Raw genomic sequence first — 459,432 nt, 5'->3', positions numbered from 1 at the left:
CGTGGTTTCTGGGCCCTCATGGCACCCGTGGTCATCCTGGGTGGGATCTATTCAGGCTTTTTCACGCCAACCGAAGCTGCGATTGTCGCGATCTTCTATACCCTGGTTGTGGGGGCGTTTATCTACCGTGAACTGAGCTGGAACAAACTTTTCACAGCCCTCGAAACCACCACCTGGCTGACAGGTCGGGTTTTGCTGATCATGTTTACCGCAACCGTGTTTGGCCGCCTGCTGGTGGAAAACCAAATACCGGCCATCATCGCAAACGGGATGCTGTCGGTCACCGACAATATCTATATCATCTGGACGCTGGTGATCTTCTTCCTGCTTTTTGTCGGTATGTTCATGGAAACACTGGCCACCATCCTTATTCTGGTGCCGGTGATGTTGCCGGTCGCCTATAGTGTCGGTATCGATCCGATCCACTTTGGGGTGGTGATGGTCTGTTGCCTCGGCATCGGTTTCCAAACCCCGCCATTGGGGGAGAACCTGTTCATCGCCTCGGGCATATCGAATATCTCGATTGAAAAGATTTCGGTGGCGGCGCTGCCGTTTGCCTTCATCAACACAATCGCGATTTTCATCATCGCCTTCTTCCCAGACATTTCGCTGTGGCTGCCAAGGTTCTTTGGATATTGAGCCGCGATCAGAAAGGAATTTCCTATGAAATCAACAATAACCCACATTCTGTTCGCAACTGACCTGTCCAAGCATTCGGCCTATACGATGTGCCATGCAGCGGCTCTGGCGGCGGCAACTGGCGCGAAACTTCATGTGTTGCATGTGGTTGAGCCGATGAGCGAAGACGCCAAGATCACCATGCAGATGTTCATGCAGAGTTCCCAGTCGAGCGAAGCGGCGATGCAGTCCCGGCACGACCACGTCAAGGCCATCCTGGCCGAGCGTCAAAAGAACTTTTGGGCGCATGTGCCGGAAGAAGACCGCGACATCCAAAAACAGGTTGAATCCATAGAACTTGTCGATGGATACCCGGCAGAAGCGATCCTGCGCCGCGCGGCTGAGCTTAAGTGTGATCTCATTATTTTGGGGGCTCATGAACATGGGTTTTCCCATACTTTCCTCGGCACCGTCACCAAACGCGTTCTGCGACGCGCCAATATTCCAACCCTCGTTGTTCCCTACCGGGACGACGCGACCTCCTCTTAACCCCTTTTCCCTTTCGGAGACCTGAATGTCCAAGACCCTGACTGCCCAAGATTTGTCCGACACCTTCGATGCCTTCAATCGGCACGATGTTGACGGTGTCATGACCCATTTTGCAGATGACTGCGTTTTCTACACTGTTGGCGGTCCCGACGTGTTTGGTGCCAAAATCGAAGGGGCCGCCGCGATAGCAAAGGCGTTTTCTGCCGTCTGGGCCGGGATGAAAGACGCACATTGGGACCACCATAGCCACTTTGTCAGCGGCAATCGTGCGGTTTCTGAATGGACCTTTTCGGGCACCGGCGCTGATGGCATGCGCGTTGAGGCGCAGGGGGCTGATCTGTTCACGCTGCGGGATGGCATGATCATCGTAAAGCAGGCTTTGCGCAAGTCTCGCCCGCCTTTCAAAGCATAATTTCACCCTCTGATCAGGGAGACTTCGCGTGCCGGATTCTCAAAGACCCCGCCACTGGCCCCGCGCCAGCTACGACGCCAAATATGATCCGATGGTGGATGCAGGTCCCGGTCACAACCGGGACCACGCACCGACCTATTGGATTGGCACGGCTGGCAAGCCACCCAAGGATGACGGCCCCGTTTCAGGCGATATGGATGTGGACGTCGTGGTTGTCGGCTCTGGCTACACCGGCCTTTCCACGGCGATCCACCTTGCGAAAGAACATGGGATCAAGGCCACCGTGCTGGAAGCCAACAAGGTGGCTTGGGGGTGTTCGACCCGCAACGGTGGTCAGGCGCAGATATCATCAGGGCGTCTCAAAAGGTCGCAGTGGATTCAACGCTGGGGCGTGGATGTCGCCAAAAAGATGCACGGCGAAGTCGTCGAAGCGTTTGAATTGTTCAACGACCTTGTCAATTCTGACGACATCGACTGCGATCCGCAAACCGGTGGTCACTATTACATCGCCCACCGGGCCAAGGTGATCCCAAAGCTGGAGAAGGAAAGCGCGCTTCTCAACGAGGTTTTTGGCTATGGCAGCCGTGTCATGGGCCGCGACGAGCTGCATGAAAAACACGTCAAAGATCAAGAAGCCCATGGCGCAATGTGGGAACCGGACGGCACCAGCATCCATGCCGCAAAACTGGCGTTCTCCTACGTCAAACTGGCGCGTAAGCTGGGTGCGAAAATTCACACCGCGAGCCCCGTCATGGGGTGGAAAATTGTGGACGGCGTGCATCATCTGACAACGCCGGGCGGCACCGTTCGCGCCCGTGCGGTTGCCCTTGCGACTGCCGGATATACCCCACCGGGCCTGAGTGGGCGCACCAAGCACCGGCTGATGCCTATCTTGTCGAACTCGATTGTGACGCGCAAACTGACCAAGTCGGAATTGGCGGAATGCGGCATTCAGACCCGATCACCGCTGACAGACACCCGCACACTGCGGCATTACTACCGGCTGCTGCCGGACAACCGGATGCAGATTGGCAGCCGCAGCGCCATTACCGGCGAGGATGCCGAGAACCCCAAACATCTTGCGTTGCTGCGCAAGGGATTGCACCGCAAGTTTCCGGCGCTGACGGACATAGATCTGGATTACTCCTGGTGGGGCTGGGTCGATGTGAGCCATGACATGATGCCGCGCATCTGCCAGCCGGATAAGGATGAAAGCATCTTTTATGCCATGGGGTATGGCGGCAATGGCGTGATGTATTCCGCACAGGCCGGCAAACGCATGGCGCAATTGATCGCGGGCAAAGGTCAGGAACTTGACCTGCCGATCTTTACCTCACCGCTGCCAAGCCACGGCATTCTTACGCCGTTCCGCCGGATGGGGCAGAGGATGATGTACCCCTATTATTACCTTCGAGACGAAATTCTCTGACCCCCGAACCACACGTTTTTCGAAATTTAGATCACCTGGAGACACACCATGAAAATGACCACCGAAGAGGCCTTTGTAAAAGTTCTTCAGATGCACGGTATCGACAATGCCTTTGGGATCATCGGATCTGCGATGATGCCGATTTCTGATCTGTTTCCGGCAGCGGGGATCAAGTTCTGGGATTGTGCGCATGAAACGTCTGGCGGGATGATTGCCGACGGCTACACGCGCGCCTCTGGCAAGATGTCGATGGCGATTGCGCAGAACGGCCCCGGCATCACCAATTTCGTCACGCCGATCAAGACCGCCTATTGGAACCACACGCCGATGCTGCTGGTCACGCCACAGGCGGCCAACAAGACCATTGGTCAGGGTGGTTTCCAGGAAATCGAACAGATGAAGCTGTTCGAAGACATGGTTTGTTATCAGGAAGAGGTCCGCGACCCGTCGCGCATGGCCGAAGTGCTGAACCGGGTGATCGAAAAGGCATGGCGCGGCTGTGCGCCGGCACAGATCAACATCCCGCGCGATTACTGGACCCAGGTGATTGACATCGAACTGCCCCAGATCATCCGCCTTGAACGCCCGCAGGGCGGCGAACAGGCCGTGGCGGATGCGGCCAAGCTGCTCTCTGAGGCCGAATTCCCGGTCATCCTGAACGGAGCTGGCGTGATCCTGTCCGGTGGCATTGAGGCATCCGCAAAACTGGCCGAAGCTTTGGACGCGCCCGTCGCCTGTGGCTATCAGCACAACGATGCCTTCCCCGGCGGTCACCCGCTGGCTGTTGGGCCTTTGGGCTACAACGGGTCCAAGGCGGCGATGGAGCTGATCCAGAAAGCCGATGTGGTCCTGGCCCTTGGCAACCGCCTGAACCCGTTCAGCACCCTGCCCGGCTATGGCATCAACTACTGGCCGCAGAATGCAAAGATCATTCAGGTCGACATCAACTCTGACCGCATCGGCCTGACCAAAAAGGTCGACGTGGCGATCCAGGGCGACGCAAAAGCCGTGGCTGAGCAACTGCTTGCGAAACTCAGCGATGGTGCCGGCGACAAAGGCCGCAAGGAGCGCAAGGATCTGATTGCGATGACCAAATCCCGCTGGGCCCAGGAACTGTCCTCGATGGATCACGAAGATGACGCGGATGAGGGCGTCGATTGGAACGAGCGGGCGCGCAACCGCCAGCCCGACCGGATGTCACCGCGTCAGGCCTGGCGCGCGATCATGTCGGCGATGCCAAAGGATGCGATTGTCTCTTCTGACATCGGCAACAACTGCGCGATTGGCAATGCCTATCCGTCTTTTGACAAGGGCCGCAAATATCTGGCACCGGGCCTGTTTGGTCCTTGTGGCTATGGCCTGCCTGCCATTCTGGGTGCGAAAATCGGCTGCCCGGATGTACCGGTTGTAGGCTTTGCCGGGGACGGCGCATTCGGCATCTCGATGAACGAAATGACGGCCTGTGGCCGCGGCGACTGGCCTGCGATCACCATGATCATCTTCCGCAACTATCAGTGGGGTGCCGAAAAGCGCAACACGACCCTGTGGTTCGATGACAACTTTGTCGGCACCGAGCTGAACGAAGGTGTGAACTATGCAGAGATCGCCAAGGGCTGCGGCCTCAAAGGCGTGCAGGTCACCGGCATGGACCAGCTCACCGATGCGCTGAACACCGCCATCAAGGACCAGATGAAAAACGGCGTCACCACCTTTATCGAGGTTGTCCTGAACCAGGAACTCGGCGAACCATTCCGCCGCGACGCCATGAAAAAACCAGTCTCCGTGGCGGGGGTGAAAGCCTCCGACATGCAGTCGCAGCGGGTCAATTAAGCAGCGCTGCCCGGATGAGGCAGGTGCGCCTGTCTCATCCACCCAATTATTTGACGTACCGGCCCTCGAAGTATCGCGATCAAGCGTGGTGCCAATGGCATGCGCCAAAGGAGTTTCTGTCCAATGACGAACCCTGCCCTTCCTGCCAACACCCCGTTTCACAAACTACAGAAATTTCTGTCGGAGAATGGACCGGGTTTTCTGGTGTCTTGCGTTGTCGCCGCAGCAGCCAAATTCATATCCGAACATTACGGTGCTCCCGCGATGCTGATGGCGCTTTTGCTGGGGATCGCGTTTCACTTTCTTGCCGAAGAAGGCCGCTGCGTTCCCGGCATTGCCTTCACGTCGCGAACCGTTTTGCGCGTTGGCGTTGCTCTTTTGGGCGCGCGTATCAGCATCGAATTGCTAATCGGACTTGGGCCTAAACTTATCCTGCTGGTGGTTGCCGGCGTGATCCTGACCATTCTCGTCGGGATGATTGGTGCCAGGCTGCTGGGACGCGGCTGGCGCTTTGCCTTGCTGACAGGTGGATCTGTCGCAATCTGTGGCGCATCTGCGGCGATGGCCATTGCTGCCATTCTGCCCAAGAATGAACATTCCGAACGCAACCTGATCTTTACGGTGCTTGCTGTGACCGTGCTGAGCACAATCGCGATGATTGCCTATCCGATCATTACACAGGCGCTCGATCTGGACGATCTTGCAACCGGGGTTTTCCTTGGTGGTACGATCCATGATGTGGCGCAGGTTGTTGGGGCGGGTTTCTCTGTCAGCAACGAAACGGGTGAGACTGCGACCTTGGTCAAGCTGATCCGGGTGACAATGCTGGCCCCTGTCGTGCTGGTCTTTTCGCTGGTGATCCGCAGCTATGCAGAGGCCGATCCAGAGCAGGTCAAAGACGGCAAAAAACCCCCGCTGGTGCCGTTCTTTGTTGTGATGTTTCTGGTGCTTGCGGCGATCAATTCACTTGGGTTGATCCCCGGCTTTCTGCAGAACACGCTGTCAGAATTATCCCGCTGGGCCCTGTTGATTTCCATCGCCGCGGTTGGCATGAAGACCTCGCTCAAAACCATTCTGGATGTGGGCGGCCAAGCGATTATTCTGATTCTCGCAGAAACCGTGTTCATCGCTGGATTTATTCTTTATGGCATCACCCACTTCACCGGCTAAGCACAGGAGCACCTCATGACCGGACCCGTCATTGATTTTCAGGCCCTAGCAGAAACCACCCAGCGCCGCCTTGCCGATCTGCCCGACCGCGTGGTGTCAGGTGATCCGCACCACACCACGACAATGCGGTTTACCAGCCCGGACAATTCGTTGATGGCCGGGACATGGACAAGCACACCCGGCAAATGGCATGCGTTTTTTGACCGGGACGAGTTTTGTGTTTTTCTGTCCGGCCATGCGCAGTTGATCTCGGAGGATGGGCAGGTTCAGGATTTCCGTGCGGGAGACAGCTTTCTCATCCCAAACGGTTTTCGGGGGTTCTGGAATGTGCTGGAAACCACAACAAAGCATTTTGTCATCCGGGATTATTCCGGCGGCTGACTGAGATTGATCGCAGCTTGTGCGGCACCAAAGCCCAGCCGAACCACCAGCGCCCTGCAAGGCGCATTCAGTCGTCCGGCCCGGCTTCATCGGTCGGCATTGAAACAGCGTCTGCAATGGTCTGCGCGATGGACGCACTCAGTATGTCGTCTTCGGCTTTTTGCAACCTGACCAACAGCGCGGGCAATTGACCTGACGCTTTTGTCACACGCCTTAGGGCGGGCCGTTCGACGGCATCATGCGCGCGCCCCAGCGCCAGCCCAAGATCGCGGGCCAGTTCGGCCAGCGTCACACTTTGCAGATTGCGTGCCAAACTCAGCCCCTCGTCCTTTGCTTCGACAATGTAGCCCGCGTTGCGCAGCGCATCGATGATCGGTTCGCGCGACAAAAGCGGGATTGCTTCGGCCAATTGTTCCTGCGTTGTCGTGCCACCTTGCATTGACTGGCGACCAAAGGCTGCCAGCAGGGCAACCGCAACCTCCAGTGTTTCTGCGGGGGACAACGACAGCCCTGTGAGCGGATCGCGCCTGCGCCACCAGTCGGGAAAGGACGCGGACAGAACCGCCCCAAGGATGATGACGGTCCATGACAAATACATCCAGATCAGAAATATCGGGATGATCGCAACCGCCCCGTAGATCGTTGTATAGCTGGCACCAGAGGTCAAAAACGTATTGAACACCCAGCGCAGGACCTGAAACCCGAGCCCAGCAAAAACACCCCCGATCGCGGCATCACGCAGACGGACCTGCCGGGCGGGGATCAAGATGTAGAGCAATGAGAACGCAACCGATTGTGTCAGGACGGCAAGTGTTGCCTTTAGCCAATCTGGGGTCAGCCCCACACCTGAGCCAAAGGCCGAGCCTTGGGCGAACTTCATCGCATCCGTCGTCAAGGTAAGGCTTGCCCCCAAAAGCAGCGGACCAAAAGTCAGAAGCGCCCAGAACACCAGTAGACGGGTCAAAAGTGGTCTGGGCCGGTCCACCCGCCACACCCGGTTCAGAGTGGTCTCGATCGTGGACAGCAACAGCACTGCCGTTATGGGAAGCGCCACGATGCCTGCTGCTGTCAGATTGCTTGCGTTGCGGGTAAATTCCGTCAGGTACGTCCTGATTTCATCGCTGGTCTCTGGTACCAGAATGCTTAAGAAAAGCTCTTCCACCTGCGCCTTGACCGGGTCGAAGATTGGAAAACCTGACAACACGGCAAATGCAATCACCAAAAGCGGCACCAGTGCCAGAAGTGTCGAATAGGTCAGCGCGCCTGCGGCCTGGCTCATCCCGTCATTGGCAAAGCGACGAAGGGCAAACTGCGCAAAACTGGTGATGTCAGAGAGAACGCTGAGGAACCGCGTCTTTCGCCAGTGATCCATTCGTGACTTTATGGGCTTCATCATCGTTTGATAACACGTTCCCTAAAATCTCATTCATGAATTCTTTAGGCCGCAAGGCTCAGGGACCGTACATGGCGCGGCCCCAAGGGGGTGCGTGACGCGGTATCGCCTATTTCTGGCTGATCTCTTCAGTCTTGCGATCAGATTGCGGTGTGCCCAGCGTTGACCATGTGTCGTCGCGCGGGGGCGATGGTGGCGTGGCACAGTCCCGGCGGTGGATGCTGACCTTGGCAATAAAGTTGGCAGAGATCGGGGCGGTGACAAACAGGAACGCCATGATCAGGATTTCATGAATCGAGGCTTCGCCCAAGACGAACGAATGGATCATTGAGGCCAGAAGCAACATGCCGATCCCCACGGTCCCGACCTTTGTCGGGGCATGCAGACGCGTCATCGGATCGTTGAATTTCAACAGGCCAATCACGCCTACAACGGCAAAGAATGACCCGATCAGCAAACAGAGTGCGACAACATAGGTTCCAATAATCTGAGCGATCATTCGATGATATCCCCGCGTAACAGGAACCGTGCCAAGGCGACGGTGGAGACAAACCCCAACATGGCAATGAGCAGCGAAACCTCAAAATAAATCTGGACGCCCAGGTGGATGCCAAGCACGATCACCAGACCCAGTGCGTTGATGACCATCGTGTCAAGCGCAAGGATCCGGTCACCGGGTGTGGGGCCCAGTATCAGCCGCACCATGGACAGGATCTGACCAAGGGCAAGTGCGACAAACGCAATCACCAGAGCGAAATCCAAAATTCCTGTTGCTGTCGTCATAGGAAAATCTCCTGAAGGCGGCGCTCGTAGCGGGATTTAATCTCATCCCGGACGGCATCAGCATCGTCGGTGTGCAGCACATGTACCAACAGACTGTGACCCTCGTCTGAAAGGTCCGCAGACACGGTACCGGGGGTAAGCGTTATGGTCCCGGCAAGCACCGTGATGGCTTCGGGCTGGCGCAATTCCAGCGGGATCACGATCCACGCCGGTTTCAGCTTGGCATTCGGCACGGTCAGAACGATCCAGGCCACCTGTACATTGGCGACAAGGATATCCCACATCACCACAATGCTGTAGCTGATCATCTTGCCCAACCGAAAACTTCTTGGTCTGTCCGGCCACCAGACCGACGTGCCCCAAGGTATGATAATCCCGAGTATGATGCCAAATACGACCATTCCAGCAGAAATTTCATTCTGCAAAAGCGTCCAGACCACCGCCAGTATCAGCGTCAGAAACGGGTGCGGCATCAGCCAGTGAAATGCGCGTGCCATGTCAATGGCCCTCCTTCGGCTTGCTCAGCTTGCCGGGCGTATCCACCACGGTCGAGATATAGGGCTCTGGCGCGAAAAGCTGTGCCGCGATGGTCGTTGTATACCCATGCACCTGCCCCGCAAAAATCGTATGCAAGGCCATCAGCGATATCAGCCCGCCCACCGCGACATAAGACAAGGCGGCGGGGCGGGTCATCTCGGGCACCTCTTTCGTCTCATCCTTTGCATGGGCTTTCCAGAACAGAATGCTGCCAGCGCGCGAAAATCCCACGATACTGATCAGGCTGGACCCCAGCACAATCGCCCATATCCAGACAACAAGGTCGGTGCCATAAGCGGCATCCAGCACCAGAAGTTTACCCAGAAATCCCGATAGCGGTGGCAAGCCCGCCATCGCGATTGCACCCACAAAAAAGAAGCCAGCCGTCAGCGACGTTCCGGCGACGGGGGGCTGCGGGGTCAGTTCCAAATTCGCCCGCCCCGTTCGCACCAGATCCGATATGAGGAACAATGCGGCCCCTGCCAAAGTCGAATGAACGATGTAGTACAGCGCCGCTGCGATGCCTGCCGGGTTGAACAGCGAGATTGACACCATCACCATGCCCATTGATCCGATGACAGAAAAGGCCACCAGCCGGTCCAGCCTTTTGGCGGCCAGAACACCGACCATCCCGATGGCCAGTGAAATCAGTGCGGCAGGCAGCAACCAAAGATCATGCAGACCTGCGGTGACCTCAAGCTCTGGCGGGAAAATCATCGTGTAGACCCGGATGATCGCATAGGCCCCGACCTTTGTCATGATCGCAAAAAGTGCTGCGACCGGTGCGGGTGCCTCGGCATAGCTTGACGGCAGCCAGAAATGCAGCGGCACCAGTGCGGCCTTGATCGCAAAAACCAGCAACAGCAGTACGGCGGCAACGCGGATACCCACCGTATCTTCCGGTCCGATCATGGCGACCCGGTTGGCCAGATCAGCCATATTCAAGGTGCCCGTTTCGGCATAGATTGACCCAAGGGCAAAAAGGAAAAGCGTTGAGCCGATGAGGTTGAACAGCACGTATTGAACGCCTGCGCGAAGCCGCGCGTTGCCCCCTGCGTGGATCATCAGCCCGTAAGATGCGATCAGCAACACTTCGAAAAAGACAAAAAGGTTAAAGAGGTCACCGGTCAGAAACGCGCCCATGATGCCCATCAGCTGAAACTGGAACAGCGCATGAAAATGCCGCCCGCGGTTGTCCCAACCGGACCCAACCGCATAAAGCAGCACGAAAAGCGCCAGCACCGCCGTCAGCAGAACCATCAGTGTCGACAACCTGTCCCCCACCAAGATAATGCCAAAGGGCGCGGCCCAATCGCTGAGTCGATAAAGCACGATGGACCCGTCCGACACCTGCAAGGCCAGCCCTGCAGCAATGCCGATCAGTGAGAGCACCCCAGCCAAAGAAAAAGCGCGCTGAATGCCGATGTGGTACCGTGCGGCCAGCACGATGAACGGTGCCAGCAACGCGGGCAGAACAACGGGGGCGATGATCCAGTGGTTCATGATCTGCCCTCCGCCTTGGTATCAGAGGCGTCGGTGAGGTCGTCCACATGGTCATCGTCCGACCCCAGAAACGCCCCAAGGCCAATCATCACCACCACCGCTGTCATCCCGAAGGAAATCACGATCGCGGTCAGAACCAATGCCTGTGGCAGCGGGTCGGTATAGGTTGTCACGCCGTCACGCAGGATCGGCGGGGCCCCCACGGTCAGACGGCCAGATGCGAACAGAAACACATTGACGGCATAGGTCAGCAGCGACATGCCCAGGATCACCGGAAACGTGCGCAACCTCAGCATCAGGTAAATGCCACCTGCGGTCAGGATGCCAATGGCGGATGCAACAAGAAGCTCCATTCACCCGCCCTCCTTTACGAATGCGGTGCCATCGGTCGGCGGATCGTCCCGCGACGGGTCGATGTCCATCGGATGTTCGCTGTCTGATACATGCGCGCGCCGTGCGAGCCGCGAGAAGCTTTCCAGCGACAGCATCACCGCCCCGACGACAGCCAGAAACACGCCCAGATCAAACAGCGCCGCTGTGGCCAATTCAAATTTCTCGAACGGGGGAATGCGGACATAAGTGAAATCGGAGGTCAGGAAAGGCTTGCCCACGAACCATGATCCAATACCGGTCAGACCGGCAATCAGCACCCCTGCCCCGATCACCCCGTGATAGGGATATCTCAATCGCGACGAGGTCCAGGCAAAACCGCTGGCCATGTATTGCATCACCACGCCAATCGAAACAACGAGACCGGCGATAAAGCCGCCCCCCGGTTCGTTATGGCCGCGCCAGAAGATATAGAAACCGACCAACAGAACCACCGGCATGATGACCCGCGTGAGCACAACCATCATCATCGGGTGCACGTCGCCAGCGCGCGGCTGGTCGGGCTTGCGGTTCAACAGCCGCGCACGCACCGGGCCATTCAGCAAGGTCTCGGTCAGTGCATAGATCAGCAGCGCCGCGATGCCCAGAACGATGATTTCGCCGTAGGTGTCAAAGCCCCGGAAATCGACAAGGATCACGTTGACCACATTGGTGCCACCGCCACCCTTGTAGGAATTGGCCAGATGAAATTCCGAGATCGGTGTCGTTACCGCTTCGCGCAGAAGGAAATAATAGGCCAATGCAAATGTCCCCACACCACCCGCGACCGCCACACCAGCGTCGCGGACACGGCGCAATACGGTACTTTCAATCGGCGTCGTGTTCGGCAGGAAATTCAGCGCCAACAGCAGCAGGATGATCGTGACCACTTCGACAGTGAATTGTGTCATGGCAAGATCGGGCGCACTGAAGAACACAAATCCAACTGACACCATCAGGCCAACGATGCCAATCAGGATCAGCGACAGGAAACGGTTGCGGTGCAGCAGCACCAGACCGACGGTTGCAGCCACCAGCATGGACCACCCGGCAATCAGCAATGCGCCAGCCGGCTGCATGATGCGCGTGGGTGCGCCAATCGTGCCGGTGCTCCAGGCATGCAGCCCGGCGGCAAAAATCGCAATCGACCCGATGGCTGCATAGCGCGTGAATGCCCCGTTATGCAGCGGCAGGATCAGCTTTTGGGCCAGCCGGGCTGCCGCCTCGACGATGGCTTCAAAGATCACCTTGGCCTCAGGACGCGGTGCGCCATCCCACAGGCGCAGCGCCGGGTTGAACACCGATAGCAGCAGCAAACCACCAACGACGGCAATGACGGACATAAAGAGCGCTGGCACCAATCCGTGCCAAAGTTTGAAATGCGCAGTTGGCACCGCCGCCGCATCGCCCAGCACGGAGGCCGTCACAAGTTTTACAAATGGCTCGGCAAGAAACGGTGCGATGCCAATCACCACCACCGGGACCACCAAAAGTGCGGGAGGCAACCACAGACCCGCGCCCGGATCATGCGGTTTGGCGGGATAATCGTCGCGCACCGGACCCAGGAAAACATGACCGATCAGACGGAACGAATAGGCCGCCGAAAACAACGCCCCAAAGGTTGCCAGAGCAGGCACCAGCAAAGGCACGCCAAAAAGCACCGTATGATTGGCTTCTTCCAGCATCATTTCCTTGGATAAGAACCCGTTGAGCAGCGGTATCCCCGCCATTGACAAAGCCGCCAGCGACGCGATGCAAAAGGTGACCGGCATCAGCTTGCGCAGACCGCCCAGGCGGCGGATGTCGCGGGTATGTGCTTCGTGGTCGATGATCCCGGCAGACATGAACAGAGCCGCCTTGAAGGTCGCATGGTTCAGGATGTGAAAGACCGCCGCCATCGCACCAAAGGCCGTGCCTGTGCCCAAAAGCATCGTGATCAGGCCAAGATGGCTGACCGTTGAAAATGCAAGCAATGCCTTCAGGTCGTGTTTGAACAACGCAATCACCGCGCCCAGAACCATCGTGATCAACCCGGCGCTGGTGACGATCATGACCCATTCCGGCGTGCCGGATAAGACGGGCCACATCCGCGCCATCAGGAATATACCCGCTTTCACCATCGTGGCCGAGTGCAGATAGGCAGAAACCGGAGTTGGTGCCGCCATCGCATGCGGCAGCCAGAAGTGGAACGGAAACTGTGCCGACTTGGTGAAACAGCCCAGCAGGATCAGGATCAGGGCCGGCACATAGAGCGGATCAGCCTGAATAACGTCGCGGTTCTGCAAGATGACGCTCAGGTCATAGCTGCCGACAATCTGACCCAGAATCAGCATACCACCGATCATCGCCAAACCGCCTGTGCCCGTGACCACCAAGGCCATCCGCGCACCCTGGCGGCCCTCGGGCAGATGCTTCCAAAATCCGATCAGAAGAAACGAAGAAAGCGACGTGAGTTCCCAGAAAATCAGCAAAAGCAGGATATTGTCGCTTAGAACAATGCCCACCATCGCGCCCTGAAAGAGCAACAGGTAAGTAAAGAACTCGCCCATGTTGTCATCGCGGCTTAGGTAGTGTCGCGCATAGGCGATGATCAAAAGGCCAATGCCAAGGATCAGCAGGGCAAAGAAAAAGCCAAGCCCATCCAGCATCAAAGTGAAATTCAAGCCGAGCGAAGGCATCCAGTTCACCCGCGCCATCACAACGTCGCCTGCCAGCACAGTTGGCAGATTGGTCAGCAGACCAACAAAGGCGGCGAGCGATACGGTGAATGTCACACCAGCGCAGGCGGATCGGCCCGCTGAATTCATTACGCCTGGCAACAGTGCACCAAAGAATGGCAGGGCAACAATAATAAGGAGGGACACAGAAACTCCGGATATAATCAGGATTTAAACATGCACAACACTGCACCGCATTTGCAATAGCGGTGCCGAAATTTCTCAAGAAAGCGAAGGCTGGCATTGATTTGAAAACAAAATTCCCCGCATGTGCTGCGGCGCTCCGGCATCTGCCCTTGTCGCAAGCGGCCCTGCCCTTTCACTTCAAGCCCATCGGCGAAGGCGGTGCGTGGCGGAAATTTTTGAGCGGTGCCGTGTGGTGGGCAGATCGACGTATGGGTGGGATCTTGCGCGTTTCAAAGGCCTAATCATGCAGGCCTGTGTAGTCATCTTTCAGCCCAATGGAGACAAGGGCCGTTTGCATGGACCTGCGCATTTCTGAATCCTCGAAAGGAAACGCCGTGAAGAACGTTGCCACAGAAGTGTCCGGCCTGCGCTCTTTCACCTTTTTCCCCCAATAGGCAGCCTTTTGTTCATCGCCACTGATCTTGGCAATCATCGCGGCAATCGTGCCGATCAGAAAATGCGCGCCGGGTGCGCGCGCCCCTTTTTCTGCCCAAAGCAGCGCATTGTCATAGTCTTCCAATTGCAGATAGGCCAACCCGCGGGCGGCCTGGATCGCGTATAAAAACGGGTCCAGTGGGCTGAGCAAAGCGGCGTTTTCAAGGTGCTTCAAGGCGTCTGTGTTTCGGCCCGCCATCACGTCGGCCCAGCCATGTGCATAGAAACCTTGTGCGAAATTCGGGCTCAGATCGACAGAGCGATCAATCCACGGCATCCCTGCCTCCGGGTCACCCTTGAGCCAATGCGCCCGCCCAAGGGTGAAATTGCCAAACGGGTCCACCGGATCAAGCTCAACGCATTTTTCGGCAAAGCGCCGGGCGTTTTCAACTTCCCCAGACCGATCATCGGAGTATTTCAGAAAGGCACTTTGAAAACTTGTGAACGAGCGTGCAGCATAGGCTCTGGCAAAGCCCGGTTCCAGCGTGGTGGCCCGCTCAAAATGTCCCGCTGCTATCTGATTGTCCGCCCTGTTAAAGCGGTACATATGTTGCAACCCCAGATGATATACACTCCACGCATCGAGGTTTTCAGGCGGGCGCAGGCGCGCGCGTTCTGCTTCGTTCAAAGGCACATGCAGTTCCAGCGCTGAAATCACATGGTTCACGATGTCGTTTCTGGTTTGATTGACATCACTGATCGTGCCCGAGAACCGTTCGCTCCAGACAACTGCCTGACTTCGGGTGTCGGACAACTCGACCGAGACCGCAACCACAGCGCCGAAAATTTCAACCAAACCGGTCAGGCAATAACTCACCCCCAGCGTGTCACGGATCACTGTCAGATCAGGATCATCCTGCCGGAAGCGAAATGTGGAACCGCGTGACACCACCTTTAGCCAACGCAGGCGTGAAAGACATGAAATCAGCTCGGCGGGGATGGCATCGGCGACCGCGCTGTGGCTTTCGGAATAGCCCACCATCCGAAATGGCAGGATGGCAATCGACGGGCGCTCGGACGGTGTGATTGCGCCAGCCGCTGCTGCATGGTCATTCGGGACCGGAACGCGCGCGGATGCAAGTGTCACCACGGTGCCGACAAAACGCACGCCCCGGCCACGTATCGTGCGGATATATTGCTGCGTTACACCGTCGTCGCCCAGAACCTTGCGTGTTGTCTTGATCACTGTGGAAATCGCCGCGTCAGACACAATCCGGGCGTCCCAGACCTTTTCGACGATCTCGTCCTTTGTCACCACCCTGTCATGGTTCATCACCAAAAGCGCCAGCAACGCAAAGGCGCGCGGCTCAATCGCCAGATCGCGCCCCTGTTCAAGCAACAGCCCGCGATCGAGGTCCAGCGTAAAAAGGTCAAAACGGTAGCGCATCTTCAAACATTATGCGCATCTGTGGGAAACACCACGAAAAACTCAAGTTCTCCTCAAGCAGGCCCGCGCACGGTCTGGCAGATGTTGATCATTCAACACTGCTTTAAAGGAGAATTTGATATGCCACATTATGCAAACCGGTCCCTCGCGGCGATGCTTGCACTTTCCATGGCCTGTGCTGCCACGCCTTCCGTTTCAGAAACGACGGAAGAAAAAATTGCCCGCGCCCTCACAGCAGCCCCTTCGGACGTTACCGACGATGCCACGATCATGGATGTCGACGGAACGGTTCTGCGCAGTGGAACAAATGGGTGGGTTTGCCTGCCGGGCATTGGCCTGATCCCCGGCGACACGCACCCGATGTGCAATGACGCCGTCTGGATGGAGTGGATGGCTGCCGCGGCGTCAGGAACCGCGTTTACAACGGACAAGGTTGGCTTTTCCTACATGCTGGCCGGCGATGCGATGGTCAACAACGACAACCCCATGGCTACCGATCCAAACGACGGCGGCGTCTGGGTTCAGGAAGGGCCACATCTCATGGTTCTGTTTCCGCAGACCGAGATGCTGGCCGGTCTTCCTCGCAATCCCTATGATGGCGGCCCCTATGTCATGTGGGATGAAACCCCGTTGGTCCACTTGATGCTGCCGCTCGACGCGAAACAAGCGCCGAAATAGATAACTAAAGACATCGCGGCCGATGTCTGTAAGTTTGTGATCCACAAGGGGACCCCCAAATAAACAGACGTCTTATCGGCCATTTCAAACGGACCGGACGGGCACCATCAAGTTGTCCGTCCGGTCAGACAACTATCCCCAAGCGTAGCTCAGAAAAGGAACTTCACATGTCAGCCAGCAAAACCATCAGAACCACAAAGGGGCGCGGGCGTCTTTATGACAACGTGCTTGACACCATCGGTGACACGCCGGTGATCCGGGTGAACAACATACCAACACATGGGGCGACGATTTACGTCAAGGCCGAAGCGTTCAATCCGGCGGGGTCGGTCAAGGACCGTCTGGCAGTGAACATTATCGAAGCGGCGGAACGCTCTGGGGCGCTGAAACCCGGCCAGACTGTGGTCGAAGCCACCAGCGGCAATACCGGGATCGGACTGGCGATGGTCTGCGCTCAAAAAGGCTATCCGCTTGTCGTGACGATGGCCGATAGTTTTTCCATCGAACGCCGCCGCCTGATGCGCATGCTGGGTGCCAAGGTGGTGCTGACGCCGCGTGCATTGAAGGGCTTTGGCATGTACCAAAAAGCTGCGGCACTGGCCGAAAAACACGGCTGGTTCCTTGCGGCACAATTTGAAACCGCTGCCAATGCCGCCATTCACGAGGCGACCACGGCGCGCGAGATCATGGCCGATTTTGACGGATCGCGGCTGGACTTTGTGGTCTCGGGGTATGGCACCGGTGGCACGGTCACAGGCATTTCGCGGGTTTTGCGCAAAGAGCGCCCGGACACCAAGATCATCCTGACCGAACCTGCCAATGCGCAGCTGATTGGCAGTGGCCATTCACAGGAACGCAGTGCCAACAATGCGCCCGCCAGCAGCCACCCTGCTTTTGAACCGCATCCCATCCAAGGCTGGACGCCCGATTTCATCCCAGCCGTTCTGCAGGAAACGATTGATAAGAACGGCTATGATGATCTGATCCCGGTTGCCGGTGCCGATGGCATTCAATGCGCTCAGGACCTTGCCCAAAAAGAAGGCATCTTTACCGGTATCTCTGGGGGTGCCACCTTTGCCGTCGCATTGAAAGTGGCCGAAACCGCGCCAAAAGGGTCGGTTATTCTGTGCATGTTGCCTGATACCGGTGAACGTTATCTGACCACACCGATGTTCGAAAACATTGCTGAGGACATGGACGCCGAAGAGGTTGCGATCTCGCTCTCTACGCCTGACGCGCAAATGGGCTGAGCGGACAAAGTCTGATGGATGTTTTTGAAACGGCATATCATCGCGCATCGGCATACAGGGCTGATGTGGCCACTCAAAAGGTGCGGCCGCATCAGGGCTATGCCGAAATGCGTGACAGGTTTGCGGCCCCTTTGCCGGAAACGGGCAGCCCCGACAGTGCCGTGATTGAGGAGCTGGCGGACCTCGGGGAACCCGGCCTCATGCACACGACCCACCCGAGGTTTTTCGGATGGGTGCTGGGTGGCTCCTCGCCGGTGGGCGTTGCGGCGGATTGGTTGGCGTCTGCCTGGGGACAGAATGCGGCGATGCACACATCCTCGCCCACCGCCGCAGCGGTGGAGGAAACTGCAGCAGGCTGGCTGCTCGACATTCTTGATCTTCCACGCACCTCGGCGGTGGGTTTTGTCAGCGGTGCCACAATCGGCAGCTTTACGGCGCTGGCTGCCGCGCGCGGAGAATTGCTGCGCCGGCACGGGTGGGATGTCGAGGCTCAGGGGCTTTTTGGGGCCCCTCAGGTGCATGTCTTTGTTGGTGACGACTTGCACACGTCGGTCTTGTCGGCGCTGCGGTATCTTGGGTTCGGCAATCAGCGGCTCATCCGGGTTGATACCGATGCGCAAGGCCGGATGCGTGCCGATGATCTGGCGCGCAAATGTGCGTCAGCCACGGGGGCCAAGCTGATCATTGCACAGGCAGGCCAGATCAACACCGGTGCCTTTGACCCGTTTTTGGCGATTGCAGAGATTGCCAAAGACAATGATGCCTGGCTGCATGTGGATGGTGCTTTTGGGCTTTGGGCCCGTGCCGACCCCGATTTACGCGGCCTGACGAAAGGCGTCGAAAGGGCCGATTCATGGGCCGTTGACGGACACAAATGGCTGCAGGTGCCTTTTGATTCCGGCTATGCCATCGTGCGCGATGCACAGGCGCTGCAAAGCGCCATGGCAATTTCCGCCAGCTACCTGCCAGCGCAGGGGCCTGGTGACAGGCTGCCGTCATTTCTGGTGCCCGAATTGTCACGCCGGGCACGCGGTTTGCCAACCTGGGCCGCGCTCAAATCCCTCGGGCGCAGCGGCGTTGTTCAGATGGTGCGCGACCATTGCGCGATTGCGCGCCAGATCGCCCGGGGCATGCAGGCGACACCGGGCATTCAGGTGATGAACGATGTGGTGCTCAATCAGATTATCCTGCGTTTCGGTCATGACGGCGACGGGACCGAGCGGCGCAAAGCCTATGCCGTTGGTGTGATTGACCACTTGGTGCAAGAGGGCCTCATTTTCGTCAGCGGTGGCCTTTGGCGCGGCGAATGGGTCATGAGAATATCCGTGATTTGTGGGGCCACTTCGGTGCAGGATGCACATATCGCAACTGAGGCGATCCGCGCGGCCTGGATGCATGTATCTGCATCACTCCCGTCGGATCAGGCCGCAACCGGATGAACAGGAGCCGCGTCCCATGGTAACACAGTGCGCACAACGGCAACTCGCGGCAATCATGTCTTTGGACGTTGTCGGATTTTCACGTCTGATGGGCGTGGACGAGGCCGGGACGCTGGCGGTTCTCAAACAGCTGCGCAGGACCATCGTTGCGCCACAGGTGACAAACCACAATGGACGCATTGCCAAACTGATGGGCGATGGCGCGATCGTGATATTTTCAAGTGTCGTCGATGCGGTGCTGGCCGGCATTGCGATCCAGCAGGCGATGCCCGATTTTAACGACGGTATTTCCGGCGACATGACCATTGCCATGCGCATCGGGGTCAATCTGGGCGATGTGATACTGGAAGGCTCAGATATCTATGGCGACGGTGTGAATGTCGCGGCGCGCATCCAGGAGGTCTGTACGCCCGGCGGCGTCGCGCTGAGCGCGACGGCACACGAGCATGTCTCGGGTAAGGTCGACGCTGAATTTGCGGATGTTGGCGAACGGGTCTTGAAAAACATCACCCGCAAAGTCCGGGTGTTTCGCTGGCCCGACGTTCAGACCGCCGATCCCGCGCACAGGCTCGCGTTGCCTGACAAACCGTCGATTGCGGTCCTGCCCTTTGACAACATGTCCAGCGATCCCGATCAGGACTATTTCGCCGATGGGGTGGTCGAAAGCCTGACCGCCGCTTTGTCGCGGATACGGTCGTTCTTTGTGATCGCCCGAAATTCAGCCTTTGCCTACAAGGGCCGCCATATGAATGTCATCGACATTGGGCGTGAATTGGGCGTGGGGTATGTGCTTGAAGGAAGCGTACAGCGCGCAGGGGGCAAACTGCGGATCACTGTTCAGCTGATCGAAACCACGACAGGCGCACATCTTTGGGCCGAAAAATACGACGGCGCGGACAGTGAACTTTTTGACCTTCAAGACCGGATCACCGAACAGGTCGCCGGGGCCTTGCAACCGTCGATTCAAAAGGCAGAAATTGACCGCGCCATGCACAAAAGACCACATGACATGGGCGCTTATGATTATGCTATGCGCGCCATCCGCCATGTGTGGATGCAGGAACAAGAGGAAGCGGCGCTTGCATTGGATTTGCTTCAGAAATCCCTCAAGATCGACCCGGATTATCCGCTGGCGCTGGCGCTCTCGGGTTGGTGCTGGGCCCAGCATTCGGTCTATAACTGGACCGATGACATCGAAACCGCCAAAGCCCGCGCTCTTGATCTGGCGGAAAAAGCGGCAGGTTTTTCGGCGGATGACCCTCTGATCCTGTCGGTGCTTGGCGTTGTGCATACCTTTGCGCGCAACCACGGCACCGCTCGGATATTGCTGGAACGGGCGATCACACTTGACCCCAATTCCGCCTGGGCGCTGAGCAGGTTGGGCTGGCTTGAGGTCTACGCCGACCGCCCCGAAGCCGCCTTTCAACATTTCGAACACGCCATGCGGCTAAGCCCGCTTGATCCGATGAATTTCAACAATCTTGTCGGGATGGCCAGCGCGCATCAGATTTCCGGCGATTACAGCGCGTCGGCAAACCTCTTCCAGCGTGCGCTGATGGAACGGCCCAGTGCCTTTTGGATTCACCGCAATCTTGCCCCGGCGTTACTCGCGGCAGGCCGCGTCGCAGAAGCGGAAGCCTCGAAAGATATCATGCTCAGGGCCTATCCCGACATGAGTATCAAGCGGTACAAGGACGCCATGGTATTCTCTCCCGAAGCGTTGGAGGATTTTTCCGTCTATCTGCGCAAACTGGGCATCCCTGAAGAATAAGAACGGATCAGGCAGATCAGTGGTGTTACCTTGGGCGCAAGGGCACCCTTGCACCGTTCTAAATCGGAAAATTCTCAAATTCTGCGTCGTTGCTTTCTTCCTCAACAGTGTCATTGAGCCAGGCTTCTGCCGCCTTGGCATCGGCAAGGGCAAAGCTCTTTATTTCAAGTGACGGAATGACGGCCCCTTCTATCTCTGCCGCCCTGCGAATCCACGCGGCATCCGAGAGCACCGCGCATTTGTCGAACTTGCTGGTGAGGCTGAACAGTTTTGGCATCCGTTGAAACTCCACCGCCATCGCACCCAATGTCGGCATTTCGAAGTCCGAGATCGTATACAGCATTTTACCGTGGGTGATGCCCTCGGATTCCTCAATAAGATGATCAAGCGCTGCCTGCATTCCTGCTGCGTCGAGGACACCAGAAAGCTCGATATCTATACGGTTGGCCGATGGTTTCGAAACGTTTAACATTCTTAGAATCCTTTTCTTTATGTTGGGCAGCATGGGCGATTTGGCGCAGGGTGTTATTGATGCAGGTCAACAGTTGCCCATTCAGATGCATATAAACTCACTCATGCCTCTGTGCTGCGCGCGATCTGGTGGCAGTTCCGCATCCGCGGCAGACAATCCGGGACATTTGGCGGTGTCGCCGGACCATTTCGGCGACTAAGCTTGGCCCGGAAACGCAACTGAACAAAAGGATCTCATCATGAGAAAACTAGCGCTGACAATCGCATTTACCCTTGCCGCTGGCACCGCACTGGCCGACGTTGAGGTGGGCATCACCAAGGACATGCCATCGGTCACCGTGCAGACGCGTAACGGTCCGGTCGAAATTGGCCGAATTCAGGATACGACGCACGAGATTGGCGGCGATTGGGCGCGCACCTCGCGTCCCTGCCCCGACTTCTGTATCCAGCCGGTTACCCCGACAGAAGGCGTGGCCACGATCGGTGAATTGGAACTGATCAAAATGCTCAAGAGCCCTGACGACGTTGTGGTGGACAGCCGCACCTCGGACTGGTTTCAGGGCGGCACGATCCCCGGCGCGATCAACATACCCTATACCTATGTCCTTGACGAACTGAGTACGCTGGGATGCGAGCCGGATTTTGAGGGGTGGGATTGCGAGAACGCAAAACGCGTGGCGCTCTTTTGCAATGGCATCTGGTGCGGCCAGTCCCCCACGGCAATCCGCAGTATGGTCAAGGCGGGGTATCCGGCGGACCGCATCTTCTATTACCGGGGCGGCATGCAGATCTGGCGGTTGCTCGGGCTGACCGTGACCGGCGAGGAGTGAGATCGCGAAGGCTGCATATTAAGATGCTTTGCATTTTTCTGCGCGGCTGGGATCAGAGGAGAGGGCCGCGTCACCGATAAACATCCGCACGGTATTGATTATCGGCTAGAGGTTTTTGGTCTTCACACGTAGTTTGCGCGCGAACAGTCAAAAAGGTCCCTTTGCCATGTCGCAAACTTTCACCACCTCCCGCATCCTGCACTTTGGCGATTGCGATATTTCCGGGACAGCGTATTTCCCATCATATCTCAACATTCTGAACGGCGTGAACGAAGAGTTCTTTGGCCATCTCGGCTTTCCGTGGAACGAGATTATCTGGAAAGAACGCTGGGGCACGCCGACAGTGCATTTGGCCTGCGATTTCTCGAAACCGTCGCTCTTTGGGGATGAGCTTGTTTTCACATTGAACGTTGTCAAGCTGGGGCGGTCTTCGGTAACGCTGGCCCACTCCATTGATTGCGGTGACGAACACCGATGGAACAGCACCCAGGTGCTGGCCGCCAGTGATCTGGTCAAACATACCTCGATGCCGTGGCCCGACGCGGTGCGCGAGGCGCTGGCGGCCTATCTTTAAAACATGTGTTTAAGAAACGTCGCCTTCAGGCGTCGCTTCTGAGCCTATCAATGATGCTTGGCGCTGTGACGGTGCCAATGCGTTTGCCATCCTCTGTCACATCAAGGCGCGCATTGGTCCCCTCAAGCTGCGCGATCAATTCGGCAACGGGGGTTTCGGCATTCACAGATGGCGATGCGGCCCCGGATGCCTTTCCCATCACATCGCGCGCCGTCAGCACGCCGAGCGGGTTCATGTTGGCGACGAAATCGGCGACATAGTCGGACGCGGGGTTTGAAAAGATCTCGCGCGGGGTGCCGATCTGTACGATCCGCCCGCCTTCCATGATGGCAATGCGCCCGCCCAGCTTGAACGCTTCGTCCAAATCGTGGCTGACAAAGATGATCGTGCGTTTGAGGTCGCGTTGCAGGTCAAGCAGTTCGTCCTGCAATCGTGTCCGGATCAAGGGGTCAAGCGCGCTAAAGGGTTCATCCATCAGCAAAATCGGGGCTTCGGTCACAAAGGCACGGGCCAGACCCACGCGTTGCTGCATGCCGCCTGACAATTCGCCGACCTTGCGGTCCGCCCAATCGGCCAGACCGACAAGTGCGAGCTGTTTGTCCGCGCGCTCATAGCGATCCTTTTTCGGCACGTCAGACAGTTCCAGCGCCAATGCCACGTTGTCGCGCACGGTGCGCCACGGCAGCAGGCCAAATTGCTGAAACACCATCGACACACATTCACGGCGGACCTGACGCAGGTCACTGGCCGAACAACTTTGGACATTGGCCGACCACGAACCGTCGTGCACGGTCACATGGCCACGCACCACCGGGTTCAACCCATTGACCGCGCGCAGCAATGTCGATTTTCCAGACCCGGACAGGCCCATCAGGACAAGGATCTCACCCTCTGCAACGCTCAGGCTACAGTTGTGAACGCCCAGAACCTGACCTGTTGCCGCCTCGACCTCAGACCGGCTTTGGCCCTCGTCCATCAGCGGCAATGCCTTGTCCGGCTTGTCGCCAAAAACGATTGAGACGTTGTCGAATTCTACAGCTGTCGTCATTTGTCACCCACCCGCAACATACGGTCCAACATGATTGCAACCACCACAATGATGAGCCCGGATTCAAACCCCAACCCGGTGTTCACCTGATTGAGCGCCCGCACCACCGGCACGCCCAGCCCGTCCGCCCCGACAAGGGCCGCGATCACCACCATCGACAATGACAACATGATGGTCTGGTTCAGGCCTGTCATGATCTGAGGCAGCGCATAAGGCAGTTCGATTTTCCATAATGTCTGGCTCGGTTTCGCCCCGAATGCCTCGGCTGCCTCAAGCAGGGATTTAGGTGTTGATGAAATCCCAAGCTGGGTCAGGCGGATCGGTGCGGGCAGCACAAAGATCACCGTGGCGATCAGGCCGGGCACCATACCGATGCCAAAAAACACAATCGCCGGGATAAGATAGACGAATGTTGGCAATGTCTGCATCAGATCAAGCACCGGACGCATGAACCGGTAAAGACGCGGGCGGTGCGCCGCCGCAATGCCAATGGGGACACCGACCCCCATACAAACCACACATGCCGAAAGCACCAGCGTCAGGCTTTCTGTGGTTTCCTCCCAATAGTCCTGATTGAGAATGAAAAGGAACCCCAGCACCACAAACACAACCGTTTTCCAGTTGCGCTGGATCACCCATGTCAGACCTGCAAAGGCTGCGATGATGATGAGCGGATGGGGCGTTTGCAGCACCCAGAGGATTGCCTCAATCAGCCATTCCATCGCCGTGGCCATGCCATCAAAGAACCATTCGCCATTGATCTGCAGCCAGTCGAGAGCATCTTCGGCCACGTCCGCGATCGGTATTTTATTATCGGTGAGCCAATTCATGTGTGTCCCTCAAAGATGGTCTAGGCAATCGAATGTGAAAAAGCCCGCCCAGTACGGCGGGCGGGCTTTGTCAGTCATGTGGTGGATTTACTCCAGCGCCGCCTTTGCAGCTTCCAAACCGTCGCTGCCGTCGAGGTGCGTCACACCGGCAAGCCAGCCATCAAGAACTCCGGCATTGGCCTTGATCCATTCCGCTGCGGCCTCGTTTGGCTTTTTGCCATCGTCCAGAATCGCGCCCATGATTTCGTTTTCCATGGCAAGGGTGAATTCCATGTTGTTCAACAGCGCGCCCACATTCGGGCATTCAGCCGCGTATCCGGCGCGGGTGTTGGTATAAACTGTGGCACCGCCAAGGTCCGGGCCAAAGAAATCATCGCCGCCTTCGAGATAGGTCAGTTCAAAGTTGGCATTCATTGGGTGGGGTTCCCAGCCCAGAAACACCACCGGATCGCCCTTGCGATCAGCGCGGGCAACCTGCGCCAACATGCCTTGTTCAGAACTTTCGACCACTTCGAAGTCCTTGAGATCAAAGGCGTTCGCGTCGATCATCGACTGGATCAGACGGTTGCCGTCATTGCCGGGCTCAATGCCGTAGATCTTGCCTTCCAGCGCTTCGGATTGTGCGGCGATGTCAGCAAAGGTTTTGATGCCCATGTCGGCAGCAGCTTTGTTGACGGTCAGCGTATATTTTGCACCTTCAAGGTTAGCACGGACCGTATCAACGGTGCCTGCTTCGCGGTAAGGGGCGATGTCAGCTTCCATTGTTGGCATCCAGTTGCCCAGGAAAACGTCAATGTCGCCTGCTGCCATGGATGTATAGGTCACAGGCACCGACAGGATCTTGACCTCGGTCTCATATCCCAGCGCATCCAGCACGACAGAGGCAGCCGCAGTTGTTGCGGTGATGTCGGTCCAGCCCACATCAGAAAAGGTGACTTTTTCACAGCCTGCAGCGGCCACAGATGTGGCAACAGTCAGGGCAAGTGCAGATGTTGCAAGCAAGCGTTTCATGGCGTTGGTAACTCCCAAAAGGATTTTTATTGATTGGTGAGCCAATAAAAAGCCATCCGCCGTGTTATTGCAACTAGAAATGTCTTTGAGACATTCCTTTGCTCTGTGGATGACCGGGCCCCGACAAAATGGCGCGCAGGCATCGGGTGGCACCTCGCGCTTGCACCTGACCCCTTCCCGGCCCTAGTATTCCGATCATTATTTAACTGCATCGGATTGTTCATTTGACTGCCGCCCCCCGTCGAACAGGGTCTCGCACCCTCTTGCGCAATCTGCGTCTCATCTCTGGCTTGTATCTGCTTGGATATGTGACATCGCATCTGATCAATCTCAGTCTGGGCCTGATCTCAATAGAAGCCATGGATGCAGCGCGCCCCTATCTGTCGGGGATCTGGGGCACCGACGTGACGCGGCTGATCTTGTTGACGGCCCTGCTATTCCATTACGCGATTGGCCTGTGGTCGGTCTATGAACGGCCCCGTATCGGCGGCACCGTTCAGGATCTGGTGCAGGCGCTTTCAGGATTGGCCGTCATCCCCCTTTTGTCGATCCATGCCGTTGGCGTGGTCATGTTGCAAAGGGCGGGGGTCGATGTGGATTACGACCTTATTGTGCGCATCTTTTGGCTCAGCAATCCGGGCTACGGGCTGATCCAAGTGCTGTTGTTGTCCGTTGCCTGGGTCCACGGTGCGGCTGGGTTTTTCATGTGGCTCCGTTCAAAACCCACGATTGCATCGGCGTTACCCTGGATCTACCCGCTTGGGGTGGCGGTTCCTGTTCTGGCCTTGCTGGGGTTCACTGCGGCGGGCCGGATTGTTTTGGCCTCAGGGATCGGCCCCCAAGTCGTGCAAAGCGAAATTGCACCGGGGTATGCTGCCCCCGAAATACCTTTTGCCCTGATCATCCAGATCCAGAGTTCGGTGATGTGGGGGGCTGTCGTCCTGGGGGTGCTTGTGCTTGTTGCGCGCCTCATGCGGTATGCGTTGGCCAAGCCGGCGGTAATCCACCTGAAAACAAAAAATGTCGGCTCATTTGAGGGGGACACCGGCCAGACTTTGTTGGATGCGTTCCGCACGCACGGACAGCCCCATGCGAATTTATGTTCTGGTCGCGGCCGATGCGGAACCTGCGCCGTGCGCATCCTGAAAGCCGAGACCAACCTGTTGGCCCCGTCGACACTGGAACGCGCCACATTGGACCGCCTGAAATTCGGTGGCGATGTGCGGCTTGCCTGTCAACTGCCCCTGACCAGCGCAGGGGCGTTGACGGTCGAGAGGATCAATGAGCCTGATTTCAGCTTTCATGAAGAGGAGGAAACACAGGTTTCCCCATCGCAGGTGTCCGCATGATGCGCCTCATCTTCGCCGTGACCGCGTGCCTGACATTCTGGCTGGTTCCCGTGGGTGCATCGGCCCAAGACGCGGTGATCACTGATCCCTCCGCCAATGATCTGCACGAATTTACCCGTCTGTTGGCGGACGAACGCATACAAAACTGGATTGCGACCCAGGCGGACGACGCAGACCTTGCAGATACCACGCGATCGCAAACCCTGCGCGATCAACTGGTCGGGGTGTTGGACCAGACCCGCACCCGGATGGGCGATATTGCGCAGGCCTGGCAGGTTTTGCCCACGACACCTGGGCTATTTGCTGAACAATGGCGCACCAAGCTGAACTCAGGCAAGCAGGTGCGCGGATTGACCTTTGTGATGATCTTTCTTTTTGTCGGTGCCGGGCTTGAATGGCTTTTTCGACAATATACCAACGCGCTAAAGCTGCGGATTGAACTTCACCCTGTTGAAACCATCCGGGGCCGCATTGGTGCCGCCTGTTTGCGCGCGTTGATTGCGCTGGCTGGTCTCGCGATCTTTGCGCTTGGCAGCATCGGCGCATTTGCAGCTTTCGACTGGCCCCCTGCCCTCGAAGGGTTTGTCCTTAATCTGCTGGTTGTCATCTTTTCAGTGCGCGCCATTCACAGCGTGCTGGTCCTGTTTTTGGCCCCATCGGTGCAGGAATTGCGGCTGCTGCCCCTTGGCAATCGGTTTGCCAGAAACCTCAGCCGGGTGCTTCTGTGTCTCACGGGTCTCTTTGTGCTGGCGGCATCGCTTTCTGGGACGTTCCCGCGTGTGACGGGTGTGGCGCTTGATTCAGCACATGCGCTTGGCGTCAGGCTGGTGCTGGCGGCGGTGGCACTTGTCGCCACGTATATCGCAATTTTTGTCACGTTCCGCTGGGCCAAGCCGCTCAGTAAGCCCGCGCGCATGTGGCGGCTGTATCTGGCGGTGCTGGCCACGCTGGCCTTTTGTGCTTTGGTGCTGGGTCAGGTTGCGCTGATGTGGACGCTGGTGCTGGTCGGTCTGTTGATCCCCAGCTTGCGGTTGCTCAGAGTTTGGGTCGACGGCGCATTCGAACGCGCTCAACCCCCAGAGCCCACCGTGGTTTTGCCGCTGACCGAAGAGGCCGATGCGCAGATCGAGTTCATCGAAGAGCCAAGTTCCCTGCCCCACCCTTACGAAAGTTACCGCCCCATCGCACAACGGCTGGTGCGGTTCATCGCGCTGTTTGGGGTTGGCATTGCGATTGCATTGATCTGGGATCTGCGGGTGTTTGAGCGTGCGGCGTCCCCGACGCTTGCGGGCAAAACCGTCGCTTTGATGATCGACAGCGCTGTTGCACTGTTGATTGCCGATCTGGTCTGGGTCTGGGCCAGTTCCGCGATTGATCGCCGCCTTGATGCCTATCAGCCCCCCGAACCGGGCACGGCACCGGGACCGGAAGCGCGGATGGCCACGCTGTTGCCTTTGCTGCGGGTGACATTGATGATCACGTTGTTGGCCATGGTTGCGATGTCGATCCTGACCTCACTTGGGGTGAATGTGGCACCGCTTTTGGCCGGTGCCGGGGTTGTTGGCGTGGCCATCGGCTTTGGTGCGCAATCGCTGGTCAAGGACGTGGTGTCGGGGATATTTTTTCTCATCGACGACGCCTTTCGGGTTGGCGAATATGTTGAGATCGACAATCTGCGCGGCACGGTCGAACGTATCTCGATCCGGTCTCTGCAAATTCGCCATCACCGCGGCGCTGTACACACGCTGCCCTTTGGGGAGTTGCGCCACCTGACCAACCATTCGCGCGACTGGGTGATCATGAAGCTCGAATTCCGCGTCCCATTTGATACGGACCTGAAGCTGGTGAAAAAGCTGATCAAGACCATTGGCACCCAGCTGAAAGAAAACGAAGAATACGGTGCCAGCATTCTTGAGACCCTGAAATCACAGGGGGTGCGGCGGATGGAAGAGTTTAACATGGTGGTGGGCGTCAAGTTCATGACCCGACCGGGCGAGCAATGGCTGGTGCGCCGTGATGCCTATCAGATGGTGCGTGATGCGTTTGACGCCAACGGCATCCGGATGGCCGAACGCAACGTCAAGGTTGAGGTGGCTGGGTCTGACACAATGACAGACGCAGATCGGCAGGCGGTTGCAGGGGCTGCGCAACAGGCGATCGAACGCCAGATCGGACCGGGCGCGCCGATCCCGGATGAGCCCTAAAGGACCGCTGTGCGCACCTGACGCAGTGCAACTTGCTTTCGTTTGCCGGGCGAACTGCTATGATGGTTCAGCGAACAGAAAAAACATAAAGGCTGCCTCCTATGAGCCTGTCCCGGAACAGTTCAGAATTCACCCGTTGTGCCGACTGCAACATCCGCTACCGCGCGGTGTGTTCAACATGTGATTCCGATGAATTGAGCAAGCTGGAAGACATCAAATATTACCGGACCTATGATCCCGGACAGCCGATTATGTTTGAAGGTGACGAGATGCATTTTGTGGCCTCGGTGGTCACCGGTGCCGCAACCTTGTCGCGCACATTACCCGATGGGCGGGTCCAGATGGTCGGTCTGATGCTGCCGTCTGACTTTATCGGCAGACCCGGCCGCAACACGGTTGGCTTTGATGTCACGGCCATCCAAAAGGTGACGCTGTGCTGTTTTCGGCGCAAGCCATTTGAGGCACTGGTGGCCGTCACCCCGCATATCGGGCAACGCCTGCTGGAAATGACGCTGGATGAATTGGATGTCGCACGCGAGTGGATGATGCTGCTCGGCCGCAAAACGGCGCGTGAGAAAATCACCTTTTTGCTGGCACTTATCGCGCGGCGCACGGCGGATCTGCACATGAAAGAGGTGTCGGATGGCCTCGAATTCGAGATGCCAATGTCACGCGAGGCAATGTCGAACTATCTGGGGCTTACCATTGAGACCGTCAGCCGCCAGATGACTGCCCTGCGTAAGGATGGTCTTATAACACTGACCGGCACACGCAGCATCAAGATCCCTGACATGGCGCGGTTGAAAGCAGAAACCGGGGACGAAGAGATCGCGGGCAAGTTCTAGCAGATCTGCACGTATCCGGGCCTCGGGCCTAGTGTGCAAACAGGATCGGCAGTCCGGCCTTTTCCAACATGGTCCTCGTGGTGCCGCCAAAAAGCACCTCGCGCAGGCGAGAATGTCCATATGCGCCCATCACGATCATGTCACAGCCCATTTCCTGCGCCCGTTGGCCCAGCGTCTCTGCGATCGTTGACTCGGTGCGGGTCATGACGGCCACTTCGCATTTGACGTCATGGCGGGCCAGGAATTGCGCAAATGCGCCACCGGGGTCCGACCGGTCAGGCGCGTCCTTTGAGGGGTCGACCAGCGCCACATAGACCCTTGCGGCCTGTTGCAGGAACGGCATTGCCAGCCGCGTCGCGCGCAGCGCTGTGGGGCTTTCATCCCAAGCCACCATGATGCTGTTTGCGGGTGCAGTAACGGCCACGTCCGAGGGCAACATCAACAATGGTGCATCCGCATCAAAGAGGATCGTTTCTGCGACCCTGCTGGAATATCCCGCCTCTTCACCCGAGGGGCGCACCTGAACAACCAGATCGCTGAACCGGATGTGGCGGATGATGTCAAAGGCCATGCCTGATGTGAAACAGGCGACAGGGTCCACATCCCATCTGATGTCTTCTCTCATCAACCGGGCCGTGGCATGATTTGCCAATGCATCGGCACGGTCCTGGGCATCATCAAGCCCGATCGAGGCCGGCACCGCATCAATGGCACCGAACATCACACCGGCTTGCGCAAAACCGATGCCTAGCGTCAGAACCTGCAGATGCGCGTCGCATGTGCGGGCAAATGCAATCGCTGCGTCAAGCTGTTCATCTGCGCTGCTTTGATGGGTCAGAATCGTTGTGAGCGTCTGAATAGACATGGTTTTCCTCCCCTGGACGCCATTCGAATGAGCGTGACAGGATTTGTCGCCTCTTTCTTTGACCTTACCCCAAAACAAAGCTCTGAATTATTGACACAGATCAAAGACCCTTTTGTCCGAGGCTGTCATTTCTGCCTCCAAACGCACTGCTGACGCTAACCCAGAGGGCCAACCATCTGGCGTGCGGCGCAAAAAGGGGACAAGATATGACGTCTGATTATGTCAAATTGATCGCGCTTGCGCTGATCACGGTATTTGCGGCCATCGGAGCCGACTGGGGTCGGGATTTGGCCTATCAGGTGCATGCGCTGCTGATCATGGCCATCGCTGCGGGCATGTTCATCTGGGTGTTGCGCAACACCGACGAGCCCCCTCGTAGTGGCGTTGATGCCAACGGCTATATGGACGATGTGGTGCGCGCAGGCGTCATCGCAACCGGGTTCTGGGGCGTTGTCGGATTTCTGGTCGGCACGTTCATTGCCTTTCAACTGGCGTTTCCCGCGCTCAACTTTGAATGGGCGCAACCCTATGCCAACTTTGGCCGTCTGCGCCCGCTTCATACATCGGCGGTGATTTTTGCCTTTGGTGGCAACGCCCTGATCATGTCGTCGTTTTATATCGTGCAGCGCACCTGTGCGACGCGGCTCTGGGGCGGGAACCTGCGGTGGTTCGTGTTCTGGGGCTATCAGCTGTTTATCGTTTTGGCCGCCACGGGTTATCTTCTGGGATCCACTCAATCCAAAGAATACGCCGAGCCGGAATGGTACATCGATATCTGGCTGACCATCGTCTGGGTGTCCTATCTGGTGATCTACATGGGTACTCTGATCAACCGGCGCGAAAAGCACATCTATGTCGCCAACTGGTTCTTCCTAAGCTTCATCGTCACCGTGGCGATGCTGCATCTGATCAACAATCTTTCACTGCCGATCTCTGTCTTTGGCTCCAATTCAGTTCAGCTGTTTTCGGGCGTGCAAGATGCCATGACACAGTGGTGGTATGGCCATAACGCGGTGGGCTTTTTCCTGACGGCGGGTTTCCTTGGTATGATGTACTATTTCGTGCCCAAGCAGGCGGGCCGGCCTATCTTCAGCTATAAGCTGTCGATCATCCACTTTTGGGCGCTTATTTTCCTTTATATCTGGGCTGGTCCCCACCACCTGCATTACACGGCCCTGCCCGATTGGGCGGCGACCCTTGGCATGGTTTTCTCGATCATCCTCTGGATGCCAAGCTGGGGCGGCATGATCAACGGTCTGATGACGCTGAATGGTGCATGGGACAAGCTGCGCACCGATCCGATCATTCGGATGATGGTGATCAGCCTCGCGTTCTACGGCATGTCGACGTTTGAGGGTCCGATGATGTCGATCCGCGCGGTCAATTCGCTGTCACACTACACTGACTGGACCATTGGTCACGTACACTCCGGCGTTCTGGGCTGGAACGGGATGATCACTTTTGCAGCGCTGTATTTCCTGACGCCGAAACTCTGGGGTCGTGCGCAGATGCATTCGATGGCCGCGATCAACTGGCACTTCTGGTTGGCCACCATCGGCATCGTTCTTTATGCGGCGTCCATGTGGGTCACCGGCATCATGGAAGGTTTGATGTGGCGTGAGGTCGATGCGCAAGGGTTCCTCGTCAACTCATTTGCCGACACCGTTGCCGCGAAATTCCCAATGTACATCGTGCGGGGTTTGGGCGGGGTCATGTACCTGTGCGGTGCGCTGATCATGATTTGGAACATGTGGATGACCATCCGCGGCGGCGCACGCGTAAGCGCGCCCGTCGGTGTGGTTGCCGAGTAAGGACGAAGATATGTCAGATAATCAAAACACCCCCGCCCCCGTGAAAAAGACCTTCCTGAGCCGCCATGCGGCAATCGAACGCTCAGCGACATTGCTGATGGTGCTGTCGCTTGTGGTTGTCACTGTGGGTGGGATCGTCGAAATCGCGCCGCTGTTCTACCTTGAGAACACCATCGAAAAGGTCGAAGGCATGCGCCCCTACACGCCGCTTGAACTGAAGGGTCGCGAAATCTATGTGCGCGAGGGTTGTTATGTGTGCCACAGCCAGATGATCCGCCCGATGCGCGATGAAGTGGACCGGTATGGCCACTACTCGCTCGCTGCGGAATCAATGTATGATCACCCGCACCAATGGGGGTCCAAACGCACCGGGCCAGACCTTGCACGGGTTGGCGGGCGCTATTCGGATGGCTGGCAGGTCGATCACCTGATGGATCCGCAATCGGTTGTTCCTGAATCGATCATGCCGAAATATGCATTCCTGGCGCGCACCCCGATCGAGGCCACTTATGTTCAGGACCTGGTCAAGACACATCGCGCTGTTGGCGTGCCTTACTCGGATGACATGGTTGAGAATGCGGCGGCCGATTTCAACGCACAGGCCGATCCCGACAGCGACTATGACGGGCTATTGGAACGCTATCCCGGTGCCCAGGTGCGGAATTTCGACAGTCAGCCGGGCATCACCGAAATGGATGCGATGGTGGCTTATCTGCAAATGCTGGGCACGCTGGTTGATTTTTCAACCTTCACCCCAGACGCCAGCCGCTAAGGAGACCCATAATGGATACCTATTCATGGATGCGCCAATTCGCGGACAGCTGGATGTTGCTGGCGATGACATTGTTTTTCCTTGGTGTGATCTTGTGGGCGTTTCGCCCGGGCAGCCGCGAAACCCACAGCGACACATCGAACATCCCTTTTCGCAATGACACCTCACCGAACCGCAACAGCACCGAAGGTGACAGCGACCGCATGAAGATCGGAGGCGCACAATGACCGCCAATAAAACACCTCCCGGCCACTCCAAACCCGTTGATGACGTCACCGGCATTGAGACAACGGGCCACGAATGGGACGGCATTAAAGAGTTGAACAATCCCCTGCCCCGCTGGTGGCTGTGGTGCCTGTACCTCACCATCATCTGGGGTATCGGATATACAATTGCCTATCCGGCATGGCCCCTGATCAATGGGGCGACCTCGGGGCTGCTTGGGTATTCGACCCGCGGTGAAGTGGCACGGGATATCGAACAGTTTGAAGCGTCAAATGCAGCCCTTGATCAAAAGCTTTCAAATGTTGAATTTGCCGCTCTTGGCGAGGATGAGGCGCTTTATCACTACGCGGTGTCCTCTGGTGCAGCGGTGTTTCGCAACAGTTGTTCGCAATGCCACGGGTCCGGGGCGGCGGGGGCCAAAGGGTATCCCAACCTGCTCGACGATGACTGGCTTTGGGGCGGCACGTTTGACGACATCGTGCTGACCGTGCGCCACGGCATCCGCAATGACACCGATGATGATGCGCGGTTTTCCCAGATGCCTGCTTACGGCGAGATCCTGGAAGCAGGTGAGATTGACGCGCTGATTGAAACGGTGCGTGGCCTTGCCGGCGAAGAACATGACGCAGGCCTGGCGGCGACCGGAACTCAGATTTTCGCCGACAATTGTGCTGCGTGTCACGGCGATGCAGGCATGGGCGACCGGGAACAAGGCGCGCCGAACCTGACGGACGCGATCTGGCTTTATGGCGGCGACCGGTTGAGTTTGCGCGAGTCCATCACCAATGCACGATTCGGCGTGATGCCCGCTTGGGGACCGCGCCTGAGCGATGCGCAAGTGAACGCAGTTTCCGCCTATGTCCACCAACTGGGCGGCGGCGAACGCGACGCGCCCTGATACGCGCAGAACACTTCGGCGCATGGCTCTGTTCGCACCAAGCCCGCGCCTGAAGGAGGGGGTGTCCGAGGAGGGACGCCCCCTTTTCTATGTACGCTCGGATCCACGGATCAGTGTCTGCAAAGTGGACAAGGACGCAGGTCGTCTGAACTGCTGGGCAGGTGAACTGCACATCATCGGATCACAACCTGCACCGATAAAGATGCGCCAAATGTTGAATGTCCATTTCGCTTTGGAATGCGTCAGGATTTCTATCAAGCACCTCAAGGATCATATCACGGCGCGCGCGGCTTTCCTCCTCCGGGTTATCGGGGGGCAGCGCGCAATCGTTCGACGGCACCAGAGCTTTCCAGAGGTCTTTGAGGCGTCTCAAGATGGCTGGTCGCGGTAAAATAAGGGAGGTCACGGCTAGCTCCTTTTGGCTTTTCGGTACGGCTTTCAAGTTAGCTGACGACCCAAATTTCTGGTATCGTGTTAGATATTGTGTTGTTCTGCAAAAATGAAGAACGCGTTTCGAAACTGGACTGACCTGCGTGTGTTTCTGGCGGTTGTCAGGGAAGGCTCGACATTGGCGGCATCGCGTAAACTGGGCGTTGCCCAACCCACAGTCGCCCGGCGCATCGAAGCATTGGAAAACGAAATCGGGCTAACGCTGTTTGACCGCGATACCCGAGGGTTCAAGCCGACGAAAGAAGCGCGCAGTCTTTATCCGCTGGCAGAAGCCGTTGAAGAGGCTATCGAAAACTTTACCAGCAAGACACATGAGCTGAGCAAACGCCGACCAATCCGCATCACTGCCCCGGGCAGTTTTTCGGACCGCGTGACAGACATATTCAGCGAATTTATTGCCTTGAATCCAGGCGTCTCATTCGAGTTTATTTCCGGCTTCAAGGTGCTGGACCTCTCTGCAGGCGAAGCCGACATTGCGTTGCGGGTTGCAAAAAGCGAACCGGATGAGACACTTGTCTGCCGGAAAATCAGCACTGCAAAATGGGCATTGTTCGGAAGCCAAGGGTATGCAGACAGACACGGGCTGCCCAGCTCCCCGGAAGATTTTCAGGTCCACAAATTCGTAACTTTCCAGCACGACGACGTTCCAGACTATCTGCATGATTGGCTGTTACGCCATGCGTCGCCGGATCAAATTGTGCTGTCTGTCAGTGAAATGGGCCTGATGATGGCCTCGATCAGGGCGGGTCAGGGCCTTGGCCTTGTTAACCTGCGGCTGGCTGACTCTGATCGCTCTCTCATCCGCTGTTTTGGCGACATTGAGGAATTGTCGAGGTCAAATATGATGCTGATCGCACCGGACGCGTACCGACGCCCTGAGGTCAAAGCCTTTACCAAGTTCTTTGCGCCACGTTACGCCGCAATTTTCAAATAGCCAGACCCGAAGCCATCCCAAAACCGAGAACGCTAAACGATCAAAACCATGAATTTGTTCCGGCGGAGCGATGGCCGCAACTTTGAAGCTGATGAGGTCAGGTCACAATCGGCTCTAGTCAGGCCGTCTTTGGGGTCGGCATAGATGTCAGCTATGCGGACAAACCCGTCCTTGGGATTATCAGCTTCGCTGACGCAGCATTCTTTGGCGCATGCGGCAAAGTTTTGGGTGTAGCGCATTGCATGTCACCGAAGCGGTCGTTGAAACCTGCGTCCAGGTGCCAAACCCAAACCGCATTTTCGCTGGGACGAGATAAAACCGTCAGGTCGCGGGGCAAGTTACCGCTCGCCATAGCGAACTCATCGTCCGCTTTCATCCTCAATCTTCAGGAGAATTTCGAGAACTGACAGACGCTTCATGTTGTCCTTCTTAAGCCGTCCCGCTGTGACCAGTTGCGCATAGCCAGCGGAGTGCGTTTGGTTGCGTCGAGCGTTAGACACATGCAATCAAGCGAGTGAACTTGAACTGTGATTCGTAGTGATTTGGCCCGCCGTCAACGTACTTTGACGAGCCCACCGACTTCCAAGATGCTGCTAAGGACCTTGTCCCCCCCATCACGGTGCCGAAGTGCGCAAAAAACGTATGGCCGCCCACCGCGCATTTTCTCGCAGTCTTGTTTCATCACATCCAATGATGCGCCAACATGCGGGGCAAGATCGGTTTTGTTGATCACCAGCACGTCCGACTTGGTCAACGCAGGGCCCCCTTTGCGCGGTATATCTTCTCCTGCCGCCACATCGATTACATAGATTGTCACGTCAGCAAGTTCAGGGCTGAATGTCGCTGACAGATTATCGCCGCCGCTTTCGATCAACACGATATCAAGATCAGGATGCCGTGCACGCATCTGCGCAATAGCGGCCAAATTGATAGAAGCGTCTTCGCGAATGGCAGTGTGTGGACAGCCGCCTGTTTCGACACCGATAATACGGTCCTGTGGGAGGATTTGCATCCGCATCAATGCCTCTGCATCCTCTTGGGTGTAAATGTCATTGGTGATCACTCCAATCGAAAAGTCTGCCTGCAAGGCACGGGCAAGGCAGGCTGTCAGCGTCGTTTTACCAGCCCCAACAGGGCCGCCAATACCGATGCGCAAAGGGCCGTTAAGTCGTGTCATGAGCGGAATATCCTGGGTTGAAGGGTTTCATGTCGCATCGCGGCGATGTCGGAGAGGAAAGCCGTGCTGCTAAGATCATCCAGCGTGGTGCATTGCGTGTCTTGAACAATCTGGTCGCACATGGGGATCAGCGCCGCGAGAACCCTTTGGCCTTCGGTTTGGCCCAAAGGTACAGCACGCACCGCCGCTGATACCAAATTACTGACAAAGCCATGAAGATAGAACGCTGCGGTTAGATCGACATCCAACCGCAGCTGCGCGGCGGCATGCCCAACGGCGACAGGATAGCAAAACTCGGTCTTATCACTGCCCCAAATTGCGGAGGTTGTTTGCGAAAAAGCACTGCCCTGAAGCTGTGTTTCACGGATGCGTTCGCTGGATGCGGACACCGCGAGGGCAGTTTGGTTCACATCATCCAGAGCGGCTTGAGGGCCACTGGAATACGCCGCGCGTAACAAGATGCAATCGTTTCGCCCGCTGCCATGGCTCAGCACATAAGTGAGCCAATCTTGCAGGTCACACGCCGTGGCAATCGCGCCGCTATGAATGGCTGTTTCCAACCCATGCGAATAGGCAAAGGCACCCACAGGAAAGGCAGGCGACAACCATTGCGCAAGGATCAGAATATTGTGTTCAGTGGTCATGCGCGGTGGCGACGTGTTCGTGGGAATGGGTGCGACCATGACCATAGGCACCTCCTTCGGGGGTAAAAGGCGCGCTCACCGGATCAACAACTGCGCCAAGGTGTTCGAGCATGTGACCAATCACGGGGTCGGCTTGGATCAACAGGTGATCCGTGTTTATCTGACACGGTGTGTGACGGTTGCCGACATGCCACGCCAGTCGGACAAGGTCGGGGCCGGATACTTTATAGAGGGCTTCAACTCCGGCGGAGATCCGGATCAGCGCACCTGTATCAAGTTCCAACGCGTCGCCCTCGTCAAGCGATGTAGTTTGGGCCAGATCGACGATGAAGGGTTCGCCAGATGCCATGGTCAACCGTCTGCGGCGTAGGAACCGCTCGGTGTAATCCAACTCGCAAGTTGTTGCAGGACCATTCCAATGGCCCTTTCGGTGTAGGGTTTGCGCGATAGGAAGCTGTGTCATAAGGGCCTCTCAGAACATGAAATAGCGCTGCGCCATCGGCAGTACTTCGGCGGGTTGGCAGGTCAACAGAACGCCGTCCGCACGGACCTCATAGGTCTCTGGATGCACATCTATCTGTGGTAGGGCATCGTTCAGGATCATGTCTGCCTTGCCGATGCTGCGCGTATTTTTGACAGCGACGGTTTGCTTGGCTAGGCCGAGCGTATCACCAATACCCGCATCTTGCGCGGCACCGGAGACAAAGCTGACCGATGTATTGCGCAACGCAGAGCCATAGGCACCAAACATCGCGCGGCTGTAGACCGGTTGTGGTGTGGGGATCGACGCATTCGGGTCACCCATTTGCGCCACAACAATACTGCCCGCCATCAAAACCATCTCTGGCTTTACCCCAAAGAACGCCGGATTCCACAGTGCCAGATCGGCGCGCTTGCCCACGGAAATATCACCGATGACATGGCTCACCCCTTGAGCAATCGCGGGATTAATCGTGTATTTCGCAATATAGCGGCGGACGCGCATGTTGTCGTTATCGCCGGTTTCCTCCGCCAACGGCCCACGCTGTTTCTTCATCTTGTCTGCTGTTTGCCATGTTCGGATAAGGACTTCACCGACGCGCCCCATGGCTTGTGAATCGGACGCGATGATCGAAAATGCACCCATGTCATGCAAGATATCCTCGGCTGCGATCGTCTCGCGTCGAATGCGACTTTCGGCAAAGGCGATGTCCTCGGGGATGGAATTATCAAGGTGGTGACAGACCATGAGCATGTCCAGATGCTCTTCGAGCGTGTTCACAGTGAAGGGTCGCGTTGGGTTCGTCGAAGATGGCAGGACGTTGGCATCACCGCAAATCTTGATGATGTCAGGCGCATGGCCACCGCCCGCCCCTTCGGTATGAAACGCATGGATTGTACGACCCCTCATCGCGGCAACTGTATGCTCGACAAAGCCGCTTTCATTCAGGGTATCGGTGTGGATCATCACTTGTACGTCCATGTCGTCAGCCACCGACAGGCAGCAATCAATCGCAGCGGGTGTGGTTCCCCAATCCTCGTGCAACTTCAGCGCGCAGGCACCTGCGTCGACCATTTCGACCAATGCGGCGGGTTGGCTGGCATTGCCTTTACCCGAAAGGCCGATATTCATCGGAATGCCATCAAACGACTGCAACATCCGCCCGATATGCCATGGGCCCGGCGTGCAGGTGGTTGCCAGCGTGCCATGGGCGGGACCGGTGCCTCCGCCAAAACAAGTGGTCACGCCAGAGTGGAGTGAATCCTCCATTTGCTGGGGGCAGATAAAGTGGATGTGGCTGTCCATGCCACCTGCGGTCAAGATGCGGCCTTCGCCTGCGATCACCTCAGTGCCGGGACCGACGATGATATCGACACCCGACTGTGTATCGGGGTTGCCTGCCTTGCCGATAGCATGGATCAGTCCGTCCTTCAGTGCCACATCGGACTTGTATATGCCGGAGTGATCAACGATCAGCGCGTTTGTGATCACTGTATCGACAGCACCACCCGCGCGGGAGACTTGGGACTGCCCCATGCCGTCACGGATGGTTTTGCCGCCGCCGAACTTTACCTCTTCACCGTATGTGGTCAGGTCGCGCTCCACCTCGATGATCAGATCGGTGTCGGCAAGGCGTAGCTTGTCGCCGGTGGTAGGGCCATACATGGCGGCATATTGCGCGCGTGGGATTTCAACAGGCATTATAAATCTCCCATAACGTCGCCATTAAAACCGAAAATCCGCCGCGCGCCGCCAATGGGGATCAACTGAACCTCGCGGCGCTGGCCGGGCTCAAAACGAACGGCGGTGCCGGAAGCGATATCGAGGCGCAGGCCACGCGCAGAGGCACGGTCAAATTCCAACGCGGGGTTGGTCTCGGCGAAATGATAGTGACTGCCGACTTGAACGGGGCGGTCACCGGTGTTGGCGATCATCAGAGTGATCGCTTGCGTTCCCGCATTCAGGATCACCATGCCCTTGGGCGGAAATACTTCGCCGGGGATCATTTGCGCGGCCAAGCTATGAGTGCGCTAGAGCCGATCAAAAGCAATCCAGCAGCCAACGGCATCCAGTCCGGATAGGTCAGATGATTGTGCAAATGTGAAACCTCATGTGACGCAGCGGCGGTGGCCAGAAGGCTCAAAGGTAAGCTGTGCAGGATACGGTTCATCTCAAGTTCTCCTAGGGTGCTCAACGAATGGGATCATGCACGGTGACCAGCTTGGTCCCGTCGGGAAAGGTGGCCTCGACTTGCACGTCGTGGATCATCTCGGCGATGCCCTCCATACATTGATCGCGGGTCACGATATGGCCACCGGCTTCCATCATGTCTGCCACGGACCGCCCGTCCCGCGCGCCCTCGACAACCGCATCCGCGATCAGCGCAATCGCTTCGGGGTGGTTCAGCTTGACACCACGCGCAAGGCGTTTGCGCGCCACTTCGGCGGCCATGGCGATCAGCAGTTTGTCTTTTTCGCGGGGAGTGAGTTGCATGGATTACAGTCTCCAGGACGTTGGTAAAGTGTTCTGTGTCAGATGGTTGAGGATAGGAATGAGAGTGCGGCGCAGCTCGAAGCTGTCCCGAGCAAGCTGGCGGATCACCAGCACATCCTCGGCCAGCATGCTTGCCCCCGCGGTTTCGGGCAGCAGGGCGCGGACGGGCTTTAGATGGGCAGCAGCAGCAGGTGACACCATCACGACGCTTGCCACGGCACCAGCACCACCGGCGATGGCGGGGCGGGCCAGATGTGCGGTCGCGTCGCCGTGCAGGTCTATTCCGTCAATATAAAGCGGGGACCCCTCGCGGGTGATCCTGATGCGGTCTTGAAACCTGACATCACGCAAGAATTCGGGCATAGCAGCGCGGCCAAAGACGACGGGTTCTACCATCAAAAGGCGCGCTTGGGGTTTGAGATCAATACGCAAACGCCGCCGCAACGCGCAGCCATCGAACAGGATAAGCTCTTGCGGCAGCCAGTTCAGACTGGCCCCATCGTGCACTGATATATCCGTCGTGACGCGACCAATCTCGTCGATTTGGGCGCGATACGCCCGCTCAGCGGCTTGGGTGGTAATGTTTAAAGCGGCACCGGTTTGCACCTCGATGTTGAGCGAAAACGTATCGCCACCCGTGATGCCTCCGGCTGTATTGAGCAAGATCACCTCAGCATCAGGCCTATGGGTCTTCGGAAACACCAGCTTGAGCGATCCTGACTGGCGCAGGTCGCGCAGGCGGGTAATGTCGTTTTCATCACCGTAAACAGACAGCTTTCCCGTGCCGATTGCACGCGGCTGTGACAGGCCCGATGCGGGCTGTTCGATATGTAGAGATTGGTTGATGAGCAGCCTCGGCAGTCTGTGGTGTTGCCCGTATTTCCATCATACTGAGGCGAAAGGGGGCAGAGATTAGCATCTAAATACACACCAAAATCGCTCAAACTATCATTTTTGCGGCACATCGCGTCAAATTCGCCCAAGATTTGAGCATCCTATGATGGTGGTTGATTTTGTCCAAAGACAAATTTGCCCTTCGTGCTGCAACGCAGCAACCATGGCACATCCCCAACCGTCGAATCGCGACGGCGCAGATATGGGGTGTGTGACGACCGGATGAATTGGACCTCAGACCAGCCGCCACACGGATTGCAACATTTAAGTTGCAGGGAACAGCTAATGCCCATGTCTTGCGAGAGCAAGATGCGGCGGTTGTCCCTGCAAGGAGAGATCACATGAAAACGACAACTGCTCTTGCCGCCACCCTTGCCACGCTTGCGGCCCTGCCTGCCATGGCCGCTGATTGCCCGATCAAAGTGGGTGTGCTGCACTCGCTATCCGGCACAATGGCGATTTCTGAGACCACATTGAAGGACACGATGGAGATGCTGATTGACCAGCAAAACGCCAAAGGTGGTGTTCTGGGCTGTCAGCTTGAAGCGGTTGTTGTCGACCCGGCCTCTGACTGGCCGCTCTTCGCAGAAAAGGCCCGCGAATTGCTGACGGTTCAAGAGGTCGACGTCATTTTTGGCAACTGGACTTCTGTGTCGCGTAAATCTGTGCTGCCCGTTATCGAAGAGCTGAACGGTTTGCTGTTCTACCCCGTGCAATACGAGGGTGAGGAAAGCTCCAAGAACGTGTTTTACACAGGTGCTGCACCAAACCAACAGGCTATCCCTGCAACGGATTACTTTCTCGAAGAGCTCGGCATTGAAAAATTCGCGCTGCTCGGGACCGACTATGTCTATCCACGCACCACAAACAATATTCTCGAAGCCTACCTGAAATCCCAAGGCATCGCGGACACTGATATCTTTGTGAACTACACGCCATTTGGCCATTCTGACTGGTCTAAGATCGTGGCCGATGTTGTGGCTCTTGGCGCGGACGGAAAAAAGGTTGGTGTGATCTCAACCATCAACGGCGATGCGAACATCGGCTTCTATAAAGAACTGTCGGCGGCGGGTATCTCAGCGGATGACATTCCGGTTGTGGCTTTCTCAGTTGGGGAAGAAGAATTGTCCGGTCTGGACACAAGCAACCTCGTCGGGCATCTCGCCGCGTGGAACTATTTCCAATCCGCAGACACACCTACCAACGACGAATGGATCGCCGCGTGGAAAGAGCGCATGGGCGAAGAACGCGTGACCAACGACCCAATGGAAGCGCATTACATCGGCTTCAACATGTGGGTGAACGCAGTTGAGGCTGCGGATAGTGCTGAAGTAGACGCCGTGCGCACGGCGATGTACGGGCAGGAATTCCCGAACCTGACCGGCGGCACAGCCGTCATGCTGCCCAACCACCACCTCGCCAAGCCGGTGCTGATTGGCGAAATCACGGCAGAGGGCCAGTTCGATATCATCAGCCAGACCGCTGAGGTGCCCGGCGATGCATGGACTGACTTCCTACCAGAATCCGCCAAGTTGGTGTCGGATTGGAAGGACTTGGGCTGCGGTATGTACAATGCCGAGACAAAGAACTGCGTGCAGACTTTGTCCAACTACTGACCCAACTGCGAGGGCACGCCTCAGCGTGCCCTCCACCTCTTATTTCCCGGAATTGAATTATGAAGATCTTGCTGCTGGCCTTGTGCTTTGCGCTGTCCTTTGGCCACTTGGCAACGGCCCAGACGACACCCGTTCAAGACGTGTTGCAAAGCCAGCGTGCGTTGATCGAGAAAAGTTCTCGCCGCTCAATTGGCCCCGCGATTGACGCGCTGGTGGCAAGCGGATTGCCGCAGATGCAGACTGTGTTCGAGGTCTGGCAGGCCAAGGAGATGTGGCAGCGTAAGGCGGATGGTTTGTTTTTTGCTGCGACCAAGAACGCGGATGGCACCTTTACGCTCCTAGACTTCGAGGATCGCGGCGAGGTTGGCACCGCGGCCTCTACCGATTTGAAACAACTCAAACCCAACAGCGGTGTGCGGGCAATGATCGCGACGGCGCTTGTGCAATTCCAACTGTCCGATCCTGACCCCGCCAAACGCGCCGATGCGCTGAACTCGATTGCCCGTGATCCCGAGGTGGCGTTGCTGGCACCGCTGCGTGGCTCCATCGCAGGCGAAACGGATGAAGATATTCTGGCCCGCAAGACGCGGTTGGAGCGGTTGATGACCATGGCCTACGACAACGATATACCCAGCCGGGTGGCGGCGATTACCGAGATGTCCGGAGATCTGGGAGTTGATTTTCGCGCAACGCTGAACCCGATCCTGAGCACCACAAGAGTTGTCGCCCAAACTCAACCGGATGCGAATATCGCACAAGAGGTCAATGTCGGCAGTGACACGCTGACACGCGCTGACGCCTATGCGCTATTGGTTGCGGCGGGTGATGCGCCTGTCGAGATCACGGTGGATGCCCGCGACGCCACGCTTGAAGCGCAGATCGATGGGGGTCGGATCGCCGGTTTTCCAGTTGCGCAACTGTCCACGGAAAATGCTCGCGACAAAGTGTATGATGCGCTGGTTGAGCGTGGCTTAGCGGCTCCTCGAGTGACGCAGGCGGACATTGCCGCAAGCCTTGCTTCCTATCGTTTCTTTGACGTCTACGCAGAACCGTCGCAAGTCGTAACCAATGCCGCCGAGGCCGCCGTTTCTGCGTCACAGACCCGCGTGGCGATCAGTCAGGTAGCTGATCTGGGGCTCGATGCACTCTCGCTCGCTTCGATCTATTTCCTTGCTGCGATTGGCCTTGCCATTACCTTTGGCGTCATGGGCGTGATCAACATGGCGCATGGTGAATTCATCATGATGGGGGCCTACACTGGATATGTCGTGCAGCAATTTGTGCCCAACCACACTGCCTCAATCCTGATCGCGGTGCCTTTGGCTTTTGCTGTGACCTTCGCCGCTGGCGTCGCCCTTGAACGACTTGTTGTGCGCTGGCTCTACCATCGTCCGCTTGAAACATTGCTGGCAACTTTCGGCGTCTCCATCGCGCTGCAACAACTGGCGAAGAACATTTTTGGCACGCAGGCACGCCCGCTGACCTCGCCCCCTTGGCTGGACGGCGCTTGGGCCATCAACGATGTGGTGTCCATCAGCTATATCCGTATCGCGATCTTTGTCCTCGCGTTTCTTTTTTTAGCGCTGTTCCTGTTCATCATGAAGCTGACGCGGCTGGGTCTTGAGACCCGCGCGGTTACCCAGAACCCGAAGATGGCAGCAAGCATGGGGATCAATCCCGACCGCGTAAACATGCTGACCTTTGGGCTTGGCTCTGGTATCGCGGGCATTGCAGGGGTGGCCATCGGGCTGTTCGCCAAGGTCACTTCTGAGATGGGCAGCGACTATATCGTCCAAAGTTTTATGACCGTCGTTGTCGGCGGTGTTGGCAACATCTGGGGCACGTTGGCGGGGGCTGCGATGATTGGCGGCTTCCAGAAGGGTGTCGAATTCCTGAACCCTTCAAACACCTTGGCGGCACAGACCTATATGATCATCTTTATCATTATTTTCATTCAGTTCCGGCCAAGGGGCATTATCGCCCTCAAAGGCCGCGCGGCGGGGGATTAACGCCATGCATAGATCCTTCATTGCGCGCAACCCGTCGGTCTTGATCTTCCTCGCCATATTGGCGCTCTTCACGCTGGGGGTCACGGTACTGTCCGAAGGCTTTGGCATCGGCCTCATCTCAACCAGTTTCGTCAAAGTCTTGGGCAAGACGCTGTGCTTGTGCCTGATCGCAATCGCGATGGACCTGATCTGGGGGTATGCGGGTATCCTGTCGCTGGGCCATTTCGCGTTCTTCGGTCTTGGAGGTTACATGATCGGCATGTGGTTGATGTATGAACGCACCCGCCAGATCGTCGTGAACTCCCTGTCAGATGGGGTGTTGCCGCCCACACCCGAAGAGATCACCGCAGGCATCGGCAACCAGATTTTCGGTGTCGTGGGCAGCAGTGACTTCCCGCTGATCTGGGCCTTCGCCGACAGTCTGGTTTTGCAACTGGCCTTTGTGGTGTTGGTCCCCGGCATCCTCGCGCTGGTGTTCGGCTGGCTGGCGTTTCGCAGCCGCGTCACGGGCGTGTATCTGTCGATCCTGACCCAAGCGATGACACTGGGCCTGTCACTCTATCTCTTTCAAAACGCCAGCGGATTGCGCGGCAACAACGGCTTGTCGGGGCTACAAAACCTTCCTGGCATCACAGCTCCGCAATCGGTGGTCTCATTATGGTTTTTCTGGGCCTCGGCACTGGCCCTCGGGCTGGGCTATCTACTGGTGGCATGGGTTGTCTCCGGCAAATTTGGCTCCGTCATTCGGGGCATTCGCGACAACGAAGCGCGCGTGCGGTTTCTGGGGTATTCGGTTGAGACCTACAAGTTGGCCGTTTTCACGCTCACTGCTTGTATCTCTGGCATCGCGGGGGCGCTGTATTACCCGCAAGCAGGCATCATCAATCCCGCCGAAGTCGCCCCAATTGCCTCGATCTACCTCGCCGTTTGGGTGGCCATCGGTGGGCGCGGCAGGCTTTACGGAGCGGTGATCGGTACGGCGTTTGTCAGTCTTGTGTCCAGTTGGTTTACAGGCGGTCAGGCACCGGATGTGCCGCTTGGGTTTTACACGGTTAAATGGGTGGATTGGTGGCTCGTCCTACTGGGCCTCAGCTTTGTTTTGGTCACTTTATACGCCCCGAACGGCATCGGCGGCTTGATCGATTTGCTGAAACGCAAGCACAAGGAAACAGACGCATGAGCACGCTTCTCGAAGTCTCGGGTGTCACCGCCAGTTTTGACGGGTTTCGCGCCATCAACAACCTGTCGTTCCAAATCGCCGATGCAGAGTTACGCGCTGTGATCGGACCGAATGGGGCGGGCAAGACGACGTTCATGGATATCGTTACCGGCAAGACCAAACCTGATACAGGGCACATTCTGTGGGGCGACAAGAGCCTATCGCTGATCGGCATGTCGGAGGCCAAGATCGCCCAAGCTGGTATTGGTCGGAAGTTCCAAAAGCCGACAGTGTTTGAGGAACAAACCGTGCAGGAAAATCTGATGATGGCCCTGCTAAAAGACCGCGCGCCCCTGGCCGTATTGTTTTTCAAACCCTCGAAAACGGACTTTACCCGCGTTAAAGAACTCGCCGATCAGATCGGCCTCGCCGACGCGTTGTTGCGCGTGTCGGGAGAGCTGAGCCACGGGCAGAAACAATGGCTGGAGATAGGTATGTTGCTGGCACAGGAACCGCAACTCCTGTTGGTGGATGAACCCGCAGCGGGCATGACCCCTGCGGAGCGTGAAAAAACCACGGCCATCCTTGTGGACGCCGCCAAGACCCGCGCGGTCGTTGTGGTCGAACACGATATGGAGTTTGTGAGGCGTCTCAACTGCAAGGTCACTGTGCTGCATGAAGGCGCTGTCCTTGCGGAAGGCTCGCTTGATCATGTCACCAAAAACCAAGACGTCATCGACGTTTATTTGGGACGATAGAATATGTTGGACGTAAAAAACCTCACCCTACACTATGGCAATTCGCAAGTTCTTTATGATATCTCAATGCATGCCAGATTGGGTGAGGTGACCTGTGTTATGGGCACCAATGGTGTCGGTAAAACCAGTCTGCTCAGGGCGATTTCCGGCACGCATCCGCGCTCAACCGGGGATATCACATTTGACGGTAAACTGTTGGATCAGTCAGGGGCGCATAAGATGGCCCAGATGGGTGTCGGCTATGTCCCGCAGGGGCGTGATATTTTTCCATTGCTGACAGTGCGCGAAAACCTGCAAACGGGATTTTCGTGCCTGTCCAAATCAGAGCACTTTATCCCCGACGATATCTTTGAGCTTTTCCCGGTTTTGAAAGAAATGGCGCACCGTCGCGGTGGCGATCTGTCGGGTGGGCAACAACAACAACTGGCCATTGCCCGTGCGCTGATCACCAAGCCAAAACTACTGTTGTTGGATGAGCCAACGGAAGGCATCCAGCCCAACATCATTCAACACATCGGAAAAGTCATAAGCCTGCTGCGTGACCGTGGGGATATGGCGATTATCTTGGTCGAGCAGTACTTTGATTTCGCATTTGAACTGGCGGATCAGCTTGTTGTTCTGAGACGCGGCGAAATAATAAAGAACGCCACCAAAAACCAGATCACGCGTGAAGACATATTAGCGGTAGTGTCGGTCTAAATTGTAATTTCTGAACTTGGCTCCTTAAATATTGTCATCCTCTGCTTCAAACACTTCCAACGCGGCGTTCAGCGCGTTGATCGCCGACGGGAAGCCGCCATAGAGTGCCATCTGCCAGATGGCTTCTGCGATTTCTTCCAAAGATAATCCGGCTTTGCGCCCGCCTGCTATATTGACCATCAGCTGTGGTCTTGTCTGACAACCCAATGCGGTCAAAGCAGCGATTGTCGCCAGATACCGGTCACGCAGGGGTAAACCAGGTCGGGCATATTGGCGACCATAAGCGAAGTCGACGACACCCTCGGCCATACCGGGGAGGAGGTTGCCGTAGCGCGCATTAAGCGCTTCTTCCATCCCAGGGTTCAAACGTTCAGAGAGTTCTCTGCCTATTTGTGTTGTATCTTTCGCCATAGTTCTTCCTACTTTCAGAAATTTTCACGCGCCAGCGATCAAGACCCGGTCATTTGAAAATTAGGGACGTCCCGGAATTGACGCAAAAGGAAATCAATGAACGCACGTGTTTTAGGAGCGAGGTTGCGCTTGTCGGCAAACATGATGGCAATGTCTGTACTCGGCGGTGTGAATTCCGTCAGAACATGGACCAACTCACCCGACTGGAACTTTTGATCCGCCATGTAACAGGGCAGCCGTGCAATACCGATCCCAGCAAGCGCTGCGCGATAGATAACGTCAGTGCTGTTTCCCTCAAAACGTCCCTTTGCTTCGAAGCCTTGGTCATTGAATGGCTCGGGGTTGTCCCAGGAGTTCCGCTCGCTATTTCCAGCAATCCTAAGGCAATTATGCTCTCTCAGTTCTTCGAAACTTTGGGGGGTTCCGCACCGTTCCAGATAGGCAGGTGACGCACACAAAACCCGACGGCTCTGCATGATGCGACGGACCATGATGTCAGGAATTTTGCGCTGTTCGGCGAAACATATGGCGGCGTCAAAGCCCTCGCTCTGCAAATCGACAACGCGATCTGTAAGCTCCAATGAGACTTGAACGTCGGGATTTTCCTCTAGAAATGCAGGCAAAACAGGGATCAACTGAGACTTACCAAACGCAACGCTGGATGCGATTTTGAGCATCCCACGCGGGATACCGTCCAAGTTCAGGATTAGCGCTTCGGCCTCTTTGTACTTTTCCGCCATGGCTTTGCACTTTTCGTAGAATTCCTGACCTTCCTGTGTCGGTGTCACGCCCGTTCTGGTCCGATTAAGCAAACGGTAGTGAACCTGATCCTCAAGCAGACCAATTTGTTTGCTGACCGCAGAGGGCGTCTGTCCGATGTTGCGTGCCGCAGCCGAAATGCTGCCGCGTTCGACAACAGTCGCAAAGGTCAACATCTGCGCAGAAATATCCATTTTACATCACTTCCCTGTGCCAATCCGGAACAGGCCCTTTGCCAAATCGCCCAATTGTGAGCGCTACCAAATACTCGTATCTCTGCAGTGCAGCATAAATACTGCATCGCAGCAATAGACGAGGTAATCACATGGCAGTTACACGATCAAATTCTGGGCTAGATGTCGTTTTGGATGCTGGCCGCTCAATCTTTCATCAAAAGCGTGATCAGATCCGACAGGCGCTGGCCAAGCGTAGGGTTTATCGCACCACGTTTTTCGAACTCGCGGCGCTCACGGACCGTGATCTGAGAGATCTGGGCATTCCACGCAGCAACATCAAGCGATTGGCTTTGGAGGCAGCATATGGCCTTTAATTCACATACGGCCGGACCTGACACCGGTCACGCAGCCACCGCTTTGACCTCTTTGTCAAAGATGGCGCATGGCTTTGTCTCTATACTGGTGCGGTTTATGGCTAAAGCGCACTCCGCAATGAGAACCCTTCAAATGGCCCGGATGCTGTCGACGCTCTCGAACATGAGCGACCATCAGCTTGCCCAGATCGGCATCCAGCGCTCCGACATACCCAAGTATGCAGAAACATTGATGGCTGAGGAATAGAGGACAGGCCGATCGGTCTGAGGAATACACGAAAAGTGCTGGTTCTCGCTCCTCCCAGAGTAAGCCAGCACGAGCGGCGGCGGCAACAAAACCAACAGGGAACGCCAATGCGCAGGGCCAGCATCTTCACCTCCTCCCGAAGATGCTGGCCCAAATTTTTGGGCAGACAGGAGGCTCAAGCAATGCGTCTCAACAGACATCCTCAGGAGATTCTGGTCAGTCGTCTCTATGCGGCCAACCAAGACAAAATTCGGGATCACTTTCTACGTCTCGATATCCTATCCCGCCGCGCGCGGTTTTGTGGTGCGATCAGTGACTATCGCATCCTAGAATATGCAAAGAACATCTTTCGTGGTGACAGCATGGTCTGTGGCGCTTCTGTCGACGGTCAGTTGCGGGGAATTGTCGAACTGCGCGGCGATTTTCATTCCTGGCCTACAACGAAAGAAGCTGCATTTTCTGTTGAACCTGACTGGCAGAATATTGGGATAGGAGATGCGTTGTTTGAACGTATGTTCGCAATGGCCCAGAACCGTGGTGTCAGGACCATTCAGATGATGTGCCTGAAAGAAAACAGCCGCATGAGGCACCTTGCGACAAAGCACCACACTTTGTTGCGCAGCAATCACGATGCGGTTGATGCTGTCCTCCATCCCTATTGGCCAACACTCGAGTCTGTAATGAAAGAGGTCGTCGGAGAAACCAGGGGCTACGCTCACAGGCTATTTGAATGAAGCAGCCGTTCTGGGGAGCTGCAGCGAAATCATCCATTGCCCCGCATCTTACCTGATTAGCCATCATGAAGCGAAAGTCGGTTTATCCTAGACTGGTCGTCCGCGCAGCTTATGGCCGCAAAGAGCCCATGTGCTACTGAAAGTGCCTAATTCTTAAGCACCATTGCTGCGGCGCAGAAAGCCCTCCTATTTTCTCTTTCAGACTCAGTCCAAGACTGCGCAAAATCGCAGTGGACTAGGTTAGTCCTCTGCTGATGATGGGAGTTGCTATGAAGAGCTACCAAGAAAGCACCATTGAGTTCGCCAGCTTCATCTTCGAACAACAGAAGGTGGCTTGCTATGGGTTACTTAACAACGCCGGTGGAAACACAACTGTACTCAACTTTCCAAATGAGAGCGCAGCGGTCTCGTTTCAGATGGCCTTTCTTAACAATCGAAACTTCCAACTGATCCAAAATGATGCCCAGTTGATCTGCTTTGCAGACTACGAAACCGTAATGCACAGATCAGAAGATGATGCCCGCGTTCGGCACCTCAACTATAGCCGCGACTTCATGCTGGGTACGCTTGCACACATTTCATAGCGAAAGATCGGCCTTTTCCAACATGCAAGCGGCGCGCTTCGGGCGTCTTTCGTTTGATCCTTTCTCGTTGCTGTAGAATGGCTTTATCCCGACCGAAAAAGGCGTCAGCGGGTGTGACTTTGTTGATGCTCTCGTGGTATCGCTGGTGGTAGGACCAGAGCGCGGTCTATGGCGTCCAGCTCGGCCTTGATGGCGTCAGCGGTACTCTGAGCGGCCTAGTGTTTGCCCGCTATCTCGCCGCGCTTCATGTTGCGACGCGTCGAAACTATCAACCGGTATGAAATTAGCGAACGGCAACTAAGTCCGCACTCTGAGTTCGCCCGCAGATCCTCGCTGCGGTCTGCATGAATGACCGCTTTTCACGCTGCGTGGCGGCAACGGAGTTTACGCTCATGCAGCATTTTTCGTGCTGCAAGCGCACGCAGCACGAAAAGTGAATTCACAGGTTGGGCTCCAACCCGACCTTTACCGCCCAACGTACCCCTTAAATTTCTTGACCCAGATCAAAGCGGCCCCTGCCCCCATCCTTCATAACACCCGTGCGAACAGACCCAGCTAGATGGACCGATTCCTATGGCCGATGCGCCTCCTCCCCTTTACGCCCCGCGCGAGCCGATCTTTCCGCGCCGTGTCACAGGATTTTTCCGCTCCCTGAAATGGTGGATCATGGGGGTGACGCTGGGCATCTATTACCTGCTGCCCTGGCTGCGCTGGGATCGGGGACCGAACCTGCCCGATCAGGCCGTGCTGGCCGATCTGGCAAGCCGGCGATTTTTCTTTTTCTGGGTCGAGATATGGCCCCACGAATTTTATTTCGTGGCCGGGTTGCTGATCATGGCAGGGCTTGGGTTGTTCCTGTTTACCTCGGCTCTGGGCCGCGTGTGGTGTGGCTACGCCTGCCCGCAGACGGTCTGGACCGATTTGTTCATCCTGGTCGAACGCTGGATTGAGGGCGACCGCAACGCGCGGTTGCGGCTGTTTAAGGCCAAGTGGGATTTTCGAAAATGGCGGCTGCGGGTCAGCAAATGGATTGTCTGGTTGATGATCTCAATCGCCACAGGCGGTGCCTGGGTTTTCTATTTCACCGACGCCCCCAGCCTGGCCCGCAATCTGGTGACGCTTGACGCGCCTGCGGTGGCCTATTTCTCAATCGCGATCCTTACTGCGACGACCTTTATCTTTGGCGGGTTCATGCGCGAACAGATTTGCATCTACATGTGCCCCTGGCCGCGCATTCAGGCCGCGATGATGGACGAAGGCACGCTTACTGTCGGTTACCGCGACTGGCGCGGCGAGCCACGTGGCAAACATCGCAAAGGCGCGCGTGCCGCCGCCGCCACCCGCACCGCAACCGCCTATGCCGAAGAAACCGTTGCAGAAGAAGCCCCGCAACAAGGCGATTGCATTGATTGCATGGCCTGCGTGAACGTCTGCCCGATGGGCATCGACATTCGCGATGGGCAGCAGCTCGAATGTATCACCTGTGCGCTGTGCATTGATGCCTGTGATGACGTGATGGACAAGATTGGCAAGCCACGCGGTCTGATCGACTATCTTGCCCTTGAGGATGTCCCGCCCCCTGATCTTTCACCAGCCGATGACACCTGGAAACCCCGCCCCTGGTGGCAACATGTCCTGAAAGCGCGCACCATCCTTTACACGGTGTTGTGGTCGGCAGTTGGCCTTGGCCTGCTCTTTGCGCTTTTTGTGCGCTCGGATATCGAACTGACCGTGTCCCCGGTGCGCAACCCGACGTTTGTGATGCAAAGCGACGGGGCGATCCGCAATATCTATGACGTGCGCCTGCGCAACAAATCTGGTGAAGATCGGGCGTTGCGTTTATCACTGACCTCGGATGAGACTTTGGACATCGCGCTGCAGGGAGAGACCGGTTTGGACGTCACAGTGCCCGCTGACACAACATTCCTGCAGCGAGTCTATGTCACGGCCAGCCGCGATGCCCCCGCAGCACTGGCGGACCGGACCGATCTGCGGCTTTGGGTCGAAGACGTCGACGCGGACATTCGCGCCAGTGTTGGCACGGTATTCAACGGAAAGGGCGGCGAATGAAACGGACACTGACAGGATGGCACGTATTTGCGATGTTTGTTGGGGCCTTTACCGTCATTATCGGCGTGAACCTGACGCTCGCCTTTCAGGCCGTTACAACCTTTCCGGGGCTGGTGACCAAGAACTCCTATGTCTCCAGCCAGGAATTTGACGCCGACCGGACCGCTCAGGATGGGTTGGGCTGGGACGTTGGGGCAAAGGTCAAAGGCGGCATGCTGCACCTGATCATAACCGATGCTGCCGGTACGCCGGTGCAGCCCACTGTGGTAAGCGCAACACTTGGTCGTGCAACCCATGTCGCCGATGATGTCAATCCGGCGTTTTCGTGGACAGGTGCCGATCTGACCGCCCCCGTCAGCGTGTCACCGGGCTATTGGACCTTGTGGCTGAACCTTGAGGCTGAGGACGGCACCCCGTTTCGACGGCGCATTCCGATGCAGATCAAGGCACCCTGATGGCACTTGCGGAACGCCCCTCGATTGTTGCCTGTCCGGCCTGTGTTGCCACACCGGCCGCACGCACGCGCGAACAGGGTGCGGCGGGGGGTGAGACGCTTCACCTATCACTGCCGGCCATCCATTGCGCTGGCTGCATTGCCACGGTTGAACGGGGCCTGCTGGCGCGGGAGGACGTGCGGCGCGCGCGCGTGAACCTGAACCGAAAGCAAGCGACACTCACTGTGACACCGGGGACGTTGCCCGAAGCGCTTATCGACCATCTGGCAACTTTGGGGGTGCAGGCCAATCTGCTGGACAGCGGCGCGCTTGGCACAGCCAATGACACCCAAGGACGGGCATTGTTGTTGCGGATCGCCATCGCGGGGTTTGCGATGATGAACGTGATGCTGATGTCCGTCGCCGTATGGTCCGGTGCCGGAGAGGCCACGCGCACGTTGTTTCATTGGCTGTCTGCCGCGATTACCCTGCCCGCCATCGGATATGCAGCACAGCCGTTTTTCAGCAATGGCTGGCAGGCCCTGCGCGTGGGTCGGTTGAACATGGACGTGCCGATTTCGCTGGCGCTGATCCTTGCCACGGCGATGTCACTTTACGAGACTGCCGCAGGCGGGGCGGATGCCTATTTTGACGCGGCTCTGTCGCTGACGTTTTTCCTGCTTGTGGGCCGTTATCTGGATCACCGTTGCCGCACGTCGGCCCGGTCTGCCGCCGCAGAACTGGCCGCATTGGAAGTTCCCCGCGTCACCCGCCTGACCGACGCAGGGCGTGAAGTCATCAATCTGTCAGAGGCAGTGATTGGGGATAAGATCATTGTTCTGCCCGGCGGTCGTATTCCCGTCGACGGGATCGTGATTGACGGGGCCAGCGACATCGACCGCGCCCTGCTGACCGGTGAAAGCCTGCCCATCGCAGCCAGTGCCGGGACCCAGTTGAGCGCGGGTGAGGTGAACCTGACCGGCCCGCTGACCTTGCGTGCCACTGCCGTGGGCGACGATACCACGTTGCGGCGCATGGTGACGATGATTGACGCAGCTGAATCGGCGCGCAACCGCTATACCGCGCTGGCGGACCGGGCGGCAGCGATCTACGCCCCGTTGGTGCATCTGCTGGCGCTTGTAACATTTATCGGATGGTTCGCTTTGGCCGCTGACGCGCGGCTGGCACTCAACATCGCCATTGCAGTGTTGATCATCACCTGCCCCTGCGCGCTTGGTCTGGCCGTACCAGCGGTGTCGACAGCGGCGGCGGGGCGGTTGTTTCGACGTGGCCTGTTGGTCAAGGACGGCACCGCGCTGGAACGGATGTCCAAGACCGATACAGTGGTCTTTGACAAGACCGGGACCCTGACCGAAGGACAACTGCAAATTGCCGCGTTGAGCGGGTTCAGCGACGATGAGCGTGCCGTCGCTTTGGCCTTGGCCCAGAACTCCAGCCATCCGGTGTCGCGCGCGATTGCCCTTGGGCTGGCCGAGGATGCCCCGGCAGCCGTTTCACAGATCAACGAAAAGCCAGCCAATGGGGTGACAGGCCAGTGGCAAGGGCAGACTGTGGCGCTTGGCTCTGCCACATTTGTCGGGGCTACGCCAAACGATCTGCATGGTGCATGGCTGCGGATTGGCGACAGCGCGCCGGTGTTCTTGCCGCTTGTTGCGCGCCTGCGCGAAGGGGCTGATGAGGCGATCAGGAAACTTGTCGATGACGGCCTTCAGGTGCATCTGATCTCAGGGGATAACGATGCGGCGACGCGCACCCTCGCGCACGCCCTGAATATCGACAATTGGCACGCCGATCAGCGCCCCGAGGACAAAGTCGCCTACCTGAACAGACTAGCGGCTGAGGGGCGTTATGTGTTGATGGTCGGTGATGGTTTGAACGATACCGGTGCATTGGCAGCGGCGCATGCGTCACTCTCGCCCGCCTCCGCCGTGGATGCGGCACGCGCAGCGTCGGATGTGGTGATGTTGGGTCAAAGTCTGGCTGCGTTGCCTGAACTGATCACCACCGCCAAGCAGGCCAAGTCCCGCATCCTTGAGAATTTCGCGATTGCCGCGGGGTATAACGCGTTGGTCATCCCCTTTGCGATGGCTGGCTTTGTGACCCCGTTGCTGGCGGCGATCGCAATGTCGACCTCATCGATCACAGTATTGCTCAACGCAATGCGCCTGACATGGGGCGGACGAAAGTGAACATCCTTGTCATCCTGATCCCGGTATCGCTTTGCCTTGGCGCATTGGGTTTGATCGCCTTTTTATGGAGCCTGCGGGCCGATCAATATGACGACATGGACGGGGCCGCGTGGCGGATATTGCTGGACGACGATGCGGTGCCAGATGATGAAAAAGCCGATGACGGCAAAGCCTAACCTTATGTGTCTCGCAAAGCGCCCTTGATGGCGTCAGGCAGCAAAGACGTCGTACCGATTTGCGCCAGTGTGATGCTGCTTTCATCGCGCAACACATCCCAAAGACGGTGCAACCCCTCTTCACCGCCCGCAGCAATGGCAAATTGCATGATGCGGCCAAGGAAGGTGAAATTCGCGCCCAAAGCATAGGCTTTGATCACATCCTCGCCTGATCGCAATCCAGTGTCGAAGAACAGCGGGAAATCAGGGCCAACGGCATTGCGTATTTCGCGCAGCATAAGGATGGGTGATGGTGCACTTTCCAATTGCCGCGCACCATGGCTTGAGACCTGCACCGCATCAACGCCTGCATCGCGCATTGCAATGGCATCCTCGGCGTCCAGCACCCCTTTGACCACCAGCTTGCCGGGCCACATGTCGCGCAGACGGGCAAGCGTGTCCCGGTCTGCTTTGGATCGGCTTTCCTTGCGGTCAAATTCGAAACCCGGCATGTCAAAGTTCGCCATCTGGGGTCGGCCTTTGAATAGGGCCGTGAGCGACCAGCGTGGGTGCAGCGCAAAATCGACAAATTGTTTGGGGCCAATCTTGAACGGCATGGTAAATCCATGACGCAGTTCGCGCGGTCTGCGGCCCACTTCCGGCACGTCAACAGTCAGGATGATTGTCTCGTAGCCTGCAGCCTTGGCACGTTCGACCAGTTTGAAGGTTCCGGTGCCATCGCCGCTGAAATAAAGCTGAAACCACGCGTTGCCCTCGGCCGTCTCGATCAGCGGTTCCATCGCGGTTGAGGCAACGGTGGACACGCCCAGCGGTACTTTTTCACGCGCCGCAAGCCGCGCCAGCATCATATCTGCGCCGGGGCCTGCAAGGTTGCACATGCCCATCGGGCTGATGCCAAACGGCGCGCCCGCCGTCCCCCCAAAAAGTGGCACAAACAGCGACCGCTTGCTGACATCGCGCAGTATACGCGGGCGAAACTCCAGCGCGTCAAAGGCCGCGCGGTTCCGCACGGCCCCGGTTTCTGCCCCCGCGGCACCGTCGATATAGTCAAACACCATCCAAGGCAGACGGCGGCGCGCAATGCGCCGGGCATCCGCGCTTGAATGGATGTTTGACGCCATATCAGCTTGCCACAGCTTTCATGAACCGGTCGCGGATCACGACAGGATCCATGGTGATCACCGGCAGCTTAATGTTGCCGCTGTCACATTTGGACACGATGATGGTCATCTTTTTGCTGTCGATGGCCGCCTGCAAAACCTTGCCGGTGTCCACGTCCTGACAGACGACGACGTTCTCGCAGCCACAGGCCTCGGCCACTTTTTCAAGCTTGGTTTTCTTGCCCGCATAGGTCGGCTGATCCCCGGTTGAGCCATAAGACCCGTTATCGATGATAAGCAGAATGAAGTTATCGGTGACGTTGTTGGCAATCGTCGGCAAGGTGCCAAAGTTGGTCAGAACCGACCCGTCCCCGTCGATGGAGATCACGGTCTTGGGCTGTGCCATCGCCAGACCAAAACCGATGGAGGACGACAGCCCCATGGTGCCCAGCATGTAAAAGTTTTTCTCGTTGTCGTCGATCATATGCAGCTCCTGGCTGGGCAGACCGATGTTACAGACGACCAATTGGTCACGAAGGATGGGCGCGATTTCGCGCAGGATTTCAGAACGTATCATTGGTCGCCGTAGCCTCCCCAGAAAGATGCGTCCGTCAGGATCGCAACAGGTTTGTTGCACATGAATGTGTATTTCAGGATCGCATCCAGTTCGGACGCGTCAGACTCTTTGTGGAAGTGATAGGTCGGGATGAGGAACTGGGCCAACAGCGCCTTGGTGTGCACGGCCATCTCGACCTGACAGGCCACAGGTTCGCGCAATTCACCCCGGTAGCTGATCAGCATCGGCAGCGGCATGCGGTAGAACTGCGTGAGCGTGGCAAGGGTGTTCAAAGTCACACCAATTGCCGTGTTCTGCATGATGATGGCCGGGCGTTTACCGCCCATAAAGGCACCGGCGCACAGGCCCATGCCTTCGTCTTCCTTGTTTGAGGGGACGTGATGGATTTCCGGGCGGGCCTCGACCTCGTCGATCACGCCGGCCAATTGCTTGCATGGCACTGTCGTGATGAACGACACGTCGTTGGCGACGAAATCATCAACGATCTTTTTGCTAATGGACACGTTGTTGTCTCTCCTTTGGGCGCGCATTTTCGTGGCGCGGATGGGTTATGGATGTGGATGTAGAACGATCTTGGGGGCCGAGGTGGCCCCGGCGCGGATATCGGCAAAGGCGGCAGGGCCGTCGGATAATGGCCGCGCCTCGGTCCAGTTGAGCGGCCCAAGCCTGCCGTCAAAAATGGCCCGCGCCGTGTCGCGGAAATCCTGGGCGGTGTAGGTATAGGTGCCGATAAAGGTGATTTCCTGCAATGTCATGCGGCGGATATCAAGCCCGCCTGCGTCCTCGCCCAGACCGATGTGACCAATCACGCCGCCGGGACGGGCGTGCGCCGATGCGGTCTTGCGCGTGGCGGCATAGCCAACGCCGTCGATCACCAGATCAAACATCGCAGCCGCGTCCAGATCGTCTGGTGAAATTGCGTTTTGCCCACAGGCATCGTTCAGCGTGGCGCGGCGCAATGCGTTGGGTTCAACGATTGTCACCTCGGCCACCCCTTGCGCCTTGAGCGACAGTGCCGCCCCCAGACCAATGGCACCGCCGCCAATCACCAGTGCTGTTGTTGCGGGCTCTTGCAGTGTCTCGCGTGCCAAACGCACCGTGTGCCAGCCGCAGGCGATCGGTTCGGCAAGGCAGGCCTGATCAAAGCTGACATGATCCGGCACGGTCACCAGATTTTCGTCGCGCATGGCGACAAATTGGGCAAAAGCACCCTCGCGTGGTGGCATTGAAATGATCATGCGCTCTGGGCACAGGTTGTCCTTGCCAGATGTGCAGGCCTTGCAGGTGCCGCATGTCACAAGGGGGTTGACCGTCACGCGCTCGCCGTCCCGCGCCCCGCCCACAATGACGCCTGCGGCCTCATGACCCAGGATCAATGGCGCAGGGCGACGGTTGTCATGACCCAGATAGGCATGCATGTCAGAGCCACAAATGCCAACGGCCAGGATCTTGATCAATTGCTGACCCTTGTCCGGCACCGGTTCGGGCGCATCCCGCAAGCCAAGCTGTTCGGGACCGTCGTAAATAAGCGCTTTCATTTTGCGGTAAATCCCCCGTCAACCATCAGGATCTGCCCTGTCACATACGCGCTGGCATCAGAGCACAGAAACAGCAGCGGGCCGTCAATATCGTGCAATTCGCCGTTGCGCCCGATGCAGGTTTGCGCGGCATTGCGCGCGGCGCGTTCAGGATCGGCAAAGACCGGACCCGTCAATTCGGTCGGAAAAAACCCTGGCCCGATAGCATTGGCATTGATGCCGTGTTTCGACCACGCCTCGGCCATGGCGCGGGTCAATTGCCCGATGCCAGCCTTGGACGCACCATATGCGATCCCACCGGGAAAAGCACGGGTGGTTTGCAGTGAGGCGAAATTCACCACCCTGCCCCAGCCTTTGGCCTTCATCGCTGGCACCAGAGCTTGGGTCAGGAAAAACGGGGCCGCGAGATTGAGGTTCATGGTGACGTCCCAGCCTTCGGGGGTCACGTCATCTGCGGTTTCGCGGGTGTTGATCCCGGCGGCATGCACGATGATGTCCGGCGCGCCAAAAGGCGTGGAAATCTCGGCCGCGATCTGGGCGATCTGGTCACGCTGTGACAGGTCTGCGGCAACGTTTGCCGCGCGCCCCCCGGTGGCATCAGCCCAGGCCGCAAGCGCCTCGGTCCGGCGCGCGACGCCGACGACCTGCGCGCCAGCCGCAGCCAAAGCAACAGCCGCGCGTTGACCAAGGCCAGCACTGGCCCCGGTCACGCAGGCAACTTTACCTGTCAGATCAAGCAAATGTTCAGCCATCTGCGGTCAAATCAAAGGTTTCATCGGGGAAGTATTTGGCCAGCCGCACATCAGCCGCGCGTGCGTGGCCTTCCATGCCCTCCAGCCTTGAAATCCGCGCTGTCGCCTGCGCCACGCGCTTTGATCCGTCGCGGGTCGAGCGCTGCCATGTGACGATCTTCATGTACTTGTGCACAGACAGACCACCGGTATAGCCCGCCGCACCAGAGGTTGGCAGAACGTGGTTGGTGCCGCTGGCCTTGTCGCCATAAGAAACGGTGGTTTCTTCACCCAGAAACAAGGAGCCATAGCAGCTCAGCCGGTTCAGCCACCAATCCAGGTCTTCTGCCTGCACGGTCAGGTGTTCGGGAGCGTAATCGTCCGAGGTCGCGGCCATTTCCTCGCGGTCGGCACACAAGATCACCTCGGCATAATCGCGCCATGCGGCAAAGGCGTTGTCGCGGTTCACCTGCGGCAGGTCCTCGATCAAGGTCGGGACCAGACGCATGACTTCTTCGGCAATCTCGCGGCTGTCGGTGACCAGCCAGACCGGCGAATTATACCCATGCTCGGCCTGTGACACCAGATCAACGGCTGCAATCATCGGATCAGCCGTGGCATCGGCAAGCACCAGACTGTCGGTTGGACCCGCGATCATGTCGATGCCGACACGGCCAAAGAGAATACGCTTGGCTTCGGCCACAAACTGGTTGCCGGGGCCAACAAGAATATTGGCTTTGGGCAGGCCAAACAGACCATAGGTCATCGCCGCGACACCCTGAACACCGCCCAGCGCCATGATCTTGTCCGCACCGCAAATATGCGCGGCATAGATGATTGCCGGGGCCACACCCACACCGGGGCGCGGCGGCGATGTCGCGGTGATGTGCTGGCACCCTGCAACCTTGGCGGTGGTCACGGTCATGATCGCGCTGGCGATATGGCTATAGCGTCCACCGGGCACATAACAGCCAGCCGCATCCACTGGAATGGCCTTTTGCCCTGCGATCAGTCCGGGCTGAATTTCAACCTCTACATCGCTGACGGTCGCCTTTTGCGCCTCGGCAAAACGGCGCACGTTGTCGTGGGCGAACTTGATATCATCCTTGAGCTTTTGAGGAACCAGTGCGGTGGCCGCCTCGATCTCTTCGGCGGTCAGGATGATGTTGCCGTCATATTTGTCGAACTTGCGGGCATATTCGCGCGCCGCGTCGTCGCCGCCTGCCTCAATATCAGACAGGATCTTGACGACAGTTTCATGGACGTCGGAGGCATCCGACTTTGAAGTCAACGTAGCTTTTTTGAGATATTCACGAGCCATTGGGTCAGTCCTATTTGAATGTGTCAGGAAGCAGCGATGTCGAAATCGCAGGGATATAGGCGATCATCAAAACGACGATCAGCATGAAGAAAACGAACGGAACAGCGCGACCCGCGATCTTGAGGATCGATTCACCCGTAATGCTTGATACCACGAACAGGTTCAGGCCAAGCGGCGGGGTGATAAAGCCCACACCAAGTGCGGTGATCATCATGATGCAGAACTGAATTTCGTTCATGCCGATGTTGTCGGCAAGCGGCTTGAGGATCGGCGCGAGGATCACGATGTTGGGCGTGGTTTCCATCACGCACCCGGCCGCAATCAAGATGCCGATCATCAACAGGATCAACAGTGTCGGATCATCAGTCAAAGACGTGATCGACGCGACGAAACCCTGCGGCACGCCCATGATTGCCAAGGCCTGTGCCAGCGGTAATGAAAACGCGATGATGGGCAGGATGACCCCGTTGACCTTGGCAGAACTGACCAGCATCGCCGGGAAATCGCTGAGCTTCAACGTGCCAAGGATAAAGCCGATGATGATCGTCACGATCACGGCGGTGGCCCCTGCTTCGGTGGGTGTGAGGCGGCCAGAGAAGATGCCGTAGAAAATAATGCCCGGTACGATAAAGGCGTACCAGCCGGTCTTGAGCGCGGTTCCCAATTGCGACACATACTCGGACAATGAGATGTTGCCGCCGCCCTCATAGCCATAGATCCGGTTCACCACGATGTTGGTCACCAGGATCGACACAAGGATCGCAATCCCGGGAATAAGCGCCGCGAGGAACAGGGTCGAGGCCGATATGCCCAGCACAAGGCCGATGATGATATAGGCGATGGAGGGCGGGATCAGAATTCCGGTACAGGCACCCGCCGCCACCAATGCACAGGCATATGGACGGGGGTAACCGGATTCCACCAGCCGGTCGATTGTCATTCGGCCCACCGCTGCCGCCCCTGCGGCGTCTGAACCGGAGATGGCCGCAAACATGCCGCAGACCAAAACGGTAGCAGACCCAAAACCACCTTTGGCGAACTGGGTCAGCGCCTCGGCGACATCAAGAAACTTGCGCGAAAGCCCGGTGCGCACCAGCACGTCGCCGGTCAGAATAAAGAGCGGCACCGCAGTGAGCGCAAAGGCGTCGATGCCGTCAAACAGGCTTTCGCCGACAAGCGCCAGTGGCAGGTCGCCTGACATCAGCAACATGGTAATTGCAGCAACGCCGATCGAGGCCCAGACCGGCACCGCCATGGCGCACAGGGCTACGAAAAGAATGACAGGCAGGTAGAAATCCCAGCCAAGTTCAACGGTTTGATTGAGTGTGTTCCAAAGCATGTCGGTATTCCTCAATCAAACATTTTGTCACCTTCGTAGACGGGTGTGCCGTCACGAAGGCTGCGCAGATCGCGCAGAAAAGATTGCACCAGTCGCAGCACCATCAGGCCAAACCCCACCGGCACAGCCATCAGGAACCAGACCATCGAAATGCGCAAACCATGGCTGACCGATCCGAATTTGGCCGAGACCAGCACCGTTTCGAATGACCAGTAGAGTGCGACAAGGGCCACACCAAACATCACCAGATCGCCAAAGATATAGAACAACGCCTTTGTTCTTGGCCCAAGGTAATGCAGCACCACGTCGATGCGAATATGCGCCCGTTGCTTGATCGCGGCCGCGGCCCCGATCCATGCGAGATAGATGAACGAATAGCGCACCACCTCTTCACCCCAGATGGACGAATACGAGAAAATTTCACGGCGTAAAACTTCGACAGCCATGGTCACCACCAGCATCACGTAAAATGCCAGCAACGCCCAGCGTTCAGCGTCACGATTCAATCTTTCCAAGAACGACAATGGGATCACCTTTTGAGGGGCAAGGCACCGGGGGGCCTCGCACGGGGAACGATCAACCAATAAGAAACTCGACAAGGTCGGCGGGTCCCCGAAAGGGCACCCGCCATGGTGTTTTACGCGTCGTGGACGTAATAGCGGCCCATTGTGCCAGCCGCTTCTTCCAGCTTGGCAAAGGTGTCCATGGACCCTGCAAGCTCAAGCTTGAACTCATCCCATTCGGAACGCTGGAACCCGCCTGCGTCTTTCCATTCGGCCAGCTGATCATCAGACAGCGAGTGGAACTCAACACCAGACTTGCGCAATTCGGCCATCGCATAGTTGCGTGCTGACGGCACCTTGGCGAGGTTCATCTGAGCGGTAATTTCAGATGCAAATACGATCCCGTCCTGAACATCAGCAGGCATCGAATTGAACCACTCAAGGTTACAGGAATAGACTTGGCTGTCCGGCACCGCCTGTGTGAACGTCACATGGCTCAGGATGTCCTTGAAGCCAAAGACATAAAGCGCGCCAACAGATGGATCAAGCGCATCAGCCACACCTTGTTTGATCGCAGATGGTGTTTCACCCCATGCAACCGGCGTTGGGTTTGCACCGACCATGCGGTAATATTGCTGCAGCATCGCCGAGCCCGGCACGCGGAACTTCACGCCAGCCAGATCGCTTGGTGACAACACCGCCCCTGCCCCACCTTTTCGCACAGCAACGACGCGTGGGTCGATGTTGACGTAGAAAAGCGGCTTGAAGCCTGCGGCCTCAACCTTGGGGTGAACTTCGGTTTTCCACGTGTCGGACGTCACCAGATTGGTGAAGCGCTGGTTGGACCCACAAAGATACGGCATGTTGATCAGATCGACCACCGAGGCAAAAGGCGCAAAGTTTGACAGCGAATGCTGCGCTGCCTGAATGGTGCCGCCCTGGACTTTCTGGACCAATGCGCCGCCCGCACCCAACTGACCGCCGGGGGCCAATTTGACATAGACCTTGCCGTTCGTCGCATTCTGGATGTTCTCTTTGAGGTCCAGTTGCATGATCGGATAGCTGCGCGTTGCACCCAGCACATAGGCCGTGGCAATTGTCATGACATGCTCGGCAGCCTTTTCACGGTCGCGCTCTTCATTTGCGGTCTGGGCCGCGGCCTCTGTCGACCACAATGTGCCAGCGGCACCGGCAACCAATGCGGCGGTAAAACTGCCAGCGCCTGCCAATTTCAAGAAGTTGCGGCGCGTGGCCAATTTCATTTCTGTGTTTTCAGTCGTCAATTGAATGTCCTCCCGATGGACCTTGATGTGAGGCTGCGCTTTTTGCATCAGCTTCCTTTTTTAAGATGCCCACGACAAAAAGGATTGCCGTGACAGCCAGAACCAAAAACTCGCCAATATCATTCAGGAACGTCGGTGCACCCGATGATCCCAGCGCGACATTCACCGCGAAAACTGCAAATAGGATTAATGCTCCAATGAGCGGCATGTCGCGTCTCCTCCCAGAGGCCAAGCCGATTCTGATGCTCTAATGTAAGCGCTTACATAAGGAAAATGCAAGCACTTACATTTCTTTGTATTCAGGATAGACTTAGGCACTTGTTAATGTTGATGTAAAAAAGTTGATGCCATGACAGGACCGCCCATGAAGGCGACAACGCCAGCCCCTACCCTATACGATGTTGCCGCCAGATCCGGGGTTTCGACGGCAACGGTTTCGCGCTGCCTGAATTTTCCCGATCAGGTGACGGAACGGACCCGTGACAAGGTGATGGAAGCGGTCATTGCATTGGGGTATTCGCCAAACTTTGGCGCGCGGGTGATGGCGCAGCGGCGCACCAACACCATCGGGGCGATCATCCCGACCATGGAAAACGCGATTTTTGCGCGCGGCCTACAGGCGTTTCAGGAAGAGCTGCGTGTGCACGGGTATACTTTGTTGGTGGCAAGTTCATCCTACAAGCCAGACATCGAAGAAGAGCAGATCAGGTCACTGGTCGCGCGCGGTGCCGACGCGCTGCTGCTGATCGGCCATGACAGGCGGCCGGAAATTTATGAGTTTCTGGAAAAGCAACGGGTGCCGGTTTTGGTGACATGGGCCTTTGACCGCACACAGGCGCGCCCTTCTGTTGGCTTTGATAACCGCGCAGCGATGCGCAATATGGCCCGGATCGTTATTGACATGGGCCACCGCGATCTGGCGCTGATCTCGGCTGAGGTGTCTCAGAATGACCGGGCCAGAGAACGATTGGAAGGCATCAAAGAGGCAATGACTGAAAAGGGCCTGAATGCCAAAGACCTTGAAATTATCATGACCCCATACGGCATTGAAAACGGTGCAACCGCATTTGAAAAGCTGATGCAACTGCCTGCGCGGGCCACGGCTGTTTTCTGCGGCAACGACGTGCTTGCCGTGGGCGCATTGCGCGCGGCGCGAACGATGGGTCTTGAGGTGCCCAACGACGTTTCGATCATTGGCTTTGACGATATCGAACTGGCACAAGTGGCCTATCCTGCATTGACTACTGTCCATGTTCCCCATCGTGAGATGGGCAAATGTGCGGCGCGGACGCTGGTTGACATGCTGAATGGCAACGGCCCGACCCAGACCCAAGAGCTTGCCTCAGAAGTGCGCATGCGCGCGTCGCTTGGCCCTGCTCCCGACAAGATGACTTAGCGGCGCAGATGGAAGGAAACACATGGCAGACCGGATAACCTCATTTGATGCCCTTGTTGCGGCTGTCTCTGATGCCCCCAGACAACAGAAACGGCGGCTCATTGCGGTTTGCGGCGCACCGGCAAGCGGAAAATCCACCCTTGCGGCGGCACTTTGTGATGCTCTGCTTGGCATGGGCGTGTCCACCTGTGTGGTACCGATGGACGGCTTCCACCTAGATAATGCCATTTTGCAGGCAAACGGAACGTTGGACCGGAAAGGCGCGCCACATACATTTGACAGCGCTGGGTTCGCATCCCTGATCAGCCGCTGCGCGCAGGAGGACACGGTTTACTATCCGACCTTTGACCGCGCCCGCGATATTTCCATTGGGGCGTCGGGCGTCGTATCAGGCGACATCGATACCATTGTGGTCGAAGGGAATTATTTGCTGATGCAGACCCCCGGATGGCGGGACCTTTTGGGATTGTGGGACATGTCGGTTTATCTCGATGTGCCCGCCGAAGAGTTGAAGAAACGGCTGATGACCCGCTGGCTTGATCACGGTCTGTCACCTGCAGATGCTGCCAAAAGGGCAGAACAAAACGACATGCAAAACGCCCGCACGGTGATCGAACACAGCGCCAAGGCGGATCTTGTCTTTACCCAATAGCTGAGAATAACTGTTGCGCCCTGCGCACCTGTGAAAGGCTGTTGCGGGCCAGCTAAGTGCATCTTGCCGGGCTGGACGTGTTTTGACGCCCAGCCCGTTTTTTGCAGTTTTATTCTGCCGGCTCAGCAATCGGTTCTTGTGCCTTTGCTGGGTCGATCTTGTAGATGGTCCACCCCATGTAGCCAAAGATGATCGTCACAATCGGCGACATCCAGCAAAAGAAGTTGAACGGCAGATACGCAAGCGTCGCGACCCCAAGCGTCGCCGCCTGAAACGCCCCGCCCGAATTCCACGGCACCAGATTGGCCGTGACTGTCGCTGAATCCTCGACCGCACGCGACAGGTTTTCTGGGGCCAGTCCACGGTCCCGGAAGGCTGGCGCAAAGGTCCGAGCGCCCATGACAATCGCCATGTACTGATCGCACAGGATCAGGTTGGCCGCGATGCAGGTAAGGACCGTCGACAAGATCATAGAGCCGGTCGATTTCGCGTATTCGAGTATCGAATTTGCGATGACCTTAAGCTGACCGGTCCGTTCCATCACGCCGCCAAACATCATCGCGACGATAATAAGACTGATGGTGAAGAACATGGATTCCAGTCCGCCACGGCTCAGAAGTTCGTCAACCTCGGCCACGCCGGTTTCTGACGTGTAGCCACCAAAGGCCGCGTTCGCGAGCGCCTCATATCCGGCACCTTGCAGACCAACCGCACATATCGCCCCTGCCAGGACACCAAGCGTGATGCCGGGGATTGCCGGCATCTTTTTGTACGAGACAAACAGCACCACAAGCGGCGGCAGGACCAGAACAGGATTGATCGTGAACGTGCTTTGCAATGTGGCCAGCATCGTGTCGATCTGACCGAGGTCGCCGCCCTGACTGCTGTAGCGCAGGCCAAGCACGATCTCGATGATCAAGGTCAGCGAGATTGTCACACCCGTCGTATAGGACATGTGTTTGATGTGGGTGAACAGATCAGTGCCTGCCATGGCCGGGGCCAGATTGGTAGTGTCCGACAACGGTGACATCTTGTCGCCGAAATAGGCCCCCGAAAGAACTGCGCCGGCCACCAGTGGCAATGGAAACCCAAGGCCGGCACCGATCCCCATCAGGGCAACACCGATGGTACCTGACGTGCCCCAGCTTGTGCCCGTGGCAAGAGAGGTGATCGCACAGATGATCAGCGTCGCGGGCAAAAAGATCGCAGGAGACATAAAGGTCAGGCCGTAATAGATCAGCGTCGGCACGACACCCGCCAATATCCAGATCCCAATCAGGATGCCGACAACAAGCAGAATGATCATTGCAGGCAGGGCATTGGTGATCCCGCGCACCATGCCGTCCTGGATGTTCTGCCAGCTAAATCCGCACCGCAATGCGACGATGCTTGAGACGACAACGCCCAGAAGCATCGGAACCTGGGGATCAAGGCCATAAGCCACGATCGAGATACTGATCCCGACGACCAGTGAGAAAAGCGAGATGATCGCCTCCCAAAGATAAGGGGCGCGTGCCCCCGGTGGAATATCGGTGTTCATTTTTGTGCCCTCGCGTGAAACGTTTGAATTTTCGAAGGTTGGCTCCTCCGTCGTTTTGATCTGAAAATCAGATTATCGAGCAAAACCAGCCTACCGCGTGCGCCACAAATAACAAGCAAACGGGTACAACGCTTGGACGCTTTTGTGTTGGAGGTCAGGATTGAATGCTGCGCCATATGGCAGGGGCAACGTTCCCGCCTTCAGCGCGCCTTTTCGGTTTTGATGGCCTGCGCGGCCACCGTATATCCGCCAGCGGCACCATCAATGAAATGGATATGATCGTCCCTGAGGATGGAGGGCACGATGCAGGTCATCATCGCCTCGGATTGCGCGTGAAGGCCAAACCGGATGATCCCGTCCGCTTCCGCCTTTTCAAGTAACGCGCGCAACCGCTTCTCGGTCGCTGCGTCGCAGTCCAATGTCATCTTTAACCCGTCTTCAAACTTGCGAAAATCAGCGTTTTGGCCCACCACCCGCCGGTATCTGCGCGCGTCAAATCCCCCGACCTTGAGGCCGGTCTTGATCAGAACCCATGCCATGAAACTTTCAAACAGCGCCTTGCGCCGTGCGGTGCCAAGCGATCCGTTACCGCGTTGCGCATGTGCCTCAAGGGTGGCACCCGCGGGTGGCCAGTCTACGCCGGGGCCTGCTTGCTGGGCTGGATGGCCAGCGCGCGCAAGTCCGTGGGCCAGCTCAATCGCACTGCGCGCCAGCCGCGCAAATTCGGGGGTGGTCACGTCAACGCGCGGCGCGATGACGACGGACAATATCGACCCATGCTGGCTGGGCATATGGCTCCACCGGCAACTCAGGCCAGTCAGATCTGGCTTGGTGCCTTTAGGGGCCTCGGGCAAACCATGGGCGCTGGTCTTCATCCGCTCTTCAGCCCAGCTGAGCCCCCCGCCGGAAAACATGGCATAATCCACGCCTTTGGCCGCCTGAAACCGCGCAACAGTGATATCCAGCCCTGCGGCGCGAATGTCCGACACCCGGACCATGCCAACCCGTAGACCAATATCGAACTCCTCGCGCGCCCAAACCCGAACGGCCGCCAGCGCGTCCTCTGCACGGTCCTTCCACGCTGCCGGAACCGCAAACCCGGCACCGTCACCACCAAAGATGAACGGGAAATCTGCACCGCCATGGGCATTCATCTGTGCCGAAATCACTGCCGCGCCGACCATGTTCACGGTCTTGTAGCGCCCCTCGGCAACCGCCTGTGTCGAGCCCACAATGTCCGAGGTGCCCACCCACCAATCATCCGGAAAGGCGGTATAGGCCTGTCCGTCCGCAAAGATCGCAAAATCATCCTGCGGAATGACAGATGCGTAGAACTCGGTGCTTGAAGGGGTATCTTCCATCCCTCCTCTGTAAGCGCGGCACTGGCATTCTCCAACACAAATTGGCAAGCGGCTACCGATGCCATGTCAGATACGGCAGCAGGCCGCCATTCAAGGCGCGTTGACGGTGTGGAAATTCCGAATTCAAATGCTGGCTCCCCAACACCATGCGTATTGTGAAGTGCCATTTCTCAGGTGCTGAGATTGACCCGCATAACCGCACCGAAAGCCATTGTTTAAGAAGAAAATAGATGTACTAATCGTGCAAGGAAACCCAGACACGGATTGCTGTCACGTCCGTGTCATATGGGACCACTAAAGACAGGGGACCCGGAAAGACGGGGTAAGATCCGTTCATTCGGGCTAAGAAAAATAATGGAGAACATGATGAAATCGACACTGATCCTATCAACCGTCGCTGCTCTGGCCTTGTCGTCGGGTGCGGTGAACGCGGACACATTGCGGCTGCTGACATGGGGCGGCTACGCACCGGATGACGTGATTGCCAAATTCGAGGAACAAACCGGCCACACGGTCGAAGTGACCAAATCCAACAATGAAGAAATGATCGCCAAGCTGCGCGCGACCAACGGCGGCGGGTTTGACCTTGCCCAACCCAGCCAGGACCGGATCGCGGGCCCGCAGGCAGAATTCGGCATCTACAAGCCCATTGATATGTCCAAAATCGAGACCGGTCTTTTCATCCCATCCATGCTGGAAGCGACAAAGGGCAATACCACCGTCGATGGTGAGGTATACGGCCTGCCGCATGTCTGGGGCACCAGTGGTCTGGTTGTGAACACTGCGATGGCCGGTGACGTCAAGGACTACACCGACCTGTGCAATGCATCTGTCAGCGGCAAGGTGTCTTACCGCCTCAAGCGTCCAACGCTGATCGGCTTCGCCTATTCAATGGGGCTGGACCCATTTGCCGCCTACGGTGATGAAGCGGCCTACAAGGAAATCCTGGATCAGGTCGAGGCCAAGCTGATTGACTGCAAGCCCAACGTCAAAACCTACTGGGATGGTGGTGACGAGCTTAAGAACCTGCTGCGCTCAGGCGAGGTTGTGGCCTCAATGGCGTGGGACACAGGCGGCTGGCAGCTGAACGATGACAATGCCGACATCACGTTTGTCGCGCCTGCGTCCGGGGCATTGGGTTGGATCGATACCTTTGCCCTGCCCGCGCGCGGTCGCGCCGATGACGCAGCCTATGCCTGGATCAACTTTGTGATGCAGCCCGAGGTTGCCGCGATGATCACAGCCGCGGCTGGCAACTTTACCGCGTCGCAAGGTGGGGACGCCGGTGTGGATGATGCGTTGAAAGCCAAGTATCAGGCCAGCTTTCCACAAGCTGCGATCGACAACATCAAGTGGTATCCGTCTGTGCCTGCAGGCCTTGAGGCGCTGGAAGGTGCTGCACTCGACCGGATCAACGCCGCCAACTAAAGACGTGAACGTCACGATGGGGAAGCGCGGATATCGCGCTTCCCGATTTTATTCAGGGCCTGCACTACATGTCAGAAATTCCCGATCTCGAATGCCGCGCTATCTCAAAAAACTTCGATGACTTCAAAGCGGTGAAAGATGTCAGTTTCAGCGTGCCGCAGGGCACGTTCTTTTCCATTCTGGGACCGTCGGGATGTGGCAAGACGACGCTGCTCAGAATGATTGCCGGGTTTCAGAAACCAACCAGCGGTGATCTGTTGATCAAGGGCAAATCTGTGCTGGATGTGCCCCCCAACAAACGCCCCGTGTCGATGGTGTTTCAGCATCTGGCGCTTTTTCCCATGATGAACATCGGGGCCAATGTTGGTTTCGGCCTGCGCCAGCGCGGCGTGAACAAAACGGACATCAAGAAACAGGTTGAGCGCGTGCTGGACCGTGTGGGCCTTGGCGGCGTCGCGGATCGCCCCGTCAGTTCGCTATCCGGTGGCCAGAAACAACGGGTGGCCATCGCACGCTGCATGGTGCTTGAGCCGGACGTGCTGCTGTTGGACGAACCTCTGGGCGCGCTGGATCTCAAGCTGCGCGAGCACATGAAGATTGAACTGAAACAGCTGCAGTCCGAGTTCAATACCACCTTTGTCTACATCACCCATGACCAGTCAGAAGCATTGGTGATGAGCGACCAGATCGCGGTGATGAACCACGGCGTGTTCGAACAGACGGGCACCGCAAAGGAACTTTATTACGAACCGTCCACCGCATTTGTTGCTGGTTTTGTGGGCGAAGCGAACCGTTTTACCGCCACTGTGGATCAGCGCGACGGTGATGGCTTGCAGATGGCGACGAACCAGGGCCAGATCTTGCGCGGGATCGACGCAAGTGGGGGTCTGTCGCGGGGCGAAAAGGTTGAGGTTTTTGTGCGCCCCGAAGCCGTGCGTCTGTCGCGCAAGGCGTCTGACATGGGCGGGATGGGCAACGCCGGGCAAGGCACGGTTGAAAGCGTTCTGTTCAACGGGGCCAACAGTCAGTTGATCCTGCGCGATCAGGCCACAGGTGCAGAGATGTCAGTGGCCCTGCCGCAAACCGGTGAATTCCGCGACTTGTCACGGGGTGATGTGGTCCATTTTGGATGGGAACCACAGCAGACCCGGGTCTATCCCGCCAAAAGGGGAACGTGATGGGCACTGATCGCTCAAAACTGGCATTCTGGTTGCTGATGGCACCTCTGCTGATCTGGCTGGTCACACTGATTGTCCTGCCGCATATCGGTATGTTTTTGGTAAGCCTGCGCGAAAAGGTGGGCGTGCGCGAATACGAAACGAGCCTTGCCAATTATGGGGTGTTCTTTAACGAGCCGCTTTATTGGAACACATTTGCGCGCACCGCCTATATGTCGATTGCATCGACAATGCTGACCCTGTTGATCGGGTTTCCCATTGCCTATTACATCGCCAAGCTGACGCGCGGACGCACCAAGACAACCCTGTTTTTGATGTGTCTGATCCCGTTCTGGGTCAGCGAATTGGTGCGCACGTTTGGCTGGATGATCCTGCTGCGTGAAACGGGCGTCTTCTCAAATGCCTTGCAGTATCTCGGTCTCGTTTCCGGCCCGGTTGAGATGCTTTACAACGATGCGGCCATCATGACGGGGCTGGTCTATACCTCGATGCTGTTCATGGTCGTGCCGCTGGTCACCACATTGGACAGCCTCGATGACAGTCTGATCGAGGCAGGCTATGATCTGGGGGCCAGCGGTTTTGCCATCCTTCGCGAAATCGTGATCCCCCACGCCATGCCCGGCATCGTATCGGGCTGTATCGTGGTGTTCATGCTGAGCCTTGGCAATTACCTGACGCCGATCCTGCTTGGGGGCAAGGACAGCCTGTGGTTCACTGGCCTGATCTACAGCCAGTTCATCACGCGGTTCAACTGGGAACTTGGATCGGCATTTGGGTTCCTGTTGCTTGGATTGTCGTCGCTGATCGTCTTTGTTGGTCTCAAACTGTCCGGGCAATCGCTGGGTAAAACGATGGCTCAGACATGATCACCGGCATCCCCCAAAGTGGCGCGTTCAAATGGACCTACCGGGCCTATGTCACGCTGTTTTTCATCTATCTCGCGCTGCCCCTTGCGACGGTCTGTGTCTTTGCCTTCAACGACAGCGTCTTTCCGTCGTTGCCTTGGGAAGGGTTCACCTGGGCATGGTTCTTTGGCACCGACGCGCCCTATATCGGGGTCTTCCATGAACGCCCGATCTTGCGGTCGCTGATCACCTCGGGTGTGGTGGCGTTCTGGGTCTCGCTGCTGGCGGTTGTGGTGGGAACCTGCAACGCATTCCTGTTTGTGCGGTACGAATTTCGCGGCAAAGGGTTCCTCTACATCCTGATGCTGTTGCCGCTGATCATTCCCGGCATCATCTTAGGGATTTCCATCCTGGTTTTTTCATCCTCTGTTGCAAACTTTCTCGAAGACGCAACAGGCATGTGGTTTGACGGGCTGCGCCCCGGATTGATCCTGGTCATTCTGGGACAGTTTTCGTTCATCACCACATTTGCGACGCTGGTCATCTCGGCCCGGCTGCAAAAGTTTGACCCCAGCCTCGAAGAGGCGGCGCTGAACCTGGGTGCGACCCGGTGGGGTGCCGTGCGGGCCGTCACCCTGCCCTTTCTATTTCCAGCAATGGCTGCGGCGGGCGTGGTTGCGGTGCTGATGAGTTTTGAGAACTTCAACACCACGCTGATGCTGGTCGGGTCGGACGCGCCGCTGACCATCACCATGTTTGACCGGCTCAAGCTGGGTTCGACACCGGTGCTCAACGCGGTGTCGTTGCTGTTGATTGTGGTGTCAGCCCTGCTTGGGCTTGCCTCGCTGCTGCTGCAAAAACGGCAGGATTAGAAACAGGCCAGCAAGAGCGCCTTGGTGTTGGAGGCGGTCATTTCCACAGGGTTGCCCCCGACGCTCGGATCACGCAATGCAGATGCCACCAGCGCATCAATGTCCGGGTCGGTGACGCCGAGATCGGTCAGGTTTGCCGGGATCGACAGGCTTTGCGTCAACTCACGCACATAGGTTTTAAAGCCATCAAATCCGCCCGATATTCCCAGATAATTGCCCGCCATACCGAGACGGTCCTCAACTGCGGGGCGGTTGAAATCCAACACCGGCAACATGACAACCGCATTGGTGGTGCCATGGTGGGTGTGGTGCACCGCGCCGATCGGGTGGCTCAGGGCATGAATGGCCCCCAGACCTTTTTGAAATGCAGTGGCCCCCATCGCAGCGGCAGACATCATGTGCCCGCGTGCCTCAATATCCGAGCCATTCGCATAGGCGCGCGGCAGGTTTTCCTTGACCAGACGCATGCCTTCCAGCGCAATGCCCTGCGACATCGGATGGTAATGCGGCGAACAGAACGCCTCAAGGCAATGGGCAAACGCATCCATGCCGGTGCCTGCGGTAATGACGGGCGGCATGCCGACGGTCAGTTCCGGGTCACAGATGACCACGGCGGGTAGGATTTTCGGATGGAAGATGATCTTTTTCTCATGGGTTTCGGAATTGGTGATGACCGACGCCCGCCCCACCTCTGATCCTGTCCCGGCGGTGGTCGGGACCGCAACGATGGGTGCGATGGCGTCCGCATCCGCCCGCGTCCACCAATCGCCGATATCCTCAAAATCCCACAGCGGCCGGGTTTGACCGGCCATGAAAGCCACAACCTTGCCTAGATCAAGGCCCGATCCCCCGCCAAAAGCGATGACACCGTCATGGCCGCCATCGCTGTAGGCGGTGACACCTGCTGCGACGTTTTGTTCGGTCGGGTTTGGGTCAACCTGCGAAAACATCGCACGGCCCAACCCGGCGGCTTCCATCAGATCAAGCGTGCCTTGGGTGATCGGCAGACCCGCCAGCCCCTTGTCCGTGACCAGCAGCGGTTTTTTGATGCCAGCGACCGCGCAGGCCTCGGCAATCTCGGATATCCTTCCGGCACCGAAACGCATCGCAGTAGGATAAGACCAGTTGGCTTTCAGGGTCATGTCTCAGGCTTTCTTGAAGTGATATGATTTTGGACGGGTCAAGGCATCGAAGCCCAGTTTGGAAAGTCCGGCACCGCGCCCGGTATTTTTGCACCCGGTCCAGCACAGCGCGGGATCAAGGTAATCGGCCCGGTTCATAAACACTGTCCCGGTTTCCAGCCGCGCGCCTATGGCGTCCGCGGCCTCTGCATCAGCCGTGAAAATCGCCGATGTCAGACCAAACTGACAGTCATTCATCAGTGCGATGGCTTCTTCGTCGTCCTTGACCGGCATGATCCCCACAACGGGTCCGAAACTTTCATCACGCATCACCCGCATGTCATGGGTGACATTGGTCAGGATCTGTGGCGTGAGATAGGCCCCGCCGTCATCGGCAGGCATCTTTTCGATATGCGCGGTGGCACCATCCGCCAATGCTTCGTCAATCTGCGCGCGCACTTCACTGGCAAAGCGCACATTTGCCATCGGTCCCAGCGTCGTCGCCTCGTCCAGCGGATTGCCCAATTTGAGCTGGTTCACCCAAGCCACGGCCTTTTCCACGAAAGCATCATAAAGCGTTTCATGCACGTAAATCCGTTCAATTCCACAACAACATTGCCCGGCGTTGAACATCGCCCCGTCCATCAACGTATCCACGGCGGCGTCCAGATTGGCGTCATGCCGGACATAGCCGGGATCCTTGCCGCCCAGTTCCGTCGCGACACCCGTAAACGTGCCGGCTGCGGCGCGTTCCATCGCCTGACCGCCGCCCACGGACCCGGTGAAGTTGATGAAGTCGAATGCATTCTCAGCGATCAGCGCGGATGTGGTGTCATGATCCAGCACAATATTCTGGAACACATCGTCCGGCACGCCAGCCGCATGGTAGGCATCGGCCAGATGTTCACCGACAAGGATGGTTTGCGCCGCATGTTTCAGGATCACCACATTGCCCGCAATCAGCGCCGGCGCGATGGTATTGTTGGCGGTCATATAGGGGTAGTTCCACGGGGCCACCACAAAGACAATTCCGTGCGGTTCACGGGTGATCTTGCGGCGAAACGCATCGCTGTCCTCAACGCTCGTTGGCGCAAGCGCGTCTTGGGCAATCTTAGACATGTAACTGGCGCGTTCCTTCAGGCCGCCCAATTCGCCCCCATACCGGACCGGGCGTCCCATCTGATGGGCCAGTTCCGTCACCATACGTTCCTGGGTACGCTCAATCTCGGCCATCGCGCCCATCACCAGATCGATGCGTTCCTGCAACGGTCGGGCGGCCCAGGCGGCTTGCGCCCTGCGTGCCCGCGCAACGGCGTCACGTGCGGCGTCCATGCTCAGGCATTCGCGCTCGGCATAAAGCGATCCGTCGATCGGAGAGATACATTTTGTCGTTGCCATGTCTTATGCCCTTTCAAATCCGCGCGCGATTTCCCAATCTGTGACCACGCGGTCAAATTCCTCTAACTCCCATTCCGCAGCCCGGGCATAGTGGTCGACCACGTCGTCCCCCATTGCCGCCCGCAGAAAAGAGGACCCTTTGAGATTCTCATGCGCGGCCCGCAGCGATTGCGGGATATCACCAGCCTTGGCATCTTCATAGACATCACCGCGCGTCGGGGCCGCCAACGGCATCTTTTCCTCGATGCCCTTGATCCCCGCCGCCAGCATGGCCGCCTGCGCCAGATAGGGATTTAGGTCTGAGCCACCAATGCGGCATTCGACCCGAACGCCTTTGGTTCCTGCCCCACACAGCCTGAAACCCGCGGTGCGGTTGTCCACGGACCAGACCGTTTTGGTCGGTGCAAAAGTTCCCTTGGCAAAGCGCTTGTAGCTGTTGACATAGGGGGCCAGAAAATAGGTGTAATCCGGCGCATAGGCGATCAGCCCGGCCATGTAGTGTTTCATCAGATCAGACATGCCAAGCTCGTCTGTCTTGTCGACGAACATCGCTTTGCCCTCTTGCCACAGCGATTGATGGACATGCGATGAACTGCCGACCCGGTCATGATGCCATTTGGGCAGAAAGGTCGCGGCGTGCCCCTGCTGCCAGGCGATTTCCTTGACCGCGTGCTTGGCGATGGTGTGGTAATCGGCGCAATCAAGTGCCGCAGAATAGCGGATGTTCAGCTCTTCCTGCCCGGTCTCTGCTTCGCCCTTTGAGTTTTCGATGGGCAGACCTGCTGCATAGAGATGATTACGGATCGGGCGCATCACATGCTCTTCCTTGGTGGTCTGGAAGATATGATAATCCTCATTGTAGCCGCTGATCGGCTTGAGGTCGCGAAACCCGCCTTCGCGAATTGTGTCGAGGCTGTCGGCGAAAAGGAAAAACTCCAATTCTGTCGCCATCATCGCGTCAAAGCCTAGCGCGCTGAGCCGCTCAATCTGTTTTTTCAGTATCGCACGTGGGGAATGTGGGACGGGCTTGTGATGGTGATGATCCAGCACATCACAAAGCACCATTGCGGTGCCTTCGAGCCATGGCACCAGGCGGATCGTGTCCAGATCGGGCTTCATCACATAGTCGCCGTAGCCCGCGCGCCAGCTTGTCGCGGCAAATCCCTCGGGCGTGGCCATCTCAAGGTCGGTGGCCAGCAGGTAATTGCAGCAATGGGTTTCCTCAAAAGAGGTTTCCACGAAGTTCACCGCGTGAAACCGTTTGCCCATCAGGCGCCCCTGCATATCCACCAGACAGACCAGCACCGTGTCGATGCCCCCGTCTTTTACGGCGGCCTTCAGCTCTTTGAAACTCATCGGTGCGGGCATTGGTGGCTCCAGTCAATTGTGGTGAGGGGGCAACGCCACGCGCCGCCCCCCGAATGTTGATGTTTCAACCGTTGGTGTAGGGCGGTCCGGCCTTGTTGATGACCTCATTGTAGTCGCGGAAAATCTGGACGATCTTTGAATGGATTTCACCCTCTTCGGCGATCTCCGTCCAGAATTCCTTGGCCGCGTTTTCGACCTCGTTCCATTCCTCAGCTGGAATGGTGCGCAGCTCAAGCTTGTCGCCCGTCGCGCGCAGCCGTGCCTCGCCACCCCAATACCACTGGTTGCGATAGGTGTGACCTGCCTCAATCCCTGCCATCACCAGTTGTTTGAGGTGATCAGGCAGATCGGCCCACTTTTGCTGATTGACAAAGAACGACCCGATCCATGCACCCGAGATGTTGTTGGTCAGGAAGTAATCCGTCACCCCGGCCCAACCGACAGTGTAGTCTTCGGTAATGCCGGACCATGCCATACCGTCCAATTCCCCGGTCTGGACCGCGACCTCGGCATCCTCGTAGGGGATGTTCACCGGAACGACACCAAATTTGGACAGAAACCGCCCGGCTGTGGGGAAAGTATAGAGCTTGAGCCCATCCAGATCGGCGACTGATTTGATCTCTTTGGTGGTGTTGAAGTTGCAGGGGTCCTGACCCGCTGCCGACAGCCATGCCACCCCGACCTTGGCGTATTCTTCGCGCCAGATATCGGCGAGCCCATATTGGTTGAACAGGGCCGGCACATCCAGAATATGCTTGGTCGCAAACGGGAAATAGCCGCCGAATTGCTGTAGCGGCGTGGGCGAGGCCATTGAATCGTCATCGGAATGCACTGCGTCGATGGTGCCGCGCTGCATGGCCTGAAACAACTCGCCCGTCGGCACAATCTGATCGGCATAGAACAGTTCGATCTCCATCTCGCCGTTTGCGGCGGCATTGATGTAATCGACGCAAGGCTTCGTCACCTGTTCACCCAATGCAGACCCCGCATAGGTCTGCATCCGCCACTTGATCGCGGTTTGCGCCCGCACAATGCTGGGCGCGGCAAGGGCGGCCGGGGCGGCAATTGCTGCGCCCTTCAGGAAATGTCTGCGTGTCGTCATGATCTTACTCCTTTGTTGAAATGACAGGCCCCCTTTGCAGGGGCTCTTTTATGGTTGGTTGTACACATAATCAGGCAGCCACAGCGCCAGTCCCGGAAACAGCATCACCAGCGCCAGCGCACCGACCATCACCAAGACAAACGGGGTGATCGACGCATAGATATCGCGCAGCGTGATCTCGGGCGGGGCCATCGCACGCATCAAGAACAGGTTATAGCCGAATGGAGGGGTCATATAGGCGATCTGCGTGGTGATGGTGTAGAGGATACCGTACCAGATCAGGTCAAACCCCAATTCGCCCACCAGCGGCACATAAAGCGGCGCAACAATGACCAGCATCGCCGTGTCGTCCAGAAACGTGCCCATCAGGATAAAGGACAATTGCATCAAAATCAAAATCGTCCAGGGCGACAGGTGCAGTTGATCGGTGAACAGCCCCTCGATTGCCTTGACCGCACCCAAGCCGTCAAACACCGCGCCAAAGGCCAGTGCCGCAAGGATGATCCACATGAACATGCAGGTGATGCCAAGGGTATTGCGCACCGAATTTTCAAACACCTCGCGGGTCATGCGCCCCTTGAGCACCGCTGCAAAGAATGCGGCCCCTGCCCCAATGGCCGAGCTTTCCACAAGACTGGTCCAGCCGTTGACGAATGGCACCATCATCGAGGCGAAAATCACCAGCGGCAGGATGCCGGCCCTGAGCAGACGCAGCTTTTCAGCACGCGGAATATCACGCTCTGACGCGTCAAGCACCGGACCCAGCACCGGGTTCTTCCAACAGCGGATCACAATATAGGCAATGAACAGTGCGGCCATCATCAATCCGGGCAAAATACCTGCCAGCCACAATTGTCCAACCGGCTGACGTGCGATCATCGCATAAAGCACCAACACAACGGATGGCGGCACCAGAATGCCAAGGCTGGAACCGGCCTGAATGACGCCGGTGACCATGCGTTTGTCATAGCCCCGTTTCAACAATTCCGGCAGCGCGATGGTGGACCCAATGGCCATGCCCGCAACGCTCAGCCCGTTCATCGCCGAGATGAGGACCATCAACCCGATGGTGCCGATCGCCAGCCCGCCGCGCAGCCCGCCCATCCAGACGTGAAACATCTTGTACAGATCATCAGCGATGCGCGATTCAGACAGCACGTAGCCCATAAAGATGAACATCGGCAGCGTCAGCAGCGGATACCACTTCATCAGTTTCATGGCGGCGGAAAACCCGATGTCGTAGCCGCCCTTGTCGCCCCACAACAACAGCGCCGCAACCACGGCGACAAATCCGATGGCCCCGAACACCCGCTGCCCGGTCAGCAGCATCAGCATCATCGTGGCGAACATCAGCGTGGCAATCACTTCGTAGGACATCAGACCACCTCACCCTGAAGCCGGAGCACATCCTTGAGCAGTTCGGAAATGCACTGCAACAGCATCAGGAACAGACCAATGACCATGACTGTCTTGATCGGCCACATCCATGGCCGCCAGACCGACGGCGAGGTTTCCATGCGCCCGATTTCTTCGGTTCCGGTGATCAGCCCGCCAAAGAACGAAAACGGCTCTGTCCCCCAATACCCCAGCGAATAGGCCGTTGATCCGACTGCGCCGTAAATCATGACGCCAAGATAGAAAATCAGGAACAATACGGTGATCAGGTCGGCCCATGCTTTTTTGCGCGGCGACCAATCCCCATACAACAGATCCATCCGCACGTTTGAGCCCAGCTGGATCGAGTACGGTCCCCCAAGGATGTAGTAGGCCACCATCGCGAACTGAGCCAACTCCAGCGTCCAAAGCGACGGCAGAAAAAACGTCTTGCTGACAGAGGACCACAGCAGGATCGCCATCAGAACAAAGATGCCATACATCACAATCCGACCAAGCCGGAAGTTAAGGGCATCGACCGCCCGAATGAACCCGCGCGCCAGACTATGCATGCAAATCCTGACCCAGATTTTCAAGGGCGGCACTGATCCAGCGAGACAGCAAACCGGCCATCTGTTGTTGCTGCATTTCTGTGGCAATCAGGTCATTGCGCAGTTCGATCATCACGTTCAGATGCCCCCCCGGCAGCGCATGTTCTTTCAACGTATGTGTCACGCCATCGACCGGGCCATAAGGCGCGTTGCGTTGGGTGTTCATCTGCGTGTGCTGCGGCGCAATCGACAGCATTGCATCGGCCAATCGCGCATCGCTGTCGTGCAGAATACCGATTTCAACCTGACGGGGCTGACCGTGATAATTGGGGGTAAAGCTGTGCACGGTCACGATCACGGGTTTGGCACAGGCGGCAATCGCATCGGCCAAAGCACGCCGAAAAGGCAGGTAATACGTCGCCACACGCCTGTCTCGCGCGGCAGCGTCCAGCCCCCGGTTGCCGGGAACTTCTATCCGTTCGCTGCGGTCCGGCATCGCATCCGGCGCGTCCGGCGGGCGGTTGCAATCATAAACCAGCCGCGACACCCCGCCCGCCACCAGCGTGGCATCCATGATCCGGGCCATCTCTTCTGCCACGGCCAATGCGCCGGGATCCCAGACCGCATGGCTTTGCCGGTCCCGTTCGGACAATCCGAGGTCATTCAATGCGGGCGGAATAAAAGCCGAAGCGTGTTCGCAGACCAGCACAACGTCCGACGGTCCCCGTGCGGACGTTACAACAACAGGCTGTTCGGATGTCGAAATCTGCGGCACCAATAATCCCCCAATTTCGATAACACTCAGGCGGTGCGCAGATTCTGTCAACAATTTTCTGTAATATATTATTCATCTGCTATACTTCTGTAACGATAGCTATCAAATGAGGCGATTCCCCCCTTGCCCGGATCAGAATTTACCATCGCGGACCGCATTCAGAGCGGCTTGGACAATCTGACCCGAGCAGAGCGGCAACTTGCGCATTCGATCCTGGAAAACTACCCCGCCAGCGGGCTTGGGCCGTTGTCCGCGCTGGCCAAGGACGCCGACGTGTCTGGCCCGACAGTGCTGCGCATGGTGCAAAAGCTGGGCTTCAAGGGGTATCCCGATTTTCAGGCCGCGTTACGTGAAGAGTTGCGTGCCAAGGCCAGAAACCCGATTGCCAAACACGACACATGGACAGAAGGCGCCCCATCGGGCCATGTGCTGAACCGGATCACCGATGCGGTCATCGACAACATTCGCCATTCGTTGGCACAGATCGAACCGGCGGCGTTTGACGACGCCTGCGCGCTGATCTCCGAAACCGACCGCACGGTCTATATCGTAGGCGGGCGGATATCCCACACGATTGCTGAATATCTCTATCTGCACATGCAGGTGATCCGCCCCGGCGTCATCCACGTTCAATCGACCTCCAACACCTGGCCGCATTACCTTTTGGACCTTGAGGAAGGCGATGTGGTGGTGATTTTCGACGTGCGGCGGTACGAAAACAACACCCTGAAACTTGCGGAAATGGCGCATGCAAAGGGTGCCAAGATCATCCTTTTTACGGACCAGTGGCGCTCTCCGATCCATGCGCTGTCTGACATCTGTTTCAGCAGCCGCATCGTCGTGCCGTCGGCCTGGGATTCCGCCGTCATGCCGATGCTGCTGATCGAAACGATGATCTCTGCCGTGCAGGACCTGTGCTGGTCTGACACCCGGACCCGAATGGAAGCGTTGGAGGATATGTTCGACCAGACCAAGCTTTTCCGAAAATTCACCTGACGGCGGTGCCCTTCCAGGTATTGTAACTTCAGCGTTCAACGGGTGGCCGCAGCGCTTTCGCATTTTTGAAGAGCCAGCCCGGTCCGGCGGCGATCCAGCTTGCGCCAGAAAGGTGCCAACACGGGTCAGACACTCATTGGTTTGCTCTGTGACAGTGTCGCCATCCCCAACCTGTCCACATAGATACGCAGCACCATTTTGCTTGCCAATCTTGCTCATGCGGGGGGCCTGTTTGCATCCGATCGATCATGGCGTTTCCTCACTTTCTTCATCCTATGTCAGGGCAACGATTTCGCTGAATGTGACAGGCTATAGTGGCAGACGTATTGGATCGTATCGTGTTTCATCTGGCGAAATCTTGTTTGTGTCGGACAGGATTTGCGTCGCTGACAATCCACAATACCGGCCCTGACAGAGGGCCATACCGACGTGGCCCAATGTGTCGGAATCGTTTGGGCCGTAACATCCCAAACCTGCTATACGCCGGATGTCGCCCGCTGCGACTTCTTCGAACCGAAAGATGATCATCTCGTCCTGCGATACTAAAGCGGCCGAAAAAGGGGCATGGCCCGGTCGATGAAAGGGCGTGCTGCGCGTTCCGTTCCCAATTGTCTTTGGAGCGGTCTGGCCTCAGCGTCGCCGCCATATTGTGTTATCGGGCCCAGATCATGGACGACCTCACGTGCTGCAATCCCGCCCAAAATGGCGGCGGCCTTTCCGGCACCGATCCCGGCCCCATCGCCAGCAATAAACACAGTGCCAACGGCTGAGAAAAAGTTCGCAGGTCAGAATGCGCATCAGCCTTGGTGGTGTTGGTTACGATGCAGGACGCCACCGCGCTGACACCATCCAAGTGCGTTGTATATTGGAATATGTCAGGCGTAGTGGCGGAGGCTCAGGGATTCGAACCCTGGGAGGACTTTCACCCTCGTCGGTTTTCAAGACCGGTGCATTCGACCACTCTGCCAAGCCTCCGCAGCCCGCCCCTCCTAAAGCGCCAAAGTTGATTCGGCAAATGGGCAAATGCATTCAGCCAAAATTTTATTTCATATCAGCCGCTCCGAGGGGAAATCTGCCGATCCGCCAAGGTCGGCCTTTTCAGGTGCGGCCATGCAGGTTAGAGTGCAAAAAAGCCCCTCTTGAAGGGGATGTTCAGACGTGCCGGAACAACCGGTAAAACAGGCCCTTTCACTCTGGGCACGCAGGCAAGGACGACAAACATGAGCAGGCCAACAAACCCCATGCGCATTCCGCACCGGGCAGTGACAATGCTAACAGGTGCTGCACTTTCGCTGAGCCTTCTGGCGGGATGTGATGAAAACGGCAAGTTTGCCATGCCCTTGCCCAAAGCCGGTGCCAAATCCAGCACAGCCGCCACCGCCAAATCCACCACGCTGGTTGAGCGTGACGTGGAAGCGCCCGACGTGTTTTCGGTCACCGATCAAGGCTTGTGGGATGGCCGCCCCTCCCTTGGCGGTGTCTGGGTTGCGCATCCCGATGTCACCGATCCAGAGCGGGTGATCATCCGCAACGAGGCGAATGGCAAGTTCGTGATTGGCGCGCTTTTCCGCCGGGAACGTGACCTGCCGGGCCCCAAGCTTCAGATTTCGTCTGATGCGGCTGCGGCGCTCGACGTTCTGGCCGGCGCTCCGGCACCGCTGAACGTCACCGCCCTGCGCCGTGAAGAGGCAGACGCGCCCGCCCCGGAAGACACTGCTGTTGAGGGCACCGTTGCCGGCCCTGCCGAGATCACAGAAACAGCGCTTGATCCAATTGCATCCGCAGGTGCCGCGATTGAAGAGGCCGACCCCACCCCCGTGGCCGCCGCGGCAGAAGCAGCACAGCCAGCCGCCCCTGCACCGCGCGCGCCCGCCTCCAATCTGTCAAAACCCTATGTCCAGCTGGGTATTTTCAGCGTTGAAACCAACGCCGAACGCACTGCCAAACAAATGCGCGGCGCAGGTATGGTGCCATCCGTCAGGCGCAGTGAGATCAACGGCAAGGCGTTTTGGCGTGTCCTGGTTGGCCCGGCGACAAGCGCCTCTGAACTTGATAACCTGATCAAAGCGATCAAGGCTGAAGGCTTCTCTGATGCCTACGCCGTTGCAAATTGACCTGATTTAGGAGCATCTTGACCCAATGATCCGCCATATTTCTGCCTGTCTGGCGCTGATCCTGTTCAGCCTGCCCGCCCTCGCGTTTGAGACCCGCGCCACTGCGGCTTACGTTCTTGATCAAACAACCGGAACTGTCTTGTTGGCCAAGAATGCCGACACGCCTCTGCCGCCCGCGTCCATGTCAAAACTGATGACGCTTTACATGGCGTTTGAGGCGATCGAACGGGGCAAGGAAGATGGCGGTCTTAATCTGGTTGAGGAATTGCCGGTCTCTCAACACGCCATGTCCTATGGCGGTTCGTCGATGTTCTTAAGGTCCGGAGAGCGCGTCAAGGTCGAGGATCTTTTGCGGGGGATCATCGTATTGTCTGGCAATGATGCCTGTGCCGTGATCGCCGAAGCGCTGTCGCCTGACGGGACCGAATACGGCTTTGCCCGTCTGATGACCCAACGCGCACAGCAACTCGGCATGACCAGTTCGACATTCGCCAATTCAAACGGGTGGCCACAAGCGGGGCACCTGATGTCAGTGCGCGATCTGGCGCTGCTGGCGAACCGCATCATCACTGACTTTCCGCAATTCTATCCGCTGTTCGCTGAGACCGAATTTGAATTCGACAACCGGGTCCCCAGCAACAAGTCAAACCGTAATCCGCTGTTAACGCTGGGTATTGGCGCAGATGGATTAAAGACCGGCCACACAAGCGAGGCGGGTTATGGCCTTGTCGGCTCTGCCAAGCAAGGTGACCGGCGGGTGATCTTTGTCCTGTCCGGCCTCGACAGCGTTGCCGCCCGTGCGCAGGAATCTGAATCCATCGTCAATTGGGCGTTCCGGCAATTCTCGCAGCGGTCACTGGGCAAAGCCGGCACGCAATTGGCCGAGGCCCCGGTGTCGATGGGCATGGCCCAGACGGTCGGTCTGGAACTGAAGGAAGAATTGTCGGTCCTCGCGCCGGTCGCAGGGGGGCAGGAAATGCAGGCCGAGGTGATCTACAAAGGTCCCTTTCGTGCGCCCATTTCCAAGGGCGATGAATTGGCTGAACTGGTTCTGACCCGTGAAGGTCTGTCTGAAGTCCGGGTCCCGCTGGTTGCCTCAGAGGCGGTCGGCCCCGGTGGATTTATGGTCAAGATGACCGCCGCCGCACGCCATCTTTTGGCGCGCCTCAACGCGGGGCCGCAGGACGCGTCGTGACCGCCAATGACGCTCTAAAGGGCATGTTTATCAGTTTTGAAGGCATCGACGGGTCGGGCAAGTCCACCCAGGCGCACCTGTTGGCTGACCATCTGCGTGCCCAGGGGCGTGAGGTCGTGCTGACGCGCGAACCGGGTGGTTCGCCGGGTGCCGAAGAAATCCGTGCGTTGGTCTTGCAAGGCGACCCGAACCGTTGGTCGGCAGAGACCGAAATCCTGCTGTTCACGGCCGCACGCCGCGATCATCTGGAACGCACCATTCGCCCGGCTTTGGCGGCAGGCAAAGTGGTGATCTGCGACCGCTTTGCCGATTCCACACGCATGTATCAGGGATTGTCCCGCGGCAATCTGCGCCAGACGGTGGACACCCTGCATGACCTGATGATCGGGGTTGAACCCGACCTGACGATCCTGATCGACATGAACCCCAAAAAGGGGCTGTCACGTGCGTTGTCACGGCAGACGGCAGAAGAACGGTTTGAGGGATTTGGCGAGGCATTGCAGGCCAAGATGCGCGCCGGTTTTCTGGCGCTGGCCGAAGAATTCACAGATCGGTTTGTGGTCATTGACGGCGGACGGAGTGTTGAGGACGTAGCGGCGGATGTGGTCCAAGCCTTGGGCTGAGCGGGGCCCTTGTGGAGTGCGCCTTTGAAACGACTGCATCGCGGCAAATTAAGATTGCCAAGACCCACAATGCGGGACAATCCAGCTGTTCGCTGCAGTGGGACTATTTCTAGATAATTCCGTAACACCCTGAGCAACGGTGCTAAAGACGCATTATTGTGTCTCGCATGTTTTCCATTGGCCTCTGAGTAGCGAATGCCGGGGGTGTTGAAGGTGTGAAGTCGTATTGTTCCAAAGGCTTACAATAGTAGATTACAAAGACAGATATTATTGACCGCTATTGCTGCTTCGCAAGGCATGATAGGGTGCTGTACCAAAGACCTGTAGAAAGAGACAAAAAGGCAATCGGCCCGCCCTGAATGGGAACGAGGTATTTTATGCGCGTATTGGTTTCTCTGTTTATTTTATGCGCAAGTATGGCGAGCGCCGCGCCGGATTGCGAAGAAGCTGCGCAGGCGCAATCACAAGGTCTTGTGGCGTATGAACTGCCAGCAGATCTGGCGATAATCTCCGGGCAAGAAGCCGCCGCTGCCATCCCGAAACGAGACTTGACGATCTCTCCAAGACCACGGCTGCGCCCTTGCAGGTCTCGCCAGATCGAAATCGGGCGAGAAAAGATGTTTGAACGCGGCGCTGTGTGTAGCGACTGGACCATTATCGGTGAAAACCGCAAGCCCTTTTCGGGGAAGTTACGGGGATGCGGCATTGCCGAGCCTGTACGCATCAGAGCTGTGTCTGATGTCTTGCTCAGCCAGTTGGCGACGATGGATTGCAGGACGGCCATTACACTGAAGACCTGGCTGGAGAACACGGCAAAACCGGCCTTTGCGGATCAGGGAGGTGGTCTGAAGGGATTGCGTCTGTCCGGCCATTATGCCTGCAGGAAACAGAACAATCGGTCCCGCGGGCGTCTTTCCGAACATGCCAAGGGTCGCGCGGTTGATATCTCGTCCTTCATACTGATGGATGGCACCGTGATTACCGTGCGCGACGGCTGGGCGAACAAAGAGACAAACGCAGTTATGCGTGAGCTGCACACAGGGGCCTGCGGTTTATTCGGCACGGTGCTTGGCCCCGACGCCGACCGCTATCACAAAGATCATTTCCATTTTGATACGGCGCGTCGGCGCAGCGGATCTTATTGCCGTTAGCGACCTCGCCCTGTTCCGGCACCAGTATGCCAGCATTTCCTGTATCCTCGACCTCCTTGGCAGAGACCTTGCTCAAATGAATGCCAGTTCTGGGCTCAAACCTGCCATCCCCACAGCCATCGAACCCGCAATCTCACCTCTCTCCATCTTCCCTCTCTGCCCAAACATGGTACACCGCATATCATGAGCGATGATGCCCCCCAACCTGACCGCGTCGACGGTGCCCTGCACCCGCGCGAAACCGAGCGCCTGATTGGGCAGGAGGCGGCCGAGGCTGCGTTTCTGGCGGCGTTCAATGCGGGCAAGCTGCATCATGCATGGATGCTAACCGGGCCGCGCGGCGTGGGCAAAGCGACGCTCGCGTGGCGCATTGCACGGTTCCTGCTGGCAACGCCGGACCCCGATGAGGGCGGCATGTTTGCGGCCCCCACACCCGGCACGCTGGACATTGCCCCCGATCACCCGGTTGCCCGGCGTATTGCATCGGGTGGTGAAGGTGGCCTCAAGGCGGTCACGCGCAGCATCAACCCTGACACCAAGCGCATGCGCAAGCAGATCGTGGTGGATGACATTCGGGCGCTGAACGGGTTTTTCCAGATGTCCGCAGCCGATGGTGGTCGCCGCGTGGTGATCATTGATGATGCCGACGAGATGAACGTGAACGCGGCCAATGCGCTCTTGAAGATGCTCGAAGAACCGCCTGCGCGGGCCACGCTTTTGTTGCTCAGCCATCAGCCCTCGGGCCTTTTGCCGACGATCCGGTCGCGCTGCCGGGTTCTGCGCATGGGCACATTGGATGCTGATCAGATGGCCGATGCGCTGGCCGCCTCCGGTGTCGCGATCGAGGGCGATCCGGGCGCGCTGGCGGAGCTTTCCGGCGGATCGGTGGGCGGTGCGTTGCGCCTGTTGCTGATGGGGGGGCTGAAAATCTATGCTGAACTGGTGGCGCTGATGGCGTCCCTGCCCCGCATGGACCGCGCCCGCGCCATCAAGCTGGCCGAAGCCGCCGCCCAGCGCGGTGCTGAGGAAAAGCTGGCGTTGCTCTTTACCCTCATTGATCTGTTGCTGGCGCGGCTTGCGCGCACCGGGGCCACCGGCACACCACCCGCAGTCGAGGCCGCACCGGGCGAAGCGCAATTGTTGCACCGTCTGTCACCAACTCCGGCGCAGGGCCGTGCATGGGCGGAAGTGGCGCAAGAGATATCCGCACGTGCGCAACATGGCATGGCGGTCAACCTTGACCCTGCCGCACTGGTCCTAGATACCCTGTTCAAGATGGGCGACACCGCGCCCCGCTAGCGCAGATACCGGGACAGGCATGACCAACCCACCACAGATCACAGACAGCCATTGCCACCTCGATTTCCCCGATTTCGAAGGTCAGTTGCCCGACATCATCGACCGCGCCGCCGCCGTCGGTGTGACCCGCATGGTCACGATCTGCACAAAGCTCAAGAACGAACCCGCTGTCCGCGCCATTGCAGAGGCGCACGCGCCGGTTTTCTATGCTGCAGGCACCCATCCGATGTCCGCCGCGTCAGAGCCACTGGCCCGCACCGATGAATTGATCGCGCTTGCCCGCCATCCAAAAATGGTCGGGATTGGCGAGACCGGACTTGATTATTACTACACCGCCGAATCTGCTGATGTTCAGCAACACTCCCTGCGCATCCACATTGATGCTGCCCGGCAGACGGCGCTGCCGCTGATCATCCATGCCCGCGCGGCGGACGATGACATGGCGCGCATCCTGACCGAGGAACATGCAAACGGCGCGTTTGCCTGCGTGATGCATTGTTTTTCCTCCTCCTCTGCATTGGCACAGACCGCCCTTGATCTTGGGTTCTACCTGTCGATGTCCGGCATTACGGCATTTCCGAAATCCGGCGACTTGCGTGACATCTTTGCCGCCGCACCGCTTGATCGGATACTGGTTGAAACCGATGCGCCCTACCTTGCGCCACCCCCGCACCGGGGCAAACGGAATGAGCCCGGTTACACGGCACATACCGCGCGCAAGGCGGCCGAGACATTTGGCATGGACTACGCCGATTTTGCGGCCCAAACGCAGGAAAACTTTGATCGCCTGTTTACCAAGGTCGCGCACTACAGGGCCGCAGCCTGATGGCAGAGATGCGTGTCACCATATTGGGCTGCGGGTCTTCGGGTGGGGTGCCGCGGCTGGGCGGTCATTGGGGGGCTTGCGACCCGACCGAGCCCAAAAACCGCCGTGGTCGCTGTTCGCTGCTGGTTGAGCGGGTCACGCCGGAAGGCACCACCACCGTGTTGATTGACACTTCGCCCGACATGCGCAACCAACTGCTTGATGCAGGTGTTGGGCGGCTTGATGCGGTGATCTATACCCACGCGCATGCGGACCATGTGCATGGGCTGGATGATCTGCGGATGATTGTCATCAATATGCGCGCGCGCCTGCCGGTCTGGGCCGACGCCCCAACCCGCGCCGCCCTTTTTGCGCGGTTCGGCTATGCTTTTGTGACCCCAAAAGGGTCAATGTACCCGCCCATTCTGGACATGAATGACATCACCGGGGATGTGTCGATTGACGGACCCGGCGGCACCCTCACCTTTACCCCGTTCTTGGTGAAACATGGGGGCATGGACGCGCTGGGATTTCGGATGAACGACGTCGCGTATCTGCCTGATGTGGCGTCTATTCCGGATGATGTCTGGCCGCATCTCGACAATCTGACCTGTTGGATTGTGGACGCCCTGCGCCGGGATCCGCATCCGACCCACAGCCATTTGGCCCAGACACTTGAGTGGATCGAAAAGGTGGCACCCCGCAAGGCGGTGCTGACCAACATGCACAATGATCTGGACTATGCGACCCTTGTCGCTGAGACACCCGACCATATCGAACCCGCTTATGACGGGATGACGCTGACTTTCCCGCTTCCCGTGACGTTTCAATCGGCCGGATAACCGCCGCGCGCGCCTCTGTACGCCTGCCCTTTCACCCCAACCACAGGTCCCGATTTGCAAACGCTCCTTGATGTCATCCTGCCGGTCTTTTTGGTCATTGGCTTTGGCTATGTCGCGGTCTGGCGGGGTCTGTTCCCGATAACGGGCATCGACGGGGTGATGAAGTTCACCCAGAATTTCGCCATCCCCTGCCTGCTGTTTCAAGCCATCGCCCGGCTGGATCTGTCTGCGTCATTCGATCCGCGCCTGATGTTTAGTTTCTACACAGGTGCCGCTTTGTGTTTCGCGCTTGGTATCTTTGGCGCACGGCTGCTTTTTAAGCGCGATTGGGAAGACTGCGTGGCCATCGGTTTTTGCTGTCTCTTTTCCAACTCGATCCTGTTGGGTCTGCCGATCACTGAACGCGCCTATGGGCCGGATGCGATGGCGGGCAACTTTGCCATCGTCGCGTTTCACGCGCCGTTTTGCTATGGTCTGGGCATTACGGTGATGGAATTTGTGCGCAACCGGGGCCAAACCGGCCTGTCGCTGGTGCGCAATGTCAGCCGCGCGATGTTTCGCAATGCGCTGGTGATCGGCATCCTGCTGGGCTTTGCCGTCAATCTGACAGGCCTGCCCATTCCCGGTGTTGTTGATGATGCGCTGTCGCTGATCGTGCGGGCCGCCTTGCCTGCGGCACTTTTTGCGCTTGGTGGCGTGCTGATCCAGTACAAGCCTGAGGGCGATATTAAAGCCATTGCGATGGTCTGCATCATCGCGCTGTTGGTGCATCCGGCACTTGTCTGGACCTTTGGCACCACCCTTGATCTGCCCCAGGATGCGTTTCGGTCCGGGGTGCTGACGGCGGCAATGGCACCGGGGTTCAACGCCTATATTTTTGCCAATATGTATGGCCGCGCGCGCCGGGTGGCGGCAACATCGGTGCTGATCGCGACGGCCAGTTCAATCCTGACCGTCTGGTTCTGGTTGATCGTGCTGGCCTAGCGGGTCGTCAACCCTATTGTTTTTGCTCACTTCCTTCTTGTTCTATGACGCACAATAGCGTTGTATTTGATTGAAATGCCGATCCACGTCGTCGTTGGAGGGGAATATGACCGCGTCAGTGTTTTTGATAGGCTTTGCACAGGGCTGGCTGGTGTTGGGCGCGGCTGTTGCCATCGCTTTTGTGCTTTTCGGGATGGATATCATTGACGAAGATGCACGTGGCGCACTGACGTTCAGACCACTGATCGTGCCGGGCGTGATCCTGATCTGGCCGCTTGTGTTGTGGCGCTGGTGGGAATTGGCACATGGGAGCGACAATTGGCATCTGCGCCATAAACCACCGCGTCAGGCGCACGCGGTTGTGGTGGCTGTGATGGCCGTCGTTGTGACCCTGACGCTTGGCAGCGCCTATGCACTGCGCCAGACATGGCCCGCGGATGTGCCCGCAGTCCGCCTTACCCCCGCCGCGGAGGTCACCCAGTGAGCGTCAAATACGTCCCCGTTCAATGGAACCGGAACAAATACATCTATGATGCGATCCTGATTGTCGGGATCATGGCGTTCCTGTGGATCTTTGTGAACCTGACCCCCGGTATTCTGGACCATGAGCGCGCCATCACGGGACAGATTCACAACGCCCGCGCCTTTGGGGCCTGTGCGTTTTTCATGATGACAGCGATCCTGACGATCGGGCCACTTGCACGGCTCGACACGCGGTTCTTGCCCCTGCTCTACAACCGCCGCCATTTTGGCGTTCTGACGGTTTTCGTCGCGATCACCCATGCCGGCTTTATCCTCAACTGGTACTTTGTTGGCGGGCCGATGGACAAATATCTGGCCCTTCTGGCATCGAACACCGGATATGGACGACTGCTTGGCTTCCCGTTCGAGGCATTCGGGATCTTTTCCCTGCTCTGCCTGATGATACTGGCGGCGACCAGCCATGATTTCTGGATGAAATTCCTGACCCCACGGGTCTGGAAATCGCTGCATTACCTGATCTATCCGGCCTATGCGTCCGTGATGGCGCATATCGCCTTCGGGGTCCTGCAAGATCAGACCAATCCGGTTTTCGGAATTATCGTGGTGATATGTGTCGCTGTTACGACCCTGCTGCATCTTGCCGCCGCCTGGGCCGAACGCACACGGCTGGACCCGGTGGCAACCGCCGCAGAGGCTTCGTGGGAAACCATCTGTGCATTGGGCGACATCGCCCAAAACCATGCCCGCGTTGCACGTCTTTCGAATGGTGAAAGAGTGGCGGTTTTCCGCAATCACGACACCCTTTCCGCCATTTCGAACGCCTGCGCGCACCAGAATGGCCCGCTGGGCGAAGGCAAGATCATCAATTGCCTTGTGACCTGCCCATGGCACGGGTTTCAATACGATGTCACCAACGGCAGGTCGCCCGCCCCTTTTACTGAAAAAGTACCAACCTACCGGGTGCGCGTGGTCAACGGGCAGGTGCAGGTTGATCCCGACGCCAACCCGCCCGGCACCTTTGTCGAACCCTATGCGCTGTCGGGAGACACGACATGAAGCTCCCCAAAAAGCCATTTTTCATTGGGTACCTGCCTGTCCCGACGGCTCTTAAGGGGTTCCTGATCGGTGTCATGGCGCTCTTTGTTGTGCTGATGGGGGCGATGGGTCTGGTTGTGGGGGCGACACAGGATGACCCCGGTTCGGGGGCGTTCCGATTTGACTATGGCGCGCAGACGGTGACTGGCATTGTGCAAAACGCGCCCTACCCCACACTATATGTCACGCAAGGCAACGACCGTATCAAAGCGGGCCACACACTGATGCTGGCAGGTGCCGCAAAACGCGGTGCCCAGCGCCGCACCGCGCCGCACGAAGGGCAATCGGCTGTGGTGACAGGTATCGTTCTGGAGCGTGGATCAATCGATATGCTTCAGGTCCGCAGCGTCAAAGCGGGCGACCAAGATCCGGCACCCGTACCCTCGCAAGATTTGGGCGTCTGGCGGCTGACAGGTGAGATCTGTGATGGCAAATGCCTTGCCGGGGCAATGCGTCCGGGTCGGGGCCTGGCACATAAAGCCTGCGCCAATCTGTGTCTGCTGGGCGGTGTTCCACCCGTCTTCGTGTCCTCGCAGCCGGTGGAGGGCACTGAATTCCTGATGATCGGTGACAGCGGCGGTGGCGCGGTGAGCCCTTTGATGCTGGATTACGTCGGTGTTTACATCTCTGTCGAAGGTCAGGTTGTGCGCCGTGGCGATCTGCTGCTGTTTCTGGTCGATGACACAACCATAAAAGTGCTGTGATGATAGCCCGCTTTTTAAATATCCTGTTGGTCTTTGTCGCGGCACTGGCGCTGCTTTATATCTCACGGTTTTGGCCGCTTGAACTTTGGGCGCGCAACGGGGCAATGGCCGAACTTGGCCTGCGCCCGCAAGGGGGGCTTTTGCAGGTCTGGCTGAGCGGCACCAATCTTGCTGCGTTTGAGCTGGTGATCTGGGCATTCATCGTTTTCATAACGCTGAGTTTGCTCGAAAAGATTGCCGGCCCGGCCACCTGAGGCTCCCCGCTCAGGGTCCGCTAAATTTCTCATCATTTTTTCAGAGCAAACATGATCCGACAAATCTGCACCCATGGAAATCGGCAAACAACCTGCGGGATAACCGGAATTTGGCCGTATTGCGGACTTCCTGTGAACAATGGGTACATATTCACCCCATAGTTTCCCGTAATGAGGGTAAATTAATCACCCGGTATTGGTGTATTTGCGTGTGCAAAAAAAATAAATTCAACCAATTCCAGAACTCACTCCCGTTGGGCTAGAAAGAGGAACGAGATTTAAACCAAGCTGATTTTATGCTGCAGCCCGTCTCCATCCCGTCAGGCAGCAGGGACGATTATTAATGAGTACTGACCGTGCGGCCTGCACCGCACGGTCACTTTAACACCATAAGTTGCAATCTGGTTTGAGTTATTGGAGAACAATATGCACAAGACACAGACACACGGATCTGCCAATTATCGGCACTCATCTGATGCACGTCCGCCCAACGCACCGGCCGAAACGCTGAATGCCGAGCGGATCGAACGGGTACAATCCTATCTCTATGCTGTGTTTATGGGCGTCTGTATTTCGCTGATCACGCTCCAGTTTTTTGGCTGATGCCTTAGCGCCAACCTTATTTCCACCGCATGAACGTAAATTGCGGTGACCAAAACAGCAGGGCAATGTTCTCCTGGCCCTTGCTTGGCCTGTCGGTGTTGGAGGGCACCGGCGGGCCACAAATACAGTATTTTAGTTTGTGATTTGTGAGTAGCCATGTTGCAGCCCTTTGATGACGAGCAGTTGCTCGAAAACATACGCTTGAAATTAGGTCCGGACGTCGTTGCACCGAGACCCCAACGCCCTGCGCCGGACACCCGATCCTGGACATTGCCGGGCTTTGGCGGAAAAGCACGGGTAGCAACCTCTTTCGGAAACCTACCGATCGAAGCGCTGCGTCTTCGCGACCCTGTGAGAACGCAGTCTGGTAAGTACCTGAAAGTACAGTGGATTGACAAAATCCAGCTTGATGCCAAGTTCCTGTCCCTGCATCCAAAATCAAACCCGATTGTGATCCCGAGGGCATCACTTGATCGGCAGCTTCCGATCAGTGATGTCTTGGTGTCGCCAGTGCAGACCCTTAAGCTGCCCCGACACACAAGCGGCACATCCACAGCTTATGCTGAATCACTTGTCGGGCGGGGCTATATCGCCAGAAAGCCGCAGAATGGGTTCACCTATTATCTGTTCCATTGCGGCGAACCTGCCTGTGTCAATATTGAAGGTCTGTGGTTTGACGTGTCACCTGAGTGATCAGAGCTGACCACCAGCATCCCCGTCTTGCCAGCGTCCCCCCACGAATCGCCAACCTTCCTGTGATGACCTGACGGACGTTGGGTCGGACCCCAACCGCAAGCATCATATACTCAAATGAGGCTGAGCGCCCTGTTTCGCCGTGCCGGCAGACCTTGGAATTGGATCGGCCTGCCCTCTACCCTAGTTTGTCTCCACCGGCGCAACAATCAAAGGCATCCGTGCAAACTGTCAGCGGTTGTGACTGTAAACAAATCACCCGTTAATAGTGAATTTGCATCCTCAAATTTTTTAAATTCAACCAATTGGAACGACTCAGGCTGAAGTGCATATTCAACCATAGAAGGTAAACGGTTATGGCCACGATCTTCGGTTAATTTCTGGCCCCGCGTCATTGTCGTTTCATCCCCGTGGGACAATGACGCGAAAGCATTCTTAACGAGTACAGGCCGCGCCGGGAAACCAGCGCGGCCTTTTTTCGCCCAATCGTGTAACGAGTGAAGTGTGAACCAGTCATGCCAAGGCAAATTTTCAGAGAGCCAGGAGTTTTTCAACTTCTAGAAAAATTATCAGAACATGAAGCCGCCGAGCGCAGAGCCAGACGGCGAAGTGTGGCCTATCGGGTTCTGGCCGGTGCCTGCATCATTTTCGTTAGTTTTTCAGCGCTTTCTTAAGTGATGCTCACATGGGGTTTGGCAAATTTTGTGGAATGCCGGTTAGGCCTCCTGCTTAATCAGCCGTCGACAACAGCCTAAATATGGCATTCCGAAATAGTGTTGCAGGTGAGAGGAGAAACCTCGAACCAACCAGGCCTCAAGTGGCCGAAGGTGGCAGGCAAAAAAAGTGGTGCGGGTGAAGGGACTCGAACCCCCACGCCATAGGCGCCAGAACCTAAATCTGGTGCGTCTACCAATTCCGCCACACCCGCACGCATCGCCTAGGCGATTGACGGTCCTCGTATCAAACACGCGCGGGCTTGGCGAGGGTAAAAAATCAGGACATTGAAAGGTAAACTTCATGTGTTGCGGATGACCTAGGGGATGTTACGACACCAGCTATACACTCAGATGCCGGAACACTTTCGGCAATTCTTCGGGCAGATCCTCGGCAATCAGGCCGGGACCAAAGCTGCGGGCGCATTCGACGTGCAGCCATGCGGCGACCTCGGCCATGGAAAACACTTCTGACGCAAGGGGCGCACCCGCCAGCCCCGCGATCATGCCGGCCAGAACATCACCCGCTCCGGCCGTGGCAAGCCACGGGGCGGCGCGATCGTACGCCGCCGCGTGCACCGCTGCCCCGCCGCCCGGTTCGGCGATGACGGTGTCGGCTCCTTTCAGCAAAACAACGCAACCTGCGCGTTCGGCTGCCTGCCGCGTTACGTCGATCTTTGATGCGCCTTGGCGCAGCGCCTGCGCGAGATCGGGAAATAATCGGTCAAATTCACCTAAATGTGGTGTCAGGACCGTGCGCCCGTAGGTCTGTTCAAACAAGGTATCGGGACAATCGGCAAAGCTGCTGAGCGCGTCGGCGTCCAGAACGACCACCGGATCGCGCCAGTCGCGCGCCGTGGCGCGGCGGGCCAGAACGGCACCCACCATTGCGCGCGTGTTTTCGGACACGCCAAGTCCCGGGCCAAGGCAAAAACCAGTCACCCTGTCGTCGGCAACCTCGCCCAGCGCCGCAGGATCACGCAGCGCACGCAGCATGATGGCGTTCAGATGGCAGGCGTTTTCTTGCAAGGCGGCGGGCGGGCACAGGACGGTCACCAACCCGGCACCGACGCGCAATGCCGCGCGCGCTGCCATCCGTCCTGCCCCACCCCGACCGACGCCCCCCGCAAAGACCATGATATGACCGCGGTCATATTTATGGGTCGCCGGTCCAGATCGCCCCATTTGGTCGTTTGGCCACATCCGTTGTGGCAACGGCCTGCCCAGAAAGACCGGCTCAACCAGACGCGCGCGTTCAGTATCTGGCGGCGTGCCGATGCTGACCCGCTCTTGCGCTTCGCCGTAAAGCCCGATGTCCACGAGGCGCAATGCGCCGCATAGTGTAGGACCGAGGGACAGATAATGGCCCGGTTTCGGGCTGTGAAAGGTGACCGTCAGATCGGCAGAGTTCAGCGTTTTGGGCCAGGCGTCAAAATCGGGATCATCGGGAGAGCCGTTGAATGGAATAAAACCTGTATCAAGATTGAGGCCCGAAGGGCAATCGACTGCAACTGTTTTGATCCGGTGGCTCTTGGCCCATCCTGCCCTGCCCCCTTGGTTCAAGACCTGTGCGACCTCGTCCGGCAAGGCGCGCGTCAAACCGATGCCAAACACCGCGTCCACGACAATATCCGGTCGGGCCACCTTGAACACATTTTCCGCATGCAACAGGCGGACTTCACCCAATTCCGCCCATCGCTTGAGGTTGGTTTCAGCATCCTGCGGCAGCTTTTCCGCATCCCCGTATAGAAACACCTCAACCTCCCAACCCCACTCCTTCAACAACCGCGCCACCACGAACCCGTCACCACCGTTATTCCCCGGCCCGCACAGCACCACAGCCCGGTGCGAGGTCGCGGCCAGTTCCGGCCATTCCTCAAACACCGCCTCGACCACGCCGCGCCCTGCCCGCTCCATCAGCTCCAGCCCGGTTACGGCACCCGATGCAATTGCGGTCTGTTCGATCTGGCGCATCTGGGCGGCGGTCAGCAGTTCGGTCATCTCAACTCTCGATTCAATTGTGCGTAATTATTAGGCGGTTCGATGAATTTTAAGGCGCGCTAGAATAAATTGCACCGTCTTCCGACCCCAGACTAGCCCGATCCATAGACCCTGCCCATCCAAAATGAAATGACGCCCTCAACGCGCGCAAATATTTGGAGGACCCTCATGAAAAAGATCGAAGCGATCATCAAACCGTTCAAACTGGACGAAGTGAAAGAGGCCCTTCAGGATGTTGGCGTTCAGGGTCTGTCGGTCATTGAGGTCAAAGGTTTTGGCCGCCAAAAGGGCCACACTGAGCTCTACCGGGGGGCCGAATACGTTGTTGATTTCCTGCCCAAGGTAAAAGTTGAAGTGGTGCTGGACGACGATCAGGTCGATGCCGCCATCGAAGCCATTGTAGATGCTGCCAAAACCGAAAAAATCGGCGATGGCAAAATCTTTGTCTCCACAATCGAACAAACAATCCGCATCCGGACCGGCGAAACCGGGTCGGACGCGCTGTAATCATCACCACATCACCACGACATTCCAAGCAGAGGACAAAACTCATGGACAACAAAGCGTTCCTGAAAAAGATCAAAGACGAGGACATCGAATATGTCGATATCCGTTTCACTGACACACGCGGCAAGCTGCAGCATGTGACCGTGGTGAATGATCTGGTAGACGAAGATTTCCTTGAAGAGGGGTTCATGTTTGACGGCTCTTCCATCGCCGGATGGAAAAGCATTGAAGCCTCAGACATGAAGCTGATGCCCGATGTGGAAAGTGCCTATGTCGATCCGTTCTATGCCGAAAAAACCATCTGTGTGCATTGTTCGATTGTTGAACCTGACACCGGCGAATCCTACGAGCGTGACCCCCGCGGCACGGCCGAAAAAGCAGAGGCCTATCTGAAATCCTCTGGCATCGGTGATGCCGCCTATTTCGGTCCTGAGGCCGAATTTTTCCTCTTTGATGATGTAAAATTTTCAAATTCAATCAATAAGGTATCCTACGAAGTTGATGCATCCGATGCATCCTGGAACACCGACACAGACTACGAAATGGGCAACATGGGCCACCGCCCCGGCCTCAAGGGCGGCTATTTCCCGGTCAACCCGGTGGACGAAGCTCAGGACCTGCGCGCCGAAATGCTGTCCACGATGAAACGTCTTGGCATGAAGGTCGACAAGCATCACCACGAGGTTGCGTCGTGCCAGCACGAGCTTGGTTTGATCTTTGGCACGCTGACCACGCAGGCTGATGAAATTCAGAAGTACAAATACGTGATCCACAACGTCGCACATGCGTACGGCAAGTCCGCGACATTCATGCCTAAGCCGATCTATGGCGACAACGGGTCAGGCATGCACGTGAACATGTCGATCTGGAAAGACGGCAAGCCGTTGTTTGCAGGCGATAAATACGCCGACCTTAGCCAAGAGGCATTGTGGTTCATCGGTGGCATCCTGACGCACGCCAAATCGCTGAACGCCTTCACCAACCCGACCACCAACAGCTACAAACGCCTGATTCCAGGCTTTGAGGCCCCCGTGCTGCGCGCCTATTCCGCACGCAACCGCTCGGGCTGTGTGCGTATTCCGTGGACAGAAAGCCCCAAGGCCAAGCGCGTCGAGGCCCGGTTCCCGGATCCGGCGGCAAACCCATACCTGTGCTTCTCTGCCCTGCTGATGGCAGGCCTTGACGGCATCAAGAACAAGATTGATCCCGGCGAAGCCATGGACAAGAACCTCTATGATCTGCCCGCCGAAGAACTGGCCGGGATCCCGACGGTCTGCGGTTCCCTGCGCGAAGCAATGGAGGAATTGCAAACGGATATGGATTACCTGCTTGCAGGCGACGTATTCACCAAGGATCAGATCGAAGGCTATATCGCGCTGAAGATGGAAGAAGTTCACAAGTACGAGCACACGCCGCACCCCGTCGAGTTTGGCATGTACTACAGCTGCTGATCAAAAATTCGGGTCAGAAACGACCGCTGGTCATCACAGGGCATCCTTTCGGGGGTGCCCTTTTTCGTTAAATATCAGGGTGATCCAAAATGCCCCACCCGCGCCCAATTTTGGCCCCTATTATTGGTGAGATTGGCCCCAGTACTCCAGTAGGTGGAAATTAACGATGGCCGTGTCTACAACTACTTTCGAACAACGCATCGCGCGCATCAACAAGGCGCAGGAAGCTACTTTTGCAGGTACAGCCAAGAAATCCGGTGGACGCGCCCGTTCGAAAAGCTCCATCTTTACGTTTCCATTTTTTGTTGGCGTTACCATCCTGACGGGCGGCGCAGCTTACGCCTGGGCCGCAACAACACCCGAATATCAGTGGGTCCTCGCCTTCGCAGGCTAACCGCGCCCCGCCTGCACGAAAATCCTGCGCTATCACGTCACCCCTCACATCTGTCTAGTCTTTGCACCTTGCAGAATTCGCGCTAAGGTTCGGGAAATTTTGTCCCGTCCTTTGTGAGGTTTTAGATGCGCCAAATTAAATCTTTCATCATTTCATTATCCCTGACGGCCGCCCTTGCCGTGCCTGCCTATGCGGCCCCATGTGGCAACAGCGGTGGCGGGTTCAACGCCTGGAAAGCTGCCTTTGCGGCTGAGGCAAAAGCGGCAGGTGTCAAACAGCGCGGTCTTGATGCGCTGGCGTCGGCATCCTATGCAAGCAGCACCATCGCGGCTGATCGCAATCAGAAAGGCGTGCGTTATGCGCTGAATGATTTCATCCGCATCCGGCTCGGCTCGCTTGATGGATTTGCCGCATCGGCGCGCAAACGCAAGGCGCGCAACGCTGGGTTCTACCAGTCCCTTGAAAACCGCTATGGGGTGCCTGCGGGCGTGCTGCTTGCCATCCATGGCATGGAAACAGGCTTTGGCAGGAACATGGGCAACAGTGCCGTCGTGCCCGCCATCCTGACGCTGGCGTATGACTGTCGGCGGTCGTCCTTGTTCACACCCCATGCGATTGGTGCCCTGATGCTTGTCGATCGCGGGACCATCACCGCCAATACCAAAGGGGCGAAACATGGTGAGTTGGGACATACCCAATTCCTGCCCGGCAATGCATTACGTTACGGTGTCGATGCAAACGGCGATGGTCGTGTGGATCTCTACAACGAAGCGGATGCATTGGCATCCACCGCCAATTACCTGCGTCAAAAGGGCTGGAAACCGGGGGCCGGATACCAGGAGGGCCAGACGAACTTCCGTGTCCTGAACCAATGGAACGCCGCGACCGTCTATCAAAAGGCGATTGCGCTCGCCGCTGCACGCATCGACAGTTAACCTCTTGGATGCGGCTGATCTCGGGCGCACCCACCCTGCTTCTTTTCGCCAAAAATACTCAAAAGCCACAGCTGCCCTGCGCACCGCACATCGCGTCTTGCACGTGCCCTTTGCTGCTCCTATGTCATGGCGCAAGGGTCAGGCCCCTGCCGTCCGCAATTCGGTGAAGCCCTGAAACGAACAACACACCAATCTCTCGCAGATTGTTGGGCAACGCGGACCCCCTTCACGCCTTTGCGAGAATAGGAGTGTTTGAAATGAATTATCCCGTCCCACCCCGTGACATCTTGAAATCACAGGCAAAACGCCTGCGTGGTGACATGGCCGCGCGTGGTCAGATCATGAGCCATGCCGAAGCGCTGGAAACCATCGCCCACCAATGGGGCGCGCGCGACTGGAACACCATCGCCGCACAGGCCCGCAACGATCACGCGAGTTTCACCCCCGGCCAAACCGTGTCTGGCCGATATCTGGGCCATCCGTTCACCGGTCAGGTCAAAGCCGCACGCATATCGGCAAACGGCTTCTGGGCGCTTACCTTGCGCTTTGACACGGCGATTGACGTTGTCACCTCCACGCATTTCAGCTCGTTCCGCCGACAGGTGAACACGACGGTGAACCCCGGTGGGGTCTCGCCACAAAAGACCTCAGACGGCCAGCCTCACATGGTGCTGGATATGCCATGAACAACGATGAGCAGGCAGGGACATCGGTCAAACCTCCGCCAAGGGCAGTTGTCCTTGGCGGGTATGGTCTGATTGGCGCGGCCTGTCTGCGCGCATTGAAATCCGCCGGGTTTACGGTGACTGGCGTGGGGCGCGACGCAGATGCGGCGCGGCGCGTCGACCCTAATGGCGATTGGCTGATCCGCGATATCGCCAGGACGACCGCTGCCGATTGGGCGCACGATCTGGCGGGCATCGATGTGGTGGTGAATGCGTCGGGCGCGTTGCAGGATGGCGCGCGGGATGATCTTACGGCGATCCACGAGGGTGCGATCAAGGCGCTCATCGACGGGCTTGGCGATCAGAAAACGCGTTTCATTCAAATTTCGGCTGTAGGTGTGGCGCTGGATGCCCCAACGGCCTTTATGTCCACCAAGGCCCGTGGCGACGCGAACCTAATGAACAGCACGCTTGACTGGATCATTCTGCGCCCGACACTTGTGCTGGGCCGCGCCGCTTATGGCGGCACGGCGTTGCTGCGCGCTGCCGCTGCGATGCCGCTCATTGGTTTTCAGGTGTTGCCTGACACCCCGGTTCAAACCATCGCCCTTGATGATCTGGCCGCAGCCGTTGTGCAGGCCGCGCGCGGCGATATTCCACCTGGCACGCTTGCGGATGTGACATCAGCAGATGTGCACACCTTTGCCAGCCTCACCAATAAGATACGCGGCTGGCTGGGGTTTGCCCCATGGCGGTTCACCATCACCGTGCCGCAGCCCCTGCTGACCCTCACAGGAAAAATCGCCGACGGATTGGGCTGGCTCGGCTGGCGTTCCCCTTTTCGCTCAACCGCACTTAACGTCCTGGCAGACGGGATAAAAGGCGATCCTGCTGCCTGGCACGCCGCCGGTGGGGCTGCCTGCCGGTCCTTGGATCAAACCCTGCGCGACATGCCCGCAACCCTGCAAGACCGTTGGTTTTCACGGCTTTTTCTGCTGCTGCCTGTGGCAATTGCCACATTGTCCCTGTTCTGGATGTTGTCCGGACTCATTGGTCTTGCCCGCACAGGGCCCGCCATCGAGGTTCTCACGTCGCGCGGCATCGACGCCGGTGTCGCATCTTTTGCGGTCATCGGCGGCGGCGTGATTGATGTGGCCCTTGGCACCGCCATTCTGTTTCGCCGCTACGCGCGCCGCGCCTGTGGGGCGATGATCGCCGTTTCGCTTGGCTATCTGGCCGCTGGCACCCTGTTGACACCCGACATCTGGGTCGATCCGCTTGGCCCCTTTGTCAAAGTCCTGCCGGGCATTGTGCTGGCCGGCATGGTCATGGCGCTGATGGACGACCGATGATCCACGATCTGTTGCTCTTTGCCCATGTGATTGGTGCTGCCGTGTTGCTGGGCACCGGCGCGGGCATCGCGTTTTTCATGTTTTCAAGCCAGCGCAGCCAAAACCCGGCGTTGATTGCCCATGTCGCAGGGATTGTGGTGGTGGCCGATTGGCTCTTCACCGCAACCGCCGCTGTCGCCCAACCGATCACCGGGTATTTCCTTGCACAAGCTGCCGGATGGCCGCTGACCTCGGGTTGGTTGGCCTGGGCACTGCTGCTTTATGTCTTTGTCGGGGTCTTTTGGCTGCCTGTGATCTGGATACAGAAACAATTGCGTGATCTGGCCCAAACCGCTGCGGCCCAGGGCGCACCCCTGCCCCCGCGCTTTCATCGTCTCTATCGCATCTGGTTCGCCTGCGGTTTTCCCGCCTTTGCCGCGGTGCTGGCCATCCTCTGGCTGATGATCACCAAACCTACGTTCTAGGCACCCCGCACCACCCAGGTGTGAATGGTGAAAATCACCGCGTCACTCTTGGGCAACCGCAAAATACATTGCCGTTCAGAGCGCTGAAAAACCCGTGGCCGATCATCGGCAATCCGACGTGGCTGATGCAGGTCCGGCTCTGCATAGGATAATCTGTTGAACCGCCACAGCGGCCGCCCCACCCGCACCCCATCAAACAACCGCTGGACCCGCCGCGCGATGTTGTCGTCATATTCAACCACCGTGTCGTGAATACCGACCAAGGGCCGCCCGGCTTTGTCCGCCAATCGCCAATTGGCCGGGAAACACAGCACCGCACCGGTCAGCACATGTTCTTCGCCGTGCTTTTGCAGGACACAAATATCTTCCTGCACCAGATGCCCCAGCGTCCAAAGCGGTGCCGACCAATCCAATGCGACGCGCCGTCCATCTGGGGTCGTCACCTGCTCTTCGCCAACCTCAAACCCCAGCCCCGGCAACAGCAACAACGCCTCTGACAGCACTTCGCACGCTGCCTCCACCGCAGGCGGATCACACCACAAAACCGCCTCAGGACGATCGGCGATCAACTCCGCCCGATACGCCATCTGCGCAGCATAGACCTCATCCACCCGCAGCCAGTCATCTGCCGCACAGGGACCAACGCCGGGCAACTCTGCCGCGCCTCTTTGCGCTTCCGGCAGCGTATCTTGCAAAATCATCATCCCTCAACTCCTAGCAACAGCCTCGCAAAAACGACATGCAAAAGCGTCGGGTTTTGCCAAATACTCCAATTCAAACCGCGCCATGCTGGGACAAGCGATCATCCAGTGAGGCTCCCATGAACCACCATTACAGTGCCACCCGCAAAATTGACCCGACCTATGGCACCCATTTGCCCGATGGCAGCACAAACGACAATGACCGCGTTGAAATCGGCCCAACCCAATTGGCCTTTGCCGAATGGAAGGCCGCCGGGCTGACCCTGCCCAATCTTGCGGGCATGCGCCAGTATCGCCTTGACCGCCTGACCAGGAACATCACGGATCGCGGCTATGGCGGCCTGCTGATGTTTGACCCGCTCAACATCCGCTACGCCACCGACAGCACCAACATGCAGCTTTGGAACACCCACAATCCGTTCCGCGCCGTGCTGGTCTGCGCCGATGGATACATGGTGATCTGGGACTATAAAAACGGCATGTTCCTCAGCGAATTCAACCCCTTGGTGCGCGAACAACGCTCTGGCGCGGATCTTTTCTACTTCGACCGCGGCGACAAGGTGGATGTGGCAGCCGACGTGTTCAGCAACGAAGTCCGCGCCCTGATCGAGGCCCATGCAGGCGGCAACAAACGCATCGCCGTCGACAAGATCATGCTGCACGGCCTGCGCGCATTGGAGGCGCAGGGGTTCGAGGTTATGGACGGCGAGGAAGTCACCGAAAAAAGCCGCTCGATCAAAGGCCCCGACGAAATCCTCGCCATGCGCTGTGCGTCAAACGCCTGTGAGGTGGCGGTCAAAAAGATGGAGGATTTTGCCCGCACCCACGTCGGCGACGGCGTGACCTGCGAGGATGACATCTGGGCCGTGATGCACGCCGAAAACATCAAACGCGGCGGCGAATGGATCGAAACCCGCCTGCTGACCTCAGGTCCGCGCACCAACCCGTGGTTTCAGGAATGCGGCCCCCGGATCACGCAAGCGAACGAGATCATCGCCTTTGATACCGATCTTGTCGGCAGCTATGGCATCTGTGTCGACATCAGCCGCACCTGGTGGATCGGCGACGAAAAACCGCGCCCCGATATGATCTATGCCATGAGGCACGGCGTCGAACATATTGAGCAGAATATGCAAATGCTTAAACCCGGCGTGATGATCCCGGAGCTTAGCGCGAACACCCATGTGCTGGATGCACAGTTCCAGAAACAGAAATACGGCTGCCTGATGCATGGGGTGGGCCTGTGTGACGAATGGCCCCTCGTCGCCTATCCTGACAACGCCGTGCCGGGTGCCTTTGACTACCCGCTGGAGGCGGGAATGGTGCTCTGCGTCGAAGCACTTGTCTCCCCCGAGGGCGGTGATTTTTCGATCAAACTGGAGGATCAGGTGCTGATCACCGAAGACGGGTTTGAGCGGCTGACGGCGTATGAATGGGATGTGGCGTTGATGGGGGGGTAGGCAGGGGTCAATCCGGTGTGGCTTTGGTGGTTTAAGGCGGATACTGTTGAAAAACTCAGTTTTCGGCAAAATCAGTAAAATTTTTGCCCGTAGGCCGCGACCGAATTTGTTACGCGAGCGGTTCGGCCAAATTGGCCTTCTGCCGCTCATGTGACAGCTCACTGCGTCTCATGGCTAACCTCTTCTGACTTTTCGGATTAACGGGTTGCTTCCGAAAAATTACGACATCTGAAATTCGGAGTTTTTCAACAAAATCGGCGGGAACCGGACTTTCGCTGCGGTTTGCATAGAGGTTTGCTGTGCGGACAAAGCTGCCTGATGCACGTGCGGCTATTGCTCACGCAGCATTTCCCTGCAGTTGCATCAAGATTTATTGCTACGATGCAGCCAGCGTCGTAAAAGCCGCCATTCAAAGTTACCATCCTCGGTGGATTTCAACCCGAGCTTTCGCCGTCTCATGGTCGAATTCACAGTTAGCAAGAAAAGTGCCATTTCGCTACGCGCGCGGCAATGGCCAGTTTTAGCAAGTATTCCCGCATTTGGCCGCATGTCTCGCACATAGCGTTTATGGTATCTTGCCATGATTTTGAGCCTATGAAACCATAGTATTTAAATATTCGCTGCTTCGGCGGATCAGCTTGACAAATGGAATCGGCCTACTTCGAAAGTTTCGCCAAACGAAACATCGCTGCTGTACTGCGTGGCGATGATTTTCCCTCAAATAGTCGCTGCTATTTCTACGGTACCGCCAGGGTTGCCTTTCACTTCAGTGCTTCCTTCCCGACGCCGCCTGATGATCGACGCCACCTCGATTTCTCCGAACCCCCTCAGCGTTTCGGTTCTTTGACGATTGAAATCAAAACTGTCCTGCAACTCCTGCGAAGCGTTCTGGCAGACGGTGATCTCCATCGGCGCTGAATGGGCCTGCAAGCGTGCTGCGAGATTCACTGCTGGCCCAAAGACGTCATAGATGTACTTCTGAACACCAACGACGGACCCCACGACTTTTCCCGAAGCAACACCGATACGTGCCCGCCACTGATGCTCGTGGGTTGTATTGCGTCGCTCAAGGTAGCGGACCATCTTCGAGGCACATTTTGCGGCGGCTACTGCATGCTCTGGGGTCGCGTGTGGCAACCCTGTGACCGCAAGATAGCAATCACCAATCGTCTTGATCCGCTCGCAGCCGTAAAGTTCACCAATCCGGTCAAATGCTGTAAAGATATCGTTCAGCTCAGCCACGGTGACATTGGGGTCGGCAGAAACAGACATCTCTGTAAAACCCACAAAGTCGAGCATCAGCACGCTGACCGGATCAAAGAGGCGCGGCGCGACTGATCCAAACGACATGTATTCCTCATATACTGACCGGGGCATGATATTCAGCAACAGCTTTTCGACCCGCACCTTTTCGCGTTCCAGATCGCGTGTCCGACGTTCCACAATCGCGGCGTAGCTGTCGATCATGGCCTCACTTTCATGTAGCCGAGAAACGTTCTGGCCTTCGAGAACCAAAACTTCCTTGCCATCGAGAGCGATTTTGCGGGCTTTCATCTCGATGATCAAACTGCGCCGTTTTACTTTGGCCTTCACTTCGATGCTCGTCCCATTGATCATCCCCGCCAACTCATCGGATGTCATGTCCGGCAGAGTTTCATGCAATATTGCCTCGACGCGCACATCGGCAAACCACGTCGAAAACAGGTCGTTGCAAAACAGAACGCTCCCGGTATCTGCCTCCGCTACACAGACGCCCATTGCCATCGAATCCAGCAAACCGGTGCAAATTGTATTGATCAACATATCAAGCCCTCACGCGACAAGTATTCTGCGACGCGCCTCTATGGCAGCGATGACAGTATTCTGGTCATCCTGCGCAAAATGCGCATCGGCAAGCGTTTCATTTAGAAGCAAAACTGCCTCGTCGAATTCCACGTGGCTCAGGCGCATATGTTTGTGCGCGCTGGCAAGACGCGCATCAGAGAAATGCGCAGGACCTCCGAGCACCATCGTGAAGAACTTTGTCTGGTGATCGATCAGCTTGACCATATCCGTGTCTTCAAAGAAATGGCCGATCACATCGCTGTCGAGCACGCGATCATAGTAATCCATGATCACGTGACGCAGGATCCGGATGCCGCCATATTTGTCAAAGATCGACAAATTGCGGGATGGTTGGGCAATCGCATTCATGATGAACCGCTCCTGTTCAGATTGTTGACGGTGGTCGTGACTGTGACGTTCTGCGGATCGCGCAGGGCGAGAAACCAAGGGCTGCATTCAAGGACGTTCGCGACCAAAGCCTCAATGACCAAATCGGGTGCGCCTGATCGTACATCCAGGCTGATCCGCGTTTCACGAGGTGCAGCGCGGTTGTCACCCAGCCCAAAGATGGCAAGGTCGTCCGATACCGTCTCAAGACGCAGATCAGCGCTTTGGATTTCGATCCCTTCGCGGGCTGCCGCCATTTTGACGCCAATAGCGATGCAGCCAGCGATACCCGCCTTGGCGATAAAACCGGGTCCGGGTCCGCGTGCAGCACCGCCCATTGCTGGTCCCAGATCCATCACTGTCCTGAATTTACCTTGCTGGACAGCGCAGGTCAGACCGTCTCCGACATGGGCTGTCAGTGCGTTTGTGGTAACCGCCACCGCCGGATTTGCACTCAGGCGGTCGATCACTTTGTTCTGGGCAATGCGGATCTCCGAATCCGTAGCTTGAGGTATCGCCTTGGAGGGGGTTTGAATGTTCATCTTGTTGGTCCTTTCTGGTTAAGCCACCATTTGGTGACTACGTCGGGCAATCTGGTCCGACAGGATGATCGCGTCGTCCCCGACACCGTCAATCAGCGCGGATTTACGTTTGCGCAGGAAGGGCTGGCCAAGGACATAAAGCCCGTCGGCGACGCGGCCCTCATCGTGCAAAAGCTGCCCTTTGCGGTCGAAAACAGGCATCTTCAGCCAGCTAAAATCGGGCCGAAACCCGGTTGCCCAGACAACCGTGCGAATTGCTCCACTGGTCAAATCAAGGCTCAGGTCGGGTCGCTGAGGCAGAGCGGTTGCGCAGATGTGTTCAGGAGGAGACAAACCCGCAACACCTGTTTCTTGCGCAAAGGCATCAAAGCTGCGCAGCAAACGCCGCATCTTGAGGTCCGAAAGGGCGCAGGCGTTGGCCAACCCACCAGAGAACAGGGCGACGCCGTCCCTGACAGCAGCCAACCTGCCCGCAATTGTGCACCCAAGCCCCTGCAGGTGGTTGAAATCCATCAACGGAATGTTCGCATCCCCGACAAGTTGCAGGGATGGCACACTGCGGGCGCGGGTAATGTTGTCGACATCGCCTATGCCTTGATCCTGCACGCCGCTGCGGTCCATCCACCATTGGATGTCGCGCCCGCGGTAGTTGCGTGGCATGCGAATGTGATGGCCCGCAGAAATAGTCACGACATGCCCCGCTTGGGCCAGTTCCGACGCAATCTGCACGCCACTGGCGGATGCTCCTACGACCAGAACACCACCTTTGCGCAGTTGCCGCGGCGCGCGGTAGGCCAGCAGGGTAACTTGGGCAAGATCGGCAGGCAGCGCAGCCGCCATCTTGGGGGTTGACGCAACAGCGCAGGCACCATTTGCCATGACGACATTCCGGCACAGCCAGTCGCCACGGTTCGTTGACACGCGGTAGCCTTGGCCCTCGGCAATGACAGACAAAACCCGCGTGCGGCTTTCAATCGGCATTGTACCCTGTGCGGCGTAGCCCCTGAGATAGGAAACCACATCAGTCATCGACATGAATCCGTCAGGATCATCGCCCTCGTAGGCATAGCCCGGAAGGCGACTTTGCCAGTTCGGGGTCAGCAGGCGCAGACTGTCCCAGCGTTCGGTCGCCCATGAATTAGCGACCTCGCCACGTTCGAGAACAACATGCGCAACACCGCGCTGGCTCAGGCAATGGCTCATCGCGAGGCCGGCCTGACCGGCACCGATGACAAGGGTATCTATGTGTCGCATCTAAAAATCCTCACGGTATCACAAGAAATCCAAGTGGGACCCCGAATGTCTTTCACGCGGGGCCCTACAGGTCAGGCAACGCTGACAGTGACGTTGGTGGGGTTCGTCAGGATGTCGAACAGTGCAGAGCGTTTTTGTGATTGTGCGACCAACGCACTGATGTCCTCCGCGCTGGCATCTGCATCAACCTCGAACGAGACGCGCACGTCCGAGAAGCCGTTGCGAATATCACCGTCCATGCCAAGTATGCCCCGCACATCAACGTCGCCTTCGACAATGGCCCGCACTGAATGCAGCTGGATGCCGCGATGCTGCGCGACGGAGGCCACGCCGCCGGTCAGGCAGCTTGCCAGAGCGCTCAGCACGATCTCTGTTGGCGTTGCAGCGCGATCTGCAGCCGCAAACACCTCAGGATGATCGGATTCGATGGTGAACATCTGCTTGCGCGTCTGCTCTTCACCGAGCCCGAAGTATCCGTTGATCGTATTGCTACTGTAGGTGCCTTCGATCCAGTCGCAGGTGCTGCGGAACGTGAAGGCTGCAGCCTCAGGCGTTTGGGTAAATGCGCCGCGCGCGCCGATCAAGGCTTCGGTGTTCACGCCGTTGTTGGCGGTTACTTCTTGTACTTGTGTCATTGGTAGTCCATTTCAGGGTGTTTGTTAAAGTTATTGGTCGTAGCGTTGGGTTGCTCGGATCAGGCGGGATTGCGTGCGGTAATCAGCCAGGAAGAGCTGTCCATCCACAGGCCATCTGCTGTTGTTTCGGCATGGGAAAACATCTCTGCCAATGCGGCTTCGATTTCTTCGCGTTTCTCTTCGCCAAGGTCGCCGGCTTCGCGGAAGGTCTCTCCGGCGGGGCCGAGGGCAAGTTGAAACGCAATCGCTTCTTGAACGTTGCGCCCCACCATCACTTTCGCGTCGATGCGCTTGAATCGAATGTCGGTAAAGCCAGCCGCTTCCATCTTGGCGCGCGTATTGCGTTCATCAGACATTGAGAATGGGCCGGGGCCACAGGTCAGCGCATCTTCGCCCGGTTTTGGCAAAAACTGCTGCACAATATCTTTGGCTGCGTTCAACCACGGATTATATTTGCGATCACGCCAGACAATATGCGCCATCTTGCCACCGGGCTTCAGCGCAACCCGCATGGCACGCAAGCCAGCGACGGGATTGGCAAAGAACATAGTGCCAAAGCGGGCGAACACAAAATCATATGGTGCGCCATCCACGCCGCGTTCAACATCGCCTACGGCAAACCGTACGTTCTCTGCCCAGTTCTTTTCGGCGTGGTCCCAAGCTTGGGTAATGAAGGCCTCGCAGCAATCCACGCCCATTACGGAACCCGTTGACCCAACGCGGTTGCCCAAAGCAATAACGGTGTCCCCAAATCCACAGCCAACATCAAGGATGCGATCCCCGGGCGCGATTTGAAGGGTTGGCAAGATTGCGGCGCTGTGACGCGACAGACCGTCCACTAGAATGTGCCGGTACATGGTAAATTTCGGTGCAAGCACCTCGTTCCAGAACGTCACCAATGGTGAGGTTTCTGGTGTGGCTGGGAAATTTGTTTGCTGGTTCATGGTCATCTCCAAAGGGTTGTTGCTATGGAGAAGTGCTAACTCGGAGCGGATCCGCAAACTTGGGGGAGGCCTGAGTATCTTGTGGTGAATCTCTGGGTTTTTCTGAATTTCCGCCCATGATGACGGATTTCAAAGGAAAAGCGCGATCTTCATTTCCTTGGCGAAATTAGGAAACGGGCGTATTGTCGTGCCAGATGGGAGCCGACATGAACTACGCATTTGATGAATTTGAACTGGACGCAGAGCGTGCTGAACTCAGATGTGCAGGACAACCCGTGCGCATTGAACCCCAAGTATTCGATCTTCTTAAACTCCTTGTCAGTGTCAACAATCGTCTGGTGAGCAAGGATGAAATTTTTGCGGAACTCTGGGGAGATCGGATTGTTTCGGATGCGGCATTGTCCGGTTGTGTTCGCGATGCGCGAAAGGCGATTGGTGATGATGGGTCCACGCAGAAGTTCATCAAGACCGTCCAACGGCGGGGATTGCGGTTTGTTGGCGAAGTAGAAGTAAGCAACTCTGTTACATCAGCAACCCTTCCGGATGAAGCTGTTTCCAACGCAGCCGAGCAAACCGATGCTTTCACCAGACCGGCAGTTGCAGTTCTTAAATTCGAAGATACTTCAGGTGAGGGTCGGTCCAGCCAACTTGAAACTGCCATCACAGACGAATTGGTCGCAGCCTTGTCTGCATGGAGATATTTTCCAGTGATCGCTCGACAGTCGACGGCGCGTGTAAATGCACCCGAAATGAGTGCGCAAGAGATTGGAACACTTCTGAGCGCAAGGTATTTGGTTCACGGCACTTTCAGACGCGCCGGTAATCGATTGAAAATTCAGGTTGCTCTGACGGATACCGACTTAAACACACAGATATGGAGTGAAAGTCTGGCCTGTGACATAGACGAACTTTTTGACGTCGAAGAGGAAATAGCAGGCCAGATTGCCTCCAATGTGTCCCCCGAACTGGAACGAGCTGAGGCCCGCCGCATCCTTCGCAAACCACCGGGGGATATGACCGTTTGGGAGCTAACGATGCGTGCGGCATCGTTGCTCAGCAACGGGAAGCGCAGTGACTTCGTGGAGGCTGATCGATTGGCGCGCGATGCGGCTGAACGCGCGCCGCATTGGGTGTTGCCTTTTACATTGATCGCCACCGCCCAGTTTCAAATGGCGATGGCCAATTTTTCTTCGTCAGATAGCGCCTCAGCCTTTGCACCCACGCTTGAAGCTGCACGGCGGGCGCTCGATATTGATCGCAGTGCCTGGATTGCCCACGCGCTGACGGCGGTAGGCGAGCTTTGGACCAACAAAAACCATGAAATGGCGTTGTTGCATGTGGAGCGTGCGATCGAACTTAACCCGAGTGCAGGAATGAACTATCATTTCGGCGGTTGTATTACAGGGTTTTCGGGAAATCCGCAGAAGGCACGCTCCTACCAAGAGCGCCTGTTTAGAGTTGATCCAACCTACCCATACCGCGCTGTCATTGAAGCCGACCTTGGACTTTGGCATATGCTTGACAAGCAATTTGACAAGGCAAACGAACGTCTGAGACTTTCGCAATCGTGCGACCCATACTACGGTCGTGCACTGCAAAGGCGGGTTGCGTTATCCGGATTGACGGGCGATCGCGATGAAGCCCTGCAAGCTGCCAGAAAGCTGTCAGAGATGGGCTTGCCATTGGACTACAACGCAATTGCAAGTTCCTATCCATTCCTCAAAGAAGAACACAGCGAGCTTTTCTTGGACGGTTTGCGCCGGTCAGGCGTCAATCTGTAAACTCGGGCCTTCTACGTTTAGACCGTCGCTCCACGCTTACTTTCCTAGCATAGAAATTAGAGAAACTATGGTCCAAGCACATCAGGCTGGTTTAACCGCTGTCTCGATTGTTCAGCTAAACTGCAGCGAACGATCAGTTTGTGGAATGCTCAGATTGAAGCGGCTGAACGACCGGTTCGATGAACCGTGCTGCGCTGCCAATTGACCGATGCTTCAAGAGTGAAGGTTTTCCACTTCAACACTAACTGCACCTGCACAAGTCCGCATTGTCACGCAGAGCGGACCTCAGAGCATCTTGCAGCTAACGGCAGCAATAAGAGCCCGAAGTGGCAGATGCTGCAGCATATGGCGGGAAGTGGACCTACATTGCAATTTGTACAAAGGTCCCTTTCCTTGAAAGAGCAAGGGCCAGCATTCCGTAGGTCTATAGCAATTCCGCCAGCATTCTCGCTGCGCGGCTTGCGCCGTCACTTGCCACCGGGTTTGCTCCCCGCGGGCTCTTCAGCTCGGTTACCATTGCCTCCGCAATGGCTTCTGGATCAGATTCCGAGAAGATCATTTTTCGTCCCGCGTTGTATCTGTCCAGACGGCTGGCGACGTGAAAGTTCTGCTCGAAATGGTTTCGGAGTGGGAAGTACAGAAACGGCGTAGCGGCAGCGGCGAGTTCCATGCATGTCGTCAGACCGCCTTGCACAAGCGCAAGATCGCAGGCTGCTAGATGCCTGTCGAGATCCGGCACGAAGGCCCGTACGGCGAGCAAAATTGAGATTCTGACCCAAAAACAAAGTTTTTCAACAAAATCAGCCCTAAGCGGATGAGGTGGGTGGCTCCTGCTCCACCGGCATCGAATGTGCCAAAGTGCAGTTATCACCAACTGCTAGGAAAGGAGCCACCCAATGACAGTTAAGACAGTCGGCCTAGATTTGGCCAAGGACGTATTTCAAGTGCACGGAATTTCGGAGAATGGCCGCGTTGTTTTCAACAAGGCGATCAAGCGCGCGAAGCTGCTGTCATTCTTTGAGGCGCTGCCACCGTGCAGGGTTGGCATGGAAGCCTGCGGATCGTCCCATCACTGGGGCCGCCAACTGCGCAAATTAGGGCACGAAGTGAAGCTCATGCCCGCTGGATATGTAAAACCCTATGTGAAGCGCGGCAAGAGCGACGCCGTTGATGCTGAAGCCATTTGTGAGGCCGTCAGACGCCCGACTATGCGGTTTGTTGAGATCAAGACTGAAGATCAACAGGCTATATTGTCGATCCATCGCACCCGGGATTTGGCAGTCCGGCAACGCACCCAATTGGCCAACATGATCCGCAGCCTGTTGCGCGAGTTTGGGCATGTTTTGCCGATTGGGATCGAAGCAGTTACGGCTTTTGCAAAGCGTCACCATGAAGGTGATCACCTGGACATGCCCGACATCGCGAACGGCATGCTGGGCATCCAGTGCTACCAATTCATCGGCATGAACGAACGCATCTCTGGCTATTCCAAGATGATAGAGCAACACGCAATGCTGAACTCAGATGCACGTCGATTAATGCGCATGCCTGGCATTGGGCCGGTCACGGCATCGGCGATTGTCGCCACAATCGGTGACGCGCATCAGTTTCGGACAGGGCGCGATCTAGCGGCATGGCTGGGGTTGACCCCTCTCAACAAATCCAGCGGCGGCAAGGAACGTCTTGCCATCACCGATGGTGGCCACGATGGCTGAGGCCGTGATGGGGCCGACGCCTGGCACTGTCCTTATCCGTTTGGCGCGCTCGTCGATCCTGGCATGATACTTGATCAACTTGTCATAGAAGGCGACCCGGTCATCGAGAGCAACAACCTGATCACAAAGCGTCTTGAGCATACTCTTCGCCACGTCAGGAATATCTGGACAATCATCGGTTTCAAAAGCTTTGATGAAGCGCATCGCAGCAACCGGTCCGTTGCCGATCACGTGGCCAAACTCCCGAAGAAGACCCCAGATCACGTTCAACATCTGAGTTTTCTGACGGACAACGAGCTGGCGCACCCGATGAATGGTCAGCAGGGCCTGTTGTTCTTTCGACTTTACAGCGACAAAGCGCATCGTCGGTCGCGTAACTGCCTCGCAAATCGCTTCCGCATCAACCGCATCTGTTTTGCCACGCTTCACATATGGCTTCACATAGACGGCAGGCATTAGGCGCACATCGTGACCAATCTCAATCAACTCACGCGCCCAATGATGGGCTGATCCGCACGCCTCAATACCGACAAGACTGCGCGGCAGCGTCTCAAAGAAATTGAGCAACTGTCGGCGTCGAATTGTTCGATTGAAAACAACTGTACCGTCAGCGGTGATACCGTGAACTTGGAAGACGTCCTTACCAAAATCCAATCCTATTGTCGTAACTTCCATGATGGGGCTCCGTTCCTAGCTGATGAAAACATCTGCACTATGCCACGTTGCGTGACGGTTGGGTGCAGACGCCATCCACTCCATCCGCAACTCGGTCATGGCCGTGTTTTTCCCCAGTGTCTGCTCTATGGGCAGGTGCTGTCGTTGCAAACGTGACCTGTTTAGAGGTTCCGATCCATCTCAGCGGTGGAGCCGCTGGAAAAATTTGACTGCGCTGCCATCGCCCTTCCAAAGGAACCTCCTGGCTGCTCACCACGTCCAATATTAAGCAGACGACGCAGATGAGCTGCAGGTGATCCATATGGTTCGTGTGCATAATTTACTGCACGTAGCGATACAGCATGAATTTCGATACGTGTCAGAATGAACTTGCCAGCTACCATCATTGCCCAGATCCTTGCATGCGTTGCACAGTTGTGCCTCTCATGGAAAAGCGGCGGCGTATCGTAGAAATTGTGGCATTTTGGGAAATAATTGGAACTGATTGTTAGCAAATTGGCTACCGGTCGTTTGATCCTGGCCTTGTGTAAGCACTAACTGGAGGTCTGGATTTCCGTTATGAGGATTGCGCCAGCGGCTACGGCCAACGAGATACAGAGCAAAAAAAGATCTCCGGAGCCCTTGAAAGGAAAAAATTAGGTAGGGTATATCTTCTGGGTATTGTCTGGATTCACTCAGATATTTAACCCAAAAAAAAGGACTCTACAGATACTCTTACAGATATCCGACAGAGTCAGGGCCCTCGCCTCTGCTTTTGGTATGAGACGAACTTCTTGCTCACCAACCGTCAGTGATATTGGCTCACCTTCAACTGGATCTCGATGCTCTGGCGTATGGCGTTGAGAATGCGTTCAAACACCTGCCGTCCGAATGAGTTGGGGTAGCCTGATGGCTGACTGAGTCTCTGGGTATGAATTTGTTTGCGGCGTTGCATTTTCTGGTTCTCCGAGGTTGATGCCGTGTTTCTTTTAAATGGTACTACAATGCGCTTCGGCGTTTGTCTGTGAACCAGATCACATTTGTCAAAAAATAGGGTGTGTCCGCGTATTGTGCGGTCCAATAAGTGCCGCGGGTGTCATGCCAGCAAGGCGCACCTCGAGCCAGCGTATGTCTCCATTGAGGTTCTTCGTGGCTAGACCGCAGAATGGCCTTTTGGACTGTCGTAGCGGGCGAGGAGCCGCCTCAACTTTGAGCGGGCAAGGACTGTAACGCGGACTTTCCGGTCATTGCAGTGTAACCGCCAGCGAGGAAATTACAGCTCAGCGGGTTTTTATTAAGGCTAAAATTGCTGCAACGCGAAACGATCGTTTGTGGACCGTCCGAAAGTAATTCAATACACCGCCTTTGAAGATTGCACAAAGGCATCATCATGACGGCAAAACCGCACTCACAAGTACTCTTCAAGTTCATTCTCCTATGCGGTCTTCTAGTCGGCTATTTTGCGTATCTGGCCTACGAATACGATGTCGCAACCGGCGGCATCGCGGCTTTGCTGACGTGGAGTTTCTTTGTTTTGTGCACGCCGATAGCCGACGCAGGATTTCTCTTGGATTTTCCACTCCGATTGCTATTCGGTATTCGCATGGTAATTTCGGAAATAGCCGTTTGGATCGTTGCCTTTGGCATAAACGCTGCAACATTTCTGTTAGGCCCGAGCTACTATGACACAACGATCCTCACCGAACTGCTGTACACAATATTCACAAATCCGTTTCCCTATTGGGGGGTCATTCTGTTGTCAGGCTTAGGTACTTTTTTGTCGATACGCTTTGGCGACGAATTGATGGATGTCATTCATCATCGCGACAGAAAATTTTTTCACTCCCACCACTTCAAGCATGAGCTCATACTCTTCGCCTTTTTCCTAATGGTCATCTTTGGCTACTACGAGCTCATCTCTTCCATTGGCATGGACTCAGCCCTCAGATAATCTCTTACCGAAGACAGGATTCAGGTCGGTAACTTCGGGCTCTTCGGTGGCCTTCGTTGCATATTGCACGAGTGACCGCTTCGGGGGTTTGCGGACCTTTCTCCGCGCTACGCTTGAACTGGTATGAAGCGGACTATCCTGCCGTTCGCTGCGGTCACCAAAATTCAGGTTTCGTCCGGACAGCACACGACTTTGTGCCGGTGGCTGCCATTCTTTGCGGGTGCAAACTGTGATATGCAGTCACTCAGATCGGCCCTCTTTATGTGCCGGGATTGGAGAAAGAATGCGCGTTCTGGCAATCAGTATTGGCAAACCAAGAATGATCCGGCACATGGGCAAGGATGTACCCACGGCCATCCACAAAAAGCCAATTGGCGGCCTGTGCATGGTGCGCCGAACTAATATCGACGGAGATGAACAGGCCAACCTAAAGGCGCATGGTGGCCCCGACAAAGCGGTTCTCGCATCGCCGATTGAACATTATTCATTTTACAATGACCTCTATGGGCAAGAGCCGTTTGAGCACGGACACTTTGGCGAGAACTTGACTACCGAGGGGTTGGTCGAGAGCGAAGTGCGTATTGGCGACCAGTTCAGCGTTGGTCGGGCTGTGTTTGAGGTTACGATGCCACGTATGCCCTGCTATAAATTCGGGGTGAAATTGGGTTCATCCAAAGCACTCGAAACCTGTATATCCACTGCAAAAACCGGATTCTATCTTCGTGTGCTTCAGGAAGGCACGATTGAGGCCGGAAACAATATCGAACGTGTGAAAACGGACGAAACAGCCCCCAGTGTTGAAGAAGTTCACCGGCTTCGTTTTTTTGGCCAGAGAAATGTGATTGAAATGCAGCGCGTCTTGCGGAATGAAGCCTTGTCGGCGGTCCTGAAAAACTTGTTTGCCGAGCGAATTTCGGATTTGGAAGCCGGTTAAGTGACTTCGGCATGGTGGCGGGCGATTGTCTCGGCCGACACCGCTCGGCCTCACGATATTGGCAGGCATCCAAGCGATGGCGACCAGCTTGCCGCAACTGCGAAATGAAGCCGCCGAGACACGACTGGAAAGGGCTCGTAGCCGCCTTCCGCATTGCGGCATAAAGCTGAAAACGACGCCGACTTGGACCGACAGGACCGGCCCCTTGCTGCCGTTCACCTCGCGAGTTTGATGCTGCGGTGCGGCCCGTCGAACCGGTCGTTCGCCGCGAACGCAAAATAGTGCCGACCGCGAACGGGTAACGTGCGGGATGGGGTGGATGGCTCCTGCTTCAACCGGCGTCGCAATGCGCCATAGTGCAGTTGACATGAACTGCTTATGAGAGGAGCCACCCAATGCAAGTTACCACAATGTAGTCGGCATAATGAAGATCTCCCTTGGACCCCGCCCGCGCTGTGGCCCCGCTATTAAACGTAATCGTTTAATGCCCGGCAAGCCCGTTTGCTGTGATGTCTATTTGGGCTCATTGCGGTCATCTGACGAAATTGGTCAGGCATTTTTCGTAGCTTGGGAGCTCCAGGCGACCGCTCTGCGGTGTGGTTTCAACGGGTCGCTGCAACACTGGCTCCAAGACTGACTTCGGCTAGAATACTTCAGGAGTTTTTGCCCAAGGGCCCCACGACTCCGGGTCAGGCAAGCCAACGCTCGACCATGCTTCCTGCAATACTCTGGAGTCAGCAGACCGCGTTCGAGGCAAATCATCCATGATATCAAACCACGGCAATTTGCTTTCCATTCCAGAGTGGACGGCTGGCGGATAGTTTTCTGGCTCGTCGAGACTTGATGTGTGCAAAACCAGAAACGCTGTCTCTTTCGGCTGAAATAGCTTGTACGTTAGGCTTGTTCCACATTCGGAACAAAAGCCTCGTTTTGCGATTGGCGAGGAAGCAAAATAGGAGGGCTCCTTGTCTAGAAACCGAACCGCGGATGCCGGAAAGGCGGTCCACGCGTTGACTGCCGACCCGGAAAATTTCTGGCAACATCTGCAATGGCAATATCCGGTGCTGATTGCTGGTGCATTCACTTCAAATCTAATGGATCCACATAGGCAGCCGCCCTTAATGAGCGTCGTTGCCAATTCGTTTTCATCGAAGTCCAGAAATCCCCCCGTGCCACCAGTTTTTGATCGCGTCATAAATACGTGTATCGGAGCGTCGGTGCTTTTCAGGCGCTTGTGACCACAGTCTTCGAGTGGCAGGTCGATTTTGTCCCGTATTTGCGACATCACTTCGCTGGAAACGGCGATACCGCCCGGTTCCGCCATCGCTTCAAGTCGGGCTGCGGTATTGACCCCTTCGCCCAGTAGATCGTCTCCCTGCACCACAACGTCGCCCATCGAAACGCCAATGCGAAGTAACAGGTGGTCATCCGTTTTTGAACGAAGTGCTTCCAGTGCCAATATGCTTTGAATTCCGAAAGCACAGTTCACCGCTTCCTGTGTGCTCGAAAATTCGGCCAGAAACCCGTCACCAGTTGACTTAAACACGCGACCTCTGTTGGCTTCGACCTGCATGCCGATGACATCACGGCTGAGACGCTCTAGCTTTTCAAGCGTTCCACTCTCGTCACGTGAAACGAGCCCTGCAAATCCGACGATGTCTGTAGCCAAGATCGCGGCCAGTTTGCGTTCCATAGGCACTCCGATGAAAAAAATCGCTTGGGTAGTATGATGGCACACTGTTTCACAAAGCAGCCTGCCAGGGAAATCCGGTCCCAACAACACCTGTGCAAAGAACTGAATTTAAGCCCGCATTGGGCTCTTCCGACACCTTCGCTGCGCCGAGGATGAACGGCAAGTTTGAGAGAACCGGGCTTTCGCTGCATCGTGTTCGAACCCGACAGATGCAGGACGAAACGGCCATGCGACTTGGTCATACCAATGGCTGGTTCCGGGTTGTGAGGCAAATTGGCCGTCTGTGAATATTGAGACCCAGGGACTTCGCGGATGCAAGTTTGCCTAATTTGAGCGGACGACATTTTCTAGGGCGGCGGCCCAGTCCTCGAGATGGCTATCGTAGTATGGCCCCTGTTCCGATTTGAACGTCACGATGCCGTCACCGTCCAGCACATAAAGCCGTTCTGGTTCTCCAGCATAATCCGCGTTTATTCGATTGTCTGGCCAATCAAGCACAACCGGATTCTCGAATTCGTATGCGCTTCGCCAGTCATTGGCTACTTTGGCACGGTCCTCCAAATTGATGGTCTGGGCATACATTACTCCGGTCGCTCTGTTTGAATCAGTGTTCCATCCATCTGTTGGATGCGCCTCCAACACATAGACAAAAACGAACTGAACCCGTCCACCGTAGTGCTCAATCAGTTGCTTCATCCTATCTGATTGGCGACGGAAAACCGGGCATGTGTAGCACCCAAATATCAGCGAGACAGGAGCGCCACGAAGATCGGAAAGGTCCAGAAGTCCGGAAGAGATACTTCCTTCGGCGTTCAGAGTGTGAGCGGCAAAATTGGGTGCAGGTTCGCCCTCTTGCGCAAGGCACTTATCCTCTTGGTCTGCAGCCGATCTTAGGTAGTCGCGGAATTCAGATTTACTCAAGCCCATGGTGTCTTCGAAATCGGCTTCCGACATGTCATCCATCTGGTCCCGCATTTCGAATGCAATTCTACTCATAGAAACATCCCTCCTGACCCACACAATAGCAGGAACAGACGCATACCTGAAAGGTATGTCACCAAAGGCGACATCTGAGTATGACGCAGCATTCAGTAGGTTGGGCTCTTCGATAACATTCGCTGCGTGTTTCACGAGTGACGGGTTCCAGGGTTTGCCGGCTTTCGCTACAATCCGCCTGAACTGGTCAGATGCGGACGATGCGGACTTACAGGCCTCTCCTATCAGTGCGCAATTTTGCCGGAAGCCCAAAACGCAATCAGATCAGTTGAAAACGCGCAATTCCCGCCGCAGCGAGTTCATCGTCGAGATCGTGATCGGTTAGGATGTCAATCACTGTTGCCGCGGCTGTTGGTGATGCGGCGGTCCGAAATACCGACATGTCTATATGTGTCCCAAGGTGTTCCGGGAACACGGCTGCGGGAACGACTCCGGGCGTGGCAATCACTGTTGTGAGAGGGGCAATTGCAAGCTCGTATTCGCCAGTCGCGACCGTCACCGCGGGCACGCCCCCAGCCACCGCATAACTTTGCGGCAAGACGGAGTCAGTCAGTCCCATGCGCTCCATCACATCCAGATAGGTGCGTCCGCTCGTCCCAGCGCCTGTATAGGCTATGCTTTTTGCGCTGCGGAGAAGCGCTTCGATACCATGTGAGTCCGCTATTATTTGGCCATTCGCCACGCCCTTGCGCGCAACCGCAAGTGAGACACGCCCGAATGCACGGTGGCTGTCGCCGTCTGCAAATCCGTCAACGATCAAGGCCTTCGCATAAGGTGGATTGGTCAGGCCAATGTCATAAGGCTCACCAGCTCTGATCCGTTTCGGTATCAGTGGGTTAAGCTCAACCTCTTGTATGAGCCGCACGCCTGTCTCGGCTTCTAAGCGCGGCGTGAGGCGGTCCATGACAGCCCGGATCGCCGCAGGAACGAACATGCGCAATGTAGTCGGCATAATGAAGATCTCCCTTGGACCCCGCCCGCGCTGTGGCCCCACTATTAAACGTAATCGTTTAATGCCCGGCAAGCCCGTTTGCTGTGATGTCTATTTGGGCTCTGCGGGAACCTTCGCTTCGTTTAGCACGATTAACTGGTTCCGGGGGTTTGCCGACTTCCGCTGCCCGGCACATGAACTCGTCAGATGCGGGACGGAGCTGCCTGATGCTGGCGCAGCGAAAATCACCGTGATTGCTTAATCGTATCGCGGCATTGCCCGCGGCGGCGCCGCACGATTTCACTAAATCGGACATTCAAACTCTGCAAATCGACCGAACCCTATTCCGGCCATTCACTGCGCTCTCGTTCTATGTCTCACATGCGGACGCAGCTAAAGTTCAGATTTCGCTTGCGTAAACTGCGCCCTTAAAAAATCGAGCTTTTTGTGTTAGAATGGTTCTAAGCGGTTGGACAGATCGCAAGTGTTGAGGCCCAGTGCGAGCAGTTTATGCAAGCAATTTTAGGGGGCCGTATCAATGAATCGATACACAAGTAACGGTGCAGAACACGAGTTTGTTGCCGGTGGCGGTTTGCTTAGCAGGCGTCTCGTGCTGAAAAGTACATTATTTGGAACAGGGGCCGTTGCGGCCGGATTAACATCGTCGACACGAGCTGCTGCAGAGGCCACAATTCCTGACTGGGTTACGATCTCTGGCGAACGCGCGCGCGGGTACGGGGTGCCTGCGGAAGCTGAAGCCGAGGTCCAGCGCGCTATTATCGAGCCATGGCAGGATGTAGCCGCGGCATTCAGTCTTTCCGGCACGCCACATCACCGCCTGCAGGGCACAATAACTCCGAGCGGACTGCATTTTGAAGTCCATCACGGCGGGAGACCCGATGTAGACCCCTCGAGCCACAGGTTAATGGTGCATGGTCTTGTCGACCGCTCGCTGAAATTCGATTTGGATGCGCTCGAACGCTACCCAAAGGTTACTGCGACACACTTTCTGGAATGCGCCGGCAATAGCCTCTTCAACGCCATAATGCCTGAACCAATGCAGGCCGGATGCGACATGCTGCATGGCCTGCTGTCGAACTCCGAATGGACGGGTGTGCCACTGTCGGCCCTGATGGACGAGGCGGGCGTGAAGCCTGAAGGGACCTGGGTCGTGGCTGTGGGCAGCGACGGACCTGCACTTGCCAGATCGATCCCAATCGAGAAAATCATGGAAGACGGAATTATCGCGCTCTACCAGAACGGTGAACGTATACGGCCAGAGCAAGGATACCCGATGCGTCTGCTTCTGCCCGGTTTCGAGGGGAATATGAACGTCAAGTGGCTAACGAGCCTTTGGGTCACTGACGCGCCAGCCTACACTAAACACGAGTCGGGGGAGTACACTGAAATCCTTGCCGACGGTTCATCTGTAAAGTTCACTTTCGCAATTGGTGTGAAGTCGTTTATCACGCATCCCTCATCCACCATGACGATGAATGGTCCGGGGTTTTACGAAATATCCGGGCTCGCTTGGTCCGGTGTGGGCAAGGTCGAACGCGTAGAGGTCTCCGCCGACGGTGGACAAAGCTGGGCCGAGGCGGCGTTGGAGGGGCCCGTCCATCCGCGCGCGCTCACCCGGTTCCGGTTGCCCTGGCGTTGGGACGGCGCGCCGTTGGTACTCATGAGCCGCGCAACGGATGAGACAGGTGCAGTTCAGCCGACAAGGACGGATTGGAAGGCGAGGTACGATCCGTCGAACTTTCTCCACTACAACGCCATTCAGCCTTGGCAAATCACAGCAGAAGGAGCGGTTCAGAATGTCTACATCTAAGCTTTCACTATTCGGGTTTGCCGTTCTGACTGCCACCGCCTCTCTCGCCGAAGGACCGGATTTGGGGCAGCCGTTGTCACCGGACGAAGTGCCTTTTTATGCGACCTATGTCATGCCCGATGGGCGTGGTCTTCCGGGGGGCAGCGGAACCGCTGTCGAAGGGGCGGAGATTTATGCCGCCCAATGCACGAACTGTCATGGCGCGACCGGCACGGAAGGCCCAGTCATGCCACCGGTTTGGCCGAACGAGATTTGGCCAAAGTCGGTGGGCAAGCATTGGCCCTATGCCACGACACTCTTCGACTACATCCGACGCGCCATGCCACTCGATGCACCAAAATCGCTTACTGATGACGAGGTCTATGCATTGGCTGCGTTCATACTTGAGCGAAACGGCATCATAGACGAAGGCACGGCCATGACAGCGGACACGCTTCCGTCAGTGCAAATGCCCAATCGGGACAACTTTATAGACGTCTGGGCGACACAGGGTGAGAAACCTTGGTAAGCCGCTGTGACGTCTCCCCTTCGCCTCTGGCAAGTGTCGAGAAAATTGCAGCCTGAGAGCGCGGGAAGGAGATCGGCAGATGCCTGAACCCGTGTCAACTCATTACAGCGGCGGTGGAGGTTTGGTCGATAAGATCGCACGTGATCTGCGTGAAGCTGGATTCGAGCCAGATGAGCTGAGCGCTTCAGAATTTGAATCCATAGACGAGTTTCATTTTCGAGGACGCGAGGCGACCCTTCAGCTGCTGGGGCACTTGCGGCTGGCTCCCAAATCGAAGGTCTTGGATATTGGAAGTGGCTTGGGCGGCGTGGCCAGAACATTGGCAGCAGAAGCGGGTGTCCATGTAACTGGGGTGGATTTGACCCAAGAGTTTTGTGATGTGGGAACGGCAATTTCCGACTGGGTCAATCTGAGCGACAAAACAGAGTTCATTCAGGGCGATGCAACAAACCTCCCATTTCCAAAAAATCATTTCGATGGTGCCTTGACTGTTCACGTTGCAATGAACATCCCAAACAAGGCTGCGATCTATACTGAGGCACGGCGCGTTCTCAAACCCGGCACACGATTTGGAATCTATGATATTCTGCAAGGAGAAGGCGGCGACGTGCTGTATCCGGCGCCATGGGCTTCGGAACCATCGATCAGTCATCTCGCGACACCAGAGGAGATGTCTAAGCATTTGTTGCCTGCTGGTTTCCGTATCATTCACGAAATGGATTCTACTTTGGAATGCTACAATTGACTCAAAGAGAGAACGGAGCAGGCCAAGCCCGAAAAATCACTTTCTCCAACAACGCGGATATTGTTCGGTGCTGCAGCCAAGGAGATGACAAAAAATCAACTCAGGGGGCTCAGTGAACTTAGGATGCTGACCTATTCCTTTGTTTGTGAAGCCTAATTTCTGGTCTCTGCGCGGTCCGCAACTCAGACATCGGCATTCCAAATCTCGCTGCGCTGTGACTGAACGTCCGCTTTTCTTGCTGCGTCGCGGCTGATGGCTTTGGCAAACAGTTTGCTGCACCCGCGAAAGGCGGAGCGAGAGCACTTCCGGTAAGGGCTGATTGTGTTGAAAAACTCTGAAATTTGAAATCCGCGATTTTTGCGCAGCTGCCCATTAAGCCCAAAAGTCAGAACAGATCGACCGTAAGAGGCATAGTGCGGGCACAGGAGCCGCAGCCGGCCAAATTGGCCGACCCCCTCGCCTCCAAAAGTTGGTCACTCTCTAAGGCGAAAAATTTTTCGATTTTCGTCAATAACGGGGTTTTTCAACACAATCGGCTCAAACCTGCCTTTAGCCGCAAACTGCTTGAAGGTCCGGTTTGGGCCGAATTAGACAAATATCGTTGCATCGAGAAGTTTCATCCAAACCACCGCACGCCCCTTAACCCGCCCCCAACAAACCAAAGCCACCGACGCAATACCGACGTGATACAGCCACATCACAGAACCCATTTTCTTCATTAATCCAATCTCTTAGCCGCTGAGCCTCTACTGCCCCAGCGCCTGTGCCAGATCCGCTTCCAAATCGCGCACATCCTCGATGCCCACCGATATCCGCAGCAGCCCTTCGGGGATGCCGGTGTGCGGCTCAATGGTGTGGCGGTGTTCGACCAGGCTTTCCACCCCACCCAGCGAAGTGGCGCGGTGGAACACCTGCAAACGGCCCGCGACGTTCAGGGCCTCGGGTGCGCCGCCTTTGACAATGAACGACAACAGCGGCCCGAACCCACCTGTCATCTGGCGTGCCGCCAGATCGTGGCCCGGATGGGACGACAGGCCGGGGTAAAGCACCGCCTCGACTTTTGGATGGTCTTCAAGAAACTCCGCTAACTCCATGGCATTGCGTGACATTTCCCGCATCCGAAGCGGCAGCGTGCGCATGCCACGGGTCAGCAGCCATGCCTCCATCGGTCCCAGAACCGCGCCGGCGCAATCGCGGTCCTCACGGATCATCGCCCACATCGCGTTGCCGGGATCAGCCGTTGCCAGTGACCCGGCCAGCACATCAGAATGGCCATTGATGCCCTTGGTCGCTGAGTGCATCACGATGTCCGCACCCAGCGACAGGGGTTGGCTGAGAACCGGGGTGGCGGCGGTGCTGTCGACGATCAGTTTTGCGCCCACCGCATGTGCGGCTTTGGCGGTCGCCGCAATATCGGTGATCCGCAGCCAGGGGTTCGATGGGGTCTCGACCCACGCCAGAGCCGGCTTGTGGTCCTCACAAGCCTGAGAAAACGCATTTATATCAGAGGCTTCAACCTCATGCGGCGTGATCTGACGTCGGGCACAAAAATCGCGTATCCACTTGGTTGTGCCCCAGTAGATCTGGCTTTGCACCAGCACGGACGCGCCATTTGGCACGGTGCGAAACACCGCCGCAACCGCCGCCATGCCCGAGGGGAAAAGCAAGGTATCCTCGGCCCCTTCCAGCGCGTTCAGTACCTTTTCAGCCACGCGCACGTTTTCGTTGTGAGACCGCAGATAGACGTTGTCGGGGTTCACGGGCAGGTAATCGGCACCCCGCGCAAAGGTCGTGGCAAAGTGCACCGGCGGCACAACCCCACCACTGGCCTTATCTGTTGCGCCAGCCGCATGGGCGGCGATGGTGGCGGGGTGCAGGCGGGGTCTTGGCGCGTCGGTCATGGGGGCGTCTTTCTGAAAGAATTGTCAGACAACTGCTACATCGCGAATTTGGAACACGCAAACGCTGGGTTGGATTTGATGGTCGCAGATCACAATCCGATGCATCCCGCGTCACGGGGTCGTGAGAAGGCTGTCACAGCCCTTGCGCCGCCCTGTTTGATCACCCACCCTTTGAAGCTACGCACAAAGGAGTTCGCAATGCCCACCCACCGCATCACTTTTCCCGGCCATGACGGCAGCACGCTGGCGGCGCGGCTTGACATGCCGGATGGGCCACATTTGGCGACAGCGCTCTTTGCGCATTGTTTTACTTGTGGAAAAGACATTCCAGCGGCGCGGCGCATCGCTGCGCGCCTGGCAGGGATGGGCATTGCGGTGTTGCGGTTTGACTTTACCGGGCTTGGCCATTCCGAAGGTGAATTTGCCAATACGTCGTTCACGTCAAACGTCGATGATCTGATTGCGGCCTGCACCTATCTGGATGGGGATGGCAAGCCACCCTCATTGCTGATCGGGCATTCGCTGGGCGGCGCGGCGGTGCTCAAGGCCGCCAGCCAGATGGACCAGATCAAGGCAGTCGCCACCATCGGTGCGCCGTTTGACCCCGAACATGTGACCCATAATTTCGCCGATGCCCTGCCAGAGATCATTGCCAAGGGTGTGGCAGAGGTGAGCCTTGGTGGGCGGCCGTTCAACATTGGCAAAGGCTTTATCGAAGACGTGGCCAGCGGTGCCCTCACCCCGGCGATTGCCAAACTGAATGCCGCCCTGCTGATCTTGCACGCGCCGCGCGATGAGATTGTCAGCATTGATAATGCCAGCCAGATTTTTCTGGCCGCCAAACACCCGAAAAGTTTTGTCACCCTTGATAATGCGGACCATCTGGTCACCCGCGCGGCGGATGCAGAATACGCCGCTGACGTGATTGCGACCTGGGCGGCCAGATACCTGCCCCTCAAACCGCCCGCGCCACCACCGGGCGCGCCCGAGGGTATTGTGCGCGTGTCTGAGGCTGATCCAAACGGATATTTGCAAGACGTGATGTCCGGCCCCAATCATCATGCCTTGGCGGATGAACCTGCGGCCTATGGCGGCACCAACCGCGGCATGTCGCCTTACGGCTTTCTGTCGGCGGGCCTTGGGGCCTGCACCTCAATGACGATCCGCATGTATGCCCGGCGCAAGGGCTGGCCCCTGGAACATGTCAGTGTGGATATCTGCCATGACAAAGTGCACGCACAAGACGCCGAAACTGGCAGTGGCGACAAGATCGATACCTGGCGCAGGCGCATCTATCTGACCGGCGATCTGACCGGTGACCAGCGCCAACGCTTGCTTGAGATTGCGGATAAATGCCCGGTGCACCGCACCCTTGAACGGTCATCTGAGGTGCTGACCGAACTTGTTGACGGGTCAGCTTAGCGGCAATCCGGCCCCAATAATCGCCCCCATTTGATCAAGATCAAGGAATTCCTGCCGGAAACACGGCAAACTGTCATTCACCGACTGGTATTTTCGGACGTGAAGTGGAGCGACCAATGGCAATTTTTTCGAAGATCGGCAAAAGTGCGGATCTCATGTTCGGCCTGACCGAACGGATGGATGTTGATCTGGGCTCGCTTGCTCAAAACAACCCGGAACAGGCGGCACAGGAATATCGGTCGATGGTTCTGCAGTGCACAGGATGCAGCGACCCGGTGGCATGTGCAAAACTGCAGCGCTCAAACGACCATTTGGATGAGGCACCTGAATATTGCCGCAACCGCGATGCTCTCAATGCGTTGCGCGTCAAATAAGCGCAGGTATTGTCGTGAAATTCCCGTGATCTGAATGGCATGGCCTTTGCGGGCCGTGCCATTCAGTTTTGGGAAGCAATTTTAGTCGGCCAAGACCAATGTGGTCTCATCGACGGGTAGGATTTCATCATCCTCCGGTGTGGTGGCGGCCGTGACCTCCGGTTCGTCCTGCTTCGCGATATAATCGTCAATCAGTCCGGTCTGATCCTCACCAACCCCAAGTTTTTCACCAACCCAATCAACCATCTCGGGCGTGATATCCTCGGCGGTGTAGGTGGTGTTACCGGTGGCGTTCATGCCCGCCACAATGGCATCAATCATCGCCTCTTCCGAAGATGCGATGGCTGTCGTCTCGACCTCTGTCTCGGCATCCTGCAGGGCAGAGAAACCGGCACTGGTTGCGTCGACCTGACCCAGTGCCGCGGTGGCCGCGGTCACATCACCGGTCCACTCGGATACCGCTTTGTCATAGGCGTCCAGATCAACAGTGCCATCGGCAGCGGTAAAGTCAGCTTCTTGCGGTGCCGGGGTGTTCGCAATGTCGGCAATCGTGGCTGACAGCGCGTCGAATTCGTCCTGCGTTGTCGGCACGTCGAGGCCCAGCAGGTCCAGCGATTGTGCAAGGTTATCCGAAAGCGTTGCATAGTTCGCAATCGCCTCTTCCAAAGCCACCTCCGCAGCGGCGCTCTCGGCGCTGGCTTCTATGAAATCCCGAAAACCCTCCATCTTGGGGTCCGATGAATTCATCAATCCGTTGATGTTGCGATTGAGCGAATTGAGCCCCTTCAGCTGCGAATGCAGGTTCTTGGTCCGAGGTGCCAGTTCAGGAGGCCGCTTTGAGTTTGTCGTCGCGGTTTTGACCGACCTGTTGCTGCGGGTACTCTTGCTGGCTTGAGATTTATTCCCTTGAGACTTGAAGGCTTTCGATCCCTGCCCCGAAGAACGCGCAATGGACCGGCCTGAGGACTTTTTGGCGTTGCCGCCGCCGTTGGCCTTGCTGCGCCCATTGCCCGCGCTCTTGCCGCCAGAGTTGCCGCCCTTATCGGCCCCTTTGCCGCCACCATTTCCACCGCCGTTGCCGCCGCCGCCGCCACCGTTGCCGCCACCGCCGCCGTTGCCACCCTTGGCAAAGGCCGCAGCATGGGTGTTGTTGGTGATCTGATCGGTCAGGACTGGTGCACCAAGGATCAGTGCAGCAGTCGCCAAAAGTGCTGTAACGCGCATAATTCTCTCCTATTTTCCAGAGACGTTGTACGCGATCTGGTACAAAAGAAAGGCAATTTAGTGTCAAATCCAAGGTGTCAGCAGGATTCTGCCTTGCAGGCATGGATCAAAAGACCCTTCGACACGGCGCGCCCCAACGACATGATCGCCTAGAAACGGGCTTGTTGCCGGATGCACCTGCTGGGCGCTTGTCCTTGCCCCCCCGTCAGTCTATTGCCCTTTTGACCCCAGAAACAGTCTCAGAAAGTGTGTGCCCGATGATCCCCCGTTATTCCCGTCCTGATATGGTCGCCATCTGGTCACCGGAAACCAAATTTCGCATCTGGTACGAAATTGAGGCACATGCCTGTGACGCGATGGCCGATCTGGGGGTGATCCCGCGCGCCAATGCCGATGCTGTCTGGAAGGCCAAAGACGTGCAGTTTGACGTCGCCCGGATTGATGAGATCGAGGCCGTCACCAAGCACGACGTTATCGCGTTTCTGACCCATCTGGCCGAACATGTGGGCAGCGACGAGGCCCGCTTTGTCCATCAGGGGATGACCTCATCTGATGTGCTGGACACCTGTTTCAATGTGCAGCTGGTGCGCGCCTCCGACATCCTGATTGCTGATATGGATCTGCTGTTGGCGGCGCTGAAACGCCGCGCAATGGAACACAAGGACACGCTGCGCGTGGGCCGCAGCCACGGCATCCACGCCGAGCCGACCACCATGGGCCTGACGTTTGCGCGGTTTTATGCGGAGATGGACCGTAACATGCGGCGACTGAAAACCGCGCGCGAAGAGATTGCGACCGGTGCCATTTCCGGGGCCGTTGGCACATTCGCCAATATCGATCCCGCCGTTGAGGCGCATGTGTGCGAAAAACTGGGTCTGACCCCCGAACCGATCAGCACCCAAGTGATCCCCCGCGACCGCCACGCTGCGTTTTTTGCAGCTCTTGGCGTGGTTGCCAGCTCCATAGAGAACGTCGCAACCGAAGTGCGCCACATGCAGCGCACCGAAGTGCTTGAGGGTGCTGAATTCTTTTCTGCCGGGCAAAAAGGTTCCTCTGCGATGCCGCATAAGAAAAACCCGGTTCTGACCGAAAACCTGACCGGGCTGGCCCGCACCATTCGCATGGCAGTGATCCCCGCGATGGAAAACGTGACGCTTTGGCATGAGCGCGATATTTCGCACTCAAGCGTTGAGCGTGCGATCGGCCCTGACACGACGATCACCCTCGACTTTGCGCTGCACCGTCTGACCGGGGTAATCGACAAGATGTTGATCTATCCCGACAACATGCTGGCCAACATGAATAAATTCAGCGGTCTTGTGATGTCACAACGGGTTCTGCTGGCCCTGACCCAGGCGGGTGTCAGCCGCGAGGACAGCTATAAGCTGGTTCAGCGCAATGCGATGAAGGTCTGGGAACATGGTGCGGATTTCAAAACCGAGCTTTTGGGAGATGACGAGGTGCTGGCCGCCCTGTCGCCCGCCGAAATCGAAGAAAAATTCGACCTTGGTTATCACACCAAACATGTGGACACGATCTTTGCCCGCGTCTTTGGCGACTGATCGGCGCGGCACCCCCTGGCCTACCGCGCTAAACTGCTTTGAAAATGGGGGCGGATTATGTATGATCCGCCCAATGCACATCAAAGGAGTAGTATGATGAAACTGAGACTTGCATGTGTGGCCCTTGCGCTGGCCCTGACACCCACATTGTCTTTTGCGGCCGGTTGCCAGCACGACAAACAGGCGATGTCCTGCTCTGAAGGCAGCAGTTATGATACGGCATCAGGCACCTGCGTTGTGGACGCGACCACCTAGCCTAAGCCCGGATCATACGTCCCAGACCAAACGCAATTGTGAAGCGCGAACAGCAGCCTCCCCTTTACCGGGTATGCAATCATGCTATGTTTTTTGCTAACACGTGCTTGATTATCTGGAGTTATTTTATGCGTATCCTGATCGCCACTGCCCTCACGCTCGCTCTGCCGACAGGCCTTTTGGCCGCAGGTGGAGACGGAGGCGCACCGTCAAAGCCAAAATGCGAAGACGGTCAAGTCTATGATAAGAAGACTAAAAAATGCGTCGCCGCTCAGGAAGGCAATCTTGATGTCGACGCGCTTTATGAAACGGTGCGGGAACTGGCCCATGCCGGGCGTTATATGGATGCACAGACTGTGCTGGCGGCCATGCCGCAGGCCGATGACCGCACCTTGACGTATCTGGGGTTCACCAACCGCAAGATGGGCCGCATGGATGTGGCAATGGGCTATTACTCTCAGGCTTTGGCAGTTAACCCCGCAAACATCCTGGCGCGGTCCTATATGGGCCAGGGGTTGGTTGAGCAGGGGAAGATTGCCGATGCACTGGTGCAATTGCGGGCCATTCGCGCGCATGGCGGCGGCGGCACATGGGCCGAGGCATCCTTGCGCACCGCAATTGCGACGGGCCAGACCTATACCTACTAAAATTTGCCATAGCTCCTAAACCTTTTTTCATGATTGCCTGCCATTAAAGGCCCCAAGGCAATAGGGGTCAGGCAAACGATGAACGACATGGTACCCATGGGCAATTTCGCGCCGCTTTCCACATCGATGGGGGGCGGCGTTTCTGCGTTATTGAGCAAGCGTGCCAAGGCCGCAATCGTCGTGCGATTGCTGCTCAACGAGGGGGCCGACATTCCGCTTGAGGATCTGCCGGACGAATTGCAGGCCAATCTGACACATCAGATGGGTAACATGCGCGTAGTGGACCGGGACACATTGGCGGCTGTGGTGGCGGAATTCTCTGACGAGGTGGAACGGATCGGTCTGTCGTTTCCTGATGGCATTGCCGGTGCTCTTGACGCGCTGGACGGCACCATTAGCCGCCAAACCGCGGCGCGCCTGCGCAAAGAAGCGGGGGTGCGACAGTCGGGTGATCCGTGGGCCCGTCTCAAGGAACTGGGGCCAGAACGATTGCTGCCGGTTCTGGAGCATGAAAGCATTGAAGTGGCCGCTGTTATGTTGTCCAAACTGCCCGTGGCTCTGGCTGCGGATCTGTTGGGCCGCTTGCCCGGCCCGCAGGCCCGGCGCATCACCTATGCGGTGTCACTGACGGGTGCCGTCACACCGGATGCGGTCGACCGGATCGGGTTGTCACTGGCCAGCCAGCTGGACGCGCAGCCGGTCCGCGCGTTCGACAATGATCCGGTTGAGCGGGTCGGCGCGATCCTGAATTCATCAACAACCCTGACCCGGGATGATGTTTTGACCGGGCTGGACGAAACCGACATGGGATTTGCCAATGCAGTGCGCAGGGCGATCTTTACCTTCGCCAATATTCCCAAGCGCATAGCGCCGCGCGACATTCCGCGCATCCTGCGTGAGGTCGATCCGGCCCAGTTGATTACCGCGCTTGCCGGCGCGGAAGCGGCCGGAAACGGCGCAACCTTGGAATACATCCTCGAAAATATGTCTGGCCGCATGGCCGATCAATTGCGCGAGGACATAACAGAAGCAGGCAGCGTCAAACCAGCAGATGCCGAAACAGCGATGGCGGACATTGTCACTGTGATCAGGCAGATGGAGCAATCCGGTGATCTGTTGCTGGTGATCGAAGAGGATGAAGAATAGGGTCGGCAGCGCCTTGTTGAGCGCCAAGACAGCGGATATGTCTGCGCCATCTGTTTTCCCCGTCGAGGCTTATGTCGCACCCAACCGTCCCATCCGCCAGTCTGACGCGCAAGACCGGCCATTATCTGAGCAATGCGTTGATTGTGGGCGTGATCCGACTTGCGCTGATGCTGCCCTATGCTCCGCGGGTCCGTGCGGTCGGCTGGCTGGTCCAGCATATACTTGGCCCGGTGGCCGGATACCGCAGACGCGCTTTGATCAATCTCGACCTGATCTGGCCAGAGATGCCCACAGCGGAACGGCGCGCCATTGCATCGCGGTGCCTCAACAATGTTGGTCGCACCTTCATTGAGAACTATTCGGCCCATGATTTTCCGAAAAGGATGGCTAAGAACACACCGCAGGGACCGGGCTTTGACGCGCTGGAAAAAGCGGCGGCCAAGGGGCAGCCCGTGATCCTTGTCACTGGCCATTTCGGGAATTACGAGGCAACACGTGCTGCCTTGGTTGCCCGTGGTTTTGATATTGGCGGCCTCTACCGCGATATGAAAAACCCGTATTTCAATGCCCATTACGTCAAAACAATGGAGCGTTTTGGTGGCCCGGTTTTTCCGCAGGGGCGCAAGGGCACTGCCGGGTTTGTGCGCCACCTCAAAGATGGTGGCCAACTGGTGTTGCTATTTGATCAGCACGTTCAGTTTGCTCCGATCCTGGATTTCATGGGGGAACCGGCACGCACCGCCCCCTCAGCGGCAGAGCTTGCTTTGCGCTATAACGCCCTGCTGATCCCGTTTTACAGCATCCGGAAACCTGATGGGCTGAACTTTGACTGTATTCTGGAAAGCCCGGTGCCGCATTCGGATGCGACAACCATGACCCAGGCCCTCAATGACAGCCTGTCATCGCGGATCAGCGCACATCCCGATCAATGGTTCTGGGTCCATCGTCGCTGGCGCAGCCACGAACCCTAACGGGAATCGCACCCCAATTTTGGAACCGCTGCGCTATCTCAGCCGGGCGGCCGCCAAAATAGGGCCTGCGCCTTGTGCCTGAATGATGACCACCGCAGGTTTGTCGCCCGGCGCAGCAGCGGCCATCGCCAGCGGTGTTTCCCCATCCCAGGTACCCAGAACCTGCCAGCCTTCAACGATATTGGCATATTCAATGGTTTTGCCAGCGTTTTCACCACGCTTGATCTCTGTCACCCGTCGCGGCGTATAGCGCAGCATTTGCACGATCATCGGCCCCTTCACGACCCCGAGCATTTGGGCCGCAATATTCAGGTTCGTACCATCGCGCGAAATATCCAGCCCGACGCGCGGCGTTTCCTGGGCATGGTGCGAAATTGCTTTGGACAGCGCCATTGCTTTCGCCCCGACGATATCGGTTTGCCCCTGCACCACCATCTCGGGCGTGTAAATCGACCGGCGCTGTGCGGCATTGGCATAGGCGCGCTGGCGATCGGCATGGGCCGGATCGCCAAATTCGTCTGTCCACCCGATGTAGTCCCAATAATCCACGTGCAACGCCAGGGCGATGACATCATCGCGGTCGGCCAGTTCATGCAAAAGCGCATCCGCAGCCGGACATGACGAACATCCCTGAGACGTATAAAGTTCAACAACCACCGGATAATTTTGCGCGACAAGCGGTGTCCCAATGTTCAGGGCTGTAATGGCGGCAAGGGCAAGTGCGGCGATTTTCATGTGATTCCAATGATTGCTGTTCAACGTCCTTCATGCCTAACCTTCAATCTTTGTAATGACCAATCAACGTTTCTTGAGACCTTGATGAGGGACTTTGCTTCAAATTCGGTACACAATGGTATACATTGGGAGTGATATTGACTGAATAGCAGTTGAATAGCGGTGGCCATAATGGCATCTACGCATCAAGCAACTGCCACCCATCACCAATGCAAGGAGCCACTCCATGACGATCCAAGTTGGTCAGGACACCGCCAAAACCCGCAAGACACTCACCGCAGGCGATCAGAAGATCGCGTATTATTCGATACCTGCCGCAGAGGAAGCCGGATTGGGTGATTTTTCCAAACTGCCTGCCGCGCTCAAGGTTGTGCTTGAAAATATGTTGCGGTTTGAGGATGGAAAGACGGTTACCGTGGACGACATCAAGGCTTTTGCCGAATGGGCAGCCAAGGGGGGCAAGAACCCGCGCGAGATTGCCTACCGCCCTGCCCGCGTTCTGATGCAGGATTTCACAGGTGTTCCAGCGGTCGTTGATCTGGCCGCGATGCGCGACGGGCTGGTTGCATTGGGTGGCGATCCCGAAAAGATCAACCCGCTGAACCCTGTTGATCTGGTCATTGACCACTCTGTCATGATTGATGAATTTGGCAATCCGCGCGCGTTTCAGATGAATGTGGACCGCGAATATGAACGCAACATCGAGCGCTATACGTTCCTCAAATGGGGACAAAAAGCGTTTAACAACTTCCGCGTTGTACCCCCCGGGACAGGCATCTGCCATCAGGTGAACCTTGAATATCTGAGCCAGACGGTGTGGTCGGACAAGGACCAGAACGGCGAAATGGTTGCCTATCCTGACACACTGGTCGGTACAGACAGCCACACGACAATGGTCAACGGTGCCGCCGTTCTCGGCTGGGGCGTCGGCGGGATCGAGGCCGAAGCCGCGATGCTGGGTCAGCCCATTTCCATGTTGATCCCCGAAGTTGTCGGGTTTGAGCTGACAGGCGAGATGAAGGAAGGCACCACCGGCACCGACCTTGTGCTCAAGGTTGTTGAAATGCTGCGCGAAAAGGGTGTTGTTGGCAAGTTCGTCGAATTCTACGGTGCCGGTCTGGACACGCTGCCGCTGGCGGACCGTGCAACAATTGCCAATATGGCCCCCGAATATGGGGCCACCTGTGGCTTTTTCCCGATCGACAAGGAAACTCTGCGGTATCTGACCACAACGGGACGTGAAAAGGACCGTATCGCGTTGGTTGAAGCCTATGCAAAGGCAAATGGTCTGTGGCGCGACGACGATTACGCGCCGATCTATACCGATACGCTGAACCTCGATATGGGCACCATCGTCCCGGCGATCTCTGGCCCCAAAAGGCCACAGGATTATATCGCGCTCGACACTGCACATACGGCCTTTGCCAAATACGTCAAAGGCGTCCGGACCGGCAAAGACGCCTCCGCGGCGCAGGAAATCACTTGGGAAGGTGAAGGCGGACAGCCAGAGCCGCGCGATATTCCCGGCGACGAGGGCAACCATAAGCGCGGCTATGTCGCGACTGAGGACGGCAATTACCAATTGCACGACGGTTCAATCGTGATTGCGTCAATCACGTCCTGCACCAATACGTCGAACCCTTACGTGATGATCGGGGCCGGCCTTGTGGCGCGCAAAGCCCGCGCGCTTGGCCTGACCCGCAAACCTTGGGTCAAAACCTCACTGGCACCGGGATCACAGGTTGTTTCGCATTACCTTGAGGCTGCTGGTCTGCAAGAGGATCTTGATGCCATCGGGTTCAACCTTGTTGGATATGGCTGCACAACCTGCATCGGTAACTCTGGCCCGCTGGAACCGGCGATCAGCAAGGCCATCAACGACTATGATCTGATCGGCACCTCGGTGCTGTCCGGGAACCGCAATTTTGAAGGCCGGATCAGCCCGGACGTGCGCGCCAACTACCTTGCGTCACCGCCGCTGGTTGTCGCCTATGCGCTGGTCGGGGATATGAATCACGACCTCACGGGTGCGCCTTTGGGTCAGGATCAGGACGGCAACGACGTCTATCTCAAGGACATCTGGCCGACCTCCAAAGAAGTTGCCGATCTGGTGCAACAAACCGTCACCCGCGAGGCGTTCCAGACCAAATACGCCGATGTGTTCAAGGGCGATGACAAATGGCAGGCGGTTGAGACCACGGACAGCCAGACCTACGATTGGCCGCCACAGTCCACCTATGTTCAGAACCCGCCCTATTTCCAGGGGATGAGCAAGGACCCCGGTGTGATCACCAACATAGAAGGGGCCAAGGTGCTGGCGCTCTTGGGTGACATGATCACCACCGACCACATCTCGCCTGCGGGATCGTTCAAGGAAAGCACGCCCGCCGGTCAGTATCTGGTTGAACGGCAGGTGCCGGTGCGTGAATTCAACTCGTATGGGTCGCGCCGTGGCAACCACGAAGTGATGATGCGCGGCACCTTTGCCAACATCCGCATCAAGAATGAAATGCTGGATGGTGTCGAGGGCGGCTATACTCGCGGCCCCGATGGCAAACAGACCTCGATCTTTGAGGCGGCGATGGCCTATCAGGATGCCAGCACACCGCTGGTCATCTTTGGCGGTGAACAATACGGTGCCGGATCATCGCGTGACTGGGCGGCCAAAGGCACGGCGCTGCTGGGGGTCAAGGCCGTGATTGCCGAGAACTTTGAGCGCATCCACCGTTCCAACCTTGTTGGGATGGGCGTAATCCCGTTTGAGTTCACCGGCGGCGACACCCGCAAAACGCTGGGCCTGACTGGTGAGGAAACGGTGTCGATCTCTGGTCTGGATACGATCAAGCCGCTGCAGGAAGTGCCCTGCACAATCACCATGGCGGACGGGTCGGTCAAAGAGATCACCATCAAATGCCGCATCGATACCGCGATCGAGATTGAATATATCGAACATGGCGGTGTGCTGCATTATGTGCTGCGCGATCTGGCCAAAGGCGGTGCCATCGCTGCGGAGTAGGTCTGTGCAGTTTGAAATAACAAAGGCCCCGAGGATACTTCGGGGCCTTTTTTTATTGCTCCAGGGCTTTGGTCAATTCGGGTAGAAACCGCTGTTCATAGTCGCTGCCTACCAAAGGTCCGGCGTAGCGGAACAAAACAGTACCATCTGCCCCCACGATAAAAGTCTCTGGCGGGGCGGTGACGCCCCAGTCGATCGCGGTACGCCCTTGCGGGTCAAATCCCACGGCGGCAAACGGATTGCCATCATCGCGCAGGTATTTCGTGGCGGCACTTTCGGTGTCTTTGAAATTCACGCCAACGATGGCAATCCCCTCGGCCTGCATTTGCAGCAGTTTGGGGTGTTCAGCGCGGCAAGGTGGACACCAGCTGGCCCAGAAATTCACCAATGTTACCTCGCCTGAGGTCAGGGCGTCCGGTGCGGGGGCTGAAAAATTGGAAAGGGGCGCATTGGGCAATGCCGGTGCCGCCTGCCCCACCAGCGTTGAGGGCAACCCTTCAGGGTCGTCGCGAAACATGCCCATTGCCGCGAGGGCCACGAATGCGGCAAAGATCACGGGCGGGGCGATCATCAGTGGCCGGATTTTAGCCATTTGCCTTTGCCTCCGCCTCTGCGCGCGCAAGGGCCGCCTGCGCGGCTTTGCCCCGGCGCAATGTCATGACAACCAAAAGTCCCAAAAGTGCAAGCGAGGCGGCATAGGCCGACAACACCTCAAACGCATATTTTCCCAGCTCCGGCATCATACCTCCCTGCCCGCCCGCGCCAGCAAAGCCGCCGCCCGGCGCAAACGTATTTCGGTTCCGGTGCGGTAAATCACCAGTGCCACAAACAACAATCCAAAGCCCACCATGCTGACCAGCAGGGGATAGAAAAATACATCTGCCACCGTGCGCCCGCCTGTGGCCACCGGCACCGATGTCCCCTGATGAAGCCCTTGGTTCCAGAATTTGACCGCATAGCGCGACAGCACCGCAAAGACCGATCCGACAAGGCACAGAACCGACGTGAGGTCCGCGGCAGTGTCGGGGTCCTCAACCGCTTCCCAAAGGGCGATGTAGCCCAGATAAAACAGAAACAGGATCAGAAATGAGGTCAGTCGCGGGTCCCACGCCCACCATGTGCCCCACATCGGCTGGCCCCAGATTGCACCCGTGATAAGCGCGATCAACGTCATCACGATGCCGACGGGTGCCGCGGCCTTGGCCGCCAGCGCACTCACGTGGTGACGCCGGATCAGCCAGATCAGCGAGGCAATCAGCATCATGAACCACGCATTGATCGCCATCAGGGCGGCAGGCACATGCAGATAGATAATCTTGACCGTGGACCCTTGTCTGGCATCTTCGGGCGTTCCGAAGAAACCCCAGATCAACCCCACGGCCACGCAGATCACCGCCGCCGCCCAGACATAGGGCTGCACCCGCGCGCTCAGCGCCAGAAACTTGACCGGATTTGCATATTGCCAAAGGGACATGGCGCTTATCTACCTCTCTGGCGCGCCACGCTCAATGGACAAATGGCCGCGCTCATCTCAGGCCCATCCGCAACACTGCAGCAGAGGCAAAAGGCATCAGCGCGATGGTGGCAAAGGTGATCCCCGCAAGCATCAACATTGGGGTGCTCGCGTCCAGACCAGCGGCACCTTGGCGCGCGGCCTCTGCGCCGAAAATCAACGTCGGCACATAGAGCGGCAGCACCAGCAGCGACATCAGCAATCCACCGCGTTTGATACCCACGGTGAGGGCCGCACCGAAGGTGCCGATCACCGACAGCGCCGGGGTGCCAAGCGCCAAGGACAGCACCAGCCAGCCATAACCGGTTGTCGGAAGGTTCAGCAATATACCCAGCACCGGTGCCGCCAGAACCAACGGCAACCCGGTGGTCAGCCAATGGGCCAAGGCCTTGATGCTGACCGCCGCCTCCAGCGGCAGCGGTGCTGTGACCAGCAAATCAAGGGTGCCATCCTCGTAATCCAACGCCAGCAACCGGTCGAGCGACAAAAGGCACGCCAAGAGCGCGCCAAGCCACAAAACACCTGGCGCGATGGTGCCCAGCAAGGCCGCCTGCGGTCCTACGCTGAACGGCACCAGCACCGTGACAATGAGGAAAAACGCCAGCCCAAGGCCAAAGCCGCCGCCCGCACGGAATGCCAGCCGCAGGTCGCGTATCAGCAAGGCAATCACAAAAATGCCTCGTCGCTTGCGCCGGCGCGGGTTCTGTGCGTGGCCCGGTAGGCGGTGACATCCAGCACCTCGGCCTCAAGCCCCAGATCAATATGTGTGGCAATAAGGGCCGATCCCCCCTGTCCCAAATGGGCGCGCACCGCGTCTGCAAACATACGCGTGGCCTCGGCATCCAAGGAAACTGTTGGCTCGTCCAGCACCCAAATGGACCGCCCTGTCACCAATAATCGCGCCAGACCCAGACGTCGCTTTTGGCCTGCCGACAATGTCCCGGCCAATCGGTCAGCCAGCGGCCGCAGCGCATAAGCGTCCAGGGCAGCATCAATGCGACCTTGGCCAAAGACGGCCGCCCAAAAGCTGAGGTTCTCTGTCACACTCAGCATCGCCTTGAGCCCATCGGCATGACCGGCATAGGCGATCTGATCCTGCGCGCCGGTGATCTGCCCGGTCAGGCTGGCTTGCAGACCGGCAATCGTGCGCAGCAACGTCGTTTTACCCGCCCCGTTTGGCCCACGTACAATCAGCGCTGTGCCGGGGGCCAGCTCAAACCCCAGCCCCGTCAAAACAGGAATGCCCCCCCGCGCGAGGGTCAGATTTTCAACGCGCAATATCATGGGTCAGCAGTATCGCATCGCAGCGCAGGCCAAAAGCGTTCATTGCGGCGTCAACGCGAGTGCTCAAACCGGCAGGACAGCCAGCGCAATCCGGCGGCCTTCGCTGAGCAGGACATTATAGGTGCGACAGGCGGCAGGTGATGACATGGTCTCAGCGGCGATACCAGCCTCGGTCAGTCTTTGGTGTAAGGCATCTGGCAGATGCGCGATATCTGCGCCGGTGCCGACAAAAAGCACATCTATATGCTCCGCCAACTCCAGCAGCATCTCGGCATCCTCAAACCCACCCCATGTTTGCGTGCCCATCGGCCCCGCCACCACCGGCCCGTTGATCACCTGCCCGCCAATACGGAAAAACCCCGGACCATAGCCATCAACCGGCTTGGCATCTGTGAATACTATTTCATGCAGGCGCATCGGTTACCCTTTCCACAATGGCAGGCCGATGATAGCCGAAGAGGCGATCACGACATAGGCCACATTGCGAAAAACCCGTTCGGCTTGCGGGTCAAAAAGCCGCGCCCCGATCACATTGGCGATCAGATTGGGTATACCGACCATCAATCCGAGCAATGCAATCTTCCAGACCATCAAACCCGACAGCCAGAGCACGGGAAACAGCACCAGATCAATCGCCAGCAAATACAGCAGAAAATTCGCGCGGATCACCCAGATGGGCAGTTGGCTGGCCATATAAAGCATAATGACAGGCGGGCCGGGAATGCCCGCGAACCCGGTCATAAAGCCGCCCAATCCCCCCGTCGCGATGGTCAGACCCCGCGACAGCGTGCCTTTGTACCGCCAGCCCGAGACGGTCAGGGACAGCAAGACAATCACTGCGATTGAGATGATCCAGCCAAAAATCAGCGGGTTGATCAGGCTTAGGCACAAAAGGCCAATAGGCAGGGCAATCACCGCACCGATCATCAGCACGCCCACGTCACGCGGCCGCCCTTCGCGCCATGCAGCAGGCAGATTTGGCAAAGGACCAAGCATTTCGGCGGCAACCAGGAAAATCACCGCCTCGACTGGTGACAGGATGGAGGATGCAACCGGCATGATGATCATCGCGCTGCCAAAACCCGCAAAGCCGCGCACCAGCCCTGCGATAAATACCGCCAGAATCAACCAGATCAGCCCGTCCGTGGACAGGGCCGACTGAATGGCATCAAGCATCTATGTTGGCGTATTGATTGCCAGCGTTGGGGTCTTGCTTGGTCCAGTCGCGTTTGACGCCGAAATACAGCAGGATCGCCGAGGCCACAAAGATCGACGAATAGGTCCCGACGATCACACCCCAGATCATCGCAAAAACAAACCCACGGATCACATCACCGCCCAGCACAAAAAGCGCGATCAGCGCCAGCAATGTGGTGAACGAGGTCATGAATGTCCGGCTCATCGTCTCGTTGATGCTGAGGTTCAGCACTTCGTTCAGGGGGCGTTTTTTGTATTTGCGCAGGTTTTCGCGGACCCGGTCAAAGACCACCACCGTGTCGTTCAAAGAGTACCCGACAATGGTCAGCAAGGCCGCGATGATGGCCAGATCGAACCGGATCTGCAGTTCGGAAAAGATACCGATGGTCAGCAAAACGTCGTGCACCAGCGCCAGAACTGCGCCCGCGGCAAACTGCCATTCAAAGCGCAGCCAAATGTAGATCAGGACCGCACCAATTGCCAAAACCACCGCGATAACAGCAGTTTGGATCAATTCACCAGAGACCTTGGGGCCGACAGATTCAACCGAGATAAACTTGATATAGGGGCGGACCTCTTTCAACGCGGCCTCAACCGCCTCAATGACTTCTACTGTCACTGCCTCTTGTTCATCCTGCGCCTGTATGCGGATCATCGCGACATTCTGGTCGTCACGAAATGACGGGTCGAACACTTCGGTGATGGTGATATCGCCCAGATCGAGCGCGTCCATCGCGCCGCGATAGACGCCGATATCAACGGGCAGCGGGCTTTCTGACCGAATGGTCGTGCCACCGCGAAAATCGATGCCAAAATTCAGGCCTTGCAGCATGAAAGACCCAAAGGCCACGAGCATCATGACCCCGGAAATACCAAGCCACAGCTTCCAGCGTTTGAAGAAATCAAAGCTCGTGTCGTCCTTAAACAATCGCAAACGCATGTCAGACCTCAATCGTTTTTGGACGCCGCCATTCGAACCAGATGACCACCATCAAGCGGGTGACAAAGATGGCCGTAAAGACGGATGTGATGATGCCGAGCCCCAGTGTGATGGCAAAGCCGCGCACCGGACCAGAGCCCATGGCAAAAAGAATAACTGCCGTAATCAGCGTGGTGATGTTGGCGTCGATAATGGCCGACAACGCTTTTTCATAGCCAAGGGCGATGGCCCGTGCCGGCCCTTTGGCGGTTTTCAGTTCCTCGCGGATACGCTCAAAGATCAGCACGTTGGCATCCACAGCCATCCCAACGGTCAACACGATACCGGCAATGCCCGGCAAGGTTAGCGTGGCCCCAATCATGCTGAGAATGCCAAACAGGATACCGACGTTCACGATCAGCGCGATGTTCGCGAAAATGCCAAACAAACCATAGCTGACCCACATGAAGAACAGCACAGCAGCAAAGGCGACCATCGTGGCGACCTTACCCGCATCAATGCTGTCTTGCCCCAACTCCGGACCAATGGTGCGTTCTTCGAGAAACTCAAGACCGGCCGGCAGTGCACCAGCGCGCAGCAGCACGGCGAGGTTGGTTGATTCCTCGACCGAAAAACGCCCGGTGATGATGCCCGAACCGCCCGGGATATGGCTTTGAATGGTCGGCGCGCTGATCACTTCGTCGTCCAGCACAATCGCAAAAGGCGCGCCAATGTTGTCGGCGGTGTAATCGCCAAATTTGCGGGCACCGGATGTGTTGAACCGGAAATTTACCGCAGGTGCGCCATTCTGATCAAAGGACGGCTGCGCGTCGACCAGTTCTTCGCCAGTGACCACCGGGGCGGATTCAATTATGTAATACACGCCCTCTTCGTCCGCTGCAGGCAACAGCGCGTTGCCGATGCCGGGATTGGCATTTGCATCAGACCCCCGGCTTACCACCGGACTGAAGGTCAGTTGCGCCGTTGTCCCGATGATCGCCTTCAGTTCGGCGGCTGACCCGACACCGGGCACCTGAATCAAAATACGATCTGACCCCTGACGTTGAATGGTCGGCTCGCGGGTGCCGACCTCATCAATGCGGCGGCGAATGATTTCCAATGATTGCTGCATCGTGCGCTCATCGGTGGCCTGTTTTTCGGCCTCCGACAGGGTCACGGTGATGACACCCTGATCGCCGCTCACGTCGATATCGTTTGATCCTGTGCCGGTCAGTGTGGTCACCGGCCGCGCCAGAGAGCGCACAATTTCCAACGCTTCCTGCATCTTGGCCGGGTCGTTCAAACGCACCCGCAACTCGCCCTCGGGCGATTGCTGGCGGCGCACGGGCGTCAAACCACGCAGGGCATCGCGCACTTCGGGCCAGGAGGCCTCCATCCGGCTGGCATAGACATCAGCGACCTTCACTTCGGCCAGCAAATGCGCACCACCGCGCAAATCGAGGCCAAGATTGACGAGGCCCGACGGCATCCATTCCGGCCAGAGCGCCTTTTGCGCCTCCAACTCGGGCGTGGAGCCCGCAATCTCAATCGCCTTGATCGCATCATTGTGCTGCTCAACCGGCGTGTAAAACGCATTGGGCAGGGCCATCCACAGGCCCAGCGCACAGGTCAACGCGATCAAAATCCGCTTCCACAGATCAATCTGAAGCATGGTTCCGCCTTTTTAACTGAGCCAGAGGGGCGGGTTTATTTCGCGGGTTCGGTTTTGGAAACCACGGTGGCGATTGTCGACTGGACAATGCGCACCTTCACACCATCGGCGATCTCAACTTCGATTTCGCCGTCGTCTTTGACCTTGACCACTTTGCCGATCATCCCGCCTTGGGTCACCACTTGATCACCCCGGCGCAGCGCGGCCACCATCGCCTGATGTTGTTTCACTTTTTTCTGCTGCGGACGGATGAGCAGAAAATACATGATCCCGAAAATCAGGATAAGTGGCACGAATTGCTGGATGCCTTGCATGGAGGAGGTCCTTTTTGATGTGGCTGTCACAGCGCCCGTAAAAAGGCCCGCGAATTTTGGCAGAACCTAAGCGTGGTGCGGCAGCTTTGCAAGGCGAGATAGGGTATTAACAAGGTGTGTATTAAGGTTTCTGCGCACGCTCATTCTTGATAGGTGAAGCAGACCTACCCCAACCCAATGGATTGGGGCATAACGCACCCAGACCGACTCGAATTTCAAGGACCGCCCTCATGCACGACATCCGCGCCATCCGTGACAACCCTGCCGCCTTTGATGCTGCTCTTGCCCGCCGGGGGGATGCCGCGGTGTCCGCAACCGTGTTGGCACTTGACGAGGCGCGGCGCGGCAAGATCAGTGCGGCTGAGGCGGCGCAGGCCGAACAGAACAAGGCCAGCAAGCTGGTGGGGGCTGCCAAGGCCAAGGGCGATGAGGCCGAATTTGAACGGCTGCGCGCGCTGGTCAGTGAGAAAAAGGCCGAAGTCGCCGCAATGCAGGCCGAGGCCAAAGAGCTGGATGCGCAGCTTGCGGATATGCTGGCGCGAATCCCGAATATTCCAGCCGACGATGTGCCAGATGGTGCAGACGAGAACGACAATGTCGAGGTGCGCAGCTGGGGTGACAAACCCACCTTCGATTTCACTGCCAAAGAGCATTACGAGATTATGGGTGTGATCCCCGGCATGGATTTTGAAACCGCCGCCAAGATTTCAGGCGCGCGGTTTGTGATGCTGAAAGGGGCCGTGGCGCGCATCCACCGGGCGCTCGCACAATTCATGATCGACACCCATGTCGATCACAACGGCCTGACCGAGATGAATACGCCCGTGCTGGTCCGCGACGAGGCGATGTATGGCACGGATAAACTGCCCAAGTTCGGCGATGAAAGCTATCAGACCACCAATGGCTGGTGGCTGGTGCCAACCTCAGAAGTGCCGCTGACCTATACCGTTGCGGGCGACACGCTTGAGGAAGGTGACCTGCCCAAACGCTATGCCGCGCACACGCTGTGTTTCAGGTCCGAGGCTGGCAGCGCTGGCCGTGACACCGCGGGCATGTTGCGACAGCACCAGTTTGAGAAGGTCGAGATGGTCAGCATCGTCCACCCCGACCACTCAGACGACGAACAGCAACGCATGCTGCGCTGTGCTGAGGATATTCTGGAACGGCTGGGCATCCCTTACCGCACGGTGATCCTGTGTACCGGTGACATGGGGTTCGGGGCGCGGCGCACCTTTGATATCGAAACCTGGATGCCGGGTCAGAACACCTATCGCGAGATTTCATCCGTCTCAACCACGGGCGATTTTCAGGCCCGCCGCATGAATGCACGGTTCAAGCCTGAGGCCGGTGGCAAGCCGCAGTTCGTGCATACGCTTAACGGCTCCGGTCTGGCCGTGGGGCGCTGTCTGATTGCGGTGCTTGAGAATGGTCAGCAGGCAGATGGGTCGGTGAAGCTCCCCGATGTGCTGGCGCACTATCTGGGCAACAAGACGACCTTGGGCGCAGATGGCAAGTTGGCCTGATGACGCGCCTCGATTTGCATATCCGCGATCAGGCGTGCGGTTTGCCGCCAAACAATTCCGGCTTTAGCGCCCGCAACGACAGCGGGCGGTAATCCTCGCGCGCCTTTATGCGTTCCTCAGCAGAGCCGTGCAGATCAATCGGATGCCCCGGCCCTTTGCGCCAGTCCAGCAGCGATCCCGCAAGGCGGTAAATCAAGGGCGCGCCCATAAGTTCTGGACTGTCTGCTGTCGGATCTGGGTCCGCATCCAACAAGGGCGGGGTGTCATTCAGGCACAGCCCAGCGTGTCGCGCGCCCGCAGCCATCCACTCAAGCGTGATCGACGTGAGCCCCCGTGTTTCAGCCGAGCCGCCAACAACCGAATGTGTGCCGACGAACCATATCTGCTGATAGGGGCGCGCGTCCGTGCGGTCGCCTCTGTTCAGACCGGGATCATCAATGCCCTGTTCGAGATTATCCCACAGGCTGGGCCGGTAGAAAATCCGGCGCTCGTCCAGAGCCACCGCATGGCGGGCGGATTTCACCATGCTGGACAGTTTGGTGTCATGGAACCGATATTTTCGGTTCCAGATCCACGCGATGGGGCCAAGGATGCTGGTGGGAATGCCAAGCGATCCCACCGTGTCCCAAACGCCCAGAAAATCGACCTCGATCAACTGCGGTTCCTGTTCGGCACTTTCCATGGGGTTATCGGCCCGCCAAACGATCTCTTTGGCCGATGTGGCATAGCGCGGCGACAGCGCCCTGCGCTTTTCGATGATGTGTGGTTTGTCGGGGTGGTTTTCCGGGCCGGGCAGACGGTAGAGTTCAAAGGCTTCATCAACGCGCGCTGCTGTGGGGTTGTCGATGATGCCAACCTTGCGGATCATTCCGGCAAGCGACCGTGCCGTATATGCGCCGCGCGAAAAGCCAAAGATCAGGATGCCGTCACCGGGTTGATAAAGCATTGCAAGCGCGCGGTAGGCCTGTTTGATATTTCCGTTCAGCCCCCAACCGAACGCACCGCCACCGACCTTATTCAGCAATTTGCCAAAACGGGTCGCCCATTTGCCTCCAGTACCGACGCCCGGCACATAGACCGGGCGCTGATCAACCTCGGCGGCGGTGGTTTCGAACAGGCGATGCACATGGGTTGGCTGCGCCTGAAAAGCATCGTTCCAAGTGCCGTCGCAAAAGATCGCAATCCGTGCCATGTTGTAAATCCTTGTTCAGACGCTACCATCCGTTGGCCAAATCAAAAAACAATACCCGCATTTGGCGAAAAGTAAAATTTGTAGGTGAATGATGTCCGGTTCTTTACGCCCTTTTGTTGCGATCCTGTGTTTCTTGCTCAGCATTACTTTTGCCGTTTCTCCGTTCTTTGTGGACGGGTTTGCGGGCTTTGATCCCAACCAGTTTCCCGTGCCTCAGGACAATCCACCCGTACAGCCCGCTGGATACGCGTTTGCCATATGGGGCGTGATTTACGCCTGGCTGATCCTTGGACTGGGCTGGGGGGTGTTGATGGCACGCGGGGACGCGCAATGGCATGACATGCGGGTGCCACTGTCGCTGTCACTGGCCTTTGGCACTGGATGGCTCGCCGTGGCGGTGATGAGCCCGATCTGGGCAAGCGTGTTGATCTGGCTGATGCTGATCACGGCACTGATTGCCCTGTTCCTGGCCCCCGTTGCGGATTCGCCATGGGCCGCATGGCCTGTGGGGCTTTATGCAGGCTGGCTCAGCGCGGCGTCCTGCGTGTCACTTGGATTGCTTGCTGCGGGCTATGGCTGGCTCGATCAAACAACAGCAGCACTGATCTTTGTGGGTCTCGCCATCGTGTTGGGCGGCTTTATCCAGGCGGCATTGGGCCGGCGCGCGCCGACCTATGGCGTTGCGGTGATCTGGGCCCTGGTCGCTGTTGTCGTGGCCAATTGGGACAGCACGCCTCTTGTTGCCTATGTCGCGGCGGGGGGTGCAGCCGTGCTGTGCCTGCCGACGCTACAGGCGTTTCGCAAGCGTTGATCAACAGTTTCCCGCGCTCAATCCTTGCGCCGACCGGCCGTGTGCTTGCGCAGTTTTGACGGCGGGGCCTTTTTGCGGCCCTTATAAGGGTTCGCATCCGACTGGCCGCGCATCCACAACCGGATCGGCGTGCCGGGCATGTCAAAATCCACCCGCAAGCCATTAACCAGATACCGGCTATAGCTTTCCGGCACCTTGTCAGGATGGCTGCACATCACCACAAACCCCGGGGGCCGCGTCTTGGCCTGGGTCATGTACCGCAGTTTGATGCGTTTGCCCTGCGGGGCGGGCGGCGGATGCGCCTCGACCATGCCGGACAGCCAGCGGTTCAGCTGCGCGGTTGTGATCCTGCGGTTCCAGACATCATAGGCGCGCATAATCGCGTCTTGCAGACGGTCCAGCCCCCTGCCCGTCTTTGCGCTGACTGTGATCAAGGGTGCGCCCCGTAATTGCGGCAACAAACGCTCGAAACTTTCTTTGAGGTCTTTGAGCTTGCCCTGACGGTCTTCTTCAACGTCCCATTTGTTAACTGCGATGACCACCGCACGGCCTTCTCGTTCAGCCAGATCTGCGATGCGCAGATCTTGTTGTTCAAAGGGAATTTCGGCGTCCAGCAGCACAACGACAACTTCCGCGAACTTGACCGCGCGCAAACCATCGCTGACGCTGAGTTTTTCCAGCTTTTCCTGAATCTTGGCCTTTTTGCGCATGCCGGCTGTGTCGAAAATCCGCATCGGCACACCCAGCCAATCGGTGCGCAGGGAAATCGCATCACGGGTGATCCCGGCCTCTGGCCCGGTCAGCAAACGATCCTCACCGACAATCTGGTTGATCAGCGTCGATTTACCCGCATTCGGGCGGCCCACAACCGCGACCTGCAAGGGTTTGGCGTTGGTTGGAACGGGCACAAAGTCCTCACCCTCTTCGGCCTCCTGCTCGGTCAGATCCACGTCAGTTTCAGGTGCGTCTTCCAAGGCGCGTTCGGCAAATTTGTCGGCCAGAGGCATCAGATGGGTGTAAAGGTCGTTAAACCCTTCGCCGTGCTCTGCAGACAGCCGGATGGGTTCGCCCAACCCCAGTGAATAGGCCTCAATCACTCCGGCGTCCGCAGCGGCACCTTCACCTTTGTTGGCGGCCAGGATCACATGGGCGGATTTCTTGCGCAGGATGTCGGCAAAGACCAGATCAGAAGGCGTCACGCCGACGCGGGCATCAATCATGAACAGGCAAATGTCGGCCATATCCACCGCGCGTTCGGTCAGGCGGCGCATGCGGCCTTGCAAGCTGTCATCGGTGACCTCTTCCAGACCCGCCGTATCAATCACCGTGAAACGCAGATCAGCCAGCCGCGCGGCCCCTTCACGCAGGTCGCGCGTGACGCCGGGCTGGTCATCGACCAACGCCAGACGTTTGCCCACAAGGCGGTTAAAAAGCGTGGATTTGCCCACATTCGGGCGGCCCACGATGGCAAGGGTAAAAGACATGTGTAAGGCTCCGGGCCTCAGGTGAGGCAGATCAAGCCCGCGCTCTACCCCATTTCGCGCTTAACGGAAAGCGTGCAATTGGCCCTTTGTCGACACGACATAAAGCGTGCCGCCAGCCACCACGGGGGCGGTCGTCGCACCATTTGGAATTTCGGTAACGCCGGTCAGCACCCCATTGGTTGGGTCAAAACTGCGCAACTTCCCATCGTTTGAGGCTACAATCACCCGGCCACCGGCAATGATCGGGCCGTAATGGGCGAAAATCTCGGATTGTTTGCGTGGTTTATCTTTGACGAAATTCGGCAAAGGTATGCCCCAGATCCGGCTGCCATCGCTGGCGTCAAGACGCACAAGTTCGTTCAGATCAGTGATTGCAAACACAGAATCGCCTGCGGGCCACACCGGGCCAATGGCCCCGTCGCGCGCGGTCCAGATGCGTTTGCCACTGTTGACGTTAAGCGCGGCAAGACGCCCTGATTGATTGCCCACATACACACGGTCGCCAGATACCACCGGTGCACTTGTTACATCAGAAACGGAGCTGAGTGCGCGACCGGGGCGTTTGCCGACCACAGATGTGTTCCAGCGGCCAAGACCGCCCTGACGGAAAACCCCCTGCACTTCGCCCGATCCAAAGGCAAAAATTGCAAACTGGTCGGTGATCGCCGGTGCCGGTGCGCCCAGTACGTTATTGACTGTGGTGCTGGCACCCATCTGCCATTCGACCCTGCCGTCGGACTTGCGCACCGCCCAGCCGGTATCGTCGCCGGCGGTGAGATAGACCAGATCGCCCCAGACGGTTGGCGTGCCTGAACCGGTGGCGTCAAGGTCTTGTGTCCAGCGGATGCCGCCCGAGGTGACATCAAGTGCTGCCAACACACCATACCCCACCGAGACATAAAGCGTGTCGCCTTCGACCGCCATGCCGCCGCCTGTGCCTTGACCCTGCTTGTCGGTGACAGGGGTCAGATCGCGGGTCCAGAGCGGCGCGCCAGAGAGCGATGTCGCTGTGACCTGTGCGCCGGAATCAAGTGTAAAGACACGGCCACCTGCCACGACGGGGTCTGCGGTGATGCGCAGCTTGCGGCTGTCACCGCCGCCGATATTCGTGCTCCAGGCCAATTGTGGTGCGCTACGCAACGCCGGGTGTGCAACACGGTATTTTGCGGTGCCGATGCTGTGCGTCCAGCTTGCATTGTTGCTGGTGCCGCCAAGCGAAATGGCGCGGGCCGTGTTGGTAACCTCACCCTGATCCAGCGGCTCTGTCACTTCAGAGTTTTGCAGAACGGAGCGTACATCTTCGCGCAGACCCGGCAGATAGGTTTCTCTTTCCGCGCAGGCGCTGAGGACCAGAAGTCCGGAAAAAAGTCCCCCGATCATGGCCTTAGCCGAAAAGCGTGGTTGGTTTATCATGGCCCTGCTCACTTCTTTTTCATCTGCTCAAATGACGACTGTTGATCTGCGTCAGTTGCCGTTCTCAGTGGGCTGTGCGCCAAACTGTGCAGCGTCATCGCCCAGTTCAGGTTCGCCCCCCAGCGCCACAATCACCTGTCGCGCGCGTTGTTGCAAGTCCGAGGTGGTTTCAGCGTCAGATATGATCGCCTGATACCGCGCAATTGCGGCATCTGCGTCGCCTTCGTCGATGTCGATAAGTGCCAATTGTTCGGTGGCCAGCAAGCGCAATACATTGCCCGGCTGTGCCATCGCTTCCAACGCCTGCCTCCGGTCGGCAACAGGGGTGGTGTCGCCTTGCAAGGTCAGCGACTTGAACTGTGCAATTTGCCGGTAAATCTCGGGCAGCTCACCGTCCAAAGCCACCGCATTCAGTGTCTCGATTGATGCGGCGGTGTCGCCCGCATCAGATTGCTCAGCCGCGGTCATCAGGCGCAACACGGCCGCCGAAGATGGCGCACCCGGTTCAATCGCTGCCAATGCGGTGACGCGATTGGTGCTGTCGTTTTCCGCAAGAGCGCTCAGCATCGCATCACCCAGCGCTTCTGCCTGCGCACGGGTCTGTGCCTTGCGGTATTCCGACCACGCCGCCCCGCCAACAATCAAGATCACCGCCAGAATGGCGATCCAGCCATAGCGCCGCAAATAACCATAAAGCCGGTCGCGGCGCACCTCTTCGTTGACCTCTTCAATAAAACTGTCGGTATTGCTCAACGCACCTGCCCCCGGTCTGGATTTTGCCCCTCATACCGCGCAGAACGTGCCAAGCCAAGTGCTTAGCATCGTCAGGTTTGCAGGGGTGCCCGGATCACGCATTCCCAGGACAATTTCACTGGGATAAAATACTTGTTATCTAAACTGGTCTGTTTAGTTCACATGCGCTAAATAGATCAAATTACATGCCGCGCCGTGGCGTGGCCGATTATCAACGCGGAGTTATTTTATGCGTGTGTTTTCGATTCTGGCTGCAATTGCGGTGACCATTCTGCTGGCCATGTCAATATTGGCGCGCCCGCAGCTGCTGGCATTCTTTGGGGCAGATCCGGTTGAAACCGCACCCCAAGCCACTGATACTGTTGTCGGTGAACCCAAAACCGAGGCTGCGGACACCCCGGATTTGGTCAAGGTGATGGTGATGCGCAGTTTGGCCAAACAAGTCGGCAGCGGCGTTGTGCTGCGCGGCCAGACTGCCGCCGTGCGGCAGGTGGATTTGCGCGCTGAAACTTCCGCAGTTGTCGTGTCCGAACCCTTGCGAAAAGGCGCACAGATCGCAAAAGGCGACACGATGTGTGTGCTGGACCCCGGTACCCGTGGGGCCGCTTTGGAAGAAGCGCGTGCCCGGCTAAGCGAAGCGCAATCTCGCATCCCGGAATCGCAAGCGCGGGTTGAGGAAGCGCGTGCGCGGCTGACAGAGGCCGAGATCAATCAAAATGCCGCCGCGCGGTTGAGCGAGGATGGTTTTGCCTCTCAAACCCGCGTAGCGTCGTCGGACGCTGCTGTTGCATCTGCCAAGGCGGCGGTGACGTCCGCCACCTCCGGCCTCGGTGCGGCGCAGTCGGGCATCGAAGCGGCGACAGCCGCCGTGGCTGTTGCCGAAAAAGAGATTGAGCGTCTGACCATCAGAGCGCCGTTCAGCGGCCTGTTGGAAAGTGACACGGCGGAATTGGGCAGCCTGCTGCAACCCGGTGCGCTGTGCGCAACAATCATTCAACTTGATCCGATCAAACTGGTCGGCTTTGTCCCCGAAACCGAAGTGAACCGGGTGAGCATCGGTGCGCCCGCCCAGGCGCGGCTGGCGGCGGGTGGCACACAGGTCACTGGGACCGTCACGTTTCTGTCGCGCTCTGCGGATCCGGCCACGCGGACCTTTGCTGTGGAAATTGAAGTGCCCAACACCGATCTGGCCATTCGCGACGGTCAGACAGCGGAAATCTCAATCGCTTCTGCCGGGGTCACGGCCCATTTGATCCCGCAATCCGCGTTGACCCTGAATGACGATGGCGCGCTTGGTGTGCGGCTGGTGGATGAGGCAGCCTTAGTGTCTTTTGCGCCGCTCCAGATCATACGCGACACAGTCGATGGCGTGTGGGTCACCGGCCTGCCTGCACAGGCGGATGTGATTGTTGCGGGACAGGAATATGTCACCGCTGGCGTCACAGTGGCACCGACCTGGCGCGAGGTATCCCAATGAACGGCATTGTCGCATGGGCTGCCGGACGTGCGCGGATGGTGCTGGCCTTTATCCTGCTCAGCCTCGTGGTAGGCGGATATTCCTATTCGACACTGCCCAAAGAGGGCGAACCGGACATTGAAATCCCGGCTTTGTTTGTGTCGGTCCCCTTCCCCGGTATTTCAGCGGCGGATTCAGAGACCTTGTTGGTCAAACCGATGGAAACCGAACTGGCCGATCTGGATGGGCTGAAATCCCTGTCCGGCACGGCGGCGGAAAACTATGCCGGCGTGGCGCTGGAATTTGAGTTTGGCTGGGACAAGACCAAGATCATGGCGGATGTGCGCGATGCGATGTCCACAGCCGAGGCAAACTTTCCCGACGGCGCGGACAAATACTCCATCAACGAGATCAACTTTTCCGAATTCCCGATCATCATTGTCAACCTGACCGGCCCGGTGCCCGAACGCACGATGGCGCGGGTGGCGCGTGACCTGCAAGATGATCTGGAACCGATGGATGCCGTGCTCGAGGCCGGTATCGCGGGCAACCGTGATGAGATGTTGGAGGTTTTGATCGACCCCTTGCGCCTTGAAGCCTATGACGTGACGGCGGGCGAATTGATCAACACCGTGCAAAACAACAACCAGTTGATTGCAGCAGGCGAGATTGAATCGTCACAAGGTACATTTGCCGTCAAAATCCCCTCCTCATTCGACGAGCCGCGTGATGTTTATGCGCTGCCCGTCAAGACCAATGGCGACCGGGTTGTGACCTTGGGCGATCTGGCCGAGATCAAACTGACCTTCGAAGACCGGCTTGGTACCGCACGGTTTAATGGTGAAAAAACGCTCGCCTTGCAGGTGGTAAAGCGCAAAGGCTTCAACCTGATTGATACGGCCACTGCAGTGAAACAGGTTGTGGCGGAAAAAAGTGCCGCCTGGCCAGATGGCTTGCGGGCGGCGGTGACCGTTGGCACGTCAAACGACCAAAGCCGCATTGTCGACAGCATGGTGCAGCAATTGCTGGGCTCGGTGCTTACCGCGATTGCGCTGGTGATGATTGTGGTGCTGGCGGCGCTTGGCATCCGTGCCGCGATTCTGGTTGGTTTTGCGATCCCTACGTCGTTCCTGCTGTGTTTTGCGTTCCTCGCGTTGATGGGCATCTCAATCAGTAACATCGTGATGTTCGGTCTCATCCTGGCCGTTGGCATGTTGGTCGACGGGGCCATTGTTGTGGTCGAATATGCCGATGCGCGCCAGCAAGAGGGCGTGGGGCCGATGCACGCATACGTCGAAGCCGCGCAGCGCATGTTCTGGCCGATCATTTCGTCAACGGCGACCACGCTGTGTGCGTTCCTGCCGATGCTGTTCTGGCCCGGTGTGCCCGGTCAGTTCATGGGCATGTTGCCCGTCACGCTGATCTTTGTTCTATCGGCATCGCTGGTGGTGGCGCTGATTTACCTGCCGGTACTGGGGGGTGTCACAGGCCGGCTGGAACGCTGGATGGCCGACCGGATGCATTCGATTGCAGGCCTCAGGTGGTATTTGCATCTGCTGTTGTTCCCGCTGGCGATTGCGATGATCATGGTACCCATGGCCTTGATGCAGCCCTTCTTTGGGGTGATTTCGGCCCGGTTCGCCGTTATGGACGGGTTGAATGTTATTGGATCGGTGGTTCCGACCTTCGCGGTTGTTTTCTTGTGCGTTGTCGTTCTCTGCGCGCTGATCACCATTGGGCTTTCGGGCGCGATGATGGCGCTGCTGGCATTCTTTGGCCTGTTCACCCGTTTGGGACGGGGGGGTCGCTGGATCACCTCGCGACTGTTTCGCAAGGAACCTGACCGCGTATTCGCCGGCTATCGCCGCAACCGCTTTGGCCGGGTGATCGAATTTATCGCTGGCAACCCCATCATGCCATTGGTCGTCGCAGGCGTTGTGTTTGTTTTTGTGGGCACAGTGCTGATCTTCTTTGGCAACAACTCAAAAGGCGTCGAGTTCTTTGTCGAATCCGAACCAGAACAGGCCATCGTCTATGTGCTGGCGCGCGGTAACCTCAGCCTTGAGGAAAAGGACACACTGCTGCGAAAGGCCGAAGACATCGTGCTGGCCCATCCGGGCGTTCAAACGGCGTTTTCCTTTGCCGGAGAAGGTGGTCTGGACAGTAACACCGGCGGCGCACAGGCCCCCAAGGACTCCATAGGGCAAATTCAGCTTGAGACGATCCCCTGGGAAGACCGCCCCAATCTGAGCAAGGTATTGTTCACGGTTCCGCTGATCGGGTATCAGGTTACCCGCCAAACGCAGGACCCTGCTTTTGATGGTGATTTGATCATTGCGGAGCTGACCGAGCAGCTTGAGAATATTCCCGGCATTCGCATTGAAATTCTGGCACAGGCCCGTGGCCCGGCGTCGGCCAAACCTGTGCATCTGCGTCTCAAATCAGACAGCTTTGTCGATCTGATCACAGCCACAGCAATTGCGCGTGCCGAATTTGACGCCACCCCCGGTCTGACCCTGATCGAAGACACCCGCCCCCTGCCCGGCATCGACTGGAAGATTGATGTGGATGTCGAAAAAGCCGGTCAATATGGCGCGGATGTTCTGACCGTGGGCGCGATGGTGCAACTGGTCACGCGCGGGCTTTTGCTGGACACGATGCGCGTCGACAGCTCGGACGAAGAAATCGACATTCGGGTGCGTTTGCCTGAAAGCGACCGGGTGTTGAGCACGCTTGACACGCTCAAGGTGCGCACTGCCGATGGGCTGATCCCGCTGAGCAATTTCATCACCCGCACGCCGGTTCCGAAACTGGCCGAGATCAACCGTGTCGACCAAAAACGGTATCTGGACATCAAGGCGGGTGTAGGTGTCGGGCTGATGAAGCTTGTCCAGATCAAGACTGTTGATGGCGTCGAGACGCAGGAAACCTTTGCCAGCCTGCGCCCCGCGGCAGGGGACACCGATTTTACCGCCGCTGACGGGGTGGCGTACAAGGTCACGAAACGCACCGAATTGGGACAGGGTGCGGATTTGCAGGCCTTGGCGGACAAAGGCACATTGCGGCTGGTTCCGATTACCGCGAATGAACGGATCACCGAGATCACCAAATGGCTCGACACCAAGCCGCTGCCTTTTGGTGTCGCGTATGAATGGACGGGCGATCAGGAAGATCAGGAAGAATCGCAAGCTTTTCTCAGCTCTGCCTTTTCGGCAGCGCTGGGGTTGATGTTCATCATTCTGCTGGCGCAGTTCAACTCGTTCTACAACGCCGGGCTGGTATTGCTGGCGGTGGTGCTGTCCACCACCGGCGTGCTGATCGGCATGTTGGTGATGGATCAGACATTCTCGATTATCATGACCGGGACCGGGATCGTGGCCTTGGCTGGCATTGTGGTGAACAACAATATCATCCTGATTGATACCTATCAGGAATATGAACGCTATATGCCGCGCATTGAGGCGATCATCAGGACCGCTCAGGCCCGTATCCGACCTGTGCTCCTGACCACGATCACCACAATGGCGGGACTTGCGCCGATGATGTTTGGCCTGTCTCTGAACTTTGCTGACGGCGGCTATACGATCAATTCGCCGACCGCCCTGTGGTGGAAGCAACTGGCCACAGCTGTGGTTTTTGGCCTTGGCATTGCAACGGTACTGACCCTCATGGTGACACCGTCGATGTTGGCGATCCGGGTTTGGGCAACAACATATATCCGCTGGATTGCACGGTTGCTGGCCAAGCTGTCACTGGGCCGCGCCAGCAAGGCCGCGCGCGATTGGGCGTTGCAGCGTGACGCTCGGCGCTACACCGCGCAAGAGATCATTTGGGACAATGATCAGGTGATCCCGCCCGTCCCACAACCCAAAACCGGAAAGCTGGCTGCGGCGGAATAACACCGATAACCCAAATGTGAGGGGTGATCCCCTCACATCATGACTTTTTGGGGCTAGAGTTGATCTTATCTCGTACCCAAAAGGAATTCGCCGATGTCACCTCGTTTCATCTTTCGCCCGTTTGTCTTTGCCACAGCACTGAGCGCCCTCATGACCATTCCTGCCTATGCCGCTGATATGATAACCAAAATCAGCCCCCATTCCGTAACCATCACAATGGACCGTCTGGCCGCCGCGGTCGAAGGTGCCGGGGCCACGGTATTTGCCCGTGTCGATCACGCCGCCGGAGCAGCCAAGGTAGAGATGGAATTACGCCCGACAGAATTGTTGATTTTTGGCAATCCCAAGCTGGGAACGCCTGCGATGCTTGATGGTCAAACCGCTGGTCTGGACCTGCCGTTGCGCGTGCTGGTCTTTGCAGATGCAGAAGGCGTGGTGCAGGTCACCTATCATGATCCGGCTGATCTGGCTGAAACACATGGGTTGCCCGCAGATGCGCAGTATCTCGCGATGATGACAGGGGCACTGGACAAGCTGACGTCAAAGGCGATCGCAGAGGAATAGGGCATTTGGGTGGGCCGCCTGTGCCCACCTCACGCCAAGCCCCACGTGGCAATCAATGCCACCACAATGCCGTGTTACGCCGCACCTTCTTCGGCCTGTTGACGGGTCCACAATTGGGCATAGCGGCCGTCACGCGCCAAAAGATCCTCATGGGTGCCTTGTTCGACGATCTCGCCCTTTTCCAGCACGACGATGCTGTCCGCGTCCGAAATCGTGCTGAGCCGGTGGGCGATGGTCAGCACGGTGCGCCCCTGCCCCGCCCGGTGTAGCGCGTCCTGAATCTCGTGCTCTGTTTCACTGTCCAGCGCACTTGTCGCCTCGTCCAGCAGCAGGATCGGCGGATCCTTGAGCAAGGTGCGCGCAATGCCCACACGTTGCTTTTCACCACCCGACAGCTTCAGCCCCCGTTCGCCCACCGTAGTGTGATAACCATCTGGCAGGCTCAGGATGAAATCATGGATTTGCGCATCCCGCGCGGCCTGTTCGACATCGGCCTGACTTGCCCCCTCGCGTCCATAAGCGATGTTGTAGCCGATGGTGTCGTTGAAAAGCACCGTGTCCTGCGGCACAACGCCGATGGCCTGATGCAGGCTCAGCTGTGTGATGTCGCGCACGTCCCGACCGTCGATCTTGAGCGCACCGCCCTGCACGTCATAAAACCGGAAAAGCAGCCGGCCAATGGTGGATTTGCCCGACCCGGTTGACCCGACAATCGCAACCGTCTGACCCGGCTTTGCCTCGAGTGTCACGCCGCGCAGGATGGTGCGGTCTGGATCATAGCCAAAGGTGACGTTTTCAAGCGTGACCCGCCCACCGGTGACATCCAGATCAGGCGCGTCGGGTTTATCGGCAATCTCGGCAGGCTGGTCGAGAAGGCCAAACATCTGGCCCATGTCGACCAATGCCTGACGGATCTCGCGGTAGACGGTGCCCAGAAAGTTCAGCGGCACGGTGATCTGCACCATATAGGCGTTCACCATGACAAAATCGCCCACTGTCAGCGTACCGTTCTGAACGCCCATCGCGGCCATCACCATCACACCCACAAGGCCCGCCGTGATGATCAGCGACTGGCCGAAATTCAGGAATGCCAGAGAATAGTTGGTCTTGATTGCGGCGACTTCATAGCCTGCCATGGCCTCGTCATACCGGGTTGCTTCGCGGGCTTCGGCACCGAAATACTTAACCGTTTCATAGTTCAGCAGGCTGTCGATGGCCTTTTGATTGGCATCCGTATCCTGATCGTTCATCTGTCGGCGCAGTTTCACGCGCCATTCGGTGACGGCAAAGGTGAACCAGACATAAACAGCGATGGTCACCGCCACGACTGCCAGATACCAAACGTCGAAAAAGATCGTCAGAATGACACCGATCATCAACAGCTCAAGGATCAGCGGACCAATTGAAAAGAGCAGAAATCGCAGCAGAAAGTCGACGCCTTTGACCCCCCGTTCGATGATCCGTGACAGCCCCCCGGTTTTGCGGGTGATGTGATAGCGCATCGACAGCTTATGAATGTGCTCAAAGGTCTCAAGCGCCAGCATCCGCAGTGCGCGCTGCCCCACGCGGGCAAAGATCGCATCGCGCAGCTGTTGAAACCCCACCCCCATCAGACGCGCCATGCCGTAGGCGACCGTCAGGCCCACGGCCCCCAGCGCCAACATTGGCACGCCTTCGTTTGACAGCGCGTCAACGGCCCCTTTGTAGAAGAACGGGGTGATGACCGTGACCAGTTTTGAAGCAAAAAGGGCCACCATCGCCCAGATCACACGTCGTTTCACCCAAGGCATATTGGCAGGCCACAAGTAGGGCGCGACCTTGCGCAGCACCAACATGCCTGACTGACGCTCGGCCTGATCGGCAAGCTCTTCGTCGGTCAGCAATTGTTTTTGGTCAGCTTTTTGAGAGGTGTCCGGGCGGGCAGTGTCAGCGGGCATATAACTTCCAATGTGGTTGGTCCGTTACATAGTCCGCCCATGGCTGACTTGCCAGCGGTGACAGGATTTTTCGGATAATTCGAAAGGTTTTCTGATCAAACCTCAGGCATACGCAATCAATCCGGCAGGTCAAAAATCTGCCCGGGATAGATCAGATCCGGATCGCGAATATCGCTTTTGTTCGCTTCAAAGACCCGCACGTACAGGCGACCATCGCCGTACCGATCGCGCGCGATTGCCCAAAGTGTTGCCCCTGTTTGCACCGTGATTGCTTTGATCGGGCCCTCTTGACCGGCGGTGGCTTGCGCCAAAGCGGCAGCAGATTCTCGTTTGAACGGGGTCTCAACCCGGCTGGTCACGCTGCCATCTGCGCCAACTTCGTCAACGCGCAGGGTGTATATGCCTTCGTCAACATTCGGGACATTGCCCCGCCAGCGGCCCTGTTCGTCAACCGGAAGGTCGATCACGGCGTCGTTGTCGAGGTAGACGCGCACGGTCTGTGTCTCGGGCTGCGCACGACCGGCCAATTGCACGTCGCCCGCGTCGGAATAGCTGATCGTGTCCAGCGCAACACTTGCCATCAGTTCAGGTGCTGCGGGATTTAGAAGTTCAACACCTTCTGCCGTGGATTTCAAAACAGCAACGTCGGGTGTCTCCGCCGCGGTGACTTGCGCCGCCTCGGTCGCAGGTGCGGTGATCGGCTCGGCAACACCTTCTGACGGGGCGGCTTGCACTGTCTCTGGCTGCACTGTGGTGTTCTCAGCGGTGACGGCAGACGGCGCATTTGTGTCTGGATCCACGGTGACAGGTTCGGCCAGAGGTGTTTCGCTGAGTACCTGAGGCGCGACTTCAGCCACGGCAACAGGGCTTGTCGTCGGCGCGAGGATTATCTCGTCAAGCGAGGCGATCTCTACGCCGTCCACGCTCTGTGACAGGGACAACACATGCCCTTCCCCATCTGGCGCGACGATCACCAGGGTCGCGAATTTCCCGGACCCGTCTGCGATCGCAACACCAATAACCTCTCCGTCACGCAAAACCTGCACAATTGCGTCGGGGGCCGCGCGTCCCGCCACAACGGTCATGCCATCGGGTTCGCGGCGTACCTCATCAAATGCGGGTGGCGCAATTTGGGGCGGTTCAGCATTGTCGGTGGTCACCTCAGGGTCAGCGGGCGCATTGTCGGTTGCCATGACACTCTCGGTCTTTGGTGCCGCATCCTCACCTTTGGCCGTCTCCGCTGGCGGCTCGGCGGGGGCCTCGCCCTCAGGCTGCACCAAGGCAGTGGGTGTCGTCACGTCGACCGGATCATCTTTGGTGCCGAACCAGACAGCGACGGCCAGCACCGCGATGACGGCGACACCGATCCCTAGCGCGCCGGATATGCCACCCAGACCAGCCTGAATTTTGTTCATATCATTTTGTCCCTTTGGCCAGACGGCTGGCCATCCCAACGGTTGAGACCTTGTATCAAGCAGGTTAACACGGGTCAAAACACGGCGCGTCACTTTTGTTTTTTTCCTGAACTTCAAACCCGCTAGGATGGCCTTACGATGATCCAAAAATCTGTCTGCGTTTTTTGCGGCTCACGGCCCGGCAATGACCCAAATTTCACCCATGATGCGGAAACACTTGGTGCGGGGCTGGCCGCAAAAGGCCTGCGGCTGGTTTATGGTGCGGGCGATGTGGGGCTGATGGGGTCAGTGGCACGGGCGGCGCAGTCGGCGGGTGGCGACACCTTTGGTGTCATCCCTCAGCACCTCGTGGATTGGGAGGTCGGCAAGACAGATTTGACGACCTACGTCGTAACCGAAACCATGCATGAGCGTAAGAAAGTCATGTTCATGAACTGCGATGCAGTGGTGGTTCTGCCCGGCGGTGCGGGGTCACTGGACGAACTTTTTGAAGTCCTGACATGGCGGCAATTGGGCCTACACGAGAAGCCCGTTTATCTAGTAAATACAAAAGGCTATTGGGATCCTCTAACGTCTTTGTTGAACCACGTTGTAACCTGTGGATTCGCAAATGAGACACTGTTGGATTACATAACGATACTGCCTGACGCCGACACAGCTTTAAAGGCTTTGGATCAGGCTTTGGCTTGAAGTGTTTTACGGCCAGCGGGCTATGCCAAGCTTGATCGACCCGCTGGATTTCGTCACGATCAAACCGCTCCGACGCGCATAACCGGGCGGTTCTGGTGTCCATCTTTCAAAGTCCTGAGACAGACAAAGGCAGGCTTCGTGTTCGTCACTGGCCGCGCATTCCAACTGCGCAAGACAGAAGAAAACACATGGCTCGCGCGGTGCGTGGTTTTGACCCAAAATCGCCATTGGCTGCGGGCACAAAAGCGCCTTAGCAGCGCGCGCGTTTGTGATAGGATTGTCACAGGGCGAGGTGCCCCAGCTAAGGCCTAGGCTGACTCCACCTTCGCCCGCGCGCGTCCACCCCCCCCAACGATCAGCTTACAGTTGACTACTTGCCCGCCAATTCGTTCTTCACGATTTTCTCAATTTCTGGGATCGGGTGATTGGTCAATGTCTTGGGCACCTCTCCCACCACTTTATCGGCCACTTCTTTGTGCAATTCATTGCGCAATTCGCCCAGTGTCTGCGGCGGTGCAACGATAACGATTTTTTCAAACGCGCCTTTGTGCGCTTGGGTGAACAGGATTTCCGCCATGTCTTTGGCGAACCGTTCTTTGGCCAGTTGGTGCCAGTCTGTGTCTGCTACTGCAGAGCGGTGCACAGATGGTCCATCGTTAAAGCGGCCCGGGCGATTGGCAGCCTGTTCACGGGTTGGGGGATTGTCCTGCTCTTCTTGACGGATGACCTCAAGAAAAGGGTCTTCACCGTCGGTCTGATTTTCCAGGAAAAGGGCCTTTTCGCCATCTGCAACGAGAACCCAGGTGCCATTGCTCAATCGGGTCATAAGTAGCCTCCGTATTTTGACGTCTATTTCAACTCAACGCCAGGAAAGCTTGCACAGTTCCGATTATCCGCAAAACGCAATTCGCCTTGCAACATAAAAAAGGCCCCGTCGCAAAACTACGGGGCCAAAACTTTTTATCTTCAAATCAAACGGTTACATCCGCGATGCGACATTTTCCCAGTTCACCAGGTTGTCGAGGAAGTTTGACAAATAATCCGGGCGTGCGTTGCGGAAATCGATGTAATAGGAATGTTCCCAAACATCACAACCCAACAAGGTCGTTTGACCAAAACACACAGGGTTCACGCCGTTTTCGGTCTTGGTGACCTTCAGGCTGCCATCCTTGGCCTTTACCAGCCATGCCCAGCCTGAACCGAACTGGCCAGCGCCAGCCGCTTTGAACTCGTCCTTGAATTTGTCGACTGAGCCAAAGTTCTCGGTGATGGCTTTTTCCAGCTCACCCGGCATTTTGCTGTCGCCTGGGCCCATCATCTCCCAGAATTGGTTGTGGTTCCAAAGCTGGCTGATGTTGTTGAAAATACCACTTTGCGCCACCGCGCCGGCATCATAGGTGCCTGCAATGATATCCTCGAGTGATTTGCCTTCCCACTTGGTGCCTTCAATGGCCTTGTTGCCATTGGTGACATAGGCATTGTGGTGCTTGTCGTGGTGATATTCCAAAGTCTCGGCGCTCATGCCTTTGGCGGCAAGGGCATCATGGGCATAGGGAAGATCGGGAAGTTGAAAAGCCATTCGGTGGGCCTCCTCAATTGAAATTTCAGTCTGGGCCACATGAAGCGCTGTAGCACCTTTCGTCAAGGTCAACGCATGTGATTAGATCGGGTTCCGGTAGTATTTCGATGGTAATCACGTAGGTTTGGAGCAATTCCACGCGGCTTTGGTCCTGAAAAGAAGCCCCCCGTTTCGCATAAAATATCTGCCCAAGTGTGCCGTGCATCCCCTTTTTCGCCCAGTGCCAGTAAATTGACGTGAGCAATTGATGGGGATTGGGTCATTTTCGCCGCGTCTTGCAGTCACCGTTCGCGCGTAAATCAGTGTCGTAGCCATTTGGAATGGTCGACACCTCAACGGCCCCTGTCGTCTTGGCGATGGAGGCCCGGTAGTTGACACCCGCAAAACTTGTTCCGTCGTCGGTTTTGACGCCCTCAACGGTCCATTTTACGATCAGCCTTTTGGCATTATCACGCAGAACGGTGCCGGATACAGGTTCCTTGGCAAAGTTCAACGTAATGGCATCGACAATCTTGACCGAATTCTCGCCGGGCAGAATGATTGCAATCTTGGACGAAATCCAACCCTTGGCCCGTTCATAATCGGCGATGTCACATTCGTATAAAACAGCGCTTGCCAAGCTTGGACCTGCCAGACCGACGGCAGCGATGCTCGCCAAGACCACATTTTTTTCATCCCACCACCCGTAGTATAGCGCAATGACAGCTAGCATACTGGCGTCGGACGACAACCCAGAATTGAGGCGGTCTGACATCAAAGCGGTGCGTTACGTGGCGCTTGAGATCAGAAGTGATCCACCTCAGAACCGGGTTGTGCGGCGACCTTCAGCAGGTCAAACATGTACTGCGCCACCGAGCGAAAACAGATGATCTGAAACGTCTCATCATCACGCATCCAGAACGCGGCAGGCACCTGCGCCATGCGGGTGCGGCGGAACATGCCTGTGGTAAAGTGGTCCGGTGCCAGATCGACGGGTGCCAGCTTTGCCATCACCTCGCGGGCACGTGGGCCTTTGACCTGAAACACCGCGCGCGCGTCTGAGACGTTGACCGCCAATGTATGGTGATTTTCGATGGTTTTGTTTATCTTATCAAGGCTTTCCGAGACGTCGTTATAGGGACACATCACCAGAAGTTCGTCTGGCGACATCCACGCGATACCGCGTTCACCGACGCAGTTACACATCCGGTCCGCAGGATAATCGACCCCGGCCACTGCCGTGGACGCGTTGCGGATATGGGGCGCATCCAGATCGCCGCGCAGTGTGATCATGCCAAGCGGACCGATTTCCGAAATGGCGGCGATACCCGTCTCATGACGGACGTTTTTGAGGGCTGTCACCGGATCAGACATTTCCCTTCTCCCCTTCTTTGTCATAAAAAACCGGGTCGACGATTTTCGCCTCATAGGTTTTGCCATCGGTTCCGGGGAACGTGATTACCTCGCCCATGCGATCCGGGCCGTTGTGTACCAGCCCCATCGCAATGCCCTTGCCCAATACGGGCGAATGATAGGTCGACGTGACGCGCCCGATCATATTGCGCTGTCCGTTTTCATTGCTGCCCTCGCCCACCGCATAGGCCCCATCCGGCAATGTGGACCCATCCGTGGTTTCAAGACCGACCAGCTTCCAGCGGTTCGGATCGGTCATATGCGTGCGTTCCTGGGCGCGTTTACCCAGATAATCCTCTTTCTTTTTCGAGATTGCCCAGTTCAGGCCCAGATCCTGTGGAATGATGGTGCCATCGCTTTCATCGCCAATCATGATAAAGCCTTTTTCCGCGCGCAGAATGTGCAAACATTCGGTGCCATAGGGCATCACGCCCAGATCGTTGCCAGCAACCATCAATGCGTCCCAGAACGCCTGTCCCAGACTTGCATCCACGGCAATCTCATAGCTGAGCTCGCCCGAGAACGAGATACGGTAAACCCGGACCGTAAAACCACCAAGGGTGCCATCCGCCCAGTCCATAAACGCCAGCGCGTCCTTGGACACATCCATGCCGCCGAGTTTCTCAAGGCATTTTCGTGCATTCGGACCCACAACTGCGATTTGTGCATATTGCTCGGTGACATTGGCGGTATAGACTTTCCAGTCCCACCATTCGGTTTGCAGCCATTCTTCCATGTGACCGTGGATACGCTCCGCGCCGCCGGTGGTGGTGTGGCAGAGGTATGTGTCGTCGTCGATCCGCGCGACCACCCCATCGTCGATCAGAAACCCGTTTTCGGAACACATCAGCCCGTACCGGCATTTGCCCGGCTTCAGCGTCGACATCATGTTGGTGTACATCATGTCGAGGAATTTGCCCGCGTCCGGCCCTTTGACAATAATCTTGCCAAGGGTTGAGGCATCAAGAAGCCCCAGCTTTTCGCGGGTGTTGGTGACCTCGCGCATCACGGCATCATGGGTCGATTCAGCACCCTGCTTATAGGCATAGGGACGTCGCCAATGGCCAACCGGTTCGAATTCGGCACCGTGGCTTTCGTGCCAGTCGTGCATCGGGGTACGCCGGATCGGCTGAAACACGTCGCCGCGCGCCTCGCCGCCAATCGCGGCCATGGAAATGGGATGATAAGGCGGTCGGAAAGTGGTGGTGCCCACTGTCGGAATATCCGCATCCAATGCCCCCGCAAGCGTCGCCAGTCCGTTGATGTTGCTCAACTTTCCCTGATCCGTTGCCATGCCCAGCGTGGTATAGCGCTTGGCGTGCTCAACACTGACAAAGCCCTCTTGGGCGGCCAGTCGCACATCAGAAACCTTGACGTCGTTCTGATAGTCCAACCACGCCTTTTCACGCAGCTTGACCGAGGCGCCCTGTGGCATCATCCAGACTGGGGCCATCGGCGCATCTTCGCGGCGTTCCGCCTTGGGCGCGCTGCTGTCTTTGGGCAGCTTGAAGCCAAGGCTGACCGCGACACCATCTGCCGCTGCATGGGCGTCACATAAAACGTCGTCCAGCGCGAATACGCCTGCCGCTGCTCCCGCAGGGGTAACAAAGCCCAAGCCATCGGCACCCATAGGCGGGTTATCCACATCGGGGGAAAAACACGCATGAGCAGTATCCCAGCGCAGTTTGCCACCACAGTGCGACCACAGATGCACCACCGGCGACCAACCCCCCGACATGGCAACCGCATCGCAGGCGATCTCTTCCAGCACAGCACCTTCGCCGGCCTGACTGCAGACCTCAACACCGGTCACACGTTTGCCGCCTTTGACCGACGACACGGCATGTCCCATCATCACGCGAATGCCCAGCGCCTTGGCCTGTGCCATCAAAGGACTGTCCTGCGGCAGCACCCGCGCATCGAGGATCGCGGGCACGTCAAGACCTGCGTGCTTTAGCGCAATTGCCGTTAGGTAAGCGTTATCATTGTTTGTGACAACCACGGTGCGGTCGCCCACGGACACGCCAAAATTCACGACGTAATCGCGCACGGCTGCGGCAAGCATCACACCGGGAATGTCGTTGCCCGCAAAACTGAGCGGACGTTCCAGCGCACCTGTCGCGGTGATCACATGGCCTGCGCGAATGCGCCACAAACGGTGGCGTGGTCCGGCGCTTTGGGGCGCGTGATCGGTCAGGCGCTCATAACCCAGAACATAGCCGTGGTCATAGACCCCTGCCCCCATGCAGCGGGTGCGGATCTGAACATTCTCCATTGTTTTCAGTTCAGAGACGATATCGTCCACAAATTTATCCACAGGGTTGCCATCAATGCTGCCCCCATCGACCAGCGCACGGCCACCCCATGTATCCGTTTGCTCAAACAAGATGACACGCGCGCCAGAGCGGCCTGCCGACCGCGCCGCCTCAAGACCCGCAACACCACCGCCGATGACCAGCACATCACAGAAGGCGTAGAAATGTTCATAGGTGTCTTCATCGCGGGCTTTGGGTGCTTTGCCCAGGCCTGCGGATTGGCGGATGATGGGTTCATAGACATGTTTCCACGCAGCACGCGGATACATGAACATCTTGTAATAGAACCCTGCGGGCAAGAACCGGCTCAGGTGTTTGTTGATCGCGCCCACGTCAAATTCTAGGCTGGGCCAGTGGTTCTGGCTTGCGGCTTCCAACCCTTCAAACAGTTCGGTTGTGGTGACGCGCTGGTTTGGCTCAAATCTGCCCTCGCGCCCAAGGTTCACCAGACCATTGGGTTCTTCGGGGCCAGCCGCCACAATACCGCGCGGACGGTGATACTTGAACGAGCGGCCCACCAGCATTTGGTCATTTGCCAGCAATGCTGATGCCAATGTGTCACCCTCATAGCCGCGCAACTGTTTGCCGTTGAAGGTAAAATTGACCGGTTTGGATTTATTCAGCAGGCGTCCGCCTGTGGCCAGACGTGTGCTCATGCGCTCAGTTCCTTCTTGGACCAGCCGGGGCGTTTTTCTTCGATCTCTTCCAGCAGTTCAGGCGGCGGCCCGTAGGTCTGCGCGCTATAGCTGCCAAACACTTCAAGCGTCATCGTATCGCGCGCCACATGAAACCACTTGCCGCAGCCGTTGGCATGACGCCAGCGTTCAAAATGCACGCCCTTAGGGTTTTCGCGCATGAACAGATAGCTTTCGAATTCCTCTTCGGATGATCCGGGACCAAAGCGTTTCAGATGCGCCTCACCTCCACCGTGGAATTCGGTTTCTTCGGCGGTGACACCGCAAGCGTGGCAGGTCAGGATCAGCATGTCATTGCTCCGATCTTGGGAAATACGTTGGGCATGCCTTTACGAAAGGCACGCGGGTCATTGATGGATTTTTGAAAGCGATTGGCTTGGCACGCATCGCCACGGCGCATGGAAATGGCTTCGACGAGCTCATACTGTTTCCCGGTGCACATCTCAACAACCGGCGGGCATCCTGCCAGCCGATCAGCCAGCGCGTTCAGCCAAGCAGCACCTCGCTGACCCATTGAACATATCGCAAATATCAATGCACCCCAGAGGGTGTTTGGCCCGGTCTGCGCGTAAATGCGCCGTTCAGCCGTTGGTGTCTGCTGCGCCAGTCTCGGCAGGTGCTGTTGGTGCTGCGTTTTCAGTTGGCGCTGACCCGTTCCCGAGCATTGCAATGCCCGCAATGAAAATGACCAGGACAACAATCGCGATGATGACACCGCGCTGGGTGCCGTTGCCGCTGTGAATGGTTTCTGACATGGTCCATTCCTCCTTTTGAATAAGGAAATCATGGCATCAAAGCACAATCTGGCAACAGTTTTATCCGAATGCTTCGGTTTTCGGCCATTCATGGCCCAGCCCGCCACGCAAAAGCTGGCACCGTTTCGGATGCCAGCTTGCCTGATTTTTCCGTTATGCAGAAAAGCTTTAGTTGCCTTCAACAGTGCCTTCGACGGCTTCGGCAGCACCTTCAACGGCAGCGCCTGCACCTTCAACGGTGATGTTAACGTCATCTGACCCGCCGACGTCACCGCCCGCAAACATGAAGTACGCAAGTCCCGCGACCACGACGACAAGCGCGCCGACGACAAAGCCCATACCGGACCCGCCTGTGGTGGTCGTGGTGGTTGTGGTTGTGTGATCCGAGCGTGTTTCGTTGGGGTCAGCCATTGGTTGTCTCCTGATATTTCCAATTCTGCACGCTCAACGCCGCCCGCAACGGGATGGTTCCGCACGAAGATTGGTCTTTCAGAGATGGTGTCGAACAGATGCATCAATGCGCGACCCCTGCGGCCACGCTTTCATCAATAAAGCGTCCTTCCTGGAACCGGTTCAGCCCAAAGGCGTCGGTCAGCGGTGAACGCCCCTTGGCCATCAGTTCGGCCATTGCCCAACCGGAACCGGGAATTGCCTTGAACCCGCCGGTGCCCCAGCCACAGTTGATAAACACACCATCAACGGGCGTTTTCGACAGGATCGGTGACCGGTCGCCCGTCACATCCACAATCCCGCCCCACTGGCGCAGCATCTTAAGGCGGCTGACCATCGGAAAGGTCTCAATCAACGCACGCACGGTTTCCTCGATGTGGTGGAACGACCCGCGCTGGGTGTAGTTGTTATAGCCGTCGGTACCGCCGCCGATGACCATCTCGCCCTTGTCGGACTGCGACATGTAGCCGTGTACGGTGTTGGCCATCACAACCACGTCCATACAAGGTTTGATCGGCTCAGAGACAAGCGCTTGCAAGGCCACCGATTCAATCGGCAGGCGGAACCCAGCCATATCAGCCAGATGCCCGGAATGGCCTGCAACCACCATGCCCAGCTTGTCGCAATCGATGTCGCCGCGCGTCGTTGACACGCCGGTGACTTTGCCGGTCGTCTGGCGGATGCCCGTGACTTCGCATTTCTGGATCACATCCATGCCCATGTCGGAACACGCACGCGCATAGCCCCAGGCCACCGCATCGTGGCGTGCGGTGCCGCCGCGCGCTTGCCAGAGACCGCCAAGGACCGGGTAACGCGGCCCGTCGATGTTGATGATCGGGACCAGCGATTTGACCTTTTCCGGCCCGATAAATTCGGTCTTCACACCTTGCAGGTTGTTGGCATGCGCGGTGCGTTTGTATCCACGCACCTCATGTTCGGTCTGCGCCAGCATGATCACGCCACGCGGGCTGAACATCACGTTGTAATTCAGGTCCTGGCTCATGGTTTCATAGAGCGAACGGGATTTCTCATAGATCGCGGCAGAGGGGTCCTGCAGGTAGTTGGAGCGGATGATTGTGGTGTTACGCCCGGTGTTGCCGCCGCCAAGCCAACCTTTTTCCAGGATCGCCACATTGGTGATGCCAAAATTCTTGCCGAGGTAATAGGCAGTGGCCAATCCATGCCCGCCCGCGCCCACAATGATCACATCATAGCGTTTCTTAGGCTGCGCATCGCGCCATGCCCGGTTCCAGCCGGTGTGGTGGCGCATCGCCTCGCGGGCCACTGCAAATACTGAGTACTTCTTCATATTAGGCTTCCCCGGCATGGATAGACGATGTTCTCACGACAAATACGACATAGATTCGCATCGCGGGCGCATCCTGTTCTGTTCTGGAGTGATCAGTAGAAAAGAGGATACTCCCCACGGCACTCCTTAGCAATTTTGCGACATTGCCTGCAATTGGGGATTATCGCGTGTCAGACCAATCCGCGCCATGTCAATTTGTCCCCTTTTGTCGATCCGTTTCACAGGTTAGGTAGGCCCCATGCATAACTTGTCGAAACATTCATGATCTTCTGGATAACCACTGTCGCAATGGCCGCTTTGGTGGCCTTGGTGCTGGGCCGTGCGATCTGGCGCGGCGCGCAGATCGCAATGCCGGAACCAGCGCAATATGACATTCAGGTCTACCGCGACCAATTGGCTGCGGTGGAACGGGATGTCGCGCGCGGCGTGGTCCCTGCTGATGACGCGGAGCGGGTGCGCACCGAAATTTCGCGTCGGATACTGGCTGCGGATGCGGCTGGGGCAGATGTGCCCAAAGTCGAACAACACCGCCCATCGATTGTGCTTTTCATCGTCGTTCTGGCCGTGGTCGCAGGCAGTATTGCCCTTTATGCCAAACTGGGACGGCCGGGATACGGTGACCGCGCACTTGCCGATCGCATCGCCTTTGCCGAAAGCATGCGTGAAAACCGCCGTAGCCAAGAGACCGCTGAGGCGGCGCTGCCACCTTTTGAGGTCCCCGGGACGCTGAGTGCCGAGTACCTGAGCATGGTGGACCAGTTGCGCGCAACCGTGGCCGAACGGCCTGACGACCTGCAAGGGCACCGTCTTTTGGCCCAGAACGAAGCAAATGTCGGAGATTTCAGTGCCGCCGCTGCCGCGCAGAAAGAGGTGCTGAGGATCATGGGTGGCAGCGCCACGGTCAAGGATATCGGTGATTACGCTGAACTCCTGGTCTTGGCGGCGGGCGGCTATGTGTCGCCTCAGGCCGAGACAGCGTTGCGCGCCGTGCTGGCCCAGGACATGGAAGATGGCCGGGCGCGGTATTACATCGGTTTGATGATGGTTCAGACCGGGCGGCCCGATATCACCTTTCGTCTGTGGGACAACCTGCTGCGGCGCGGCCCGGCGGATGCGCCCTGGATTGCGCCGATCCGCGAGCAGATCATGGCCATCGCGCAGTTGGCCGGGGTGGATTACACAATGCCCCCATCTGGCACTGGTGATGCCAAAGGCCCCTCTGCTGCTGACATTGATGCCGCTGCCGAGATGAGTGCCGCTGACCGAATGGAAATGATCGGCGGCATGGTTGCGGGCCTCTCGGACCGGCTGGCAACAGATGGCGGGCCGCCCACCGATTGGGCCCGGTTGATCACCTCGCTTGGGGTGCTGGGGGAACAGGATCAGGCGCTTGCGGTTTTTAACAACGCACTGGAGGTCTTTGCTGGTGACGCAGGCGCGCTTGACATCATCCGCGCGGCCGGAAGCCAGGCCGGGGTTGCGGAATGATCATCGACGACATCACCGAATTCGCCGCCGCCCTGCCGCCGATGCAGGCCTTGATCGGTCTTGATCTGGGTGAAAAGACCATTGGCGTTGCGGTCAGCGACAGTTTTCTAAGCGTCGCGACCCCGCTTGAGACCGTGCGGCGCAAGAAATTCGGCCTTGATGCCGCACGTCTGATCGAGATCATCACAGACCGGCGCATCGGCGGTCTGGTGTTGGGTCTGCCGCGCAACATGGACGGCTCGGAAGGGCCGCGATGTCAGTCAACCCGCGCCTTCGCCCGCAACTTTGACCGCTTGTTGCCGCTGCCGATCACCTTTTGGGATGAACGCCTGTCCACGGTTGCTGCTGAAAAAGCACTGCTTGAGGCGGATACGACGCGCAAACGTCGCGCCGAGGTGATTGATCACGTCGCTGCTGGGTATATCTTGCAAGGTGTGCTTGACCGCCTGGCGGTGCTGCGCACGGGTGGCTTACAACAAGGTGGCGCGGAAATTGGTGGATGACGTTTGGAAGCGCGACGAGGTCGAAAGCCCCTGCATCAAGATTTGCGTGGTGCATCCTGAAGCGCGGCTCTGCACGGGATGTCTGCGGTCCATCGACGAGATCGGCCGCTGGTCACGGATGAGCCCGGATGAACGGCGGATGGTGATGGCAGAACTGCCCAGCCGCGCCGGTGCGTTTTCTAAGCGCCGTGGAGGACGTGCGGCACGCATGGCGCGGCGGCAGAGCTAGCTCTGGTTATCGTATCTGCGCAATCGAATGGAGCAGGTCGAGACCCTGTTCACATGTGATCGCGCCGTCTTGGCCTGACGGGGCATGATTGCTGTTCTTTGCAAACGCTGAGAGCCGCGCAAATGAACAGCTGGATTGATTTCGAAAGCGACCCTGAAACCCAAATGCATGTTGCCCGGTGGTGCGGGTAGCTGCGTCCCAGTATCCAAGATTTCCCTTTGGCCCCGTCAATATGATCCTCATCAAACACACTACCTTTTGTTACTCTCGGTTCTCCCGGTGTTTCCGGTTTCCATGGGTTTGAGTATTGTGTTTGAAATGGCAACAATAAGGCGCGGTCGGGGTGATTGTGGGGAAAATTCAATCTACAATTGTATTTGTCAGACTGTGAACCAACTTAGGGTCGGCCCAAGGTTGTGTACGGGGCACTCGCCGACCTGCGCCGATTGACCAAAACTTGCATGAATATGACCGCACAAATGCAGGCGCGGTGCCTTGTTTTGCAGCACATCCAGTATAGCGGACGATCCCTCATGTCGTCCGTCCTTCTGGCGGTCACAAAGCCCTTTTGGTGGAGTATGGGTGACCAAAACCGCCGCTGGCGGACAGGCCGCCAAAGCACGCGCGGCCTGAGGCTCTGTCATCGCGAAATTCCACACCTCATCGGTGCGGCGCGGGATCTCGGCCCCAAGGCCAAAAAACGCGATGTCCTGAAACCGGAGGGTGTCGCCGTGCAGCACATGCCCATCGCGCCAACCGGTGCAATAGCTGCGCATTTCGGCCAGTCGGTCGTGGTTGCCAGGCACCAGGATCACCGGGCGCGGAATGGTTCTGAGCAGATCCAAAAGCGGTGCGGCCCCCTGCCCCTTGGTGGCCAGATCACCGGCAACCACCACAACATCTGCCTGCCCTGCCGAGCCAACAAGCGCTTGAGTTGCGGCCAGATCACAATGCAGATCAGAAGTCGCCAATATGCGCATTAGCTTTTTGCAAATCTTAGGAGTGCCGCCCCGCTGAGCGTCGCAAAGGTGGCGATCAGCTTTGGCAGGTCCATACGTTCACGGAAAAAGAACACGCCGATCAGCAGGGCAAAGATGATGCTGGTTTCGCGCAACGCTGTCACAAGCGCAATCGGTGCCTGGGTAAAGGCCCAAATCACCAGCGAGTAGGCCACGAAGGATGCGGTGCCGCCAATGAAAAAGATGCGCAAGCCGCTGGTAAAGGTGCGCCTCAGGACCTGGGGTGTGGTCATCGCAAGATAAGCGGCAAATACGATGGCATTTAGCAACCCAAGCAGCCCATAAAATCCCCAGGGACTGCCAGAGACCCGCGCGCCCAGACCGTCAATCAGTGAATAGGATGCAATGAAACACCCGGTGATCAGCGCCAGCTTGGCCGCGGGCAGATTGCGGGTACCGTCCGACTGGCGCACCAGTGCCATGCTCATCAATCCCAATGCGATGATCGCCACTGCCAGCAATTCCAGCGGGGCCAGAACCACGCCCAAGCCAAACACCGACACCGCTGCAACAATCAACGGAGCAGAGCCGCGCGCGATGGGGTAAACTTGGCTGAGATCACCTTTGTTGTAGGCGTTGAGCAAGAACACCTGATAGCCAAAATGGCACAACATGCCGCCGATCAGATAGGGCCAGCTGGCAAACGCGGGCAGCGGTACCAGACACAGAACAATCAACGCCGCAGGCGTGTGACCGATCACCACGCAGGCCATATTGACCCGCTTGTCTGCGCCGCCCTTAACCAATGCGTTCCAGACAGCGTGTAGCAATGCTGCGCAAAGGACAGCCGTAAAAACAAGTGAAGACAAGCGCGTGATCCTGATTGAGTCCCGGCCAAAGCAACCACGGGTGACAAACAGAGACAAGCGAAATGATCAGGCAGCAACCCATGCGTCTGGCGAAAACTCGGGCCGGAAATAAGCGATCATGCGACCCTCGGGCGGGGCTGTCGCCTGAGGGTGCCAGATATCTACGCCGTGCAACATATGGCGGTGCAACAAGATCGCCTGACCCGGATTGGCCACTATCGGTACCGGATCAGTTCCCGCAAACACGGTACGGCGCGCGGTATGATAGGTGTCTGTCAAATCCACTTCGGTGGGGTCTTGATCCCCAATCGCACCTCGAAACGCCGCCCCCATAATCCGGTGACTGCCCGGCCAGACCACCAGCGGTGCGGCATCCGCGACATTGAGAGGCAGACCAAGAATGAAGGCATGTGGTTCGCGCATATGGCGCCGCCGAAGAGTACCTACGGGTAACAGCCCGTCCACATGGGCCGCCTTTCGGGTAATCCGATACTGGTGGTTTGCGTCTGTCTCATCCGGGTCCTGTTTGGGATAGCCCGGATAGACAATAGACAATTGCGCGGGGTGCCAGATCTGTGGCCAGGTGATATGGTCGGCCCAGGGACCAGTCAAAGCGACACCCGCGATGCTGCCGTCGGGATCATTGGGCAAGGCGTCGACACCGACAAACCACGTGTCACCGTGGCGCAGATTGGCGGCGCGTATTGCCGGGTCCTTGGACACCTGAACCGCAAGCCGATGCGCGGCTTGCGCCCAGGCCAAGGTCGCCGCGTCATGGGCAAAGACGCAAAAGCCGTCTTTGGCCCAGGTGGTCACCATCCCAACGCCTTGCGCAGCATGTTCAGCGCCACCAGCACCAAAAACACCGCGAACACCCGTTTCAGCCGCTTTGGGTCCATCGCATGGGCCAGCCTGACCCCCAGAGGGGCTGTGATCAGCGTCATGGCGATCACAATGAAAAACGCCACCAGATTAACGGCCCCGATGGTCAGTGGCGGCTTGCCTGACTGCATGTCAACGAAAAGGAACCCGACAACTGCGGGCACGGCAATCAACACACCAAACCCCGCAGCGGTGGCAACAGCACGGTGAATTGGCGTGTTGTAAAGGCTCATCAACGGCACGCCGAAACTGCCGCCGCCGATGCCCATCAGCACCGACAGGAACCCCACACAGGGCGACAGGATGGCGCGGGCTAGGCCCTTGGGCATTGCCTCAGCCACCCGCCAATGCGCGCGACTGAACCCCATATAAAGGCCCACAATCAATGCCAGACTACCAAAGATGATCTGCAGCGTATTGGTGCGCAGTTGCGCGACCAGCAGCATGCCCAAAACCGCCCCGATCACGATGCCGGGGGCCCATGTGCGCAGGATATCCCAATCCACTGCACCCTTTTTGTTGTGGCTGTGAACCGACCTGATGGATGTCACCATGATGGTGGCAAGCGAGGTTGCCAGACACATCTGCATCAACTGCGGGCCGCCGTAACCAAGCGTTTGAAACGCATAGAAGAATGCTGGCACCAGAACAATGCCGCCGCCCACGCCCAGAAGGCCTGCAAGCACGCCCGCAAAGGCACCGATGGCCATTAGCAAAAGCGCCATCTGCACCAGTATCATCGTCTCAGGCATCTTGAGGTCCCCACGCGGTTTTGACGGTGCTACACCGCTTCTTGGGGTTGGGCCAGTGTTTCCACCGCGCCAAGTGCATCGAGCACCAGCGCAGGCCCCGCCCCCGGTAAATGGGCCCCTTCGGACAACATCCGCCGCCAGATCCGCGCACCCGGTCGCCCGGTAAAGAGGCCCAGCATGTGGCGGGTGATCTGGTTCAGCTTGCCGCCCTGAGCCAGATGCGCGTCGATGTAGGGTACCATTGCACGCACGGCATCGGCGGCATTGGTGTCCTCGCCTCTGCCAAAGATCACCCGGTCTGCCGCACACAGAATATCGCAGGGCGCATGATAGGCACTGCGTCCGATCATCACGCCATCCAAACCCGCGTCGAGAAACCCTTTGGCCTGATCCAACGTTGTGATCCCGCCATTGACTGAAATATGCAGGTTGGGAAACAGCCCCTTCATCTGGTGCACGATGTCATAATCAAGTGGCGGAATATCGCGGTTTTCCTTGGGCGACAGCCCCTGCAGCCACGCCTTGCGGGCATGGATCGCCACACGGGTACATCCCGCGCCAACCACATGCGCCAGAAATTCGGGCAGGATCACCTTTGGGTCCTGATCGTCCACGCCAATGCGGCATTTCACGGTGACTTCGACCTCTACGGCCGCACGCATCGCCGCGACACAACGCGCGACAAGCGCAGGGTGCTCCATCAAGACCGCACCAAATGACCCCGACTGCACCCTGTCTGACGGGCACCCGACATTAAGGTTAATCTCGTTATACCCCGCCTGCGCCCCAATCCGCGCCGCCTCGGCCAATTCATCTGGATCAGACCCGCCCAATTGTAACGCGACAGGGTGCTCGGACGGATGATGATCCAGCAAATGCAGCGCACCACCCCGCACAAGCGCAGGGGCAGTCACCATTTCCGTATAAAGCAGCGCCTCTTTGCTGAGCAAGCGATGCAGATACCGGCAATGGCGGTCTGTCCAATCCATCATAGGCGCAATAGAAAGTCTAGCGTGTTGATTTATTTTCATTTTTCTTGTATCTTCAAACTGTTGCGAGGGCAAAGTTGTTACGCAGGAATACGCCCCAATATCCCCCTATTTGCCCCTTTTCTACGACTCATTGCACACTCAGCGCACACGATATGGCCACTATAAGCAAGCTTCCCTCCGGTGGATGACCCAGGTCCAGATCAGACGCAAGGGCCGCTACGCCAGCGAGACCTTTCACCGCTCAAGCGACGCCCACAAATGGGCCCGTCAGGCGGAGACGCGTGTCGATCAGGGCCTGTCACCGAACAAGTCGTCCGTTTCCCGCCTTGCGACGTTTGGCGATCTCGTCGACCTGCATATAGACGACATGTGCGCGGTTAGGAAACCACCCCGCAGAAGTAAAGCCGCGACCCTGGCCACTTTGAAGAACGACCTCGGCAGTGAGCGGATAGGTCATATCGATCGTGCGATGCTGATCGAGTATGGTCGCAAGCGGGCCAAGCAAGGGCCGGTCCCGTCACTCTTGGCATCGATATCGGTGTGATCAAGATGATCATCACGCACGCTGCAGCCGTCCACGGGCTCGATATTTCCTCGGAACCAGTCATCGTCAAAAAGTGCCCGAAAAGACGAGCGAACCGCCCTCAGACGCCTGAACCTGAACGCCCGCGCAGTCCGGACAGAAGGGCATCCGCAAGAATTGCACACAGATTGCACAGACAGGTCACTTAACCCGTTGATCTAAGGTTAGTTTCGCTCCACTCCTCCGGCGGTAGTAGCGTTGATGGAATATCTGTCCGAATCCCGCACCCGAATCTTAATCCGGCAATATGGTGCCATCCTCGATTTCGGTTTCCGGTCCCTGCGCTTCAAGCACCAAGACGACCCGTCTGATTTTGCCCGCGCCGGGGTAGTTGACGGTCGCTTCGTCATTGCTGCGGTCATCGACGTCGATGCGCATTTGACCATGACCAATCCGGTCAGGATCCTTGATTTCTATTTCGATCCGGCCAAGCGCGCTTTGAAGTTTGATTTCGGCCCCCCCCCAGGAACTGGGCAGGCATGGTTCCAATCGAAGCTGTCCGGCCTGTGGTCGCACGCCGAGGATATCCAACACGCCCAGTTGCCACGCCCACCCTGCGGCCCCTGAATACCATGACCATCCCCCACGTCCGCATTGATCACCGACACCTGAAATGTCACCGGCCAGAACGTAGGGTTCCCGGCGGTAGTGATCCGCCCCGGTCTTAGTGGCAGTCCGCGGGATCGGGCTGATCATGTCGAAAATCCGGTAGGCAAGATCGCCCTCTTTGATCCTTGCATGGGCGGTGCCGAGCCAGACCGCAGCGTGGGTATATTGCCCGCCGTTTTCGCGAATACCTGGTGGGTAGGCGCGAATATATCCGGGATCACGATCCGTCTTGTCAAACGGTGGCTTCAGCAACCGAACGAGCCGCGCTTGCGGATCGACAAGTTCCTTGCCGGCTGATTCCAAAGACGTCCGCATCCTGTCGGTTACGGGCCGGCCGGACAGGACCGACCAAGCCTGTGCAATCAGATCAACCCGGCATTCGGCGTTTTCAGACGATCCCCAAGGGGCACCTTCGTCATCAAACGCGCGAAGATACCAGTTGCCGTCCCACGCGTTGTCATCCAATGCATCTGACAACGCGTCGGCGTGTGCCTGCCAGCGGTCGGCGTCATGTGAATGACCCTCCTGACGTGCCAATGGCGAGAAAATATCGACAATTGCGATCTGGAACCACGCGAGCCAGACGCTTTCACCGCGCCCCTCATCGCCGATCCGGTCCATACCGTCATTCCAGTCACCGCCCCCCATCAAGGGAAGGCCGTGTGCCCCGGTTGCCATCATCAAATCCAGCGCGCGCGCACAATGGTCATACAGCGTTCCCGTAGCACCCGCCTCGAAAAGCGCATAGCGATCGTGTTCTTCGGGCCTCAGCACAGGTGCCTTGAGAAAGGGCACCTCGACGTCGAGAATTGCGGTATCGCCCGTCGCGTCTACATAGCGGCCCGTCACATAGACCAACCAAAGATAGTCATCCGAACATCGTGTGCGCACGCCCCGACCGGCGGGCGGATGCCACCAATGCAGCACGTCGCCCTCTTCGAACTGGTACTTTGATGCCAGCAGAATATGCTCCCGCACGCGCGCTGGATCGCTGAGCAACAATCCCAGAACATCCTGCAACTGGTCACGGAACCCGAAAGCACCACCTGCCTGATAAAATCCGGCTCGGGCCATGATGCGACACGACCGGTTTTGATAGGGCAGCCACTTGTTGACCATCAGATCAAACGCCGGATCCGGGGTCTTGACTTGCACGGCGTTCAGCCTTTTCGACCAGGTTGCCTGCACCTTCTCAAAGGCGCGGTCCGCCGCGTGTGGTTTTTTCCACCGCGCAACGGCATCGGCAAGCGTGTCGGTATCGGGCACCTCCCCCAGGGCAAAGACAACTTCGCCGTGGTCTACGGGCGGTATATCAAGATGGATCTGATAGGCCGCACAGGCATCCCCGCCCTGCGGAAAATGGCCGCCCAGATCCCAGTTCAGCAGACCTTCGGGACCATCGACATCGCCATCCCGGCCAAGAAAGTCATGCCGGTCACCGGTCCTGCTGTGCGGGTCCAGTGATGCTGTCAGGAAAGCTGCCCGCGATGCGAATTCAGGGTTCCAGAGATTGCGCGCGACAATCGCTTTCAGATCCGGATCGTAGCGGCCCGAAACATGGGGTCGCGCAACGCTGTTCATGGCACCCAGCATCCATTCAGCGTAATACGTGACCGTGATCCGGCGCGGATGACCAGATTTGTTCGTAAGGTACAGCCTGACAATCTTGACCTCGGCGTCAACCGGGACGAAGCACGTCAATTCCTGCTCCAGCCCATGACTGTTCTTGCGCCATCGGGTAAAGCCCGCACCATGCCTGATCTCGCAGGCGGCATCGTTGCCCATGGGGTGTGGCGTCGTCGTCCAGACCTCACCACTTTCTTCATCGCGCAGATACAGGACTTCGCCGGGCCGCTCGGTCACTGGATCGTTCGACCAAGGGGTCAGGCGATGTTCGCCACTGTTGACGGCCCAGGTCGTGCCGAACCCCGCTTCGCTGACAAGGCAGCCAAAGTCGTCATTCGCCAGCACATTGATCCATGGCGCAGGGGTGCACATACCCGGCGCAAGATAGATCAGATAATCGCCAATTTCGGGTTCAAAGCCGCCATACTCATTGTCAAACAAAAGCGTCTCGGGCCTGATGACGGCCGGCACAGGGTCGTATCGGGGTGACGGGCTGCGATCAAAGCGCGCAGGAGCAAAATCCGTTTCCAGTATCGTGTCCAGCACATCCCTGAGCGGTTTGCCGTCGTCCATCACTATCACGCGGGCCGTCGCTTTGATGCCGCGCTTTAAGGTTTTGTGTATTTGATCGCCCGACAAGAGATGAATACCGCCCCGCATGCCCAAAAGACCCTCGGACCGCATATCGCTGATGATGGACAAAACCTTTTCCCGCAGCGGTTCCTCATAGCTGGTGGCGGCGTCCCGCAGGATCACCAGATCGACGTGCAGGCCAGAGCGGCGCCACAGGCTGTGAGCCCGCACCAGAATGTCGAGCAGCACAGAGGTTTCGGGATCTGAAAGTTCAAGCAGCAGGATCGGATCATCCCCCGAAATACCGAACCGCCACAGATCCGCCTGACCGTTCCAGCCTTTCGCGTCCGGCGGCTGCGCGCTGCGAAGCGTCGGATGGACATGAACCAGCAAAGACGACAGAACCTGCAATTCCGGTAAATGTTCCGGCGCGATGCCAAGCTGCTGCACTCTATGCGCGGTTTGCGTCAATGCCTCCTGAAATGCCGGGGCGATCATGTTCATCGGGTAGTGTTTGGCAACATCGCGGGCTTCATCGATCGACGTGCCCGCGACGGCCAGAAACACCAGCTCTTTCGTTTCCATCGGCTTCAGTCGGACACGCGTCTGCAGGGACATGATGGCATCCAGCGTCCAGCCGCTGGTTTCGCTCAACCCGGTGCGCAATCCTTCTGGCGATTTTTCGCTGCTGTTGCGTCCCAGGAACCGGTGACGATCCGTTTCCCATGACGTGACCTCGATATCCGGATCAGCTGTGACAAGCTTGTGCAGCAAGACGGGCGGGCGTGTTTCGGGACGGCGTGGGCGTCGGGTGAAGATCAGCGCCTGATCCTCAGGCAGATAGCTGCTGTGCACAAACAGTTTGCTGAAGGCCGGATGCCGTTCATCTTCCAGCGGCGGGGCCAGCACGACTTCGGCGTAGCTTGTGACATCGATTGTGCGGTCGTGCTCGGTTTCGTTGACAAGGGTCAGGCGGCGGATCTCGACATCGTCCTCTGGCGCGATCGTGACATCCATTCGCGCGACAATTCCACGATGGCGGCGCAGCAGTTCAACCATGTGTTGGTGAAAAACACATTTGGTTTCCGCATCTTGCCGCACGGTCGGGGCAGCGCCCAGTGACCAAAGATCGCCGTCGTCGGCATCCTGAAGGTACATCCATTGCCCAAAGGCATTGCGTGTCGGATCAGCCCGCCAGCGGGTCAGAGCCACGTCTTTCAGCGACAGCCCCCCACCGCCGCCATCCGTGATCAGCGATGACATGCGACCATTCCCCAAGACATGTACCTGTGGCACCGCAAAGTTCGGGGAGGGCACCCAAGGGACCAGTTCGGTCGCAGGCTGCGTATCGGCGGGGTGGTCCCAGACTTCATCGGCGCGACCACGTTCCAGCGGCGCATCCCATGGCACGCCTTCCTGCAACAAAAGGTCCATGGCCATGACTGATTTTTCCTTGAGAAACCGTTGCACCATCACGTCGCCCTGAAGGGCATTGGCAATGGCCACCTGAACCATGCCCTGATGGTGCGCCATGAAGGTCGTGACCGGAACAAACTCTTTACCCGGCGCTATTCTTTCAGGCGTGAAATCCAGCGCCTCGATAAACCCGTATCGTGTCAACGCACCCATCTGTGCCATTGTCTGGAGGTTTTCGACCGCTGCCATGGGCCAGCCGCAAAGCGCCAAGGCTGTGCCATAAGGTGCTATGACGAGGTCTTCAGTCAGCCCGCGGCGAATGCCCAGACCGGGGACCCCGAATGCGCGGTATTGAAAAGTGCCTTGCCTATCGGTGACCCCGAACGCGGATTCCGATATGCCCCACGGCACGTTTCGCGCGCGGGCATACTCGCGCTGAAAATCGATTGCCGTCAGTTCGCTTTCGCCGAGCAGAGTATCGCGGTAACTGGGCAGAAACAGCGGCGGCATAAGGTATTCAAAGATCGACCCGTTCCACGACAAAATCGAAGGTTTGCCCATCAGACGCGTGGTCGGACGGTTGAAGGCGAACCAGTGTTCGATCGGCGCGTCATGCTTGGCAATCGCGAAAAAGCTGGCCAGCCGTGCTTCTGTTGCCAGAAGATCGTAGTGGCTGTCATCCATTCGACCGAGGCTTTGGTTATAGCCGATCGAAAACAGGCGCACGGCGGGATCGTAAAGAAAGCTGAAGTCCATGCCATAGGCAATTCTGTCCGCTTGTGCAGCGAGGTCCAACAGGCCTTGGCGCATCTTATCCTGTTGGGCCGCCCCCTCCTGCACCGCATTCCAAAGTCGCTCGACCCAGAGCCCGGTCATGCGTGGCAGATCAGGGTGTGCGGTGCGCCATGTGTCCAGAATCTCGATAAGGGGCTTGGGCGTGGCGGTCCCCTCATCACCCGACTGCGAAGAATACATCAGCCTGGCAATTTCATCTGCCGCCGACAGGTCCGCCTGCTTGCCTTCCTCAAGGACGCCCAACCACGGCATGAAGGTTTCAATTTCTCGCGAAATGGCAGTTAGCCCGTGGTGGAAGCGTTCCAGCCAAGTGGTTATATCGGTGATCTGCTTTTCAGATAGATCGGGCGAAGATGCGATCACGTCCCGCGCTTGGGTTTCAAGATCCAGCCACAGGGTATCGGCAAGGACTGCCAGCACGTTCGCCCAGTTAAGCGTTGAAAGCTTCGCCCATTCAATCTCACCACGGATCGCCGCTTCTGTTTGTTTGAGGTCAGACAAATCAGTTTCCCGCGTTTCGCGGATCGCTGTGCCCAGCAGGTCAAGCGTCACCCGAAGTTCGTCGAAACAACTGTTGTCAATGACCGGCATTTCGACCCACTCAAGGCACCCCTGCTTGAATGTTATCAGGGCAACCGCAAGATTGCCGCTGTCAACGGTCGAGGCATAGTGAGGCTCGAGCGGTTCAAGCGTCCGCGTATCGTACCAGTTCAGGATGTGACCGCGAAACTGTTCCATGCGCTCCAGCGTGTCGAAGGTGTTGCGGCAGCGCGCCAGAAAGTCGGTTGTCGTGACGAATCCCAGATCACGCGCTGCAAGTGCGGAAACCAGAAACATTCCGATGTTCGTGGGCGATGTGCGGTGCGCGACATCTTCGGTATCGCCAAATTGGTAGTTATCAGGTGGCAGCCAGTTGTCTTCCGGCCCGACGAAGGTATCAAAGAAATGCCATGTACGCCGTGCAATGTAGGTCAGGTAATCACGCTGGGGGCCCATCAGGGACTGCGCGCGAAACTGGCGGGACCGCGCACTCAGGACGGATATTTCGGGCGCGATCAGCCAGAGGAACAGCACCGGAACGGCAGGCCAGATGCCTTGCGGATCAAATAGTGCCAGATGCGCGGCAATTATGAGAGCCAAGGCAGATGACGGCCACATCAACGTCCATGATGCCTGGCGGATGCTGTTGCGTGACAACCGGACTGATGCATGTGCCGATGATGTCCATTCCAGCCGGTTCCGGCCTGAGACGTAAACCCGCCAGAGCGTGCGGAAGATCGCATCAAGCGCGATCAGGGTGTCACTGACCAAGAACACAATAAGAAAGAACCACCGTCCGCCTGTGACCCTTATCTTATGGACGGCGCTGCCAAAGAAACCTTTGCGGATTCCACCTGTGGCCACGCCAAATAATTCGCCCAGAAGATAACTGCCCGGTGCGGCCAATGCCAAAGCCGTCCAGACCAGCGCACTGCCCGGAAGCACCAGCCAGCCAACCAGAAAGAACAGCAGCAGCGCAGGGGGCATGAGACTGCGGCGCAGGTTATCAACCAGCTTCCAGCGGTCGAGAGCCGAAAAGGTCGTGGCATCCCTGCCCCCGCCCGCTACGGGCACTTTGCGGCCAAGCCAGGGCAAAAGTTGCCAGTCGCCACGGATCCACCGGTTCTGGCGCAAAGCCAAAGCAGGATAGTTTGCAGGCAGATCCTCATAGAGGATCAGGTTGCTGACCAGCGCCGCGCGACCGTGCAGCCCTTCGAACAGGTCATGGCTCAGGATATGATTGTCCGGTATGCGCCCCGACATGCTGCGATGCAGGGCGGCGATATCATAGATGCCCTTGCCCACATAAATGCCGGTTCCGAAGAGGTCCTGATAGACGTCGGACACCGCGCGGCTGTAGACATCAATCGCAGTGTCGCCGCCGTAAAGATGGGAGAAATGCGTTCCCTTGCCGAGCTTGGGCAATATCTCGATCCGGGGCTGCAGGATGGCATGCCCGGATATAACCCTACCGCTTTGCAGATCGACGACAGCTCGGTTGAGCGGATGCGCCAGAATGCCGACAAGGCGCGCGGCGGTCTCTGGCGGCATCTGGGTGTCTGCATCCAGTGTGATCGCATATCGGACCCCGCGCAGGGTTTCCACGGGGCCCGCCACCAGATCAAATGCACTTTCGTCTTCAGCATCTTCGCGCAGGACGTAGCGGTTGAACTCATGAAGCTTGCCACGCTTGCGTTCCCACGCCATCCAGCAGCCTTCGACCGGATTATGCTTGCGACGACGGTGCATCAGCAAAAAAGCTGGCCTTGTTTCTGACCGATAGCGACTGTTCAGCGTTTCGATCCCGTCCGTCAGCGCAGCTTCAATCAAATCGTCGTCCGCAACGCATTCGGTATCGGCGTCAGGCAGATCGGACAGAACGACAAAGCGAAAGGCCGGATCAGGATTGGCGAGGTACAGGATTTCAATCTTTTGCATGATGGCCCGCGCCTCTTCGCGCGAAGCGACAATGACGGGAATAACAATGGCAGTCGCACAATCCTGCGGAATTGCTTTTGAGAAATCCATCTCGGGCAGGACATCCGGGCTGCTCAGGAGCGTGATGATCCAGTGTCCGAACCAGACGCTCGGGATCGTCGCTGGCAGAAGGGATATCGCAAGTCCCACGATCCATTGCCCCAAGGTCGCGTCATGCGCCCATAGGTAGAAAACGGAAACGCACATCGCTGCGACGGCCAGCAGGATCAACCCGACAGCATAAATCGTGCCACTGTACTGTGACATCCTGCGTTGCATGGCCAGCCGTAACGGAATCCGGCATCGCAAAGCCGCTTCGAGCGTTTGCAATCCATCTTCAATCAACCAATACCCTACATGGGCGCTGCGGCCTTGGGTGTCGGTATCCCTACACAGGGCGACCACCTGCCGTGCAATTTCGGACTCAGAGCTGTCGCAACGCTCGGCCAGATTTTCGACCACCCTGCGATATCTGTTTCGGGTCTCGACGGTCATATCCGGATATACGTCGGCAGGATCTTTCTTCAGCTCAGCCTCGACCAGGCTGACTGTATCGACGAAGTCCGCCCATTTGATGCTATCGATCGCAATCAGGTCCGTTATCGCCCTCGAGATGCGATCAACAGGTCGGTCTGTTGTTGCGGCGTGACTGCCCGCGCTCAACTCCAGCGGGGGCATCAGCGCCGGATCCAGTGCACCAACGGCGTCGATGAAACGTTCAAGGCAAGCAAGCCGCAACATGGATGGCATCGCCCAGAGTTCGGCATTCGTGAGTTCGGCAGACGTCTGATACCGGACAACAGAATTCACCAGCCCCGGCAGCGTGATTTGCGGCTCCAACCGATCCAGCATTGCCTGCGCCAAAGCAAAGACACGCGGGTGACCGGGCCCATCCAGCCCCGCGATTGCCGGAAGCTTGTCATAGAACGGCCGGGGCAATCCTTCGTTCAGCTGCCGTAGGGCCCGGATAATCTGGTAATCGTTGTCGAGAATCCATTCCGCCGCGCGCTGTGCCCCCACCGGTGGGTCAGAACAAAACGTCCTGACACCATTGAACCAATCCCCCAGAACAGGCAGGGCACGATAGCTGTCGAGCAAACTGGGATTGCCCTTCGCGACACGATGCTTCAGCGATGAAATATCCACACCAGTTGGCGCGTTGTCTTGAGATGGCACAGTTTCATTCATCAGTCAGTTCCGACCGGTTGCCTGACCCCCTCAGTCGACAGTTTGCCGAATACGTGATTGCCTTGACGGTCGTTTCCGGGCCGCACCAGAAGGACAGGAATATCCGCCCTTTCCAGAACATACCTGGCCACATCTCCGGTCGGCACATCCTTGTGACCGCTTTCGCCATGCGTCGCCATCACGACAAAATCCGCCTTCTCACGGGCGATGAGATCAATCAAAGAACGCCTTGCATCACCATCGTTCGAAATATGCGCGGAGATATTCAGACCGTTCTGGGCAAGGCGGTTGCAGATCCGGGCGAGATAATTCTTTCCGGCCTTTTCATTTTTCTCACACACCAATTCATGCAGGTTTTCGGCCTCACGATCAGCCATCCCCAATGCTGACAAAGCAGGTTGCGGCGCGACGTGGCAAAGCACCAGTTCCGCGGCTTCTGCCTTCGCCAGCAGGACCGCTTTTGGCAGCGCACTCTCTGCGCGCACCGATCCGTCAAGCGGCACGAGAATACGTTCATATGTCTTTTTTCTGTCAACCTTCGCGTTCTCGGGAATCATCAAGACTCCCGCACCAGACGAACACAGCACACCCCAGGCGAGTTCACTCAGGTTCCAGCCCTGGCTACTCCGAGGTCTCAGCATGGCAGCAATGGCGCGTGGATGCCGCCCCATAATACTCTGGATTTGGCTGCGGCAATGACCTTCAAGAAGCTGCGCTTCACAGGGAACGCCGTCTTCGTTTGCATTCTTGATCAGTTTATCAAGCCACTTTTGGGCTTTTTGCTTGCGAATGTCCCATTCGACCGGATCGACCGGGGCGTTGTCGCCGTTGGGGCGGCATTGTACGTGCACCAGCAGAACCTTGCCACCAAGGGCACCGGCCACCCGTTGAGAGTGACACACGCCGAGCCCGTTAGCCGTTGCCTCATCAACGAAAACGATAATATCCGACCGTTCCTTGCCGTTTTTTCCGTCAGGAGGACTTGCTGCGCCTGACTGTGGCTTTCGTCGAGAACTTGTTGTCATTTAAAGAGCCTCCTCCAACGCCGGAATCGCAAAGGCGACCAAAAACGAGTTGACGGAGCCATAGCCCACCGCAACGCAAAGCCAGCAACCGCTGCAAGGCACGCGTCGATTCAACTGAAGATTGCCGATCCCAGCACTTTAGACGCGCAGCCGCTGCGAGGATTGATGAAGATCAATCAATCGCACCTGAGGCTCACTAGGCTTTGGGAATGGGCAAACCAGTTTCGATAAAGTCAGGCAGTTCGCGCGCGCTGTCACAGATCATCCCCCTGGTCGATCTGCGCGCGCACCCCGTTTTTCCCGGCTCCCCCAGCGCACGGCCAGTCGGGCCGTCGGTTCTTGCTGTGACGCGTCCTCGGAGGATGACAACCAGAGTGTGGGGGTCAGGCAGATGACCAATATTTGGCAACGTGCATTCGACAAATTGTTGCGCAGTCTCATCACGTTTGGATCGCTGCGCGTCATCATGCCCGAAGGAGGCACACGCGACTACGGCGACCGGTCCCGCGCACCGGTGACGGTTCGCCTGCGGGATCAGGCAACTGTCAGGCATCTGGTGTTGAACCCCGAACTGGCGCTTGGCGAAGCGTACATGAACGGATCGCTTGTGGTTGACGATGACGACTTGCAAGGCCTGCTTGCTCTCATTGTGCGCAACGTCAGGCATGCAGACGCTCATCCCGTTTGGTGGCAGAAAATTGCTGACGCGTCGCGTACGAGGCTGCGGGGACTGGTCCAAATCAACATCGTCAAGCTGGCGCGACGGAATGTGGCGCATCACTATGATCTTTCGGGCCACGAAGCAAAGAGTTGCACCTTCACATCCTTGCGAAGCGTCGATATTTTCTCGATCACCAGCATAGCGAGCGAATAGGCTTCTTCGCCCGTCGCACATCCCGGAACCCAGATCCGCACCGGATGCCCTGCGTCATGGGACTTGACCAATCCCTCAATGACGTTCTTTTCCAGATAATCAAATGCGTCTTTGTCGCGGAAAAAAGATGTTACGCTGATCAGAATGTCGGCACAGAGACTACGCGCCTCTTCTGCCGAGTCCTTCAATAGCGCAAGGTAGTCGCCCGAATTTTCCATGTGGCGCAGTGCCATCCGCCGCTCGATCCGGCGCAGCAGCGTACCATCTTTGTAGAGTTCGAAATTGATCGGGGAATGTGCCTTCAGAACGGCAATGATCTCCTCCAGCGAGTCCTTGGCATTCTCACCAAGCACCTTTTTGGCCACGCCGTTTTGAATGAAAGGGTGGCGGATGTAGTTGGTGATGATTTCAGGCATCTTGGCAACTGGCACGACGTAATCGACGGCTCCTGTCGCAATTGCGTTGCGCGGCATTCCGTCATGTTGGGCCTCGGTGGGCTCTTGCACCAGAACAATGCCGCTCTGTTCCTTGATCTCGCGAATGGCGGCTGATCCATCGCTGCCGGTTCCTGACAGAATAACCCCGATGGCGTTCTGGCCCAGGTCCATGGCCAATGACCGTAGAAATAAATCAATCGGCAGGCGTGTGCCGCGACGGTCAGTTGGGTCCGACAGGTGCAGCATCCCCTTCTTGATCTCCAGGTATTTGTTCGGGGGAATGACATAGACATGATCGGCCTGAACCTGGCTTTGATCCTGGGCCAACACCACGGGCATTGCCGTATGTTTGGCCAAAAGATCTGCCATGAGGCTCTTGTGATCCGGATCCACATGATGAACCAAGACGAACGCAGCACCACAGTCAGCCGGAACTGCGTCGAGAAAAGCACCGTAAGCTTGGAGACCTCCTGCAGAAGCACCCAAACCGACGACAGGGACAGGACCGTCGCCCTTCGCAGTAGCTTTCGTCTTTGTGATCGGTGTACGGGTGGGCCTGGGTTTGCCTTTTGCTGCGGGTTTTGATGTCTTGCGCGCCATATCGTCTCAAATCCTGCCAAAAAGGCTTGTCTTGCTGTTCAGATGAAAGAAAACAGATGTCGTCTGTGCTCTTGTGCATCAAGAAAACCGCCTCGACGCAGATTAGTAAAGAAAAACCGAAGCATGTCGATTGACACTTATCAATGCTGCAGCGGTTGGTTGGTTTAATAATTATAGATATTTCAGGCAGTAATATCATCGTTCTGCGCACCCCTTGCCCTTCTTTGTTCGGTTTGGGGTGCGAAACTTCGCACGCTCAAATCTGATCCGCATCGACCGCCCGGCCTCGCCCCGGATTTGCCGCAGAAAAACGGTGCCTCAGGCACGTTGACTTGTACATTTTGCAGCCGACGCCAGCCAAAGCATTCGGTATACCCAGCCTGCCGTTTGTTTTCGGTTCGGCCCCCCGTGCAACAATTTGCGAGCCAACCGGAGGCCGTACGGATTTCAACACGCTGCGAACATACGCGCAGGTTGAGACGCCAAAAATGCGTTCGCCCCCTTGATAATCGTCAATTCCAGGCGTCGCGATCCCAGCTATTAAAATAGTGTCAACACGTTTGGCCATCGCAGGAAACAATTGGAAACTTTGAAATGCAGCCCAGATGTCCGCTCTTTCTTTTGCGAACATAAAATCCCAGTGCCGGAGGCCAAGATGCTTGATATTGCAGCGCGCATTCTTTTGTTTCCGATCTTGGCCGTACAAGCCGTAACCGTCCGGCGCTTGGCGTTACGATTGCCTGATCCATCTGGACGCCGTGAAGGCGTAAGCGGGCAAGGCCCGGTCCTGCGACTTTTGATCGTCGGCGACAGTTCTGCAACGGGTGTTGGAACGTCCCATCAGGAGGAAGCGCTGCTGGGCCACATGCGAAAAAGGTTGTCACAAACGAACACTGTCCATTGGACCGTTGATGCAAAGACCGGTGCCACGACGGCGGACATGATTGCCCGCCTGCAAGCAAGCCCGCAGAAAAAATTTGATGTCGTTTCTGTTTCACTCGGTGTCAATGATATCACCACTCTTGTACCACTATCCGTCTGGTTGCGGCGGTTCTCGACTTTGCTGCAAATCTTAGAGGCCAGGTTTCAGCCGGACGTCATCTGTGTCTCCGGTATTCCCCGGATGCAATATTTTCCGCTATTGCCCCAACCGCTCCGCTGGGTGGTGGGTGCGCAGGCGCTTCGGTTTGATCGCGCGCTGCGCAGACTTGTCGCGGGTCGAACAAGGTATCGTTTTGTCGAAATGGACTTTGAACCTGATGCGTCGCTCATGAGCCCGGGCGGGTTTCACCCCGGTCCAAAGATATATGCTGAATGGGGTCGCAAGGTCTATCGCGCGATCCGGCATGATGTAAGGCGGTTGGGAAAACCGAACCTCAGGTGACGTGCAGAACTCTGCGACGCGCGACTTGGGCACCTTCTGGCCGACAGTGATACCTGAGCGGGCTTGAGCGGTTTGTGTCAACCCTGCCCGGTTGAGGCAAAGGTGCAAAACAGCAAGATTGAGAAGACCAAAGAGCTAGGGTCTGGACCCATTAATCGACTTGAGGCTGTTCTGGCCGCATGATTCAAGCTCCCAAGCTTAAGGGGGTATGATGAGCAATCTTTTCTGGCTGAACGACGAGCAAATGGCGCGGCTTCGGCCATACTTTCCGAAGAGCCATGGTGTGCCCCGCGTTGATGACCGGCGCGTGCTCAGTGGCATTATCTTCATCAATCGCAATGGGTTGTGATGGAGTGATGCGCCTGCCGATTACGGACCGGCGAAGACCCTGTACAACCGATGGAAGCGGTGGAGCGACATGGGGGTATTCGCGCGGATCATGACGGGGCTGGCTGCCGAGGCACCTGACAAGAAGACGATCTCAATCGACGCAACCTACCTCAAAGCGCACCGCACGGCCTCGAGCCTGCGGTTAAAAAAGGGGGCCGTGGACGTCTGATCACTGCCCGGCAGTCGCTGTTTATAGCGATGAGAGGGGGGGCGAACGAAAGGCGGTATGAACACAAAGCTGCATGCCGTCACCGATGCAAGTGGGCGGCCGATCCGGTTCTTCATGACCGCCGGCCCCCCTCTCATCGAAACGTCGTTTCGACTGTCGGGCAGTGGGTCAGCGACTATACCGGGGCCAGGGCTTTGGTAAATAGCCTGCCCGCCGCCGACTGGCTCTTGGGTGACCGAGGATATGATGCGGATTGGTTCCGTGAGGCCCTTGTAGTCAAGGGAATAACGCCCTGCATCCCGGGGCGGAAGTCACGCGACAAGCCCATCAAATACGACAAGCGTCGCTACAAACGGCGCAACCGGATCGAGATCATGTTCGGACGCTTGAAAGACTGGAGACGCATGGCCACGCGTTACGACAGAAGCCCCAAAGTGTTCCTGTCCGCCATCGCGCTCGCAGCCACCGTCTTGTTCTGGCTTTAAATCAATGAGTCTGGAGCCTAATTACTGGATTTCCGGAAAACGGTTTTACCATGCCTGATGGTACGGATGGCCACCGTCGCCAGCAGTGTATTTGTCGTATCCAGAGGGTTTTGGTTCAACACCGCAAAATCAGCCAACTTACCGATCTCAATAGAACCGCGCTGATGCTCTTGAAACACCTGCCATGCGGCGTCGATGGTCTGGGCACGCAAGGCTGACAGGACCGAAATTCTCTGATCCGGGCCCAGAACCTGTCCCGTCGCCGTCATCCTGTTCACCGCACAATGCGCGAGATGGATGGGGCGGGTCGGCGTGACAGAGGCATCGTTGTGCAGGGTGAACCTGACCCCATGCCGCTCGGCGGCCCCGGCTGGCGAAATGCCTGCGGCCCGCTCAGGCCCCAGAAACGTGTCGGCATGACGATCACCCCAGAAATGGATATGCGCTGAAAAGAAGCTGACCGTGACGCCAAGCTTGGCCATGCGGGCAAGCTGATCATCGTGCAGCAACTGGCCATGAATAACCGTATGGCGATGGTCGTCACGCGGATTGGCCTTCAACGCGCTGGCTACTGCATCAAGGAACAGATCGGCACCCGCATCGCCATTGCAATGGCAATGGATCTGGAACCCGAGGTCATGCAGTTTGTGTACCTGAGCGGTCAGTTCCTGCGCCGTCATATAGGGCATACCGCATGGTGCCTGCGGATTTATGGGCCGGTGATAGCGGTCCCGCAGATATGCCGTTTGCAATTGAAATGCCCCGTCCGCAAAAAGCTTGCGCGGGCCAAGGGTGAAATGCGGATTGGCAAGGCGGTGCATCGCCGACGCGCCCTGACTGAGTTCAGGTTCCAGTTCGCCAATGGGTAACACCGTGAGGTCAATGCCCGGATCGTCATCTACAGACCTGCTGTTGAAGTGATCCAGCAGTGCGCGGGTGGCCCAGGCATTCTGGGCGGCTGTCACACCATAAGATAGATATTCATCGCGTGTTGCGTCAAAGCCTTGCCAGAACCTTTCTCGGTCGATCAGAAAGTCGGTATCGCCCATCGCCCCCATGGCCGAAAGACCCTCAATCAATCCGGTCAGGCGACCAGTGACTGGATCCCGCCCGAAACGCCCGCCCACGGGGTCGGGGCTGGCTTCGTCAATTCCGCGCATGTCCAGGGTCATCGAATTTGCCACGCCATTGTGGCCGGACGCATGCAAGACCCAGATCGGATGCTCCGTCGATACGCTATCGAGTTCCGCGCGGGTGGGCATGCGCCGCTCGGCGATTGTGGTGTTGTCAAAAAGAACGCCCATGACCCATTCGCCCTTGGGCGTCTGGGCAGCCTTTGCGGCAAGCCGTGCGAGTGCTGTCGGAATATCCGCGCAATCCCCACGCAGCCCCGACGACAGATCAACGCGAAACAGCGTGATAAATCCAGGATCGGGGAAATGCCCATGCGGATCAATGAACGCCGGGATCATCGTCTGCCCTCGCAGATCAACCTCTTCAGTCCCGTCAGGTGCCTTCTGACGCAGGTCATCCAACCGGCCAACTCCGGCAATTCTGTCACCAATGGTCAGCACGGCCCCGGCCACTGAATTCTGGTCATCCATCGTCAGAATGGGGCCGTTGTGGTACAGGATCGATGCGGTCATTGTCGTTCTTTCAGGAATTCAGGGGCGTCAGACATCGCACGCCATGGCCGCCATCCGTAGCCCATGCCGGAACAGCGGTACAGACGTCACTGGCCACCGGACAACGGTCGCGGAACTCGCAGCCCGATGGGCGTTGGATCAGGCTGGGCGGTTCGCCCTTCAGCGCGATCCGGTCAAGCCGGGCATCGGGATCGGGTTCCGGGTTCGCGCTGAGCAGGCAGTTCGTGTAGGGGTGGCGGGGAGTATGAAAAATCGCTTCCGTCGTGCCTTCCTCGACCAGCCGTCCAAGGTAGAGGACGCCCATTCGGTCAGCGACATGGCGCACAACATTCAGGTTATGCGTGATGATCACCATTGAAAGTCCCAACCGCGCCCGCAGATCGTTGAGCAAGTTCAAAAGCTCACCCTGTACCGACACATCGAGCCCCGCCGTGGGTTCATCGGCCAAAATCAGCTTGGGCTCCAGCGCCAGTGCCCGCGCAACACCGACGCGCCGCGCCTGCCCGCCGGACAGCTGGTAGGGATAGCGATCCGCGAAATGCGCAGGCAGGTTGACCAGTTCCAGCAGGCGCTTTGCCTCGGCGTCCAGATCGCGGTCTTTCATGCCTTGGATCTTGTAAGGCTCGGTGATCAGGTTGCGGATGGTCAGGCGCGGCGACAGCGACCCGGTCGGGTCCTGAAACATCATCGCGATGTCTTTGCGCAGTGGGCGAAAATCGCGCTCTTTCAACCCGCGAATTTCACGACCCTCAAATTTGACCGATCCGCCCTGCGCCGGGGCCAGCCCGGCAATGGCACGAATGACAGTTGTCTTGCCCGACCCGCTTTCGCCGACCATCGCATAGGTTTCGCCCTCGCCCACGTCAAAGCTGACCCCGGCCAGCACATTGACCGGACCATAGCTTGTTTGCAGGTCACGAACTTCCAGAACATTGCTCATGCCGGTACCTCTTCATGGTTCAGCCAGCAGGCGGCATTGTGTCCCTCGCTCAGCCGTGCCAGCGGCGGCATGGTTGCGCAGCGGTCCATTGCCTGTTCGCAACGATCGCGAAAAATACAGCCCTTGGGCAGGTTCGCAAGGTCGGGCACCTCGCCCGGAATGGTCGGCAGGATGCGCGCGCGTTCCTTGATATGGCCGGGGTCGCATTCGATCAGACGGCGGGTATAGGGATGTTTGGGATTGTGAAAAATCTCGCGCACCGTGCCGCTTTCGACCACCGCACCGGCATACATGACCACCACACGATCACAAAGTTCCGCAATCACGCCCAGATGATGCGAGATGAACAGAATGGCACAGCCGACGTCCTTCTGCAGCTCCTTCAGCCGCTCGATGATCTGCACCTCAAGCGTCGCATCCAACGCCGTGGTCGGCTCATCCGCGATCAGCAGATCGGGGCCCGACATTAGCGCCATCGCAATCGCGATCCGCTGGCGCATGCCGCCGGAAAACTCATGCGGAAACTGCCGCAGCCGCGCCACGGGGTCAGGGATACCCACCGCCGCCAGCATCTGCGCGGCCTTGTCCAGCTTTTCAGCCTTTGACGCCGTCGACCGGTGCTGGATATCCACCATCTGCTTGCCAATGGAAATCACCGGATTATGCGTCTGCATCGGGTCCTGAAACACGATCGAAATTTCGCCGCCGCGCAGGCCCCGCATCTGACGTTCGCTGTTTTGCAGCAGGTTCTGACCCTTGAAGCGAACCTCGCCCTTGCGAAACCGCGTGTTAGGTGCAACCAGCCGCAAAATGGCCGAGATCAGTGTCGATTTCCCGCAACCGCTTTCGCCGACGATACCAACAATCTCGCCTTTGCGCACGTCAAAGGTTATGTCGCGCAACGCTTTCAGATCCCCGCGCGCGGTCTCATAGTTCACGCTCAGGCTGTCGATTTCCAACAAGGTCTCGGTCATCGGTTCTTCCTCAATTTGGGGTCCACGACATCCCGCAGGCTTTCTCCCAGAAAGGTGAAGCCAAGGGTCGCCAGAATGATCGGCAAACCACCCCCGACAACTAGCCATGGCGTCTGACGGATCAGCGCATAGCCGTCTTTCAGCAGCACACCCCAGCTTGGGGTTGGAGGTTTGACGCCAAGGCCAAGGAATGACAATCCGGCCTCAAGCGCGATGACGGTGGGAATGTCCATCGCTGCCAACACTGCCAGAACACCAATAATGTTGGGCAGCATATGCACGATCAGAATGCGGGCCGTGCTGGCCCCCATCGCACGTTCTGCCAGAATGAATTCACTATTACGCAGGGTCAGCGTCTGGGTCCGGGCCACCCGCCCATAGGTCGGGATTGAGGTCGCCATGACCACAAAAACCACCGTCTGCAAGCTGGGGCCAACCAGTGCGACCACCGCCAGCGCAAACATCACCGTCGGAAAGGACCGGATCGTGTCGAACAGCAACATCAGCAGGTTATCAAGCCACTTTGGCCCATAGCCCGCGATCATCCCCAGCGTCAGGCCAATCGCCATCGCCGAAAAAATCGCCGGAAGTGCGACCTTCAGTGCCACCTGTCCGCCCATGATCACCCGTGAGAATGTGTCACGCCCCAGTTGATCAGTACCCAGCAGATGTGACCATGATGGCCCGACCAGCCGGTCGGGAATGTTCATCGCAACCGGATCATAGGGCACGATCCATGATGCAAAAATGGCCGACAAAACGATGATCCCCACAATCAGCAGGCCGATCAGGCCCAGCGGATCGCGGGCAACGCCCGCAATGATCAGCGCCAGTTCGGACCGGCTTTTCGGTGCGTTTGCGGTTAACTCAGTCATCTTGCGCCCCCCTCAGTTTGCGGTCCGCGCGCGCGGATCTAGAATGGCATTGATCAGATCGGCAAGCGCTGTGGACAGCACAAACAGCGCCGTCGACACCAGCACAGCGCCCATCACAATCGGATAATTGCGGGTCGTGATGCTGTCGATCACCAGCTTGCCCAGCCCCGGGCGGGCAAAGACGATCTCGGTGAACACGGCGGAGCTCAGCAGAAAGCCCATGCCGACACCGATCACCGTCACCACCGGCAAAATGGCGATGCGCAGGGCATAGATGCCGATGATCCGCCGTTCGCTGAGGCCAAAGGCACGGGCGGTGCGGATGTGATTTTCGCCCAGCACCTCAAGCATCGACGCGCGCACCAGCCGCGCAATATAGCCCACCCAGCTTAGCCCGATGGCCAGCGAAGGCAGGATAAGGTGATGCACCTCGTCCCAGAACCCGTCACCTACGCCAATCGCCGGAAACCACTGTAACTGTACCGCAAAGACCAGCAGCGACAGCAGGGCCACAACAAAGGCCGGGGCTGCGATAAAGCTGACGGAAATGGCGGCGGCGGCCCTGTCGATCCAGGTATTGGGATGCGCCGCAGCATAACAACCTAAGGCGATCCCAAGTGCGGCAGACCATGCAATCGCAGAGAAAATTAGCTTGAGCGTATGGGGAAGTTGTTCAAAGACGATGGTCGTGACCGATCGGCCTGAAAAAACATCAACCCCCATATCGCCGCGTAGCAAGCCGCTGAAAAAGATCAACAATTGCTTTGGCAGCGACTGATCAAGCGCCATTTCGGCGATCAACCGTTCTTTGAGTTCCGGCGTGGCACGCGGCCCCAGCATGATCGTCACCGGATCACCGGGGACCGCCCGGATCATCAAAAACATGACCGTGACCGCGACCACCAGTATGAGCGCCGCAAGGGCAAATCGTTTTATTGCGAATGTGAACATTGCGACGCTCCTTTTTGATTATGCTTTGCCGAAATAGCGCAGCAAAGGCAGCCCATCAGGGCGCAGTGCTGGCGTGATGCGCGAGGTATGCACCACCGGCGTCGCCTCGTGGGTGATAAAGCGGTACGCACCACTTTCTTCCATCATGTCCTGCGCACGGCGATACATCTCGTCGCGCTTGGCCACATCAGATTCAGCGCTTGCAGCGGCGTGCAGCGCATCGAATTCCGGGTTGCGGAAACGTTCCCAGTTCCAGATGCCCGCCTGTTCAGTGGTGAACCATGCTGTCGCATAGGACGGATCAGGGGCCATCGAAAAGCGGTTGAGCACCAGTTGCAGATCAGGGTTGTCACCGCTGGCCCAGAAGGCACCGGATTCCAGCAGGTTAATCTCAACCGTGATGCCAATCTGCGACAGCGTGGCCTGAATGATCTGTGCGGTGGTGGTGAATTCGGTCTTGTTCAGCACGTCAAGCGCAAGCGTCACATTGGTTTCACCAGATTCCGCCAGCAATTCCGCCGCCTTGGCAAAATCCGCCTCGGGGGCGACCATTTCGGTCGGGCGATGCCCGATCAGGCCAGGGGCGATGATGCCGGTCGACGGGGCCACTGCACCGAAATAGGCCGCTTGCAGGATCGACGGCACGTCGATGGCGTGCTGAATCGCCTGCCGCAGCTTGATGTTCTGCAATTTGGGATGATCAAGGTTCATCCCCAACCAGACGTAATAGAGCGACGGATTCTCGATCAGTGATCCGCCATTCGGCACGCCTGCACGGTACCGTTCGACCGAACCCAGCGAGACGCGGGTCAGGTCCAACTCGCCCGCATCAAAGGCGATCTCGGCGGTGTTTTCATCGTCAATCGGCAGAATTTCGATGGTATCCCACGCCGGTGCGTCGCCCTTCCAGTCTGGGTTGCGCTTCAGCACGGTCTTTTCCTTGGCGCTCCAGCTGTCGCGCAGGTAAGGGCCGGATTCCGCTACCGGGTCGGTACCGATGCGCCCGCCCGCAGCCTCTGTCGCGGCCTTGGACACGATGTTGCCGGTGATGTACGGCAGCGCGATGGTCCAGATTGGTGCAAAGGGATCGTTCAGCACGATTGTGCCTTCGCGTTCGCCTGTAACCTCAACATGGCTTAGCGGGCCCATGTCCGGTTTGTTGGGGGATTCAGTGGCGTCCGCAATGATCCGCTCGAACGAATATTTGACGTCCTCTGCCGTCATCGCGCCGTGTCCGTTGGTAAACCCGATATCATCACGAAGGGCGAATTTGATGTGGGTCGGATCGGCCTGTTCGATCATCGCCGCCGCATCCATCTGCCAGCCCCATTCAGTGCCCGGCGTATACTGGATCAGCTTGTTGTAGACAGAGGCATGGATGTTTTCATCCACCACCCCAACGCTGTGCGCGGGGTCCATTGTGCTCAGGTCGCCATAGGACCGCACCCGCAGCACGCCATCGGCCTGCGCCATCGCTCGCGATGCAAATCCCATCGGCAGCAATGATGCGGCACCCAGCGCCGTCGCCCCTTTCAGGAAATTCCTGCGGCCAACAGCGGCCTTCTTCCATTCGATTTTCATATCAATTCTCCTTGTTGGTGGTTCAAAGAAGCCCGCGTGGGATGGTCTGCGACCATTCTTTTGTCAGGACTTCGGTTTTGGTTGCGCCTTCAACAGCGCGCAGATTGCGGTGCAGGTAGAAATTTTCTGCATCGCAGGTCATTGTATTTTCGGTGTTGATCTCAACTTCCCAGTCGCCGCGCCTGTAGGTGAAAACCCAGTGCGCGTCGAACCGCGCGCTGGCCCCGTCATCGGGATGAATGGTGTACCGGGTGCTGACCTGACTGCCCGCCTCCAGCCCATTTCTCGCAAGGCGTGTTGCGCCGAAATCGTCAAAGCTTTCCTGAATGATCTGGCCGCCCGGGTCCGTGGTTGTTGCCGCCCGCGATGAGGGCGCGCGCAAAGTATCGGCCTCAATTGTCGGAAAGGCGCGGGGCGCGCCGGGGGCCGCTGTTGCGATCTCGGATGCCACGGACCGCACCGGCAGATCCAGCGCGCAATCCGCCAGATCAAGCGTGATCCGGGCGGGTTTCGGTGATGGCCAGACGATCGGCCAATAGCTGCTGGACAGTGCCAGCCGCAACCGATGACCTGCCCGCAGGTGATGCGCGCAAGCGTTCAGGGCAAACCGGGCGGTGTAGCGTTGCCCCGGGATCAGGGCCTGCGGGGTTTCGTGGCTGTCATGATGGGTTAGATTGAAGGGCCTGTAGGTGATCCGCTGGGACACGCCATCGGGCGACACATCACACAGGCGCGCAACAATCTGTGCGACGGGCTGGTCCACGGTAAAGGAAAGCGCAAGCTCTGCCCGCCCCATCAGTTCCAGCGGTGCCTCCAGCGGCAGATCAAAACAGACCGATGCCGCATCGTCGTCCTGCTGGTCGCCTGCCAATTCATTGTCGATGCGCATCCCGGGGCAGAAGTATCCGCTGGCCTTTCCGACGCTGAGCGCGGTCGCCACAGTCATCTCGCCCGTGGTCGGCTGATCGGCCAACATGCCTGCGCCCGGATACACCCGCCGCATTCTGACATTCGGCGATGGCCAGCTTGCTTCCGCGATCCAGCGGCCCTTGCGGGGTTTATTGGTGGCCGTGGGGTCGAAATGCTCTTGCATGAAGGCGCGGTAATCGGGCAGGTCTTCGGCCCCGTTCTGTTCGCCCTTCAGCCAGCGGTCGAACCAGCCGGTCACCTCTGAATGCATATCCGCAGCGCCCAGCTTGGACAGATGGGCATAGCGATGCTCCCACGGGCCAAGCAATGCCTTGGCGGGGGCTTTCATGTTCTCGACCAGTTGCGCAGGCGCGTTGACATAGGCATCCGCCCAGCCGGTGACCGCCAGAACAGGCACCTGAATGCGGCTGTAATCCTCGCAGACAGACCCATGTTTCCAGAATCCGTCGCGGGTCGGATGGGCCAGCCAGTCGGCAGCCATGAATGGCAGCTTCTCCATCCGTTCGATCCAGTCCGCACGCCAGTCAGGTCGGTTGGCCGGGTCTGGTGGGCGCGACTGATAGGCAAACATCGTTCCCGCCCAGCCGGCATTATCGCTTAGCAGGCAGCCGCCCATGAAGTGGATGTCATCGGCATAGCGATCGGTGGTCGAGGCAATCGAGACGACAGCCTTCAGCGCTTGAGGCTGACGATGGGCCAGTTGCAGCCCGTTGAAGCCGCCCCATGAAATGCCGATCATCCCGACCTTGCCATCGGACCAGTCCTGTGCCGCGATCCAGGCAAGCACCGCTTCCCCATCGCGCAACTCCTGCTCGGAATATTCGTCGTCAAAAAGCCCATCAGAATCGCCGGTCCCGGCAATGTCGACGCGTAGGCAGGCATAGCCGGCTTCGGCAAAGACGGCATGGGTCGTTGCATCGCGCGCAGCCGTGCCGTCGCCCTTGCGATAGGGGAGGTATTCAAGAATACAGGGAAACGGCCCTTTGCCCTGCGGCATCCACATATGCGCCGCCAGACGCCGCCCATCGGGCAGATCGATCCAGAAATTGTCGGTCACTGCGATTCGCTGCATTTGCTTCCCCCATGAATGCTCAGTGAGAAGAATGCAGGCACGTGTTTCTTACAATCACGCGAGTTTACGCTAGACTAAGCAAGTGTTAGCAGTATTGCATATAGTTGCTTATGGATTTGACCCATGAATGAAAATTTCGCAAAAAATCTGAGGCACATATGTGCAGAGCGGGTTTCGACCGCGCAAATCTGCCGGGAAATCGGGATCAACCCGCAGCAGTTCAACCGTTATCTCAGCGGGGCGGGCATGCCATCAGCGCATAATCTGCGGCGGATCGCGCTCTATTTTGATGTCATGGAACATCTGCTTCTTTCCGACAACGCGACATTTGTTGCTGCACGGGGGCATCTGAACCGGAACCGCCCATCGGTGCACAAGGACCCCTTTGCAAATGCCTTCCCCGGCGATTTGGCACGGCTCAGGCACTATGCCGGTGCCTATCATATCCACTTTCTGACACCGTCCTGGCCTGATCATATCATGATTGGTGCAACCTTCATCGACGAAGAGAACGGCCAGATGAACACGCGGACGATTGAACGCGGACGGGGACCGTCACAGGAACGTCTGCAACGCACACGTTATGATGGTCGCTGCAGCTTCCATGGCAGCCGCATCTTTGTGGTCGAATTTGAAAGTGAACAGGAAGGGTCGATCACCGAGACGGTGCTTTATCCGGCACACCGCCAGCAAAGAACCTATTTGCGTGGTATGACCCTGGGCCTCGCATGGCGCCCGCGGCGCATGCCCTATTCCTCCCGGGCCATCTGGAAAAAGATTGAGAGCCGTGTATCTCTGCGCAGCGCACTGGAAAAATGCGGCATCTATCCGGTCAACCACGCGTCTATCGACCCGACCATCCGTAACTTCCTGCTCGAGAAAACGGGAATGGCTGGAGAGGAATAGGCGCAAGGCACCCTGCAAGGGGTGACCCGCATCAATCGTTGTCGGTCAGGCCCGCACCAGCGCCCCGCGCGCGGCTTTCGTCAGTTGCGGGTGCAAATGTCCGGTGCGCAAATCGGCTGAGTGTCGCCCAGCATTCGGACGATACCTGTGCCCTGATCACTGGCTCTTTTGGGCCATCCATGACAGCGGGTGCCGAAACGGTCATCAGGGGCGTGTGATCCGCAGACAGCCCGTCCTCCCCTTCGGTACAAAGCTGATGGCCGTCTGTTGTCAGCCGCACGCCATCCCAGGCCACCGAAACCGGGGTTTTCAGACGCAGCGCCGCACCGCCAAGGAACGGCACAACCAGCAAGGGATAGCTGACACTTTGCAATTGGATTTGCCCCAACGCCAGCAGACGCCCGGCGCAATCACTGAGCGACGCGCCCGAGATCAGCGGGCTCATGCGGCCCGCCGGTGCCTTCCAGACGCCTTCAAGTGACACTGGCGAAACGTCAATTTCGGCGCGGCGGTCGTTGAGTTCCAGCAGGTTGGCCAGCAATTGCGGCCCCGGCAGGTCAAAGGAGGCAAGCCACCGCGTACCTTTCGCCGCTTCCTCGGCCAATCCCCAAGACAACCCCGATCCACGCGCCGCGCGCTTGCTCAGCGCCTCAATCTCGTTCAGCGAATAGGTCATGTGCTGGCCTCCGTCACGTCGGGATAAATCCAGAAATCGGCGTTGTCCGGGCTCAGTTCGTCCGGATAGGGCGCATTGCCATAGAGGCAGATACGCACCCAGCGGTCAGACCGTGGGTCAAACTGCGTGGCCCCAAAGAACGACAATTTGCAGCGCAGCATGTCAATCGGCAGGATGGTGCTGCTGATCGTGTTGTCGCGAATTTCAGCATAGGGCGCGCGGCCCACGATCTGAACCCGGCGCACCGTATGACGATGGCGGGGATGGCGCAGCAGGAATTCAGCGATCTGCACGTCATCGGGCCAATGGGTCAGCGCCTCGAACAGGGCCGCCGCATCCCGACCGGGGGCCAGCGGTTGTTCGTATTCCTCAATCGGCTCTTCAAAGCGTTCGCCAAGGCGCGGCTCCAGCTTTTCCTCGGACACATACCAGGCGCGCGCCTTGTTCGCAGGCATTTTCCAGTCGGTATCCAGCGCCCAGCCATAAATGTCGGCAATCTGCTTGCGCATCGCACCAACAGTCATCCCGCCTGAAATCCGGAAATTGGCGTTTGTATCAGCGGCCATGCGGGCAGCAAGGTGATCCACCTTCGCGCCGTAAGGTTCAAGCATCAGGGAGGCCAGCCATTCCTGCCCTTCAGAGGTCAGGTTGGCGACAGCCCATTGAAAGAGCCGGTCCCATGGGTGGCTGTCCGAAAAGGAGAACCCGTCCAGATAGGTCGTAATGCTGGCAAGATCAGCACGCAGATCGGCAAGCTTTTTCACTTGCGCAGGATGATCTGACCGCCATGCGGCGATGGTCGTCTGACTGCGTTGCACCAGTTCGCGAAACAGCGTCACCTCAGCCGGGGTCGCCGTTTCGATGTCGCGCACCAGTCGGATCGCCTCTTCGCGGGCGGTGATCCAGTTGTTGAACAACAAAGGATGGTTGAGCAGAAATGGTGCCATGCCCAGACCTGTTGAATTACCGATGCCAAGGGACCTTGCGATGCCCGGATCAAGTGCGGCTGCGGTTTGTCCGGCGGCGGCGGCGCGGGTATCGGCCATATGCTGCACCAGATCGCGTACGAACCAGCGGGTCAGGAAAACCGACAGCATCTCAACCTGAAACGGGGACTGAAACTCGGGCCGGTCGGCGAGCATTTCGCGGTCAGCGGCACCCAGCTTGCCCGACCCATAGACCGCCGTGGTGCGCATCAGATACCCTACGGCCTCGATCTGATCCGTGTCGGGCTGCTGACCAGCGGCCAGTTGCGAGACCACATGTTCCCACAGCCGCACGGACCGGTTTGCCCGCGACACAGACAGTTCGCGGCTGGTGACGCGGCCCGCCTCCTGGAGCGGAATATTTTGCGACAGGCGCGCGATATCGGCATCCGTCGGCACCCCATCAAAGAGCGTGAATGTCGCATCCCATGCCTCGGCAATGACCCGGTCAGAGCGGCTTTCGGGCGGCAGATCGTGGGCGAAAGCCACGAGAGAATAACTGTGATCCGGCCCGTGGGCGGTATAGACCGCGTGGCCGACGCCGATGTCATCCACGTCAAAGGCGGTCTGTTCAAACCGCCAGCCTTCGCTGGCAAGTCGGCGGGTCAAGACGCGCATGAAGGACAGGCGCGACTGATGAAAACTGCCCAACCGGGCAAGGCGCATCACGAGATTTGGATCGCGGAGTTCTATGGCAGACATGGCATCCTCATCTGGTTTCAAAGCAAAGTGGAATGTCCGGGCGGCAGGGGCCGCCCGGACAAGGGTAACATCAGAGCTGCTTGCCCTTGGCAATCGTGATGCGCAGCGCGTCCCAAAGCGAGGGCAGCAGGATCAGTGACACCGGCACCGCTGTCACCACGATAAAGCTTTGCAGCTTGGACACACCGCCCGATCCGACAGAGATCAGGATGATCGCCATGATCCCCATGGTCACACCCCAGAACACCCGGATCGCAGCAGGCGGCATGTCACCATCGCTCATTGTAGAGGCGATGACATAACTCATCGAGTCGCCCGTGGTTGCCACAAAGATCGTGGTCAGGATCAGAAACAGCACCGAGACGACAAAGCCAAGCGGCAGGTTGGTGGTAATGGCCAGCAAGGCCGCAGGCAGGTTGAACCCTTCGAAGGCCGCCGAGATGGTGCCCGGCTCTGCCAGTTCCATCGAAATGCCCGTGCCGCCGATGATGGTGAACCAGAAGTTGGTGACGATGGGTGCGACGATGGACAGCATGATGATGATCGACCGGATGGACCGGCCCCGCGAAATGCGCGCGATGAACATCGCCATCAGCGGGCCATAACCCATGAACCAGCCCCAGAAGAACACGGTCCACCAGCCCAGCCAGCCCGGCGCACCGAACACAGCCGCATCACCCCGGAACAACGCCATCTGGAAAAAGTTGCCCAGATAGGTGGCAAAGCCCGAAAAGAACGATCCAAAGATGAACCCGGTGGGCCCTGCAATCAGGATGAACAGCAACAGCGCTGCGGCAAGGATAACGTTGATCTTGGACAACAGCTGAATACCGCGCGAAAGACCGGTCATCGCAGAGATTGTGTAGATGATGGTCAGCCCGACGATCACAGTTGCCTGCATTGCAAAACCGTCGCTGAAGCCGAAGAGCGCGGACATGCCATAGCTGACCTGCAAGCCAAGAAAGCCGATCGGCCCCACGGTTCCGGCGACCACCGCGATGATGGAAGCCGCATCCGCAATCAGGCCAATCGGGCCGTTGATCGCGCGGTCGCCAAAGACCGGATAGAGCAGCGTGCGCGGGGCCAGCGGAAGGCCTTTTTCATAGTGGTAATGCATCAGCATCACGGTGCTGAGCGAGCCCAGAATGGCCCAGGCGAGAAAGCCCCAGTGCATGAAACTTTGCGCCATGGCGGGATTGACAGCGGCCTCTGTGGCCCCCTCTGCCCCATAAAGCGGTGGTGAGGACAGGAAATGCGCAATCGGCTCACCTGCGGCCCAGAACACGCCGCCGCCCGCAAGCAGCGTACACATGATCATCGAGCCCCACTGGAACACGGTGAATTCCGGCACGGCCAAACCGCCCATGATGGCGCGACCACCGGGCAGAACGCACAGCACCAGACCAATCAGGAATGTGGCCAGCAACAGGATCTGCCAGTAAAGGCCAAAATAAGTCGCTGCAAAGTTGAAGCCCCAGTCGACAGCCGCCGATAGGGCGTCGAGGTTGAAAAGCGCCAAAAGACAGAAGGCCGCGATAAAGCCCCCCGAGATTGCAAAAAGCGGTTTGTTGAAACCGGTCCCGACTGGGGTTCCGGTGATGGGCGTGTCTGACATTATTACCTCCCGTAAATGCCAAGTGCCTGCCTGTCCCCTGCCCTTTTGGCAGCGGGTCCAGACCGGCTATTTCTGATGGGGTGTGAAGTTTTCCGCGTAGAATTTGTACCAGTTGCCGCCCATGATCCCGGCGACCTCATGCTTGCTCATGCCGGTGGCCAACAAGCCGTTTTCGATATTCCCGAAATCGCGGTTGTCGTTGAACCAGTCTGGCATTGGCGGGAAACCCGCCGCCGAGGCGGAGCCTTCGCCATAGTCGATTTCCTTGGTCCAGCGCCCGACGCGCATCCATTCGACGATGCTGTCGGGCTGATCCTGACAGAGGTCCGTGCCGATACCGAGGTGTTCGGCACCGAATTTCTCAGCCGTGCGCGCGATCATCTCGCAGAAGCTTTCCAGCGTGCAGGCGGATTTGCCTTTCAGGTGATGCGGATAGACAGAAAAGCCCAGCATGCCGCCGTTTTGCGTCACCGCGCGGATCACATCGTCCTTCTTGTTGCGTAGCGCGGGCGACCAGTCATAGGGATTGGCGTGCGTGATCGCGATGGGCCGCTGCGACAGATCTGCCGCCTCGATGGTGGACCGATCTGCCGAATGGCTCATGTCGATGACCAGCCCGACGCGGTTCATTTCCTTGATGACCTGTTTGCCCATGCGGGTGATGCCACTGTCTTCAGCCTCATAACACCCGGTCGCCAGCAGCGACTGGTTGTTGTAGGTCAGCTGCATGAAGCGCGCACCCAGCGTGTGCAAAATCTCGATCAGCCCGATGTCGTCTTCCATCGGTGACGGGTTCTGAAAGCCGAAAAACACCGCCGTGCGCCCGGTTTCGCGGGCGATGTCGATGTCGCTGGCCCATTGGCCCTTCATGATCAGATCGGGGAATTGTTCGAACCAGCGGTTCCACTGCTCAAAGTTCAGCACCGTTTCGCGAAATGTCTCATGATAGGCGATGGTGACGTGAATCGCATCCACCTTGCCCTCGCGCAACTGGCGGAAAATCTTTTCCGACCAGTTGGCATATTGCAGGTTGTCGATGCGCATCAGAGTGGTGTCCCGGCAGCGATATAGGCGGTCTTGACGGTGGTGTAGAATTCCGCCGCCGCCTTGCCCTGTTCGCGCGGCCCGTAGGAACTGTCCCCACGCCCGCCAAAGGGCACGTGATAATCGGTGCCTGCGGTCGGCAGGTTCACGGTAACCACACCGGTACGCGCATTGCGGCGGAAGTGCGTGGCGCGGGCAAGGCTCTGCGTGACGATGCCGGAGGTCAGGCCAAAATTGGTGTCATTGACGGTGGCCAAAGCCTCGTCATAGCTGCCGACCTTGATGACACTTGTCAGAGGGGCAAACATTTCCTCGCGGTTGATGCGCATATCGTTGGTGGTGTTCAGGAACACGCCGGGGCTCATGTAATAGCCCTGATGCGGCATATCCAGCCGGACGCCACCGCAGGCCAGTTCGGCCCCTTCGGACTGACCCAGTTCAACGTATTTGAGGTTCTCGGCCAGTTGCTCTGCGCTGACAATCGGGCCCATCTGCACGCCCGCTTCCATCGCATGACCGACTTTCATGGCTTTCGCTCCGGCCACCAGTTTTTCGACAAAGGCATCGTGGATGCCGGCATGCACCACGAGACGCGACGACGCTGTGCATTTCTGACCTGAGCCGCCAAAGGCTCCGCCAAGCGCCAGTGTCACCGCCAGATCAAGGTCCGCATCGTCCATCACGGCCAAGGCGTTCTTTGATCCCATCTCGGCCTGAATTTTGGTAAAGTTCTGCACTGCTGCCGTGGCGATGCCGCGGCCTACCGGCACAGAGCCAGTAAAGGAAATCGCGTTGATCTTCGAACTTTCGACCAGACGCTGGCCAATGGTGCGCCCTGCCCCCATCACCAGAGAGAACAGACCCTTGGGAATATCCTGACGGTCGATGATTTCTGCCAGTGCCACCGCAGATGCGGGGGTCACGTTCGCGGGCTTCCACACAACGGCGTTGCCATAGCACAGCGCCGGAGCGATTTTCCACGATGCTGTGGCAGTCGGGAAATTCCACGGGCTGATGATGGCGACCACACCGACCGGCTCGCGGCGCACGTCAACTTCGACGCCGGGGCGCACGGAATCGGCGTTTTCGCCCAGCTGGCGCAGGCATTCGGCGGCGTAGTAGGTAAAGAACTGACCGGCGCGGTACACTTCACCCTTGCCTTCGGCCAGAGGTTTGCCCTCTTCACGGCTGAGCAATGTGCCCAGTTCTTCCGCACGTGCCATCATCTCGTTGCCGATCGCCATCAGGACCGCTTGCTTGCGCTCCATCCCGTAGGCCGCCCATTCCACCTGTGCCACGCGCGCTTGGTCCAGTGTTGCATCCAACTGCGCGGCATCTGCCTGCGCGAACAGGCCGACGATATCGCTCAGGTCCGACGGGTTCACATTTTCAATCTCGCCTTCGCCCGCTGCCCATGCGCCGGCTATCAGGTTTTTGTGAAGTGTGCTCATGTCGTCTTTTCCCCGCTGGTTTTCGAAATACCCACGGTGATTGACATCAGATGCCGATTCACTCAATCTCAAATAACTTGAGTATAATTCAGGAAAAATGAAGTGGCGCTGAAGATTGAAATGTTTCGCTGCCTGTCAGCCGTCGCCAGAAGCGGAAATCTGAAAGACGGGGCCGAATTCCTGTCCAAGACCCCTTCTGCCGTTTCCATGACCCTCAAGCAACTTGAGGAACATCTTGGCCAAAATCTGTTCGAAAAGGACCGCAAGAACAAACTGACTCCGGTTGGGGCCTTTGTGCTGGAACAGGCCGAACGCGAGTTGCAGCATTTTGACATGACGGTCAGGGCCATTCACGATTACGCCTATGCCCGCAAAGGCCATGTGCGGCTAGCTGTGGTGCCTTCGGTCGCGGGAACAGTCATGCCGCGCTATTATGCGGAAAACCGGGACGCTCTGGCATCCATTCATCTGGAAGTGCGGGACATGGATTCAGCCTCGGTTCTGCAGGAATTGTACTGGGGCCGGGTGGACATCGGTATTGCGACCTTCCGGGATTCGAGTATGGGGCTGGCAAGCACGCTGCTTATGTCTGATCGTTTTGGTGTCGTTGCCGCGCCTGATCATCCCATTGCGGCGCAAACCGGGCCTGTGGACTGGTCGGATTTGCGCCCGGATCAATTGATTGCCAACAGTCTGTCCGCCAATATCGCCAACCCGCAATGCCGGGACCTGCATGCAAAGGCCAACCTGTCGGCGCATAATATGACCTCAATTCTGGCGATGGTCCGGGCCAATATCGGGGTGACGATCCTGCCGGAAATGGCGGTTTGGCCGTTCCAACCCGACACCCTGGTTTTCCGCCACCTCAACGATCCGACAGCAAAGCGTCAAATTCATCTGTTGCGTAAGTCAGAAACAGCCCAGTCCCCCGCAGAAGAGATGGTCGCCAACGGGATCGCCGCAACAGTCCGCAGCATTTCGTTTGATCAGGGACGGTCAAACTGACGCCACCTTTCGTTTTGCCGCAACGATTGCATCACGGTCTCAATGGGCGTGAACAAAATTCAGAAATTCTGAATTCAAGTACACAAATTCGCGTTTGACTGAAGTGCTACTTTGAGTGAAATAACGCTCATTCTTATAACACCTCAGATGGAATCATCCAATGTCCACGACCCTCAGAAAAATCGGCGGCTCTGCCAGGTTCTCTGCAATCGCATCACATGGCGGGCAGGTTCACCTTGCCGGTCAGGTTTCGCAACTGAAAGACGGCGACATCATCGCCCAGTCAGACGACGTCTTTGCCAAGGTCGATGCCCTTCTGGCAGAAGCCGGAACGGATCGTGGTCAGATCATTTCCGTGCAGGTCTGGCTGTCGGATATGGGCGACTACGCCGGGTTCAATCAGGCGTGGGACAGCTGGGTCAGCGGGATTGCACCCCCGACACGGGTCTGTGTTGAAGCACGCCTTGCGCAACCGTTTTACAAGGTCGAACTTCTGGTGATCGCTGCGGCCCCTGTTGAGGCGTTGGCCGGATAAACCCAGCCTATACTGTGCTGACAGATTGCGGGGGGAGCGGGAGATAATTCGTTCCCCCCGCTGCGTTCAGTCCGGATAGTGCAGCACCTTGATTTCCTGATAGTCTTCCAATCCGGGCAATCCGCCTTCGCGGCCGTTGCCCGATTGTTTGTAGCCGCCAAAGGGTGAGCCATATCGGAAGGGCGCGCCGTTGATATGCACCGCACCCGCCCGCAGCTTTGACGCCACCCGCTCGGCCCGCGCCTCATCACCGGTCTGGACGTAAGCCGCAAGGCCATAAGGGGTGTCATTGGCAATGGCGATGGCGTCGGCCTCATCCTCGAATGGGATGATAACAAGCACCGGACCGAAGATTTCTTCCTGCGCAATGCGCATTTCGTTACGGACATCGGCAAAAATGGTCGGTTTCGCGAACCATCCCACATTCAACCCTTCTGGCCGACCCAGCCCCCCCGCGAGCAAGGTTGCCCCCTCGTCCAGCCCGAGTTGGATCATGGACTGCACCCGGTCAAACTGGATCTTGTCAAAGAGCGGGCCGATGTGGTCGCCCTCCTGCGCAGGGTCGCCCACCTTGATTGCCCCACAAGCCGCCTTGGCGATGACCAAGGCCCGGTCATAGCAGGACCGCTGCACCAAAAGACGGGTTGGCGCGTCGCAGGACTGACCGGTGTTCACCATGCAGGCCTGTACAGATTCCGTGACCTGCGTCTCAAGATCGCAGTCGTCAAACACAAGGTTGGGCGACTTGCTGCCCAGCTCCAGCGTGACACGTTTGACGGTATCGGCGGCGTCTTTGGTGATCGCGATCCCGGCGCGCAGGGAGCCGGTGAACGACATCATCTGAATGTCCGGATGCCGCGACAGGGCCGCGCCGACCGTGGGGCCATCGCCGTAGATCAGGTTGAAAACGCCGGGGGGAAAGCCTGCGGCCTCGATGATCTCGGCATAGATCATCGCGGAGAGCGGCGTGTATTCCGAGGGTTTCAGCACACAGGTGCAGCCCGTCGCCAGCGCCGGAATGACCTTCAGCGCGATCTGGTTGATTGGCCAGTTCCACGGTGTGATCAATCCGCAGACCCCGATAGGTTCACGCAGTTGAACATCGCCATTTGCAAGCGTTTCGCGGGCGTCCTGCCCCCGCAATGTTTCAATGAAGGCTTCCAGATGGCCGATACCTGCGTCCGCCTGCGCCTCGCGTGCCAGTGTGATCGGCGCGCCCATCTCCTGACGCATGGCCTGTGCAAGGTCTTCGGTGCGGCTGCGGGTCTCTTTCAGCAACGCCTCCAGCAATTCCAGCCGCTCTGCCTGTGTTGTCTGGCCATAGCTGTCAAAGGCGGATACCGCCGCCGCAACAGCCGCGTCCACATCGCGCTGATCGCCCAGAATGATCTGGCCAATCTGCGCTTCGGTGGCCGGGTTGGTTACCGCAAACGTGCGGTCCGAGTGCGGCTGGACCCACTTGCCGCCGATAAAGAACTTGTCCAGATTTTCCATGACGACTCCTGTATCGGCGGCCAGTTGTGTTTTGTGCGGTCAGCCTATTCGGCGACCAGCCGGGTTGCGCCACGCGGCACCACTTCATACCCCGGCTCTTCGGGTTCATCGTCGGTCATCTCGGCCGGGAAGCCATCTGCCAGAATCGACAGGCCCGTGGCATCTTCCAACCTGCGAATGATGTCGTCAGATTGTGCACGGCTGCCATAGCGTTTTTGCCCATCCTTGAATATCTCGATCATCAGCGGGCTGATTTCGAGCGGGATGTCATGCTGTTCCGCGATCTTGTGAAACAGGCCGATATCCTTGAGCACCAGATCCATGGTGAACGAAATATCGCGGCTGCCGTTCAGAATGACCTGACCTTCGGTTTCAGCGACAAAGGATGTGCCAGACGAGATCGTGATCGCCTCATAGGTGGTGGCCATGTCCATGCCCGCGGCTTTCATTGTCACCATCGCCTCGCAAAGGGTCAGCAGGTTGGCGGTGGCCAGATAGTTTGTCATTACCTTGAGCACCGACGCAGACCCAATAGGACCTGTGTGCAACACGCGCCGGCCCAAAGTGGTCAGCATCGGCAACATGCGCTCAAAAGTATCCCGGTCACAGCCCGCAAAGATCGAGATGTTGCCCGTCGCCGCACGGTGGCAGCCGCCCGAAACCGGGCATTCGATGGGGGCGGCCCCGGTGGCGCGCACCAGTTCCGCGATGCGTTTAACCTCGGTCTCATCTGTGGTCGACATCTCGGCCCAGATCTTGCCTTCGCTCAGCCCGGCGATCACGCCATCGGCGGCTTCCATCACGTCGCTACAGGCGGCGGGCGACGGCAGGCAGGTGATGATAACATCGCACATCTCAGCAAGTTCTTTGGGGCTGTCCGCGCTGTCCGCACCACGGGCAACAAAACCATCCACAAAGTCCTGGTTCAGATCCCGCACGGTCAGATCATACCCATTGCGCAGGATAGACCCGGCAAGTTTGCCGCCAACGTTCCCAAGTCCGATAAATCCGATTTTCATGTCCAACTTCTCCGACAAAGGGTTCATTCCGAAAAGGTGTATTCGACGTCGCTGAACGCGTTCTGGGCAAAACCATAGGCGAATGACACGCCCTCTGGCCCCGCCTCAAAGCTGTGTTCGGCGTTGCCGGGGATAAACACGGCCGATCCGCTTGTGACGGGGTTGGCAACACCCTCCAGCATCACAACGCCCGACCCGGACATAACAAAGTAAAACTCGGCGGGCGGATGGCGGTGGGGGGCCAAAACGCCACCCGCCGGGATCTGGGCCACACCCAGTACCACCTCAGCAGACTCCATCCGGTCGCTTGAGATCAGGGTCTTCCAGGTAGCGCCACCGTATTGGGGCCCAAAGCCGGTCTCGATTGGCAGGTCATCCGCGTGCACAACATGCCGGCAGATTGGGACGTTGTCGTTGGCGATGACGTCGCTCATGAAATTTTCAACGTACGGTGCGGTGGTCAACATGTCTGGTACTTCCCATGTGTTGGTGTGGGTAATGCTTTGTGGACATGTTATTCCGCCATTTCATCAAAAATCAAAATGAGTAATAATGCCAAAGATACCCAAATAAATTTGGTGATAGAAATGCTGAACCGAACGCCCAATCTGATCTGGCTCCGCAGCTTTGAGGCCTCTGCCCGTTTGCTGAATTTCACCGAGGCTGGCCGCGAACTGGGTCTGACGCAGACGGCAATCAGCCTGCACATCAGGACGTTGGAAGACACGCTGGGATGCAAGCTCTTTATCCGCAAGGCGCGGCACCTGTCACTCAGCGCAGTTGGTGAGGCGTACCTTTATACCGTGCGGGACGCTCTCAATGCGATCGACACTGCCACGCTCAGCCTTTTTGGACCCCAGTCGCGGGGCACGATCACCGTCCGCGCCCCGATTTCCACCGCAACGCTGTGGCTGGCACCCTATCTGCCGCAGTTCACCAAGGACTATCCCGGCATCAATATCCGGCTGGTCTCAACCATCTGGGCCACGTCGATTTCGGACGAAGATGTGGATGTGGATATCCGTCAGGGGCTGGGACACTGGCCGGGATTTGAAGCCGAGAAAATCTCGACTGAGACGATTGTACCCATTCGACAAGCAGCACCTGCGCGCACAACGAATGGCGCATTCATTCAGGTGCTTGGCAATGAAAACATGCGAAAGATCTACGTTGCCGCGCAGCCCCGGGACCCGATTGGCGCGCTTACACAAATCACTGTGGACACCACCGTTGCCGCCGTTTCGCTTGTCGCATCGGGCGGGGGGCACTCTGTCGTTCAGGAACGATTTGCACGTCAGGCCATTGCCGCCGGTGTGACTATCGCGATCTCCGGTCCGCCGGTTCCCTTCCCGCAATCGCACTACTTTATGCAGGGCAAAACGCAAAAGGCGCACCGGCCTGAGGTCGAGGTCTTTAAGAGCTGGCTGCGTGGGATTTTTGCAGATTAACTCAGCGCAAAACCCGTGATCCACCCGGTACAATCGCGCCGGGTGAATCTTTGATTTCAAAGGTAGCGCCCTCAGAACATACCGTTTTCATGCGCGAATTCGGTCGGGATGGCCTGCACGGCGTCCCAGTGCTCCACGATCATGCCGTCTTCAACACGCCATATGTCATAAAAGGCGGTGGGCGTGCCGTCATAGACACCCTCGGCCTGGGTAAAGACAAAGTTGCCTTCGGCGACAACATTGTGCAGCTCTGAATACCAGAACGAAATGTCGTTTTCGCCCAGATAGGCGATAAAGCCTTTCAGCCCGTCACGGGTGTCTGAAACGAACGGATTGTGCTGCATGTACTCAGGCGCGATGTAGCTGTCGATCTTGTCGATTTCGCCCTTCATCAGCACATCCGTCACCAGCGCAGTGACCAGCGCCTTGTTGGCGTCGGTCTTATCCAGATCCGTGATTTCGGTTGCGCCATCGGTCATTGACCGACCACTTGCGGTTTCAGTGACGGTTTCCTGAATGCTGTCCCAATGTTCGGCGATCTTGCCGTCTTCAAAGCGGAACACATCAATGATCACCTTGGGGCCAAAGAATTCAGCCTCCTGATGGATGACAACAAAATCGTCATCCGCGATGACATGCACCGGGTTGACAGAAACCGGCGGGTCGAGGGCTTCCAGAAAGCCGACAAATCCCAGCAGACCTTCGCGGCCATCAGCGGCCTGCGGGTTGTGCTGGATGTAACCTTCGGCCACATGGGTCATGATGTAATCGCGGTCGCCCTTGGCAAGGCCCTGCTCCAGCAAGCCCAGCGCGATGTCCTTGTTTGCGGCGGGATCGGCGGCTGCAGAAAGACCGGTCAGGGCAACCGCTGCGACAGCGGTTGCGGTGCGAAAGATCGTGTTCATCTGATTCTCCTTGAATGAATGCTTGCCCGATTGCCGGGCGTGCTGTAGGTCTATTCAAGCTAATTACTTTTAGTAAGTAGGCACTTTTTAGTAACTGGATTAAAGATGAAACGACGCGAAGAAATTGAGCAAGAACTGGGGCTTGACCTGTGTCCGATCCGCACTGTGCTGGCCCAGATCGGCGATAAATGGAGCCTTCTGGTGATTTTGATGCTGCGGGACGGGGAATACCGATTCTCTGCGATCCAGCGTGCGATCCCTGATATCTCGCAACGCATGCTGACCCAGACCCTGCGCAAGCTGGAGCGGGATGGGCTGGTGCGCCGGACGGTCACGCCCAGCATTCCACCGCGTGTGGATTATGCGATCACCGAACTGGGTCAGTCGCTGTTTGCGCCCATCGGGGCGATGGCACAATGGGCCGTCGAAAAGCAGCCCGAAATTGTGAAGGCGCGCAGCGTTTATGATGCGGCTTCATAGGTGAGGCCGGGGCAAGACCCGCGGCCACACAGTCTGATATAGGAGAACACCTCTTGAATGTCGGTGTATTCGGCAGGTCCTTTATCGCCGAACTCAACCCCGATGCCAGCAGATTTGACGCCGTCAAAAGGCGCATTGGGTAGGATCGCCTTTCAGCGTCAGCCTCTGAGGAAGTTCCTCAGGCGAATTGAAGATCAACCTCCTGGCTGATCTGACATGCTGCACTTACAGCTTCTTCATTTTGATCTTCACTGAAGCACTGCCTGATCGGGTCGCTCAAAGGCCCGATGGCCTCCCCCTATTGAAAGGTTCACGTGCGGGAGCATCGCGGCGGAAATTGCAGCAACTGCCGGTTTATAGACAATCTTATCCTTAACGAGTCATTCACCTGACAGCGCCTAAATCCTCACCAGTAACACGTTGATGCCAGACTTAGGCCGCCTTTCAAAAAAAACGGCTGCGGCTGCTGGTCCATGGGTCGGCCAAGATTTTAGCGGTGAGATTACAGTCCAATGGCGACAAACACATTTGAAGCATTCTACCTTGGTATCTTTTCCGATCTCGACCCGAATGAGAGCAATTGGCAGGCAGAAAACTCCAGTTCTCTGCTTGGCCTGACCTTCGGCGGGTCAGATGCACCGCTTTATGACAGCATCGATAGCCTGACGACCGATGACGCCAACAACGATGGTGCCATCCGCGAAAACGACAACGGGCAGGCTGGCGAAAACCTGATATTTGGTGGTGTTGCTTCCACGCTCGACAGTGTCATCGAGTACAACGTGACACTCACCTATGTCGATGGCACCACGGCGACGACGAAAATTGTGCTGCTGCAGGACGCTTCCGGCCGGGTCTTTCTGGCCCCGTATATTGCGGGCAGTGGATCCAACACGGCCTTGGGAGCCAAGCCGATTGAATCAATAACGCTCGATTCAGTCGCTGGCGACAATTTCGGCGGCGTGGTTGCCAATACCGAGCAGGACGCCTTTATCGACGGCACGGTCGATGGCACCGCTGGCAATGACAATATGGGGACCAGCTATTCCGACGCGGATGGCACCCAGATGAACGCCTATGGTGGCGATGATACTGTTGATGCGGGTGCAGGCAATGACACCATCGATTCAGGCGGCGGGAATGATCTGATTTCGGGCGGGAGCGGAGCGGACAGCATTTCCGGTGGAGGTGGCGATGACACGATCGACGGTGGCACAGGCGATGACACGATCGGAGGCGGAGGTGGAGACGATCTGATTTTTGGCGGCGACGGCAACGATTCAATCACCGACAACGGCGCATCTTCGCAAGACACGATTGATGGCGGTGCGGGCAACGACAGCATTTACGCAGGTGGCGGCAATGACCTGATCTACGGTGGCACCGGGTCTGACACCATCGACGGCCACGACGGTGATGACACGATCTATGGCGGCGAGGACCCCGCGACATCCGTGGGCGGGTCAAACACCGTCGGCACCAGCTATACCGTCATCCACCTTGGGTCCGGCAGCGCAATTGATGACAACGAAGGCAACTTTGGCAACGAAAACGCGGGCGCGCTTTTGGGGTCCTATGGGGGTGCGGGCGATGAGCTTTATAAGACACTCCAGAATGCAATTGTCTCGGACGACAACGCCAACACGCGGATAGATTTCGATCACGATCCAGCGCCCGAAACGATCAACATCGGGGGTCAGGACAAGCTGATCGACTCAGCGGTGGTCTATAATGCGACCGTCACTTTTACCGATGCGACCACCGGCACCTTTACCGCTGTTGTGATCCAGACCACGGACGGCGAAGTGTACGTGATGCCGGAGTTGACGAACAACGCCGACAACACGCTGCTGACCAGCAAACCCATTCAAGGCATATCTCTTGATACGGTCAATACCAGCTTTTCTAACGTCACCGCAGCGCGACTGGATGCAGACTATGCGTTGCCCGGTGACAGCGATACCTCTGCTGACGTTATTGACGGCGGCGCGGGCAATGATCAGATCTATGGCGGGGCTGGCAGAGATACCATCGATGGCGGGACGGGTGACGACCACCTGGACGGCGGCGATGATCAGGACAGGTTCATTGTCGAAGACGGGTTCGGCAACGACACCATCGTCGGCGGCGAAGGTGGTACTGACTATGATATCATCAGGCTGGACAACCTGACAGGGCCAGTCACGGTTACCTTCACGGGCGAAGAATCGGGGACCATCACGGATGGCACCGATACGATTTCCTTTAGTGAGATCGAAGAAGTTACCGGCACCAATCAGGGCGACCTTTTTGATCTGTCCGGGCGCACGGATGACAACTCTTATGTCTCTTCCAGCGGCGGCGACGATACGATCATCGGCGGCTCGGGCCAGGACGACCTGCGCGGCGGCGACGGCAACGATTCAATCGAAGGCGGCGCGGGCGGCGGCAATCTGGAGGGCGGCGCTGGCAACGATACAGTCACCGGCGGAAGCGGCAATGAAGACATTTACGGCGGTACGGGCGATGACAGCCTGTCAGGCGGCGGCGGCGATGACTGGTTTTCCGCCGGTTCAGGTGCCGACACTGTCGAAGGCGGCGCAGGCGATGACTATACCGAATTGCAGGGCGACACGGACCGCGATCTGGTGGTGTTCAGCGACGGCGATGGCAACGACACGATCTCTGGCTTTGACCTGACCGACAGTGGTGACGGCACGACCGTGGATCAGTTTGATCTGTCCGGGCTGACAGATGCCGGTGGCAATCCGGTCAACTATTATGATGCGGTGATCACCGACACCATCGGTGATGGTACGGGTGATGCGATTCTCAGTTTCCCGAATGGGGAAACCATCACACTGGTTGGCATTCAGCCTTCGCAGGTCGACAGCCAACAACAGTTTTTCGCGATGGGCATCAGCTGTTTCACTGCGGGGACGATGATAAGGACACCAACAGGCGAAACCCCAGTTGAGGATCTGCGCCCGGGCGACATGGTTACAACACTGGAACACGGGGACGAGCCCGTGCGCTGGACCGCCTGCTCAGAAGTGGCTGTTGAAAAGGCCCCTTTGCCTGATGACGTGCTTCCGGTCAGGATCAAACCGGGCGTCATGGGAAACCGGCGGGCGCTTGTGGTGTCGCCACAACATTGCATCCTATTGCGCACTGAAGATACTTCGACGCCATACTATGTGCGTGCAAAGCACCTCGCAGAGGAATCCCATCTGGCCTCTTTTGCACGGGGGCGTCGGTGCGTGACCTATGCACATGTTCTTTTGGATCAGCATGCAACCCTGATTTCCAACGACATCCCAAGCGAAAGCTTTTACCCCGGCCCCATGGCTTTGAAAACGATGTCAGCACTCAACCGAATGACCCTGTTCGCCCTCCTGCCCGACCTCGCCGCCAAGCCAGTCGAAAATGCCTATGGCGCGCGTGCATTGCCTGTCCTGAAACGGCGCGAAGTACGCCAGTTGATCGCGGAAAGCCTTCTGGTCAGGCCGCGCGCGATGGAGGCCAAACCAAAACCCTGCCAGCCGAATTATGGACAGGCGCACGCCAGTCAGGCGTAGGCAAAGGTAACACGCCCCAAATTCCGTTGCTGCAAACGGATCATTCGCAAGCCTCAATTCAGCGCTGAGATATCTTCTTTCAGACCGTGTGATGGAAGTCACGTTTCCTCGACGGGTCTTTGGGCACCTCCCGCAGGAGCATAGGGTTGCGATAGGCTGCGGTGAGCGGTTCCCGCTGTTCAACCCAAGAAGACTGAGCCCCCCCCAACCGATCTTGATGGCATTGGTTCGGGTATTTTTGGTGCATCCGCAGCGGGGAAATTCGATCGCGACATATGTCACCCAATCGTCAGGGAAACGATCCCCAAAAGTCGGAATTCAGCAGCAAACCTGGAAGAAAGAAAGCATACTGGCTTGAGTTTTGGTTACTGGAAAAGACCTGAGACATGCTCAAAATTCTGGGATGGGCGGATTATGAAGCCGGATTGAGTATCGCATTTGATCGGTTTCAAAATGAGACCGGAAATGTGGTATCCGACCATGGCGTGCCCAATCAGGATGAGATGCACGCGGTTGCCCAAACACGCGCCTTTGACGTGGCCTGCCCCACCACCAACAGATTGGCCAGTTGGGTCAACAGCGGATTGATCGGCGCACTTGATGAGGTTCGGATCGGCTACAATCGCATAGATCCGGCTTTCTACGCCGATGCGCAAACCATCATTGACGGCAAACGAATGGGATCGCCGAACATTTGGGGCGGCGCGGGTATCGGGCACCATCCTGATCTTGCTCCGCTTGACCCAAACCGCGTCAGCCTGATGGACCTTTTCGATCCAGCCTATGCAGGTCGCTTGGCCATGCGCGAGGACACTGCATTTGTCGCAGCTGGTCGCGCATTGGAAGCTCTCGATCAGTTGCCCTACCCCTTTGACCATTCCTACAATCGCCCCGGTTGAAGGCGCAAATTGCTCTCTTCAGAACTTCGTTATGTCAGCCCACGCCGACCCCGGCCCGGCGCAGGACTGGTTTGGCTGGGTGAACGCCCCGACAGGCAGCGCCCTTTACGCGGACGCTTTGGGCGTTAACCCTTGCGCATTGGGCGCAATTGGCCACATGCCGCAAAACATGCTAAAATTTATCGCCCGCGCCTATCAGGCAGAGGCGTTGGCAGAATTGTGTTGGCAGCCGGAACAGCCGGTCTGGTTTGTAAAGAGCCGGGAAGCCTATGTGCGCAAGTACCGAGACCCGGCAGGCAAGTGAGCATGTTGCCCCCAACAGCTTTCACCATCGGGCAGTTGACCATCACGGCGCTCGTCATGGGGCAAATCAACGATACCCTAGGCCGCTGGTTCGATGCGGCTCTACCGGCGTTGCCAGATCGACCCGCCAACATGCCGGTGATCTGTGTGCATGTGTCCGGGCCATTCGGACGAGCTGTTCAATGCCGAGGATATCTGCTGCAATCAGGTCATGCCTGGCTGGAAAAGCCCGTGAATCGCGGGTTTTTGACCCGCTTAAACGCTGTGGAAAAGCTGATGCGTTGTCGAGATAACACCAGGCGAATGAACAGACAAATGGCCATGGCTACCCCAGAAAATCCTGGATCAGAGAATTGAAGAGGTCCGGTTTTTCAAGATGAAGCGCATGGGCGGTTCCGGGCACGACAGAAAGCTGCACGTCAGGGATGCTTGTCCAAAGCGATTGTACCTGAGGCCAGCGATAGGATTTATCAGAGTCGCCCCATATCACCAAAGTGGGCATCGGCAGGCCGGACAACGCGGCGCGCCCGTCCCAATTCGCCATGGCCTCAAGTGCCGACATCGCAGCCTGCTCACTTGCCCGCGCGCCAATTTCGACCAAAAGCGGGAAGCCCGCTGCATCGCTGCCAGCCTTGAGCCATGTCGCCCCAATGCGTTTGATCGTGGTTGTGACGCCGTCGTCACGCAGCCGTTCGCGCGAGACTTCGATAGGTTCAAACCGGTCAGGCATCAGACCAAGGGGGCCGGTACCATAAAGCACCAACTTCAGCACAGCGTCGGGGCGATCTGCGGCAATCTGCTGGGCGATCATCCCGCCCATCGAGTGACCCAGCAGGACAAATTCCTTGACGCCGAGATCGTCCAGTAATCCACACACCGCCCCGGCCATCCCCGCGATTGTGTCACAGCCCGGCAAATCGGCAGCAGCGCCAAAGCCCGGCAGATCAGGTGCAATCACGTCAAATTGGCCGCTGAAATGCGCGATCTCTCGCCGCCATTGCGCCGATCCACCAAGATAACCGTGGACCAGCACAAGGACGGGGCCGGACCCTGCGCGCTGATAAGGTAAGCTTGCCATCAGCGCATCTGCTCGGGCAGCCACAACGCCACTTGTGGAGAGACGATCAGGATCGCGATCAGCAGGATCATAGCACCAATGAACGGCAGGCAGCCCATGATAACGTCACCGATTGTGACCTCGTCCCGACTGATGGCTTGGATCACATAGAGGTTGAGCCCGACCGGTGGCGTCAGCACCGCGATCTCCATCGTGATGGTATAAACTACACCGAACCAGATCAGATCAAATCCGGCGGCATCCATCAAAGGATAGATCGTCGGAAGCGTGATAAACGTCATCGAAACTGGTTCGAGGAACATGCCAAGGATGATGTAGAATACCAACACGATGGCCAGAACCGTGAACGCCGACAGCTCATAGGACAGGAACAATTCGGTGAACTGCTGGGGCACACGGTAGTAGGTCAGGACAAATCCAAACAACACACCCGCTGACAACAGCAAACCCAGATACCCCATCGTCCGCATGGTGGCGAAAATGGAATCCATGAACCCTTGCCACGTCAGCCCGCCGACCCAAAAGGCCAGCACAACGGTCAGCAAGGCGGCAACAGCCGCTGCCTCTGTTGGTGTGGCGATGCCTGCATAGATCGCAACGGTGATCACAAGACCGATCAGCACAACAGGACCAACGGTGCTGATGATCATCCTTAGGGGCATCTTTGTTGCGTCTTCGCTGCCGGGAATATCCTCGGGTTTCAGAATGCCCCAGATCAGAACAACGACAACAAAGCTTGAGACCAGAATGAGGCCGGGAATGACACCCGCGATGAACAAATCCCCGATGCTCTGGTCTGTGACGATCCCGTAAAAGAGCAAGATCAGGCTGGGTGGAATTAGCACCGACAGCGTACCACCCGCCGCCAGCACACCGCTCGACAGACGTTTGCCATACCCGAGCCTGAGCATTTCAGGCAGGGCCACACCGCCGATGGTCAAAGCGCCGACCATGGACGATCCGCAGACCGCGCCAAACCCTGCGCTGGCACCGATTGAGCCGTAGGCGGCCGATCCCTTGATCCGCACACCTTGGTGCAGGAATTGATAAAGGTTCGGACCGATATTCGATTTGCCTATGAGTTCGCCCAGAAAGACAAACAGCGGCACCGCCAGCAGAATATAATCAATCCATACCCCCCAAAGTTTGAGTTCGGACGAGACGATTGAGGTGCTCCATCCCTGAATTTGCCACAGAAAAGGAAGCGATGCAGCGGCAAGGGCAAAGGGGATCGGCAGGCCGATTGTGATGAAAAGCATCAAGAGACCAAGAAGGCCAAGACCAACAGTATACCATTCCATTAGAGATCTCCTGAGGGGGCCGGCGTGCGGATCAGACGGATCAGACGCAACGCGGTGTAAAGGGAAAATATGACCAGCGAAAAGGCACCCGGTGCCCAAAACCAATAGCGCGGCCAATGCAAAATCTCTGAGGCGACGCCCGAGTTGAACGCGCGGATAGTGGCACTTACACCAGCGTAGGCAAAAAAGCTGCCGACGCCGAGCATCAGGATGTGGTTTATGATGTCAAAGGCACGCCTCAGGCCGGGTCGCAATCGGTCGGTCAACATGGTGACTTTGGGAAAGGCATCTTCGCGCATCGCAAAGGCAAGCCCGGTAAATGCGACAGGAAAAAGCAGCAACGCGGTTGCTTCGGTCACCATGCGATCAGGTTTACCAAGCCCGTAGCGGACAAAGACGCCGTAAGAAATCCATAACATCTGCACCAGCACGATGACGGCACCAAGACCAGCAAGCCAAACAACAGCACGCTCAACGGAACCAATCAGACGATCAAACCCATCACCCATGACATACCTCACTTTGAAAAATGAAAAGTTGGCGGCCCCTCAAACCAGAGGGACCACCACCGGGAGATGTGTTTAGGGCGCGTGACTTGCCAGAAGAGACCGGATGCTGTCCGCCATTTCGGCACCGCAAGCTTCGTTCACGGTCTCGTCCCATTTCGGCTTAACACTCGCAATCAGCTCTGCGCGCTTGTCATCCGGGATCGACACAGCGGCACCACCGCCCTGCATGACCGCGTTGCCAACCTGCTGATCAACCCATGCCTCGTAACGTGGCTGCAACCAGCTTTCGGTTTCGGACGCAGCGGTTGTCAGCGCTGTTTGCTCTTCTGCGGTCAGCGCATCGAACTTGTCCTTGTTGATCATGTACTGAATGTTGCCATAAAACAGGTTCGCATTGACCATATAAGGCATCACTGTCCACAGCTTCCAGGAGCTGTAGGTCGCAACACCCATGTTGATGCCGTCAACAACACCACGTTCGGCTGACTGAAACACCTCTTTGGGTGCCACAAACACCGGCTCACCGCCCCATGTTTCGATCATCATGCTGACCAACGGCCCGATTGAGCGGACAAGCTTGCCGTCAAGGTTGCCAATGTCATCAATGCCTTCTTCGAACCACCATTCCTGATCGTAAGAGTAGTTGGAGTTGAAGAGCGGTGTAAGGCCTGCGTTCGCGGCTTCGTCACGGATCAGTTCAGCATAGGCCGCATCGAGACCGGTTTGGTTTTCGAGGCTGACTTCAGCCGGATAAAGCGAGGTGACAGCATAGCAGGGCAGCCGGTTGTCCGCATTGATCCAGCTGATGTCGGAAACGCCCCCTTGAACGGAATCTACACCTTCAGACCAGCCATGCAGCGTAGCAGACGGAAAGATTTCGACCTTCACAGAGCCGCCGGTTTTTTCGGCAACAAGGTCGGCAAAATGTGTAAAGCCTTCGTAACGGATGTCGGACTCGTTGACGTAGGTGCTGAGACGCAGGGTTGTTTCGGCGGTTGCTGTGCCTGCCGTCATGCCGACAGCCAATACAGCAGCAATGGCCGTCGTTGATTTCAAAGATATAGTCATGGTTTCCTCCCAAAAAGATTTCAGGCGCGCCTTACGGTTTCCTCCCCGGCCCGACCTTCAGCTGTCTGACCGGCCGCGCACAGCCGAACCCAGAATGCCTAACTTCAACGCTACGCGGCGGACCCGGAAAAAAGCCAACTCAAATACCACATCAAATCATGCGGATATTGCATAGTTGTTATAAATCATGGACTACTGCTGTTCTGGGAGGCGCAGAAATGGACATAAACTGGTTGGGCGACTTCGCGTGTTTGGCGCGCACGCTGAATTTCACCCGTGCCGCCGAAGAGCGGAACATCACGCAGTCTGCTTTCAGCCGGCGCATCAAGTCGTTGGAAAACTGGCTGGGGGTGCCGCTGATCCAGCGGTCGAGCTATCCTGTTCAACTGTCAGAGGCGGGCCAGCAATTTTTGCCTGTTGCACTGGAATCGCTTTCGAATCTGTCCGACATACGGCAAACCCTGCGTGCCCAGGAACGTGGTGTCACAGCCTTTCAGCGGTTTGCCGTGCTGCACACCATTTCTGTCAATTATCTGACCGGGCGGATTAAGGAATTCGAAGATCTCATCCCGAACCTGCGGGTGCGGGTCTATTCAGACAACCTTCGGACCTGTTGCCAGCTGCTGTCCGAGGGGACCTGCGATTTTTTGCTGTATTATCGACACAAGGACGTACAGCCCGTATTCGAAGAAAAGCAATTCGCCCGCAAGGACATCGGCACCGAACAAATGATCCCTGTCGCGCAAATGAATGCGGCGCGTTCGAATGGTTGGGACCTTGACGATTCCGGGCGCGATGCAATTCCCTACCTGGGCTATGATCCCAGCAGTTTCCTTGGTGCCGTGGTCGAGCAGACGATCGGCGCGCGCACGCCCCCCCTTGCACTGCGGTACATGGATGCGCTGACCGAAGCGATCAAACGCAGGATGTTATCGGGCAGTGGCGTTGCGTGGCTGCCAGAAAGCGTGGTGGCCGAGGAATTGGCCGCAGGGCTGGTGACCCCGGTCGGGGGCGAGGCCTGGCAGGCGACGCTCACGTTGTCGCTTTTCTGCTCGCATGATCGGCTCGACAAAATCGGGCGGCAGGTGTGGGATGCCTTGTGACGCCTGTCGAAAGCAAGGAAAGGTCGTTTCCACCCCGGTCAGGAATGAAAACGACCCAAAGCCCTGTTACGTGTGGATCAACCTTTGCCGAGAATTCGGTTCAAAGTGGCCGATGGTGCCATAACCGCGTCCGTCTTTTCGGGATCGGTATGGTAGTAACCCCCAATATCCACCTCCTTGCCGCGCCCTTCGTGCAGCTCACGGACAATCAGATCTTCATTGCCTGACAGCGCCTCGGCAATGGGGGCAAAGTGATCGGCCAGCCCACTGTCTTTTGTTTGCGCGGCAAGCGCCTGCGCCCAATAGAGCGCAAAATAGAAATGGCTGTCGCGGTTATCCGGCTGACCGAGCTTTCGGCCCGGCGACTTGTTGTTATCCAGAATGCCTTGCGTGGCCGCATCGACCGCGGCCCCCAAAATCGAGGCGCGCGCATTGCCAGTGACCGTGCCGAAATACTTCAGGCTCTCGCCCAATGCGCAAAATTCACCTAGCGAATCCCAGCGCAGATGGTTTTCTTCCATCAGCTGTTGCACATGTTTGGGGGCTGACCCACCTGCCCCGGTTTCAAACAGGCCGCCGCCATTCATCAGTTTGACGATCGACAGCATCTTTGCGGAGGTCCCAAGTTCGAGAATGGGAAACAGGTCTGTCAGGTAGTCGCGCAACACGTTGCCGGTAATCGCAATTGTGGTTTCACCCCGTCTGATCATCTCAAACGAAACGCGTGTGGCCGCGCGTGGTGCCATGATCTTGAAATTTTCTGCAACCCCTGCCGCAGCCAGCAAAGGCTTGACCAGTTTGATCAGTTCCGCGTCATGGGCACGGGTTTCGTCCAGCCAGAATATGGCGTCACAGCCTTCCGCTTTCTGCCGCTCGATGGCCAGTTGCACCCAGTTTTCGATCGGTGCTTTTCTGGTAGAGGCCGAGCGCCAGATGTCGCCCTTTTCAACACGGTGTTCATGGATAACGTCGCCGTTCGCCGCAATCATCGACACGGTGCCGTCGGCAGGGATTTCGAAAGTTGTTGGATGCGAGCCGTATTCTTCGGCTTTTTGGGCCATAAGCCCCACGTTCTGCACTGTGCCTGCCGTTGTCGGATCAAGCGCACCGGTCTCTTTGAAATAGGCTATCGCCTCGTCATAAACGGGCGCGTATGAGCTGTCAGGGATCACACAATTGGTGTCGGCTTCCTTGCCATCCGGTCCCCAGCCTTTGCCACCTGCACGGATCAGCGCAGGGATTGAGGCGTCAATGATGACGTCAGATGGCACATGCAGGTTGGTAATGCCTTTGTCCGAATTCACCATGTAGAGCGGCGGACGCTCGGCCATTAGGGCATCAATCTCGCCCTTGATCACGTCGCCGTCGGTCATCCCCTCAAGCGTGGCGAACATCGTGCCAAGCCCGGAATTCGCATCGACACCTGCCGCAGCCAATTCCGATGCATATTTGTCAAAAACAGGTTTCAGAAACGCATGGACTGCATGACCGAACAGAATGGGGTCAGACACCTTCATCATCGTTGCTTTCAGGTGTATCGAAAACAGCGTCCCTTCAGCCTTTGTTGCGTCGATCTGTTCGGTCAGGAAGGCATCAAGTGCCTTTGCGGACATGAACGTCGCGTCCACGATTGTGCCTGCGGGGAATGTCACGCCGTCTTTGAGAACGGTGACCGTGCCATCGGGGGCTGTATGTTCGATACGCGCCGGCCCGGCCTGTGCCTCTGTCAAGGTGACGGATGTTTCATTGGAGCGAAAATCGCCCTTGGACATGGTTGAGACGCGGGTCTTGCTGTCTGATGCCCAGGTGCCCATCGAATGCGGGTTTGCCATTGCGTATTTCTTGACGGCAACGGCCGCACGCCGATCCGAATTCCCTTCGCGCAGTACCGGGTTGACTGCCGAGCCTTTGATCGCGTCATACTTTGCGCGGGCTTTTTTCTCTGCGTCCGAGCCTGGCTCTTCGGGATAGTCAGGCAGGTCATACCCTTGCGACTGCAATTCCTTTATGGCCGCAAGAAGCTGCGGGCCAGAGGCCGAAATGTTTGGGAGTTTGATGACATTTGCTTCTGGGTTTTTCACCAGTTCGCCAAGCTCCGCGAGGTCGTCAGGCTGCCGCTGCGCATCTGTCAGGCGCTCAGGAAAGGCGGCAATGATGCGCCCAGCCAGCGAAATGTCCTTTGTCCCGATGGAAATACCCGCCGCTGTCGCGAAGACGCGGATGATCGGCAACAAGGACGCAGACGCAAGTTGCGGTGCCTCGTCAACTTTGGTGTATATGATGTCGGGAGACGTGCTGTTAGCCATTTGATTTACCTTTGCTTACCTCCCTGCCCCGTATCCTTTCGCGGCCAAAGAGTCCACTTTGCAATCGCACTATCTGCGCGCAAAACTGGATGGATATGTCTAAAGCCCTCTTACCGTTTTGCGGCGTAATAGGCGACCCGGCGTTCCAGATAGGCGAGGAATTCTGATATGGTGAAGGCCAGGGCAAAGAGCACCAAAAGCACCGCCCAGAAATGCGACATCAGAAAGTTCGCAGAATAAAGCTCGAACAACGCGCCAAAACCCACGATCGAAATCAAAAGCTGACCAATGATCACACCCTTCACGGCGCGGATGATGCCGATGCGCACACCGCCCAGAATTTCCGGCAGCGCCGCCCAGAAGTATATTTTGAAGAATGCATTGAAAGGCGAGGCACCAAAGCTGTGCGCCATTTCCACCAGCGATCTGTTGATCTGCTTCACGCCGGCACGTGAGTTCAGAATGATGATCCAGATCGCGAAAAGCGTCGTGGTGATGATGATTGACTTCATGCCAAACCCAAACAGCACCATCAGCACCGGCACCAGCGCAGTCAGCGGGGCGCTGAGAAATACATTGACCCAAGGCAGCAGCAGTTCATCCAACAGGCGGCTTTTGCCCATCAGAATACCCACCGGAATACCAATGATGATTGCAAAAAAGACCCCCGCGCTGAACGCATATGCTGTTTCGGCCAGCGCCTTCTGGAATGCCGGGGTGCCGATGACCTCAAAAAGCGTCAGCATTACCTTGGAGAGCGGTGGCACAAAAAAGGTAAGTTTCAACTGGCCGACGATCTCCCACAGGAGCCCCCAGACCAGCAAAGACGACATGCCCGGCAAGTGATATCCAAAAACTTTCATGGCACGCCCCTACTCCACATAGGTCCGCAACGACGCCCAGATATCATCAACAATATCGAGGTATTCTGAATCGCGGCGAATGTTGTCGACACCCTTGTTGCGAAAACTGCTGGGCCGGATGATTTCATGCACGCGGCTTGGGCGGGGCAGCAGAATGGCAATCTGGTCAGAGACATAGACCGCCTCTTCGATGGAGTGGGTCACGAAGATAAAGGTCTTGTTCTCATTCTGCACCAGCGACAGCAAGTCCTCCTGAAACTTGCGACGGGTCTGCTCATCGACCGCCGAGAACGGCTCGTCCATCAACAGCACCTGTGCATCAACCGACAAAGCGCGCGCAAGACCAACACGTTGACGCATGCCGCCGGACAGCTCGTGTGGATAGCTCTGCTCGAAACCGGCAAGCCCGACCTCTTTGATGTACTTGGCGGCAATATCTTCCCGCTCCGATTTTGCGACCCCGCGCATCTCAAGGCCAAAGGCGACGTTGCGCATCACCGTGGCCCAGGGCAGCAAAGCAAAATCCTGAAACACAAACGCGCGGTCCGGTCCGGGGCCCGTCACCTTTTCGCCGTTAACCTCGACCACACCGGACGTTGGTTCCAACAACCCGGCGATGATCTTGAGCAAGGTTGTCTTGCCGCAGCCGGATGGCCCAAGCAGCGAGGTCAGCTGGCCGCGCGGAAATTCGAGGGACAAGTCGCGCAGTGCCTCAACATCCCCGTAGTTCTTGGAGATGTTGCGCGTCGACACCGCGCTTTCGAATGCGGGCGTGATTGCCGGTGCGGCGGCCATTTCAGTCGGAGACATAACCACGTTGATTTCCTTTGAAGAGAATGGATTCGATGCGTTCCAGCAGGTTCAAAAACAAAACCGCAAGCAGGATGATCGAAAAGATAGCAGCATACATGCTGGGATAATCGGCGATTGACCGGCTGTAGGTAATGATATCGCCAACGCCGGTTGGTGTGATCTTGAGTTCGGCCAGAATGGCCCCGATGAACCCCGCCGAGACACCCAGACGCAGACCGGCGAAAATCACCGGTGATGCGGCGGGGATGATGATCTTGAGCATGATCGACATATCGCTCGCCAAAAATGAGCGGCCCATTTCCTTGATTGATTCAGGTGTGTTGCGCACGGCACTGCTGGTGTTCAGCACGATAACAGGCATGGCCATAATGCAGACAACCATGACCTTGGAGGTCAGCCCGATTCCGTAGGCCAGCACCAAAAGTGGAATAAGCGCCGCGAGAGGGGCGGCCTGCATCACGATGAAAATTGGCGAAAAAAGCCAGTCGAAGAAATTGTTCAACCCGACCCAAAGGCCGATGGCGATGCCAAGAACCGCAGATATGGCGACACCAACCACTAGCGGCTGCAATGTCTCTGCGTAGGCTTCCAGCATGGTGCCATCACCGATCATGCGCCACAGCGCGGACATCGATTCAAGAAATGTCGGGAATGCGAAGCTAACGGGTATCCGGCCAGCGATCTCCCAGCCACCAAAAAGGATCAGGGCGGACAACAGCTTTAGCACGAGGGAACGGTTGAGCATTGAATATTTGTCCCGAGGGTTGACGGGGAAAGGGACGCTGCGCCCAATCGAGGGCGCAGCGTCAGGATATTACTCGATCACTTCATCGCCGCATCGAGCGGTGCCAGATACCAGAAATCCTCGATGTTCAGTGTGCTTGCGTCACCATCAAGCTGCCCGGCCGCGGAATACCATTCCATGTCAGCCATGGCTGCCTTGCGGCCACCGCCGTTTGGATCATAAAGACCGCCCTCGACCGCATCAGCATAAAAGCCGTCAAGCTCGTCCAGGATCTCTTTTGGCAGTTGACCGATTGGCCCATCAGGGTTGGTTTCGCGGCGAATGATGGTGGGGTCTTCGTGCATGTCCTGCCAGACGCTGACCAGCGCTTTGACAAAGATGTCCACCTGCTCTTCGTTTTCCTGAATCCAGGTCAGATTGCCAAAAAGCGCCTCGTCGCTGGCCTCTACTTCGAACATTTCCAGCACGTTGAAGCCCGCTGCAGCTTCGCTGCGCATCAGTTTGTTTTTGTTGGACAAGTCGATGATTGTGGCATCCGCTCGTCCGCCAAGAAGTGCGGCCACGCGATTGGACGAACCCGGCACATAAGAGCGGTCACCAAATTTGATACCAACCCGTTCTTCGATCACGTTTGCAATCGAATCCGTGCCACCGCCGCGCGAATGCAGCAGGATCGGTTCACCGTTCAGGTCATTCAGGCTGCTGTATTTCTTGGTGGTCACAGGAAAAAACTTGAGCTTTGACAGCTGGAACACGATGCGAAGCGGCGCTTTTGAGCGCTGCATTGCTGCATATGGCGTGCCAAAGCCAATATCCATCTGGCCGCTCAGAACCGCCTGAATGGCCAATTCCTCGTCCGAAAACGCGGTCCACTCGTAGTCAAGGCCGTTTGCCTTGGCCCGATCCAATGCGACAAAGAATGCGGCCAATTCGTCCGAAGGCGTTTCCGCCAAAGCGATCCGAATGGGTTCCGCCTGCACCGTCGAGACCATCATCGAGATCGCGACCGGCACGGCGGTCGCAAACGCCGCCAGTTTACCGAGAAATGTCATCGTAATTCTCCTCCCTGAGAATAATACAGATTTATCTTTTCTGAGGGTCCGACGTTTCGCCTTGTTACCCCCACGTCGTGTCCTGCTGTCACACCTCTCCAAAAAGTCTGTGCGAGACCGATCCAATGTGACCTCGCATCGCCAGATGCGCCGCGTGCGGATCACGCGCTTCGATTGCGGCGGCGATCCGGTCATGTTCATCAAAACTGGTATGTTCCGCAGTCGGGCGCGCCGTGGCCCGCACGACGGTGCCACCTGACACGGCGCGCCGCACGGCATTCAGGTGATCAAAGAGCGTCAGCAGCAAAATGTTGTCCGATGCCTGTGCTACCCTTCTGTGAAACAGATCGTCATGGGTTTCGTATTCGGCCCAGGTGTTCGCAGCCCGTGCCGCATCTTTGGCTTGATTCATCTGGACGATGGCGCTGCGAGACGCATGGATTGCCGCCTCACGGGCCAATGAGGGTTCAATGCAAAGTCGCGCCTGAATCATTCTCACGGGTGTCATTTGCCGGCTCAACTGCTCAATCGCCCCAACGCTTGGCTGACCATCTTGTGCGGCCACAAAGGTTCCCTTGCCGACATGCCGCCAGATGGTGCCATCATGGTCCAGCGCATCCAGCGCCTTGCGCAGCGCATTGCGGCTCATCCCCAACTCGACGATCAACTCCCGCTCTGAGGGCAGCCGATCCCCTGAAGCATAATTCCCATCGACAATAAAGGCGCGTAAGGCAGCGATGTCATTCACTCTTTCAGAGGGTTCACGCCGCGCGAGCGGAACCAAACCATCTGCAGATTGATCAACCAAATTATCCATATTGGTTCAGTTAACACCGATCAATCGCCTTCTTCAATATAATTATTACCTCACGATGATATTGGTTGCGATTGATCTTGGCATGACTTCCCCCTAAGCTTGGCCTGAAAACATCCATCCAAGGGAATCCTCACATGACTGAATACGTGATCGAAACGCCGCCGATTGTCGCCCTGCCGGTGACCGGAACTGATGCGAAATTTCCGGTACGCCGGATTTATTGCATTGGTCGCAACTATGCGGCCCACGCGGTCGAAATGGGTCACGACCCGGACCGCGAAGATCCGTTTTTCTTTCAAAAAAACCCTGACAATCTGGACCTGTCAGGAGAATTCCCTTACCCATCCCAATCCAGCGATGTCCACCACGAGGCCGAGCTGCTTGTCGCTTTGAAATCCGGCGGCACAGACATTTCTTTGGACAACGCGCTCGACCATGTGTTTGGATATGGGCTGTCTTTGGACATGACGCGTCGCGACCTGCAAGGCATCCAGAAAAAGATGGGGCGGCCATGGGAAATTGGCAAAGCCTTCGAGCGGTCCGCCCCCTGCGGCCCTCTGCACCCCGTCTCGGAAACCGGACATCTGGATCAGGGACGTCTTGAGCTGAAGGTAAATGGCGAATTGCGTCAGGAGGCCGACCTGAACCAGATGATCTGGAAGGTGCCCGAGATGATCTCGTATCTGTCCGAATACTTTGAGCTTGCGGCAGGCGACGTCATCATGTCGGGAACGCCCTCTGGTGTGGCCGCCGTCGAAAAGGGTGATGTGATGGTCTTGACCATTGAGGGGCTCGGAAGCCTGGAAGTGAAAGTCGTTTAACACCGCGGGCTTTCTGATGGGAGGAAGGGATGCTGGAATTATCGCTTGGAACTTGGGATCATGATCGCGTGATGGCGCTGCATGATGGCCGCGTCAAAGTTCCGGGCGTCCAGTTCGCGAGCGAAATTCACCCCACCTCCAAGCTGTTTCCGTGGGCTGTGCAGGAAGCACGCTTTGACATCACGGAAATGTCGGTTTCCAGCTACATCCTGCAGCTATCGCGCGGCGGATCTGACTATACGGCGATCCCCGCCTTTGTCAGCCGCGCCTTTCGCCACAACGGCTTTTTTGCCCGCGCGGGATCAGGGATAGAAAGTCCTGCCGATTTCGCAGGACGCAAGATCGGCGTGCCGGAATACCAGATGACAGCCGCAGTTTGGATGCGCGGCATTCTGGCGGACGAATACGGTGTAGATTGCGACGGCATTCATTGGCACACGGGCGCGCTGGACGCGGGCGTGCGCCGCGAACGGCTGGAACTTCGCCTGCCCGAGGGGATGCGCGTCGACCCCATCACCGAAGGCGACACCTTGCAGGACATGCTCCTGCGCGGAGAGATTGACGGGCTGCTCGCCCCAAAACCGCCGCAGGCGTTTCTTGATGGCCATCCTGATCTGATCCGCCTCATTCCTGATTTCGAGAGCGCCGAGCAAGCCTATCACCAAAAGACCGGTTTCTTTCCGATTATGCATTTGATTGGCATCCGCAAATCCGTGGCCGATGCGCACCCTGCCCATGTGCGCGACCTATATGACGGCTTCGTCGCCGCGCGTGACATTGCGATGGACCGATTGCGATCTGTCTGGCTGGGCAATGCCAATCGGCTGTCCCTGCCCTGGCTTGGGGCGTCCATGGAAAGAACAATTGCCACGCTGGGGCCGGATTATTGGACTTACGGTTTTGACGCCAACCGCGCCGAGATCGACGCAATTTGCCGCTATTCGGTTGACCAGCATCTGGCGACGCGCCGGGTGCAGCCCGAAGCGCTGTTTCATCCTTCAGTGTTGGACACCTAACGCCATGATGGACGCATTACATGCAGGGCTTGGCTGGCCAGTCGCAGGAACGCTTCTGGCGTTTAGTTTCGCAGGCTCATTCATCACCGTCGCCTTTGGGATTGGCGGTGGTGCTGTGATGCTTGCAGTGCTTGCGACGCTGCTACCGGCGGCCGCGATCATTCCGGTTCACGGACTGGTGCAACTGGGCAGCAACGTCGGGCGCGCTGCGATCATGGTGAAATACATGCGGCTGGATTTGCTTGGCGGCTTCACCGCAGGCGCATTGGTCGGAATTTTTTTCGGCGGCACCTTTGTGGTGCAACTGCAAGCGGAATGGATTCAGATCGGTGTGGGCCTGTTCATCCTATGGTCAATACTGGCAACGCCCCCGGCTTTCTTGCGTCGCTCAGGGTTGGTGACGGGCGTATTTTCCAGCTTTCTGACCATGTTCTTTGGCGGCACAGGGCCCTTTGTCGCCACCTACGTCAAAGCGCAAAAGCTGGAGCGTCACGCCCATGTTGCCAGCCATGCCATGCTGATGACAGTGCAACATCTGCTCAAGACGCTTGCCTTTGGGTTTCTCGGGTTTGCGTTTTCGACCTGGGCCGGACTGATCGTGCTGCTGATCGGTTTCGGCGTGCTGGGAACGCTGGCGGGGCGGCTTTTGCTGGCCCGGATAGACGAACGGCGATTCAAATTGGCGTTGAATACCATTTTGGCCGTTCTCGCCATTCGCCTCATCTATTCAGGAGCAAGCGAATTGATTTTCGGAGGACCGACAGCCTCTGGATAAATACGACATGTCGCGCGCGAACGAGTGCACCGCACGTGGAAAAGACAATGAATTGCGCTCAAAATGATCTGGGAGGATACAATGAAAAAGTTTTCAAATCTGAACCGTCGCAGGTTTCTCGGAACCGGCGTTGCTGCAACCGGGATGGTGCTTGCCGCCCCGCATATCGCGCGGGCTGCGGACTTTCCTGAGGGCAACATCAACGTCTATGTGCCTACCGCCGAGGGTGGCGGGGCCGACCGCAACTTCCGCGCCTTTTCCAGCGTGTGGAAGACCAAGCTGGGCACAGATTTTGAACCCGGCTTTTATCCGGGTGCCTCAGGCCGCGTCGGATACGAGATCTACATGGGCAAGGCTGCGCCTGATTGCTACAATCTGATCTTCGGCAACATGGGGCCAGAGGTGCTGAACTGGGCGATGCAAGAGCCCAGCTTTGACGTTAATGACTATTTCTATTTCGGTCAGGTCGACAAAGACCCCTGCTGCCTGTTTGTGGGTGCAGAAAGCCCTCTGAAGACGATGGACGACATCATTGCTGCTGCCAAGACCCGCAGATTGAATGTCGGCACAAGCCGCATGGCACATCCGGCGTCCATCGGTCTGCTGGCACTTGGCGACAAGCTGGGTATTGATTTCAATCTGATCCCCCTTCAGGGCGGCAAAGGCACGGTCGCCGGTGCGGTCACGGGCGAGGTTGATTTCTCGGTCCTGACTTCAGGCTCGGTGATCGCAGCGGGTGACAGCGTCAAGACCTTGCTTGTCTTCGGCAACAACATCGTCGGCGAGGCATTGGACAACGCGCCCAGCATCAATGATGCCTATGGCATGGATCTGCCGGAAATGCTTTCTGCGCGGGCCTTTGGCATCCACAAAAAGGCGGCAGATGATTTTCCCGACCGGTTCGAGAAACTGACCTCAACCTTCAAGGCCACGTTCGATGATCCCGCGTTGATGGAGGCTTATATCGCCAGCAAAGGTCAGCCCGAATATCTGATCTATGCCGGTGTCGAGGAATGCGAAGCTTTCAAGCAGTCCATGCTGGAGCTTGGCGAACGCTACAAGTCGCTCTTGAGCGGCGCGTAAGCCAAAATGGATCGGCGGCCAACCGGCCGCCGGTTCAGGACCCATCTAACCTGCACATCGGGACACCTGTGAAATGCCTTCGGACAAACCAAATTCATCTCGCCAGATCGGGGGTGAGCTAGTCATCCCCCTCTTCGCCGTGGGATTCACCTTTTATTTCTTCTCAACCATCTGGAATTCGCCATGGACGGCGCAGGTCAGCGCCTTTCTGGTGGGCGGCATACTATTGTTTGTCTGCGGGATCTTCTTCGTGCGCTGCGTGGTCTGGCTGCGGCGCGGTGAGGGCACCCTGGGGTTCCGCAATCTGGTGACAATGAACGACATCCACTCCGGCCGCATCGGGCTGTTTGCCACAACGATTGCCTATGTCGTTTTTATCGACCGTCTGGGGTTCACGCTGACAACTTTTCTGTTTCTGACCAGCAGCATGTTGATTTTGGGAAAGGGTCGCACCCCGGTGTTCATCACAATGGTTTCCGCGCTCATGGCGCTAACAGGATGGGCCGTGTTCATCTGGGCCTTCGATACGCGCTTTCCACGCGGCTGGTTCGAGACGGTCATGAAGGCGGTGCTTGCAAATGGATAGCAGCACAGCATCAATACTATCTGAGGTCTTTGTTGAGACGATCGGCTATTGGTACGTCATTATCCCGACGATCTTTCTGGGTCTGACCGTGGGTGCCATTCCGGGTTTCTCGGCGGCCAACACAATTATTATTCTGATGCCTCTCACGCTGGCGATGGACCTTCAGACTGGCCTGATTTTCATGATTGCGCTCTATTGTTCGGCGCGGATGGGGGCGGGTATTCCGGCCATTCTGGTCAACATCCCCGGCACCGCAGGTGCGGCCGCAACGCCGTTGGATGGCTACCCGATGGCCAAGCAGGGCAAAGGCCAGCAGGCGCTGGCGATTTCCTTTGTTGCTTCCTGTATCGGTGGCCTGCTCACCACACTGATTGCTTTGGCCACGATGCCGATCCTTGCGCGGGTGGGATTCTACATGCACTCGGTCGAGATGATTGTTGTCATGCTGTTCGGCATTTCCCTGATCGCCTCGATTGCAGCGCAAGACATGGTCAAGGGGCTGATCGCTGGTTTTCTGGGCCTGATGATCGGGTCCATTGGCACAGATGTGGTCTATGCAACCCCCCGCGGCACCTTCGGGTTTCTTGAGCTTTATGACGGTGTCCCGCTTATCCCCGCGCTGGTTGGGCTGTTTGCGGTGTCAGAGGCTTTTGTCATCATCGAAAAACGGGTGATCATCAGCCATGAGGCCGAGGTGAAAAAGGCCAGTTGGCACGCCACATTCGAAGGCGTTTCAATCGCTGTGACCCGCTGGTGGCACATCGTCTGGACGTCGGTTATCGGCCTTGTTATCGGGGTGATCCCCGGTGCCGGTGCCTCAATCGCCAGTTTTGTCGCCTATCAGCAGTCGCGCAGCTTTTCAAAGACGCCCGAATTGTATGGAACAGGCCATCCCGAGGGGTTGATCGCACCGGAATCGGCCAATAACGGCGTGACCTCCGGCACGTTGGTGCCGCTGCTGGTCCTGGGCATCCCCGGCGGTGCCACAGCGGCGATCATGCTGGTGGTGATGCAATTCCACGGGGTCAGCTTTGGCCCATCGCTGTTCGAGGATCAGCCAAAGGTCGGCTATGGCATGTTCATGGCCATGGCCGTCAGCTATGTCGTGATGATCTTCACGATCCTGCCGCTGAGCCGCTACATGAGCCATGTGACCACGATCCCGACAATCTATCTCGCACCAATGATCATCAGTTTCACGCTTGTGGGTGGCTTTGTGCCGCGTGAATACATGTTCGACATGTATCTGGCGCTGGCCTTTGGGGTGCTGGGCTATATCGCGCGACGCACCGGCTATCATGTCGCGGCGATCCTGATCGGGGTGATCCTTGGCCCACTGCTTGAAAAGTACTTTTTGTGGTCTCTCAAAAAATCCGATGGCGACATCATGGTGCTTTTCTCGTCGACGCTGGGCAACATCCTTTGGGTGGCCTTTGCCGCGTCGATCATCCTGCCCATTGTCTTTGGCATTCGGCGCAAACGTAAAATCGAGGTACCGATCCAATGAAACGTGAACTGGAATGGGAACTGGAGCGCAATATCCGCCGTCTGGGGCATCTGGATATCGCAGGCGGCGGACAGGTGGTGGTACAGGATGGCTACGCCTATATCGGTCACATGGATCCGCCGATGGGGACGTCGATCATTGATGTGCGCGATCCGCAAAATCCGACGGTTGTGTCCCATATCGCCCCTCCGGATGCGTGGTCCCACACCCACAAGGTACGTGTCGTGGGCGACATCATGATCACCAATGTCGAGCAGGCAAAACGACACTTTCTGCGCAAAGGTGACAAGATTGCCGGTTTACGAAACGCAGGCCTGTCGGACACTGAGGTCGCCGAGCAACTGAGCGTCAAGCTGGCCGATATCCCCGAACTGGAAGCGGCACCGGTGCGTGGATACAGCGACGGCGGCTTCAGGGTCTGGGATATTTCCGACAAAACCACGCCCAAGCTTCTCTCTTATGTCAAAACGCATGGATTTGGGGTGCATAGGTTCGATATGGACAAGAATTTCGCCTATATCTCAACCGAGATAGAGGGATATGTTGGAAATATCCTAGTGATCTATGACCTGTCAGACCCGAAAAACCCGACAGAAGTGTCCCGCTGGCACATGCCGGGGCAACATCTGGCAGGTGGCGAGACCCCGACATGGACAGGCTATGGCACACGGCTTCACCACGCCATGCGCTCTGGGGACGAGCTTTGGGCAGCCGTCTGGAACGCGGGTTTTCGGGTTCTGGACGTAAGCGACATCACCAATCCAACGGTCAAGGGCAGCTACCGTTTCCCCGAAGCAATCCCTGAGCCGACCCACACGGTCATGCCACTGGAGCACACCATCGACGGCAAACGCTTTGCTATCGCCATTGATGAGGAACATAGCCACCTGCCCGGCCGCCTGCATGGCTTTATCTGGGTGATGGACGTGACCGATCTGAACAATATGGAGCCCATTGCTGCATGGGACCTGTCTGAGCGCGCTTGCCCCTGGATCGGCGATCCGGGCGCGCGTTTTGGCGGGCATCAGTTTCGCGAAAAACTGGACAGCACGCTGATCTACGCCACGTGGTTCGCGGGCGGTTTGCGCGTGCTGGATGTGGCCGACCCCTATTTGCCGAAAGAGGTTGCGCATTACATGGTCCCCGGTGCGGATGGCTCGCCGCCTCAGTCCAACGATGTCGATGTGGATGATGCAGGGTTGATCTATCTGCTCGACCGCAATCACGGACTGGACATTTTGGAGATGACCTTATGAGCGATCCCGATCTTCTGGCCCCGAGTGTTGACCCGAACAAACAAGCGCTTGGCATCCGCCGGGTGAGCGCGCGCAATGAGGCATCGACGCGCTCTGTGATGATGGTCCGCGACCATGTGGTGATCACGGATGAGAAAGACTCCAACACCGGGCCGACACCGTTGGAAATGACACTATCGTCCTTGCTGGGCTGCGAAGGTGTGATCATCAACCGTTGCGCTGAGGCGATGAAGTTTTCCTATACAGCTGTGGATATGGAGGCCGACGGGGAAGTGGACCAGCGCGGCAGCCGCGGTGTTCAGGGCGTGCGGCCCTACTTCAATTGGGTCAAACTGAAAATCCGCGTGCACACCGATGAAACGCAAGAGCGCTTTGAACGCTTGACGAAAAACGTCGAATATCGCTGTCCGGTGATGAACCTGTTCAAATCCGCAGACGTCGATGTGAAAATTCTATGGGAGCGTGTCACGCCGTGACCTTGTCGCTGACCGTCAATGGCAAAACACATCAGGTCACGTCGGAACCCGATACGCCGTTGATCTATGTGCTGCGGGATGAGTTGGGGCTCAAGGGCACCAAGCTGGGTTGCGGGCTTGAGCAATGCGGCGCTTGCGCGGTTCTTGTTGATGGCAAGGCGGTGCTGTCTTGCGTGAGTGCCGTTGAAGCCTTTGATCGCAAAGAGATTACCACCATAGAAGGCATTGCAGACAGTGAACTTGGTCGTTGTGTCCAGGACGCGTTTGTGGAAACCTCAGCGGCGCAATGCGGGTATTGCACGGCAGGCCTTGTTGTTGCGACAACCGCCCTGCTTTCCCATAACTCCAAGCCTGACAAGGATGACATCACCGAGGCCCTAACCCCGCATCTGTGCCGCTGCGGTTCCCATCCAAGGGTTCTGCGCGCGGTTAAGCGGGCATCCGAGCGATGAGCCTTCAATCCCATCCACTGATTGCGGACTGGGTCACGGCGCGGGACGGGCGTCTTTTGATCCACACTGGCAAGGTCGATATCGGTCAGCGCATCTCGACCGCGCTGATCCAGATCGCACATGAAGAATTGACGGTGCCGTACGAGCGGATCGACGTCGCACCTGTGCGCACGGGCCATGCCCCAGACGAAGGGATCACATCGGGCAGTAATTCGATCGAACAATCGGGGCATGCGCTGCGCTGTGCTGCCATAACCTTGCGCGATCAGGTGATCTTGCTGGCGGCAGCACGAAACGGCGGAGAGGTTGCTGATTGGCAGTTAAAAGACGGCGTCCTGCACCTTATCGGGACCAACCACCGGATCGATATCATTGACCTGATCCCCGATGTCCCCTCAGACACAACCGTGGATCAGGATCGTCTGCCAGCGCCCAGAACCCAAAGCACCCTGCCCCGGCCCGAAATGCGCGGTCTCAAAGATATGGTGCAGGGCAGTTTTGTATATGTTCATGATCTCGACCGGCCCGGCATGTTGCACGCCCGCGTAATCCGGCCCCCACATGCGCGCGCGGTTCTGCGTGATGTTGATGCCAAGACACTCAAGACCCTTAAAGGTTCGGGTTTCTCAATCATTCGCGACGGCGGTTTCCTTGCCCTTGCAGGACCTCAAGAGTGGCCGGTCATCAAGGCCGCGACCAAGCTTTTCGCGGCATGTGACTGGGACCTGCGGGGCGGATTGCCAGAGATCGATGTGTTTGATGAACTCTGTGCCACAAATGCGCAGAGGTTTCTGGTTATTGACGCCACGCCGACCTCTGAGGGCATCCCGAAGCCAGATCCGGATCCCGACCACGCCGCGCGATTTGAGCGGCCCTACCAACTGCACGGGTCACTGGCCCCCTCTGCCGCACTTGCGCAATGGAGCGGACAAAAGCTGATCCTGCACAGCCACAGTCAGGGCATCTATCCGCTGCGCGAGAGCATCGCCGACAGCCTTGATCTGTCTCTGGAGCAAGTGGAGATTACACATGTCCCCGGCTCTGGCTGTTATGGCCACACCGGTGCGGATGACGCGGCTTTTGAAGCGTGTTTGATTGCAATGGCCCTGGCGGAGACGCCGATATTGCTCAAATGGACCCGTGAAGATGAACACGGCTGGGAACCGTGCGCCCCGGCAATGGCCGTGGATCTTGCTGCAACTGTGGCGGACGGTAAGATCACGGCATATTCGGCGGAGGTTTATAGTGACACCCATCGCGGTCGCCCCCGTCCCGGCCCCGACAGAACAGGACCGTCGCGGCTGCTGGCCAATCACTTTCGGGCAGACCCCATCGGTCCAAACGCGGCAATGCCGAACCTTGGGCGGCACGCGGGCATGCATCGCAATCTCGACCCGGTCTATGCATTTCCCGAAACCCGTCTGGTTAAAAATCTGGTTTCTGATCTGCCACACCGTACATCGGCGATGCGGTGCCTTGGTGCGGCCGCCAATATCTTTGCGCTTGAAAGCTTCATGGATGAAATTGCGCGCAAGCACTCGGTCCCACCCCTTGCCTTTCGCCAGTCCCAACTGGACGACCCGCGCGCTTTGGCTGTGCTGGCGGAACTGGAGCGGCAGATCGAGATACGCCCCAGCTTGGCTGATGGGTGCGGACGTGGCGTCGCCTACGCGCAGTACAAAAACCAGATGACCCGCGTCGGGGTCTTTGTCGAACTCGCCGTGAATGACCGCGCCGAAATCTCTTTGCTGGATGCGACTATCGTCGCCGACGCGGGCCGGATCATTGACGCAGACGGGTTGACGGCGCAGCTTGAGGGCGGGTTTCTTCAGGCCGCAAGCTGGGCGCTTTATGAGCAGGTCAAATGGGACCGTGATGGTATCCAATCCCGTGATTGGGAGAGTTATCCGGTCATCCGTTTCGACAACGTGCCAAATATTGGGGTAACATTATTGGATCAACCGGATGCGGCGTCTGTGGGTGCCGGAGAAGCCTCGCCCGGACCGACAATCGCAGCAATCGCAAATGCGGTTTTTGACGCCACAGGACTTCGCATGAGACGCATGCCATTTACACCAGAGGCCATTATGCAAAGGGCGGCCACCGGATGATTGCCTGCCCGCTCAGCGCAAACCACCCGTCGAACTGCAACAGGTAAAAGGAACTTTTCAATGGAAACCACGCTCAAGGCGCTTATTGCCAATCATTCCGGCGACCTTCCTGCAATCGGCGCGCCGGGGCGTGACTGGCTTAGCTATGATGGACTGCGGGATCTGACCCAAGAGGTTGCGAAGACGTTGAACGGGATGGGTATTGATGCCCGCGACCGCGTGGCAATTGTGCTGCCCAATGGCCCGGAAATGGCCGCCGCCTTTATGACAGTTGCCCAAGCGGCGACGACCGCGCCGCTGAACCCGGCATACAAAGAAGAGGAATTTGCGTTTTATCTGGAAGACCTGAACGCCAAAGCGGTGATCCTTCCTGAGGGCGATGACGGCCCTGCACATGCCGCTGCCAGCAAGCTCGGCATGAACATCATTCGCCTTTCAGTACCCAAGGGGGCCGCCGCTGGCGCTTTCACACTGTCAGCCGACAAGGCCGCCGCGCCCTCAGACAGGGAACCAGCTGCCGATGATGTCGCCCTGATCCTGCACACCTCCGGCACCACGTCCCGACCCAAGATCGTGCCGCTTTTGCAGTCCAATGTCGCAGCCTCTGCACAACACATCCGCGAGTCGCTGAAGCTGACGCAGGCAGACCGCTGCATGAACGTCATGCCACTCTTTCATATCCACGGGCTTATTGCCGCTGTTGCGGCGTCGCTGTCATCGGGTGCGTCGATCTGGTGCGCGCCGGGCTTTGACGCGCTGAAATTCTTTGGCTGGATGAAAGAGGCGCAGCCGACATGGTATACTGCTGTGCCCACCATGCATCAGGCCATCCTGACACGCGCAGGGCGCAATGCGGATGTCATCGCTGACACCAAGCTGCGCTTTTTACGCTCGTCCTCTGCGTCCTTGCCCGCGCAGGTGATGGTCGCCCTGAACCAGACCTTTGGCGCGCCTGTTGTCGAAGCATACGGGATGACCGAAGCGGCGCACCAAATGGCCTGTAATCCGCTTGGTGCCGGCGCGCAAAAGCCGGGTGCAGTTGGTATTGCGGCCGGACCCAAGATGCGCATCGCACATGAGACTGAAAATCACCTGATTGAGGGCACGGGCGAAGTGGTCATCTCTGGCCCCAATGTCACACCGGGGTATGAGAGCAACCCTGACGCCAATGCCAAGAACTTCTTTGAAGCCGATGGCGCGCGCTGGTTCCGTACGGGCGACCAGGGGGCCTTTGACAAGGACGGCTATCTGCACCTGACGGGCCGCCTGAAAGAGATCATCAACCGCGGCGGCGAAAAAATCAGCCCCCTTGAGGTTGACGGCGTTTTATTGGATCACCCTGATGTCGCACAGGTCGTCACCTTTGCGCTGCCACATCCCAAGCTGGGCGAAGACGTGGCCGCAGCGGTCGTTCTCAAAGAAGGCTCAAGCGCAACGGAACAGGATATCCGCAGCTTTGCAGCCGCGCATATTGCGGATTTCAAAGTGCCGCGCAAAATCATTATCATGGACGAAATTCCCAAAGGGGCGACCGGCAAGATGCAGCGCATTGGACTGGCCGAAAAGCTCGGTCTGGCAGAGGGGGCCTGATCCATGAAGATTTGTGTTTTTGGTGCCGGTGCCATTGGCGGTTATCTGGGTGTGAAACTGGCGCAGGCGGGTGCCGACGTCAGCCTTGTCGCGCGCGGCCCCCACCTTGCTGCCATGCAAGACAAGGGGCTGACACTGATCGAAGAGGACGGCGCGCTCCAAACCGTCAAGGTGACGGCCAGCGACAACCCAGCCGATCTGGGCCCGCAGGATTATGTCATCATCACGCTTAAGGCGCATTCAGTGCCCCCTATCGTGCCCAAAGTTCAGCCCCTGATCGGGAAAAACACCACGATTGTCAGCGGCGTCAACGGTGTTCCCTGGTGGTATTTCCACAAGATCGGCACCGATCTCGAAGGCACGCGGCTGGAAACGGTTGATCCGGGCAATGCGCAATGGGACGGTTTTGGTCCGGACCGGGTGCTGGGCTGCGTGGTTTATCCGGCGGCCGAAGTCATCCAGCCAGGCGTGATCAAGCATATTGAAGGGAACCGATTTAGTCTGGGCGAACCTGACGGCAGCAAATCGGACCGCGCAATGGCCCTGTCCAAGGCGCTGAGCGCTGCGGGGCTCAAGGCCCCGGTGCGCCCACATCTGCGCGATGAGATTTGGGTAAAACTATGGGGGAACCTGTCGTTCAATCCGATCTCTGCGCTGACCCACGCAACGCTTGATGTCCTGTGCACAGATGTGGGCACCCGCGAAGTTGCGCGCAATATGATGATCGAGGCACAGCAGATTGCCGAGAAGATGGGCGTCAAGTTTCCGATCGACGTGGATCGTCGCATCAACGGCGGCGCGGCCGTCGGGGCACATCGCACATCAATGCTGCAGGACCTTGATCAGGGTCGTCCGATGGAAATCGACGCATTGGTCGGCTCGGTTCAGGAACTGGGCCGGATCACCGACACGCCAACGCCGACAATTGACACAGTCCTTGCTTTGACCAAGCTGCGCGCGCGCAGCGCCGGGCTTTATGATGGTTAGGATCATGGGTGGCCATTGGCGATGCCAACTGCCCCGCGTCGGCAATCAAACGTCCAAATCAGCACTGCCACACCGCCGGGTTCATCCGCCGGTTAAATTGATACACCTAAGTGACCGCACCCAAACGAACATACATGCACTCAGTGATTGAGTATCTTTGAGAGGAAATCCTTGGCGCGGTCGCTTTCAGGGTTGTCAAAGAACTCAGCCGTCGGCCTGTCCTCGATGATCGCCCCCTCGTCCATAAAGATGACCCTGTCGGCGACTTTGCGGGCAAAGCCCATTTCGTGGGTGACAACCATCATCGTCATCCCTTCCTGTGCCAGTTCAACCATGACATCGAGCACCTCTTTGATCATTTCGGGATCAAGCGCCGAGGTCGGCTCGTCAAAGAGCATTGCAATCGGGTCCATTGCCAAAGAGCGCGCAATCGCGATGCGTTGCTGCTGACCGCCGGACAATTGGCTGGGGAATTTCTTGGCATGATCGGCCATGCCGACCCGTGTCAGTAACTTCTCTGCGCGCGCAACGGCTTCGTCCCGGCCGCGTTTGAGAACCTTTTCCTGTGCGAGGCACAGGTTTTCCAGCACCGACATATGCGGGTAAAGTTCGAAATGCTGAAAGACCATGCCAATGCGGGATCGAAGCGCTGTCAGATTTGCGCGCTTGGCGGTCACCTCATCGCCGTCCACGGTGATCTTGCCTTTTTGCACAGGCTCCAACCCGTTGACGCACTTGATCAGTGTCGATTTGCCCGACCCGGAGGGGCCACAGACCACGACAACTTCGCCTTTTTTGACGCCGGTGGTGCATTCGGTCAGCACGCGAAAATCGCCATACCATTTGCTGATGTTTTCGATGCTGATCATGTGCTCATCCGGGATTTGAGGCTTCTCACCAGCATTGAGCCGGAGAAGCAGATTACGAAATAGACGACGGCGGCAAAAAGATACATTTCAACCAGCCTTCCTTCGGTGCGCGCGACTATCGAAGAGGCGGTCATGAAGTCGCGCAAGGAGACCACAAAGACCAGCGATGTATCCTGAAACAGAATGATGCCCTGCGTCACGAGGATCGGGATCATGTTGCGAAAGGCCTGCGGCAAAACGACGTAGCGCTGGATTTGCCAGTAGTTCAGCCCAGTAGACTGCCCGGCATGCACCTGTCCGCTTTTGACGCTTTGGATGCCCGCGCGCATGATTTCGGAATAATACGCGGCCTCGAAGAGGACAAAGGCGATCAGCGCCGAGTAGAAGCTGCCGATGGGCCGCCCGATGGCCAGCGGCACCAGAAAGAAGAACCAGAAGATCACAAGGATCAGCGGCACCGACCGGATCAGGTTGACGTATGTCGCGGCAACCAGCGACAGCGGCGCGATCCCGGACAGTCGCGCCAGTGCCAGAAGTGTGCCCAGAACGATGCCGCCGATGATCGACAGGAAGGTCAGCCACAGGCTAAGTTGCAGGCCCTGCCAGAGGAACGGCAAGTTGGCCCAGATGACGCTGAAATCAAAATCTCCCATGGATCAGCCCTCTTTTCCGACATAGCCGGGGATGCGGGTGTATTTTTCCAGCACCTGCATCAGGACCGTGGCGATCAGCGCGATACAGACGTAAATGACGGTCGCGGCGGTAAAGGCCTCGAACCCCTGGAAGGTGTATTCGGCGATCTGCTGGCTTTGCGCGGTCAGCTCAAGCAGACCGATGGTCAGGGCCAGCGAGGAGTTCTTGAACACGGTCAGGAATTCCGAGGTCAGGGGTGGCACGATCATCCGAAATGAAATCGGCAGCAGAACATAGCGGTAGGTTTGGCCAACGCTGAGACCATGCGCAGTCGCAGCGGCCGTAAGGCCCGGTGGCACGGTTTCGATGCCCGCACGCACCTGTTCGGCGATACGCGAGGCGGTATAAAGCCCAAGCGCCACGACAGCGGTGACAAATTCGGGGTTTGGCATGTCGCGCTTCATCCATCTGCCCCAGTCGTCGGGCAGCAATTCGGGCACTGCGAAATACCAGATGAACATCTGTACCAGCAGCGGCACGTTTCGGAATATCTCTACATATGTGGCGCATATGGCGCGGATCACCCGGTTTGGTACCGTCTTTCCGACACCGACAAGCGCGCCGATCACGATGGCGATGCACCATGCACTTAGCGCGACCGAGACCGTCCAGCCAAAGCCACTGATCAACCAGCTGAGGTATTGTTCCTCAAACAGGACGGCCCAATTCCAGTTATAATTCATCGCTCACGCCCCGCTTGTGAAAGGACCGGCAGGAAAACCCTGCCGGTCCGATTTTCGCTTATTCTGGCAATGCACCAAGCTTGAATGCGGCTTTCAAAAGCGGATCAGCAGGAACGCCAAGTGGGTCGAACCATTTTGCATAGATCGCGTCGATCTCACCTGACCGGAACACTTCCGCGAGCGCTTTCTTCCCGACCAGTTCAAAGGCGCTGTCATCGCGACGCACCATCAAAGCATAGGGGTCAAATGACAGGAAATCGCCGACAACTGCAAAATCATCTGGGGTTTTGGATTTTGAAATCAGACCAAAGAGCAGGATGTGATCGGTGGCATAGGCATCCACGCGGTCAGTTTCCAGTGACAGCATGCCTTCGGCATGATCGCGCACCGGCAGGATTTTAACGTCCATTCCCGCAGCTTCCACAGCGGCCATGATGGCACGCTCATTTGTTGTACCCTGCGCAAGCGCAATCGCCTTGCCTTCCAGATCGGCAACCGAATTGATCCCTGAATCCTTGCGGGCCATGATCTTGGTGCCTGTCACAAATGTTGTCGGCAAATATTCAACCTGCTGCTGACGTGTCAGGTTGTTGGTTGTCGAACCGCACTCAAGGTCGATGGTCCCGTTCGCCATCAGCGCAATACGCGTCTTTGGGTTGACCGGCACATATTTGACCGTCAGTTCCTTATTGAGCTCGGCGGAGACGGCCTCAACAATTTTCATGCACAGGTCAATAGAATAGCCGACCGCCTGCTGATTTGCGTCAAGATACGAAAACGGCACCGAGCTTTCGCGGTGACCGATTACGATTTCACCACTGGCGGCAATCTTGTCCAATGTGCCTCCGTGACCTTCGGCGAAGACTGCCGGGGTCGAAAGGCCCAGCGCAACGGTCGCCGTCGCGAATACTTTTTTGAATGACATTCAGATACTCCCTGTTGATTTTGTTTATCGATACGTCCGAGGTTTCGATTTCCTATTGTGCGCGTATCATGGCCGCATGACGTTGCTGCGCCAATGCTAAATCCGAGATTTGCATAAAACAGATGTTAGCCAATCGTCTTAGGCGCGTCTAATGCAAATTAGCGCCTTTAAATTGCGCAAAACGCATGTTTAGCGATGCGCTTGAAGATGCCGCGCTGAGTGTTGAGCCTTTTCGGAATACTGTGCCTAACTCCCAGAGCCATGCGAAATGCGCTTGAGATGATCGGGCAGGACAATCTGGGACAAGATGTCTTGCCACGCGGTTTCCGACTGTGGCCCTCCACCCTCTGACAACCGGAACGCCTTGATGTCGAGAGGTTGCGCAGGCAGATCCGCCTCAAGCGAGACCAACGATCCCTGCGCCAGAGCCTCGACGACCATAGAGCGCGGCAACCATGCCACCCCGATCCCGCCCAGCGCAAATTCATAGGCGGCAAGCGTCAGCGCTGTTTCGGCCTTGGTCACGATCTGGAGGTCATCGTTCAGGTGCGGGGCGATATTTCGGTCAAACACCTGACCCAGAAAGACGTTCGAAGGATAGCTGATGCCCGGAATCTGGCTGCCCCTAACGCTGTCTTTCAATGAGGGGGCACAAACCGGGATCAGGATATCACTCCCCAGTGTCAGGGTCTCAAAGGCCCGCTCAAGTGATGGCGTCTGCGCGTCTGGCACTGTGTACATCACCACAAAATCGACTTCGCCGGACAGCAAATGCATCAGGCATTCTTCCTGATTGCTTGAGCGCACCCTTACCGAGGCGTGACGATCCGCTGTCAGGGCACGCACGATCAAAGGGGAAACCGTCGTGGTGATTGCATGCTGGCAGGCAAAATTCAGCGCGCCGCCGGTCTGGCTGGTCGCGGTCTTTAACCTGTACCTGACTTTGCGCAGGCGCATGCTCAGATCACGCAGCTCCGGGGCAAGTGCCTCGACCCCTGGCATCAGGGTAACTGGTTTGCGGCGGCGGTCAAAAAGTTCCGCGCCGATGCTTTCCTCAATCAACCGCACGCGACGGGTGAAGGCCGATTGCGTCAACAGACGTTTTTCTGCCGCCCGCGCCAGGGATCCGCTGTCGAGCACCGCCAAGATGTCTTCGATCCATTCCAAACGCATCTGTCTCTCCCGCACCGTTGCAAACTTGCGATTTTTGCAATTTATATGCGCTACTTTGCATTAGCTTTCATCGTTTTGGAACGCTAAAAGGCGAATAGAGCAAATTAAGGATCTCAAAAATGCATCTTGCACGCTTTCCCCGCCGTTTTCTTGCCCACCTGCCCACACCGCTGGAGCGTCTTGACCGTTTGACAAAAGAGCTTGGCGGACCAGAAATCTGGATCAAGCGCGATGATTGCACCGGCATGTCCACCGGTGGCAACAAGACGCGCAAACTGGAATTCCTGATGGCCGAGGCCGAGTTGCAGGGCGCTGAGATGATCATCACCCAAGGTGCCACCCAATCCAATCACGCGCGCCAAACCGCGGCTTTCGCAGCCAAGATGGGCATGCAGTGCCACATTGTGCTGGAAGATCGCACCGCATCAAACAATGCCAACTACAACAACAACGGCAACGTCCTTTTGGATCATCTGCATGGTGCCACAACCGAAAAGCGCCCGACCGGACCGGACTTCAACGTCCTGATCGAAGAAATGGCCGCCGAGATGCGGGCAGACGGCAAAAAGGTCTATGCCATCCCCGGCGGCGGTTCAAACCCCACGGGCGCTCTGGGCTATGTCAACTGCGCCTTTGAGATGCTGAACCAGGTGAACAACAGCGGCATGAAGATTGACCACATCGTCACCGCCACAGGCAGCGCCGGAACACAGGCAGGGCTGATCGTTGGTCTGAAAGCGATGAACGCACAGATCCCGCTTTTGGGCATCGGCGTGCGCGCGCCCAAGGCCAAGCAAGAAGAAAACGTATACAATCTGGCCTGCAAGACGGCGGAAAAACTGGGCTGCCCCGGTGTCGTGGCGCGCGAAGACGTTGTAGCCAACACAGATTACGTTGGTGAAGGCTACGGCATTCCCACCAAGAGCGGCCTTGAGGCGATCAAGATGTTTGCTGAACTTGAGGCGATCCTGCTTGATCCGGTCTATTCGGCAAAAGGCGCTGCTGGTTTCATCGACCTGATCCGCAAGGGTCACTTCAAGAAAGGCGAGCGGGTCGTGTTCCTGCACACAGGCGGTTCGGTCGCGCTCTTTGGGTATGACGCCGCGTTCGACTTCTCAGACCGCTGGTCCTGACTGGTCGCGGGCATGAGGGAGGCTTCTGGCAGGTTTCGCAAAATTGGCATTCTGGGCGGCATGGGCATCGAGGCCACTCTTGAGTTGATGAAAAGAGTGCATGCGACCACCGCCGCCGAGGATGATCAGGATCACATTCCAATGTTTGTGGATATGAACCCACAGGTTCCATCCCGCATTGCCCACCTGATTGAAAAGACCGGGCCCGATCCGGGTCCGGTCCTTGCCGAGATGGCAATCAGATTGGAACAGGCCGGTGCTGAGGTTCTGGCGATGCCGTGCAACACCGCGCACCTTTACGCGTCGCAAATTGAAACAAGTGTCGGCATCGCGCTTTTGAACATGCCAAAACTCGCCTGTTCAGAAGTGGCGCAGGGGATGACGCGGGGGGCCATCGTCGGCATTCTCGCTTCCCCCGCGACCAACAGCACCGGTCTTTTTGAGCGTTTTCTGTCTGAGTTCGGCATAACACCCGCCTACCCCGAAAATGAGGCGGACATTCTTGCATCCATTCGCAGGATCAAGAAAGCGGGACCAAGCGACGCGGACATCGCTCTTTTGGAACGTGAGGCCAAGGCCCTCGCCCAGCGTGGTGCACAAAAAGTGATCATCGGGTGCTCTGAATTTTCGCTGATCAGCAAGGACATTCAATCGCCGGTTCCGGTTTTGGATACGCTGGATGTTCTCGTGCGTGCGATTGTCACATTCTCCGGTGCCCGCGCCAAGGCTGACACCCTGATCCCCTGACGCAATTTTTAAGGCAGCAAACGCGCGTCAGAAGCCTCTGTTCGCGCCGTTTCATGCCGCGGCCCGCTTGGCTGTTGCGGCAACTTGGCCGACCCTTGAGGTGTGTTATCCGAATGGTCCACTTCAGTCTCGGTGGTGTTTCGGATGCTCTCGAAGCTGTGATGATAAAGCGTTTGACCTTCCACGTACCGGAAAGTTTAGGTATGCCCAAATGCGCAAAGAGTCAGAGATTTAAATGAGATCAGGTATCGCCATAGCGGCCATTGTAATTGTTGGCAGTCTTGCCTTTGCCTTTTGGCCGACGGCTGAGCGGAGTTCGGATGCGACATCTGGTGAAAGCATCGCGGAGGCCGCTCTGGCGGATGTACTTGTGCCTGATGCCTTGTCTGAGAATGCCAAGCTCGGCAAACTGGCGTTTGAGGCCAAATGTTCGGCGTGTCACGGCACCAACGCCGCAGGCAAGGACGGGATGGGACCACCCCTTGTCCACATCATCTATGAACCAAACCACCATGGTGATGAAAGCTTTCAACTGGCTGCAAAGTCTGGCGTGCGGGCGCACCACTGGTCCTTTGGCAACATGCCTGCGGTTGAGGGTATTACGCGCGGTGACGTGACAATGATCGTCGCCTACATTCGGGAATTGCAACGCGCAAACGGGATCAACTGATGGCCAAAAGAGGAACAACCATGAAGCAGATTTTTCTTACAGGGATGATCGGGTTTTGGGCAACGGGCGCGCTCGCCCATTCGCCGCTCGACAGCACCACACCCGCCCATGAAGCCACCATCGCTGAGGCACCGACCGAGGTGCTTTTGGACTTCAAAGGCGATATTCGCCTGACCCGTGTGACGATGCAGCATGGGCCTCATCCCAGTTCCGATCTGGACTTAAGCGGGCACGCGGGGTTCATTTCTGATTATGCCATACCGATGCAGGGCATGGGCAGTGGGGATTATGTGATTGAATGGCGTGGGCTTGCGGCAGATGGACATGCTCTGAACGGAACATTCAGCTTCACTGTCGAGTGATCATGCCCGATGTCTGGGTGTTGGCGGCAATGGCAACAAAGTTCACCCTGTATCTTGGGGTGCTTATGGCGGCAGGTACAATGATTTCTGCCCTGCTGTTCCGACTGGATCACTATCGCGGCCTCTGCTTGAAATTCGCCATTCTCGGCCTTCTGGCTGCAGGACTGTCGTTCTCTTTGCGCGGTGCCAATCTGACCGGTGATCTAAGTGGCATGACGGACCCCGAAATGTTGGGGCTTTTATGGATCACCCCTGTTGGAACCGCTTTGATGTATCGCGTTGCCGGGCTTGGCCTTCTCATTCTTGGCTTGTTCACAGGTCGGGTCGGTCTTTGGGTGTCGCTGGTCGGCGGCATCATGGCCATTTGGTCCTTTGACCATATCGGCCATGTTTCCGGTCGCGAGACAACGCTGCTGGACATCGCATTGACGCTGCACCTTATCGCGCTTGCGCTCTGGATCGGCATTCTGGAACCGCTCAGACGGCTGGCCTCAACACCAGACACCTGGCCTGCTGCGGCGGATTTGGGCGATCGGTTTGGTCATGTCGCGTCGGTTACTGTGCCCTTGCTGATCATTGCCGGGGTCTACATGGGCTATGAGCTTGTTGGCTCCTTTTCCGCGCTGTTCGGCACAGCCTATGGTCAGGCCCTTCTCATGAAAGTGGCGTTGGTCGCAGCGCTGCTCGGACTTGCGGCGGCCAACAAGCTGCGGTTCATTCCCGCGCTACAGGCGAACGATCCAAATGCTGCGGGTCACCTCACCAAATCCATCTTTGTGGAGTGGCTCTTGATCATGGCCATTCTTGCAATCACCGCCGTTATGACATCCAATCTCACTTTGCCAACATGAGGCCCCCTATGAACAGAAGGCAATTTTTGGCTTCCGCGTCCGCGATTGCGGTCTTGCCCGCGCCCAGCTTGGCGGCACCGGACACCTTAAGGCTGCGGGCAGAAGCCGTCACACAGCAGATACTGCCAGACGGCGATGGTGCCACGTCCATGCTGGGGTTCAACGGTTCAATGCCGGGGCCGACACTGCGGATGCGCCGAGGTGAGCGTGTCAAAATCGACGTCGAGAATGGGTTGGACGAGGGCACAACAGTGCATTGGCATGGCATCAGGCTGGAAAATCAGATGGACGGTGTGCCGGTCCTGACGCAGGACCTGATCAATCCCGGCGACACCATGACCTACAGCTTTGTTCCGCCAGATGCGGGCACCTTTTGGTATCACTCGCACTACATTTCACATGAACAAGCCGCGCGCGGCATGATCGGGCCCCTTATTGTCGAAGACGACACTCCACCGGATGTGGATCATGATATCACCGTGTTGCTGTCAGACTGGCATATGCAGGAAGATGGCAGCCTCGTTGAAAGCTATTCGAATATGCACAACCTGGCGCATGGCGGGTATATGGGGAATTTCGCCCGTGCGTTCCTGTCTCAGGCACACGTCAGATCGGGTGATCGGGTCAGGCTTCGGTTGATCAACGCGGCCACGAACCGGATCTTTCCGGTGACCATAAGCGGTGTCACCGGACACATCGTCGCGCTCGATGGCATGGCCCTTGCCGCACCACGTCCGTTGTCGGAAATTGTTCTGGCACCGGCGCAACGGGTAGACCTGATCGTTGATGTCATGGGCACTGTCGGTTTCGATATGACGACGCGCCAAGGGCCCTATCAACTGGCGGCGCTGACAACAGACGGTGCCAATACCGACAGGCAATCATCCCCGATTTCACCCCTTGCCGGTCATGATCTGCCCCGTCCGGGCGAACCCACCCAGCACCTGACCCTGACGATGATGGGAGGTGCCATGGGCGGACGCCATGGTGGCGACAACATCTGGGCGTTCAACAACGTCTCGGACCTTGCCGAAGACCCGTTCGGATCCTTCCAGCGTGGGGAAACCGTGCGGATCACGATGGTGAACGACACATCTTTTCCGCATGGCATCCATTTGCACGGCCACCACTTCTTTGAGGTTGGCGAGGATGGCGCGTTGGGTGATGTGCGCGACACGACATTGGTAGAGGCTGGGGCAAGTCGCGATATCATTTGCGTCTTTGACAACCCCGGTCGGTGGTTGCTGCATTGCCATATGCTGAGCCATGCTTTTGGCGGGATGCGGACCTGGGTGACTGTCGCGTGATGCGGATCGTCGCGATTCTGATCGTCTCGGCGACGACCGCTTTTGCCGATCACGAGCTGGAAGGTCGCAACATTATCGAGGGTGGCACACTTTACGCCAAGAATTGCGCATCATGCCACGGTGCAAAGCTGGAGGGGCAACCAAACTGGCAGTTACCAGATGCAAACGGCGTGCTGCCCGCCCCGCCGCATGATGAAACGGGTCATACGTGGCATCACGACAACGCATTGCTGTTTGAATACACAAAGTTCGGCGGCAAAGCCGTACTTGCCACACGTGGCATTCCCGACTTCAAAAGTGGGATGCCACCATTCGAGGATGTAATCACCGATGAGGGCATCTGGGATATTCTGGCATACATCCGGTCAACCTGGCCCGAGCACGCGCAACAGGCGCAGGCAAGCCGCAATCCGCCGCATTGAACGGTCACTGAACGGTCTGTCACGCCAACGCGTACCGGCCCCGGCCAACCTGAACCATTCTTCCCGCGTCACACAAAGCCCGTAATGCACGGTAGCAGGCTTCATGCGTGAGGTTGATGCGGCTGGCAAACTCGGCGATCGTAGATTTCAGATACCCTGCCTGAACAGCCGCCATGACCCTTTCATTGGCAGAGCGGATGGCCAGAATTTCGATATGGGCGCGGTAGTGCTGTACCTGAACGGCAAGCAGTCGCGTGACCCCTTCACTGAACGCAGGGCTCGAGCGCATTTTTGCGATGACGTCATCTTTTGAAATTTTCAGAACGCTGCCCGCTGCTGTGCAGACGGCATCACAGTGATATCTGTCCGAGAATATCGACGCTTCGGCAAAATACCCACCGCGCACCGCCCGATGCAAGGTCAGCGTATCCCCATCCAGACTTGTTCTTCTGAGGGTGACACAGCCAGAAATAACCCGGTAAAGCCCGGACGTTTCCTGATCTTGCCGAAAGAGCACGTCACCAAGCTGCATCTTGGTGGCGCGGCTGGCATCAGGAGGCAGATCGCTGAAGGGATCAACTTGCATATGATCGAGATCATATGTCGAGCCCTTTGAATTGGGTACCCTCTTTCAAAAATCAGGAGTGTTCGATGAACTTTGGTCTTCTCACTGCAACAATGGTGTTCATGGCAACCAATGCCATGGCCCAACATGCAAACCACGGCAATCAGATCCTGGAAACCGGCCAGTCCCAGTTCGCTGCCATCGCCGAGATCGTCGCATCACTGCGCAACAATCCTGACACCGATTGGCAGCGGGTCGATGTTGACGCCCTGCGCGCGCATCTTGTTGACATGGACAATGTGACGATGAAGGCGACGGTGGACACCACCGTGACCGACTTGACCGTCACTTTCGACATCTCTGGCGATGCAAGCGTGGCCGCATCCATTCAGCGTATGGTTCTGGCGCATGGCCCCATGTTGCAGCAGACCACCAACTGGCCTGTCATGACGGAAAAGCAGGTGGGCGGGGTAAAGATGGTTCTTCAGCTTTCATCTGTGGACGAGATAGCCCAGGTAACAGGGCTTGGGTTTTTCGGGTTGATGACCATCGGCGCGCACCATCAGCAGCATCACATGATGATCGCCATGGGTCATTCGCCCCATTGAACACGCAGAGGTAGGAAAAGTTCGGGTCGCGCGGCTTCGTGCGGCTGATTGTGGCGTACAAAATATAAAAAATATGTCATAACGCGGTCAAGATTACGTGAACCTTTCTGCACCTGATGCGTTCTTGCATGACTGCCGCACATCACATCATCGGAGACCCCTCTTGGACGACATTCCCTCGATCCGCCGTTCGCTCCAAATCCTTGTCCTGCTCGCCTTGTTCGTCACAGCCTATTTCGCCCGCGATCTGATCTTGCCCATTTTGCTCGGGTTTCTGCTGGCGCTGACGCTCAGCCCGCTGGCCCGTGGGATGGCCAGAGTGGGTGTGCCCCATGCCGTCAGCGCCGTCCTTTTGGTGACAATGACCGCTTTGGCGGTGCTCACAGTCGTGTTGGGGTCGGCTGGTACCGTGGCATTGTGGAGTGACGAGATCCCAAGCATGACTGCCGAAATCCAGCAAAAGATGCGCGGCATGTCAGATGCCGTCGAAAGCATGCGCGAGGTCACGGAAGATGTCGAAAATATGGGCAACAATGACAACCCCGCAACCGAGGTGATTGTCAAACAGCCCAGTTTGCTGGACACGGCCTTTGATACATTGGCCCAGATCGGTACGACATTTGCCGTCACGGTGGTTCTGGCGATGTTGCTTTTGGGGTCAGGCGAGCTGTTTTACCTCAAGCTGGTGCAGGCGATGCCAACGTTGACTGGCAAAAAACGCGCGCTCTCCACCGTGCACAACATTGAACGGCGGGTGTCGCACTATCTGCTGACGATCACGCTGATCAACGCGGGCCTTGGTCTGTGCGTCGGGCTTTATCTGACGGCACTTGGCATGCCCAATGCCTATATCTGGGGTGTCGCTGCGTTTCTGCTGAACTTTCTGCCTTACATCGGCGGCTTTGTCGGGTCGGCATTGGTTGCCGCCTTCTCTATCGTGACGTTTGATTCCATCGGCTATGCGCTTTTGGCCCCTCTCGGGTACCAAATCCTGACCGCTGTTGAGGGACAGTTTGTCACCCCTTGGCTGGTTGGTCGGCGGTTGGCCCTGAACACGGTCGCGGTCTTTTTGACAGTGGTGTTCTGGGGGTGGCTCTGGGGCATCCCGGGCGCGCTTGTCGCGGTGCCATTTCTGGTGGTCTTCAAAGTCATCTGCGAAAACTTTGAACCGCTGCGCACCATCGGGAATTTCCTGTCAGGCGAGAACATCGACTACACCGAAAAGGTCGAGGAAAACCGCGCAGGCGCTGGTGCCTCAGCCAGCGAGTGACGGCAGCCACAAAACAATCCCCGGAAACGACACCAACAGCGCAATGGTCACGGCATCCGCGACAAAGAACGGGGCCACCCCTTTGAACACGTCCTGTACGGTCAGGTCATCGCGCACCCCGGCCACAACAAAACAGTTGAGGCCGATGGGCGGGGTGATCAAACAGAACTCGGCCATCTTGACCACCAAAATCCCAAACCAGATCGCGCACATCGGGCCCGACATGCCAAATGCCGCATCCGCCGCTGCGACGTTTTCGCCACCGTTCAACGCCATAACGGCAGGGTAGACCACAGGCAGCGTCAACAGCAGCATACCGATCGCATCCATGAACATACCCAACACCGCATAGGCCAGCAGGATACAGATCAGGATCAACATGGGGGACGTGTTCAACGAGGTGATCCAGTCAGCAAAGGCATCTGGCAACTCGGCGAAACCCAAAAACCGGACATAGATCAGAACGCCCCAGATGATGGTAAAGATCATCACCGTCAGCTTGGCAGTTTCCAGCAGCGCCTCTTTCAGCTGGCCCCAGCGCATGCCCTTGTAGAGTGCCATCAGGAACACGATAAACGCGCCAACGGCCCCCCCTTCGGTCGGCGTGCCCCAGGCATCGCCAAAAGGGTTGTAGACAAAAAAGATGATGATCACGACCACCGCCACGATGGGCAATGCGGGGGGCAGGCTTTCGAACCGCTCGCGCCAGCTGAACCCGGTGACCGGTGGGCCGACATTCTTCCAGATCATCGCAATCCCGATGATCAGGGCGGCGTAAACAACCGCTGAAAATGCACCGGGGATAAACCCGGCCAGCAACAATTTGCCCACGTCCTGCTCAACGATGATGGCGTAAATCACCAGTATCGCCGAGGGTGGAATGAGCGAAGCCAGCGTGCCGCCCGCCGCGACAACGCCCGCCGCAAATTGCTTGTTATACCCAACCTTCAGCATCTCCGGGATGGCAATACGCGCAAACACCGCCGCCGTGGCAACAGACGCACCTGAAACAGCAGCAAACCCCGCCGTGGCAAACACCGTTGAAACCGCGAGCCCCCCCGGGACCCATGCAAACCAACGTTTGCAGGCCTCAAAAAGCGCCGTCGTCAGCTTGGCGTAATAGGCCAGATAGCCGATCATGATGAACACGGGGATCAGGCTGAGAACCTGCGCAGACACCTTGGAATGCGGCGTAAGCCCTGCAATCTTAACGCTGATTTCGACCGCCTTCCAGAACCGCGCCGGATCATAGTCAAACCCGTTCCAGCGCAGCCAGACCAGTCCGACAAATCCCGCCATCGCCGCCGCAAACGCAACCCGCATGCCCAGCAGAACAAACACCAGCATACCACCTGATACCCACAGGCCAATCTCAATGGGATCCATCACGCATCGTCCTCTAGTATGGCCGCTTCCGCCATCGCCTGTTCGGCGATGCTTAGTGACAGGGGCACAGCAACAGGGTTTTCCAGCCCCAGGATCAGCGCCCGGGCATAGCCCCAGGCCTGCAACACGAGCCGCAGCACCAGAATGCCAAAGGCGACAGGCACCACCAGCTTTGACGGCCAGATAGGGATCCCGATGTCGATGGATGAATCACGGCTGCATAGGGGCCGCGCGCAATCAAAGGAGCGATCAAAATGTTCCCAGGCCCCCCATGTCAAAGCCACGATCAGCAGCAACATCAGCAGGACAGAGATCAATTCGAATAGCCAAAGCACCCGGCCTTTGAGTGCGTTTACCAACATGTCCATGCGGATATGGCTGCCGTCACGCTGCACATAAGACACGCCCATGATTGCGATGATCGGCATGGCCGCTTCGATGTAATCCACGTAGCCTGCCATGGGCGAAGAAAAAAACTTGCGCCCAGTGACAGAATAAGCGGCCAGAAACATAAGCGAGAAAATCGCGAGGCCCGATAACAGCGCGCAGAACCGTTCAAGCGGTAAGAGCGCGCGGTCAAGTTTGCTGAGTAGGCTGGAGTCTTCCAGCACTGCCGCTGATCCGGCCATATGTCCCCCTATCCGACGTTTATCGCCGTTTTTGACAAATCGCGACCGCGCGTGATTTGTCAAAAACGGCGCAAGGTGGGCCGCAAGGCCCACCTTGCCAATCATATTGCCGTTTGGCGGGCCAATGCCCCCCGGTAACGGATTTAGCTCCCGCCGGCTTTGGCATCTGCCAGCGTTGAAACGACCAGATCATAGAGTTCCTGACCCGGCAGACCCTGCGCTTCCATATCTGCAATCCACGCATCACGCGCTGGTGCAGCGGCGAGGGCCTTGAACTCTTCGATCACGGCAGGGTCGATCTCGACTTTTTCGACACCCTTTTCTGCCAGCACGCTGTCCCATTTCTTAAGCAGCTCACCATAGTTGGCCAGATAGTGATCCAGCGCCTCATCAACGGAGCTATCAAGCGCCTCACGCTCTGCATCGCTGAGCGCCTCATAGGCGTCGATGTTGACCACAACCGGGCAATTCACGGTGCCGGGGTTCAGGTTGGCCGTCCACCATGTCGCCTGATTGATCGTGCCAAACGACAGATGCGCATGTTGAGCAAAGGCAACGGTGTCAACAACACCGGATTCCATGGCCTGATAGGCTTCAGTAGCGGTCACAGATGTCGGCACAGCGCCTACAGCCTCGAACGCTTTGCCAAGACCACCTGTGGCCCGCACCCGCATACCTTTAAAGTCTTCAAGTGTCTTGCGGGGGGCACCGGTGCCAACCAGATTGTACTGCGGCATCGGGGATGTCATCAGCAGCTTGGCATTCCACTGCGCCATTTCCTCTGCGGCGGCCGGATGGGCATAAACGGCCTTGGACACGGCGCGCTCCTGCTCAAGGTTCTCAACCCCAAGGAACGGCAGCTCCAGCACGGTGACAACCCGGTTCTTATCCGCGTGATACCCAGCACAGAACTGCGCCATTTCGAATGCCCCGATGGAAATACCATCAAGGTTCTCGCGGTTCTTCGACAACCCGCCATAGCTGACGTTCATGGTGAATTCACCACCCGTTTTTTCAGACACCAGCTCAGCAATCTTCTCGACATGCTCGGTAAACGCGCGGCGTTTGCCCCAGACGGATACATTCCATTCGGTCGCTGCAGCTTCGGTCACAAATGCGAAGCTTAGGGCGCAGACTGCTGCGCCGCTCAAATACTTGGTCATTGATTTTTCTCCCTTTGTGCGCGCCAGTGGCAGGCGCGCTTGCGATCAAGCTAGCGTGGGGAATGCACCCTGCCAACCCCTTGGACGTGCTATTTAAGTTCGACTTCGACAAAGGACATGGCCGCATCCCCACCATTGACCACATTGTGGTTCACGCCCTTTTCGCGGCGATAGCTGGTGCCCGCCGCAACATCGACCGTCCGCGTGGTGCCGCCCGGCTCTTCCAGCACCATTGTGCAATCGGTCAGCGTTGTAATCACATAGTCCATGCCATGCTCATGCCATCCGGTTTCTGCTCCGGGGGCAAAGTCAAAGCGGGTGACGCGCACGCGGGCATCGTCGATCATCTGGGTTGCGGTGGCCTGGGGGCGGGTCATGGTCTGTGTCCTTTTGTTTTTTGGCGCATCTGGCGTTAGCGCCCTATTGCGAATGGGCATTTTCCGTTGCTGCGGCAACCACATTGACTCTCAATCCATTTGGAAAACAGAGGTTTTGGCAATTCATCTGCAGAACTTTACAAAATTCCTCCAATTCCGGAAAAAGATTTACAGCGAAACCATTGCAAACCAGTTGCTTATTCCCTTCTTTTCAATCCGCGTTATGATCGCGCGTAGGAGGAAGCGCATGTGGTCAAAGGCCATCTTGTGCAGATCACGACAGCACCACCAAGGGAGGGAACATTCATGTCCGACACAGCAAAGACCTATCCGCCATCGGATGCCATGGCCAAGGGGGCGCATGTGAATGCGGACCGCTATGCCCAGATGTATGATGCGTCGATCAAAGACCCTGACGGGTTCTGGCGTGATCAGGCCGGGCGCGTGGACTGGATGAAACCCTTCACCGAGGTCAAGGACGTGGATTTCACCCTCGGACAGGTCAAGATCAACTGGTACGCGGATGGGCAGTTGAACGTCAGCGCCAATTGCATCGACCGCCATCTGGCGACCCGTGGCGACCAGACCGCGATCATCTGGGAACCGGACAGCCCTGAGGATGGTGCCAAACACATCACCTACAAAGAATTGCATGCACAAACCTGCAAGATGGCCAACATCCTGCGCGATATGGGCGTGGGCAAAGGCGACCGGGTGATCATCTATATGCCGATGATCCCCGAGGCCGCCTATGCGATGCTGGCCTGCGCGCGCATCGGGGCAATCCATTCGATTGTGTTTGCAGGTTTCTCGCCCGATGCTCTGGCCGCACGTGTGAACGGATCAGAAGCCAAAGTCGTGATTACCGCTGATTATGCGCCTCGCGGCGGCAAGGCGACGCCGCTCAAGGCGAACGCGGATCAGGCACTCTTGCACTGCATTGACAGCGTGAAATGCTTGGTGGTCAAGCGCACAGGCGGTCAGACCACTTGGGTCGAGGGCCGCGACCACGATTACAACGCGCTGGCAAAAGATGCCGCAGACACCTGCGATCCCGAGGCGATGAATGCCGAAGACCCCTTGTTCATCCTCTATACCTCAGGCTCAACCGGGCAGCCCAAAGGTGTCGTGCACACCACGGGCGGCTATCTGGTCTACGCGGCCATGACCCATGAAATCACCTTTGATTATCATGATGGTGACGTCTATTGGTGCACGGCGGATGTCGGCTGGGTCACTGGACACAGCTATATCGTTTATGGGCCGCTCGCCAACGGGGCCACGACGCTGATGTTCGAAGGGGTGCCGACCTACCCTGACGCCTCGCGGTTCTGGCAGGTCTGTGAAAAGCACAAGGTGAACCAGTTTTACACCGCCCCCACCGCCATTCGCGCGCTAATGGGTCAGGGCAACAGCTTTGTCACCGGATGTGACCTGAGCAGCATCAAGGTGCTGGGCACCGTGGGCGAGCCGATCAACCCCGAAGCCTGGAATTGGTACAACGAAATTGTCGGCGGCGGGCGGTGCCCGATTGTGGACACCTGGTGGCAGACCGAAACCGGTGGCCACCTGATGACCCCCCTGCCCGGTGCCCATGCGATGAAACCGGGGGCGGCGATGAAGCCGTTTTTTGGCATCAAACCGGTGATACTGGAACCCACATCAGGCGAAGAGATCACCGGCAATCCAGCCGAAGGGGTTTTGTGCATCGCGGACAGCTGGCCGGGTCAGATGCGCAGCGTCTGGGGCGATCACGATCGGTTTGAAAAGACGTATTTCGCGGATTACAAAGGCTATTACTTCACCGGTGACGGCTGCAAACGGGACGCCGATGGCGATTACTGGATCACCGGGCGGGTCGACGATGTGATCAATGTCTCGGGTCACCGCATGGGCACCGCCGAGGTCGAAAGTGCTTTGGTCGCACATCCCAAGGTCGCGGAAAGTGCGGTTGTCGGATATCCACATAAAATCAAGGGCCAGGGCATCTATTGCTATGTCACCTTGATGGGCGGTCAGGAACCCAGCGATGAGTTGCGCACGGAACTGCGCAATTGGGTCCGCACCGAGATCGGGCCGATTGCGTCGCCCGACCTGATCCAATGGGCACCGGGCTTGCCCAAAACCCGCTCGGGCAAGATCATGCGTCGAATTCTGCGCAAGATTGCCGAAAACGATTTTGGTGCGCTGGGGGATACGTCAACACTCGCGGATCCGTCTGTGGTTGATGACCTGATCGAGAACCGGATGAACAAATAAGCGCAGACTTGGCATGGGCTTAGGACTATTGGCCCCAGTTGACGCAAAAAGGGCACCTCTTATGGTGCCCTTTTTTTGGGGTGCACATGTAATGTTTCGCAAATTGGCCACAATCACGCCGATTTACGGTCCTGTTGATGGTTCAGAGTTCTCGCATGAAACATGTCGAGCTCCTTGAGAAAGACGCGGCCAGCGGCATCGCCCGTTCTGGACAATTGCGTGCTGCCGTGGCACCGCTGCCGACCATGAGCGATGACATGAAATCCTTTCAGCCAAATGGCGACACCGCACAGCAATTGCGCAGCGCCTTTGGGCGGTATGGGACAGGTGTCACGGTGGTCACCACCCAAACCGCAGCCGGGCCATTGGGCATAACGGCCAATTCATTTTCATCCGTGTCGCTTGATCCGCCGCTGGTGCTTTGGTCGCCCGCGATCACATCGAAACGGCATGATGCATTTGCGACTGCGGCGTGCTTTTGTATCCATGTTCTGGGTGCAGAGCAGCGCGCGCTTGCGGATCACTTTGCCACGCAAGGCCACGGCTTCGATCACTGTGACTGGTTCGAAGGCTTTGGCGGCGCACCGACGTTGCGCGGGTGCCTTGCGACCTTTCATTGCGACACCTATGCGGTGCACACGGCCGGCGATCATTCCCTGATCCTGGGCCACGTCAGACAAGCCGCCGAACGGCAAAAGTCAGGTCCGGGACTGATGTTTGATCAAGGGCGCTACGGCGTTTTCAGCGAAGAAGGCTAAGCAAAACCCGGTTGCCGTCGCTCAATAATCTTTCTCAAAGAATATCCCAAGACTGCTGTTTCCGTCAGACCCCAACGTTGCCTTGCCTTTGAGGTTGGGCGTGATGTCGAGGTTAAGTGACACTTCGCCCGTTCCATCCGATGCCGCTGTCACATCGGTATAGACATTTTCAGACAGGTATTTGCCCGCCCGCACCGCTGTCGCGCCGTCATCTGTGGTGGTGACGTCAAAGTCATCCAACCCAAATCCGTCGCGCAGGTTTGATATGATGCCGCTGCCGCCGCGTCCGGCAAGGGTTGCAACCGCACTTGCCAATTGCAGGGCCTGAAACGCGGAAATATCGCTGATGTTGCGGCCAAACAGCAACTGTGCCAGCACTTCGTCCTGCGGCGCTTCGGGGGTGGATTCAAATTTGACCTCCGGCGCGTCTGCCGGACCTTCGACAACAACGCGCACTTCGCCGGTTCTGGTGGTGGTGGACGAAACGAACCGCAAATAGGGGATCAGATCGCCCTGAAACTGTACCGATCCCTCGACCAGATCAAACCGTTTGCCCAGAATATCGAGCCGCCCGCGGATCAGCGAAAACCGCCCCGCTGAAATCATGCGGTTGGTGCTGCCGGTCAGGTTCAGCGCGCCACCCAATTCTGCATCCAGCCCACGACCACGCACAAATATGCGGTTCGGCGCACTGATCCGCAGGTTCAGGCCAAAGCCCGGCCCTGTCGACCCATTGGCCGGATCATCCCCGGCGGCAGCACCTTCTAGTCCGGCCTTATTGCGGGTCTCGATCACGCCGGGTCGCGCGCCCACATGTGTAATTGGCGGGATATCTCCGATGCTGGTCAACCCTGTGGAAGGGACATTGACGTTGGTTTCCCCCACATCGACCTGTCCGCTGATCAGGGCACCGCCCGTCAGGGGACCGGCAAGTCGCAGGTTGCCATTTATGGAGGTTCGGTAAAGTTTGGGGTCAATCAGGACAATGTTTTGCAGCCCGATCTGAATATCCGCTGGCAGGGACGGTGTCAGCGTGATGCCACCGCCGATCGCCAGACGCCCGCCATTGATCGCGTCTGCCGTCACATCCAATTGCGCGCGGTTGTTGGCCAGACGCACATCGGCAACCATATTCCGCATCGCGATGCGCAGGTTTGGTGCGCTGAGAGTGGCATCAGAGGTCTGGATCGTGCCGGTCACCGATGACAGTTGGGCAGGTCCATTGATCGCAAGATCGAACCGCGCCTGCCCCTGCAGATCCCGCGGTGCGATAAACGGCTTGCTGAGCCCCAAAGGCGCTGTTCCTGCCACATCCAGATCCAGCGTGCCATTGCCATTCACCAGCCCGGCAATCGTGGCCTGAGTGCCGGAAGGGCCGGTTGCATTCGTGTCCAGCCGCCAGGCATCCCCCTGTTTGTGCGCTGATCCGGTGACGTTAAGCGGGCCTGATACCTTTTCGACCAACGCTCCGATATTGGGCAGTGCGACGTCAAAATCGACAGCCGCCTCAGGGCCGGTGACAATCCCCTGAACAGAGGCACGCGCGGAATAAGGCCCGGTCGCATTGGTATCAATCGCAATGCCATCCGGCGTTTGGCGCACCACCCCTGTTGCTGCAAGCGGGCCAGAAACCCCCGGTACCAGCGGGTTCACGTTCGGCACATTCACATCAAAGGTCAGCGACATGTCCGGGCCGGTGGCCAACCCCTCAACCAGGGCGCGCGCGCCGTATGGCCCGGTGGCGTTGGTATCAATAAAGAACCCTTTTTCCGTCTGGCGCAGTTTACCTGTGGCATTCAGTGGTCCGTTCACCTGTGGCACCAGTGGGTTGAGGTCGGGCATCGCCACATCAAAGGTGACATCAATCATCGGCGTGACCAGCCCCTGAACGGCGGCGCGCACGTCATATGGCCCGGTAGCATCGGTATCAATGAGCCACCCTTTTGGGCTTTGCCGCAGGGTACCTTTGGCTTTTACCGGGCCGTCGATCTGTTCCGCAAAGGGTTTGACGTCTGGCACATCTGCCGTGAAAGTCAGCGCCGCATTCGGCCCTGTCGCCAGCCCCTTGGCGGTCAGTGCGGTACCATATGGCCCATCCGTGATCGCATCCACGGACCAGCCGCGGGTGTCTTGGGTCGCGGTTGCGCTGACCGTCACGGGGCCGTCATATTGCGGCACCACCAGTGACAGATCGTTAAGCTTGAAGTCCGCCTGAACCGTGCTGTCGTCGGTGCGCAACTCTGCATTGCCGGTCAGGCTGAGGGCGGCGTTCTCCAACACCAGATCGCGCATGAACGTACCGTTTTCATTGCGCTGCGCCTCGACACTCAGTTCAGTCAGACCCGTCAGGACCGCATCTGCCTGCGCGATGCCAGTCTGGATGTCTTGTGCAGTGCCGGTGGCCATAAGGTCAAACTGCCCGCCAAGCGGGGTCACGGTCCCTTTAAGAGCCAGTTCCGTGCTGCCATCAATCTCGCGCCCCGCAAGTGCGGAAAACCGGCTCAGGTCTGCCGCGCTCAGTGCCATGTCCAGACGTGTCAATAATCCGCTTTCCAGACCATTGATCACCGCTTTGCCCTTGAGCCCATAATCAGCCCCGGACAGATCCAGATCACTGATGCGGATCGGCTGACCTTCGATGTAATTGATATTGGCCTTGCCGGTGATTGCATCGCCAATCGCCTCGGCGCTGGCTTTGTCGGCAAGGCTGAGGCCCGCCGCATCAAATGTCATGTCTCCGAGAAACTGGCCCACAGATCCAAGATTGCCCTGCAAGGTGCCCAGCAATTCAAGCTTGGTCTTTTCGATCTGAATGCCGGATGTGTACAGATCGGTGATGTTGAATCCTGCGTCAAAAACCTCGCCCTCGGCGGCGTCATATGCGACCCGCAGATCAACCCGCGCCACTTTGGTTCCCTCGCCCGAGACAGGCAGCAAGATCGGTGTGCCATCAGGGTTCGCGATGGCACCAGTGATATCAATGAACGTGGGCCAGTTTTCTGCGTTCAGGTTCACCTTGCCCGCAAGATTGGCGGCTTGGGCGTCCAGCGTGAATGCGCTGACCTCGATAGCACCATTGCTTTCGCGCAGGGCATCAAGGGTCAATTGCACATTGGTGCCAAAAAATTCGCGGTACCGGGGGGCAAGAAGGGCCGTGATGTCACCGCCAATGTCGGCCTGGATGCGCCGGTCGGGGGTATCGGACGCCCGGCGCGGTGTTTGCGCGCCCAGAGTGATTGTCCCTGCCAGACGTTCCTGACCGTCTGTGGCAATTTTTACGTCGCTGGCGAAGTCATCCAATGGCCCCTTGCCTGCGATGGTCATGTCCACTGACGGTTGATCAGGGATGTTGAGCAATCGGGCGGCGATGCCTTTTTCCTCTTCGGCCAGTTTCAGAAGCAATTCCAATATGTTGTCGGATCGCTTGAAATTCGCCTTAATTTCGAACTCACCGCGTTTTGCGTCTGTGCGCTTGGCGACAAAATCCAGGTCGCCCACGTCATCGGTCAACCGCGCGTTCGCTTTGATTGCCAGTTGCGCTTCTTCCCCCAACACAGCTGCACCAAGGTTTATTTCGTCCACCGAAAAGTCAGCCACTTCGATGGAAACGGGCAAATCCGGCAGGCTGAACGGTTTTGCCTCCGCATCGGGCAGCGGATCGGCCTCCGGCACTGGCAGGCGTGGCACATCGAGGCGTTTGGCCGTCAGGCTTTGCACCTCAAGCCGGCCCCGCAACAGCGCTGAGCGGTTCCAGTCAAGCAGCACATCCTCAAGCGTCAACCACGTCCCGTCCTTGTCCGATATCGTCATGCGGTCAAAGGACGCTCTTGAACTGAGCGCGCCGGAAAAGCCGTCAATGCTGACGCTGCGCCCTGCCCCGCTGAGCGCGTCCTGAATGGCGTTGGTCAGAAACCCCTTGTCGTCATCCTGAGCGTGGGCCAGCGTAAAGGACATCAGAATGGCCAGAAGGGGCGCGATGAGATGGCGCAGGATCCGCATTAGAATGACTGCCCTATGCCAATGTAGACTTGGAAATTCTCGCCGGTTGCGGGCCCGGATGTCGGCACCCCGACATCCAGACGAATGGGTCCGATCCCGGTTGCATAACGCAAACCAAGCCCGGCACCGGAGTGAACCTGACCCGAACCGTCATAGAATTGTTCAGCCCCAATATAGCCTGCGTCGACAAAGCCGACGATGCCAATCTTATCTGTCATCTTCAGCCGTGCTTCGGCAGAGAGACCCAGAAAACTGCGCCCGCCCACCACGTTACCGCCACCCAAGTTGACGCCAAGGGATTGATAGGGTTGCCCGCGCACAGTGCCACCGCCACCGGAATAGAACAGATAATCCGCCGGTGCCTGAGAAAGCTGAGGGCCATAGACGGACCCCAATTGCCCGCGCAAGGCAAAGGTCACGGGGCGTTCTGTGCCAAATGTCTTGTAGCCACGCACGTCAATAAATGTGCGCACCCCGTTGTCGGCACCCGAAAGTGCCAGAAACGGTGTCAGCGCCACCTTGGCGTAATACCCTGAAGTGGCATCCAACGTCTTGTCACGATAATCAAATTCGACACTCAGCGGCAGCGTCAGCAACGTGTACTTATTGGTGCCAAAGGCATCCCGCGTCTCGGCACGGCGCAGACCGACACCCAAGGTATAGGTCCGGCTTTCATTGGCAATCCGCTCGATACCCGCTTCCAGATCCAACTGGCGGGAAAAGAAGTTGACCTCGTCGAGTTGCGCCAGCTTGGCCAGTGCATAAAAATCAGTATCCGCGTTGAACGTCGCAGGCCGCTCAAAGCGCGCACCAAGCGAATAGTCGGTGCCGCCGGTGCTGCCCCCGATTCCCTTGATCTCGGCCTCAATGCGCAATCGTTCAGCCCCGCCCAGCAAATTTCGGTGCAGCCAGAACGAGCTCAGCGTCAGCCCCTCGGTGGTGGATACCTCAGCACCAAAACCAAGCCGACGGGGGGGGCTTTCGACGATCTGTGCGGTGATGGGCAAGGTGTCATTCGGACCGATCTTGTCCGCTTCAATCAGGGCGGCGGCATTAAAGGCCCCCGCGCGCCGCAATCGCGCCTGCGCGCGCCGAAGCTCATCGGGCGAAAACACAGTACCCGTGGGCAAGCCTGCAATTTCAATGATCCGCTCGGTGCGGACGTCGCGGTTGCCCGTAACGGTCAAAGGACCAAAACGCAGCCTTGGTCCCGGTGCCAGGCGTAAATCGGCGCTGATCACCCGGTCCTGATGGCGCGCGGTGAGCTTCTGATCAGCAAGGGCTGCCATGGCGTGGCCCTGATCGCGCCAGCCGCTGATCCCGCTGGCGACGGTTGCCTTGAGCACGCCTAGGCCAGCGGTCTGGCCGGTGGCAAACCCTTCGGGCAATTCCGTGCCCGGTGCCAGCGGTGCAATTCTGGTAGCACCGAACCGAAACAGGGGTCCCGGCTCAATGGCGATCACCGCCTGCCTGATCTGACGTGGCGGATTGACCGGTGGAATTGCCGCCGCGTCGACACCATCGAGCGTAATCTTGATGACCGGCCCGAAATATCCCTGATCATACAGCACCGCCAGCAGACGCCCATAATCAGCCTGTGCGGCGGCTACGACCTCTTGCGGGGTTGGTGTTGCGTCCTCGGCGGTTTGTTCAACCAACAATGATCCGCCCGCAAGGGTCTTATAAAGGTCTGTGTCTTCGGGAATGCCTCTGATCTTGAGATCGGCGGCAGCAGCCATGCCAGCCGCAAGTAGCACGACACCGACAACAAGCGCGCGGGCCGTCCAAAGCACCTTGTGCCATCCTACTGCCAATTGCACCACTCAAGGCCCCCCAACTCACACCATACACCGGATATAGCGGCATGACCTTATCTGTCGAGCAGACGGCCTTTTGCGGGGATCATACCTTGAAGCGCCGATCTGCTGCAATGAGTGTCTTGCTGTCGCGGAGCATTGTGAATACAAAATGCGGCGATCTATGTCATATGACACCATCTGAACGGATAAGTGTCGGGGAATTGCTCAAACGATTGTGAAAACGCAGGACACTTTGGCGCTGACATCCTGTGGTGCGGATGAGAGGAGAAACCTCGAACCAACCAGGCCTCAAGCGACCGAAGGCGGTAGGCCAATAGAAAGTGGTGCACCTAAAGGGAGAAACTTCGAACCACCTTTTCACGGAACTTAAACGCTGGGAAGCCGATCTTCGATCTTGGCCAACGCCAGAAAAGGGTGACTTGCAAAACCAACAACGGTGAGGGACTTACAGCCCAGCCATCAACTTCACCTCGAATATGGAAATTTCGTTTTCACTGTTGCTGCGCATTTCATCCAATATTCCTTCATGAAATAGAAACTCAGCATGCTCGCCGGAAAAAAATTCGACAAACGTAGAGTAATTCTGCAAGAGGTGCTTGGCTAGAACTCCGTTGAAGCCAGCCCTTATCAGCTCAATTTCTAAGTCGTCCGATGTGCCATACTTCAAATTTAGGTACAGAGTTTCATCAATTACATCCAAGTCGCCTGCTAAATCAACATACTTGGATAGGGCACTTTCAATAAAATCTTGCTCGTCCTTAATCCTTACGATGGCCAGATTTGCTTTCTCAGCATCACTCTTATCACTCCAGACAACATATCTGGGAAAAAAATCATTATCTTGAGTGTAATCACCCCACCTTCCCACGAAAATTGTACCCCCTACTTCATTCCAGTATGCAACAAAGCGATCAACCATTTGGCTTAAAGGCAGGTGTTCTAACTTCCATCGCAACAACATAGCGTAGAATGCCCTAGCTCCCCCGCTCTGCAGTCTGCAAATTTCAAAATACTTTGAGTTGTCATCTATTTTGCTGATGAAGACTTCAGCGACAAAGAGCAAGAAACCATCAATATCCGTGATTCGGCCAAAAGCCCGGACGTCTTGGTCGATGTCCCTTTCATGCTCCAGTATGTTGATTTCATACAGATTGTGGGTAAATGCCAAATATCCAACACTAGTCCGAGCGGATCGAACAACTTCAACATTCCTCACGGTCGGATCTATAACGTCCAAGAATGTATCTGCTTCCTCTCTGGCCGCCTCAGGGAGGCGATCATTGCTTAAAGTTAGCAGAGGATTATCATTGACATCCAATGACCAAGGCCGTGCTTGAACCGCTCATCTCCTACGAAACCTATTTGATCAACCAAGACCGTCTCAGCTCCTCCGCTGTCGCTCCCGCAAGGAAAGACATCGACTTGGAATTCCCTTTACGGGGCTTTGTAAAATGTTCGAGTTGCGGAAGAAAACTGACCTCTTGTTGGTCTCGAAGTGGTACCGGAGTTCGTTATCCGTATTACCTCTGCCAGTATCGATCATGTTTAGAGAAAGGGAAGTCCATTCCTCGTGACCGGCTTGAAGGTCACTTTGAAGCGCTTTTGCAGTCAATTGAGCCATCGGCTGCTACGTACGAAGTTGCTGAGAGGGTGTTTCGCGATGCTTGGGATCGGAGGGGGACGTGGGCCAAACAGGAAGCCAACAGACTGAAGCAGCGCGTCGCTCAACTTGAAAAAGAGAGTTCGAACGTTCTTAACCGTGCTGCTCAAACCCAAAGCGACTCCATCGCGATCGCGTATGAAGCCAAGGTAACCGATTTACAGTCCGAAAAGGCAAAAACCGAGGCGGAAATTGATAGAATAACCTTCCCAGAGCGTTCATTCGACGAAATGTTCGAACTCGCCGTGCAGTTTCTATCAAGCCCTTATAAAATATGGGAGAAAGCGAGTTGCACACTGAAGCGAGTGGTCCTTAGGCTCGTTTTTGCCAGCCCAATGGAATATGATCGAATTCAAGGTGTTCGAACTCCAAATACTACCTTACCCTTCAAGGCGTTAGACTACTTGAAGGGTAGCGATTTTAAAATGGTGCGGTCGGAGAGACTCGAACTCTCACGGGTGTTACCCCACAGCGACCTCAACGCTGCGCGTCTACCATTCCGCCACGACCGCACGCCATGGATGGTGAGAAGCCGTTTAGCCAAAGTCGCGGGCGTTGTGAAGGGGCAATCGGCAACAAAAAACCCCCGGTGCGATGGCGCACCGGGGGCGTTTGCGAAAGGCTTGGAATGCGGCCCTATTCGCTGATCGAAAAGGTCGGCAAACCTGTGCTTGAGGCGGGTTGCGCCTGTGGCAAAGTTCCAGCGGCAGGAAGACCGCTGCTGCGCAATGAAGCCTGACGGATCAGTTCGGTCCGCTCTGGCTGTCCGGGGACAAACACAGCGGCGGCCCCGGAATCAGCGGCGGCAAGGCCCGCCTCGTACCAGCTGGCGGCCATATCAACGCGCTTGGCCGGACCAAACCCTTGCGACAGATGGTGCCCCATCAATTCGCCGTAAACCCCTTCGCCAATTGCATAAAGCAGCAATGCGGACCCCACGGCCACGTCCATGTTATCGGTGCGGTATCCGACGCCGAGACAAATCTTGGCCGTGCCTTGCAACTGTGCTGGCGACATGCCGGTGGACAGCACAAAGGACGACACATCGGCCACCACTGCGTCACGTGGTTTCAGCGACAGCGACGCCACCTTGTCTTTCATCGCCGGACCAAAGCCCGCGCATTGCGTGGCGATCTGATCGGGGGTGAACCCTTGAATCTGGCCCACCAATTCTTCGGATCTGGCAATCGCATAGGTGCGCGCAAGGCAGAATTGTTCGTTCAGCGCCACATTCGGGTCTGACATGCTCGCCAAAGTGGTGAACCCGCCGTTGGTGTTGGTGATCAAAGAAACCGTGTTGCAGTGCGATGCAAGTGAGGCTTGCGTGCCCGCCCCGAGGAAGTTTGGCAGCCCTGTCGTTGATGCAGCGGCTGACGTGGCAGCGCCTGCCAAAGGTGCGGCCGCCGCAGCCGTGGCCGCAAACGTCGGTGTCGTTGTCTGCGGAACAGCTTGCGGTGCGACAACAATGGTTGTTGTCGGTGCAGCAGCCGCAGGAGAATGACCCGCCATTTCAGAGCGATAGGTTTTCAGCAATCCGCGCGTGCCATCCGGTGTCGACGCGACCTGCTGTTGTACTGCATACCCCCCCGCCTGTGCGCGGTTGTAGCTTGAGATCAGCAGGTTATTTTCAAAAGCAGACAATTGGCCAGTGACCGGATAGCCCAAATAGGCCTGATATTGCGACACCGCGTTGCGGGTCTGACGGCCCAACTGACCATCGACAGCGCCTGCGTTGAATCCAAAATAGTTCAGGGAAGCCTGAATATTCCGACCTTCCTGGGTCGATGGGATGCTGGACCGCGTGGATTTTTTCCGGGTTACCGTGCGGCTGCGTGTCGTTGTGCGGCGCTGGTTCTTGATGCTGTGCCCCACGACCCCGCCAATGATCGCGCCTGCGATAAAGTCGCCTGCGTCAGCTTCGGCCCGATCTGCGGGCGTCATCGCAAGCGATGCAGTCAAAATTGCCCCAGTTAATACTTTAAAATGCATAGTCCCTCTCCAAAAAAATGAATCACTTAATTGACCAAATGCTAGCACAAGATAGCTTCAGGCCAAAACGTTGTTGGCCCTAAATACAGGCCTTGGGGATTGAAAAACCGCCCGATCGTGCCGATTTTTAGATATTGCCACCCAACAGGAGCCTGCATCATGTCCGATACCCCGGCCCCAACCGAGCCTCCGGTTGTTCAAATTGACATTGTATCGGATGTCATGTGCCCTTGGTGCATTGTGGGCTACAAACAGCTTGAACAGGCCTTGGGCATGGTCGGTGCCGGTGCCTATATCCGCTGGCATCCGTTTGAATTGAACCCTGCAATGCCCCCCGAGGGTCAGAACCTGAGCGCGCATATTGCTGAGAAATATGGCCAGACACGCGAACAATCCGCGCAGAACCGTAAAATGCTGACCGACCTGGGTGCCGAACTGGGCTTTGAGTTTAATTTCACCCCAGACAGCCGGATCGTGAACACCTTTGCCGCACATCAACTGTTGGATTGGGCGCAAGAACACGGGCTGCAACACCCGCTCAAGATGGCGTTGTTTGATGCGCATTTCACCGATGGCAAAGATGTGTCGCAGACGGATGTGCTGGTCAAGGTTGCCGCTTCCGTTGGCTTGGACCCGGCGCAGGCTGGCGATGTGCTGGCCTCGGGCAGTCAGGCGGAAGACACCCGCGCGCGGCAGCAATTCTGGACGTCCCGGGGGATATCCGGTGTGCCCTCGATGGTGTTTGACGGGCGCTATTTGCTGACCGGGGCGCAAGGCGCGCAAACCTATGCCCAGATGCTGCAAAAAGTGTTGGCCGAGAAAGACGCCGCCTGACATCCAAGAAATGCCATATTGATTTGCAAAGGTCGCCCCCAACCGGGAGGTGACCGTGCAAATCAACATCCCTGTCTCAGCCTATTCCCGGTCAAGCTGGCCTTCCCGCTTGGCTTTGATCGCCCTGTTTCTGGGTTTGGCAGTGATGACACGTGGCATTGTGTATAATATTGAGTACAGATGGACCATTGCGCTCGACGTGAACGACATACCAGGGTTCGACGTTACAACCCGCGCGGTCCTTATCCAAACACCGGAACGGTTTCGGGTTCTGCGCACCGATGATCGGTTGCTCGTGATCCACAAGGGCGGCAAAGTCTGCATTTCCAAGCGCCGGCTTATTGCACGTCGGTGGCTGCGTTACGGCCTTGTCCTTCCCGGGTATTGTCGGAACAAACCAATGTTGATGCCCGCGCCGTCAGTCAGCGTACTGCACAGCGATTAGCGGGTTTCGTCCAGTCCTATGTACGGTTAAGACGCTCTCATGGTAGAATGGATCATCACCGACGGCTTGACCGATTATCGCGAAGCCGAGGCGTGGATGGAGGCGCGCGCAGCGACCATTGCAGCGGGCGAAGCAGATGAATGCATCTGGCTGGTGGAGCACCCTGCCCTTTATACCGCTGGCACCTCTGCGCAACCTGTGGACCTGACCGACCCGGACCGATTTCCCGTCTTTGAGACCAAGCGCGGCGGCCAGTACACCTATCACGGACCGGGCCAGAGGGTGGTTTATGTGATGCTTGATGTTGCCGCGCGCGGACGCGACGTGCGGTGCTTTGTTCGCCAGCTTGAGCAATGGGTGATTGCCACGTTGGATCAATTCAACGTGCGCGGTGAAATCCGTTCGGGTCGCGTTGGTGTCTGGGTCGAGCGGCCCGAAAAGCCGAGAAATGCCGATGGGTCGGTCGCAGAGGACAAGATCGCGGCCATCGGCATTCGCCTGCGCAAATGGATCAGCTTTCACGGCATCAGCATCAATGTTGAACCAGACCTCAGCCATTTTGGCGGCATTATCCCATGCGGCATTACCGAACACGGGGTCACGTCATTGGTTGATCTGGGGTTGCCTGTGACGATGGATGATGTGGATGTGGCGTTGCGCGGGGCATTTGATACGGTCTTTGGTCAATAGCTGTAACGTTGGAAAGCTCAATAGTCGCTTTTGACAAGCAATGTCAGCTGCGCGGACCTTGCTGCCGCTGATGGTATTTGGACGTAGGTCTGCTTTAGGGGATTTGCCCCTAGTTTTTTCGCAAATGCGCACTGTATCGCGGCGCAAAATATGCTGTGAACGCCTTCACCTCAGGTCGGCGGTAGGCGGACGGATTCACCAACAGCCATACGGTCGATCCCAAGTCTTCGGGCAACTCAATACAGTGGACGAGCGTGTCGTCGCTGTTCATGAACCGTGTCGGGAGAACTCCAATACCGGCCCCCATTTGAATGGCGGTTTTCATTGCCTTAAAGTCTTGGCAAGTCATCGCAATCTGATCCGGGTTGATGCGCTTCAGCAGCCACTTATTGACCGGATGGACGGCCAGATTTCCACCAAAAACCAGATACTTATATCCATCCATTTCTGATTCTGAGTGCGGTAGATCAGATTTGGCCGCGTAGGACTTCGACGCAAACAACGAATGCGTAATGGTGGCCAGATTCCGGCAAATCAACGACGGATCCTCGATTTCCTTGTTTGTCCATCTAATAGCGATGTCGACATTTCCTGCCGATATGTCGATGGCCTCGTCACTTGGGATCAATTCGAAATTCATACTCCCGTAGCTCTCGACAAAGCCTTTTAAGATTGCGGACAGGTGAGGATTGAATGCGTCCGTCACTGCAGTAATCCGAATGGTTCGGGATTGGGAAGACGCCAATCGGGCCGCCGTCGCATCCAATTCTTTGGCCGTTTTCTCAACTGCCTCGGCGCTCGGCAACAGCATCAGCGCGTCTTGCGTAGCTGTAAAACCTTGCGTGTTCCGTTCAAACAGAACCAGCTTAAGCACGTGTTCCAGTGCTTCAATGCGTCTTGCCACAGTGGGCTGTGCCATCCCGAGCGTCTTGGATGCCGCCAAGGTGGAACCGGCTCGCATTACTGCAAGGAAAACGCGCACATCTGAAAGGTTCTGAAAAACGCTCTTCATTTTTGTAGAACAGCACAACGTCAACGCGGATACCAGCAAAATTCATGCGTCCTTAGGCTCAATTCAACGCCAATGAGAGGACCGACCAATGACACTTACATTCCCAGCTTTCAAACTCCCCACTCTGAAGTCGATGTTCCGCGCGGCACTCGCCAACCCCGCGACCGAGGCCACGCCAGAACATGAAACTGCCTATGCTGAGCGCGCTTTTCTGCGCGAAGTGTTGGCCCACAATCCTGAGGCCATTCAAAGCGATGTCGGCCTCATGGCAATGATGTCCCAGTATCCTCGGCAATTCTGAATGCTTGGTATGACAAATGATGCGTCCCACATGGGTTTCTTACCAACTGACGTGCTCGATTTCTGGTTTCCTGACACGGGTCATCAAAACGCGCCCGAGACATATGCAGCTTTCTGGTCGGGGCATATGCAAGGCGGGATGGATGATGCAATCATTTCCGGATTCGCCGACCTCACCCATGCCGCCGCAACCGGCTTGCTCGTTCACTGGGCTGACACAGCTCGCGGGCGGCTCGCCCTAATAGTTGCTTTGGATCAGTTCTCGCGCTCGTTGTGGCGCAACACGCCCGCAGCATATGCGCAAGACATCAAAGCCGCACGACTTGCTTTGGAAGGCATGGCAAACGGGCACTTTGGATGCCTCCAGCCGTGGGAAATAATGTTCTTTTACATTGCGATTGCACATTGCGAGGGTCCAGATCACTTGGCGCGGATGCATAAGCTGGATGATGCAGTCGAACTGGTCATTTAAAAGCTCCCAGATCAACTTTGCGAAAGTGGTCCACGATTGCGGGCGCAACATCAAAAGGTGAAGAAGATCATTGCAACATACGGAAGGCACCCTCATCGCAATGACATTCTTTCGCGACACTCGACCCCCGAAGAAGAGCTCTATATTTCTGCAGGTGATTTTCCACATCTTGCCAACAACAGACCTTGAGGCGTCTTGCAGCATTGGTAACTCTGGGCTCAAACCAGACATTGCCCGCATCATCCCTTTCGGAGACCCAGCGCAATTCAATCGCCAATTGCTCTGTCCAGCGCAAAATAAACCCGCCCTGCGGCAAACCCGCCCATTGCCCCCGGCGCATGACCGCACTAAAACGTGAGGGACTCCGCACGCGTTTGCACAATTGAGCGTGGTGCATCACATCTTTATTCAGGAGGCACCGCATGGCAGACGCAGCCATTCAAGGCCATGACCATCACGACGAACGCGGGTTTTTCACCCGCTGGTTTATGTCCACGAACCACAAAGACATTGGTATTCTGTACCTGGTCGTTTCAGCCTTTGTCGGCTTTATCTCGGTCGCATTCACCATCTACATGCGCCTTGAGTTGATGAACCCGGGCGTTCAGTACATGTGTATGGAAGGTGCCCGTTTCATCGCGGACAGCAATACGCTTTGTACGCCAAACGGCCACCTGTGGAACGTGTTGATCACGGGTCACGGCATCCTGATGATGTTCTTTGTGGTTATTCCTGCGCTTTTTGGCGGATTTGGTAACTACTTCATGCCGCTGCAGATCGGTGCGCCGGATATGGCGTTCCCACGGTTGAACAACCTGTCGTTCTGGCTTTACGTTTTTGGGACGACATTGGCGATCTGTTCGGTGCTTTCACCTGGCGGCAATGGTCAGTTGGGGTCTGGCGTTGGTTGGGTTTTGTATCCACCGCTGTCGGTCAAAGAGGCTGGCATGTCGATGGATTTCGCGATCTTTGCGGTCCACGTTTCAGGTGCTTCGTCGATACTTGGTGCGATCAACATGATCACCACGTTCCTGAATATGCGTGCCCCCGGCATGACCTTGTTCAAGGTGCCGCTGTTTTCATGGTCGATCTTTGTTACCAGCTGGCTGATCCTGCTCAGCCTGCCGGTTCTGGCGGGTGCGATCACCATGCTGCTGATGGACCGCAACTTTGGTTTTGCGTTCTTTGACCCCGCTGGCGGCGGTGATCCGGTCCTCTATCAGCACATCCTGTGGTTCTTTGGCCACCCGGAAGTGTACATCATCATCCTGCCCGGCTTTGGTATCATCAGCCACGTGATTGCCACGTTCAGCCGCAAACCGATCTTTGGCTATCTGCCAATGGTCTGGGCGCTGATCGCCATTGGCGCATTGGGTTTCGTCGTCTGGGCGCACCACATGTATACCGTGGGCATGACATTGAACCAGCAGGCCTACTTCATGCTGGCCACCATGGTCATTGCGGTGCCGACCGGTGTTAAAGTCTTTAGCTGGATTGCCACCATGTGGGGCGGGTCGGTTGAGTTTAAAACACCGATGCTTTGGGCGTTTGGGTTCTTGTTCCTGTTCACTGTCGGCGGTGTGACCGGTATCGTGCTCAGCCAGGCTGCTGTGGACCGCTACTATCACGACACGTACTACGTTGTGGCGCACTTCCACTATGTGATGAGCCTTGGTGCGGTGTTTGCGATCTTTGCAGGGGTCTACTTCTATTTCCCGAAAATGACCGGTAAAATGTACCCCGAATGGGCGGGCAAACTGCACTTCTGGGCCATGTTCATCGGTGCAAACCTGACGTTCTTCCCCCAGCACTTCCTGGGCCGTCAGGGCATGCCACGCCGCTATATCGACTATCCAGAGGCGTTTGCCTATTGGAACCAATGGTCGTCAATCGGTGCGTTCCTGTCGTTCGCTTCGTTCCTGTTCTTCTTTGGGATCATCGCCTATTCGCTGTTGCGGGGGCCTAAGGTCACGGCGAACAACCCATGGAATGAATATGCCGACACGCTGGAATGGACACTGCCCAGCCCGCCACCAGAGCACACGTTCGAGATCCTGCCAAAGCAGGAAGACTGGGACAAACAGCACAGCCACTAGTCTGGCAATGATCTGAAAAAACTTAAGAAGGCTCCAACGGCGGTTGGGGCCTTTTTGATTTGTCGTCCCGTGCATTTGGCAAAAGCAAAGAGGACATGTGAATTTCCAATCCATATTTATTGAAGATTTGGAATGCGTTGTTTGATTCTGGCCTAGACCCTCGTCCTGACAGCCATGCCCGCGTTGGCATTTGACATCGGCTTTAACTGGTCTGGCCTCAAATCCTGTACCAACGGCAAACAAAACCGCGTCTCAAACCCCGCCTTTGCCCTGCGCGATGTGCCTGCGGGGACCAAATATATCCGTTTCAAAATGGTCGACCGAAACGTGCCCAACTATAATCACGGCGGCGGGGTGGTGGCCTGTAATGGCCAAAAGGCGATACCAAGCGGCGCGTTCAAATACAAAAGCCCCTGCCCCCCAAACGGCAGCCACGTCTACGAATGGACAGCGACCGCACAGAGCAAAAAGAGTGGCGGTAAGATCGGTATCGCAAAGGCGCAGCGCGAGTATCCTGAATGACGCAGCCAAGGGTGCAGGCACATTCAGGTCGCGGATACGCCCGGCGTGAGGCAAAGGCGTAAAACGCTGTTCTGCGATATCAGCCCTGTCAGACTTTTTTTACTGTTGGCGATTTTTCCCCCTTGCAGCCGTGGCGCAGGATGGGTATCTCGGCCCCACTACCGGATGCGGGCGTAGCTCAGGGGTAGAGCATAACCTTGCCAAGGTTAGGGTCGGGCGTTCGAATCGCCTCGCCCGCTCCAGGTGGTACATAAAGAAAACAAAGAGTTACAACGCAAGTTGTAGCTCTTGTTTCGTTTTTGGACAATGAATTTCTTCAGCGTTCACATTTAGAAGTGTGAACGTCGTGGTTGGCAAGGTGCGCAAAGCAGAGCTTTGGCAGTTCGCTCTACCCCTGAGCTACGCCCGTTTTCTCTCTGAAAAGACATAATCAGCGAATTTCTGCTAAAAATTATTAGGTTTGGGATCATGTAAGTTGGGCGGAAACCAGACCTTAGCTGCATCTGAAAATGGCAGCAGCTCAGGCCGCCAACCTGATAGAGCGATCATTGGACTCAAGTGCCGGAACTTACGGTGACAGAAGTCCTAGATCTGTTGACACTACGCACATCACCCTGGCTGTGAACGCTAGGCCGGGAACAGCCAGAAGCGAGAAGCCAATAGAGTACAAAGCCAACACGGAATAAACAGCGCTCCGCGAAGTATATCGGTCCTGAACAGTGTAAAAGCTTCTTAAGACGTCGATCTTGATCTGATTATCATCGTCCTTTTTGAGCGCGTCCGAGGCGGTTTTGAGACTCTTGCCCCGATCTAGCCAAGGTGCCCGTTGGAGAAAGGTCGATGCAACTTTCGGTCTTCGCGATCGTATCGTCGCAAACATCGACCGCAGGTTGCGAGCTGAAACGTTGTCGATTGTCTCAACCACATAATCATTAATGTCGCGCGCACCCTTGACGATGCTGGGGGCGAATATTTTGTATATGATTGTGCCAACACCAAGAAGCAAGAGCCCCAAGTAGATGAGGTTCAGACGCGTTGAAAACTCTATCCATGGCAAGCATTGTCCAGGGTTTGACTGCTGTTCAAGCAGGCCGCCCAAGCCTCCGAGGTAATCCTCGATTTGTGAATGGTACAGGATCATATAGCCGATGAATGGTGTGGTCATTGTAATCGCCGCAGGTATGCTTTGTCCAAACCCCCGCAACAGATGCCAGTTTAGAGTTCGAAAGCGCCAAGCCTCAGGCTGCCAACTCGAGTAAGTCTCTGGAGCTTCATCGGACAAAATTTATCACTCCAAACTAGAAATTCGCAAGGTACGATTCTGGTGAGTGTAAAACTCTCCCACAGTAATCTCAGGAATATCCAGTTCAGGCGCAATCATCGAAGTTGCAATGATCATTTGGTTTTCAGACACTGCTGCAGAAGATTTTTCATGTAGCAATCGTTGAAAATTTCTGCTGCGCTCCGGCTCCATTCCTTTATCTTCAACGGTATCCATCAGGAGGAATCGTGGATGTGAAAAGGAGCTCTGATTGGCGGCGGCCACGGCAAAGGACGCGATAAAGCTATTCCGCAGGTAAACCATTGAGCTGGCGGAAAAAAATGACTCGCCGTTGACGTTTATTCGGTCGCCGTCAAAGTCAAAGTTGACTGAGTCGGCATTCATAAAGGTCGATTGCCTTTCCAAGTCCCTCCTTAAGAAATCTAACACTTCCAATTCGATTGAACGCCTGGCTTGCGATATCTGGTTTCGATCACGCTTTTCTGATGTCTCGATTACAGCTTTCACACCATCAATCTTCTTCTGAAGATCATCTCGTTGTTGTTGGGCTTCCTGTAATTCTGCAACAACTGATTTGCGCCCGGCGAGCTCCTCTAGCTCTCGCTGAGCGTATCCGGCTTCCCTGTTTAGCGATCTCAATTTTGTTCGCAGTTCAGTTGTGGGACTGCGCAGTGACACGGTGTAGTGGCGACCAGCTTGTTCCCACAGTTCGGTGAGTTTTGTGAGCCTCGCCTTCAGATCGGAAATGCGCTTTCGGCGATCAGTTTGAAGGTCCAATGAGCTTTGTTTTTGCCGAGCATATTCGTTGATCAAACGAAGGGCTCGTTCTTTCACCTGACTCTTGTCGGATGCTTGTTTGCACAGCGAACATGCGCCCTGAACTGCAGTACCCTCGACAGGTGCAAAACAAGCAGGGCAAAACTCGAAACTCAGAGCGTTCAACTCATCCACAACCATCTTGGATTCGTGGAGAGCGTCCAATTTCTTTGTGAGTGAAGCTATAAACTCATCCGAATCCGATGCTTCCAGCTCAAGATAGTCAAGTTCTTCTCTGGCCTGCCCAATCTCAGCTTGAAGTGACTGTACTCTCGCGTAGGTCTCCTGCTGGTCATTAAGTGAAAGTCTGTCCTCGAACTGAGCAGAAAAGACTTGTGCCTCAATCGTCTCGATCTGCTTGTTTAAACCATCAATTTCACGCCGTAACCGAGCATATTCTTGTTCGATCCATTCTTGTGTCAAGGGATGCCCGTCACGCCCGTGCATCCTGGTCAATGCGGTAATTCTTGAGATGACGTCCTTTATTTCGGCTTCGAAGGCTTTGAGACTAAGCTTTGCGGCGTAGTAGTCTTCGCTAAATGCGCCCAGCAGTAAGCTCCCAACGGTCTGTCGTGTGATTGCATCATCAAATGGCTGATTCCGAAACAGTTTCTCAACTGAGCTCAACTGATCCGAATATAGCAACCTAAGAACTTGGTTCATCGTAATTTTGGTGTTCGCTTCCCCGTACTGAACTTCGGGCAATTCCAAAAGACGAAACATCACTTGTGAGAAGCTCTCGGATTTCCCTCTTCGAAAGGAGTAACGCTCCCAACCGGTGCCGCCGCTACTTAGCGCTTCAGCGGAGGGGCCGAAGAACATCCTCATTGGTTGGGAGGCCTTTTGCTCAACATCTCGTTGGAGCGTAACGTCTTTACCATTTAGTCTAACGCCTACCGTGACCGTATCGCAAAGAAGCGCAGACTCACGCCACTGATGTTCAAGCAGATCGCCGCCAAGGCCATAAAACAGGAAATCCATGATCGTGGATTTGCCCGAGCTATTCTCTCCGCGGATAATGTTGAGACCGGAGTGAAAGCCTTCTGAGAATACCACCTGACCTCTACGAAAAATAGTCAAATCAGCAACTTGCAGGTTGGGTCTAAACAACGTCATAGCTGTGCTCTCCCAAGCCGCTACGCGCTAAAACACCGTCTTTACCAAGTTCGTCCATCTTCGGGAAGTCGATCGCAAGGAATGCAACCAGGTCGGACGTCTTTTGAGACGCATTTTCAACGGAATTCATCAGCTCCTTCGGTATGTTTTCATAGTTTAGAACTAGTCGTTCAGAAGTAGCTGCGTTGGCATCAATCATTTTAGCACCGGCCAAGGCACTGACAGCCGTAGCCTGGATCATTTCCATTCTTTCAAATACCACTCTAGCACTTGGAAAATTGTCGTACCCTGACTTTGGGTATTTCTTCACAATAGCGTTTCGCGTCCGGGCAAATCCTTCGATGTCTCTTGGAGCCCGGACGTCCTTGAGTGACCATGGGAAACAAAAGAAAAAATCTGCGGCTCTTGCTGAGCGGTAGGTGAGCACCTGGTTTTCGGAAGAGGTCAAGAGAACCAAAAACCTAAAGACAGTATGATACGGATCGTATGCCGGTGTATATGCAAGGGAAAACATTAACTCCACCTAACGTAACATCTATCGGCAAGCCAGTAGATCATGCCGCGAATGTGTGCATGTGTTATCGTAAAGTGCTCAAAGCCAGATCCCATATCGCTTAGCGTTGGTTGAATAATCCGCTCCTCAATAATTTGATCCACTTCCTGGCGATCAAGTAAGGAAACGTGAGGAACAATGTGATTTTCAAAGACATCATTTATACGAGCTAGGAAGAGCGCGAATATCTTCTGAGCCGATGGATAGTGCTGCATCTTTGCAAGTAGCTTTGCAAAGTGCTCTTTTTTCATTAACGCACTTTCCAACTGATCTTGACGCTCAGCATCTGTCAATTTCGCTTCAAGCCCCACCAGGCTGCCCGAACTTCGTCTGTCCTGAAACATTTGAAGATCGTCAATGAACCCCTCAACGCATGTGTCGCCATGTGAGATTTCTTTATCTAGCCGATCAAGTAGCCTGGGAACTTGTGAAAACTCTGTCAACTCGCGTGCCTACTCCACATTTGTAGTGGAGCCAAAAATTGCACCACCTCTGGCTGTTTTCTCAGCATATTGTGGCCATCAATGATTGCAAGGATTCCCGACGGCATATTTCAACTTTCGGCCTTTCTAAACTCTTCCGCGATTGCATAAGGATCTGGCCGCCCGCCTTTCAAATCGTTGCTTGCGTTAGACTAGCCAAATAAGATTCTTGTCGAACTCTTCGCAAAATTTGACTGCGGTCGAAAGCGGCAGCTCCCGTTTTTCAAGCTCGTAGTTTTTATATGATTTGTCGGCGATCCCGAGGATCGCGGCGAAATACCGCTGCCTCTACGAGAAGGATGGGGCGGATGTTCCGTTTGTGCTGGTCAGTGATCCCAAAAGTGGGGATGGCCACGTGGTCCTGTTTGAACAAGGCCCCAAACCATCGCAGCAATACTGACCTCTGTCTCAATTCTCCCGTGCGTTGCGAGCAGCCCAGATGGGCAGAAGTCCACCTTCGTAGGACGTGCTTTTAGTAAAGGATGCTTCAGAAACATATTTCGAAATCAAGTTCCATGTTTCTGGAGAATCTATATCGACGTGAGCGATCAACCAAATTGTATCAGTAAATACAACCCCTTCTCCTAGCAACTTTGAGGCCACATCCTTTTTGTAGTCCTTGCTGCTCTCATCTTCACTCAGAGAAAGAATCCTGGCAGTTCCAGATTCCAATATCTCAGAATCAAATTCGTCAGAAAAAAATAGGTCCTTCAAAGAGACCCAAACAAGAGCGTCTCCCAATGAATCTTCATTTTTTTGGTTATGATCTGTCCAGTCTATTCTATCCCAGTTTTCATGTGCGAACATGGCTCGTTGCGACCAGAAACAAGAATCAAAAATGCGTTTCGAGTAGTATCTATCAACATTCAGTGTTGATGCCATAAGGTCGCATAGAGAATATGGCCGGTCTATGAATCGGTCTACAAAACCGTCATCACTACTTCTCGGGTCACTTGCTCTCCCCGACGCCGCGGTTCGTTGCCGAGTATCAAACACTCCCACCGTCAACGGGGACCCTCGAATTCCATAGTCTAGGTCTGACCAATCTTCCAAAAGGTTATCGAGGTCGTCAATCTCAGCGTGGCCATGGTCATTGTCAACAAGCTTGAGGCTTGCAGAGGAAAAATCTTGGTTCGGGCCTTGGTCGTGTGAATCTCTAGGAGTTAGTCTAACTGGATACTCTGTCCCAATGATCCTCTTACCGTCCCTGAAACCGGCAAAACACTCTGCTGTTTCTAAAGCTTCGTAGTATGCGGAACCTGTTGGCTGAGATTCTCTGGCTCTGCAATCGGGTTCCCCGTAGTAAGGGCCGAATTTTACTTCGTTCGGAAGCAAGCCTGTGCTGGCAGTGACCAAGTGAAGTAAGGAAATCCACTCTGGCAATAGGTCTTCATCTGTCTCCAAGGGAACCATTCCATCAAAGGCAATTGGAAAGGCTACAAAGCGCAGTCGTGGCTCTCCACTGATCCAAGAATTCGGCAAACACGCAGGATATTCAGAATTCTGCGCAGATTCGATCCACCAAGAACCTGTGATAATTACTGGAGGTTCCTGAAAGTGTGCACCACCCATCCTAAGAGCCTCTTGGCTGTCAGTGGGAGTTTCGCAGTATGAGTTTAGATCGATAATTTCTCCAACAATCTCCAAATCGACTGAAGCAAGACGTAGATCATCCTCTGATAACCTTGAGATGACGCTTAATTTTTTGTCTAGGGGAAAGCTGCTGAAGTCTGGCAAGTTGGAGATATCGATCTCCGTGAGCCAGGATAGATCAAGCGTACTTTCGCGCTCAACGAGACCTTCAACCCATCCAGTTGGAGAGTTTGAACCATCGGGAGAGATCGATATATTTCCGAAGACACCGCTAGAACTTGACCCATCAAATCCAGCAATTCCAGACCCCATCCCTCCAGAGCCAAACCCGCCTACTCCAGCTCCGCCTGCTCCAGCTCCGGGGCCACCACCGCCCTGCGCAAAAACAGACGTTGAGATGAGTATGAGAAGAAGAAGAGAGGAAGTCAGCCTTCTCAGCATCGTGATCTCCTTTCATTCATTTAGCACGTTCGGGGGGATGCTTATCCCATCTCCGATTGAAACGGGGGAAGATACCCGACCTTGGAATCTGCCAGGGTTTGGTATGGGGTTTCCCCCAAGGCTTTCGAAGCCCGATCCAGTACTCTTGATTTCTGTAAAAACGGGAGCAGGCATTAAATCATCGGGGTTGTCGCTTTCATAGGCCACCGAGAATACTGAGCCGATCCGATCCGGTTGTGTCGGTTGTCGAAACAGCCATCGCGTTTGTCCGAAGTTCAGTTCGCTAGGCGAATTTGCCATCGCAGGGTTTGCTCCGCCGTCGTCGGGTGTGCAAGGCATGAGCATCATACCCTCATGGTCAGCATGGCAATTACAACCTCCCTCGCCTTCCATCACAGGATCGCAACCACCGCCATCATCGGGCACTGATGTCGAAGCCACATTACCAGCAGTAGCTGACTCCGAAGCCGTGCTGGCTACCGCATCGCCAGTGGACGTGCCTTCGTCTCCTGTGGTCGTCCCGTTGTCATCATCAGTGCCATCGTCACCTTGAGTACCATTGTTGCCATTGTCAGTCAGGTCAGTATTGCCGTTGTCACCATTTTGGGGTTCATCCCCGCTGTCGTCATCCAACGGATTATCTAAGTTTTCACAAGTCTCCACACATTTATTCGGAATCTGTGTTACGTCTTTGACCTCTTCTACAACGTCATCCAAATTCTCGCGCCAAGCGTCTTTGCCTTCTCCCGTCAGCAGGTCTTTCGCAGCCTTAAAAGACTCTGCGGCAACGTCACCTCCTTCGGTTAACACTTCGGCGACTCCGCACGCTGCATAACATGCGATTTTCTCTTTTGTTTCCGAAGATACAAGCTGGCCTTCAGTCGAAGGAGAATTGGCCGAGTTTTCCGCTGCACTACTCGCTGAAGACATGAGGTCAATGCCGCTCACCAGTTCACCGGAAGCATTATCGTTGCCAGGTGAAGCTGCGGTGATCGACAAGACGCTAAATTCTTCTGCGAATATCGGAGCCGAAACATATTCTGCTTCAACTCCGTCTCCGGTTTCACTTGCTGTACTTGCGCATAGCGTGCAAGCAATACCTGAAAAAGGTGTATCCCCCAGAAAATTCATTTGGAAGTCCTTGGGGCTTTGAGACGTGTGCTGCTCAGTTAGCGGGCGTCCACTATTGTAAGCCACCATACCAGCTTGAGAAACCAGCTGACCCAAAGGGTTCGACCGCTTGCTGTCCATGGCGATCGGCTCCTCGAAGAAGTAATCGCTAAGTAAGTTTCCCCCAGACGCCGAAATCTGGTTGGCGGGAGGCACGAACTTCTCCAAAATTGGTGATGAGTCTTGAAACTCGCCGAACATTCGCAGCGAACCTAGCTTCGTTGGGCGTCCAGCATATGCTGTCATATACTCGTCAAAGTTTTGCGGCCCTTCTGTTAAGCTGGTGCCAGCGAGACTTGCGACTTCCTCTAGAGTTGATCCTGTAGCGCCAATCACTCCAGGATGAAGGTATTCGAGGGCAATCATACTGGTAGCGGAAACCATCCCACTTTTCGCACCAAACGGACTTGATTGGCTGTGGGACAAATCCGCGAAATTCATGGCTGGAACAGAGATTGATCGGTAGATACCGAACTGGGCGATATCTTCGTAGATTGATCTTTGAATATCGCTTGAAGTGGAAGAAACTCCTGCCGCTTGTAACGTGACCGCGAAAGCTTCAACGGCGTGTGCCAACCTACCAGCTTGATATGAGCCCACTTCGCTTTGGCAAGCGAACGTCTTGAGAGTAGGATGACTGTAGCTCGCACAGTTGGAAGTGTTTACTTCAAGCACAGTCATTATCGCGGAGCTGATTTCGATATCTGAACTACTGCTTTCAGACTGAGCGACTGACGCTATTGGCTGAGCGATAATTAGCAACGATGAAGTTAGGGCGATAGATGCAGTTCTTGTAGAGAAAGAAGCTGACAAGAGTTGCAAAATAGAAGCCATGTACAATCTCCAAAGTTATTTCCTTGATGGAAGACACCTCATAAGTGTGAATGCTGGGGTGCGACCAGTCAACTGCTAGCAATCCCAGGGCAAAAACGGTGGTTTTGGTCGGTTGGCCAGAAGCCTATATGTTCTGCCTTTTTTGGCTGCGCTGAGGGTGTGGTGCCCTCAGCGCCTTCGTTCGCTCTCTTCCACAGTTTCGAGAACTATAGGGCGAGCGTCTGTTTTGTGGAAGTGTGACGTAGGGAAATGGCAACCTTCTAACGGCAGCAATGGGCCGAGATTTAGGACTGTCACACTGTTTCGTTGTGAACGCATGCGAATTCTATACGGAAAAATACATGAAAACATACTGTTAAACTAGCTGACCCTAACCTTGACCAGGTTATGGCACGCTCTCCCCCTCAAACAGCTCTTGGAACAAGGCCGTGAGCCAATATCGCTGGCGAGGGGTACCCAGGGGGTGGTGGGTACACGTTCTTAGTTCTAATGTAGGCAGAAATTTTTCTTCAAGAAATTCCTAGTTTTGAATGTCCTACATCCAATGGCACACTCGTTGGTAGGTAGTTTGTCACCGTTAGCACGCCCAGTACAAATTTGAATGCAGATATTTCGAGGGTTCACCTCAATTTGACGCTAGTGATTTGATCTAATTCAATAATTTTTGCCACACTTCACGAACATTGGCACTTGGGGTTGCTATAGCTGCCTAGGGCGATCCGTTTATATAGTATTATGCACTATTGCACTGTTGGCATGGAGGGAGGTGGTGACTTGAATACTGGTAGGAAACGGTCTTGTTTTGGCCTCGTCAAGTACACCACCACATTGTTACTTTAACACATTAATATCAGTGTATATTTTACCCTATTACTAACTCCTCTCTGGCGATATCTTTAACATCCGGCAAGACCTTCTTGTCATCTCCTAAGGTGAGTTCGCCAAGCTTAAGATCGGACTGACGACCCTGCCCTGGGTTATTGTCTTTCAAATATCCCAACTCGATGGCCTTGGCGACGTTCCTTGAAACAACTGAACCATCTCGTCCTAGATAACCTGAGAGTGTTCTCTGAGATATCGGATCGCCTGATCTGCGTGCTTCCTTTTTGAGGTCACGCACCGCTTCAATTATTTCCCTTACGTTTGCCGGAACTGCCGACTCCAAACCCTCTGACAACGGTCTAGCTACCAGATTGTGAACAATTTCGTAGTCGGCAAGTGTTGCAATCACTTCACCATTCTCGGCTCTGTCTCTGTTACAACGGTGCAAATGCGCACAAGTTCTAATCAGGCTAAGCACATGGGGAAAATCGCGAGCTATGCGGAAGTGTGACGTAGGGAGTTTACTCGCGAGCGAACCCCCAAAGGGGATTATCACATTTACTGGTTTTGAAAGTGCTTCTTCCGAAAATAATCTCCACTCCTGAATTCGCTCGTCAGTTAAACTACTTTTGGAGCCCAATGCTTGAGCCATAAGAACCTTTGCCATATGATCTTGATCCTCCCTAATGCCAATACTGATCATCCGGCTAGCGTCCTCTGGATGTAGACTGTTTGCGGTCGTGGTCATCATAAGCCCCGTAGGACCAACTATATGCAGTTCCTTTGCGTTTAAGCCGCCGTCAGAACTCTCAACCGTACGGTACTTTGCCTCTCCCTCACTCAAGAGCTGGCGCAAGAACGTGCGACCGTTGCCTTCTGCCATTCCCGCAGCTTCCTGAAGCACTATGTGCTTATGTGAAAAGTCGAGGTCATCGCTGTAGATTAACGCCTTTTCAGAGACACCATGTAACAGCACGTAGTTGCTTGTAGGCACGAACTTTAGCGCTGTTTCCAACGCAAAAGATTTACCGCTACCGGATGGTCCTTGAAGAACCAGAGAGACTGGCTTGTCGAGAATGCAGGAATGCAACGCCAGCCACACGAGTTGTGGAATCGATGGGTCACCAATGAATCCAGAAGCATCGATATCTTTTGAAAGTGTATTGAGTATATTAGTTCCTGTTCTTATCAATTTTGTTTTTCCATTGCTTAATTTTCGGACAGCAAGAATCAAAATACGACGCATCTATCGATCCGACGTCGCAGCTTCTTGAATGTTTAGAGATACTGCTGAATTGCAGCGAATGCGCGTGCCTGTCCGAGACAGTTTTTAGCCGCAACTTTTCTATATGGGTACTAACTTATTTTTTTCAAGACCCTAAGGCTAATTTTTTTATTTTAGTCAATTAGGTCGACAACGTCTTGGACGTTAAGATGAGTGTATCGCTGAACGCTTCTGATATCACGATGCCCGCTGACAACCATGATTTGCGACAAGTTCAACCCCTTCCTAGCCACCTCAGTAATCCTTGAATGCCTAAGTTGATGAAAGCGAACATCCTCTGACATTCCAAGAGTTATTCTCGCCCTTCTGACCGCCTGTGAGACGCTGTACGGAGCCTGTGGGTACAGCTTAGCCCCTGGCCCCTCCGAACGGTTAACTGCGTACTGTAAGAGTCTTACAGCGCGTCTGGTTAGGGGTACGTCCCTTGATCCTTCTTTACCTTCAACAACGCGTAAGAAGCGTTCATCCAAGTGAAGATCACAAGCACGCAATTTCAGAATTTCCGACCGTCTCATGGCAGTTTCATAGGCAAGTTCTACGATCTGTCTCAACAACGGAGTCATCTCCCCCAAAAGGGCCGCCAACTGATTTCGCGAAATTACAGTCTCTCGGGTCTTTCTGGCCTTCGGCAATTCAAGTCTATCACACGGGTTGGAAATGGTCTCACCCGAGCTTGCAAACCATTCGTTACAGTACCAGCGATACATACTGCGCAGTTTCATCAGGTCATTGCGAACTGTTGTGGTCGAAACCTCCTTTAGCCGCTTTTGCTTGTAAGCGTTCATATTCTGAAGCGTCACCTTGTTCAGCGGCTTCTGAAACTCTTCGCGTTGTCCAAGCCTTTTGAACTGAAACTCGGTTTGTTCACGCGAGGGCTTTTCTCCAAGGACTTCACTACAATATCGCAGCCCAGCATCAAGAATACTAGGATGACGAAAATTAAGTGTTGACTCGACTTTTTTGGCCCAGCTTTCTGCATCTTCCCGACTGTGAAATGTCTGTGAACGCGCAGGTTTGCCCGCAAGCCGCACTTGGACATTCCAGTTTCCGGATTTCATTCGTCTTATGTTCGCCATTTGGTCACACCTTGTATCAAATTTTCAGGTGTAATTATTTATTTTCAATAACTTACCGGTTGCCAAGGTTAGGGTCGGGCGTTCGAATCGCCTCGCCCGCTCCAGGTGGTACATAAAGAAAACAAAGAGTTACAACGCAAGTTGTAGCTCTTGTTTCGTTTTTGGACTGTGTTTCCCCTCTTTTTGCTGATGCTTTGCTTGATAATTTCAGGCCTTGGGAGAGACTTCCATGCCGAACGACATGCGGCTGACGGAAGCGTTCAGGCAGGCCGCCATGCCGCAATGAGCGCATGCAAAAGCCCATGAATGGTGGGCCGAAAGAGCAATCAACAACAGCAGATGCGCCTAAGAAAACCTTGACCGAAACGCGAAATGAAGTAGAATTGCGGGTGAAACTGACAACTTGGAGTAATATCAGGCTAAGTCAGGTTTTGCTAAAGGGGGATTGGATGAGATCGGTCATCAGAGCGCTAATGTTTCTCACTTTGATCGCGTCTGCATCACATGCGTCACCGGTAACTGTCACCTTTGATTCAGCTTTCAACAACCCGCCCATCGGGAATAACCCGATTACGAACGCGGAAATTGGCGTCAGCCAGGGCTTCCTCTATGAGTACAGCACTGTGTACCTTAACGGCGCTTACATCGGCCTTCATGATGACGGCGGAATTCTGTCGTCCTTCATAAAGCCCGTAAATGGCCTGCCGTTTACACCGCATAGCGTTGATGTCTTTGGGTATTCTTTGCTGAACAAAACAGGACCAGGGGCTGCCCCTTATCGAAACAGCGCAGAGCTTGCCGCATGGAGTACTTCCGGGTCGGCACCACTTCCGACGTTGACATTTCAGGGTATGGTAAACGGAACAACCACTGCGACCCAAACAGTGGGGCCAATGGCTTGGTCGACCATAAATTTCTCAAAGGCGTTTGCTGCAATTGATTCACTTTTGGTCAGCCTGAACATTCATCCTGACGCATTACAATATGCTGATTACACGGAACTGGGGCGCAATCGGCTTTGGTGTGCTGAATGGTGTGCCGAGTTTCAGATTGATAACCTTGTGCTGACGTCGAATGTCACCTCGCCATCGATCTCGCCGGTGCCCCTGCCCGCCAGCGCCTTGTTTCTGATTGCCGCCTTGATGGGACTTGGCCTTGTGAAAGCAAGATCAAGAGCTTAGGCCGCAGCCCCGGCATGACGCGGTTGCGCTGTGCAATGCAGATTAGACAGACCCTGGCGCTTATTTCATCTAGTTCGTTGATCTGAATGTATCTTTGAGACAGCTCATGTCCATGTCCGCCCCCTGTCCGATCAGTTGATCGGAAACTGCTCCAGACAGCGTTCAGCGTTGCGTTGGTAATCTTCGAGGGTGTCGGGCACGCTGCGCCGGTCGCGCATCACTTCCATTGCTGCCTTTTTCTGTGCCCAGGTGCCGCTGACATGCCGTTCCAGGATCAAAACGGTAACGCCCAGCAACACTTCTTTTTCTGCATCACTGATCAGTTCGGCCGCCGACAAAGCAACCGCCGTCAATGCCAGCGTGTTTGAACAGCGTAATGCCGCGGCCTCTTTGCCCTCATACACGCGCTGTGCTGCCAGTGCCGGTGTCGCGCAACTCAGCCCAATCAAACAAACGCAGATCGCACGCCGCAGACCCATCAAAACACCTTGAAGGTCATCGTCGTCAGCGACCTTTCTATCCCTTTGATATCGAGCAGATGATCGTTGATGTATTTGCCCACATCCTCGTTCTTGGGAATGTAGAGTTTCATCAACAGATCATATTCGCCAGAGGTTGAATAAAGCTCCGAATGGATTTCACGCAGGGCAATTTCGTCGGCCACCTGATAGGTCGTGCTGGGTTTGCAGCGGATCTGGATAAAGACGCATGTGCTCATGAGAGGACCTCTGATGTGGTTCCCATCTAGGCTGACATATGGGTGTGCGGGCCGCAATGGCTGATCTTGGGTTATGTGACGCCTCTTGGCCTGACCGCAACCGCTGCTATAAGGGCGCTGAACCCGTCGTTCGGAGAGACCAGATGCGCCAGACCACACTGACCCGTACCACCGCTGAAACTGACGTCACGGTTGAGATCAACCTTGACGGTACCGGTGCCTATGACAACCAGACAGGCGTCGGGTTTTTTGACCACATGCTTGACCAACTTGCGCGCCATTCGTTGATTGATATGAGCATCCGGGCCAAGGGGGATCTGCACATAGACGATCACCACACGGTTGAGGATGTGGGCATCACGCTGGGTCAGGCCTTGGCCAGCGCACTTGGCGACAAACGCGGCATCCGGCGCTATGGCGCGTGCCTGTTGCCGATGGATGATGCACAGGTGCGCACAGCGCTGGACCTGTCCGCGCGGCCATACCTCATCTGGAATGTCGATATCCCCACGGCCAGGATCGGCACCTTCGACACTGAATTGGTGCGCGAGTTTTTTCAGGCGTTCAGCACCCATGGCGGCATCACCCTGCACGTGGACATGCTGCACGGCATAAACAGCCACCACATCGTTGAGGCGACGTTCAAATCGGTTGCACGCGCCCTGCGCGACGCGATCGAGGTGGACCCGCGCAAGTCGGGCGACATCCCGTCTACCAAGGGCGCGCTTTGATCCGATGCTGACCGCGATCATTGACTACGAATCCGGCAATCTGCATTCCGCGCACAAGGCCTTTGAACGCATGGCCCGCGAGACGGACGCAGGCGACGTGATCGTCACGGCGGACGCGGATGTGGTTGCGCGCGCGGATCGGCTTGTGTTGCCGGGTGACGGTGCCTTTCCGGCCTGTATGGCGGCGCTCAAGGGCGCGGGCGGGCTCTATGACGCGATGGTCGAAGCGGTCGAGGGTCAGGGCCGACCGTTCCTTGGCATCTGTGTGGGCATGCAATTGATGGCCAGTGTCGGTCGCGAATACACCGACACGGCTGGTCTGGGATGGATCGCTGGCGAGGTGACGCGCATCACCCCTGCTGATCCCAAGCTCAAGGTGCCGCACATGGGCTGGAATGATCTGGTGATCGACCACCCGCACCCGGTTTTTGATGGGATTGAGACAGGCGATCACGCCTATTTCGTGCATTCCTACCACATGGCGGTCACCGATCCGGCGCAGCGCCTTGCCCATGTCGATTATGCGGGCGACGTGACCGCAATCATCGGCCGGGACACCATGCTGGGCATGCAGTTTCACCCTGAGAAATCTCAGGCCACCGGGTTGCGGTTGATTGCGAATTTCCTGAACTGGAAACCTTAACGCAGGCGCGTCCAGACTGCGTCCTGACAGGCCGTCGCGTCACAGTTTCGAAGCTGCATCGTGTTGCCCTGAACCTGCATTCCGGCCACCAGCATCCGGTTTCCGACAGGTTCCCAGATCTTGCCCTCATAGGTGCCATCCGGCTGCGCCATCATATCCCACAGCATCTTGCGCCCCACGGCGCTTGATGGCGTGTCATAACCGCGCCGGTCCTTGGCGCGCTCAACGCGACCACATAAGGCACGCCCGCAAGGTTTGGTACGCACATGCACAACAGTGCCGGTGGCATCCGGGCCTGATTGCCACAAACCCAGCGGCACATCGGCCCGGGCCAGGCTCGCCCCGGCAGACAAACATAGAATTATTAGAAATGTCGTAAACTTAGACATCCGCATCACTCCCCAAGCGATACAAAATGCCTTGTTATCTGTCGGCCTCGGACAGCATTAAAGGCGCAGACGTTTCGTTACGCCTGCGCCCTGAGTCGCACAAATAGTTATTTTGGCCTGCTTGATTTTATGCGCGCCAATGGCGCGTTTACATCACTTGACGCGTGACCAGGTGCCGCCATTCCGGCAAATGCCCAGAACACATCCTTGAACCGTCAGGTTGTTGCCTGCCAGTTGCAGTTTGCCGCTATAGGTCTTGTCGCGATCGGGTGAATAGACCTTGCCCTTGCCATAGCCACCACCGCCGGTGTTCACCATATCCCAGATCAATTTCCGGCCGACGTTCGGCGACTTAACTGATTTGCCGTTCTTGTCGTATGATTTGACCAGAACGCCGCAGATTTTCGCGCCACATTCGCTGACCGCGATCAGACCCGAATTGCCATTGTCATCTGCGATCGTGCGCCAGTTGCCCACGATTGGGTCAGCCGCCCAAGCACTGCCTGCAAGGCTCAGCCCCAAAACCGCTGCTGTAATAAGTGTTTTCATGATGGTTCTCCTCCCATATCTGGCGTTACCTTGGGATAACTGTGACCTTTCAGGCAAGGCTGACCTTAGGTCGCGTTGCATCTTGTGACGTAACGTGCATAACCGCGCCAACACCCCTTTTGTTAGGCCACGCTGATGATCCTTTATCCCGCCATTGACCTCAAAGACGGCAACGCTGTGCGCCTTGTGCACGGTGACATGGACCAATCGACTGTGTTCAACGATGACCCCGCCGCCCAGGCCCGCGCTTTTGTGGATGCGGGCTGTGCTTGGTTGCATCTGGTTGATCTCAATGGCGCTTTTGCGGGCGCGCCGGTGAATGCCGCCCCGGTGGAGGCGATTCTGAAATCCTGCAAGGTGCCCGCCCAGCTTGGCGGTGGCATCCGCGATATGGCCACGATCGAGCGCTGGCTGGACAAGGGCCTCGCACGGGTGATCCTTGGCACAGTGGCCGTCGAGAACCCCGAACTGGTTCGCGAGGCCGCGCGTCGCTTTCCCGGTCAGGTCGCTGTTGGCATCGACGCCCGAAATGGCCGTGTTGCAACCAAAGGCTGGGCCACAGAAACCGATGTGATGGTCACAGACCTGGCGAAATCTTTCGAGGACGCGGGCGTTGCAGCCATCATCTACACCGACATCATGCGCGACGGCGCGATGGGCGGGCCAAACATCACCGCCACCGCCGATCTGGCACGTGCGGTTAAGATACCCGTCATCGCATCGGGCGGTGTGTCATCGCTGGATGATCTGATCGCCCTGCGCGATACCGGCGTGATTGAGGGCGCAATTTCCGGCCGCGCGCTCTATGACGGGGCGATTGATCTGACAGCCGCACTCAAGGCGCTGACCCCGCGATGATCGCGTCCTGCGCACCGACGACATACCGACAAAATACCGACGTGTTACCGACGCCCGAAAAACCTGCCCTGCAAACCCCGACTGGCATCACCCTGCCACACGCTGTAAAGCTAAAATCGACGATCATACCACCAGCCTGACCCCGACGGAGCACGACCCATCACATGCTGAAAACCCGCATCATTCCCTGTCTGGATGTCGCTGATGGCCGTGTCGTCAAGGGTGTGAACTTTGTCGGCCTGCGCGATGCCGGCGATCCGGTGGATGCCGCGATTGCCTATGATGCGGCTGGTGCCGATGAACTTTGCTTTCTCGACATTCACGCAACCCATGAAAACCGCGGGACCATGTTCGATCTGGTCCGGCGCACGGCAGAGCACTGCTATATTCCGCTGACCGTTGGGGGCGGTGTGCGCACCGTGGCCGACGTGCGCGCCCTGCTGCTTGCAGGCGCTGACAAGGTCAGCTTCAATTCCGCCGCCGTTGCCAATCCAGATGTGGTGGCAGAAGCCGCTTCACAATTCGGCAGCCAATGTATCGTTGTCGCCATCGACGCCAAAACCACTCACCCCGGCAAATGGGAGATATTCACCCACGGTGGCCGCAAATCCACCGGCATAGATGCTGTTGAATTTGCCCGGACAGTTACGGCCAAGGGTGCCGGGGAAATCCTGCTGACCTCGATGGACCGCGACGGCACCAAACAGGGCTTCAACCTGCCGCTGACCCGCGCCATTTCCGACGCCGTGAGCGTCCCGGTGATCGCGTCGGGGGGTGTCGGCACTCTGGATCATCTGGTCGAGGGCGTGACCATCGGTGGTGCGTCCGCCGTGCTGGCCGCGTCGATCTTTCACTTTGGTGAATTCACAATCGGCCAGGCAAAGGCCCATATGGCCGCCGCCGGCATCCCAATGAGGCTGACATGACCCTAGAGGACCTCTACGCCACGATCCAAAGCCGCAAGTCCGCTGATCCGGACAGCAGCTGGACAGCGCAATTGCTCGGTAAAGGCCCGGAAAAATGCGCCGAGAAATTCGGCGAAGAAGCTATTGAGGCGATTATAGAAGCAGTGAAAGGCGACCGGGCGGCCCTGACATCTGAGGCTGCAGATGTGCTTTATCATCTGATGGTCTTGCTGGTGTCCTGCGAGGTGCCGCTTGAGGATGTGCTTGCCGAGCTTACGCGGCGCCAGTCCCAATCCGGCATCGCCGAAAAAGCGTCACGCTAGATCTGTCTGGGGCCAGCGGGCCAAACCAACGGATCAAGGCCGCATGGTCGCAACGCAGGCTGGCCCATTCACAGCTTGCTCGAAATGATCCCGGTGGCAAAGCCCCCCATCCGCAATTCCCCGAACAACCGCTGATATTCGATTTTTGGACAGCGATTCTGGATGACCGTGACCCCACGCGCCTCGGCTTTGGCTGCGGCTTGCGCATGCTCGACACCAATCTGCATCCAGATCGTCTGTAACTTGGGAAATATATCCAGCGCTTCGTCCACAATCGGCGGCACGGCCTCTGAGCGGCGGAAAATATCGACCATATCCACCGGTCCCTCAATATCCCCCAGCGACGCCACGACTTTTTTGCCAAACAATACTTCACCCACTGCAACGGGATTGACCGGCACAACATCAAATCCTTTCAGCCCCAGATAACGCGCCACATAATAGCTTGGCCGCACCGGATTGGGTGACACGCCGACAATGGCGATCCGCTTGGGCGCGGTCAGGATGGTTTTCAACAGGGCATCAGAATATGTCATGGGCCCTCCATACACCGCAACCTTGGCAGAAAAAAGCGCCCCGTTGGCAAAACCAAGGGGCGCAAAGGTACGGAACGAGGGACAGTAAACGACTGCTGGACGTTCCGTGTCCAGCGTCATGCTCAAGAGGTAGGAAGCCTCGGCAGCTTTCAAAGAGGTACTCGCGCAACTGTGAAAAGTAAGTTAATTTTCGGCAGGTTTCTGCCGAACGCGCGTCTTCGTCAGTCGAAAATGTCCTCGACCAGATCGAACACATCCTCGGCCCAGTCCTTGAACCACTTTTTGCGCTTCTTGCCCTTAACGGGTTTCCTGCGCTTTTCAGGGATCGGCTTTGCGGCGGCGAACTGTCTGATCTGAGGCTGGTGAGTGACCGCGGGACGGCTTGGTGCTGCTTTGGGCAGCATTTTCATCTGCCGCAATGGCGCACCACAGTTTGCACAGGCCAATTCGTGCCGGCCCTTGTCCAACATCAGCACCGCCTTGCTGCCACAATGACAGCAGGTCGCGATCTTGGCAGGGTATGTGATGGCAGCCTCCGATTATGTATGGTCTCTTGAGGCATATAAGGCGATTGCGGCGGCATTTGAGACGTTGAGCGACCCAAATCCACCCGCTGCGTCAATTCGTACCAGCATATCGACCGTTTCTTTGGTTTTCTCGCGCAACCCCGGCCCCTCGGCCCCCAGGACCAACGCCACTGGCCGGTCGCGTTTGCCTTCGACGGCGGCCTCAATGCTCATGGCCGCCTCACCGTCGAGACCCAGCACCAGATACCCCATATCTTGCAGGCTGCGGATCGCATCGGCGAGATTGCGCACCCGCAGATAGGGCTGGCGTTCCAGCGCGCCGGACGCGGTCTTGGCCAGCGCCCCCGTTTCAGGGGCCGAATGGTGCCGCGTGCCAATCACCGCCGACGCCCCCAGCACCTCAGCGGAGCGCAGGATCGCCCCCACATTATGCGGATCTGTGACCCGGTCCAGCAACAACACACGCGGGGCGGTATCGCCAATGCAGACGTCCTCCAACCGGCCCCAGTTCAATGGTTTGACCTCAAGCACCGCACCCTGATGCACCGATCCGGGATCCAGCGGCGGGCGGAACTTGCGCGGGTCCTCGACCTGTGGGGCAATACCGGCAAATGCAATCGCATCCTCCAGCTTGGCCTGTGCATTTGGCGTCACCATCAAGGTCAGCTTTTCACGGTTCGGGTTCATCAACGCATCGCGCACGGCGTGCAGTCCAAACAGCCAAAGCGTCATGTTGCCTTCGGCCTTTTTGTCCTGCTCTTTTTGCACAACCCATTTTGGTTTTTTCATGATCTCGTCCTAACCGGTCTTATCCGCACAGCGCATCGCATTTCGCCTTGACGCCTCTTTGGGTCGCTTGTAATCACGCCCCCACGCCCAACGCAATGCGAAGGGCGCAGTGGGCGACAGGCCGCAAGGTGTGGCAGGGGACTGTAACTCCCTCGCGGAGACGCACGCCTGGTTCGATTCCAGGGTCGCCCACCACTAAGTCTTCCTAAAAGCACCGACAATACGTGCACCCGGAGTAGTTTTTATATTTCAGTGGGTTGCAGTCAATCAGTGCGCCAGAGACCTCACAGATGGTCTATGATTTGAGCACTTTCGGGGCTATTTCAGAGAAAGTCTCAGCGGGGCAATTGCACGTGAGGTCTTGAGCCGTTCAAAGCGATCTCAAAGTTGAGCAAATCCGAGGACCTGGCGTTGCTGTATCCAGTCCAACGGAAGTTCACGTAGATTGCGCAGTGTTTTCGCGTTGAGATGCTGCGGCTGGCGACCTTCCAGAATCGCCGCTGAGATGTCTGGTGCCAACCAGGCAAGCGGAAGGATGCGGCTGACAGACCCGCTGCGCAAACCTTCCCGTTCCGTGATCTGTTGAATGGACGAAGTCTCTCCATCAAGGAGCTCACCTGCCCACCGTCTCGCATCCGCAACCAGTGCTATGAGGTCCGGGTCCCTTTGCGCTGCACCTTTGGCTGCAATGACGATCGGCTTAGCGCGACCGTTCTGACGCTTTTGGAACGGAATTTCAAAGCCTGCCAGGATTGGCGTGTGGTCTGCATCTGACTCCACCATCTCAGCGATGTTCACCGAGACGGACAACCGGTCCTTCTGCGCATCAATTCGATCTATGATACTTGGTAAGTTTTTCGCTGTGACATGGCCATCCGATTCCTCCGTATCCGCCCGCCACTTGTCAGTTGCCCGTAAAATATCAGCGATCAGTATTGCATCTCTCTCGTGCCCCTTGGTCTGATCCGCCAACCAACGGGGATCAGACAGGTGTTCTCTGAGGCCGTTGAGAACAACACGGTCGATCTCATCTGCGGGCAAACGCTCGATCCTAAATTTGTCGTCTGAACCGGACACTGCAGTGGTATAATACCAGTATCGTTTCGTCCGTGTCATTCCTTCCTGGCGCAAAGACTTGCTGGCGTAGGTCGTGCGCATTTGGCGGCCCCTGGAATCGAACAGCACCCCATCGAGGAGACGCCTTGCAGACCTGCGAGCCGCGCTGATCTTCTTGCCCCCATGATCCGCCAATTGCGCCTGAGTCAGCTGCCAAGTAGCGTCATCAATGATCGCCTCATGAAGCCCTTCATGCAGCTCTTCTTTGTGGCGGGTTTTGCCGATGTAGATCGGATTGCGCAGGATGTTGTAGAGCGCGCCGCGCGAGAAGGCTTTGCCGCCGCTCACACGCCCATGCCGGTTGGTTCGACGTTTACTGACCACACCCAGTTCATCAAGCCGCGCGGATAACTGCCGCACTGAACCTGCTGCCAGATACTCGGCAAAGATCGTTCGGATCGCGGTGGCTTCGTCAGGTATAACCACCAGCGCCTTGTCCGCCACGTCGTATCCCATTGGTACGGCGCCGCCCATCCACATGCCTTTGCGTTTTGAGGCGGCAACCTTGTCCCGGATGCGTTCGGCCGTCACCTCACGCTCAAACTGCGCAAACGACAAAAGCACATTCAGGGTCAGTCGGCCCATCGACGAAGTAGTGTTGAATGCTTGTGTGACCGACACAAACGAAACCCCTGCCCCGTCAAACACATCGACCATCTTTACAAAATCCGCCAATGACCGCGTCAACCGATCCACCTTGTAGACGACAATGACATCAACACGCCCGTCGCGCACATCGTCCAGCAATTGCCTGAGGCCGGGACGTTCTATCGACCCGCCAGAGAACCCGCCGTCGTTGTATCGCTCGCGCAGCTCGGCCCAGCCCTCATGCTTCTGGCTGAGGATATAGGCCGCACAGGCTTCGCGTTGTGCGTCTAGCGAGTTGAAGCTCTGCTCCAGCCCTTCCTCGGTCGATTTGCGCGTGTAAATGGCACAGCGTTTACGGATCATTACCTGCCTCCCTCACGCAAACCAAAGAACTTAGGGCCGTTCCGGTTTGTGCCGGTCATTGCTCGCGCTACGGCGGACAGTGACGAATAGCTCTGGCCATTCCAGGTAGCGCCACCTTCAATTACCAATACTTCGTGGGTGATACCGCCCCATTCCTTCAGCAAACGGGTGCCGTCTTGGGCCGATGGCGAGAATGTGATTCCACGGCGTTTGTTGGCTCCAGCGCTGCATCTGCCCCTGATGATTTGGTTCCACTCTCGTCGGGCCTTTGCCGCCTCACCGCCCTCTCTGGCCGTTTGCGCATCCCGTGCCAAAGCAAGACGCATCAAGCGCGCCGTGAACGTCTTCGGTGGCTCAGCGCCCTTGGATTGCGCCCAAAGGCGTCGGAGCGCGGCCGCATCCGCTTCTTCCAACTGGCAAATATTTAGCGGCAAGACTGCCGATCTCATTGTCCTTCCTCCGTGGATAAAGTCCGGTAGCGTGCCGTTCTACCGGACTGATCGAGCTCGATCGTCGCACCGGAGATCCGCAGCCGTGAAATCGCGGCACGGACTGTGTGTGGTTGCCAGATCAGGCGTTTCTGAATCTGCGCGACCGTTGCCCCGTTCGGGCGCAACAAGAGTTTGCGCAACGCGTCGGTCTTGGTATTGCCAACCCGCTTTAGCGGTTTGGGCTTCTCGGCATTAGGCTCTCGCGAAAATGCCACCTGCCCATTTGAAGCTGTTGTTTGATCTCTCATCCTGGTCTCCCTTCAATCTGCTGGGCATGCACGCCCCGTACTGACTGAAGCCCGGCGATCCGGGCAGGAGTGTCAGGTGTTTCCTTGCCTCAAGTGACGCTTGCGTGGTGACAGAAGTCCAGAGAAAATCGCTTCCTGCGACGGGACCGATGTCCACCCGGGCCGGAACAATACCCCATCCGTAAGCCCGAAACAGTGCAATAGCAGCCGTTCATTCAAGCCGCAGCTAATGGCTGGAACGAGCCCTTAGCGGCCCATAAAAAAATGACGTTCTGTTCGATTACGTGCTAGAAAGACACTAGCTGGCTTGCAGGAAAACCGCTGATTTTTGCCTGCAATATCCACATATCAACAGGGGAAATGAAATGAACTTTTTTACGCTGGATAACCCAGTCTTCGAAACCTATGCGCTGGTTACGGCACTCATGGTGCTGAAGGTAATGCTGCAAGGCTGGATGACTGTTTATCGGATGATAAAAAGCGATTCAGGTCTGGTAAACCCTGAGGACCTACAGAAAGGTCCGATAAACAAGAACCCGAGACCCGACCAACTTGAGGTCAATGACTATGTTGACCGTTCACGTCGCATGCACCGCAATGATCTGGAAAACATCCCAGCTTTTTGGGCGGTCGGATTGGTCTTTGTTGTCGTTGAACCTGCTTTATGGCTTGCCCAGATTCTGATGTATGGATTCGTGCTTGCGCGACTTGCCCATGCTGCTGCCTACGTTACAAAACAGAGTCACGAAATCCGGGCGACTTTTTATACTTTTGGCTCACTAATTGTGATTTTCATGGCGACTTACGTTCTTTGGACGGTGATCTGAGCGTGCTATTGTCGTGAAGGTCCCGCCCTGAGACCTGCTAGTTTATTCTGCGGGGCAGACAGCTGCATTCGACGCCCCGGCTGGCCGTTTTAGTCTGCGAACCTGTCATCCGACAAAAATCATCAGATGACCGCTTAGAGCCTATTTTGTTGAAAAAGTTGAAAATTCTGCAGTTCAATTTTTCTGGCGGAAACGGTGCCTTGGGCAAAGTCATATCAGAACCACCGTAACAGGCGCTGTGGTGCGCGATGAAAGCCAAGACACAGCTATGGCCGAACCCCTAGATGAAATTAACTGGCGTCGATCTATGGTCTAGGTATTCCAGAGATCTGAGGAAAATCAGACTTTTTCAACAAAATAAGCCCATTCCAGCCGTCCAATCTCGGATCAACCCGGGTGAAGCTGGGGAAGGGTCTCTCTCCCAGTTCACATGCTAGGCCTAGCCGCTGGTACTGTCGTCTTCGGACCCCTCGGTATCGTTTTCCTTTGGCTTGGTTTTATTTTGCTCGGTCTTTGTACCAAAACTCGACTGCGCACCTGCGTCTGCGGCTTTTGATGCATCTTCAATGCGGAACCGCTGAGTGCTGCCATCCTTGGCTTCACCGAGCCATATAGTTTGCTGTGGGAAGGGGATTTCGATGCCGCGCTCGTCGAAAACGGTCTTGAGATAGCCATTATAGGCGCGTCCAATGGCCCATTGCTTGCCTGGAACGGTCTTGATGCGTGTACGCAGCACCACCGCATTATCTCCAAAGCTGTTGATGCCAAACCATTCCAGCGGGGCGGTGATGAATTCGGCCATCGCTGGGTCCTCCATCATCATGTCAAAAGCGTCGTGCATGGCTTGCTTGGCGTCCTCTACGTTTTCACGGTAGGCGATACCCATCTCGCAGACCGAGTAGGAAAATTCGCGCATGGCGTTGCTGACCATGTTCACGCTCGAGAACGGGATGATATGGAACACGCCGTGCCCGTCACGTAGACTGACCGAGCGAACCGACAGCTTTTCGACCGTGCCAGTGATGCCCCCTACGGTGATCACATCGCCCACATTTATTGCATTCTCGAACTGGATAAAAACACCGGTTATGATGTCCTTCACCATGGACTGGGCTCCAAAGCCGATTGCCAGGCCAAGAACACCAGCGGAGGCGAGCAGCGGCCCGATGTTAAGGCCAATCTCGGAAAGGCAGAACATCAGCGTAATGATGACAAGCGCAATAGTTGCCGCGTTGCGCAACAGCGTCAGCAATGTCGTCTCTCGCGACGTGGGCACCGCGCCATATTCGGGATTCAGCCTGTAATCCACAAAAGAAGTCAGCGCCAGCCACAGCCCAAATGCTACCAGCAAGATCATGGTTACCGAGATGATGGATGTCGTGACCTGCAGGCCGACCTGGCTTACCAACCAAGCGCGCATGTCGATCATGCCGATCACGTCGAGCGAAAACAACAGCACCACGGTCAAGATGAAAAGTCGAAGCATACCAAAGGCACGGGGCACAAATCGGTTAAGGCGTGGTTGCAGCAGCGGCAGTTTCTTGTTGATGTCTTCGGGTAGAGTCACACCGCGCACCATCGCCGACGACAGCCAGCCCGAGACCAGCGAAGCCACGATAAGCGCTGCGAGGACCTTTCCTGAGGCGAGCAACGCATTGAAAGTCATATCGGCAGGCTGCGTCATCACCACCACGAACATCGCGCTCAGATAAGCAAGCACGATCCAGTGCCACAATTTCGCTAGTCCGACCATCAAGCCGTTTGCCCGTCCCGGATTGGACGTAAACGCAATCTCATCTGCTTCTGTATCTGGTTGAGATTGGGTATCGACCGGGCTTGATAGCCAGTTAGCGACGCCCTCGCGGCGGCGAATTACCACGTAGACCAGGTAGAGCAGCACGAAGAGCGACAGAAGCGCCGATACACCACTGCCCGCGGCCATCGAAGCGCTTCGGTTGACGATTGGCACCACAAGCAGCTGACCATAGCCCAGGACGCTTATCACCAGGCTCAGGGATCTGTTGATCGTGATCGCCGCGTGGTCGGTTACATTTACCATGCGCAATCCGCTCGCGGCGGGGGACAACACAGTGCGGACGACAACCTTACCGACTTCCACAAGAAGAAAGGCGTTAAGGTACATCGTCTGGCCAATGCCTATCGAGCCGAACTCGCCTACCGCGAGGATCGTCACCAAGTAGCCGAGCGTCCAAGCCAGCAATACGATCAGCAAGTCAGTTACGTTCGAAACCAAGAATAACGAGGCCGTACGAAAAAAACCTGCCCGCTCGGCACTTTGGCCCAACCGAGCGTAAAAACGCTTGGCGAGGGTGCGCAGTACCAGGAATACGGAGACGGTGATGCCGATAACCAGCAATAAGTCAGGCAATGCCTCGAGGAGGATATTGAACTCGTCCCCGCTCAGACCGGAAAAAACGCTCTGACCACTGGAAAGACTGGACCATATACCGCTGAGCGTCGCCACGGCTTCTTGGCCGACCTCTTGTGTCATCAACGCGATGCGCCGACCGAGCGAAACGCCTTCTTCGACAGGCTCAATTACGGTCGTCGCAGCCTCATCCGCTGCGATCAAGGTAGCTTCCAATTCCTCTATCAACCTGGCTCGTGCGGTGTCATTTTGCAGCACTTCAAGAAGTGAATTTAGCGCACTAGTCCCGGTCTCTACGTTTGCCTCAGCTGGATCGAGATCGGTGGATTGCGCTTGGGCAGAAGTAACGCTGAGGCCCAAACCCAGCGCAAGCATCAAGGCGCAGCACGCCCATAGAATTCTCAGTTTCGTAAACCGTCGGGTCGCGAAATGCATAGTTTGGCCCCAAATCTCGATACCTATTTTCTTGTCGTCTAGCACCCATTCGGCAGCCGCGCCGCAAAAAAATCTTTCTTCAAATGCCATGTACAAGTCGAATTGGCGCCCCTCAATGGCGGCTTTGTCCGCAAATTACCAGTTCACCCAGCCCACAACGAACAGCCCTGTTTCCCGAACCGGCCACTCGTGTCCAGCGCGGCGAAGGTTCCTTAAGAGCCCGAACTGTGAATTTGGATCACTCGCTGCGCGCGCTCGCAGCACTGGAAACTGCAGCAAGTGCTAAGTCATCTGCAATGCCGCGCGGCGGGAAAACCAGCTATTCGTGCAAGACGCAGCAAGTCCAATCCAGCACTCGACACCAGTCCCGCCAAATAGGGCATATGCAGTATATCTGACTGACACAGCTCTGTGGGCGCTGATCTTCAGTTTAACTAATCTAAAGGCGTGAAAGGCCAGTGAACGGTCTTGGACTTTATTTTTCGACAAGGATTGCCCAAAAAGGGCGGTTTCAGCGATAGGGAATGCTGAAGAACGTGAAACTGTTGGTCTGGGTTAGCATCTGCGCACCAGTTTCCGCCATCAGGCTCGCCATCGCTGCGCTGCCCGTCGGACAGGCCACGAGATCCGCCGCATCATCGAGGAAGTCGACAGTGAACGCGCTTTCGCCAACAAGCCGGCAGTCGTCACCGGCGCTTCGGTAGCCGCGCACGAAGATCAATTCCGGGTCAGGTTCGCTTATGCCTCCAACGGAGGTTGGATCACTGCAGGCAGTTGTCATGGCGACACAGGACAGAATACCGGCAGCGCCAACGCATCTGCGGAGCGTTCCACCAGCAGTCGATCCGATCAATCGGTCTGTCGGTGCCGCGTGGTGACGGGAAGGATGCTTCATTTTGGGCCCCTGAGATTCTTGAAAATTCTGATGCCAACCGCGGCTGTCAGCGTGGCGCCTCCGGCCAGAATGAAAAGCCAGCCGAGAGCCAGCAGGGGGAAAGGCTCCTGCAGGACGCCGTTTTCATCTACAGATGATCCCTGGGCGGCGTATCCCGCCCACAACACCAACCCGATCGCCAAAAGAGCCAGAGAAAATAGTGTGAGTTTCGTCATGGTTGCACCGCCTTCCGGATCAGCTCGGGTGTGTAGGTAGCGGACTAAACGGACAGGTCACGCCGTTCACTCCCACTCCGCACCTGTCGTCCGCCAACGTTTCTCTTCCGTGTCCCAGGTGCTCGCGGTCGCACATGGTGTCGGATTGGTGCCACCACATTGAGACCCGTGAACATATGCAAGCAGAACCCTGTTTGACCTTAGATCAACCATATCCCAACCCTGGTTCAGGAGGGAGTGTAGCTCATTTTCCACGAGAAAATGAGTCATGCAACCACCTGTCCCGCAATAGAGCGACGCAGCGGTGGAACAGGCGAACCCGGCTTCGTCCAGGACCCAGTCGCTATAGAGGTCACCATCAAGATCAACCCTGTGAACGGCTCCGAATTCGACGGCGAACTGCCCTTTGTCCAAATCCGAACATGCCTGTTGCGCGGCCTCCACTTTTTCAAGCAACTGCGCGGGCAGCCCGGACAAATCCTGGGCATTCGCCGAGACGGCAAGGAACGCAGCGCCCACGGTTGCCTGGAAGACAGCCCGGCTGGGTTTGACATTGGTTTTGCCGACTGACCACATCTTTGCTCTATCCTTCGATCGTAAAGCCTGCGTCACCCATTCAAAAGTGATGACGAGCTCGCGCTTGTGTCCGAACCATCCCAAAAGTGCCAACCGCCCAGATGAAAAGGGCGATGGCATTTGTCGCTATTGATGCCCGGAAGGCGGCGCGCCACGGCTGCGTCAGAGGAAGCCTTCGTCTGTCAAAGACGTGATGCCTCCGATCGTTCCATCGCCGTAGGTGATACACTCCCAAGGTGCTGCATCTGGTCCAACGCCGACGACCACTCGGATATTGGCTTCGCGCGCCTCGGACGACAGGACTCTGACTTGACCATTGCCCGTCTCTTGGGCGACTGCTCTCAGACAATCCTGGTTCGCGCGACTGGAATATGAGCTTGTGGAGCCGGTATCTTCTACGCAAGCTGTCAGCAGCGTTCCCAGGAGCAAGCCTGGAACGAGTTTAAGTGCTTTGTTCACGTTGTATGCCTTTCTTGTTCGATATGTCAGTTGCACTGTTCGTAAGTATAGTCGCCAAATTCGATCCAGTCCCGTCCCCCATCACGAAAGACAAGAAACTCTGACCGGTCTTCGCCAAGAAGCGCGACGACAAATCCCGCAGGGGAGTCGGTCGAACCGAAGTACGAATAGGAGGTCATAGCACGACGTGTCTCGCCGTTAACTGTGACACGGGCATCCCATTGATCTTCGGCATTTTCCAAGATCGCGTATTCGATCTGGCGCTTGATGGCGCCGCCTCCGCAATAGACGATGCCCTCGGGGGCCTCCACCGCAGCGGCGTCCTGGGCGGCATCTGCACCTGCGCAGGAAGACCGGAGCGACTTCACGGCCGCTGCCGAGCCGGACAGGTCGAAGAATCCATAGCTCACATCCTGATCGATCATCGAGAGGTTCAGAACAGCATTGGCCGCGATCTGATCCAGAACGAAGCCGTAGTCCGCCGTGTCATTGAACAGGATCTCAACCGGGAAATTGTCCACGATCTGGAACTCTGCATTCTCGCCCCCGGCCTGAAACGATCCGACTTCGGTCTGACCGTCTTTCATGAACCGGATGGAGAGGCCCTGTTTGTTGACGATGTCTTCGCTCTGGTCATACCCGGTCGGCGCGAAACGGATGCGATCGCATTGCAACTCCACGGACATGTTCCCGGACTGCGCGAAGGCCATCGGCGTCGGCTCCCCATTAAACCGCCACTCCGCGGCCACCGGTGTTCCAATCATCCCGGCGATTGCGAAGCTAGCCACCAGATGCACTTTCATGACATTCCTCCACTGTTGGTAGGCATGCCCGAGCGACCGGAGCGGCGCGGCACGCCAGAAACAAAACGTTCCGAACGCTCGGAGCTTTGGCCTATTTCTTGGCTGCTTCTGCGAGGTCTGCCATGACCTGCTCGCAGTTTTCAGATGATCCAATGCTTTCGTTTTCCAGTTCCAGCCCCTGCATCGCGGCCATGTCGGACGCGGCCCGTGTGAGGACCTGATCGACCTGTTCCGGCGAAAGCAATCCTTCTTTCTCCGCCGCTGTCACCGTGGCGCATATGCCTGCATTGAGACCCGTGGCGATGCCGACCCCCGCCGCGGTTCCCATCATCAGCGGACCGCCAAGGACCACCCCCAGCACCGCGCCGACGATCAAACCAATGACTCCTATAACTGCCTTACCCATTTTCCGTCTCCTTTTCGTGCGCGTCGCATGTGTCGTCGCCGATAGCGCATGTTCAGTTTTTCGGCCTCACGGGCATCCCGCGCGATTAGCCTGGTTGCCGGAATTAGCCGATCGCGGCCTCCGCGACGCGAACTCGGCTGGCCGACGACCTTTTCAACAGGGACCGGCATTCAGTCCGGGCCGCTGTCACTGTGGATGTTCGCAAGCGCCGGAGGCCACGAGGGTGCTGGACGTCCTGTGCCATTACCACTGCTGGAATTCGGTCACTCGACCGGTTCCGTCCACATTGCAATACCCTCTGGCACCTCTACCGGCAACTTCCCAATCGAACGAGGCTCCGGACCGCCTCAGATCTGCCGCACTCATTGAACCGGAATTTATACCTTGCTGCAACGTCGCGCCCGGGCGCACGGTAATATCCGAATTGGGAACACTAAACTGCTGCGATACCCGGTTTTTGCATCCAACCCCCAACATGCCGATAACGGCGTTGGTCTCGCTGGCGTCCATCGCCGGTCCGCTTTTTGAGCCATCTGTCTCGACGCAGGCGGCCAAAGCAAGTGGCAGCACAGCAGCTAACAGGAACTTGGTCGTTTTCCGGCCTTGCATAGTCATCGTTCTAACTCTTTTCTTTCTTTTTCTGGCTGAGCATTATGTCGAATGGCGGCCATGGTCGGCACATTCGGTAGTGCGGCGCGTTTGCATCTTACTCGCCTAAGTGGCGCTCACGAATAGCGACTGCGGATGTGTTGGTAGCGTCAGACTCAATTGAGAATATTCACAATATACCCAATCACAACAATCGCCACTACCGCGCCAATTATCATATACTTTGTTCGGCTTTCCATAATTACGTCCTTTTTAGTTAGCCCAGCTCAAAGCTTCACGACGAAGCTCACAAACACGGTCCCATATATTTGTTTGGTATATATACGAGATTGGTAGAATTAGCCGAAGCTAAATCCGGCTTACTAGCATAACCCAGCATTGTTCGTTTAGTAAAGCTTCCGAACAAGCTCAGCGATAGTGACTCCAGCAAGCCTCATATCCCTGCTGAAAAAACGGCTCAAAACGCGAGTCGTACATGTCGGAATGACGCTCATACACCATGCTCATACCCATCTTCGCATCTCCGGTCCCATCTCTGCAACCATCGTCATAATAGGCGCGTTCGTTCGTCCCTTGGTCCGGGGCCCCGCCGTACGAGTGAGATCCGCGCGTCTGCACATCGGCAGCAGCATTCCCCCACCCAATATTGTAACCCTCAACGTAGCAATCTCCGCGAGATTTGCCCTTATTAACCAGTGCTGCGAAGTGCCGACTATGTCGAGTAGGATCACTTTCACGACCATGTGCGCCGTCAATGCCACCGTCACGCACACCAGTTTCATAAGCGTGTTGCCACTTCAGCGGACAGTTGGAGGCTTCAGCTGCACCAGCTAGAATTCCCGAACTAGCGAGGCAAATGCCAAAGACCTTTGCCAAGAAATACGTCGATCTTTTCATGATGTTCCTTCCTATTCGACATTCCAAAAGTGGAAAGCCCTTCGTCGCATATTGAAACCGTTCTGCGCACAGATCAAGCATCTTGGGTACGCAAAGTCGTTGTGCTGACGTCTGACGGGCGGACTGAGCTCCTCGGATCGGCATCCAACCTGTGCAGATCTATCCAGGTGGCCCCTGGGAGAACGGATATTAAGAGCGCTTCAACAGCACCCTACGACGCGAAGTCCTGAATGCAGAGTGGTTCACCACGACAAAACAAGCTCAGATCGTCATCAATCACTGGCTCAGGCAGTACAATCGCATGCACCCCTGTCAGGTACTCAATATGCGCCCGCCGGTGCCAGTAACTCTAACACGAAATGGTCCGCAACCTAGGGGCTGGACGCCCCGGGCGGAAGTATCCTGTGGTGCAGAAAAAACGCCAACGGAAAGCTCATTGCCATGCAGACGACGAACCCTTTCAATGTCCGGATAACATTAATTCTTCAATAGTCGTGGAAGTCTCCCGGCACTATGCGGATTAAGCTCCACCATCAACCATTCGGGGTTTCCATCACTTGTCGCGTGGCAATACCCATTGCGGTTGAAGCGGGTCCAGACAGCTCAGGTCAAGGTCAGCGTCTGGATCTTGGATAAAGGCGGCGGCAATCTGGCCCACACAGTCACCCGCGTAGGTCCAAACCTCATGCCCACTCTGCGGAACAAGGACGTAAGTGCTGTTCTCCAGTTCGCGGGCGGCACGCTTGCCCATGAAGACCGGCGTCCGCCTGTCGTATGCCCCTTGCAGGATCAGCGTCGGAACCGGGCTGCTTACCGGGTCTTTAACCTGGATGGGCGCGGCTTTGACAGGCCAGTTGCGACAAAGGTCCGCCATCAGTTGCGATAGTGCCAGGTCGCTCAATTGCGGAAATGCCAGATCGTTGTAGCTGTTGACGGCATCCTCGAAGCGCTCAAACGGGATATCTTCGACGCAATGGATCGTGTTAAACAATGGCTGAGCGAGCCTGCCGGCAACGGATAGACGCTGTTTGGCCAACTTAAGTTTTGCCAAATCCTCGGGATCGCCAATACCCATCTCAGCCGCGAAGTCCGCCTGGATCTGTGCGACGTAAGGCGATTCAGCGATCGCCTTGGCGGTCAGCGTTGCCAGTTTTGCATTGATTTTTTCACCTGTGTAGCCGCTGAAATTTTCCGCGACAACAGTCTGCAGGGCTGCAAGTGGATCCGCCTCAACAAGGGAAAAATTAAGATAGACGATCATTTCCAAGCCTGAAACGCCGCCGAGGGTATCATAGGCATCGCCGATAAAGGCCTGCACCGGGTCGCTCCGGTCGAGATCGCCTGCATAGTTTTGGGCGGGGTCGGTGCCAATAATCCCATCGCGCAGCGCCAGATAGGTGTCCAACAGACCCGCCTCCAGTTCGATGATCATGCTGGGCAGGTAAGCGGCTTGAGAGGCGCCGACCATCATCATTTGCTTGGCGACATCATCGAGGGTGATCGACTCCCCACTGGCGGTGAGCGGTTCGTCCTCAAGCCTGTCTAGCAAAGCAGACAAGCGCATGTCCAAATTGGGGTACGCCTGGCGGCACCCGGCATCCGCCCGGCACTCCGCCAGCAGTTGCAGCATAAAGTCATGATCTTTACGCGGAAACGCGGCGATCGTGTAGATCGAAGGCGGAAAGGCTGAATCCAGGACAACGGAACGCAGTGCCGGCGCGTCATCGTATGTCGGCATTTGAGCCATGATCGTCATGGCCAGACGTGTGCCATAGGAGACGCCGTGCAGCGTGAAGCCCTCGTAGTCCAACGCCTTGAGGAGTTCCACCATGTCGCGAGCGCTGGCCGCGGTCGTGAATTGACTGAGATCGAGCCCCTGTTCGGTAAATTGCGCCCAGCAGATCTCGTTCAGCACCGGAATATCCAGCTCTTCCAGCTTCGGCGACGTTGAACCTTCCGCCAACGGGTTGAAGGTCGCTGCTTGCAAGGCTTCGATCTGGGCCGGCAGCGCATCATTCTGCACGGCCAAGACGAGGCACTCTTCATAGCCCAGCCGCTGGCTGAAGCCCGTTCCGCGCTGATCCATGCGGATGATGTCGTGGTTTTCCTGTAGACGCTGGTAGCCATGAATGGGTTTGGTCAGTGAACTCTGGCCGGGACCGCCGGCCAGAAAGATCAGGGCATTGGACGCAGGCTCTTCGCCGGTCGCCTTAACCGTGATAAAAGCCAGGTCGAGATATGGGCCATCCGGCTCGTCCCAGTTCTGCGGCACGGTGAAGACGCCGCAGTAGTAGTCCTCGCCCTCCACCGCGTTGATGCCCGGCGATTGTGTTGGTTCGCAGGCTTCGATATGGATACCAGCTTCTCGACCGGACAGACGCGGAGGGGAGATGACCTTTGCCAGCCGATCGAACTGTAAATCCAATTCATTGGCAAATGCTTTTTGCGTCCCAACCTGATAGGAGGCGATCAGCAGGACAAATACCATGCACAGAAAGGACGGTATTCTTTTCACAGATGATTGCACCAGAGAGGACCGTAATTGCACTTTCATTTGCTTCATCTCCAAGCGTTTTTTGTTCTGGCAAAACAGGCTACATGGCGGACCACGATGTGTTGCGAACCTCTGTTGTTTCCACCCCCTTAGTGAATACACCCAATGCTGCCTGCTGCAAACCCGTCACCCCCGATTTTCAAGCGCGCCCATAAGGCTCTCAATACGCGCCCCCGGTGCCAGAATCTCTATTAACCTGAATTCACTCTCGATGATCGTGCCGTTGATCTCGATATCTGTCGCCCCGCGTTCGAATGGGATCGGGACGCGGTCCTAGACCTGCGCCGCCGGCAGATGTGCGAAGCTTGTCATCGGCGCAACGGCAATTGCCGCTCAGGTGGCTTGGCGAAGTTGGAACTGGGGCAATGGTGTCATTCTCCAATATATCGGCAGGCGACGAAGCCTTGCAGCTGTGGCGTCTCGCGCAGCGCGACAAGGCACCAGAAGTTCCCCTCGCGGGACAGCAGGTTCAGTTCGCTCCCCGGAGGCAGGCCGACGATCGTTTCGTAATTCGTGCCCGGGCCTCGCCGCAGGTTGAGCATGTCATTTGAGGCGACACCGACGACCCGGTAGAAATCAGGCCCGTCTGCCTCGGCCACTGCGCCCCGGATGGGCAAGGCGACTGTAAGTGTAAGAACGGTCGCTGCTATTGTTCGCCAGGTCATCTGTTTTCCTTTTTTTCTTTGCGTTTCGCGCGAGGCCCACGGCCATGGATTGCCAATTCATTCTACAGAAGTTGGCGCTATCGGAGCACAGCCGGGGCTCCCGCCGCCTTGATGCAGCGCAAGTTGGTGGGCTACGAAAACACGGTCTCGGTTTCAGCCAGACCAACCCCTGTGAATGACCGGATCGACGACACGCGCTGCGCTGCAACAACAAAGATGCTGCTAGCGCGAGCAGATGCTGCCTCAGCGAAGTGGGGAAAACGAATGACGGCAAAGTCCCGCGTCTTTCCTATTCATGCGCCATGCAGCGAATGGCCCTGTTTCCCGAACCGGCCACTCGTGTCCAGCGCGGCGAAGGTTCCCAAGCACTTGCTTTGCTCGGCTTTTGCTCGCTCAGTCGATTGACGTGACTGGTTCGAGAGCAAAGATGGTCTGATCCTCCGAGAAACCCTTGAAATGGATGGCAGGAATTTCCTTGCTACGAATTTCTACAGGCAACCGTCTTTGCGTTGCAGAGTCCATCAGGATGGACTCTTGGGCGACCTTTGTGTGGGCTTCCAGCCGCGAGGCAAGATTAACGGTCTTTCCGATACAGGTGTAGGTCGCGCGGGCGTCGGTCCCTGCGTAGCCTGCGACGACTTCGCCGGTGGCGATGCCGAAGCCGACCTCCAGGGCGGGGTCGTTCTGCATGGCGCGTTCTTCGTTCAGCATCTCGATCATCGCGCACATCTCGGCTGCAGCGTTTACCGCTGATTGCGCCGAGTTTTCAATCGGCTCGGGTGCGCCGAAAAGCGCCATCAGCCCGTCGCCGACGATCAGATTGACCATACCACCGTTGCTTTTAACCGCCTCGAACATCAGCGCGTAGTAGGTATTTAACAGCTCGATCGTTGCTTCAGGTGCCATGTGTTCGGACATCGCCGTGAAGTCTCGGATGTCACAGAACAGCACAGTGGCGCTGACGCGGTGTCCACCGATTGCGAAGCCTGATTCCTGCAGGTCACGCACAACTTCGTCGGTCGCAAACCGTTTGAGCAGCCTCTTTTGTTCGTCATGCAGTCGCTTTTTCTCAAGGCAGGATTCCAAGCGCGCCTTCAACAGGATCTTGTTCACGGGCTTGGGGATGTAGTCTTCGGCCCCCAATTCGATGCAGCGGACGATATTGCCCAGACCCTCGACGGAGGACGTCACAATAACCGGCAGATCGCGCAGGGCCGCGTTGCTCTTGAGCGCTTCGAGCACTTCAAAGCCGTCCATTTCCGGCATTTCGATGTCCAACAGCAGAATATCAAACGTGCCGTCCACCAGCATGCTCATGGCAATCTGTCCGTTTTCAGCCACCGAGGCGCGATGCCCCAGAAGCTCCACGCTGCGCGCCATCAACAGCCTGTTGACCTTGTTGTCATCCACAATCAGGATTTCGCCCTTGGCGTCACGCATCAGCCAGCGCCTTTAATGCAATTGCGGTTTCGGCATAGGTCGCTTCGAGCGCAGGAAGGGGTGGATCACCCTCCGGCAGGCCGCCAAGCTCCATGGCGCGGGCCTGTGCGGCGAGCGCCGGGGCCCCGAAGGTGTCGGCGTTCGATTTGATCGAATGCGCCGCGCGGCGGTAGCCATCGGCGTCACCCCCGGCGGCGGCCGCCTTGAGATCTGCGATCATGTTGGGCGCGTCGCTTAGGAAGGTGGCAACCAGTTCGGCGGCGAAATCCGCGCCCATGGTCTCGGCCAATTCGGCATAGACTTCGGGGGCAATCAGGGGCTCGGTCATGGGCTCTCCTTTCTGTGCGGCGGCACCTCAAGCAGCGCCTCGATCAGGCGATCCACCCGGATGGGCTTGGCGATGTAGTCGTCCATGCCTGCGGCCAGACACATCTCGCGGTCACCCTGCATGGCGTTGGCGGTCATGGCGATGATGCGGGGGCGGTTGTCGGGATGGTCACGGTTGATCCGGCGCGAGGCTTCGAGCCCGTCCATCTCGGGCATCTGCACGTCCATCAGCACCACGTCGTAGGTCTGCCGCGCCACACTTTCCAGGGCCTCAATTCCGTTGCTGGCAAGGTCCGTCCGATAGCCCATCTGCTCCAGCAGCCGGGTGGCAAGCTTCTGGTTCACCAGATTGTCCTCGGCCAGCAAAATGCGCAGCGGGTGGCGCTTGGCCATGTCCGGATCGGTCTTCGGTTTGTCAGTCGTCTTGACCGTTCGCGTCGCCGGGGTCGTGGGTGCAAAAAGCGTCACCAGCGTGTCAAAAAGCTGCGATTGCCGCAGCGGTTTGGCCAGATAGGCAGCAAAAAGCCCTTCGTCCGTCTCAATGTCCCGCAGGCCCAACGAACTGAACAAGATCATCGGCAAATCGGGTTTCAGCTTGCGGATGGCCTGTGCCAGGGCAACGCCGTCCATCTCCGGCATGTGCATGTCTAGGATGGCGAGGTCAAAGGCCTCGCCTGACTTCAGCGCCTTCAGACCATCTGAAGGCGTGCCGAAGGCCAACGTCTCGGTCCCCCATTTTTTTGTCTGTAGCGACAGGATTTTCAGGTTGGTTTCATTGTCGTCGACCACCATCAGCCGCTTGCCGCGCAACTCTTCCTGCTCTCCCACAAGGCTGCGCGCCTTGCCTTTGGGCAGCTTGGCGGGTTTGGCAAGGATGGTGAAATGGAAGGTCGATCCCTTGCCCGCCCCGTCGCTCTCGGCCCACATCTCACCGCCCATCAGTTCGGCCAGCCGCTTGGAAATGGCAAGGCCCAGCCCTGTGCCACCGTACTTACGGGTGGTGGAGCTATCCGCCTGGCTGAAAGACTGGAACAGTCGGCTCATGCCTTTATCGGTCAGGCCAATGCCGGTATCGCGCACGGTGAAATGCAGCTGGACCCTTCCGCGGGTGCTCTTGGTCGCATCGACCGACAAAACCACCTCACCGCTGTCGGTGAACTTCACGGCGTTGGACAAAAGGTTCAACAGGATCTGCCGCAGGCGCGTCAGGTCGGCGCTGATCCCGGCAGGCACCGCATCTTCGTAGAGGTATGCCAGATCAAGCTGCTTTTCCGCCGCGCGTCCGCCGATGAGGTCGAGGGCGGACTCGATACATTCGCGCAGATCGAAAGGGTGCTCGTCGATGTCCATCTGACCGGCTTCGATCTTGGAGAAGTCGAGGATTTCGTTGATGATCCCCAGAAGTGCATCGCCGCTGTCGCGGATGGTGCGGGCGTAGTCATGCTGTTCGGCGTCCAGTTCCGTGTCCATCAGCAGCCCGCTCATTCCGATCACGGCGTTCATCGGCGTGCGAATTTCGTGGGACATGGTGGCAAGGAAGGCGCTCTTGGCCTCGTTGGCTTTCTCCGCCTCCTCCCGCGCTTCCTGCGCTTCGCGGAACAGGCGGACGTTTTCGATGGCGATGACGGCCTGATCGCAGAAGGACTGCGCCAGGTCGATCTCCTCGTCCGAGAAGGCGACCGCCGTGTGCCTTGCGAAGGTCAGAACGCCAAAACAATCCTCGCCCCTTACCAGCGGCATGTAGAGCGCAGAGGCGATCCGGTTCACCTCTCCAACGCGCTGTTCGAACTGGGGCAAGTCCGCTTTCGACCAATCCGGAAAATGGAGCTTCTTCTTGGTTTCAAAGCAGCGCGAAGGGAAGTTCTGCGCCGGGTCCAGCGGCATGATTTCGGGCAGTCCCCTGTTCTCTCTCAAGCCTTCCTCGGTTGCCCCCGCCAGATAGATAAAGCCGTCGCCTTGCCGGATCAGGGCGGCCGAGAAATCGCACTGCACGATGCGGACGGCCGCCAGCACAATCTCTTCAAAGACCGGCTGGACACTGGTTGGCGAGGCGCTGATGGTCCGCAGGACCTCGGCGCTGGCGGTCTGGCGGGCAAGGGCCTTCTGGGTTTCCCGGAAAAGCCGCACGTTCTCGATCGCGATGACGGCCTGATCGGCGAAGGCCTCCGCCAGTTTGATCTCATCATCGGTGAAGGCCCCTGCGGTCTGTCGCGCAAAGACCAGAACACCGAGGCAGGTGTCGGCCTTGAGGAGCGGAACCAGCAGGGCGGCACGTATCCCGTGCCGGTCGTAGGTGACCTGTTCGAAGGGTGACAGGTCAAGTTCGTCCCAATCGGGAAGATGAAGCAGACGTTTTTCGTGCGCGACCCACGCGGGAAAGCTCGTTTTCGGATCGGGATCGACCGGGAAGGTCTGGTCCCCCTCAAGGCTTCCGACCCCCTCCTCGGTGACCCGCGCCAGTACTTCGAAAGTGCCTTCCTGCGCTGTCATGGCCGCGACCATGTCCGACGAAATCAGCCGCACACCCGCCTCGGCAATCGCCTCAAAGACGGGCCTTACATCGTCGGGGGACTGGCTGATGACCCGCAGAATCTCGGCGCTGGCCGTCTGGCGGGCAAGGGAGGTTTGGGTTTCGTTGAAGAGCCGCACGTTTTCAACGGCGATCAGCGCCTGATCGCAAAAACTTTGCGCCAGTTCGATCTCTTCTTCTGTGAACGCTTTGGGGGCCGTCACCCGGGTAAAGACCAGGACCCCCAACGTGATCCCGTCTCGCTTCATCGGCAGGAAAACCGCCGATTTCATCCCGAACTTCGGCACCGATACCCGCTCATGCACAGGCACTTCAACCGCTGCGAAATCGGGGATGTGGATCACCTCACCGCTTTCAAACACCTGCGACGGATAGTTCAGTTCGGGATCAATCTTTACCGGTTCAGGGCTCAGGCTCTTCAGCCCGCCCGAGACCTGCATCCCGCCTTCGGGGATAAAATGGTCCCCTTTCCGGATCATAAACGCTGCCCCTTCACAGGACAGCAGGTTCATCCCGGCCTGAGAAATCGCTTCAAACACCGGCCGCGCATCTTGCTGCGCCCCGCTGATCACCCGAAGGATGTCCGCGCTTGCTGTCTGCCGGATCAGAGCGGTCTGGGTCTCGTTGAAGAGGCGCACGTTCTCAATCGCGATCAGCGCCTGATCGGCAAATGACTCGGCCATCGCGATTTCATCAGGCGAAAAGGGCCGCTTGGTCTTGCGAATGAAACTGAACGATCCCAGACAGGTCTCCGCCCGCATCATCGGGACGATGAGCGACGATTTGAAACCGTGTCTTGCGCGCACCGCCGCATCGAACTCACCGAAATCGGCAGTATCCCAATCAGGCACATGGATGATCTCTCCGCTCAGCATCGACCGGGACGGCACGTTATCCACTTCGGACATGCGCAACTTGGTGTTGGTAAATTCCGCGTCCAGACCCGCAGGTGAGGCCACCGCCTCCTGCCAGGCGAAATCCCCGTCCGTGCGCAGGGCAATCGCCAGATCGCAATCAATCAGTGACACGCCGGAGGTCACGATTTCCTCAAACACCGGAGTCACATCAGTGGGCGATTCACTGATCACCCGCAGCACATTCGCACTCGCTGTCTGCCTCGACAGCGCAGCTTGCGTCTCTTTGAACAGCCGCGCGTTCTGGATCGCGATCACCGCCTGATCCGCGAAACTTTCCAGCAGTGCGATATCCTCATTGGTGAAGGGCTTCACCTCGCGCTTGTAGAGGACGATATTGCCGATCCCTTGCCCCTTGTGGACCAGCGGAATGGCAAGAAAGGTCCGGATACCCTCTTCATCCACGGCCATGCGCCGTACCGGATTGCCCTGCCGATACGCGTCGGTGTCCTTGAGGTCATGAAGATGGACCGGCTTGCCCGTGAGAATGCTGTCGGCGACAGAGAGACCGGGCTTCATTTCCCACTTCGTCTCGCCCACCGCCAGCACATCAAGCTGTTCCCCCTGATGCGCCACCAGATCGGCAAAGGTTCGATCCGCATTCACCAGATTGAGGCTCGCCAGAGGCGCCCCGCAAATCTGCGACGCCCGGCTCAGGATCGCATCAAAGACAGGGCCCAGATCATCCTGCGTCTCGCTGACCACGCGCAGCACCTCGGCACTCGCCGTCTGCCGCACCAGCGCGTCTTGGGTTTCTTTGAACATCCGCGCGTTCTGGATCGCGATGACCGCCTGATCGGCGAAACTTTCGAGCAGCGCGATGTCCTTTTCATCAAATGCTTTCCAATCCGGTTGACTGAAAGCGCGTGAGACGACGATACCGCCAACAGCACTTCCCTTCCACAAGATCGGAGCAATCAGGCAGGACGCGTTCGATGTCTCCGTTACGTATCTCGACAGCTGCGGGATCGTATTTTCACCGTTCAGCGCATCCGGATAGTGCTGCGTGGTCCCCTCTCTGACGGCCTCTTTGATCACGGAGTCATGTAGCAGGCCGGAGCTGAAATCAGCGGTCGCCGCGATGCGTTCGCCCAGCACGGCCTTAAGCTGAACGACTTGGTCATCGTCGAGGGTGATCACGGACAAATCAGTGCAATTGATCAGGCGTTGGCAACTTTCGAGGATCTTTTCGAACACGGGCTGGGTGTCCTCGACCGAATTGGAAATTACCTCCAGCACCTCCGCCGTCGCTGTCTGCCTTTCCAGCGCTTCTTCCACCTCTGCCGTGCGTTCCTCCAAAGCTGTGAAAAGTCGTGTATTGTTCAACGCGATCACGGCCTGCGAAGCGAAAGTCTCAAGCAGCCTGATCTGGCGTTCCGAATAGGCCTCCGCCTTTTCATCCGCCAGCGCGATCACCCCCACGCACCGGTCCTCCCGCATCAGCGGCACGGCGAGCGAACTCAGGTAGCCGCCCTTGCGCGCAGCCTCCTTCCACTCGTAACTCTCATCCGTCTGGGTGTTGCGGATATAGACCGTCTCGCCCAGCAGCGCCGCCCGCCCGGTGCTGGAGCCATGCACCGGCCGCACCGGATTAGCGGCCAGGAAAGCCTTGAAATCCTCATCGACCCCATGGGTATTGTGGATGTGGTAAAGCCCGTCCGCCGCATCCAGCAAGGCGATGTAGCCATATTGCGGCGTGCAAAGCCGCGCGGCTACTTCGAGAATGGCCTCCAGCACCGGCTCGACCGCGTTGGGCGAACGTGAGATGACACCCAGCACCTCGGAGGTTGCAGTCTGGTATTCCAGCGCCTCCTCGACCTCGGCGGTGCGCTTTTGAACCTCGTCAAAGAGCTTGGCGTTGTTCAATGCAATGACGGCCTGGGCCGCGAAGGTTTCAAAAAGCGCGATCTGCTTGTCCGTGAACGAGTTTTTCCGGGTGTGCGCGACCGTGATGACCCCGACGGTACGCCCGTGGTTGTTCAGCGGCACGCCCACTGTCGATGCATATTCCCCCACCTGCGCTTTGTCGGCCCAGCCATAATTGGCGTCCTGCTCGAGATCGGGAATATGAACGGTCTTGCCGGTTACGGCGACACGGCCTGTCGTTGTCGTATCATCAGCGGCCAGCTTGCTTTCCCAAACAATCCGGGCCATTTCGGGGGACGCATCGCTGACGGCCTGCGGCTCAAAAAACCCGGTCTCTTCGTTCAAAAGCGCAATGTATCCGCCCTTGTGCCGCATGATCCGCGCCACAACATCAAGGATCGCGTCCAGCACGGGCTGCACCCTGTCGGGCGACCGTGAGATAACCTCAAGCACCTCAGAGGAGGCTTTCTGGTATTCCAGCGCCTCTTCCACTTCCGCCGTGCGCTCCTGTGTCTCGCGCAACAACCGCACGTTCTCGATCGCGATGCTGGCCTGAGCGGCAAAGCTCTGGACCAGTTCGATGTTGCTTGTGGTCGGTGGCGTTGTGTCGGGCCATGCCAGGGTGATCGCCCCCCACACCCGGCCGTCCGCTTTGATCGGCACGCCAAGCAGACGCCGAAACCCTACCGCAGCCGCATATTCCGGATCGTAGTAGTCGGCGGCTTGCCCATCCTCGAAATGGATGATCTCGCCGATTTTGGCCACCTCCGTGGCCATATGGCCCTTGGCAGCGGTAATCGGATAATCGGCGACAAGTTCCGGCACCTTCTCGGCTGGGAACCCGTGCTGGGCGCAGAAGTGCAAGGCAGCGCCGTCGAAACGGTCGAGGACGCAATATTTCGCGCGACAAAGCTCTGCTGACTTTACAGCGATTAGGTCAAAGACCGGCTGAAGGTCCGTCGTTGCCTCGTTAATCACCTGAAGGATTTCCGCGCTGGCCTGCTCGCGCACCAGCGCTTCCTCAACCTCCGCCGTACGTTGCTGCACCTCGTCAAACAGACGCGCGTTGCCGATGGCGATGATCGCCTGTGCGGCAAAAGTTTCCATCAGATCGACCTGAGACTTGGTGAAAGCGGCTGCCTCGCGGCCACCCAGGGTTATCACTCCGATGGTTTCGCCATCCCTGTTCAGGGGTACGGCAAGCACGGATCGGTAATCTTCGGACTTGACGGCGATATCCAGCTGGTAGTCCGGATCGACAATCATGTCTTCGATGTAGCTGGTCTTGCCAGTGAATGCCGCGCGCGCGGTCGCAGACCGGGTGCCAGGCTTGAAGGGGTTTTCCTTCAGAAACGTATGAAAGGCCTGGCTGATGTTGATCTGAGAAATCACGTGAAAGCGACCATCAGCCGGGTCCAGCAAGCTGACAAATGCATCTGGAAGCCGACAAATTCGCGAGGATACCTGCAAGATTGCTTGGAGTACCGGGATCAGGTTGTCCGGTGATCTTGAAATCGCGTCAAGGACTTCCGCCGTAGCCGTCTGATATTCAAGCGCCTCTTCGACCTCCGCAGTGCGCTGCTGCACCGTGCGGAACTGGCTTACGTTTTCAAGTGCGATCACCGCCTGAGCCGCAAAGGTCCTTATCAGGTCAACATCGTCATCCGAAAACGGCGATACCTCGCGCCGGTACAGCACGATCACACCCAGCCCCCTGCCTTCACGCATCAGTGGCACAGCAAGGACAGAACGCGCGCCCTCGACCTCCACCATCGCCACCCGCCGCGCGTTGCGGTCGCGGAAATAAAGCGGGTCATCCGCAATATCGTCCTGCCGGATGATCTGCCCGTCCAGCATGGGGCGGATCGCCACCAGATCAGACCCCGTCAGGGGTTCATCGAAGTTGGCGAGGATGTCGCCAAAGGCCTGCCGGGTCCCGATGTTGGCGGGAATGGTGACGCGGTCGCGGTCGTGATCCGCCAAAGACAAGAACGCCAGCGGTGCCTGACACAGGTGGCTGGCGTTTTCCAGGATGCTCTGGAACACCGGCTGGCCATCGTCGCGGGTCTGGCTGATGACCTCCAGGATTTCGCGCGACGCGGCCTCGCGCTCCAGCCGCGTCTGTACTTCGCGGAACTGCCGCGTGTTTTCGATGGCAATGACCGCGTGCTGGGCGAAGCGTTCCAGCAGGCCAATATCGGCTGGCGCAAAGGCGCGCGCTTCACGGCGGCTGACGGCAATTGATCCTATGGGTTTGCCATTCTGAAACATCGGCACCGCAAGCCGCGTGCGGATACCTTCGGTTTCCACCACCTCCACCGCGATGGGCTGACGGGCGAGGTACTCGGGCGTTTGCGCCATGTCCTCGACATGCACCACCTCACCCTTCAGGATGGCGCTTATGGCGGGCAAGGTGCCTTCCATCGGGAATTCCGCGCCATCCTCGAAGGCCCTATGCACTTCACCCCAGCTGGCCATCATACGGCACCGGTTGCCCGACGGGTTGGCCAGCAGGACGGCGGCCTGATCCGCCCCGCAGACCTTTGCGGCCTGCTCCAGCACGGTGCTGAAAACCTGCGCGTCGTCATTGCGGCTTTGGCTGATCACCGACAGGATTTCACCCGTCGCCTCTTCCCGCGCTAGCTGGCTTTGCAGCGCGCGGAACTGGCGGACGTTCTCCAGCGCGATCACCGCCTGATCGGCAAAGGATTCGACCAGTGCGATTTCATCAGGAGAGAAGGGGCTGACGGTCTTGCGGCTCAGGGTGATGTTGCCAAAGCCGACGCCGTTCTTGACCAGCGGCACATGAAGATGCGTGCGCACGCCTTCCACATCAACCAGCGCCACCCGCCCCGGATGCCCGGCGCGGTAAAGATCGGTTTCCTTGAGGTCTTCGATAAGTACGACCCGCGCCTGTTTGACCGCCATGCACATGCCCAGCGGTTCGTTCAGATCGAAACCAAAGCCCAGCGGGAAAGAGCCGTGGTCATCCCCCTTTGAATCCATCATCAGCAGATGCGTGCGCGCCTCGTTGACCAGTTGCAGCCCGCTGCCGGTTGCCTGGCACAGCCGCTCCGCCCGGTCGAGAATGGCACGGAACACGGGAGTTTCGTCGTCGCGGCTCTGGCTGATGACAGACAGGATTTCGCGCGTCGCCTGTTCGCGTTCCAGCCGCGTCTGTACTTCGCGGAACTGGCGAACGTTCTCGATGGCGATGACGGCCTGGGTGGCGAAGTTCTCCACCAATGCAATCTCGCTCTGATCGAACGGATTGACGTCCTCGCGGAAAAGCGTAATTAGGCCAATCGCCGCATCGTCCTTCAAGAGTGGGACGAAGAGAACACTGCGGATGCCGCTCTCGTCCACCATGGCCCGCACGATAGGGCTGCCTGCGCGATAAAGGTCGCTTTCGCTCATGTCGGCCCAGGCGAGCAGACGGCCCTCCACAATGCATTTGGCAGCATAGGACAGGTTCGGATCCACCTTCATCTGTCCGGTCTCGAACATCTCGACGGTACGAGGCAGGACGTTGATATGTGCGGCGAGCCGCTGCGTGGCATCTTCCGGGCTGGCCAGGATCAATGCCGCCATATCTGCATTGCACAGCACCTTGGCGTTCTTGAGAATGGCCGCAAACACCGGCGCCTGATCTTCGCGAGATTCTGCAACAACGCTCAGAATCTCCGCCATCGCGGCCAGCTGTGCCGAAAGACCAGCAACACCGCCTGACGCGCCCCCGGACTTCGTCGCTTGACCGCTGGATGTAGTTTTGGACGTGTTTTTCAATTTGCCAAAATATGCCAAAGATTCGTGTGAGTTAAATCATTGCGAACAGGCTAGCGGACAAAGGGGGGGCGGAATACAAGAAAATCAACGATTGTCGGCGCAGCCGTTGACCAGAAATTCCGATCCTCAGAGTTTGATGGCGCAAACCGCCGGGGTCCAAGCGCCCATCTGGGACCATTCGCATGGGTCGGTCGAGTGGGCAAGCGGGCATATGGCTTGGTTTTCGGTGAGCGAAGTCGAAATCCCTGGGGCAAGTTCACCCGGCAGGGTGCAACTTCCTATGCCAAAGCAATAGCCGATCAGTAGCATGCGGATCAAAAGTTCCGGATCGACAGAAGGACGGCCAGTATGGCTGTAGAAATCGGCCAGATGCGCACGGATGCTGCTCAGATCGACAAACCGATCAATCGAACGCAGCAGGTGATCTTGAGGGACATGGTCTTCCAGCGAAAACTCGTAAAACAGCGCTGCCTGTGCTTCCTGCCTCGGTCCCAACATCGCTGATACTCCCGCTTGTTAAGAGAATTGAATCAGCAGTTCAGGCCTCGATCAAGCGTGAGTTTTTCAACAAAATAAGCCGAAAGCGGCAGTTGAACTGATGCGAGCGAAGGGCCGGAAAGTCCGCAACTCGGTCATCGGGGTGGACCGAAGCCAATGGCTGCGATGAATGGAACCAGCCGTTGGCTGAGCCTATCATGAAGTCACACAGTGTGGACAAAGCAGCCGATCGTTTTTCGCACTTTGCTGACGCAGCATCGCTATGCGCTTGCAGCACTCCTGTCGCTGTGATGGAGTTCATGTCGCCAATGCAGACATTGAACATTGGCACGATGTCATCACATAAGATTGCGTTTCGAACTGCATAACTGTGCAGCTCAGTCGCGGTTACTTCAACGCGTCGCGGATCTCGACCTGCATCTGCTCTACCGCGTTGTGAAGCTCGCCTATGAACGCCTGGCCGGCCATCGATTGTGTTGCGTAGCCCGGGGTCAAAATTGAGACGCTGTTCGATATGTGTGGGCTAAAGCGCCGGATTGACAGCCTTTCATTCTCTGGGGCCTGTGTCAGATGGCTATAGGCCGTGATCATGTCGCAGACCATCACACAGACGCCCGCAGCCACAAACTGCAGTCCCGGAAGAAAGGTGCGAAGTTCGATCCGCTTGTTGAATTGGCGTCCAGCGGCGCGGAAGGCGGCTTCTGTTTGAACAGCCGTTCCGTGCTCATCAAAAAGAACGGCCATCGGGCGGCCATCCAGATCGTCGGGCGTGACGACATCTGCCTTCGCCAAAGAATCGTCTTTTGGTAAAACGCAAACGCACTCAAGATCGTAGTCTGTTTGCCGGATCGACGCGCGCGGCTGCGGCGTCTCGGCAAATCCAAGGTCGTATTGTTGCGATGCGATTAGGTCTTCAATCACGTCTGAGGATCGCATGATAAGGGACACATCAAGATCGTCCCGGTCTCTCAGGAAGCCGGTCAAAAGGCGAGGAAGAAAAGCGCTTGATGCGGCAGGGTGGCAGGCGATTTTGAGCTTGCCTGATTGCAATGAGCTGATCCGTTCCAACGTGCGTTCTGTGCGTTCAACCCGGCCAAGGATGTCCTCGCATTCCTCAAGAAAGAAATAGGCTTCGGGTGTGGGCGTCAGTTTGCCGTGCGATCTTATGAACAGGGAAAACCCCAGCTGATCTTCGAGGGTCTGAACCATGGTTGAAACGGCTGGCTGCGTGCGGCCAACCGATCGAGCTGCCTGACTGATGGAGCCGGACCGCATGACTTCCCGAAAGGTCGAGAGTTGTCGAAGGGATAGATGCATGGGTATAAATTCAATTTATGAAGTTAAAGATATTATGAAATTGATTTAATGCCAAATGTCCAGTGTGATCATTAGGTATCCCATGCGTTGAAGCCTGGGGACGGGGGACAGATGGATAAATTCGCAAAATATCTGCTGACGGCGCTGATCATATCGGTGGCTTTGGGCCAGTTCGTTCAGGTCATAACACGTTATGTTTTCCAGATCCCCGTCATGGGACTTGAGGAAACGATGGCCTATCCAACTGTCTGGCTCTACATCCTCGGATCCGTCAACGCGTCTCGCGAGAACACCCACATCCGAGCCAATGTGCTCGAGATATTCGTGAAAACAGAGCGCGGACATACCATCTTGGCCATCATCGGAGAGATCATCAGCCTGATCGTCGGCCTTTGGCTGCTATCTTGGGCGTGGGAGTATACGCAATACGCTTGGCGTGTGTGGCGTGAAAGCCCGACGCTTTATATCCCGACATTCTATTCAGACGTGGCGCTGGTCGTTGGGATGACATTGATGATGATCTACACAGCGACGCATCTGGTTCGCCATATCCGCATACTTCAATCCGGAGAACCAGCATGATTGAGATTGCGTTGCTTGCTATTGCCCTGCTGGTCATCACGCTGACCCTTGGTGTGCCACTTCCCTACTGTTTTGGATCCGCCCTGATGATCATGTATTTCATGGGCGACGTGACCATGAAGGGCATGATGCTGTGGGGTGTGCAGCAGTTAGGTAACCCCGTCTTGCTCGCTATTCCGCTGTTTGTTCTCGCGGGCACGGTGATGTCGGAAAGTGGAATTGCAGCGTCTCTGTTGCGCTTCGTGAACGCCTTTATCGGCCATGTGCGTGGCGGTCTAGGCGTCGTTGCTGCCGTATCCTGCGCGGTGATCGGTGCGATCTCTGGTTCCGGCCTGACAGGGATAGCGGCCATCGGACCTCTGCTCATCCCCGAGATGGAAAAGCGCGGCTATCCCCGTGAATACGCCACCGCGCTGATCGCGAATTCCTCGATCCTTGGCCTGCTGATCCCTCCGTCTGTCACGATGATCGTCTATGGTTGGGTGACCGACACCTCGATCCTCGCCTGTTTTCTTGCCACGCTCGGCCCCGGCCTGCTGATCATGACGTCATTCTCGGTGATCAACTTGTTTATGGCACGCAAGTTCAATCTGATCCTTGACGACAAACCGTCCTTCTCAGAGTTGTCTGGCGAAGTAGCACGTCGCGGGTTTCACGCCTTCCCCGCGCTGCTGATGCCTGTGATCATCCTTGGCGGCATCTATGGTGGCATCATGACCCCGACAGAGGCCGCCGCCGTTGCCGTGATTTATGCCGTCCCGGTCGGGTTCCTGATCTACAAGGGCTTGAAGTGGGAGAACTTCTTTTCCGCGGGCAAAGAAGCGGCTACTGCCGTGGGCGCGATCATGATGATGATCCTGTTTTCGATGATCCTCAGTCAGATGTTCGTCTATGAAAGCATCCCGCAGAAATTGGTGCAGGGCATTTTCTCAATCACCGAAAACAAGGTGCTGTTGCTGATTATGATCAACATCATGCTGTTTCTCGTCGGCATGGTCGTCAATGACGTGACTGCGATCATCCTCATTGCGCCGCTGCTCTTGCCCCTGATGAATGCGATCGGCGTCAGCCCGGTGCAGTTTGCCGCGATCATGGGTGTCAACACTGCCATGGGTGGCGTGACACCGCCCTATGCGTCCATCCTTTATCTGGGTGCGCGCATCGGCAACGTGAAGGTGACCAAGGTCATTCCACCGGCAATGAAACTCATCCTGTTTGGCTATGTCCCCGTCGTCTTCCTGACCTCGCTCTGGCCTGACCTGTCGCTCTTTCTGCCACGCTACTTTGGATACGACGTGGCCCCCTGAATTCACTAAACCAATGCATTCCAACATAGGAGGAACCTAAAATGAAACATGCATTCCTAACCACAGCGACCGCTGCCCTGATGGCCATTGGCAGCTATGCCGCTGCCCAGGATCTGAAGATGAGCCACGTGCGTCCGCAAGACGCCACGATTGACGTAGAATTGCGCGCCTTTTCTGCGGCCGTCGATGAAGCTACAGGCGGTGATGTTAAGATCAACATCTTCCCTGCGTCTGCCCTTGGCGACTATACAACCGTACAAGAGCGCATCAGCGTTGGTGCAATCGATATGGCAACACAGCCAGCAGCAGCCGCTGCTGACCGCCGGATGCAGATCAGTTCCTTTCCATATTTGGCAGGCAACTGGGATCAGGCCCGCGCCATCTACGGCCCCGGCGGCATTGTGCGTGACACCGTAGCCGGGCTTTATGCCGAGCAGGATATCACCATGCTGGCCGCATACCCTGTGTATTTTGGCGGCATTGCTTTGAACGTCGAAAACGCCAATCCTGGTTCGACTGAGCCAAACGGCATCAAGGTGCGCGTCCCAGGCATCAAAAGTTTCCAGCTGACTGGCGAAGCGCTTGGCTACATTCCTGCACCTATCCCGTTTTCCGAAGCATTCACGGCGGTTCAGACCGGTGTGGTTGACGGTGTGATCGGTTCGGGTGCTGAAGGGTACTATGCGTCGTTCCGCGACGTGACCAAGACCTACATTCCAGCCAATACCCATTTTGAGGTTTGGTACATGATCATCTCAAATGACAGCCTTGCCGAGTTGTCTGACGAACATCAAGCGGCGCTTAAGGAACAGGCCGCTGCGTTTGAAGCAACACGCTGGGAAGTCGCCGAAGCGGATCAAGGTAAGAACGAGCAGCGTCTTGTCGATGAGCTGGGTGCCACCGTGGCCGAGTTGACCGAAGAAGAACTTGCCGCCATGGCTGCAAAAGCCCGCGCTGAGATCTGGCCAGCCGTTCTCGAAGATGTAGGCGTCGAATGGGGCCAAGCGATCCTTGATCAAGTTGCTGCTGCTGGCAACTAAGCACGCATTGTCAGGGCGGTAAACGCTGCCCTGACACGTCTTCCCACCATCGGAATGGATTTCATGGAAACCGATTATGCCATCATCGGAGGCGGAATTGTTGGCCTCTCTGTCGCTTGGGGTTTGCTCCGACGCGGACTGACGGTGACAGTTCTGGACGGCGAAGATGGATCTTTCCGTGCCAGTCGAGGCAACTTTGGACTAGTTTGGGTGCAGTCCAAGGGCATGAATCAACCCCGCTATGCTCAATGGTCCCAAGACTCTGCTGCGATTTGGGCAGACTTTGCCAACGAGGTTGGCGACAACACGGGACAGCCCATTCCGCTGGAACAAAATGGCGGCCTCGATCTGCATTTCACCGAAGAAACGCTGGATGCTACTGTACAGAAGTACGAGAAACTTAAGGAACAACTGGGCGGAAACTATCCCTACGAGGTGCTCGGCCATAACGCGCTGCGCAAGTCGGAACCGCATATCGGGCCGAAAGTCGTCGGTGCCATTCTTCATCACCAAGATGGCCATGCAAATCCACTGAAGCTACTTGTTGCCCTTGCCGCAGATGTCCGTCGGTTAGGCGGGCGCGTCTTGACCGGAAAAACCGTGACCGACGTGACTAAGCCCGATGCTTTCTGCGTTACCTGCTCGGATGGCACGTGTGTCACATCAAACAAAGTGGTCCTATCTGCAGGCCTCGGGGCCGCGCAACTTGGCCCCAAAATGGGGTTCAAAGCCCCCATTCGCCCGCAACGTGGTCAGGTTCTGATCACCGAAAAACTGCCCAAACTGATCAACCGTCCATCGTTGATTGCGCGGCAAGTGGACGAGGGTGGTATCCAGATCGGCGCGACGAATGAAGAAGTCGGTCTTGATGATCGCGTGACACAGCCAGGACTGTCGGGGCTGGCGGTCGAGGCTATTGCAGCCTATCCCGCATTGGCCCGCGCACAGCTTGTGCGCAGTTGGGGTGCTTTACGCATACTGTCACCCGACGGGTTACCAATCTATCATGAAAGCGCTGAGATGCCCGGTGCCTATCTCGTCACCTGCCACAGCGGTATCACCCTTGCCGCAGCTCATGCACGTCTTCTGCCGGACTGGTTGGAAGGCACCGATGCAGCGCCAGATTTGGAGGTCTTCAGTGAAAACCGCTTCGCCGTTTCTTGAGCTCGAAAGCGGTCCTCGTGTTGACGTGACATGGGACGGCGAACTGCTGAGCCTGCCCAAAGGATCAAATCTTGCCGCCGCCTTGCTCGCTGCCGGCGTTGACGTATTCCGCCACACGCCCGTCTCAAACGCGCCGCGCGCACCATTCTGTATGATGGGAGCGTGCTTTGATTGCCTGGTTGAGATTGACGGGATGACCCGCCAAGCCTGCATGTTGGAGGTGACCGAAGGTATGGTCATCACGCGACCTCAGGAAATAGGGGCACATGCTAATGAAACGTGATCTCGCCATTATCGGCGCAGGCCCCGCTGGCATGGCCGCCGCCACGCAAGCTGCTGAGTTGGGCCTAAGCGTTACAGTGCTGGATGAACAACCTCGGGCGGGCGGACAGATATACCGCGATGTGGATCGGGCTTCGATTTCGCGTGGGCATCTTCTTGGCAAGGACTACACCGATGGCGCGCGGTTGACCGAAGGCCTGCGGCAGAGTGGTGTCGAGCACATCTCCGGTGCGGTCGTCTGGGCCATCGAAGACGGGTTTCGCATTTCCTACACCTGCGCAGGCCGCGGTGCACAAATCGAGGCGGATCGCATTCTGTTGGCAACCGGCGCACTGGAACGCCCGATGCCCATTCCCGGCTGGACCTTGCCGGGTGTAATGACAGCCGGGGCAGGTCAGATATTGCTGAAGCAGTCCGGAATAGTGGCGCAGGGCGCGGTGCTGGTGGGCTCGGGGCCTCTGCTGTATCTGATCGCGGCGCAGATGGTGCGCGCGGGCACGCCACCTGCCGCGATGATTGAGACCCAGACCCCGGGCGATATGATCCGCGCTTTGCGGCATGTGGGCGGCGCACTGCGGGGCTGGCCCTACATGGCAAAAGGCTTGAAGATGCTCGCCGAAATCAAGCGCGCCAAAGTGCCCCGTTACACGGGTGCGACCCAGATCGCCGTTGAAGGTGAAGGCAAGGCCGATGCCGTCACATTCACCCACAAAGGCGGCAAGCAGCGGATTGCCTGCGAAACGGTCTTTCTGCATCACGGGGTTGTCCCCAACACGCAGGCAGCGCGGTCACTTGGCATTGGCCACCACTGGGATCCGGTCCAGGGTGCATTTGTGCCAGAACTGGATGCCTGGGGCCAAAGCGATGTCGCAGGGGTTTTCATCGCCGGTGATGGGGCCGGGATCGGCGGCGCGAAACTGGCCGAACATGCCGGGCGATTGGCGGCCCTGAAAATAGCTCAGAACGCCGGCCGCCTGTCTACACAGGACTGCGATCGGCTGGCCACCCCCCTGCGCCGCGCAGTGACACGGGAACGGGCCGCACGCCCGTTTCTGGATGCGGCCTATCCGCCCTATGGCTCTGCGTTGCACCCCGCTGACAGCACCATTGTCTGCCGCTGTGAAGAAGTGACCGCAGGTGATATCCGCAGATACGCAAAACTCGGGTGCCTTGGCCCCAACCAGACCAAGGCGTTTGGTCGTGCAGGCATGGGTCCCTGCCAGGGCCGTTATTGCGGACTGACCGTGACGGCGCTGCTGGCCGAGGCGAACGGGCGATCACCGGATGAAACCGGCTATTACCGTATCCGCCCGCCGCTGAAACCGGTTACGCTTGGCGAACTTGCGGCAATGAACGATACAGACCTGGACGCAGCGGAATAGGAGAGCCCATGATCGAACGGATCGAAACCAGCGCGCGGATGAGCAAGATCGTCAAGCACAACGGTGTGGCCTACCTGTGCGGACAGGTCGGAGAAGGTGCCACAGTCACCGAACAAACCCGCGACTGCCTGTCGCGCGTTGACGCCCTGCTGGAAAAGGCCGGGTCATCGCGCGCGCAGATGCTGCAGGCGATTGTCTGGCTCGCCGATATGGCGGATTTCGCCGAAATGAACGCCGTCTGGGACGCGTGGGTTCCCGAAGGCTACGCCCCCGCCCGCGCCTGCGGTGAAGCAAAGCTTGCCCGTTCGGAGCTCAAGGTCGAAATCATCGTAACCGCTGCGTGCTTATCGACCTCCTCGACTAAGTTGAACAAGTTCTAAAACCTCGTATCAACACAAGCTGTGTGGTTTCACAAATTCATTCTACCTAGCCTTTCTTGAATGGCTGGTTCTTCCCACCGCTTTGCAGCGCGAATGACTATGCACCTGCGGCAATTTTGGTGCTGCGAGCGCGCGCAGCAAGAAAATCAAATTCACAGATTGGGCTGATGTCGTTGAAAAACTATTCCTTGATCCGTAGGCAAGTCGCTGATTCAATTCCTGTATTGAGCGGGAGGATTGGCGATGATGGGACCGAAGCAGGAAGCGCAAGGGTCGTTGTTCTATGAGTTCTCGCTGGAAGATCATGTTCCACAAGATCATCTATTGCGCTCGATTGACCGACATCTTGATCTCAGCAGTATTCGGGGGCATTTGGCAAATTTCTATAGTCACACAGGCCGCCCGTCGATCGATCCAGAGTTGCTGATCCGAATGTTACTGGCCGGTTATTGCTTCGGTATCCGGTCTGAACGCCGCCTTTGTGAAGAGGTGCACTTGAACTTGGCGTATCGCTGGTTTTGCCACCTCGATTTAAGCGATCGCATTCCTGATCATTCTACCTTTTCAAAGAACCGCCACGGCCGTTTCCGCGAGAGTGACTTGCTGCGTCATGTTTTCGAGACAACAGTTGCGCGCTGTATAGAAGAGGGCCTTGTTGGTGGCGAAGGCTTCGCCGTCGATGCCAGCTTGATCAGCGCTGATGTTCAGAAGCAGAATTCCAGCAACCCACAAGACTGGGCCGCTCGGGAGGTCACAGCAGCAGATGCGCCGCGCGCGGTGCGTGAATACCTCGACGTTCTTGACGACGCAGCCTTTGGTGGTGCCAGCGAGACAACACCCAAGTTCACCGCTCATGCCGATCCGGCCAGCCAATGGACTGCCGCGCGTAAAGGCCCCGCTTTCTTTGCGTATTCAGACAATTACCTCATCGACACAGATCACGGGATCATCATGGATGTGGACGTCAGCCGGTCGATCCGGCAGGCAGAGGTCGGTGCGATGCGCAAAATGATTGATCGCACAGAAGACCGCTTTGGCCTGAAGCCGGATTGGGTTGCGGCGGATACGGCTTACGGTTCGTCTGACAATCTCGTTTGGTTAACGCTCAAACGGAAAATTCTCCCGTTCATCCCTGTCTTTGACCATTCAAAGCGCAAGGATGGCACTTGGTCGCGGTCTGACTTCACTTGGGACGAAGACAATGACCGATACATTTGCCCGGAAGGAAAAGAGCTGCGTCATACCCGGCGAAATTACTCTGACCCCAAAAGGCACAAAGCCAAGGCTGGCCGCCGACAGTATCGCAGCCTGAAACTCGATTGCCAGACATGTCCATCAAAGCCCAAATGCTGCCCAAACACAGCAACGCGCTCCGTCAACCGAGAAGAATACGAGATCGTCAGGGACTTCGCCCGACTGTGCACAGCCTCCGACTTCAATCCAACGGCTCAGAGACGGCGCAAAAAGGTCGAGATGTTGTTTGCACATCTCAAACGCATCCTCGGCTTGGCTCGCGTCCGACTACGAGGACCATGTGGCGTCCAAGACGAATTTACCCTCGCTGCCACCGCCCAGAACCTCCGGAAACTGGCAAAACTCAAGCCAATGGTCCCCGCCACTGGCTAAGAACAGGACCAAACATCGGACCCTCAAAAAAATCAACGCACTAGCTCAGAAAGCAACGCCGAAAACAGCGGGTTTTTCAACGAAATCGGCTCGAACCCGGCATTCGCTGCAGTTTGTCCCAATGTTGGATGTGAAACCGGAAGCCGCCATTCAATAACGAGGTTTCGAACCGCTCTTTCGGGAAACTCACCGCCCAAACCTGGCAGTCAGTGTTTCTATGATTCCCAATATTCTTTCAGCATGTTTGATTTCATCGCGAATGATCTGCCTGACGCCATCGTCGTCTTCGGCTTCCAGATCGGCCTTATATGCCGCGAGATCCTCCTCCCAGCTTTCCCGCTTTGATAGCCACATATCAAGCTCGGCCTGTTCTTCCTCGGTCATCGGGCCTGCCACCCACGGCTCGCCGGTGTTCATGTCGATCTTGATGTGATCTGGATGGGGCACTGGATCTGGCAGGTCCGTGATGCCAAATCTCGTGCGTCGGTCCAGCTCCTGGTCCCACTCGATCTTGTAATCCATGGCCGTGCATAACCATTCGTCCGCCAGCTGCTTGTTTTGACGCTCTGTTGTGGACAGCATCTCGGCAAAGAGCCGCTGTGCGCGGTGCTGGCCTTTCGCGGCGTTGACTGACAACGATCGCATGACAGCCTGCGCCATCGGGATGGTCACGTTGTGGACCCCATCCCGCACAGTGATATCCCGATAGGCTTCGTCGAGGATGATCCCCTTCAGCCGCTCCTCACTGAGCTTGGGACGTTTGTTTTTTGCGCCCCTAGGGCGACCTCTTGGATTGCCCGATTGTCCAGGCTTGAACCGGGTGGCAACAGGGGGTTTGCCGTAGCCCACGGTTTTGTCATTTGCCGGCTTATGCACTGGCAGCTTGATCTTATTCCCACTCATTCTGCTGCCTCCAGCGCCTGTTCCGGCAACGGCCAGCCACAGACCAACTGTTCTGCCTCATCTTTGGCATACGCTTCCCAACGAGCCAGAATACGATCGCAATAGATCGGGTCAATCTCACAGAGATATCCGCGTCGACCGGTCTTTTCCGCTGCGATCAATGTCGAGCCAGACCCGCCAAAGATATCCAGCACGATGTCACCGCGAGCCGAGACATCCCGGATTGCATCGGCAATCATCTGCACCGGCTTCACTGTAGGATGCAGTGCCAGCTCTTCCATGCGGCCCGCATGGCGGCTGTTCACACCACGGTATTCCCAAACGTTGGTACGGTAACGTCCGTGCTGCCCCAGCTCGAAGTTGTTGATGTGCGAGGCTGTGCCGTTCTTGAAGGCGAAGATCAACTCGTGGCGCGAGCGGTAGAAGGTGCCCATGCCACCATTGTCCTTGGCCCAGACAATTAGGTTCTTGATTTCAGAGTAGACCCCCTTCCCCGCTGCTATAATTTCGGACATGTGACGCCAGTCCATGCAGATGAAGTGGATCGATCCATCGGCACTGTGATCCGCGAGGTTGCGGAATGCGCGTTCCAGAAAGCCAGTGAACTCGGCCTCGCTCATCTCACCCGAGGCCATCGCAAACTCACGATGCTGGACCTTACCAGAATTACCGACATGACCATCGATCGGCACGTTATACGGCGGATCGCTGAACACCATACGCGCGACCTCGCCCTCCATCAATTCACCAATGACCGCCGGATCAAGAGCATCCCCACAAATCAGTCGGTGCCGCCCAAGTTGCCAGACATCCCCCAGTCGGGCGCGTGCTAGTGCCTCGCGAGGAAGGACATCGTCATCCGGATCACCCGGCTCTTCTGGTGCCACCGCCTCCAGCACACCATCTATCTCGGGAATGGAAAAGCCGGTGATCGAGACATCAAAGTCAAGATCCGCAGACATCAACGCGCCAAGTTCCGCTGCCAGCAGATCTTCGTCCCAACCCGCATTCAGCGCCAATTTGTTATCCGCCAACACATAAGCCCGCTTCGCGTCCTCATTCATATGATCAAGCCGCAGGCACGGCACCTCCGTCATACCAAGGAGCTTTGCCCCTTCCACCCGGCCGTGTCCTGCAAGGATCATGCGCTTCTCGTCAATCAGCACCGGGTTGGTAAATCCGAAGGTTTCAATGCTGTCGGCAATCTGCCGGATTTGTTTCCTGGAATGCGTCCGGGCGTTGTTGGCCCAGGGGGTGAGGTCGCTGATTGCGATCCCTTCTATGTTCTGCGGGGCCATTTAGACCTCCTTCTTTACTACTCGCCGATGGAATCATTCCATCGGACTCTGATGTCTGATTTATCTTACTTCTGGCATTCCGTCAATCTTGGGTGTATATGTGTGTCCGACAGATCTAACGGAGGGCAATCATGCAGATCGGTGAACGCTTGTTCAGCCTGCGCCAGAAAAGCGGGCAATCTTTACAGGCCGTGGCGGATGCCGCTGGCATTTCAAAGGCACACATCTGGGAACTTGAGAAGGGTCACAGCAAAAACCCGTCATTCGATTTGGTGCGCAACCTAGCCACACATTTCGGTGTTAGCATTGACGCGCTGGTTGGCGAGGAAGAAGAACCGGGTGCGGAGGCGCTTCAGATCGAGCGTCTGCATCGTGGATTTGAAAATTTATCCGAGGGTGATCGATCGGTTGTCGAACAAATGGTCAAGGCTCTGAAAGAGCGGTCTGCAAAGTCTGGATAAGTATTGCATCTCGATCGTATTGATCTAGCCGATATTCACGCGCCGAGAGCGATTGCCCAAGCCGTGCATAAGCAACTTGGGGAAATCGAACCACCTGTTCCGGTTATCAGTATCGCCAAAGCCTTGGACATTACCGAAATATGTACACAACGGTTTTATGGGTTTGAAGGCATGTTGCTCACCGACCGGGTGCGCAGCCGCGGATCAATCTTGGCAAATACGAAGCGTGGAAACCGAAGGGCGAGGTTCACTATCGCCCATGAGCTAGGGCACTTTTTGATTGAGCGACATAAGCTTTTTGGTCCGACTGGATTCCTATGCAGTGCTCAGGATATGCGCGAAACCCGCAAAGCGCAGATGCACATGCGTCAGGAGCGCGAAGCCAACCAGTTTGCCATCAACTTGTTGGCCCCTCCGTCCCTCTTTGATGCACTGCTCTCGCAGGATCCTGAGTTGAAGGATGCTCAACAACTTCGAGACCACTTGAATGTTAGTTTAGAGGCCGTCATTCGGCACCTGGTGGAACGACGCCCAGAATGCCTTGCTGCCGTCTGGTCAAAGGATGGACATATCCGATATTGGGTTTCTGGCGATGGATTTCCTTGGATCACGTGCAAACGGGGAGAACGATTATCCTCACTTAGCGTGGCCTCCAAGATCGTGGCGAAGAGCTCTGGTGAGTTCAGCACATTCGTCGACACGAACCCGATCGCCTGGACAAATCGATCAAACATCGAGCTGTTCGAACAAACAAGACTGAGCCCATCCGGCCATGCGGTCACGCTGCTCTGGGCGGACGTGCCGGATGAAGACGATAATGATAACGGTGGCCTGTACGAACTGAGTGCGCCAAAGTTTCGATGAATGCCGCCAGCTTCCCTGTTAACTCCCACACAATCCCTGTTGTCGCCTGAAAAATCCCTGTTCTTAAAACCCAATTCCCTGTTATTAAAAGAACAGGGAATTGGCACTCAAACTGCTGAAAACACGTCGATAAACAGCGCGGAAATCATTCAAAATCACCAAATTCAGGCCAATTACTCGGAATTTCCCTGTAAATTCCCTGTAAACAGGGATTTCAAACCAGAGACGGGTTCGACGCAGACTGCAACCACCACCACTCAGTCTCCCTAAAACCACCGACAGCACACACGCTCGAAATAGTGTTTATATTTCAGCTGATTAGGGAGATTTTCAGCGCCAGAGACCTCGCAATCCGTCTCTGATTTGAGCCATCTTAGAGCTAATTCAGGGAGAGTCTCTGCGGTGTAATTACGAGTGAGGTCTTGGGCCTTTTAGCAAAATCACAATGGCGCAAATCCAAGAATCTGACGTTGTTTTACCCAATCGGTTGCTAGCTCGGGCAGGGTGCGCAATGTTTTTGCTGTGAGATGCTGCGGCTGGCGGCCATTGCGGATTGCGGATGAGATATCCGGGGCCAGCCACGCCAGCGGTAGGATGCGACGAACAGCGCCGCTGCGCAGACCCTCGCGTTCAGTAATTTGCTGAACTGACGAGGCTTTTCCCTCAAGGAGTTCCCGGGTCCATCGCTTTGCATCCGCAACCATTGCAATGAGATCCGGGTCTTGTTGCGGAGCCTCGTTCGCCGCGATCACGATGGGTTTGGCGCGGCCGTTTTGACGTTTTTGAAACTGGACGTCGAATACCGCCAATATGGGATTGTTGTCAGCATCCGGCTCCGCGATCACTGAGAGGTTTGCTGAGATGCGCAAGTGATCCTTCTGCGCATCAATACGCTCGATCACCACCGGCGAACCCAAAGGAGTCGTGTCCCACCATCGCGGCGCATACCTACTGGCACATGGCAACGCGCTGACTACCTCGATGTCCAAACACGCCATCTATCTGTGGACACTGCCGATGTTCCATTGCAACGGCTGGTACTTCCCGTGGACCATGTCTGCGATCATCGGCACACATGTTTGCCTGCGCCAGGTGCGCGCTCAACCGATCTGGAACGCGCTGGCCGATGAGAAGGTCACGCACCTGTGCGGTGCGCCAATTGTCATGTCCTTGATGATCTCTACACCCGCAGATCAGCAACGCGCGCTTGATCACACAGTACAGTTCTTTACCGCCGCCGCCCCGCCGCCCGAAAAGCTGCTGGCGGACATGAAAACGGCGGGTTTCGATGTGACCCACCTTTACGGGTTGACCGAAACCTATGGGCCCGCCGCTGTGAACGATTGGCACGATAGCTGGTCATCGCTGCCTGATAACGAACAAGCGCGCCTCAAATCACGTCAGGGCGTGCGCTACCTGCCGCTCGAGGGACTTGATGTGCGTGACCCTGAAACCATGCAGCCTGTCCCGCGTGACGGTGTAACCATGGGCGAGGTGATGTTTCGTGGAAACGTCGTGATGAAAGGCTATTTCCGCAACCCCTCTGCCACCCAAGCGGCCTTTGAAGGTGGCTGGTTTCATTCCGGTGATTTGGGCGTCACGCATCCAGATGGCTATATCCAGCTCAAGGACCGCTCGAAGGTCATCATCATTTCAGGCGGCGAAAACATTTCCTCCATCGAGGTGGAAGAAGTGCTCTACAGCTATCCCTCCATTGAAATTGCGGCCGTCGTCGCCATGCCCCATGAGAAATGGGGCGAAGCACCCTGCGCCTTCATCGAGACAAAACCGGGTCAAGAGATCGACACCGAGGCACTGCGTATCTGGTGTCGTGAACGGCTTGCCGCCTACAAAGTTCGGGCAAAGTTTGTGGTTACGACCATCGCCAGAACCTCAACTGGCAAGATCCAGAAATTTGCCATGCGCGAGCGCGCGCAAGGGATGGTTACACAAACTGAACCAGCACTCCAATAAACGTAGCCAAACCTTTCTTGTTTGTAACATCCGCTCAAAAGGTTGTAGGCGGCCTGGCGCTGCAAATATGGTCTGTTTTGTAGGTCAAATAGGTCGCTGCATTGATCCCTATGTCCCGCCCGCAGCCCAAACTGCGCCTCGGCGGATCATCTCGGTAACTTCAGGCACCTTGAGATCGTCCAGCTCATGTCCGATCGAGCAGTAAAACACACGCCCCTTGTCCCAACGCCGAGTCCACGTGACAGGGATCACCGTGCCCTCGATCCACCAGAGGTGGTCGCCAGAAAATGTTGTCGTTGCCAGAACGTTGTTCGACGGATCAGTGAGCATGTAGTATTGCTCTGACGTGATGCGGAAACTGCGGATCCCTTCGACAAGCGGGTGATCTGGCTGGCAGATCGTCACATCATAATCAATGTAGTCTTCTTTGGGCTGGAGATTGTCAGGCCACCCGGGTGGGTGTGCCACGAACTGACCGCCGATCAGGAAGTGATAGGTGGGACGATCGCGAAACGCGTCGCCCATATGCCCATGCCAGCCTGCAAGTCCACAGCCATCGCCAATGAGCTTGAGCAGGCCGTCTTCCTGCAACTTGGTCATATTGCCGAACTCTTCTTTGTGCCCAGAGCGGGCAGACGACCAGATCGGGGTGATCAAATCGACATCCGCCATGTCCTCGGGATGCTCCAGCGGTTCGAGCGTGTCATGGACGACGACCTCAAAACCGTTTTCCTCAAGCAGATCACGATACCAATTCGCAAAATCCATAGGGGCGTGGCCTTCCCAGCCCCCGACAAAAAGTACAGCTTTCATAACTTATGTTCTCTCATATAGTTCAGGATCGAGGCCATATCGCGGGCAGCGTAGCCTTCCGATTCAGCCTTTTTGAGGATTTCCAGAGTGCTCAGCCCCTGCGGCATATCGGTGCCGAGTTTTCGGGCCAGATCGGCAGTCACTTCCATGTCCTTGCGCGCAAGTGCCACGGTGAAAGTCACGTCATGTTCGGCTTCATTGAGGTATAGCGGGCGGCGGTATTTCAGCATCGGCGCGCAGGCCGCAGAGGCTTCGATCACATCGAAAGCCGTTTCTGGTGAAATCCCCGCCGCCTCGGCAAGCGTCATCGCCTCGGCCAGGGTCTGATTGATGCCATGGATCAGCGAATTGACCGCCAGTTTCATCACCGCTCCCGAGCCCGACTGACCAAGACAACGTGTTTCTTTGCCCATCGCCTGAAAAATTGGGGTCAGCGGCGCAGCCTCTTCTGGCGTGCAGCCCGCCATGATGACCAGCTGTGCATCGGCGGCGGCCTGTATTGCGCCAGAGACTGGCGCGTCGATGACACGGGTCCCCGCAGGGGCCTGTTTCGCCAGCCATGCGATGTGGTCCGGGCTCATCGTGCCCATCTCGACATAGGTCTGGGCCGATCCGGCAAAAAGCCCCTCCGAGCCGCCATGTACGTCTTTTGAAGACGGATCGTCGGCCAACATGGTCACGATCACCTCCGCCGCATTCGACAGTGCCCGAGGGCTGTTTGCTACAGCGCAGTCCAGCTCTGCGGCTAGAGATTGGGCCTTGCCAATAGAGCGGTTCCAGAGTGTCACGTCATTACCTGCACGGGACAGATTGCGTACCATATGTGCGCCCATCCGGCCCAGTCCGGCAAACCCGACCCGCATCACGCCACCTTTTCGGTTTCTAAGCCCGAAATTGCGGCAATCAGGTTTTCCTCGGTCACCTCTTCAGAAGTGAAAGTCCGCATGATCCGGCCCGAATACATTGCCACGATACGGTCAGCCACATGCAGCACCTCTGGCATTTCCGAGCTGATGACGATCACCGCATAACCCTGTGCCGCCAACTCGCGGAGCAGATTATGGATCTCAGCCTTCGATCCGACGTCGATCCCGCGTGTGGGTTCGTCCACGATCAACACGTTGGGGCGCATCGACAGCCATTTTCCGATGACGATCTTCTGCTGGTTGCCACCCGAGAGGTTGCCCACGAGCTGTTTCCAACCCGGAGTTCTGATATCAAGTTTGTCGCGGTATTGATCGAAAATCGCGATCTCGGCACCGTCGGCAACGAAGGGGCCAGACTTCAGATCATCGACCTGCGGCAGGGTCATGTTATCCCGGCAGTTCATGCCCAGAACCAACCCTTGGCCCTTTCGATCTTCTGGTACCAACGAGATGCCCCGCTCGATCGCGTCATGGGGCGAATTGATCCGCACCTCTTCGCCGTCCATCAGGATCGAGCCGGATGACGGATTTCGAAGGCCAAACAATGTTTCGGCAATTTCCGTCCGTCCGGCACCGACGAGCCCGTAGAAACCGAGAACCTCACCGCGCCGCACCTCGAAGCTGACATTCTGAAATAGAGCACCACAACTCAGTCCGCGCACTTCAAGCGCAACATCGCCCAGTTCGTGATGGACTTCATTGCGGCTAAGGTCGAGCTTGCGCCCGATCATCATCTGGGTCACGCTCTCTTCGTTCGTGTCCGCCGTGTTGACTGTGCCTTGGTATAGGCCGTCGCGCAAAACGCTGATCCGGTCGGTAATCTTGAATATCTCTTCCATCCGGTGCGAGATATAGGCAATGCCCACGCCCTGTTTTTGCAAGTCAGAGATGACCTCGAATAAAACCACCTTTTCCGCGTCCGTCAGGGAGGCTGTCGGCTCATCAAAGATAACGGCCTTGGCATCCACGGTAAGCGCGCGCGCAATTTCGACCATTTGCTGGTTGGCGATCGAAAGATCGCCCACACGTGTCTCGGCGTTGAAGCTGACCTTGAGTTTCTCGAGTATTGCGCTGGTCTTGGCCTCCAGTTCGGCCCAATCAACCAGCCCGAAACGTTTGCGCGGCAATTCTCCGAGATAGATATTCTCGGCCACACTAAGCTCATCTGCGAGGCTGAGCTCTTGGTGAATGAAGACAATACCCTTGGCTTTCGCGTCCAACGGGCCGGACATGATCACTGGGTGTTCTTCTACAATGATCTGGCCTTCGTCAGGCTGGTGAATGCCGCCAAGCACCTTCATCAGAGTGGATTTTCCGGCACCATTTTCACCCATTAGGGCATGCACTTCGCCCGGCAGGATCGAAAGAGAGACGCCATCAAGGGCGCGCACACCGGGAAAGGTCTTTACGATTCCTTCCAGCCGCAGGACAGGGGCGGGGGTCGTCGGATCAATTGTCTCGGTCATACCTTCAACTCCTCTTTGCCTTTCACGTTCAGCTGCCGATCAAGGAACAGCACGGCGATCAAAATCAAACCGATGACAAGGTTCACGGTCGACGTATCAGCACCGACATGGCTCAGCCCTTTGCGCAGCAGCTGGATCGCGATCACCCCACCAAAGGTCGAGATGATCGAGCCCGCCCCGCCGGTCAGCTTGGTGCCGCCCAGCACGACGGCGGTGATCACCCACAGCTCATAAAGCTGGCCGTCGTTGGGGTTCACCGAACCGGATTCCGAATAAAAAACCACTGCGGAGAGCGCAGCCAAGAAACCGATAATCATAAAGTTGATCATCATGTGCGGACCGACACGGATGCCGGCGTTGACGGCCGCTTCACGGTTGTTGCCAATGGCATAGGCGTTGCGGCCATGAACTGTGCGGGTCATCAGAAACCAGATCACCGCAGTCACAACCAGCAGGAACCATGTAGCAGTGTGAAACCCAAGGAACTGCGCCTCGGCGAAATCGACCAGCGTCCAGTTAAGGTGGCTTGTCGGCTGTTCGCCGTTGTACATAAAGACCAACCCGCGATAGCCCAGCATGGAACCCAGCGTCACGATAAAGGCATCCACGCCGGTCTTCCACACTATCAACCCGTTGATCGCCCCAAGGATAACGCCGGTCAGAAGCGCCAGACACCATGCCACGGGAATGACCCAGTTTCCGAGCCCTGCGAACATGGTCCATGTCATCGAATCCAGCAGCACAATGGCGCAAATCGCGTAGGTTGCGCCGACTGACAGGTCGATATTGCCGTTGACCATAACGATGGTCATACCCATGGCGATGATGCCGATCGGTGCCGACTGCTTGAGCAACAGCAGCATGTTGTCCGCGTCCATAAAGGCCTTGTCACTGACGGAGAAGAACTCGCCCGCTACCGAGAAGAAGATCAGCTCAAGGACGATAAAGCCCCAGATGGCACCGTCCTTCAGATATTTTGAGAGTGTCCCAGCTTGCATTATTTTGCCTCCCCTAAGCGATCGGCGACATGAGCTTGCCGCGCTTGGCTGCAAGATCCAGCCAGACTGCAAGGATAATGATGACCCAGGTCACGACGTACTGAACGGAGAAATCAAGCCCGACCAACAACAGTCCATTCTGAATGAACCCGAGGATCAGCACGCCTATCACTGTTTTGAAGATTGTTCCCGAACCACCGAGCAGTGATGCACCACCAAGAATGACGGCAGCGAGCACGTCCAGCTCCAGCCCTTGTCCCACGGTGTTTTGCGATCCCATGGACCGGCTGGCCTGGATAAGACCTGCCGTAGCCACGCACAGCGCGCTCATGATGTAGCACAAGAACACCACGCGTGCCCGCCGAATGCCCGAAAAAGTCGCCGCCGTACCATTGCCGCCAACAGCGTAGACCTTGCGGCCAAATGGTGTCTTGGCCAGGATGATGCCCAGAAGCGCCGCCAACGCGATGAAGATCAGGATCGGCGTTTGAATACCCATGATATTGCCCTGTCCAAAGATGGCAAACCAGGTGCCTTCTTTATCGGCGATGTCCATGTTCTTGCCGCCCGAATAGGTTAGCGTCAGTCCGTGAATGGCCGAAAGCATCCCCAAAGTCACAATCAGTGAATTGAGCTTGAGATAGCCAACAAGAAACCCAATGAAAGCCCCAAGGCATAGCGTCATCGCAAACATGGCAGGGATCGCAAGGGCCGGGCCAATTTTGTCGTGAAGATCAAGTACAACAATGGTCGAAAATGACATCATCGAGCCCACGGAGAGATCGAGATTGCCGCTGATAACGACAAAGGTCACTCCCAAAGCCATCACGCCCAGAATAGCCGAAGACCTGACCACGTTCTCGAAATTGTCGAGAGTCAGGAATTTCGGGTTGGCAATTGTGAACCCTATTATGAAAAAGGCAAAGGCGATCAGGATGCCCTGTTTCGCAAGTACCTTTCCAATGTCCTGCTTCGTAAACTCAGCCATTGTTCTCTCCCTTGGACCAGGCCCGGTGGCCCTTAGTTCATTTCTTTCCAGCCTGCCAAACTGCCTCCCCGGCACATCAGATCAAACCAGTGTCATGCCGCCGTCAATCATCACGATCTGACCTGTCATATAGTCGCTTTCCGGCGCTGCCAGAAAGGTGGTCGTTCCAATGATGTCTTGCGGCTTGGCCACGCGGCCGCGCAAGATTTCAGACGAAAACTCTTCCATTGCCTGACCGGGCCGTTCGGCTGCGCCGATGTCCATCAGGTCCTGATCGACCTGCTCCCACATCTCGGTGTCAACGACACCGGGGGCGAACCCAGTAACGGTAATGTTGTGTTTTGCCAAATCGCGCGCGCCCGATTGGGTCAGCGCCACGACTGCAAATTTGCTGGCACAATACGGTGCCACGTTGTCGAAACCCTGACGGCTGGCGATTGAGGCGGTGTTGATTATCTTGCCGCCTGCGCCCTGAGCGATCATCTGGCGGGCCGCTTCCTGCATACCGATCATGCAGCCCAGCCCGTTGACCCCCATAATGAAATTCCAGTTGTCTTCGGTGACATCCATAAAATTCATCGGCTTGTTGACGCCGGCGTTGTTGAACTTCACGTCCAGCTTTCCAAACGTCGTAACGGTATGTTCGATCATTGCCTTTACGGCTGCGCGGTCAGTTACATCGACCTGCGCATGTGTCACTTTGCTGTTGCCATATTGTTTGCGGTTCAGGCCTGCGACTTCGGTAACCCTATCGCCGTTGATGTCGGCAAAACATACGCTTGCCCCTTCTTTCAGCAGCGCCTCGGCGATGGCGCGACCGATACCTTGTGCGGCACCTGTCACAATGCACGACCGACCAGAGACTCGACCCATTGGTCTTCTCCCATACTTGAAATCTTTTTTGGAATGCGAACCGGGGCTGGCTGGGGAGCCGTAGCCCCCCCAACCAAAGTTAGAAGCTTAGAATACAGGCTTGGTGAATTCGCCCATGTTGTCCTGAGTGATCTTCGGCGTGTCGAAGTAGTTCAGGAATGGCAGCTCTTCGCCGTTGAGCAGATCAATCGCGGACTTCAGCGCGGCTTCTGCGTCATCAACAGGCGACTGGTAGATCGAACCCCAGTAGGTGCCTGCAGCCATCGCTTCATAACCAACTGCGAAGTTGGTGGCACCGACGAAAGTGATGCCCTCGCGACCAGCGGCCACAGCTGCGTTCATTGCGCCAACACCCATGTTGTCATCGCCGGAATAGACGCCGTCGATGTCGTCATACTTGACGAGGAAGGCTTCCATAACCTGCTGCGACTTTTCACGGTTCCAGTCACCAGGCTGCTCGTCGATCTGCTCAACGTTCGGACAGACTTCGGGCAGACGGTCGTTGAAGCCCTTGGCGCGCTCGATGGCCGTCGTGTAGCCGGGCTGGCCTGTGATGTGAACAACCTTGGCTTCGTTCTCAATACCCAATGCCTTGAAGCGATCACACATGATTTCGGCAGAGCGTGAGCCTTGTGTAATGTTATCTGGGCCAGAGAACGTCGCGACGAACGGGAAACCGGCTTCAGCGATGTTCGAGTTGGTCACGACAACCGGAATGTCAGCCTGATGCGCTTTGCGGACAGCAGGGATCACAGCTTCGCCGTTTGTTGGCCAAATGATGATCGCATCAACTTCTTGCTGGATCAGGTCTTCCATCTGGGCGATCTGGCGGGCAACGTCGCCACCGGCGTCCAGAACGACGACTTCAACGTCTGCGTTTGCTTCCGCGGCAGCAATGAACGCTTTTTCATATGTTGTTTGATAGCTGTCGACGCCCACGTTGTTTTGCGTGATGCCAATGCGCATGGTTTCGGCGCTGGCTGCACCTGCGACGGTCAGTGCTGTTGCCGCGGCAGTCGCGGACAGAATTATACGAAGTTTCATTGTGATCTCCTCCAAGAATTTTTTAGACGCTTATGTCTTTTCCCCACCCTCCCGGCGGGAATCACCATCCGGCGAACCGGTATGATCCCTTTTACCATGCAGATGCCGCTCCAACCCGGCCCCTCAAATAACATCCATTTTGGATAAAATTATATCTATTTTGGATACTTTTGCGATACATTCTGAGGCCATTCCCACAGCAACATAAGGGGTATCTCGTGACGATTCCAAAATCATCCAAAATGAACAAATCACGTGGCAAGCGCCACTATAATGGAAAGGCAGCGGTCGAGGGTATGAATGCCATGAGGGGGGAGAATTTCAATCAGCTGATGCCGCCTCAAGCGAAGGCAGATATTCTAAGCGTTCTATCCTTTATGGAAGACCTCGGTGACGAGCTTGAAAACTCGTCCGACCTATTTGCATCCACCCCAAACCTGCGCATTTCAATGCACCTGATCCGCAGCCATCTCGAAGGTCGGCTGACGACAATGACGTCACTCATCGGTGCAAGCCGTGCGCCTTATGCAACCGCCAATCGCCGCATCAAAGACATGCAAGAGGCTGGGTTGATCGACCAGCGCGCACGCACGTCGACTGGCAAAAGCTTTTCCCTGCATCCCAGCGTACTTTTGTTGGACCAATGGACCCAGCTGACAAACCGTGTGCAGCGCCTTGCCGCTGCACAATTCGGCGGTGCTGCGTCGACAGAAGCATCTGACTACTACTTCGGCGGGTCTTACCTGAACGCAAAATCAATCCCACCAATGAAGGTTTTGGCCGAGCCGCTCAAGCTGGCGGGCGGCTTGCGCGTTCTGGTGCATGGTGATCCAACCTTCATGGTGATGGATAACCTCAAGCGACAGTTTGAGCAGACAATCGGTACGCAAATTCATCAACGTGCCTTTTCGATAGACCGACTGCGCGAAGAAACCATGCGTAATGCCAGCCGCAAGTCGAGCAACTACGACATCATCGCCGTTGATCTGCCATGGGTCGGAGGGTTCGCCGAACAGAACGTCTTGATGCCGCTTGATGAGATCATGGATATCGCCCGTATTGATCCTGCGGACTTCCATACCGCTGGCTGGCAAGCGGCCCACTGGGGCGGCCGCGCCTACGGCATTCCGGCGCAGACTACGCCAGAGCTTTTATTCTATCGCAAAGACCTGTTCGCACAGACGGGTCTAGAGCCACCCACCACAGCCCAAGATTTATTGGATGTCGCGAAGGCGCTGCACGATCCACAGCGGGGCGTGCATGGAATTGCATGGAACGCCGCGCGCGGGACGGCACTGGGGCACACGGTTTTGATGACGCTGGCGGATTTTGGGCAACCCATTCTGGATTTGACACCCAATGCGGGTGGTTTTGATACCCAGCACCTTGTGAACCGTGACTACCGGTTCACCATTGATACGCCAGCGGGTTTGCAAGCGGCAGAATTCCTCAAAGAACTGCTCAAGTATTCCCCACCTGATATTTTGTCGATGTCATGGTACGAGCGCATTCGGCCCTATGCCGCAGGGCGGATTGCGATGGCTTATGGCTACACGTTGCTGGCTCCGTATTTTGAGCTGGATGACGCGTCCCCCGCAAAGGATCAGACGGGCTATTTGCCGCATCCCGCTGGCCCCAACGGCGCACCAATCGCACCTGTTGGCGGTTACGTGATGGGAATACCCGCCAATTTGCCAAAAGAACGCGTTGCAGCGGCGGTCGAGGCCTTGCTGGTCTTTACCTCACCCCCTGCGCAAAAGTTATATGTTCAGAACGGCAGCCGCACGAACCCACGCTATTCGGTCGGATCGGACCCCGATGTGCGACGCCTATCACCCATATTCGAGGCCGTCGATGCCATGTCATGGCGCGATGAGCTTCAATTCTGGCCGCGCCCGCCGATCCCCGAGATCAACGAGATCATCCAGATCTGCGGAGAAGAATTTCACGACATGCTGCGTGGCATCATCAGCCCGCAAGATGCATTGCGCCGCGCGCAGGCGCGCGCCGACGCAACCCTTAAACCACCAACTTAGTCATGACGTCAGGAGGAGACACCCATGGACCCCAACCGCCTCAAAGGTAAAAATATTCTCATCACCGGTGCCGCCCGCGGCATGGGCGAGGCCAACGCGCTTTCGTTTGCTGAACAAGGCGCAAATGTCTGCATCGGTGATCTGGATCTCGAGATGGGCCAAACGGTGGCCGACAAGATCAACGCTGCCGGAAACGGCAAAGCGATTGCTGTCAAAATGGATGTCACAAAGCGCGAAGACAATGCCGCCGCCGTGGCCGCCACAGTCGAAGCCTTTGGGTCGATCAACGTCGGTGTGTTCAATGCAGGCCTGAACAAGCCCCGGTTCTTCATGGATATCGATGAAGACAACTGGGACATGATCATGAACGTCAACACCAAAGCGATGTGGCTGGGCATGCAGGAAGTCGCGCGCCAGATGATCGCTCAGGGTCCGATGGAAGATCACCCCTACAAATTAATCAATGTTGGCTCCATCGCGTCGAAAAAGCCGCTGGTGGATGTGACCGTATATTGCACCTCTAAGTACGGCTGTCTGGCGCTGACCGAATGCGGCGCGCTTGGGCTGGCAGAGCATAACATTACCGTCAATGGCTATGCGCCGGGCGTGGTCGTGACGCCGCTTTGGGAGCAACTGGACAAAGATCTGGTGGAGATCGGGTTCAAAGAACGCGAAGGCCAAGCCTATGAAGACATCGTTGACAGCGCCCTTGTGATCAAGCGTGTGTCCTATCCCAAAGATATCGTCGGCACCGCGTCGTTCCTCGCGTCTGACGACAGCGATTATATGACCGGCCAAATGATCTCGATCGATGGCGGCTGGGCCACGACGTAAAGCCCGCCACACCAGAATTTCAACAAGAAACGGGTGCGCTTGGCCGTACCCGAAAGGAGTGTCTCATGTCAGAACGTCCGGGCAATGCCCTTATGCCGAACTTGCTCACCCCAATGGATCTTGAGCCCAACTGGGAATGGCGTGACAAGCTGCCAGCCCATGGCCACATGTCCGTGGATTTTGAACGCCGCATCGACCACGACCGCCTGCGTCGCTACCGCCTTGCGCGGACCCGTCAGTCGCTGCAAAACTCGAACGCGGGCACGCTGCTGTTGTTTGATGTGAACAACATCCGCTACGTCTCGGCCACCAAGATCGGCGAATGGGAACGCGACAAGATGTGCCGTTTCTGTCTGCTGACAGGTGACGACAGCCCCTACGTTTGGGATTTTGGATCCGCCGCAGAGCACCACAAACGCCACTCCGACTGGCTGGAGCCCAGCCACTGTCTTGCCGGTGTTGTTGGCATGCGCGGAACAATCCCGCCAGAATTCGGCTTGATGAAGAAATATGCCAAGCAAATTGCCGGATTGATCCGTGATGCTGGCATGGCCGATATGCCTGTGGGTGTGGACTATGCGGAAACAGCAATGTTCCACGCCCTTCAGGAAGAAGGCCTGAACGTGGTCGATGGTCAGCAGATCATGTTGGCGGCGCGCGAGATCAAGAATACCGATGAAATCCAGCTATTGACCCAAGCGGCTGCGATGGTCGATGGCGTCTACCACATGATCTACGAAGAACTGAAACCAGGCATCCGCGAGAATGACATTGTCGCCCTGTCCAACAAGATGCTCTATGAGATGGGCTCGGACGATGTCGAGGCGATCAACGCGATTTCAGGTGAGCGCTGCAATCCGCATCCGCATAACTTCACGGACCGTTTGATCCGCCCCGGAGATCAGGCGTTCTTTGACATCCTGCAATCCTATCAGGGCTATCGCACCTGTTACTATCGCACGTTCAACGTCGGCCGCGCGACGACGTCGCAAAACGACGCCTATGTGAAAGCCCGCGAATGGATCGATGCCTCTATCGCAATGATCAAACCTGGCGTTTCTACTGACAAGGTGGCCGAGGTTTGGCCGACCGCCGAAAGCCTCGGTTTTGCGAACGAGGATCAGGCCTTTGGTCTGCAATTTGGTCACGGCCTTGGTCTGGCGCTGCATGAGCGACCCATCATCAGCCGTGCTGTGTCGATGGATCACCCGATGGAAATCAAAACCGGCATGGTCTTCGCACTGGAAACCTATTGCCCCGCAACCGACGGCTATTCCGCCGCACGGATCGAGGAAGAGGTCGTTGTGACTGAAACTGGTTGCGAAGTCATCAGCCTGTTCCCGGCTGAAGAACTGCCGATCGCCAACCGCTACTGACCGGGGACAAAGCCCCGCCTTGCGTTTTCTCCCTGCGCAAGACGGAACCGAACCCTTCATCGCACAAGAGGACATCATGGCTAAATCAAAGACAAATACCGAAGATTACCTGCGCATGTACCGCCAGATGGTGCGCATCCGCTCTTTCGAGGATAATGCCAACCAGCTTTACCTTTCGGCCAAGATGCCAGGCTTGACCCATATGTATTCCGGTGAGGAAGCCGTTGCCGTGGGCATCTGCGAAGCACTGAAAGTGACGGACAAGATCACCTCAACCCACCGTGGCCACGGCCACTGTGTCGCCAAGGGTGCGAATTTCAAAGAAATGTTCTGTGAACTGTTGGGCAAGGAAGAGGGCTACTGCCGCGGCAAGGGCGGTTCGATGCATATCGCGGATCAATCCAACGGCAATCTGGGGGCCAATGCCATTGTTGGCGGCTCCATGGGGATCGCGACGGGTTCTGCCTTTACGGCAAAATTGTTGGGCAAAGACGATGTGACGGTCTGTTTCTTTGGGGACGGTGCCACGGCGCAGGGCCTGATGTACGAGGTCATGAACATGGCCGCCCTGTGGAACTTGCCGGTCATCTACGCGTGCGAAAACAACGGCTATTCCGAATACACCAAGACCGAAGAAATCGCCGCCGGATCGATCACCGCCCGCGCAGAGGCCTTTGGGATCGAAGCGCATCAGGTTGACGGGCAGGACGTTCTAGCTGTCAACGAATTGACACAAAAGATAGTTGCCCGTGCACGCAAGGGCGAAGGCCCATTCTTTATGGAACTGATGACTTATCGCTACCACGGCCACCACGTGGGCGACATCAACCGCGAATACTACCGCTCCAAGGAAGAAGAGAAGGACTGGAAGGAAAACCGGGATCCGATCATCAAATTCCGCGGCTGGCTCATCGAACAGGGCATCGCTTCCGAAGACGAGATTGAAGCGATGAACGCCGAGATCAGACAAGATGCAGAAGAGGCTGTCGCCTATGCCGAGGCCGCGCCTTACCCAGACCAAACCGAGGTCGACATGCACGTCTTTACAGACGTCAAACACGCGCTGGCCTGAGGAGAACGACATGCGAGAAATTACACTGTCCCAAGCGGTCAATGAAGCACTGGCCGAAGAGATGCGACGCGATGAAACCGTTTTTATCATTGGTGAGGATGTGGCCGAGGCAGGAACGCCTTTCAAAATCCTGAGCGGTCTTGTCGAAGAGTTCGGCACCGAGCGCGTGGTCGACACACCCATTGCTGAACCCGGCTTCATGGGCCTTGCTGTGGGTGCCGCGATGACGGGCACACGGCCAGTCGTGGACCTCATGTTCGGCGATTTTATCTATCTGATCATGGATCAACTTTGCAATCAGGCCGCCAAGACGCATTACATGTCGGGTGGCAAGATGAGCGCGCCTTTGGTGCTGCGCACCAACATGGGCGCGACCCGCCGCTCTGCCGCGCAGCATTCCCAATCACTACACGCTCTAGTCGCTCATATTCCGGGCCTGAAAGTGGCGATGCCGTCATCGGCCTATGAAGCCAAGGGGCTTATGAAAACCGCCATCCGCGACAACAACCCTGTCGTGATCTTCGAAGACAAGCTGATGTATAACGACAAGGCACCCGTCCCGGAGGAGGAATTCCTGATCCCCTTCGGAGAGGCCAACATCAAACGCGCGGGCAGCGATATCACCCTCATCGCCACGTCCTCAATGGTGCAGGTTTGTGAAGCTGCGGCCGAGATCCTTGCGAAGGAAGGAATCGAGGCCGAAGTGATCGATCCGCGCACGATCGTGCCACTGGACGAAGAAACGCTCATTGCGTCAGCCAAGAAAACCAGCCGCGTGATCGTCGTGGATGAAGGCCACCAAAGCTATGGCATCACCGGTGAAATCGCTGGCCGGATCAATGAAAAGGCCTTCTACCACCTCGACGCACCGGTCCTGCGCATGGGTGCGATGGATGTGCCCGTACCGTTTTCGCCTGCGCTAGAAGATATCACCGTTCCGACGCCCGAAGGCGTGGCAGACAACGCGCGCAAACTCATGTCAGGGGAGATGATCCATGCCGCATGAGGTCATCATGCCGGCCCTTGGGATGGCGCAGGACACCGGTAAGATTGTCAGTTGGCTCAAGTCCTCTGGCGATCCGGTTAAGGCTGGTGACGCGCTGTTCGAGGTGGAAACCGACAAAGCCGTGATGGAGGTGGAATCCCCTGCCGATGGCTACCTGACACATGTGCAGGCCGAGGCCGGAGCTGATGTGCCCGTAGGTCACGTCATCGCCCTTGTCTCTGAGATGGCCGAAAGTAGCGACACTGTCGCGAAGGCCCCTGCTGACGCGGATGGCGGTGATCAAACAGCATTGCCCGAAGGCAAAGCCGTCATCATGCCCGCGCTTGGCATGGCACAGGATACAGGCGTGATTGTCGCTTGGCACAAGGGCCTTGGCGATCCCGTGGCCGCGGGTGATATTTTGTTCGAAGTGGAAACCGACAAAGCAACCATGGAAGTCGAGGCAGGTGTTGATGGCTTCGTGGCAGCATTGCTTGCCGAAGTCACTGAAGCAGCACCGGTTGGGGATACGATTGCCATTATCTCTTCTGAGGCACCAGCCAATCCTGTGCAGCGTAGCATTGCAGGCGGCACCGCATCAAAACCAGCTGCGACGCCTGCCCCAGCACCAAACGCTAAGGCGAAAGAAAAATCCAAGCCTGCGCCATCACCCAAGCAGGGCAGCAAATCCCCGGCGATCAGATCAGCTGACGGTCGTATTCTGGCCTCGCCGAAGGCGCGGCGATTGGCGCTGGTACAGGGGCTGGATCTGAACCGCCTTGCAGAGGCCGGACATCCCCAGCCCTTCCATGTCGCGGATCTTGAAGTGCTCAAGGCAATGCCCGCGCAGGCGGTAGAAACTACGGCAACATCGTCCCGCCACCTCACGGCAGATTTGCCCACAGACGGATTCGCTGACTTTGCAGAGTGGGCAGCAGAAAACGCTGATCTGAAAGATGCAAACGCCGTACTGGCGGGCCTCGCAGCCGCAAGCCTTGGCCAAGATGCGGCAACCATCGCGGTCGAAAGTTTCGGGCAAAGCCGCGCATATTTTGTGCCCGCAGGTGCATTCAGCAACATCGTTGAGGCTGAGGAAGACAGCGCGCCAGACCTCATATTACGCGACCTGCGCATGAGCCGTGTCAGCACTGTCAGCCTTGGCGCGGAAAATGCGCCTGTTCTCACGCTGACACGGGCGGGCAGTGGGCTGTCCATCACGCTCGAATGTGCGGGCCATCACCTATCCGCCAGCGAGGCCGTCAGCCTTCTATCAAAATTCGCAGGCCGCATGGAGCAAACGCTCCGCCACCTGCTCTAAATCTTGGAGACACCAATGGAATATACCGACCTTTACATCAACGGCACGTGGACAAAGGGGACGTCAGGCGAACGTTTCGATGTCATCAATCCTGCTACCGAAGAAGTTCTCGCCTCTGTGGCCTCTGCTGAAATTGCCGATGCAGACGCAGCGCTGGATGCCGCCGAAGCCGCGATGAAGGACTGGGCCGCACGCACGCCGCGTCAGCGTTCCGAAGTATTGCGCAAGGCATGGGAGCTGATGACCGCAAGGTTTGATGAATTCGCCCATCTCATCACGCTGGAAAACGGCAAGGCCCGCGCCGATGCCATGGGCGAGGCCACCTATGCCGCTGAATTTTTTCGCTGGTTCGCCGAAGAGGCTGTGCGTGCCGACGGGATGATCACCCATGCCCCCGCGTCAGGCGCGCGCATCGTGGTGCAGCACAAACCTGCAGGGCTTGCCGTGCTGGTCACGCCTTGGAACTATCCGGCCGCCATGGGCACGCGCAAGATTGCCCCGGCCTTGGCGGCTGGGTGTGGTGTGATCATAAAACCCGCCTCCGAAACGCCGCTGACGATGCTGGCCTTGATGCCATTGTTGGAAGAGGCTGGCGTGCCTGCCGGGCTTGTCAATGTCCTGCCGTCGCGGCGCACTGGCGCTTTGGTCGATCATATCATGCATGATCCGCGCGTTCGTGTCGTCAGCTTTACCGGCTCAACAGGGGTTGGTCGAAAGCTGTTGAAAGGTGCCGCCGACCAAGTGTTGAAACCTGCGATGGAACTGGGCGGCAATGCCCCCGTTGTCGTCTTCGAGGATGCCAACATGGATACGGCCATCGAAGGTACGATGTTGGCAAAGATGCGCAACCTCGGCGAAGCTTGCACGGCCGCCAACCGCATCTATGTGCATGAAAACATCGCCGAAGAGTTCACCCGCCGCCTGAGCGCCGAGATGTCCGCGCTCAAAGTGGGCGACGGTACGGACCCGAGCGTCGATGTCGGCCCGCTGGTCAATGCAGATACCCGCGACAAGGTCGCCGAGTTCGTGGCAGACGCTGTCGCCAAGGGCGCTAAAGTCGAGTGTGGTGGGACCTTGCTGAACGGCAAGGGCTTTTACTATCCGCCGACAGTTCTCTCGAATGTATCCGAGGATGCCGAATGCGTCCGCGACGAGATCTTCGGCCCTGTCGCAGCAATCCAGACCTTCAAAGATCACGATGACGTCATCGCGCGTGCCAACGACACCGAATACGGCCTTGTCGCCTATGTCTTTTCTGAGGATTTCAAACGGGCGCTTCAGGTCTGTGAACAACTAGAATACGGCATGGTCGGCTTGAACCGCGGAATTGTGTCGGACCCCGCCGCACCATTTGGGGGCGTTAAGCAATCTGGTCTTGGCCGCGAAGGTGGGCATGAAGGCATGCTTGAATTCATGGAAACCCAATACATTTCGGCCAGTTGGTAAGGGGGCGGACATGAGCGACATCATCGCACCACCTTCAGTTCGGGCCCTTGCGCGCGAAAAAGGGATCAACCTGGAAAAGCTTGCTAAGGAATTGGGCCGCACATCCATCGCGCGTGAGGATTTGGAGGGTGGAAAGCCCGCCGCCGGGCCTGTCTCTGACACCTCATATTGGGACGTGGATCACAGCCAGTTCGGCCCTGTCACCGAAGAGCCGATGAGCCGCTTTGCGCAGGTGGCTGCCGCAAACCTCGGGGCCGCCAATGCCCTTATCCCGCAGGTTACACACCATGACCGCGCCGATGTCACAGTCATCGAGACGCTGCGCAAAGATCTGAAAACCGAGGCGCAAGCCCGCGGCGTCAAACTGACCGCACTGGCGTTTCAGGCCAAAGCCCTCGCGCGGGCGCTGCGGGAATTTCCACGGTTTAATGCGTCGCTTTCGCCCGATGGCGAAACGCTGACGCTTAAGGACTACGTTCACATCGGCATCGCGGTTGACACGGCGCATGGCCTGATGGTTCCTGTCGTCCGAAACGTGGACCGCAAGGGCCTGTGGCAGATCGCGGCGGAAATCGCCGATCTCGCCTCTCGCGCGCAAAACCGCAAAGTCGGTCCAGATGAAATGGGCGGCGCGTCGATGACGATGACCAACCTAGGCGGAATCGGCGGCATTGGTTTCACGCCCATCGTGAACCCGCCCGAAGTCGCCATTCTCGGGCTCACGCGCTCGGAAGTCGTCACCGTCTGGGACAGCGGCACGCCGCGTCCCGTTCCCATGGTTCCACTTGATCTGAGCTATGATCACCGCGTCATCAACGGCGCAGATGCGGCACGCTTCGTGACCTACCTTGCGGGTCTGATCGCCGATCCGCGCCGGATCATGGTCTGAGGGGTTGTAAATTTCTGACAACGACGCTGACCTCATTGTTTTGGGCGCAGTTCCGGGCGGATACGCTTGTGCCTTTCGTGCCGCCGATATGGGGCATTTCAACCGGAAAATTCTCTGTCGATCTGGACAATCTGCGCGCCAAAAAAGAGAGCGTTGTCGCGCAATTGACCACAGGCCTTCTTGGCCTTGCCAAGCGCCCGAAAAGTGCAGACCATCCGTGGCGCGGCTTTCTTCACTCGGGACAAGAGCCTCCATATCGACGGCGCGGCTTGGACATTTGATCAAGCTGTGATCGCTATCGGCTCCGCGCCGATGCGCTTGCCCGGCTGGCCCGAATCCAAGCGGGTAGTCGGCATCCTTGTCACTTACCGGACCGACCTGAAGCAATCCCTTGGCGTAGCGCGTATACGCGCCACTGCGCATGGGTGACAACATCGATGTTGCGGCCATTCTGACCGAAGAAGTTGCATCTGGGGATATGTTGATGCTCATGGTCCATTCCGAAGCAGGCGGTATCACAGCAGGCGGGTTTGAATATACGCTCGGTGCTACTGAAGACGGCCCTATCCGCGTTGATGGTAGCCTTGTGATGGCCGTAATCACCGCTGAATAGAATTGACCACGGTCCTTCGAAGAGTTTCTAAATGTGTAACTATTTCCGGGCCTGCGTCAGTAGGTTGCCCGCAACTCAAAATCCATTTGCGCGCAACTTCATAGCTGGTCGTTTGAGCTACTCCCCATTTATTGGACAGGTTCTGGCTTTAGCCCGCTAAGGAAAGTGCAGCACCATAACCAGCACGGCGGCCAAACACGGCACCGGATGTCAATCCGGAACCACCAGGGTAGCCTGCAAAAAAGACTCCGCCAACAAGTTCGCCAGAGGCGAAAAGGCCTTCGATGGGGTAACCTTTCTCGGATACTACATTGCCGTTTTCATCCACCTTTAGTCCTCCATAGGTAAACGTGATGCCCCCTGTGACTGGGAAGGCGCGAAATGGGCCATGGTCAATTCGCTGGGCCCAGTGGGTCTTCGGCAGAGAGAGCCCCTTTGTGCCTTTGCCGTCCAAGGCAGTCGGATCGAAAGTGTCTGACGTCAGCACCCGCGGGACAGATTTGAGGGTTTGAATAAGGGAGGATTTCTGGTTCATCTTATCGATTAGGAGATCGAGATGACGAAGAAAGCCCAGACGTCCAAAGACGCTGCCGACAAGGTAGTTAAGAACATCCGCCGTAAGACCCGGCAGACATATTCAGCTGAAGAGAAGATCCGCATTGTATTGGCAGGCTTGCGCGGCGAGGAAAGCATCTCGGTGCTGTGTCGCCGCGAAGGTATCGCTGAGAGCCTTTATTACAGCTGGTCGAAGGAATTTCTCGAAGCTGGCAAGCGCCGGTTATCTGGCGACACGGCACGGCAGGCCACATCGCCTGAGGTAAAGGATTTGCGTTCTGAGTCCTTGGCCCTGAAAGAATGCGTTGCCGATCTGACCCTTGAGAACCGTCTGCTCAAAAAAAGCATGACAGGGGCTGGGGAGTTCGAGGAATGAGATACCCTGCGTCTGAGAAACTGGAGATCATCCGCACCGTTGAGGGATCGCATCTGCCAGTCAAGCAGACCCTCGACATGCTGGGCATCCCACGCACGACATTCTATCGATGGTACGATCTCTATGTCGACGGCGGCCTGGATGGACTGGCTGACAGATCTCCACGCCCAAGATCGGTCTGGAACCGCATCCCGGATGCCCGCCGTGGCGACCTGATTGAGTTTGCGCTGGAACATGAAGAGCTGACCACCCGGGAACTGGCCGTCAAATACACGGATGAGAAGCGGTATTTTATATCTGAATCGTCAGCTTATCGCATTCTCAAAGCTGCTGATCTCATCACCGCACCGGATTACGTGGTGATCAAAGCGGCCGATGAGTTCAAAGATAAGACAACGGCCATCAACGAGATGTGGCAGACCGACTTCACCTACTTCAAGATCATTGGCTGGGGTTGGTATTATCTCAGCACGATCCTGGACGATTACAGCCGCTACATCATCGCCTGGAAGCTCTGCACAAATATGCGGGCCGAAGATGTGACAGACACGATTGAACTGGCTCTGACAGCATCAGGCTGCGACCAGGCTGTTGTGCGGCACAAGCCACGTCTGCTTAGCGACAACGGCTCATGCTACATCTCAGGCGATCTGACCAAGTGGTTGGAGGATCAAAAAATGACGCATGTCCGCGGCGCGCCATTCCACCCGCAGACCCAAGGCAAGATCGAACGCTGGCACCAGACCATGAAGAACAGGGTTCTGCTGGAGAACTACTACCTACCCGGTGATCTCGAACGCCAAATCGGGGCCTTCGTCGAATACTACAACAACCAGCGTTACCACGAGAGCCTGAACAACGTCACACCCGCAGACGTCTACTTCGGTCGCGACAAAGCCATTCTCAGGGAAAGGAAGAAGATCAAGAAACAGACAATCCAACAACGTCGCTTGCAACATCAAAAACAAGCAGCATAATCAATCACACAAACGAGCCAGAGCCTCCAATGCTCAAGCCGCTCTGATGTTCCATTTTATATGAAGACGGACAGTTTGCAAGACAAACACGATTGCATCGGTGATGTGCGCGGCATTGGCCTGTTCATCGGCGTTGATCTGGTCACTGACCGGACCACTAAGTCCGAGGCGACCGCCTTGGCCATCCATGTTAAAGACCGCATGCGCGATAAACGCATTTTACTGGGGACCGAAGGGCCAAAGGACAATATCCTGAAAATCCGCCCTCCCCTGACCATTCAACCGGATGATGTGGACATGATCATTTCGACCCTTGATCACATCCTGAACGAGCGATTTTGACATGTCCCTCGTGGTCTGGTTTCCCTTTTTTTGTTACATAACCCGAAAGTGCCCTTTTGATGCTCGACCTTGATAAAAAGCAGATCATGGCGTTGTTCGATTTTGACGCCGCCGCAAAGCGCATCAAAAAAGCCTATGTCGCGTCTGCCCAAGGCGAGGTGCAGACAGGCGATGTCGTGCACCTGGCCTTTCCAGAGGCGCAGGGTGATTGCCATGTTAAATCAGGTCATATCGCGGGCACCGATACCTATGTGATCAAAATCGCGTCCGGGTTTTATGACAATCCATCCAAAGGGTTGCCGTCATCGAACGGCATGATGCTGGCTTTTTCCGCGACAACGGGTGAACCCCGCGCGATATTGCGGGACGAAGGCTGGTTGACGGATATGCGCACGGGTATCGGGGGCGCATTGGCGACCCGCGCCTTGGCCCGCGCAGATGCGACTGAGGTGTTGATCATCGGCGCAGGCATACAGGCAAGGCTTCAGGCGATGTGCCTTGCAAAACTGATGCCAGAGCGGGCGTTGAATTTCCACATCTGGGGGCGCAATGCCGCAGCCGCCGAGGCGCTCACCGCTGATTTGACTGCCGCAGGCCACAGCAGTCAGGTGGCACTCGACCTGAATAAGGCAGTTGGCACCGCCGACATCATCATCACCACGACGACTTCCACCGCCCCCCTGTTTGCAGATGGATTGGTGCGCAAAGGCACCCATGTCACCGCAATCGGGGCCGACTGTCCAGGAAAACAGGAACTGCCGACAGATCTGGTTGCCACTGCGTCCTTGCGTGTCTGTGACATGGCCCGCCAGTCCCTGAACCACGGTGAATTCCAAACCGCCAGCCGCGCAAATGCGGCGTTAGAGGTCACAGAGTTGGGCCATATCCTCTCAGGTTCTCAGGCCGGACGCATGTCGCAGGATGACATCACCATCGTTGACCTTACCGGGATCGCAGCCCAGGACATCGCCATGACCCAAGCCATCATTGACGCCGCCGCGTCCGACCCTTCAGAATAAAGGACATGCAATGACAGCATCCCCCGCCGTACTCGAACAGGCCGCCCTGTCGGTCGCCGCTCACCGCCGGATCAAACGCTGGCTGCCACCGACGCCATGCATCGCGTCGCGGATGTCATTTGACGACGACACCGGCCTTGTCTTCAAAGCCGAGAATTTTCAGCAGACCGGATCGTTCAAGTTTCGTGGCGCATTGTCGAAACTCACGTCCCTATCGACCGAAGTCCCGGCGATCACGGCATCCTCTGGCAACCACGGGCTCGCGCTTGCCACAGCAGCGCAGATGACGGGTCATGATCTGACTGTGGTTTTGCCGGAAACCGTGGCACGGGAAAAACTGTCGAGGATCAAGGCGCTTGGGGTTGAGACGATCCTGCATTCAAACGATTCCGGGCTCGCCGAACAGCACGCACAGGCGTTGGCCAAAGAGCAGGGCAAAATCTATGTCTCCCCTTACAACGATCCTCAGGTGATCGCGGGTCAGGGCACAATTGCGCTGGAATTGCTGGAACAGCTGCCGCGCCTTGATGTTGTCTATGTGTCGATCGGTGGTGGCGGGCTGATTTCGGGAATTGGCAGTGTGCTCAAGGCGTTTTCACCGGGTACCCGCGTTGTCGGCGTCAGTGCAATCAATTCAGCGGCTTTGGCGGCCAGCATCCGTGCGGGCCACATGGTCGAGGTCACACATTCGGACACCCTTGCTGACGGATGCGCTGGCGGCGTGGACCAAGGGTCCATCACGCTGCCTTTGGGGATCAAGGTCATCGACACACTGATTGATTGCTCAGAGGATCAGATCGCGGATGGTCTGCGGCATCTGGCCTGGACCGAGAAAATGCTCGTCGAAGGGTCGGCCGGACTGGCACAGGCCGCGTGGCAGATCGACGCGCCAAACCGCCAAGGCAAAGTAAGTGCGGTAATCCTGTGTGGCGCAAACTTTGACCAAGACCGGATCGCACCTGTCATTGGCTCAGTGCAATGATCCCGCTGGACAGGCCCGGCCTGACATCCGGATATGCGCATTTTCACAATTCGACCAACAAAAGCGCATGGCAGTCGGTGCGGCTGCCGATGCATTGCCTGAACGGGACGACGGGACCGACGACATTGATCCTCGGCGGGATGCACGGCGATGAATATGAAGGACCTGTCGCAATGGACGCTCTGGTGCGCGCCGTCGATCCGGGCGCGCTGGTGGGCCGTCTGATCCTTTTGCCCGCCCTTAACCTGCCTGCCGTGATGGCCGGAACCCGGCTGACCCCGGATGACGGGCTGAACCTGAACCGGGTGTTTCCGGGCGATCCGCTGGGCAGCCTTACCCAACGCATTGCGAATTGGCTAAGCGAGACGTTGATGCCGATGGCTGATCACATCGTTGACCTGCATTCTGGGGGTCGCACATTGAATTTTGCACCCAGCATCCTGGTGCCCGAAACGTCGTCGAAGGTGTCACTGGCACTGGCCGCAGGCATGGCTTTCGGCGCACCCTTCACGGTGCTGATAGACGAAGACCACGCCCCCATGAGCATTGATGCGGTTGCAGAAAAGCTGGATAAAGTCATCATCGCGTCCGAACTTGGGGGCGCGGGCATTGTGACACGTCACACGGCAACCCTTGCGACAGATGGTCTGGCGCGGATGGTTGCGGCACTTGGGCACCTGCCCCCAAAAGAGGTGCCGCCGACATCGCGTTGCGTGCGCCTGCCCGCCTCGGACGCATTTCTGATTTGCGACGATGACATGATTTTTGTGCCCGCGGTCGAATTAGGCGACCCGGTGAAAAAAGGCGATGTTCTGGGGCACGGGCGCTTCATTGACCGCGTTGACATGGGACCTCGCACCTACGTTGCGCCCAGCGATGGCTGGGTGCTTTGCTTTGCCGGACAGGGGCTGTCCCGCAGGGGAGATGTCATCGTGATTGTCGCCCAGGAGGTTACGTAGAACCTGTCTTTAAAGCATTCCAATCAAAGGCAGCGTCTATAAAATCGCCAAGCGGCACACTCCCACGTTACACAAAACTGCGCAGCACCTCAGCTAAGTTTTCCTGCGTGCGCACCCCGTTGTGCATCGACAACTTGCCGTTCATGAGGACATGCGCGATGCCGGATGCATAGCGCCGCAAATGCCTGGCTTGCCGCGCAGATAGGCCCAAACAATGCAGTCAACAGACGAGCCCGGTTCTTTCGGGTGATTTTATTTCCGCCCTATCAAATTCACCACTTTGCACAGTCGCTGGTTGCTAGGGGATCAGGATATTTCCACGCTCAAATCTCGCGGCGTCCATGCTCAGATCGTCATAGACAATCTGAATATCAATTGTACGGACAGACCCAGATTTCAGCGTCAGATAGGGCAAACCGTCCTCTTCGAGAATGGCGCTGGGGGTGGTGTATTTCATATGGCATTCCGGCAGCGGCCAATTCTGCATCGGTTCATCGTTCACAGAAATCGCCATCGCGTGCAGGCCGCAGCGCCAGCTCCAAATATGCGTCACATAAAGCAGGTCTTGTCCGTTGAATTCGCGCACCGCGACCCAATTGCCCTTGGTGGCATTCAGGATGGGTTTGACTTCGGCTGCGGTGGTGAATTTCCCGGTTGGCGTTTGTGGTTCCGCGACCAGTCCGGCGGGGACCACTGCCATGTTCATGACTGGGGCTGCCGGGTCTGGCGGGGCTGGTACTGCCTGAGGCACCGGGGCCTGGGCGGTCGGCGTGGCGGGAACCCCTTCCAGCAACACACCCTCGCCGATCACGACGCCGGACCCCAGGTCAACATTGGCCGACGGCGTGTCGGGTGCAGGTGCCAGAGTTGCCAGCGTATCACCAATCGGGGCTGTTGGAGCCACCTCGGCGGCTGCTGTTTCGGTTGCAGTTGTTGGGGGGGTGACAGGCTGAACAATCGCGGGGGGCGTTGCTTGGGTCTGCGCGGTCGCGGCATCGCCGGTCCCTGCCCCATCCGCGGAATTGATACCGGCGGCCATCATTGCGAGAAAGAAATCAATCATTTTACATGCCCCTTGTCTGCCGGCGTAAATTGCCGCCTTTTGCGATACCGCATCTGGCCCTATAGTGATCGCAAAAGACCAAAGGGCACCAATCGAGTATGGCACGCAAACCTCGCGCTTCGCAAACATTCAACATCGTTGTTGTCGGTCAGCACGGGCGGCTCTCGTATGAGGCGTTGTTGTTTGCAGCATCGCTGCGCCACACAAATCCCGATTTCAAAGGCCGGCTATTGATCGCGGAACCGCAGGCAGGACCGCTTTGGAACAATGATCCCAGCATCAGGGACCCGGACGTACGGGCCGCCTATGACTTCCTGGGTGCTGAAGTTATTCCCTTTGAGAACAAATATTTCGGCAGCGCTTACCCCTATGGCAACAAGATCGAAATGCTGCAGGCCCTGCCCAAGGGCGAGCCCTTTGTGTTCTTTGATACAGACACTCTGATCACGGGTGATCTGGCTGCGGTGCCGTTTGATTTCAATCGTCCGACCGCGTCGCTGCGGCGTGAAAACACCTGGCCCATACCGCAGCTTTATGGACCAGGTTACACCGGGCTTTGGAAATCGCTTTACGATAAATTCGGGCTGGATTTTGAAAGCAGCCTCGACCTGAGCCAGCCAGATGAATACTGGCGGCGCTATCTCTATTTCAATGCGGGGTTCTTCTTTTACCGCTGTCCGCATGAATTTGGTGAAAAGTTCCTCGACTACGCGCTGGCCATCCAAGACACGCCACCGGTCGAGTTGTGTTGTCAGAGCTTTGATCCCTGGCTTGATCAGGTGGCTTTGCCGCTGGTGATCCATGCGCTTGGCGGGGGCCGCGATACCTTGCCAGAGGGTCTGATTGATGGCTCAATATCGTGCCACTACCGCTTTTTGCCACTGCTTTACGCGCGTGAAAGCGATCTGGCCGTGCAGGTTTTGGAGACAGTTGCCGCGCCCAACAAGTTGAAAAAAGTGCTTAAGGGCCATGAAGCTATCAAGCGCATGGTGTTTCAGGGGCGTGGTGCCAAAGTGCGCGCGCTCTTTGATCAAGATAACCTGCCCCGAAAGGAGCAGGCCATTCGCAACCGCATCAAATCCGAAGGGTTCTGGATGCGCTAAGCAGCGTCCGGTTTAAGCGGCGGCACTTTCAAGTTCCGGCTTTTCCAGCAGCGTATAGGTTGTGATCAGGGCATCCTGAACCTGCGCGCGGGCGATCTTGCCTTTTTCGTTGCGCTTGCTGCGCGCGCCTACTGCCTTTTTGATCAGACGGCCCATCTGCTGATTGAGCGACACACGGGCACGCACCGCAACGCGGTTTTTTGAGATCGCTTTTTCGCCGATAGCAAGTGCATATTGTGCTGAAAATTCAGAGTCTTCTGCGGCTTCTTTCATCACGTTCAAAATGAAATGCTCGTCAAACTTTCCAGCGGCATCCATTTCGCCGGCAATCGTGACGGCATGGCCAATGACATAGCGCTTTGCAGTCAGACGAAGCGCCAGCGGGTCATCTTTTGGCGCGGTGGTGATCACATGGTCCTCGACCAGTTTTTGCATGTAATGCGTCATATTCATGCCCGCCGCTTTGGCCTGAGCGTCGATAAACCGGCGAACAGGCAATTCCAGCGTAAAGGTCACGTTGGTGGCTTTGGCCACGCTTTCGATCCGTTTTGCGCGGCGCTGCGCCTGTTCGCTGGTTGTAACTTTCTTGCCTGCCTGAATTTTTTCTTGTTTGCCCATTTTCGGGTCTCCTGCTGATAACATACATTGCATGTATGCTAAACCATATCGTCGGTCAACATACATTACATGTATGCTTGGCCTTTTGTTTGGCCAAGGCACACCACCCACAAACTCTGTTGAGAGTGCTACGGTTTGCGCCTAAACCTCTTCGGGACAATCCTTGAGGAGGACACCAGATGACCAACGAAACCAACTATGGCTTTGACACGCTGCAAATTCACGCGGGCGCGCGGCCCGATCCGGCAACTGGCGCACGGCAAACACCGATTTACCAAACCACGGCTTATGTGTTTCGCGACGCCGATCACGCGGCTGCATTGTTCAATCTGCAAGAAGTTGGTTTCATCTATTCGCGTCTGACCAACCCCACCGTGGCGGTTCTGCAAGAACGTATCGCCACGCTCGAAGGGGGTGTCGGCGCGGTGTGTTGTTCTTCCGGCCATGCCGCCCAAATCATGGCGCTTTTCCCGTTGATGGGTCCGGGCAAGAACATCATCGCCTCCACCCGTCTTTATGGGGGCACTGTCACGCAGTTCAGCCATACGATCAAACGGTTCGGCTGGAGCTGCACGTTTGTCGATTTTGATGATCTTGATGCGGTGAAAGCGGCAATCAATGATGACACCCGCGCGATTTTTGGCGAAGCGATTGCCAACCCCGGCGGGTACATCATGGACGTGCGCGCCATCGCCGACATTGCGGACGAGGCTGGCATTCCCCTGATCGTTGACAACACCACGGCCACGCCATTCTTGTGTCGTCCCATTGATCTGGGGGCCACGCTGGTGGTGCATTCGACAACCAAATATCTGACCGGCAATGGCACCGTAACAGGTGGTTGTGTGGTGGATTCAGGCAAATTCGACTGGTCCGCGAATGACAAGTTCCCCTCGCTCAGCCAACCTGAGCCTGCCTACCATGGCCTGAAGTTCCACGAGACCTTTGGCAATCTGGCCTATACCTTTCACGGCATCGCCATCGGCCTGCGTGATCTGGGCATGACGATGAACCCGCAAGCCGCGCATTATACGCTGATGGGCACAGAAACCCTGTCTTTGCGGATGGAACGCCATGTTGAGAACGCTGAAAAAATCGCAGCGTGGCTCGAAAAGGATGAGCGCGTCGATTTCGTTACCTATGCGGGGCTCAAATCATCCCCCTATTTTGAACGTGTCGCCAAAGTATGCCCGCGTGGTGCCGGTGGTCTGTTCACGTTTGCGGTCAAAGGCGGCTATGACGCCTGCGTGAAACTGGTCAACGCGCTTGAGATTTTCAGCCATGTGGCCAATCTGGGCGACACGCGGTCGCTGATCATTCACTCAGCCTCAACCACGCACCGCCAATTGTCAGCCGAACAACAAGAGGCGGCAGGCGCAGGTCCGGGCGTTGTGCGGGTTTCAATTGGGACCGAGGATGCAGATGACCTGATTGCCGATCTTGATCAGGCGTTGAGCAAAGCCGCAAGCTGATCCTGCCCCCCCACCGCAGCGCGCGGTGGGGGGGGGGCATCTGTAATCAAATACCGGGCGTGATGGCAAACACCATCGTCACCTGCGCCTGAATATCAATCTCACCACTTGCAATTGCATCATTCATCCCGGACCGCATGGCCGCCATTTCCATGGCCATCGGCGGCGCGCCGCGACTGTTTTCTGTCATCCGAAGGACGGTGCCGAGGGTCAGCGCTGCGGCCTCGGCCAGTTGCCCTGCGCGCTCAACCGCATCAGCAACCGCGACTTTCCGGGCCACCGCCATTGCAGGTGCGGGGTTTTGCAGACCAAAGCTCAAACCGTTGAAGTCATTCGCCCCAATGTCGATCACAGCATCCAGCATCTCGCCCAGCGCTTTCAGGTCGCGGATAGTCACTGTCACCGAATTGCCTGCCTCATACCCGGTGACCCGTGGCGCTTCTTCAGTGTTCGAGGGGCGGTTATTGTAGACCGGGTTCAGATAAAACCGGCTGGTCTGGCGGTCTTTCTCGGCCACGCCCAATGCGTCCAGTTGATCCAAAATCGCACTCACGGATTCTGTGACTTTGCCCATGGCCTCTTTTGCGGTTTTTGCATTTTCGCGCACGCCAAGTGTGATCGTGGCCATGTCGGGCACCACCGATATCCGCCCCTCACCCGTTACGATGATTCCCTGCTCCGGCACCTGCGCCATCGCCAGACCGGTGCATAAAATCCAAAGGCTGGCCGCCCATCTAAGTGTTTTCATGGCTGATCTCCTGATCTTTGCAGTTCCCCTGTGCCAAGCTTGCCCTGCGCATGGCCGCTCTACAAGGTGTGATGGGGCGGTTTACCTTTCCTTAAGCAAAGACCCGCGCTATTCTAAATTCCATCAGGGCCCGTATTTTATAGCGTCCGCTACCGTGTTAAAGATCTAAGCGATGAAGCCAAATTTTGCACTTTCCCTGTCGTTTGAAGGCATCCGGCTTTTGCACCGCGCGGCTGGCGGATGGCGCGTCGTGGGTGCAGTGGCCCTGGACGCAGCAAACATGGCGGACGAACTGGCCGTGCTTCGACGCACCGCGTCGTCGTTGGAACCGGGTGGCGTACGTGCCAAACTTCTGGTGCCAAATGAGCAGATCAAATATCTGACAATTCCAACCCCAGACATGACCGACGCCGCGCGCCGTCAGGCAGCAAAAGACGCATTGGACGGGGCCACACCTTACGCTGTCGATGATCTGGCGTTTGATATCAGCCTTGATGGGGACCAGACCCACATCGCCGCTGTGGCGCGTGAAACACTGGACGAGGCCGAAGCATTTGCGGTTGAACATCGGTTTCACCCGGTCAGTTTTGCCGCGATCCCCACCGATCAGCCATATCTCGGAGAGCCGTTTTTTGGTCCGACCGCCATAGCCGATGAGTTGCTTGAGGATGGCGAGACCGTTGAGCCGGATGGCATCGCGGTGGTGGTTATCGGCGATGTGCAAACAGCGGATATAGGGGCACCTAAGAAGGGTGAACCGTCAGAGGCGATCGAGACTGCGTCTGAGCCTGAAGATGCTGAAAAGTCAGATCAATCAGATGTGAAAGACACTTCCGCGCCGGAAAAGCACGAGCCAAAGCAGGTAAAACCAACCGAAACGGCTGCTCCTGACCTCAAGAGCGAGGAAAAGGACGTTGATCCGGCTTCTGCGGCAAAGCCAGAGGAAGACCATACGCCCACGGCCAAACAGACCTCGCCTGACAAAGCGGAGCCTAAATCGGACACACCTGTCCTGCCCTCGACCCGCGGCGAAACCGAAACGACAGCGACACCAAAGACGGCCGACAAGCCCCCTGCGACGCCACAAAAAGAAGCCGAGCCAGCGGTTGCCAATCCAGTACGCCCTTCCGCTCCCGCTTTGGGATCTGCCACGCGCGGCACGGCGGTGCCCTCATTTGTCCCACCAAGCGTGCAGGCTGCCCCGTCACCGACAGCGCAAAAAACAGCAAATGCGCCTGCGGCTGGATTTGCCAGCCGTCGCAGCGCGGACACGCCCGGCACGTCAACCACGCTACCGGGTGCGCGCCGTGAGCCGTCACTGGGCGAGCCCTTCAGCAGCAATGCGGCAGACGCTGACCGATCACCGGGCATCTCCATATCTGACCCATCCCTTCCCGTTATGGATGAGGCGATCAAACCCGACAGCTCATCGCTTGCACCGCAAATTCCCGATGCGGCAGCACCAGCCAAAGCAGGCTTTTTGAGCCGGCGAAAATCCAAAACACCGCCGCCTGTCAATGTCGCCCCTCAAAGGCAGCCTGAGCCGGGCGCAGCCGTAGCCAAACCCCGGACCGAAGCCGAGCGGATGACCGTTTTCGGCGCGCGGCGTGCGGATGTGGGGGGCAAACCGCGTTTCCTCGGTCTGATTTTGACCGCAGCCCTTTTGGTGATCCTCGCCGGGGTGGCGGCCTGGGCCTCGGTGTTTCGGGACGATGGCTTCAGCCTGTCGCGGCTCTTTGGCGACCGCAGCCCGCGCGCCACGGCATCCATTCCCGCCCCGCCGGAAGACACGGATGATGGGGTTGAGATCGCTTCGCTTGAACCGGGCCTGACGGGCGAAGACGCCGCCGTGCTGGACGCCCTGCGCGACCCGATTGTCCCGGTCCCCGTTCCGGAAATGACCGAAGCCGAGGTCGAGGCAAAATATGCCGCCACAGGCATATGGCCGCGCGCGCCAGAGGTCCCGCCGGAACCCGCGTCACTGATCGACATCGAAGACCTTTATATGACCAGCATCGACCCGGTGAGCACATCAACGGATGCCGTGGCGCTGCCCGCTGCGGAAGGATATCTGACGGACGTCGTATTTGCGTCGGTTCCCTCCCCCGCAGCCGCAGGCACCCAGTTCGCCTATGATGCAAATGGGCTGTTGATCCCGACTGCCCAAGGGTCGCTGAGCCCGGACGGTTTTACCGTGTTTGCGGGTCGCCCGCCGGTTGTCCCAACGGCATTTCCTGATCGGACTGTGGCCGCACCGGAAGCACAAACCCTAACCGATCCTTTGGCCGAATTGCGCCCGCGTCCGCGCCCCGGCAATCTGGCTGAGACGACAGAGCGCGCGCAGCTTGATGGGCTGACGAAGTCCGAATTGGCCGGATACCGCCCCCAGTTGCGCCCCGCATCCGTTCAGGAACAGGCCGCAGCCGCCGCGGCGTCCCAAGTCGTTGACACGCAGACATTCGACACCTCGGAAGCGGTGGCGGCGGCACTGGCTGGCACACCGGCACCTGCCCCAGCGATTGAAAATGCAACCAGATTTGCAGTTCAGGCATCGCTGCGCCCTGACACTAGGCCACGAAATTTCGCCCGCATTGTGAAACGCGCGCAACGGGCAGCGCCCCAACAACAAGCAACGCAGGTGGCCAGTGCCGCAGCGGTGGCACCAAAGGTCGTGACCCCCTCCGTCCCGTCCAAGGCATCTGTCGCGAGGCAAGCCACGGTCAAGAATGCGATCAATCTGCGCAAGGTGAATTTGATTGGTGTCTATGGCAAACCATCAAGCCGCCGCGCTTTGGTACGGCTCAGCAATGGACGCTACAAAAAGGTGGTTGTTGGCGACCGCATCGACGGGGGCCGCGTGTCCGCAATTGGGGACAGCGAATTGCGCTATACCAAGAATGGACGGAACGTTGTGCTGAAAATGCCCAACGGCTGATAGGGGCAATGTGGCGTAAAGCCGGGGGGCACGCCCCCGGCACTACGTTGTTCGCCGCTTGATCAAGCCTTACTATCGGCCAGTTCACCGCTGTCGATCTGTTCCTGTTCGATGCTTTCAAACAGCGCTTTGAAGTTGCCCTCACCAAACCCATCATCGCCTTTCCTTTCGATGAATTCGAAAAAGATCGGGCCAATGACGGTTTTTGAGAAGATTTGAAGCAGAATGCGGGTTTCGCCGCCGTCGACAACCCCTTCTCCATCAATCAGGATTCCGTGTGTTTTCATGCGGTCCAGGGGTTCAGAATGGCCTTTGACCCGGTCATGGCTCAGTTTGTAATAGGTTTCAGGGGGGCCGGGCATGAATTTGACGCCCATTTCCGCAATCGCATCGGTTGCGTCATAGATATTGCGCGCGCCAACCGCGATATGCTGAATGCCTTCGCCTTTGTATTTCTTGAGATAGGCGACGATCTGACCCTTTTCATCGCGATCCTCGTTGATCGGGATACGGATTCGACCACAGGGTGATGTCAATGCGCGACTGGTGAGCCCGGTGAATTTGCCCTGAATGTCAAAGAAACGGATCTCGCGAAAGTTGAACAGATCGCCGTAGAACTTGAACCACACATCCATGTTGCCCTTGAACACGTTGTGCGTCAGGTGATCGAGATAGTAAAAACCGACCCCTTCGGGTTTGGACTGGGCGATCCAGTCGTATTCCCAGTTGTAGGGCGACGTGTCGTAATACTGATCCACGAAATACAAAAGCGACCCGCCAATCCCCATGATTGCCGGCACATCCAGCACCTTGCCGTCGCCTGTGTATTCTTCCGCACCGTTGGCAAGCGCATGTGCCAGCGCTTTTTGCGCGTCCACAACCCGCCATCCCATCGAAGGCGCACAGGGCCCATGCTGCTCAACAAAGCTCGCGCCAAAGCTGCCCGGTTCGGCGTTCAGGACATAGGTGATGTCACCCTGCTGCCAAAGCTCGATCTGTTTGGTCTTGTGGCTGGCCACATGGGTGTAGCCCATCCGTGCAAAGAGATCACGCAGGTCCTGTGGGGTGTCGCTGGCAAACTCCACGAACTCAAACCCATCGGTGCCAGCGGGATTTTCTGGCGTGATCTTGGATTTCGGGGCGTCGTGCGGGAAAGGACCCATGAGAAGTCTCCGTGTGATGAAAGTTTAATCAATTCGCGCCAGAAATATCGTTGGAATCGTGCATTTATCGCGCAAATGTTGGCATAATACTGGCCTTCTCCGCTCAAATGCCGCATAATGGTGAAAAATCATGCGGGAAACACGCATCATGTTAGATGAAATCGACGCACGTCTCTTGTCGTCCCTGCAAAAGGACGCCCACCTGACATCTCATGAGTTGGGCGAACGCCTCCATCTGTCAGCGTCTCAGGCCGGGCGACGGCGCCAGCGGCTTGAAGAAAGCGGGATCATTCAAGGGTATACAGCCCGGCTTGACCCGGTCAAACTGGGCCTGAATGTTCAGGGGTTTGTGCAGGTGCATCTGGGCACGCATGGGCCGGACCATTCGGCCAGTTTTGCGCGGCTTCTTGCCACCAGACAAGAGATCGTGAGCGCGTGGACAATGACCGGGGATGCGGACTATCTGTTGCGGGTCTACTGTGATGATCTGCCCAGCCTGAACCGGCTGATTCATGCGGTGTTGCTGCCGCACCCTGCCGTTTCAAAGGTGCACAGCCAGATTGTGATGGATCAACTCAAACGCGATGGGCCGCTGCCGACCTGACCGCGCTGATATCCGCAACACCCGTGACATATTGCTCGCGTAACGATTAATTTGCTCCTCTGAAAGGACCGACATGGAAGGTTTCCTGTTTCAAGCCTCAATCTATCTCGCTGCTGCTGTGATCGCGGTGCCGATTGCCGCACGGTTGGGGCTGGGATCAGTGCTGGGGTATCTCGCAGCGGGCATCCTGATCGGTCCGGTGTTCCATCTGGTGGGGTCTGAAACCAAGGATTTGCAGCATTTCGCCGAGTTTGGCGTGGTGATGATGCTGTTTCTCATCGGGCTTGAGCTGGAACCCCGCGCGCTATGGGACATGCGACACAGGTTGCTGGGGCTGGGCGGATTGCAGGTTGTCCTCTCAACTGCCGCACTGATGGCCATTGCGATGGCTTATGGACAGCCATGGGGCGTGTCACTGGCCATTGGCCTGACGCTTTCGCTGTCTTCAACGGCGATTGTGCTGCAGACTCTGTCTGAAAAAGGGCTGATGCAAACCAGCGGCGGGCGATCGGTGTTTTCTGTCCTGCTCACCCAGGATATCGCGGTCATTCCGATATTGGCGTTCCTGCCCTTGCTCGCCGTCACCCTGCCCACCGGCATGTTGCCCGACGGTTCCATCTCGCTTGATCCAGATCAGGTAGAAGCCGCGCATAAAGCAGAGGAAGCGGGCCATGGATCAGAAGCAGCACATGCAGCGCTAAATCTGGTTGAGGGGTTGCCTGCATGGGGTGTCACCCTTGTCACAATTGGCGCAATTGCCTCCATCATCATCGTGGGCGTGTTCTTCACGCGGCCTGTCTTCCGGTTTATTCATTCCGCCCACCTGCGCGAGATGTACACCGCCCTCGCGCTGCTGATTGTTGTCAGCATTTCATTTCTGATGATGATGGTCGGCCTATCACCTGCGCTTGGCGCATTCCTTGCTGGCGTGGTTCTGGCCAGTTCTGAGTTTCGTCACGAGCTTGAAACTGACCTTGAACCGTTCAAGGGCCTGCTTTTGGGACTGTTCTTTATCACCGTGGGCGCAGGCATCAACTTTGAACTGCTGTTTGGAGATCCGCTTGTCATTCTGGGCATGGCGCTTTTGGTGATTATCGTAAAAGGGGTGATCCTGTTCGGTATCGGCCGTGTGTTCAAGTTGCGCGGGCGGGATCAATGGCTGTTCGCGTTGGGTCTGGCGCAGGCGGGTGAATTTGGTTTCGTGCTGGTCAGCTTTTCGGTCGCAACCGGGGTCATGCCGAACGGCGTTGCAGAGACCCTTTTGCTGGTGATTGCACTGTCGATGTTGATCACGCCGCTGTTGTTCATCCTCTACGATGTGATCAGCAAGCGGATGGAAGAAGGCGGGACCATTACGCCGGATGAGATCGACGAAGAGGGTCCTGTGATCATCGCGGGCATTGGCCGGTTTGGTCAGATCGTCAACCGTCTGGTTCAGGCGAGCGGGTTTCAGACCGTTGTGCTTGATCACAACCCTCACACCATTGCCGTGATGCGGCGGTTTGGATTCAAGGCATTTCTCGGTGATCCCACGCGCCCCGACATCCTGCGCAAGGCGGGGATCAAGGACGCCAAGGTGCTGGTCGTGACGCTGGACGATCAAAAGGCCGCGCTGCAATTGATTGCGTATGCCCGCAAACTGCGGCCCGACATCCACATCGTTACCCGTGCACATGACCGCACGGACGTTTATCGCCAGTATCAGGCCGGGGCCAATGACATCGTGCGCGAGATGTTTGACAGCTCGTTGCGTGCCGGGCGGTATGTGCTGGAAAAGATGGGATTGTCTGAATATGAGGCCGCCGAAGCGCAGCGGATGTTCTATTCCCATGACCGCGCATCGGTGCGTGAATTGGCAGACCTCTGGCGGCCTGATGTGGCCCCCGGTGACAACAAAGCTTATGTGGAACGGGCCAAAGAACTCCAAAAGGACCTTGAAACGGCGTTCCTTAACAGGATCGAAGAAGAGGAACGCAAGCAGGCTTGACGGCAGGTGGGCGCACAGCCCACCACCGCTGAGACTTTATGCGTCGCTGACACCTGCCTGAGCAAAGGTTGCCATGCCCGCGTGACATGCCAGCGCTGATTTGAGAATACCAATGGCCAGCGCGCCCCCCGATCCCTCGCCCAGCCGCAGGCCCAGTTGCAGCAAAGGTTCCTTGCCCAGCGCTCGGAGCAATTCCACATGTGCTGTTTCTGCACTTTGATGTCCGGCAACGGTATGATCCAGCGCACCGTCTTGGGTCTTGGCCAGACACAGGGCCGCCGCTGAGCAGATGAACCCGTCAAGGATGACAGGCATGCGCAGGTCTCGCGCACGTGCAATTGCGCCTGCCATGCCAGCCAGTTCACGACCGCCCAAGCGGCCCAGCATGTCCAAGCCATCGCCTTGCCCTGCATGCCGCGCAACGCCTTCGGCGACAACTTGGGTCTTCACGCCGAGCCCCGCGTCATCGACACCGGTGCCACGCCCGGTCCAATCCGCCGCATCCCCCCCCAGCAAAGCGCAGGCCAATGCCGCCGCAGAAGTGGTGTTGGCAATGCCCATTTCACCGACGACCAACAGATCGGCCGACCGGTCAACCGCATTCCAGCCCGCCTGCAAGGCAAGCACCAGATCAGCCTCTGACATCGCCGGGCGAACGGTGAAATCATCTGTCGGTCTGTCCAGATCAAGGGCGACCACATCCAAGGTCGCGCCATTGGCGCGCGCAATTTGATTGATCGCCGCACCGCCATGCTGAAAATTCAACACCATTTGCGCAGTGACCTCTGCCGGAAACGCCGACACGCCGCGTGCTGCAACACCGTGGTTGCCAGCAAATACAATCACCTGAGGGGCACCGATTTCCGCCCGCTCTCCACCGCGCCACCCGCGATACCACAATGCCAGATCCTCCAACCGGCCCAACGCGCCGGGGGGTTTGGTCAATTGAACATTGTGATCTGCGGCGGCGGCCTGAGCGGTGGTATCAATCCCTTTTTGTGCGGCCAAAATCGCACGGAACTCAGAAAGATTGCTAAAGGCTTGCTTCATTGGATGCTCATACTTGCGGATTGCGGTTGGGTCTTGTCTAGCCTTAGCTTGGCACATGAGGAAGGTCTGAAAGGGCAATTTGATGAACGTAACCGACATGCGCAAAATACGCGCCACGCTGCACCTGCGCGACCTGACCACAGCGTTCATGCTGTTGACCCGCTTGCCCTTGCCTGCGGCACCTCATGCCCCCAGTACAGGCCGCGCCGCCGCGCACGCCGCCTGGGCCTATCCGCTGGTTGGTCTGGGCGTTGGACTGATCGCCGCCGCGGTCGCCTGGGTGATGCAGTCACTGGGTGTGGTCAGCCCGATCACCGCGCTTTTTGTGGTTCTGTCGTCGATTGTCGTCACCGGGGCCATGCACGAGGATGGGCTGGCCGATTGTGCCGATGGGTTTTGGGGCGGCTGGGACATGGCCAAACGTCTGAGCATCATGAGAGACAGCCAAATAGGCACGTACGGCGTCATCGCTTTGGTGATGTCATTGTTGCTGCGCTGGTATGTGATCACGCAGATGATCGAAAAGGACGTGCTGATGGGTGCGGTGCTTACCGCCGCGGTCATGTCGCGGGGCGCGATGGTCTGGGTGATGTACCGCCTGCCCCATGCGCGCAAAGACGGCTTGGCACAGCAAACCGGCAGACCAATGGGACAGACGGCCATGATCGCAGTTGGGTTTGCAGCACTGGCCGCAGTTCTTGCACCGGAAGTCTCAACGTTCTGGCTGATCGTTGTTGCGGTCCTGTCAACGCTCGGTGTCGCAACGCTCGCGCGTCGCAAGATCGGCGGACAGACAGGCGATGTGCTGGGGGCGACGCAGCAAATCGTTGAGTTGGGTATTCTCATTGCCTTTGACACAATGGTCTATGACTGGACACCCGATTAAAACGCAAAACACCGCACCAAAGGGCGCGGTGTTCTGTTCATTTTCAATCAGCGTTTAGGCCGCGACGCGGCTTTCCAGCACATCACCAACCTGCTTGGCCGCAGCAAGCTCATCGCCACCGCCAACAGCCGCCACTTCACGGGTCAGACGCTCAAGTGCTGCTTCATAAAGCTGACGCTCGGAATAGCTTTGCTCGCGCTGATCGTCGGTCCGGTGCAGGTCGCGCACAACCTCGGCAATGGCAATCAGATCGCCAGAGTTGATCTTTTGCTCATATTCCTGCGCGCGGCGTGACCACATGGCGCGCTTGACCTTGGCCTTGCCCTTAAGCGTCTTCATGGCGTGGTTGATCACGTCTGGCGAGCTGAGCGCGCGCATGCCGATTTCTGTCGCCTTGTGGGTGGGCACCCGCAGGGTCATCTTGTCTTTTTCAAATGAGACCACGAACAGCTCAAGCGTGATGCCCGCGACTTCCTGCTCCTCAACGGAAACGATCTGGCCCACACCATGTGCAGGGTAGACAACGAATTCGTTGGGACGGAAATCAAGCTTTTTCGATTTAGACATATTAGGTCGCTCCTTTGGGGCACTGGGTCGGCCCGCCGTAAATTGGGTGCTGTTACAGGCACAAAAACCACCAACGGGCCGGGGCCAAAGCGGCCCATGTCCGGGGTGTGTGGTTATCTGGATTTATGGGTCAACCATTGCAGTCAGGTTGATGCGTTTCACGTCAGTTGGTTGATCCGATTGTTTCAGCTTCCAAGCAATATACCACAGAATCACCCGTTCCGAAAGCTGCCCCCGCGCCAGCGACCGCAAAAATCTAAAAATTCATAGGTTTAGCGGCTGTTCTTCGACCATACGTCCATGTACGGACGCGAATCATTGGCAATTATCCGCCTTCGCCCGGTGCCTCCGAGAAAAGCTCCATCTTGCCAGGCTTGCCATCCATCTCTTCGGCATTTGGCAATTGATCTTTCTTGGTGATGATCACCGGCCAAAGTTCAGAATACTTGCGGTTAAATTCGACCCATTTTTCCATGTCCGGCTCAGTATCAGGGCGGATCGCATCGGCGGGACATTCGGGCTCGCACACCCCACAGTCGATGCATTCGTCGGGATGAATGACAAGCATGTTTTCGCCTTCGTAGAAGCAATCCACCGGACATACCTCGACGCAGTCGGTGTATTTGCAGGCGATACAGGCGTCATTCACGATATAGGTCATGCGGTCATCTTTGTCTGGTCAATGTGCGGTCTAGCTAATTCAGGGGGCAGGATCATTCAAGGTGGCGCGCCTTAGAAAGATCAAGTCGCCGTCGGTCGCGCTTGGTTGGACGTCCCTTTCCCTCAAATGCGGGATTTTCGGACGGCTTGTCCTCTGACTGGGGTTTTGGCGGGGATAAATCGGTGTAAAGCGCTTGCGCCTCGGGCGCGGGGCCGCGCCGCTGGCCCACCGCGTCGATCTGGATCACGCGAATATGATCACCGATGGCAAAGGTAAGCACATCCCCCGCCGCGACGGTGCTGGCCCGTTTCGTGGTTCTTTCGCTGTTGATCCGAATGTCGCCCGCCTGAACCCGCGCGGCGGCCAGTGACCGCGTCTTGAAAAACCGCGCGTGCCACAACCATTTGTCGACGCGCAGTTTTGTCGTGTTTTCCGCCAATTACTTGTTGTCCTTCAGCCCCATCAGCGCAGCGGCAAAGGGGTTGTCGGGGTCAATCGGCTTTTCGTGGCGCTTTGGCTTGGCGCTAAAGGTCTTGGCCTTGTCGCCTTTATCCCCGCGTGCGGCACCCTTGCGGCCTTTGCCTTGCGGTTTGCCTTTGCCCTGCGGACGATCCCCGCCACGGCGCTGGTTCTGGTTGGCACGCGGCGCGCGGCCCCATGTGAAGGTGTAGAACACTTCCATTTCTGCGCCCGCAATCTCGGCATCAGGCGCTGTGCCTTGCGGGTTCTCGTTTTCAGCCACATCGGGAATGTTGTCATCCAACTCCTGTGTCCGGGCCGCTTCCTCAATGATCGGTGCTATGCCTTCGTCGATGATGGCGGCCACCTCTGCGGGCGTATCTGCAGGCTCAGGGGGCTTGGGTGCTTCAGTGATTGCGCCCTCGGCAGCCTCAGCCGCAACATCCATCACCGGCGTGTCTGCGGGCACATCTTTTGCGGCTTGCGGCATCACTTCGGTCACCGTCTTGACCTTGGCGCGTTCGCCTTTTTCGGCCTTATAGCCCAAACCGGTCATCAGTTCGGAAAACTGTTCCAATGTCATGCCGGTGATCGACAACATATCCGGCTTTGCCTCAAACCCGCCGCGCGAATCCTCGGCGCGCAGCATGTCGGCAAGACGTTCCAGCATGTCGATGCGGATCGCACGTGACCCGGCGTTTCGGTAGCCGGACATCGTATCGGCACCTTCGGGTGCGCCCGCATCCACGGGAATGGTCACCAAGCCGGGGGGCGGCGATTCAGGAAATTCAGACAGGCCTTTGGTCAGCGACCATAGAACCAACCGCAGGCGTGTCGGGGCTGGTTTCAGCAGCAGCGGCATAAAGATCGTGAACTGACCAAAGCGCACGCCATGTTTGCGCAATGCGCCACGGGCATCCTGATCGAGCGCTTTCACCTCATCCGCGACCTTGGCCCGCGGCAGCAGGCCAAAATTCTCAACCAACTGAAAGGCGAAACCACGTGCCAGACCGTTCAGGGTTTCATCTTTGCTCAGGGCCAGCAGTGGTTCAAACTGAGCGGCCACCTTGCGGTCGATGAAATGCTGCAAGCGGCGTTGCACTTTTTGCGCAACCTCTGGACCCGCAACATCATCCACAAACACTTCGACAGAAGGCTTCAAAGGATCAGACCCGGCGACCAGTTTGCCAACCGCTGATGATCCCCACATCAATCCACCCTGTTCGGTGAAATCAATCTCGGTATCCGGGGCGTTATAGAACCGGTCGGCACGCAGATGGAACTGCGGAGCCAGCGCTTGCAGTGCAGCAGACTTGATCGTCTTTTCCTCAGCACCGCCTGCGCCCTTGTCGGCGCGGAAACGGAAACCGTCCAGCTTGCCTACAAATTCGCCTTCAACAGTTACTTCACCGGTCTCATTAACTTCGGCCACCATGGCTTCCTTCTGTCCTAGCCGGCGCAAAAGCACGGATGTGCGCCGATCTACAAATCTTTGGGTCAGACGTTCGTGCAATGCGTCTGACAAGCGGTCTTCTACGACACGACTGGCCTCGCGCCAATGGCTTTCGTCGCGAGTCCAGCCTTTGCGCTGTGCGACATAGGTCCATGTGCGGATAAACGCCAATCGTTTAGACAACGCATCAATGTCGCCATCGGTTCGATCAATTCTTTTTATTTGTCGTGCCAGCCAGTCTTCGGATATCTCGCCGCGCTGGTGCAGATCGGTGAAAATCGTCTCAAGCAGACCTGCATGTTCAGCGTGGCTGATCCCACGAAAATCGGGGATACGGCACACATCCCAAAGCAATCTGACAGATGGGCCGTCGGTGGCGCGGGCAAAGACCTCATCAATTTGGGCCAGTGTTTTCAGCGCCCGCAGGTCATCTGCCTCGCGCGCGCGGATCAGGCGTTCGTTGTCGGACGGTGCCTCAAGCGTGGCAATCAACCAGTCCACAGACCCGAATTGCAATGCGTGATTGCGCCAGTTGATTTTGTTTTGCGGGGTGAAATTGTGATCTGTGATCGCCTTTGCCACCTGATCGTCCAGGGGCCGCGCATCGCCGGTGACGCCAAAGGTGCCGGATTTGAACCCGCGCCCTGCCCGCCCTGCAATCTGGGCCAGTTCATTTGGGGCCAGGGGCCGCATCCGGCGGCCGTCAAACTTGCTGAGCGCAGAAAATGCCACGTGGTCCACATCAAGGTTCAGCCCCATCCCGATCGCATCTGTGGCCACCAGATAATCCACGTCGCCATTTTGATACATCTCGACCTGCGCATTGCGGGTGCGCGGGGACAGCGCGCCCATCACAACCGCGGCACCCCCCTTTTGGCGGCGGATAAGTTCGGCAATCGCATAGACGTTCTCGACCGAAAACCCCACGATGGCCGAGCGCGGTTTCATCCGGCTGGTCTTTTTTTGCCCAGTGTAGGTAAGCTCTGACATCCGTTCGCGGCGCATAAACTGTGCCTTTGGCACCAGCGAAGCAATGGTGCCACGCATCGTATCTGACCCCAAAAACAAGGTTTCATGCAACCCGCGTGCGCGCAGCAATCTGTCGGTGAACACATGACCCCGTTCGGGATCTGCGCAAAGCTGGATCTCGTCGATGGCCACCAGATCAGCGCCCATACCCTCTGGCATCGCCTCAACGGTGCACACCCAATATTGCGTGCGCGGCGGCACGATGCGTTCTTCGCCGGTGACCAATGCCACCACGGAAGGGCCACGCAAGGCAACAATCCTGTCATAGACTTCGCGCGCCAACAGCCGCAGCGGCAGGCCAATCACACCTGTGCGGTGGGCCAGCATGCGTTCAATCGCATAGGTGGTTTTGCCAGTATTGGTCGGGCCTAAAACGGCCACAACCCGCGCATCATTCACCACTTACACTATCCTTGGTATTTTTTACAGTTCGCGACCAATGCCGTCGCGTTTCAAACCACCCAGCGCCGATTTGGCGTCTTCATGGTTTGGATGGATGGCCAGGACCCTGCGATACAAATCAGCGGCGCGGCGCAGATCGCCAAATTCCTGCACCATGATCGCAAACCCAAAGATCGCGTTATAATTGTCAGGGTTCAGCGCCAATGTGGTTTCCAGGTCGTCCAAGGCCGGACCATAAAGATTGGCCCGGAAATAGGCCTGCGCGCGCATGTGATACCCTTCGGCAAAATCCGGCGCGTGATCCGTGAGCGCGGTGAAATGATCTATCGCAAGCGGCACGTCACCCTTTTCCAGGGCGTCGCGCCCGCGCTTGAGCAACAGATCCATCGCCGGTGACCCGGAGCGTGACCAGATTGTCTCAACCTCGTGCTCGACGCGGGGTGCATCAATCGCAGAAGCACTGCGCAAGCGCTCAAGCAATTCCGGCGGTGCGGTTTCGGCCCGTACCGATGCAGGGGACACGCCCAAAACAAGGCCAGACAGCAACAGAGATGATCCAATTGCCGTAAGGTGACGTTTGAGGTTGACGGTTTTGATGCGCATAACAACAGTGAATGTAACAGGCTGCCGCCGCATTTCCAGACGTGTTGCAGCCATTTTGCCAAAAAGGGCGTAAGATGAGCGATATTGTGAACGAAGCAGTTGTTGTGTTGAACGAAAAACTGGCTGGCGCGGACATTGGCGGCACAGCCAAATTTGACATCGAAGGCGAAGGGACCGTGATGATGGACGCATCCGGTGCCCGCGCAGCAGACGAAGATGCGGACGTGACCCTGAGCGCGGATGCCGACACGTTCCAGTCAATCCTGGAGGGTGACACCAATCCAACATCCGCTTTCATGACAGGCAAGCTCAAGGTTGATGGTGACATGGGAATGGCAATGAAGCTGGCTGCTGCCCTTTCCTGATGGCTTTGACGCCCGCCCCCTTCTTTACAGATGTACATCCCGGCCCTGCGGGCGGGATGGCCCACTGGGTTGACACATCTGACAACAAAAGGATCAGGGTGGGCCATTGGCCTCTTGAGGGCGCAAAGGGAACAGTGCTGCTGTTTCCCGGGCGCACGGAATACATTGAAAAATATGGGCTGGCGGCGACAGATCTGGCCGCGCGGGGGCTGGGCACCATCGCCATCGACTGGCGGGGTCAGGGTCTGGCCGACAGGCTGCTTGATGATCCTCGGATCGGACATGTAGACGCGTTTTCTGACTATCAAAAAGACGTGGCGGCGATGCTGCGTGCAGCGCGCGAGCTTGGCCTGCCCCGGCCGTTTTTCCTGCTGGCGCATTCCATGGGCGGCTGCATCGGGCTGAGGGCCGTGATGGAAGGGTTGCCGGTTCAGGCGGCGGCATTTACCGGACCGATGTGGGGCATCCGTATCGCGCCACATCTGCGGTTGATGGCGTCTGTGCTGTCTCATACCATGCCGCGGTTTGGTCGTGGGCATTTGATGCCGCCCGGCTCCAAGCCTGAACCCTATGTGCTGGCCGAACCGTTCGAAGACAACATGCTGACAACGGATGCGCAAATGTACGATATGATGCGCGATCAACTTGCTGCGCACCCGGAACTGTCACTGGGCGGCCCCAGCTTTGTCTGGCTGCGCGAGGCGCTGGCCGAAACCACCCATCTGGCCCAGCGTGCGGCACCCAACCTGCCTTGTGTGACATGGCTGGGCAGCAACGAACGCATCGTGGACTTGCCCCGCATACATGCCCGCATGGACAGCTGGAAAGGCGGGCGGCTGGAAATCGTCGAGGGCGGCGAACACGAAGTGTTGATGGAGACCGAGACCCTGCGCACGCCGGTCTTTGACGGCTTGGAAAAGCTCTTTTTCGGGACGGTTTCGGCCTAATTGCCGGCCACAACCCCCAAGCTGATCTGCCCATTTAAAAAACGCTGTGCAATCGGCGTTGGCACCCTACATTAGCGTTCATGTCGCGCCCACCCGTTCTCACTTTCACCGACAAAGGCATCTATTGCCCGGCTGGTGATTTTTACATTGACCCTTGGCGGCCCGTTAATCGCGCGCTGATCACCCATGGGCATGCCGACCACGCCCGCCCCGGCATGGGAACGTATTTGGCCACACATCTGGCCCTGCCCGTGATCCGGCACCGTCTGGGCGACATCGACGCAGATGGCATCCGGTACGGCGAGAAACGCACCATTGGCAGCGCGCAGGTTTCGTTTCACCCCGCAGGTCATGTGCCGGGGTCGGCGCAGATCAGGGTTGAGGTCGCTGGTGAGGTTTGGGTCGCATCCGGTGATTACAAGGTTGTTGATGATGGGCTCTCTGACCCGTTTGAACCCGTCAAATGCCACCATTTTATTACCGAAAGCACCTTTGGCCTGCCAGTGTTTCGCTGGCCCGATCAGGCAGAGGTCGCAGCAGAGCTGAACGCATGGTGGCGCGGCTGCGCGGCAACGGGAAAAACTGCGTTTCTGGGGGCCTACTCGCTGGGCAAGGCGCAAAGGCTGATGGCGCTGCTTGACCCGGATATCGGGCCGATCCTGACCCATACCGCGGTTGAGAACACAAATGTTGTGCTGCGCGGTCAGGGCATTCCCTTGGCCGATACGGTGCATGTGACGCCGGACCTCAACCCCAAGGATTATCCCGGCGCTCTGGTGCTGTCGCCGCCCTCAGCGCAAGGAAGCGCATGGGCCCGACGTTTTGGGCCTCAAGAGACCGCTTTTGCTTCAGGCTGGATGGCGCTGCGCGGAATCAGACGCAGGCGTGCGGGCGACCGTGGGTTTGTGATATCCGATCACGCCGATTGGGCAGGGTTGCTTTGGGCGATCAGCGAAACTGAGGCTGAAAATATATATGTGACACATGGTTACACTGATATCTTCATGCGATACTTGAACGACAATGGCTGGAACGCCGAGGTTGTTCCGACCCAATTCAACAGCGACATGACAGAGACGGAGGATGGCGGATGAGGCACTTTGCCACCCTCTTTGCCGCCATCGACCAAAGCACTAAGACCACCGTCAAGGTGGCTGCTTTGGCGGAGTATTTCGCCAAAGCCGATGACATGGACCGGCTGTGGACGATTGCGCTGTTTTCCGGACGCAGACCCAAACGCGCCGTCACCACAACCCGCCTGCGTGAATGGGCCGCCGAGGCGTCGGGCATTCCGCTTTGGCTTTTTGAAGAAAGCTATGCCATCGTCGGGGATCTGGCCGAAACCATCGCGCTTGTTTTGCCACCAAGCCCTTCTACCGAAGATCAAACATTAACACATTGGATCAATGCACTGCGCGATCTTGCTAACGTAGATGAACCCGCGCGAAAGGCCTTTGTACTGGAGGCATGGCAAAGCTTGGGCGGGGCCGAACGGTTCTTGTTTAACAAGCTGATTACCGGCGGGTTTCGCGTTGGCGTCAGTCAAAAGCTGATGACCCGTGCGCTCGCCCGTGCGACAGGCAAGCCCGAGGCCGAATTGGCACACCGGCTGATGGGCAACTGGCATCCGGATGACGTGACATGGCATGAATTGATCGAGGCTGACGACGCCAGCGCCGATGCCTCGCGCCCCTATCCTTTTTATCTGGCCTACGGGCTGGAAGACGGGCCAGAGGCGTTGGGTCTTCCGGCCGATTGGCGTGCGGAATGGAAATGGGATGGCATTCGCGGCCAGTTGATCCTGCGTGACAGTGAATATTTCGTCTGGTCACGGGGTGAGGAATTGATGACCGACCGCTTCCCCGAACTTGCCCGTGCTATCGACCATCTGCCCCCCGGCACGGTGTTGGACGGCGAATTTCTGGTTTGGCACCCAGAAGCGGATAAACCGTCTTCTTTCAATGCATTGCAATCCCGAATTGGTCGAAAAAATGTTCCCAAGAAGTTGCTTGTGGACGCCCCTGTGGTGCTGCACGCCTACGACCTGCTGGAATGGGAAGGCCGCGATATTCGCGACCTGCCATTTGCCGAACGCCGCGCTTTGCTTGAGGTCGCCTGCGCCGATTTGCCCCGTGACACGCCCATCAGACTGTCCCCTCAGCACAGTTTTGCGCAGTGGTCCGAGCTTGCCGATCTGCGCGACACTGCCCGCGATGCACATGCCGAGGGTCTGATGCTAAAACGGGCCGAAAGCCCTTATCTGGCGGGTCGGAAAAAGGGTGATTGGTGGAAATGGAAGTTGGATCCGCTCACCATCGACGCGGTCATGATCTATGCGCAGTCAGGCTCTGGCCGGCGGGCGAACCTTTTTACGGATTTCACCTTTGCGGTCTGGAGTGGCAACGACCTGGTGCCCTTTACCAAGGCCTATTCCGGGCTGACCGATGCTGAATTTCGACAAATCACTGCCTGGGTCCGCAAGAACACGCTTGAACGGTTTGGCCCGGTACGCAAAGTGACACCGCATCATGTGTTTGAAATTGCCTTCGAAGGCATTCAGGCCAGCCCGCGCCACAAATCCGGCATTGCATTAAGATTCCCGCGTATGTTGCGCTGGCGGCAGGATAAACCGCTGCAAGAGGCAAATACGTTGGATGATCTGAACGAAATGCTGCGCATCTATGGATGAGTGCCGCTTGTCCCCGCCTGCACCCGCGCTTAGGTTGGGCAAAACACTGTTATGAGGTCATCGATGTTTCAACTTCCCTTCCCCATTCGTGATGCAAATGCCAATGGTGGCGACAAATCCCTCGGCAACCTGCCGGAATGGGACCTGAGCGATCTCTACTCTGGCGAAGACGCAACCGAATTGAAGCGTGATCTTGATTGGCTGGAACAGGCCTGCGCCAGCTTTGCCAGCGACTTTGAGGGCAATTTGGCGGGTCTGGATGCGGCTGGGCTGCTCGATTGTGTGCTGCGCAACGAAAAGATCAATCAAATCGCCGGGCGCATCATGTCATTTGCCGGGCTGCGGTATTATCAGCTGACCACCGATGCGGGTCGGGCCAAGTTTATGTCTGATTGCCAAGAAAAGATTACCAATTTCACCACTCCTCTGGTGTTTTTCACATTGGAATTGAACCGCCTTGAGGATGATCATCTGGACGGCCTGTTCGAACAAAGCGCTGAACTTGCCCGCTATAAACCCGTGTTTGACCGCATCCGTGCGATGAAACCCTATCAGTTGTCGGATGAGTTGGAAAAATTCCTGCATGATCTGGGTGTCGTTGGCGATGCCTGGGAGCGTATGTTCGATGAAACCATCGCGGGCCTCGAATTTGAGGTGAACGGTGATCAATTGGGCATCGAGGGCACGCTGAACCTCTTGACCGATCCGAAGCGGGATAACCGCGAGGCCGCGGCGCGCGAATTGGCCGAGGTTTTTGGCAGCAATATCAAGACCTTTGCCCGCGTTCATAACACGCAAGCCAAGGAAAAAGAGATCCTGGATCGCTGGCGCGGCATGGAAACGGCCCAAACTGGCCGCCACCTGAGCAATCAGGTCGAGCCGGAAGTCGTCGAAGCGCTGCGCAATGCGGTGGTCAACGCCTACCCCAAGCTGAGCCATCGGTATTACGAGCTAAAGCGCAAGTGGCTGGGCCTTGATGTGATGCAGGTCTGGGACCGCAATGCGCCTCTGCCGATGGAAGACCCAACAATCGTTGACTGGGAGCGCGCAGAGAAGACTGTGATGGATGCCTACACCGCGTTTGACCCCCGCATGGGCGAGCTGGCCGAGCCGTTTTTCCGTAAAGGCTGGATTGATGCGGCCGTGAAACCGGGCAAGGCACCGGGGGCCTTTGCGCATCCCACGGTCACCAATGTACACCCGTATGTTATGCTGAACTATCTGGGAAAACCCCGTGATGTCATGACCTTGGCCCACGAACTTGGCCACGGCGTGCATCAGGTGCTGGCTGCAGGGCAAGGTGAAATGTTGTCGTCGACCCCGCTGACCCTGGCAGAAACGGCATCTGTATTCGGTGAAATGCTGACCTTCCGCAAGATGCTGGATGGTGCCAAATCACCGGCCGAGCGCAAGGTGATGCTGGCGGGCAAGGTTGAGGATATGATCAACACCGTCGTGCGTCAGATCGCGTTTTATGATTTCGAATGCAAACTGCACGATGCGCGCCGTGGGGGCGAATTGACCCCCGATGACATCAACGCGCTGTGGATGTCGGTGCAGGCTGAATCGCTGGGACCCGCCTTTGAATTTATGGACGGCTACGAGACCTTCTGGGCCTACATCCCGCATTTCGTGCATTCGCCGTTCTATGTCTATGCCTACGCGTTTGGCGATGGCCTCGTGAACGCGCTTTATGCGGTTTACGCGGAAGGCGAAGAGGGTTTTGAGGACAAATATTTCGACATGCTCAAGGCTGGAGGGTCAAAGCACCACAAGGAATTGCTGGCCCCGTTTGGCCTGGATGCCAGTGATCCGGCGTTCTGGGACAAGGGGTTGAGCATGATTTCAGGTTTCATTGATGAATTGGAAGCGATGGAGGACTAGGTCAGGAACGACAGCAATGCGGAACGGTGTGTCCTTTCGCGCATCCTGCTTTTCGGCTTTTTCCTACGGATTTGCTTTCTTCGCAGGTCTTACCATTGTGACGACCTTTGGGTGACGGGCCACATCTATTGTGTAGTGCGACCTGAATCCAAACCTCTCGTAAAATGGCACATTCTCTGGCTTTGGTGACTCGAGGTAGGCGATCGTTCCGTCCTGATCGCAGATGTTCAATCCATGAGCCATCAATGCCGTACCAATGCCCCGCTTCTTCATAAAAGGATCGACACCCATCAACGGTAAGAACCAATGAGGCTCTGATGGGTGTGCACGATCAAATTCAGAGTAGACATCGAAGAGTTCAGCCTTCGAATCAGGCGCAACACTACGCTCCAAAAGGGCATCGAGCGCATTTTCGTCAGGATGGACGCCCGGTGGAACCCATAGCGCAGCACCACGGTCACTGCAAATGTGGGCACCACCACGCTCTGCGCCCTTCTCACCGTAAATACGCACATATTCAGGAAAAAAACTCAAGATACTGGGACGTGCTTGGGTACTGGTATCGGCACACCGGGTCGTCAATAAAGCAATGCGTCATCCACTTGATAGCGGCTTCGAATTGTTCAGGGTCCGCCGCTATTACCTTCACATTGATCTGCCCATGAACATTGGTTTTGGTTTAGCCTTCGCACTCTGAGAGGCTGTTCACCGAGATCAACCAAGTTCCGTTCTCATCGCGTTCGAATACATTCAACGAAAACCCTTCGTTTGGCGGGTCGCCTTCGGAAAAACGCGCAACACACCAAGAGCTTTCGCTGTCAGAACCAGCGCGCATGATATCCAGCGTCTTGTCACAGCCACCTTCAGACACCCAGTCACGATGTCCTTCTTCAATTGCGTCGCGGCCCTTTAAAGGCGCTGCATAGGAAGAGTACAACACAGCGTTCGACGCAAAGCATGCCGCACAACCTGCAGCGTCTTTTTTGCGATAGGCCTCCAGATATTTTTTGAAGCAGCCTGCGCATTTCGTCAGTCGTCGCCATTGATGCTTTCGGCCCCTTCAAGCGCCTTGGTGAGATGTTGAACCAAGTGTAGTGAAAACAAAGGGCTTATGCCAAGCCAACCGAAAAGGCGCGTAGCAGGAAAGGTCTCGTTCCGGCCATTCTCTGCTCCATGCTATCGCTGCCGTCCACCACGTCTTGCCACCTCATGCACGGCGCAAACCGGTCACCCGCTCGCCACCTCTGACGCTGCAGAGCGGCCAGCCAGAGGAGACATGCGCTGCACTTGGTATATCGGGTGATGCGCAAATTCACACAATGCGGACAATCCCGACTTTCAACGAATGGGGCCAAACGTCCAACCTTACGGCTGTATGCCGACCTGCATTTCTAGCGATTTCCAAGCTCGACTACCTTGCCTGAAGTTGGCGCATAAGAACCTCAACCATTGTTTGAGCCTCAGATGCATCAAGCCTTCCGTGATGCAACAGAAACTCTGCGACATCTCTATCCGTGTAACGCCCTGTAAGCATATCGTCGCGCAGGATTAACTTGAGGCGCGCAAATTTGGCAGCATTATCGTGGCAAATGATGCACTTGTCTTTGAACAGGCGGCCAGATTCCTGAATGAACGCGAACTGGTCAATCAGGACTTCGATTTCCTTGACTGATAACGTGCCGTGGCCTGCCTCCAGAAAATTGAGGACAAGGCGACCAGAGGCTTTTCCAACAAGGCCATTCTCAGTCGCAACCAAATTTTCGGAAACAAAATCTCCGGCATGCGGCACGTGACAGGCTGCGCAATTCTGTTCGTAGATCAGATGCGGATCAGACTGCTGGGCGTTCAGTGAGGCTGCCCAGAATACATCGCTCATTGCCAAGCCAATAATCACAAGTTGTTTCATGCGCCAAGCTCCACGCAACGCCACAGAGAACGAGCAATCAGTATCAAGATTTCGAAACGATCAACATTGACGAATGTCAACCGCAAAGCAGGCTAAGGCCAAGCAATCGGTAGATCATCTTCACGCAGAAAAGATGGCCTCTCGGAGGTCGCAGGGAGGTCGTGAGGGGCTCATTGTACAATGTGCAGCATCACGCAGCTTCGGGCTCGTACGAGACATTCCCCCGCTCACTTCAACTGACTGTCCTTGCTCCCCCGCCGATTAACCCCGCCTCTCACCTGAAACTTCCCATCGCGTTCACGCACGCAATCGATACACAGCTTCACCCCCGGCAATGCCGCGCGCCGGGCCTCGGGGATTGGTTCTTCACATTCTGCGCAATGGGTCAGGCTGTCACCCACCGGTGTCCGGCGCGCCTTCATCCGCGCCAGTTCATCGCTGATTGATGCCTCTATCTGCTCGGATACGGCACCATCTTTTGCCCAGCCACCTGCCATTACGCCCCTCCAACGGAAAAACCCTGCCCAATGTTGGGCAGGGTCCGATTTTCGTCAAGTCACAATGGGATCAGGCGTTTGCCATCAACCCTTTTTCTTTCGCCAGTTCCCGCATTCTGTTTTGCAGTTTTTCAAATGCGCGCACTTCGATCTGGCGGATCCGCTCGCGGCTGACGTTATATTGGCCGCTCAGGTCTTCCAAAGTGATCGTCTCATCCGACAAACGACGCTGGGTAAGAACGTCTTTTTCGCGCTCATTCAACACATCCAGAGCCTCGGCCAGCATTTCGCGGCGCGTTTCCAATTCATCACGGGCCTCGTAATCGCCCGCCTGATCGGCATCTTCGTCCTCAAGCCAATCCTGCCACTGCATCGTGCCCTCGCCTTCAGATCCGACAGTGGCATTCAGCGATGCGTCCCCACCCGACATCCGCCGGTTCATGGAAATCACTTCATCTTCCGTCACGCCCAGCTGGGTCGCAATGGTGGTCACGTTTTCAGGGCGCAGGTCGCCTTCTTCCAGCGCGCCGATCTTGTTCTTGGCTTTGCGCAGATTGAAAAAGAGCTTTTTCTGCCCCGACGTGGTGCCCATCTTCACCAATGACCAGGACCGCAGGATAAACTCCTGAATGGAAGCTCTGATCCACCACATCGCATAGGTCGAAAGGCGAAAGCCTTTTTCAGGATCAAACCGTTTTACCGCTTGCATCAGTCCGACGTTGGCTTCTGAAATCACTTCGGCCTGCGGCAAACCATAGCCACGATAGCCCATGGCAATCTTGGCCGCCAAACGCAGGTGCGATGTGACCAAACGGTGCGCCGCTTGGGTGTCTTCCTTCTCAACCCATGCTTTCGCCAGCATGTATTCTTCTTCCGGCTCCAAAAGCGGGAATTTGCGGATTTCCTGCATATAGCGGTTCAGACCGCCTTCCGGCGTTGGTGCCGGCAAATTTGCATAATTTGCCATTTTGTCCCTTTCCCCAATGTTAGGGGCCCATGTTTATGGGCTTAACATCAATATGGTCGGCGCTCACATCGGTTTCAAGTGCTAAACCGTTTAGTTCAGATTAATAATGACACAACCTGTGTTAATGAAAAGTAACTCTACCGTGCAGTCACGCGCATGTGCTTTTCATGACAGGCTGAAATCCATGCCTGTCAGACCGCCAATCGCAGCAAATCCAACAGCTTGGCCATGTCCTGCGGCAAGGGGGCTTCAAACCGCACATTTTCACCTGTGACCGGATGCTCAAACCCCAGAACCGCAGCATGTAACGCCTGCCGCGGAAAGGTTCTGACGGCTTGTGCGGCGATCTCGGGCAGTGCTGCCTTGGGCAGTTTGCGTTTGCCACCATATGTCGGATCACCGACCAATCCATGCCCGGCATGTGCCATATGCACCCTGATCTGGTGGGTACGCCCGGTTTCCAGCCAACATTCCATCAGCGCCAACACCGGCGGCGTGCCAAACCGTTCCACCGTGCGGGCACGGGTCACCGCATGCCGCCCCCCATTAAACAGGACAGCCTGGCGTTGTCTGTCAGTCTTGTGCCGGGCCAGTTGTGTTGTCAGTTTCAGAATGTTGCCCGGCTCAAACGACGCCCCCTTGATGCCCCGCAACCGTGGATCATTTGCATCAGGCACACCATAAACAACCGCCTGATAATACCGTTCCACGGTATGTTTCTCGAATTGCCCGGCCAACCCATGATGGGCCGCATCTGATTTAGCAACGACCAGCAACCCACTGGTTTCCTTGTCAATCCGGTGCACGATGCCGGGCCGCTTCATACCCCCGACACCAGACAGGTCATCCCCGCAATGCGCCAAAAGCGCATTTACCAACGTCCCTGACGGCGTGCCCGGTGCCGGATGCACGACCATGCCCGCAGGCTTGTTGACCACCACCAGATCATTGTCCTCAAACACCACCTCAAGCGGGATATCTTCGGGCAGGATATGGCTCTCCTCCGCCTCCTCGATATCAATATCGACCTGATCACCCACAGCGACCCGCGCGCGGGGATCACGCATAACGTGCCCTGCCACCCTCACTGCACCGTTTTCGATCAACCGCCCCAACCGCGTGCGCGACAGGTTCGCATCCTCTGGCACATCACGCGCCAGCGCCTTATCAAGGCGGGGCGGGGGTGCGTCCGCGATGATGAATGTGATACGGCGGTGCGGCATGGATGACCCAACAGATATGAAAGAGCCCGCAAACCTGCGGTTTTTGCGGCGGATGGTGACGGTACTGACCGCCGTGATGATTTGCGGCGTTCTAGTGGTTACCGCCCTGCTTGTCACGCGCCTGTCTGGTAAAGGGCCTGATTTACCTCAAACGGTCAACCTGCCAGACGGAACGACAGCCTCCGCATTCACCCAAGGCGACACCTGGTACGCCATCGTCACCACCGACAATCAAATCCTGATCTATGACCGCCTCAGTGGCAAACTTCGCCAGACCCTGACACTCGACTGACCCCGGCTTCTTTTCGCCCCAAATACTCATCTGCAACAGATGCGGCAAAACCTGAATACAATTTGGAATAAGAGAGGGTGGTACCGCCTCCCCGGCTTGAACGGGGGACCCCTGGTTCCACAAACCAGTGCTCTAACCAACTGAGCTAAGGCGGCATTGGTCAGGGATTTAGCGCCCGTGCACACAGATTGCAAGACCCTAAGACCCGCTTAGATTTGCCTATTGAGCCACCCCCATGCGGTTTATCACAGCGTGATTGTCCAGGTTTGTTCGACATTTTGCTGGCCAAAGGACACAACCGGCTTTTCCCCCACCAGCGTCCATCCCGTTTTGGCATAAAGCGCGCCCGCAGCACGGTGGGATTCGTGGGTCCAGAGTTGCATGTTGCTGTATCCATAGTCGCGTGCAAACCCCATGCAGGTTGCCAGCATGCGTTTGCCAAGACCCTGCCCGCGCGCCTCAGGCGTTAACAGGAACAGGCGCAGTTTGGCGGTCGCTTCATCCAATCTGACACAGAAAATACTGCCCAACCGCTGCCCCGACTGCCAAGCGATCCACCCGGCCTCGCAGGACGCATCGTGATCCGCCAGAAAGGCATCGACGATCTGGGTAACAAGAACCCCGAATGTCGCATCAAACCCCTCGGCAGCGGCATAATGCACCTCATGCTGCTCAATCAGCCAATCCCGGTCTGCGGCGTCGAATCTGCGTATCTCAATCGGGTCCATAGGTGCATCATGACGCCAAGAACGCTTGCCTTTCAAGCCTTGCCGCGCTAGCGATATCCCCCACCACTTTGGAGACCCGCCATGGGCATCAACACCGAACGCGACATCGAAGCAAACCTGCAAATCGGCCCTACCGATGCGGGCATGGTCCGCCTTTTCATCGAAGGGAATGGCGTGGAAATTCCAATGGACTTCACGCCTGAAGAGGCGCTTGAGATCGCAGAAGAAATCATGGCAGCGGCGCACCGCGTTGGTGGCTCTAAGGGCAAGCGCTGACCCATCCTAACCGCAGTCAGGCAAAACGCCCGGATCGCGCAGCAGATGCAATCGCCGGGCTGCGTGAAATGCAAATTTCTGCACCATGACTTTGCGGCGCGCCGGGGCAAGCTTGGTCTCCGGCCCCATGCGGATTATTTCAGCGCCATAAGCATCGCCGATGATCAGTCCGGTCTCTTCGGGCAGCATGTCGGTTGGAAAACTCTCATCCACCGCCCAGAAGAACCGGTCCGCCCATTCCAGATAGCCCTGCCATTTGCTGTCTGAGGTAAAGTCAGCGCGCGAGGACTTGCATTCCACCACCCAGATCTCGCCTTTTGGGCCCAGCGCCATCACATCGACCCGCAGCCCGCGTGTTGGCACCAGTTCTTCGACACTCACAAACCCATAGCTCGACAAATGCCGCGCAACCCCGCGCGCCAAAAGCTGTCCGGGTAGCATGTTCGCCTGCAGGGTCTGACCATCGGTGTGTGACATGCCTAAATTTACGAACATTTCGTGAACATTGGCAAGTCTTTTGCCAAGGCGTTGGTATTTGCCCCAGCCCCTCCTATCTTGGTGCTTGGGCCATGAGGGGTGAAAATACATGAGCGATCGTAAACCGATGACGCAATCCGAAGCACGCGGCGTGCGGTATGCGCGTGAACTTGAGGGGCATCTGGGCTGGCTTGACACCTTTTCCGGCACCGCCCTTGGGGTGCTGGCCGTGGCCTCTGGGATCTATACCTATCTGGGTGTGTCCTCCTTGCTGGACGACAACGGTGCGATGTCTGCTTTTGCCGCCATCGCCTATTCCGTTGCCGTGTCCGTCGGCATTTTTGTCTTTTGGTCCTATATGTTACGCCTCTTTCCTGCGGTCAGGACCACCCGGGCGCGGATGGGGTTGCTGGGCGCAATGGGACTTGGGTCACTCGCAATTGTCGCCATGTCATCCTGGCTCAATGCTGCCGCTCTGGCGGGGTCGGCCGCCGTGGAACAACACCTTGCCAAAACAGTGCAGGAATATCAGGGGTCGCTCGAACGCGCCCATGAGATTGCGCTGTCGGCCCAGGGCCTTGAACGGGATGTCGCGCGCGCGCGGCAAAGTTTCGAGGACCTGAGCGAACAGGAAGCAACCGGCAATCTGTCTGGCCTCGCCGGACGCGGCGCGGTTTTCCGCGTATTGCGCCAAAAGTCGTCTGAACTCAGCGGGTTGGAGGCGCAGATTGCCACACAAACCCCCTTGGTGAATGCCGCCTTTGTCGAGGGCAATCAGATTCTCAGTCGAATGCGTGCTCTGACGGTTGAACCGGGCCCGGTTGAAGCGCGCTCGGTCGAATTTTCCGAACAGGCGGTGCGTCTGGCAGGGTTGATCACCCAGCTGCGACAACTTTCTGTTGCGTCGCTGGTTGAGCGGGCGGCACAGGATCTGTCCGCTTCTGTGGTGTTGCCAGAGCTGGATGGCAACAGCGCAGAAAACCGCACCGCCCAAGGGGCGACAATTACTTCGGTGCTGGAGGTGCTCGCACAACGCGCCACCACGCTTGAGCGCGCCGCGCAATCCGTGCTGGCCATGCCGCCACCCACTGAAACCACCTACACGCCCATCTCAAGCGCTGATGCAGTGATCCTTTATGCGCGCAATTTCGTGCCGTCCTGGGCCGGTGCGATTGCGATTGATCTGTTGCCTGCTGTCTTGGTGTTTATCCTCGCAATCACCCAAACTGCGATCCGTTCAGGCCGTGAAGGGGCTGCGGTCGAGGACACCATGACGCTCGCCGAACTGCGCGCCGCCCTCGCTGCGGTGCGCGATGTCGAAGAGGCGATGCACGGGGGGGCCCAAGACGCGGCCGCCCCAACCGAGACCCGGCAGGACAAGAAGCCAGACACCGCCGCCCACGTCACACCGATCAAATCCACATGAGTGATGCTGCCGACGCCAAACGCCGCAACCCGGTCGGGCGCGTTCTGATGGGCGTCCTGCTCTTTCAGCTTGGGCTGGCCGTCATGTTGTTCTGGGGTGATCTGAGCGACGGGATAAGCATGCCGGGGTTTGGCCCGAAGGCTCCTTCCCTGACCGAACCGATCCGACCGGGCGATCAGACCCGGCGCTACAGACAAGACCGCGCACCAGCTCCAGGCCGCCCGATGCCGACAACACCCCTGCCCGATCGTCTGGTGCTGACCGTGGTTGAGGCAGGCGCTGCGGCCTTGCTCGAAGGGGCCATCACCGCTGGAGATGCACCGCGCATCGCCAAACAGATTGACGCGCTTGAGCCAGCCCCTGCACGGGTGATCCTGAATTCACCCGGTGGCTCCGTGCGCGATGCGCTTGAACTGGGGCGGCATTTGCGGGCTGCGGGGCTAAACACATCCCTGCGCGACGGCGATGTGTGCTATTCCGCCTGTCCCTATCTTTTGGCGGCGGGGGTGAACCGCGCCATTCCCGATGGGGCATCGGTTGGTGTGCATCAACATTATTTTGGCGAAAGCACCATCCTGCCCGCCTTTGTCGCCGTCGAGGACATCCAGCGCGGTCAGGGCGAGGTCATGACCTATCTTGACGAGATGGGCATCGACCCGCTGGTTATGCGTCACGCGCTGGTGACCCCGCCAGATGAAATTTACGTGCTGCTGCCCGAAGAACTGCGCGCCTATAACTTCGTCTCCCCCGCTGAGTGATGTGACGGCCACGCAGAGCCGATCCAAAAATACAACTTGACATGATACCTTTTGGTTTCTAATCGTTGAGATACCAAAAGGTATCATGATAAGGAACCCACCCCCTCATGCCTGCACCCGATCAACTCACGTTTCGCGCCCTTGCCGATCCGACGCGGCGTGACATTCTCAAAATGCTTGCCACGCAAGACATGACCATCGCCGATGTGTCGGGCCATTTCGACATGACCCGCGCGGCGGTGAAAAAGCACCTCACCGTGCTGAGTGACGGTGGTTTGATCACCGTCAGACCGCGTGGCCGCGAACGGATCAACAGCATCAACACCCAAGGGTTTGCGCCTGTCCTGAACTGGTTCGAATACTTCGACAGTTTCTGGGATGATCGCCTGATCGCCCTCAAATCAGCCATTGAAAAGGATAAGAAATGACCGATACGACAATTCGCAAATCAATCTACCTGCAAGCCAGCCGCGAGGTGGTTTGGGATTATCTGACGCAGCCTGACAAGCTGGCGACTTGGTTTCATGCCCCCAAGACGCCCCTGGCCGAGGGCAAGGCGCTTGAGATGTTTGGCACCGAAAGCGGTGACAAGCTGATCTGGGGGGACGTGAAGGTGGCGCGCGCGCCAGAATACCTGGAATATTCTTTTACGGTCAAACCGATGGGTGATGCCGTCAGCACGGTCAAATGGACGTTGGAAACCGTGGCGGGCGGCACCAAATTGTCGCTTGAGCATGTCGGCCTGCCGCAAGGTACCGATGCCTTTGGCCTGACGCTTGCGCTTGATAAGGGCTGGGATGATCACATCTCACGGATGCGTGCGCACATCCACGAAAACACAAACTAGCCCTTGCCGTACACCCGTCACGCGCCTATCTGAGAGGGTGTGACGGGTTCTGCCCTGTTTGTATTACGTTACATTCCAGTGGCCTTAAGCAAATCCGAGGGAGCTGGCTCTGTCTGAGCCTTGGTTCATTTATCTGGCGCCCACCTGTACATACAGGTCCTCGGGAATAAAAAACAGGACGGCAGGTGCGGTCCCGTCACACCAACCCCTTCAGATTTCAGCGTTTACTGGCATAAGCCAGTGCTGGCACGCGAACACCTTTGCCGCCGCGCGGGCCTTTGTCTTCAGGCTCTGTCATCAGCAGAACCGCGACGGCGGTCTGCGCCCCGGCAAAGACGATCCCATTGAGCACCCAGAAAACGGTCAGCGCCATCAGCCCGATGTCAGACGTGCTGATCAGATGCCACAGGTTCGCAACATTGAAATACATCAACAGCGCGGTGAAGATGCCCGATATGGCAAATCCGATCAGGCAATGGCGGATGTAAAAGCGGAAAATCTTTGGCATTGGAAAGCCCTCCCGTTCCTCAATTATAGCGCCGCGAAGGATAAATATCAATTCAGATCAGAATGCGTCGGGCCGTGCCTCGTGGGCCATGTGGTCCAGTACTGCATTCACGAAACTGGGCTCTTTGCCGTCCGGAAAAAACGCGCGCGCAACATCCACGTATTCACTGATCACGACCTTTGGTGGTGTTCCGGTATCGCGAAATTCTGCACCTGCCGCGCGAAAGAGCGCCCGCAATGTCGGGTCAATCCGCGCAATCGGCCATTTGGCGACCAGCGCGCGGTCTGTCATCTGGTCAATCGGGGCCTGATAGTTAACCGCATCGTCAAGCACGCGGGCAAACAGGTTGATGTCACCATCAAGCATTTCCGCACCCTCATAGACCGCACCAAAGCGGTGTTCCAGGAATTCGTTGCGTACCCGTTCAACGGTCTGCGACGAATGTTCCATCTGAAACAAGGCCTGCACCGCGTAAAGCCGTGCGGCTGATTTCATTTTGCGTTTCTGGTTGCCGGAAATCCCGGCTGAAGAATTTGTCATGCGATGCCTGATCCATCCGAGCCGCCCGCCATCAGGGTGTCTTGCCCCAAGGGCTTGAACCCGACGCCTTTGCTTGTGTTCGCCCACTTACGAGCGAGGGCAATCAGATGCAAGGCCGCCGCGGCGGCACCGCCCCCTTTGTTTTGTCCTTTGGGGTCTGCTCGCACCTCGGCTTGGCCGCGGTTTTCGACCGTGAGAATACCATTGCCAATGCACAGCCCCTGCAGCCCCATCAATTGCAAGGCGCGGCTGCTGTCATTGCACACCGTTTCGTAATGCGTGGTCTCGCCGCGGATGACACAGCCCAGCGCCACATAGCCATCAAAATTGCTGCGCCGATCCGAAATGCCAATCGCGGTCGGGATTTCCAGTGCGCCGGGCATTTCCACTACGTCCCAAGTCACGCCCGCAGCGTCGAGTTCGGCCTTGGCCCCGGTCAACAGCCCCTCTGCGATATCGGAATAGTAGGGCGACACCACGATCAGCACCTTTACGGGCTTGTCGAAACTGGGGCGTGGCAAAACGGTATGTTTGTCGTGCGCGGCCATCTGATTACTCCGTCATGATTGGGCGGGTACCCACAATTTGCAGGTGATAGGCATCAAGGCCAAGATAGCGTGTTTCGGGATTGTCGGTCAGCAAAATCAGTTGATGCAGCCCCATGGATGACAAAATCTGTGCGCCCAACCCTGTGCGTTTGACCGTGCGGGGGCCGTCTTCTTCATCCTCGTCCAACCGCAGCCGCGGGAATGGGTCGCGAAAAAGAACCACGGCACCGCGCCCTTCGTCTGCGATGATCTGCATCGCGCGGGGAAGTTCATCGGCCGGGCTTGGCCCCAGACCAAGGATGTCTTCAAGCGCGTTGATCGCATGGGTGCGCACCAATACCGGGTCGGTGGTCGACAGATCGCCCTTGGTCAGCACAACGTGATCGGTCCCGGTGATCTGGTCGCTGAAAATCCGCATCTGCCAATCGCCACCATAGGCGGATGTGACCTGCCTGCTTTGGCGTTCGATCAGCAGATTATCGTGTTTGTGGCGATAGCTGATCAGATCACTGATCGTCCCGATCTTGAGGTCATGCGCCTTTGCAAACGCCACCAGATCAGGCAAGCGCGCCATGGTGCCGTCGTCCTTCATGATCTCACAGATCACGCCGGAAGGGTGCAGGCCCGCCAGACGGCTGATGTCGACTGCGGCTTCGGTATGGCCGGCCCGCACCAGCACGCCACCATCGCGCGCGCGCAGGGGGAACACATGACCGGGGGTGGCAATGTCCGCTGACCCTGCCTGTTCACTGATCGCCACAGCAACGGTCAACGCCCGATCCGCCGCCGAAATCCCGGTGCTGACGCCTTCGCGGGCCTCAATGCTGACAGTAAAGGCCGTCTCATGGCGCGACGAGTTATTAACAGCCATCATCGGCAAGCCCAGATGATCGACCCGTTCGGATGTCATCGGCAGACAGATCAAACCGCGCCCGTGGGTCGCCATGAAGTTGATCGCTGCGGCATCGGCAAACTGCGCCGGGATCACCAGATCGCCTTCGTTCTCGCGGTCCTCATGATCGACCAGAATGAACATCCGGCCCGCCGCTGCGTCCTTGATGATCTCTTCAATCGGGGAAATGGCACCCGCAAGCCCCTCTTCGACCGGTCCCGGCGTTTCAAAACTCATGGCATTTCCCCATACTTATTCTCGCTGGCACATAGCTGAGCGACCACCGCTTGGCCAGAGGCGAGGCAGAACTTCCCGCCTGTTTTGAGGCGCTCAGGGCATCTCAGCCAGCCGCGCCACATAGCGCGCCAGCGTATCAATCTCAAGGTTGATCTGATCGCCCACTGCGACATCGCCCCAGGTGGTAACATCCTTGGTGTGGGGAATGAAGTTGACGCCAAAATCACAGCCCTCCACTTCGTTCACGGTCAGCGATGTGCCATTGAGCGCAACGGAGCCTTTGGGCGCTATGAACCGCGCCAACGCCCGTGGTGCACGCAGCGTCACGCGGGTGCTGTCGCCTTCATCTGCCAAGCCGACCACCTCGGCGACGCCATCAACATGGCCTGACACGATGTGACCACCCAATTCATCGCCCACTTTCAGCGCACGCTCAAGGTTCAGGCGTTTGCCCACATGCCAGCCCTTGTGGCCGATGTTGGTTTTCTCAAGCGTTTCGGCGCTGATCTGCACATCGTACCAATCATCACCAATCGCCACGACCGTCAAACAGACGCCATCACTGGCAATGGACGCCCCGATGTCGATTGTCGCGGTGTCATAGCGGGTCTGAATGCGCGCACGCAGATCACCCGCTTGCTCAAGCCCCACAACGGTGCCAACGTCCGTGATTATCCCCGTGAACATGGATTGCTCCTTTGGTAGTGTTCATTGTGACGTAACGCTGCAATGTTACACTGACAAGGGGTGCGGGCGCGGCGCTGCGGCACATATTGCGCCGTTTTATGGTGTTATTGACCAAAAGGTATCGCCAAAAGGACCAACATGACGATGACGACCCCAGACCACCGGGTTTTTCTGTTTCTGCAAGGGCCACATGGACCCTTTTTTAACCGCTTGGGCAAAATGCTTGGGTTGGCGGGGGCGACCGTGTGGCGGGTTGGTTTCAATGCAGGTGACCGGGCTTTCTGGTCGCGCAAAGACAGCTATATCGCTTTTCGCGCTAAACCTGCTAACTGGCCCGCGACATTTGTGGATCTGCTGACAACCAAAGGCGTGACAGATGTTGTGCTTTACGGCGACACGCGGCCCATCCATGCCATAGCTGTGGCCGAAGCAAAGGCGCGCGGCATTACTGTGCATGTGTTCGAAGAGGGGTACATGCGCCCCTATTGGGTGACCTACGAACGGGACGGGTCCAACGGCAATTCCCGCCTGATGAACATGACAATTGCACAGATGCAAACCGCCCTCGCCCATTCAGATACCGAAGCCCCGCTGCCGCCCGGACATTGGGGTGACATGCGCCAGCATATTTTTTACGGGGCGCTTTATCATTGGTTCGTGATGTTTCGAAATCGCGATTACCGCGATTTTCAACCGCATCGCAGTCTGACTGTGACCAAGGAATTCCAGCTTTATGTGAAGCGTCTGTTGCTGATGCCAGCCCTTGCCGCGGACCGGTTGATTTCAACGCGGCGCATCCGGTTGGGTGGCTTTTCCTATCATCTGGCCCTCCTGCAACTGGAACATGACAGTGCGTTTCAGATGCATTCGCCGTTCAAGACCATGCCCAACTTTCTGGAATTGGTCGTCGACGGTTTTGCAAAGGGTGCGCCCCAACATCATCATCTGGTGGTCAAAGCGCACCCGCTGGAAGACGGCCGTGTGCCATTGCGCCGGGACCTCAAGCGTCTGGCGCGTCAATTCGGCGTGGCAGACCGTGTGCATTATGTGCGGGGCGGCAAACTTGCGCAGCTGCTCAATGATGCGCGCAGCGCGGTCACCGTCAATTCAACCGCAGGTCAGCAGGTTCTATGGCGCGGAATTCCGCTCAAGGTGTTTGGCAGCGCGGTCTATGCACAGCCGGAATTTGTATCAAACCAGCCGTTGCCCGAGTTTTTTGCCGGGCCCAGCCGCCCTGATAATGGTGCCTATAAGGACTATCGGCGCTATCTGCTTGAAACTTCACAAATTCCGGGTGGGTTTTATTCAGCAAGAGGACGTCGTCAACTCTTGCGGCATGTTGTTGATGTGATGCTTGCGCCCGAAGACCCTTATCAGGCGCTTGAGATGAGGACCGCGGCCCCAAGGCAACAGTTGCGGGTTGTCACCTGACCTAAGCCCCTCTTTTAGGTCGCTTTTGCGGATCTTCTCAGGTAGCTTGCCTCCAATTATGTCGAAAAAATCGGCAAATTCTGAGGCAGAGTTGAATAGGTCGAGGAGACCGGGCAGTGAAATCCGTATCTTTCCGGTGGGCACGTCCCATCGCAGTTCTTGCGGCGTTGGCCGTTGTTTCGTCTTGTGGATTGCCACAGGTCGGTCCAAATAAGCGCCAGATCTTCGCGGGTTCAGTACAAAAAGAAGGCGATGCCTTTGTGGTTGAGGTGAACGACCGCGTCACACGCGCCACTGCCGTGACACCTGCGCTTGGTTTTACAAATGAATTCAAGAACGCGGCGCTGTTGGGCTCTGATACCATCCGCCCGGGCGATGTGTTGGGCATCACAGTTTACGAGAACGTCGACGACCCCTTGCTGGGCGTCGGAGAAGCCCCCGCCACCGTGCTTGAAGAAGTGCAGGTTGATGGTGCGGGATTTATCTTTATCCCCTATGCGGGCCGCATCAAGGCCGCAGGCAATTCGCCCGACGCCATCCGCCGCATCATCACCAACAAACTGGGCGAACAGACCCCCGACCCACAGGTCGAAGTCCGCCGCGCGTCGGGTGACGGATCAACGGTATCACTGATCGGATCGATCGGCTCGCAGGGTGTCTATGCGATTGAACGGCCCACGCGGACGCTTTCAACCATGATGGCGCGGGCTGGCGGCGTGACGATCGAGCCTGAAATAGCTCAGATCACCGTGATCCGTGGCAAGATGCGTGGCAAAATCTGGTTTCAGGATCTTTATGATCATCCGGAACTCGACATTGCCCTGCGCGGTGGTGACCGGATTTTGGTCGAAGAAGACACGCGGTCTTTCACCGCCCTTGGGGCCACGGGCGGCCAGGCACAAGTGCCGTTTGAATCGCAAAACCTTTCGGCACTCGAAGGCATCGCGCAAGTGGGCGGCCTGAACTCGGCCACAGCGGATCCTACCGGTGTGTTTGTGTTCCGCAATGAACCTCAGGAAGTGGCAGCGCAGGTGCTGGGCCGCAATGATCTGCAAGGCACACAGCGGATGGTATATGTGCTCGACCTGACCAGGCCCAACGGCATGTTCATGGCCCGCGATTTTGTGATCCGTGATGGCGACACGCTTTATGTGACCGAGGCACCGTTCACTCAATGGAGCAAGGTCATCTCGGCCATCACCGGCACCGCCGGATCGGCGGCGGGTCTCACGTCTGTCGCAGGTGATTGATCAAAAGATGGCTTTAGGGCCAGAAATACATGACATTCCCGACGCCGGGCCTGAAAAGGTCCGGCGGCTTTTTGTCTATAACGGTGGCTTTGTGACGCAATCCCGGGTGCGCCGTATATTGCAGCTGTCAGGATATTCGCTTCACCTTGGCGTGCCACGCGCCGAGGATGCCATTGCCGTTTGGGGCCACTCGCCCACCGCGCACCGTGGCCTGAGCGTGGCCGCAAAACGCGGTGTGCCAGTGGTGCGCGTTGAAGATGCGCTGCTGCGGTCCGTGCATCCCGGCCGCGCCGGTGGGCCGCCGTTGGGATTGGTCATTGACCACCGGGGCATGCATTTTGACCCTGCGCAACCCTCTGATCTTGAGGTGTTACTGGCGACGCATCCGTTGGACGATACCGCCCTTCTGAACCGGGCGCGCGGGTCCATTGCACGCATGCAAGAGGCACATTTAAGCAAATACTCTGGCTTTGACGCAGATGCCCCTGCCCCACCCCCCGGCTATGTGCTGGTGATCGACCAAACCCTCGGCGATGCTTCCGTCACCGCCTCTGGTGCAGATCGTGCGCGGTTTCTGGAAATGCTGGTGTTCGCGCAAGAGGAACATCCCGGTGCGCCTGTCATTATCAAGTCTCACCCGGAAACCATCCAAGGGTTCCGCGCCGGTTATTTCCGGCCCGAGGACGAGAATGACCACATCACCTTGCTGCGCGACGCGGTCAGTCCCTGGGCGCTTTTTGAGGGGGCGGTGGGTGTTTACACAGTGTCCTCGCAAATGGGGTTTGAGGCGATTTACGCAGGTCACAAACCGCGGGTGTTCGGGCAACCCTTTTATGCGGGCTGGGGTCTGACCACAGACGAATTTCCGGTGCAGCGCCGTCAGCGGACCCTGAGCCGCGCACAGTTGTTTGCCGGTGCGATGCTCCTCTATCCGAAATGGTATGATCCTTACCGCGATTGTCTGTGTGATCTGCAAACAGCCATCGAGGGGTTTGCCGCACAAACCCGCGCGTGGCGCGAGGATCATCGCGGATGGGTTGCGTCGGGCATGCGCCTGTGGAAACGCAAACCACTGCAGCAGTTTTTCGGCGCGACAAAACCCGTTATCTTTCAGGATGATCCGGCCAAGGCACGGGCCACGGGTCGTCCTTGGATGGTCTGGGCCGGCAAGGCGCAGGTCGGGTCTGATGACGCCGTGCGGATCGAAGATGGGTTTTTGCGTTCAAAGGGCTTGGGGGCGGAACTGGTGCCGCCGCTCTCGCTTGTCTGTGACGATCTGGGGGTCTATTACGATCCGTCCCGTCCCAGTCGGCTGGAAAAATGGATCGAGATGCGGGCAACCTTGCGGCCCGATCAGCAGGCCCGCGCCCGCGCTTTGATCAAGGCGCTGACGCATGGAGGACTGAGTAAATACAACCTGAAAGGGGCCGCGCCCGATTTGACGGGCCTTGCCACAGGCAAACGCATTCTGGTGCCCGGACAGGTCGCTGATGATGCCTCGATCCTGACTGGCACAGATGCTGTCTGCAGCAATGATGCCCTGCTTAGATTAGCGCGGGATGCGAAGCCTGACGCGGTGATCCTGTATAAACCCCACCCCGATGTCGAAGCAGGGCTGCGGTCTGGGGGGACGGATGCCGCCGCTTTGGCGGACCGGGTGTTTGAGCGCACAGACCCGGTGGCGTTGCTGGATATGGTCGATGAAGTCTGGACCATGACGTCGCTTCTGGGCTTTGAGGCGCTGTTGCGCGGGGTGCAGGTCGTGACGTTCGGCGCGCCGTTTTATGCGGGATGGGGTCTGACCGATGATCGCGGCGACGTGCCGCCGCGCCGGCGCGCCGATGTCTCGCTTGAGGGGTTGGTGCATGCCGCGTTGATTGATTATCCGCGTTACTTTGATCCCGGAACCGGTCTTGCCTGCCCCGTTGAAGTTGTGGTGGACAGATTGGCAAATGGGGATGTCACGCATCCCGGTGCCATGAATCGCATGTTGTCCAAATTGCAGGGGCTTTTGGGGAGCCAGAGCCACCTTTGGCGCGGGCGGTCAGGCTAGGTTTGAGTATTTTTGGCGAAAAGAAGGGTTAAGGCCGCGTCCAGATATGCACCACATCTGGTCCGACAGCTTGAGTTGAGTGCAGCGTAAAACGCGGGGCGCGGGCAAGTTTGGCAACGCCCAATGCGCCGATACCGGGCACCCCTTCGGCCCCGATCACAACACCAGCGGTAAAGCCCACAAGGGTGTCAACAAGGTCATCCTCCAGCAAGGACGCCGCAAGCGCCCCGCCCCCTTCGCAAAAGACCCGTGTCAGCCCGTAGGTGCCCAACTGGTGCAGGATGCTCGCAGGGTCCAATTGCCCGCCGCGCACCGTGCACGCCAGCAAGGTTGCCCCAAGTTCGCGCCAAGTGCGGACCAATGTCGGATCGGCATCTTTTCCGTAGCACAGGATCAGGGGAGTGTCGGCCGCGCTTCGGGCCAGCTTGCCCATCAGCGGCAGATCAAGGCGGCGCGAGACCACGACGCGGGCTGGTTGTTGTGCAACCCCCAGATCGCGCACATTCAGGCTGGGGTCATCTTTGCGCGCGGTGCCGCCGCCCACCATCACCGCGTCATGGCGGCTGCGCATCGCGTGGACAACACGGCGTGCCGGCGCATCAGTGATCCACTGGCTTTCGCCGGTGCCGGTGGCGATGCGCCCGTCAAAGGATTGTGCTAGTTTCAGGGTCAGCGTCGGGCGGCCCTGTGCCAAACGGGTCAGAAAACCGGCATGGTCGGCGCGCGCCTGTGTTTCACCCACCCCGGTTACAACATCAATGCCAGCGGCACGCAGCATATCAAGGCCGCGGCCATCGACGCGTGCGTCACTGTCGGTGGTGGCCACGACCACCCGTGCGACACCTGCATCAATCAGGGCCTGCGCACAGGGAGGTGTTTGACCATGATGCGCGCAGGGTTCCAGGGTCACATAGGCGGTGGCACCAGCGGCCGTCGCGCCTGCCTGTCTCAGTGCTTCGGTTTCTGCGTGGGGACGTCCGGTCGGCTGGGTCCAGCCACGCCCGACAATGCGGCCTGCATTCACGATCACACAGCCCACCGCCGGGTTGGGCCAGACATGTCCTTGTCCGCGTCGGCCCAACGACAGGGCCAACGCCATAAAGCGCGCATCCATTGCCGCCGCTTGCGTCACTCTTCCGAGGCGGCGTCGGGGCGCAATTCCTGCACAAACTTGTCGAAATCATCCGCCGCCTGAAAATTCTTGTACACGCTGGCAAAGCGCACATAGGCCACGGTATCAATCCGGGCCAGTGCTTCCATCACGATCTCGCCAATTTGCTTTGACCCAATATCAGTCTCACCCATGCTTTCGAGACGCCGCACAATGCCACTGATCATCTGATCAATGCGTTCAGGATCAATCGGGCGTTTTTGCATGGAGATGCGGATTGAACGTTCAAGTTTGTCACGGTCAAAATCTTCGCGTTTGCCAGAGCTTTTGATCACCACAAGATCGCGCAGTTGCACACGTTCATAGGTGGTGAACCGTCCGCCACAGGCAGGGCAGAAACGTCTGCGACGGATAGAGACGTGATCTTCCGCTGGTCGGCTGTCTTTGACCTGAGTGTCGATATTTCCGCAAAACGGGCAGCGCATGACCGTCCCCCTTTTTATTAATCTGCCTCACTTGTGGGGCGTTCCGCCCACTTGCCCAGACTTATAGGGCACTGGCAAGGTTTTGGGTAGTGGCGAAATTGGGCGCTACATCTTGGGTCTGCGCCTGTGACATGTTCTCAACGCAACAGGCACAAATATGCCGGAAACCGACCTGAGGCCCAAAGGTTATGCACAGGCGGAACTTCGATCGCTTGTCATCTGTTAAGCAATAACGCCTCATTGCGGCGTTAACCAATAAAGGAGAACACCATGAGTGTCGCACGTGTCACTGAAATTTCCGCAACCTCTGAGAAAAGCTTTGATGACGCCGTCGAAAACGGCATCGAACGCGCTGGCAAAACCCTGCGTAACGTTGTGAGCGCCTGGGTCAAAGAGCAATCGGTCAAGGTCGAAAATGGGAAAATTTCACATTATCAGGTGAACCTGATGGTTACGTTCCTGCTGGACGACTGATCAATCTGCCGCGAAATGCGCCGCCACCGTCCGCGTGTGCGGCGCATCGCGATGTTCAAAAAGATAGATCCCCTGCCAGGTGCCAAGACGCATCGCACCCATCTGAACCGGAATGCTCAACGTGACCGGCATCATCGTGGCTTTGATATGGGCTGGCATGTCGTCCGGCCCTTCCATCGTGTGCCGCAGATACCCCATTGAAGGATGGCTGCTGGGCGGAACTACCTTGGCAAAGTAAGCGTATAGATCGTGTTGCACATCTGGGTCCGCGTTCTCCTGAATAAGCAACGAAGCCGATGTATGGCGCACCATCAAGGTCAGCAGGCCATCGCCACGGCCCGCAAGCCATTGCGCCACCTGGCCTGTGAATTCTGTCAGGCCCTGGCCATGGGTCTTGAGGGTAAATGTGGTTTGCATCTGCCGACTGTGCAGGTCCTTTCACACCGATGCAATGCGGCGAAAGACCTCGCGCAGGTAGATTATGGGCGGTGTCAGGATGGATCAGGGGTACGTTCAGCGCACGAGAAAGAATTCTTCCCAGTAATCCGTACAAAAGGAATAGGCATGACCAACGGGCAAGTTATAGCCCACTTTGCGTAAACTCACCGAATAGCCCCTGCTCGGTTCAACACCAAGCCGGGCGGGATCCAGGGTGAACACCACACCCTTGCGACCAGGGGCGCTTATTGATGGCCCGCGACCGGATTTAATATAGAGCCGATCGCCCCCCCCTGCGCCCAGCCGTGATCTGGCAAAGTCAGCTGCAGCACACCAGATGCCCCGCGGCCCCTCACCCCGATCCTCAATAACCTCAAAATCTTTGGCGTTCAGCGGAACGACAATGAGCCGGCTTTCAGCGCGAAATGCCTGAGCTGAGGCAGTCATTGGGAAAATGGCACAAAGGGCGGCGAGAATAAGGGGGCGCATAGCTGTGTCTCACTTTTGTTGTTGGCCTTAAGATAGTGGTCCCAGCGGAAAGGTCAAAATCAAAGCTTCGGCATCAATTGACCGTGGTACCGAATAAGCGTCGCACCTCCGGGCAATTGCGCCCCGATGTCAAAGCAGAACGCGCCTGTTTCGTTCTGCCATTCCCGAGAATTGCTGCGCGGGACGAGAAATGTGGGGACGGGCACGCCAAATATCCAAAGACGAGCGACATCAACTTCAAGAGTATTTGCTTCAACACGAAGCGAAAGCGCGCAGGTCACCCGGCCCAGCCGTTCGATGATCTGTTGGCTTGCCGGATCATAGCGCAGCGTTGATCCGGTCATGTGACCGTTGAAATCACGGCTCCAGCTTTCGCCCTGCGTGGTTTGTGAAATGGTGATTGCAAAGGGGACGTCCCGCCCCTGCGGAGGGAAACCGCCCAGCCTTATGCCGATCTTTGCTGCAACGCTGTGTCCATGTTCGATGGTGGCGCGACCGGTGAAATAACGCGGCATCCCGCCTGCGTGAAAATGTTGCAGGGCTGGCGGCAACCGGGTGAATGCGGTGCGCAGGGCCTGGGCAAAAACAGACATCAAAATCCGCCCGTTGCAAATCTGGCGCGCATGGCAGCGTCTGGAAGCATGCAGGTGTCATAGCGCCCAAAGACGCGATAGCGGTTGCGCGCAATCACACGGTAGAAAGGCATCTTGACCCCCTGCGGCAGCCACCGCAAAGCGACCAGCATGCGCCACGGCCAGCTGAGCATGGACATCGCAGCCGCGAAGGCGTCGAGGTGCCGGAAAACCGCACCATCGACAATGACGAGGTTGGTCTCAAAATCGTCCATTGGCAGATTAAGGGCGGCATAAAGCCTTTGCCCAAGCGGCGATTGTGCAGTCGCGAATTGGAAAACATGCGCACGGTCGTGGCGCAGCATGAAACGAAAGAAAGCAGAGCACAGAACACATTCGCCATCAAAAACGATGAGGTTGTCGGCGACATTGTCAGCGATAGCGTCTTGGCGAAAGTTCTGAACACGGCCAATCATTTCAGGCGCAATCGGAAATTCTAGAAAATTTCGACGCGTTTTCTTTTCCTGAAAACGCGCCGTAACATTGCTTTACTGATCCAGGAATGAGCGCAGCTTGCGTGAGCGGCTTGGGTGCTTCAGCTTACGCAGCGCTTTGGCCTCGATCTGACGGATACGTTCGCGCGTCACGCTGAACTGTTGGCCCACTTCTTCCAGTGTGTGGTCCGTGTTCATGCCGATGCCAAACCGCATCCGCAGCACGCGTTCTTCGCGTGGGGTCAGCGATGCCAGCACCCGGGTTGTGGTTTCCTTGAGGTTTTCCTGAATGGCGCTGTCGAGCGGCAGCACGGCATTCTTGTCCTCGATGAAATCGCCCAACTGGCTGTCTTCTTCGTCGCCGATCGGCGTTTCCAGCGAAATCGGTTCCTTGGCGATTTTCATCACCTTGCGGACCTTTTCCAATGGCATCTGCAGCTTTTCGGCCAGCTCTTCCGGCGTCGGCTCGCGGCCGATCTCGTGCAGCATCTGACGGCCTGTGCGGACCAGCTTGTTGATCGTCTCGATCATATGCACCGGAATACGGATGGTGCGCGCCTGATCCGCGATGGACCGGGTGATCGCCTGACGGATCCACCATGTCGCATAGGTCGAGAATTTATAACCCCGGCGGTATTCGAATTTATCAACGGCTTTCATCAGGCCGATGTTACCTTCCTGAATCAAATCAAGGAATTGCAGGCCGCGGTTCGTGTACTTTTTGGCAATCGAAATCACCAGACGCAGGTTTGCCTCGACCATTTCTTTCTTGGCCTGACGGGCCTCTTTTTCGCCCTTCTGAACCTGCTGCACAATGCGGCGGAATTCAGAGATATCAAGACCCACGTACTGACCGACCTGCGCCATGTCCGCGCGCAATTCCTCGACCTTGTCAGAAGAGCGTTCGATGAACATCTGCCAGCCACGCCCGGCCTTTTCGGCCATCCGCTCCATCCAGTTGGGGTCAAGTTCATAACCACGGTATTCGTCGACAAATTCCTTGCGGTTGATACGAGCCTGATCGGCCAGTTTCACCATCGCGCTGTCGATCTGCATGATGCGGCGGTTGATGCCGTAAAGCTGGTCAATCAACGCTTCAATACGGTTGTTGTGCAGGTGCAGTTCGTTCACCAGCAACACGATCTCAGCGCGGAGTTTCTGATAGGTCGCTTCGTTCTTGGTCGAAAACGATCCGTCTTCGTTCAGGGTCGCCGATATCCGGCTGTCCTGCATCTCGCTCAGCTTGACGTAATCGTCGGCAATGATGTCGAGCGCTTCGAGAACCTGCGGCTTGAGTGCCGCTTCCATCGCGGCCAGCGACATGTTGGCCTGTTCGTCCTCGTCATCGTCGTCATCATCGTTTGTGATCGGGTTGCCATCCGCATCCACTTCGGTCTTGTCTTCGCCGGTCTTCGCTTCGGTGACGGGTGCACCGGGGACCACGACGGGTGCCGTATCTTCTTCACCCATGGTGTTGCCGAATGTCGCCTCAAGGTCGATCACATCGCGCAGCAGGATGTCTTCTGACAGCAATTCGTCGCGCCAGATGGTGATCGCCTGAAAGGTCAGCGGGCTTTCGCAAAGTCCGGCGATCATCGTGTTGCGGCCAGCTTCGATGCGCTTGGCAATCGCAATCTCGCCTTCGCGGCTCAACAGTTCGACACTGCCCATTTCGCGCAGATACATGCGCACCGGGTCATCGGTGCGGTCCAGTTTCTCTGCCGTGCCAGACGACAGCGTGACATCACGCGCGGAATCTGTGGTCGCAACTTCAGTGCTGCCTTTGGCGTCTTCTTCCTCGGCGTCCTCGTCTTCGATAATGTTGATGCCCATCTCAGACAGCATCGACATCACATCTTCGATTTGCTCAGAGTTCACCTGCTCGGGCGGCAACACGGTATTGAGCTGACCGTAGGTGATATAGCCACGTTCGCGGGCCTCACCAATCATCTTTTTGACCGCAGCCTGGCTCATATCAAGCGAATGGCCACTGTCGTTCTCGTCTCGCTTGCCGTCGTCATTGGTGTCTTTGGCGGCCATGTCGTGCTCCTTCAGCGCGTCAGCGCGAATCACTTCGCGGTGATTCGGTTTTGCGAATCATGCGGGGTTTTGGGTGATTCTTAAACCCGATACCCTGATTTTTCCTAAAGTTCCTGCGAAAAGGTCACGCTGACCTATCCGCGCCCTTTGGGCTTCTCATATTTAATGCCGTCCAGCAATGCGTCCAGTGCGCTGCGCTCATCTCTTTTCATCCGCGCACCGTTGTCACCCAACTCGTATTCCGCCTTGTCCTCTTGCCCGGTCCGCACCGCGCGATCTGCGGCGCGCGCCGCCTCGCTTAGCCGCCATGTCACCCCTTCGTCGGCAACGCCGGTCAAATCCTCAACCGCTTCGGCAATCTCTGCATTCAATCCCCGCGCCGCTTCCAATTTCGCAAGTTCTTCGGCCACGGTCATTGTTGCCATTTCAACGTTCCCGGGATTGCGGATGCAGGGTGTGATGGCAACGTGGCGTTGCGAGATGAGGTTTTCAAGGGCATCGGGGCCCAGAACGCTGGAAATCTGATCGCGCAGCACCTCTTCACCGGCATGGCCGTGCCGCAGCAACAGGTCGCGCAATGTCGCATGGGTGCGGTCGGAAAAGGTCATGCTTTCCAGCCCGCTTTCAAAATCCTCAATGATCTGTGGGCAATTGACAAAAGCCGCCAAAATCACCGCCTCGCGCAGATGTTCTGATGTTTGCGCATCCGTGGCTGCCGCCAATGCAGAGGCTTTGGTGCTGGCCATCGGCGGCTGCGGTGCCGGTTGCCATTTGCCCGTGTTCTGACCACGTGCTGCGGTGCCTTTGGCCGCTTTTGGCCGGAACAATTGCCAGCGTAAGTCTTTGATTTCCTGCCCATAGTGGCTGCGGATTGACGGGTCCTTGATCAACATGATCTTTTCGCGAAGCGCTTTATCGAGCGCCGCTTTGCGTTCCGGGCTGTCAAAAACGCGGCCCTCGGTTTCGCGTTGCCACAGCAGGCGCACCATCGGCATTGCCTCATCCAGCAGCTTTTGCAACGCGGCACTGCCTTGTGCCTTGAGCAGGTCGTCAGGATCCTGCCCTTCCGGCATCACGGCAAAACGCAGGCTCTGCCCGGCTTCCAACAAGGGCAACGCCAGATCGATCAACCGCATCGCCGCACGTTGTCCTGCCGTGTCCCCATCCAGCGTGATGATCGGCTCAGGCGCGATGCGCCACAGCATCTGTAGCTGGCTTTCCGTAATCGCAGTGCCCAGCGGGGCCACGGATGCCTCGAACCCTGCGCCGTGCAGGGCAATGACATCCATATATCCTTCGGCCACAATCAGCGGCATCCCCTTGCCCGCCGCCACCCGCGCCTCTTTCACGTTATAAAGACTGCGGCCCTTGTCGAACAATTCCGTCTCGGGCGAATTGAGATATTTGGCGTTGTCGTTTGGGTCCATCGCACGGCCACCAAAGGCAATCGCACGGCCCCGCGCGTCACGGATCGGGTACATGATGCGGTCCCGAAACGTGTCATAAGGTTTGCCGCCCTTGGTCGATGGTTTGGCCAGACCTGCACCCAGGATCAACGCGTCCTCGACCCCCTTGGCCTTGAGCGCATCCCAAAGCCCCTGCCACGCACCCGGCGCGAACCCGATCTCCCAATGCTCAAGCGCTGCTGCGTCTAATCCGCGACGGTCCAGATAGGCGCGCGCATCTGCCGCCTGGCCGGTTTGCAACTGCAGGCGAAACCACTGCACCGCCTGTTCCATCACCTGAGCAAGCTCCGTGCGCTTGTCGGCTTTTTCCTGCGCGCGCGGGTCCTGTTTTGGCACCGGCATGCCGGCCTCGCGGGCCAGAATCTCAACCGCTTCCATAAAGCCTACATTCTCGGTCTCGCGGACAAAGGAAATGGCATCGCCCTTGGCATGACAGCCAAAGCAATAATAAAATCCTTTACGATCATCGACATGAAAGCTGGCCGATTTTTCCTGATGGAACGGGCATGGTGCCCACATGTCACCTTTGCCCTGATTGGACTTGCGCACATCCCACACAACTTTGCGTCCCACCACCTGTGACAGGCTGGAACGGGTGCGCAATTCGTCCAAAAATCCGGGTGGCAGGCTCATAGGTTCTTATATTGGAGACGCCCCACCAAAGTCCAGCAGCGGCTAGTTCTTGACCGTCTTTTTCATCGCCTGAATTTGATCCCAGTTCTCAAGACATTGTGCCTTGGTCGCGGCACCAAGGTCGACGTCCTTGAGCTCTTTCCGATTGATGCTGTAGACATGGTCCGCAATCGCCGGGACGGCCGCCAGGACGCTTTCAGACAGGTCAGGATTGGACGCTTTGATCACATCCGTCAGCTTGTCCTTGGACACGCCGTTCAATCGCGCTTTCTGAACTGTCGACAGCAAGTTCGCTTGAAACTGGCAATCCGCCTCTTTTTCGGACACCGCGCGTGCCGGGCCCGAAGTCATCACCAGGGCGGCTGTCAATGCCACTGCAATTGGTTTCATTATCATCAGTACACTCCACTCAGATCTACATAAGACAGGGATTCGGGCCCCTTGGTGCAGATTAACCGCGCGATGCGACCGCTGCCATAGCCTGTTTGAGATCGTGAACCAATGTGGCCGCCATAGAACGGAACACCAATATCTGAAACCTGTCCACACCGACGCGCGTGATCGAAGCTGACATGTGCAAAACCTGCGTGCGCACGCTGTGACCACGTTTGAACACCGTGTCGCGCAGATCAACAGGCACCAGCCGTGCCATAACATCGACTGCGGCGGCACCGCTGAGTTCAACACAGGCCCACCCGTCAGACAGATCAACAACCGCGCCATGTTTGCCCAGAAATTTGTGTGGTGCGGGACCCATAAGCAGAACCTCGCCCCTGCCAAACCAGATACAGCGGCACCCTTCCTTGCCAGTGGCGCGGTTGGGTTTGGGCAGCGCCATTCCATGGGCCTTTTCCAATGCGTCCGACAGGGCCTTGCCGTCATCGAAGCGTGACAAGGAGGTCATCCGACCTGCATCGACTTCTTCAAGTGTTGCGGCCCCAAGCGTCAGCGGCAACAGGCCCGCGCACGCTGTGATAGCTTTCAATTCATCCACGGACACGCCCTCCTGTCTGATCCACAAAGACCGGGGAACAGACCTCAACCTCGGCCTCCAGGCCGCGCAGGTGATCGACCATGCGCATCACCTCGCCGTGCCGTTCCGGGCCACGCTGGATGAACCCCAGTCCGATGTAGGTGCCCACGTCCGGTGAAAACGCAACCGAGGTGATATAGCCCTGATCATTGACCCGGACCGCCTCGGCGTCTTTTTCAAAAAGATGCGCACCGGCGCTGAGTTGTTTGACCGCTCCCACAGGTTTGAACCCCACCAGTTGCTCGCGGTCCTCATCCAACAGACCGGGCCGCTCTGACATCGTCTTGCCGATGCAGTCTTTCTTGGCCGATACCATGCGTCCCATGCCCACATCAAATGCGGTGGTGCGCCCGTGGATTTCAGCATGGGTGATATGACCCTTTTCGATGCGCAGCACGTTCAACGCTTCCATCCCGTAAGCCCCGCCGCCCATCTCTTCGGCGCGTTTGACCAGCACATCAAACAGGCTCGCACCATACCGCGCAGGCACGGCAACCTCATAGGCATGTTCCCCCGAGAATGAGATCCGAAAAAGCCGCCCGTCGACGCCCATCACCGACGCCGCGCCACAGGCCATAAATGGCCATGTGTCATTGTCAATTTCCTTGTCCAGCACACCGTTCAGCAATTCCCGGGATTTTGGCCCGGCGACTGCAAACTGCGCCCACTGCTCTGTTACCGACGTCAAGCAGACCTGCCATTCGGGGTGCAAACACTGCGTCACAAACTCGAGATGCCGCATCACCAGACCTGCAGCCGCTGTTGTGGTGGTCATCACGAAATGCTGGTCGCCCAATCGTGCACATGTGCCATCGTCCAGTACATGCCCGTCTTCGCGCAGCATCAGACCATAACGCACACGTCCCACGCTGAGCGAGCTGAACATGTTGGTATAAACGAAATCGAGCAAGGCCGCCGCATCCGGGCCCTGAATGTCAATCTTGCCCAAGGTTGACACATCACAGATGCCAACAGCATTGCGTACAAAGCCCACTTCGCGGTCACACGATTGCCGCCAGGTCGTTTCCCCCGCGCGCGGGAAATAGCTGGGTCTGTACCACAGCCCCGCTGCGATCATCGGTGCGCCCATCTTGACGCTGGCCTTGTGGCTGGTGGTGAACCGCTCCGGCGCAAATCCTTTGCCCTGCGCCCCCGCGCCCATCGCAGCAATGGCAACCGGCGTATAGGGCGGCCGGAATGTCGTCGTCCCGGTCTCTGGTATCCCGCGCCCGGTTGCATCGGCCAGCACCGCCAAGGCACCCACATTCGAGTTCTTGCCCTGATCCGTCGCCATGCCTTGCGTGGTGTAGCGTTTCATATGCTCAACGGATTTGAAGTTCTCAACCGCTGCCTGCTTCACATCCTTGACCGACACATCGTTCTGAAAATCGAGCCATGCACGGCCCTTGCCCGCAACAGCCCAAAGTGGGCTCATGTTATAGGGCGCATCCTCGGCCTTTGGCATCTCGACATCTGCTGTTTTCTTGCCCAATGCAGACAGCGCCGCCTGCGCCGCGTCGACGCCCGCGGTCAGACACCCCTGCGTCGAAAACACCCCGTTGCAGGCCCCCGCCGCCGTCATGTTCGGGACAGAGCCATCGGTCGGCACAAAGGCCTGAATGTCGGGCCGCCATGTGGGACGCCCATTCATGTGACATGTCAGATGCACCGTAGGGTTCCAGCCGCCCGACATCGCCAGACAATCGGTCTGGATCGCCTGTTCGCCGCTGCTGGTGCGTATGGTGATGCTCTCCAGCTCCTTGCGTCCACCGGCATTACAGACCTGTGCGCCCTTGTAGATTGGAAAATCCGCACTTTCGATGTCCACATCATGCCGGCTGTCGACAAGAGCCGCGACATGGACGCCCGCGGCATGCATGTCGCGCGCGGTCTGATGCGCGTTATCATTGTTGCCAAAAACCGTGACATGTTTGCCGGGGGTCACACCCCAACGGTTCAGATAGGACCGCACAGCACCCGCGGTCATGATCCCTGGCCGGTCATTGTTCTGAAAGGCCACCGGCCGCTCGAGTGCACCTGGGGCCAGAACCGACTGCTTTGCCGCAATCCGCCAGAATGTTTCAAGCGGGGCATCACCGCGCCTGCCGGTGTGCTGATTGACCCGCTCCAGCGCGCCATACATGCCGCCGTCATAAGCCCCCGTGACCGTGGTGCGTGTCATCAGCCGGACATTGTCCATGGCTGCCAGTTCGGCCACGATCTCTGCTGCCCAAACCGAACCGGGCTTGCCATCCACCTCACCGGTTTCAGCGTTCAGCCGGCCGCCCATCAGCGCATCTTCGTCCGCCAGAATGACGTCCGCGCCCGCGCGTGCCGCCGTAAGCGCCGCCATCAATCCCGCAGGCCCCGCCCCAATCACCAGCAGATCGCAAAAGGCATAGGCGCGTTCATAGGTATCGGGGTTATGCGCGCCGCTCAGCCCGCCGAGGCCCGCCGCCCTGCGGATGATCGGTTCATAGACGGCCTCCCAGAACTTCTTCGGCCACATGAAAGTCTTGTAGTAAAATCCAGCACCCAGAAACGGTGCCGCCAGATCATTGATGCCCATCACGTCAAAGCCAAGCGACGGCCATGCATTCTGGCTCTGTGTCACCAACCCGTCATAAACCTCCTGAACTGTCGCGCGCACGTTGGGTTCTCGCCCCGCGCCAGTGCCCGTGGTGATCAACGCGTTTGGCTCTTCGCTGCCCGCCGTCAATGCCCCGCGCGGGCGGTGGTATTTGAACGATCGGCCCATCAGGCGCACTTCATTCGCCAAAAGCGCTGAGGCAACCGTATCGCCCTGAAATCCGCCAAAGGTATGGCCATCAAACGAGAATGAAACCGGTTTGCTGCGGTCGATCAGACCTTTCCCTGCAACCCTCATTTTGCCACCTTTTTCATCTGGGCGCTTTTCATGTCCGCAGCCAGTTCAACCTTGGAAATCTCATGCGTCGTGGTGTTGCGCGTCACAACCAGCCAGGCACCGCAGCCCCCATCGTGATGCCATAAATCGCGCCGCGCACCGGTGGGGTTCTCACGCAGATGCACATAGTTTTCCCAAGCATCGTCCCCCGCATCAGGCGCGGGGCGATCCAGCGCCACCGCATCCCCCTGATAGTAATATTCGCGCCGATCCCGGCTTCCGCATATCGGACATTCAATGCGCATCAGATACCCCCAAGAGGCCGTGCTGCCCCCGTTTCATTGTTCCTAAAATACACAAATCCCAACATGCCACCCTCAATGCAGGTTGTGTTGAGAGCCGGTGCTCTCTTCATCCATCAATCCGACCCCCGTTCGAAACCGGTCCAACCGGTATTTTGCCGCCGGTCCATGATGATTTCCGGTGGCCATCAGATGCGCAAAGCTGAACCCTGATCCGGGCACGGCCTTAAAGCCGCCGTAGCACCAGCCACAGTCGATGAACAAACCATCCGTATCGGTCTTGTCGATGATCGGTGAGCCGTCGGGCGTCATGTCCATGATCCCGCCCCATGACCGCAGCACCTTGGCCTTGCCGATCATCGGCATCAGCGTCATGCCCGCCTCCATCACATGCTCCATCATCGGCATGTTGCCGCGCTGCGCATATGACGCATAGAAATCCAGATCGCCACCAAACACCAAACCGCCTTTGTCAGACTGGCTCATGTAAAAGTGCCCCATGCCAAAGCTGACCACATGGTCGATCACGGGTTTAAGCCCTTCGGTCACAAAGGCCTGCAGGATATGGCTCTCGATCGGCAACCGCATACCCGCCATCGCCGCCACCTGACCGGAACGGCCCGCCACCACAATCCCGACTTTCTTGGCCTTGATCGCCCCGCGCGTGGTTTGAACCCCGCGCACCTGACCGTTCTCAATATCAATGCCGGTGACCTCGCATTGCTGGATCAGATCGACGCCGCGCTGATCGGCACCCCGCGCATACCCCCAGGCCACCGCATCATGGCGCGCCGTGCCGCCGCGTCGGTGCAGCAATCCACCAAACACCGGAAACCGGATATTGTCGAAATCCAGATAGGGCAGCAATCGGCGCACGCCCTCGCGATCCAGCAATTCCGCATCGTCGCCCTGATTGATCATTGTATTGCCGCGCCGCGCAAAAGCGTCGCGCTGGCCGTCGGAATGGCAAAGGTTAATGAGCCCGCGCTGCGAATGCATCACGTTGTAATTCAGGTCCTGCTCCAGACCTTCCCACAATTTCAGGGAATGCGAATAGAATTCAGAGTTGCCCGGCATGCCATAGTTGGCCCGCACAATCGTCGTATTCCGCCCAATATTACCGCCACCCAGATAGCCTTTTTCAAGCACCGCGATGTTGGTCATCCCATGGTTCTTGGCCAGATAATAGGCAGTGCTCAGCCCGTGCCCGCCACCGCCAATGATGATGGCGTCATATTCCGCTTTCGGTTCCGGATCACGCCAGTGAGGTGCCCAGCCTTTGTTGCCGGTCAACCCTTCGCGCAGAACGCGTAAACCCGAAAACCGCATGATCATCCCCTTCTTGCAGACCGGGCCACACTGCCAAGTCAGCTGAGAAGTATCAATCTCTTGCGCCTTTCTTATTGCATTTAGCGTCACAGTCCGTTCCGGCAGCGACCAAACGTCATATCATTCACCGACTGGCCCTTCACAACCTGCACAGTGGCCTGCCCAAATGCGCCATGCATGACGCGACCATGTGGCCCCCCTTCAAATGCAGCCCCGCAAAGGCATGCGCGTTTTAGGGTATTGGGTCGTGATAACGCCGATTTTTCATGCCGCGCAAACCCGCGCTCCAATTCGATCAACGCCTGTTTGCGCCAAAGCCCGCCGCCGTATCCCGTCAGCGCACCATCCGCCCCCAAGACCCGGTGACACGGGATCACAATGGCGATCGGATTGGCCCCGTTCGCCCGCGCCACAGCGCGGCTGGCATCCGGTCTTCCTATGGCGCGGGCCACATCGGAATAGCTGCGGGTTTCGCCCGCCGGGATTTTGCGCAACGCGCGCCAGACGTCTTGAGTGAACGCGGTGCCGTGGGGGGCCAGCCGGGTTTCGAACTGATCATTGCGCAAATCAAAAAACGCATCCAATTCCGCTTCGATCCGGTCGGTCGGGGCAAAGCGGCCAAATCCAAGGCTGCCCTTGGCAAAAGTGTAAAGTCGTTTCAACTCGCCGGGCAGCGCCTTGCGCTCGGTAAATTCAAGCAGGTGCAGCGCATGCGCATCGCTTACCGCGATCATCACACCGAGCCTCGTATCGATCCAGTCCGCCCGCAGCATCGCGTCCTTGGCAAAGCGTCCCGGTGGCAGGCCCAGCCAGCGTGAAAAGGCATTGCGAAAGGCCGCCGGACTTTCGTATCCCGCCTCAAGCTGCGCGTCGATCACACGGGTGCCTTTAGGCAGCATTTCAGCCCCGGTCCGCAGCCGCGACAGCCGCGCCATTTCCAGAAAGGTCATGCCAAATTGCCGTTTGAACGCGCGGCGCACGGTTGATGGGTTCAACCCCAGCGCCATGATATCGCGCTCGCCCCAGCGCCGGGCCGGGTCATCCGACAGCGCGCCTAGCAGACGGGCAATGGCTGGATCGTTTTCGGCGGCCGGGGACATGGGGTGGCACCGTTTACAAGGCCGATACCCCGCCTCTATACACGCCCCGATCTGGTCGAAGAACTGACAGTTTTCGCGTTTGGGTTTGCGCGCAGGACAGGTGAGCCGGCAGAACACGCCGGTCGTCGTTACCCCAACATAGGCGCGTCCATCATAGGCCGGGTTGCGTGCCAAGAGTGCGGCGAAGAGGGTATCGTCATCGGGCAAATCAAACATCATGCGGCGATCCTACGCCCTGTGCACAGGTCTGTCCGCCCAAGAACGGGCGTTTATTCAGTTTTCCCAAAATCCATTGATGCCATCCGAAAGATTGCTGAATGCGCCCAGCGTCTTCATGCAAAAGACTTCTACTTCGCTATAGAATAACTCTTCGGCCGCAACAGGGCGGCCGTGACCGCCCTGCATAATCTTGTGTTCGCAATCAAAGGCCTTTGGCGCGATAGCTCGCTGCGACTTTCTCGATCGACACCAGATATGCGGCTGTGCGCAGATCATCGACGTCATCGCGGCCATGCCAGACATTCGCCATCGACTGATAGGCGGAGCTCATCGTGTCATCGAGGCCCGAGCGCACCAGTTCCAATTCACCTGCACCACGCAGATATTTTTCCTTGAAGTCCGGGCTCAGCGTCCAGCCCAGTTGTTTGTCCGAGCTCAGACGCTCCAATTCGTCAACCACCAGCTGGTGCCGCGATTCTTCCTGACGGCGTTGCATGCGGCCAAAGCGGATGTGGCTCAGGTTTTTAACCCATTCGAAATAGGACACCGTCACACCGCCGGCATTGGCATACATGTCTGGAATGATCACGCAGCCCTTCTTGCGAAGGATCTCGTCCGCGCCCGCCGTCACCGGGCCATTGGCGGCCTCGACGATCAGGGGGGCCTTGACGCGGTCGGCGTTGGACATGTTGATCACGCCCTCAAGGGCCGCCGGGATCAGGATATCGCATTCCACTTCCAGCAGCTTGGCACCGTCCGCCTCGCAATGGGTGTCTGGATAGCCCTTGATCGTGCCGTGTTTCGCGATCCACTGATGCACCGCCTCAACGTTCAGCCCGTCCTCGTCGTGCAGCGCGCCATCGCGCTCGATGATCGAAGTGACAATGCAGCCGTCCTCTTCGGACAAGAACTTGGCGGCGTGATACCCCACATTGCCAAGGCCCTGCACCACGACACGTTTGCCTTTCAGCTTGCCGGTCAGCCCAGCCTTTTCCAATCCTTGCGAATCACGGAAAAACGCATGCAGCGCATATTGCACCCCGCGTCCGGTGGCTTCTGTGCGGCCCTGAATACCACCTGCATTGATCGGTTTGCCGGTCACACATGCCACACCGTTAAGTTCGGTGGTGTTCATGCGTTTGTACTGATCCGCAATCCAGGCCATTTCGCGTTCACCCGTTCCCATGTCCGGCGCAGGCACATTTTGTGCGGGATTGATCAGGTCGCGCTTGATCAACTCATAGGCGAAACGACGGGTGATCAGTTCAAGCTCATGTTCGTCGTATTCACGCGGATCAATGCACAACCCGCCCTTCGATCCACCAAAAGGTGCCTCAACAAGCGAACATTTGTAGGTCATCAAAGCGGCAAGCGCTTCGACCTCGTCCTGGTTCACGCCAAGTGAATAGCGGATACCCCCCTTAACCGGCTCCATATGTTCAGAATGCACAGACCGATACCCGGTGAACGTCTGGATTTTGCCGCGCAGCCGTACACCAAAGCGCACGGTGTAGGTCGCGTTACAAACCCTGATCTTCTCCTCCAGCCCCGGTGGCAAGTCCATCAGCGCCACGGCGCGGTTGAACATGATGTCTACACTTTCACGAAAACTCGGTTCGGTGGTGGGGCTCATCGGATTCTCCTGTTGGGTCTCAGGGCGCGCCGCATGTGTTGCGACTCACCCATTTGACAAATCATCACGCCGCCACCCTAAGGCCGAAGTTTAAAAGGTGCGACTTTTTTCCCCACAACGCCCGCTTTTCCCACGCATTAATGAAATTTGCCTTAATTGGGTATGATCGTGTCCGAACTGGAAACAACAGTCTGATTAACAAAAGATTAATGCTTAAAAAGCCCTTAAAATCAGTGTTTTTGTCCATTCCGCGCCCTAATTCGGACACGATTATCCGTCACAAGATCATGAAGGATTAGTCCTACGAACAGCCTGTGCCCTATTTCGGGTTACAGTCATGAAAGGTTATTAGCGATGAAACATAATGTCTGCGAGACCCGCATCGTTGCTGCTTTAAAATCAAGCACTGCCACTCTGACTTACCGCCGTTTTGTAAAAAACGATGACGGGGTCATGACGATCTTTGCGTGCTTTATGATTGTGATCATGATTATGGTTGGCGGTATCGGCGTCGATCTTATGCGCCACGAGATGGAGCGCACACGACTGCAAGCTGTCGCTGACCGTGCGGTTCTTGCCGCCGCTGATCTTGATCAACCCCTCGATCCAGAGGCAGTTGTACGGGACTACTTCGTCAAATCGGGCATGGGCGAGTATGTCTCGAATGTCCATGTCGACGAAGGCCTGAATTATCGCACTGTAACAGTGGACGCGACAGCGACCATGAACACACAGTTCATGAGTTCGATGGGGGTCGAAACACTGACAATTCCAGCAACCTCGAAAGCCGAAGAAAAAGTAAACAAGGTCGAGATTTCGATGGTTCTGGATATTTCCGGCTCCATGAAGTACGGCGACAAGATGAAGAACCTCCGGGATGCGGCAGGCGTGTTTATCGACACCGTACTCAAGCCCGAGAACGCGGATCTCATCTCGGTTTCATTGGTGCCCTACTCACAACACGTGAACGTTGGGCCCATGATCATGGACGAATTGAACGTATACAAAACCCATAACTATTCACACTGCCTGGAAATCCCCGATTCAGAATATGATTCTGTAGCGCTGGATACGTCACGTACCTACGATCAGATGCAGCATTTCCAGTGGAACACCTATTCAAACCAAAGCGGGACCCAACGGAACACCCGTTATGACACTGTTTGCCCACGTTACTCATACGAGCGCATTGTCCCAATCAGCCAAAACGCGGCTTATCTTAAGGGCCAGATCAATCAGTACAAGCCTCGGGCCGGTACGCAGATCTTTTTGGGTATGAAATGGGCCGCTGCAATGCTGGACCCGTCGTTCCGGCCCCTGACGACCAGCTTTGTTGCCAACAACAACGTGGACGCGGTGTTCGCCAACCGACCAGCATCGCATTCCGACGCTGAGACGCTGAAAACTATCGTTTTGATGACCGATGGGCAGAACAGCAGCAGTAATCGCATTGCAAGCTATTACTACGACTCTGACAGTGAGCGCGTGCACTGGAACAATTATAACCTGAATTACTATCTGAGTAATTACGTGAACTATTATTACCGGTCCGGCTTTTACTGGCAGAAGTACACCGCGTCACAAGGCGACACCTTGCTGAAGTCTATCTGTGATGCCGCCAAGGATGCGAAGATCGTGATCTGGTCCATTGGCTTTGAAGTTACCGATCATGGGGCAGACGTCATGAACGATTGCGCCTCCTCACCCAGCCACTTCTTTCGGGTGGAAGGTGTTGAGATCAGTGAAGCGTTTGAGGCCGTTGCACGCCAGATCAATCAGCTGAGGTTGATACAATGATTTCTTCCCTCAAGAACAGGCTTTGCCGTTTTCGCAGGGATGAAAACGGCGCAGCGATCCTGTTGGAATTCGTGATCTTTGTGCCGCTAATCTTCAGCTGCTTTTTGATGTCCGTGGAAATGGGCCTTTATGCAATGCGACATATGTTTCTGGACCGTGGCCTAGATATGACCGTGCGCTATGTGCGCCTGAACACGAACACAGACATGACACATGGCCAGCTCAAAACCATGATCTGTGACTATTCCGGTTTCCTTGAGGATTGCGACAGCACCTTGCGCCTGGAAATGGCACCGCTGGACCCCCGGCAGTTTGCCGCGTTTAACCGCAGTGCCGACTGCGTGGATGTTTCCCAACCTGTGGAAGATCCGCGCGGGTTTGACCTGGGCCGTGAACACCAGCTGATGATCTTGCGCGCTTGCGTCAAGTTCAAACCGGTCTTTCCAACGTCCGGTCTCGGCTATGCCTTTACCAAAGACGGTTCAGGCCGCGCGCGCATGGTTTCAACTTCCGCCTTTGTACAGGAGCCAAACTGATGTTGATGATACAAATCAAGTCAACGCTCAGATCGTTTCTGCGCTGTGATTTTCTCCGCCGGGAGGATGGGGTAATCGCCATCGAAGCCTTGGTGGTGTTGCCACTGCTGTTCTGGACGTATCTGTCGATGTTCTCGATCTTTGATGCCTTCCGGATGAACAGCATCAACCAAAAGGCAGCTTTCACAATCGGCGACGCGATCTCGCGGGAGACTGTGCCAATTGACAACCAATACCTTGTAGGTGTGCGGGATCTGTTTGAATATCTGGCCCGCGCCAAGGACAAATCATCAATCCGGGTTTCTTCGCTTTGGTACGACGCTGTTGCCGACGAGTACAAAGCTGACTGGTCGCAGAAACTGGGGTCGATCGAACCTCTGACAAACATCGATGTCAAAAACTGGCACGAAAAACTGCCCGTTATGCCTAACAACGAGCGGCTTATTCTGGTTGAAACCTGGAGCGACTATGACCCGCCTTTCAAAACCGGGCTGGAAATAAGCGAAATTCGCAACTTTGTCTTCACGCGTCCGCGATATGCACCAAGGGTGTGCTGGGAAACCTGCAACTGACCCCAGTGCAACGACAAAACGTTTAACGCGATCCGCAGCTAGTCTTGCGGGTCGCGTTCTGCCATCATCGCGGCCAACATTTCAGACATTAATTTGGTTTGATGACCGGGCGTCATACCCCCGATACCGATCCGCCGCCCGATGCGCCACCACAACCCCGGCCGCCACACGCGCCGGTTTCCGGTTTTGGTCTTTATCAAAAACCCATTCGACGGCTTAAAGGCAAAGAATCCGCGGTCCATGCTTTCAATATCCGCGACCCGCGCGATCAACGTACCGTCAGCATCGCGCAGTTCGGTTTCTGTCAACTCAACCGCGCTTGCCGTGCCCCGTCGCATTGCATCTGCTGACCAAAGTGCGGCGACGGCGACAGCAATCAAAAACACCTGCCAGATGAACTCTGGCGACCGTGCAATCGCAATATAGATCAGCAAAAGGCCCAGCAAGCTAAGCGAAGCCAGACCCAGAAAGCGCCTGCCAGCCGAGGCCTGGACGACAGCGAGAACCTTTTGATTATTCTGTGACGTCATGGCGCACCCTTCAGCTAAGCTGCGCGTGACTACCCCGGCGCGCGGCATAGGGCAACCGCGCGTGCATCTCAAAGCATGTTTGCCGGTTCTCCTGAGACCTGAAAACCGCGCTCACCTCTGAAATGACCAACCGACCAGATGTCCCTGCCTAACGATCGCGTTTGTTGGGCCTATCGCGACGCCGTGGCCCGCGCGCCAGGACTTTTTCCAGGTCGTCCGCGTATGATGCACGTTCGTCTGGCGTCATCTCGGTAACTTCTTCCAGCCAAATCAATTGTGCTGTCGAATGGACACCCAAGACGGCGTCCCGTTGCGCGCCAAGCACCTGTTCGGCTTCTGCTGGATCAAAAGGGGTTGCCCGCAAGACCGACACCATCTGCTGATAAAGCGCCCGGCGCGCATTTCTTGAAAGAGGTGCAGCACCGGCGCGGTTATCACGCAAAGCTTGAAACAACGCCCTGCGTTTGTCACGCGGCAGCGCCTGAACGTAGGGTGCCGCATAGCCGCGCAGACCAGTTCCTTCGCCGTTACGCGCACCCGCTCCACCGGCACCGCGATACGCAGCACCTGCAAAAGCACCCACAAACAACAGGTTCAGGCCCAGTGATACGGCGAGAACCAAACGCATGATCCACTTGCGGCGCTGTGGTTTGTCATCAACCATCAGCATTTCCTTCCTCAATATCCCACCCGAACCCTGTCAGGTCCGTCGCGATTTCCAGTTCTATGTCGTCTTGCTGGCCGAGGACCTGCCCTGCCAGATCAGGCATCCCAACAGGCGGTGCAAAGCCCAGCCAAAAACCAACGCATGTCGCCGTGACCAGCCCGCTTAAGGCAGGCAGTCCGCCAATGGCACGCACCCACCCCCTCCAGCCAACGGTATCACCTGCGGGCTGCAAAATACGCGCATCTTCAAGAACACGGGCCATCAACCCCGGGGGCAATTCGGGCGGAGCGGCACGTGCCTGTTCAAACAGGCTTTCCAATGTCTGGTCATCCATATCGTTATCCGTTCTTTTCATCTGCGTACCCCAATGCCTCTCGTTGTCCAGCCAATGCGACCGTAAGGGCGCGTTTGCCGCGTGCTGTCAGGCTTTCCACCGCCTCAACCCCGATCTCAAGAATGTCGGCGATTTCAGGATTGGCCAAGCCGTCGATATGGCGCAGCACGACCGCCTGACGTTGCCGGTCTGGCAGTGTGTTCAAAGCCAATTGTAGCGCGTCCATGCGTGCAACGTTCTGCAATCTATCCTCAACAGACGCGGCAGGATCGGCAGGTTCAGCCACGTCTTCAAGCGGCAGTGGCACCCGCTTGCGCAATCTGTCTGTGCACAGGTTTGCCACCACACGGTAAAGCCACGTTGTTACCTTTGCCTCGCCGCTGCGCCATTCAGGGGCGATGCGCCACAGCCGCAACAGCGCTTCCTGGGTGACATCCTCGGCCTCGGCGCTGTCACCCAACACCCGCATCGCATGTCCATAGATGCGCGGCGTCAGGTGCATGGCCAGCAGGCGCGCTGCCGCAGGATCACCCTGCGCATACCCCTGCAAAAGCGCCGCATCTTTGTCGCCGTCCGCATCAGTGTCCGTGCCGTGTTGAATGTCGTCCATCGCAATGCTGGCTAGAGAAACCGGACGCACAACACAAGCGCGCCCGGCAACAGGATCATTCAGATGCAGGCTTGCCATGCTGGCGCTTGCCGTGCTGACGGGCCTTTGCAAATTCCTCAGCGCTCAAGGTGCCATTGCCATCTGCATCAAGCCGTTCGAACATCTTGGCGGGGTCACGGCCCGCGGCCATTTCAGCCATGGAAAGCTTGCCATCCTTGTCGGTGTCCAGACGGCCCATCATACGCTCACCGCGCATGCCTTGCCGCCGTGCAGATGCGGCTTCAAGTTCTGCTGCATCCAATGCGCCGTTGCCGTCCCTGTCAAATCGCCTGAGCATCCGTTCGGCACGCTTGCCACCGCGCGCGGCACGGGCGGCTTGCATTTCATCAGCGCTTAAAAACCCATCGCTGTCTGTGTCGTTCATTGCAAAACGGGCTGCGGCATGTGCAGCCATTTCCCCTTGCGTGATTTGCCCATTTGCATCGCTGTCGATCTTTGAGAACGCCTGCGAACGGTCACCCGGTTTCGCAAGGGCCGCCCCTGCGCCAACGGCGATCAAGGCTGTCAAAGCCGCTATTTGCAAATTTGCCCGATATGTCATTTTGGTACTCCTGATTATCTATCCTATGCGCCCTTTTTGGCCGCTTCGTACTGGTTCAAACGCAGGCATCGTAAATTTCCGTCGAAAAAACTGCAGAGAAATTCATCCCTGCTTTGCGACATGGCGACGCAAGTTTGCCGCAAGCCCTTCCTTTTTGATCGCGCCCGCTTCATTTAGAAGACAATCAAGGAAGCGCACATGGCCCAGAACCAACTTCGATCAGATACTGTCACCGACACAACCGTCGTGCGAGAGCGTTTGCCCGCCATGCGGCGTGGATGGCGTGGCAAATGCCCCAACTGCGGGTCAGGTCCGTTGCTGAAAAGCTATCTGAAGGTCAACCATGACTGTCCCGTTTGCCGCGAGGAATTTTATCACCATCGCGCGGATGATGGTCCAGCGTATCTGACCATCCTGATCGTCGGGCACCTCATGGCACCATTGTTGCACGTCGTCTTTGTCACATGGCGACCCGAACCGCTGACCTTGTTTACACTTTTTGCGGTTGGATGTGTCGGCCTCTCGCTTTACCTTCTGCCCAGACTGAAGGGGGCCTTGATCGGCTTTCAATGGGCCAAGGAAATGGGCGGCTTTGGCCGAAGACCCTGATCCTGTCCGGCGGTCAACCTATGCCGGGAGACAACAGAGATGACCATCGACAAGAGCCAGATCCGCAACGCCGCCACGGTGATTGTCCTGCGCGACCGCCACACATCCCCGCGCATTTTGATGGGTCAGCGCGGTGCCAAAGCGGTGTTCATGCCGAACAAATTTGTATTTCCGGGCGGTGCAGTTGATGCAGATGACGCAGACATCCCCCTGATCGCCCCCCTGCCCGACACCTGCGCCAGGCGTCTGGCTGAGGACGCAGGGCGCAACCTTGCGCATGCGCTCTGCGTGGCGGCCATCCGCGAGCTTTGGGAAGAAACTGGGTTGATTTTGGGCCAACAAGGTCAGTGGGTTGATCCGGTACCAGACGATTGGACAACCTTCGCCGCGACGGGTCACTTGCCGGATGCTGCTGCATTGCAGTTTGTGTTCCGCGCCATCACGCCACCGGGCCGCCCACGCCGGTTTGACGCGCGTTTCTTTCTGGTCGATGCAGATGCAATTGCCAGCGATCTTGACGATTTCGACGCCGCCTGTGATGAGCTGTCGCATCTGCAATGGGTGTCACTGGCACAGGCGCGCGCATTCGATATGCCATTTATCACCGAAGTTGTCCTGGCCGAAGTTGAGGCGCGCGCGCACGACCCGAACCCGCCTACATCCGTGCCGTTTTTCAAAAACAACGACGAAGAGAGCCTGTTTCTCAGGCTGCGCGGTGACCAGAGCGCACCGTTTAATACGGCAAAGGATGCGCGCGATTGACGGTGTCCAATTCCGCCGTGACCTCATCGCTCAGGGTGATATCAGCGGCACCCAATGCCACGTTCAACTGATCCATCGACGTGGCCCCAAAGATCACTGACCCCATAAAAGGCCGCGCAGCGCACCAGGCCAATGCCATGTGTACCGGGTCCAATCCGTGGTTTTTAGCGACCTGCAAATAGGCGGAAACAGCCTCAAATGCGCGATCGGTCCTGCGGCCGCCCAGATCACCGTTCAGCGACATGCGTGACCCGTCAGGCACTGCCCCATCTTGATATTTCCCGGTCAAAAGCCCGGCAGCCAAAGGCGAAAACGACAGCATGTCAATGTCTTCGTTCACGCAGGTTTCCGCCACATCCGTATCTGCCATCCTGCACATCAGCGAATATTCGTTCTGCACCGAAATGGGGCGGGGCCCACCCACACGCGCGGCAACCGTCGCCCATTGCGTCAAGCCCCAGGCGCTTTCGTTGCTCAGCCCAAAGGCGCGGATGGTGCCCCGTTCAACCTCGCGCTGCAATGCGCCCAGCGCGTCTTCCATGTGTGCGATGGTGTCAGCACGCACCTGACCCGACGGATCATACGTCCAGTTCTTGCGGAACATATAGCTGCCCCGGTTTGGCCAGTGAAACTGATAGAGATCAATGTAATCTGACTGCAGCCGCCTTAGCGATCCCTCAATGGTCTGCGCAATTGTGGCTGATGAAATCGGTGCGCCGTCGCGCACATGACCCAGCCCTTCACCCGAATGTTTGGTGGCCAGAACCATGTCAGCGCGCCGCCCGGTCTTGGCTACCCACTGGCCGATGATGTCCTCAGTACGCCCTGTGGTATCAGCGCTGACCGGGTTGACCGGATACATTTCAGCCGTATCGACAAAGTTGATGCCTGTATCCAATGCCCGGTCAATCTGGGCATGGCCCTCGGCGGCGGTGTTCTGCGTGCCCCACGTCATTGAGCCAAGGCAATATGCCGAGACCTTGATCCCGCTCTGTCCCAGATCGTTCATTTTCATCATGCGTTCCCCTTGTAATTGAGCTCAACCTAATCCCAGACCGCCGCGCTGCAAGGCGATACACGCAGCCTCGGCCCAATATTTTGGGTCAATCCACCCGGTGCGGCAAAAACGACTGACCGCAGTCGCGAATGGTATTGGGATTCGCGAGCAAAGCGGTCAAGCTTACGATATGCGCTTGCTTATTTCCTTTGCTGCCCTGTTCCTTTCTGTCATTCTACTGCAATTGTCGTCGGGCGGTGTGGGACCTTTGGACGTATTGTCTGGCCTCCAACTGGGCTTTTCGCGTCAAGAGATTGGTTTTCTCGGCTCTGCACATTTCTTGGGTTTCTTCATCGGGTGCTGGTGGGCACCGCGTCTGATGGGCAGCGTTGGTCACAGCCGCGCTTTTGCCGCCTTCACCGCTGCGGGGGCCATAGGGCTGATGGCCCACATGATGGTGGTGAACCCCTATGCCTGGGCGTTGATGCGGGTCGCGTCGGGGCTTTGCGTGGCGGGATGCTACACGGTGGTCGAGGCATGGTTGCAAGCCAAAGTAACCAACGAAACACGCGGCCGCACCATGGGCGTTTACCGGGTTGTCGACATGGGCGGATCGCTGGCGGCGCAGATGGTCGTGGGCGTCCTGGGGCCTGCCTCTTATGTCTCGTACAACCTGCTCGCCATTGGGTGTTGCGCGGCCCTATTGCCCTTGACCCTGACCACAATGAAGCAACCTGAAACGCCGACCTCGCCCCGCCTGCGGCCCCGGCTGGCGGTCGAACGCTCGCCACTGGCCGCTGCCGGCGTGGTTGTCGCTGCGGTCTCAAGCGCATCCTTCCGCATGGTCGGTCCGATTTATGGCCAGGAGGTTGGGCTGACGGCTGGGCAGATCGCCTGGTTCTTGTCGGCATTCGTTCTCGGAGGCGCGCTGGCGCAGGTGCCCGTCGGCTGGCTTGCGGACAAGTATGACCGACGGTGGGTGCTGATCTGGCTTTCCGTGGCTGCCATCGTAAGTGCGATGGTCACGGTTGCTGCCGCCGGGTTTGGCACCATCGGTATCATGCTTTGTGCCGGGCTATTTGGCCTGACGACGTTTCCGATCTATTCCGTTGCCGCCGCCCATGCGCATGATTTTGCAAGCAACGAAGAACGCGTCGAATTGTCGGCAGCATTGATGTTTTTCTTTGCCCTGGGTGCCATATTCGCCCCCTATCTGGCGTCGGTTCTGATTGAAAACTATGGCCCCGGCGCATTGTTTTTGATGATTTCGGCGGCCCATGCGGTGCTGGTGATCTTTGGTCTGACCCGCATGCGCGCCCGCGCCACACCCAAAGACCGGACGCAGTTCGTTAGCACACCGCGCACTACGTTTGTGGTTGGTCGATTATTTGGCCGCAGTCGAAATGCTAAAAAACATACCGACTGACAGGCTGGTCGCCACCTGCGCAGCCTGCTAAAGCGTCTTTTGAACAACGACCAAAGGCCTCTTGCGTGACCAGACATCTCATCACCTCCGCCATCCCCTATATCAACGGGATCAAACATCTGGGCAATCTGGTGGGCAGCCAACTGCCTGCCGATCTCTATGCCCGTTATCTGCGCGCCCGAGGGCACGAGGTGCTGTTTTTATGCGCCACTGATGAGCACGGCACGCCGGCTGAGCTGGCAGCGGCAAAAGCTGGTCAACCCGTTGCCGAATACTGCGCCGAAATGCATGATGTTCAGGCCAAGATCGCTGCCGGATTTGGCCTGTCGTTTGACCACTTTGGCCGCTCGTCCAGTGCGCAGAACCAGAAACTGACCCAACATTTTGCGGCGGCGCTGGCGGATCAGGGGTTGATCGAAGAGGTGGTTGAAGAACAGGTTTACTCGAACGCCGATGGACGGTTTCTGCCCGACAGATACATCGAAGGCACCTGCCCCAACTGCGGGTTTGACAGCGCGCGCGGGGATCAATGTGACAATTGCACCAAGCAGTTGGATCCCGTTGAGCTGATCAATCCACGCAGCACGATCTCGGGGTCTACTGACCTTGAGATGCGCAAAACCAAACATCTGTTCTTGCGACAAAGTCTGATGAAAGACCGTCTGGACGCCTGGATCACTGAAAAGACCGACTGGCCAGTTCTGACCACGTCCATCGCACGCAAATGGCTGCACGATGGCGATGGCTTGCGGGATCGCGGCATCACCCGCGATTTGGATTGGGGCGTGCCTGTCAAGCGCGGGACAGAAGATTGGCCGGGTATGGAAGGTAAAGTCTTTTATGTCTGGTTCGATGCCCCAATTGAATACATCGCCTGCGCGCAGGAATGGGTTGATGCGGGCAAGGGTACGGATTGGGAACGCTGGTGGCGCACGGACAAAGGTGCCGATGATGTCCGCTATACCCAGTTTATGGGCAAGGATAACGTCCCGTTTCACACGCTGAGCTTTCCCGCGACCATCATGGGCTCGGCAGAGCCATGGAAGTTGGTCGACTACATTAAATCGTTCAATTTTCTGACCTATGACGGCGGGCAGTTTTCAACGTCGCGGGGCCGCGGCGTGTTCATGGATCAGGCGCTTGAGATATTGCCGGCTGATTATTGGCGTTGGTGGCTCTTGAGCCATGCACCGGAAACATCGGATGCTGAATTTACGTGGGAAAATTTTCAATCTTCCACCAACAAAGATCTGGCTGATGTCCTGGGCAATTTTATCAGCAGGATCACCAAGTTCTGCCGGTCGAAATTCGGCGAAATGGTGCCAGAGGCGGGACAGTACGGCCCGGCCGAAGAGGCGTTGATCGCCGATCTGACCGAACGGGTGGCGCGGTATCAAGGTCATATGGATGCGATGGAAGTGCGGAAATCGGCACAGGAATTGCGCGCGATCTGGGCTGCGGGAAATGAGTATCTTCAGGCAGAGGCACCTTGGTCAACCTTCAAAACCGATCCCGATAAAGCTGCAGCACAGGTGCGGCTGGCCCTGAACCTGATCCCGCTCTATGCGGTCCTTTCGGCCCCTTTCATCCCAACCGCGTCCGCCTCCATGCTTGCGGCGATGCGGGTCCAGGACCCGGGCTGGCCAGATGATGTTCCTGCGGCTTTGGCGGGCTTGGCCCCCGGTCATGCCTTTGATGTGCCGGAAGTGTTGTTTGCAAAAATCAGCGATGAACAGCGCGACGCATGGTCAGAACGATTTGCCGGGACCCGCGACTAGGTTTTGATCTGCACATTGTCGGATTGAAAACTCCGCGAAGATTGTGCCTCACGGAGCAGGCGATTCTTAAATTCATTGGTCGCGTTTCTGGCTGAACCTAAAATTCTTCCCAGCCATCGATCTCAGCCTCCAGCGCCAAGTCCTGTGCAAGGTTTCCCTGCCTTGCAGCGGTCGAAGCCTCGGCTGGGGTCTTTCGGGTTGCGCGCAGTTTGACAACCGATGTTTCGGTCTCGTCCGGCCTCGCATTCAATCGAAATCTTGCAACGGCCAACGCAAGCGCGTCCGCTTCTGCTGTCAGGGCGTGACTAGCAGCGGTTGTTTCTTCAAACATCGCCGCGTTTTGTTGGGTCACATGGTCAAGCTCGTTTACCGCCGAGTTAATTTCAGCCAGCCCGCTAGATTGTTCCCGCGCTGATGTGGCGATATTGGCAACTCGGTTCGAGATTTCCGAAACTGAGGTCACGATTGACGCAAGTGCGGTGCCGGTTTTGTCGACCAGCTCCACCCCCTGACGGACCTGATCACCACTGGAGGAAATGAGCGCATTTATCTCGCGTGCCGCGTCAGATGAACGCTGCGCCAAGGCGCGCACTTCTGTGGCGACAACGGCAAATCCACGGCCGGCTTCCCCGGCGCGGGCTGCTTCGACGCCTGCGTTGAGGGCAAGCAGGTTGGTTTGAAACGCGATATCGTCGATGACACTGGTGATTTTCGAAATCTCCAGTGACGAGGTCCTAATCCCATCCATCGCATCGATTGCCTGCCGGGCAATGATGCCGCCTTGCTCTGCATTCTTTTGCGCGTCCGCTGACATCTTTCTGGCGTCATCTGCACCCTCAGCAGCTGATTTGACAGACACAGTCAGCTCATCCAATGCAGCTGCGGTTTCTTCCAATGTTGCCGCCTGTCTTTCGGTGCGGCGCGACAGATCGTCAGCCGATGACGTGATCTCCGTCGTCTCGTTGCGGATGGAATCTGCGTTTTGGATCACGGATGAAATGGCATTGCGCAGGGAGTCCACAGTTGCATTAAAGTCCGCGCGCAATTTCTCATAAGGCTCTGGGACCTGCTCGGTGATGTCCGCCTGCAAATCACCATCTGCCAGATTGTTCAATGCAATCCCAAGCAGGTCGACAACATGACCCTGTTGCTGAGACGCCTGCGCCTGCTCTGCCTCGGAACGGCGCATCGCTTCATCATGGGCGGAGACGTCGGACGCGAGGAATATGATCCGCTCGGGGGTTCCTTCGGCATCGTCAATCACGGCAAAGCTTCCCTCAAGAACAAACGATTTGTCCGCGTGGGTGCTGTAGGCCGAAAAACGCCCTTGGGTGAGATCACGCGTCAGCACGCGTTCATGAAAAATCGCACCCTTTGGATCATCCTTCAGATTTTTGGCAAACATCCTGGGCAAGCTGCATACGGCGGTGTCTTCGCGCTTGCCGTCAATCATGGTCAGGAAGTTGGCGTTGGCGTCACGTACTTTGCCGCCTGCGTCAAATTCGATGGAGAGCTGGCTGGCATTGATGGCGTCAATAAATGCGGCGTTTCGTTGTGCTTCTGTGCGGTCGCTCCATTCAATGACGCAGCCAAAGAAAACGCCATTGTCGTCGAGGGCTTTGTTCATTCTTACCTGTATGGCGCGATCACCCAGACGCATCATGACCGCAACCGTTTTTGTGCCGATTGCATTCGCACCTTCAGCGTTTTGCAACGCGGTGATAGCATCCTGCAGTAAGGGCATTTTGGTAAGGTCAGCCCCCAACACCTTTGAACCGTTGATCATTTGCAATGTGTCTGAAATGTCTGGCAACAGTTCTGACATCAAGGCCTCACAGGCCGGATTCGCAAAAATCACCTTAAAGGTTTCGTCAACAATCATCAGCCGGGCAGATGACGCCACGAAAGCAGCACTTTTGAAAGCAGTCTCGCGCGCCGCATCTTTGGCGGATTCAAGCGCCAGCCGAAACTCATCCAAACGGTCCGCCATCTGCCCAATCTCATCGCGGCGTGCGGTATGCGGAATGACAATATCATATTGACCCGACACCACGTCGTTCATCGCGCTTTCAAGCTCGACCAGAGGGCGCGACATCTTTGTACGCAGGAAATAAGCACAGGCAAACAAGGAAGCAATCAAGACGAAAAGACCGACCAGAATGATACTCAATTGCTCGCGGGCCAATGTGGCGCGCATGAATTTGTCGGTCCATGTGGTCACCACAAATCCAATGGCGGCCCCTTCGACCCCAAATCGAACTGGGGCCGCAACTGTCTTGCCATCTTCGCTGATCGCGGCAGTCAGGGTTTCGCGCGCCACCGCAATCAGATCTCTTGTGACACGCGCGTCGATTTCCATTTTGGCTGTGGCGAACAGAATTCCGCCTTGCAGATCAAAGACAGCCGCACCGGTCGCATCCGGACCTGCTGTTTCCACCACGCCTGTGACGACCTCATCCAGTTTGGCCATCTCGCCAAATGTGATTGATCCTGCCAGTTGCAATGCCGTCAATCCGGTGACCTCGCTTGCGCGCGCCGTCAGATCTCTGACCATTTTCTGAGAAATCTGCCGGAAGTAAGAAAGCTCTATTGTCGCCACAACCAACAGCACGCAGACCGCAACCATTGCGGTGCACTTGAAAAACAGGGTGTTCAAAGGATTTGCACGCTTTATGGGGCGGACCTTAGGTGACATCGCTATTCCTCTTGCCTCAGAATGCCCCCCATACCGGGACATCGAAGCACCCTAGGCGCGCAGGTCTTACGACGGGCTTAACAATGATAGAAACATCAAGGGGATCAAATGATCACCCACGAACGGCGGGTGGTGCAGAAATAAAAAAGCGGCGCTTCACCCACGTGAAACGCCGCCCGCATTTTTGCTCGGTTGCCCTATGGCAGCCGCAGATTTTTAGGCCAAATCAAACCGATCTGCATTCATGACCTTCGTCCATGCGGTCACGAAATCCTGAACAAATGTCTCCTTTGCATCGTCGCTTGCATAAACTTCGGCAAGGGCGCGCAACTGTGAATTTGATCCGAAAACCAAATCAACCCGGCTTGCGGTCCACTTAAGGTCACCGGACTTGCGGTCATGGCCTTCAAACACCTCTTTTGTGTCGTCGATCGGCGTCCACACCGTGTCCATGCTCAACACTTTGACAAAGAAATCATTGGTCAGTGTTTCAGGGGCATCTGTGAACATGCCATTCTTGGATTGCCCGGCGTTGGCACCCAGCGCACGCATGCCGCCAACCAGAACGGTCATTTCCGGAGCGGTCAGTGTCAAAAGCTGCGCGCGGTCGATCAAAAGCTTTTCTGTTGGAACGCTAAAGCCGGCCTTCAGATAGTTGCGGAAACCATCTGCCTCAGGCTCCAGCACGTCGAAGGATTCCACATCCGTTTGCTCTTGTGATGCATCCATGCGGCCCGGTGCGAAGGGCACGTCGATATCGTGACCTGCCGCTTTCGCCGCCTTCTCGACAGCTGCACAGCCGCCCAAGACGATCAGGTCAGCCAGTGACACTTTCTTGCCGCCAGCAGCAGAACCGTTGAATTCTGCTTGCACGCCTTCCAGTGCTGCCAGCACTTTGGACAGTTTTTGAGGCTCGTTCACATCCCAATCTTTTTGGGGTGCCAGACGGATGCGCGCGCCATTGGCACCGCCCCGTTTATCTGACCCACGGAACGTCGAAGCAGAGGCCCAGGCGGTCGACACCAGTTCAGAAATCGACAACCCAGTGGCAAGGATTTTACCTTTGAGATCAGCGATGTCGCTCGCATCGATCAGCGTATGATCCACATCAGGAATGGGATCTTGCCAGATCAATTCCTCGGCTGGGACTTCTTTGCCCAGATACAAGGATTTTGGCCCCATATCGCGGTGCGTGAGCTTGAACCAAGCACGCGCAAAGGCATCCGCAAACTTGTCAGGGTTTGCATGATAATCCTTTGAAATAGCGTTATAAATCGGGTCCACCTTCATCGCCATATCTGCTGTGGTCATCATCGGCGCATGAATTTTTTCGCCTGTCGCCGCATCTGGCACAGCATGAGCCAAAGCACCGCCGGCGGGCTTCCACTGATGGGCTCCTGCTGGGCTCTTGGTGAGCTCCCATTCGTTGTTCATCAGCGTATCAAAATAGCTCATGTCCCAAGTGGTCGGCGTCGGCGTCCACGCGCCTTCGATCCCGGACGTGGTTGTATGCGCGCCAATGCCGCTTTCAAAACCGTTCTTCCAGCCAAGGCCCATTTCTTCGATCGACGCCGCTTCGGGTTCTGCCCCGACAAGCGTCGGGTCGCCCGCACCATGCGCCTTGCCAAAGGTGTGCCCACCAGCAGTCAGGGCCACGGTCTCTTCGTCGTTCATCGCCATGCGCGCAAATGTATCGCGAATGTCATTTGCGGACAGCTGTGGGTCGGGGTTTCCGTCCGGGCCTTCGGGGTTCACATAGATCAGGCCCATCTGAACAGCGGCCAGCGGATTTTCCAGCTCACGGTCCCCTGAATAGCGGCTGCCCGGTTTGTCGGATGTGGCCAGCCATTCTTCTTCGGTGCCCCAATAGATGTCTTCTTCGGGCTCCCAAATGTCCACGCGGCCGCCCGCAAAGCCAAAGGTTTTAAACCCCATCGTTTCCATAGCGACATTGCCGGTCAGGACCATCAGGTCGGCCCACGAAATCTGATTGCCATATTTTTGTTTGATCGGCCAAAGCAGGCGACGCGCCTTGTCCAGATTGCCGTTGTCTGGCCATGAGTTCAAAGGCGCAAACCGCTGCGATCCAGAGGTTGCGCCACCACGGCCATCCGCCGTGCGGTATGTTCCGGCGGAATGCCACGCCATGCGGACAAACATCGGACCGTAGTGACCATAGTCTGCTGGCCACCAATCCTGCGAATCTGTCATCAGCGCGGCGAGGTCCGCCTTGAGCGCATCCAGATCCAGTTTCTTAAATTCTTCAGCATAGTTAAAGTCTTTGCCCATCGGGTCACCCAGCGGTGAATTCTGGTGCAAAATCTTGAGGTTAAGTTGGTTTGGCCACCAGTCCTTGTTGGACCGGACCGAGTTCGACGTGTTCTTGAATCCGCCGTGCATTACCGGGCACTTGCCGCCTGTGTCGATGTCATTGCCGTCCATGATGCTCTCCCATTTTCTATGATTTCGCTTAAGTATAGCAAAGCCCAGCAGTAGTTTTAAGTTGGATTTACGCATTATCGTGATAACTTCAGATTATGACGAACCTCACCATCAAACAGCTCAGATATTTCGAGGCGCTGGCAGAACAGGGGCATTTCGGGCGCGCCGCTGCCACCTGTTCAATCTCGCAACCGGCCTTGTCAGTCCAGATCAAGGACCTTGAAACGGAATTGGGTGCAGCCCTTTTTGAACGCGGACCAAGGCAGGTACGTCTGACCAGCTTTGGCAAGGAATTCGCATTGCGCGTGCGCGATATTCTACAGGCGTTTGACGCATTGGGCGATTTCGCGCGCGCCGCTCAGGGTCAGCTTTCGGGTCGGTTTCGGCTTGGGGTGATCCCGACCATCGCGCCCTATCTGTTGCCCACACTGATCGGCGATCTGGCGCGCAGCAATCCGGCCCTCGATTTGCACGTGCGCGAAACGCTGACCCCGCGGTTGGTTCAAGGGCTACACCGGGGCGAAATCGATACCGCCATCGTTGCCCTGCCGATCTCGGAGCCTGCTTTCACCGAAATCCCACTTTTCACCGAAAATTTCGTTTTGGTGCGACCTTTGGATGACGCGGGAAAACCTGTTCCCAGTGCCACAGCCCTGCGCGAAATGCGGTTGTTGCTGCTGGAAGAAGGCCATTGTTTTCGTGATCAAGCGCTGTCGTTTTGCAATCATGGACCTGCCCTGCCAAGGGACGGATTGGACGGGTCGTCGCTGGCGACCCTGGTGCAGATGGTCGGTGCTGGCATCGGCGTGACCATGATCCCCGAGATGGCAATGGCAGTCGAAGCACGCTCTGCCCCCGTTGACTGCGCCCGCTTTTCCAACCCGCAACCCCAGCGCACGATCGGGATGATCTGGCGCAAGACCAATCCGCTGGCCCCCCAATTGATGGAAATCGCTGAGGTGGTCCGTCACTGTACGTTGGAACCTGCCGCGGGGGTCAGCGCATGACGTTTGATCAGATCCGCACATTTCTCTGGGTGGCGCGTCTGGGAGGATTTCGCCGCGCATCCGAGCGGTTGAATTTGTCACAGCCAGCCGTTTCCACCCGCATCGCAAATCTGGAACAGGAATTGCGCGTCACACTGTTTGAACGCGGGCCCGGCACCTTGGTCCTGACCAAACAGGGCACATTATTACTGACCTATGCCGAACAGATGCTGTTTGTCGAAGAGGAGATCAAACAACACGTTGCCAATCCCTCCGAGGCCGAGGGGCTGTTCCGGATCGGCGCGTCGGAAACTGTGGCACAGGCATGGTTGCCCGCGTTTTTGCAAGCCTTCAGCGGCACCTATCCGCGCGTGAACATCGACCTTACCGTTGATATCTCTGGCAACCTGCGGTCGGGGTTGTTGAACCGACAGCTTGATCTGGCGTTCCTGATGGGGCCGATATCGGAGTTCACCGTCAAGAACATCGCCCTGCCCCGTTTCGATCTGCACTGGTACAAATCAACCAATAATTCCCAGACAGATCTGGCCCGTATTCCGGTCATTTCATATGCGCGGCAAACGCGACCCTACCAGGAATTGATATCAGAGTTGTCGCACCGCATTGGGCCGCAGGTGCGGGTGTATTCGTCTGCATCCTTGTCCGCGAGCCTGCGGATGATTGCCGCAGGGATGGCCGTGGGCCCTTATCCCCGCACTCTGGCCCGTGATCTGCTGCGCACCAATGAGATTGAGGAATTTGATCCCGGCTTTACCCCACAACCACTGGAGTTTACTGCCTCCTATCTGGGGGAGCCGCGCAGTTATCTGTCTGAAACCGGGGCAGAGATGGGCCGCGAAGTGGCATTGAAATGGGCCGTGGAGCAAGAGGATTGATAAATTATATGGATCACATCTTATCAATAATGATAATTTGAAATGATCGATCGTCCCTGACATGCTTCGTTAATCAAACGAAAGCTGTCTGCCATGTCCGCATCACCGCCAAGCCACTCAGATTTATCACTCAAGAGTGCGGCTGAGGTCCGTCAGGCCATCAGGCACAATGGTTACGCACGCCACACTGCGGGGTTGGCCGCAGGGAAACTCCAGTGCAACCTCGCCATTCTCCCGGCGGGGGATGTGCTGGATTTCTTACGCTTTTGTCAGCGCAACCCCAAACCCTGTCCGGTCGTCGGCATCAGCGACACTGGCGATGCGTTCATGCCGACACTCGGTCATGACATCGACATTCGCACCGACGTGCCGCGCTACCGGATCTTTCGGGATGGGCAATTGGCAGATGAAGTCACGGACATCAAAGCGTTATGGCGCGATGATCTGGTAACGGTCGCACTTGGGTGTTCGTTTACCTTTGAAAATGCGCTGATCGCCAACGGCATCCCGGTGCGCCATATTGAGCGTGATCAAACCGTGCCGATGTTCAAATCCAGCATCCCGCTGGTGCCGGCTGGCCGGTTTGCGGGCGAAATGGTCGTGACCATGCGCCCGGTTGCCAAAGACCGCGTTCAAGACGCCTACCGGATCAGCGGTGCGTTCCCGCAGGCGCATGGCGCGCCCATGGGCCACGGCGACCCCGCACAATTTGGCATCGCCGATCTGATGAGACCCGAATGGGGCGACCCGGTTGCGGTCCTGCCCGGCGAAGTACCGGTTTATTGGGCCTGCGGGGTCACGCCGCAGAATGTGCTGCTGGCGGCGAACCTGCCGCTTTGCATCACCCATGCGCCTGGTCATATGCTGATCGCAGACGTAGCCGAGGACGCAGAAACAACAATTCTGAAACCAACCTAAAACCCTAACAGGAGAGACCGATGAAAAAGACTTTGGCCCTATTGGCCGCAACCACCGCCCTTGCCACACCTCTGATGGCACAGGAAACTTTGTCTGTTGTCGGCAGCTGGTCCAGCTTGCCGCTGCACAACGAATACGAGGCCCCATTCTGGTCCACCACCCTGCCCGCCGCGTCAGACGGCAAGATCACCGTGGAACTGACTACCCACAACCAGATGGGTCTGGGTTTGGGTGATGTGTATCCATTGCTTGGCCAGGGTGTTTATGACGTCGCCATGACCGTGGCGGATTATGCTGTGGCCGATGCGCCCGAACTTGAAGGGCTGGACGTGCCGCTTCTGGCGCTGACAGCGGACGAGGCACGCGCAATGGTTGATGCCGCCCGCCCGATGGTCGATGACATTTACCGCGACCGGTTCAACAGCAAGGTCCTCGCGGTTGCCCCCTATCCACCGCAGGTCGTCTTTTGCAACGCCGAGATCGCTGGTCTGGATGATCTCAAAGGTCTCAAGGTGCGCGCCTCTGGCCGGATGACCGCGAAACTTCTTGAAGCCTTGGGTGCCGAGGGCGTCAACGTGTCTTTCTCGGAAGTCCCGGGAGCCTTGCAGAACGGTGTGGTTGATTGCGCCGTGACCGGTGCCGGATCAGGCTACAGCGCGGGCTGGTGGGAAGTGTCCACACATCTGATGCCCCTGCCCCTGGGCGGCTGGGACCCGGTTGTTACGGCAATGAACATGGACCGCTGGAATGGCCTTGATGCCGGCACCCAGGAAATGATCCAAACCCAGGTCAAAGCCGAATTCGAAGACCCGGCATGGGCCAGCGCACAAGACGCGTTGACCAATGATGTGGCCTGCCTGACCGGCAATGGCGATTGCCCGTCGGGTGACGCGCGCTCCATGGTGCTGGTTGAGGCGTCGGATGCCGATTTCACCAAGGCACGTGACATTCTGACCAGCGAAGTGCTGCCGGAATGGGCCGAACGTGCGGGCGGCGATTGGGCGGCACGTTGGAATGCGTCCGTCGGTCAAACCGTTGGCGTCACGATCGAATAAGCGCATCCTGCCAAAGGGGGACCTGATATGGAACTTGCGATGATTGAGACGCTCAGGCGTCTGAACAGAAAGGTGGCGATGATTGTCGGGGCAATGCTTTTGCTTTGCGCGGCCTTCATCCTCGCTGACATCGTCTTGCGACAGATCGGGACCTCCTTTGGTGGCACGGATGAAATCAGCGGATATGTCATGGCGCTGGCAACATCATGGGGGATGAGTTTCACCCTCTTGGAGCTGGGCCATGTGCGCATCGATCTGCTGCGCGGGCGGGTTGAAACCTTTGGCCGCGCCCTCTTTGATCTGTTTGCGATGGTTGTGATGACCGGGGTGATCGCCATGATCGCACTGAAATCATGGCCCGTGGTGGAACGCTCGCTGACCAACGGCTCGCGTGCCAATACGCCGCTTGAAACACCCCTCGCATGGGTGCAGTTGCCTTGGTTTGCAGGCTGGTTGTGGTTTGCGATCATGTCGGCCTGCGTCACTTTTGCCGCCCTGAGCCTCATCATCAAACGACGCTACGCAGAGACCGAAAGCTTTGTCGGTGCGTTTGCAGAACAGGACACATTGCAATGATCCCCTTTGTCGCAGCTGGCCTTTTGGGGCTTCTGGCCCTGTCAATCCCGGTGGGTATCGTGTTGTTCCTGCTCGGGTTTGGTGTGGATACGTTCTTTTCTTCCTTCCCGCTCAGCAAAGGTCTGGGCAACATGGTCTGGTCCGCGTCCAACAGCGCCACCCTGATCGCCATTCCGTTCTTTGTCCTGCTTGGTGAAATCCTTGTGCGCAGTGGTGTGGCAACCCGCACCTATGCAGCGCTAGACCGTTGGGTGTCATGGTTGCCCGGGGGTCTGGTCCACGCCAACATCGCCACCGCGACGATGTTTTCGGCAACGTCGGGGTCTTCGGTCGCCACCGCCGCAACTGTGGCCACTGTGGCAATGCCGCAGGCGGAAAAACTGGGCTATGATCCCAAGCTTTTCTCAGGGGCCATTGCCGCCGGTGGCACGTTGGGCATCATGATCCCGCCGTCCATCAACCTGATTGTCTATGGCTTCCTCACGCAATCCTCGATCCCGCAACTTTTCCTTGCCGGTCTCCTGCCCGGTCTGGGGCTTGCCGTTGGCTTTATGGTGATCACCGCGATCATCTGTATTGTGCGGCCTGAGTTGGGCGGCACCCGCCGCACCTTCCCCTTTGCGCAAATGCTGCGCGCGCTGGTTGATCTTTTGCCAATCATTGTGCTTTTCGCCCTCATTGTCGGCTCCATCTATCGCGGCTGGGCGACCCCGACCGAGGCCGCCGCCGTGGGGGTCGCAGGGGCGCTGGCCATCGCCTTCGCCTTTGGTGGTGTGTCGCGCGACATGATGGCGCAATCGGTCATTGGCACGGTCAAAATCACTTCGATGATCATGCTCATTGTCATTGGGGCATCGTTCCTGAACTTCACCCTCGCCTCTGCAGGATTGGGCCGCGAACTGACTGCGTTCCTGAGTGGCATGGGCCTGTCGCCACTTGGTACCATCATGGTGGTGGTGGTCATCTACATCGTGCTTGGGTTCTTCATCGAAACATTGTCGCTGATGGTTGTGACCATTCCGATCATCGTGCCGCTGGTTGTCGCGCAAGGCTATGATCCGATCTGGTTTGGCATCCTGATGATTGTGCTGATTGAAATGGCGCTGATCACCCCGCCCGTTGGTCTGAACCTCTATGTGGTTCAGGCGGCGCGCAATTCCGGGACACTCAGCGAAGTGATGCTTGGCACCATCCCTTACGTGATCACCATGCTCGCGATGGCGATGGCATTGATTGCCTTCCCGCAGATTGCTCTCTTTTTGCCAGAGGCTTTGAAATAGCGATTGGGGGGGGGTGGTCGTCATGCCCCCTACCGCGTTTCGGGATCATCAGAAAACCCCATGACCCATATCACGGGGTCGCGCCCGCTTTGGTGGACCGAAATGCCATCGATTTGACCTGCGTGGTCGGAAACGCCAAATGCTTTGCAGGATCAGCAGCATTCATGGCAAACCAAATCAAGCCCGCGCCCTTTTCGAAAGTTTTCATATGCCTGACCCTGAGCTTATTATCGTAAACGGTGCGCTGATTAGCTTTGACGCGGCCACGGCAGGTGCCACAGCGCTTGCCATCACCGGCGGCACCATTTCGCACGTCGGCAATGATGACGCGATCAGAGAGGTGGCCGGGCCGCAGACGCGTGTGATCGATGCCGCAGGTGGCACCGTCTTGCCCGGATTTATTGACAGCCATGTGCATCTGTTTGGCGGCTCTGTCGAACTTTCATGTCTCGATCTGCAGGGGGTTCAGGGGCCGGACGCGCTCAAATCCGCGATTGCGCCCTATGCTGCGGCCAACCCTGACGATGCATTGGTCTTTGCCGTGCAGGCCGATTACGCGATCCTGCATGATGATAAAACGCCGACCCGGCAGGAATTGGACATCGCCTGCCCCGACCGCCCCTTTGCCATGTTTGCGCCCGATCATCACACGGTCTGGGCCAATACCGCTGCTCTTGAACTTTCCGGTATCCTGCACGGCGGTGAAACGGACGCGGGTTCCGTGATCGTGATGGGCGAGGATGGCAAGGCCACGGGCGAGTTGCGGGAATTCAGTGCCTTTGGCCCCATCTTGAAACTGACGCGCCACGCAGGCCGCGATCTGGCGGGGTTGGTCGGCGGCACAGACCCGGTGCCCGCACCCACGCTCGAAGAGCGCGCCAAGGATAAGGCCGTGCTGGCCAAAGGCATTGCGCATTGTGCCGCCCAGGGCATCACCGGTCTGCACTGCATGGACGGCAATTTCTACCAGCTTGAATTGCTAAGCGAGATGGAAGCCGAAGGCACGCTCAACTGCCGCGTTTCCGTGCCGTTCCATCTGAAAAGCCATGATCCGCTCAGCCGCCTGTCAGAGGCCGCCGAAATGGCCGAAACCTACAAAGGCGATATGGTGTCGTCTGGCTATGTCAAAATGTTCATCGACGGGGTCATTGAGGGGCGCACCGCGATGATGCTGCAGCCCTACCCCGGCACCGACGACAATTACGGCGACCCGGTTTTTGAGGCAGATCATTTCAATCATGCCTGTACCGCGATTGACGCAATGGGCCTGCAGATCGTTGTGCATGCGATTGGCGACGGCGGCATCCGCCGAACACTCGACGGCCTTGAGCAAGCGCGCAACATCAACGGTGCCCGTGACAGCCGCCACCGCATTGAACATCTGGAATGCATGCATCCTGACGATATTCCGCGCATTGCGGCCCTAGGCGCGGTCGCGTCAATCCAACCCGGTCACGCACCTTTTGGCGGGATTTTCACACCCGAGGGCGTGCGTAATTTCATTCACGACCATCAGATTGCGGGCTCCTACCCCTGGCAACAGATCCGCGCCACCGGGGCACCGGTGATATTCTCGACTGACTGGCCGGTAATCGGGGTCGAGGTCATGACCAACATCAAGGCTGCGATTGCACCGCTGGACATGGGGCCAGAATGGACGGATCAGACCCAAACCCTGATGGACACGCTTTTCAGCTATACCGCTGGCAATGCCTGGGTTGAGTTTAACGAGGACCGAAAGGGAAAACTGGCACCGGGCATGATGGCCGATGTGGTGGTGATGAGCCACGATCTGACCACGCTGGCACCCGAGCGGATCACCGACGCAACCGCGCGTTACACCATCTGCGACGGGCGCATAACCTTTCAGGCCGCGTGACTGAGGCATGGCTGAACCTGCGTCTAGGCCCCCTCACACCGAGGTGCGCCGAGACATACGTCGCGGTCCCTGATCAGTCGGGATCAATCACCTTTCGCGCCGCACGGAAGCATTCAAGCCCCTGTGGGACCCCGCAGTATATTGCGATCACATGAATGATCGCCCGGATTTCTTCCTTGCTGACGCCGTTGTTGATGGCACCGCGGCAATGCAATTCCCACTCGGACATTTTGCCCAGGGCCCCGATCATCGCGAGGTTCATCATTGAGCGTGTCTTGGCATCAATCGCGTCGTCACCCCATCCAAACCCCCAACACCATGCGGTCATGGCCTCTTGGAACGGTTGGGAAAAGTCATCGGCGGCGGCAAGGTTCTTTTCCACATAAGCCGCGCCCAGGGTCGCTTTGCGTTGTTCCAAACCTTTGAGGAACAAATCTTCGTCAAATATGCTCATTCTTCTGTCCTGTCATGATGGGGCATTGTGCGTCAGATCGGCACCATGCCTTCAACGATCACAATATTGGCGTTGCAGGCATTGGATCTGTGGCGGCGTGCGGATTGGTATTCAGGCGAATTGTAGCACGCCACGGCTTGTTCCTTGCTATCAAATTCGATCACGACATGGCGCTGCCACAGCTCTCCTTCAAGCGTTGCCGCATCGCCGCCACGGGCCAGAAACCGCGCACCGTATTTGGCGAATGCCGCGGGGGCGTGATGTTGATATCCCGCATAGGCATCGGGGTCCGTCACAGTGACAAAAGCGATCCAATATCCTTTAGGCACTGTCTGACCCCGCCTCTTTTTCGTCCGACAGGAACCGTCGTGCAATTGCTGATGCGTCGGCGATATGGGCCTGAACCGCCCTATTCGCCGCCGTTGCGTCACGACTGAGGATTGCGTCGCTGATGGCTGTCATATGGCTGATGCCGGGGTTGGTTCTGTCTGGTGCAGACAGGGTGAGCACACGCAAACGGCTGATCCGCCCATTCAGGCGCTGCACGATGTCCCATGCGATTGTGTGACCTGCTTCTTCGAAAATGACCTGATAAAACCGGGTTGTGGCATTCATGACTCCAATCCATTCAGGATCGTTCATCCGCGCGCTCAGATCCGAGAGTGCCTTTTTCAGTTGCCTGGGGAATGTTGGCCCGTGGTTTTCGGCACAATACGCGGCGGCAGCGCCTTCAAGTTGCCTGCGAATGTCGTAAATCTGCCGCGCCTGATCCCAGTTCAATTTGGCCACGATCGGCCCTCGGTTGGGCAGGATATCAACCAGCCCCTCCGCTTCGAGATAGCGGATGGTTTCGCGAATGACGGTGCGACTGACACCCAGTTGGTCACACAAAGGACGTTCCACCAACCGTTCGCCGGGGGCAAAATGCCCCTCGATGATCGCCGTGCGCATGCGGTCCTGTACAATATCGCGCAGGGTCTGCGGCGCTTGTTCGATTTTCGAAAGAACAGGTTTGGGAGTATTCATGCTGCACTCAGTACCACTCCCCTTCTTTCGCATCAAGTATGATTGACATATCGTCGTATGGTATACCATATTCCTGAGCGACTCATCTGATCAAGGAACCCCGCTGTGCCCGCAGAAATCCGCAAAACGCTCATCCATGTCGAAACCACGTTCATTGAAGGCGGAAAAAAGGCGCAAACGCCGCTCAAGCTCATCGCGGCGATGGCCGTTATCAAAAACCCCTGGGCCGGCTTGGGTTTTGTCGAAGACCTTGCCCCGGCCATTCTTGATTGCGCGTCGGGGCTGGGCGCACTTTTGACGGAAATGATCCTTGAGGCGGCTGGCGGTGGCGACAAAGTCGAAGGGTATGGCAAGGCGGCAATTGTCGGGCTGAACGGCGAGGTTGAACATGCATCCGCGCTCATTCACACCCTGCATTTCGGAAATCACTACCGCAACGCCGTTGGTGCCAAATCCTATCTGTCGTTTTGCAACACGCGCGGTCCGGCCAACGCGCCGCTGATGATCCCGTTGATGGACAAAAACGATGCGGGGCGACGCTCACATTACCTGACAATCCAGACCTGCGTTGCCGATGCCCCTGCCGCAGATGAGATCCTGATCGCACTGGGTGCATCCATCGGGGGGCGTCCGCATCACCGGATTGGCGACCGCTATCAAGATCTCAAGGAGCTTGGCCATGACGTCGAAAATCCTGCGGCTGTCTAAGTCCGGGCAGCGCGTGGCATTCCAGGACCACGGGTCCGGCGAACCGTTGATCCTGCTGCACGGGGTCGGGATGCAATCGGCCGCATGGGCCCCACAGATTGCAGCGCTGAAAGGGGCATATCATGTCATCGCCCCCGATTTACCTGGCCACGGCGGAAGCGACCCTTTGCCCGATGGCAGTCAGCTCCCTGATTTTGTCAGGTGGTGTGATGATGTGATCCGCACACTGAACCTTGGGCCGGTCAATGTGGCGGGCCACTCGATGGGCGCTCTGATCGCGGTGGGCTATGCCACGCAACATCCCGATATGCTGCGCCGGGTTGCGTTGCTCAATGGGGTTTATCGCCGGGATGCAACTGCCAGCGCTGCGGTCAAATCACGGGCTGCAGAGATACGCAGGGGCCAGATTGATCTGGAGACCCCGCTGGCGCGCTGGTTTGACGACACTGCCGCCGATCGCGCGGCCCGTGCGCTGGTCGCGGGCTGGCTTCGGGATGTGGACGTTAAGGGGTATGGAACCGCGTACACCGCGTTTGCGCATGGCGATGCAACCTATGCGACGCAGTTGTCGTCTATCGCCTGCCCGTTTCTGGCGCTGACAGGTGACAAAGACCAGAATTCCACCCCTGCCATGTCGCAGGCGATGAGCGATGAAGTCCAGAATGGGCATTGCGTCGTGATCCCGGGCCACAGACATATGGTCAATCTCACTGCCGCGGCACAGGTAAATGCGCATGTGCTGGCATGGCTCAAGCAACCTGAATTCGCAAAGGCAGGCCCATGACAACACCCGCCCTCCGCCCGCCCGACCCCCGTGCGCTTCGCACGGCATTCGGTACGTTCATGACGGGTGTCACTGTCGTCACAGCAATTGACCAAAGCGGCACCCCTTTGGGGTTTACCGCGAACTCGTTCACATCGGTCTCATTGGACCCGCCGATGGTTCTGGTGTGTTTGGCAAACTCATCGCGCAACTACGACGCATTGACCAACGCAGACGGATTTGCCGTCAACATCCTGGCCGAGACCCAGATCGAAGTGTCCAACACCTTCGCACGCCCGATTGAAGATCGTTTTGCCGATGTAGGCTGGCGTAGAGGCCCAAAGGGATCGCCCATCCTTGACGGTGTGTCAGCATGGTTTGATTGCGCGATGCATAAAACGGTTGAGGCAGGTGACCATATCATTTTGATCGGCACGGTTGTCGCGTTTGACAGCACCGCGACCCCCGGTTTGGGCTATGCACGGGGCGCTTATGTGACACCGTCTTCGGCGGCGGATGCGCTTGACGCAAACACCAATCTGATCGTTTCCGCATTGATTGAACGGGACGGCGCTGTGTTGTTGGTCGATGATGGGCATGGTGGCCTGACGTTGCCAGAGAAACTGGTTGAAGCCGGGGGGGCATCTGCCACCCTCAAGGCGTTGCTGGCGTCCACTGGACTGCAGGCCCAACCGGGATTTGTCTATTCGGTCTTTGAAGATGTCGGCCGAAAGCGACAGCATATCTGCTTTTTGTGCCAGACCGCCGCTGGTGCGCCGGCGCAGGGTGCCTTTGTACCTCTGACTGGTTCCTCTTTGGACGATGTATCGGACCCTGCCATTCTGACCATGCTGGAACGGTTTTCATCGGAAAGCCGCATCGGCAATTACGGCATCTACTATGGCGACCAAAAAAGCGGCGAAGTACGCGCCATCAAGCAAGAAAGGTAATCACATGCGGTTTTCGCTTTTCGTTCACATGGAACGGTTGTCGCCGGAACAGGACCAGAAACAGCTTTATGATGACTTCGTTGCTTTGGCCAAGATCGCCGACGCAGGCGGCATGCACGCGGTCTGGACCGGGGAACATCACGGCATGGATTTCACCATCGCGCCGAACCCCTTCCTCAACCTCATTGATCTGGCGCGGCAGACCAGAAACGTCCGGCTTGGGACAGGCACTGTGATCGCGCCATTCTGGCACCCGATCCGGCTGGCAGGCGAGGCCGCGATGACAGACATGATCGTCGATGGCCGCCTTGATCTGGGGATCGCACGCGGTGCCTATCATTACGAATATGAACGCATGGTCCCCGGCATGGACGCATGGGAGGCCGGTCAGCGGATGCGCGAACTGGTGCCTGCTGTGAAGGGGCTTTGGAAAGGCGATTATGCCCAGAACGGCACTTTTCATACGTTCCCCTCGACCACGTCGTCGCCCAAACCCAGCCAAGAAGCGGGGCCGCCCATCTGGATCGCGGCGCGTGATCCCAACAGCCACGAATTCGCCATTTCAAATGGATGCCATGTGCAGGTGACGCCACTGTGGATGGGCGATGCTGAGATCGTCAAATTGATGGATACTTTCAACGCAGCCTGCGCCAAATTTCCCGATGTGCCGCGCCCCGAGATCATGTTGCTTAACCATACCTATATTGCAGCAGATGCGGCAGACGCCCAACTGGCAGCAGAGGAAATCAACAGGTTTTATTGCTACTTCGGGGCGTGGTTCAAGAATGAACGCGCGGTTTCCCAAGGCGCAATTGAGGCGCTGACAGACGACGACATTGCGGCCCATCCCTTCTATTCAGCCGAGGCAATGCTGCGCGACAACGTAATCGCCACACCGCAAGACGCGATTGCGCGGATCAAGACTTACGAAGACCTCGGTTATGATGAATATTCGTTCTGGATCGACAGCGGTATGAGCTTTGAACGCAAAAAAGCATCGCTTGAGCGGTTCATCAAAGACGTCATGCCAGCTTTTGCCTGAAAGAGAGACCATGCAGCAATTCCAGCACTATATCGGCGGCACATTCAGCGACGGATCAGCACGCTTTGAAAGCCGTGACCCCGCGACCGGACAGGTCTGGGCGATGATGCCCGAAGCGCGTACCAAGGATGTAGAGCATGCTGTCGCGGCCGCGCGCGCGGCATTTTTTGGTGCGGAATGGTCCGGCATGACCGCCTCGGGGCGCGGTAAACTCTTGATGCGGCTTGCCGATCTCATTGCTGAGAATGCCCAGACCCTCGCCCAGCTTGAAACCCGCGATACCGGCAAAATCATCCGCGAGACCTCGGCTCAAATAGCTTATGTCGCCGATTATTACCGCTATTATGCCGGTCTCGCTGACAAGATTGAGGGCGCGCATTTGCCCATCGACAAACCGGACATGGAGGTGTGGTTGCGCCGCGAACCCATCGGTGTTGTCGCGGCCATCGTACCGTGGAATTCGCAATTGTTCCTGTCCGCAGTCAAAATCGGTCCGGCATTGGCGGCGGGCTGCACTGTCGTGTTGAAAGCCTCAGAAGACGGCCCGGCACCGATGCTGGAATTCGCCCGTATCTTTGATCAGGCCGGGTTCCCTGCGGGTGTGCTGAATGTGATCACCGGTTTTGGGGCCACCTGTGGTGCCGTCCTGACCAGCCATCCCCAGGTGGATCACGTGGCATTTACCGGCGGGCCGGAAACCGCGCGACAGGTTGTGCGCAATTCCGCGGAAAATCTGGCGTCCACCTCGCTGGAACTGGGCGGCAAGTCGCCTTTCATCGTCTTTGAGGACGCCGATATCGAAAGTGCCGCAAACGCGCAGGTTTCAGGAATTTTTGCAGCCTCCGGCCAAAGCTGCGTTGCAGGATCACGGCTGATCATCTCGAACACAATCAAAGACGCGTTTCTGGCAAGGTTGAAGGAAAAAGCAGAAGCCATCGTGATTGGCCTGCCCGACGATATGACGACCGAAGTGGGCCCCCTGTGCACCACAGGGCAACGTGACAACGCGGTTAAGCTGATTGAAGCATCTGTGGCGGCGGGTGCCCGCATTATCACCGGTGGGCAGGCATTGGACCGGGATGGCATTTTCTTTCCGCCCACGATCATTGATTGTTCCGATGCCCCGAATGCGCCGTGCCTCACCACTGAATTTTTTGGGCCGGTCCTTTCCGTTCTGGGCTTTGATACGGAACAAGAGGCGTTGGATATCGCCAATGGCACGGCCTTTGGTTTGGCATCCGGGGTGTTCACGCGAGATCTGGCGCGGGCGCACAGGATGATCCGGGGCATTCGTGCGGGCATCGTTTGGGTGAACACCTACCGCGCCGTCAGCCCAATTGCACCTTTCGGCGGTCATGGACTTAGCGGACATGGCCGCGAGGGGGGCCTGCGTGCAGCACTTGATTATACAAAAACAAAAGCTGTCTGGCTGCGCACCAGTGACGATCCGATCCCTGATCCTTTCGTCATGCGGTAGGTGCGGTTGGCAGAAGCGGCAATTCACAGCATGACGGGGCTGAAATGTCGGTTAGCCATGTCACTGGACTTCATTCGGCTCACCCCAATCAGCCCGCCAAAGCCTTGCCCAAAAAGGACAGCAGGCAGTTTCTGACCCATTTTCATTAATGGGATTCAGACCAAAGTCGGTGTGTTTGGCTGACATCCGATGTTAGACATTTTGTATGGAAAGATTCGCCGATGCGGTTCACTGGCGCGACCTCACCCTGCCGGGCCAGTTTCTATTGGCTAGTGCCATCGTGATGGTCGGCGCTATGATCTTTGTCGGCAACTGGATATCCCAGCGCATCGAGGATGCGGTTGTCCAGAACTCCGCAACGTCTGCGGCGCTGTTCATGGAAAGCTTTATCTCGCCGCTGAGCCAGGAACTGGCGGAAACAGATACGCTTTCGCCACCGGCAAGACAGGCATTGGAAGAGATATTTGACGGAACTGCCTTGGGCGAACGTGTGGTTTCCTATAAAATCTGGCTTGACGGCGGGCGCATTGTCCATGCGTCTGATCCGGCGCTGATTGGACAAGAATTTGAACCTACCGACGCGCTGAAACAGGCCTGGAATGGCGAACTGGCCTCGACTTTTGAGGACCTCAACGATCTCGAAGACGAGGCCGAGGCCGAGTTGGGCGTGCCCCTGCTGGAGGTCTACAGCCCCATTCGGCAGGTCTGGACCGGCAAGGTCATTGCGGTGGCGGAATTCTATGAAAGCGCCGAACACCTGGCCGCCGATATCAGAAGCGCGCGCCAGACAAGCTGGCTGGTTGTGGGCGGGGCCTTTGTGGCCAGTGGGCTGTTGTTGTTCTGGATCGTTCAGGCCGGCGGCCATACCATCCGGCACCAGCGACAGGCGCTCACTGAACAACTGGCCAAAACCGAAAAAATCTCAGCCCAGAATGCCAGCCTTCGACAAAGGGTTGTGGCGGCGTCGTCGCGCGCCACCGCCCAGACTGAACGGGCAATCCGCAGGATTGGGTCCGATTTGCATGACGGGCCCGCCCAATACCTTTCGCTGGCTTCTTTGCGGCTGGATGGGGCACTTGATGGCCGGCAATCCGCGTCCAAGGATGTCGTATTGGTCCGCGAGTCGCTGGACAAGGCGCTGGACGAATTGCGCATCATTTCCAGAGGGCTGGCGCTGCCTGACCTCGACAGCCTTGAGATCGGTGCATTGATTGACCGCGCGGTGAATGACCACCACCGGCAAACCGGGCTGGCCATCACAGTGGACGTTTCTGTCAGGCCGGATCTGCCGTTGAACTATGCACAAAAGCTCTGCGTTTTCCGTTTCCTGCAGGAAACGCTGTCCAATGTGAGCCGCCACGCCAAGGTCGACAAGGTGAGTGTCGCCGCCTCATTCCACGACCAGTCGCTGACGATTACCGTTGCCGATACCGGCCAGGGCTTTGATCCCGCACAATCGAGGCATCTGCGCTGCGATGGCGGTCAGGGTCTCTTTGGACTTAGGGATCGCGCAGAGAGCATAGGCGGGCAGTTTGTGATCAATGCCAGACCCGGCGCAGGCTCGACCCTTTCCCTCATCCTTCCTTTTGAGGAGATGTCCCAATGACGATCCGAATTATTCTCGCCGACGATCATCCGATATTTCGCGATGGCCTTGTGCACAGCATAGAAGAAACCGGCGATTTTGAAGTGGTGGGTGTGGGTGGTTCCGCTGACGATGCCGTGGCATTGGCCGCCGAACATACCCCCGACATCGCGTTGCTGGACCTGTCGATGCCGGGGGGCGGCATTGCGGCGGCGGCACAAATCTCTCAATCAGGCACGGCCAGGGCTGTCGCGATGCTGACAGTATCAGAAGACAGCGAGGACGTGACAGCGGCCATGCAGGCCGGCGCAACAGGTTATGTGCTCAAGGGTGTCTCAGCCACGGAACTGCGCAACATTCTGACAAGGATCGCCGCGGGTGAAGCGCATGTGTCACCCGGTCTTGCCGCTCAGATGTTGCGGATCATGCAGAACGGCAAACCTGCCGAGCGTCAGCCGATTGATGATCTGACCAAACGCGAAGAAGACATCCTCAAAGGGGTGGCGACTGGCAAAAGCAACAAGGAAATCGGGCTGGACCTCAGCATTCAGGAAAAGACCGTCAAGCACTATATGACAATTATTCTCAGCAAGCTGCAGGCGCGCAACCGGGTCGAGGCGGCGCTGATCGCACAAAAGGCCTGGGCGGAAAAGTGACTACTGCCCGACCGCAGCACGCATGCGGTTCAGGTCCTTGGTCCGGGCCGGTCTGTCGGCGACTTTATGTCCATGGGGATCCACCAGACTGTATCGCCCATTGAGAATTTTTTCGTCCCACCCGTTTTTATATCGCAGATGCATATTGGCCGAAGGCCCCAACCGCTCCGCCGACCGGCGGCGGTCCTTGTCATCTTTGTCGTCACCATCCCGATCATCATCGTCGTCGTCATCATCATGACCGCTTCCGCTGTTGCTGCTGCCGCTGCCGCTGTTGCTACTGCCGCTGCCGCTGTTGCTACTGCCGCTGCCGCTGTTGCTACCACCACCGCCGCTGCCGCTGCTGCCGCTTCCTGACTCGGCAAAAGCATAAGAGACACCAAATGTCAGAACACCGTCGCTGGTCGACCAGATGATTCCCGGAAAGAGTATCAAAAGGAGCGAGACCAAAACGGCCCTCAGAAATTTTGACAGAAAATTAAGCATATTCGAACCGGACATGTTAACGCAAAATCACGCTGCTGTAACGATAGCTCAGCAAGCGTGGTTTTGCATCAGACGTTGGTCCGGTCTTTGTCGCTATGACTAAGATCGGACTGACAGGTTCAGACGCGGCCTCCGGATACCCGGTCAGGTGCCGCGAATTTCACAGATTTCGACCCGTGCGGCCCAAGGTCAAAACGCCTCAGGTATCCGGCACCATTTGGTTTGTGGCTTAGTTGCTGGCCTGACGATACATCTTGTGGCATGCGCCACATGCCCCACCAAGCCCCTCCATTGCGACCTTTAACGAATCAAGGTCGGTCGCAGCGGCGGTTTGCATCGCAAATGCTGCATCCGTAAGAGCCCCAGATTTGGCACCTACATCACTGCCATCAGCCCAGATCGCGGGCAGCGCCTTGGTGTTCTCAATACTTTCAGAATCGCTGCCGGGCAGCCAATAGCCGGACTGGGCCAGCCCCGTCAAAGCCACAATGCTGTTTGCAGCAGCAGCGGCGGCTTCGGAATCATAGGGCACTTCTCCCTTTGCCATCCCGCCAAGGGTCGTAAGGTGGAATGCATAGAGCTGCATGTGAGACTGGCGCGCTTTGACCGCCGCAGCGATTTGTTTGTCGCTGATATGTCCATCTGCCCCTGCGACGGCACCAACGGACAGGGCCGCAACCGTAAGACAGGCTATAACTGACTTTCGCATTCTCGAACTCCTTGCTGAATTTTCAGATTCTGATTGCTCAAAGCGTAGCTGTTCGGAAATATGGTAACAGTGCGTAAAAATGCGCGAGTGGGTACTGATTCATGCACAACGAGAACTGGGACGATCTGCGATACATATTGACCGTTGCCGAAACCGGTTCGGTCCTGCAAGCGGCCAAGCGGCTGGGCGTGAATCATGCGACAGTGCTGCGCCATGTTGCGGCATTTGAGGAACGCCACGGCACCGCCGTCTTTGAGCGGACGGCGCAGGGCTATCGGCTGTTGCCCGATCGCGCGCATGTCATACAGGCCGCCCAAAACGCTGAGGCCGCCATGCAAGAGGTCAGCCGCCTTGCTGGTGGTGGGCACCAGGCGATGACCGGGACCGTCAGGATCACGTCGACCGATACGCTCTGCGCGATGGTGCTTCCGGCTTTCGTCGCCCAGCTGTCGGCAGAAAATCAGCGCTTTTGCGTAACCTTGCTCAGCAGCAACACACATCTGGATTTGATCCGTGAACAAGCGCATATCGTGGTGCGTCCATCGGTAAACCTTGCCGAGGATCTAGCCGGCACTGCCGTGGCAAAGCTGGGATTTGCGGCCTATGCCGTGAATGAACGGGCGCAAAAATGGCACGGCCTTGCCGGGCCATTGTCCCGTTCGGTCGCGGCAAAATGGATTGCCGAGGAAATTCCCACCGATCAGCTTACAACAGCATGTGACAGTTTTCTGACGCTACGCGAGCTGGCCGTGCTGGATGGTGGCATTGCTGTGCTTCCTTGTTTTCTGGGCGACAACGAGCAACGGCTGATCAAGCTCGACAACGCGATGCCCCATTTGACCGTGCCGATCTGGGTTGCCCATCATGTCGATACGATTGAGACGCCGCAGCTAAAGGCGGTGCGCAACCGGCTGATAGACTACTTTTCAAATCAGCAGGCTTTTTTCTGAGGACATCTTCGGTACGCGGATAAGCATGGCAATGATCACCATCAGATCGATTGCAGGCTCCATTGGTCAAAATCCGCTGAGCCAGTGAAGCCGCCTTCGCTGCGTTTCGTGAACTGAACGTCCCGGCCGCACCGGCGTTTCCGCACCGTTCTAGGGGATCATGTAACCGCGAATGGTAAAGTAGAACACGGCAGCCATGGTGCCTGACGCCGGAACAGTGATAAGCCATGCCGCCACAATTCTGATCACCAATGATCGTTTGACCAGCTCTTTCTTATAGACAGCGGAAATGTTCTTTCGATCTTTCTTTGCCAGATGCAGGCGCGCGTTGCCGTTGCTGCGCAGGTGCTTGATCATCTTTCCCTGATCCACAAAGGCGGACGATTTGAATGTGGTCAGAAACCTTTGAACGGCCTCAGCGTCCTCGCCCTTGATCCGCTCGCCGATCTCTGCTGCAATCCGGGAACGGTTTGCATCAAGGTATTCCCGCAAGAACCCAACGCCGAACACCCCACCAACAGCAATATGTGTCGAACTGACCGGCAAGCCCAGCTGCGAGGCAATGATTACCGTAACTGCTGCCGCAAGCGCCACGCAAAAGGCGCGTGTCTTGTCCAGATGGGTGATCTCTGAGCCCACGGTCCGGATCAGTTTTGGCCCGTAAAGGGCGAGGCCCACAGCAATCCCAAGCGCGCCAATACCCATCACCCAAAGGGGAATAGACGCCTTGGCCGAGACCGCGCCATTGGCCAAGGCATCGTTGATCGCAGCAAGAGGTCCGACCGCGTTGGCGACGTCATTGGCACCATGCGCAAAACTCAAAAGCGCGGCGGCAAAAATCAGCGGTCCGGTAAAAAGGTGATTGATGCTTTCGTGCTCGTTCGGGAGTGTTTTGGAACGTTGTGCTATCCGGGGCCTGACCCACCAAAAAATCGCTGCGGCGACCACGAGGCCAATAAGGGTTGCTGTTGGGAAGTCGAGCGGGATTACCTTCTTGAGACCTTTCAAGGCCAGATACGTGGAAAATGCCCATGCCATCGCAGCCAGCAGATATGGCACACAGCGCCGTGCCGCACCTAGTATGTCCCTTTGGTCCACGATCAGCTTTGTGATCGCGAAAAGCAAAAGCGCCGCGATCGACCCGCCCATGACCGGGGAAATAACCCAGCTGGCAGCGATTTTCAGCATCACAGCCCAATTTGCGACATGCCAACCACCTGCCGCTATCCCCGCCCCCAGAACGCCGCCAACAATCGAATGGGTGGTCGAAACCGGGGCCCCAAGATACGTCGCGATGTTCAGCCAAACAGCCCCGGCAAAAAGCGCCGCCAGCATCAGCCAGACAAATTTTGCATCATCCCCGATAAGTTCAGGGGCGATGATGTCACTCTTGACCGTGCCAACCACGTCGCCACCTGCAATGAGCGCGCCACCCAGCTCAAACACCGCTGCGAGGGCGATTGCAGCGCCCATGGCCATCGCTCCGGAACCCACGGTCGGCCCGACATTGTTCGCAACGTCGTTTGCGCCGATGTTCATTGCCATATAGCCACCGACAATCGCCGCAATCACTAAAAAGGATCCCCCCTGGACAGACGCACCCACATACAAGTTCATGCCAACCATAATGCAAAGCAGGAAGGCCCCGGCGATCGCGATGCGGACGAAAGATTTTGACCCTGTTCGAAAAGAGCCCGCTGGAACTTCCATCATCTGGTCAGACATCGTTCTTCCTCTCAATTTGTGCTTTGCACTGGCCAGCACATCGCATGGCTGACACCAAAATCAGGTCTGTCGGCGGGCCCACGTCTTGCAGATGATGACGTCGGTTCAGGCGGCACTTCTTGAGCGCGCGATGTCGCGATCCACCACATTCAGGCGCAGATCCGGGCGGACATCTGACCAACCCCCGCGGGTTCCCGCAGCGTCAATCAAGCCAAGTTTGCGCATTGTCGGCAGAAATCTGTTGTAGCGTTTCACTTCTCCCATCGCTGCCATGCCAATGCAGTATTTCGAGCATTTCTTGGTCGGCCTTTGATGGGCGCGGCGCAGCTCAATGTCTGCGTATCCGCGCCCAAGTGCCGACTTCGCTTCGACAATGAAGACATCCGTTCCCAAAGACATGGTGCCATTATCGGTGCGAAAGCGCAGATCGGTGTCGATGGTCATTCTTTCACCGCCGTTTTTTGCGACCAGCGTGATCCGCTTGTAGCGGATGTCCAGCGCCGCTTGCAGCTTGTAGTCAAACGGCTTTCCATACTGCCCAAAATAGGTGTCTTTTGCGAAACGCATGGCGTCATCTGACAGGTGCTCGACCAATCCTGCATCGTGCTGAAGGCGGTATTTCTCGGTCATCCCGCGCTTGCCCTTCACCTTGACCTCAAGAAAGCTAAGACCGGCATCGGCATACCGGCGAACACGCACCTTGAACCCTTTGCGCAAGCCCTGATGGTGCTCAAAATAGGCGCTCCGCTGGGCGTCATCGAAATAGCGGGTATCATAGGTGAAAGCACGCCGTTGATCGATATCGAGGATGTTGAATTCATGCCGCAGCGCCGGAACCAGACGTTGCAGCGCCACGCGCGGAACGACGTATTTGTTGTCGATCCGGGACAGCATTTCAGCGGTCTCGTTCAGTTCATCCAATGAGATCGGTGAAAAGTCGCTGGTCAGCCAGTCAATGTCGATGTTGGGGTCATGGATGGACATGCTAAGGCTCCTCATGCGCGGAAAAAGACGTTGATACGGGCAAGGTCGTTGACGTAATTCAGCTCAATCACCTGAAAGGTCATCACTTCGACACCAAGGCGTTCAGAGAGGTCAGCACGCATCTTTTCAGTGTCGGACAACACATGGGTTTCGATGTTGTCGAGCGTCAGTTTTGCGCTGCTGACCGAATGCAGCATCCGTGGGTGATCCAACAGCCAGGCACCAATCAGCACGAACACGACGATCACCAGCACGAACAGCAGCCCGGTCCCCTGAACCGAACAAATGACCGCGAGGGCAATCGCGCCAAAGAAATACGAAATCTCGGTTTTTGATATCTGCTCTGAGCGCAGACTGAACAGCGCCAGAATGGCAAACAATCCAAATCCTGCCGCGATGCTGAATTCCACGCTGGACAGGATGGTCAGCACAGCAAACGCAAAGATGTTGAACATCGATGCCGTGGTCGCCAGTTCCTTGTCGCGATACCGGCGGTAGAACATGCCAAACATCAGCAAGACATTCGCGACGGTGTTGATCGCAAATCGTGCCGTCAGCTCCCAGATCGGATCGCTCCAATTGATCGTTTCCATTCACGTGTTCCTCTTTGTTTGTGACGTTGCGCACGCAGGTCGCGTCACAATTCCGTTACATTTCTGGCATGTGGTTGTTGTGGGCGAAGCCAACTTGGGTCGGGCTGAGTTTCAGACCAAAGGCCGAAAAAA

Annotated in this window: 436 protein-coding genes, 6 tRNA genes and 8 pseudogenes (1 of these 450 running past the window's edge); 209 read left to right on the top strand and 241 right to left on the bottom strand. The window is 57.1% G+C overall.

Translation table 11 applies throughout. From position 1 onward, the window contains the following. The 7 genes from C1J02_RS08980 to C1J02_RS08950 form a co-directional block, all read left to right on the top strand. Window positions 1-639, top strand: the 3' portion of a protein-coding gene (locus C1J02_RS08980) for a TRAP transporter large permease (protein WP_114878266.1). 702 nt of this gene lie to the left of the window's left edge; 639 of the gene's 1,341 nt are visible here — the last part of the coding sequence; its start codon lies beyond the left edge, outside the window; the stop codon is at window positions 637-639. Window positions 640-663: 24 nt separating this feature from the next. Continuing rightward, window positions 664-1,167: a universal stress protein gene (locus C1J02_RS08975; protein ID WP_114878265.1), complete on the top strand. Its 504-nt coding sequence runs from the start codon at window positions 664-666 to the stop codon at window positions 1,165-1,167. 25 nt (window positions 1,168-1,192) lie between these two features. Continuing rightward, complete coding sequence (locus tag C1J02_RS08970; RefSeq protein ID WP_114878264.1) at window positions 1,193-1,579, top strand: nuclear transport factor 2 family protein; 387 nt, start codon at window positions 1,193-1,195, stop codon at window positions 1,577-1,579. Window positions 1,580-1,670: 91 nt separating this feature from the next. Then, a complete protein-coding gene (locus C1J02_RS08965) occupies window positions 1,671-3,008 on the top strand; it encodes an FAD-binding oxidoreductase (RefSeq protein WP_114878263.1) in 1,338 nt (445 codons plus the stop codon). 48 nt (window positions 3,009-3,056) lie between these two features. Further along, on the top strand, window positions 3,057-4,838 hold the full coding sequence (gene xsc, locus C1J02_RS08960) for a sulfoacetaldehyde acetyltransferase (protein ID WP_114878262.1): 1,782 nt from the start codon (window positions 3,057-3,059) through the stop codon (window positions 4,836-4,838). 123 nt (window positions 4,839-4,961) lie between these two features. Further along, window positions 4,962-6,008 (top strand): YeiH family protein, encoded by a 1,047-nt coding sequence (locus C1J02_RS08955; protein WP_114878261.1) that lies wholly within the window; start codon window positions 4,962-4,964, stop codon window positions 6,006-6,008. A 15-nt stretch (window positions 6,009-6,023) separates the two neighbouring features. Beyond that, window positions 6,024-6,389: a cupin domain-containing protein gene (locus C1J02_RS08950; RefSeq protein WP_114878260.1), complete on the top strand. Its 366-nt coding sequence runs from the start codon at window positions 6,024-6,026 to the stop codon at window positions 6,387-6,389. A gap of 67 nt (window positions 6,390-6,456) precedes the next feature. On the opposite strand, the gene C1J02_RS08945 is transcribed toward C1J02_RS08950, so the two are convergent. The 8 genes from C1J02_RS08945 to C1J02_RS08905 form a co-directional block, all read right to left on the bottom strand. After that, window positions 6,457-7,785, bottom strand: a complete 1,329-nt coding sequence (locus C1J02_RS08945; protein ID WP_114878259.1) for a YihY family inner membrane protein — start codon at window positions 7,783-7,785, stop codon at window positions 6,457-6,459. A 106-nt stretch (window positions 7,786-7,891) separates the two neighbouring features. Beyond that, on the bottom strand, window positions 7,892-8,281 hold the full coding sequence (locus tag C1J02_RS08940; RefSeq protein WP_114878258.1) for a Na+/H+ antiporter subunit G: 390 nt from the start codon (window positions 8,279-8,281) through the stop codon (window positions 7,892-7,894). Next, window positions 8,278-8,565, bottom strand: a complete 288-nt coding sequence (locus C1J02_RS08935; RefSeq protein WP_114878257.1) for a K+/H+ antiporter subunit F — start codon at window positions 8,563-8,565, stop codon at window positions 8,278-8,280. The genes C1J02_RS08940 and C1J02_RS08935 overlap by 4 nt, the downstream gene beginning before the upstream one ends. Then, entirely contained in the window at window positions 8,562-9,062 is a 501-nt protein-coding gene (locus C1J02_RS08930) for a Na+/H+ antiporter subunit E (protein WP_114878256.1), read from the bottom strand. Before C1J02_RS08930 ends, C1J02_RS08935 begins: the two co-directional genes overlap by 4 nt. Window position 9,063: 1 nt before the next feature. Beyond that, window positions 9,064-10,605, bottom strand: a complete 1,542-nt coding sequence (locus tag C1J02_RS08925; RefSeq protein ID WP_114878255.1) for a monovalent cation/H+ antiporter subunit D — start codon at window positions 10,603-10,605, stop codon at window positions 9,064-9,066. After that, on the bottom strand, window positions 10,602-10,958 hold the full coding sequence (locus tag C1J02_RS08920; protein WP_114878254.1) for a Na+/H+ antiporter subunit C: 357 nt from the start codon (window positions 10,956-10,958) through the stop codon (window positions 10,602-10,604). The genes C1J02_RS08925 and C1J02_RS08920 overlap by 4 nt, the downstream gene beginning before the upstream one ends. Next, window positions 10,959-13,838, bottom strand: a complete 2,880-nt coding sequence (locus C1J02_RS08915) for a monovalent cation/H+ antiporter subunit A (protein ID WP_114878253.1) — start codon at window positions 13,836-13,838, stop codon at window positions 10,959-10,961. It lies immediately after the preceding gene. 277 nt (window positions 13,839-14,115) lie between these two features. Beyond that, window positions 14,116-15,699 carry a winged helix-turn-helix domain-containing protein gene (locus C1J02_RS08905; RefSeq protein ID WP_114878251.1) on the bottom strand — a complete coding sequence of 528 codons (1,584 nt, stop codon included), beginning with the start codon at window positions 15,697-15,699 and terminating at the stop codon, window positions 14,116-14,118. A gap of 120 nt (window positions 15,700-15,819) precedes the next feature. Between C1J02_RS08905 and C1J02_RS08900 the strand changes: the two genes are divergently transcribed. From C1J02_RS08900 to C1J02_RS08885, 4 genes are all read left to right on the top strand, one after another. Further along, on the top strand, window positions 15,820-16,377 hold the full coding sequence (locus C1J02_RS08900; protein ID WP_254693248.1) for a hypothetical protein: 558 nt from the start codon (window positions 15,820-15,822) through the stop codon (window positions 16,375-16,377). A 167-nt stretch (window positions 16,378-16,544) separates the two neighbouring features. Then, entirely contained in the window at window positions 16,545-17,627 is a 1,083-nt protein-coding gene (locus C1J02_RS08895) for a PLP-dependent cysteine synthase family protein (RefSeq protein WP_114878249.1), read from the top strand. 14 nt (window positions 17,628-17,641) lie between these two features. Further along, window positions 17,642-19,066, top strand: a complete 1,425-nt coding sequence (locus tag C1J02_RS08890) for a pyridoxal-dependent decarboxylase (RefSeq protein ID WP_114878248.1) — start codon at window positions 17,642-17,644, stop codon at window positions 19,064-19,066. A gap of 16 nt (window positions 19,067-19,082) precedes the next feature. Further along, the gene (locus C1J02_RS08885) at window positions 19,083-20,837 is read left to right on the top strand and encodes an adenylate/guanylate cyclase domain-containing protein (protein WP_162798287.1); all 1,755 of its coding nucleotides are present in this window, start codon (window positions 19,083-19,085) and stop codon (window positions 20,835-20,837) included. A gap of 58 nt (window positions 20,838-20,895) precedes the next feature. On the opposite strand, the gene C1J02_RS08880 is transcribed toward C1J02_RS08885, so the two are convergent. Further along, on the bottom strand, window positions 20,896-21,309 hold the full coding sequence (locus C1J02_RS08880; RefSeq protein WP_114878246.1) for an STAS/SEC14 domain-containing protein: 414 nt from the start codon (window positions 21,307-21,309) through the stop codon (window positions 20,896-20,898). 238 nt (window positions 21,310-21,547) lie between these two features. Here C1J02_RS08880 and C1J02_RS08870 point away from each other — a divergent pair, with 238 nt between their 5' ends. Beyond that, the gene (locus tag C1J02_RS08870; RefSeq protein WP_114878244.1) at window positions 21,548-22,138 is read left to right on the top strand and encodes a rhodanese-like domain-containing protein; all 591 of its coding nucleotides are present in this window, start codon (window positions 21,548-21,550) and stop codon (window positions 22,136-22,138) included. Between the two features lie 166 nt (window positions 22,139-22,304). Next, entirely contained in the window at window positions 22,305-22,712 is a 408-nt protein-coding gene (locus tag C1J02_RS08865; protein WP_114878243.1) for a thioesterase family protein, read from the top strand. Between the two features lie 25 nt (window positions 22,713-22,737). Here C1J02_RS08865 and choV read toward each other — a convergent pair whose 3' ends face one another. The 3 genes from choV to C1J02_RS08850 all read right to left on the bottom strand — a co-directional run bounded on the left by choV (window position 22,738) and on the right by C1J02_RS08850 (window position 25,601). After that, the gene (choV, locus tag C1J02_RS08860; protein WP_114878242.1) at window positions 22,738-23,760 is read right to left on the bottom strand and encodes a choline ABC transporter ATP-binding protein; all 1,023 of its coding nucleotides are present in this window, start codon (window positions 23,758-23,760) and stop codon (window positions 22,738-22,740) included. Then, complete coding sequence (gene choW, locus C1J02_RS08855) at window positions 23,757-24,590, bottom strand: choline ABC transporter permease subunit (protein WP_114878241.1); 834 nt, start codon at window positions 24,588-24,590, stop codon at window positions 23,757-23,759. Before choW ends, choV begins: the two co-directional genes overlap by 4 nt. Before the next feature lie 87 nt (window positions 24,591-24,677). Next, the gene (locus tag C1J02_RS08850; RefSeq protein ID WP_114878240.1) at window positions 24,678-25,601 is read right to left on the bottom strand and encodes a choline ABC transporter substrate-binding protein; all 924 of its coding nucleotides are present in this window, start codon (window positions 25,599-25,601) and stop codon (window positions 24,678-24,680) included. Between the two features lie 224 nt (window positions 25,602-25,825). Here C1J02_RS08850 and C1J02_RS08845 point away from each other — a divergent pair, with 224 nt between their 5' ends. The 3 genes from C1J02_RS08845 (at window position 25,826) to fnrL (ending at window position 29,999) form a co-directional block, all read left to right on the top strand. Continuing rightward, on the top strand, window positions 25,826-26,950 hold the full coding sequence (locus tag C1J02_RS08845; RefSeq protein WP_205389889.1) for a 2Fe-2S iron-sulfur cluster binding domain-containing protein: 1,125 nt from the start codon (window positions 25,826-25,828) through the stop codon (window positions 26,948-26,950). Further along, complete coding sequence (locus C1J02_RS08840) at window positions 26,947-29,154, top strand: mechanosensitive ion channel family protein (protein WP_114878239.1); 2,208 nt, start codon at window positions 26,947-26,949, stop codon at window positions 29,152-29,154. The genes C1J02_RS08845 and C1J02_RS08840 overlap by 4 nt, the downstream gene beginning before the upstream one ends. 101 nt (window positions 29,155-29,255) lie before the next feature. Then, window positions 29,256-29,999 carry a transcriptional regulator FnrL gene (gene fnrL, locus C1J02_RS08835; RefSeq protein ID WP_114878238.1) on the top strand — a complete coding sequence of 248 codons (744 nt, stop codon included), beginning with the start codon at window positions 29,256-29,258 and terminating at the stop codon, window positions 29,997-29,999. Between the two features lie 28 nt (window positions 30,000-30,027). Here the strand turns inward: fnrL and C1J02_RS08830 are convergent, their stop codons facing one another. Beyond that, window positions 30,028-30,864 carry a universal stress protein gene (locus tag C1J02_RS08830; protein ID WP_114878237.1) on the bottom strand — a complete coding sequence of 279 codons (837 nt, stop codon included), beginning with the start codon at window positions 30,862-30,864 and terminating at the stop codon, window positions 30,028-30,030. A 206-nt stretch (window positions 30,865-31,070) separates the two neighbouring features. Here C1J02_RS08830 and ccoN point away from each other — a divergent pair, with 206 nt between their 5' ends. The 4 genes from ccoN to ccoP are packed head-to-tail and all read left to right on the top strand — an operon-like array spanning window position 31,071 to window position 34,570. Next, entirely contained in the window at window positions 31,071-32,675 is a 1,605-nt protein-coding gene (gene ccoN, locus C1J02_RS08825; protein WP_114878236.1) for a cytochrome-c oxidase, cbb3-type subunit I, read from the top strand. A 10-nt stretch (window positions 32,676-32,685) separates the two neighbouring features. Then, the gene (gene ccoO / locus C1J02_RS08820; protein WP_114878235.1) at window positions 32,686-33,447 is read left to right on the top strand and encodes a cytochrome-c oxidase, cbb3-type subunit II; all 762 of its coding nucleotides are present in this window, start codon (window positions 32,686-32,688) and stop codon (window positions 33,445-33,447) included. An 11-nt stretch (window positions 33,448-33,458) separates the two neighbouring features. Then, on the top strand, window positions 33,459-33,674 hold the full coding sequence (locus tag C1J02_RS08815) for a cbb3-type cytochrome c oxidase subunit 3 (protein ID WP_114878234.1): 216 nt from the start codon (window positions 33,459-33,461) through the stop codon (window positions 33,672-33,674). Further along, window positions 33,671-34,570: a cytochrome-c oxidase, cbb3-type subunit III gene (gene ccoP / locus C1J02_RS08810; protein WP_114878233.1), complete on the top strand. Its 900-nt coding sequence runs from the start codon at window positions 33,671-33,673 to the stop codon at window positions 34,568-34,570. The genes C1J02_RS08815 and ccoP overlap by 4 nt, the downstream gene beginning before the upstream one ends. 181 nt (window positions 34,571-34,751) lie before the next feature. On the opposite strand, the gene C1J02_RS20865 is transcribed toward ccoP, so the two are convergent. Further along, window positions 34,752-34,976, bottom strand: a complete 225-nt coding sequence (locus C1J02_RS20865) for a hypothetical protein (protein WP_162798286.1) — start codon at window positions 34,974-34,976, stop codon at window positions 34,752-34,754. Window positions 34,977-35,069: 93 nt separating this feature from the next. Here C1J02_RS20865 and C1J02_RS08800 point away from each other — a divergent pair, with 93 nt between their 5' ends. After that, window positions 35,070-35,954 carry a LysR family transcriptional regulator gene (locus tag C1J02_RS08800; RefSeq protein ID WP_114878231.1) on the top strand — a complete coding sequence of 295 codons (885 nt, stop codon included), beginning with the start codon at window positions 35,070-35,072 and terminating at the stop codon, window positions 35,952-35,954. A gap of 32 nt (window positions 35,955-35,986) precedes the next feature. Here the strand turns inward: C1J02_RS08800 and C1J02_RS08795 are convergent, their stop codons facing one another. The 9 genes from C1J02_RS08795 to C1J02_RS08760 form a co-directional block, all read right to left on the bottom strand. Further along, window positions 35,987-36,193, bottom strand: coding sequence for a hypothetical protein (locus C1J02_RS08795; RefSeq protein WP_114878230.1), 207 nt, complete (start codon window positions 36,191-36,193; stop codon window positions 35,987-35,989). Window positions 36,194-36,507: 314 nt separating this feature from the next. Then, entirely contained in the window at window positions 36,508-37,131 is a 624-nt protein-coding gene (gene ureG, locus C1J02_RS08790; RefSeq protein WP_114878229.1) for an urease accessory protein UreG, read from the bottom strand. Beyond that, the gene (locus C1J02_RS08785) at window positions 37,128-37,820 is read right to left on the bottom strand and encodes an urease accessory protein UreF (RefSeq protein WP_368073777.1); all 693 of its coding nucleotides are present in this window, start codon (window positions 37,818-37,820) and stop codon (window positions 37,128-37,130) included. The genes ureG and C1J02_RS08785 overlap by 4 nt, the downstream gene beginning before the upstream one ends. Next, complete coding sequence (locus tag C1J02_RS08780; protein ID WP_114878227.1) at window positions 37,765-38,238, bottom strand: urease accessory protein UreE; 474 nt, start codon at window positions 38,236-38,238, stop codon at window positions 37,765-37,767. Before C1J02_RS08780 ends, C1J02_RS08785 begins: the two co-directional genes overlap by 56 nt. Window positions 38,239-38,247: 9 nt before the next feature. After that, window positions 38,248-39,957, bottom strand: coding sequence for an urease subunit alpha (gene ureC / locus C1J02_RS08775; protein ID WP_114878226.1), 1,710 nt, complete (start codon window positions 39,955-39,957; stop codon window positions 38,248-38,250). Continuing rightward, window positions 39,957-40,262 carry an urease subunit beta gene (locus tag C1J02_RS08770; protein ID WP_114878225.1) on the bottom strand — a complete coding sequence of 102 codons (306 nt, stop codon included), beginning with the start codon at window positions 40,260-40,262 and terminating at the stop codon, window positions 39,957-39,959. The genes ureC and C1J02_RS08770 overlap by 1 nt, the downstream gene beginning before the upstream one ends. Beyond that, window positions 40,259-40,426 carry a hypothetical protein gene (locus C1J02_RS20860; RefSeq protein ID WP_162798285.1) on the bottom strand — a complete coding sequence of 56 codons (168 nt, stop codon included), beginning with the start codon at window positions 40,424-40,426 and terminating at the stop codon, window positions 40,259-40,261. Before C1J02_RS20860 ends, C1J02_RS08770 begins: the two co-directional genes overlap by 4 nt. A gap of 20 nt (window positions 40,427-40,446) precedes the next feature. Continuing rightward, complete coding sequence (locus C1J02_RS08765) at window positions 40,447-40,749, bottom strand: urease subunit gamma (RefSeq protein ID WP_114878224.1); 303 nt, start codon at window positions 40,747-40,749, stop codon at window positions 40,447-40,449. A 3-nt stretch (window positions 40,750-40,752) separates the two neighbouring features. After that, on the bottom strand, window positions 40,753-41,451 hold the full coding sequence (locus C1J02_RS08760) for an urease accessory protein UreD (RefSeq protein WP_254693247.1): 699 nt from the start codon (window positions 41,449-41,451) through the stop codon (window positions 40,753-40,755). 533 nt (window positions 41,452-41,984) lie between these two features. Between C1J02_RS08760 and urtA the strand changes: the two genes are divergently transcribed. From urtA to urtE, 5 genes are read left to right on the top strand one after another with little or no spacing between them, the layout of a single operon-like run. After that, on the top strand, window positions 41,985-43,259 hold the full coding sequence (gene urtA, locus C1J02_RS08755) for an urea ABC transporter substrate-binding protein (RefSeq protein ID WP_114878222.1): 1,275 nt from the start codon (window positions 41,985-41,987) through the stop codon (window positions 43,257-43,259). Between the two features lie 59 nt (window positions 43,260-43,318). After that, entirely contained in the window at window positions 43,319-45,268 is a 1,950-nt protein-coding gene (gene urtB / locus C1J02_RS08750; protein WP_114878221.1) for an urea ABC transporter permease subunit UrtB, read from the top strand. A gap of 4 nt (window positions 45,269-45,272) precedes the next feature. Continuing rightward, window positions 45,273-46,448 carry an urea ABC transporter permease subunit UrtC gene (gene urtC / locus C1J02_RS08745; RefSeq protein WP_114878220.1) on the top strand — a complete coding sequence of 392 codons (1,176 nt, stop codon included), beginning with the start codon at window positions 45,273-45,275 and terminating at the stop codon, window positions 46,446-46,448. Continuing rightward, window positions 46,445-47,185: an urea ABC transporter ATP-binding protein UrtD gene (gene urtD, locus C1J02_RS08740; RefSeq protein ID WP_114878219.1), complete on the top strand. Its 741-nt coding sequence runs from the start codon at window positions 46,445-46,447 to the stop codon at window positions 47,183-47,185. The genes urtC and urtD overlap by 4 nt, the downstream gene beginning before the upstream one ends. 3 nt (window positions 47,186-47,188) lie before the next feature. Then, window positions 47,189-47,884: an urea ABC transporter ATP-binding subunit UrtE gene (gene urtE, locus C1J02_RS08735; RefSeq protein ID WP_114878218.1), complete on the top strand. Its 696-nt coding sequence runs from the start codon at window positions 47,189-47,191 to the stop codon at window positions 47,882-47,884. 24 nt (window positions 47,885-47,908) lie between these two features. Here urtE and C1J02_RS08730 read toward each other — a convergent pair whose 3' ends face one another. Beyond that, the gene (locus C1J02_RS08730; RefSeq protein WP_114878217.1) at window positions 47,909-48,295 is read right to left on the bottom strand and encodes a carboxymuconolactone decarboxylase family protein; all 387 of its coding nucleotides are present in this window, start codon (window positions 48,293-48,295) and stop codon (window positions 47,909-47,911) included. Between the two features lie 38 nt (window positions 48,296-48,333). Then, window positions 48,334-49,248 carry a LysR family transcriptional regulator gene (locus tag C1J02_RS08725; RefSeq protein ID WP_114878216.1) on the bottom strand — a complete coding sequence of 305 codons (915 nt, stop codon included), beginning with the start codon at window positions 49,246-49,248 and terminating at the stop codon, window positions 48,334-48,336. 131 nt (window positions 49,249-49,379) lie between these two features. Between C1J02_RS08725 and C1J02_RS08720 the strand changes: the two genes are divergently transcribed. The 8 genes from C1J02_RS08720 (at window position 49,380) to ccoS (ending at window position 56,059) form a co-directional block, all read left to right on the top strand. Next, window positions 49,380-49,604: a DUF1127 domain-containing protein gene (locus tag C1J02_RS08720; protein ID WP_114878215.1), complete on the top strand. Its 225-nt coding sequence runs from the start codon at window positions 49,380-49,382 to the stop codon at window positions 49,602-49,604. Further along, window positions 49,594-49,851, top strand: coding sequence for a DUF1127 domain-containing protein (locus tag C1J02_RS08715; protein WP_254693246.1), 258 nt, complete (start codon window positions 49,594-49,596; stop codon window positions 49,849-49,851). Before C1J02_RS08720 ends, C1J02_RS08715 begins: the two co-directional genes overlap by 11 nt. A gap of 182 nt (window positions 49,852-50,033) precedes the next feature. Further along, window positions 50,034-50,585, top strand: coding sequence for a GNAT family N-acetyltransferase (locus tag C1J02_RS08710; RefSeq protein ID WP_205389888.1), 552 nt, complete (start codon window positions 50,034-50,036; stop codon window positions 50,583-50,585). 269 nt (window positions 50,586-50,854) lie between these two features. After that, the gene (locus tag C1J02_RS08705) at window positions 50,855-51,169 is read left to right on the top strand and encodes a hypothetical protein (protein WP_162798283.1); all 315 of its coding nucleotides are present in this window, start codon (window positions 50,855-50,857) and stop codon (window positions 51,167-51,169) included. Between the two features lie 573 nt (window positions 51,170-51,742). Beyond that, window positions 51,743-53,239, top strand: coding sequence for a cytochrome c oxidase accessory protein CcoG (gene ccoG, locus C1J02_RS08700; RefSeq protein ID WP_114878212.1), 1,497 nt, complete (start codon window positions 51,743-51,745; stop codon window positions 53,237-53,239). Next, complete coding sequence (locus C1J02_RS08695) at window positions 53,236-53,694, top strand: FixH family protein (protein ID WP_114878211.1); 459 nt, start codon at window positions 53,236-53,238, stop codon at window positions 53,692-53,694. Before ccoG ends, C1J02_RS08695 begins: the two co-directional genes overlap by 4 nt. Continuing rightward, the gene (locus C1J02_RS08690) at window positions 53,694-55,883 is read left to right on the top strand and encodes a heavy metal translocating P-type ATPase (protein ID WP_114878210.1); all 2,190 of its coding nucleotides are present in this window, start codon (window positions 53,694-53,696) and stop codon (window positions 55,881-55,883) included. Before C1J02_RS08695 ends, C1J02_RS08690 begins: the two co-directional genes overlap by 1 nt. After that, window positions 55,880-56,059, top strand: a complete 180-nt coding sequence (ccoS, locus tag C1J02_RS08685; protein ID WP_114880477.1) for a cbb3-type cytochrome oxidase assembly protein CcoS — start codon at window positions 55,880-55,882, stop codon at window positions 56,057-56,059. Before C1J02_RS08690 ends, ccoS begins: the two co-directional genes overlap by 4 nt. A gap of 2 nt (window positions 56,060-56,061) precedes the next feature. Here ccoS and C1J02_RS08680 read toward each other — a convergent pair whose 3' ends face one another. From C1J02_RS08680 to C1J02_RS08635, 10 genes are all read right to left on the bottom strand, one after another. Further along, window positions 56,062-57,180 (bottom strand): alpha-hydroxy acid oxidase, encoded by a 1,119-nt coding sequence (locus tag C1J02_RS08680; RefSeq protein ID WP_114878209.1) that lies wholly within the window; start codon window positions 57,178-57,180, stop codon window positions 56,062-56,064. Window position 57,181: 1 nt separating this feature from the next. Then, the gene (gene comE, locus C1J02_RS08675) at window positions 57,182-57,736 is read right to left on the bottom strand and encodes a sulfopyruvate decarboxylase subunit beta (RefSeq protein ID WP_114878208.1); all 555 of its coding nucleotides are present in this window, start codon (window positions 57,734-57,736) and stop codon (window positions 57,182-57,184) included. Continuing rightward, entirely contained in the window at window positions 57,733-58,239 is a 507-nt protein-coding gene (locus C1J02_RS08670) for a thiamine pyrophosphate-binding protein (protein ID WP_114878207.1), read from the bottom strand. Before C1J02_RS08670 ends, comE begins: the two co-directional genes overlap by 4 nt. A gap of 45 nt (window positions 58,240-58,284) precedes the next feature. Next, complete coding sequence (locus C1J02_RS08665; RefSeq protein ID WP_114878206.1) at window positions 58,285-59,274, bottom strand: zinc-binding dehydrogenase; 990 nt, start codon at window positions 59,272-59,274, stop codon at window positions 58,285-58,287. Continuing rightward, on the bottom strand, window positions 59,271-60,026 hold the full coding sequence (locus C1J02_RS08660; protein ID WP_114878205.1) for an SDR family NAD(P)-dependent oxidoreductase: 756 nt from the start codon (window positions 60,024-60,026) through the stop codon (window positions 59,271-59,273). Before C1J02_RS08660 ends, C1J02_RS08665 begins: the two co-directional genes overlap by 4 nt. After that, window positions 60,019-61,326 carry a histidinol dehydrogenase gene (hisD, locus tag C1J02_RS08655; protein ID WP_114878204.1) on the bottom strand — a complete coding sequence of 436 codons (1,308 nt, stop codon included), beginning with the start codon at window positions 61,324-61,326 and terminating at the stop codon, window positions 60,019-60,021. The genes C1J02_RS08660 and hisD overlap by 8 nt, the downstream gene beginning before the upstream one ends. Window positions 61,327-61,336: 10 nt before the next feature. Next, window positions 61,337-62,665 (bottom strand): TRAP transporter large permease, encoded by a 1,329-nt coding sequence (locus C1J02_RS08650; RefSeq protein WP_114878203.1) that lies wholly within the window; start codon window positions 62,663-62,665, stop codon window positions 61,337-61,339. Window positions 62,666-62,676: 11 nt separating this feature from the next. Beyond that, a complete protein-coding gene (locus C1J02_RS08645) occupies window positions 62,677-63,189 on the bottom strand; it encodes a TRAP transporter small permease (RefSeq protein ID WP_114880476.1) in 513 nt (170 codons plus the stop codon). Window positions 63,190-63,302: 113 nt separating this feature from the next. After that, window positions 63,303-64,430, bottom strand: a complete 1,128-nt coding sequence (dctP, locus tag C1J02_RS08640) for a TRAP transporter substrate-binding protein (protein WP_205389910.1) — start codon at window positions 64,428-64,430, stop codon at window positions 63,303-63,305. 10 nt (window positions 64,431-64,440) lie between these two features. After that, entirely contained in the window at window positions 64,441-64,659 is a 219-nt protein-coding gene (locus C1J02_RS08635; protein ID WP_114878201.1) for a hypothetical protein, read from the bottom strand. A 141-nt stretch (window positions 64,660-64,800) separates the two neighbouring features. Here C1J02_RS08635 and C1J02_RS08630 point away from each other — a divergent pair, with 141 nt between their 5' ends. Both C1J02_RS08630 and C1J02_RS08625 read left to right on the top strand, forming a co-directional pair. Further along, window positions 64,801-65,847, top strand: a complete 1,047-nt coding sequence (locus tag C1J02_RS08630) for a LacI family DNA-binding transcriptional regulator (RefSeq protein ID WP_254693245.1) — start codon at window positions 64,801-64,803, stop codon at window positions 65,845-65,847. 22 nt (window positions 65,848-65,869) lie between these two features. After that, a complete protein-coding gene (locus C1J02_RS08625) occupies window positions 65,870-66,499 on the top strand; it encodes an AAA family ATPase (RefSeq protein ID WP_114878199.1) in 630 nt (209 codons plus the stop codon). A gap of 109 nt (window positions 66,500-66,608) precedes the next feature. Here the strand turns inward: C1J02_RS08625 and nhaC are convergent, their stop codons facing one another. Beyond that, a complete protein-coding gene (gene nhaC, locus C1J02_RS08620; protein WP_114878198.1) occupies window positions 66,609-68,039 on the bottom strand; it encodes a Na+/H+ antiporter NhaC in 1,431 nt (476 codons plus the stop codon). 200 nt (window positions 68,040-68,239) lie between these two features. Continuing rightward, window positions 68,240-69,400, bottom strand: coding sequence for a DUF3095 domain-containing protein (locus tag C1J02_RS08615; RefSeq protein ID WP_114878197.1), 1,161 nt, complete (start codon window positions 69,398-69,400; stop codon window positions 68,240-68,242). 366 nt (window positions 69,401-69,766) lie between these two features. Here C1J02_RS08615 and C1J02_RS08610 point away from each other — a divergent pair, with 366 nt between their 5' ends. From C1J02_RS08610 to C1J02_RS08595, 4 genes are all read left to right on the top strand, one after another. Continuing rightward, complete coding sequence (locus tag C1J02_RS08610; protein ID WP_114880475.1) at window positions 69,767-70,828, top strand: extracellular solute-binding protein; 1,062 nt, start codon at window positions 69,767-69,769, stop codon at window positions 70,826-70,828. A 68-nt stretch (window positions 70,829-70,896) separates the two neighbouring features. Next, complete coding sequence (locus tag C1J02_RS08605; protein ID WP_114878196.1) at window positions 70,897-72,006, top strand: ABC transporter ATP-binding protein; 1,110 nt, start codon at window positions 70,897-70,899, stop codon at window positions 72,004-72,006. Then, window positions 72,006-72,872 carry an ABC transporter permease gene (locus tag C1J02_RS08600; RefSeq protein ID WP_114878195.1) on the top strand — a complete coding sequence of 289 codons (867 nt, stop codon included), beginning with the start codon at window positions 72,006-72,008 and terminating at the stop codon, window positions 72,870-72,872. The genes C1J02_RS08605 and C1J02_RS08600 overlap by 1 nt, the downstream gene beginning before the upstream one ends. Further along, on the top strand, window positions 72,869-73,723 hold the full coding sequence (locus tag C1J02_RS08595) for an ABC transporter permease (RefSeq protein WP_114878194.1): 855 nt from the start codon (window positions 72,869-72,871) through the stop codon (window positions 73,721-73,723). The genes C1J02_RS08600 and C1J02_RS08595 overlap by 4 nt, the downstream gene beginning before the upstream one ends. Here the strand turns inward: C1J02_RS08595 and C1J02_RS08590 are convergent. The 7 genes from C1J02_RS08590 to C1J02_RS08560 form a co-directional block, all read right to left on the bottom strand. Continuing rightward, window positions 73,720-74,865: an iron-containing alcohol dehydrogenase gene (locus C1J02_RS08590; protein WP_114878193.1), complete on the bottom strand. Its 1,146-nt coding sequence runs from the start codon at window positions 74,863-74,865 to the stop codon at window positions 73,720-73,722. The two genes, C1J02_RS08595 and C1J02_RS08590, sit on opposite strands and share 4 nt — an antisense overlap. A gap of 3 nt (window positions 74,866-74,868) precedes the next feature. Continuing rightward, window positions 74,869-76,242 (bottom strand): aldehyde dehydrogenase family protein, encoded by a 1,374-nt coding sequence (locus C1J02_RS08585; protein ID WP_114878192.1) that lies wholly within the window; start codon window positions 76,240-76,242, stop codon window positions 74,869-74,871. 3 nt (window positions 76,243-76,245) lie between these two features. Beyond that, complete coding sequence (locus tag C1J02_RS08580; protein ID WP_114878191.1) at window positions 76,246-77,610, bottom strand: glutamine synthetase family protein; 1,365 nt, start codon at window positions 77,608-77,610, stop codon at window positions 76,246-76,248. 64 nt (window positions 77,611-77,674) lie between these two features. Then, the gene (locus C1J02_RS08575; protein WP_114878190.1) at window positions 77,675-78,712 is read right to left on the bottom strand and encodes a TRAP transporter substrate-binding protein; all 1,038 of its coding nucleotides are present in this window, start codon (window positions 78,710-78,712) and stop codon (window positions 77,675-77,677) included. 48 nt (window positions 78,713-78,760) lie between these two features. Beyond that, window positions 78,761-80,089, bottom strand: a complete 1,329-nt coding sequence (locus C1J02_RS08570) for a TRAP transporter large permease subunit (RefSeq protein ID WP_114878189.1) — start codon at window positions 80,087-80,089, stop codon at window positions 78,761-78,763. Further along, window positions 80,089-80,658 (bottom strand): TRAP transporter small permease subunit, encoded by a 570-nt coding sequence (locus C1J02_RS08565; RefSeq protein WP_114878188.1) that lies wholly within the window; start codon window positions 80,656-80,658, stop codon window positions 80,089-80,091. The genes C1J02_RS08570 and C1J02_RS08565 overlap by 1 nt, the downstream gene beginning before the upstream one ends. After that, entirely contained in the window at window positions 80,651-81,463 is an 813-nt protein-coding gene (locus C1J02_RS08560; RefSeq protein WP_368073776.1) for an N-formylglutamate amidohydrolase, read from the bottom strand. The genes C1J02_RS08565 and C1J02_RS08560 overlap by 8 nt, the downstream gene beginning before the upstream one ends. Before the next feature lie 72 nt (window positions 81,464-81,535). Here C1J02_RS08560 and C1J02_RS08555 point away from each other — a divergent pair, with 72 nt between their 5' ends. Next, window positions 81,536-82,408 carry a MurR/RpiR family transcriptional regulator gene (locus tag C1J02_RS08555; RefSeq protein WP_114878187.1) on the top strand — a complete coding sequence of 291 codons (873 nt, stop codon included), beginning with the start codon at window positions 81,536-81,538 and terminating at the stop codon, window positions 82,406-82,408. 78 nt (window positions 82,409-82,486) lie between these two features. Here C1J02_RS08555 and C1J02_RS21155 read toward each other — a convergent pair. Together C1J02_RS21155 and C1J02_RS08540 are read right to left on the bottom strand one after the other, a co-directional pair. Next, a pseudogene (locus tag C1J02_RS21155) lies at window positions 82,487-82,658 on the bottom strand (RidA family protein); the annotation flags it as partial. A gap of 635 nt (window positions 82,659-83,293) precedes the next feature. Continuing rightward, a tRNA-Ser gene (locus tag C1J02_RS08540) sits at window positions 83,294-83,383 on the bottom strand. 359 nt (window positions 83,384-83,742) lie between these two features. Between C1J02_RS08540 and C1J02_RS08535 the strand changes: the two genes are divergently transcribed. From C1J02_RS08535 to C1J02_RS08475, 14 genes are all read left to right on the top strand, one after another. Beyond that, the gene (locus tag C1J02_RS08535) at window positions 83,743-84,522 is read left to right on the top strand and encodes an SPOR domain-containing protein (protein WP_254693280.1); all 780 of its coding nucleotides are present in this window, start codon (window positions 83,743-83,745) and stop codon (window positions 84,520-84,522) included. A gap of 25 nt (window positions 84,523-84,547) precedes the next feature. Continuing rightward, window positions 84,548-85,717 (top strand): D-alanyl-D-alanine carboxypeptidase family protein, encoded by a 1,170-nt coding sequence (locus C1J02_RS08530; RefSeq protein ID WP_114878184.1) that lies wholly within the window; start codon window positions 84,548-84,550, stop codon window positions 85,715-85,717. 23 nt (window positions 85,718-85,740) lie between these two features. Beyond that, entirely contained in the window at window positions 85,741-86,340 is a 600-nt protein-coding gene (gene tmk / locus C1J02_RS08525) for a dTMP kinase (protein WP_114878183.1), read from the top strand. A 416-nt stretch (window positions 86,341-86,756) separates the two neighbouring features. After that, window positions 86,757-87,491, top strand: coding sequence for an extensin family protein (locus C1J02_RS08520; RefSeq protein ID WP_254693244.1), 735 nt, complete (start codon window positions 86,757-86,759; stop codon window positions 87,489-87,491). 183 nt (window positions 87,492-87,674) lie between these two features. After that, the gene (locus C1J02_RS08515) at window positions 87,675-88,790 is read left to right on the top strand and encodes a DNA polymerase III subunit delta' (protein ID WP_114878181.1); all 1,116 of its coding nucleotides are present in this window, start codon (window positions 87,675-87,677) and stop codon (window positions 88,788-88,790) included. 19 nt (window positions 88,791-88,809) lie between these two features. After that, on the top strand, window positions 88,810-89,616 hold the full coding sequence (locus C1J02_RS08510; protein ID WP_114878180.1) for a TatD family hydrolase: 807 nt from the start codon (window positions 88,810-88,812) through the stop codon (window positions 89,614-89,616). Next, on the top strand, window positions 89,616-90,437 hold the full coding sequence (locus C1J02_RS08505) for an MBL fold metallo-hydrolase (RefSeq protein ID WP_114878179.1): 822 nt from the start codon (window positions 89,616-89,618) through the stop codon (window positions 90,435-90,437). Before C1J02_RS08510 ends, C1J02_RS08505 begins: the two co-directional genes overlap by 1 nt. 54 nt (window positions 90,438-90,491) lie before the next feature. Continuing rightward, the gene (locus C1J02_RS08500) at window positions 90,492-91,421 is read left to right on the top strand and encodes an AEC family transporter (protein WP_114878178.1); all 930 of its coding nucleotides are present in this window, start codon (window positions 90,492-90,494) and stop codon (window positions 91,419-91,421) included. Between the two features lie 106 nt (window positions 91,422-91,527). Beyond that, complete coding sequence (locus C1J02_RS21050; RefSeq protein WP_205389887.1) at window positions 91,528-91,905, top strand: hypothetical protein; 378 nt, start codon at window positions 91,528-91,530, stop codon at window positions 91,903-91,905. After that, entirely contained in the window at window positions 91,902-92,960 is a 1,059-nt protein-coding gene (locus tag C1J02_RS08490; RefSeq protein WP_114878177.1) for a Rieske 2Fe-2S domain-containing protein, read from the top strand. Before C1J02_RS21050 ends, C1J02_RS08490 begins: the two co-directional genes overlap by 4 nt. Further along, window positions 92,957-93,703 (top strand): hypothetical protein, encoded by a 747-nt coding sequence (locus C1J02_RS08485; protein WP_254693243.1) that lies wholly within the window; start codon window positions 92,957-92,959, stop codon window positions 93,701-93,703. The genes C1J02_RS08490 and C1J02_RS08485 overlap by 4 nt, the downstream gene beginning before the upstream one ends. Beyond that, the gene (locus tag C1J02_RS08480; protein WP_114878176.1) at window positions 93,703-93,957 is read left to right on the top strand and encodes a hypothetical protein; all 255 of its coding nucleotides are present in this window, start codon (window positions 93,703-93,705) and stop codon (window positions 93,955-93,957) included. Before C1J02_RS08485 ends, C1J02_RS08480 begins: the two co-directional genes overlap by 1 nt. A 426-nt stretch (window positions 93,958-94,383) precedes the next feature. Next, window positions 94,384-94,560 carry a hypothetical protein gene (locus tag C1J02_RS20855; protein WP_162798282.1) on the top strand — a complete coding sequence of 59 codons (177 nt, stop codon included), beginning with the start codon at window positions 94,384-94,386 and terminating at the stop codon, window positions 94,558-94,560. Window positions 94,561-94,716: 156 nt separating this feature from the next. Beyond that, complete coding sequence (locus tag C1J02_RS08475) at window positions 94,717-95,253, top strand: Hint domain-containing protein (RefSeq protein WP_114878175.1); 537 nt, start codon at window positions 94,717-94,719, stop codon at window positions 95,251-95,253. Between the two features lie 844 nt (window positions 95,254-96,097). Here the strand turns inward: C1J02_RS08475 and C1J02_RS08470 are convergent. Continuing rightward, window positions 96,098-96,181 (bottom strand) — tRNA-Leu (locus tag C1J02_RS08470). A gap of 127 nt (window positions 96,182-96,308) precedes the next feature. Further along, entirely contained in the window at window positions 96,309-97,967 is a 1,659-nt protein-coding gene (locus C1J02_RS08465) for an NAD(P)H-hydrate dehydratase (protein ID WP_114878174.1), read from the bottom strand. Window positions 97,968-98,135: 168 nt separating this feature from the next. On the opposite strand from C1J02_RS08465, the gene C1J02_RS08460 reads away from it, so the two are divergent. From C1J02_RS08460 to C1J02_RS08430, 7 genes are all read left to right on the top strand, one after another. After that, a complete protein-coding gene (locus C1J02_RS08460; protein WP_114878173.1) occupies window positions 98,136-98,474 on the top strand; it encodes a P-II family nitrogen regulator in 339 nt (112 codons plus the stop codon). A gap of 44 nt (window positions 98,475-98,518) precedes the next feature. Next, window positions 98,519-99,925, top strand: a complete 1,407-nt coding sequence (gene glnA, locus C1J02_RS08455) for a type I glutamate--ammonia ligase (protein ID WP_114878172.1) — start codon at window positions 98,519-98,521, stop codon at window positions 99,923-99,925. Between the two features lie 166 nt (window positions 99,926-100,091). Then, window positions 100,092-100,319: a hypothetical protein gene (locus C1J02_RS08450; RefSeq protein ID WP_114878171.1), complete on the top strand. Its 228-nt coding sequence runs from the start codon at window positions 100,092-100,094 to the stop codon at window positions 100,317-100,319. A gap of 125 nt (window positions 100,320-100,444) precedes the next feature. Continuing rightward, window positions 100,445-101,254 carry a lytic transglycosylase domain-containing protein gene (locus tag C1J02_RS08445; RefSeq protein ID WP_114878170.1) on the top strand — a complete coding sequence of 270 codons (810 nt, stop codon included), beginning with the start codon at window positions 100,445-100,447 and terminating at the stop codon, window positions 101,252-101,254. 257 nt (window positions 101,255-101,511) lie between these two features. Continuing rightward, entirely contained in the window at window positions 101,512-101,940 is a 429-nt protein-coding gene (locus tag C1J02_RS08440) for a glyoxalase superfamily protein (RefSeq protein WP_114878169.1), read from the top strand. Next, window positions 101,937-103,271: an SDR family oxidoreductase gene (locus tag C1J02_RS08435; protein ID WP_114878168.1), complete on the top strand. Its 1,335-nt coding sequence runs from the start codon at window positions 101,937-101,939 to the stop codon at window positions 103,269-103,271. The genes C1J02_RS08440 and C1J02_RS08435 overlap by 4 nt, the downstream gene beginning before the upstream one ends. Further along, the gene (locus C1J02_RS08430) at window positions 103,268-103,735 is read left to right on the top strand and encodes a DUF2269 domain-containing protein (RefSeq protein ID WP_114878167.1); all 468 of its coding nucleotides are present in this window, start codon (window positions 103,268-103,270) and stop codon (window positions 103,733-103,735) included. Before C1J02_RS08435 ends, C1J02_RS08430 begins: the two co-directional genes overlap by 4 nt. On the opposite strand, the gene C1J02_RS08425 is transcribed toward C1J02_RS08430, so the two are convergent. Further along, the gene (locus C1J02_RS08425) at window positions 103,732-104,439 is read right to left on the bottom strand and encodes a DUF3445 domain-containing protein (RefSeq protein ID WP_114878166.1); all 708 of its coding nucleotides are present in this window, start codon (window positions 104,437-104,439) and stop codon (window positions 103,732-103,734) included. The two genes, C1J02_RS08430 and C1J02_RS08425, sit on opposite strands and share 4 nt — an antisense overlap. A gap of 116 nt (window positions 104,440-104,555) precedes the next feature. Here C1J02_RS08425 and dddP point away from each other — a divergent pair, with 116 nt between their 5' ends. Beyond that, window positions 104,556-105,896, top strand: coding sequence for a dimethylsulfonioproprionate lyase DddP (gene dddP, locus C1J02_RS08420; protein WP_114878165.1), 1,341 nt, complete (start codon window positions 104,556-104,558; stop codon window positions 105,894-105,896). 717 nt (window positions 105,897-106,613) lie between these two features. Here dddP and C1J02_RS08415 read toward each other — a convergent pair. The 6 genes from C1J02_RS08415 to C1J02_RS08390 all read right to left on the bottom strand — a co-directional run bounded on the left by C1J02_RS08415 (window position 106,614) and on the right by C1J02_RS08390 (window position 111,482). Then, window positions 106,614-107,699: an adenylate/guanylate cyclase domain-containing protein gene (locus tag C1J02_RS08415; RefSeq protein WP_114878164.1), complete on the bottom strand. Its 1,086-nt coding sequence runs from the start codon at window positions 107,697-107,699 to the stop codon at window positions 106,614-106,616. Window positions 107,700-107,708: 9 nt separating this feature from the next. Next, entirely contained in the window at window positions 107,709-108,089 is a 381-nt protein-coding gene (locus C1J02_RS08410) for a group 1 truncated hemoglobin (RefSeq protein WP_162798281.1), read from the bottom strand. Continuing rightward, the gene (locus tag C1J02_RS08405; protein WP_114880472.1) at window positions 108,086-108,649 is read right to left on the bottom strand and encodes an OsmC family protein; all 564 of its coding nucleotides are present in this window, start codon (window positions 108,647-108,649) and stop codon (window positions 108,086-108,088) included. Before C1J02_RS08405 ends, C1J02_RS08410 begins: the two co-directional genes overlap by 4 nt. An 18-nt stretch (window positions 108,650-108,667) precedes the next feature. Continuing rightward, on the bottom strand, window positions 108,668-109,903 hold the full coding sequence (locus C1J02_RS08400) for an NAD(P)-binding domain-containing protein (protein WP_114878162.1): 1,236 nt from the start codon (window positions 109,901-109,903) through the stop codon (window positions 108,668-108,670). A gap of 71 nt (window positions 109,904-109,974) precedes the next feature. After that, entirely contained in the window at window positions 109,975-110,538 is a 564-nt protein-coding gene (locus tag C1J02_RS08395) for an OsmC family protein (protein ID WP_114878161.1), read from the bottom strand. Window positions 110,539-110,597: 59 nt separating this feature from the next. Beyond that, window positions 110,598-111,482, bottom strand: coding sequence for a class I SAM-dependent methyltransferase (locus C1J02_RS08390; RefSeq protein WP_205389886.1), 885 nt, complete (start codon window positions 111,480-111,482; stop codon window positions 110,598-110,600). 206 nt (window positions 111,483-111,688) lie between these two features. On the opposite strand from C1J02_RS08390, the gene C1J02_RS08385 reads away from it, so the two are divergent. Next, complete coding sequence (locus C1J02_RS08385; RefSeq protein ID WP_162798280.1) at window positions 111,689-113,263, top strand: winged helix-turn-helix domain-containing protein; 1,575 nt, start codon at window positions 111,689-111,691, stop codon at window positions 113,261-113,263. A gap of 424 nt (window positions 113,264-113,687) precedes the next feature. Here the strand turns inward: C1J02_RS08385 and C1J02_RS08380 are convergent, their stop codons facing one another. After that, window positions 113,688-114,002 carry a glycosyltransferase gene (locus C1J02_RS08380; RefSeq protein WP_205389885.1) on the bottom strand — a complete coding sequence of 105 codons (315 nt, stop codon included), beginning with the start codon at window positions 114,000-114,002 and terminating at the stop codon, window positions 113,688-113,690. Window positions 114,003-114,159: 157 nt separating this feature from the next. Here C1J02_RS08380 and C1J02_RS08375 point away from each other — a divergent pair, with 157 nt between their 5' ends. Then, the gene (locus tag C1J02_RS08375) at window positions 114,160-114,978 is read left to right on the top strand and encodes an IS110 family transposase (protein ID WP_254693242.1); all 819 of its coding nucleotides are present in this window, start codon (window positions 114,160-114,162) and stop codon (window positions 114,976-114,978) included. Here the strand turns inward: C1J02_RS08375 and C1J02_RS08370 are convergent. Then, entirely contained in the window at window positions 114,889-115,653 is a 765-nt protein-coding gene (locus C1J02_RS08370) for an IS110 family transposase (RefSeq protein ID WP_114878157.1), read from the bottom strand. The two genes, C1J02_RS08375 and C1J02_RS08370, sit on opposite strands and share 90 nt — an antisense overlap. 1,369 nt (window positions 115,654-117,022) lie before the next feature. On the opposite strand from C1J02_RS08370, the gene C1J02_RS08365 reads away from it, so the two are divergent. Further along, on the top strand, window positions 117,023-117,583 hold the full coding sequence (locus tag C1J02_RS08365) for a hypothetical protein (protein WP_114878156.1): 561 nt from the start codon (window positions 117,023-117,025) through the stop codon (window positions 117,581-117,583). A 283-nt stretch (window positions 117,584-117,866) separates the two neighbouring features. Further along, window positions 117,867-118,517, top strand: coding sequence for an MOSC domain-containing protein (locus C1J02_RS08360; protein ID WP_114878155.1), 651 nt, complete (start codon window positions 117,867-117,869; stop codon window positions 118,515-118,517). A 643-nt stretch (window positions 118,518-119,160) separates the two neighbouring features. On the opposite strand, the gene C1J02_RS08355 is transcribed toward C1J02_RS08360, so the two are convergent. The 3 genes from C1J02_RS08355 to C1J02_RS08345 all read right to left on the bottom strand — a co-directional run bounded on the left by C1J02_RS08355 (window position 119,161) and on the right by C1J02_RS08345 (window position 122,158). Further along, the gene (locus tag C1J02_RS08355; RefSeq protein ID WP_114878154.1) at window positions 119,161-120,210 is read right to left on the bottom strand and encodes a GFA family protein; all 1,050 of its coding nucleotides are present in this window, start codon (window positions 120,208-120,210) and stop codon (window positions 119,161-119,163) included. A gap of 324 nt (window positions 120,211-120,534) precedes the next feature. Further along, complete coding sequence (locus C1J02_RS08350; protein WP_302622764.1) at window positions 120,535-121,230, bottom strand: deiodinase-like protein; 696 nt, start codon at window positions 121,228-121,230, stop codon at window positions 120,535-120,537. A gap of 235 nt (window positions 121,231-121,465) precedes the next feature. After that, window positions 121,466-122,158 (bottom strand): substrate-binding domain-containing protein, encoded by a 693-nt coding sequence (locus tag C1J02_RS08345; RefSeq protein ID WP_114878152.1) that lies wholly within the window; start codon window positions 122,156-122,158, stop codon window positions 121,466-121,468. Window positions 122,159-122,675: 517 nt separating this feature from the next. Between C1J02_RS08345 and soxC the strand changes: the two genes are divergently transcribed. From soxC to C1J02_RS08330, 3 genes are all read left to right on the top strand, one after another. Beyond that, window positions 122,676-123,968: a sulfite dehydrogenase gene (gene soxC / locus C1J02_RS08340; RefSeq protein ID WP_114878151.1), complete on the top strand. Its 1,293-nt coding sequence runs from the start codon at window positions 122,676-122,678 to the stop codon at window positions 123,966-123,968. Then, the gene (locus C1J02_RS08335) at window positions 123,955-124,476 is read left to right on the top strand and encodes a c-type cytochrome (protein ID WP_114878150.1); all 522 of its coding nucleotides are present in this window, start codon (window positions 123,955-123,957) and stop codon (window positions 124,474-124,476) included. The genes soxC and C1J02_RS08335 overlap by 14 nt, the downstream gene beginning before the upstream one ends. 79 nt (window positions 124,477-124,555) lie before the next feature. Next, window positions 124,556-125,221, top strand: coding sequence for a class I SAM-dependent methyltransferase (locus C1J02_RS08330; RefSeq protein ID WP_205389884.1), 666 nt, complete (start codon window positions 124,556-124,558; stop codon window positions 125,219-125,221). A 746-nt stretch (window positions 125,222-125,967) separates the two neighbouring features. On the opposite strand, the gene C1J02_RS08325 is transcribed toward C1J02_RS08330, so the two are convergent. After that, window positions 125,968-127,122, bottom strand: a complete 1,155-nt coding sequence (locus C1J02_RS08325) for a PLP-dependent aspartate aminotransferase family protein (protein ID WP_114878149.1) — start codon at window positions 127,120-127,122, stop codon at window positions 125,968-125,970. Window positions 127,123-127,320: 198 nt separating this feature from the next. On the opposite strand from C1J02_RS08325, the gene C1J02_RS08320 reads away from it, so the two are divergent. Both C1J02_RS08320 and C1J02_RS08315 read left to right on the top strand, forming a co-directional pair. Beyond that, the gene (locus C1J02_RS08320; protein WP_114880471.1) at window positions 127,321-128,544 is read left to right on the top strand and encodes a bifunctional alpha/beta hydrolase/OsmC family protein; all 1,224 of its coding nucleotides are present in this window, start codon (window positions 127,321-127,323) and stop codon (window positions 128,542-128,544) included. A gap of 116 nt (window positions 128,545-128,660) precedes the next feature. Next, entirely contained in the window at window positions 128,661-128,918 is a 258-nt protein-coding gene (locus C1J02_RS08315; RefSeq protein WP_114878148.1) for a DUF6455 family protein, read from the top strand. A gap of 81 nt (window positions 128,919-128,999) precedes the next feature. On the opposite strand, the gene C1J02_RS20850 is transcribed toward C1J02_RS08315, so the two are convergent. Next, window positions 129,000-130,142: a hypothetical protein gene (locus C1J02_RS20850; RefSeq protein ID WP_162798278.1), complete on the bottom strand. Its 1,143-nt coding sequence runs from the start codon at window positions 130,140-130,142 to the stop codon at window positions 129,000-129,002. Window positions 130,143-130,399: 257 nt separating this feature from the next. Here C1J02_RS20850 and purB point away from each other — a divergent pair, with 257 nt between their 5' ends. From purB to C1J02_RS08285, 5 genes are all read left to right on the top strand, one after another. Next, window positions 130,400-131,704 (top strand): adenylosuccinate lyase, encoded by a 1,305-nt coding sequence (gene purB / locus C1J02_RS08300; RefSeq protein ID WP_114878145.1) that lies wholly within the window; start codon window positions 130,400-130,402, stop codon window positions 131,702-131,704. 93 nt (window positions 131,705-131,797) lie between these two features. Then, window positions 131,798-131,959, top strand: a complete 162-nt coding sequence (locus C1J02_RS20845; RefSeq protein WP_162798277.1) for a hypothetical protein — start codon at window positions 131,798-131,800, stop codon at window positions 131,957-131,959. Between the two features lie 128 nt (window positions 131,960-132,087). Further along, window positions 132,088-132,606 carry a tetratricopeptide repeat protein gene (locus tag C1J02_RS08295; RefSeq protein WP_114878144.1) on the top strand — a complete coding sequence of 173 codons (519 nt, stop codon included), beginning with the start codon at window positions 132,088-132,090 and terminating at the stop codon, window positions 132,604-132,606. Window positions 132,607-132,693: 87 nt separating this feature from the next. Continuing rightward, complete coding sequence (locus tag C1J02_RS08290; RefSeq protein WP_114880470.1) at window positions 132,694-133,752, top strand: flagellar motor switch protein FliG; 1,059 nt, start codon at window positions 132,694-132,696, stop codon at window positions 133,750-133,752. Window positions 133,753-133,823: 71 nt separating this feature from the next. Next, window positions 133,824-134,723 (top strand): lysophospholipid acyltransferase family protein, encoded by a 900-nt coding sequence (locus tag C1J02_RS08285; protein ID WP_114878143.1) that lies wholly within the window; start codon window positions 133,824-133,826, stop codon window positions 134,721-134,723. 33 nt (window positions 134,724-134,756) lie between these two features. Here C1J02_RS08285 and C1J02_RS08280 read toward each other — a convergent pair whose 3' ends face one another. Continuing rightward, entirely contained in the window at window positions 134,757-135,458 is a 702-nt protein-coding gene (locus C1J02_RS08280; RefSeq protein ID WP_114878142.1) for a thioredoxin family protein, read from the bottom strand. Window positions 135,459-135,684: 226 nt separating this feature from the next. On the opposite strand from C1J02_RS08280, the gene acnA reads away from it, so the two are divergent. Next, window positions 135,685-138,474, top strand: coding sequence for an aconitate hydratase AcnA (acnA, locus tag C1J02_RS08275; RefSeq protein ID WP_114878141.1), 2,790 nt, complete (start codon window positions 135,685-135,687; stop codon window positions 138,472-138,474). 52 nt (window positions 138,475-138,526) lie between these two features. On the opposite strand, the gene C1J02_RS08270 is transcribed toward acnA, so the two are convergent. The 10 genes from C1J02_RS08270 to yajC all read right to left on the bottom strand — a co-directional run bounded on the left by C1J02_RS08270 (window position 138,527) and on the right by yajC (window position 145,373). Then, on the bottom strand, window positions 138,527-139,066 hold the full coding sequence (locus C1J02_RS08270; RefSeq protein WP_114878140.1) for a DsbE family thiol:disulfide interchange protein: 540 nt from the start codon (window positions 139,064-139,066) through the stop codon (window positions 138,527-138,529). Then, complete coding sequence (ccmD, locus tag C1J02_RS08265) at window positions 139,059-139,217, bottom strand: heme exporter protein CcmD (protein WP_205389883.1); 159 nt, start codon at window positions 139,215-139,217, stop codon at window positions 139,059-139,061. The genes C1J02_RS08270 and ccmD overlap by 8 nt, the downstream gene beginning before the upstream one ends. Beyond that, entirely contained in the window at window positions 139,214-139,948 is a 735-nt protein-coding gene (locus C1J02_RS08260; protein ID WP_114878139.1) for a heme ABC transporter permease, read from the bottom strand. The genes ccmD and C1J02_RS08260 overlap by 4 nt, the downstream gene beginning before the upstream one ends. A gap of 52 nt (window positions 139,949-140,000) precedes the next feature. Continuing rightward, window positions 140,001-140,657 (bottom strand): heme exporter protein CcmB, encoded by a 657-nt coding sequence (gene ccmB, locus C1J02_RS08255; RefSeq protein WP_114878138.1) that lies wholly within the window; start codon window positions 140,655-140,657, stop codon window positions 140,001-140,003. Next, on the bottom strand, window positions 140,654-141,271 hold the full coding sequence (ccmA, locus tag C1J02_RS08250; protein WP_114878137.1) for a heme ABC exporter ATP-binding protein CcmA: 618 nt from the start codon (window positions 141,269-141,271) through the stop codon (window positions 140,654-140,656). Before ccmA ends, ccmB begins: the two co-directional genes overlap by 4 nt. Before the next feature lie 63 nt (window positions 141,272-141,334). Then, window positions 141,335-141,688 (bottom strand): Mth938-like domain-containing protein, encoded by a 354-nt coding sequence (locus tag C1J02_RS08245; RefSeq protein WP_114878136.1) that lies wholly within the window; start codon window positions 141,686-141,688, stop codon window positions 141,335-141,337. Window positions 141,689-141,691: 3 nt separating this feature from the next. Next, on the bottom strand, window positions 141,692-142,447 hold the full coding sequence (locus C1J02_RS08240; RefSeq protein WP_114878135.1) for a sulfite exporter TauE/SafE family protein: 756 nt from the start codon (window positions 142,445-142,447) through the stop codon (window positions 141,692-141,694). Further along, complete coding sequence (gene secF, locus C1J02_RS08235; protein WP_114878134.1) at window positions 142,440-143,408, bottom strand: protein translocase subunit SecF; 969 nt, start codon at window positions 143,406-143,408, stop codon at window positions 142,440-142,442. The genes C1J02_RS08240 and secF overlap by 8 nt, the downstream gene beginning before the upstream one ends. A gap of 1 nt (window position 143,409) precedes the next feature. Next, a complete protein-coding gene (gene secD / locus C1J02_RS08230; protein ID WP_114878133.1) occupies window positions 143,410-145,059 on the bottom strand; it encodes a protein translocase subunit SecD in 1,650 nt (549 codons plus the stop codon). A 35-nt stretch (window positions 145,060-145,094) separates the two neighbouring features. Beyond that, entirely contained in the window at window positions 145,095-145,373 is a 279-nt protein-coding gene (gene yajC / locus C1J02_RS08225; RefSeq protein ID WP_114878132.1) for a preprotein translocase subunit YajC, read from the bottom strand. Window positions 145,374-145,603: 230 nt separating this feature from the next. Between yajC and serS the strand changes: the two genes are divergently transcribed. Continuing rightward, entirely contained in the window at window positions 145,604-146,896 is a 1,293-nt protein-coding gene (serS, locus tag C1J02_RS08220; RefSeq protein WP_114878131.1) for a serine--tRNA ligase, read from the top strand. A 28-nt stretch (window positions 146,897-146,924) separates the two neighbouring features. Here the strand turns inward: serS and C1J02_RS08215 are convergent, their stop codons facing one another. Then, window positions 146,925-148,088 (bottom strand): DUF2235 domain-containing protein, encoded by a 1,164-nt coding sequence (locus C1J02_RS08215; protein ID WP_114878130.1) that lies wholly within the window; start codon window positions 148,086-148,088, stop codon window positions 146,925-146,927. Between the two features lie 91 nt (window positions 148,089-148,179). Here C1J02_RS08215 and C1J02_RS08210 point away from each other — a divergent pair, with 91 nt between their 5' ends. Further along, on the top strand, window positions 148,180-148,899 hold the full coding sequence (locus C1J02_RS08210; protein ID WP_114880468.1) for a tryptophan-rich sensory protein: 720 nt from the start codon (window positions 148,180-148,182) through the stop codon (window positions 148,897-148,899). A gap of 17 nt (window positions 148,900-148,916) precedes the next feature. Here C1J02_RS08210 and der read toward each other — a convergent pair whose 3' ends face one another. Genes der through C1J02_RS08195 form a run of 3 tightly spaced genes read right to left on the bottom strand, consistent with a single transcriptional unit; the run spans window position 148,917 to window position 152,549 of the window. Further along, window positions 148,917-150,383 (bottom strand): ribosome biogenesis GTPase Der, encoded by a 1,467-nt coding sequence (der, locus tag C1J02_RS08205; protein WP_114878129.1) that lies wholly within the window; start codon window positions 150,381-150,383, stop codon window positions 148,917-148,919. A gap of 60 nt (window positions 150,384-150,443) precedes the next feature. After that, window positions 150,444-151,796 (bottom strand): PQQ-like beta-propeller repeat protein, encoded by a 1,353-nt coding sequence (locus tag C1J02_RS08200; RefSeq protein WP_254693241.1) that lies wholly within the window; start codon window positions 151,794-151,796, stop codon window positions 150,444-150,446. A 51-nt stretch (window positions 151,797-151,847) separates the two neighbouring features. Continuing rightward, entirely contained in the window at window positions 151,848-152,549 is a 702-nt protein-coding gene (locus tag C1J02_RS08195; protein WP_114878128.1) for a tetratricopeptide repeat protein, read from the bottom strand. 229 nt (window positions 152,550-152,778) lie between these two features. Between C1J02_RS08195 and C1J02_RS08190 the strand changes: the two genes are divergently transcribed. From C1J02_RS08190 to C1J02_RS08180, 3 genes are all read left to right on the top strand, one after another. After that, entirely contained in the window at window positions 152,779-154,026 is a 1,248-nt protein-coding gene (locus C1J02_RS08190) for an efflux RND transporter periplasmic adaptor subunit (RefSeq protein ID WP_114878127.1), read from the top strand. Next, window positions 154,023-157,904 (top strand): efflux RND transporter permease subunit, encoded by a 3,882-nt coding sequence (locus tag C1J02_RS08185; RefSeq protein WP_114878126.1) that lies wholly within the window; start codon window positions 154,023-154,025, stop codon window positions 157,902-157,904. Before C1J02_RS08190 ends, C1J02_RS08185 begins: the two co-directional genes overlap by 4 nt. A gap of 93 nt (window positions 157,905-157,997) precedes the next feature. Then, complete coding sequence (locus C1J02_RS08180) at window positions 157,998-158,468, top strand: DUF302 domain-containing protein (protein WP_205389882.1); 471 nt, start codon at window positions 157,998-158,000, stop codon at window positions 158,466-158,468. Window positions 158,469-158,542: 74 nt separating this feature from the next. Here the strand turns inward: C1J02_RS08180 and C1J02_RS08175 are convergent, their stop codons facing one another. Further along, entirely contained in the window at window positions 158,543-160,405 is a 1,863-nt protein-coding gene (locus tag C1J02_RS08175; RefSeq protein ID WP_114878125.1) for an ABC transporter ATP-binding protein/permease, read from the bottom strand. A 116-nt stretch (window positions 160,406-160,521) separates the two neighbouring features. Further along, window positions 160,522-161,820 carry a LysM peptidoglycan-binding domain-containing protein gene (locus tag C1J02_RS08170; RefSeq protein WP_114880465.1) on the bottom strand — a complete coding sequence of 433 codons (1,299 nt, stop codon included), beginning with the start codon at window positions 161,818-161,820 and terminating at the stop codon, window positions 160,522-160,524. Window positions 161,821-161,958: 138 nt separating this feature from the next. Between C1J02_RS08170 and C1J02_RS08165 the strand changes: the two genes are divergently transcribed. Beyond that, window positions 161,959-162,510 carry a TIGR00730 family Rossman fold protein gene (locus tag C1J02_RS08165; protein ID WP_114878124.1) on the top strand — a complete coding sequence of 184 codons (552 nt, stop codon included), beginning with the start codon at window positions 161,959-161,961 and terminating at the stop codon, window positions 162,508-162,510. Window positions 162,511-162,880: 370 nt separating this feature from the next. Here C1J02_RS08165 and C1J02_RS08155 read toward each other — a convergent pair whose 3' ends face one another. From C1J02_RS08155 to C1J02_RS08115, 9 genes are all read right to left on the bottom strand, one after another. Next, a complete protein-coding gene (locus tag C1J02_RS08155; RefSeq protein WP_114878122.1) occupies window positions 162,881-163,336 on the bottom strand; it encodes a host attachment family protein in 456 nt (151 codons plus the stop codon). A 153-nt stretch (window positions 163,337-163,489) separates the two neighbouring features. Next, window positions 163,490-164,089, bottom strand: a complete 600-nt coding sequence (locus C1J02_RS08150) for a superoxide dismutase (protein ID WP_114878121.1) — start codon at window positions 164,087-164,089, stop codon at window positions 163,490-163,492. 259 nt (window positions 164,090-164,348) lie between these two features. After that, the gene (locus C1J02_RS08145) at window positions 164,349-164,843 is read right to left on the bottom strand and encodes a hypothetical protein (protein ID WP_114878120.1); all 495 of its coding nucleotides are present in this window, start codon (window positions 164,841-164,843) and stop codon (window positions 164,349-164,351) included. Between the two features lie 29 nt (window positions 164,844-164,872). Further along, complete coding sequence (locus tag C1J02_RS08140) at window positions 164,873-165,442, bottom strand: sarcosine oxidase subunit gamma (protein ID WP_114878119.1); 570 nt, start codon at window positions 165,440-165,442, stop codon at window positions 164,873-164,875. Then, complete coding sequence (locus C1J02_RS08135) at window positions 165,435-168,452, bottom strand: sarcosine oxidase subunit alpha family protein (RefSeq protein WP_114878118.1); 3,018 nt, start codon at window positions 168,450-168,452, stop codon at window positions 165,435-165,437. The genes C1J02_RS08140 and C1J02_RS08135 overlap by 8 nt, the downstream gene beginning before the upstream one ends. Continuing rightward, window positions 168,449-168,781: a sarcosine oxidase subunit delta gene (locus tag C1J02_RS08130; RefSeq protein ID WP_114878117.1), complete on the bottom strand. Its 333-nt coding sequence runs from the start codon at window positions 168,779-168,781 to the stop codon at window positions 168,449-168,451. Before C1J02_RS08130 ends, C1J02_RS08135 begins: the two co-directional genes overlap by 4 nt. A 291-nt stretch (window positions 168,782-169,072) precedes the next feature. Continuing rightward, window positions 169,073-169,246 carry a hypothetical protein gene (locus tag C1J02_RS20840; RefSeq protein ID WP_162798275.1) on the bottom strand — a complete coding sequence of 58 codons (174 nt, stop codon included), beginning with the start codon at window positions 169,244-169,246 and terminating at the stop codon, window positions 169,073-169,075. Between the two features lie 168 nt (window positions 169,247-169,414). Continuing rightward, entirely contained in the window at window positions 169,415-169,657 is a 243-nt protein-coding gene (locus C1J02_RS08120) for a hypothetical protein (protein WP_114878115.1), read from the bottom strand. A gap of 103 nt (window positions 169,658-169,760) precedes the next feature. After that, a complete protein-coding gene (locus C1J02_RS08115) occupies window positions 169,761-171,005 on the bottom strand; it encodes a sarcosine oxidase subunit beta family protein (RefSeq protein ID WP_114878114.1) in 1,245 nt (414 codons plus the stop codon). A 261-nt stretch (window positions 171,006-171,266) separates the two neighbouring features. Between C1J02_RS08115 and ccmI the strand changes: the two genes are divergently transcribed. Genes ccmI through C1J02_RS08100 form a run of 3 tightly spaced genes read left to right on the top strand, consistent with a single transcriptional unit; the run spans window position 171,267 to window position 173,225 of the window. Further along, on the top strand, window positions 171,267-172,493 hold the full coding sequence (gene ccmI, locus C1J02_RS08110) for a c-type cytochrome biogenesis protein CcmI (RefSeq protein WP_114878113.1): 1,227 nt from the start codon (window positions 171,267-171,269) through the stop codon (window positions 172,491-172,493). Further along, window positions 172,490-172,996, top strand: coding sequence for a Holliday junction resolvase RuvX (ruvX, locus tag C1J02_RS08105; RefSeq protein ID WP_114878112.1), 507 nt, complete (start codon window positions 172,490-172,492; stop codon window positions 172,994-172,996). The genes ccmI and ruvX overlap by 4 nt, the downstream gene beginning before the upstream one ends. Beyond that, a complete protein-coding gene (locus tag C1J02_RS08100) occupies window positions 172,986-173,225 on the top strand; it encodes a DUF1289 domain-containing protein (RefSeq protein ID WP_205389881.1) in 240 nt (79 codons plus the stop codon). Before ruvX ends, C1J02_RS08100 begins: the two co-directional genes overlap by 11 nt. A gap of 380 nt (window positions 173,226-173,605) precedes the next feature. On the opposite strand, the gene C1J02_RS08095 is transcribed toward C1J02_RS08100, so the two are convergent. The 8 genes from C1J02_RS08095 to C1J02_RS08060 form a co-directional block, all read right to left on the bottom strand. Beyond that, the gene (locus tag C1J02_RS08095) at window positions 173,606-174,205 is read right to left on the bottom strand and encodes a metallophosphoesterase (protein ID WP_114878111.1); all 600 of its coding nucleotides are present in this window, start codon (window positions 174,203-174,205) and stop codon (window positions 173,606-173,608) included. Continuing rightward, window positions 174,205-175,053, bottom strand: coding sequence for a DMT family transporter (locus C1J02_RS08090; RefSeq protein WP_114880463.1), 849 nt, complete (start codon window positions 175,051-175,053; stop codon window positions 174,205-174,207). Before C1J02_RS08090 ends, C1J02_RS08095 begins: the two co-directional genes overlap by 1 nt. Before the next feature lie 66 nt (window positions 175,054-175,119). Continuing rightward, window positions 175,120-175,872 (bottom strand): hypothetical protein, encoded by a 753-nt coding sequence (locus C1J02_RS08085; protein ID WP_254693240.1) that lies wholly within the window; start codon window positions 175,870-175,872, stop codon window positions 175,120-175,122. After that, entirely contained in the window at window positions 175,866-176,687 is an 822-nt protein-coding gene (locus tag C1J02_RS08080; protein ID WP_114878110.1) for a sulfite exporter TauE/SafE family protein, read from the bottom strand. Before C1J02_RS08080 ends, C1J02_RS08085 begins: the two co-directional genes overlap by 7 nt. Before the next feature lie 29 nt (window positions 176,688-176,716). Next, complete coding sequence (gene dusA / locus C1J02_RS08075; RefSeq protein ID WP_114878109.1) at window positions 176,717-177,718, bottom strand: tRNA dihydrouridine(20/20a) synthase DusA; 1,002 nt, start codon at window positions 177,716-177,718, stop codon at window positions 176,717-176,719. A gap of 259 nt (window positions 177,719-177,977) precedes the next feature. Next, on the bottom strand, window positions 177,978-178,184 hold the full coding sequence (locus tag C1J02_RS20835) for a hypothetical protein (RefSeq protein ID WP_162798274.1): 207 nt from the start codon (window positions 178,182-178,184) through the stop codon (window positions 177,978-177,980). Window positions 178,185-178,496: 312 nt separating this feature from the next. Next, on the bottom strand, window positions 178,497-186,986 hold the full coding sequence (locus C1J02_RS08065) for a glucoamylase family protein (protein ID WP_114878108.1): 8,490 nt from the start codon (window positions 186,984-186,986) through the stop codon (window positions 178,497-178,499). After that, on the bottom strand, window positions 186,986-188,011 hold the full coding sequence (locus C1J02_RS08060; RefSeq protein ID WP_114878107.1) for a universal stress protein: 1,026 nt from the start codon (window positions 188,009-188,011) through the stop codon (window positions 186,986-186,988). Before C1J02_RS08060 ends, C1J02_RS08065 begins: the two co-directional genes overlap by 1 nt. A 391-nt stretch (window positions 188,012-188,402) precedes the next feature. On the opposite strand from C1J02_RS08060, the gene C1J02_RS20830 reads away from it, so the two are divergent. Next, window positions 188,403-188,885 carry a hypothetical protein gene (locus tag C1J02_RS20830; RefSeq protein WP_162798273.1) on the top strand — a complete coding sequence of 161 codons (483 nt, stop codon included), beginning with the start codon at window positions 188,403-188,405 and terminating at the stop codon, window positions 188,883-188,885. Here C1J02_RS20830 and C1J02_RS08050 read toward each other — a convergent pair. Next, window positions 188,792-189,922, bottom strand: coding sequence for a chemotaxis protein CheB (locus C1J02_RS08050; protein ID WP_114878105.1), 1,131 nt, complete (start codon window positions 189,920-189,922; stop codon window positions 188,792-188,794). The genes C1J02_RS20830 and C1J02_RS08050 overlap by 94 nt on opposite strands. Before the next feature lie 256 nt (window positions 189,923-190,178). Beyond that, complete coding sequence (locus tag C1J02_RS21045) at window positions 190,179-190,553, bottom strand: hypothetical protein (protein ID WP_114878104.1); 375 nt, start codon at window positions 190,551-190,553, stop codon at window positions 190,179-190,181. 24 nt (window positions 190,554-190,577) lie between these two features. Here C1J02_RS21045 and C1J02_RS08040 point away from each other — a divergent pair, with 24 nt between their 5' ends. Continuing rightward, the gene (locus C1J02_RS08040) at window positions 190,578-191,306 is read left to right on the top strand and encodes an SGNH/GDSL hydrolase family protein (protein WP_114878103.1); all 729 of its coding nucleotides are present in this window, start codon (window positions 190,578-190,580) and stop codon (window positions 191,304-191,306) included. Between the two features lie 211 nt (window positions 191,307-191,517). Continuing rightward, a pseudogene (locus C1J02_RS08035) lies at window positions 191,518-192,350 on the top strand (IS5 family transposase). Window positions 192,351-192,367: 17 nt separating this feature from the next. On the opposite strand, the gene C1J02_RS08030 reads toward C1J02_RS08035, so the two are convergent. The 7 genes from C1J02_RS08030 to C1J02_RS08000 are packed head-to-tail and all read right to left on the bottom strand — an operon-like array spanning window position 192,368 to window position 201,319. Beyond that, entirely contained in the window at window positions 192,368-193,996 is a 1,629-nt protein-coding gene (locus C1J02_RS08030) for an amidohydrolase (RefSeq protein ID WP_114878102.1), read from the bottom strand. 10 nt (window positions 193,997-194,006) lie between these two features. Next, on the bottom strand, window positions 194,007-194,936 hold the full coding sequence (locus C1J02_RS08025; RefSeq protein ID WP_114878101.1) for an ABC transporter ATP-binding protein: 930 nt from the start codon (window positions 194,934-194,936) through the stop codon (window positions 194,007-194,009). After that, window positions 194,933-195,910, bottom strand: a complete 978-nt coding sequence (locus C1J02_RS08020; protein WP_114878100.1) for an ABC transporter ATP-binding protein — start codon at window positions 195,908-195,910, stop codon at window positions 194,933-194,935. Before C1J02_RS08020 ends, C1J02_RS08025 begins: the two co-directional genes overlap by 4 nt. After that, a complete protein-coding gene (locus tag C1J02_RS08015) occupies window positions 195,907-196,785 on the bottom strand; it encodes an ABC transporter permease (protein WP_114878099.1) in 879 nt (292 codons plus the stop codon). The genes C1J02_RS08020 and C1J02_RS08015 overlap by 4 nt, the downstream gene beginning before the upstream one ends. A 12-nt stretch (window positions 196,786-196,797) precedes the next feature. Continuing rightward, window positions 196,798-197,736: an ABC transporter permease gene (locus C1J02_RS08010; RefSeq protein WP_114878098.1), complete on the bottom strand. Its 939-nt coding sequence runs from the start codon at window positions 197,734-197,736 to the stop codon at window positions 196,798-196,800. 18 nt (window positions 197,737-197,754) lie between these two features. Beyond that, entirely contained in the window at window positions 197,755-199,317 is a 1,563-nt protein-coding gene (locus tag C1J02_RS08005; protein WP_114878097.1) for an ABC transporter substrate-binding protein, read from the bottom strand. A gap of 22 nt (window positions 199,318-199,339) precedes the next feature. After that, window positions 199,340-201,319: a CocE/NonD family hydrolase gene (locus tag C1J02_RS08000; protein WP_114878096.1), complete on the bottom strand. Its 1,980-nt coding sequence runs from the start codon at window positions 201,317-201,319 to the stop codon at window positions 199,340-199,342. A gap of 123 nt (window positions 201,320-201,442) precedes the next feature. On the opposite strand from C1J02_RS08000, the gene C1J02_RS07995 reads away from it, so the two are divergent. Then, a complete protein-coding gene (locus tag C1J02_RS07995; RefSeq protein WP_114878095.1) occupies window positions 201,443-202,225 on the top strand; it encodes a helix-turn-helix transcriptional regulator in 783 nt (260 codons plus the stop codon). A 31-nt stretch (window positions 202,226-202,256) separates the two neighbouring features. Here C1J02_RS07995 and C1J02_RS07990 read toward each other — a convergent pair whose 3' ends face one another. The 5 genes from C1J02_RS07990 to C1J02_RS07970 all read right to left on the bottom strand — a co-directional run bounded on the left by C1J02_RS07990 (window position 202,257) and on the right by C1J02_RS07970 (window position 208,699). Then, entirely contained in the window at window positions 202,257-202,901 is a 645-nt protein-coding gene (locus tag C1J02_RS07990; protein WP_114878094.1) for a DUF3726 domain-containing protein, read from the bottom strand. Then, complete coding sequence (locus C1J02_RS07985) at window positions 202,898-204,589, bottom strand: hypothetical protein (protein WP_114878093.1); 1,692 nt, start codon at window positions 204,587-204,589, stop codon at window positions 202,898-202,900. The genes C1J02_RS07990 and C1J02_RS07985 overlap by 4 nt, the downstream gene beginning before the upstream one ends. A 70-nt stretch (window positions 204,590-204,659) precedes the next feature. Beyond that, window positions 204,660-206,204 (bottom strand): BCCT family transporter, encoded by a 1,545-nt coding sequence (locus tag C1J02_RS07980; protein ID WP_114878092.1) that lies wholly within the window; start codon window positions 206,202-206,204, stop codon window positions 204,660-204,662. Window positions 206,205-206,270: 66 nt separating this feature from the next. Next, entirely contained in the window at window positions 206,271-207,248 is a 978-nt protein-coding gene (locus C1J02_RS07975) for a membrane dipeptidase (protein WP_114878091.1), read from the bottom strand. After that, window positions 207,248-208,699 carry an aldehyde dehydrogenase family protein gene (locus tag C1J02_RS07970; RefSeq protein WP_114880461.1) on the bottom strand — a complete coding sequence of 484 codons (1,452 nt, stop codon included), beginning with the start codon at window positions 208,697-208,699 and terminating at the stop codon, window positions 207,248-207,250. The genes C1J02_RS07975 and C1J02_RS07970 overlap by 1 nt, the downstream gene beginning before the upstream one ends. A 102-nt stretch (window positions 208,700-208,801) precedes the next feature. On the opposite strand from C1J02_RS07970, the gene C1J02_RS07965 reads away from it, so the two are divergent. Both C1J02_RS07965 and C1J02_RS07960 read left to right on the top strand, forming a co-directional pair. Beyond that, the gene (locus C1J02_RS07965) at window positions 208,802-209,704 is read left to right on the top strand and encodes a LysR family transcriptional regulator (protein ID WP_114878090.1); all 903 of its coding nucleotides are present in this window, start codon (window positions 208,802-208,804) and stop codon (window positions 209,702-209,704) included. 160 nt (window positions 209,705-209,864) lie between these two features. Next, the gene (locus C1J02_RS07960) at window positions 209,865-210,239 is read left to right on the top strand and encodes a RidA family protein (protein ID WP_114878089.1); all 375 of its coding nucleotides are present in this window, start codon (window positions 209,865-209,867) and stop codon (window positions 210,237-210,239) included. 66 nt (window positions 210,240-210,305) lie between these two features. Here the strand turns inward: C1J02_RS07960 and C1J02_RS07955 are convergent, their stop codons facing one another. The 3 genes from C1J02_RS07955 to C1J02_RS07945 are packed head-to-tail and all read right to left on the bottom strand — an operon-like array spanning window position 210,306 to window position 213,186. Beyond that, on the bottom strand, window positions 210,306-211,733 hold the full coding sequence (locus tag C1J02_RS07955; RefSeq protein ID WP_114878088.1) for an aldehyde dehydrogenase family protein: 1,428 nt from the start codon (window positions 211,731-211,733) through the stop codon (window positions 210,306-210,308). A 44-nt stretch (window positions 211,734-211,777) separates the two neighbouring features. Further along, window positions 211,778-212,752, bottom strand: coding sequence for an NAD(P)-dependent oxidoreductase (locus C1J02_RS07950; protein WP_114880460.1), 975 nt, complete (start codon window positions 212,750-212,752; stop codon window positions 211,778-211,780). Window positions 212,753-212,775: 23 nt separating this feature from the next. After that, window positions 212,776-213,186, bottom strand: coding sequence for a cupin domain-containing protein (locus C1J02_RS07945; RefSeq protein ID WP_162798272.1), 411 nt, complete (start codon window positions 213,184-213,186; stop codon window positions 212,776-212,778). 153 nt (window positions 213,187-213,339) lie between these two features. On the opposite strand from C1J02_RS07945, the gene C1J02_RS07940 reads away from it, so the two are divergent. Continuing rightward, window positions 213,340-214,200: a LysR substrate-binding domain-containing protein gene (locus C1J02_RS07940; RefSeq protein ID WP_114880459.1), complete on the top strand. Its 861-nt coding sequence runs from the start codon at window positions 213,340-213,342 to the stop codon at window positions 214,198-214,200. 71 nt (window positions 214,201-214,271) lie between these two features. Here the strand turns inward: C1J02_RS07940 and C1J02_RS07935 are convergent, their stop codons facing one another. Further along, window positions 214,272-215,105: a nuclear transport factor 2 family protein gene (locus C1J02_RS07935; protein WP_114878086.1), complete on the bottom strand. Its 834-nt coding sequence runs from the start codon at window positions 215,103-215,105 to the stop codon at window positions 214,272-214,274. Window positions 215,106-215,210: 105 nt separating this feature from the next. Between C1J02_RS07935 and C1J02_RS07930 the strand changes: the two genes are divergently transcribed. The 5 genes from C1J02_RS07930 (at window position 215,211) to C1J02_RS20825 (ending at window position 220,701) form a co-directional block, all read left to right on the top strand. Further along, window positions 215,211-215,585 carry a helix-turn-helix domain-containing protein gene (locus C1J02_RS07930; RefSeq protein WP_114878085.1) on the top strand — a complete coding sequence of 125 codons (375 nt, stop codon included), beginning with the start codon at window positions 215,211-215,213 and terminating at the stop codon, window positions 215,583-215,585. A 512-nt stretch (window positions 215,586-216,097) separates the two neighbouring features. Continuing rightward, the gene (locus tag C1J02_RS07925) at window positions 216,098-219,142 is read left to right on the top strand and encodes a Hint domain-containing protein (protein WP_114878084.1); all 3,045 of its coding nucleotides are present in this window, start codon (window positions 216,098-216,100) and stop codon (window positions 219,140-219,142) included. A gap of 386 nt (window positions 219,143-219,528) precedes the next feature. Continuing rightward, window positions 219,529-220,041 carry a hypothetical protein gene (locus tag C1J02_RS07920; RefSeq protein ID WP_114878083.1) on the top strand — a complete coding sequence of 171 codons (513 nt, stop codon included), beginning with the start codon at window positions 219,529-219,531 and terminating at the stop codon, window positions 220,039-220,041. Window positions 220,042-220,072: 31 nt separating this feature from the next. Beyond that, complete coding sequence (locus C1J02_RS07915) at window positions 220,073-220,345, top strand: hypothetical protein (protein WP_114878082.1); 273 nt, start codon at window positions 220,073-220,075, stop codon at window positions 220,343-220,345. 2 nt (window positions 220,346-220,347) lie between these two features. Continuing rightward, window positions 220,348-220,701: a hypothetical protein gene (locus tag C1J02_RS20825; protein ID WP_162798271.1), complete on the top strand. Its 354-nt coding sequence runs from the start codon at window positions 220,348-220,350 to the stop codon at window positions 220,699-220,701. Here C1J02_RS20825 and C1J02_RS07910 read toward each other — a convergent pair. The 4 genes from C1J02_RS07910 to dctP (C1J02_RS07895) all read right to left on the bottom strand — a co-directional run bounded on the left by C1J02_RS07910 (window position 220,670) and on the right by dctP (C1J02_RS07895) (window position 224,300). Next, complete coding sequence (locus C1J02_RS07910) at window positions 220,670-221,422, bottom strand: alpha/beta fold hydrolase (RefSeq protein WP_114878081.1); 753 nt, start codon at window positions 221,420-221,422, stop codon at window positions 220,670-220,672. The genes C1J02_RS20825 and C1J02_RS07910 overlap by 32 nt on opposite strands. After that, window positions 221,422-222,723 (bottom strand): TRAP transporter large permease, encoded by a 1,302-nt coding sequence (locus tag C1J02_RS07905; protein ID WP_114878080.1) that lies wholly within the window; start codon window positions 222,721-222,723, stop codon window positions 221,422-221,424. The genes C1J02_RS07910 and C1J02_RS07905 overlap by 1 nt, the downstream gene beginning before the upstream one ends. Further along, window positions 222,723-223,232, bottom strand: a complete 510-nt coding sequence (locus C1J02_RS07900; protein WP_114878079.1) for a TRAP transporter small permease — start codon at window positions 223,230-223,232, stop codon at window positions 222,723-222,725. The genes C1J02_RS07905 and C1J02_RS07900 overlap by 1 nt, the downstream gene beginning before the upstream one ends. 72 nt (window positions 223,233-223,304) lie before the next feature. Beyond that, window positions 223,305-224,300 (bottom strand): TRAP transporter substrate-binding protein DctP, encoded by a 996-nt coding sequence (gene dctP / locus C1J02_RS07895; protein WP_114878078.1) that lies wholly within the window; start codon window positions 224,298-224,300, stop codon window positions 223,305-223,307. 218 nt (window positions 224,301-224,518) lie between these two features. Here dctP (C1J02_RS07895) and C1J02_RS07890 point away from each other — a divergent pair, with 218 nt between their 5' ends. Next, complete coding sequence (locus tag C1J02_RS07890) at window positions 224,519-225,403, top strand: LysR family transcriptional regulator (protein WP_114878077.1); 885 nt, start codon at window positions 224,519-224,521, stop codon at window positions 225,401-225,403. Between the two features lie 77 nt (window positions 225,404-225,480). Here the strand turns inward: C1J02_RS07890 and C1J02_RS07885 are convergent, their stop codons facing one another. The 6 genes from C1J02_RS07885 to C1J02_RS07860 all read right to left on the bottom strand — a co-directional run bounded on the left by C1J02_RS07885 (window position 225,481) and on the right by C1J02_RS07860 (window position 231,999). After that, the gene (locus C1J02_RS07885; protein WP_114878076.1) at window positions 225,481-227,709 is read right to left on the bottom strand and encodes an NADP-dependent isocitrate dehydrogenase; all 2,229 of its coding nucleotides are present in this window, start codon (window positions 227,707-227,709) and stop codon (window positions 225,481-225,483) included. Window positions 227,710-227,819: 110 nt separating this feature from the next. After that, window positions 227,820-228,572, bottom strand: coding sequence for an ABC transporter permease (locus C1J02_RS07880; RefSeq protein ID WP_114878075.1), 753 nt, complete (start codon window positions 228,570-228,572; stop codon window positions 227,820-227,822). Between the two features lie 9 nt (window positions 228,573-228,581). Then, entirely contained in the window at window positions 228,582-229,382 is an 801-nt protein-coding gene (locus tag C1J02_RS07875; RefSeq protein ID WP_114878074.1) for an ABC transporter ATP-binding protein, read from the bottom strand. Further along, the gene (locus C1J02_RS07870) at window positions 229,369-230,130 is read right to left on the bottom strand and encodes an ABC transporter permease (RefSeq protein ID WP_114878073.1); all 762 of its coding nucleotides are present in this window, start codon (window positions 230,128-230,130) and stop codon (window positions 229,369-229,371) included. The genes C1J02_RS07875 and C1J02_RS07870 overlap by 14 nt, the downstream gene beginning before the upstream one ends. A gap of 77 nt (window positions 230,131-230,207) precedes the next feature. Next, window positions 230,208-231,182 carry an ABC transporter substrate-binding protein gene (locus tag C1J02_RS07865; protein ID WP_114878072.1) on the bottom strand — a complete coding sequence of 325 codons (975 nt, stop codon included), beginning with the start codon at window positions 231,180-231,182 and terminating at the stop codon, window positions 230,208-230,210. A gap of 88 nt (window positions 231,183-231,270) precedes the next feature. After that, window positions 231,271-231,999, bottom strand: a complete 729-nt coding sequence (locus C1J02_RS07860; RefSeq protein ID WP_114878071.1) for a FadR/GntR family transcriptional regulator — start codon at window positions 231,997-231,999, stop codon at window positions 231,271-231,273. 134 nt (window positions 232,000-232,133) lie between these two features. On the opposite strand from C1J02_RS07860, the gene C1J02_RS07855 reads away from it, so the two are divergent. The 12 genes from C1J02_RS07855 (at window position 232,134) to C1J02_RS07800 (ending at window position 244,659) form a co-directional block, all read left to right on the top strand. Beyond that, complete coding sequence (locus tag C1J02_RS07855; RefSeq protein WP_114878070.1) at window positions 232,134-232,820, top strand: fumarylacetoacetate hydrolase family protein; 687 nt, start codon at window positions 232,134-232,136, stop codon at window positions 232,818-232,820. Window positions 232,821-232,849: 29 nt separating this feature from the next. After that, entirely contained in the window at window positions 232,850-233,836 is a 987-nt protein-coding gene (locus tag C1J02_RS07850; RefSeq protein WP_114878069.1) for a 4,5-dihydroxyphthalate decarboxylase, read from the top strand. 4 nt (window positions 233,837-233,840) lie between these two features. Further along, window positions 233,841-234,611, top strand: a complete 771-nt coding sequence (locus C1J02_RS07845; protein WP_114878068.1) for a sulfite exporter TauE/SafE family protein — start codon at window positions 233,841-233,843, stop codon at window positions 234,609-234,611. Window positions 234,612-234,692: 81 nt separating this feature from the next. Further along, window positions 234,693-235,694, top strand: a complete 1,002-nt coding sequence (locus tag C1J02_RS07840) for a tripartite tricarboxylate transporter substrate-binding protein (protein ID WP_162798270.1) — start codon at window positions 234,693-234,695, stop codon at window positions 235,692-235,694. Between the two features lie 73 nt (window positions 235,695-235,767). Then, window positions 235,768-236,280, top strand: coding sequence for a tripartite tricarboxylate transporter TctB family protein (locus C1J02_RS07835; RefSeq protein ID WP_114878066.1), 513 nt, complete (start codon window positions 235,768-235,770; stop codon window positions 236,278-236,280). Further along, window positions 236,273-237,787, top strand: coding sequence for a tripartite tricarboxylate transporter permease (locus C1J02_RS07830; protein WP_114878065.1), 1,515 nt, complete (start codon window positions 236,273-236,275; stop codon window positions 237,785-237,787). Before C1J02_RS07835 ends, C1J02_RS07830 begins: the two co-directional genes overlap by 8 nt. Beyond that, window positions 237,784-239,043 (top strand): LVIVD repeat-containing protein, encoded by a 1,260-nt coding sequence (locus C1J02_RS07825; protein WP_114878064.1) that lies wholly within the window; start codon window positions 237,784-237,786, stop codon window positions 239,041-239,043. The genes C1J02_RS07830 and C1J02_RS07825 overlap by 4 nt, the downstream gene beginning before the upstream one ends. Beyond that, window positions 239,040-239,519 carry an OsmC family protein gene (locus C1J02_RS07820; RefSeq protein WP_114878063.1) on the top strand — a complete coding sequence of 160 codons (480 nt, stop codon included), beginning with the start codon at window positions 239,040-239,042 and terminating at the stop codon, window positions 239,517-239,519. Before C1J02_RS07825 ends, C1J02_RS07820 begins: the two co-directional genes overlap by 4 nt. Next, window positions 239,516-239,971 carry a (2Fe-2S)-binding protein gene (locus C1J02_RS07815; RefSeq protein WP_205389880.1) on the top strand — a complete coding sequence of 152 codons (456 nt, stop codon included), beginning with the start codon at window positions 239,516-239,518 and terminating at the stop codon, window positions 239,969-239,971. The genes C1J02_RS07820 and C1J02_RS07815 overlap by 4 nt, the downstream gene beginning before the upstream one ends. Then, the gene (locus tag C1J02_RS07810) at window positions 239,968-242,082 is read left to right on the top strand and encodes a molybdopterin cofactor-binding domain-containing protein (protein WP_114878061.1); all 2,115 of its coding nucleotides are present in this window, start codon (window positions 239,968-239,970) and stop codon (window positions 242,080-242,082) included. Before C1J02_RS07815 ends, C1J02_RS07810 begins: the two co-directional genes overlap by 4 nt. Window positions 242,083-242,142: 60 nt before the next feature. Beyond that, on the top strand, window positions 242,143-243,672 hold the full coding sequence (locus tag C1J02_RS07805) for an acyl--CoA ligase (protein ID WP_114878060.1): 1,530 nt from the start codon (window positions 242,143-242,145) through the stop codon (window positions 243,670-243,672). 3 nt (window positions 243,673-243,675) lie between these two features. Further along, the gene (locus C1J02_RS07800) at window positions 243,676-244,659 is read left to right on the top strand and encodes a 2-dehydropantoate 2-reductase (RefSeq protein WP_114878059.1); all 984 of its coding nucleotides are present in this window, start codon (window positions 243,676-243,678) and stop codon (window positions 244,657-244,659) included. 140 nt (window positions 244,660-244,799) lie between these two features. On the opposite strand, the gene C1J02_RS07795 is transcribed toward C1J02_RS07800, so the two are convergent. The 5 genes from C1J02_RS07795 to C1J02_RS07775 all read right to left on the bottom strand — a co-directional run bounded on the left by C1J02_RS07795 (window position 244,800) and on the right by C1J02_RS07775 (window position 249,002). Then, window positions 244,800-245,528 (bottom strand): amino acid ABC transporter ATP-binding protein, encoded by a 729-nt coding sequence (locus C1J02_RS07795; protein ID WP_114878058.1) that lies wholly within the window; start codon window positions 245,526-245,528, stop codon window positions 244,800-244,802. Next, the gene (locus C1J02_RS07790; protein ID WP_114878057.1) at window positions 245,525-246,181 is read right to left on the bottom strand and encodes an amino acid ABC transporter permease; all 657 of its coding nucleotides are present in this window, start codon (window positions 246,179-246,181) and stop codon (window positions 245,525-245,527) included. Before C1J02_RS07790 ends, C1J02_RS07795 begins: the two co-directional genes overlap by 4 nt. Window positions 246,182-246,184: 3 nt before the next feature. Continuing rightward, complete coding sequence (locus tag C1J02_RS07785) at window positions 246,185-246,904, bottom strand: amino acid ABC transporter permease (RefSeq protein ID WP_114878056.1); 720 nt, start codon at window positions 246,902-246,904, stop codon at window positions 246,185-246,187. Window positions 246,905-246,962: 58 nt separating this feature from the next. Next, window positions 246,963-247,829: an amino acid ABC transporter substrate-binding protein gene (locus C1J02_RS07780; protein ID WP_114878055.1), complete on the bottom strand. Its 867-nt coding sequence runs from the start codon at window positions 247,827-247,829 to the stop codon at window positions 246,963-246,965. A gap of 246 nt (window positions 247,830-248,075) precedes the next feature. Continuing rightward, a complete protein-coding gene (locus tag C1J02_RS07775) occupies window positions 248,076-249,002 on the bottom strand; it encodes a LysR substrate-binding domain-containing protein (protein WP_114878054.1) in 927 nt (308 codons plus the stop codon). Between the two features lie 119 nt (window positions 249,003-249,121). Here C1J02_RS07775 and C1J02_RS07770 point away from each other — a divergent pair, with 119 nt between their 5' ends. From C1J02_RS07770 to C1J02_RS07740, 7 genes are all read left to right on the top strand, one after another. Beyond that, complete coding sequence (locus tag C1J02_RS07770) at window positions 249,122-250,135, top strand: D-cysteine desulfhydrase (RefSeq protein WP_114878053.1); 1,014 nt, start codon at window positions 249,122-249,124, stop codon at window positions 250,133-250,135. Between the two features lie 12 nt (window positions 250,136-250,147). After that, window positions 250,148-250,882: an aspartate/glutamate racemase family protein gene (locus C1J02_RS07765; RefSeq protein WP_114878052.1), complete on the top strand. Its 735-nt coding sequence runs from the start codon at window positions 250,148-250,150 to the stop codon at window positions 250,880-250,882. Window positions 250,883-251,117: 235 nt separating this feature from the next. Then, window positions 251,118-251,552 carry a cytochrome c gene (locus C1J02_RS07760; RefSeq protein ID WP_114878051.1) on the top strand — a complete coding sequence of 145 codons (435 nt, stop codon included), beginning with the start codon at window positions 251,118-251,120 and terminating at the stop codon, window positions 251,550-251,552. Between the two features lie 20 nt (window positions 251,553-251,572). Then, complete coding sequence (locus C1J02_RS07755) at window positions 251,573-251,914, top strand: copper resistance CopC family protein (protein ID WP_114880458.1); 342 nt, start codon at window positions 251,573-251,575, stop codon at window positions 251,912-251,914. A 2-nt stretch (window positions 251,915-251,916) separates the two neighbouring features. Then, complete coding sequence (locus tag C1J02_RS07750) at window positions 251,917-252,765, top strand: copper resistance D family protein (RefSeq protein ID WP_114878050.1); 849 nt, start codon at window positions 251,917-251,919, stop codon at window positions 252,763-252,765. Between the two features lie 8 nt (window positions 252,766-252,773). Next, the gene (locus C1J02_RS07745; RefSeq protein WP_114878049.1) at window positions 252,774-254,072 is read left to right on the top strand and encodes a multicopper oxidase family protein; all 1,299 of its coding nucleotides are present in this window, start codon (window positions 252,774-252,776) and stop codon (window positions 254,070-254,072) included. Continuing rightward, window positions 254,072-254,494 (top strand): cytochrome c, encoded by a 423-nt coding sequence (locus tag C1J02_RS07740; RefSeq protein WP_114878048.1) that lies wholly within the window; start codon window positions 254,072-254,074, stop codon window positions 254,492-254,494. Before C1J02_RS07745 ends, C1J02_RS07740 begins: the two co-directional genes overlap by 1 nt. 19 nt (window positions 254,495-254,513) lie before the next feature. Here C1J02_RS07740 and C1J02_RS07735 read toward each other — a convergent pair whose 3' ends face one another. Further along, a complete protein-coding gene (locus C1J02_RS07735; RefSeq protein WP_114878047.1) occupies window positions 254,514-255,080 on the bottom strand; it encodes a Crp/Fnr family transcriptional regulator in 567 nt (188 codons plus the stop codon). Window positions 255,081-255,145: 65 nt separating this feature from the next. Here C1J02_RS07735 and C1J02_RS07730 point away from each other — a divergent pair, with 65 nt between their 5' ends. Continuing rightward, the gene (locus C1J02_RS07730; protein WP_254693239.1) at window positions 255,146-255,667 is read left to right on the top strand and encodes a hypothetical protein; all 522 of its coding nucleotides are present in this window, start codon (window positions 255,146-255,148) and stop codon (window positions 255,665-255,667) included. 163 nt (window positions 255,668-255,830) lie between these two features. Next, window positions 255,831-256,937 carry an AI-2E family transporter gene (locus C1J02_RS07725; protein ID WP_114878046.1) on the top strand — a complete coding sequence of 369 codons (1,107 nt, stop codon included), beginning with the start codon at window positions 255,831-255,833 and terminating at the stop codon, window positions 256,935-256,937. Here the strand turns inward: C1J02_RS07725 and C1J02_RS07720 are convergent. The 4 genes from C1J02_RS07720 to C1J02_RS07705 form a co-directional block, all read right to left on the bottom strand. Then, window positions 256,923-258,323, bottom strand: a complete 1,401-nt coding sequence (locus C1J02_RS07720; RefSeq protein ID WP_114878045.1) for a TRAP transporter large permease — start codon at window positions 258,321-258,323, stop codon at window positions 256,923-256,925. The genes C1J02_RS07725 and C1J02_RS07720 overlap by 15 nt on opposite strands. Beyond that, the gene (locus C1J02_RS07715) at window positions 258,323-258,952 is read right to left on the bottom strand and encodes a TRAP transporter small permease subunit (RefSeq protein WP_114880456.1); all 630 of its coding nucleotides are present in this window, start codon (window positions 258,950-258,952) and stop codon (window positions 258,323-258,325) included. Before C1J02_RS07715 ends, C1J02_RS07720 begins: the two co-directional genes overlap by 1 nt. A 143-nt stretch (window positions 258,953-259,095) precedes the next feature. Beyond that, window positions 259,096-260,115, bottom strand: coding sequence for a C4-dicarboxylate TRAP transporter substrate-binding protein (locus C1J02_RS07710; protein WP_114878044.1), 1,020 nt, complete (start codon window positions 260,113-260,115; stop codon window positions 259,096-259,098). An 89-nt stretch (window positions 260,116-260,204) separates the two neighbouring features. Continuing rightward, window positions 260,205-260,492 carry a cupin domain-containing protein gene (locus C1J02_RS07705; RefSeq protein ID WP_114880455.1) on the bottom strand — a complete coding sequence of 96 codons (288 nt, stop codon included), beginning with the start codon at window positions 260,490-260,492 and terminating at the stop codon, window positions 260,205-260,207. Between the two features lie 306 nt (window positions 260,493-260,798). Here C1J02_RS07705 and acs point away from each other — a divergent pair, with 306 nt between their 5' ends. Together acs and C1J02_RS07695 are read left to right on the top strand one after the other, a co-directional pair. Then, window positions 260,799-262,751, top strand: a complete 1,953-nt coding sequence (gene acs / locus C1J02_RS07700) for an acetate--CoA ligase (RefSeq protein WP_114880454.1) — start codon at window positions 260,799-260,801, stop codon at window positions 262,749-262,751. A 155-nt stretch (window positions 262,752-262,906) separates the two neighbouring features. Then, window positions 262,907-263,509, top strand: coding sequence for a flavin reductase family protein (locus tag C1J02_RS07695; RefSeq protein ID WP_368073775.1), 603 nt, complete (start codon window positions 262,907-262,909; stop codon window positions 263,507-263,509). A 21-nt stretch (window positions 263,510-263,530) separates the two neighbouring features. Here the strand turns inward: C1J02_RS07695 and C1J02_RS07690 are convergent, their stop codons facing one another. The 3 genes from C1J02_RS07690 to C1J02_RS07680 form a co-directional block, all read right to left on the bottom strand. Next, the gene (locus C1J02_RS07690) at window positions 263,531-267,508 is read right to left on the bottom strand and encodes a translocation/assembly module TamB domain-containing protein (protein WP_114878043.1); all 3,978 of its coding nucleotides are present in this window, start codon (window positions 267,506-267,508) and stop codon (window positions 263,531-263,533) included. Continuing rightward, on the bottom strand, window positions 267,508-269,328 hold the full coding sequence (locus tag C1J02_RS07685) for an autotransporter assembly complex family protein (RefSeq protein ID WP_254693238.1): 1,821 nt from the start codon (window positions 269,326-269,328) through the stop codon (window positions 267,508-267,510). Before C1J02_RS07685 ends, C1J02_RS07690 begins: the two co-directional genes overlap by 1 nt. Window positions 269,329-269,773: 445 nt before the next feature. Then, window positions 269,774-270,646, bottom strand: a complete 873-nt coding sequence (locus tag C1J02_RS07680) for a hypothetical protein (RefSeq protein ID WP_114878042.1) — start codon at window positions 270,644-270,646, stop codon at window positions 269,774-269,776. On the opposite strand from C1J02_RS07680, the pseudogene C1J02_RS21275 reads away from it, so the two are divergent. Continuing rightward, window positions 270,646-270,921: pseudogene (locus C1J02_RS21275) on the top strand (zinc ribbon domain-containing protein); the annotation flags it as partial. The gene C1J02_RS07680 and the pseudogene C1J02_RS21275 sit on opposite strands and share 1 nt — an antisense overlap. A 493-nt stretch (window positions 270,922-271,414) precedes the next feature. Here C1J02_RS21275 and C1J02_RS07670 read toward each other — a convergent pair. Both C1J02_RS07670 and C1J02_RS07665 read right to left on the bottom strand, forming a co-directional pair. Further along, window positions 271,415-271,500: transfer RNA gene (locus C1J02_RS07670), tRNA-Leu, on the bottom strand. A gap of 124 nt (window positions 271,501-271,624) precedes the next feature. Next, window positions 271,625-272,977 (bottom strand): peptidoglycan-binding domain-containing protein, encoded by a 1,353-nt coding sequence (locus C1J02_RS07665; RefSeq protein WP_114878041.1) that lies wholly within the window; start codon window positions 272,975-272,977, stop codon window positions 271,625-271,627. A gap of 159 nt (window positions 272,978-273,136) precedes the next feature. Here C1J02_RS07665 and C1J02_RS07660 point away from each other — a divergent pair, with 159 nt between their 5' ends. The 3 genes from C1J02_RS07660 to lipB are packed head-to-tail and all read left to right on the top strand — an operon-like array spanning window position 273,137 to window position 274,946. Beyond that, window positions 273,137-273,811 carry a DsbA family oxidoreductase gene (locus C1J02_RS07660; RefSeq protein WP_114878040.1) on the top strand — a complete coding sequence of 225 codons (675 nt, stop codon included), beginning with the start codon at window positions 273,137-273,139 and terminating at the stop codon, window positions 273,809-273,811. A 55-nt stretch (window positions 273,812-273,866) separates the two neighbouring features. Next, window positions 273,867-274,256, top strand: a complete 390-nt coding sequence (locus C1J02_RS07655; protein WP_162798269.1) for a hypothetical protein — start codon at window positions 273,867-273,869, stop codon at window positions 274,254-274,256. 39 nt (window positions 274,257-274,295) lie between these two features. Next, window positions 274,296-274,946 (top strand): lipoyl(octanoyl) transferase LipB, encoded by a 651-nt coding sequence (gene lipB, locus C1J02_RS07650; RefSeq protein WP_114878038.1) that lies wholly within the window; start codon window positions 274,296-274,298, stop codon window positions 274,944-274,946. Window positions 274,947-275,055: 109 nt separating this feature from the next. On the opposite strand, the gene C1J02_RS07645 is transcribed toward lipB, so the two are convergent. Next, complete coding sequence (locus tag C1J02_RS07645; protein WP_162798268.1) at window positions 275,056-275,997, bottom strand: LysR family transcriptional regulator; 942 nt, start codon at window positions 275,995-275,997, stop codon at window positions 275,056-275,058. 49 nt (window positions 275,998-276,046) lie between these two features. Between C1J02_RS07645 and C1J02_RS20820 the strand changes: the two genes are divergently transcribed. The 5 genes and pseudogenes from C1J02_RS20820 to C1J02_RS07620 all read left to right on the top strand — a co-directional run bounded on the left by C1J02_RS20820 (window position 276,047) and on the right by C1J02_RS07620 (window position 279,590). Next, a complete protein-coding gene (locus C1J02_RS20820; RefSeq protein WP_162798267.1) occupies window positions 276,047-276,259 on the top strand; it encodes a hypothetical protein in 213 nt (70 codons plus the stop codon). Beyond that, window positions 276,260-276,919: pseudogene (locus tag C1J02_RS07640) on the top strand (DUF924 family protein). Between the two features lie 233 nt (window positions 276,920-277,152). Further along, window positions 277,153-278,826, top strand: a complete 1,674-nt coding sequence (ctaD, locus tag C1J02_RS07630) for a cytochrome c oxidase subunit I (RefSeq protein WP_114878035.1) — start codon at window positions 277,153-277,155, stop codon at window positions 278,824-278,826. Window positions 278,827-279,000: 174 nt separating this feature from the next. Continuing rightward, the gene (locus C1J02_RS07625; protein WP_114878034.1) at window positions 279,001-279,348 is read left to right on the top strand and encodes a phospholipid-binding protein; all 348 of its coding nucleotides are present in this window, start codon (window positions 279,001-279,003) and stop codon (window positions 279,346-279,348) included. Window positions 279,349-279,515: 167 nt separating this feature from the next. Next, window positions 279,516-279,590 (top strand) — tRNA-Gly (locus C1J02_RS07620). 326 nt (window positions 279,591-279,916) lie between these two features. Here the strand turns inward: C1J02_RS07620 and C1J02_RS07615 are convergent. From C1J02_RS07615 to C1J02_RS21040, 9 genes are all read right to left on the bottom strand, one after another. Further along, window positions 279,917-280,513, bottom strand: coding sequence for a hypothetical protein (locus C1J02_RS07615; RefSeq protein WP_114878033.1), 597 nt, complete (start codon window positions 280,511-280,513; stop codon window positions 279,917-279,919). Between the two features lie 123 nt (window positions 280,514-280,636). Next, on the bottom strand, window positions 280,637-282,562 hold the full coding sequence (locus tag C1J02_RS07610; RefSeq protein ID WP_114878032.1) for an ATP-binding protein: 1,926 nt from the start codon (window positions 282,560-282,562) through the stop codon (window positions 280,637-280,639). Beyond that, the gene (locus tag C1J02_RS07605; RefSeq protein ID WP_114878031.1) at window positions 282,549-283,076 is read right to left on the bottom strand and encodes an ABC-three component system middle component 5; all 528 of its coding nucleotides are present in this window, start codon (window positions 283,074-283,076) and stop codon (window positions 282,549-282,551) included. The genes C1J02_RS07610 and C1J02_RS07605 overlap by 14 nt, the downstream gene beginning before the upstream one ends. Then, a complete protein-coding gene (locus tag C1J02_RS07600) occupies window positions 283,076-283,558 on the bottom strand; it encodes an ABC-three component system protein (RefSeq protein ID WP_114878030.1) in 483 nt (160 codons plus the stop codon). The genes C1J02_RS07605 and C1J02_RS07600 overlap by 1 nt, the downstream gene beginning before the upstream one ends. A 186-nt stretch (window positions 283,559-283,744) precedes the next feature. Further along, a complete protein-coding gene (locus tag C1J02_RS21270; protein ID WP_368073782.1) occupies window positions 283,745-283,855 on the bottom strand; it encodes a hypothetical protein in 111 nt (36 codons plus the stop codon). 150 nt (window positions 283,856-284,005) lie between these two features. Beyond that, window positions 284,006-285,631: a hypothetical protein gene (locus C1J02_RS20815; protein ID WP_162798265.1), complete on the bottom strand. Its 1,626-nt coding sequence runs from the start codon at window positions 285,629-285,631 to the stop codon at window positions 284,006-284,008. 12 nt (window positions 285,632-285,643) lie between these two features. After that, the gene (locus C1J02_RS07590; RefSeq protein WP_162798264.1) at window positions 285,644-287,635 is read right to left on the bottom strand and encodes a hypothetical protein; all 1,992 of its coding nucleotides are present in this window, start codon (window positions 287,633-287,635) and stop codon (window positions 285,644-285,646) included. A gap of 862 nt (window positions 287,636-288,497) precedes the next feature. Continuing rightward, on the bottom strand, window positions 288,498-289,703 hold the full coding sequence (locus C1J02_RS07585) for a hypothetical protein (protein WP_162798263.1): 1,206 nt from the start codon (window positions 289,701-289,703) through the stop codon (window positions 288,498-288,500). Window positions 289,704-289,855: 152 nt separating this feature from the next. Beyond that, window positions 289,856-290,818 (bottom strand): site-specific integrase, encoded by a 963-nt coding sequence (locus C1J02_RS21040; protein WP_205389879.1) that lies wholly within the window; start codon window positions 290,816-290,818, stop codon window positions 289,856-289,858. Between the two features lie 449 nt (window positions 290,819-291,267). On the opposite strand from C1J02_RS21040, the gene C1J02_RS07575 reads away from it, so the two are divergent. Beyond that, window positions 291,268-291,999 (top strand): VPLPA-CTERM sorting domain-containing protein, encoded by a 732-nt coding sequence (locus tag C1J02_RS07575; RefSeq protein WP_162798262.1) that lies wholly within the window; start codon window positions 291,268-291,270, stop codon window positions 291,997-291,999. Window positions 292,000-292,130: 131 nt separating this feature from the next. Here C1J02_RS07575 and C1J02_RS07570 read toward each other — a convergent pair whose 3' ends face one another. Together C1J02_RS07570 and C1J02_RS07565 are read right to left on the bottom strand one after the other, a co-directional pair. Beyond that, window positions 292,131-292,478: a hypothetical protein gene (locus tag C1J02_RS07570; RefSeq protein ID WP_254693237.1), complete on the bottom strand. Its 348-nt coding sequence runs from the start codon at window positions 292,476-292,478 to the stop codon at window positions 292,131-292,133. Beyond that, window positions 292,478-292,717 (bottom strand): Lrp/AsnC ligand binding domain-containing protein, encoded by a 240-nt coding sequence (locus tag C1J02_RS07565; protein ID WP_114878025.1) that lies wholly within the window; start codon window positions 292,715-292,717, stop codon window positions 292,478-292,480. The genes C1J02_RS07570 and C1J02_RS07565 overlap by 1 nt, the downstream gene beginning before the upstream one ends. 143 nt (window positions 292,718-292,860) lie before the next feature. Between C1J02_RS07565 and hisB the strand changes: the two genes are divergently transcribed. Together hisB and hisH are read left to right on the top strand one after the other, a co-directional pair. Then, entirely contained in the window at window positions 292,861-293,448 is a 588-nt protein-coding gene (gene hisB / locus C1J02_RS07560) for an imidazoleglycerol-phosphate dehydratase HisB (RefSeq protein WP_114880448.1), read from the top strand. Between the two features lie 4 nt (window positions 293,449-293,452). Then, a complete protein-coding gene (gene hisH, locus C1J02_RS07555; protein ID WP_114878024.1) occupies window positions 293,453-294,091 on the top strand; it encodes an imidazole glycerol phosphate synthase subunit HisH in 639 nt (212 codons plus the stop codon). On the opposite strand, the gene C1J02_RS07550 is transcribed toward hisH, so the two are convergent. Further along, entirely contained in the window at window positions 294,088-294,480 is a 393-nt protein-coding gene (locus C1J02_RS07550; protein WP_254693236.1) for a DUF2147 domain-containing protein, read from the bottom strand. The genes hisH and C1J02_RS07550 overlap by 4 nt on opposite strands. 153 nt (window positions 294,481-294,633) lie before the next feature. Then, entirely contained in the window at window positions 294,634-295,029 is a 396-nt protein-coding gene (locus tag C1J02_RS07545; protein WP_114878022.1) for a DUF2147 domain-containing protein, read from the bottom strand. A gap of 135 nt (window positions 295,030-295,164) precedes the next feature. On the opposite strand from C1J02_RS07545, the gene hisA reads away from it, so the two are divergent. From hisA to C1J02_RS07530, 3 genes are all read left to right on the top strand, one after another. Further along, the gene (gene hisA, locus C1J02_RS07540; RefSeq protein WP_114878021.1) at window positions 295,165-295,887 is read left to right on the top strand and encodes a 1-(5-phosphoribosyl)-5-[(5-phosphoribosylamino)methylideneamino]imidazole-4-carboxamide isomerase; all 723 of its coding nucleotides are present in this window, start codon (window positions 295,165-295,167) and stop codon (window positions 295,885-295,887) included. A gap of 164 nt (window positions 295,888-296,051) precedes the next feature. Further along, a complete protein-coding gene (gene hisF, locus C1J02_RS07535) occupies window positions 296,052-296,813 on the top strand; it encodes an imidazole glycerol phosphate synthase subunit HisF (protein ID WP_114878020.1) in 762 nt (253 codons plus the stop codon). Next, window positions 296,810-297,115, top strand: a complete 306-nt coding sequence (locus tag C1J02_RS07530) for a phosphoribosyl-ATP diphosphatase (protein WP_114878019.1) — start codon at window positions 296,810-296,812, stop codon at window positions 297,113-297,115. The genes hisF and C1J02_RS07530 overlap by 4 nt, the downstream gene beginning before the upstream one ends. A 68-nt stretch (window positions 297,116-297,183) precedes the next feature. Here C1J02_RS07530 and C1J02_RS07525 read toward each other — a convergent pair whose 3' ends face one another. From C1J02_RS07525 to rlmB, 3 genes are all read right to left on the bottom strand, one after another. Then, window positions 297,184-297,651 (bottom strand): CoA-binding protein, encoded by a 468-nt coding sequence (locus tag C1J02_RS07525; RefSeq protein WP_114880447.1) that lies wholly within the window; start codon window positions 297,649-297,651, stop codon window positions 297,184-297,186. 221 nt (window positions 297,652-297,872) lie between these two features. After that, window positions 297,873-298,121, bottom strand: coding sequence for a hypothetical protein (locus C1J02_RS07520; RefSeq protein WP_254693235.1), 249 nt, complete (start codon window positions 298,119-298,121; stop codon window positions 297,873-297,875). Between the two features lie 69 nt (window positions 298,122-298,190). Then, window positions 298,191-298,967, bottom strand: a complete 777-nt coding sequence (gene rlmB, locus C1J02_RS07515; protein ID WP_114878017.1) for a 23S rRNA (guanosine(2251)-2'-O)-methyltransferase RlmB — start codon at window positions 298,965-298,967, stop codon at window positions 298,191-298,193. A 111-nt stretch (window positions 298,968-299,078) separates the two neighbouring features. On the opposite strand from rlmB, the gene C1J02_RS20810 reads away from it, so the two are divergent. Further along, a tRNA-Tyr gene (locus C1J02_RS20810) sits at window positions 299,079-299,162 on the top strand. 186 nt (window positions 299,163-299,348) lie between these two features. On the opposite strand, the gene C1J02_RS07510 is transcribed toward C1J02_RS20810, so the two are convergent. The 3 genes from C1J02_RS07510 to C1J02_RS07500 are packed head-to-tail and all read right to left on the bottom strand — an operon-like array spanning window position 299,349 to window position 301,773. Next, the gene (locus tag C1J02_RS07510) at window positions 299,349-301,034 is read right to left on the bottom strand and encodes a recombinase family protein (RefSeq protein WP_114878016.1); all 1,686 of its coding nucleotides are present in this window, start codon (window positions 301,032-301,034) and stop codon (window positions 299,349-299,351) included. Beyond that, window positions 301,034-301,483, bottom strand: coding sequence for a DUF2924 domain-containing protein (locus C1J02_RS07505; RefSeq protein ID WP_114878015.1), 450 nt, complete (start codon window positions 301,481-301,483; stop codon window positions 301,034-301,036). Before C1J02_RS07505 ends, C1J02_RS07510 begins: the two co-directional genes overlap by 1 nt. Then, complete coding sequence (locus tag C1J02_RS07500; protein WP_114878014.1) at window positions 301,480-301,773, bottom strand: DUF3489 domain-containing protein; 294 nt, start codon at window positions 301,771-301,773, stop codon at window positions 301,480-301,482. The genes C1J02_RS07505 and C1J02_RS07500 overlap by 4 nt, the downstream gene beginning before the upstream one ends. 365 nt (window positions 301,774-302,138) lie before the next feature. On the opposite strand from C1J02_RS07500, the gene C1J02_RS07495 reads away from it, so the two are divergent. Continuing rightward, the gene (locus tag C1J02_RS07495) at window positions 302,139-302,600 is read left to right on the top strand and encodes an MAPEG family protein (protein WP_114878013.1); all 462 of its coding nucleotides are present in this window, start codon (window positions 302,139-302,141) and stop codon (window positions 302,598-302,600) included. A 439-nt stretch (window positions 302,601-303,039) separates the two neighbouring features. Here C1J02_RS07495 and C1J02_RS07490 read toward each other — a convergent pair whose 3' ends face one another. From C1J02_RS07490 to C1J02_RS20805, 8 genes are all read right to left on the bottom strand, one after another. Then, entirely contained in the window at window positions 303,040-305,424 is a 2,385-nt protein-coding gene (locus tag C1J02_RS07490) for a mechanosensitive ion channel domain-containing protein (RefSeq protein ID WP_114880446.1), read from the bottom strand. A gap of 511 nt (window positions 305,425-305,935) precedes the next feature. Next, window positions 305,936-306,319, bottom strand: coding sequence for a hypothetical protein (locus C1J02_RS07485; protein WP_114878012.1), 384 nt, complete (start codon window positions 306,317-306,319; stop codon window positions 305,936-305,938). Next, window positions 306,316-306,534 carry a DUF3955 domain-containing protein gene (locus C1J02_RS07480; protein ID WP_114878011.1) on the bottom strand — a complete coding sequence of 73 codons (219 nt, stop codon included), beginning with the start codon at window positions 306,532-306,534 and terminating at the stop codon, window positions 306,316-306,318. The genes C1J02_RS07485 and C1J02_RS07480 overlap by 4 nt, the downstream gene beginning before the upstream one ends. A gap of 66 nt (window positions 306,535-306,600) precedes the next feature. Continuing rightward, on the bottom strand, window positions 306,601-307,230 hold the full coding sequence (locus C1J02_RS07475) for a hypothetical protein (RefSeq protein ID WP_205389878.1): 630 nt from the start codon (window positions 307,228-307,230) through the stop codon (window positions 306,601-306,603). A 365-nt stretch (window positions 307,231-307,595) separates the two neighbouring features. Further along, window positions 307,596-308,372 (bottom strand): hypothetical protein, encoded by a 777-nt coding sequence (locus C1J02_RS07465; RefSeq protein ID WP_114878010.1) that lies wholly within the window; start codon window positions 308,370-308,372, stop codon window positions 307,596-307,598. A 91-nt stretch (window positions 308,373-308,463) separates the two neighbouring features. Next, a complete protein-coding gene (locus C1J02_RS07460; RefSeq protein WP_114878009.1) occupies window positions 308,464-308,778 on the bottom strand; it encodes a hypothetical protein in 315 nt (104 codons plus the stop codon). 243 nt (window positions 308,779-309,021) lie between these two features. Beyond that, window positions 309,022-309,393 carry a hypothetical protein gene (locus C1J02_RS07455; RefSeq protein WP_114878008.1) on the bottom strand — a complete coding sequence of 124 codons (372 nt, stop codon included), beginning with the start codon at window positions 309,391-309,393 and terminating at the stop codon, window positions 309,022-309,024. A 402-nt stretch (window positions 309,394-309,795) separates the two neighbouring features. After that, window positions 309,796-310,284: a hypothetical protein gene (locus C1J02_RS20805; RefSeq protein WP_162798261.1), complete on the bottom strand. Its 489-nt coding sequence runs from the start codon at window positions 310,282-310,284 to the stop codon at window positions 309,796-309,798. A 157-nt stretch (window positions 310,285-310,441) separates the two neighbouring features. Here C1J02_RS20805 and C1J02_RS07445 point away from each other — a divergent pair. After that, window positions 310,442-310,759, top strand: a pseudogene (locus C1J02_RS07445) (transposase); the annotation flags it as partial. Window positions 310,760-310,837: 78 nt separating this feature from the next. On the opposite strand, the gene C1J02_RS07440 reads toward C1J02_RS07445, so the two are convergent. The 7 genes and pseudogenes from C1J02_RS07440 to C1J02_RS07405 all read right to left on the bottom strand — a co-directional run bounded on the left by C1J02_RS07440 (window position 310,838) and on the right by C1J02_RS07405 (window position 326,181). Further along, window positions 310,838-312,838, bottom strand: coding sequence for an alpha/beta hydrolase (locus C1J02_RS07440; protein ID WP_162798260.1), 2,001 nt, complete (start codon window positions 312,836-312,838; stop codon window positions 310,838-310,840). 371 nt (window positions 312,839-313,209) lie between these two features. Further along, entirely contained in the window at window positions 313,210-313,503 is a 294-nt protein-coding gene (locus tag C1J02_RS07435; protein WP_114878004.1) for an SH3 domain-containing protein, read from the bottom strand. A 393-nt stretch (window positions 313,504-313,896) separates the two neighbouring features. Continuing rightward, entirely contained in the window at window positions 313,897-314,913 is a 1,017-nt protein-coding gene (locus C1J02_RS07430; RefSeq protein WP_254693234.1) for an adenylate/guanylate cyclase domain-containing response regulator, read from the bottom strand. 22 nt (window positions 314,914-314,935) lie between these two features. Beyond that, complete coding sequence (locus C1J02_RS07425) at window positions 314,936-315,271, bottom strand: Hpt domain-containing protein (protein ID WP_114878002.1); 336 nt, start codon at window positions 315,269-315,271, stop codon at window positions 314,936-314,938. Next, the gene (locus C1J02_RS07420) at window positions 315,268-324,270 is read right to left on the bottom strand and encodes a GAF domain-containing protein (RefSeq protein WP_162798259.1); all 9,003 of its coding nucleotides are present in this window, start codon (window positions 324,268-324,270) and stop codon (window positions 315,268-315,270) included. The genes C1J02_RS07425 and C1J02_RS07420 overlap by 4 nt, the downstream gene beginning before the upstream one ends. Window positions 324,271-324,639: 369 nt before the next feature. Next, window positions 324,640-324,864 (bottom strand): annotated as a pseudogene (locus tag C1J02_RS07415) (IS5/IS1182 family transposase); the annotation flags it as partial. Window positions 324,865-325,251: 387 nt separating this feature from the next. Continuing rightward, window positions 325,252-326,181: a LysR family transcriptional regulator gene (locus C1J02_RS07405; protein WP_114877999.1), complete on the bottom strand. Its 930-nt coding sequence runs from the start codon at window positions 326,179-326,181 to the stop codon at window positions 325,252-325,254. 111 nt (window positions 326,182-326,292) lie between these two features. On the opposite strand from C1J02_RS07405, the gene C1J02_RS07400 reads away from it, so the two are divergent. The 8 genes from C1J02_RS07400 to C1J02_RS07365 all read left to right on the top strand — a co-directional run bounded on the left by C1J02_RS07400 (window position 326,293) and on the right by C1J02_RS07365 (window position 333,944). Further along, window positions 326,293-326,763: a TRAP transporter small permease gene (locus C1J02_RS07400; protein ID WP_114877998.1), complete on the top strand. Its 471-nt coding sequence runs from the start codon at window positions 326,293-326,295 to the stop codon at window positions 326,761-326,763. Next, complete coding sequence (locus C1J02_RS07395; protein ID WP_114877997.1) at window positions 326,760-328,070, top strand: TRAP transporter large permease; 1,311 nt, start codon at window positions 326,760-326,762, stop codon at window positions 328,068-328,070. The genes C1J02_RS07400 and C1J02_RS07395 overlap by 4 nt, the downstream gene beginning before the upstream one ends. Before the next feature lie 41 nt (window positions 328,071-328,111). Continuing rightward, on the top strand, window positions 328,112-329,110 hold the full coding sequence (gene dctP, locus C1J02_RS07390; RefSeq protein ID WP_114877996.1) for a TRAP transporter substrate-binding protein DctP: 999 nt from the start codon (window positions 328,112-328,114) through the stop codon (window positions 329,108-329,110). A 63-nt stretch (window positions 329,111-329,173) separates the two neighbouring features. Next, the gene (locus tag C1J02_RS07385; protein WP_114880444.1) at window positions 329,174-330,274 is read left to right on the top strand and encodes an FAD-binding oxidoreductase; all 1,101 of its coding nucleotides are present in this window, start codon (window positions 329,174-329,176) and stop codon (window positions 330,272-330,274) included. Next, window positions 330,249-330,557 carry a (2Fe-2S)-binding protein gene (locus C1J02_RS07380; protein ID WP_114877995.1) on the top strand — a complete coding sequence of 103 codons (309 nt, stop codon included), beginning with the start codon at window positions 330,249-330,251 and terminating at the stop codon, window positions 330,555-330,557. Before C1J02_RS07385 ends, C1J02_RS07380 begins: the two co-directional genes overlap by 26 nt. Next, window positions 330,547-331,938 (top strand): NAD(P)/FAD-dependent oxidoreductase, encoded by a 1,392-nt coding sequence (locus C1J02_RS07375; protein WP_114877994.1) that lies wholly within the window; start codon window positions 330,547-330,549, stop codon window positions 331,936-331,938. Before C1J02_RS07380 ends, C1J02_RS07375 begins: the two co-directional genes overlap by 11 nt. An 8-nt stretch (window positions 331,939-331,946) precedes the next feature. Further along, window positions 331,947-332,318: a RidA family protein gene (locus C1J02_RS07370; protein WP_114877993.1), complete on the top strand. Its 372-nt coding sequence runs from the start codon at window positions 331,947-331,949 to the stop codon at window positions 332,316-332,318. A gap of 243 nt (window positions 332,319-332,561) precedes the next feature. Next, window positions 332,562-333,944: a transposase gene (locus tag C1J02_RS07365; protein WP_114877634.1), complete on the top strand. Its 1,383-nt coding sequence runs from the start codon at window positions 332,562-332,564 to the stop codon at window positions 333,942-333,944. A gap of 186 nt (window positions 333,945-334,130) precedes the next feature. Here the strand turns inward: C1J02_RS07365 and C1J02_RS07360 are convergent, their stop codons facing one another. Further along, window positions 334,131-334,847 carry a DUF5681 domain-containing protein gene (locus tag C1J02_RS07360; protein WP_114877992.1) on the bottom strand — a complete coding sequence of 239 codons (717 nt, stop codon included), beginning with the start codon at window positions 334,845-334,847 and terminating at the stop codon, window positions 334,131-334,133. Continuing rightward, window positions 334,844-336,145: a DNA methyltransferase gene (locus tag C1J02_RS07355; protein WP_114877991.1), complete on the bottom strand. Its 1,302-nt coding sequence runs from the start codon at window positions 336,143-336,145 to the stop codon at window positions 334,844-334,846. The genes C1J02_RS07360 and C1J02_RS07355 overlap by 4 nt, the downstream gene beginning before the upstream one ends. A 131-nt stretch (window positions 336,146-336,276) precedes the next feature. Between C1J02_RS07355 and C1J02_RS07350 the strand changes: the two genes are divergently transcribed. Then, entirely contained in the window at window positions 336,277-336,606 is a 330-nt protein-coding gene (locus C1J02_RS07350; protein ID WP_114877990.1) for a helix-turn-helix domain-containing protein, read from the top strand. A 3-nt stretch (window positions 336,607-336,609) separates the two neighbouring features. Continuing rightward, a complete protein-coding gene (locus C1J02_RS07345; RefSeq protein WP_114877989.1) occupies window positions 336,610-337,470 on the top strand; it encodes an ImmA/IrrE family metallo-endopeptidase in 861 nt (286 codons plus the stop codon). A gap of 440 nt (window positions 337,471-337,910) precedes the next feature. On the opposite strand, the gene C1J02_RS07340 is transcribed toward C1J02_RS07345, so the two are convergent. Beyond that, the gene (locus C1J02_RS07340; protein WP_114877988.1) at window positions 337,911-338,387 is read right to left on the bottom strand and encodes a hypothetical protein; all 477 of its coding nucleotides are present in this window, start codon (window positions 338,385-338,387) and stop codon (window positions 337,911-337,913) included. On the opposite strand from C1J02_RS07340, the pseudogene C1J02_RS07335 reads away from it, so the two are divergent. Beyond that, a pseudogene (locus tag C1J02_RS07335) lies at window positions 338,371-339,444 on the top strand (AMP-binding protein); the annotation flags it as partial. The gene C1J02_RS07340 and the pseudogene C1J02_RS07335 overlap by 17 nt on opposite strands. Window positions 339,445-339,552: 108 nt before the next feature. Here C1J02_RS07335 and C1J02_RS07330 read toward each other — a convergent pair. The 7 genes from C1J02_RS07330 to C1J02_RS07300 all read right to left on the bottom strand — a co-directional run bounded on the left by C1J02_RS07330 (window position 339,553) and on the right by C1J02_RS07300 (window position 346,552). Beyond that, entirely contained in the window at window positions 339,553-340,257 is a 705-nt protein-coding gene (locus tag C1J02_RS07330) for a ThuA domain-containing protein (protein WP_114877987.1), read from the bottom strand. Continuing rightward, window positions 340,254-341,120 carry an NAD(P)-dependent oxidoreductase gene (locus C1J02_RS07325; RefSeq protein ID WP_114877986.1) on the bottom strand — a complete coding sequence of 289 codons (867 nt, stop codon included), beginning with the start codon at window positions 341,118-341,120 and terminating at the stop codon, window positions 340,254-340,256. Before C1J02_RS07325 ends, C1J02_RS07330 begins: the two co-directional genes overlap by 4 nt. After that, window positions 341,120-342,649: a sugar ABC transporter ATP-binding protein gene (locus C1J02_RS07320; RefSeq protein WP_114877985.1), complete on the bottom strand. Its 1,530-nt coding sequence runs from the start codon at window positions 342,647-342,649 to the stop codon at window positions 341,120-341,122. The genes C1J02_RS07325 and C1J02_RS07320 overlap by 1 nt, the downstream gene beginning before the upstream one ends. After that, complete coding sequence (locus C1J02_RS07315) at window positions 342,646-343,647, bottom strand: ABC transporter permease (RefSeq protein ID WP_114877984.1); 1,002 nt, start codon at window positions 343,645-343,647, stop codon at window positions 342,646-342,648. Before C1J02_RS07315 ends, C1J02_RS07320 begins: the two co-directional genes overlap by 4 nt. A 13-nt stretch (window positions 343,648-343,660) precedes the next feature. Beyond that, window positions 343,661-344,635: an ABC transporter permease gene (locus tag C1J02_RS07310; protein ID WP_114877983.1), complete on the bottom strand. Its 975-nt coding sequence runs from the start codon at window positions 344,633-344,635 to the stop codon at window positions 343,661-343,663. Window positions 344,636-344,716: 81 nt separating this feature from the next. Further along, entirely contained in the window at window positions 344,717-345,508 is a 792-nt protein-coding gene (locus tag C1J02_RS07305) for an SDR family oxidoreductase (protein ID WP_114877982.1), read from the bottom strand. An 87-nt stretch (window positions 345,509-345,595) separates the two neighbouring features. Further along, on the bottom strand, window positions 345,596-346,552 hold the full coding sequence (locus C1J02_RS07300) for a sugar ABC transporter substrate-binding protein (protein WP_114877981.1): 957 nt from the start codon (window positions 346,550-346,552) through the stop codon (window positions 345,596-345,598). A 305-nt stretch (window positions 346,553-346,857) separates the two neighbouring features. Here C1J02_RS07300 and C1J02_RS07295 point away from each other — a divergent pair, with 305 nt between their 5' ends. The 9 genes and pseudogenes from C1J02_RS07295 to C1J02_RS07250 form a co-directional block, all read left to right on the top strand. Then, window positions 346,858-348,588 carry an ABC transporter substrate-binding protein gene (locus tag C1J02_RS07295; protein ID WP_254693276.1) on the top strand — a complete coding sequence of 577 codons (1,731 nt, stop codon included), beginning with the start codon at window positions 346,858-346,860 and terminating at the stop codon, window positions 348,586-348,588. A 24-nt stretch (window positions 348,589-348,612) separates the two neighbouring features. Continuing rightward, a complete protein-coding gene (locus C1J02_RS07290) occupies window positions 348,613-349,422 on the top strand; it encodes an SDR family NAD(P)-dependent oxidoreductase (RefSeq protein ID WP_114877980.1) in 810 nt (269 codons plus the stop codon). Window positions 349,423-349,487: 65 nt separating this feature from the next. After that, a complete protein-coding gene (locus tag C1J02_RS07285) occupies window positions 349,488-350,798 on the top strand; it encodes a Xaa-Pro peptidase family protein (protein ID WP_114877979.1) in 1,311 nt (436 codons plus the stop codon). Window positions 350,799-350,874: 76 nt separating this feature from the next. Beyond that, window positions 350,875-351,870 carry a thiamine pyrophosphate-dependent dehydrogenase E1 component subunit alpha gene (locus tag C1J02_RS07280; RefSeq protein ID WP_114880442.1) on the top strand — a complete coding sequence of 332 codons (996 nt, stop codon included), beginning with the start codon at window positions 350,875-350,877 and terminating at the stop codon, window positions 351,868-351,870. 10 nt (window positions 351,871-351,880) lie between these two features. Next, window positions 351,881-352,876: an alpha-ketoacid dehydrogenase subunit beta gene (locus C1J02_RS07275; protein ID WP_114877978.1), complete on the top strand. Its 996-nt coding sequence runs from the start codon at window positions 351,881-351,883 to the stop codon at window positions 352,874-352,876. Next, window positions 352,866-354,173, top strand: coding sequence for a biotin/lipoyl-containing protein (locus tag C1J02_RS07270; RefSeq protein WP_114877977.1), 1,308 nt, complete (start codon window positions 352,866-352,868; stop codon window positions 354,171-354,173). Before C1J02_RS07275 ends, C1J02_RS07270 begins: the two co-directional genes overlap by 11 nt. Window positions 354,174-354,188: 15 nt before the next feature. After that, complete coding sequence (locus C1J02_RS07265) at window positions 354,189-355,619, top strand: NAD-dependent succinate-semialdehyde dehydrogenase (protein ID WP_114877976.1); 1,431 nt, start codon at window positions 354,189-354,191, stop codon at window positions 355,617-355,619. A 10-nt stretch (window positions 355,620-355,629) separates the two neighbouring features. Next, window positions 355,630-356,508 (top strand): 2-oxo acid dehydrogenase subunit E2, encoded by an 879-nt coding sequence (locus C1J02_RS07260; protein WP_114877975.1) that lies wholly within the window; start codon window positions 355,630-355,632, stop codon window positions 356,506-356,508. A 406-nt stretch (window positions 356,509-356,914) separates the two neighbouring features. Next, window positions 356,915-357,121 (top strand): annotated as a pseudogene (locus C1J02_RS07250) (hypothetical protein); the annotation flags it as partial. A 148-nt stretch (window positions 357,122-357,269) separates the two neighbouring features. On the opposite strand, the gene C1J02_RS07245 reads toward C1J02_RS07250, so the two are convergent. Continuing rightward, entirely contained in the window at window positions 357,270-357,656 is a 387-nt protein-coding gene (locus C1J02_RS07245; protein ID WP_114877974.1) for an FAD-binding protein, read from the bottom strand. A gap of 21 nt (window positions 357,657-357,677) precedes the next feature. Between C1J02_RS07245 and C1J02_RS07240 the strand changes: the two genes are divergently transcribed. The 5 genes from C1J02_RS07240 (at window position 357,678) to C1J02_RS07220 (ending at window position 362,331) form a co-directional block, all read left to right on the top strand. Then, window positions 357,678-359,029 (top strand): IS3 family transposase gene (locus C1J02_RS07240; protein ID WP_114877554.1). Its coding sequence is split into 2 segments (ribosomal slippage): window positions 357,678-358,014 and window positions 358,014-359,029, totalling 1,353 coding nucleotides; the frame shifts between segments, so codons are not numbered across the junction. A 3-nt stretch (window positions 359,030-359,032) separates the two neighbouring features. Next, complete coding sequence (locus tag C1J02_RS07235; RefSeq protein WP_302622763.1) at window positions 359,033-359,371, top strand: aminotransferase class III-fold pyridoxal phosphate-dependent enzyme; 339 nt, start codon at window positions 359,033-359,035, stop codon at window positions 359,369-359,371. A gap of 59 nt (window positions 359,372-359,430) precedes the next feature. After that, window positions 359,431-360,390 carry an ornithine cyclodeaminase family protein gene (locus C1J02_RS07230; RefSeq protein WP_114877972.1) on the top strand — a complete coding sequence of 320 codons (960 nt, stop codon included), beginning with the start codon at window positions 359,431-359,433 and terminating at the stop codon, window positions 360,388-360,390. 10 nt (window positions 360,391-360,400) lie between these two features. Beyond that, complete coding sequence (locus tag C1J02_RS07225) at window positions 360,401-361,372, top strand: pyridoxal-phosphate dependent enzyme (protein WP_114877971.1); 972 nt, start codon at window positions 360,401-360,403, stop codon at window positions 361,370-361,372. Further along, on the top strand, window positions 361,369-362,331 hold the full coding sequence (locus C1J02_RS07220) for a succinylglutamate desuccinylase/aspartoacylase family protein (protein WP_114877970.1): 963 nt from the start codon (window positions 361,369-361,371) through the stop codon (window positions 362,329-362,331). The genes C1J02_RS07225 and C1J02_RS07220 overlap by 4 nt, the downstream gene beginning before the upstream one ends. 298 nt (window positions 362,332-362,629) lie before the next feature. Here C1J02_RS07220 and C1J02_RS21150 read toward each other — a convergent pair whose 3' ends face one another. Beyond that, window positions 362,630-363,394, bottom strand: a complete 765-nt coding sequence (locus tag C1J02_RS21150; RefSeq protein WP_254693232.1) for a hypothetical protein — start codon at window positions 363,392-363,394, stop codon at window positions 362,630-362,632. A gap of 98 nt (window positions 363,395-363,492) precedes the next feature. On the opposite strand from C1J02_RS21150, the gene C1J02_RS07210 reads away from it, so the two are divergent. Continuing rightward, window positions 363,493-364,497, top strand: a complete 1,005-nt coding sequence (locus C1J02_RS07210; RefSeq protein ID WP_114877969.1) for a hypothetical protein — start codon at window positions 363,493-363,495, stop codon at window positions 364,495-364,497. A 12-nt stretch (window positions 364,498-364,509) separates the two neighbouring features. On the opposite strand, the gene C1J02_RS07205 is transcribed toward C1J02_RS07210, so the two are convergent. Next, entirely contained in the window at window positions 364,510-365,115 is a 606-nt protein-coding gene (locus C1J02_RS07205) for a hypothetical protein (RefSeq protein WP_114877968.1), read from the bottom strand. 179 nt (window positions 365,116-365,294) lie between these two features. On the opposite strand from C1J02_RS07205, the gene C1J02_RS07200 reads away from it, so the two are divergent. After that, on the top strand, window positions 365,295-366,587 hold the full coding sequence (locus C1J02_RS07200; protein WP_114877967.1) for an O-acetylhomoserine aminocarboxypropyltransferase/cysteine synthase family protein: 1,293 nt from the start codon (window positions 365,295-365,297) through the stop codon (window positions 366,585-366,587). A 46-nt stretch (window positions 366,588-366,633) separates the two neighbouring features. Here C1J02_RS07200 and C1J02_RS07195 read toward each other — a convergent pair whose 3' ends face one another. After that, complete coding sequence (locus C1J02_RS07195; protein WP_114877966.1) at window positions 366,634-367,335, bottom strand: SIMPL domain-containing protein; 702 nt, start codon at window positions 367,333-367,335, stop codon at window positions 366,634-366,636. Between the two features lie 172 nt (window positions 367,336-367,507). Between C1J02_RS07195 and C1J02_RS07190 the strand changes: the two genes are divergently transcribed. After that, window positions 367,508-370,270, top strand: coding sequence for a hypothetical protein (locus C1J02_RS07190; protein ID WP_114877965.1), 2,763 nt, complete (start codon window positions 367,508-367,510; stop codon window positions 370,268-370,270). 62 nt (window positions 370,271-370,332) lie between these two features. On the opposite strand, the gene hppD is transcribed toward C1J02_RS07190, so the two are convergent. Further along, window positions 370,333-371,433, bottom strand: coding sequence for a 4-hydroxyphenylpyruvate dioxygenase (hppD, locus tag C1J02_RS07185; RefSeq protein ID WP_114877964.1), 1,101 nt, complete (start codon window positions 371,431-371,433; stop codon window positions 370,333-370,335). Window positions 371,434-371,581: 148 nt separating this feature from the next. Here hppD and C1J02_RS07180 point away from each other — a divergent pair, with 148 nt between their 5' ends. Next, window positions 371,582-372,037 (top strand): Lrp/AsnC family transcriptional regulator, encoded by a 456-nt coding sequence (locus tag C1J02_RS07180; protein ID WP_114880440.1) that lies wholly within the window; start codon window positions 371,582-371,584, stop codon window positions 372,035-372,037. 73 nt (window positions 372,038-372,110) lie between these two features. Then, on the top strand, window positions 372,111-374,024 hold the full coding sequence (locus C1J02_RS07175) for a cation:proton antiporter (RefSeq protein ID WP_114877963.1): 1,914 nt from the start codon (window positions 372,111-372,113) through the stop codon (window positions 374,022-374,024). A 36-nt stretch (window positions 374,025-374,060) separates the two neighbouring features. Here the strand turns inward: C1J02_RS07175 and cobT are convergent, their stop codons facing one another. Then, a complete protein-coding gene (gene cobT, locus C1J02_RS07170; RefSeq protein ID WP_114877962.1) occupies window positions 374,061-375,074 on the bottom strand; it encodes a nicotinate-nucleotide--dimethylbenzimidazole phosphoribosyltransferase in 1,014 nt (337 codons plus the stop codon). Window positions 375,075-375,156: 82 nt separating this feature from the next. Between cobT and cobS the strand changes: the two genes are divergently transcribed. Continuing rightward, the gene (cobS, locus tag C1J02_RS07165) at window positions 375,157-375,960 is read left to right on the top strand and encodes an adenosylcobinamide-GDP ribazoletransferase (RefSeq protein ID WP_254693231.1); all 804 of its coding nucleotides are present in this window, start codon (window positions 375,157-375,159) and stop codon (window positions 375,958-375,960) included. A 54-nt stretch (window positions 375,961-376,014) separates the two neighbouring features. Here cobS and C1J02_RS07160 read toward each other — a convergent pair whose 3' ends face one another. The 5 genes from C1J02_RS07160 to C1J02_RS07140 all read right to left on the bottom strand — a co-directional run bounded on the left by C1J02_RS07160 (window position 376,015) and on the right by C1J02_RS07140 (window position 381,188). Beyond that, the gene (locus tag C1J02_RS07160; RefSeq protein WP_114877961.1) at window positions 376,015-376,527 is read right to left on the bottom strand and encodes a CarD family transcriptional regulator; all 513 of its coding nucleotides are present in this window, start codon (window positions 376,525-376,527) and stop codon (window positions 376,015-376,017) included. Window positions 376,528-376,852: 325 nt separating this feature from the next. After that, on the bottom strand, window positions 376,853-377,188 hold the full coding sequence (gene fdxA, locus C1J02_RS07155) for a ferredoxin FdxA (protein ID WP_114877960.1): 336 nt from the start codon (window positions 377,186-377,188) through the stop codon (window positions 376,853-376,855). A gap of 52 nt (window positions 377,189-377,240) precedes the next feature. After that, entirely contained in the window at window positions 377,241-377,627 is a 387-nt protein-coding gene (locus C1J02_RS07150) for an RNA-binding S4 domain-containing protein (protein WP_114877959.1), read from the bottom strand. Beyond that, window positions 377,628-380,531 (bottom strand): helicase-related protein, encoded by a 2,904-nt coding sequence (locus C1J02_RS07145; RefSeq protein ID WP_114877958.1) that lies wholly within the window; start codon window positions 380,529-380,531, stop codon window positions 377,628-377,630. 21 nt (window positions 380,532-380,552) lie between these two features. Further along, window positions 380,553-381,188 carry a tetratricopeptide repeat protein gene (locus C1J02_RS07140; protein WP_254693230.1) on the bottom strand — a complete coding sequence of 212 codons (636 nt, stop codon included), beginning with the start codon at window positions 381,186-381,188 and terminating at the stop codon, window positions 380,553-380,555. A gap of 20 nt (window positions 381,189-381,208) precedes the next feature. Between C1J02_RS07140 and C1J02_RS07135 the strand changes: the two genes are divergently transcribed. The 5 genes from C1J02_RS07135 to C1J02_RS07115 all read left to right on the top strand — a co-directional run bounded on the left by C1J02_RS07135 (window position 381,209) and on the right by C1J02_RS07115 (window position 387,019). Next, window positions 381,209-381,499: an SCP2 sterol-binding domain-containing protein gene (locus C1J02_RS07135; RefSeq protein WP_114877957.1), complete on the top strand. Its 291-nt coding sequence runs from the start codon at window positions 381,209-381,211 to the stop codon at window positions 381,497-381,499. After that, on the top strand, window positions 381,499-382,446 hold the full coding sequence (locus tag C1J02_RS07130; protein ID WP_114877956.1) for an alpha/beta fold hydrolase: 948 nt from the start codon (window positions 381,499-381,501) through the stop codon (window positions 382,444-382,446). Before C1J02_RS07135 ends, C1J02_RS07130 begins: the two co-directional genes overlap by 1 nt. Window positions 382,447-382,526: 80 nt before the next feature. Next, window positions 382,527-383,540: a ligase-associated DNA damage response exonuclease gene (locus C1J02_RS07125; RefSeq protein WP_114877955.1), complete on the top strand. Its 1,014-nt coding sequence runs from the start codon at window positions 382,527-382,529 to the stop codon at window positions 383,538-383,540. Beyond that, on the top strand, window positions 383,537-385,135 hold the full coding sequence (locus C1J02_RS07120) for an ATP-dependent DNA ligase (protein WP_114877954.1): 1,599 nt from the start codon (window positions 383,537-383,539) through the stop codon (window positions 385,133-385,135). The genes C1J02_RS07125 and C1J02_RS07120 overlap by 4 nt, the downstream gene beginning before the upstream one ends. A gap of 63 nt (window positions 385,136-385,198) precedes the next feature. Next, entirely contained in the window at window positions 385,199-387,019 is a 1,821-nt protein-coding gene (locus tag C1J02_RS07115) for a M3 family oligoendopeptidase (protein WP_114877953.1), read from the top strand. Window positions 387,020-387,082: 63 nt separating this feature from the next. On the opposite strand, the gene C1J02_RS07110 is transcribed toward C1J02_RS07115, so the two are convergent. The 6 genes from C1J02_RS07110 to C1J02_RS07085 form a co-directional block, all read right to left on the bottom strand. Beyond that, window positions 387,083-387,553 (bottom strand): GNAT family N-acetyltransferase, encoded by a 471-nt coding sequence (locus C1J02_RS07110; protein ID WP_162798258.1) that lies wholly within the window; start codon window positions 387,551-387,553, stop codon window positions 387,083-387,085. 145 nt (window positions 387,554-387,698) lie between these two features. Continuing rightward, window positions 387,699-387,890: a hypothetical protein gene (locus C1J02_RS21035; RefSeq protein ID WP_205389877.1), complete on the bottom strand. Its 192-nt coding sequence runs from the start codon at window positions 387,888-387,890 to the stop codon at window positions 387,699-387,701. A 540-nt stretch (window positions 387,891-388,430) separates the two neighbouring features. Next, window positions 388,431-388,925, bottom strand: a complete 495-nt coding sequence (locus C1J02_RS07100) for a hypothetical protein (protein ID WP_114877950.1) — start codon at window positions 388,923-388,925, stop codon at window positions 388,431-388,433. A gap of 227 nt (window positions 388,926-389,152) precedes the next feature. Further along, window positions 389,153-389,422, bottom strand: a complete 270-nt coding sequence (locus C1J02_RS07095; RefSeq protein WP_114877949.1) for a DksA/TraR family C4-type zinc finger protein — start codon at window positions 389,420-389,422, stop codon at window positions 389,153-389,155. Between the two features lie 70 nt (window positions 389,423-389,492). Beyond that, a complete protein-coding gene (gene rpoH, locus C1J02_RS07090) occupies window positions 389,493-390,389 on the bottom strand; it encodes an RNA polymerase sigma factor RpoH (protein WP_114877948.1) in 897 nt (298 codons plus the stop codon). 191 nt (window positions 390,390-390,580) lie between these two features. Continuing rightward, entirely contained in the window at window positions 390,581-391,612 is a 1,032-nt protein-coding gene (locus C1J02_RS07085) for an RluA family pseudouridine synthase (RefSeq protein WP_114877947.1), read from the bottom strand. On the opposite strand from C1J02_RS07085, the gene C1J02_RS07080 reads away from it, so the two are divergent. Further along, window positions 391,611-391,904, top strand: a complete 294-nt coding sequence (locus C1J02_RS07080; RefSeq protein ID WP_114877946.1) for a DUF6476 family protein — start codon at window positions 391,611-391,613, stop codon at window positions 391,902-391,904. The genes C1J02_RS07085 and C1J02_RS07080 overlap by 2 nt on opposite strands. 78 nt (window positions 391,905-391,982) lie before the next feature. Here C1J02_RS07080 and C1J02_RS07075 read toward each other — a convergent pair. Continuing rightward, window positions 391,983-392,059: transfer RNA gene (locus C1J02_RS07075), tRNA-His, on the bottom strand. Between the two features lie 90 nt (window positions 392,060-392,149). Beyond that, entirely contained in the window at window positions 392,150-392,632 is a 483-nt protein-coding gene (locus C1J02_RS07070; protein WP_114877945.1) for a GNAT family N-acetyltransferase, read from the bottom strand. Window positions 392,633-392,713: 81 nt separating this feature from the next. Between C1J02_RS07070 and C1J02_RS07065 the strand changes: the two genes are divergently transcribed. Continuing rightward, complete coding sequence (locus C1J02_RS07065; RefSeq protein ID WP_114877944.1) at window positions 392,714-392,908, top strand: DUF6324 family protein; 195 nt, start codon at window positions 392,714-392,716, stop codon at window positions 392,906-392,908. A 6-nt stretch (window positions 392,909-392,914) separates the two neighbouring features. Here the strand turns inward: C1J02_RS07065 and C1J02_RS07060 are convergent, their stop codons facing one another. Further along, window positions 392,915-393,403: an MmcB family DNA repair protein gene (locus C1J02_RS07060; protein ID WP_254693229.1), complete on the bottom strand. Its 489-nt coding sequence runs from the start codon at window positions 393,401-393,403 to the stop codon at window positions 392,915-392,917. Window positions 393,404-393,494: 91 nt separating this feature from the next. On the opposite strand from C1J02_RS07060, the gene C1J02_RS07055 reads away from it, so the two are divergent. The 4 genes from C1J02_RS07055 to C1J02_RS07040 all read left to right on the top strand — a co-directional run bounded on the left by C1J02_RS07055 (window position 393,495) and on the right by C1J02_RS07040 (window position 396,416). Further along, window positions 393,495-394,811, top strand: coding sequence for a hypothetical protein (locus C1J02_RS07055; RefSeq protein ID WP_114877943.1), 1,317 nt, complete (start codon window positions 393,495-393,497; stop codon window positions 394,809-394,811). Further along, the gene (locus C1J02_RS07050; RefSeq protein ID WP_114877942.1) at window positions 394,808-395,569 is read left to right on the top strand and encodes a hypothetical protein; all 762 of its coding nucleotides are present in this window, start codon (window positions 394,808-394,810) and stop codon (window positions 395,567-395,569) included. The genes C1J02_RS07055 and C1J02_RS07050 overlap by 4 nt, the downstream gene beginning before the upstream one ends. Before the next feature lie 107 nt (window positions 395,570-395,676). After that, complete coding sequence (locus C1J02_RS07045; protein WP_114877941.1) at window positions 395,677-395,997, top strand: helix-turn-helix transcriptional regulator; 321 nt, start codon at window positions 395,677-395,679, stop codon at window positions 395,995-395,997. After that, the gene (locus tag C1J02_RS07040) at window positions 395,994-396,416 is read left to right on the top strand and encodes an SRPBCC domain-containing protein (RefSeq protein WP_114877940.1); all 423 of its coding nucleotides are present in this window, start codon (window positions 395,994-395,996) and stop codon (window positions 396,414-396,416) included. The genes C1J02_RS07045 and C1J02_RS07040 overlap by 4 nt, the downstream gene beginning before the upstream one ends. A gap of 217 nt (window positions 396,417-396,633) precedes the next feature. Here the strand turns inward: C1J02_RS07040 and C1J02_RS07035 are convergent, their stop codons facing one another. From C1J02_RS07035 to C1J02_RS07015, 5 genes are all read right to left on the bottom strand, one after another. Next, complete coding sequence (locus C1J02_RS07035) at window positions 396,634-396,924, bottom strand: hypothetical protein (protein ID WP_114877939.1); 291 nt, start codon at window positions 396,922-396,924, stop codon at window positions 396,634-396,636. 57 nt (window positions 396,925-396,981) lie between these two features. Continuing rightward, window positions 396,982-397,464, bottom strand: a complete 483-nt coding sequence (gene nusB, locus C1J02_RS07030; protein ID WP_114877938.1) for a transcription antitermination factor NusB — start codon at window positions 397,462-397,464, stop codon at window positions 396,982-396,984. Beyond that, window positions 397,461-398,012, bottom strand: coding sequence for a 6,7-dimethyl-8-ribityllumazine synthase (locus C1J02_RS07025; RefSeq protein WP_114877937.1), 552 nt, complete (start codon window positions 398,010-398,012; stop codon window positions 397,461-397,463). Before C1J02_RS07025 ends, nusB begins: the two co-directional genes overlap by 4 nt. 4 nt (window positions 398,013-398,016) lie before the next feature. Further along, window positions 398,017-399,141, bottom strand: a complete 1,125-nt coding sequence (gene ribB / locus C1J02_RS07020; protein WP_114877936.1) for a 3,4-dihydroxy-2-butanone-4-phosphate synthase — start codon at window positions 399,139-399,141, stop codon at window positions 398,017-398,019. A 93-nt stretch (window positions 399,142-399,234) separates the two neighbouring features. Continuing rightward, complete coding sequence (locus C1J02_RS07015; RefSeq protein ID WP_114877935.1) at window positions 399,235-399,828, bottom strand: riboflavin synthase; 594 nt, start codon at window positions 399,826-399,828, stop codon at window positions 399,235-399,237. 138 nt (window positions 399,829-399,966) lie between these two features. On the opposite strand from C1J02_RS07015, the gene C1J02_RS07010 reads away from it, so the two are divergent. The 3 genes from C1J02_RS07010 (at window position 399,967) to C1J02_RS07000 (ending at window position 404,562) form a co-directional block, all read left to right on the top strand. After that, a complete protein-coding gene (locus C1J02_RS07010) occupies window positions 399,967-401,259 on the top strand; it encodes a capsule biosynthesis protein (RefSeq protein WP_114877934.1) in 1,293 nt (430 codons plus the stop codon). Between the two features lie 116 nt (window positions 401,260-401,375). After that, complete coding sequence (locus C1J02_RS07005) at window positions 401,376-402,509, top strand: polysaccharide biosynthesis/export family protein (RefSeq protein WP_205389876.1); 1,134 nt, start codon at window positions 401,376-401,378, stop codon at window positions 402,507-402,509. A 7-nt stretch (window positions 402,510-402,516) separates the two neighbouring features. Beyond that, the gene (locus tag C1J02_RS07000; protein ID WP_114880435.1) at window positions 402,517-404,562 is read left to right on the top strand and encodes a capsular polysaccharide biosynthesis protein; all 2,046 of its coding nucleotides are present in this window, start codon (window positions 402,517-402,519) and stop codon (window positions 404,560-404,562) included. Between the two features lie 28 nt (window positions 404,563-404,590). Here C1J02_RS07000 and ribD read toward each other — a convergent pair whose 3' ends face one another. Then, complete coding sequence (ribD, locus tag C1J02_RS06995; protein WP_254693228.1) at window positions 404,591-405,676, bottom strand: bifunctional diaminohydroxyphosphoribosylaminopyrimidine deaminase/5-amino-6-(5-phosphoribosylamino)uracil reductase RibD; 1,086 nt, start codon at window positions 405,674-405,676, stop codon at window positions 404,591-404,593. A 14-nt stretch (window positions 405,677-405,690) separates the two neighbouring features. Beyond that, on the bottom strand, window positions 405,691-406,158 hold the full coding sequence (nrdR, locus tag C1J02_RS06990) for a transcriptional regulator NrdR (protein WP_114877933.1): 468 nt from the start codon (window positions 406,156-406,158) through the stop codon (window positions 405,691-405,693). A gap of 270 nt (window positions 406,159-406,428) precedes the next feature. On the opposite strand from nrdR, the gene C1J02_RS06985 reads away from it, so the two are divergent. Continuing rightward, on the top strand, window positions 406,429-406,632 hold the full coding sequence (locus tag C1J02_RS06985) for a dodecin family protein (RefSeq protein ID WP_114877932.1): 204 nt from the start codon (window positions 406,429-406,431) through the stop codon (window positions 406,630-406,632). Here C1J02_RS06985 and C1J02_RS06980 read toward each other — a convergent pair whose 3' ends face one another. From C1J02_RS06980 to C1J02_RS06920, 13 genes are all read right to left on the bottom strand, one after another. Next, window positions 406,633-407,049: a secondary thiamine-phosphate synthase enzyme YjbQ gene (locus tag C1J02_RS06980; protein ID WP_114877931.1), complete on the bottom strand. Its 417-nt coding sequence runs from the start codon at window positions 407,047-407,049 to the stop codon at window positions 406,633-406,635. Between the two features lie 96 nt (window positions 407,050-407,145). Beyond that, entirely contained in the window at window positions 407,146-407,559 is a 414-nt protein-coding gene (locus C1J02_RS06975) for a hypothetical protein (protein ID WP_114877930.1), read from the bottom strand. Window positions 407,560-407,618: 59 nt separating this feature from the next. Beyond that, a complete protein-coding gene (locus tag C1J02_RS06970) occupies window positions 407,619-408,152 on the bottom strand; it encodes a DUF4166 domain-containing protein (protein ID WP_114877929.1) in 534 nt (177 codons plus the stop codon). Further along, entirely contained in the window at window positions 408,152-408,607 is a 456-nt protein-coding gene (locus tag C1J02_RS06965) for a thiol-disulfide oxidoreductase DCC family protein (RefSeq protein ID WP_114877928.1), read from the bottom strand. The genes C1J02_RS06970 and C1J02_RS06965 overlap by 1 nt, the downstream gene beginning before the upstream one ends. A 72-nt stretch (window positions 408,608-408,679) precedes the next feature. Continuing rightward, on the bottom strand, window positions 408,680-410,665 hold the full coding sequence (rpoD, locus tag C1J02_RS06960) for an RNA polymerase sigma factor RpoD (RefSeq protein WP_114880433.1): 1,986 nt from the start codon (window positions 410,663-410,665) through the stop codon (window positions 408,680-408,682). A gap of 134 nt (window positions 410,666-410,799) precedes the next feature. Continuing rightward, window positions 410,800-412,764, bottom strand: coding sequence for a DNA primase (dnaG, locus tag C1J02_RS06955; protein ID WP_114877927.1), 1,965 nt, complete (start codon window positions 412,762-412,764; stop codon window positions 410,800-410,802). A gap of 42 nt (window positions 412,765-412,806) precedes the next feature. Beyond that, window positions 412,807-413,160, bottom strand: a complete 354-nt coding sequence (locus C1J02_RS06950) for a hypothetical protein (protein WP_162798257.1) — start codon at window positions 413,158-413,160, stop codon at window positions 412,807-412,809. A gap of 55 nt (window positions 413,161-413,215) precedes the next feature. Further along, the gene (locus C1J02_RS06945) at window positions 413,216-413,758 is read right to left on the bottom strand and encodes a sarcosine oxidase subunit gamma (RefSeq protein WP_114877925.1); all 543 of its coding nucleotides are present in this window, start codon (window positions 413,756-413,758) and stop codon (window positions 413,216-413,218) included. After that, a complete protein-coding gene (locus tag C1J02_RS06940) occupies window positions 413,751-416,684 on the bottom strand; it encodes a sarcosine oxidase subunit alpha family protein (RefSeq protein WP_114877924.1) in 2,934 nt (977 codons plus the stop codon). The genes C1J02_RS06945 and C1J02_RS06940 overlap by 8 nt, the downstream gene beginning before the upstream one ends. Then, window positions 416,681-416,968, bottom strand: a complete 288-nt coding sequence (locus tag C1J02_RS06935; protein WP_114877923.1) for a sarcosine oxidase subunit delta — start codon at window positions 416,966-416,968, stop codon at window positions 416,681-416,683. Before C1J02_RS06935 ends, C1J02_RS06940 begins: the two co-directional genes overlap by 4 nt. Window positions 416,969-417,040: 72 nt before the next feature. Further along, window positions 417,041-418,294, bottom strand: a complete 1,254-nt coding sequence (locus C1J02_RS06930; protein ID WP_114880432.1) for a sarcosine oxidase subunit beta family protein — start codon at window positions 418,292-418,294, stop codon at window positions 417,041-417,043. Window positions 418,295-418,380: 86 nt separating this feature from the next. Then, entirely contained in the window at window positions 418,381-419,613 is a 1,233-nt protein-coding gene (locus C1J02_RS21220) for a bifunctional transcriptional activator/DNA repair enzyme AdaA (protein ID WP_114877922.1), read from the bottom strand. Window positions 419,614-419,815: 202 nt separating this feature from the next. Further along, window positions 419,816-421,246: a Glu/Leu/Phe/Val dehydrogenase gene (locus C1J02_RS06920; protein WP_114877921.1), complete on the bottom strand. Its 1,431-nt coding sequence runs from the start codon at window positions 421,244-421,246 to the stop codon at window positions 419,816-419,818. Between the two features lie 354 nt (window positions 421,247-421,600). On the opposite strand from C1J02_RS06920, the gene C1J02_RS06910 reads away from it, so the two are divergent. The 3 genes from C1J02_RS06910 to C1J02_RS06900 are packed head-to-tail and all read left to right on the top strand — an operon-like array spanning window position 421,601 to window position 424,151. After that, window positions 421,601-423,043, top strand: a complete 1,443-nt coding sequence (locus C1J02_RS06910) for a TadE/TadG family type IV pilus assembly protein (RefSeq protein ID WP_114877919.1) — start codon at window positions 421,601-421,603, stop codon at window positions 423,041-423,043. Then, on the top strand, window positions 423,040-423,579 hold the full coding sequence (locus C1J02_RS06905; RefSeq protein ID WP_114877918.1) for a TadE/TadG family type IV pilus assembly protein: 540 nt from the start codon (window positions 423,040-423,042) through the stop codon (window positions 423,577-423,579). The genes C1J02_RS06910 and C1J02_RS06905 overlap by 4 nt, the downstream gene beginning before the upstream one ends. Next, window positions 423,579-424,151, top strand: coding sequence for a TadE/TadG family type IV pilus assembly protein (locus tag C1J02_RS06900; RefSeq protein WP_254693227.1), 573 nt, complete (start codon window positions 423,579-423,581; stop codon window positions 424,149-424,151). The genes C1J02_RS06905 and C1J02_RS06900 overlap by 1 nt, the downstream gene beginning before the upstream one ends. A gap of 38 nt (window positions 424,152-424,189) precedes the next feature. Here C1J02_RS06900 and C1J02_RS06895 read toward each other — a convergent pair whose 3' ends face one another. The 5 genes from C1J02_RS06895 to C1J02_RS06875 all read right to left on the bottom strand — a co-directional run bounded on the left by C1J02_RS06895 (window position 424,190) and on the right by C1J02_RS06875 (window position 426,893). Further along, window positions 424,190-424,681 carry a hypothetical protein gene (locus C1J02_RS06895; RefSeq protein WP_114880430.1) on the bottom strand — a complete coding sequence of 164 codons (492 nt, stop codon included), beginning with the start codon at window positions 424,679-424,681 and terminating at the stop codon, window positions 424,190-424,192. Between the two features lie 148 nt (window positions 424,682-424,829). Then, on the bottom strand, window positions 424,830-425,345 hold the full coding sequence (locus C1J02_RS06890; protein ID WP_254693226.1) for a periplasmic heavy metal sensor: 516 nt from the start codon (window positions 425,343-425,345) through the stop codon (window positions 424,830-424,832). Beyond that, window positions 425,338-425,682: a hypothetical protein gene (locus C1J02_RS06885; protein ID WP_114877916.1), complete on the bottom strand. Its 345-nt coding sequence runs from the start codon at window positions 425,680-425,682 to the stop codon at window positions 425,338-425,340. The genes C1J02_RS06890 and C1J02_RS06885 overlap by 8 nt, the downstream gene beginning before the upstream one ends. A gap of 4 nt (window positions 425,683-425,686) precedes the next feature. Further along, window positions 425,687-426,292, bottom strand: a complete 606-nt coding sequence (locus C1J02_RS06880) for an RNA polymerase sigma factor (protein WP_114880429.1) — start codon at window positions 426,290-426,292, stop codon at window positions 425,687-425,689. Window positions 426,293-426,347: 55 nt separating this feature from the next. Further along, window positions 426,348-426,893: an EF-hand domain-containing protein gene (locus C1J02_RS06875; protein WP_114877915.1), complete on the bottom strand. Its 546-nt coding sequence runs from the start codon at window positions 426,891-426,893 to the stop codon at window positions 426,348-426,350. Window positions 426,894-427,160: 267 nt separating this feature from the next. On the opposite strand from C1J02_RS06875, the gene C1J02_RS06870 reads away from it, so the two are divergent. Continuing rightward, window positions 427,161-427,502, top strand: a complete 342-nt coding sequence (locus C1J02_RS06870) for a DUF983 domain-containing protein (protein ID WP_254693275.1) — start codon at window positions 427,161-427,163, stop codon at window positions 427,500-427,502. Window positions 427,503-427,541: 39 nt separating this feature from the next. Next, window positions 427,542-428,264, top strand: a complete 723-nt coding sequence (locus tag C1J02_RS06865) for an NUDIX hydrolase (protein ID WP_114877913.1) — start codon at window positions 427,542-427,544, stop codon at window positions 428,262-428,264. On the opposite strand, the gene C1J02_RS06860 is transcribed toward C1J02_RS06865, so the two are convergent. Further along, window positions 428,236-429,279 carry an aldo/keto reductase gene (locus C1J02_RS06860; RefSeq protein ID WP_114880428.1) on the bottom strand — a complete coding sequence of 348 codons (1,044 nt, stop codon included), beginning with the start codon at window positions 429,277-429,279 and terminating at the stop codon, window positions 428,236-428,238. The two genes, C1J02_RS06865 and C1J02_RS06860, sit on opposite strands and share 29 nt — an antisense overlap. Before the next feature lie 172 nt (window positions 429,280-429,451). Between C1J02_RS06860 and C1J02_RS06855 the strand changes: the two genes are divergently transcribed. Together C1J02_RS06855 and metG are read left to right on the top strand one after the other, a co-directional pair. Then, entirely contained in the window at window positions 429,452-430,687 is a 1,236-nt protein-coding gene (locus C1J02_RS06855) for an MFS transporter (RefSeq protein WP_114877912.1), read from the top strand. 65 nt (window positions 430,688-430,752) lie between these two features. Then, window positions 430,753-432,465, top strand: coding sequence for a methionine--tRNA ligase (gene metG, locus C1J02_RS06850; RefSeq protein WP_114877911.1), 1,713 nt, complete (start codon window positions 430,753-430,755; stop codon window positions 432,463-432,465). 97 nt (window positions 432,466-432,562) lie between these two features. Here metG and C1J02_RS06845 read toward each other — a convergent pair whose 3' ends face one another. Then, a complete protein-coding gene (locus tag C1J02_RS06845; protein WP_254693225.1) occupies window positions 432,563-435,160 on the bottom strand; it encodes a methyl-accepting chemotaxis protein in 2,598 nt (865 codons plus the stop codon). A 216-nt stretch (window positions 435,161-435,376) separates the two neighbouring features. After that, window positions 435,377-437,602 carry a catalase/peroxidase HPI gene (gene katG / locus C1J02_RS06840; RefSeq protein ID WP_114877909.1) on the bottom strand — a complete coding sequence of 742 codons (2,226 nt, stop codon included), beginning with the start codon at window positions 437,600-437,602 and terminating at the stop codon, window positions 435,377-435,379. A gap of 95 nt (window positions 437,603-437,697) precedes the next feature. Between katG and C1J02_RS06835 the strand changes: the two genes are divergently transcribed. From C1J02_RS06835 to C1J02_RS06810, 6 genes are all read left to right on the top strand, one after another. Next, window positions 437,698-438,609: a hydrogen peroxide-inducible genes activator gene (locus C1J02_RS06835; protein WP_114877908.1), complete on the top strand. Its 912-nt coding sequence runs from the start codon at window positions 437,698-437,700 to the stop codon at window positions 438,607-438,609. Next, window positions 438,606-439,484, top strand: coding sequence for a LysR family transcriptional regulator (locus C1J02_RS06830; protein WP_114877907.1), 879 nt, complete (start codon window positions 438,606-438,608; stop codon window positions 439,482-439,484). The genes C1J02_RS06835 and C1J02_RS06830 overlap by 4 nt, the downstream gene beginning before the upstream one ends. A gap of 93 nt (window positions 439,485-439,577) precedes the next feature. Beyond that, window positions 439,578-440,402 carry a putative hydro-lyase gene (locus C1J02_RS06825; protein WP_114877906.1) on the top strand — a complete coding sequence of 275 codons (825 nt, stop codon included), beginning with the start codon at window positions 439,578-439,580 and terminating at the stop codon, window positions 440,400-440,402. Between the two features lie 20 nt (window positions 440,403-440,422). Continuing rightward, window positions 440,423-441,457 carry a TRAP transporter substrate-binding protein gene (locus C1J02_RS06820; RefSeq protein ID WP_114877905.1) on the top strand — a complete coding sequence of 345 codons (1,035 nt, stop codon included), beginning with the start codon at window positions 440,423-440,425 and terminating at the stop codon, window positions 441,455-441,457. 27 nt (window positions 441,458-441,484) lie between these two features. Then, window positions 441,485-442,033 carry a TRAP transporter small permease subunit gene (locus tag C1J02_RS06815; RefSeq protein WP_114877904.1) on the top strand — a complete coding sequence of 183 codons (549 nt, stop codon included), beginning with the start codon at window positions 441,485-441,487 and terminating at the stop codon, window positions 442,031-442,033. Next, a complete protein-coding gene (locus C1J02_RS06810; protein ID WP_114877903.1) occupies window positions 442,030-443,313 on the top strand; it encodes a TRAP transporter large permease in 1,284 nt (427 codons plus the stop codon). The genes C1J02_RS06815 and C1J02_RS06810 overlap by 4 nt, the downstream gene beginning before the upstream one ends. Before the next feature lie 70 nt (window positions 443,314-443,383). Here the strand turns inward: C1J02_RS06810 and C1J02_RS20800 are convergent, their stop codons facing one another. Then, window positions 443,384-443,521, bottom strand: coding sequence for a hypothetical protein (locus C1J02_RS20800; protein ID WP_162798256.1), 138 nt, complete (start codon window positions 443,519-443,521; stop codon window positions 443,384-443,386). Here C1J02_RS20800 and C1J02_RS06805 point away from each other — a divergent pair, their 5' ends adjacent. Further along, complete coding sequence (locus C1J02_RS06805) at window positions 443,522-445,192, top strand: amidohydrolase (RefSeq protein WP_114877902.1); 1,671 nt, start codon at window positions 443,522-443,524, stop codon at window positions 445,190-445,192. 73 nt (window positions 445,193-445,265) lie between these two features. On the opposite strand, the gene C1J02_RS06800 is transcribed toward C1J02_RS06805, so the two are convergent. The 3 genes from C1J02_RS06800 to C1J02_RS06790 are packed head-to-tail and all read right to left on the bottom strand — an operon-like array spanning window position 445,266 to window position 446,672. Continuing rightward, complete coding sequence (locus C1J02_RS06800) at window positions 445,266-445,646, bottom strand: carboxymuconolactone decarboxylase family protein (protein ID WP_114877901.1); 381 nt, start codon at window positions 445,644-445,646, stop codon at window positions 445,266-445,268. A gap of 32 nt (window positions 445,647-445,678) precedes the next feature. After that, window positions 445,679-445,975, bottom strand: coding sequence for a DUF1330 domain-containing protein (locus tag C1J02_RS06795; RefSeq protein ID WP_114877900.1), 297 nt, complete (start codon window positions 445,973-445,975; stop codon window positions 445,679-445,681). After that, window positions 445,968-446,672 (bottom strand): GntR family transcriptional regulator, encoded by a 705-nt coding sequence (locus C1J02_RS06790; RefSeq protein WP_114877899.1) that lies wholly within the window; start codon window positions 446,670-446,672, stop codon window positions 445,968-445,970. Before C1J02_RS06790 ends, C1J02_RS06795 begins: the two co-directional genes overlap by 8 nt. Before the next feature lie 105 nt (window positions 446,673-446,777). On the opposite strand from C1J02_RS06790, the gene C1J02_RS06785 reads away from it, so the two are divergent. From C1J02_RS06785 to C1J02_RS06755, 7 genes are all read left to right on the top strand, one after another. Further along, on the top strand, window positions 446,778-447,380 hold the full coding sequence (locus C1J02_RS06785) for an amino acid synthesis family protein (protein ID WP_114877898.1): 603 nt from the start codon (window positions 446,778-446,780) through the stop codon (window positions 447,378-447,380). Then, entirely contained in the window at window positions 447,352-448,164 is an 813-nt protein-coding gene (locus C1J02_RS06780) for an alpha/beta fold hydrolase (protein WP_114877897.1), read from the top strand. The genes C1J02_RS06785 and C1J02_RS06780 overlap by 29 nt, the downstream gene beginning before the upstream one ends. Continuing rightward, entirely contained in the window at window positions 448,161-449,093 is a 933-nt protein-coding gene (locus C1J02_RS06775; protein WP_114877896.1) for a flavin reductase, read from the top strand. Before C1J02_RS06780 ends, C1J02_RS06775 begins: the two co-directional genes overlap by 4 nt. A gap of 4 nt (window positions 449,094-449,097) precedes the next feature. Further along, entirely contained in the window at window positions 449,098-450,135 is a 1,038-nt protein-coding gene (locus C1J02_RS06770) for an LLM class flavin-dependent oxidoreductase (protein ID WP_114877895.1), read from the top strand. A gap of 10 nt (window positions 450,136-450,145) precedes the next feature. Beyond that, on the top strand, window positions 450,146-451,612 hold the full coding sequence (locus C1J02_RS06765) for an aldehyde dehydrogenase (protein WP_114877894.1): 1,467 nt from the start codon (window positions 450,146-450,148) through the stop codon (window positions 451,610-451,612). Between the two features lie 205 nt (window positions 451,613-451,817). Beyond that, window positions 451,818-453,218, top strand: a complete 1,401-nt coding sequence (locus C1J02_RS06760) for a sensor histidine kinase (RefSeq protein WP_114877893.1) — start codon at window positions 451,818-451,820, stop codon at window positions 453,216-453,218. Beyond that, entirely contained in the window at window positions 453,215-453,853 is a 639-nt protein-coding gene (locus C1J02_RS06755; RefSeq protein ID WP_114877892.1) for a response regulator transcription factor, read from the top strand. The genes C1J02_RS06760 and C1J02_RS06755 overlap by 4 nt, the downstream gene beginning before the upstream one ends. On the opposite strand, the gene C1J02_RS20795 is transcribed toward C1J02_RS06755, so the two are convergent. Both C1J02_RS20795 and C1J02_RS06750 read right to left on the bottom strand, forming a co-directional pair. Further along, the gene (locus tag C1J02_RS20795; protein WP_162798255.1) at window positions 453,854-454,339 is read right to left on the bottom strand and encodes a hypothetical protein; all 486 of its coding nucleotides are present in this window, start codon (window positions 454,337-454,339) and stop codon (window positions 453,854-453,856) included. It abuts the gene before it with no gap. A 229-nt stretch (window positions 454,340-454,568) separates the two neighbouring features. Continuing rightward, window positions 454,569-455,048, bottom strand: coding sequence for a cytochrome c (locus tag C1J02_RS06750; RefSeq protein ID WP_114877891.1), 480 nt, complete (start codon window positions 455,046-455,048; stop codon window positions 454,569-454,571). Window positions 455,049-455,149: 101 nt separating this feature from the next. Here C1J02_RS06750 and C1J02_RS06745 point away from each other — a divergent pair, with 101 nt between their 5' ends. Further along, window positions 455,150-455,998 (top strand): LysR family transcriptional regulator, encoded by an 849-nt coding sequence (locus C1J02_RS06745; RefSeq protein WP_114877890.1) that lies wholly within the window; start codon window positions 455,150-455,152, stop codon window positions 455,996-455,998. Between the two features lie 150 nt (window positions 455,999-456,148). Here C1J02_RS06745 and C1J02_RS06740 read toward each other — a convergent pair whose 3' ends face one another. The 3 genes from C1J02_RS06740 to C1J02_RS06730 form a co-directional block, all read right to left on the bottom strand. After that, window positions 456,149-457,723, bottom strand: a complete 1,575-nt coding sequence (locus tag C1J02_RS06740; RefSeq protein WP_205389875.1) for an inorganic phosphate transporter — start codon at window positions 457,721-457,723, stop codon at window positions 456,149-456,151. Window positions 457,724-457,828: 105 nt separating this feature from the next. Next, the gene (locus C1J02_RS06735) at window positions 457,829-458,707 is read right to left on the bottom strand and encodes a polyphosphate polymerase domain-containing protein (RefSeq protein WP_114877889.1); all 879 of its coding nucleotides are present in this window, start codon (window positions 458,705-458,707) and stop codon (window positions 457,829-457,831) included. 11 nt (window positions 458,708-458,718) lie between these two features. Beyond that, window positions 458,719-459,300 (bottom strand): DUF4956 domain-containing protein, encoded by a 582-nt coding sequence (locus C1J02_RS06730; protein WP_114877888.1) that lies wholly within the window; start codon window positions 459,298-459,300, stop codon window positions 458,719-458,721. Window positions 459,301-459,432: the final 132 nt, after the last annotated feature.

Origin of the sequence: Sulfitobacter sp. SK011, from assembly GCF_003352065.1 — a bacterium.
Taxonomy (GTDB): Bacteria; Pseudomonadota; Alphaproteobacteria; order Rhodobacterales; family Rhodobacteraceae; genus Sulfitobacter.
This window is presented reverse-complemented; position numbering and strand designations above follow the sequence as displayed.

Bases quoted from the DNA above. Each gene is read 5' to 3' on its own strand.
- C1J02_RS08975 (WP_114878265.1), top strand. From the start codon at position 664: ATGAAATCAACAATAACCCACATTCTGTTCGCAACTGACCTGTCCAAG.
- C1J02_RS08970 (WP_114878264.1), top strand. From the start codon at position 1,193: ATGTCCAAGACCCTGACTGCCCAAGATTTGTCCGACACCTTCGATGCC.
- C1J02_RS08965 (WP_114878263.1), top strand. From the start codon at position 1,671: ATGGTGGATGCAGGTCCCGGTCACAACCGGGACCACGCACCGACCTAT.
- xsc (WP_114878262.1), top strand. From the start codon at position 3,057: ATGAAAATGACCACCGAAGAGGCCTTTGTAAAAGTTCTTCAGATGCAC.
- C1J02_RS08955 (WP_114878261.1), top strand. From the start codon at position 4,962: ATGACGAACCCTGCCCTTCCTGCCAACACCCCGTTTCACAAACTACAG.
- C1J02_RS08950 (WP_114878260.1), top strand. From the start codon at position 6,024: ATGACCGGACCCGTCATTGATTTTCAGGCCCTAGCAGAAACCACCCAG.
- C1J02_RS08945 (WP_114878259.1), bottom strand. From the start codon at position 7,785: ATGATGAAGCCCATAAAGTCACGAATGGATCACTGGCGAAAGACGCGG.
- C1J02_RS08940 (WP_114878258.1), bottom strand. From the start codon at position 8,281: ATGATCGCTCAGATTATTGGAACCTATGTTGTCGCACTCTGTTTGCTG.
- C1J02_RS08935 (WP_114878257.1), bottom strand. From the start codon at position 8,565: ATGACGACAGCAACAGGAATTTTGGATTTCGCTCTGGTGATTGCGTTT.
- C1J02_RS08930 (WP_114878256.1), bottom strand. From the start codon at position 9,062: ATGGCACGCGCATTTCACTGGCTGATGCCGCACCCGTTTCTGACGCTG.
- C1J02_RS08925 (WP_114878255.1), bottom strand. From the start codon at position 10,605: ATGAACCACTGGATCATCGCCCCCGTTGTTCTGCCCGCGTTGCTGGCA.
- C1J02_RS08920 (WP_114878254.1), bottom strand. From the start codon at position 10,958: ATGGAGCTTCTTGTTGCATCCGCCATTGGCATCCTGACCGCAGGTGGC.
- C1J02_RS08905 (WP_114878251.1), bottom strand. From the start codon at position 15,699: ATGCGCTACCGTTTTGACCTTTTTACGCTGGACCTCGATCGCGGGCTG.
- C1J02_RS08900 (WP_254693248.1), top strand. From the start codon at position 15,820: ATGCCACATTATGCAAACCGGTCCCTCGCGGCGATGCTTGCACTTTCC.
- C1J02_RS08895 (WP_114878249.1), top strand. From the start codon at position 16,545: ATGTCAGCCAGCAAAACCATCAGAACCACAAAGGGGCGCGGGCGTCTT.
- C1J02_RS08890 (WP_114878248.1), top strand. From the start codon at position 17,642: ATGGATGTTTTTGAAACGGCATATCATCGCGCATCGGCATACAGGGCT.
- C1J02_RS08885 (WP_162798287.1), top strand. From the start codon at position 19,083: ATGGTAACACAGTGCGCACAACGGCAACTCGCGGCAATCATGTCTTTG.
- C1J02_RS08880 (WP_114878246.1), bottom strand. From the start codon at position 21,309: ATGTTAAACGTTTCGAAACCATCGGCCAACCGTATAGATATCGAGCTT.
- C1J02_RS08870 (WP_114878244.1), top strand. From the start codon at position 21,548: ATGAGAAAACTAGCGCTGACAATCGCATTTACCCTTGCCGCTGGCACC.
- C1J02_RS08865 (WP_114878243.1), top strand. From the start codon at position 22,305: ATGTCGCAAACTTTCACCACCTCCCGCATCCTGCACTTTGGCGATTGC.
- choV (WP_114878242.1), bottom strand. From the start codon at position 23,760: ATGACGACAGCTGTAGAATTCGACAACGTCTCAATCGTTTTTGGCGAC.
- choW (WP_114878241.1), bottom strand. From the start codon at position 24,590: ATGAATTGGCTCACCGATAATAAAATACCGATCGCGGACGTGGCCGAA.
- C1J02_RS08850 (WP_114878240.1), bottom strand. From the start codon at position 25,601: ATGAAACGCTTGCTTGCAACATCTGCACTTGCCCTGACTGTTGCCACA.
- C1J02_RS08840 (WP_114878239.1), top strand. From the start codon at position 26,947: ATGATGCGCCTCATCTTCGCCGTGACCGCGTGCCTGACATTCTGGCTG.
- fnrL (WP_114878238.1), top strand. From the start codon at position 29,256: ATGAGCCTGTCCCGGAACAGTTCAGAATTCACCCGTTGTGCCGACTGC.
- C1J02_RS08830 (WP_114878237.1), bottom strand. From the start codon at position 30,864: ATGTCTATTCAGACGCTCACAACGATTCTGACCCATCAAAGCAGCGCA.
- ccoN (WP_114878236.1), top strand. From the start codon at position 31,071: ATGACGTCTGATTATGTCAAATTGATCGCGCTTGCGCTGATCACGGTA.
- ccoO (WP_114878235.1), top strand. From the start codon at position 32,686: ATGTCAGATAATCAAAACACCCCCGCCCCCGTGAAAAAGACCTTCCTG.
- C1J02_RS08815 (WP_114878234.1), top strand. From the start codon at position 33,459: ATGGATACCTATTCATGGATGCGCCAATTCGCGGACAGCTGGATGTTG.
- ccoP (WP_114878233.1), top strand. From the start codon at position 33,671: ATGACCGCCAATAAAACACCTCCCGGCCACTCCAAACCCGTTGATGAC.
- C1J02_RS08800 (WP_114878231.1), top strand. From the start codon at position 35,070: ATGAAGAACGCGTTTCGAAACTGGACTGACCTGCGTGTGTTTCTGGCG.
- C1J02_RS08795 (WP_114878230.1), bottom strand. From the start codon at position 36,193: ATGCGCTACACCCAAAACTTTGCCGCATGCGCCAAAGAATGCTGCGTC.
- ureG (WP_114878229.1), bottom strand. From the start codon at position 37,131: ATGACACGACTTAACGGCCCTTTGCGCATCGGTATTGGCGGCCCTGTT.
- C1J02_RS08785 (WP_368073777.1), bottom strand. From the start codon at position 37,820: ATGGTCATGGTCGCACCCATTCCCACGAACACGTCGCCACCGCGCATG.
- C1J02_RS08780 (WP_114878227.1), bottom strand. From the start codon at position 38,238: ATGACACAGCTTCCTATCGCGCAAACCCTACACCGAAAGGGCCATTGG.
- ureC (WP_114878226.1), bottom strand. From the start codon at position 39,957: ATGCCTGTTGAAATCCCACGCGCGCAATATGCCGCCATGTATGGCCCT.
- C1J02_RS08770 (WP_114878225.1), bottom strand. From the start codon at position 40,262: ATGATCCCCGGCGAAGTATTTCCGCCCAAGGGCATGGTGATCCTGAAT.
- C1J02_RS20860 (WP_162798285.1), bottom strand. From the start codon at position 40,426: ATGAACCGTATCCTGCACAGCTTACCTTTGAGCCTTCTGGCCACCGCC.
- C1J02_RS08765 (WP_114878224.1), bottom strand. From the start codon at position 40,749: ATGCAACTCACTCCCCGCGAAAAAGACAAACTGCTGATCGCCATGGCC.
- urtA (WP_114878222.1), top strand. From the start codon at position 41,985: ATGAAAACGACAACTGCTCTTGCCGCCACCCTTGCCACGCTTGCGGCC.
- urtB (WP_114878221.1), top strand. From the start codon at position 43,319: ATGAAGATCTTGCTGCTGGCCTTGTGCTTTGCGCTGTCCTTTGGCCAC.
- urtC (WP_114878220.1), top strand. From the start codon at position 45,273: ATGCATAGATCCTTCATTGCGCGCAACCCGTCGGTCTTGATCTTCCTC.
- urtD (WP_114878219.1), top strand. From the start codon at position 46,445: ATGAGCACGCTTCTCGAAGTCTCGGGTGTCACCGCCAGTTTTGACGGG.
- urtE (WP_114878218.1), top strand. From the start codon at position 47,189: ATGTTGGACGTAAAAAACCTCACCCTACACTATGGCAATTCGCAAGTT.
- C1J02_RS08730 (WP_114878217.1), bottom strand. From the start codon at position 48,295: ATGGCGAAAGATACAACACAAATAGGCAGAGAACTCTCTGAACGTTTG.
- C1J02_RS08725 (WP_114878216.1), bottom strand. From the start codon at position 49,248: ATGGATATTTCTGCGCAGATGTTGACCTTTGCGACTGTTGTCGAACGC.
- C1J02_RS08720 (WP_114878215.1), top strand. From the start codon at position 49,380: ATGGCAGTTACACGATCAAATTCTGGGCTAGATGTCGTTTTGGATGCT.
- C1J02_RS08715 (WP_254693246.1), top strand. From the start codon at position 49,594: ATGGCCTTTAATTCACATACGGCCGGACCTGACACCGGTCACGCAGCC.
- C1J02_RS08710 (WP_205389888.1), top strand. From the start codon at position 50,034: ATGCGTCTCAACAGACATCCTCAGGAGATTCTGGTCAGTCGTCTCTAT.
- C1J02_RS08705 (WP_162798283.1), top strand. From the start codon at position 50,855: ATGAAGAGCTACCAAGAAAGCACCATTGAGTTCGCCAGCTTCATCTTC.
- ccoG (WP_114878212.1), top strand. From the start codon at position 51,743: ATGGCCGATGCGCCTCCTCCCCTTTACGCCCCGCGCGAGCCGATCTTT.
- C1J02_RS08695 (WP_114878211.1), top strand. From the start codon at position 53,236: ATGAAACGGACACTGACAGGATGGCACGTATTTGCGATGTTTGTTGGG.
- C1J02_RS08690 (WP_114878210.1), top strand. From the start codon at position 53,694: ATGGCACTTGCGGAACGCCCCTCGATTGTTGCCTGTCCGGCCTGTGTT.
- C1J02_RS08680 (WP_114878209.1), bottom strand. From the start codon at position 57,180: ATGGCGTCAAACATCCATTCAAGCGCGGATGCCCGGCGCATTGCGCGC.
- comE (WP_114878208.1), bottom strand. From the start codon at position 57,736: ATGATACGTTCTGAAATCCTGCGCGAAATCGCGCCCATCCTTCGTGAC.
- C1J02_RS08665 (WP_114878206.1), bottom strand. From the start codon at position 59,274: ATGAAAGCGCTTATTTACGACGGTCCCGAACAGCTTGGCTTGCGGGAT.
- C1J02_RS08660 (WP_114878205.1), bottom strand. From the start codon at position 60,026: ATGGCTGAACATTTGCTTGATCTGACAGGTAAAGTTGCCTGCGTGACC.
- hisD (WP_114878204.1), bottom strand. From the start codon at position 61,326: ATGGCTCGTGAATATCTCAAAAAAGCTACGTTGACTTCAAAGTCGGAT.
- C1J02_RS08650 (WP_114878203.1), bottom strand. From the start codon at position 62,665: ATGCTTTGGAACACACTCAATCAAACCGTTGAACTTGGCTGGGATTTC.
- dctP (WP_205389910.1), bottom strand. From the start codon at position 64,430: ATGAAATTGGCCACGCGCCGCAACTTCTTGAAATTGGCAGGCGCTGGC.
- C1J02_RS08635 (WP_114878201.1), bottom strand. From the start codon at position 64,659: ATGCCGCTCATTGGAGCATTAATCCTATTTGCAGTTTTCGCGGTGAAT.
- C1J02_RS08630 (WP_254693245.1), top strand. From the start codon at position 64,801: ATGACAGGACCGCCCATGAAGGCGACAACGCCAGCCCCTACCCTATAC.
- C1J02_RS08625 (WP_114878199.1), top strand. From the start codon at position 65,870: ATGGCAGACCGGATAACCTCATTTGATGCCCTTGTTGCGGCTGTCTCT.
- nhaC (WP_114878198.1), bottom strand. From the start codon at position 68,039: ATGAACACCGATATTCCACCGGGGGCACGCGCCCCTTATCTTTGGGAG.
- C1J02_RS08615 (WP_114878197.1), bottom strand. From the start codon at position 69,400: ATGGAAGATACCCCTTCAAGCACCGAGTTCTACGCATCTGTCATTCCG.
- C1J02_RS08610 (WP_114880475.1), top strand. From the start codon at position 69,767: ATGAAATCGACACTGATCCTATCAACCGTCGCTGCTCTGGCCTTGTCG.
- C1J02_RS08605 (WP_114878196.1), top strand. From the start codon at position 70,897: ATGTCAGAAATTCCCGATCTCGAATGCCGCGCTATCTCAAAAAACTTC.
- C1J02_RS08600 (WP_114878195.1), top strand. From the start codon at position 72,006: ATGGGCACTGATCGCTCAAAACTGGCATTCTGGTTGCTGATGGCACCT.
- C1J02_RS08595 (WP_114878194.1), top strand. From the start codon at position 72,869: ATGATCACCGGCATCCCCCAAAGTGGCGCGTTCAAATGGACCTACCGG.
- C1J02_RS08590 (WP_114878193.1), bottom strand. From the start codon at position 74,865: ATGACCCTGAAAGCCAACTGGTCTTATCCTACTGCGATGCGTTTCGGT.
- C1J02_RS08585 (WP_114878192.1), bottom strand. From the start codon at position 76,242: ATGGCAACGACAAAATGTATCTCTCCGATCGACGGATCGCTTTATGCC.
- C1J02_RS08580 (WP_114878191.1), bottom strand. From the start codon at position 77,610: ATGCCCGCACCGATGAGTTTCAAAGAGCTGAAGGCCGCCGTAAAAGAC.
- C1J02_RS08575 (WP_114878190.1), bottom strand. From the start codon at position 78,712: ATGACGACACGCAGACATTTCCTGAAGGGCGCAGCAATTGCCGCCCCG.
- C1J02_RS08570 (WP_114878189.1), bottom strand. From the start codon at position 80,089: ATGTCCTACGAAGTGATTGCCACGCTGATGTTCGCCACGATGATGCTG.
- C1J02_RS08565 (WP_114878188.1), bottom strand. From the start codon at position 80,658: ATGCATAGTCTGGCGCGCGGGTTCATTCGGGCGGTCGATGCCCTTAAC.
- C1J02_RS08535 (WP_254693280.1), top strand. From the start codon at position 83,743: ATGCCCTTGCCCAAAGCCGGTGCCAAATCCAGCACAGCCGCCACCGCC.
- C1J02_RS08530 (WP_114878184.1), top strand. From the start codon at position 84,548: ATGATCCGCCATATTTCTGCCTGTCTGGCGCTGATCCTGTTCAGCCTG.
- tmk (WP_114878183.1), top strand. From the start codon at position 85,741: ATGTTTATCAGTTTTGAAGGCATCGACGGGTCGGGCAAGTCCACCCAG.
- C1J02_RS08520 (WP_254693244.1), top strand. From the start codon at position 86,757: ATGGCGAGCGCCGCGCCGGATTGCGAAGAAGCTGCGCAGGCGCAATCA.
- C1J02_RS08515 (WP_114878181.1), top strand. From the start codon at position 87,675: ATGAGCGATGATGCCCCCCAACCTGACCGCGTCGACGGTGCCCTGCAC.
- C1J02_RS08510 (WP_114878180.1), top strand. From the start codon at position 88,810: ATGACCAACCCACCACAGATCACAGACAGCCATTGCCACCTCGATTTC.
- C1J02_RS08505 (WP_114878179.1), top strand. From the start codon at position 89,616: ATGGCAGAGATGCGTGTCACCATATTGGGCTGCGGGTCTTCGGGTGGG.
- C1J02_RS21050 (WP_205389887.1), top strand. From the start codon at position 91,528: ATGACCGCGTCAGTGTTTTTGATAGGCTTTGCACAGGGCTGGCTGGTG.
- C1J02_RS08485 (WP_254693243.1), top strand. From the start codon at position 92,957: ATGAAGCTCCCCAAAAAGCCATTTTTCATTGGGTACCTGCCTGTCCCG.
- C1J02_RS08480 (WP_114878176.1), top strand. From the start codon at position 93,703: ATGATAGCCCGCTTTTTAAATATCCTGTTGGTCTTTGTCGCGGCACTG.
- C1J02_RS20855 (WP_162798282.1), top strand. From the start codon at position 94,384: ATGCACAAGACACAGACACACGGATCTGCCAATTATCGGCACTCATCT.
- C1J02_RS08475 (WP_114878175.1), top strand. From the start codon at position 94,717: ATGTTGCAGCCCTTTGATGACGAGCAGTTGCTCGAAAACATACGCTTG.
- C1J02_RS08465 (WP_114878174.1), bottom strand. From the start codon at position 97,967: ATGACCGAACTGCTGACCGCCGCCCAGATGCGCCAGATCGAACAGACC.
- C1J02_RS08460 (WP_114878173.1), top strand. From the start codon at position 98,136: ATGAAAAAGATCGAAGCGATCATCAAACCGTTCAAACTGGACGAAGTG.
- glnA (WP_114878172.1), top strand. From the start codon at position 98,519: ATGGACAACAAAGCGTTCCTGAAAAAGATCAAAGACGAGGACATCGAA.
- C1J02_RS08450 (WP_114878171.1), top strand. From the start codon at position 100,092: ATGGCCGTGTCTACAACTACTTTCGAACAACGCATCGCGCGCATCAAC.
- C1J02_RS08445 (WP_114878170.1), top strand. From the start codon at position 100,445: ATGCGCCAAATTAAATCTTTCATCATTTCATTATCCCTGACGGCCGCC.
- C1J02_RS08440 (WP_114878169.1), top strand. From the start codon at position 101,512: ATGAATTATCCCGTCCCACCCCGTGACATCTTGAAATCACAGGCAAAA.
- C1J02_RS08435 (WP_114878168.1), top strand. From the start codon at position 101,937: ATGAACAACGATGAGCAGGCAGGGACATCGGTCAAACCTCCGCCAAGG.
- C1J02_RS08430 (WP_114878167.1), top strand. From the start codon at position 103,268: ATGATCCACGATCTGTTGCTCTTTGCCCATGTGATTGGTGCTGCCGTG.
- C1J02_RS08425 (WP_114878166.1), bottom strand. From the start codon at position 104,439: ATGATGATTTTGCAAGATACGCTGCCGGAAGCGCAAAGAGGCGCGGCA.
- dddP (WP_114878165.1), top strand. From the start codon at position 104,556: ATGAACCACCATTACAGTGCCACCCGCAAAATTGACCCGACCTATGGC.
- C1J02_RS08415 (WP_114878164.1), bottom strand. From the start codon at position 107,699: ATGTTGATCAATACAATTTGCACCGGTTTGCTGGATTCGATGGCAATG.
- C1J02_RS08410 (WP_162798281.1), bottom strand. From the start codon at position 108,089: ATGAATGCGATTGCCCAACCATCCCGCAATTTGTCGATCTTTGACAAA.
- C1J02_RS08405 (WP_114880472.1), bottom strand. From the start codon at position 108,649: ATGAACATTCAAACCCCCTCCAAGGCGATACCTCAAGCTACGGATTCG.
- C1J02_RS08400 (WP_114878162.1), bottom strand. From the start codon at position 109,903: ATGCGACACATAGATACCCTTGTCATCGGTGCCGGTCAGGCCGGCCTC.
- C1J02_RS08395 (WP_114878161.1), bottom strand. From the start codon at position 110,538: ATGACACAAGTACAAGAAGTAACCGCCAACAACGGCGTGAACACCGAA.
- C1J02_RS08390 (WP_205389886.1), bottom strand. From the start codon at position 111,482: ATGAACCAGCAAACAAATTTCCCAGCCACACCAGAAACCTCACCATTG.
- C1J02_RS08385 (WP_162798280.1), top strand. From the start codon at position 111,689: ATGAACTACGCATTTGATGAATTTGAACTGGACGCAGAGCGTGCTGAA.
- C1J02_RS08375 (WP_254693242.1), top strand. From the start codon at position 114,160: ATGACAGTTAAGACAGTCGGCCTAGATTTGGCCAAGGACGTATTTCAA.
- C1J02_RS08370 (WP_114878157.1), bottom strand. From the start codon at position 115,653: ATGGAAGTTACGACAATAGGATTGGATTTTGGTAAGGACGTCTTCCAA.
- C1J02_RS08365 (WP_114878156.1), top strand. From the start codon at position 117,023: ATGACGGCAAAACCGCACTCACAAGTACTCTTCAAGTTCATTCTCCTA.
- C1J02_RS08360 (WP_114878155.1), top strand. From the start codon at position 117,867: ATGCGCGTTCTGGCAATCAGTATTGGCAAACCAAGAATGATCCGGCAC.
- C1J02_RS08355 (WP_114878154.1), bottom strand. From the start codon at position 120,210: ATGGAACGCAAACTGGCCGCGATCTTGGCTACAGACATCGTCGGATTT.
- C1J02_RS08345 (WP_114878152.1), bottom strand. From the start codon at position 122,158: ATGCCGACTACATTGCGCATGTTCGTTCCTGCGGCGATCCGGGCTGTC.
- soxC (WP_114878151.1), top strand. From the start codon at position 122,676: ATGAATCGATACACAAGTAACGGTGCAGAACACGAGTTTGTTGCCGGT.
- C1J02_RS08335 (WP_114878150.1), top strand. From the start codon at position 123,955: ATGTCTACATCTAAGCTTTCACTATTCGGGTTTGCCGTTCTGACTGCC.
- C1J02_RS08330 (WP_205389884.1), top strand. From the start codon at position 124,556: ATGCCTGAACCCGTGTCAACTCATTACAGCGGCGGTGGAGGTTTGGTC.
- C1J02_RS08325 (WP_114878149.1), bottom strand. From the start codon at position 127,122: ATGACCGACGCGCCAAGACCCCGCCTGCACCCCGCCACCATCGCCGCC.
- C1J02_RS08320 (WP_114880471.1), top strand. From the start codon at position 127,321: ATGCCCACCCACCGCATCACTTTTCCCGGCCATGACGGCAGCACGCTG.
- C1J02_RS08315 (WP_114878148.1), top strand. From the start codon at position 128,661: ATGGCAATTTTTTCGAAGATCGGCAAAAGTGCGGATCTCATGTTCGGC.
- C1J02_RS20850 (WP_162798278.1), bottom strand. From the start codon at position 130,142: ATGCGCGTTACAGCACTTTTGGCGACTGCTGCACTGATCCTTGGTGCA.
- purB (WP_114878145.1), top strand. From the start codon at position 130,400: ATGATCCCCCGTTATTCCCGTCCTGATATGGTCGCCATCTGGTCACCG.
- C1J02_RS20845 (WP_162798277.1), top strand. From the start codon at position 131,798: ATGATGAAACTGAGACTTGCATGTGTGGCCCTTGCGCTGGCCCTGACA.
- C1J02_RS08295 (WP_114878144.1), top strand. From the start codon at position 132,088: ATGCGTATCCTGATCGCCACTGCCCTCACGCTCGCTCTGCCGACAGGC.
- C1J02_RS08290 (WP_114880470.1), top strand. From the start codon at position 132,694: ATGGTACCCATGGGCAATTTCGCGCCGCTTTCCACATCGATGGGGGGC.
- C1J02_RS08285 (WP_114878143.1), top strand. From the start codon at position 133,824: ATGTCGCACCCAACCGTCCCATCCGCCAGTCTGACGCGCAAGACCGGC.
- C1J02_RS08280 (WP_114878142.1), bottom strand. From the start codon at position 135,458: ATGAAAATCGCCGCACTTGCCCTTGCCGCCATTACAGCCCTGAACATT.
- acnA (WP_114878141.1), top strand. From the start codon at position 135,685: ATGACGATCCAAGTTGGTCAGGACACCGCCAAAACCCGCAAGACACTC.
- C1J02_RS08270 (WP_114878140.1), bottom strand. From the start codon at position 139,066: ATGGCTAAAATCCGGCCACTGATGATCGCCCCGCCCGTGATCTTTGCC.
- ccmD (WP_205389883.1), bottom strand. From the start codon at position 139,217: ATGATGCCGGAGCTGGGAAAATATGCGTTTGAGGTGTTGTCGGCCTAT.
- C1J02_RS08260 (WP_114878139.1), bottom strand. From the start codon at position 139,948: ATGTCCCTTTGGCAATATGCAAATCCGGTCAAGTTTCTGGCGCTGAGC.
- ccmA (WP_114878137.1), bottom strand. From the start codon at position 141,271: ATGATATTGCGCGTTGAAAATCTGACCCTCGCGCGGGGGGGCATTCCT.
- C1J02_RS08245 (WP_114878136.1), bottom strand. From the start codon at position 141,688: ATGCGCCTGCATGAAATAGTATTCACAGATGCCAAGCCGGTTGATGGC.
- C1J02_RS08240 (WP_114878135.1), bottom strand. From the start codon at position 142,447: ATGCTTGATGCCATTCAGTCGGCCCTGTCCACGGACGGGCTGATCTGG.
- secF (WP_114878134.1), bottom strand. From the start codon at position 143,408: ATGCGTTTGCGATTGTTTAAGGACGACACGAGCTTTGATTTCTTCAAA.
- secD (WP_114878133.1), bottom strand. From the start codon at position 145,059: ATGCTTCAGATTGATCTGTGGAAGCGGATTTTGATCGCGTTGACCTGT.
- yajC (WP_114878132.1), bottom strand. From the start codon at position 145,373: ATGCAAGGCATCCAGCAATTCGTGCCACTTATCCTGATTTTCGGGATC.
- serS (WP_114878131.1), top strand. From the start codon at position 145,604: ATGCACGACATCCGCGCCATCCGTGACAACCCTGCCGCCTTTGATGCT.
- C1J02_RS08215 (WP_114878130.1), bottom strand. From the start codon at position 148,088: ATGGCACGGATTGCGATCTTTTGCGACGGCACTTGGAACGATGCTTTT.
- C1J02_RS08210 (WP_114880468.1), top strand. From the start codon at position 148,180: ATGTCCGGTTCTTTACGCCCTTTTGTTGCGATCCTGTGTTTCTTGCTC.
- der (WP_114878129.1), bottom strand. From the start codon at position 150,383: ATGTCTTTTACCCTTGCCATCGTGGGCCGCCCGAATGTGGGCAAATCC.
- C1J02_RS08200 (WP_254693241.1), bottom strand. From the start codon at position 151,796: ATGATAAACCAACCACGCTTTTCGGCTAAGGCCATGATCGGGGGACTT.
- C1J02_RS08190 (WP_114878127.1), top strand. From the start codon at position 152,779: ATGCGTGTGTTTTCGATTCTGGCTGCAATTGCGGTGACCATTCTGCTG.
- C1J02_RS08185 (WP_114878126.1), top strand. From the start codon at position 154,023: ATGAACGGCATTGTCGCATGGGCTGCCGGACGTGCGCGGATGGTGCTG.
- C1J02_RS08180 (WP_205389882.1), top strand. From the start codon at position 157,998: ATGTCACCTCGTTTCATCTTTCGCCCGTTTGTCTTTGCCACAGCACTG.
- C1J02_RS08175 (WP_114878125.1), bottom strand. From the start codon at position 160,405: ATGCCCGCTGACACTGCCCGCCCGGACACCTCTCAAAAAGCTGACCAA.
- C1J02_RS08170 (WP_114880465.1), bottom strand. From the start codon at position 161,820: ATGAACAAAATTCAGGCTGGTCTGGGTGGCATATCCGGCGCGCTAGGG.
- C1J02_RS08165 (WP_114878124.1), top strand. From the start codon at position 161,959: ATGATCCAAAAATCTGTCTGCGTTTTTTGCGGCTCACGGCCCGGCAAT.
- C1J02_RS08155 (WP_114878122.1), bottom strand. From the start codon at position 163,336: ATGACCCGATTGAGCAATGGCACCTGGGTTCTCGTTGCAGATGGCGAA.
- C1J02_RS08150 (WP_114878121.1), bottom strand. From the start codon at position 164,089: ATGGCTTTTCAACTTCCCGATCTTCCCTATGCCCATGATGCCCTTGCC.
- C1J02_RS08145 (WP_114878120.1), bottom strand. From the start codon at position 164,843: ATGTCAGACCGCCTCAATTCTGGGTTGTCGTCCGACGCCAGTATGCTA.
- C1J02_RS08140 (WP_114878119.1), bottom strand. From the start codon at position 165,442: ATGTCTGATCCGGTGACAGCCCTCAAAAACGTCCGTCATGAGACGGGT.
- C1J02_RS08135 (WP_114878118.1), bottom strand. From the start codon at position 168,452: ATGAGCACACGTCTGGCCACAGGCGGACGCCTGCTGAATAAATCCAAA.
- C1J02_RS08130 (WP_114878117.1), bottom strand. From the start codon at position 168,781: ATGCTGATCCTGACCTGCCACGCTTGCGGTGTCACCGCCGAAGAAACC.
- C1J02_RS20840 (WP_162798275.1), bottom strand. From the start codon at position 169,246: ATGTCAGAAACCATTCACAGCGGCAACGGCACCCAGCGCGGTGTCATC.
- C1J02_RS08120 (WP_114878115.1), bottom strand. From the start codon at position 169,657: ATGGCTGACCCCAACGAAACACGCTCGGATCACACAACCACAACCACC.
- C1J02_RS08115 (WP_114878114.1), bottom strand. From the start codon at position 171,005: ATGAAGAAGTACTCAGTATTTGCAGTGGCCCGCGAGGCGATGCGCCAC.
- ccmI (WP_114878113.1), top strand. From the start codon at position 171,267: ATGATCTTCTGGATAACCACTGTCGCAATGGCCGCTTTGGTGGCCTTG.
- ruvX (WP_114878112.1), top strand. From the start codon at position 172,490: ATGATCATCGACGACATCACCGAATTCGCCGCCGCCCTGCCGCCGATG.
- C1J02_RS08095 (WP_114878111.1), bottom strand. From the start codon at position 174,205: ATGCGCATATTGGCGACTTCTGATCTGCATTGTGATCTGGCCGCAACT.
- C1J02_RS08085 (WP_254693240.1), bottom strand. From the start codon at position 175,872: ATGGTGACCACCTGGGCCAAAGACGGCTTTTGCGTCTTTGCCCATGAC.
- C1J02_RS08080 (WP_114878110.1), bottom strand. From the start codon at position 176,687: ATGCCTGAGACGATGATACTGGTGCAGATGGCGCTTTTGCTAATGGCC.
- dusA (WP_114878109.1), bottom strand. From the start codon at position 177,718: ATGAAAATAAATCAACACGCTAGACTTTCTATTGCGCCTATGATGGAT.
- C1J02_RS08065 (WP_114878108.1), bottom strand. From the start codon at position 186,986: ATGAATGAAACTGTGCCATCTCAAGACAACGCGCCAACTGGTGTGGAT.
- C1J02_RS08060 (WP_114878107.1), bottom strand. From the start codon at position 188,011: ATGACAACAAGTTCTCGACGAAAGCCACAGTCAGGCGCAGCAAGTCCT.
- C1J02_RS20830 (WP_162798273.1), top strand. From the start codon at position 188,403: ATGACCAATATTTGGCAACGTGCATTCGACAAATTGTTGCGCAGTCTC.
- C1J02_RS08050 (WP_114878105.1), bottom strand. From the start codon at position 189,922: ATGGCGCGCAAGACATCAAAACCCGCAGCAAAAGGCAAACCCAGGCCC.
- C1J02_RS21045 (WP_114878104.1), bottom strand. From the start codon at position 190,553: ATGTTCGCAAAAGAAAGAGCGGACATCTGGGCTGCATTTCAAAGTTTC.
- C1J02_RS08040 (WP_114878103.1), top strand. From the start codon at position 190,578: ATGCTTGATATTGCAGCGCGCATTCTTTTGTTTCCGATCTTGGCCGTA.
- C1J02_RS08030 (WP_114878102.1), bottom strand. From the start codon at position 193,996: ATGACCGCATCGATCCTGTACCACAACGGCCCCATTCTGACGATGGAT.
- C1J02_RS08025 (WP_114878101.1), bottom strand. From the start codon at position 194,936: ATGAGCAATGTTCTGGAAGTTCGTGACCTGCAAACAAGCTATGGTCCG.
- C1J02_RS08020 (WP_114878100.1), bottom strand. From the start codon at position 195,910: ATGACCGAGACCTTGTTGGAAATCGACAGCCTGAGCGTGAACTATGAG.
- C1J02_RS08015 (WP_114878099.1), bottom strand. From the start codon at position 196,785: ATGACTGAGTTAACCGCAAACGCACCGAAAAGCCGGTCCGAACTGGCG.
- C1J02_RS08010 (WP_114878098.1), bottom strand. From the start codon at position 197,736: ATGTTCACATTCGCAATAAAACGATTTGCCCTTGCGGCGCTCATACTG.
- C1J02_RS08005 (WP_114878097.1), bottom strand. From the start codon at position 199,317: ATGAAAATCGAATGGAAGAAGGCCGCTGTTGGCCGCAGGAATTTCCTG.
- C1J02_RS08000 (WP_114878096.1), bottom strand. From the start codon at position 201,319: ATGCAGCGAATCGCAGTGACCGACAATTTCTGGATCGATCTGCCCGAT.
- C1J02_RS07995 (WP_114878095.1), top strand. From the start codon at position 201,443: ATGAATGAAAATTTCGCAAAAAATCTGAGGCACATATGTGCAGAGCGG.
- C1J02_RS07990 (WP_114878094.1), bottom strand. From the start codon at position 202,901: ATGACCTATTCGCTGAACGAGATTGAGGCGCTGAGCAAGCGCGCGGCG.
- C1J02_RS07985 (WP_114878093.1), bottom strand. From the start codon at position 204,589: ATGTCTGCCATAGAACTCCGCGATCCAAATCTCGTGATGCGCCTTGCC.
- C1J02_RS07980 (WP_114878092.1), bottom strand. From the start codon at position 206,204: ATGTCAGACACGCCCATCACCGGAACCCCAGTCGGGACCGGTTTCAAC.
- C1J02_RS07975 (WP_114878091.1), bottom strand. From the start codon at position 207,248: ATGCGCATCGACAACCTGCAATATGCCAACTGGTCGGAAAAGATTTTC.
- C1J02_RS07970 (WP_114880461.1), bottom strand. From the start codon at position 208,699: ATGAGCACACTTCACAAAAACCTGATAGCCGGCGCATGGGCAGCGGGC.
- C1J02_RS07960 (WP_114878089.1), top strand. From the start codon at position 209,865: ATGTCCACGACCCTCAGAAAAATCGGCGGCTCTGCCAGGTTCTCTGCA.
- C1J02_RS07955 (WP_114878088.1), bottom strand. From the start codon at position 211,733: ATGGAAAATCTGGACAAGTTCTTTATCGGCGGCAAGTGGGTCCAGCCG.
- C1J02_RS07950 (WP_114880460.1), bottom strand. From the start codon at position 212,752: ATGAAAATCGGATTTATCGGACTTGGGAACGTTGGCGGCAAACTTGCC.
- C1J02_RS07945 (WP_162798272.1), bottom strand. From the start codon at position 213,186: ATGAGCGACGTCATCGCCAACGACAACGTCCCAATCTGCCGGCATGTT.
- C1J02_RS07940 (WP_114880459.1), top strand. From the start codon at position 213,340: ATGCTGAACCGAACGCCCAATCTGATCTGGCTCCGCAGCTTTGAGGCC.
- C1J02_RS07935 (WP_114878086.1), bottom strand. From the start codon at position 215,105: ATGAACACGATCTTTCGCACCGCAACCGCTGTCGCAGCGGTTGCCCTG.
- C1J02_RS07930 (WP_114878085.1), top strand. From the start codon at position 215,211: ATGAAACGACGCGAAGAAATTGAGCAAGAACTGGGGCTTGACCTGTGT.
- C1J02_RS07925 (WP_114878084.1), top strand. From the start codon at position 216,098: ATGGCGACAAACACATTTGAAGCATTCTACCTTGGTATCTTTTCCGAT.
- C1J02_RS07920 (WP_114878083.1), top strand. From the start codon at position 219,529: ATGCTCAAAATTCTGGGATGGGCGGATTATGAAGCCGGATTGAGTATC.
- C1J02_RS07915 (WP_114878082.1), top strand. From the start codon at position 220,073: ATGTCAGCCCACGCCGACCCCGGCCCGGCGCAGGACTGGTTTGGCTGG.
- C1J02_RS20825 (WP_162798271.1), top strand. From the start codon at position 220,348: ATGTTGCCCCCAACAGCTTTCACCATCGGGCAGTTGACCATCACGGCG.
- C1J02_RS07910 (WP_114878081.1), bottom strand. From the start codon at position 221,422: ATGGCAAGCTTACCTTATCAGCGCGCAGGGTCCGGCCCCGTCCTTGTG.
- C1J02_RS07905 (WP_114878080.1), bottom strand. From the start codon at position 222,723: ATGGAATGGTATACTGTTGGTCTTGGCCTTCTTGGTCTCTTGATGCTT.
- C1J02_RS07900 (WP_114878079.1), bottom strand. From the start codon at position 223,232: ATGGGTGATGGGTTTGATCGTCTGATTGGTTCCGTTGAGCGTGCTGTT.
- dctP (WP_114878078.1), bottom strand. From the start codon at position 224,300: ATGACTATATCTTTGAAATCAACGACGGCCATTGCTGCTGTATTGGCT.
- C1J02_RS07890 (WP_114878077.1), top strand. From the start codon at position 224,519: ATGGACATAAACTGGTTGGGCGACTTCGCGTGTTTGGCGCGCACGCTG.
- C1J02_RS07885 (WP_114878076.1), bottom strand. From the start codon at position 227,709: ATGGCTAACAGCACGTCTCCCGACATCATATACACCAAAGTTGACGAG.
- C1J02_RS07880 (WP_114878075.1), bottom strand. From the start codon at position 228,572: ATGAAAGTTTTTGGATATCACTTGCCGGGCATGTCGTCTTTGCTGGTC.
- C1J02_RS07875 (WP_114878074.1), bottom strand. From the start codon at position 229,382: ATGTCTCCGACTGAAATGGCCGCCGCACCGGCAATCACGCCCGCATTC.
- C1J02_RS07870 (WP_114878073.1), bottom strand. From the start codon at position 230,130: ATGCTCAACCGTTCCCTCGTGCTAAAGCTGTTGTCCGCCCTGATCCTT.
- C1J02_RS07865 (WP_114878072.1), bottom strand. From the start codon at position 231,182: ATGACATTTCTCGGTAAACTGGCGGCGTTTGCGACCGCCGTGCCGGTC.
- C1J02_RS07860 (WP_114878071.1), bottom strand. From the start codon at position 231,999: ATGGATAATTTGGTTGATCAATCTGCAGATGGTTTGGTTCCGCTCGCG.
- C1J02_RS07855 (WP_114878070.1), top strand. From the start codon at position 232,134: ATGACTGAATACGTGATCGAAACGCCGCCGATTGTCGCCCTGCCGGTG.
- C1J02_RS07850 (WP_114878069.1), top strand. From the start codon at position 232,850: ATGCTGGAATTATCGCTTGGAACTTGGGATCATGATCGCGTGATGGCG.
- C1J02_RS07845 (WP_114878068.1), top strand. From the start codon at position 233,841: ATGATGGACGCATTACATGCAGGGCTTGGCTGGCCAGTCGCAGGAACG.
- C1J02_RS07840 (WP_162798270.1), top strand. From the start codon at position 234,693: ATGAAAAAGTTTTCAAATCTGAACCGTCGCAGGTTTCTCGGAACCGGC.
- C1J02_RS07835 (WP_114878066.1), top strand. From the start codon at position 235,768: ATGCCTTCGGACAAACCAAATTCATCTCGCCAGATCGGGGGTGAGCTA.
- C1J02_RS07830 (WP_114878065.1), top strand. From the start codon at position 236,273: ATGGATAGCAGCACAGCATCAATACTATCTGAGGTCTTTGTTGAGACG.
- C1J02_RS07825 (WP_114878064.1), top strand. From the start codon at position 237,784: ATGAAACGTGAACTGGAATGGGAACTGGAGCGCAATATCCGCCGTCTG.
- C1J02_RS07820 (WP_114878063.1), top strand. From the start codon at position 239,040: ATGAGCGATCCCGATCTTCTGGCCCCGAGTGTTGACCCGAACAAACAA.
- C1J02_RS07810 (WP_114878061.1), top strand. From the start codon at position 239,968: ATGAGCCTTCAATCCCATCCACTGATTGCGGACTGGGTCACGGCGCGG.
- C1J02_RS07805 (WP_114878060.1), top strand. From the start codon at position 242,143: ATGGAAACCACGCTCAAGGCGCTTATTGCCAATCATTCCGGCGACCTT.
- C1J02_RS07800 (WP_114878059.1), top strand. From the start codon at position 243,676: ATGAAGATTTGTGTTTTTGGTGCCGGTGCCATTGGCGGTTATCTGGGT.
- C1J02_RS07795 (WP_114878058.1), bottom strand. From the start codon at position 245,528: ATGATCAGCATCGAAAACATCAGCAAATGGTATGGCGATTTTCGCGTG.
- C1J02_RS07790 (WP_114878057.1), bottom strand. From the start codon at position 246,181: ATGGGAGATTTTGATTTCAGCGTCATCTGGGCCAACTTGCCGTTCCTC.
- C1J02_RS07785 (WP_114878056.1), bottom strand. From the start codon at position 246,904: ATGAATTATAACTGGAATTGGGCCGTCCTGTTTGAGGAACAATACCTC.
- C1J02_RS07780 (WP_114878055.1), bottom strand. From the start codon at position 247,829: ATGTCATTCAAAAAAGTATTCGCGACGGCGACCGTTGCGCTGGGCCTT.
- C1J02_RS07775 (WP_114878054.1), bottom strand. From the start codon at position 249,002: ATGCGTTTGGAATGGATCGAAGACATCTTGGCGGTGCTCGACAGCGGA.
- C1J02_RS07770 (WP_114878053.1), top strand. From the start codon at position 249,122: ATGCATCTTGCACGCTTTCCCCGCCGTTTTCTTGCCCACCTGCCCACA.
- C1J02_RS07765 (WP_114878052.1), top strand. From the start codon at position 250,148: ATGAGGGAGGCTTCTGGCAGGTTTCGCAAAATTGGCATTCTGGGCGGC.
- C1J02_RS07760 (WP_114878051.1), top strand. From the start codon at position 251,118: ATGAGATCAGGTATCGCCATAGCGGCCATTGTAATTGTTGGCAGTCTT.
- C1J02_RS07755 (WP_114880458.1), top strand. From the start codon at position 251,573: ATGAAGCAGATTTTTCTTACAGGGATGATCGGGTTTTGGGCAACGGGC.
- C1J02_RS07750 (WP_114878050.1), top strand. From the start codon at position 251,917: ATGCCCGATGTCTGGGTGTTGGCGGCAATGGCAACAAAGTTCACCCTG.
- C1J02_RS07745 (WP_114878049.1), top strand. From the start codon at position 252,774: ATGAACAGAAGGCAATTTTTGGCTTCCGCGTCCGCGATTGCGGTCTTG.
- C1J02_RS07740 (WP_114878048.1), top strand. From the start codon at position 254,072: ATGCGGATCGTCGCGATTCTGATCGTCTCGGCGACGACCGCTTTTGCC.
- C1J02_RS07735 (WP_114878047.1), bottom strand. From the start codon at position 255,080: ATGCAAGTTGATCCCTTCAGCGATCTGCCTCCTGATGCCAGCCGCGCC.
- C1J02_RS07730 (WP_254693239.1), top strand. From the start codon at position 255,146: ATGAACTTTGGTCTTCTCACTGCAACAATGGTGTTCATGGCAACCAAT.
- C1J02_RS07720 (WP_114878045.1), bottom strand. From the start codon at position 258,323: ATGGATCCCATTGAGATTGGCCTGTGGGTATCAGGTGGTATGCTGGTG.
- C1J02_RS07715 (WP_114880456.1), bottom strand. From the start codon at position 258,952: ATGGCCGGATCAGCGGCAGTGCTGGAAGACTCCAGCCTACTCAGCAAA.
- C1J02_RS07710 (WP_114878044.1), bottom strand. From the start codon at position 260,115: ATGACCAAGTATTTGAGCGGCGCAGCAGTCTGCGCCCTAAGCTTCGCA.
- C1J02_RS07705 (WP_114880455.1), bottom strand. From the start codon at position 260,492: ATGACCCGCCCCCAGGCCACCGCAACCCAGATGATCGACGATGCCCGC.
- acs (WP_114880454.1), top strand. From the start codon at position 260,799: ATGTCCGACACAGCAAAGACCTATCCGCCATCGGATGCCATGGCCAAG.
- C1J02_RS07695 (WP_368073775.1), top strand. From the start codon at position 262,907: ATGAAACATGTCGAGCTCCTTGAGAAAGACGCGGCCAGCGGCATCGCC.
- C1J02_RS07690 (WP_114878043.1), bottom strand. From the start codon at position 267,508: ATGCGGATCCTGCGCCATCTCATCGCGCCCCTTCTGGCCATTCTGATG.
- C1J02_RS07665 (WP_114878041.1), bottom strand. From the start codon at position 272,977: ATGCATTTTAAAGTATTAACTGGGGCAATTTTGACTGCATCGCTTGCG.
- C1J02_RS07660 (WP_114878040.1), top strand. From the start codon at position 273,137: ATGTCCGATACCCCGGCCCCAACCGAGCCTCCGGTTGTTCAAATTGAC.
- lipB (WP_114878038.1), top strand. From the start codon at position 274,296: ATGGTAGAATGGATCATCACCGACGGCTTGACCGATTATCGCGAAGCC.
- C1J02_RS20820 (WP_162798267.1), top strand. From the start codon at position 276,047: ATGACACTTACATTCCCAGCTTTCAAACTCCCCACTCTGAAGTCGATG.
- ctaD (WP_114878035.1), top strand. From the start codon at position 277,153: ATGGCAGACGCAGCCATTCAAGGCCATGACCATCACGACGAACGCGGG.
- C1J02_RS07625 (WP_114878034.1), top strand. From the start codon at position 279,001: ATGCCCGCGTTGGCATTTGACATCGGCTTTAACTGGTCTGGCCTCAAA.
- C1J02_RS07615 (WP_114878033.1), bottom strand. From the start codon at position 280,513: ATGACCACACCATTCATCGGCTATATGATCCTGTACCATTCACAAATC.
- C1J02_RS07610 (WP_114878032.1), bottom strand. From the start codon at position 282,562: ATGACGTTGTTTAGACCCAACCTGCAAGTTGCTGATTTGACTATTTTT.
- C1J02_RS07605 (WP_114878031.1), bottom strand. From the start codon at position 283,076: ATGTTTTCCCTTGCATATACACCGGCATACGATCCGTATCATACTGTC.
- C1J02_RS20815 (WP_162798265.1), bottom strand. From the start codon at position 285,631: ATGCTGAGAAGGCTGACTTCCTCTCTTCTTCTTCTCATACTCATCTCA.
- C1J02_RS07590 (WP_162798264.1), bottom strand. From the start codon at position 287,635: ATGGCTTCTATTTTGCAACTCTTGTCAGCTTCTTTCTCTACAAGAACT.
- C1J02_RS07585 (WP_162798263.1), bottom strand. From the start codon at position 289,703: ATGCGTCGTATTTTGATTCTTGCTGTCCGAAAATTAAGCAATGGAAAA.
- C1J02_RS21040 (WP_205389879.1), bottom strand. From the start codon at position 290,818: ATGGCGAACATAAGACGAATGAAATCCGGAAACTGGAATGTCCAAGTG.
- C1J02_RS07575 (WP_162798262.1), top strand. From the start codon at position 291,268: ATGAGATCGGTCATCAGAGCGCTAATGTTTCTCACTTTGATCGCGTCT.
- C1J02_RS07570 (WP_254693237.1), bottom strand. From the start codon at position 292,478: ATGGGTCTGCGGCGTGCGATCTGCGTTTGTTTGATTGGGCTGAGTTGC.
- C1J02_RS07565 (WP_114878025.1), bottom strand. From the start codon at position 292,717: ATGAGCACATGCGTCTTTATCCAGATCCGCTGCAAACCCAGCACGACC.
- hisB (WP_114880448.1), top strand. From the start codon at position 292,861: ATGCGCCAGACCACACTGACCCGTACCACCGCTGAAACTGACGTCACG.
- hisH (WP_114878024.1), top strand. From the start codon at position 293,453: ATGCTGACCGCGATCATTGACTACGAATCCGGCAATCTGCATTCCGCG.
- C1J02_RS07550 (WP_254693236.1), bottom strand. From the start codon at position 294,480: ATGTCTAAGTTTACGACATTTCTAATAATTCTATGTTTGTCTGCCGGG.
- C1J02_RS07545 (WP_114878022.1), bottom strand. From the start codon at position 295,029: ATGAAAACACTTATTACAGCAGCGGTTTTGGGGCTGAGCCTTGCAGGC.
- hisA (WP_114878021.1), top strand. From the start codon at position 295,165: ATGATCCTTTATCCCGCCATTGACCTCAAAGACGGCAACGCTGTGCGC.
- hisF (WP_114878020.1), top strand. From the start codon at position 296,052: ATGCTGAAAACCCGCATCATTCCCTGTCTGGATGTCGCTGATGGCCGT.
- C1J02_RS07530 (WP_114878019.1), top strand. From the start codon at position 296,810: ATGACCCTAGAGGACCTCTACGCCACGATCCAAAGCCGCAAGTCCGCT.
- C1J02_RS07525 (WP_114880447.1), bottom strand. From the start codon at position 297,651: ATGACATATTCTGATGCCCTGTTGAAAACCATCCTGACCGCGCCCAAG.
- C1J02_RS07520 (WP_254693235.1), bottom strand. From the start codon at position 298,121: ATGTTGGACAAGGGCCGGCACGAATTGGCCTGTGCAAACTGTGGTGCG.
- rlmB (WP_114878017.1), bottom strand. From the start codon at position 298,967: ATGAAAAAACCAAAATGGGTTGTGCAAAAAGAGCAGGACAAAAAGGCC.
- C1J02_RS07510 (WP_114878016.1), bottom strand. From the start codon at position 301,034: ATGATCCGTAAACGCTGTGCCATTTACACGCGCAAATCGACCGAGGAA.
- C1J02_RS07505 (WP_114878015.1), bottom strand. From the start codon at position 301,483: ATGAGATCGGCAGTCTTGCCGCTAAATATTTGCCAGTTGGAAGAAGCG.
- C1J02_RS07500 (WP_114878014.1), bottom strand. From the start codon at position 301,773: ATGAGAGATCAAACAACAGCTTCAAATGGGCAGGTGGCATTTTCGCGA.
- C1J02_RS07495 (WP_114878013.1), top strand. From the start codon at position 302,139: ATGAACTTTTTTACGCTGGATAACCCAGTCTTCGAAACCTATGCGCTG.
- C1J02_RS07490 (WP_114880446.1), bottom strand. From the start codon at position 305,424: ATGCATTTCGCGACCCGACGGTTTACGAAACTGAGAATTCTATGGGCG.
- C1J02_RS07485 (WP_114878012.1), bottom strand. From the start codon at position 306,319: ATGAAGCATCCTTCCCGTCACCACGCGGCACCGACAGACCGATTGATC.
- C1J02_RS07480 (WP_114878011.1), bottom strand. From the start codon at position 306,534: ATGACGAAACTCACACTATTTTCTCTGGCTCTTTTGGCGATCGGGTTG.
- C1J02_RS07475 (WP_205389878.1), bottom strand. From the start codon at position 307,230: ATGCCATCGCCCTTTTCATCTGGGCGGTTGGCACTTTTGGGATGGTTC.
- C1J02_RS07465 (WP_114878010.1), bottom strand. From the start codon at position 308,372: ATGAAAGTGCATCTGGTGGCTAGCTTCGCAATCGCCGGGATGATTGGA.
- C1J02_RS07460 (WP_114878009.1), bottom strand. From the start codon at position 308,778: ATGGGTAAGGCAGTTATAGGAGTCATTGGTTTGATCGTCGGCGCGGTG.
- C1J02_RS07455 (WP_114878008.1), bottom strand. From the start codon at position 309,393: ATGACTATGCAAGGCCGGAAAACGACCAAGTTCCTGTTAGCTGCTGTG.
- C1J02_RS20805 (WP_162798261.1), bottom strand. From the start codon at position 310,284: ATGAAAAGATCGACGTATTTCTTGGCAAAGGTCTTTGGCATTTGCCTC.
- C1J02_RS07440 (WP_162798260.1), bottom strand. From the start codon at position 312,838: ATGAAAGTGCAATTACGGTCCTCTCTGGTGCAATCATCTGTGAAAAGA.
- C1J02_RS07435 (WP_114878004.1), bottom strand. From the start codon at position 313,503: ATGACCTGGCGAACAATAGCAGCGACCGTTCTTACACTTACAGTCGCC.
- C1J02_RS07425 (WP_114878002.1), bottom strand. From the start codon at position 315,271: ATGACCGAGCCCCTGATTGCCCCCGAAGTCTATGCCGAATTGGCCGAG.
- C1J02_RS07420 (WP_162798259.1), bottom strand. From the start codon at position 324,270: ATGGCGGAGATTCTGAGCGTTGTTGCAGAATCTCGCGAAGATCAGGCG.
- C1J02_RS07405 (WP_114877999.1), bottom strand. From the start codon at position 326,181: ATGCATCTATCCCTTCGACAACTCTCGACCTTTCGGGAAGTCATGCGG.
- C1J02_RS07400 (WP_114877998.1), top strand. From the start codon at position 326,293: ATGGATAAATTCGCAAAATATCTGCTGACGGCGCTGATCATATCGGTG.
- C1J02_RS07395 (WP_114877997.1), top strand. From the start codon at position 326,760: ATGATTGAGATTGCGTTGCTTGCTATTGCCCTGCTGGTCATCACGCTG.
- dctP (WP_114877996.1), top strand. From the start codon at position 328,112: ATGAAACATGCATTCCTAACCACAGCGACCGCTGCCCTGATGGCCATT.
- C1J02_RS07385 (WP_114880444.1), top strand. From the start codon at position 329,174: ATGGAAACCGATTATGCCATCATCGGAGGCGGAATTGTTGGCCTCTCT.
- C1J02_RS07375 (WP_114877994.1), top strand. From the start codon at position 330,547: ATGAAACGTGATCTCGCCATTATCGGCGCAGGCCCCGCTGGCATGGCC.
- C1J02_RS07370 (WP_114877993.1), top strand. From the start codon at position 331,947: ATGATCGAACGGATCGAAACCAGCGCGCGGATGAGCAAGATCGTCAAG.
- C1J02_RS07365 (WP_114877634.1), top strand. From the start codon at position 332,562: ATGATGGGACCGAAGCAGGAAGCGCAAGGGTCGTTGTTCTATGAGTTC.
- C1J02_RS07360 (WP_114877992.1), bottom strand. From the start codon at position 334,847: ATGAGTGGGAATAAGATCAAGCTGCCAGTGCATAAGCCGGCAAATGAC.
- C1J02_RS07355 (WP_114877991.1), bottom strand. From the start codon at position 336,145: ATGGCCCCGCAGAACATAGAAGGGATCGCAATCAGCGACCTCACCCCC.
- C1J02_RS07350 (WP_114877990.1), top strand. From the start codon at position 336,277: ATGCAGATCGGTGAACGCTTGTTCAGCCTGCGCCAGAAAAGCGGGCAA.
- C1J02_RS07330 (WP_114877987.1), bottom strand. From the start codon at position 340,257: ATGAAAGCTGTACTTTTTGTCGGGGGCTGGGAAGGCCACGCCCCTATG.
- C1J02_RS07325 (WP_114877986.1), bottom strand. From the start codon at position 341,120: ATGCGGGTCGGGTTTGCCGGACTGGGCCGGATGGGCGCACATATGGTA.
- C1J02_RS07320 (WP_114877985.1), bottom strand. From the start codon at position 342,649: ATGACCGAGACAATTGATCCGACGACCCCCGCCCCTGTCCTGCGGCTG.
- C1J02_RS07315 (WP_114877984.1), bottom strand. From the start codon at position 343,647: ATGCAAGCTGGGACACTCTCAAAATATCTGAAGGACGGTGCCATCTGG.
- C1J02_RS07310 (WP_114877983.1), bottom strand. From the start codon at position 344,635: ATGGCTGAGTTTACGAAGCAGGACATTGGAAAGGTACTTGCGAAACAG.
- C1J02_RS07305 (WP_114877982.1), bottom strand. From the start codon at position 345,508: ATGGGTCGAGTCTCTGGTCGGTCGTGCATTGTGACAGGTGCCGCACAA.
- C1J02_RS07300 (WP_114877981.1), bottom strand. From the start codon at position 346,552: ATGAAACTTCGTATAATTCTGTCCGCGACTGCCGCGGCAACAGCACTG.
- C1J02_RS07295 (WP_254693276.1), top strand. From the start codon at position 346,858: ATGAGGGGGGAGAATTTCAATCAGCTGATGCCGCCTCAAGCGAAGGCA.
- C1J02_RS07290 (WP_114877980.1), top strand. From the start codon at position 348,613: ATGGACCCCAACCGCCTCAAAGGTAAAAATATTCTCATCACCGGTGCC.
- C1J02_RS07285 (WP_114877979.1), top strand. From the start codon at position 349,488: ATGTCAGAACGTCCGGGCAATGCCCTTATGCCGAACTTGCTCACCCCA.
- C1J02_RS07280 (WP_114880442.1), top strand. From the start codon at position 350,875: ATGGCTAAATCAAAGACAAATACCGAAGATTACCTGCGCATGTACCGC.
- C1J02_RS07275 (WP_114877978.1), top strand. From the start codon at position 351,881: ATGCGAGAAATTACACTGTCCCAAGCGGTCAATGAAGCACTGGCCGAA.
- C1J02_RS07270 (WP_114877977.1), top strand. From the start codon at position 352,866: ATGCCGCATGAGGTCATCATGCCGGCCCTTGGGATGGCGCAGGACACC.
- C1J02_RS07265 (WP_114877976.1), top strand. From the start codon at position 354,189: ATGGAATATACCGACCTTTACATCAACGGCACGTGGACAAAGGGGACG.
- C1J02_RS07260 (WP_114877975.1), top strand. From the start codon at position 355,630: ATGAGCGACATCATCGCACCACCTTCAGTTCGGGCCCTTGCGCGCGAA.
- C1J02_RS07245 (WP_114877974.1), bottom strand. From the start codon at position 357,656: ATGAACCAGAAATCCTCCCTTATTCAAACCCTCAAATCTGTCCCGCGG.
- C1J02_RS07230 (WP_114877972.1), top strand. From the start codon at position 359,431: ATGCTCGACCTTGATAAAAAGCAGATCATGGCGTTGTTCGATTTTGAC.
- C1J02_RS07225 (WP_114877971.1), top strand. From the start codon at position 360,401: ATGACAGCATCCCCCGCCGTACTCGAACAGGCCGCCCTGTCGGTCGCC.
- C1J02_RS07220 (WP_114877970.1), top strand. From the start codon at position 361,369: ATGATCCCGCTGGACAGGCCCGGCCTGACATCCGGATATGCGCATTTT.
- C1J02_RS21150 (WP_254693232.1), bottom strand. From the start codon at position 363,394: ATGATTGATTTCTTTCTCGCAATGATGGCCGCCGGTATCAATTCCGCG.
- C1J02_RS07210 (WP_114877969.1), top strand. From the start codon at position 363,493: ATGGCACGCAAACCTCGCGCTTCGCAAACATTCAACATCGTTGTTGTC.
- C1J02_RS07205 (WP_114877968.1), bottom strand. From the start codon at position 365,115: ATGGGCAAACAAGAAAAAATTCAGGCAGGCAAGAAAGTTACAACCAGC.
- C1J02_RS07200 (WP_114877967.1), top strand. From the start codon at position 365,295: ATGACCAACGAAACCAACTATGGCTTTGACACGCTGCAAATTCACGCG.
- C1J02_RS07195 (WP_114877966.1), bottom strand. From the start codon at position 367,335: ATGAAAACACTTAGATGGGCGGCCAGCCTTTGGATTTTATGCACCGGT.
- C1J02_RS07190 (WP_114877965.1), top strand. From the start codon at position 367,508: ATGAAGCCAAATTTTGCACTTTCCCTGTCGTTTGAAGGCATCCGGCTT.
- hppD (WP_114877964.1), bottom strand. From the start codon at position 371,433: ATGGGTCCTTTCCCGCACGACGCCCCGAAATCCAAGATCACGCCAGAA.
- C1J02_RS07180 (WP_114880440.1), top strand. From the start codon at position 371,582: ATGTTAGATGAAATCGACGCACGTCTCTTGTCGTCCCTGCAAAAGGAC.
- C1J02_RS07175 (WP_114877963.1), top strand. From the start codon at position 372,111: ATGGAAGGTTTCCTGTTTCAAGCCTCAATCTATCTCGCTGCTGCTGTG.
- cobT (WP_114877962.1), bottom strand. From the start codon at position 375,074: ATGAAGCAAGCCTTTAGCAATCTTTCTGAGTTCCGTGCGATTTTGGCC.
- cobS (WP_254693231.1), top strand. From the start codon at position 375,157: ATGAACGTAACCGACATGCGCAAAATACGCGCCACGCTGCACCTGCGC.
- C1J02_RS07160 (WP_114877961.1), bottom strand. From the start codon at position 376,527: ATGTCTAAATCGAAAAAGCTTGATTTCCGTCCCAACGAATTCGTTGTC.
- fdxA (WP_114877960.1), bottom strand. From the start codon at position 377,188: ATGACCTATATCGTGAATGACGCCTGTATCGCCTGCAAATACACCGAC.
- C1J02_RS07140 (WP_254693230.1), bottom strand. From the start codon at position 381,188: ATGGCTGCAACACGTCTGGAAATGCGGCGGCAGCCTGTTACATTCACT.
- C1J02_RS07135 (WP_114877957.1), top strand. From the start codon at position 381,209: ATGAGCGATATTGTGAACGAAGCAGTTGTTGTGTTGAACGAAAAACTG.
- C1J02_RS07130 (WP_114877956.1), top strand. From the start codon at position 381,499: ATGGCTTTGACGCCCGCCCCCTTCTTTACAGATGTACATCCCGGCCCT.
- C1J02_RS07125 (WP_114877955.1), top strand. From the start codon at position 382,527: ATGTCGCGCCCACCCGTTCTCACTTTCACCGACAAAGGCATCTATTGC.
- C1J02_RS07120 (WP_114877954.1), top strand. From the start codon at position 383,537: ATGAGGCACTTTGCCACCCTCTTTGCCGCCATCGACCAAAGCACTAAG.
- C1J02_RS07115 (WP_114877953.1), top strand. From the start codon at position 385,199: ATGTTTCAACTTCCCTTCCCCATTCGTGATGCAAATGCCAATGGTGGC.
- C1J02_RS07100 (WP_114877950.1), bottom strand. From the start codon at position 388,925: ATGAAACAACTTGTGATTATTGGCTTGGCAATGAGCGATGTATTCTGG.
- C1J02_RS07095 (WP_114877949.1), bottom strand. From the start codon at position 389,422: ATGGCAGGTGGCTGGGCAAAAGATGGTGCCGTATCCGAGCAGATAGAG.
- rpoH (WP_114877948.1), bottom strand. From the start codon at position 390,389: ATGGCAAATTATGCAAATTTGCCGGCACCAACGCCGGAAGGCGGTCTG.
- C1J02_RS07080 (WP_114877946.1), top strand. From the start codon at position 391,611: ATGGATGACCCAACAGATATGAAAGAGCCCGCAAACCTGCGGTTTTTG.
- C1J02_RS07085 (WP_114877947.1), bottom strand. From the start codon at position 391,612: ATGCCGCACCGCCGTATCACATTCATCATCGCGGACGCACCCCCGCCC.
- C1J02_RS07070 (WP_114877945.1), bottom strand. From the start codon at position 392,632: ATGGACCCGATTGAGATACGCAGATTCGACGCCGCAGACCGGGATTGG.
- C1J02_RS07065 (WP_114877944.1), top strand. From the start codon at position 392,714: ATGGGCATCAACACCGAACGCGACATCGAAGCAAACCTGCAAATCGGC.
- C1J02_RS07060 (WP_254693229.1), bottom strand. From the start codon at position 393,403: ATGTTCGTAAATTTAGGCATGTCACACACCGATGGTCAGACCCTGCAG.
- C1J02_RS07055 (WP_114877943.1), top strand. From the start codon at position 393,495: ATGAGCGATCGTAAACCGATGACGCAATCCGAAGCACGCGGCGTGCGG.
- C1J02_RS07050 (WP_114877942.1), top strand. From the start codon at position 394,808: ATGAGTGATGCTGCCGACGCCAAACGCCGCAACCCGGTCGGGCGCGTT.
- C1J02_RS07045 (WP_114877941.1), top strand. From the start codon at position 395,677: ATGCCTGCACCCGATCAACTCACGTTTCGCGCCCTTGCCGATCCGACG.
- C1J02_RS07040 (WP_114877940.1), top strand. From the start codon at position 395,994: ATGACCGATACGACAATTCGCAAATCAATCTACCTGCAAGCCAGCCGC.
- C1J02_RS07035 (WP_114877939.1), bottom strand. From the start codon at position 396,924: ATGCCAAAGATTTTCCGCTTTTACATCCGCCATTGCCTGATCGGATTT.
- nusB (WP_114877938.1), bottom strand. From the start codon at position 397,464: ATGACAAATTCTTCAGCCGGGATTTCCGGCAACCAGAAACGCAAAATG.
- C1J02_RS07025 (WP_114877937.1), bottom strand. From the start codon at position 398,012: ATGGCCGCGCACGACAAACATACCGTTTTGCCACGCCCCAGTTTCGAC.
- ribB (WP_114877936.1), bottom strand. From the start codon at position 399,141: ATGAGTTTTGAAACGCCGGGACCGGTCGAAGAGGGGCTTGCGGGTGCC.
- C1J02_RS07015 (WP_114877935.1), bottom strand. From the start codon at position 399,828: ATGTTCACGGGGATAATCACGGACGTTGGCACCGTTGTGGGGCTTGAG.
- C1J02_RS07010 (WP_114877934.1), top strand. From the start codon at position 399,967: ATGACGATGACGACCCCAGACCACCGGGTTTTTCTGTTTCTGCAAGGG.
- C1J02_RS07000 (WP_114880435.1), top strand. From the start codon at position 402,517: ATGGCTTTAGGGCCAGAAATACATGACATTCCCGACGCCGGGCCTGAA.
- ribD (WP_254693228.1), bottom strand. From the start codon at position 405,676: ATGGATGCGCGCTTTATGGCGTTGGCCCTGTCGTTGGGCCGACGCGGA.
- nrdR (WP_114877933.1), bottom strand. From the start codon at position 406,158: ATGCGCTGCCCGTTTTGCGGAAATATCGACACTCAGGTCAAAGACAGC.
- C1J02_RS06985 (WP_114877932.1), top strand. From the start codon at position 406,429: ATGAGTGTCGCACGTGTCACTGAAATTTCCGCAACCTCTGAGAAAAGC.
- C1J02_RS06980 (WP_114877931.1), bottom strand. From the start codon at position 407,049: ATGCAAACCACATTTACCCTCAAGACCCATGGCCAGGGCCTGACAGAA.
- C1J02_RS06975 (WP_114877930.1), bottom strand. From the start codon at position 407,559: ATGCGCCCCCTTATTCTCGCCGCCCTTTGTGCCATTTTCCCAATGACT.
- C1J02_RS06970 (WP_114877929.1), bottom strand. From the start codon at position 408,152: ATGTCTGTTTTTGCCCAGGCCCTGCGCACCGCATTCACCCGGTTGCCG.
- C1J02_RS06965 (WP_114877928.1), bottom strand. From the start codon at position 408,607: ATGATTGGCCGTGTTCAGAACTTTCGCCAAGACGCTATCGCTGACAAT.
- rpoD (WP_114880433.1), bottom strand. From the start codon at position 410,665: ATGGCCGCCAAAGACACCAATGACGACGGCAAGCGAGACGAGAACGAC.
- dnaG (WP_114877927.1), bottom strand. From the start codon at position 412,764: ATGAGCCTGCCACCCGGATTTTTGGACGAATTGCGCACCCGTTCCAGC.
- C1J02_RS06950 (WP_162798257.1), bottom strand. From the start codon at position 413,160: ATGATAATGAAACCAATTGCAGTGGCATTGACAGCCGCCCTGGTGATG.
- C1J02_RS06940 (WP_114877924.1), bottom strand. From the start codon at position 416,684: ATGAGGGTTGCAGGGAAAGGTCTGATCGACCGCAGCAAACCGGTTTCA.
- C1J02_RS06935 (WP_114877923.1), bottom strand. From the start codon at position 416,968: ATGCGCATTGAATGTCCGATATGCGGAAGCCGGGATCGGCGCGAATAT.
- C1J02_RS06930 (WP_114880432.1), bottom strand. From the start codon at position 418,294: ATGCGGTTTTCGGGTTTACGCGTTCTGCGCGAAGGGTTGACCGGCAAC.
- C1J02_RS21220 (WP_114877922.1), bottom strand. From the start codon at position 419,613: ATGATGTTTGATTTGCCCGATGACGATACCCTCTTCGCCGCACTCTTG.
- C1J02_RS06920 (WP_114877921.1), bottom strand. From the start codon at position 421,246: ATGAGCCCCACCACCGAACCGAGTTTTCGTGAAAGTGTAGACATCATG.
- C1J02_RS06910 (WP_114877919.1), top strand. From the start codon at position 421,601: ATGAAACATAATGTCTGCGAGACCCGCATCGTTGCTGCTTTAAAATCA.
- C1J02_RS06905 (WP_114877918.1), top strand. From the start codon at position 423,040: ATGATTTCTTCCCTCAAGAACAGGCTTTGCCGTTTTCGCAGGGATGAA.
- C1J02_RS06900 (WP_254693227.1), top strand. From the start codon at position 423,579: ATGTTGATGATACAAATCAAGTCAACGCTCAGATCGTTTCTGCGCTGT.
- C1J02_RS06895 (WP_114880430.1), bottom strand. From the start codon at position 424,681: ATGACGTCACAGAATAATCAAAAGGTTCTCGCTGTCGTCCAGGCCTCG.
- C1J02_RS06890 (WP_254693226.1), bottom strand. From the start codon at position 425,345: ATGGTTGATGACAAACCACAGCGCCGCAAGTGGATCATGCGTTTGGTT.
- C1J02_RS06885 (WP_114877916.1), bottom strand. From the start codon at position 425,682: ATGGATGACCAGACATTGGAAAGCCTGTTTGAACAGGCACGTGCCGCT.
- C1J02_RS06880 (WP_114880429.1), bottom strand. From the start codon at position 426,292: ATGGACGACATTCAACACGGCACGGACACTGATGCGGACGGCGACAAA.
- C1J02_RS06875 (WP_114877915.1), bottom strand. From the start codon at position 426,893: ATGACATATCGGGCAAATTTGCAAATAGCGGCTTTGACAGCCTTGATC.
- C1J02_RS06870 (WP_254693275.1), top strand. From the start codon at position 427,161: ATGCGGCGTGGATGGCGTGGCAAATGCCCCAACTGCGGGTCAGGTCCG.
- C1J02_RS06865 (WP_114877913.1), top strand. From the start codon at position 427,542: ATGACCATCGACAAGAGCCAGATCCGCAACGCCGCCACGGTGATTGTC.
- C1J02_RS06860 (WP_114880428.1), bottom strand. From the start codon at position 429,279: ATGAAAATGAACGATCTGGGACAGAGCGGGATCAAGGTCTCGGCATAT.
- C1J02_RS06855 (WP_114877912.1), top strand. From the start codon at position 429,452: ATGCGCTTGCTTATTTCCTTTGCTGCCCTGTTCCTTTCTGTCATTCTA.
- C1J02_RS06845 (WP_254693225.1), bottom strand. From the start codon at position 435,160: ATGTCACCTAAGGTCCGCCCCATAAAGCGTGCAAATCCTTTGAACACC.
- katG (WP_114877909.1), bottom strand. From the start codon at position 437,602: ATGGACGGCAATGACATCGACACAGGCGGCAAGTGCCCGGTAATGCAC.
- C1J02_RS06835 (WP_114877908.1), top strand. From the start codon at position 437,698: ATGACGAACCTCACCATCAAACAGCTCAGATATTTCGAGGCGCTGGCA.
- C1J02_RS06830 (WP_114877907.1), top strand. From the start codon at position 438,606: ATGACGTTTGATCAGATCCGCACATTTCTCTGGGTGGCGCGTCTGGGA.
- C1J02_RS06825 (WP_114877906.1), top strand. From the start codon at position 439,578: ATGTCCGCATCACCGCCAAGCCACTCAGATTTATCACTCAAGAGTGCG.
- C1J02_RS06820 (WP_114877905.1), top strand. From the start codon at position 440,423: ATGAAAAAGACTTTGGCCCTATTGGCCGCAACCACCGCCCTTGCCACA.
- C1J02_RS06815 (WP_114877904.1), top strand. From the start codon at position 441,485: ATGGAACTTGCGATGATTGAGACGCTCAGGCGTCTGAACAGAAAGGTG.
- C1J02_RS06810 (WP_114877903.1), top strand. From the start codon at position 442,030: ATGATCCCCTTTGTCGCAGCTGGCCTTTTGGGGCTTCTGGCCCTGTCA.
- C1J02_RS20800 (WP_162798256.1), bottom strand. From the start codon at position 443,521: ATGAAAACTTTCGAAAAGGGCGCGGGCTTGATTTGGTTTGCCATGAAT.
- C1J02_RS06805 (WP_114877902.1), top strand. From the start codon at position 443,522: ATGCCTGACCCTGAGCTTATTATCGTAAACGGTGCGCTGATTAGCTTT.
- C1J02_RS06800 (WP_114877901.1), bottom strand. From the start codon at position 445,646: ATGAGCATATTTGACGAAGATTTGTTCCTCAAAGGTTTGGAACAACGC.
- C1J02_RS06790 (WP_114877899.1), bottom strand. From the start codon at position 446,672: ATGAATACTCCCAAACCTGTTCTTTCGAAAATCGAACAAGCGCCGCAG.
- C1J02_RS06780 (WP_114877897.1), top strand. From the start codon at position 447,352: ATGACGTCGAAAATCCTGCGGCTGTCTAAGTCCGGGCAGCGCGTGGCA.
- C1J02_RS06775 (WP_114877896.1), top strand. From the start codon at position 448,161: ATGACAACACCCGCCCTCCGCCCGCCCGACCCCCGTGCGCTTCGCACG.
- C1J02_RS06770 (WP_114877895.1), top strand. From the start codon at position 449,098: ATGCGGTTTTCGCTTTTCGTTCACATGGAACGGTTGTCGCCGGAACAG.
- C1J02_RS06765 (WP_114877894.1), top strand. From the start codon at position 450,146: ATGCAGCAATTCCAGCACTATATCGGCGGCACATTCAGCGACGGATCA.
- C1J02_RS06760 (WP_114877893.1), top strand. From the start codon at position 451,818: ATGGAAAGATTCGCCGATGCGGTTCACTGGCGCGACCTCACCCTGCCG.
- C1J02_RS06755 (WP_114877892.1), top strand. From the start codon at position 453,215: ATGACGATCCGAATTATTCTCGCCGACGATCATCCGATATTTCGCGAT.
- C1J02_RS20795 (WP_162798255.1), bottom strand. From the start codon at position 454,339: ATGCTTAATTTTCTGTCAAAATTTCTGAGGGCCGTTTTGGTCTCGCTC.
- C1J02_RS06750 (WP_114877891.1), bottom strand. From the start codon at position 455,048: ATGCGAAAGTCAGTTATAGCCTGTCTTACGGTTGCGGCCCTGTCCGTT.
- C1J02_RS06745 (WP_114877890.1), top strand. From the start codon at position 455,150: ATGCACAACGAGAACTGGGACGATCTGCGATACATATTGACCGTTGCC.
- C1J02_RS06740 (WP_205389875.1), bottom strand. From the start codon at position 457,723: ATGTCTGACCAGATGATGGAAGTTCCAGCGGGCTCTTTTCGAACAGGG.
- C1J02_RS06735 (WP_114877889.1), bottom strand. From the start codon at position 458,707: ATGTCCATCCATGACCCCAACATCGACATTGACTGGCTGACCAGCGAC.
- C1J02_RS06730 (WP_114877888.1), bottom strand. From the start codon at position 459,300: ATGGAAACGATCAATTGGAGCGATCCGATCTGGGAGCTGACGGCACGA.